Origin of the sequence: Agrobacterium sp. SORGH_AS 787 (genome assembly GCF_030819035.1) — a bacterium.
Taxonomy (GTDB): domain Bacteria; phylum Pseudomonadota; class Alphaproteobacteria; order Rhizobiales; family Rhizobiaceae; genus Agrobacterium; species Agrobacterium larrymoorei_B.
The window spans coordinates 1,062,210-1,523,582 of sequence record NZ_JAUTBG010000002.1 but is presented as its reverse complement, the minus strand read 5'-3'; the positions used below and the strand labels follow the sequence as shown (position 1 = coordinate 1,523,582).

421 protein-coding genes, 7 tRNA genes, 1 other RNA gene, 4 pseudogenes and 1 riboswitch (2 of these 434 running past the window's edge) are annotated in these 461,373 nt (G+C 58.0%); of the genes and pseudogenes, 186 read left to right on the top strand and 247 right to left on the bottom strand.

The genetic code is table 11. The annotated features are described in order from the left end of the window. Positions 1-372 carry the final stretch of an isocitrate lyase gene (aceA, locus tag QE435_RS16560; protein WP_349042032.1) on the top strand. It extends 918 nt beyond the left edge of the window, so only the last 372 of its 1,290 coding nucleotides appear in the window; its start codon lies beyond the left edge, outside the window; the stop codon is at positions 370-372. 102 nt (positions 373-474) lie between these two features. Next, entirely contained in the window at positions 475-720 is a 246-nt protein-coding gene (locus QE435_RS16555) for a hypothetical protein (RefSeq protein WP_062426031.1), read from the top strand. Here the strand turns inward: QE435_RS16555 and QE435_RS16550 are convergent. After that, positions 717-1,586, bottom strand: a complete 870-nt coding sequence (locus tag QE435_RS16550) for a LysR family transcriptional regulator (RefSeq protein WP_349042031.1) — start codon at positions 1,584-1,586, stop codon at positions 717-719. The two genes, QE435_RS16555 and QE435_RS16550, sit on opposite strands and share 4 nt — an antisense overlap. A 26-nt stretch (positions 1,587-1,612) precedes the next feature. Here QE435_RS16550 and QE435_RS16545 point away from each other — a divergent pair, with 26 nt between their 5' ends. After that, a complete protein-coding gene (locus tag QE435_RS16545) occupies positions 1,613-2,077 on the top strand; it encodes a hypothetical protein (protein ID WP_349042030.1) in 465 nt (154 codons plus the stop codon). Between the two features lie 123 nt (positions 2,078-2,200). Here QE435_RS16545 and QE435_RS16540 read toward each other — a convergent pair whose 3' ends face one another. Beyond that, the gene (locus QE435_RS16540) at positions 2,201-3,385 is read right to left on the bottom strand and encodes an NAD(P)/FAD-dependent oxidoreductase (RefSeq protein ID WP_349042029.1); all 1,185 of its coding nucleotides are present in this window, start codon (positions 3,383-3,385) and stop codon (positions 2,201-2,203) included. Between the two features lie 127 nt (positions 3,386-3,512). On the opposite strand from QE435_RS16540, the gene QE435_RS16535 reads away from it, so the two are divergent. The 6 genes from QE435_RS16535 to QE435_RS16510 all read left to right on the top strand — a co-directional run bounded on the left by QE435_RS16535 (position 3,513) and on the right by QE435_RS16510 (position 12,169). Further along, a complete protein-coding gene (locus tag QE435_RS16535) occupies positions 3,513-4,949 on the top strand; it encodes a glutamine synthetase family protein (RefSeq protein ID WP_306931138.1) in 1,437 nt (478 codons plus the stop codon). Between the two features lie 9 nt (positions 4,950-4,958). Beyond that, positions 4,959-6,245: an FAD-binding oxidoreductase gene (locus tag QE435_RS16530; protein WP_349042028.1), complete on the top strand. Its 1,287-nt coding sequence runs from the start codon at positions 4,959-4,961 to the stop codon at positions 6,243-6,245. A 155-nt stretch (positions 6,246-6,400) separates the two neighbouring features. After that, the gene (gene zwf, locus QE435_RS16525; protein WP_306931134.1) at positions 6,401-7,876 is read left to right on the top strand and encodes a glucose-6-phosphate dehydrogenase; all 1,476 of its coding nucleotides are present in this window, start codon (positions 6,401-6,403) and stop codon (positions 7,874-7,876) included. Between the two features lie 11 nt (positions 7,877-7,887). After that, positions 7,888-8,586, top strand: coding sequence for a 6-phosphogluconolactonase (gene pgl / locus QE435_RS16520; protein ID WP_349042027.1), 699 nt, complete (start codon positions 7,888-7,890; stop codon positions 8,584-8,586). Positions 8,587-8,695: 109 nt separating this feature from the next. After that, positions 8,696-10,513 carry a phosphogluconate dehydratase gene (gene edd, locus QE435_RS16515; RefSeq protein ID WP_306931130.1) on the top strand — a complete coding sequence of 606 codons (1,818 nt, stop codon included), beginning with the start codon at positions 8,696-8,698 and terminating at the stop codon, positions 10,511-10,513. Positions 10,514-10,807: 294 nt separating this feature from the next. Further along, a complete protein-coding gene (locus QE435_RS16510) occupies positions 10,808-12,169 on the top strand; it encodes a metallophosphoesterase (RefSeq protein ID WP_349042026.1) in 1,362 nt (453 codons plus the stop codon). A 45-nt stretch (positions 12,170-12,214) separates the two neighbouring features. Here the strand turns inward: QE435_RS16510 and QE435_RS16505 are convergent, their stop codons facing one another. The 6 genes from QE435_RS16505 to QE435_RS16480 all read right to left on the bottom strand — a co-directional run bounded on the left by QE435_RS16505 (position 12,215) and on the right by QE435_RS16480 (position 19,301). Continuing rightward, on the bottom strand, positions 12,215-12,571 hold the full coding sequence (locus QE435_RS16505) for a hypothetical protein (RefSeq protein ID WP_306931126.1): 357 nt from the start codon (positions 12,569-12,571) through the stop codon (positions 12,215-12,217). A 297-nt stretch (positions 12,572-12,868) separates the two neighbouring features. Further along, on the bottom strand, positions 12,869-13,957 hold the full coding sequence (ugpC, locus tag QE435_RS16500) for a sn-glycerol-3-phosphate ABC transporter ATP-binding protein UgpC (RefSeq protein WP_306931124.1): 1,089 nt from the start codon (positions 13,955-13,957) through the stop codon (positions 12,869-12,871). 21 nt (positions 13,958-13,978) lie between these two features. Continuing rightward, positions 13,979-15,658 (bottom strand): alpha-glucosidase family protein, encoded by a 1,680-nt coding sequence (locus QE435_RS16495; protein WP_349042025.1) that lies wholly within the window; start codon positions 15,656-15,658, stop codon positions 13,979-13,981. A gap of 8 nt (positions 15,659-15,666) precedes the next feature. Further along, entirely contained in the window at positions 15,667-16,827 is a 1,161-nt protein-coding gene (locus QE435_RS16490; RefSeq protein ID WP_306931120.1) for a carbohydrate ABC transporter permease, read from the bottom strand. Between the two features lies 1 nt (position 16,828). After that, on the bottom strand, positions 16,829-17,842 hold the full coding sequence (locus QE435_RS16485) for a sugar ABC transporter permease (protein WP_306934769.1): 1,014 nt from the start codon (positions 17,840-17,842) through the stop codon (positions 16,829-16,831). Between the two features lie 97 nt (positions 17,843-17,939). Beyond that, positions 17,940-19,301, bottom strand: coding sequence for an ABC transporter substrate-binding protein (locus tag QE435_RS16480; protein ID WP_306931119.1), 1,362 nt, complete (start codon positions 19,299-19,301; stop codon positions 17,940-17,942). Positions 19,302-19,575: 274 nt separating this feature from the next. On the opposite strand from QE435_RS16480, the gene QE435_RS16475 reads away from it, so the two are divergent. Further along, a complete protein-coding gene (locus QE435_RS16475) occupies positions 19,576-20,604 on the top strand; it encodes a substrate-binding domain-containing protein (protein ID WP_306934768.1) in 1,029 nt (342 codons plus the stop codon). Between the two features lie 5 nt (positions 20,605-20,609). Here the strand turns inward: QE435_RS16475 and folD are convergent, their stop codons facing one another. Together folD and QE435_RS16465 are read right to left on the bottom strand one after the other, a co-directional pair. Further along, positions 20,610-21,509 carry a bifunctional methylenetetrahydrofolate dehydrogenase/methenyltetrahydrofolate cyclohydrolase FolD gene (folD, locus tag QE435_RS16470; RefSeq protein ID WP_349042024.1) on the bottom strand — a complete coding sequence of 300 codons (900 nt, stop codon included), beginning with the start codon at positions 21,507-21,509 and terminating at the stop codon, positions 20,610-20,612. A gap of 92 nt (positions 21,510-21,601) precedes the next feature. Then, complete coding sequence (locus QE435_RS16465; RefSeq protein ID WP_349042023.1) at positions 21,602-23,374, bottom strand: hypothetical protein; 1,773 nt, start codon at positions 23,372-23,374, stop codon at positions 21,602-21,604. Positions 23,375-23,569: 195 nt separating this feature from the next. Here QE435_RS16465 and flgB point away from each other — a divergent pair, with 195 nt between their 5' ends. The 10 genes from flgB (at position 23,570) to fliP (ending at position 29,827) form a co-directional block, all read left to right on the top strand. After that, complete coding sequence (gene flgB, locus QE435_RS16460; protein WP_306931113.1) at positions 23,570-23,959, top strand: flagellar basal body rod protein FlgB; 390 nt, start codon at positions 23,570-23,572, stop codon at positions 23,957-23,959. Between the two features lies 1 nt (position 23,960). Then, positions 23,961-24,377 carry a flagellar basal body rod protein FlgC gene (flgC, locus tag QE435_RS16455; RefSeq protein ID WP_306931111.1) on the top strand — a complete coding sequence of 139 codons (417 nt, stop codon included), beginning with the start codon at positions 23,961-23,963 and terminating at the stop codon, positions 24,375-24,377. After that, complete coding sequence (locus QE435_RS16450) at positions 24,377-24,724, top strand: flagellar hook-basal body complex protein FliE (protein ID WP_306931109.1); 348 nt, start codon at positions 24,377-24,379, stop codon at positions 24,722-24,724. The genes flgC and QE435_RS16450 overlap by 1 nt, the downstream gene beginning before the upstream one ends. A gap of 18 nt (positions 24,725-24,742) precedes the next feature. After that, positions 24,743-25,531, top strand: a complete 789-nt coding sequence (gene flgG / locus QE435_RS16445; protein ID WP_349042022.1) for a flagellar basal-body rod protein FlgG — start codon at positions 24,743-24,745, stop codon at positions 25,529-25,531. Positions 25,532-25,548: 17 nt separating this feature from the next. Further along, positions 25,549-26,037 carry a flagellar basal body P-ring formation chaperone FlgA gene (gene flgA / locus QE435_RS16440; protein ID WP_306931105.1) on the top strand — a complete coding sequence of 163 codons (489 nt, stop codon included), beginning with the start codon at positions 25,549-25,551 and terminating at the stop codon, positions 26,035-26,037. After that, complete coding sequence (locus QE435_RS16435; protein ID WP_306931103.1) at positions 26,034-27,158, top strand: flagellar basal body P-ring protein FlgI; 1,125 nt, start codon at positions 26,034-26,036, stop codon at positions 27,156-27,158. Before flgA ends, QE435_RS16435 begins: the two co-directional genes overlap by 4 nt. Next, the gene (locus QE435_RS16430) at positions 27,155-27,685 is read left to right on the top strand and encodes a MotE family protein (RefSeq protein ID WP_306931101.1); all 531 of its coding nucleotides are present in this window, start codon (positions 27,155-27,157) and stop codon (positions 27,683-27,685) included. Before QE435_RS16435 ends, QE435_RS16430 begins: the two co-directional genes overlap by 4 nt. Further along, positions 27,682-28,407, top strand: a complete 726-nt coding sequence (flgH, locus tag QE435_RS16425; protein WP_111848274.1) for a flagellar basal body L-ring protein FlgH — start codon at positions 27,682-27,684, stop codon at positions 28,405-28,407. Before QE435_RS16430 ends, flgH begins: the two co-directional genes overlap by 4 nt. Before the next feature lie 125 nt (positions 28,408-28,532). Beyond that, entirely contained in the window at positions 28,533-29,093 is a 561-nt protein-coding gene (locus QE435_RS16420; protein WP_349042021.1) for a flagellar basal body-associated FliL family protein, read from the top strand. Then, positions 29,090-29,827, top strand: coding sequence for a flagellar type III secretion system pore protein FliP (gene fliP, locus QE435_RS16415; RefSeq protein WP_062426055.1), 738 nt, complete (start codon positions 29,090-29,092; stop codon positions 29,825-29,827). Before QE435_RS16420 ends, fliP begins: the two co-directional genes overlap by 4 nt. A 142-nt stretch (positions 29,828-29,969) precedes the next feature. Here fliP and QE435_RS16410 read toward each other — a convergent pair whose 3' ends face one another. From QE435_RS16410 to flhA, 7 genes are all read right to left on the bottom strand, one after another. Continuing rightward, a complete protein-coding gene (locus tag QE435_RS16410) occupies positions 29,970-31,958 on the bottom strand; it encodes a methyl-accepting chemotaxis protein (protein WP_349042020.1) in 1,989 nt (662 codons plus the stop codon). A gap of 738 nt (positions 31,959-32,696) precedes the next feature. Continuing rightward, complete coding sequence (locus QE435_RS16405; protein WP_349042019.1) at positions 32,697-33,227, bottom strand: hypothetical protein; 531 nt, start codon at positions 33,225-33,227, stop codon at positions 32,697-32,699. Continuing rightward, a complete protein-coding gene (locus tag QE435_RS16400) occupies positions 33,224-33,589 on the bottom strand; it encodes a hypothetical protein (RefSeq protein WP_306931090.1) in 366 nt (121 codons plus the stop codon). Before QE435_RS16400 ends, QE435_RS16405 begins: the two co-directional genes overlap by 4 nt. Before the next feature lie 23 nt (positions 33,590-33,612). Next, on the bottom strand, positions 33,613-34,167 hold the full coding sequence (locus QE435_RS16395; protein WP_349042018.1) for a rod-binding protein: 555 nt from the start codon (positions 34,165-34,167) through the stop codon (positions 33,613-33,615). A gap of 40 nt (positions 34,168-34,207) precedes the next feature. Next, positions 34,208-34,618, bottom strand: a complete 411-nt coding sequence (locus tag QE435_RS16390) for a hypothetical protein (protein ID WP_306931085.1) — start codon at positions 34,616-34,618, stop codon at positions 34,208-34,210. 5 nt (positions 34,619-34,623) lie between these two features. After that, a complete protein-coding gene (gene fliR / locus QE435_RS16385; RefSeq protein WP_306931084.1) occupies positions 34,624-35,376 on the bottom strand; it encodes a flagellar biosynthetic protein FliR in 753 nt (250 codons plus the stop codon). After that, complete coding sequence (gene flhA, locus QE435_RS16380) at positions 35,373-37,463, bottom strand: flagellar biosynthesis protein FlhA (protein WP_306931082.1); 2,091 nt, start codon at positions 37,461-37,463, stop codon at positions 35,373-35,375. The genes fliR and flhA overlap by 4 nt, the downstream gene beginning before the upstream one ends. A 318-nt stretch (positions 37,464-37,781) precedes the next feature. Here flhA and QE435_RS16375 point away from each other — a divergent pair, with 318 nt between their 5' ends. Next, positions 37,782-39,914, top strand: coding sequence for a DUF1217 domain-containing protein (locus QE435_RS16375; protein WP_349042017.1), 2,133 nt, complete (start codon positions 37,782-37,784; stop codon positions 39,912-39,914). A 159-nt stretch (positions 39,915-40,073) separates the two neighbouring features. On the opposite strand, the gene yacG is transcribed toward QE435_RS16375, so the two are convergent. From yacG to QE435_RS16330, 9 genes are all read right to left on the bottom strand, one after another. Next, the gene (yacG, locus tag QE435_RS16370) at positions 40,074-40,289 is read right to left on the bottom strand and encodes a DNA gyrase inhibitor YacG (protein ID WP_309772414.1); all 216 of its coding nucleotides are present in this window, start codon (positions 40,287-40,289) and stop codon (positions 40,074-40,076) included. A 5-nt stretch (positions 40,290-40,294) separates the two neighbouring features. Further along, complete coding sequence (locus QE435_RS16365; RefSeq protein ID WP_062426064.1) at positions 40,295-40,918, bottom strand: Maf-like protein; 624 nt, start codon at positions 40,916-40,918, stop codon at positions 40,295-40,297. A gap of 30 nt (positions 40,919-40,948) precedes the next feature. Then, positions 40,949-41,167, bottom strand: a complete 219-nt coding sequence (infA, locus tag QE435_RS16360; RefSeq protein ID WP_027673809.1) for a translation initiation factor IF-1 — start codon at positions 41,165-41,167, stop codon at positions 40,949-40,951. Positions 41,168-41,274: 107 nt separating this feature from the next. Beyond that, entirely contained in the window at positions 41,275-41,754 is a 480-nt protein-coding gene (locus QE435_RS16355; RefSeq protein WP_306931059.1) for a low molecular weight phosphatase family protein, read from the bottom strand. Positions 41,755-41,756: 2 nt separating this feature from the next. Further along, entirely contained in the window at positions 41,757-42,230 is a 474-nt protein-coding gene (locus tag QE435_RS16350; protein ID WP_309772412.1) for a UPF0262 family protein, read from the bottom strand. Positions 42,231-42,239: 9 nt separating this feature from the next. Further along, entirely contained in the window at positions 42,240-43,532 is a 1,293-nt protein-coding gene (gene hisD, locus QE435_RS16345; protein ID WP_349042016.1) for a histidinol dehydrogenase, read from the bottom strand. A 144-nt stretch (positions 43,533-43,676) separates the two neighbouring features. Then, positions 43,677-44,114, bottom strand: a complete 438-nt coding sequence (locus QE435_RS16340; RefSeq protein ID WP_349042015.1) for a DUF2948 family protein — start codon at positions 44,112-44,114, stop codon at positions 43,677-43,679. Between the two features lie 164 nt (positions 44,115-44,278). After that, positions 44,279-45,571 carry a UDP-N-acetylglucosamine 1-carboxyvinyltransferase gene (gene murA, locus QE435_RS16335; protein ID WP_306931052.1) on the bottom strand — a complete coding sequence of 431 codons (1,293 nt, stop codon included), beginning with the start codon at positions 45,569-45,571 and terminating at the stop codon, positions 44,279-44,281. A 277-nt stretch (positions 45,572-45,848) separates the two neighbouring features. Continuing rightward, positions 45,849-46,070, bottom strand: coding sequence for a hypothetical protein (locus QE435_RS16330; protein WP_306931050.1), 222 nt, complete (start codon positions 46,068-46,070; stop codon positions 45,849-45,851). 153 nt (positions 46,071-46,223) lie between these two features. On the opposite strand from QE435_RS16330, the gene QE435_RS16325 reads away from it, so the two are divergent. Further along, a tRNA-Thr gene (locus tag QE435_RS16325) sits at positions 46,224-46,298 on the top strand. A gap of 336 nt (positions 46,299-46,634) precedes the next feature. Here QE435_RS16325 and fliQ read toward each other — a convergent pair. The 17 genes from fliQ to QE435_RS16240 all read right to left on the bottom strand — a co-directional run bounded on the left by fliQ (position 46,635) and on the right by QE435_RS16240 (position 63,433). Then, complete coding sequence (gene fliQ, locus QE435_RS16320) at positions 46,635-46,901, bottom strand: flagellar biosynthesis protein FliQ (RefSeq protein WP_306931048.1); 267 nt, start codon at positions 46,899-46,901, stop codon at positions 46,635-46,637. A 104-nt stretch (positions 46,902-47,005) separates the two neighbouring features. After that, on the bottom strand, positions 47,006-47,419 hold the full coding sequence (flgD, locus tag QE435_RS16315) for a flagellar hook assembly protein FlgD (protein WP_349042014.1): 414 nt from the start codon (positions 47,417-47,419) through the stop codon (positions 47,006-47,008). Next, positions 47,413-47,859 (bottom strand): flagellar biosynthesis repressor FlbT, encoded by a 447-nt coding sequence (flbT, locus tag QE435_RS16310; protein WP_306931044.1) that lies wholly within the window; start codon positions 47,857-47,859, stop codon positions 47,413-47,415. Before flbT ends, flgD begins: the two co-directional genes overlap by 7 nt. Then, the gene (flaF, locus tag QE435_RS16305) at positions 47,856-48,203 is read right to left on the bottom strand and encodes a flagellar biosynthesis regulator FlaF (protein WP_306931043.1); all 348 of its coding nucleotides are present in this window, start codon (positions 48,201-48,203) and stop codon (positions 47,856-47,858) included. Before flaF ends, flbT begins: the two co-directional genes overlap by 4 nt. Positions 48,204-48,256: 53 nt before the next feature. Next, entirely contained in the window at positions 48,257-49,270 is a 1,014-nt protein-coding gene (locus QE435_RS16300; protein WP_306931041.1) for a flagellar hook-associated family protein, read from the bottom strand. A gap of 1 nt (position 49,271) precedes the next feature. Further along, positions 49,272-50,714 (bottom strand): flagellar hook-associated protein FlgK, encoded by a 1,443-nt coding sequence (flgK, locus tag QE435_RS16295; RefSeq protein WP_309772387.1) that lies wholly within the window; start codon positions 50,712-50,714, stop codon positions 49,272-49,274. A 20-nt stretch (positions 50,715-50,734) separates the two neighbouring features. Beyond that, complete coding sequence (locus tag QE435_RS16290) at positions 50,735-52,003, bottom strand: flagellar hook protein FlgE (protein WP_349042013.1); 1,269 nt, start codon at positions 52,001-52,003, stop codon at positions 50,735-50,737. A gap of 214 nt (positions 52,004-52,217) precedes the next feature. Beyond that, positions 52,218-52,889 carry a winged helix-turn-helix domain-containing protein gene (locus QE435_RS16285; RefSeq protein WP_349042012.1) on the bottom strand — a complete coding sequence of 224 codons (672 nt, stop codon included), beginning with the start codon at positions 52,887-52,889 and terminating at the stop codon, positions 52,218-52,220. Between the two features lie 281 nt (positions 52,890-53,170). Next, positions 53,171-53,758 carry a transglycosylase SLT domain-containing protein gene (locus tag QE435_RS16280; protein WP_306931034.1) on the bottom strand — a complete coding sequence of 196 codons (588 nt, stop codon included), beginning with the start codon at positions 53,756-53,758 and terminating at the stop codon, positions 53,171-53,173. Beyond that, complete coding sequence (locus QE435_RS16275; protein WP_349042011.1) at positions 53,682-55,136, bottom strand: flagellar hook-length control protein FliK; 1,455 nt, start codon at positions 55,134-55,136, stop codon at positions 53,682-53,684. Before QE435_RS16275 ends, QE435_RS16280 begins: the two co-directional genes overlap by 77 nt. 1 nt (position 55,137) lies before the next feature. Next, positions 55,138-56,343: a chemotaxis protein gene (locus tag QE435_RS16270; RefSeq protein ID WP_349042010.1), complete on the bottom strand. Its 1,206-nt coding sequence runs from the start codon at positions 56,341-56,343 to the stop codon at positions 55,138-55,140. 42 nt (positions 56,344-56,385) lie between these two features. After that, complete coding sequence (locus QE435_RS16265) at positions 56,386-57,768, bottom strand: MotB family protein (protein WP_349042009.1); 1,383 nt, start codon at positions 57,766-57,768, stop codon at positions 56,386-56,388. Further along, positions 57,761-58,405 carry a hypothetical protein gene (locus tag QE435_RS16260; protein ID WP_349042008.1) on the bottom strand — a complete coding sequence of 215 codons (645 nt, stop codon included), beginning with the start codon at positions 58,403-58,405 and terminating at the stop codon, positions 57,761-57,763. Before QE435_RS16260 ends, QE435_RS16265 begins: the two co-directional genes overlap by 8 nt. A gap of 177 nt (positions 58,406-58,582) precedes the next feature. Next, positions 58,583-59,548, bottom strand: a complete 966-nt coding sequence (locus QE435_RS16255) for a flagellin (protein ID WP_349042007.1) — start codon at positions 59,546-59,548, stop codon at positions 58,583-58,585. 248 nt (positions 59,549-59,796) lie between these two features. Beyond that, entirely contained in the window at positions 59,797-60,681 is an 885-nt protein-coding gene (locus QE435_RS16250) for a flagellin (RefSeq protein WP_349042006.1), read from the bottom strand. A 719-nt stretch (positions 60,682-61,400) separates the two neighbouring features. Then, the gene (locus QE435_RS16245; RefSeq protein ID WP_349042005.1) at positions 61,401-62,279 is read right to left on the bottom strand and encodes a flagellin; all 879 of its coding nucleotides are present in this window, start codon (positions 62,277-62,279) and stop codon (positions 61,401-61,403) included. A 278-nt stretch (positions 62,280-62,557) separates the two neighbouring features. Then, entirely contained in the window at positions 62,558-63,433 is an 876-nt protein-coding gene (locus tag QE435_RS16240) for a flagellin (RefSeq protein WP_349042004.1), read from the bottom strand. A 342-nt stretch (positions 63,434-63,775) separates the two neighbouring features. Here QE435_RS16240 and QE435_RS16235 point away from each other — a divergent pair, with 342 nt between their 5' ends. Next, positions 63,776-65,698 (top strand): glycosyl transferase, encoded by a 1,923-nt coding sequence (locus QE435_RS16235; RefSeq protein WP_349042003.1) that lies wholly within the window; start codon positions 63,776-63,778, stop codon positions 65,696-65,698. A 177-nt stretch (positions 65,699-65,875) separates the two neighbouring features. Here QE435_RS16235 and QE435_RS16230 read toward each other — a convergent pair whose 3' ends face one another. From QE435_RS16230 to flgF, 3 genes are read right to left on the bottom strand one after another with little or no spacing between them, the layout of a single operon-like run. Continuing rightward, positions 65,876-66,409, bottom strand: coding sequence for a flagellar protein (locus tag QE435_RS16230; RefSeq protein WP_349042002.1), 534 nt, complete (start codon positions 66,407-66,409; stop codon positions 65,876-65,878). A 2-nt stretch (positions 66,410-66,411) separates the two neighbouring features. Beyond that, the gene (gene fliI, locus QE435_RS16225; RefSeq protein ID WP_349042001.1) at positions 66,412-67,806 is read right to left on the bottom strand and encodes a flagellar protein export ATPase FliI; all 1,395 of its coding nucleotides are present in this window, start codon (positions 67,804-67,806) and stop codon (positions 66,412-66,414) included. A 15-nt stretch (positions 67,807-67,821) separates the two neighbouring features. After that, positions 67,822-68,556 (bottom strand): flagellar basal-body rod protein FlgF, encoded by a 735-nt coding sequence (gene flgF, locus QE435_RS16220; RefSeq protein ID WP_309772376.1) that lies wholly within the window; start codon positions 68,554-68,556, stop codon positions 67,822-67,824. A gap of 285 nt (positions 68,557-68,841) precedes the next feature. On the opposite strand from flgF, the gene motA reads away from it, so the two are divergent. The 6 genes from motA to QE435_RS16190 all read left to right on the top strand — a co-directional run bounded on the left by motA (position 68,842) and on the right by QE435_RS16190 (position 74,075). Then, on the top strand, positions 68,842-69,714 hold the full coding sequence (gene motA / locus QE435_RS16215) for a flagellar motor stator protein MotA (protein ID WP_306931010.1): 873 nt from the start codon (positions 68,842-68,844) through the stop codon (positions 69,712-69,714). 1 nt (position 69,715) lies between these two features. Next, on the top strand, positions 69,716-70,672 hold the full coding sequence (locus tag QE435_RS16210) for a FliM/FliN family flagellar motor switch protein (protein ID WP_306931008.1): 957 nt from the start codon (positions 69,716-69,718) through the stop codon (positions 70,670-70,672). 65 nt (positions 70,673-70,737) lie between these two features. Next, positions 70,738-71,241: a flagellar motor switch protein FliN gene (gene fliN, locus QE435_RS16205; protein WP_306931006.1), complete on the top strand. Its 504-nt coding sequence runs from the start codon at positions 70,738-70,740 to the stop codon at positions 71,239-71,241. A gap of 27 nt (positions 71,242-71,268) precedes the next feature. Continuing rightward, positions 71,269-72,315 carry a flagellar motor switch protein FliG gene (gene fliG / locus QE435_RS16200; RefSeq protein ID WP_306931005.1) on the top strand — a complete coding sequence of 349 codons (1,047 nt, stop codon included), beginning with the start codon at positions 71,269-71,271 and terminating at the stop codon, positions 72,313-72,315. 225 nt (positions 72,316-72,540) lie between these two features. Then, entirely contained in the window at positions 72,541-73,620 is a 1,080-nt protein-coding gene (flhB, locus tag QE435_RS16195) for a flagellar biosynthesis protein FlhB (protein WP_306931003.1), read from the top strand. Positions 73,621-73,625: 5 nt separating this feature from the next. Further along, the gene (locus tag QE435_RS16190) at positions 73,626-74,075 is read left to right on the top strand and encodes a hypothetical protein (RefSeq protein ID WP_309772375.1); all 450 of its coding nucleotides are present in this window, start codon (positions 73,626-73,628) and stop codon (positions 74,073-74,075) included. A gap of 203 nt (positions 74,076-74,278) precedes the next feature. On the opposite strand, the gene QE435_RS16185 is transcribed toward QE435_RS16190, so the two are convergent. Both QE435_RS16185 and mscL read right to left on the bottom strand, forming a co-directional pair. Continuing rightward, a complete protein-coding gene (locus tag QE435_RS16185; RefSeq protein ID WP_349042000.1) occupies positions 74,279-75,451 on the bottom strand; it encodes a pyridoxal phosphate-dependent aminotransferase in 1,173 nt (390 codons plus the stop codon). Between the two features lie 201 nt (positions 75,452-75,652). Then, positions 75,653-76,081: a large conductance mechanosensitive channel protein MscL gene (gene mscL, locus QE435_RS16180; RefSeq protein WP_309772373.1), complete on the bottom strand. Its 429-nt coding sequence runs from the start codon at positions 76,079-76,081 to the stop codon at positions 75,653-75,655. Positions 76,082-76,433: 352 nt separating this feature from the next. On the opposite strand from mscL, the gene QE435_RS16175 reads away from it, so the two are divergent. Further along, positions 76,434-79,940, top strand: a complete 3,507-nt coding sequence (locus QE435_RS16175) for a PAS domain-containing hybrid sensor histidine kinase/response regulator (RefSeq protein WP_349041999.1) — start codon at positions 76,434-76,436, stop codon at positions 79,938-79,940. Between the two features lie 94 nt (positions 79,941-80,034). Here QE435_RS16175 and QE435_RS16170 read toward each other — a convergent pair whose 3' ends face one another. From QE435_RS16170 to QE435_RS16060, 23 genes are all read right to left on the bottom strand, one after another. After that, complete coding sequence (locus tag QE435_RS16170) at positions 80,035-81,888, bottom strand: methyl-accepting chemotaxis protein (protein ID WP_309772371.1); 1,854 nt, start codon at positions 81,886-81,888, stop codon at positions 80,035-80,037. A gap of 338 nt (positions 81,889-82,226) precedes the next feature. After that, positions 82,227-82,868, bottom strand: coding sequence for a LuxR C-terminal-related transcriptional regulator (locus QE435_RS16165; RefSeq protein WP_349042882.1), 642 nt, complete (start codon positions 82,866-82,868; stop codon positions 82,227-82,229). A gap of 115 nt (positions 82,869-82,983) precedes the next feature. Further along, entirely contained in the window at positions 82,984-83,709 is a 726-nt protein-coding gene (locus QE435_RS16160) for a helix-turn-helix transcriptional regulator (protein WP_306930992.1), read from the bottom strand. A 349-nt stretch (positions 83,710-84,058) separates the two neighbouring features. Further along, on the bottom strand, positions 84,059-85,747 hold the full coding sequence (gene fliF / locus QE435_RS16155; protein WP_309772370.1) for a flagellar basal-body MS-ring/collar protein FliF: 1,689 nt from the start codon (positions 85,745-85,747) through the stop codon (positions 84,059-84,061). Positions 85,748-85,989: 242 nt separating this feature from the next. After that, on the bottom strand, positions 85,990-93,120 hold the full coding sequence (locus tag QE435_RS16150) for a hypothetical protein (protein ID WP_349041998.1): 7,131 nt from the start codon (positions 93,118-93,120) through the stop codon (positions 85,990-85,992). Between the two features lie 145 nt (positions 93,121-93,265). Continuing rightward, a complete protein-coding gene (gene glf, locus QE435_RS16145) occupies positions 93,266-94,420 on the bottom strand; it encodes a UDP-galactopyranose mutase (RefSeq protein ID WP_349041997.1) in 1,155 nt (384 codons plus the stop codon). Between the two features lie 17 nt (positions 94,421-94,437). Next, positions 94,438-96,489, bottom strand: coding sequence for a glycosyl transferase (locus QE435_RS16140; RefSeq protein ID WP_349041996.1), 2,052 nt, complete (start codon positions 96,487-96,489; stop codon positions 94,438-94,440). 246 nt (positions 96,490-96,735) lie between these two features. Continuing rightward, complete coding sequence (locus QE435_RS16135; protein ID WP_306930985.1) at positions 96,736-97,575, bottom strand: MurR/RpiR family transcriptional regulator; 840 nt, start codon at positions 97,573-97,575, stop codon at positions 96,736-96,738. Positions 97,576-97,673: 98 nt separating this feature from the next. Further along, on the bottom strand, positions 97,674-98,348 hold the full coding sequence (locus QE435_RS16130; RefSeq protein WP_349041995.1) for an aspartate/glutamate racemase family protein: 675 nt from the start codon (positions 98,346-98,348) through the stop codon (positions 97,674-97,676). A gap of 78 nt (positions 98,349-98,426) precedes the next feature. Next, on the bottom strand, positions 98,427-99,398 hold the full coding sequence (locus QE435_RS16125; RefSeq protein WP_309772365.1) for an ABC transporter ATP-binding protein: 972 nt from the start codon (positions 99,396-99,398) through the stop codon (positions 98,427-98,429). Next, positions 99,395-100,456, bottom strand: coding sequence for an ABC transporter ATP-binding protein (locus tag QE435_RS16120; RefSeq protein WP_349041994.1), 1,062 nt, complete (start codon positions 100,454-100,456; stop codon positions 99,395-99,397). The genes QE435_RS16125 and QE435_RS16120 overlap by 4 nt, the downstream gene beginning before the upstream one ends. Beyond that, complete coding sequence (locus tag QE435_RS16115; RefSeq protein WP_349041993.1) at positions 100,453-101,343, bottom strand: ABC transporter permease; 891 nt, start codon at positions 101,341-101,343, stop codon at positions 100,453-100,455. Before QE435_RS16115 ends, QE435_RS16120 begins: the two co-directional genes overlap by 4 nt. A 2-nt stretch (positions 101,344-101,345) precedes the next feature. Then, positions 101,346-102,299, bottom strand: coding sequence for an ABC transporter permease (locus QE435_RS16110; RefSeq protein ID WP_306930974.1), 954 nt, complete (start codon positions 102,297-102,299; stop codon positions 101,346-101,348). A 75-nt stretch (positions 102,300-102,374) separates the two neighbouring features. Continuing rightward, on the bottom strand, positions 102,375-103,931 hold the full coding sequence (locus QE435_RS16105) for an ABC transporter substrate-binding protein (RefSeq protein ID WP_349042881.1): 1,557 nt from the start codon (positions 103,929-103,931) through the stop codon (positions 102,375-102,377). 556 nt (positions 103,932-104,487) lie between these two features. After that, a complete protein-coding gene (locus tag QE435_RS16100; protein ID WP_306930972.1) occupies positions 104,488-104,871 on the bottom strand; it encodes a hypothetical protein in 384 nt (127 codons plus the stop codon). A gap of 14 nt (positions 104,872-104,885) precedes the next feature. After that, complete coding sequence (cheD, locus tag QE435_RS16095) at positions 104,886-105,431, bottom strand: chemoreceptor glutamine deamidase CheD (protein ID WP_306930970.1); 546 nt, start codon at positions 105,429-105,431, stop codon at positions 104,886-104,888. Next, positions 105,428-105,817 (bottom strand): chemotaxis response regulator CheY2, encoded by a 390-nt coding sequence (cheY2, locus tag QE435_RS16090; protein WP_062425091.1) that lies wholly within the window; start codon positions 105,815-105,817, stop codon positions 105,428-105,430. The genes cheD and cheY2 overlap by 4 nt, the downstream gene beginning before the upstream one ends. Beyond that, positions 105,817-106,872 (bottom strand): protein-glutamate O-methylesterase CheB, encoded by a 1,056-nt coding sequence (cheB, locus tag QE435_RS16085; protein WP_349041992.1) that lies wholly within the window; start codon positions 106,870-106,872, stop codon positions 105,817-105,819. Before cheB ends, cheY2 begins: the two co-directional genes overlap by 1 nt. Further along, positions 106,869-107,777 carry a protein-glutamate O-methyltransferase CheR gene (gene cheR, locus QE435_RS16080; protein WP_306930965.1) on the bottom strand — a complete coding sequence of 303 codons (909 nt, stop codon included), beginning with the start codon at positions 107,775-107,777 and terminating at the stop codon, positions 106,869-106,871. The genes cheB and cheR overlap by 4 nt, the downstream gene beginning before the upstream one ends. Before the next feature lie 14 nt (positions 107,778-107,791). Then, positions 107,792-110,071, bottom strand: coding sequence for a chemotaxis protein CheA (locus tag QE435_RS16075; RefSeq protein ID WP_349041991.1), 2,280 nt, complete (start codon positions 110,069-110,071; stop codon positions 107,792-107,794). A gap of 16 nt (positions 110,072-110,087) precedes the next feature. Further along, complete coding sequence (gene cheY1, locus QE435_RS16070) at positions 110,088-110,453, bottom strand: chemotaxis response regulator CheY1 (RefSeq protein WP_062425087.1); 366 nt, start codon at positions 110,451-110,453, stop codon at positions 110,088-110,090. Between the two features lie 2 nt (positions 110,454-110,455). After that, positions 110,456-110,749, bottom strand: a complete 294-nt coding sequence (locus tag QE435_RS16065; RefSeq protein ID WP_306930960.1) for an STAS domain-containing protein — start codon at positions 110,747-110,749, stop codon at positions 110,456-110,458. Continuing rightward, positions 110,749-112,356 (bottom strand): globin-coupled sensor protein, encoded by a 1,608-nt coding sequence (locus QE435_RS16060; protein ID WP_349041990.1) that lies wholly within the window; start codon positions 112,354-112,356, stop codon positions 110,749-110,751. The genes QE435_RS16065 and QE435_RS16060 overlap by 1 nt, the downstream gene beginning before the upstream one ends. A gap of 1,070 nt (positions 112,357-113,426) precedes the next feature. On the opposite strand from QE435_RS16060, the gene QE435_RS16055 reads away from it, so the two are divergent. The 6 genes from QE435_RS16055 to mnhG are packed head-to-tail and all read left to right on the top strand — an operon-like array spanning position 113,427 to position 119,427. Then, entirely contained in the window at positions 113,427-116,345 is a 2,919-nt protein-coding gene (locus QE435_RS16055; RefSeq protein WP_306930958.1) for a monovalent cation/H+ antiporter subunit A, read from the top strand. After that, complete coding sequence (locus QE435_RS16050) at positions 116,345-116,680, top strand: Na+/H+ antiporter subunit C (RefSeq protein WP_062425083.1); 336 nt, start codon at positions 116,345-116,347, stop codon at positions 116,678-116,680. The genes QE435_RS16055 and QE435_RS16050 overlap by 1 nt, the downstream gene beginning before the upstream one ends. Further along, positions 116,677-118,323: a monovalent cation/H+ antiporter subunit D gene (locus QE435_RS16045; RefSeq protein ID WP_306930953.1), complete on the top strand. Its 1,647-nt coding sequence runs from the start codon at positions 116,677-116,679 to the stop codon at positions 118,321-118,323. Before QE435_RS16050 ends, QE435_RS16045 begins: the two co-directional genes overlap by 4 nt. Then, a complete protein-coding gene (locus tag QE435_RS16040; RefSeq protein WP_306930951.1) occupies positions 118,320-118,808 on the top strand; it encodes a Na+/H+ antiporter subunit E in 489 nt (162 codons plus the stop codon). The genes QE435_RS16045 and QE435_RS16040 overlap by 4 nt, the downstream gene beginning before the upstream one ends. Further along, complete coding sequence (locus QE435_RS16035) at positions 118,805-119,086, top strand: K+/H+ antiporter subunit F (protein ID WP_113266253.1); 282 nt, start codon at positions 118,805-118,807, stop codon at positions 119,084-119,086. Before QE435_RS16040 ends, QE435_RS16035 begins: the two co-directional genes overlap by 4 nt. Next, positions 119,083-119,427 carry a monovalent cation/H(+) antiporter subunit G gene (gene mnhG, locus QE435_RS16030; protein ID WP_349041989.1) on the top strand — a complete coding sequence of 115 codons (345 nt, stop codon included), beginning with the start codon at positions 119,083-119,085 and terminating at the stop codon, positions 119,425-119,427. Before QE435_RS16035 ends, mnhG begins: the two co-directional genes overlap by 4 nt. A 50-nt stretch (positions 119,428-119,477) precedes the next feature. Here the strand turns inward: mnhG and hydA are convergent, their stop codons facing one another. The 3 genes and pseudogenes from hydA to QE435_RS16015 all read right to left on the bottom strand — a co-directional run bounded on the left by hydA (position 119,478) and on the right by QE435_RS16015 (position 123,395). Beyond that, entirely contained in the window at positions 119,478-120,932 is a 1,455-nt protein-coding gene (gene hydA, locus QE435_RS16025; protein ID WP_349042880.1) for a dihydropyrimidinase, read from the bottom strand. A gap of 36 nt (positions 120,933-120,968) precedes the next feature. After that, positions 120,969-122,220 (bottom strand): annotated as a pseudogene (locus QE435_RS16020) (Zn-dependent hydrolase). Between the two features lie 254 nt (positions 122,221-122,474). Beyond that, positions 122,475-123,395, bottom strand: a complete 921-nt coding sequence (locus QE435_RS16015) for an ornithine cyclodeaminase family protein (protein ID WP_349041988.1) — start codon at positions 123,393-123,395, stop codon at positions 122,475-122,477. Positions 123,396-123,848: 453 nt separating this feature from the next. Between QE435_RS16015 and kdpA the strand changes: the two genes are divergently transcribed. The 5 genes from kdpA to QE435_RS15990 are packed head-to-tail and all read left to right on the top strand — an operon-like array spanning position 123,849 to position 131,578. Next, entirely contained in the window at positions 123,849-125,558 is a 1,710-nt protein-coding gene (gene kdpA, locus QE435_RS16010) for a potassium-transporting ATPase subunit KdpA (protein ID WP_349041987.1), read from the top strand. Between the two features lie 11 nt (positions 125,559-125,569). Beyond that, positions 125,570-127,621, top strand: a complete 2,052-nt coding sequence (gene kdpB, locus QE435_RS16005) for a potassium-transporting ATPase subunit KdpB (RefSeq protein ID WP_309772356.1) — start codon at positions 125,570-125,572, stop codon at positions 127,619-127,621. 2 nt (positions 127,622-127,623) lie between these two features. Further along, positions 127,624-128,193, top strand: a complete 570-nt coding sequence (gene kdpC / locus QE435_RS16000) for a potassium-transporting ATPase subunit KdpC (protein ID WP_349041986.1) — start codon at positions 127,624-127,626, stop codon at positions 128,191-128,193. A 5-nt stretch (positions 128,194-128,198) separates the two neighbouring features. After that, positions 128,199-130,895: a sensor histidine kinase KdpD gene (locus QE435_RS15995; RefSeq protein WP_349041985.1), complete on the top strand. Its 2,697-nt coding sequence runs from the start codon at positions 128,199-128,201 to the stop codon at positions 130,893-130,895. Next, positions 130,892-131,578 (top strand): response regulator, encoded by a 687-nt coding sequence (locus QE435_RS15990; protein WP_349041984.1) that lies wholly within the window; start codon positions 130,892-130,894, stop codon positions 131,576-131,578. Before QE435_RS15995 ends, QE435_RS15990 begins: the two co-directional genes overlap by 4 nt. A gap of 249 nt (positions 131,579-131,827) precedes the next feature. Here QE435_RS15990 and QE435_RS15985 read toward each other — a convergent pair whose 3' ends face one another. Next, a complete protein-coding gene (locus QE435_RS15985) occupies positions 131,828-132,964 on the bottom strand; it encodes a porin (protein ID WP_349041983.1) in 1,137 nt (378 codons plus the stop codon). 490 nt (positions 132,965-133,454) lie between these two features. Continuing rightward, complete coding sequence (locus QE435_RS15980) at positions 133,455-134,351, bottom strand: LysR family transcriptional regulator (RefSeq protein ID WP_306930933.1); 897 nt, start codon at positions 134,349-134,351, stop codon at positions 133,455-133,457. Between the two features lie 104 nt (positions 134,352-134,455). Between QE435_RS15980 and QE435_RS15975 the strand changes: the two genes are divergently transcribed. The 5 genes from QE435_RS15975 (at position 134,456) to QE435_RS15955 (ending at position 138,908) form a co-directional block, all read left to right on the top strand. Next, entirely contained in the window at positions 134,456-135,538 is a 1,083-nt protein-coding gene (locus QE435_RS15975) for a 4-oxalomesaconate tautomerase (protein ID WP_309773135.1), read from the top strand. Between the two features lie 49 nt (positions 135,539-135,587). Further along, positions 135,588-136,589: an ABC transporter substrate-binding protein gene (locus QE435_RS15970; RefSeq protein WP_349041982.1), complete on the top strand. Its 1,002-nt coding sequence runs from the start codon at positions 135,588-135,590 to the stop codon at positions 136,587-136,589. 10 nt (positions 136,590-136,599) lie between these two features. After that, a complete protein-coding gene (locus QE435_RS15965; protein WP_349041981.1) occupies positions 136,600-137,421 on the top strand; it encodes an ABC transporter ATP-binding protein in 822 nt (273 codons plus the stop codon). Beyond that, positions 137,408-138,184: an ABC transporter permease gene (locus QE435_RS15960; RefSeq protein ID WP_306930928.1), complete on the top strand. Its 777-nt coding sequence runs from the start codon at positions 137,408-137,410 to the stop codon at positions 138,182-138,184. Before QE435_RS15965 ends, QE435_RS15960 begins: the two co-directional genes overlap by 14 nt. A gap of 250 nt (positions 138,185-138,434) precedes the next feature. Continuing rightward, positions 138,435-138,908 carry a DUF3597 domain-containing protein gene (locus QE435_RS15955; RefSeq protein ID WP_349041980.1) on the top strand — a complete coding sequence of 158 codons (474 nt, stop codon included), beginning with the start codon at positions 138,435-138,437 and terminating at the stop codon, positions 138,906-138,908. Between the two features lie 258 nt (positions 138,909-139,166). Here QE435_RS15955 and QE435_RS15950 read toward each other — a convergent pair whose 3' ends face one another. Further along, a complete protein-coding gene (locus QE435_RS15950; protein ID WP_349041979.1) occupies positions 139,167-139,292 on the bottom strand; it encodes a hypothetical protein in 126 nt (41 codons plus the stop codon). 806 nt (positions 139,293-140,098) lie between these two features. Here QE435_RS15950 and QE435_RS15945 point away from each other — a divergent pair. Continuing rightward, entirely contained in the window at positions 140,099-142,183 is a 2,085-nt protein-coding gene (locus QE435_RS15945) for an ATP-binding protein (protein WP_349041978.1), read from the top strand. A 161-nt stretch (positions 142,184-142,344) separates the two neighbouring features. Further along, positions 142,345-143,520 (top strand): hypothetical protein, encoded by a 1,176-nt coding sequence (locus QE435_RS15940; protein ID WP_349041977.1) that lies wholly within the window; start codon positions 142,345-142,347, stop codon positions 143,518-143,520. A gap of 13 nt (positions 143,521-143,533) precedes the next feature. On the opposite strand, the gene QE435_RS15935 is transcribed toward QE435_RS15940, so the two are convergent. From QE435_RS15935 to QE435_RS15920, 4 genes are all read right to left on the bottom strand, one after another. Beyond that, positions 143,534-144,739, bottom strand: coding sequence for a hypothetical protein (locus tag QE435_RS15935; RefSeq protein ID WP_349041976.1), 1,206 nt, complete (start codon positions 144,737-144,739; stop codon positions 143,534-143,536). Positions 144,740-144,772: 33 nt separating this feature from the next. Continuing rightward, positions 144,773-147,154: a DNA (cytosine-5-)-methyltransferase gene (dcm, locus tag QE435_RS15930; protein ID WP_349041975.1), complete on the bottom strand. Its 2,382-nt coding sequence runs from the start codon at positions 147,152-147,154 to the stop codon at positions 144,773-144,775. A gap of 45 nt (positions 147,155-147,199) precedes the next feature. Then, a complete protein-coding gene (locus tag QE435_RS15925; protein ID WP_349041974.1) occupies positions 147,200-147,625 on the bottom strand; it encodes a very short patch repair endonuclease in 426 nt (141 codons plus the stop codon). 245 nt (positions 147,626-147,870) lie between these two features. After that, a complete protein-coding gene (locus QE435_RS15920) occupies positions 147,871-149,238 on the bottom strand; it encodes a hypothetical protein (RefSeq protein ID WP_349041973.1) in 1,368 nt (455 codons plus the stop codon). Positions 149,239-149,620: 382 nt separating this feature from the next. On the opposite strand from QE435_RS15920, the gene QE435_RS15915 reads away from it, so the two are divergent. Then, the gene (locus QE435_RS15915; protein WP_349041972.1) at positions 149,621-150,190 is read left to right on the top strand and encodes a site-specific integrase; all 570 of its coding nucleotides are present in this window, start codon (positions 149,621-149,623) and stop codon (positions 150,188-150,190) included. Between the two features lie 32 nt (positions 150,191-150,222). Beyond that, a complete protein-coding gene (locus QE435_RS15910; RefSeq protein WP_349041971.1) occupies positions 150,223-151,035 on the top strand; it encodes a hypothetical protein in 813 nt (270 codons plus the stop codon). Here the strand turns inward: QE435_RS15910 and QE435_RS15905 are convergent. Then, a complete protein-coding gene (locus QE435_RS15905) occupies positions 150,973-151,404 on the bottom strand; it encodes a hypothetical protein (protein WP_349041970.1) in 432 nt (143 codons plus the stop codon). The two genes, QE435_RS15910 and QE435_RS15905, sit on opposite strands and share 63 nt — an antisense overlap. A gap of 109 nt (positions 151,405-151,513) precedes the next feature. On the opposite strand from QE435_RS15905, the gene QE435_RS15900 reads away from it, so the two are divergent. The 5 genes from QE435_RS15900 (at position 151,514) to QE435_RS15880 (ending at position 157,348) form a co-directional block, all read left to right on the top strand. After that, a complete protein-coding gene (locus QE435_RS15900) occupies positions 151,514-151,981 on the top strand; it encodes a hypothetical protein (RefSeq protein ID WP_349041969.1) in 468 nt (155 codons plus the stop codon). Positions 151,982-152,308: 327 nt separating this feature from the next. Beyond that, a complete protein-coding gene (locus QE435_RS15895; protein ID WP_349041968.1) occupies positions 152,309-153,241 on the top strand; it encodes a hypothetical protein in 933 nt (310 codons plus the stop codon). A gap of 101 nt (positions 153,242-153,342) precedes the next feature. Then, the gene (locus QE435_RS15890; RefSeq protein WP_349041967.1) at positions 153,343-155,055 is read left to right on the top strand and encodes a hypothetical protein; all 1,713 of its coding nucleotides are present in this window, start codon (positions 153,343-153,345) and stop codon (positions 155,053-155,055) included. Positions 155,056-155,125: 70 nt separating this feature from the next. Further along, complete coding sequence (locus tag QE435_RS15885; RefSeq protein WP_349041966.1) at positions 155,126-156,379, top strand: hypothetical protein; 1,254 nt, start codon at positions 155,126-155,128, stop codon at positions 156,377-156,379. A 54-nt stretch (positions 156,380-156,433) separates the two neighbouring features. After that, positions 156,434-157,348 carry a hypothetical protein gene (locus tag QE435_RS15880; RefSeq protein ID WP_349041965.1) on the top strand — a complete coding sequence of 305 codons (915 nt, stop codon included), beginning with the start codon at positions 156,434-156,436 and terminating at the stop codon, positions 157,346-157,348. A 10-nt stretch (positions 157,349-157,358) separates the two neighbouring features. On the opposite strand, the pseudogene QE435_RS15875 reads toward QE435_RS15880, so the two are convergent. The 4 genes and pseudogenes from QE435_RS15875 to QE435_RS15860 form a co-directional block, all read right to left on the bottom strand. Beyond that, positions 157,359-157,739 (bottom strand): annotated as a pseudogene (locus QE435_RS15875) (DUF2958 domain-containing protein); the annotation flags it as partial. After that, positions 157,727-158,134, bottom strand: a complete 408-nt coding sequence (locus QE435_RS15870; protein ID WP_349041964.1) for a hypothetical protein — start codon at positions 158,132-158,134, stop codon at positions 157,727-157,729. The pseudogene QE435_RS15875 and the gene QE435_RS15870, both read right to left, overlap by 13 nt. Positions 158,135-158,445: 311 nt before the next feature. After that, positions 158,446-158,892, bottom strand: a complete 447-nt coding sequence (locus QE435_RS15865) for a DUF6641 family protein (RefSeq protein WP_349041963.1) — start codon at positions 158,890-158,892, stop codon at positions 158,446-158,448. A 101-nt stretch (positions 158,893-158,993) separates the two neighbouring features. Next, positions 158,994-160,106 carry a flagellin gene (locus QE435_RS15860; protein ID WP_349041962.1) on the bottom strand — a complete coding sequence of 371 codons (1,113 nt, stop codon included), beginning with the start codon at positions 160,104-160,106 and terminating at the stop codon, positions 158,994-158,996. Positions 160,107-160,360: 254 nt separating this feature from the next. Here QE435_RS15860 and QE435_RS15855 point away from each other — a divergent pair, with 254 nt between their 5' ends. Continuing rightward, positions 160,361-161,986, top strand: a complete 1,626-nt coding sequence (locus QE435_RS15855) for a recombinase family protein (RefSeq protein WP_349041961.1) — start codon at positions 160,361-160,363, stop codon at positions 161,984-161,986. Positions 161,987-161,992: 6 nt separating this feature from the next. Here the strand turns inward: QE435_RS15855 and QE435_RS15850 are convergent, their stop codons facing one another. The 6 genes from QE435_RS15850 to QE435_RS15825 form a co-directional block, all read right to left on the bottom strand. Then, a complete protein-coding gene (locus QE435_RS15850) occupies positions 161,993-163,300 on the bottom strand; it encodes a tyrosine-type recombinase/integrase (RefSeq protein WP_349041960.1) in 1,308 nt (435 codons plus the stop codon). A 191-nt stretch (positions 163,301-163,491) separates the two neighbouring features. Continuing rightward, a tRNA-Phe gene (locus QE435_RS15845) sits at positions 163,492-163,567 on the bottom strand. Between the two features lie 237 nt (positions 163,568-163,804). Then, entirely contained in the window at positions 163,805-164,209 is a 405-nt protein-coding gene (locus tag QE435_RS15840; protein WP_309772349.1) for a hypothetical protein, read from the bottom strand. Positions 164,210-164,482: 273 nt separating this feature from the next. Further along, positions 164,483-166,699 carry an FAD-dependent oxidoreductase gene (locus tag QE435_RS15835; protein ID WP_349041959.1) on the bottom strand — a complete coding sequence of 739 codons (2,217 nt, stop codon included), beginning with the start codon at positions 166,697-166,699 and terminating at the stop codon, positions 164,483-164,485. Positions 166,700-166,847: 148 nt separating this feature from the next. Beyond that, positions 166,848-168,056 carry an acetyl-CoA C-acetyltransferase gene (locus QE435_RS15830; RefSeq protein ID WP_296105704.1) on the bottom strand — a complete coding sequence of 403 codons (1,209 nt, stop codon included), beginning with the start codon at positions 168,054-168,056 and terminating at the stop codon, positions 166,848-166,850. A gap of 69 nt (positions 168,057-168,125) precedes the next feature. After that, the gene (locus QE435_RS15825) at positions 168,126-169,919 is read right to left on the bottom strand and encodes an acyl-CoA dehydrogenase C-terminal domain-containing protein (RefSeq protein ID WP_349041958.1); all 1,794 of its coding nucleotides are present in this window, start codon (positions 169,917-169,919) and stop codon (positions 168,126-168,128) included. Between the two features lie 339 nt (positions 169,920-170,258). On the opposite strand from QE435_RS15825, the gene QE435_RS15820 reads away from it, so the two are divergent. The 3 genes from QE435_RS15820 (at position 170,259) to QE435_RS15810 (ending at position 176,047) form a co-directional block, all read left to right on the top strand. Beyond that, on the top strand, positions 170,259-174,077 hold the full coding sequence (locus QE435_RS15820; protein WP_349041957.1) for a peptidoglycan-binding protein: 3,819 nt from the start codon (positions 170,259-170,261) through the stop codon (positions 174,075-174,077). Positions 174,078-174,302: 225 nt separating this feature from the next. Continuing rightward, on the top strand, positions 174,303-175,229 hold the full coding sequence (locus QE435_RS15815) for a sulfite exporter TauE/SafE family protein (RefSeq protein WP_306930905.1): 927 nt from the start codon (positions 174,303-174,305) through the stop codon (positions 175,227-175,229). Then, complete coding sequence (locus tag QE435_RS15810; protein ID WP_349041956.1) at positions 175,229-176,047, top strand: TIGR02186 family protein; 819 nt, start codon at positions 175,229-175,231, stop codon at positions 176,045-176,047. The genes QE435_RS15815 and QE435_RS15810 overlap by 1 nt, the downstream gene beginning before the upstream one ends. A 7-nt stretch (positions 176,048-176,054) precedes the next feature. On the opposite strand, the gene pdeM is transcribed toward QE435_RS15810, so the two are convergent. Both pdeM and QE435_RS15800 read right to left on the bottom strand, forming a co-directional pair. Beyond that, positions 176,055-176,789 (bottom strand): ligase-associated DNA damage response endonuclease PdeM, encoded by a 735-nt coding sequence (gene pdeM, locus QE435_RS15805; RefSeq protein WP_349041955.1) that lies wholly within the window; start codon positions 176,787-176,789, stop codon positions 176,055-176,057. A gap of 82 nt (positions 176,790-176,871) precedes the next feature. Continuing rightward, the gene (locus tag QE435_RS15800; protein ID WP_349042879.1) at positions 176,872-179,391 is read right to left on the bottom strand and encodes a ligase-associated DNA damage response DEXH box helicase; all 2,520 of its coding nucleotides are present in this window, start codon (positions 179,389-179,391) and stop codon (positions 176,872-176,874) included. Positions 179,392-179,498: 107 nt separating this feature from the next. On the opposite strand from QE435_RS15800, the gene QE435_RS15795 reads away from it, so the two are divergent. Together QE435_RS15795 and QE435_RS15790 are read left to right on the top strand one after the other, a co-directional pair. Further along, positions 179,499-179,999 (top strand): Rrf2 family transcriptional regulator, encoded by a 501-nt coding sequence (locus tag QE435_RS15795; RefSeq protein WP_349041954.1) that lies wholly within the window; start codon positions 179,499-179,501, stop codon positions 179,997-179,999. Positions 180,000-180,087: 88 nt separating this feature from the next. Further along, positions 180,088-180,549 carry a carboxymuconolactone decarboxylase family protein gene (locus QE435_RS15790; protein WP_349041953.1) on the top strand — a complete coding sequence of 154 codons (462 nt, stop codon included), beginning with the start codon at positions 180,088-180,090 and terminating at the stop codon, positions 180,547-180,549. A gap of 21 nt (positions 180,550-180,570) precedes the next feature. Here QE435_RS15790 and QE435_RS15785 read toward each other — a convergent pair whose 3' ends face one another. The 3 genes from QE435_RS15785 to QE435_RS15775 form a co-directional block, all read right to left on the bottom strand. Next, positions 180,571-181,203 (bottom strand): YitT family protein, encoded by a 633-nt coding sequence (locus tag QE435_RS15785; protein WP_306934761.1) that lies wholly within the window; start codon positions 181,201-181,203, stop codon positions 180,571-180,573. A gap of 68 nt (positions 181,204-181,271) precedes the next feature. Next, positions 181,272-181,883, bottom strand: coding sequence for a YitT family protein (locus QE435_RS15780; protein WP_349042878.1), 612 nt, complete (start codon positions 181,881-181,883; stop codon positions 181,272-181,274). Positions 181,884-182,076: 193 nt separating this feature from the next. Then, positions 182,077-183,021: a class I SAM-dependent methyltransferase gene (locus QE435_RS15775; RefSeq protein ID WP_349041952.1), complete on the bottom strand. Its 945-nt coding sequence runs from the start codon at positions 183,019-183,021 to the stop codon at positions 182,077-182,079. Positions 183,022-183,236: 215 nt separating this feature from the next. Here QE435_RS15775 and QE435_RS15770 point away from each other — a divergent pair, with 215 nt between their 5' ends. Both QE435_RS15770 and QE435_RS15765 read left to right on the top strand, forming a co-directional pair. Then, entirely contained in the window at positions 183,237-183,500 is a 264-nt protein-coding gene (locus tag QE435_RS15770; RefSeq protein WP_062427020.1) for a DUF6460 domain-containing protein, read from the top strand. Position 183,501: 1 nt separating this feature from the next. Then, positions 183,502-183,999 (top strand): CAP domain-containing protein, encoded by a 498-nt coding sequence (locus tag QE435_RS15765; RefSeq protein WP_349041951.1) that lies wholly within the window; start codon positions 183,502-183,504, stop codon positions 183,997-183,999. 103 nt (positions 184,000-184,102) lie between these two features. Here QE435_RS15765 and QE435_RS15760 read toward each other — a convergent pair whose 3' ends face one another. Further along, positions 184,103-185,191 carry a quinone-dependent dihydroorotate dehydrogenase gene (locus QE435_RS15760; protein ID WP_349041950.1) on the bottom strand — a complete coding sequence of 363 codons (1,089 nt, stop codon included), beginning with the start codon at positions 185,189-185,191 and terminating at the stop codon, positions 184,103-184,105. A gap of 2 nt (positions 185,192-185,193) precedes the next feature. Beyond that, the gene (locus QE435_RS15755) at positions 185,194-185,544 is read right to left on the bottom strand and encodes a DUF952 domain-containing protein (protein WP_309772339.1); all 351 of its coding nucleotides are present in this window, start codon (positions 185,542-185,544) and stop codon (positions 185,194-185,196) included. 213 nt (positions 185,545-185,757) lie between these two features. Between QE435_RS15755 and QE435_RS15750 the strand changes: the two genes are divergently transcribed. Continuing rightward, positions 185,758-186,408 (top strand): response regulator transcription factor, encoded by a 651-nt coding sequence (locus tag QE435_RS15750; RefSeq protein WP_349041949.1) that lies wholly within the window; start codon positions 185,758-185,760, stop codon positions 186,406-186,408. Between the two features lie 31 nt (positions 186,409-186,439). On the opposite strand, the gene QE435_RS15745 is transcribed toward QE435_RS15750, so the two are convergent. Then, entirely contained in the window at positions 186,440-187,204 is a 765-nt protein-coding gene (locus QE435_RS15745; protein WP_349042877.1) for a transporter substrate-binding domain-containing protein, read from the bottom strand. 441 nt (positions 187,205-187,645) lie between these two features. Between QE435_RS15745 and QE435_RS15740 the strand changes: the two genes are divergently transcribed. The 8 genes from QE435_RS15740 to QE435_RS15705 all read left to right on the top strand — a co-directional run bounded on the left by QE435_RS15740 (position 187,646) and on the right by QE435_RS15705 (position 194,582). After that, the gene (locus QE435_RS15740) at positions 187,646-188,989 is read left to right on the top strand and encodes an extracellular solute-binding protein (RefSeq protein ID WP_309772337.1); all 1,344 of its coding nucleotides are present in this window, start codon (positions 187,646-187,648) and stop codon (positions 188,987-188,989) included. A gap of 68 nt (positions 188,990-189,057) precedes the next feature. Further along, positions 189,058-189,948: a sugar ABC transporter permease gene (locus QE435_RS15735; protein WP_309772336.1), complete on the top strand. Its 891-nt coding sequence runs from the start codon at positions 189,058-189,060 to the stop codon at positions 189,946-189,948. 7 nt (positions 189,949-189,955) lie between these two features. Beyond that, the gene (gene ugpE, locus QE435_RS15730; protein ID WP_349041948.1) at positions 189,956-190,843 is read left to right on the top strand and encodes a sn-glycerol-3-phosphate ABC transporter permease UgpE; all 888 of its coding nucleotides are present in this window, start codon (positions 189,956-189,958) and stop codon (positions 190,841-190,843) included. Positions 190,844-190,871: 28 nt separating this feature from the next. After that, a complete protein-coding gene (ugpC, locus tag QE435_RS15725; protein WP_349041947.1) occupies positions 190,872-192,002 on the top strand; it encodes a sn-glycerol-3-phosphate ABC transporter ATP-binding protein UgpC in 1,131 nt (376 codons plus the stop codon). A gap of 38 nt (positions 192,003-192,040) precedes the next feature. Next, on the top strand, positions 192,041-192,946 hold the full coding sequence (locus QE435_RS15720; protein ID WP_349041946.1) for a sugar phosphate isomerase/epimerase: 906 nt from the start codon (positions 192,041-192,043) through the stop codon (positions 192,944-192,946). A 654-nt stretch (positions 192,947-193,600) separates the two neighbouring features. Continuing rightward, entirely contained in the window at positions 193,601-193,810 is a 210-nt protein-coding gene (locus QE435_RS15715; RefSeq protein WP_034806062.1) for a cold-shock protein, read from the top strand. A gap of 120 nt (positions 193,811-193,930) precedes the next feature. Then, the gene (locus QE435_RS15710) at positions 193,931-194,176 is read left to right on the top strand and encodes a hypothetical protein (protein WP_306930854.1); all 246 of its coding nucleotides are present in this window, start codon (positions 193,931-193,933) and stop codon (positions 194,174-194,176) included. Positions 194,177-194,303: 127 nt separating this feature from the next. Next, the gene (locus tag QE435_RS15705) at positions 194,304-194,582 is read left to right on the top strand and encodes a hypothetical protein (RefSeq protein WP_306930852.1); all 279 of its coding nucleotides are present in this window, start codon (positions 194,304-194,306) and stop codon (positions 194,580-194,582) included. An 86-nt stretch (positions 194,583-194,668) separates the two neighbouring features. Here the strand turns inward: QE435_RS15705 and QE435_RS15700 are convergent. Together QE435_RS15700 and QE435_RS15695 are read right to left on the bottom strand one after the other, a co-directional pair. Continuing rightward, positions 194,669-194,742, bottom strand: a tRNA-Gly gene (locus tag QE435_RS15700). Between the two features lie 82 nt (positions 194,743-194,824). After that, positions 194,825-195,922: a 2'-deoxycytidine 5'-triphosphate deaminase gene (locus QE435_RS15695; protein ID WP_349041945.1), complete on the bottom strand. Its 1,098-nt coding sequence runs from the start codon at positions 195,920-195,922 to the stop codon at positions 194,825-194,827. A 74-nt stretch (positions 195,923-195,996) separates the two neighbouring features. Continuing rightward, positions 195,997-196,075, top strand: a riboswitch (SAM riboswitch). Between the two features lie 42 nt (positions 196,076-196,117). Here QE435_RS15695 and QE435_RS15690 point away from each other — a divergent pair. Together QE435_RS15690 and apaG are read left to right on the top strand one after the other, a co-directional pair. Next, positions 196,118-197,302, top strand: a complete 1,185-nt coding sequence (locus tag QE435_RS15690; protein ID WP_309772332.1) for an O-succinylhomoserine sulfhydrylase — start codon at positions 196,118-196,120, stop codon at positions 197,300-197,302. A gap of 385 nt (positions 197,303-197,687) precedes the next feature. After that, positions 197,688-198,080: a Co2+/Mg2+ efflux protein ApaG gene (apaG, locus tag QE435_RS15685; protein WP_306934758.1), complete on the top strand. Its 393-nt coding sequence runs from the start codon at positions 197,688-197,690 to the stop codon at positions 198,078-198,080. A 26-nt stretch (positions 198,081-198,106) separates the two neighbouring features. Here the strand turns inward: apaG and QE435_RS15680 are convergent, their stop codons facing one another. From QE435_RS15680 to QE435_RS15670, 3 genes are all read right to left on the bottom strand, one after another. After that, a complete protein-coding gene (locus QE435_RS15680) occupies positions 198,107-199,093 on the bottom strand; it encodes an Hsp33 family molecular chaperone (RefSeq protein ID WP_349041944.1) in 987 nt (328 codons plus the stop codon). 259 nt (positions 199,094-199,352) lie between these two features. Next, positions 199,353-200,264 (bottom strand): ornithine carbamoyltransferase, encoded by a 912-nt coding sequence (argF, locus tag QE435_RS15675; RefSeq protein WP_349041943.1) that lies wholly within the window; start codon positions 200,262-200,264, stop codon positions 199,353-199,355. Between the two features lie 58 nt (positions 200,265-200,322). Next, positions 200,323-201,531: an aspartate aminotransferase family protein gene (locus tag QE435_RS15670; protein WP_309772329.1), complete on the bottom strand. Its 1,209-nt coding sequence runs from the start codon at positions 201,529-201,531 to the stop codon at positions 200,323-200,325. A 452-nt stretch (positions 201,532-201,983) separates the two neighbouring features. Here QE435_RS15670 and QE435_RS15665 point away from each other — a divergent pair, with 452 nt between their 5' ends. From QE435_RS15665 to QE435_RS15655, 3 genes are all read left to right on the top strand, one after another. Then, positions 201,984-202,520, top strand: coding sequence for a GcrA family cell cycle regulator (locus QE435_RS15665; RefSeq protein WP_349041942.1), 537 nt, complete (start codon positions 201,984-201,986; stop codon positions 202,518-202,520). A gap of 118 nt (positions 202,521-202,638) precedes the next feature. After that, positions 202,639-202,776: a hypothetical protein gene (locus tag QE435_RS15660; protein WP_349041941.1), complete on the top strand. Its 138-nt coding sequence runs from the start codon at positions 202,639-202,641 to the stop codon at positions 202,774-202,776. A gap of 51 nt (positions 202,777-202,827) precedes the next feature. Further along, positions 202,828-202,950: a hypothetical protein gene (locus QE435_RS15655; RefSeq protein WP_349041940.1), complete on the top strand. Its 123-nt coding sequence runs from the start codon at positions 202,828-202,830 to the stop codon at positions 202,948-202,950. A gap of 189 nt (positions 202,951-203,139) precedes the next feature. On the opposite strand, the gene phoB is transcribed toward QE435_RS15655, so the two are convergent. The 7 genes from phoB to phoR all read right to left on the bottom strand — a co-directional run bounded on the left by phoB (position 203,140) and on the right by phoR (position 211,125). Further along, entirely contained in the window at positions 203,140-203,823 is a 684-nt protein-coding gene (phoB, locus tag QE435_RS15650; RefSeq protein WP_027676016.1) for a phosphate regulon transcriptional regulator PhoB, read from the bottom strand. A gap of 22 nt (positions 203,824-203,845) precedes the next feature. Further along, the gene (gene phoU / locus QE435_RS15645; RefSeq protein ID WP_174062010.1) at positions 203,846-204,562 is read right to left on the bottom strand and encodes a phosphate signaling complex protein PhoU; all 717 of its coding nucleotides are present in this window, start codon (positions 204,560-204,562) and stop codon (positions 203,846-203,848) included. Positions 204,563-204,653: 91 nt separating this feature from the next. Further along, on the bottom strand, positions 204,654-205,469 hold the full coding sequence (gene pstB / locus QE435_RS15640) for a phosphate ABC transporter ATP-binding protein PstB (protein ID WP_309772325.1): 816 nt from the start codon (positions 205,467-205,469) through the stop codon (positions 204,654-204,656). 71 nt (positions 205,470-205,540) lie between these two features. After that, complete coding sequence (pstA, locus tag QE435_RS15635; protein WP_349041939.1) at positions 205,541-206,863, bottom strand: phosphate ABC transporter permease PstA; 1,323 nt, start codon at positions 206,861-206,863, stop codon at positions 205,541-205,543. Beyond that, positions 206,860-208,344 (bottom strand): phosphate ABC transporter permease subunit PstC, encoded by a 1,485-nt coding sequence (pstC, locus tag QE435_RS15630; RefSeq protein WP_349041938.1) that lies wholly within the window; start codon positions 208,342-208,344, stop codon positions 206,860-206,862. Before pstC ends, pstA begins: the two co-directional genes overlap by 4 nt. 261 nt (positions 208,345-208,605) lie before the next feature. After that, complete coding sequence (locus QE435_RS15625; protein WP_309772321.1) at positions 208,606-209,640, bottom strand: substrate-binding domain-containing protein; 1,035 nt, start codon at positions 209,638-209,640, stop codon at positions 208,606-208,608. Positions 209,641-209,856: 216 nt separating this feature from the next. Further along, the gene (gene phoR, locus QE435_RS15620) at positions 209,857-211,125 is read right to left on the bottom strand and encodes a phosphate regulon sensor histidine kinase PhoR (RefSeq protein WP_349042876.1); all 1,269 of its coding nucleotides are present in this window, start codon (positions 211,123-211,125) and stop codon (positions 209,857-209,859) included. Positions 211,126-211,341: 216 nt separating this feature from the next. Between phoR and ppk2 the strand changes: the two genes are divergently transcribed. From ppk2 to ggt, 6 genes are all read left to right on the top strand, one after another. Further along, entirely contained in the window at positions 211,342-212,223 is an 882-nt protein-coding gene (ppk2, locus tag QE435_RS15615) for a polyphosphate kinase 2 (RefSeq protein WP_349041937.1), read from the top strand. 180 nt (positions 212,224-212,403) lie between these two features. Continuing rightward, a complete protein-coding gene (locus tag QE435_RS15610; RefSeq protein WP_349041936.1) occupies positions 212,404-213,078 on the top strand; it encodes a GntR family transcriptional regulator in 675 nt (224 codons plus the stop codon). A gap of 93 nt (positions 213,079-213,171) precedes the next feature. After that, positions 213,172-214,038 carry a lysine/arginine/ornithine ABC transporter substrate-binding protein gene (locus QE435_RS15605; protein ID WP_349041935.1) on the top strand — a complete coding sequence of 289 codons (867 nt, stop codon included), beginning with the start codon at positions 213,172-213,174 and terminating at the stop codon, positions 214,036-214,038. 70 nt (positions 214,039-214,108) lie between these two features. Beyond that, positions 214,109-214,822, top strand: coding sequence for an ABC transporter permease subunit (locus tag QE435_RS15600; RefSeq protein ID WP_349041934.1), 714 nt, complete (start codon positions 214,109-214,111; stop codon positions 214,820-214,822). Beyond that, on the top strand, positions 214,819-215,511 hold the full coding sequence (locus QE435_RS15595; RefSeq protein ID WP_349041933.1) for an ABC transporter permease: 693 nt from the start codon (positions 214,819-214,821) through the stop codon (positions 215,509-215,511). Before QE435_RS15600 ends, QE435_RS15595 begins: the two co-directional genes overlap by 4 nt. A 40-nt stretch (positions 215,512-215,551) precedes the next feature. Beyond that, positions 215,552-217,147: a gamma-glutamyltransferase gene (gene ggt / locus QE435_RS15590; protein WP_349041932.1), complete on the top strand. Its 1,596-nt coding sequence runs from the start codon at positions 215,552-215,554 to the stop codon at positions 217,145-217,147. Between the two features lie 75 nt (positions 217,148-217,222). Here the strand turns inward: ggt and QE435_RS15585 are convergent, their stop codons facing one another. Further along, positions 217,223-218,437, bottom strand: coding sequence for a hypothetical protein (locus QE435_RS15585; RefSeq protein WP_349041931.1), 1,215 nt, complete (start codon positions 218,435-218,437; stop codon positions 217,223-217,225). Between the two features lie 307 nt (positions 218,438-218,744). On the opposite strand from QE435_RS15585, the gene QE435_RS15580 reads away from it, so the two are divergent. The 4 genes from QE435_RS15580 (at position 218,745) to QE435_RS15565 (ending at position 221,326) form a co-directional block, all read left to right on the top strand. Next, on the top strand, positions 218,745-219,704 hold the full coding sequence (locus tag QE435_RS15580) for a nitronate monooxygenase family protein (protein ID WP_349041930.1): 960 nt from the start codon (positions 218,745-218,747) through the stop codon (positions 219,702-219,704). Between the two features lie 122 nt (positions 219,705-219,826). After that, a tRNA-Thr gene (locus QE435_RS15575) sits at positions 219,827-219,902 on the top strand. Between the two features lie 232 nt (positions 219,903-220,134). Next, positions 220,135-220,722, top strand: coding sequence for a hypothetical protein (locus QE435_RS15570; protein ID WP_349041929.1), 588 nt, complete (start codon positions 220,135-220,137; stop codon positions 220,720-220,722). Between the two features lie 295 nt (positions 220,723-221,017). Continuing rightward, positions 221,018-221,326, top strand: coding sequence for a hypothetical protein (locus QE435_RS15565; RefSeq protein WP_349041928.1), 309 nt, complete (start codon positions 221,018-221,020; stop codon positions 221,324-221,326). 89 nt (positions 221,327-221,415) lie between these two features. Here the strand turns inward: QE435_RS15565 and QE435_RS15560 are convergent, their stop codons facing one another. Next, a complete protein-coding gene (locus QE435_RS15560) occupies positions 221,416-221,583 on the bottom strand; it encodes a hypothetical protein (protein WP_306930808.1) in 168 nt (55 codons plus the stop codon). 276 nt (positions 221,584-221,859) lie between these two features. Between QE435_RS15560 and QE435_RS15555 the strand changes: the two genes are divergently transcribed. Beyond that, complete coding sequence (locus tag QE435_RS15555) at positions 221,860-222,018, top strand: YqaE/Pmp3 family membrane protein (protein WP_037171141.1); 159 nt, start codon at positions 221,860-221,862, stop codon at positions 222,016-222,018. A 49-nt stretch (positions 222,019-222,067) separates the two neighbouring features. Here the strand turns inward: QE435_RS15555 and QE435_RS15550 are convergent, their stop codons facing one another. The 3 genes from QE435_RS15550 to QE435_RS15540 are packed head-to-tail and all read right to left on the bottom strand — an operon-like array spanning position 222,068 to position 223,720. After that, positions 222,068-222,466 carry a DUF2177 family protein gene (locus tag QE435_RS15550; RefSeq protein ID WP_349041927.1) on the bottom strand — a complete coding sequence of 133 codons (399 nt, stop codon included), beginning with the start codon at positions 222,464-222,466 and terminating at the stop codon, positions 222,068-222,070. A gap of 28 nt (positions 222,467-222,494) precedes the next feature. Then, positions 222,495-223,154, bottom strand: coding sequence for a ChrR family anti-sigma-E factor (locus tag QE435_RS15545; RefSeq protein WP_349041926.1), 660 nt, complete (start codon positions 223,152-223,154; stop codon positions 222,495-222,497). Further along, positions 223,151-223,720, bottom strand: a complete 570-nt coding sequence (locus tag QE435_RS15540) for a sigma-70 family RNA polymerase sigma factor (RefSeq protein ID WP_306930803.1) — start codon at positions 223,718-223,720, stop codon at positions 223,151-223,153. Before QE435_RS15540 ends, QE435_RS15545 begins: the two co-directional genes overlap by 4 nt. A gap of 224 nt (positions 223,721-223,944) precedes the next feature. Between QE435_RS15540 and QE435_RS15535 the strand changes: the two genes are divergently transcribed. The 4 genes from QE435_RS15535 (at position 223,945) to QE435_RS15520 (ending at position 227,896) form a co-directional block, all read left to right on the top strand. Further along, on the top strand, positions 223,945-225,318 hold the full coding sequence (locus QE435_RS15535) for an FAD-dependent oxidoreductase (RefSeq protein WP_349042875.1): 1,374 nt from the start codon (positions 223,945-223,947) through the stop codon (positions 225,316-225,318). Continuing rightward, positions 225,318-226,127, top strand: coding sequence for a DUF1365 domain-containing protein (locus tag QE435_RS15530; RefSeq protein WP_349041925.1), 810 nt, complete (start codon positions 225,318-225,320; stop codon positions 226,125-226,127). The genes QE435_RS15535 and QE435_RS15530 overlap by 1 nt, the downstream gene beginning before the upstream one ends. A 3-nt stretch (positions 226,128-226,130) precedes the next feature. Beyond that, positions 226,131-227,345 carry a cyclopropane-fatty-acyl-phospholipid synthase family protein gene (locus tag QE435_RS15525; protein ID WP_349041924.1) on the top strand — a complete coding sequence of 405 codons (1,215 nt, stop codon included), beginning with the start codon at positions 226,131-226,133 and terminating at the stop codon, positions 227,343-227,345. A gap of 305 nt (positions 227,346-227,650) precedes the next feature. Then, positions 227,651-227,896: a DUF982 domain-containing protein gene (locus QE435_RS15520; protein ID WP_306930797.1), complete on the top strand. Its 246-nt coding sequence runs from the start codon at positions 227,651-227,653 to the stop codon at positions 227,894-227,896. A 215-nt stretch (positions 227,897-228,111) separates the two neighbouring features. Here the strand turns inward: QE435_RS15520 and QE435_RS15515 are convergent, their stop codons facing one another. From QE435_RS15515 to QE435_RS15500, 4 genes are all read right to left on the bottom strand, one after another. Next, positions 228,112-228,504 carry a PRC-barrel domain-containing protein gene (locus QE435_RS15515; RefSeq protein ID WP_306930795.1) on the bottom strand — a complete coding sequence of 131 codons (393 nt, stop codon included), beginning with the start codon at positions 228,502-228,504 and terminating at the stop codon, positions 228,112-228,114. Between the two features lie 110 nt (positions 228,505-228,614). Then, on the bottom strand, positions 228,615-230,276 hold the full coding sequence (locus QE435_RS15510) for an iron ABC transporter permease (RefSeq protein WP_349042874.1): 1,662 nt from the start codon (positions 230,274-230,276) through the stop codon (positions 228,615-228,617). A 148-nt stretch (positions 230,277-230,424) separates the two neighbouring features. After that, entirely contained in the window at positions 230,425-231,450 is a 1,026-nt protein-coding gene (locus QE435_RS15505) for a Fe(3+) ABC transporter substrate-binding protein (protein ID WP_349041923.1), read from the bottom strand. A gap of 145 nt (positions 231,451-231,595) precedes the next feature. Then, positions 231,596-232,657, bottom strand: coding sequence for an ABC transporter ATP-binding protein (locus QE435_RS15500; RefSeq protein ID WP_349041922.1), 1,062 nt, complete (start codon positions 232,655-232,657; stop codon positions 231,596-231,598). 260 nt (positions 232,658-232,917) lie between these two features. On the opposite strand from QE435_RS15500, the gene QE435_RS15495 reads away from it, so the two are divergent. Both QE435_RS15495 and pgi read left to right on the top strand, forming a co-directional pair. Beyond that, positions 232,918-234,630, top strand: a complete 1,713-nt coding sequence (locus QE435_RS15495) for a long-chain fatty acid--CoA ligase (protein WP_349041921.1) — start codon at positions 232,918-232,920, stop codon at positions 234,628-234,630. A gap of 98 nt (positions 234,631-234,728) precedes the next feature. Further along, positions 234,729-236,357 carry a glucose-6-phosphate isomerase gene (gene pgi / locus QE435_RS15490; RefSeq protein WP_349041920.1) on the top strand — a complete coding sequence of 543 codons (1,629 nt, stop codon included), beginning with the start codon at positions 234,729-234,731 and terminating at the stop codon, positions 236,355-236,357. Positions 236,358-236,425: 68 nt separating this feature from the next. On the opposite strand, the gene QE435_RS15485 is transcribed toward pgi, so the two are convergent. Further along, positions 236,426-237,811, bottom strand: coding sequence for an MFS transporter (locus QE435_RS15485; protein ID WP_349041919.1), 1,386 nt, complete (start codon positions 237,809-237,811; stop codon positions 236,426-236,428). 175 nt (positions 237,812-237,986) lie between these two features. Then, entirely contained in the window at positions 237,987-238,934 is a 948-nt protein-coding gene (locus QE435_RS15480) for a dihydrodipicolinate synthase family protein (RefSeq protein ID WP_349041918.1), read from the bottom strand. A 164-nt stretch (positions 238,935-239,098) separates the two neighbouring features. On the opposite strand from QE435_RS15480, the gene QE435_RS15475 reads away from it, so the two are divergent. Further along, positions 239,099-240,142, top strand: coding sequence for a LacI family DNA-binding transcriptional regulator (locus QE435_RS15475; protein ID WP_349041917.1), 1,044 nt, complete (start codon positions 239,099-239,101; stop codon positions 240,140-240,142). Positions 240,143-240,284: 142 nt separating this feature from the next. On the opposite strand, the gene QE435_RS15470 is transcribed toward QE435_RS15475, so the two are convergent. Further along, positions 240,285-241,487, bottom strand: a complete 1,203-nt coding sequence (locus tag QE435_RS15470) for an MFS transporter (protein WP_349041916.1) — start codon at positions 241,485-241,487, stop codon at positions 240,285-240,287. A gap of 77 nt (positions 241,488-241,564) precedes the next feature. Between QE435_RS15470 and QE435_RS15465 the strand changes: the two genes are divergently transcribed. Then, positions 241,565-242,539, top strand: a complete 975-nt coding sequence (locus tag QE435_RS15465; RefSeq protein WP_349041915.1) for an AraC family transcriptional regulator — start codon at positions 241,565-241,567, stop codon at positions 242,537-242,539. A 67-nt stretch (positions 242,540-242,606) separates the two neighbouring features. Here QE435_RS15465 and QE435_RS15460 read toward each other — a convergent pair whose 3' ends face one another. Together QE435_RS15460 and QE435_RS15455 are read right to left on the bottom strand one after the other, a co-directional pair. After that, positions 242,607-243,962 (bottom strand): dicarboxylate/amino acid:cation symporter, encoded by a 1,356-nt coding sequence (locus QE435_RS15460; protein WP_349041914.1) that lies wholly within the window; start codon positions 243,960-243,962, stop codon positions 242,607-242,609. Positions 243,963-244,102: 140 nt separating this feature from the next. Continuing rightward, positions 244,103-245,071 carry a nucleoside recognition domain-containing protein gene (locus QE435_RS15455; RefSeq protein ID WP_349041913.1) on the bottom strand — a complete coding sequence of 323 codons (969 nt, stop codon included), beginning with the start codon at positions 245,069-245,071 and terminating at the stop codon, positions 244,103-244,105. A gap of 116 nt (positions 245,072-245,187) precedes the next feature. On the opposite strand from QE435_RS15455, the gene QE435_RS15450 reads away from it, so the two are divergent. Beyond that, the gene (locus tag QE435_RS15450) at positions 245,188-245,640 is read left to right on the top strand and encodes an Lrp/AsnC family transcriptional regulator (RefSeq protein WP_349041912.1); all 453 of its coding nucleotides are present in this window, start codon (positions 245,188-245,190) and stop codon (positions 245,638-245,640) included. A 21-nt stretch (positions 245,641-245,661) separates the two neighbouring features. Here the strand turns inward: QE435_RS15450 and QE435_RS15445 are convergent, their stop codons facing one another. From QE435_RS15445 to QE435_RS15415, 7 genes are all read right to left on the bottom strand, one after another. Beyond that, positions 245,662-246,126: a GNAT family N-acetyltransferase gene (locus tag QE435_RS15445; protein WP_349041911.1), complete on the bottom strand. Its 465-nt coding sequence runs from the start codon at positions 246,124-246,126 to the stop codon at positions 245,662-245,664. A 13-nt stretch (positions 246,127-246,139) separates the two neighbouring features. Next, on the bottom strand, positions 246,140-247,066 hold the full coding sequence (locus tag QE435_RS15440; RefSeq protein WP_349041910.1) for a carbohydrate kinase: 927 nt from the start codon (positions 247,064-247,066) through the stop codon (positions 246,140-246,142). An 85-nt stretch (positions 247,067-247,151) separates the two neighbouring features. Continuing rightward, a complete protein-coding gene (locus tag QE435_RS15435; protein WP_349041909.1) occupies positions 247,152-247,850 on the bottom strand; it encodes an orotate phosphoribosyltransferase in 699 nt (232 codons plus the stop codon). Between the two features lie 66 nt (positions 247,851-247,916). Beyond that, a complete protein-coding gene (pyrC, locus tag QE435_RS15430) occupies positions 247,917-248,957 on the bottom strand; it encodes a dihydroorotase (RefSeq protein ID WP_349041908.1) in 1,041 nt (346 codons plus the stop codon). Between the two features lie 135 nt (positions 248,958-249,092). Continuing rightward, complete coding sequence (locus QE435_RS15425) at positions 249,093-250,145, bottom strand: 4-hydroxyproline epimerase (protein ID WP_349041907.1); 1,053 nt, start codon at positions 250,143-250,145, stop codon at positions 249,093-249,095. A gap of 66 nt (positions 250,146-250,211) precedes the next feature. Beyond that, a complete protein-coding gene (locus QE435_RS15420) occupies positions 250,212-251,543 on the bottom strand; it encodes an alpha/beta hydrolase (protein WP_349041906.1) in 1,332 nt (443 codons plus the stop codon). A 171-nt stretch (positions 251,544-251,714) separates the two neighbouring features. After that, entirely contained in the window at positions 251,715-252,857 is a 1,143-nt protein-coding gene (locus QE435_RS15415; RefSeq protein WP_309772262.1) for a DUF707 domain-containing protein, read from the bottom strand. Between the two features lie 695 nt (positions 252,858-253,552). Here QE435_RS15415 and QE435_RS15410 point away from each other — a divergent pair. Further along, a complete protein-coding gene (locus QE435_RS15410) occupies positions 253,553-254,188 on the top strand; it encodes a hypothetical protein (protein ID WP_349041905.1) in 636 nt (211 codons plus the stop codon). Positions 254,189-254,225: 37 nt separating this feature from the next. Here QE435_RS15410 and QE435_RS15405 read toward each other — a convergent pair whose 3' ends face one another. From QE435_RS15405 to QE435_RS15370, 8 genes are all read right to left on the bottom strand, one after another. Then, complete coding sequence (locus tag QE435_RS15405; protein ID WP_349041904.1) at positions 254,226-255,122, bottom strand: HNH endonuclease; 897 nt, start codon at positions 255,120-255,122, stop codon at positions 254,226-254,228. A gap of 149 nt (positions 255,123-255,271) precedes the next feature. Further along, positions 255,272-255,775 (bottom strand): hypothetical protein, encoded by a 504-nt coding sequence (locus QE435_RS15400; RefSeq protein WP_349041903.1) that lies wholly within the window; start codon positions 255,773-255,775, stop codon positions 255,272-255,274. 405 nt (positions 255,776-256,180) lie between these two features. Beyond that, on the bottom strand, positions 256,181-256,930 hold the full coding sequence (locus QE435_RS15395) for a hypothetical protein (RefSeq protein ID WP_349041902.1): 750 nt from the start codon (positions 256,928-256,930) through the stop codon (positions 256,181-256,183). Beyond that, entirely contained in the window at positions 256,927-257,538 is a 612-nt protein-coding gene (locus QE435_RS15390; protein WP_349041901.1) for a hypothetical protein, read from the bottom strand. Before QE435_RS15390 ends, QE435_RS15395 begins: the two co-directional genes overlap by 4 nt. 140 nt (positions 257,539-257,678) lie before the next feature. After that, positions 257,679-258,785 carry a DUF6538 domain-containing protein gene (locus tag QE435_RS15385; RefSeq protein WP_349041900.1) on the bottom strand — a complete coding sequence of 369 codons (1,107 nt, stop codon included), beginning with the start codon at positions 258,783-258,785 and terminating at the stop codon, positions 257,679-257,681. A gap of 100 nt (positions 258,786-258,885) precedes the next feature. Then, positions 258,886-258,962, bottom strand: a tRNA-Arg gene (locus QE435_RS15380). A 209-nt stretch (positions 258,963-259,171) separates the two neighbouring features. After that, positions 259,172-260,593, bottom strand: coding sequence for a HAMP domain-containing sensor histidine kinase (locus tag QE435_RS15375; protein WP_349042873.1), 1,422 nt, complete (start codon positions 260,591-260,593; stop codon positions 259,172-259,174). Positions 260,594-260,863: 270 nt separating this feature from the next. Next, a complete protein-coding gene (locus QE435_RS15370; RefSeq protein WP_349041899.1) occupies positions 260,864-262,873 on the bottom strand; it encodes a methyl-accepting chemotaxis protein in 2,010 nt (669 codons plus the stop codon). Positions 262,874-263,230: 357 nt separating this feature from the next. Between QE435_RS15370 and rpmH the strand changes: the two genes are divergently transcribed. From rpmH to yihA, 4 genes are read left to right on the top strand one after another with little or no spacing between them, the layout of a single operon-like run. Next, positions 263,231-263,368 carry a 50S ribosomal protein L34 gene (gene rpmH / locus QE435_RS15365; RefSeq protein ID WP_010972613.1) on the top strand — a complete coding sequence of 46 codons (138 nt, stop codon included), beginning with the start codon at positions 263,231-263,233 and terminating at the stop codon, positions 263,366-263,368. A gap of 31 nt (positions 263,369-263,399) precedes the next feature. After that, positions 263,400-263,783, top strand: a complete 384-nt coding sequence (gene rnpA / locus QE435_RS15360; protein ID WP_306930734.1) for a ribonuclease P protein component — start codon at positions 263,400-263,402, stop codon at positions 263,781-263,783. Next, positions 263,783-265,597 (top strand): membrane protein insertase YidC, encoded by a 1,815-nt coding sequence (yidC, locus tag QE435_RS15355; protein ID WP_349041898.1) that lies wholly within the window; start codon positions 263,783-263,785, stop codon positions 265,595-265,597. The genes rnpA and yidC overlap by 1 nt, the downstream gene beginning before the upstream one ends. Beyond that, entirely contained in the window at positions 265,594-266,241 is a 648-nt protein-coding gene (gene yihA, locus QE435_RS15350) for a ribosome biogenesis GTP-binding protein YihA/YsxC (RefSeq protein ID WP_306930732.1), read from the top strand. The genes yidC and yihA overlap by 4 nt, the downstream gene beginning before the upstream one ends. 123 nt (positions 266,242-266,364) lie before the next feature. On the opposite strand, the gene QE435_RS15345 is transcribed toward yihA, so the two are convergent. After that, the gene (locus QE435_RS15345; RefSeq protein WP_309772246.1) at positions 266,365-266,742 is read right to left on the bottom strand and encodes a hypothetical protein; all 378 of its coding nucleotides are present in this window, start codon (positions 266,740-266,742) and stop codon (positions 266,365-266,367) included. A gap of 240 nt (positions 266,743-266,982) precedes the next feature. On the opposite strand from QE435_RS15345, the gene argB reads away from it, so the two are divergent. Beyond that, positions 266,983-267,867 (top strand): acetylglutamate kinase, encoded by an 885-nt coding sequence (gene argB / locus QE435_RS15340; protein ID WP_306930728.1) that lies wholly within the window; start codon positions 266,983-266,985, stop codon positions 267,865-267,867. 21 nt (positions 267,868-267,888) lie between these two features. Here the strand turns inward: argB and QE435_RS15335 are convergent, their stop codons facing one another. Then, positions 267,889-268,806: a DMT family transporter gene (locus QE435_RS15335; RefSeq protein ID WP_349042872.1), complete on the bottom strand. Its 918-nt coding sequence runs from the start codon at positions 268,804-268,806 to the stop codon at positions 267,889-267,891. Positions 268,807-268,909: 103 nt separating this feature from the next. Between QE435_RS15335 and QE435_RS15330 the strand changes: the two genes are divergently transcribed. Continuing rightward, positions 268,910-269,629: a pyrimidine 5'-nucleotidase gene (locus QE435_RS15330; RefSeq protein WP_349041897.1), complete on the top strand. Its 720-nt coding sequence runs from the start codon at positions 268,910-268,912 to the stop codon at positions 269,627-269,629. 108 nt (positions 269,630-269,737) lie between these two features. Further along, positions 269,738-270,331, top strand: a complete 594-nt coding sequence (locus QE435_RS15325) for an EF-hand domain-containing protein (protein WP_349041896.1) — start codon at positions 269,738-269,740, stop codon at positions 270,329-270,331. Positions 270,332-270,803: 472 nt separating this feature from the next. Here QE435_RS15325 and QE435_RS15320 read toward each other — a convergent pair whose 3' ends face one another. After that, a complete protein-coding gene (locus tag QE435_RS15320; RefSeq protein WP_062445714.1) occupies positions 270,804-271,061 on the bottom strand; it encodes a DUF1150 family protein in 258 nt (85 codons plus the stop codon). A 164-nt stretch (positions 271,062-271,225) separates the two neighbouring features. Then, a complete protein-coding gene (locus tag QE435_RS15315) occupies positions 271,226-271,651 on the bottom strand; it encodes an Hsp20 family protein (protein ID WP_349041895.1) in 426 nt (141 codons plus the stop codon). A gap of 212 nt (positions 271,652-271,863) precedes the next feature. On the opposite strand from QE435_RS15315, the gene QE435_RS15310 reads away from it, so the two are divergent. Continuing rightward, positions 271,864-272,808, top strand: coding sequence for a nucleoside hydrolase (locus QE435_RS15310; RefSeq protein ID WP_349041894.1), 945 nt, complete (start codon positions 271,864-271,866; stop codon positions 272,806-272,808). An 89-nt stretch (positions 272,809-272,897) separates the two neighbouring features. Here QE435_RS15310 and QE435_RS15305 read toward each other — a convergent pair whose 3' ends face one another. Then, on the bottom strand, positions 272,898-273,758 hold the full coding sequence (locus QE435_RS15305) for an LOG family protein (RefSeq protein WP_306930715.1): 861 nt from the start codon (positions 273,756-273,758) through the stop codon (positions 272,898-272,900). A 146-nt stretch (positions 273,759-273,904) separates the two neighbouring features. On the opposite strand from QE435_RS15305, the gene dapD reads away from it, so the two are divergent. From dapD to QE435_RS15290, 3 genes are read left to right on the top strand one after another with little or no spacing between them, the layout of a single operon-like run. Then, on the top strand, positions 273,905-274,759 hold the full coding sequence (gene dapD, locus QE435_RS15300; RefSeq protein WP_349041893.1) for a 2,3,4,5-tetrahydropyridine-2,6-dicarboxylate N-succinyltransferase: 855 nt from the start codon (positions 273,905-273,907) through the stop codon (positions 274,757-274,759). 48 nt (positions 274,760-274,807) lie between these two features. Beyond that, positions 274,808-276,004 (top strand): succinyl-diaminopimelate desuccinylase, encoded by a 1,197-nt coding sequence (gene dapE, locus QE435_RS15295; protein ID WP_349041892.1) that lies wholly within the window; start codon positions 274,808-274,810, stop codon positions 276,002-276,004. Next, positions 275,988-276,584, top strand: coding sequence for a hypothetical protein (locus QE435_RS15290; protein ID WP_306930709.1), 597 nt, complete (start codon positions 275,988-275,990; stop codon positions 276,582-276,584). The genes dapE and QE435_RS15290 overlap by 17 nt, the downstream gene beginning before the upstream one ends. 16 nt (positions 276,585-276,600) lie before the next feature. Here the strand turns inward: QE435_RS15290 and truA are convergent, their stop codons facing one another. From truA to def, 3 genes are read right to left on the bottom strand one after another with little or no spacing between them, the layout of a single operon-like run. Then, the gene (truA, locus tag QE435_RS15285) at positions 276,601-277,401 is read right to left on the bottom strand and encodes a tRNA pseudouridine(38-40) synthase TruA (RefSeq protein WP_349041891.1); all 801 of its coding nucleotides are present in this window, start codon (positions 277,399-277,401) and stop codon (positions 276,601-276,603) included. 3 nt (positions 277,402-277,404) lie between these two features. Beyond that, positions 277,405-278,337 carry a methionyl-tRNA formyltransferase gene (fmt, locus tag QE435_RS15280; RefSeq protein WP_349041890.1) on the bottom strand — a complete coding sequence of 311 codons (933 nt, stop codon included), beginning with the start codon at positions 278,335-278,337 and terminating at the stop codon, positions 277,405-277,407. Positions 278,338-278,388: 51 nt separating this feature from the next. Beyond that, the gene (gene def / locus QE435_RS15275; RefSeq protein WP_306930703.1) at positions 278,389-278,901 is read right to left on the bottom strand and encodes a peptide deformylase; all 513 of its coding nucleotides are present in this window, start codon (positions 278,899-278,901) and stop codon (positions 278,389-278,391) included. A gap of 140 nt (positions 278,902-279,041) precedes the next feature. Between def and QE435_RS15270 the strand changes: the two genes are divergently transcribed. Both QE435_RS15270 and QE435_RS15265 read left to right on the top strand, forming a co-directional pair. Next, on the top strand, positions 279,042-280,238 hold the full coding sequence (locus QE435_RS15270; RefSeq protein ID WP_349041889.1) for a DNA recombination protein RmuC: 1,197 nt from the start codon (positions 279,042-279,044) through the stop codon (positions 280,236-280,238). Positions 280,239-280,353: 115 nt separating this feature from the next. After that, positions 280,354-281,253 (top strand): ribokinase, encoded by a 900-nt coding sequence (locus QE435_RS15265; protein WP_349041888.1) that lies wholly within the window; start codon positions 280,354-280,356, stop codon positions 281,251-281,253. Positions 281,254-281,285: 32 nt separating this feature from the next. On the opposite strand, the gene QE435_RS15260 is transcribed toward QE435_RS15265, so the two are convergent. After that, a complete protein-coding gene (locus tag QE435_RS15260) occupies positions 281,286-281,873 on the bottom strand; it encodes an NUDIX domain-containing protein (RefSeq protein ID WP_349041887.1) in 588 nt (195 codons plus the stop codon). 100 nt (positions 281,874-281,973) lie between these two features. On the opposite strand from QE435_RS15260, the gene QE435_RS15255 reads away from it, so the two are divergent. Further along, positions 281,974-282,729 (top strand): DeoR/GlpR family DNA-binding transcription regulator, encoded by a 756-nt coding sequence (locus tag QE435_RS15255; protein WP_349041886.1) that lies wholly within the window; start codon positions 281,974-281,976, stop codon positions 282,727-282,729. Positions 282,730-282,731: 2 nt separating this feature from the next. Here the strand turns inward: QE435_RS15255 and QE435_RS15250 are convergent, their stop codons facing one another. The 26 genes from QE435_RS15250 to sppA all read right to left on the bottom strand — a co-directional run bounded on the left by QE435_RS15250 (position 282,732) and on the right by sppA (position 310,213). After that, on the bottom strand, positions 282,732-283,430 hold the full coding sequence (locus tag QE435_RS15250; RefSeq protein ID WP_349041885.1) for a tRNA (guanosine(46)-N(7))-methyltransferase TrmB: 699 nt from the start codon (positions 283,428-283,430) through the stop codon (positions 282,732-282,734). A gap of 149 nt (positions 283,431-283,579) precedes the next feature. Then, positions 283,580-284,845 carry a methionine adenosyltransferase gene (metK, locus tag QE435_RS15245; protein ID WP_349041884.1) on the bottom strand — a complete coding sequence of 422 codons (1,266 nt, stop codon included), beginning with the start codon at positions 284,843-284,845 and terminating at the stop codon, positions 283,580-283,582. Between the two features lie 174 nt (positions 284,846-285,019). Next, on the bottom strand, positions 285,020-285,439 hold the full coding sequence (locus QE435_RS15240; protein ID WP_062442986.1) for a helix-turn-helix domain-containing protein: 420 nt from the start codon (positions 285,437-285,439) through the stop codon (positions 285,020-285,022). Positions 285,440-285,579: 140 nt separating this feature from the next. Then, complete coding sequence (gene lnt, locus QE435_RS15235) at positions 285,580-287,172, bottom strand: apolipoprotein N-acyltransferase (RefSeq protein WP_349041883.1); 1,593 nt, start codon at positions 287,170-287,172, stop codon at positions 285,580-285,582. A gap of 289 nt (positions 287,173-287,461) precedes the next feature. Then, positions 287,462-288,598, bottom strand: coding sequence for a hemolysin family protein (locus QE435_RS15230; protein ID WP_306930685.1), 1,137 nt, complete (start codon positions 288,596-288,598; stop codon positions 287,462-287,464). A 17-nt stretch (positions 288,599-288,615) separates the two neighbouring features. Further along, complete coding sequence (gene ybeY, locus QE435_RS15225; RefSeq protein WP_349041882.1) at positions 288,616-289,122, bottom strand: rRNA maturation RNase YbeY; 507 nt, start codon at positions 289,120-289,122, stop codon at positions 288,616-288,618. Between the two features lie 11 nt (positions 289,123-289,133). Next, positions 289,134-290,192 (bottom strand): PhoH family protein, encoded by a 1,059-nt coding sequence (locus QE435_RS15220; RefSeq protein ID WP_306930681.1) that lies wholly within the window; start codon positions 290,190-290,192, stop codon positions 289,134-289,136. A 47-nt stretch (positions 290,193-290,239) separates the two neighbouring features. Further along, a complete protein-coding gene (gene miaB, locus QE435_RS15215; RefSeq protein WP_349041881.1) occupies positions 290,240-291,637 on the bottom strand; it encodes a tRNA (N6-isopentenyl adenosine(37)-C2)-methylthiotransferase MiaB in 1,398 nt (465 codons plus the stop codon). A 57-nt stretch (positions 291,638-291,694) separates the two neighbouring features. After that, positions 291,695-292,495, bottom strand: a complete 801-nt coding sequence (locus tag QE435_RS15210; protein ID WP_309772227.1) for a lysophospholipid acyltransferase family protein — start codon at positions 292,493-292,495, stop codon at positions 291,695-291,697. Between the two features lie 34 nt (positions 292,496-292,529). Further along, a complete protein-coding gene (locus tag QE435_RS15205; RefSeq protein WP_296017649.1) occupies positions 292,530-292,958 on the bottom strand; it encodes a Fur family transcriptional regulator in 429 nt (142 codons plus the stop codon). Between the two features lie 69 nt (positions 292,959-293,027). Further along, complete coding sequence (locus QE435_RS15200; RefSeq protein ID WP_306930675.1) at positions 293,028-293,522, bottom strand: N-acetyltransferase; 495 nt, start codon at positions 293,520-293,522, stop codon at positions 293,028-293,030. A 90-nt stretch (positions 293,523-293,612) separates the two neighbouring features. Continuing rightward, complete coding sequence (gene tsaB / locus QE435_RS15195; protein ID WP_349041880.1) at positions 293,613-294,281, bottom strand: tRNA (adenosine(37)-N6)-threonylcarbamoyltransferase complex dimerization subunit type 1 TsaB; 669 nt, start codon at positions 294,279-294,281, stop codon at positions 293,613-293,615. Positions 294,282-294,419: 138 nt separating this feature from the next. Further along, entirely contained in the window at positions 294,420-294,983 is a 564-nt protein-coding gene (locus QE435_RS15190; RefSeq protein ID WP_306930672.1) for a NifU family protein, read from the bottom strand. Positions 294,984-295,184: 201 nt separating this feature from the next. Further along, entirely contained in the window at positions 295,185-295,676 is a 492-nt protein-coding gene (locus QE435_RS15185; RefSeq protein ID WP_306930670.1) for a universal stress protein, read from the bottom strand. Between the two features lie 169 nt (positions 295,677-295,845). Beyond that, a complete protein-coding gene (gene trpS, locus QE435_RS15180; RefSeq protein WP_349041879.1) occupies positions 295,846-296,910 on the bottom strand; it encodes a tryptophan--tRNA ligase in 1,065 nt (354 codons plus the stop codon). Between the two features lie 82 nt (positions 296,911-296,992). Then, positions 296,993-297,412 (bottom strand): VOC family protein, encoded by a 420-nt coding sequence (locus tag QE435_RS15175; RefSeq protein ID WP_349041878.1) that lies wholly within the window; start codon positions 297,410-297,412, stop codon positions 296,993-296,995. Further along, positions 297,409-299,001, bottom strand: coding sequence for a murein biosynthesis integral membrane protein MurJ (gene murJ, locus QE435_RS15170; RefSeq protein ID WP_349041877.1), 1,593 nt, complete (start codon positions 298,999-299,001; stop codon positions 297,409-297,411). The genes QE435_RS15175 and murJ overlap by 4 nt, the downstream gene beginning before the upstream one ends. 7 nt (positions 299,002-299,008) lie before the next feature. Then, positions 299,009-301,837 carry a [protein-PII] uridylyltransferase gene (locus QE435_RS15165; RefSeq protein ID WP_349041876.1) on the bottom strand — a complete coding sequence of 943 codons (2,829 nt, stop codon included), beginning with the start codon at positions 301,835-301,837 and terminating at the stop codon, positions 299,009-299,011. Between the two features lie 85 nt (positions 301,838-301,922). After that, complete coding sequence (gene mutS, locus QE435_RS15160; protein ID WP_349041875.1) at positions 301,923-304,637, bottom strand: DNA mismatch repair protein MutS; 2,715 nt, start codon at positions 304,635-304,637, stop codon at positions 301,923-301,925. Between the two features lie 178 nt (positions 304,638-304,815). Continuing rightward, on the bottom strand, positions 304,816-305,697 hold the full coding sequence (locus tag QE435_RS15155) for a GNAT family N-acetyltransferase (protein ID WP_306930663.1): 882 nt from the start codon (positions 305,695-305,697) through the stop codon (positions 304,816-304,818). A 130-nt stretch (positions 305,698-305,827) separates the two neighbouring features. Further along, positions 305,828-306,322: a signal peptidase II gene (lspA, locus tag QE435_RS15150; RefSeq protein WP_306930662.1), complete on the bottom strand. Its 495-nt coding sequence runs from the start codon at positions 306,320-306,322 to the stop codon at positions 305,828-305,830. Continuing rightward, positions 306,322-307,179 carry an RNA methyltransferase gene (locus QE435_RS15145; RefSeq protein WP_349041874.1) on the bottom strand — a complete coding sequence of 286 codons (858 nt, stop codon included), beginning with the start codon at positions 307,177-307,179 and terminating at the stop codon, positions 306,322-306,324. Before QE435_RS15145 ends, lspA begins: the two co-directional genes overlap by 1 nt. After that, on the bottom strand, positions 307,176-308,309 hold the full coding sequence (locus QE435_RS15140; RefSeq protein WP_349041873.1) for a class I SAM-dependent rRNA methyltransferase: 1,134 nt from the start codon (positions 308,307-308,309) through the stop codon (positions 307,176-307,178). Before QE435_RS15140 ends, QE435_RS15145 begins: the two co-directional genes overlap by 4 nt. A gap of 190 nt (positions 308,310-308,499) precedes the next feature. Continuing rightward, complete coding sequence (locus tag QE435_RS15135; protein WP_349041872.1) at positions 308,500-308,841, bottom strand: LapA family protein; 342 nt, start codon at positions 308,839-308,841, stop codon at positions 308,500-308,502. Between the two features lie 83 nt (positions 308,842-308,924). After that, entirely contained in the window at positions 308,925-309,230 is a 306-nt protein-coding gene (locus tag QE435_RS15130) for an integration host factor subunit beta (RefSeq protein ID WP_062427118.1), read from the bottom strand. A 26-nt stretch (positions 309,231-309,256) separates the two neighbouring features. After that, positions 309,257-310,213 (bottom strand): signal peptide peptidase SppA, encoded by a 957-nt coding sequence (gene sppA, locus QE435_RS15125; protein WP_349041871.1) that lies wholly within the window; start codon positions 310,211-310,213, stop codon positions 309,257-309,259. Between the two features lie 245 nt (positions 310,214-310,458). On the opposite strand from sppA, the gene lptC reads away from it, so the two are divergent. Genes lptC through lptB form a run of 3 tightly spaced genes read left to right on the top strand, consistent with a single transcriptional unit; the run spans position 310,459 to position 312,532 of the window. Then, positions 310,459-311,124: an LPS export ABC transporter periplasmic protein LptC gene (gene lptC / locus QE435_RS15120; protein WP_349041870.1), complete on the top strand. Its 666-nt coding sequence runs from the start codon at positions 310,459-310,461 to the stop codon at positions 311,122-311,124. A gap of 12 nt (positions 311,125-311,136) precedes the next feature. Next, the gene (locus tag QE435_RS15115; RefSeq protein ID WP_349041869.1) at positions 311,137-311,709 is read left to right on the top strand and encodes an LptA/OstA family protein; all 573 of its coding nucleotides are present in this window, start codon (positions 311,137-311,139) and stop codon (positions 311,707-311,709) included. A gap of 25 nt (positions 311,710-311,734) precedes the next feature. After that, positions 311,735-312,532 (top strand): LPS export ABC transporter ATP-binding protein, encoded by a 798-nt coding sequence (gene lptB / locus QE435_RS15110; RefSeq protein ID WP_309773119.1) that lies wholly within the window; start codon positions 311,735-311,737, stop codon positions 312,530-312,532. Here the strand turns inward: lptB and QE435_RS15105 are convergent. Then, positions 312,522-312,743, bottom strand: a complete 222-nt coding sequence (locus QE435_RS15105) for a hypothetical protein (protein ID WP_349041868.1) — start codon at positions 312,741-312,743, stop codon at positions 312,522-312,524. The two genes, lptB and QE435_RS15105, sit on opposite strands and share 11 nt — an antisense overlap. On the opposite strand from QE435_RS15105, the gene rpoN reads away from it, so the two are divergent. From rpoN to ptsN, 3 genes are all read left to right on the top strand, one after another. Continuing rightward, positions 312,742-314,280: an RNA polymerase factor sigma-54 gene (gene rpoN, locus QE435_RS15100; RefSeq protein WP_349041867.1), complete on the top strand. Its 1,539-nt coding sequence runs from the start codon at positions 312,742-312,744 to the stop codon at positions 314,278-314,280. The two genes, QE435_RS15105 and rpoN, sit on opposite strands and share 2 nt — an antisense overlap. Before the next feature lie 224 nt (positions 314,281-314,504). Then, on the top strand, positions 314,505-315,080 hold the full coding sequence (raiA, locus tag QE435_RS15095) for a ribosome-associated translation inhibitor RaiA (RefSeq protein ID WP_349041866.1): 576 nt from the start codon (positions 314,505-314,507) through the stop codon (positions 315,078-315,080). A 68-nt stretch (positions 315,081-315,148) separates the two neighbouring features. Beyond that, a complete protein-coding gene (ptsN, locus tag QE435_RS15090) occupies positions 315,149-315,610 on the top strand; it encodes a PTS IIA-like nitrogen regulatory protein PtsN (RefSeq protein WP_062427309.1) in 462 nt (153 codons plus the stop codon). Positions 315,611-315,822: 212 nt separating this feature from the next. Here the strand turns inward: ptsN and grpE are convergent, their stop codons facing one another. Together grpE and hrcA are read right to left on the bottom strand one after the other, a co-directional pair. After that, positions 315,823-316,458, bottom strand: coding sequence for a nucleotide exchange factor GrpE (grpE, locus tag QE435_RS15085; RefSeq protein WP_306930646.1), 636 nt, complete (start codon positions 316,456-316,458; stop codon positions 315,823-315,825). 120 nt (positions 316,459-316,578) lie between these two features. After that, on the bottom strand, positions 316,579-317,670 hold the full coding sequence (hrcA, locus tag QE435_RS15080) for a heat-inducible transcriptional repressor HrcA (protein WP_349041865.1): 1,092 nt from the start codon (positions 317,668-317,670) through the stop codon (positions 316,579-316,581). 166 nt (positions 317,671-317,836) lie between these two features. Here hrcA and rph point away from each other — a divergent pair, with 166 nt between their 5' ends. From rph to hemW, 3 genes and pseudogenes are all read left to right on the top strand, one after another. After that, complete coding sequence (gene rph, locus QE435_RS15075; protein WP_349041864.1) at positions 317,837-318,553, top strand: ribonuclease PH; 717 nt, start codon at positions 317,837-317,839, stop codon at positions 318,551-318,553. A gap of 14 nt (positions 318,554-318,567) precedes the next feature. Beyond that, positions 318,568-319,212 (top strand): RdgB/HAM1 family non-canonical purine NTP pyrophosphatase, encoded by a 645-nt coding sequence (rdgB, locus tag QE435_RS15070; RefSeq protein ID WP_309772218.1) that lies wholly within the window; start codon positions 318,568-318,570, stop codon positions 319,210-319,212. An 8-nt stretch (positions 319,213-319,220) separates the two neighbouring features. Beyond that, a pseudogene (hemW, locus tag QE435_RS15065) lies at positions 319,221-320,436 on the top strand (radical SAM family heme chaperone HemW). Between the two features lie 146 nt (positions 320,437-320,582). On the opposite strand, the gene ubiB reads toward hemW, so the two are convergent. Further along, entirely contained in the window at positions 320,583-322,157 is a 1,575-nt protein-coding gene (ubiB, locus tag QE435_RS15060) for a 2-polyprenylphenol 6-hydroxylase (protein ID WP_349041863.1), read from the bottom strand. A 35-nt stretch (positions 322,158-322,192) separates the two neighbouring features. After that, positions 322,193-322,969 carry a bifunctional demethylmenaquinone methyltransferase/2-methoxy-6-polyprenyl-1,4-benzoquinol methylase UbiE gene (ubiE, locus tag QE435_RS15055; protein ID WP_306930631.1) on the bottom strand — a complete coding sequence of 259 codons (777 nt, stop codon included), beginning with the start codon at positions 322,967-322,969 and terminating at the stop codon, positions 322,193-322,195. A gap of 201 nt (positions 322,970-323,170) precedes the next feature. On the opposite strand from ubiE, the gene mutM reads away from it, so the two are divergent. From mutM to dnaA, 4 genes are all read left to right on the top strand, one after another. Further along, positions 323,171-324,064 carry a bifunctional DNA-formamidopyrimidine glycosylase/DNA-(apurinic or apyrimidinic site) lyase gene (gene mutM / locus QE435_RS15050; protein ID WP_349041862.1) on the top strand — a complete coding sequence of 298 codons (894 nt, stop codon included), beginning with the start codon at positions 323,171-323,173 and terminating at the stop codon, positions 324,062-324,064. 29 nt (positions 324,065-324,093) lie between these two features. Further along, positions 324,094-324,867, top strand: a complete 774-nt coding sequence (locus tag QE435_RS15045) for an enoyl-CoA hydratase (RefSeq protein WP_306930628.1) — start codon at positions 324,094-324,096, stop codon at positions 324,865-324,867. Positions 324,868-325,089: 222 nt separating this feature from the next. Continuing rightward, entirely contained in the window at positions 325,090-325,356 is a 267-nt protein-coding gene (rpsT, locus tag QE435_RS15040; protein ID WP_062427133.1) for a 30S ribosomal protein S20, read from the top strand. A gap of 871 nt (positions 325,357-326,227) precedes the next feature. After that, entirely contained in the window at positions 326,228-327,697 is a 1,470-nt protein-coding gene (dnaA, locus tag QE435_RS15035) for a chromosomal replication initiator protein DnaA (RefSeq protein ID WP_306930625.1), read from the top strand. Between the two features lie 174 nt (positions 327,698-327,871). Here the strand turns inward: dnaA and upp are convergent, their stop codons facing one another. From upp to cyoA, 8 genes are all read right to left on the bottom strand, one after another. After that, positions 327,872-328,501 (bottom strand): uracil phosphoribosyltransferase, encoded by a 630-nt coding sequence (upp, locus tag QE435_RS15030; RefSeq protein ID WP_306930624.1) that lies wholly within the window; start codon positions 328,499-328,501, stop codon positions 327,872-327,874. Positions 328,502-328,605: 104 nt separating this feature from the next. Further along, a complete protein-coding gene (locus QE435_RS15025; protein WP_349041861.1) occupies positions 328,606-329,598 on the bottom strand; it encodes an adenosine deaminase in 993 nt (330 codons plus the stop codon). Beyond that, positions 329,595-330,815, bottom strand: a complete 1,221-nt coding sequence (locus QE435_RS15020; protein WP_349041860.1) for a phosphopentomutase — start codon at positions 330,813-330,815, stop codon at positions 329,595-329,597. Before QE435_RS15020 ends, QE435_RS15025 begins: the two co-directional genes overlap by 4 nt. Positions 330,816-330,896: 81 nt before the next feature. Then, the gene (locus QE435_RS15015) at positions 330,897-331,670 is read right to left on the bottom strand and encodes an SURF1 family protein (protein ID WP_349041859.1); all 774 of its coding nucleotides are present in this window, start codon (positions 331,668-331,670) and stop codon (positions 330,897-330,899) included. Between the two features lie 134 nt (positions 331,671-331,804). Beyond that, complete coding sequence (cyoD, locus tag QE435_RS15010) at positions 331,805-332,221, bottom strand: cytochrome o ubiquinol oxidase subunit IV (protein WP_349041858.1); 417 nt, start codon at positions 332,219-332,221, stop codon at positions 331,805-331,807. Further along, entirely contained in the window at positions 332,221-332,847 is a 627-nt protein-coding gene (cyoC, locus tag QE435_RS15005) for a cytochrome o ubiquinol oxidase subunit III (RefSeq protein ID WP_349041857.1), read from the bottom strand. Before cyoC ends, cyoD begins: the two co-directional genes overlap by 1 nt. A gap of 3 nt (positions 332,848-332,850) precedes the next feature. Next, on the bottom strand, positions 332,851-334,854 hold the full coding sequence (gene cyoB / locus QE435_RS15000) for a cytochrome o ubiquinol oxidase subunit I (protein ID WP_306930614.1): 2,004 nt from the start codon (positions 334,852-334,854) through the stop codon (positions 332,851-332,853). 64 nt (positions 334,855-334,918) lie between these two features. Beyond that, positions 334,919-335,938: a ubiquinol oxidase subunit II gene (gene cyoA, locus QE435_RS14995; protein ID WP_306934750.1), complete on the bottom strand. Its 1,020-nt coding sequence runs from the start codon at positions 335,936-335,938 to the stop codon at positions 334,919-334,921. Between the two features lie 373 nt (positions 335,939-336,311). Here cyoA and QE435_RS14990 point away from each other — a divergent pair, with 373 nt between their 5' ends. After that, on the top strand, positions 336,312-337,631 hold the full coding sequence (locus QE435_RS14990; RefSeq protein WP_349041856.1) for an MFS transporter: 1,320 nt from the start codon (positions 336,312-336,314) through the stop codon (positions 337,629-337,631). Positions 337,632-337,851: 220 nt separating this feature from the next. On the opposite strand, the gene QE435_RS14985 is transcribed toward QE435_RS14990, so the two are convergent. The 5 genes from QE435_RS14985 to fabA form a co-directional block, all read right to left on the bottom strand. Further along, positions 337,852-338,433: a TadE/TadG family type IV pilus assembly protein gene (locus QE435_RS14985; protein WP_349041855.1), complete on the bottom strand. Its 582-nt coding sequence runs from the start codon at positions 338,431-338,433 to the stop codon at positions 337,852-337,854. Positions 338,434-338,445: 12 nt separating this feature from the next. Continuing rightward, positions 338,446-339,018 (bottom strand): TadE/TadG family type IV pilus assembly protein, encoded by a 573-nt coding sequence (locus QE435_RS14980; protein ID WP_349041854.1) that lies wholly within the window; start codon positions 339,016-339,018, stop codon positions 338,446-338,448. A gap of 247 nt (positions 339,019-339,265) precedes the next feature. Further along, positions 339,266-340,072, bottom strand: a complete 807-nt coding sequence (gene fabI / locus QE435_RS14975; protein ID WP_309772209.1) for an enoyl-ACP reductase FabI — start codon at positions 340,070-340,072, stop codon at positions 339,266-339,268. Between the two features lie 6 nt (positions 340,073-340,078). Continuing rightward, on the bottom strand, positions 340,079-341,302 hold the full coding sequence (fabB, locus tag QE435_RS14970; protein ID WP_349041853.1) for a beta-ketoacyl-ACP synthase I: 1,224 nt from the start codon (positions 341,300-341,302) through the stop codon (positions 340,079-340,081). A gap of 64 nt (positions 341,303-341,366) precedes the next feature. Beyond that, positions 341,367-341,882: a 3-hydroxyacyl-[acyl-carrier-protein] dehydratase FabA gene (gene fabA / locus QE435_RS14965; RefSeq protein ID WP_062427147.1), complete on the bottom strand. Its 516-nt coding sequence runs from the start codon at positions 341,880-341,882 to the stop codon at positions 341,367-341,369. A 297-nt stretch (positions 341,883-342,179) separates the two neighbouring features. Between fabA and irrA the strand changes: the two genes are divergently transcribed. After that, entirely contained in the window at positions 342,180-342,599 is a 420-nt protein-coding gene (irrA, locus tag QE435_RS14960; protein ID WP_306930602.1) for an iron response transcriptional regulator IrrA, read from the top strand. Positions 342,600-342,665: 66 nt separating this feature from the next. Here the strand turns inward: irrA and QE435_RS14955 are convergent, their stop codons facing one another. Beyond that, on the bottom strand, positions 342,666-343,301 hold the full coding sequence (locus tag QE435_RS14955) for a trimeric intracellular cation channel family protein (protein ID WP_349041852.1): 636 nt from the start codon (positions 343,299-343,301) through the stop codon (positions 342,666-342,668). Between the two features lie 172 nt (positions 343,302-343,473). Between QE435_RS14955 and QE435_RS14950 the strand changes: the two genes are divergently transcribed. After that, a complete protein-coding gene (locus QE435_RS14950) occupies positions 343,474-343,947 on the top strand; it encodes a hypothetical protein (RefSeq protein ID WP_306930599.1) in 474 nt (157 codons plus the stop codon). Positions 343,948-343,952: 5 nt separating this feature from the next. Here the strand turns inward: QE435_RS14950 and QE435_RS14945 are convergent, their stop codons facing one another. Continuing rightward, positions 343,953-344,669 carry a YoaK family protein gene (locus tag QE435_RS14945; protein ID WP_306930597.1) on the bottom strand — a complete coding sequence of 239 codons (717 nt, stop codon included), beginning with the start codon at positions 344,667-344,669 and terminating at the stop codon, positions 343,953-343,955. Between the two features lie 195 nt (positions 344,670-344,864). Between QE435_RS14945 and QE435_RS14940 the strand changes: the two genes are divergently transcribed. Then, entirely contained in the window at positions 344,865-345,347 is a 483-nt protein-coding gene (locus QE435_RS14940) for a gluconokinase (RefSeq protein WP_349042871.1), read from the top strand. Here the strand turns inward: QE435_RS14940 and QE435_RS14935 are convergent. From QE435_RS14935 to QE435_RS14905, 7 genes are all read right to left on the bottom strand, one after another. Next, positions 345,342-346,643: an FAD-binding oxidoreductase gene (locus QE435_RS14935; RefSeq protein ID WP_349041851.1), complete on the bottom strand. Its 1,302-nt coding sequence runs from the start codon at positions 346,641-346,643 to the stop codon at positions 345,342-345,344. The genes QE435_RS14940 and QE435_RS14935 overlap by 6 nt on opposite strands. A gap of 3 nt (positions 346,644-346,646) precedes the next feature. Beyond that, on the bottom strand, positions 346,647-348,008 hold the full coding sequence (locus QE435_RS14930; RefSeq protein ID WP_306930593.1) for a glutamine synthetase family protein: 1,362 nt from the start codon (positions 348,006-348,008) through the stop codon (positions 346,647-346,649). A 182-nt stretch (positions 348,009-348,190) separates the two neighbouring features. Beyond that, positions 348,191-349,438, bottom strand: a complete 1,248-nt coding sequence (locus QE435_RS14925) for an FAD-binding oxidoreductase (protein ID WP_349041850.1) — start codon at positions 349,436-349,438, stop codon at positions 348,191-348,193. 102 nt (positions 349,439-349,540) lie between these two features. Beyond that, positions 349,541-351,193 carry an ABC transporter ATP-binding protein gene (locus tag QE435_RS14920; protein WP_349041849.1) on the bottom strand — a complete coding sequence of 551 codons (1,653 nt, stop codon included), beginning with the start codon at positions 351,191-351,193 and terminating at the stop codon, positions 349,541-349,543. Between the two features lie 5 nt (positions 351,194-351,198). Next, positions 351,199-352,311, bottom strand: a complete 1,113-nt coding sequence (locus QE435_RS14915) for an ABC transporter permease (RefSeq protein WP_349042870.1) — start codon at positions 352,309-352,311, stop codon at positions 351,199-351,201. Positions 352,312-352,352: 41 nt separating this feature from the next. Next, positions 352,353-353,444, bottom strand: coding sequence for a microcin C ABC transporter permease YejB (locus QE435_RS14910; protein ID WP_306930589.1), 1,092 nt, complete (start codon positions 353,442-353,444; stop codon positions 352,353-352,355). Positions 353,445-353,590: 146 nt separating this feature from the next. Then, a complete protein-coding gene (locus tag QE435_RS14905; protein ID WP_349041848.1) occupies positions 353,591-355,435 on the bottom strand; it encodes an extracellular solute-binding protein in 1,845 nt (614 codons plus the stop codon). A gap of 227 nt (positions 355,436-355,662) precedes the next feature. On the opposite strand from QE435_RS14905, the gene mepA reads away from it, so the two are divergent. The 7 genes from mepA (at position 355,663) to QE435_RS14870 (ending at position 362,670) form a co-directional block, all read left to right on the top strand. Then, positions 355,663-356,652: a penicillin-insensitive murein endopeptidase gene (gene mepA, locus QE435_RS14900; protein ID WP_349042869.1), complete on the top strand. Its 990-nt coding sequence runs from the start codon at positions 355,663-355,665 to the stop codon at positions 356,650-356,652. Between the two features lie 80 nt (positions 356,653-356,732). After that, on the top strand, positions 356,733-357,116 hold the full coding sequence (locus QE435_RS14895; RefSeq protein ID WP_306934746.1) for a methylglyoxal synthase: 384 nt from the start codon (positions 356,733-356,735) through the stop codon (positions 357,114-357,116). A 56-nt stretch (positions 357,117-357,172) separates the two neighbouring features. After that, positions 357,173-358,189: a glucokinase gene (locus tag QE435_RS14890; RefSeq protein ID WP_349041847.1), complete on the top strand. Its 1,017-nt coding sequence runs from the start codon at positions 357,173-357,175 to the stop codon at positions 358,187-358,189. A 98-nt stretch (positions 358,190-358,287) separates the two neighbouring features. Next, a complete protein-coding gene (locus tag QE435_RS14885) occupies positions 358,288-360,072 on the top strand; it encodes an ABC transporter ATP-binding protein (RefSeq protein WP_349041846.1) in 1,785 nt (594 codons plus the stop codon). Between the two features lie 17 nt (positions 360,073-360,089). After that, positions 360,090-360,917 (top strand): 4-hydroxy-tetrahydrodipicolinate reductase, encoded by an 828-nt coding sequence (gene dapB, locus QE435_RS14880; RefSeq protein WP_349041845.1) that lies wholly within the window; start codon positions 360,090-360,092, stop codon positions 360,915-360,917. A gap of 18 nt (positions 360,918-360,935) precedes the next feature. Beyond that, entirely contained in the window at positions 360,936-361,571 is a 636-nt protein-coding gene (locus QE435_RS14875; RefSeq protein ID WP_113178774.1) for a 2,3-bisphosphoglycerate-dependent phosphoglycerate mutase, read from the top strand. A gap of 109 nt (positions 361,572-361,680) precedes the next feature. Continuing rightward, entirely contained in the window at positions 361,681-362,670 is a 990-nt protein-coding gene (locus tag QE435_RS14870) for an Ldh family oxidoreductase (protein ID WP_349041844.1), read from the top strand. A 24-nt stretch (positions 362,671-362,694) separates the two neighbouring features. Here QE435_RS14870 and QE435_RS14865 read toward each other — a convergent pair whose 3' ends face one another. Further along, positions 362,695-363,927: an ROK family transcriptional regulator gene (locus QE435_RS14865; protein ID WP_349041843.1), complete on the bottom strand. Its 1,233-nt coding sequence runs from the start codon at positions 363,925-363,927 to the stop codon at positions 362,695-362,697. Between the two features lie 263 nt (positions 363,928-364,190). Between QE435_RS14865 and QE435_RS14860 the strand changes: the two genes are divergently transcribed. The 4 genes from QE435_RS14860 to QE435_RS14845 all read left to right on the top strand — a co-directional run bounded on the left by QE435_RS14860 (position 364,191) and on the right by QE435_RS14845 (position 367,832). Further along, positions 364,191-365,213 carry a sugar ABC transporter substrate-binding protein gene (locus tag QE435_RS14860; protein WP_349041842.1) on the top strand — a complete coding sequence of 341 codons (1,023 nt, stop codon included), beginning with the start codon at positions 364,191-364,193 and terminating at the stop codon, positions 365,211-365,213. A gap of 134 nt (positions 365,214-365,347) precedes the next feature. Then, complete coding sequence (locus tag QE435_RS14855; RefSeq protein ID WP_062427165.1) at positions 365,348-366,412, top strand: ABC transporter permease; 1,065 nt, start codon at positions 365,348-365,350, stop codon at positions 366,410-366,412. Positions 366,413-366,423: 11 nt separating this feature from the next. Then, complete coding sequence (locus QE435_RS14850; protein ID WP_306934745.1) at positions 366,424-367,206, top strand: ATP-binding cassette domain-containing protein; 783 nt, start codon at positions 366,424-366,426, stop codon at positions 367,204-367,206. Continuing rightward, complete coding sequence (locus QE435_RS14845) at positions 367,203-367,832, top strand: nucleoside triphosphate hydrolase (protein ID WP_349041841.1); 630 nt, start codon at positions 367,203-367,205, stop codon at positions 367,830-367,832. Before QE435_RS14850 ends, QE435_RS14845 begins: the two co-directional genes overlap by 4 nt. A gap of 59 nt (positions 367,833-367,891) precedes the next feature. Here the strand turns inward: QE435_RS14845 and QE435_RS14840 are convergent, their stop codons facing one another. After that, positions 367,892-369,001 (bottom strand): alpha/beta hydrolase, encoded by a 1,110-nt coding sequence (locus QE435_RS14840; RefSeq protein ID WP_349041840.1) that lies wholly within the window; start codon positions 368,999-369,001, stop codon positions 367,892-367,894. A gap of 201 nt (positions 369,002-369,202) precedes the next feature. On the opposite strand from QE435_RS14840, the gene recF reads away from it, so the two are divergent. From recF to QE435_RS14825, 3 genes are read left to right on the top strand one after another with little or no spacing between them, the layout of a single operon-like run. After that, positions 369,203-370,327, top strand: coding sequence for a DNA replication/repair protein RecF (gene recF, locus QE435_RS14835; RefSeq protein ID WP_349041839.1), 1,125 nt, complete (start codon positions 369,203-369,205; stop codon positions 370,325-370,327). Positions 370,328-370,364: 37 nt separating this feature from the next. Next, positions 370,365-371,123, top strand: coding sequence for a molybdopterin-synthase adenylyltransferase MoeB (locus tag QE435_RS14830; protein ID WP_349041838.1), 759 nt, complete (start codon positions 370,365-370,367; stop codon positions 371,121-371,123). Then, positions 371,120-371,596, top strand: a complete 477-nt coding sequence (locus QE435_RS14825; protein WP_349041837.1) for a GNAT family N-acetyltransferase — start codon at positions 371,120-371,122, stop codon at positions 371,594-371,596. The genes QE435_RS14830 and QE435_RS14825 overlap by 4 nt, the downstream gene beginning before the upstream one ends. Here the strand turns inward: QE435_RS14825 and QE435_RS14820 are convergent. Beyond that, complete coding sequence (locus tag QE435_RS14820; protein WP_349041836.1) at positions 371,593-372,597, bottom strand: D-glycerate dehydrogenase; 1,005 nt, start codon at positions 372,595-372,597, stop codon at positions 371,593-371,595. The genes QE435_RS14825 and QE435_RS14820 overlap by 4 nt on opposite strands. 180 nt (positions 372,598-372,777) lie before the next feature. Here QE435_RS14820 and QE435_RS14815 point away from each other — a divergent pair, with 180 nt between their 5' ends. Next, positions 372,778-373,311 (top strand): SH3 domain-containing protein, encoded by a 534-nt coding sequence (locus QE435_RS14815; RefSeq protein ID WP_349041835.1) that lies wholly within the window; start codon positions 372,778-372,780, stop codon positions 373,309-373,311. A 60-nt stretch (positions 373,312-373,371) separates the two neighbouring features. Here the strand turns inward: QE435_RS14815 and QE435_RS14810 are convergent, their stop codons facing one another. Further along, the gene (locus QE435_RS14810; RefSeq protein WP_349041834.1) at positions 373,372-374,364 is read right to left on the bottom strand and encodes an adenosine kinase; all 993 of its coding nucleotides are present in this window, start codon (positions 374,362-374,364) and stop codon (positions 373,372-373,374) included. A 340-nt stretch (positions 374,365-374,704) separates the two neighbouring features. Between QE435_RS14810 and QE435_RS14805 the strand changes: the two genes are divergently transcribed. Next, positions 374,705-375,649 carry an AEC family transporter gene (locus QE435_RS14805; RefSeq protein WP_349041833.1) on the top strand — a complete coding sequence of 315 codons (945 nt, stop codon included), beginning with the start codon at positions 374,705-374,707 and terminating at the stop codon, positions 375,647-375,649. A gap of 35 nt (positions 375,650-375,684) precedes the next feature. On the opposite strand, the gene QE435_RS14800 is transcribed toward QE435_RS14805, so the two are convergent. The 5 genes and pseudogenes from QE435_RS14800 to truB (QE435_RS14780) all read right to left on the bottom strand — a co-directional run. Further along, positions 375,685-376,704, bottom strand: coding sequence for a class I SAM-dependent methyltransferase (locus tag QE435_RS14800; protein ID WP_349041832.1), 1,020 nt, complete (start codon positions 376,702-376,704; stop codon positions 375,685-375,687). A gap of 173 nt (positions 376,705-376,877) precedes the next feature. Continuing rightward, positions 376,878-379,022: a polyribonucleotide nucleotidyltransferase gene (gene pnp / locus QE435_RS14795; protein ID WP_309772193.1), complete on the bottom strand. Its 2,145-nt coding sequence runs from the start codon at positions 379,020-379,022 to the stop codon at positions 376,878-376,880. Positions 379,023-379,268: 246 nt separating this feature from the next. Continuing rightward, a complete protein-coding gene (gene rpsO / locus QE435_RS14790; RefSeq protein ID WP_062427177.1) occupies positions 379,269-379,538 on the bottom strand; it encodes a 30S ribosomal protein S15 in 270 nt (89 codons plus the stop codon). Between the two features lie 197 nt (positions 379,539-379,735). Continuing rightward, on the bottom strand, positions 379,736-380,566 hold the full coding sequence (locus tag QE435_RS14785) for a LysR substrate-binding domain-containing protein (protein ID WP_349041831.1): 831 nt from the start codon (positions 380,564-380,566) through the stop codon (positions 379,736-379,738). A 373-nt stretch (positions 380,567-380,939) separates the two neighbouring features. Then, a pseudogene (gene truB / locus QE435_RS14780) lies at positions 380,940-381,122 on the bottom strand (tRNA pseudouridine(55) synthase TruB); the annotation flags it as partial. 210 nt (positions 381,123-381,332) lie between these two features. Between truB (QE435_RS14780) and QE435_RS14775 the strand changes: the two are divergent. The 3 genes from QE435_RS14775 to QE435_RS14765 all read left to right on the top strand — a co-directional run bounded on the left by QE435_RS14775 (position 381,333) and on the right by QE435_RS14765 (position 385,391). Then, entirely contained in the window at positions 381,333-383,027 is a 1,695-nt protein-coding gene (locus QE435_RS14775) for an Hsp70 family protein (protein WP_349041830.1), read from the top strand. After that, positions 383,024-384,127: a hypothetical protein gene (locus tag QE435_RS14770; RefSeq protein WP_349041829.1), complete on the top strand. Its 1,104-nt coding sequence runs from the start codon at positions 383,024-383,026 to the stop codon at positions 384,125-384,127. Before QE435_RS14775 ends, QE435_RS14770 begins: the two co-directional genes overlap by 4 nt. Before the next feature lie 85 nt (positions 384,128-384,212). Then, entirely contained in the window at positions 384,213-385,391 is a 1,179-nt protein-coding gene (locus tag QE435_RS14765; protein ID WP_349041828.1) for a hypothetical protein, read from the top strand. Positions 385,392-385,614: 223 nt separating this feature from the next. Here the strand turns inward: QE435_RS14765 and truB (QE435_RS14760) are convergent, their stop codons facing one another. From truB (QE435_RS14760) to rimP, 6 genes are all read right to left on the bottom strand, one after another. Then, on the bottom strand, positions 385,615-386,547 hold the full coding sequence (truB, locus tag QE435_RS14760) for a tRNA pseudouridine(55) synthase TruB (protein ID WP_309772191.1): 933 nt from the start codon (positions 386,545-386,547) through the stop codon (positions 385,615-385,617). A 3-nt stretch (positions 386,548-386,550) separates the two neighbouring features. Then, entirely contained in the window at positions 386,551-386,967 is a 417-nt protein-coding gene (gene rbfA, locus QE435_RS14755; RefSeq protein ID WP_306930548.1) for a 30S ribosome-binding factor RbfA, read from the bottom strand. A 180-nt stretch (positions 386,968-387,147) separates the two neighbouring features. Then, positions 387,148-389,883 carry a translation initiation factor IF-2 gene (gene infB, locus QE435_RS14750; RefSeq protein WP_349041827.1) on the bottom strand — a complete coding sequence of 912 codons (2,736 nt, stop codon included), beginning with the start codon at positions 389,881-389,883 and terminating at the stop codon, positions 387,148-387,150. 101 nt (positions 389,884-389,984) lie between these two features. Continuing rightward, the gene (locus QE435_RS14745; protein WP_309772188.1) at positions 389,985-390,677 is read right to left on the bottom strand and encodes an RNA-binding protein; all 693 of its coding nucleotides are present in this window, start codon (positions 390,675-390,677) and stop codon (positions 389,985-389,987) included. Then, positions 390,674-392,278, bottom strand: coding sequence for a transcription termination factor NusA (gene nusA / locus QE435_RS14740; protein ID WP_062427183.1), 1,605 nt, complete (start codon positions 392,276-392,278; stop codon positions 390,674-390,676). Before nusA ends, QE435_RS14745 begins: the two co-directional genes overlap by 4 nt. A gap of 63 nt (positions 392,279-392,341) precedes the next feature. Then, positions 392,342-392,926, bottom strand: coding sequence for a ribosome maturation factor RimP (gene rimP / locus QE435_RS14735; RefSeq protein WP_309772187.1), 585 nt, complete (start codon positions 392,924-392,926; stop codon positions 392,342-392,344). Between the two features lie 286 nt (positions 392,927-393,212). Here rimP and QE435_RS14730 point away from each other — a divergent pair, with 286 nt between their 5' ends. Beyond that, positions 393,213-394,841, top strand: coding sequence for an MFS transporter (locus QE435_RS14730; RefSeq protein WP_349041826.1), 1,629 nt, complete (start codon positions 393,213-393,215; stop codon positions 394,839-394,841). A 31-nt stretch (positions 394,842-394,872) separates the two neighbouring features. Here the strand turns inward: QE435_RS14730 and QE435_RS14725 are convergent, their stop codons facing one another. Continuing rightward, a complete protein-coding gene (locus tag QE435_RS14725; RefSeq protein WP_349042868.1) occupies positions 394,873-396,072 on the bottom strand; it encodes a lytic murein transglycosylase in 1,200 nt (399 codons plus the stop codon). A 90-nt stretch (positions 396,073-396,162) separates the two neighbouring features. Then, positions 396,163-396,768 carry a recombination mediator RecR gene (recR, locus tag QE435_RS14720; protein ID WP_309772185.1) on the bottom strand — a complete coding sequence of 202 codons (606 nt, stop codon included), beginning with the start codon at positions 396,766-396,768 and terminating at the stop codon, positions 396,163-396,165. A 58-nt stretch (positions 396,769-396,826) separates the two neighbouring features. On the opposite strand from recR, the gene QE435_RS14715 reads away from it, so the two are divergent. Next, positions 396,827-397,438 carry an MOSC domain-containing protein gene (locus QE435_RS14715; RefSeq protein WP_349041825.1) on the top strand — a complete coding sequence of 204 codons (612 nt, stop codon included), beginning with the start codon at positions 396,827-396,829 and terminating at the stop codon, positions 397,436-397,438. A gap of 38 nt (positions 397,439-397,476) precedes the next feature. Here QE435_RS14715 and QE435_RS14710 read toward each other — a convergent pair whose 3' ends face one another. From QE435_RS14710 to ffs, 3 genes are all read right to left on the bottom strand, one after another. Beyond that, complete coding sequence (locus QE435_RS14710; RefSeq protein WP_113259791.1) at positions 397,477-397,800, bottom strand: YbaB/EbfC family nucleoid-associated protein; 324 nt, start codon at positions 397,798-397,800, stop codon at positions 397,477-397,479. Between the two features lie 74 nt (positions 397,801-397,874). After that, positions 397,875-399,755 carry a DNA polymerase III subunit gamma/tau gene (locus QE435_RS14705; protein WP_349041824.1) on the bottom strand — a complete coding sequence of 627 codons (1,881 nt, stop codon included), beginning with the start codon at positions 399,753-399,755 and terminating at the stop codon, positions 397,875-397,877. Between the two features lie 77 nt (positions 399,756-399,832). Beyond that, positions 399,833-399,929: signal recognition particle sRNA small type (ffs, locus tag QE435_RS14700), an RNA gene on the bottom strand. Between the two features lie 132 nt (positions 399,930-400,061). On the opposite strand from ffs, the gene QE435_RS14695 reads away from it, so the two are divergent. Both QE435_RS14695 and nudC read left to right on the top strand, forming a co-directional pair. Beyond that, complete coding sequence (locus QE435_RS14695; protein ID WP_349041823.1) at positions 400,062-400,466, top strand: HIT family protein; 405 nt, start codon at positions 400,062-400,064, stop codon at positions 400,464-400,466. After that, positions 400,466-401,434, top strand: coding sequence for an NAD(+) diphosphatase (nudC, locus tag QE435_RS14690; RefSeq protein WP_349041822.1), 969 nt, complete (start codon positions 400,466-400,468; stop codon positions 401,432-401,434). Before QE435_RS14695 ends, nudC begins: the two co-directional genes overlap by 1 nt. A gap of 35 nt (positions 401,435-401,469) precedes the next feature. On the opposite strand, the gene QE435_RS14685 is transcribed toward nudC, so the two are convergent. Then, positions 401,470-402,330 carry a prephenate dehydratase gene (locus QE435_RS14685; protein WP_306930529.1) on the bottom strand — a complete coding sequence of 287 codons (861 nt, stop codon included), beginning with the start codon at positions 402,328-402,330 and terminating at the stop codon, positions 401,470-401,472. Positions 402,331-402,340: 10 nt separating this feature from the next. Next, on the bottom strand, positions 402,341-403,096 hold the full coding sequence (locus QE435_RS14680; RefSeq protein ID WP_349041821.1) for a 3-deoxy-manno-octulosonate cytidylyltransferase: 756 nt from the start codon (positions 403,094-403,096) through the stop codon (positions 402,341-402,343). 151 nt (positions 403,097-403,247) lie between these two features. On the opposite strand from QE435_RS14680, the gene QE435_RS14675 reads away from it, so the two are divergent. After that, a complete protein-coding gene (locus QE435_RS14675; RefSeq protein WP_306930524.1) occupies positions 403,248-403,832 on the top strand; it encodes a cytochrome c family protein in 585 nt (194 codons plus the stop codon). Positions 403,833-403,945: 113 nt separating this feature from the next. Here QE435_RS14675 and QE435_RS14670 read toward each other — a convergent pair whose 3' ends face one another. From QE435_RS14670 to QE435_RS14660, 3 genes are all read right to left on the bottom strand, one after another. Next, complete coding sequence (locus tag QE435_RS14670) at positions 403,946-407,077, bottom strand: efflux RND transporter permease subunit (RefSeq protein WP_349041820.1); 3,132 nt, start codon at positions 407,075-407,077, stop codon at positions 403,946-403,948. Next, entirely contained in the window at positions 407,074-408,351 is a 1,278-nt protein-coding gene (locus QE435_RS14665) for an efflux RND transporter periplasmic adaptor subunit (RefSeq protein WP_349041819.1), read from the bottom strand. Before QE435_RS14665 ends, QE435_RS14670 begins: the two co-directional genes overlap by 4 nt. Positions 408,352-408,595: 244 nt before the next feature. Continuing rightward, positions 408,596-408,685 (bottom strand) — tRNA-Ser (locus QE435_RS14660). Between the two features lie 222 nt (positions 408,686-408,907). On the opposite strand from QE435_RS14660, the gene QE435_RS14655 reads away from it, so the two are divergent. The 10 genes from QE435_RS14655 to deoA all read left to right on the top strand — a co-directional run bounded on the left by QE435_RS14655 (position 408,908) and on the right by deoA (position 418,127). After that, positions 408,908-409,225: a hypothetical protein gene (locus tag QE435_RS14655; protein ID WP_306930518.1), complete on the top strand. Its 318-nt coding sequence runs from the start codon at positions 408,908-408,910 to the stop codon at positions 409,223-409,225. Positions 409,226-409,289: 64 nt separating this feature from the next. Beyond that, entirely contained in the window at positions 409,290-409,940 is a 651-nt protein-coding gene (gene msrA, locus QE435_RS14650) for a peptide-methionine (S)-S-oxide reductase MsrA (protein WP_349041818.1), read from the top strand. A 214-nt stretch (positions 409,941-410,154) separates the two neighbouring features. Continuing rightward, on the top strand, positions 410,155-411,147 hold the full coding sequence (locus tag QE435_RS14645; protein WP_306930514.1) for a BMP family ABC transporter substrate-binding protein: 993 nt from the start codon (positions 410,155-410,157) through the stop codon (positions 411,145-411,147). A gap of 76 nt (positions 411,148-411,223) precedes the next feature. Continuing rightward, the gene (locus QE435_RS14640; protein WP_309772174.1) at positions 411,224-412,735 is read left to right on the top strand and encodes an ABC transporter ATP-binding protein; all 1,512 of its coding nucleotides are present in this window, start codon (positions 411,224-411,226) and stop codon (positions 412,733-412,735) included. Between the two features lie 12 nt (positions 412,736-412,747). Next, positions 412,748-413,851 carry an ABC transporter permease gene (locus QE435_RS14635; RefSeq protein WP_306930511.1) on the top strand — a complete coding sequence of 368 codons (1,104 nt, stop codon included), beginning with the start codon at positions 412,748-412,750 and terminating at the stop codon, positions 413,849-413,851. Between the two features lie 4 nt (positions 413,852-413,855). After that, positions 413,856-414,827 (top strand): ABC transporter permease, encoded by a 972-nt coding sequence (locus QE435_RS14630; RefSeq protein WP_306930508.1) that lies wholly within the window; start codon positions 413,856-413,858, stop codon positions 414,825-414,827. 3 nt (positions 414,828-414,830) lie between these two features. Beyond that, positions 414,831-415,232 (top strand): cytidine deaminase, encoded by a 402-nt coding sequence (locus tag QE435_RS14625; RefSeq protein ID WP_306930506.1) that lies wholly within the window; start codon positions 414,831-414,833, stop codon positions 415,230-415,232. A gap of 1 nt (position 415,233) precedes the next feature. After that, entirely contained in the window at positions 415,234-416,034 is an 801-nt protein-coding gene (locus QE435_RS14620; RefSeq protein WP_349041817.1) for a purine-nucleoside phosphorylase, read from the top strand. A 2-nt stretch (positions 416,035-416,036) separates the two neighbouring features. Then, the gene (deoC, locus tag QE435_RS14615) at positions 416,037-416,810 is read left to right on the top strand and encodes a deoxyribose-phosphate aldolase (RefSeq protein WP_306930502.1); all 774 of its coding nucleotides are present in this window, start codon (positions 416,037-416,039) and stop codon (positions 416,808-416,810) included. Positions 416,811-416,816: 6 nt separating this feature from the next. Next, positions 416,817-418,127 carry a thymidine phosphorylase gene (deoA, locus tag QE435_RS14610; RefSeq protein ID WP_349041816.1) on the top strand — a complete coding sequence of 437 codons (1,311 nt, stop codon included), beginning with the start codon at positions 416,817-416,819 and terminating at the stop codon, positions 418,125-418,127. 42 nt (positions 418,128-418,169) lie between these two features. Here deoA and cysK read toward each other — a convergent pair whose 3' ends face one another. From cysK to dut, 3 genes are all read right to left on the bottom strand, one after another. After that, the gene (cysK, locus tag QE435_RS14605; RefSeq protein WP_306930499.1) at positions 418,170-419,138 is read right to left on the bottom strand and encodes a cysteine synthase A; all 969 of its coding nucleotides are present in this window, start codon (positions 419,136-419,138) and stop codon (positions 418,170-418,172) included. Between the two features lie 140 nt (positions 419,139-419,278). Continuing rightward, positions 419,279-419,896 (bottom strand): LysE family translocator, encoded by a 618-nt coding sequence (locus QE435_RS14600; protein ID WP_062427321.1) that lies wholly within the window; start codon positions 419,894-419,896, stop codon positions 419,279-419,281. A 67-nt stretch (positions 419,897-419,963) separates the two neighbouring features. After that, the gene (gene dut / locus QE435_RS14595; protein WP_306930497.1) at positions 419,964-420,434 is read right to left on the bottom strand and encodes a dUTP diphosphatase; all 471 of its coding nucleotides are present in this window, start codon (positions 420,432-420,434) and stop codon (positions 419,964-419,966) included. 90 nt (positions 420,435-420,524) lie between these two features. Here dut and QE435_RS14590 point away from each other — a divergent pair, with 90 nt between their 5' ends. The 3 genes from QE435_RS14590 to QE435_RS14580 all read left to right on the top strand — a co-directional run bounded on the left by QE435_RS14590 (position 420,525) and on the right by QE435_RS14580 (position 423,797). Beyond that, positions 420,525-422,108, top strand: a complete 1,584-nt coding sequence (locus tag QE435_RS14590; RefSeq protein WP_306930495.1) for a peptide chain release factor 3 — start codon at positions 420,525-420,527, stop codon at positions 422,106-422,108. Between the two features lie 124 nt (positions 422,109-422,232). After that, positions 422,233-423,438 carry a bifunctional phosphopantothenoylcysteine decarboxylase/phosphopantothenate--cysteine ligase CoaBC gene (gene coaBC, locus QE435_RS14585; protein WP_349041815.1) on the top strand — a complete coding sequence of 402 codons (1,206 nt, stop codon included), beginning with the start codon at positions 422,233-422,235 and terminating at the stop codon, positions 423,436-423,438. Continuing rightward, the gene (locus QE435_RS14580) at positions 423,435-423,797 is read left to right on the top strand and encodes an MmcQ/YjbR family DNA-binding protein (protein WP_349041814.1); all 363 of its coding nucleotides are present in this window, start codon (positions 423,435-423,437) and stop codon (positions 423,795-423,797) included. Before coaBC ends, QE435_RS14580 begins: the two co-directional genes overlap by 4 nt. A gap of 85 nt (positions 423,798-423,882) precedes the next feature. On the opposite strand, the gene QE435_RS14575 is transcribed toward QE435_RS14580, so the two are convergent. After that, the gene (locus tag QE435_RS14575) at positions 423,883-424,284 is read right to left on the bottom strand and encodes a ketosteroid isomerase-related protein (RefSeq protein WP_306930489.1); all 402 of its coding nucleotides are present in this window, start codon (positions 424,282-424,284) and stop codon (positions 423,883-423,885) included. A gap of 74 nt (positions 424,285-424,358) precedes the next feature. Here QE435_RS14575 and QE435_RS14570 point away from each other — a divergent pair, with 74 nt between their 5' ends. From QE435_RS14570 to lepA, 3 genes are all read left to right on the top strand, one after another. Then, positions 424,359-424,955: a GNAT family N-acetyltransferase gene (locus QE435_RS14570; protein ID WP_349042867.1), complete on the top strand. Its 597-nt coding sequence runs from the start codon at positions 424,359-424,361 to the stop codon at positions 424,953-424,955. Further along, a complete protein-coding gene (locus tag QE435_RS14565; RefSeq protein WP_349041813.1) occupies positions 424,952-425,821 on the top strand; it encodes a carbon-nitrogen hydrolase family protein in 870 nt (289 codons plus the stop codon). The genes QE435_RS14570 and QE435_RS14565 overlap by 4 nt, the downstream gene beginning before the upstream one ends. Before the next feature lie 62 nt (positions 425,822-425,883). Beyond that, positions 425,884-427,722, top strand: coding sequence for a translation elongation factor 4 (lepA, locus tag QE435_RS14560; protein WP_349042866.1), 1,839 nt, complete (start codon positions 425,884-425,886; stop codon positions 427,720-427,722). A gap of 457 nt (positions 427,723-428,179) precedes the next feature. Here the strand turns inward: lepA and QE435_RS14555 are convergent, their stop codons facing one another. Together QE435_RS14555 and QE435_RS14550 are read right to left on the bottom strand one after the other, a co-directional pair. After that, the gene (locus QE435_RS14555; RefSeq protein WP_306930481.1) at positions 428,180-428,509 is read right to left on the bottom strand and encodes a hypothetical protein; all 330 of its coding nucleotides are present in this window, start codon (positions 428,507-428,509) and stop codon (positions 428,180-428,182) included. A gap of 77 nt (positions 428,510-428,586) precedes the next feature. Further along, positions 428,587-429,999 carry a PLP-dependent aminotransferase family protein gene (locus QE435_RS14550; protein ID WP_349041812.1) on the bottom strand — a complete coding sequence of 471 codons (1,413 nt, stop codon included), beginning with the start codon at positions 429,997-429,999 and terminating at the stop codon, positions 428,587-428,589. 104 nt (positions 430,000-430,103) lie between these two features. On the opposite strand from QE435_RS14550, the gene QE435_RS14545 reads away from it, so the two are divergent. Continuing rightward, positions 430,104-430,967: a DMT family transporter gene (locus tag QE435_RS14545; RefSeq protein ID WP_349041811.1), complete on the top strand. Its 864-nt coding sequence runs from the start codon at positions 430,104-430,106 to the stop codon at positions 430,965-430,967. A gap of 9 nt (positions 430,968-430,976) precedes the next feature. On the opposite strand, the gene QE435_RS14540 is transcribed toward QE435_RS14545, so the two are convergent. The 3 genes from QE435_RS14540 to QE435_RS14530 all read right to left on the bottom strand — a co-directional run bounded on the left by QE435_RS14540 (position 430,977) and on the right by QE435_RS14530 (position 435,310). Beyond that, a complete protein-coding gene (locus QE435_RS14540) occupies positions 430,977-432,080 on the bottom strand; it encodes a GH25 family lysozyme (protein WP_309772161.1) in 1,104 nt (367 codons plus the stop codon). A 309-nt stretch (positions 432,081-432,389) separates the two neighbouring features. Further along, positions 432,390-434,711 (bottom strand): transglycosylase domain-containing protein, encoded by a 2,322-nt coding sequence (locus QE435_RS14535; protein WP_349041810.1) that lies wholly within the window; start codon positions 434,709-434,711, stop codon positions 432,390-432,392. 140 nt (positions 434,712-434,851) lie between these two features. Next, entirely contained in the window at positions 434,852-435,310 is a 459-nt protein-coding gene (locus QE435_RS14530) for a YbaK/EbsC family protein (protein WP_349041809.1), read from the bottom strand. A gap of 587 nt (positions 435,311-435,897) precedes the next feature. Here QE435_RS14530 and QE435_RS14525 point away from each other — a divergent pair. Next, on the top strand, positions 435,898-436,107 hold the full coding sequence (locus QE435_RS14525; RefSeq protein WP_027674583.1) for a cold-shock protein: 210 nt from the start codon (positions 435,898-435,900) through the stop codon (positions 436,105-436,107). Positions 436,108-436,527: 420 nt separating this feature from the next. On the opposite strand, the gene QE435_RS14520 is transcribed toward QE435_RS14525, so the two are convergent. Continuing rightward, entirely contained in the window at positions 436,528-437,919 is a 1,392-nt protein-coding gene (locus QE435_RS14520) for a M20/M25/M40 family metallo-hydrolase (protein WP_306930469.1), read from the bottom strand. Between the two features lie 184 nt (positions 437,920-438,103). Then, positions 438,104-438,538, bottom strand: a complete 435-nt coding sequence (locus QE435_RS14515; RefSeq protein ID WP_349041808.1) for a MarR family transcriptional regulator — start codon at positions 438,536-438,538, stop codon at positions 438,104-438,106. Between the two features lie 406 nt (positions 438,539-438,944). Between QE435_RS14515 and polA the strand changes: the two genes are divergently transcribed. The 10 genes from polA to QE435_RS14465 all read left to right on the top strand — a co-directional run bounded on the left by polA (position 438,945) and on the right by QE435_RS14465 (position 450,731). Beyond that, positions 438,945-441,938 (top strand): DNA polymerase I, encoded by a 2,994-nt coding sequence (gene polA / locus QE435_RS14510; protein WP_349042865.1) that lies wholly within the window; start codon positions 438,945-438,947, stop codon positions 441,936-441,938. A gap of 67 nt (positions 441,939-442,005) precedes the next feature. Continuing rightward, entirely contained in the window at positions 442,006-442,728 is a 723-nt protein-coding gene (locus tag QE435_RS14505) for a DUF1868 domain-containing protein (RefSeq protein ID WP_349041807.1), read from the top strand. A 188-nt stretch (positions 442,729-442,916) separates the two neighbouring features. Then, positions 442,917-443,102 carry a 50S ribosomal protein L32 gene (gene rpmF / locus QE435_RS14500; protein ID WP_016556742.1) on the top strand — a complete coding sequence of 62 codons (186 nt, stop codon included), beginning with the start codon at positions 442,917-442,919 and terminating at the stop codon, positions 443,100-443,102. Between the two features lie 218 nt (positions 443,103-443,320). Beyond that, positions 443,321-445,144, top strand: a complete 1,824-nt coding sequence (locus QE435_RS14495) for a sensor histidine kinase (protein ID WP_349041806.1) — start codon at positions 443,321-443,323, stop codon at positions 445,142-445,144. After that, positions 445,141-446,502, top strand: coding sequence for a sigma-54 dependent transcriptional regulator (locus QE435_RS14490; protein WP_349041805.1), 1,362 nt, complete (start codon positions 445,141-445,143; stop codon positions 446,500-446,502). The genes QE435_RS14495 and QE435_RS14490 overlap by 4 nt, the downstream gene beginning before the upstream one ends. A gap of 218 nt (positions 446,503-446,720) precedes the next feature. Beyond that, entirely contained in the window at positions 446,721-447,704 is a 984-nt protein-coding gene (locus QE435_RS14485) for a tripartite tricarboxylate transporter substrate-binding protein (RefSeq protein ID WP_349041804.1), read from the top strand. 132 nt (positions 447,705-447,836) lie between these two features. Next, positions 447,837-448,298 (top strand): tripartite tricarboxylate transporter TctB family protein, encoded by a 462-nt coding sequence (locus tag QE435_RS14480; RefSeq protein WP_349041803.1) that lies wholly within the window; start codon positions 447,837-447,839, stop codon positions 448,296-448,298. Between the two features lie 9 nt (positions 448,299-448,307). Continuing rightward, complete coding sequence (locus QE435_RS14475) at positions 448,308-449,813, top strand: tripartite tricarboxylate transporter permease (RefSeq protein WP_349041802.1); 1,506 nt, start codon at positions 448,308-448,310, stop codon at positions 449,811-449,813. Positions 449,814-449,926: 113 nt separating this feature from the next. Beyond that, positions 449,927-450,139 (top strand): SlyX family protein, encoded by a 213-nt coding sequence (locus QE435_RS14470; RefSeq protein ID WP_306930448.1) that lies wholly within the window; start codon positions 449,927-449,929, stop codon positions 450,137-450,139. 37 nt (positions 450,140-450,176) lie between these two features. Continuing rightward, positions 450,177-450,731 carry a DUF924 family protein gene (locus tag QE435_RS14465; protein WP_349041801.1) on the top strand — a complete coding sequence of 185 codons (555 nt, stop codon included), beginning with the start codon at positions 450,177-450,179 and terminating at the stop codon, positions 450,729-450,731. Between the two features lie 3 nt (positions 450,732-450,734). On the opposite strand, the gene QE435_RS14460 is transcribed toward QE435_RS14465, so the two are convergent. Beyond that, positions 450,735-451,358, bottom strand: a complete 624-nt coding sequence (locus tag QE435_RS14460; protein WP_349041800.1) for a TetR/AcrR family transcriptional regulator — start codon at positions 451,356-451,358, stop codon at positions 450,735-450,737. A gap of 165 nt (positions 451,359-451,523) precedes the next feature. On the opposite strand from QE435_RS14460, the gene QE435_RS14455 reads away from it, so the two are divergent. Next, positions 451,524-451,772 (top strand): hypothetical protein, encoded by a 249-nt coding sequence (locus QE435_RS14455; protein ID WP_349041799.1) that lies wholly within the window; start codon positions 451,524-451,526, stop codon positions 451,770-451,772. Between the two features lie 124 nt (positions 451,773-451,896). Here the strand turns inward: QE435_RS14455 and dnaJ are convergent, their stop codons facing one another. From dnaJ to QE435_RS14425, 6 genes are all read right to left on the bottom strand, one after another. Beyond that, on the bottom strand, positions 451,897-453,036 hold the full coding sequence (gene dnaJ, locus QE435_RS14450; RefSeq protein ID WP_306930441.1) for a molecular chaperone DnaJ: 1,140 nt from the start codon (positions 453,034-453,036) through the stop codon (positions 451,897-451,899). A gap of 90 nt (positions 453,037-453,126) precedes the next feature. Then, positions 453,127-455,031, bottom strand: a complete 1,905-nt coding sequence (dnaK, locus tag QE435_RS14445; RefSeq protein WP_306930439.1) for a molecular chaperone DnaK — start codon at positions 455,029-455,031, stop codon at positions 453,127-453,129. 264 nt (positions 455,032-455,295) lie between these two features. Continuing rightward, the gene (locus tag QE435_RS14440) at positions 455,296-457,323 is read right to left on the bottom strand and encodes a PAS domain-containing protein (protein ID WP_349041798.1); all 2,028 of its coding nucleotides are present in this window, start codon (positions 457,321-457,323) and stop codon (positions 455,296-455,298) included. Then, the gene (locus QE435_RS14435) at positions 457,323-457,733 is read right to left on the bottom strand and encodes a response regulator (protein ID WP_306934739.1); all 411 of its coding nucleotides are present in this window, start codon (positions 457,731-457,733) and stop codon (positions 457,323-457,325) included. The genes QE435_RS14440 and QE435_RS14435 overlap by 1 nt, the downstream gene beginning before the upstream one ends. A gap of 2 nt (positions 457,734-457,735) precedes the next feature. Then, positions 457,736-458,854 (bottom strand): PAS domain-containing protein, encoded by a 1,119-nt coding sequence (locus tag QE435_RS14430; protein ID WP_349041797.1) that lies wholly within the window; start codon positions 458,852-458,854, stop codon positions 457,736-457,738. A gap of 164 nt (positions 458,855-459,018) precedes the next feature. Beyond that, complete coding sequence (locus tag QE435_RS14425; RefSeq protein ID WP_349041796.1) at positions 459,019-459,468, bottom strand: DoxX family protein; 450 nt, start codon at positions 459,466-459,468, stop codon at positions 459,019-459,021. A gap of 123 nt (positions 459,469-459,591) precedes the next feature. Here QE435_RS14425 and QE435_RS14420 point away from each other — a divergent pair, with 123 nt between their 5' ends. After that, positions 459,592-459,900 carry a SelT/SelW/SelH family protein gene (locus QE435_RS14420; RefSeq protein ID WP_309772147.1) on the top strand — a complete coding sequence of 103 codons (309 nt, stop codon included), beginning with the start codon at positions 459,592-459,594 and terminating at the stop codon, positions 459,898-459,900. A gap of 208 nt (positions 459,901-460,108) precedes the next feature. Continuing rightward, positions 460,109-460,195 (top strand) — tRNA-Leu (locus tag QE435_RS14415). 307 nt (positions 460,196-460,502) lie between these two features. On the opposite strand, the gene QE435_RS14410 is transcribed toward QE435_RS14415, so the two are convergent. Further along, positions 460,503-460,847, bottom strand: a complete 345-nt coding sequence (locus QE435_RS14410) for a pilus assembly protein N-terminal domain-containing protein (protein WP_349042864.1) — start codon at positions 460,845-460,847, stop codon at positions 460,503-460,505. Here QE435_RS14410 and QE435_RS14405 point away from each other — a divergent pair. Continuing rightward, on the top strand, positions 460,801-460,959 hold the full coding sequence (locus tag QE435_RS14405; protein ID WP_349042944.1) for a hypothetical protein: 159 nt from the start codon (positions 460,801-460,803) through the stop codon (positions 460,957-460,959). The two genes, QE435_RS14410 and QE435_RS14405, sit on opposite strands and share 47 nt — an antisense overlap. A 340-nt stretch (positions 460,960-461,299) precedes the next feature. Beyond that, positions 461,300-461,373 carry the 5' end (the start) of a Flp family type IVb pilin gene (locus tag QE435_RS14400; protein WP_349041795.1) on the top strand. It continues 115 nt past the right edge of the window, so only the first 74 of its 189 coding nucleotides appear in the window; the start codon lies at positions 461,300-461,302; its stop codon lies beyond the right edge, outside the window.

Below are 461,373 nucleotides of genomic sequence, written 5' to 3'. Positions count from 1 at the left end.
GCATACAACTGCTCACCGTCCTTCAACTGGAAGAAGAACCTGGACGATGCGACGATTGCGAAGTTCCAGCGCGAGTTGGGCGCGATGGGCTACAAGTTCCAGTTCATCACGCTTGCCGGTTTCCACCAGTTGAATTACGGCATGTTCGAACTGGCACGCGGCTACAAGAATCGCCAGATGGCAGCCTATTCGGAGCTTCAGGAGGCGGAATTTGCAGCCGAGATCAACGGCTACACCGCAACCAAACACCAGCGGGAAGTCGGCACCGGCTATTTCGACGCGGTCTCTGTCGCAATTTCCGGTGGCACATCGTCCACCACCGCCATGAGTGAATCGACCGAGCATGACCAGTTCCGCCCGGCCGCAGAGTAACATCTGAAGTGTGAAAAGCTTCAGGTACTTTTTTTAACGCATGTCGTTATTCGCAAACCGCTCAACAGCTTTGCGCGGCATGATCTTCGAGGAGGAAAGACAATGGCTTCGATTTCGAGAGTAAGAGAACGGGCAGAAGAACAGTCCTCTGCCATGACGCAGGATCAACAGGCTGCCATCCGTATGCTGGCAAATGATCTGCACCGCCTCAACCAGGCGGTCATGAATGCGGTCGAGGCCGGAATCTCCGTCGAACTCGTCCGCTCCGCCCGCCATCATGGCGGCGACGGGAACTGGGGCGATCTGCTGATCCCGGTTATCGTGGCGCAGAGCAAGGCTGCGGCCTAACGTGCAGACGTCCGCCCCGCGTAAAGGTCGGCGTTCTGTTTGATGAGCTTGATCATTCGGTCTGCCACCGTCCGTATATCACGGCGGTGGCGGTCCTCGTTGTTCATCACCAGCCATTGCTGATGACGAAGCTCACCGATCTCCATGCCCTCCCGCACGAGCCGCGCATCCACGTCGCCGATGAAGCACGGTAGCACCGCTGTGCCTGCGCCAGACAGAATAAGTTCCCGCAACGCTGACGGGCGGTTCACCGTCACCGCTATCTTGTCTGGAGCAAGCTCATGCGGCCAGCGCAGATAGGCGGAGATCGCATTTTCCTTGTCGATCGCAATCCAGCGGTCGGCGACGGATTGAGGCGCATTGCGCAACCGGTAAGCCGCGTAAGCAACGTCGCCGGTCTTGACCGCTGCCAGATTGCGTTCTTCAGGCTCGAAAGCGCGGATGCCGATATCGTTTTCGCGATGCGCCAGGGTCGCTCTTTGTTCGGCGATGAAGAGGTCGATGCGGAAACTGTCGCGTTCGCTGCAAATGGCTGAGAAATTGCTCATCATCAACTGCGCATTCCATGTGCCTAGCGCGATCCGGACCAGAGATGTGGTGACGCTTGATTTTCGCCAGCCATCGATCGTTCCGGCGGCCTCTTCCATCGCAAGAAGGTTATCGAAGAGGGTACGACCGTCAGCCGTCAGCGCGTATCCGGTCTGGCTTCTGACAAAGAGTGCCTTACCAAGCTTTTGCTCTAGCTCCAGCATCTTACGACCGATCGTAGCCGGGCTGAGGCGCGTGGTCCTTGCCGCACCCGTGAGCCCGCCGCCTCTGGCGACGTCGAGAAAAAGCTGAAAGGCATCCCATCCGATGTTTTTCATGATTGAAAAACGTAAGGCATTCCCGGATGCAGATAAAGCAAAAACAGGCGTGCAGGATGGTGACACTCAACAAAAGGGAGTTCACCATGCATGAGATTTACGCAGCCTTTGGCTTCATAAGGGTGCCCGCTCCTGAAGGCCCGAGGGCGAGGCGGGAAGCAGAGGAAAAATTTTATGCTGAAGCCTGCGCACCAGGCATCATGCGGCGCGCTTTTGCGGCACTGAGGCGCGGGCTTATAAGCTTAAAGCGCGATAGCGAGCAAAGCCGCGAGAGCACCGGCCGCAATCAGGCTCAGGCGAAAGGCAAAAAGGAGGTTGTCATTGCGTGTGCGGGCAATAGCGACGGCGCGAGCGCGATTTCTGGACATCATTATGAGCGGCTTCCAACGAAAAACATAACCGTCCAATGCCGGGTTCCGGCGTCCAGCGAGACCTCATGTTCCAACTCGCGTTGTGCTGGCATAGAGGTCAGCATGACTCCGGCCCCTTAACAAGATGTTTAAGGCCCCGCCGCGCTGCAGCATTTCCAGTAAAACTGTTTCGGCCTTGCCTCCGAACTACATCAGATCGGGCATTGGCGGAATTTCGGTGGGCACATCTTTATCGGAATTGCACTAAACAGAATCTCCGGCAGCATAACCGGATGCCCAGGCCCATTGGAAATTATAGCCGCCGAGCCAGCCTGTGACATCCACGCCCTCACCGATAAAATAGAGCCCCGGCACCGACTTTGCCTGCATGGTTTTTGAGTCCAAATGAGTGGTATCGACGCCGCCCAGCGTCACTTCGGCGGTGCGATATCCTTCCGAACCGGATGGCTTGATCTGCCACTCCTGCGCGCTTGCCGCAAGCGCCGCTAATGCCTTGTCCGACAAATCGGCGAGGTGGCTGGTGAGACCCGACTGCTCCACCAGATATTGCGCAAGCCGCTTCGGCAAGATTTCGCCCAACGCAGTCTGGGCAGACTGCTTGCCATTGGCCTTTTTGGCGGCCTTCAGCTTCTCGGCAATATCCTGATCCGGCTCAAGCTTCAGACAAATGGAATCGCCTTCCCGCCAATAGGATGAGATCTGCAAAATGGACGGGCCGCTCAAGCCGCGATGGGTAAAAAGCAGCGCTTCGCGGAATGTCGTCTTACCGTGCGAGACATCGGCCGGAACTGCAACGCCAGCGAGAGGCGACAGTCGCTCCAACTGCGCCGGATCGAGCGTTAGCGGCACGAGACCAGGGCGCGGCTCGACCAAAGAGAGTTCGAATTGCTCGGCAAGTTTGTAAGCGAAGCCGGTGGAGCCCATCTTGGGGATCGACTTTCCGCCGGTGGCAATCACCAGGCTCTTTGCCTCGATAGACCCTTGCGACGTCGCCACGCGAAAGCCGTCCGTTGCCATGCCTTCGACCGACGTAATCTCCGTCTGTAGCCGCAGCTTGGCACCCACCGCCTGCATCTCCGTCAGCAGCATGCGGATGATGTCCTTGGCGCTGTCGTCGCAGAAGAGTTGGCCGAGCGTCTTTTCGTGCCAGGCAATCTTGTGCTTCTCGACCAGATCGAGAAAATCGCGCGGCGTGTAGCGGGCAAGCGCCGACTTGGCGAAATGCAGGTTTTGCGAGAGATAGTTCTTCGGCCCGGCATGGATATTGGTGAAGTTGCAGCGCCCGCCACCGGAGATGCGGATTTTCTCTCCCGGCGCTTTGGCATGGTCGAGAATGATGACGGAGCGAGCGCGCTGACCGGCGCGGATGGCGCACATCATGCCCGCGGCCCCGGCGCCCAAAATCAGCACATCACATTTTTCCGTCATGGATTTTCCTTATCCTTGTTGCACTTCCTCTTTTCGAAGTCCGGCTTCTTGTCAATGCGCATTCCCCTCTCGCCAATTGTCAAAGTCTGACTATTATGGCCCCAGTCGAAACACACCCCGGTGATTTATGCCCCCGAAGAAAACCATGCTCCGCCCGAAAAAACCGGCAACCATGGCGAAGAAACCACCCGTTGAACTCTCCTCTACCCGCGGCGTCTCCACCTGGCGCGAAGCGGCTCAATGGCTGAAGGCACGCGGGATCGAAGACATCGAATGCATCACTCCCGATCTGGCAGGCGTTCCCCGCGGCAAGATGATGCCGACGGCGAAGTTTACCGGCGATACCTCGCTGGCGCTGCCCTCTGCACTCTATCGTCATACGATTTCCGGCGATTATCCGGATGAGACCGCGAATTTCCGCTATGAACCCCGCGACAGCGACCTGAAGCTGGTCCCTGATCTTTCGACACTTTCCGTCGTACCGTGGGAAAGCGACCCGACCGCGCAGGTCATTTGCGATGTCGTGGATCAAGAAGGCAAACCCGTCTCCTATACGCCTCGCAACGTTTTGAAGAACGTGCTCTCTCTTTATAGGGAAAAGGGCTGGAAGCCGGTCGTGGCGCCCGAAATCGAGTTCTATCTCGTGGCGATGAATGACGACCCGGATTATCCTCTGCATCCGCCGAAGGGTCGTTCAGGGCGCTCCATTGTCGGTGGCCAGAGCTATTCGATTGCAGGTATCAACGAGTTCGACGAGTTGATCGACGACATCTACCACTTCTCGGAAAAGCAGGGTCTCGAGATCGACACCCTTATCCATGAAGAAGGCCCCGCGCAGCTCGAAATCAATCTCCGCCATGGGGATCCGGTCGAGCTTGCCGATCAGGTGTTCCTCTTCAAGCGCACCATTCGCGAAGCCGCGCTGAAACATGGTATCTACGCGACCTTTATGGCGAAGCCCATGCAGGCCCAGCCCGGTTCGGCCATGCACATCCACCAGTCCGTCATCGATATCGAGACCGGCGAGAACGTGTTTTCCAACAAGGATGGGAGCCCGTCGAAGGAGTTCTTCTCCTTCGTTGGTGGCATGCAGCGCTATGTGCCGAACGCGCTCGTCATGCTTGCACCCTATGTGAATTCCTATCGCCGCCTGACGCCGGATATGGCCTGCCCGGTCAACAATGCCTGGGGCTATGACAACCGCACCACGGCCTTTCGCGTGCCGATTTCCGGCCCGCAGGCGCGGCGCGTCGAAAACCGCCTACCGAGCTCAGATGCCAATCCGTATCTCGCGCTTGCCGCTTCACTCGGCTGTGGCTGGCTCGGCATCATGAACAATATCGAGCCGACCGAACCGACCTATGAGACGGCCAATGAAGGCTCGATAGAGCTTCCACGCGGCCTGCTGGAGGCAGTCGCGCTTCTGGAGCAGGAGCAGCAGTTCGAACGCATCTTCGGAAACGAATTCGTCGGCCTTTATGCTGGCCTGAAACGGGGCGAATTCGAAACCTTCATGCAGGTGATCAGCCCCTGGGAGCGCGAGTTCCTCCTGCTGAACGTGTGAGGTAAATATATGACATGGCAGAGCCCGATTGCGCCGGGTATTTCCTGGTATCAGGATACGGTTGCCGACAGACCCGACTATCCGGCGATGGATGGGTCGCGGACTTCCGACGTCGCCATTATCGGCGGCGGCTTTACCGGCTTGCAAGCGGCCTGCAATCTGGCGCGCGCGGGCATTTCCGTCACCCTCATCGAGGCGCATCGCTTTGGCGATGGCGCTTCGGGACGCAATGGCGGGCAATTCGGCACGGGCCAGCGCGCCTGGCCGGATGAGCTTGAAGAGAAGATCGGCTTCGAACGCTCCAAAGCGCTTTTCGACCTTGCGGAAAATGCCAAGCACTATGTGCTCGACTTTGCCCGAGACAATCAGATCGACATGGAGTTCCAGCCCGGGCAGTTGAACGTCTCGCACAAGCGCGCTTATGAGAAGAGTTATCGAGACAGCGTCGACGCCATGGTCGGCCGCTATGGCTATGAGCAAATCTCCTTCATGGAAAAGGACGAAACCGCTCATCGCTTGGGGTCGTCTCACTATCATTGCGGCGTGCGCGATACCGGCACCGGCCACATTCATCCACTGAAACTGCTGGTCGGGCTGGCGAAAGCAGCGAAAGCAGCGGGCGCCGATATCTTCGAGATGACGCCGGCCAAGTCGATCCGTCAGTCCGGCGGTAAGACGCTGATCGAAACGCCCTCGGGCACGATCACTGCCAACCGTGCGCTGATTGCGACCAATGCCTATATCGGCAATCTGGAGCCTGTCACCGCGGCGCATGTGATGCCGATCCGCTCCTTCATCGGGGCAACGGCACCGCTTGATCAGTTTCCATCGATCATTCCGGACAAGGAAGCCGTGGCGGATTCGCGCTTCGTCGTGCGCTATTTCCGCAAGACACTGGATAACCGCCTGCTGTTTGGCGGGCGAGAAGCCTACACGGCGGATTCGCCACGCGACATTTCCAAGCACATCCGCAAGCAGATTTCGGAAATCTACCCCGCGCTTGCCAATGTCGACATGACGCATGCCTGGGGCGGCTCTGTCGGTATCACGCTGACCCGCCAGCCATTCGTGCGTGAAGTCATGCCGGGGGTGATTTCCATCGGCGGTTATTCCGGCCACGGTGTGATGCTGTCCAACTATTGCGGCAAGCTTTATGCGGATATGGTGATCAACAAGGACAAGGCGCTCGATCAGTTTGCCGCACTCGACGTGCCGTCCTTCCCGGGCGGGACATCGCTGCGGGCGCCCCTCCTGTTCCTGGCGCTGACATGGTATGCTCTACGGGACAGGTTTTGAAGGAGCCTGCCTTCACATTACGCAAAAGCAGCGATTGGACCCCTCGCTGGCATGACCGGCCAGCAGCAAAATTCATTATTTCTTACATCAACTCTGGCATTTTTAAATCGATTAGATTATGGATGCCCTAACGTGTAGAGATCGAGAGAATCGACATGAGCAGTCAAATTATTCCCGTTGACCCCTTTGATTGCGTCGTCTTTGGCGGCACAGGCGATCTGGCAGAACGCAAGCTTCTGCCCGCCCTTTACCACCGTCAGGTGGAAGGCCAGTTGACCGAACCGACCCGCATCATCGGCGCTTCCCGCTCTGTCATGACGCATGAGGAATATCGGAAGTTTGCCCAGGATGCCCTGAAGGAACATCTGAAGGCGGGCGAATATGACGAGGAGCAGGTCGCCAAGTTTTGTGCGCGCCTCTTCTACGTTCCTGTCGATGCCAAGTCCGACGATGGTTGGGACAAGCTGAAGAAACTTCTCGACGAAGGCAAGGATCGCATCCGCGCTTTCTACCTTGCCGTTGCGCCTGGAATTTTTGGCGACATCGCCTCGAAGATCCGTGACCACAAGCTGATCACCAAATCCACCCGCATCGTGGTGGAAAAGCCGATCGGCCGTGACTTGGCTTCCGCGCTGGAACTAAACGACACGCTTGGTAACGTCTTCAAGGAAGAGCAGATCTTCCGTATCGACCACTATCTGGGCAAGGAGACGGTTCAGAACCTCATGGTTCTGCGCTTTGCCAACGCGCTCTACGAGCCGCTGTGGAATTCCACCCATATCGACCACGTGCAGATCACCGTTGCCGAGTCCGTCGGACTAGAGGGCCGCGCAGGTTACTACGACAAGGCGGGCGCGCTTCGCGATATGGTGCAGAACCATATTCTCCAGTTGCTTTGCCTCGTCGCGATGGAGCCTCCATCGTCGATGAACGCCGAAGCGGTGCGCGACGAGAAGTTGAAAGTGCTGCGCGCGCTGAAGCCGATCACGCAATCCAATGTAGAGAAGAACACCGTGCGCGGACAATACCGCGCTGGTGCTTCGGCAGGCGGCCCGGTCAAGGGTTATCTGGAAGAGCTGGAAGGCGGCGTTTCCAACACGGAAACCTTCGTCGCCCTCAAGGCGGAAATCGGCAACTGGCGCTGGGCGGGCGTACCTTTCTACATCCGTACCGGCAAGCGCCTTGCCACGCGCGTTTCGGAAATCGTCGTCACCTTCAAGCAGATCCCGCATTCGATCTTCGATGACGCTGCCGGCAAGATCGAAGCCAACAAGCTGGTGATCCGCCTCCAGCCGGATGAAGGCGTCAAGCAGTCTCTGCTCATCAAGGATCCGGGCCCGGGCGGCATGCGTCTTCGTCAGGTATCGCTCGATATGAGTTTTGCCGAGGCCTTCAACGTGCGCAACCCGGATGCCTATGAGCGTCTGTTGATGGATACGATCCGCTCGAACCAGACGCTTTTCATGCGCCGCGACGAAGTGGAAGCGGCATGGAACTGGGTCGATCCGATCCTGAAAAGCTGGGAAGCCGTCGGTCAGGGCGTGCAGGGTTACACCTCCGGCACCTGGGGACCAAGTGGCGCAATCGCGCTGATCGAGCGAGACGGTCGTACCTGGCACGAAGCCGACTAAGGAAGATGCGGATGGAACCGAACATGCACATCTTCAAGGACGGTCCAGAACTGGCCGAGAAGCTCGCAGACGATGTTGCGGCGCATCTGAAAGCAGTCATAGACGAGCGTGGGGCGGCTAGCATGGCCGTCTCCGGTGGCTCCACGCCAAAGCTGTTCTTCCAGACGCTCTCCAAGCATGAGCTGGAATGGCCGCGCGTCAGCATCACTTTGGTGGACGAACGTTTCGTCCCGCCGGACAATGATCGCTCCAACCACAAGCTGGTGGCCGAGAACCTTCTGCAGAACGAGGCGAAGGCTGCCTATTTCGTGCCGCTATATCAGTCTGCCGCCTCACCTGAAGATGCGGCAACACTGGCAACAGCAAGAACCGCTGACATCTGCGACCCGTTCGATGTCGTCATTCTAGGCATGGGGACCGACGGACATACGGCGTCCTTCTTCCCCGGCGGGGACAACCTCGAAGAAGCGCTCGATCTCGATGAGCCGCGCTCCGTGCTGACCATGGCTGCGGAAAATGCCGGCGAGGAAAGGCTGACCTTCAACCTCGCCGCCCTTCACGACGCACGTTTCCTGGTGCTGCACATCGAAGGTGCGGCGAAGAAGGAGACGCTGGAGAAAGCGCAGTCCGACCTCGACGAGGATGAGATGCCGATCCGCTCCGTCCTGAACCGTGCGGATTCGACGGTGAATATCTACTGGGCACCATGACGATCCGCATTCACGCGGCGGCGGTGTCCGGCATTTGAATGAAACATGATCGTCGGCCCGGTCTCCTGAGCCTGGGGCCGACGCTCAACAGAAGGACAGGATGAAGCCCATGGCTGCCGACTCACGCGTTCAAGAGATTACTGCCCGCATCGTTGAACGTTCGAAACCCTATCGCGAGATCTATCTTGAGCGGCTGCAGCTGCAGGTCTCCAAGGGCGTTCATCGCTCCACCCTTTCCTGCGGCAACCTCGCCCATGGCTTTGCCGTCTGTTCCCCCGCCGACAAGGATATCCTTGCCGGCGACCGGGTACCCAATCTCGGTATCATCACCGCCTATAACGATATGCTTTCCGCCCACCAGCCCTACGAGGTCTTCCCGCAGATCATTCGCGATGCGGCGAGGGAAGCCGGTGGCATTGCGCAGGTGGCAGGTGCGGTGCCTGCCATGTGCGACGGCGTCACGCAGGGCCAGCCCGGCATGGAGCTCTCGCTCTTTTCCCGCGATGCGATCGCGATGGCAGCCGGCATCGGCCTGTCGCACAACATGTTCGATGCGGCCGTCTATCTCGGTGTCTGCGACAAGATCGTACCCGGCCTGGTGATCGCAGCCCTGACCTTCGGCCATTTGCCGGCCGTCTTCATTCCAGCCGGGCCGATGACGACGGGTCTGCCGAATGACGAGAAGTCGCGCATCCGCCAGCTTTATGCGGAAGGCAAGGTCGGCCGTGCGGAGCTGCTCGAAGCGGAATCCAAGTCCTATCACGGCCCCGGCACCTGCACCTTCTACGGCACCGCCAACTCCAATCAGATGCTGATGGAGATCATGGGCTTCCATATGCCTGGCTCCTCCTTCATCAATCCGAATACGCCGCTGCGTGATGCGCTGACCAGAGAAGCTGTGAAGCGCGCATTGGCGATCACCGCGCAGGGCAACGAGTTTACGCCTGCAGGCGAGATGATCGACGAGCGTTCCGTGGTCAATGGCGTGGTGGGCCTGCATGCGACGGGCGGCTCCACCAACCACACCATGCACCTGATCGCCATGGCGCGAGCCGCAGGCATCATTCTCACCTGGCAGGATATATCCGATCTCTCCGACATCGTGCCGCTTCTGGCACGCGTCTATCCAAATGGTCTTGCGGATGTGAACCATTTCCACGCCGCCGGCGGCATGGGCTTCCTCATCAAGCAGCTTCTGAAGCAGGGCTTCGTGCACGATGACGTCCGCACCGTCTTCGGTCACGGGCTTGAGGCCTATACGATCGATGCCAAGCTTGGCGAGAACGGCGGCATTCAGCGTGACGCAGCCCCCGAAGAGAGCCACGATCCGAAGGTTCTCTCCCGAATCGAAACGCCGTTCCAGCCGACAGGCGGTCTGAAGATGCTAACCGGCAATCTCGGCAAATCCGTCATCAAGATTTCTGCTGTGAAGCCGGAGCGGCACATCATCGAGGCGCCTGCCATCGTCTTCCACGACCAGCAGGAACTTCAGGATGCCTTCAAGGATGGCAAGCTGAACCGCGACTTCGTCGCCGTCGTGCGCTTCCAGGGACCGAAGGCGAACGGCATGCCGGAACTGCACCGGCTGACCCCGCCGCTCGGCGTGCTGCAGGATCGCGGCTTCAAGGTGGCGCTCGTGACCGACGGACGCATGTCCGGCGCATCCGGCAAGGTACCTGCCGCCATTCACGTGACGCCGGAAGCCTCCGACTGCGGGCCGATCTCGCTCATTCGCGATGGCGATATCATTCGTCTCGACGCAATCTCTGGTACGCTGGAAGTTCTCGTATCGGCAGCGGAGCTTTCCAAGCGCGAGCCAGCGCAGGCCGATCTCTCTGCCAATGAATGGGGCATGGGCCGTGAGCTTTTCGCCCCCTTCCGCCGCAATGCCGGAACCGCCGACCAGGGCGCCAGCGTCTTCCACTGACCTGTCCCATCGTCGTCCAGCCAGAGCATCCACGATGCTCTGGCATCATTCCTTGACATCCACTACCTCCTCCTTCCCTATTGTTGCTTGAAGCGCCGTGCGTTCTATGTGGACGCACAAGGACGCTTTCTCTTTTTGCATCGGCGCATCGTGCTTTCCGAAAATCGAGTGCGATTTTCGGGCTGATGCTGTAGATAAGCGCCGCTCCTGTCATGCGACTGTGATGAGCGCCCTATAGGGCCTGTTCAGCCAGCCGCGGGGGCGAGTGGCATAGTCTGAAGTGACGGGGCCAATATGATGATTTTCTCACGCACACGCCGTAATTTACTGAAACTCATGGCCGGAACTGCCATGCTGCCATTGCTGCATTTACCGGCAGAAGCCGACCAGCAAACCCCGCTCCGCGCCATCGTCATTTCGGACCTGCACTCCGCCTATGAGCGTCTCGGGCAGCTTCTGGCAGCGATCGAAACCCGCATTTCCGCGGACAGAGGCCCGCACATCATTCTCCTGAATGGCGACCTCTTCGAAAGCGGCAATACGGTCGCGATGCGGTCTCAGGGTGAAATCGAGTGGAGCTTCCTCGCCGCACTTGCCAAACTCGCACCGACAGTGGTGAATATCGGCAACCACGAGCCGGACATCGATAACGACCTTGCCAATTTCGTCAGCCGCGCTGAAGGGCTTGGGATCACCGTTCTTTCCAACATCATCAACAAGCGCAGCGGTGTTCCTTACGCGCCAGCGAGCAAGACATTCGAGATTGGCGGACAAAAGGTCGTCGTGGCTGGTCTCGCCACCAATGCCATCAACACATATCCGAAGGCGGCGCGTGATGCGTTGACAATTCCCCAGCCGGTGGAATGGGCGAAGGCCAACCTTCCAGAGATCCTGAAACCGGATGCCATCAACATCGTGATGAGCCATGCCGGTGTGGTGGCGGACCGCGATATCCTCCCTCTGCTACCAGACGGAACGCTGATCGTGGGTGGCCACGACCACCTGAACTTCGTGCATGAAGCCGGTGCCACCCGCTATGTCCATACCGGCTCTTGGGGCACATCGATGGCAGTTGCAAGCATCCCAGGCATGCGCCAAGCCGCAACCATAGAGACGGTGGCGATCGATCGCAGCGCCAAACCTTCCCCGGCGCTGGGCGCGCTGATCGACAAGACGCTCGCTCAGCATCTGACACCGGAGGAACGGGAAACCGTCGCCAGAACGCCGAAGGCCATGACCGTCGACGAAGCAGGTCGCCACGTGGCCGAGCTTATTGCGGTCAAGTCCGGTGCGGATGTCGGCTTCATCGGCCACACCTCTTTCGGTGCCGGTCTGCCGGAAGGCGATATACGCCGCTACGACTTCAATGCATGCCTGCGCTTCGAGGGCAAGTTGATGGTCACAGAAGTCGATGGCGAGGCACTGAGACAGATTCTGAGCCGCTGCAATCAGGATGGCGACATTCCGCTCGCCAGACGCACCGGCGATTATCTTTATGCGATGCCGGAAACTCCAGCCCCGAAAGACCGTTACAAGCTCGTCTGTAACGACTGGTCAGCCACCAACCAGAAATCCTATTTCGGCCGTGACGATCTTACCTTCACCGAAGTGGCGAATGTAAAGCTCAAACAGACTGTTCTCGAAGGACTGGCCTGACCGCAAAAGCACGTCGCTGTTCAATCGAAACGCTTCGGAGGTTCGTCAGAACGAGCGCAGATCGAGTGTTCTGTTGCGATGCGCAGGATGCGTGCTGAAAACGAAGATCCGGTCCATTTCCTTCTGGTTCAACAGGCGAAGAAAGCGCACCTGAACGGTCTTGTTGGGATGGGTCTTGATCAGCACACAGCCGATCTTGGTGATGCGCGCGTCGGGTATATCGAGGTAGAACTGGCTCGGCAGATTTTGATCGATGATGAATGCCAGAATGGCTTCGGACTGGGAAATCCTGATGACGTCACAGCGGCGGGACGCCATGTTCATCACCCCCTTCTCCGTATATTCAATACGGGCAGCATTCATCGTATCTTCCATTTTGAAACGACCTTCGCGGTCGTACATGAAAGATTCTTCCTTGCTCAAATAGGTGGGTTTATCGAGATCAGCCCGCACATTCACGGCGACGTTCCTTTTAAAGTCTTTGACAGAAAGACTAAGCGGAACAGTTTAAGATTTTCTCACGCTGTCCCGATCTGGCACAAAGCAACGCGGCGGCTGAGGAGAAGCGGGCGACGCGCATCGCCAACAAAACAATGAACTAAATAATTTTGTGAAACTGTAAATTTTTCAACCAGAAGCGGCTTCGGCGGTATCGAAACGGCTTGTTACCATGCTGAACAAGCCGTTTCATCGGTGAACCTATCGACGGTAGGTTTTGCCAAGCGCATCGAACAGGTGAAGCTTTTCCGATGGAGCGGAGAAGCGCAACGTCTCACCTTTTTTGACCTGAGCAATGCCGGGAATCTTGACGACGATCGGCTCTTCGCCAGCTGGCGCCTCGAGATAGAGCAACGTCACCTCGCCGAGCGCTTCGACAATCGATACCTTGCCCTCGAAGAGGTAATCATCACTTGTCGCGATGAACAGATCTTCCGGACGAACACCAAAGGAGGCTTGCTTGCCCTGCTCGCTGGCAGCGGTCGGAATCGGAACCGAAAGCGTTTTGCCAGCGGCAAGCTCGAGCACTGTCGTTTCGCCCGTGTTCTTCACCGTCGCGGCGATGATGTTCATGGCCGGCGAGCCGATGAAGCGGGCGACGAAGAGGTTGGCGGGGTTTTCGTAAAGCTCCAGCGGTTCGCCCACCTGCTCCACGCGACCGCCATTCAGCACCACGATCCGGTCCGCCAACGTCATGGCTTCCACCTGATCGTGCGTCACGTAGATCATGGTGGTGTCGGCCATCTTTTCACTGAGCTTGGCAATCTCGATGCGCGTCGCGACGCGAAGTGCTGCATCGAGGTTGGAGAGCGGCTCGTCGAAGAGGAAGACCTTGGGGTTGCGGCAGATCGCGCGGCCAATGGCGACGCGCTGGCGCTGGCCGCCAGAAAGCGCCTTCGGCAGGCGCTCCAGATACTGGGTGAGTTGTAGAATTTCGGCAGCAGCGCGAACGCGGCGGTCGATCTCCTGCTTGCTTTCCTTGGCGATCTTCATGCCGAAGGCCATGTTGTCGTAGACCGTCATATGCGGATAGAGCGCATAGGACTGGAACACCATGGCGATGCCGCGCCGAGATGGCGGGATTTCGTTCACCAACTGGCCGTCGATATACATTTCACCGCCGGTGATTTCCTCCAGACCGGCGATCATGCGCAGAAGCGTGGACTTGCCGCAGCCGGATGGGCCGACGAAAACGATGAATTCGCCCTGCTTGATGTCGAGATCGATCCCATGCAGGACCTTCACCTCACCATAGGATTTACGGATGCCCTTGAGAATAAGACCAGTCATGCGGTGCTCCTCCCTATCGTGTTACGCGTGGCGGGCGAAAAACGCGCCCCATGCCGGAAGTTCTACGGTTGTGCCATTTAGTTCAGCCGAAAAGCCGTGACCTTCCAGCACCTCCCAATCGCCCTCCGGCAGTCTTGCCGTTGCCGAGACCGCGGAGAGGTTGAAGAGGCAGAGCACTGTCTCGTTGCCCAGCGTTCGGGTGTAGCTCGAGACAGTCGCATCCGCGTCCTGGAACTCGATCTTGCCCTTGGCGAAAGCCGGGTGCTGCCTGCGGAACGCCAGGAAGCGACGGTAATGCTCAAGAACGGAGCCCTCGTTGCCCTGTTGGGCGCTGACTGCTCGCATCTTGTGTTCCGTCGGAATGGGAAGCCATGTCTTATCCGAGGTGGAGAAGCCCGCCTGTGCGTGACCGGCATCCCAGACCATCGGCGTGCGGCAGCCGTCGCGTCCTTTGAATTCCGGCCAGAACTGAATGCCATAGGGGTCCTGCAAATCTTCAAAGGCGATGTCGGCTTCCGTCAAGCCAAGCTCTTCGCCCTCATAGATGCAAACTGAGCCGCGCTGCGTCATGAGCAGAGCCGACAGCACCTTGGCCAAAGCATCCTTGTCTTCAACCGCCTCACCCCACCGGCTGACATGGCGCACCACGTCGTGGTTGGAGAAGGCCCAGCAGGCCCAGCCTTCTGGTGCGGCCTTGGCAAAGGCTGCCTGAACTTCTGCGACGCGGGCGGGGGTCAGTGCATCCGGCGCCAGGAATTCGAAGGCGTAGCACATCTGCATCTTGTCATCGCCGGACGTATATTCACCGACGATCTCCAGGCCACGCTGGCTGTCGCCAACTTCACCAACGGCTGCGATATCCGGAAACTCGTCCAGAACGGCGCGGAAGCGCTTGAGGAATTCCAGGTTTTCCGGGCGGTTCTTGTCGTAGATATGTTCCTGGAAATTGTACGGGTTCACGGCAGGTGCGGTCGAAGCATTGCGGCGTTCTGGCGCAAGTGCCGGGTTGTCGCGCAGTTCCTTGTCGTGGAAGTAGAAATTGATCGTATCGAGACGGAAGCCATCGACGCCGCGCTTCAGCCAGAAACGGGTGATGTTCAGCAATTCTTCCTGAACGTCCGGATTATGCAGGTTGAGGTCCGGCTGCGACGTCAGGAAGTTGTGCATGTAGTATTGCATGCGGGTGGGGTCCCACTGCCAGCCGGAACCGCCGAAGATCGACAGCCAGTTGTTGGGCGGCGTGCCATCCGGCTTGCTGTCGCTCCACACATACCAGTCGGCGCGCGGATTGCTGCGGCTGGAGCGGCTTTCGACGAACCAGGGATGCTGGTCGGAGGTGTGCGAAAGGACGAGATCGATCATCACACGGATGCCGAGACGATGGGCCTCGGTGATCAGGCCATCGAAATCCGCAAGCGTGCCGAACATGGGATCGACATCGACATAGTTGGAGACGTCGTAGCCGAAGTCCCTCATGGGCGAGGTGAAGAAGGGCGAAATCCAGATCGCATCCGCGCCGAGGTTGGCGATGTGCTCCAGCCTGGAGGTGATGCCCTTCAGATCGCCAATGCCATCGCCGTTGGAGTCCTGATAGGAGCGCGGATAGATCTGGTAGATCACAGCGCCGCGCCACCAATCCTTGTCGGGAGTCAGGGCGGAAGAAACGGTCATGGTCGTGTCCTGTTGATTGAAAGCATTCATGGGTTCGATCAGCCTCCCTTGACGGAGCCAGCCAGGAGGCCGCGGACAAGGTAACGTTGGAGCGCAAAGAAGACGCAGAGCGGCACGATGATGGTCACAAAAGCCGACGCGGTGAGGATTTCCCAGTTGCCGCCGCGCGAACCGAGCAGCGCGTTCAGCGCGCCGGTCAGCACCAGCTCATCCTTCTGCGTGCCGAGGAAGACCATGGCGACGAGAAGGTCGTTCCACGTCCAGAGAAACTGGAAGATGGCAAAGGAGGCAAGCGCCGGGAAGGAAAGTGGCAGCACGATCTTGACGAAGATTTCGAAATCGCTGGCGCCATCGACGCGGGCACTCTCGATGATTTCCTTCGGCAGACCGGAGATATAGTTGCGCAGCAGATAGATGGCGAGCGGCAGACCGAAGGCGGTATGTGCGAGCCAGATGCCGGCATAGGTCTTGGACGGTATGCCGAAGATGTTGCCGATGGAGTTATAGAGCTGCAGCAAAGGAATGAGCGACATCTGCAACGGCACGACGATCAGTCCGACGACCAGTGCAATCATCAAGGATCGACCTCTGAAGCGCATCCATGAGAGCGCGTAGGCTGCGAAAGCGGCAATCAGGATCGGGATGATGGTTGCGGGAATGGCAACCGTCAGCGAATTGACGAAGGACTGCCCGATGCCTTCGGAGAGGAGGACGGTGCGATAGTTGTCGAGCGTGAAGATCGGCGGGGTAGAAACCACGACATAGACGCGTTTTGCGCGCGATCCTTCGAAGCTGGCATTCTTGCTGTATTGATAGCTGCCGTCCTCGTTGAGCTGAAGCGTTTCGCCATCACCGAGATCGGCAGACGTACCGGACTTGAAGGCTGCCGGTTCCTGAACGCGCACGCCGAAGGCCGAGACATGGCCGCTCTTGCCTTCGCCGAAGACGTTTCCGGCAATAACGAAGCGATCGCCCTGCTGGGTCTGTGTCGATGGATCGCCAAGGCGAAGGGCCTGAGTCTGGTTGGAGCTGGAGAAGGCCGTCCACCAGCCGGAAACGACGATCTGGTCCTTGTCCCGCAGCGAGCTGACGAGAATGCCGAGCGTCGGCAAAAGCCACAGCAGGGCGATGAAAAGAACGCTGGCGTGAACGATAAGACGTGGGAGGCCGATACGGCGCAGACGCGTTGTGATGGTCATATCAGCGGCCCTCCATCTCGCGGTTCGCCTGGCGAATGTTCCAGATCATGATCGGCGTGACGGCTGCCATGATGACGAGCGCGATAACCGCGCTTCTCCCACTGTCGCCACCGCCACGGAACATCCAGTCGAACATGAGATTGGCAAGAACCATGGTGTTCCACTGACCGTTGGTCATGGTCAGGACGATGTCGAAGACCTTGAGGACGAGAATGGTGATGGTGGTCCAGACGACCGCGATCGTTCCCCAGATCTGCGGCACCATGATCTTCCAGAAAATCTGCCAGCCATTGGCGCCATCGATCACGGCCGCCTCAATGGTTTCCTCCGGGATGCCGCGAAGCGCCGCTGACAGAATGACCATGGCAAAGCCGGTCTGGATCCAGATCAGGATGACCATCAGGAAGAAGTTGTTCCAGAAAGGCATGGAAATCCACACCTGCGGATTCCCGCCGAAGAATTCCACCAGCGCGTTGAGGAGGCCGATCTGCGTCTGGCCCTCGCCGCGATATTCGTAGATGAACTTCCAGATCACGGACGCGCCGACGAAGGAGATCGCCATCGGCATGAAGACGATGGATTTGGCGACGTTGCCCCACCAGATGCGGTCGGTCATGACGGCGATGACGAGACCCAAAAAGGTGCATGCGGCCGGTACGACAGCGAGCCAGAGAATGTTGTTGAAGATCGACTGGCGGAAACCGGCGTCGTAAAAGGCCCAGACATAATTGGCAGAGCCGACGTAATTGGTACCCGTCCGATCGTAAAAGGATAGGATAAACGTCGCAACGACCGGGTAGACGAGATAGACGGCAAGCAGCAGCAAGGCCGGACCGACAAAGAGCCAGGGACGAATGGCAGCGCGTCTATTGAGGTTGCGCGAGGCGTGAATGACGTCGCCGTCTTTCACCGGAAAGATAAACTGCAATGCTTTGTCCGACAGCCAGTAATAGGCTGCGCAGGCAAAGACTCCGACGATAACGACGCCCAGCGCGGATACGATCTGCGTAATCATCATTCCCTCCCCGATCTTACTTGTATTCAGCCCGTGTGTCCGTGCCGTTTTCGTCATAACAGCCCGGCAGCGATGACTACCGGGCTGAATCTGAGGCTTACTTCAGGCCGTCCCAGGCCTTCTGGATATCGTTGGCGACCTGTTCGGCAGACTTGCCACCGACGAAATCGACCATACCGGTCCAGAACGCGCCAGCACCGATCTTGCCGGGCATGAGGTCGGAGCCGTCGAAGCCAAAGGTGGTGGCCGTCGTCAGAATTTCGCCCTGACGCTTCACCTGATCATTGGCATAGGCATCCTTGTTGACGCCCTTGAACGGCGTGAGGAAGCCAGACTGCGCCATCCAGACTTCATGGGCGATCGGCGTCTTCAGGAACTCCACGAGGGCGCGAGCCGCCTTGGAATCCTTGGTGATGGTGAACAGCGTTCCAGCACCCAGAACAGGCTTGCCGAGATCGGCCTTGGAGGCGAAAGTTGGCATGTAGAAGAAGTCGACATCCGTTCCGACCTTCGTTCCCTCAGGGAAGAAGGATGGGATGAAGGAAGCCTGACGGTGCAGATAGCACTTCGGTGGAATGTCGAAGAGGCCCTTCGGGCTGTCACGGAAGTCGGTGGAGGCGACAGCGGCCACACCGCCCGAGACATATTTGTCGTTCTTGGCGAACTTGCCGAATTCCTCGATGGCGGCCACGACACGCGGATCGTTGAACTTCACCTCATTCGTCGTCCACTTCTGGTAGACATCGAGCGGCTGCGTGCGCAGCATGAAGTCTTCAACCCAGTCCGTTGCCGGCCAGCCGGTCGCGCCACCGGAGCCGAGACCGATGCACCATGGGGTACCGCCATCGGCAACGATCTGATCGCTGAGCTTGACCAGATCTTCCATGGTTTCCGGCACCTTGTAACCGGCTTCCTCGAAGTTCTCAGGAACGTACCAGACCAGCGACTTGACGTCGGCCTTGAACGGGAAGGCGAAATAGGCCTTGTTGCCGTCCTTGTTCTTGTACATGCCAAGATCGACCCAGGACTGGCCTGCGCCGTAATTTTCCTTCACCCAGTTTGCCGTCTCGTCGCCGAGCGGAGCAAGAAGCCCCTTGGCGGCCAAGTCAGCCAGAAGGCCAGGCTGCGGCAGGATCGCAATGTTGGGCGGAGACCCTGCCTGCGTATCGATGACGATCTGCTGCTCGTAATTTTCAGACGACGAGTAACGGACATTGACGCCGGTTGCATCGGCAAAATAGGCCAGGACGGACTGGAACAGCGCTTCATCCTCGCCACGCCATGGCCCGAAGATCGTCAGCGTCTCGCCCTTCAGGCTGGCATTTGCAGCCTTGAAGTCTTCGTAGCTCTTCCAGTTGAATTTGCTGTCTTCACCCGGCTTGAATTTGAGTTCGGCGGCAAAGGATGCTCCCGACAGAAGCGTGGCGATGGCAACTGTCGTCAAAAATATCTTTCTCATGTGATCTACCTCCCATCACATTAATCGGCTTCGGCGTATCTTTTCAAAGCGCTTTGGCTGCGTATTCATCTCATTGAGAATTGGTCAGAGTCAAGAGGGTTGATGATCATCCCAAATTTAGTCCTGTTTTGCTGTGCGGGAGACTGTATTTGCGCTGCAGCAGAGTTTTTTGAATTGTATAGCGCCCAAACACTTGATAGCTTTCAAAGCGGTTTGGAGACGGTGGAGGAGCTGTCTCTTTCCAAAGTCCGCGGGCTTGAGCAGCAGAGGGAGGCTGGGCATGAATCTGAAACAATTATCGCAGTTGCTTGGCATCTCCCAAACGACGATCAGCCGCGCCCTGAATGGCTATCCCGAAGTCAATGCCGAGACACGCCGGAAGATCATCGAGGCGGCGCGGCAAAACGGATATCGACCCAACGCAGCAGCGCAACGACTGGCGACCGGCAAGGTTGGCTCCATCGGCCTTGTCATGCCCACGGGTGCAGAACATCAATCCGACGTTCACTTCGGGGAGTTCCTCAACGGGCTTGGGGAAGTCTCGGCCAAAAACGGATTTCACCTCGTCATCATGCCGACCGATCCGCGCGATGAGGATGAAGCGCTGAAGGACCTTGCGGCCAATGGCACTGTCGACGGAATCTATCTCGCCTATATGAAAAAGAATGACCGGCGGATCGCGATGATGAAAAGCCTGTCGATCCCCTTCATGGTGCATGGCAGGTCCTGGGGGATAGAGCCGGATTACCCTTATCTCGACGTCGACAACGAGGGCGCCTTCCATGATGCGGCATCACTGCTGCTCCAACTTGGTCATAAGGACATCGCGCTGATCAATGGGCCGGAGGGTTATGACTTTACGTTCCGGCGCTATCGCGGGGTCGAAGCCGCATTGGCGGTTCACGGCCATTCGCTTGATCCTGACAAGGTCAGCCACAGCGTGATGACGGACGAGGCCGGCTTCTTGATGATGGAACGCCTTCTAGACCAGCCGCAACAGCCCACCGCCGTTCTCTGTGCCTCCACGGCACTGGCGCTCGGTGCCATCCGCTCGCTCAACCAGCGGGGCCTGCGTCCCGGGCGGGATATTTCCCTCATCGCCCATGACGACGTCCTGCCTCTCCTGAAGCCGGTCAATTTTTCCGTGCCGCTGACCACCACACGGTCTTCGCTCAGAGCCGCAGGCATGCGTGTCGCCGAACGGCTGATCGCCCAGATCAAGACGGGGCGAAACGAGCCTTTCCACGAGCTTTGGAAGGCGGAACTGGTTGTGCGCGCCTCGACCGGCGCTGCACCTCGATAGTTCGCTCAGAAGGTTGGCGCTTCTTTGCCCAATGCACGATGTGCGGCGATCACTGTGTTGGCCATCAGCATCGCAATCGTCATCGGACCAACGCCGCCTGGGACTGGCGTAATGGCGGCGGCAACGGTGCTTGCTTCTTCAAATGCCACATCGCCGACGAGCTTCGACTTGCCCTCGCCCTTCTCGGGTGCGGGAATGCGGTTGATACCCACATCGATGACAGTCGCTCCGGGCTTCACCCAATCGGCCTTCACCATTTGCGCCCGGCCGACCGCGGCAACCAGAATGTCGGCAGACTTGCAGACGGAAGCCAGATCCTTGGTGCGCGAATGCGCCATCGTCACCGTTGCGTTGGCGTTGAGGAGCAATTGACCCATCGGCTTGCCGAACAGGTTGGAACGACCGATCACCACCGCGTTCAGGCCCGAAAGATCTTGCCCGTGGATGCTGCGAACCAGAAGCATGGCGCCCGCCGGGGTGCAGGAAAGAAGCCCTGTCTTCAGATCGCCGACAGCGAGCTTTCCGGCATTCAAAACGCTCAGACCATCGACATCCTTCTCAGGAAGGATCGACTGGATGATCGGATCGGAATCGAGATGCTTCGGCAGCGGGAGCTGGACGAGAATGCCGTGGATCGATGCGTCGGCATTCAACTTGGCGACCAGCGCCGCGAGTTCCTGCTGTGTCGTTTCTTCCGGCAGCGTGTGCTGGACCGAGTTGAAACCGCATTGCTTTGCCATCTTGCTTTTGGAGTTCACATAGGCATGGCTTGCAGGATCATCGCCGACGATGACGACAGCGAGACCCGGTTTCTTGCCGGTCTCCTTTTCAAGACGCTCCGCCGCGTCCCGCACAGCATCCGTCACGGATGCCGCCTTGGCCTTGCCGTCGATCACAACCACCATATGCATGCCTCCTGAGAACCCGCAAACCAGCCTTGAGGGGTGAGACCCCTAATGCTGCGGGAGGCTACAGATTGCAAGGGAAAATCAGTGGATCAGCCGCGACGCCGTATGTCGTCTTCGACAAAGCCGTTCAATCTTTGCTTGAGCAGGGCAAGTTCCTGGCGAAGCGCTCGTATCTCGTCCGTTTCGGCCTGCGCATGATCTGCCTTGCCCTCCAGTGCGGCGGCCAGCAAAGGCGGCAGACGGAAGCCATCCTGCTCCTGCGCCGGTTCCGCATAGCGGACGCGGTTGGCGAGCAAGACCTGGCGGACACGCTCATCGAGCGGGATATCGTTGGCAGGCTCGTCGTGGAGGTCGTATTCCCACGTATCGTCCTCGGTCACATCGTCGTGCGCGCTGGCGTAAACGGGCTCAACATCGTCCTCAACCAGATCGTGGAAAATATCCGGCGCGATGTCGAACCGATCGTCATGCGCTTCAGCCTTTGCAGGAGCGGCCTCATGGGCAGTCTCCGCCTCTATTGCCATCTGAATCGCGGGGCCGACCCGGTCTTCCGTCTCCGTGCGGCGGAAGCTCATGAGGAAGAGGGCGAGCAGCACGCCAACCAGCGCGCCTCCGGCTGCCATCAAGCTGAGCATCATCTGCGGAAGAATACCCTCTTCCTGAAGGACTGCGGGTGACGCGGATTTGACGATCGCCGCCGTCACGGTGGGTGCTGCGAAAGGACCGGCCTTTTCGCTGGCCGCCAGATAATCGCGACGCGCCGTCTCAAGAGCCTTTTCCAGCTTGGCAAGCTCTTCCGGTGCGTCACCCATGGCGCGCAATTGCTCTTCAACGGCGGCCTTCTCGCGGGTCTCAGCGTCAAGCGTGGCGGCAACGTCCTTCAACTCTGCCTTCGCGCCGTCCAAAGCACGACGCAGAGCCGGCATGGCAGCTGATCTTGCAGCATCGACAGCCCCCTGGGCTGCAATGGTGCGCGGGTGTTTCGGCCCGTGATCGACATTGACGTCGTCGAGCGCGAGCTTCGCGGTGGTGTAGTTGTCTCTGACAGGTGCGAGGGCTTCGAAAACGGGAAGCGGCGGCAATGCTTTCGTCAGCACGTCGTCCGTCTTCATCGCCGAGACTTTGGTGACAGCCTGGGCGAGGTCGTGTTCCTTCTCACTCAAAGCCGCAATCCTGGCGTCCGCCTCGTGAAGCGACTGTTGCAGGCCCTGGATGCGCGAGACGATATCGTTGCCGTGGCGCATCTGAAATCCGGTCAATGCACCTTCTGCCGCGTCGAGCGCGGTGCGGGCTTTTTCGACCGTCTGCAAGGCGGGTTCGGCGTGATCGCCGCCAATGCCCTTGACAACCTGGTGAGCAAGATAATCGACGATCCGCTCAGCGGCCTTCGGCGTTGCTGCGGTCACACCGACGTCGATGTCCGTCTTCGATGCCGAGGTAATCTTGACGGACTGACGAAGCGCGTCCTCGATGGCGTTAACGGGGGTTGTTGGCTGCACGTCGCCCAGAAGCAGGTTCGCCAGCATGGCAAGGCGTCCCTCCCCCGCAATGCCTGTCACATCGCCAGCCTTGAGCTTGAGCTCGGAAATGGCAAGCGTCAGGGATACCGGGGACAGTAGGCTTTGCTGCATGGAAGCAGCCACCCGGCCAGTATCGACGGGGTTCACGCTAGATGCCGAGACTCTGACGACAGCGTGCGAGACGTACCCTGTAGACGGCGCAGGAATGAAGGCGGAAGGCAAGAGGGCGCCAACGCCCGCAAAGGTCAGAACGAAGGCAGCCGAAACGCCGAAACGCCGCCACTTGCCTGTCGCAGGCTGCTGCGTAACCGAACCGACATGTCTTTCTGTGTGAAGAGCCATTGCAAACCCGCAGGGATGTAAGAACCGTCCGTCTGGCGGAAATATCAACGAAATCTAAAGGGCCATGGCAAACAAATGGTTAATGCCTGGGCGATTTATGGTGTGGCGCCCGCAATACCAGCGTCCGACCCGCGGGTAAGTCCCGCGCAAGATTGTGGGTCTAGACCGAGGTCAGATTAAACACGGAGAATTGTCATGCAGCCTATTCAGCTGTTTGCTCTGGCCTCCCGGCAGGCCGAGTGGCTCTCAATCCGTCAGGAAGTTGTCGCCACGAACATCGCCAATGCGAGCACGCCGCAATATCGCGCCAAGGAAGTCGTTCCGTTCGAAACCGAACTGAAGACGGCCGGCATGCAGATGGCGCGTACGAACCCGGGGCATATGGAAATGGCAGTCACGGGTGCTGGCAAGATCGGCCTCAGGGATGCCCCGTTGAACAATGAAATCGGTGTGCAGATATCCGGCAACACCGTTTCTCTTTCCACGGAAATGGCAAAGACCGGCGAAATCAAGCGGCAGTTCGAACTGAACACCCAGCTCGTCCGCACCTTCCACTCCATGATGATGACCGCGGTGGGCAAGTAAGATGGACTCACTATCAACCTCGCTGAAGATCGCAGGCAGCGGAATGGAAGCGCAGGCAACGCGTCTGCGCATCGTTTCGGAAAACATCGCCAACTCCCGTACCACGGGTGATGGGCCGGGGGCCGATCCCTATCGACGCAAGACGATTACCTTTGCCAATGAGCTGGATCGCGCATCAGGCACCAACCTCGTCGAGGTCAAGAAGCTTGGTTACGACCGCTCCAACTTCATCGAGGAATACGATCCGGACAGCCCGGCGGCTGATGAAAAAGGCATGGTGAAGCTGCCGAACGTCAACATGCTGATCGAGATGGCCGACCTTCGTGAAGCCAACCGCAGCTACGAAGCCAATCTCCAGGTCATCAAGCAAACGCGTGATCTGATTTCCTCAACTATCGACCTCTTGAAGGCTCAGTGATGATCGAATCTATCAGCCACGTCAAATCGCTGACCAACAACTCCGCGACGGACAGCATCAAGGGCATTGCCAGCGGCCTGACCTCACTTGCGGGCGCCGCCGTCACCACGGCCGCAACCGCGACCGTTGGCCCGACATTCGCCAGCGTTCTTGGCGGGGTTGCGCAGGACGCGGTCGACTCGCTCAAGAACAGCGAAGCGATGTCCTTTGCCGGTATGCAGGGCAAGGCCAATACCCGAGAAGTCGTCGATGCCGTCATGCAGGCCGACCAGACCCTAAGAACCGCTGTCGCGCTCAGAGACCGGCTCGTTTCGGCCTATCTCGATGTCGTTAAAATGCAGATTTGACCCGTGAGGAACTAAGAAATGAGAGCTCTAGCCATCGCAGCAACGGGCATGGATGCCCAGCAGACGAACCTTGAGGTCATCGCGAACAACATCGCGAACATCAACACCACCGGCTTCAAGCGCGGCCGCGCCGAATTTACCGACTTGCTCTACCAGACCGAGCGCGCACAGGGCGTGATGAACCGTGCCAACCAGGCCATGGTGCCGGAAGGCGCGAACATCGGCCTCGGCGTACAGACCTCTGCAGTGCGCAAGCTGCACATCCAGGGACCTGTTTCCCAGACCGGCAACGCGCTCGATCTTGCCATCGTCGGCAAGGGCTGGTTCCGCGTGCAGGGTCCGGACGGCACTCCGCTCTATACCCGTGCAGGCGCATTCAACATGGACTCGACAGGCCGCCTGGTGACGACCGATGGTTATCCGGTGCTGCCGGCGATTACCATCCCGACGGATTCGACCGAAACCAAGATCACCGACGACGGCATCGTGTCGGTGCGTATCGGCCAGTCGAACCAGATGACCGAAGTCGGTCAGCTGACGATGAGCAACTTCGCCAACGAAGCCGGTCTGCGTCCATTGGGCGATAACCTCTTTGCTCAGACGGATGCTTCGGGTGCAGCCGTCGATGGAACGCCCCAATCGACCGGCTTCGGCTACGTAAAGCAGAGCTATCTGGAAGGCTCCAACGTCGATTCGGTCAAGGAAATCACCGACATGATTTCCGCCCAGCGTGCGTATGAGATGAACTCCAAGGTCATCACCACCGCCGACCAGATGGCTCAGATCGTCAGTCAGAACCTGAAATAAGTGGAAGGTAGGGTAACATGAAGTTCCGCCCGAAAATCATGCCTGTTCAAGGTCGCAAGGTCACGTTTGCGCTGGCACTCGCGTCTGCGGTGTTTTCTCCGCACGGTGCCATGTCGCAGCAGAAGTTTGCTGTCGTCCCCACGGTCACGATTCTTTCGGGCGAAATCATTACCCAGGGCCGTGTGACGGAAGTTCCCGTCACAAACCCCAACATCGCTCCCGGCTACTCGCAATCGATGGAGGAAGTGGTGGGCAAGGTTTCCAAAAAGACCTTGGTTGCCGGACGGACCATTCCGCTCGGCGATCTGCGCGATCCTTACGCGGTGGAACGCGGTGCCGCAGTGCGCATCACCTACAACAACAACGGCATGAACCTTTCGGCCTCCGGCATTGCCATCGAAGACGGCATGGCCGGCGATATCATTCGCGTGCGCAACAAGGACACCGGGGTGACGGTGACCGGAACGGCGAAGCTCGACGGGACCGTGGAGGTCTTCCAAAAATGAGTTTTCGTCCGCGTTTTTTCGCCGCGGCACTTGCGGCAATCGCTTTTCTCGCAGCGGCCCCGGAAGGCTTTGCCCAGACGATGGCGCGCGTGAAAGATATTGCGTCACTTCAGTCCGGACGTGAAAACCAGTTGATCGGCTATGGTCTTGTCGTCGGCCTCCAGGGGTCCGGCGATAATATGCGTTCCTCGCCCTTTACCGAACAGTCGATGCGCGCGATGCTGCAAAATCTCGGCATCTCGATGCAGGGCAACCAGACCTCTTCCAAGAATGTCGCGGCCGTCATGGTGACCGCCAACCTGCCGCCTTTCGCAAGCCCGGGAAGCAGGCTGGACGTCAATATCAGCTCGCTTGGCGACGCCTCGTCATTGCGCGGCGGCACGCTGATCATGACCTCCATGTCCGGCGCCGACGGCCAGATCTACGCTGTCGCTCAAGGCTCCGTCATCGTCTCCGGCTTCAATGCAGAGGGCCAGGCGGCACAGGTGACACAGGGCGTGACGACAGCCGGTCGCGTGCCGGGCGGCGCGATCATCGAGCGGGAACTGCCCTCGCAGTTCAAGGATTCCGTCAGCCTCGTGCTGCAATTGAGAAACCCGGACTTTTCGACCGCCATTCGCATTGCAGATACGATCAACGGCTTTGCCCGCACCTCCTACAACGAGCCGATTGCCGAGGCGCGCGATTCCCAGGTCGTCTACATCCAGAAGCCACGCACCGCCGATCTTACCCGCCTTATGGCGAGCATCGAGAACCTTTCGGTGGAGACCGATACACCGGCGAAGGTCGTCATCAACGAACGGACAGGCACGATCATCATCGGTGCAGATGTGCGTGTCTCGAGGGTTGCGGTGAGCTACGGCACGCTGACGGTCCAGGTCACCGAAATGCCGCAGGTCGTACAGCCCGCCCCCTTCTCGCGCGGACAAACCGCCGTGCAGCAACAGACGGATATCCAGGCTGAAAAGACCGGCGGCCCGGTCGCCATTCTCGAAGGTCCGAGCCTCCGGTCACTGGTGGCGGGTCTCAACAATATCGGCGTCAAACCGGACGGCATCATCGCCATCCTTCAAGGCATCAAGTCCGCAGGTGCGCTCCAGGCAGAATTGGTACTACAATGACAATCGCCGTTTCCAAGATCTTCACGCCTCAACGCGTTCTTCTCGCCCTCTTCGTTGTCGCTGGTTCGCTTCCTTCGGCACGCGCGCAGGAGCAGGTGCGCGTCACCACCGGCGAGACCAGCGGCCAGGAAATCCAGCAATACTGCACCAACATCGTCGATCAGGCGCGCGACCAGCGCTATCTGATGCAGAAGCAGGATCTCGAGAAGCTTCAGGAAGACATTAACGAGCGCGTCGCCATCCTCGAAGCCCGCAAGGCCGAGTATGAAGACTGGCTGAAACGCCGTAACGATTTTCTGAAGCAGGCGGAGAGCAACCTCGTCGAAGTATACAAGACGATGAAGGCGGATGCCGCTGCTCCCCAGCTTCAGGAACTCGATCCGGGAATGGCTGCGGCCATCATCATGAAACTACCACCGCGCCAGTCCGGGCTGATCCTCAGCGAAATGAACGCGAAAAAGGCGGCGACCGTCGCTTCGATCATGGCCAGCGCGACCGATAAGACCACATCAAGAGATCCCTCATGAACAAAGCGCTCATTCTCGCCCTTTCAGCCGCGAGCATCCTGACAGGATGCCAGAGCGTTACGGAAAACCAGACACTGAAAGAAATCGGCAACGCCCCGGCAATGAGTCCGATCGGCAGCGGCTTGCAGTTCAACCAGGCACCGCAACTGGCGTCCTATCCCAAGCAGCCGCTTCACGCGGCAAGCGGCTATTCGCTTTGGAGCGACAGCAAGGCGGCGCTGTTTAAGGATTCCCGCGCGCTCAATATCGGCGACATTCTGACAGTCAACATCCAGATCAACGACAAGGCGTCGTTCGACAACCAGACCGACCGCAGCCGCAAGAACAACCGCAAGACCGGCTGGAAGGCCGACGCGGAGATCCTTGGCTGGAAGCCGAAGGCGGACTCTTCTCTCAGCTTCGACAATGACAGCGAAGCCAATGGCAAGGGGTCCATCAACCGCGCGGAAAAGCTGACCCTCCTCGTCGCAGCGGTCGTCACCGGCATTCTGGAAAACGGCAACCTGCTGATCAGCGGTTCGCAGGAAGTGCGCGTCAACCACGAAATCCGCATTCTCAATGTCGCGGGCATCGTCAGGCCACAGGACGTGAATTCGGAAAATACCGTATCCTACGAAAAGATCGCGGAAGCGCGCATTTCCTATGGTGGTCGCGGACGCATCATGGAAGTGCAGCAGCCACCGGTAGGGCAGCAGGTCGTCGACCTCTTCTCGCCGATCTGACTTTGGCAAGGCAGGAACTGAAGCGCGAAATACAGTCCTGACCGAGCGTCGGTGGAGACGCTCGACATGGCGGATAAGGTTTTCACGTCCGGCCAGGCCCTAACTTTGAAACAGGCAACACACCTATGACCGACCAGTTGGCACTTGAAGGACCTGCACCGAAGAAGAGCTCGCCTATTCCGGCCATCGGAGTGATTGCGGTGCTGTGTCTTCTGGGTCTCGGCGGCGGCTGGTTTGTCGGCAAGATGCTTTTCGTGCCCGCTCCACCCGCTGCATCCACGCCAGCGGCGGCCCCCGCGCACGAGGCTCCAGCGGAAGTTGCGGCAGCGGGGGAGCACGGCGAAGCCCCCAAGGCAGAGGCTCATGGCGAACCTGCCAAGGATGGCCATGGTGCGCCGGCCGGCCCAAGCCTGGTGTCGCTGGACCCGATCATCACCAATCTCGGTTATCCTGCCGAGAATTGGATCAGGCTTGAACTTGCACTGCAATTCAATGGTCCTTCGGACCCGGCCGTGGTTCAGGAACTCCATCAGGAGATCATGGCTTACGTCAGAACCGTGCCTCTCCAGCAAATTCAGGGCCCACGCGGCTTTCAATATCTTAGGGATGACCTGAGAGAGATCGTTGACCTCAGGACGAAAGGGCGCGTATCCAAGGTTTTATTCAAAACCTTCGTGATAGAATGATTCGCACCCTTATCTGCCTGATTGCTTTCGCCCTGATCCCGGGGATTGCTTTTGCGCAGCAGTCACCGGCCGATTTGTTAAATCTGCCTGTCGACGGCTCCGCTGCGGCGTGGATCATTCGTACCTTCGGATTGCTGACGATCCTTTCGATCGCGCCCGGCATCCTGATCATGGTCACGAGCTTTCCCCGCTTCATCATCGCCTTTTCCATCCTGCGTTCCGGCATGGGGCTTGGCACGACGCCATCCAACATGATCCTGACGAGCATGGCGATGTTCATGACATTCTACGTGATGGCGCCAACCTTCGAGCGTTCGTGGAACGATGGCATCCAGCCGATGATGCAGAACCAGATCACCGAAGCACAGGCGATCGAGAGGGCGGCAGAACCCTTCCGGACCTTCATGCTTGCCAATACGCGTCCAAAGGATCTGGCCCTCTTCGTCGATCTGGCGAGCGAACGTGGCCAGGAAACGATGAACGGCACGCAGCCGCAATATCGCATCCTCGTTCCAGCCTTCATGCTGTCTGAAATCCGCCGCGGCTTCGAAATCGGCTTTCTCGTCATCCTGCCCTTCCTCGTCATCGACATGGTGGTGGCAACGATCACCATGGCCATGGGCATGATGATGCTGCCCCCGACTTCGATCTCACTTCCGTTCAAGATCTTGTTCTTCGTGCTGATCGATGGCTGGAATCTGCTGGTCGGATCGCTGGTGCGATCTTTTTACTGAAGCTCAAGCGCCCAGAGTGTTTCAGCGGCGGGATCGATTTTCATAAAGCACAATGCGTTTCTGCAAGACGTGAAAACGCCGCGCGTCCGAAAGGATGCACGGCGTTCAACAAGCTATCGGACCGGTTCACCTAGACATAAGGTCAGGCAGCTCGTGTCGCGTTGCGCATGCCATAGGTCGACGAACCCTCGCCAATTCTGAAACCACGCATGGCTTGCCGCAACTTGTTGGCTTCTTGAGCCAGAAGGCTTGCAGCAGCGTTGCTTTCTTCCACCATCGCCGCATTCTGCTGTGTCGCATGGTCCATCTGGTTGACGGCCGTGTTGACCTGAGAAATGCCGGCGGCCTGTTCGCTCGACGAAACGGCGATCGCTTCCATATGGTCATTGATCGTTGCGATATCGTGTTCGATCGTGTGCAGGGCCTCGCCGGTCTCGGCAACCAGTTTGACGCCTTCGCCGATTTCCTGATTGGAACGCTGGATCAGGTCGCGGATCTCCTTCGAGGCCGAGGCAGATCGTTGCGCGAGTTCACGCACCTCCTGCGCCACAACCGCAAAACCCTTGCCGGCTTCACCGGCGCGAGCCGCCTCAACGCCTGCATTCAAGGCAAGAAGGTTGGTCTGGAACGCAATCTCGTCGATGACGGTGATAATGTTGCGGACCTTTGCCGAGGCTTCCTCGATGCGGCGCATGGCGGCCACAGCTTCAGCAACGACCGAGCCGGACTTGGTGGCATTGGAGACCGCGTTCACTGCAACCGTGCGGGCCTCGGAGGATCGTCCCGCGGAGCTGCCGACATTGGCGGTAATCTCTTCGAGGGCCGCGGCCGTCTGCTCCAGTGCAGCGGCCTGCTGTTCCGTGCGGCGTGCCAGGCTGTCGGTCGATTGGCTGATTTCCTGGACGCCATCCGTCACGGCATTGGCGCTTTCCAGCACCGCCGAGAGCGCAGCTTCAAGGCGCCCGATCGCACCATTGAAGTTCTCCTGGATGGTCAAGAATGCAGGATCGGAATTCTTGTCGATCCTTGTGGAAAGATCACCAAGCGCCAAGCGCTCCAGACCAGTGGCAAGCGTGCCGAGGAAGGCCTTCTGGCTTGCTCCAGCGGCTTCGAAGGCCGCTTGCGTTTCACGTAGCTTCCTGTCCAGCTCCTGCTGGAACTGACGGGCTTTCTCCTCCAGTTCCATCCGGGCGATCGCATTTTGCTTGAACACAGCGACGGCGCCCGCCAACTCGGCCATTTCATCGCGGCGGGTAAAGGCGGGAATCTCAACCGCCACATCATTTTTGGCGAGGCGTCTCACAGCATCCGTCATCAGCTCAAGCGGATTGAAGAGTCTGCCCTTCATAACCAGGTAGCCAAGACCCCAAAGCGCCAGGACCGCGAGCCCAACCACACCCGAAATAGCCGCGGTTCTAAATGCGCCGTATTGGGCGTTTTCGGCAATGATATTCGCTTGGTCCATGGACACGATTGCCACATTGGTGATCGTATTGATCGCAACGATCAGCTTTGGCAGCCATACCGAGAATTCCATCTGCGGCATCTTGCCGGCCTGAACATCGGCGACGATGCTTTGGCGAAGCGTGCCGAAGCTGCCTTCGAAATATTCAGAGCGCGCCTGATCGACGGCTGCCTTCACTGGGGCCGGAATTGTGCTGGACTTTGACATGGACTGCAGCAACTCCCAATAGGAGCGGGTGCTTCCTTCGATCGTATCAAGCTTCTTGATGAGCGCGGGGGTCAGTACTGGACCACCGGTATAGGGACCATGGGCGACTTCCCAGACCGAGCCGCCGACATTGCGAACCTGCCAGGCGATACGCTTGATGGCACCGAGATCACCAAGAACCGGCTCGCTCTCCGCCATGGCGGTTTCCAGCATTTGTGCGAGATTGATGGCACGCTCCATCAAGACGTTCCCCGCACGGCCAATGGCTTCACCCGCGGAGCTTTCCTGCGGCTTGGCGCTTGAAAGCGCGGTATCGATCGCGGAACGAGCCTGCAGAAAATCGGTCATGGCAGACTTTACGTCCCCATAGGCTTTCAGCACGGAAGGATCGCTGGCATCGGCCATCAGAGCGTCGGCTGCCTGATACCCTTTGTCGACCGTCTGCCGATTCTCAGCCATGCTGGCGCGCGCCTTGGCCAAGGCGTCGCCGCTCATTCGCAGCACGTTGGGACTATCGGCTTTTTCCGACAGTAGACCCATCTGCAGGACGAGAAGATTGCGGTCAACAGCAGCGTAAAGCCGAGCAGTGTTAGACTCAATTGAAGCGGAACTTGCCTGCCAGAAAGAAATAATCGCAAAGACGGTTGCGACGAGGCCTATCGAAAAAATCAACGCACTTAACGTGGCACGAATAGACAGACGGGAGATCATAATCAACTACATCCTTCAGTATATGTCTCCTTTAAATTTTTAGAATATAATAGTTAAAACATTATATAATATTTCATTGAAAGTATTGCGCTGCAGCAAATATGCCATCGATGTTTTCGCGCTTTCGGAAGATAAATGTAGTTACAACACAAAAACATTCCACTATTTCAATCGGTGCGATCTGTTTATTTTGTACGATGCATGGAGAGCTGAAACGGTAACCGGCGGCCCATTAAGCGTTGTCAGCAGCGTCGATGACCATAGCGCGCCTGTGGAGCACCTCACACATTCCGGACCCAAAACCGACCAAAGGGTACAGAGCTACTTCGCCTGACAGCCGCGCTTTGCGTCGGCTTGCCGAACCGGAGCATATTGCGTCCTCTTGAATGCAAAAGGACGCTTCATCTCCCTTAACACTAGGCATCGCGCTTTCCGAAAACCGTGTCGGGTTTCGGGCCGATGCTGTAGGTCAGCGACGCGACCGTGCTAATGCGATGGACTAGCGGCCGCCTTCGGCGGCTCGGGATCGGTGTTGATCACGATCTTCTGCGGCTTGCGGGTAGAGTCCCTAGCGTCCAGGATTTCCTTGGTGATGTAATCCAGCTGCTGGATCATCACGTCGCGGACAAGCGGCTTTTCCATGCGGGCATTGATGCCGTCTTTGATCTTGGTCTTGAAGCCCGCCACATCGAACTTGCCGCCCTCCTTGACGTCGAGGATCTTGTCGCCAACCAGCAGGCCGAAAAGCTCGTCCGTCATATAGGCCGTCATCGGTGCCTTGATATCCTTCATGATGACGGAGTCGACCAGAAGCGTCGAGCGTATCAGGAAGTAGCCGGAGACGGCGCCGTTGCTGAGGACAGGCAGCGTCATGAGATCGCCCTGCACATATTGCGGCGGCGGCGGCGCATCGACCTTGTGATCATCCGCGGGGGGCTGGCCGAATTTCACAGCGGCAAAGACCCCGCCAAGGGTCATGACCAGCACCAGGACCCCCGTGGCAATCAGCTTTATCATTGCGCCTCACGAGCGAACTGTTGCAGCGAATAGGTGCCATCGTCTTCGGCATTCTTCTGTGCGTCTTTCAACAGATCGACCACCGCCTTGACGGCCTTGAGGCTCGCTTCGACCCGGCGGGTATTCACAGCGAGCTTTTCCTTGATGTCGAGGATCTGCTGACGATGTGCCTCGGCGATCTTCGGGCTTTCGACGTCGCGGATCAGCATGGTCAATTCGTAGAGGCAGCGGCTCTTATGGGCGTTCGACAGCTTGAAATCGAAATCAGGCTCTTTGCCGATCCGGGCGTTCTCGTTGTCGATGACCGCTTCGAGACGACCAAGCACAGCCTGAACTCTGTAATCATTATTGACAATTTCCATGGTGCTTCAGCGCTCCGCCTTACTCAGCTATTGGTTTTTTTGGTTTCGGTGTCGGAGAAGATGCGTCGCTGGAAGTCGGTGACCATGCTCATGGCGATCTTCTTTTCGTCTTCATTGACGGCAGAGACAGGAGCGGCATTGCGCTGGCGCTGCAGCGCCTGCGAGTAGACTTGCTCGGCTATGCCGATCCCGCCCTTCTTGGACATCTGGTCGGCCATCTGCTCGGACATCATGCTTTTCCAGAACTCGCCTGCCGAGCCCTTGCCGTAAACCTCTTCGGTGTCGGATGGCATCATGTTCTGGATGAATGTGTTGAGAACGCTCGCCTCGAACTTGCGGTAGGTTTCAGGAATCTTCTCGTGATGCTCCTGCCTGTGGATGTTTCCCAGCCCCGCGCGGCTCTCCGGCGTCTCGATGCTGTTGATCGCAGAGGCAAAGCCGGCATTGCTGGCAGTCAGCACCGAAGCTTCCCGCGTCGCGCTCACCGCCCGCAGCTTTTCACGGGCAGCGGAGACCTGCATCGGGTCGGCCGCATTGACCACATCAAGCACAAGATCGCTTGGAGGAGAAATCGCCACGTCGTCATCCTTTCCGTTTTGATCGGATGACGATAGGCGCTTAACCTTGCTGGAGGCTGGAGGCCTTCATGCTGATCTGCAGATCGACCAGCTCATAGATGCTGTTGTCGTCCCGCGCCCTCGCCTCGTCCTCGCGGGCGCTGTCGCGCTTGTCTTCCAGCTTCTCGCCCTTCTTGGTTTCCTTCAGAAGTTGCGTTTCCTGCGCTTCCTGAATGGATTCAAGACGGACATCGCGGGCCATCAACCGGCTGTGTCGCATCACATAATGCTTCAGCATGTCCTGATGCAGCGGATCATAGGAGGTCAGATAGCCGGACAGTGTTTCGATCTTCTCGGCAAGCTCGGCGCGCTCACGCGTGGTGATGGCGAGTTCGTTCTCGACCATTTTCTTCAGGTGCCCCTGCACCTTCACCAGCCTGTCGAGTTTTTTGGATTTGGAAAGATCCGCCATCTCACTCACATGTTCGAGAAAACGAGGAAGAAGCCATCGACGAACTGGTTCACCACCGCGGCAATACCGAAATACAGCAGCAACAGACCGCCGGCCAGAGCATAGGGGGTAGAGATGAAGTAAACCGGAATTTGCGGTGCGAGTTTGTTGATCAGGCCGATCGCCACGTTGAACAGGAAGCCGAAGAGGATAAAGGGGCTTGCCACCCGGATCGCAACATTCATCGAGGCCACGAGCGTATCGGTGAGCGTAATCAGCATGCGCTGGGCAGAGATCGGTCCGCCGAGCGGGATCGACGAATAGGATTCCACCAGCGCTTTGAAGATGACGTGGTGAAAATCCAGAATGAACAGCACGAGCAACACGCCGAATGTCAGCATGGCCGCAAGCTGGCTTTCGGAGGTATCTTCCAGCACATCCTGCGCGGGCGGGCCGGTAAAGGAAATGGCCGTGCCCATAACGGTTGCGGCAAACTGCATCCCCAGCAGATAGAGATGGGCGATCAAGCCGAACATCGTGCCGATAAAAGTCTCGTAAAGCATCGCACGGAAGAACGTCACCGTGTTGCCCTGCGTGACGGGATAAATGACATCCCAAAGAAGCGGCAGTAAAGCGACGGAAAGCGTTAGCGCAAGGAAGAGCCTGATCTGGACCGGAAGCCTGGCAGAGGAAAAGCCCGGCATCGCCATAAGGCAGGAACCGATCCGGCAAAAGGCCAGGAACAGCGCCATGATGGTTCCCTGCGGGTCAGTTATCATGAAATGGAGCCGAGGATCTTGATTTCCGTACCCTTTGCCAGTTCGACATGGGACAGCACAGGCAATGTGCTGAAGAGTCGTTCCGTAATCATTCTTACATATGCGCGTGTTTCAGGCAGCGTGACAAGCACGAATGGCAGACCGACATCCATGTATTCACGGATTACTTGGGTCGCTTCGTTGGAGAACTCTTCTACCTGGCGCGGATCGATATCGAATTCGATGACATCGCCCTTTGGATCGCGTTTCAACGCCTGCTGGAAGATGACGTCCCACTTGGTGCCGAGACGCAGAACGCGCAGAACACCGTTGTCGGAAAGGTCGCCGCAAATCTGCTGCGCCATGCGAATACGAACATGCTCGACGATCTGCTCGGTCTTGCGCAGATGTGGCGCGAGTTCCGCCACCGCTTCGAGAATGAGGTGCAGGTTGCGGATGGAAACACGTTCCGCCAGCAGAAGCTTCAAGATCGCCTGAAGGCCGGAATAGGACATGTGCGACGAGCAAATCTCGTCGGCGAGCTTCTTGTATTCCGGATCGAGCCGGTCGATCAAGACCTTGACGTCCTTGTAAGAGAGAAGCATCGGCAGGTTGTTGCGGATGACTTCGCTGACATGCGTCAGAAGCGCGGAGATGTTGTCGATCGGATGGAAGCCTTCGCGCCGCAGATCGTCGACGAAATGCTCCAGCACCGAGACTGCCGGCATACCGAAAGCGGGTTCTCTGACATCGTCCCCCGGAACCGAAGGGCGCCTGCCCTTGCCGGTGATGACCAGCACTTCGCCGACGCGCAGCGTATTGGCCGCGACCGTCGTGCCGTGGATACGGATCTGGTAGGATTTGTCGGGGATGGCGATATCGTCGGTGACCTTGATTTCCGGCACAACGAAGCCGTATTGCGCGGCAAACTTCTTGCGCATCTTGCCCACACGGAAGCCCAGTTCCTGGTGCGCGCCGAGAAGGCGTGGCGAGACCTGCTTGCCAAGTGCCAGCTCGATTTCGGTGGTGCGCAGAACGCTCTTGACCGTCTCGCTTTCCGCCTGCGTGGCGTCGGCGGCCTTCTGGTCTTCTTCCGCACGCGCGACATCCTGTTCACGCTGCAACTGGCGGGGAATGAACCAGGCACCGAGTGCGAGCAGGCCACTGAGGAACATGAAGGGAAGGAAGGGAAGGCCCGGAACGAGCGCAAGAATGAACATCAAGCCGGCAGCGACGGAAAGCGCCTTCGGATAACCGCTCAGCTGGTTGATGACGGCCGTGTCTGTCGAGCCAAGCGTGCCGCCGCGTGTGACGATAAGGCCGGCTGCGAGCGAAACGATCAGCGCCGGCACCTGCGAAACGATACCGTCACCGACGGAGAGCTTGACGAAAACGTCGGCAGCTTCGCTGACCGGCATGCCGTGACGGAAGACACCGATGATGATGCCGCCGCAAATATTGATCATTGTGATGAGCAGGCCGGCGACGGCGTCGCCACGCACGAATTTCGACGCACCGTCCATCGCACCGTAGAAGGAGCTTTCTTCTTCCAGTTCCCGACGGCGAAGCTGCGCTTCCTTCTCGTTGATGATACCGGCGGATAGATCCGCATCGATCGACATCTGCTTGCCTGGAATGGCATCCAAGGTGAAGCGGGCGCCGACTTCCGCGATACGCGTGGCACCCTTGGTGATGACGATGAAGTTCACCACGATGAGGATGAGGAAGACGATCAGACCGATGACGAAGTCGCCGGACATGACGAGGCTCGAGAAACCGGCAATCACGCCGCCGGCTGCGTCGTGCCCCTGGTGACCATGGGAAAGAATCACACGCGTCGTCGCAATGTTGAGCGCGAGGCGAATCATGGTCGAGATCAGCAGGATCGTCGGGAAGGAAGAGAAATCCAGCGGACGGTGGATCCACAAGGATACCATCAGGATCAAAACGGAGAAGGCAATAGAGAAAGCCAAACCCATGTCGATGATGAAGGGCGGGATCGGCAGGAACAGGATGCACAAAATGGCAACGATGCCCGCAGCAAACCCAATGTCGCGCCCTCGGGGGGCGACTTTCGGAAGTGGCATTACGCTGGGCGGGGTAGCCATTCTAACTCCATCTCATCATGAGAACCGGCAGGACGTCCAGAACCTTTCCATCATGAAAAGGCCTTGCCGACCCGTTGGACGCAGATCAACGACCGAGGCTTAATGGGTCAAGCTTGTGCGAGAATGGAGTTCTGGGCTCGGAAAGAGCTCTTTGTTTGTGGCCTCCGTCCAGTTGTAGCTTGGACCTCATGGCCATGACACAGTTACATTTTTTAGCTTTGGGCCGCTTCTGTTTTGTGGTATGGTGCATTTCGGTATAGGCGCCATGAAAGCGTGCAAGTCGACCATGAGACGGTCTTCCAAGAAGCAAGGCTCGTTATGGTTTCCGCTCTGTCCAGCTATGCAAGCTATTTAAACGTTAATCGTGACCTCAAGACTTCGTTGTCAAAAGTCAGCGAGCAGTCCGTTGTGAAACGCGAAACAGACTATTACGAAGCCAACATCGACAACGTTAAAACGGTCGACGAGTTTCTGGACAATTATCGGCTCTATTCCTACGCGATGAAGGCTTACGGCCTTGAAGAGATGACCTTCGGCAAAGGCTTCATGCGCAAAGTCCTTGAAAGCGATCTCAACGACCAGACGAGTTTTGCCAATACGCTTGCAGACAAGCGATATTTGCAGTTCGCACAGGCGTTCAACTTCGCTGGGGATACTAAAGTTGCCCAGAACACGGCGCAGGCCGACAAGCTCGCTGAAGCTTATCAAGCGTCGTTTCCGGCAGAAGAGAGCAGGATCAAACAGGAGTCAGCCTACTTTTCCAGTCAAATTGGCTCGGTTACGAATGTTGACGACCTGGTCAACAACGCCAAGCTCCGTACCTACATGCTGAATGCCGCCGGCCTAGATCCAACGTTTACCTCAAGAGACTATCTTAAGCAGGTTTTGACAAGCGACCTGAACGATCCGAACAGTGTGGCCAACAAAGCGAGTAACACAGCATGGAAGCAGCTTACACGGGCCTTCAACTTCAATGCGGACGGCACGATCAATGGTCAGGTTCAGACAGCGGATCAGACTGAAGACCTGAAGCTCGACTATGTTGCGAAGATGTCGACCTTCCAATCGAACACGCTGTTGAGTGCCAACCAGCGATATTGGGAAAAACATATCTCTCAGGTTACGAGTGCACAGGATCTGGTAAAGGACAGCCGCCTTCTCAGCTATGTCAAGACCGCATTTAGCCTTCCCACATCCATTCAGGCCAGCAGCGTTGCTAGCCTTATGTCGAGCGAATCCTTTGCGACAGTCTATGGCAACACCAAGCTCCTTTCGTTCTTTAACTTCGAAAACGATGGCTCCGTCACGCCAGGAAAAACGCCGCAAACCACTGACCAGGTTTCGAAGCTTGCGACACAGTATAGTGATGTATTCGTCAAAGAGCGTAGTGCTTCGATCGACAAAGCCGCCGCGAATTATGAGTCGCGTATCGCGAAAGTAACGAAACTCGACGACTTTTTTGTTTCCAACAAAAAGGACGATGACGCAAACAATGATCAGGTCACGGAAATCTGGAACGTGGCTCTGCGTGCTTATGGGATCGACCCTGACGAGGTTTCGACGACGAAGTTAAAGAGGATCCTGACAAGCGACACTGATAACAAGAAAAGTTATGTCAACACATTAAAAGACGATCGCTTCGTCCAACTTGCAAAAGCTTTCAATTTTTCCTCCGATGGCACTACCGAATCTCCGCTGACCGCGCAGTCGCAGAGCATGGTCCAGCAGCTGACGACCGAATATAAAACTACGAAACTAAGGTCTTTGACGGGCGCAGCGCTGACGACCGCAACGAAGGCGGCCGATAAAGAAATTGACTACTACAAGACGAAGATGATGGAGATCACATCCTCCGATCAGTTGATCGCCGATACGCGACTGACCAGCTTCATCTTTGAAGCGAATGGCATAGATCCTAAGAGCGTCAATGCGTCCGACCTTCGTAGAATGTTCAAATCGGATCTTTCCGATCCGAAAAGCTTTGTGAATCTCCAGAGCGATAGCAAGTTCGCCCAAATCGTGGCGTCATTCAACTTCAACACCCAAGGCAAGCTAGACCCAACGGCGAAGAAGGGCATTCAGCAACGCGGTGCCATTTTGGACACGACGACACAATATGTACGACAGACGCTCGAAGAACAACAGGGCGACCAAAACGCTGCCGTGCGCCTGGCGCTTTACTTCAAGCGGAAAGCGCCAGATATTACGAGTGCCTACACGATCCTCGCCGACAAGGCTCTGTTCGAATTCTTCAAGACCACGTTCAGCCTGCCTGCCGCTATTGGCAATATGGATGTCGACAAGCAGGTTGCTGTCGTGAAGAAATTTATGGACGTCACCAAGCTGAATGACACCACTTATGTAGATGGATTGGTGAAGCGCTTTACAGCGCTGTACGACGCACAGAACCAGTCCACCACCGATACGTCTCTTCTCATTCTAGGTAGGTAGAGGTGCTGGTCAAACGTCAAAGTGTCTTCTTGGTTCAGTGAACCCATCGATGAGACGCGCTTACAGCGTTCGCCCGGATTCGGAAGGATTTTTGTATAAGCACGATGCGCAGGTTCAAAAAGTTAGCGCGCCGCGCGTCCCGCTGAACGAATTGCGCCTCTAATAGTCGCTATCGTTATCGGTGCGGCGCTGCTTCTCGGCGAGTTCCTCGTCATCGGCGACGGGAATGGCGTAAGAGCCGTTCAGCCACCGGGATAGATCGAGCGAACGGCAGCGATCGGAGCAGAAGGGATAATCTTCGCGGGTCGATGGCCTGCCGCATTCGGGGCATGGCTGTGCCTTGCGTAGGGGCGTGACCTTGGGATCGGACGTCATGCTTCTCAGCCTTCCTGCCAGCCCGACGTGACTTCGAAGCCCTCGCCTGCCAGAAGCGCCGCCGTCTCATAAAGCGGCAGTCCCACCACATTGGTGTAGGAGCCCGTCAGCTTTTGTACGAAGCAGCCGGCGATGCCCTGAATGGCATAGGCGCCAGCCTTGCCACGCCATTGGCCGGACGCGATGTAGTTTTCAATTTCGAACTGCGACAGGCGCTTGAAGCGGACCTTGGTTTCGGCCACCTTCTGACGCACCTTGCCATTCGGAGTGATCAGGCAAATGCCCGTATAGACCCAGTGGCTTCTGCCGGAGAGAAGATGGAGAGCCGCCGAAGCGTCCTCGATATATTCCGCCTTGCCGACAATCCTGCGACCGACGGCGACGACCGTATCCGAACCGAGAATATAGGCATCCCGCCAAGCGAGTTCGCCCTTGACCGCTTTGTGAGCGGCCTGTGCCTTCTGCAAAGACAGGCGACGGCAGAGTGTGCGGGGATGTTCGAGGCGCGCGGGAGTTTCGTCGATGTCCATCGGCATCAGGCGCGTGGGTTCGATACCCACCTGATGCAGGAGCTCAAGACGGCGTGGCGATCCGGAAGCCAGAATCAGCTTTTGTTTTGGGTCTGTCATGCTCTGCCAGCCGTCCGATCTATCGGGCGATTACTTGAAACGGTAGGTGATGCGGCCTTTGGTGAGGTCGTAAGGGGTCATTTCGACCAGGACCTTGTCGCCAGCGAGAACGCGGATACGGTTCTTGCGCATGCGTCCTGCCGTGTGAGCAATGATCTCATGCTCGTTTTCCAGCTTCACACGAAACGTCGCATTGGGCAGGAGTTCGGTCACGACGCCCGGGAATTCAAGGACTTCTTCTTTTGTCATATAGGTTTGTTTCTTCCTGTTGATGATACCAGGCGTAAAGTGCCCGGGAAAATTGCGCGGAAACTACACAATCGCCGCACATTTGTGAACCTAAATTGTCGTCCGCTTTAAAGCGTTTCCGAAAATGGCTGTGCGCGTTGCGGCAGGCGTTCGGAAATGAGCTTTTTCAGGTGATCGCGAACCTCGCGATAGGCTTCCAGTCTTTGCTCTCTGGAGCCGGTTTCGACCGTCGGATCCATGGTCGGCCAGTAGACCACGTCAAGCGCATTGTAACGCGTCAACTCAAGTGCGGCGTGATGGGCCTCGGGTGTTAAGGTGATGATCAGATCGAAGAAATCGTCCTCGATCTCATCCATCGTGCGCGGCTTGTGCTTGCCAAGTGTGAGACCGGACTCGTCCAGAACCGCATCGACGAAGGGGTCGCGTTCGCCTGCCCTGACACCCGCGGACTGGATATAGATGCCGGGAGCGACGATCTGCTTGGCGATGACCTCTGCCATGGGGGAACGGATGGAGTTCATGCCGCACATGAATAATATGGCGCGCGGGGCCTTCTCTTTCAAGTCTGGAGCGGCCGGACCTTCCATCCCTAGCCTCGCCAATACAGGACACAGACGAGGGTAAAGAGGCGGCGTGCGGTATCGAAATCCACCTTGATCTTTCCCGCAAGACGATCCATCAGCGTTTGCGATCCATCATTGTGAATGCCGCGCCTGCCCATATCGATCGCCTCGATCTGGCTCGGCGTCGAGGACCGGATCGCCTCGTAGTAACTTTCGCAAATCAGGAAGTAATCCTTGATGATGCGGCGAAATGGCGTCAGCGAGAGAATGTGGATGGCGACATCTTGTCCATCCTCCGTGGTGATGGCGAAGACGAGCTTTGCATCCACCAGCGAGATGTTCAGCCGGTACGGTCCGCCCTCGTGCCCAATCGGCTCGAAGCTGTTTTCCTCGATCAGGTCGAAGATCGCGACGGCGCGCTCATGCTCCACGTCAGGCGTGGACCGGCCGATACTCTCGTCCAGCACCACGTCGCAGAGTCTGAAATCGCCTGCCGCCATCTGCTACCCTTACGGATTTAGGCGAATGCCGACCGACCGCGCATGTGCATCCAGCCCTTCGGAGTTGGCAAGCGTGATGGCAGCCGGTGCCAGCTGGCGCAACTGTTCCGGGCCGAGCCTCAGGATCGACGTGCGCTTGACGAAATCCAGGACCGAAAGACCCGACGAGAAGCGTGCCGAGCGAGCGGTGGGCAGGACGTGGTTCGATCCGCCGACATAGTCGCCGATGACTTCCGGCGTATGGCGACCGACGAAGATGGCGCCCGCATTGCGAATGCCCGCCATCAGCGCATCGGGATCATCGACGGCAAGTTCCAGGTGCTCCGCAGCGATGCGGTTGGCAAGCGGGATCGAGGCGATAAGCTCATCCACCAGGATGATCGCACCGAAATCGCGCCAGCTGGCGGTGGCAGTCTGCGCACGGGAAAGCTGCTTCAGTTGACGCTCGACAGCTTTCTCGACTGCGCGGCCAAGCTCCGCATCATCGGTGATGAGAATGGATTGCGCGCCCGGATCGTGTTCGGCCTGTGCCAGAAGATCGGCGGCAAGCCAATCCGGATCGTTATGTTTATCGGCAATGACCAAGACTTCTGACGGTCCGGCAATCATGTCGATGCCGACGGTGCCGAATACATGGCGCTTGGCGGCAGCCACATAGGCATTGCCCGGTCCGACGATCTTGGCCACGGGGGCAATGATCTGAGTACCATAGGCAAGGGCGGCAATAGCCTGCGCGCCACCAATACGATAGATTTCCTCCACACCTGCGATACGCGCTGCCGCCAGCACTGCCGGGTTGATCTTGCCGGCATTGGCGGGAACGACCATGACGATACGCTCAACGCCTGCGACTTTTGCCGGAACGGCATTCATCAGCACCGAGCTCGGATAGCTAGCGGTACCGCCTGGTACATAGAGGCCAACAGCCTCGATCGCCGTCCATCTGGAACCTAGGCCCACACCGATATCGTCTTCGTAGATATCGTCCTTCGGCATCTGCCGCGCGTGGTGCTTTTCGATACGCTGGGCTGCGAACTTCAAGGCGTCGAGAACGACGAGATCGACCTCGGCCACTGCGGCGTCGATTTCCGCTTCGGTGACGCGCATGGAGATTTTAGAGAAGTCCAGACCGTCGAATTTCAGCGAGTAATGGGCCAAGGCCTCATCGCCGCGCTTTCGGACCTCCTCGATGATGTCACGAACGACCGCGTTCACATCTTCCGAAACCTCACGCTTCGTCGTCAGGAACGCGGCGAAAGCCTGTTCGAAATCAGAAGAGGATTGCTCCAGCCAGATTGCCACTTCACGTCACCCTTTTCGAGAGCCTCGCGATGCGTGCGAGGCGAAATTCTCTGCAGCCCCAACGATGAGACGGCACATGGGTATGTGGCATAAATCGAAACATGCGGGCAAGGCAATTCCCTGCCCGCTTCGTCAGCTCAAGATTTAGTCTGCCGGATGGAAGGGGCGGGATTCGGTTTCCCACGCACCGCTGAGATCCGTCAGTTGCGCCTCGATGCATTCCACGTCGAGCGCAATGGCGCCGCCACCGGAAAGCGTCAGCTCGATGGTTCCGTCAGGACCCTCGCCCTTCTGGATGAAGCGGATGGCGAGAAGGGAGTGAACCTGCTCCTTGTCGGCGCGGTTGATGCCGCTGGAGCGGACGGCCGATACGCGTTTGAGAACCAGAGCAGAGCGGCAACGTTCTGGCGGATGGTTCTTCTTGACCCCATGTTCCCAGACAAAACGGTTGGCAGAGAGAACGAACTGGCCAGGTCTCGGCTCGAATGACACGTCTTTCAGCTTGAAGACACTGTCCTGCATGTGGGTAGAAATGATGGCAAGGTCTTCGCCATCCAGCGCCATGAGTTTAAGGCCGCTCATCGTTTCTTGGTCCTCATCTCGCGGACAAGTCCGCACTCTCGCGTTCAACATGTGTGAAACACGACGCGTGCCGCATGCGCGTTTGCGTCGCTGTTCAAGTGGTTGATCTGGAGATAGGCAGTCGGGGCCGGTTCTTCAACGGACGCGGCCCCGTCAATGGAGGATCAGTCGCTGACGCGCTCGACTTTCGCGCCGCAACGGTTCAGCTTTTCTTCGAGACGTTCAAAGCCGCGATCCAGGTGATAGACGCGCGACACCATGGTTTCGCCTTCGGCCACAAGTCCGGCAATGACGAGCGAAACCGAGGCGCGAAGGTCAGTCGCCATCACAGGCGCGCCGCGCAAGCGGGAGACGCCTTCGATGCGCGCCATCTGGCCCGACAGGGAAATCTTGGCGCCGAGGCGGGCAAGTTCCTGCACGTGCATGAAGCGGTTTTCGAAAATGGTTTCGGTGATATGCGACACGCCATCTGCGCGCGTCATCAGCGCCATGAATTGCGCCTGCAAGTCCGTCGGGAAACCGGGGAATGGTTCGGTGACGACATCGACGGGGCGGATGCCGTTGCCGTTGCGCACGACGCGCAGGCCGCTCTCCGTTTCGGTGATGGTTGCGCCGGCAAGCTGCAACGTATCGATGGCGTTGTCGAGCAGCGAGGCGCGCGTCCCTTCCAGAAGAACGTCACCGCCTGTCATGGCGACCGCCATGGCGTAGGTTCCCGTTTCGATGCGATCCGGGAGAACGCGGTGGCGGGCGCCGGAGAGCGAGGTCACACCTTCGATGGTGATGGTGGAGGTGCCGGCTCCCTCGATCTTCGCACCCATGGCGGATAGGCACTCGGCAAGATCCACGACTTCGGGCTCACGAGCCGCATTGTGAATGATCGTCGTGCCACGAGCAAGCGTTGCCGCCATCAGCATGACATGCGTTGCACCGACCGAGACTTTCGGGAAGGTATAGGTCGCGCCGATCAGACCACCGGCGGGTGCGGTTGCGTTGATGTAACCGCCATCGATTTCCATGGTCGCGCCAAGCGCTTCCAGCCCTTCGATGAAGAGGTCGACGGGACGGGTACCGATGGCGCAGCCGCCGGGCAGCGAAACGCGCGCCCTTCCCTCACGGGCAAGAAGCGGGCCGATGACCCAGAAGCTCGCACGCATCTTGGAGACCAGTTCGTAAGGCGCGGTCGTATCGACGATCGTCCGGCAGGTGAAATGCACGGTGCGGGAATAGCTTTCGCCCTGGCTTTCACGACGGCCGTTGACGGAGATGTCGACGCCGTGGTTGCCGAGAATGCGGATCAGCTGTTCGACATCGGCAAGATGCGGCACGTTCTCGAGCGTCAGCGTGTCGCTGGTCAGCAGCGATGCAATCATCAGCGGCAGTGCGGCATTCTTGGCGCCGGAAATCGGGATGATGCCGTTCAGCTCATTCCCGCCTGTGATTCTGATACGATCCATTCGTCCCTTACGAGCCTTGCGCTCGCCTTTCCTTGATGCCGTTCAGGCATGTGTTGGTGCCGGCATGCCGGCAAGCGACAGCACAGCTGAAAAAGATTTGATGCCGCCCACTCAGACGAGAGTTGGCGCGAAAGATGAAACCCCTGTCCGTTTCAATTGTCCCCGGCTAAAGCGTGTCGCGATCTTTCAGATTCGCTCATACGCTTTAGGTCCTTGTTACAGCATGTCGTTATCGCAAAACCGCTGTACATTTTTGCGCGACATGCTTTCGTTCTTGTCAGCACGATTCGTTCGTTTTTGCGGCAGGAAGTCCGATTGTATCGTCTTCGTCGCCCGCACGACGGGCGCGCAGCTGCTGCTTACGGCGGGCAAGGTTTTCACGTAGCTTTTTTGCAGCTCGTGCCTTGCGTTCCGCTTCTCGCTGCTTTGCCTTTTCGCCGGGGCCGCTTTGCCCGGATGCGAGCGGCTTTTGCGGGGTTTCGTCCTGATGTTCGTCCATAGGCGGTGTCATAAACGAATTTCGCGCCGTTCAACAGTGTCCGTCGCTTTTTTCAGAAAGGTATGGTGAAGTCGCACTTTGACGCTTGCGCTCATCAAAAACCTATGGCAATAGGCGCCCACTTGATGTCGAGGCAGCGCTTCGGCGACAGATGCTGCGGTAGCTCAGTGGTAGAGCACTCCCTTGGTAAGGGAGAGGTCGAGAGTTCAATCCTCTTTCGCAGCACCATCTATTTCTCCCACAAGATCGAAGTTTTTTGCTCGATTGAGCACCGCGTTCAACGGACCTGATTGTCTTTTACGTCAAGCAGCACATGGTTCATCGCGATTTCTCCTATGGCTGAAGAAACCGTCTCGGCTTGGCACCTCTTCGGTCAATCGCCTGTTTGCCAAGCCCCCTCCACGATCAGTAACCTGGCTCAACTGGCCAGGACCACGTGCAACGGTTTTGCACGACACTTCGATGGCTGACTATCTACAAAAATGTCAACGACAACACGGACGCGAATGAACGCCACCACTTGGTCAAGCCTAGTCTTTGAAGAAGCTTGACAAGAGGATCCGATCAGAAGCCGGACTGGATGCGGGAGAAAACCAGATTGGTGAAGAGCGAGATTTGCGAGCCAACGAAGGGCGCTGAAAAGGCAATCGCCACCATGACGGCGATGATCTTCGGTACGAAGGTCAGCGTCATTTCCTGAATCTGGGTCAGGGCCTGCACGAATGCGATGATGATGCCGACTGCCATTGCGGCAAGGACGGCAGGTCCCGATGCCACCAGCACGGTCCATATGGCATTTTGCATGATATCGAGAGCGTCTGCCTCGTTCATCTCGATCCGCTCGTCTCATTCGGCCAAAGGATGCCGTACCTGAAACGGTGGGCATGGCCGCGTGATACGACCATGGGAGACGCTATATGATTCGACAGAAGGCGTTAAGACGCCGTCTGCGAGATTTTGATGCCCTGGCCGATCGCGATCGTCGATCCTGCCACCGTGGTTGCGGAGAGACCCTCGGCGGTGACTTCGACGGACTTCACGACGCCGCTGGTCTGACCGTCGGCGCTGGTGATCGTCTTGCCGATATAGGAGGACGCGTTCGACAGTGACGATGCCGAGATCAGGCTTTCCAGATTGGTGTTCATCTTGATCGACTGCTCGACCTGAGAGAACGTGGCCAACTGGGCGACCTGCTGGCTCGGGTCCATTGGATTCGTCGGATCCTGGTTCTTCATCTGGGTGATCAAGAGCTTGAGGAAGTTGTCGTAATCCAACGACGCCTTCTTGGCGTCGGTTTTCGATGCCGAGGTTGTCTGCGTCGATTTCGCACCCGTTACGGCGTCTACCATGGTGCGATTTCCCTTCGCAGTTCGTTGACAACAGCCGGCGTGATTTCCTGACTGCTGAGAATGGTCTCTTCCTTGGCGTAGAGACCGCGAATAGTCTTCAGTGCGTCGAAAGGACGGCCCGACGAAACGGTGGCATCGATACGCTTCAGCTCAGAACGGATCTCTTCGTTCTTGAAAGTCGCAAGCAGCATGGTGATCGACTTGCGGAAGAGGGTCAGAGACTGCTCCTTGCCTTCCGGATTGATCAGCATCATCTGTACGATGAAGTACAGCTGCCGCAGAGGTGTCGTCGTATCCTCAAGCTGCAAGACATGGTTCTCAAGGAGAAACGTCACATCGTTGAGGAATTCCAGGGAAACCTTCCTGTCGACACGAAGAACTGCGCCGTTGATGAAGATCTTTTCCCCAGACTTCAAGGAAATCCGCAGTGTACTTTTCATTTAAGTCCATCCTTGATGATGGTTGTCACGTCAATAATGCCTTGGTAGTTCGTCGAGTCGCGCTTGCGTATTTCTTCGCACTCTTTCAAAATCCAAATTGCGATGGAGATAAGGTTGGCTTTCAGCTCGACTGGCAGTTCGTTCTCGGGCTGCTGCAGATCGTCGATGAAACGAGTCCATACCTGTCGAGTGTAAAAGATCGCTTCTATCCCGTCCTTGCCATATCGCCCCTGGTTCTTGGCAATTTCCAAGAGCTCAATGGAGCGCTCCAAGACCTGTCTTTCCCTATTGCGAGCGACATGTGGGTCATCCTCCATTATCTCCGCATATGAAAACTGGAACATTTATCTTTCCTTCATGGCCCAATGTACCGCCCCTCATCGGCGTATAAGTCCCTCTAGATGAAATTGACGAGGCTAAGTCCCTGGATTTTCCCAGTTATTTTGTAAGATGTCTCAACCTGGTTCATCAGGGTCGTAAGGCGCGTGGATGCCTCATATGTGTCGATGCCAACCAAGCCGGTAAGCTGCGTGTCGATAATGGTCTTCTGAGCACCCATGTAGCTGTTCGCCTTTTCGACCCGCTCCTGTGACAGACCGATATTCGCACGCTGCGTGTCGATACCGGCAATCGCGGCGCCAGCAAGTTTGGTAGTGGTGTCGTTCACCGCAGCAAGCGCCCCAGGTCCTAGCCCGGAGCCAACCAATTGCGAGGATATGACGCTGGCAAGTACGAGATTTCTGAACCCTTCAGAGGCGGCGCTAGCAGATGTCGACACGGTTTCCGACGTACTGATACGGCTGCTCATCGTCGTTTCCGACGCGTTCGTCCAACTGCCCCAATCAAAACCAGCCTGATAGTTCTGCAGGAAGTTCGCTACATCTGACGCCGTTGCTGTAGATGGATCAGGAAACTCCGCGTCGAACCTGGCCTTGAAATCAGTGGTGACACTGTTGATGAAACCGTCATTGAGAGTTTGGGCGTCGGTGTTGATGCCGGAAAAAAGATACTCGCCGTTCACAGCTGTGTTGGCATAGCTGGTAAAATTCTCAAGCACCGACGTAGCAGTCTTCGCAGCGACGCCGATGCTGCTCGAGTCGGAACTGCCACCCAAAGCCACAATCGAATTGAGAAGCGTTTGAGCTGACTCGGACATGTTTTTCATCGCGAGCTGAGAAGCATCCATTCTCTGCTGCGCGACCGAGTTGGATTCGATGATGGACTGAAGCCGTTTGCTTTCGCGCGTGTAGTCGAGACTCGTCGATGTCCGCGCTCCTAGCTCCAAACCGACATCCGCGTAAGTGCCCGTAACGGCTTCCTTCTGCAGCTTGCTGATTTCTGCTTGCGCATTGGACACCGTCAAATGCATGGCCGTGCTAACACTTTGGGATGAGATTGAGGTGGTTTTCATATCAGTTCGCCGCCGCCAACAATGTCTTCAGAAGGTCATCCACAGTCGTCATCAGCTTTGCTGCAGCCTTGTAGGACTGCTCGATATCGAGAAGCTGGATCAACTCTTCATCGAGATTGACGCCTGTCGCGTTCGAGTAGGCTTCCTTCGACTTCGTCAACATGGCCGATGTATTGTCGGCCGCCGACGCGGCATTGCTGCGATACTGCTCCGCAAAGCCAACCGAGTCCGTTGCGAAACTGAGCAGCGTCGTGTTCCTGGAGATGCCCGCAGCGGGATCGAAATCCCTCTGCGTGTTCATCTCCTTCGCGTATCCGTAAAGCACGGTGGAATAGCCACTCGATCCGGCTGTGTTAGGACTGACGCCGGCGATGTTGCCGTCACGCAGTTTCGTGGGGGTTGCGACCGCATCGGCCGAGACCGAAATCAAGCCGGCGAGGCCTGGTATCTTCGCCGGGGTTTCGAAGTCGACTGTTGAGCCATCGCGCGTTGTGAACAGACCGGCAATCGGATTTCCTGCGCCATCTTTTTCGGCGAAGGATCCCATCAAGCTGCGCGCGATCTCGTCAAGCTGAGCCTGATAGGTCGGGTACACTTCATCACGTAACTGAAGAAGTGCCGGCAGGCTTCCCTTGGCCGTGGTATTGCTACCGGAGCCAGTCTTGACCATCACGCCATCTATGAAGATCGGCGAACCGTTTGTGCTCGCATCATACGCGGCCTTCGCGTCAAACGACACTTTCCTCGGCGTCGTCTCAAACAGCGTCGTGCCATCGGTCGTATAGATCGCAATATCGTTGCCGGGGCGCGTTGCCGTGGAGATACCGATGATACCGGAAATTTCCTTGAGCAGGCTTTCGCGCTTGTCGAGAGCATTATTGGGGTCCCGCCCGACGAGAGTAGCGTATTTGACCTGATCATTGGCTTGGCCGAAATCGGTCAGTAACTGGTTCAATCGCGTGATCGACGTATCGATTTCGCTGTCGGCATCTGCCCTAAGTTGCTGAACTGCCTTAGTGGAGGTGTTCAGCGCATTGGTCGTATCGGTAGCGGCACTGACAACGGCGGAGGCCAGCGTGATATCTGTCGGCGACGCGGCATAGGTATTCAGCGCGTTTTGCAGGGACGCGAGATAGGTGGATGGGGCAGCGGTGTACTCGTCACCTCCCATAACCACGCTCAACGACTTCATGCCCGCCAGCAACTTCTGTTTGCCCGCATCATCTGAGGCGGCGGAAAGATATTGCTTAAGAAGAGCACCATCTTCGGCACGCTCAATCTTGACGGTGATTGCGCCTGTCAACGTATTGACCGTGGTGATCGCAGCCCGACGGTTGTAGTCGCTTGAGCCTGCATTCGAAATATTATTCGAAACGACGGCACTTGAGAGTGACGTGTTACCCAGAGTGGCCTTAGCCGTATTAAGTGTCGTACTGAGCGCCATTCACCCGTCTCCAGAAGCTGTTATCGTGCCAGATTGATGAGGACGTCCATCATATCCGAACCTGTTTGGAAGACTTTTGAGTTCGCGGTGTAGCTGCGCTGGGCCTGGATCATTTCCGTCAGTTCGTTCGCGATATCGACGTTCGACTGCTCCAACTGCTTGGACGCAATCGAGCCATAGCCCGTCTGACCCGCGAAGCCCAAGGTGACCACACCCGATTCAGCAGTCGTCTGGAAGGCATTGCCGGAAAGGACCTTGAGATTGTCCGGGCTTGCCACATCGGCGAGCGGAACGCGGTAAAGCGGCCGCGGCGAGGACTTGGCATAGGTTGCATAGACCGTCCCGTCCGCCGTAATAGAGATCGACTGAACCGCTTCAGCCGCGTTACCGTTCACGCCGCCCTTGGAAATCGTCGATTTGTCCGCGCCGAGCTGGGACATTCCCGAGAGATCGAACGTCACGTCCATGTCGTTGACGCTATCGGAGACAGTGATCTTGGGCGGATCATTCTGCAGCTTTCCAGCATCGTAGGTCAATGTTTCGTTCAACAAGGCAGGCTGGGAATAAGGGAACCCGCCCGGATCGGTCGCGAACTTGGCGTCATACACGGAAACTTCCCACTCGTTGTCTGCGGTCTTCGTGAAGTAGAAATCGTACTTCACCGAATTGCCGAGCGGATCGTAGCCGGTGACAGACGTTTTCAACGTGCTGACCTGATCGACGACGACCGAGCTGTTGTTCGCGCTGGGGCGGTTGCCAGCAGCCACGATCGGCGCGGAAGAAGACAAGTTGCCCGTTAACGAGCCGAGTGTGGAGACCGTTGCCTGCATGCCGTCAGCCGATGCATTGACAGGAACGAGACCGTCATAGCTGTTAATCACGGTGGTTGGCGTGGTGCCATCATACTTGTAGCCCAACAGCTTGAAGCCGGACGCATTGACGAGGAAGCCGTCATCGTCCGGCACGAACTGGCCTGCACGAGTGAGAAACACATTGCCGCTTGGGTCTTCGACCACGAAGAAGCCATCGCCCTGAATGGCGATATCGGTTGGAGATTGCGTAGACTGCAAAGGTCCGTTCTGGGTGATGGAATAGTTGACCTTCGTCATCACGCCACCGGAATTATAAGTGCCGCCGTTCGCGCCGAGCACGAGGGTCGAAAAGGATGTCGATGCACTCTTGTAGCCAGTGGTGCTGGCATTGGCGATGTTGTCACCGACGGTCCCGAGCTTGTTGGCCTGAGCGCCCATGCCGGATACAGCAGTTTTCATCGTTCCAAAAAGGCTCATGTCGAATCCTCTATTCCTGTTCCTGATGACGTTAGGATGCGGGCCTTGCGTGAGGCTGTCTGTTTTCTCCACCATGGAAATTTTCAGCGCCAAAGCCATCGAGGAGTGGAGACGTCCAGAAACGAAAAAGACCGGCGCTCGGGCCGGTCTTTAGGAATGAGGGTGCTGAAATTAATAAACAAATATCGCGGGCTTCCCGAACCCGCGATGACGTTCAGGACCAGTCGATGCAGTAACCGAGGAACCGCTTCGAGTCGATTGGATCGAAGCCAAGCTTCTTGCGAAGCTTTTTGCGAAGCTTGCTGATGTGGCTTTCGACCACGTTCTCTTCGACTTCCTCGTCGAAGATGCCGTAGATCGCGTTGAAGATCTGCGCCTTGGAAACGCGGCGACCGCGGTTGGCGATTAAATATTCCAGAATGCGCCGCTCACGACGCGGAAGCGGGAACACTTCGCCATTCACTTCCGGATCACGACCATCGGAGAAAACCCGGATTGGTCCAACATCGGTAAACTGCGTGATGACGTTGAGCCTGCGGCGAATGGCTGCTGCTCGTGCCAAGATCTCACGGGGATGTACAGGCTTGCGCACGACATCGTCGACGCCACAATCGAACAATGCAAGTGTTGCATCGAGGGAATGCTGATCGCTGACCGCAATGACAGGGGCCTGCGAACGATCACGGATCGTTCTTGGCAGTTCATGCGTTGTATCAGCCTGACCAATTAAAAATGCTTCAATCGCAGCGATGTCTGAATCCGCTGCGGTGTTTACCCATTCGCCAAATTCTGCTGGATCAAATCCAGTCGAGGGTATCCCCTCTCGTCCAAACAGGGCTGTATACCCTTCTTTAACGAGCTTGCGCTCATCAACTACCACGATCATTCGTCCGCCTCCGAATCAGTGTAGCTCACCTACGTCCTAGGGTGTACGAATCGGGGGAATCTCTAACAATTACAGGAAAATACAGGTAATTATTAATAGTTGATTAACTATATTGTGCCGATTTGGACTATATCTAGTATGTGCTTACCAAAAATGGGATATTTTTTCCTGGGATAAACATGTGGAAGATAATAGGGGGATTGACTCAATGAATTTGGCCCATTCTTGCCGCATTTCAAAAATGGGCAAAAACGGAGTCAACACATGCAACTTAAGATTGGTTAAGCCTGGCAAAATTTACGGGCGTTGACGGTCCACTGACCATAGCCTGTTGCGACCAGATTACTGATGACACGGCAGACATAGCGCTGTTGCGCGGGGTCATTATTGGGGCCGGCATGGTACCTTGCGACTGCCATCGTCCAGGTCTCATGCCGATCGTGGAGCTGCTTTAGGAAGCGCGCAGCATAGGCCACATTCTTCGCAGGCTCGAACATTTCGCCGATCGATCTGAACTCGGCGCCGTGAAAATAGACGTTGATCTGCATGCATCCGACATCGATCAACTTCGCACCACGTGCCCGCGCCTCCTCCACCAGACGATAGGCTTCCATCCTGCTTTCAGGAAAAAAAGCCTTGCCTTCGATGTTGATCGCGTAGGGGCTGAGCGAACCCTTGCGTCCGGTTTCCGTCAGACCCACCGAATATAATATTCCTTCCGGAATGTTATATTGGCCTGCGGCATCATGGATCTGCTGCTCACACTCCACCGCAGCTACGGGCTGGGAGGCCTCACAGGTAGACGTGGTCAGGACGAGCGCTGGTATCGCGAGGAAGTGTTTCAGGCTGAGCCGAAATATCATTGCCATTGACCTCTTCGGGCGCGTTGGGGCGCGTCTGCCGATAGAACTGCTCCTGCGATCGATCCTCGTTGCCACGCTGGCCGCCTTGCTGCGCACCTTGCTGGTTTAGATCGTTCGGCTGGCGGTTGTTGCTTGTGTTGTCCTGACGGTCGGATGCGGAAGAAAGCGAGACTGTTACCTGATCCATGCTGAAGCCTTGCGACTTCAAAGCATCCAGGATGGCGGAACTGTCTTTCTGCAGTTCCGCATAGCCTTTCAGCGTATGGGCGGTCAGGTGGACACTCAGCTCATCACCCACCAGCTTCATGGCGGCCGTCACATGACCGAGTTCGACAGGGCTCATTTGGATCTTCAGCGTGTGAACGACCTGCCCAGTGGTGGTCACCAGAGGCGCTCCACTGGTCTTGGCCGCCATTGCCGTTGCCCAATCCGGGTCGGATGCCATCAACGCTGTGACGTTGGCGGCGTTTGAGGTTGGAGCAAGAGCGAGATAACGTCTGCTATCGAGTACCTGCACCACGTCAACGTTTGGAGCCGACGACAGCGATGCATCGACCTTCAACGATCCATCCTCATGCGATGCAATGTGAAGATCGATCGCCGGAGCATCCGCCTTGGCGAGCCTTACCACTGTCGCGGGCAAGGCCTGATCGTCACCTGATGATGGACCCACAGGAAGCAGAGTTGCGCCATCGGTCGGCTTTGCCTTTGCATCAGCGTGCGCTGGCGTTACCGGCTGCTCTTTCGGCATGTTCGTGGCGGCGAGAAGCGACATAAGGTCGGCACTCGTGCTCGGAACGTCGGTCACATCAGTCTCGTCTGCAGACTTATCGCCTTTATCGCCCTCAACCGGCCCTTCGGTCGTGTTTGTCGCCTTGGTCAGCGTCTCGATGAATTTCACCAGATCTGCGAGCGAAGCTGCAGGCTCTTCGACCACCGCCGGCGCTTCCTGCGCCGCAGGCGTCACCGGCGCGGTCTGAACGCTCAGGCTCGGGTCGACAAGCTTCAAAAGAAGCGAAGGTTTGCTTTCCGACGCTTCATCGGTGACATCGTCCTTAGCGGCTGGTTGCTTACCGTCAGCGTTTGCGGCACGGGTTGGCGCATCATCCTGAGGCTTACTCGCAGGCCGGTCGCGTAAGGTTTGCTTGGTGTCGGTCGACACAGTGCTTGACGATGTGCTCTGGGCCCTATCGCTATCTTGCGCCTTGGACCTGGCGTTGGCATTGTTTGCTGGCGCAGGTTGCCGGCCGTTGCGATCGCCCGCGGCGCCGAGCGCGTCGGAGAAGCCGGATGCGCCTTGCTTGGACGATCCGCCACGGTCCCGACTGTTTGTAACCTTTACGGCCTCGGTATGGCTCGGCACCAAGTTGCTCAGGACGTTCATGTTATCCCCCTTCCTGCTTCAGCATGGAGTCGATCTCGTTCAATCGAGCGCGGTTCTTATCGAAAAATGTCTTCAATGGTGCGGCATCGGCTGCATGGGATGCAGCCTCCTCGGTCTGACCAGCATGTGCTGGAGCGTCTTCAACACCTCTAGCCGCGGGACTGCTGCCACTCGAAGCAGGCGGCGCGGCCGGGAGAGCGGCCGGCTGCATGATCTGCTTCGCAATGGTATTTGCCGCATCGCGCAGCGCCAGATCGCGCGGCGACAGTTCCGCTTCCGGTATGCTTGCCAGCTTTTTCTGTGCGCCAAGAACATCCTGTCCCGATATGTCGGTCAGTCCCGAATAGAGCTTAGAGAGAGGCTCGCGGGTCGTGTCACCCGTGTCCTCTGCAATTCTGTTGGCTTTCTCCGCCGCGAACTGGGCAAGCTCGGTCTTACCTTGCAAGGATGCCTGTCGGGCGATGCGCAGATAGATTTCCTGAGCCCTCTCCGGATCCATCAACTCGGCGATCTCACCAATGTCCTTCGTTGTCACGGGGCCAAAGCTATCGACGGCAAGGCTGACAAAGAGATCGGCAAACTGCGATGCATAGGGTGAGTGCAGAAACCGGACTGCGTATTTTCGGGCGTAGAGCATTCCCTTTTGAGGCTGCTTCAACTGCATCGTCGCCATGATGGAACGGCGCAGCGCCGCCTCCTCGATAATCGTACCCGGTGCGCTCAACCGAGCATCATCGAAGAATGGCAGTGCTGCAGCCGCATCTCTCGTATAGGCGATGTTGCCCGCAATCAGCATGAGGTAAGGGCCCAGGCGGTTGTTACGATATTCTGGGATCAGATCGGAAACGACCTTATCCACCAGACCGCCACGGCCGCTGAGATATTTTTGCAAGACATTGACCACACGGGAATCGAAGTATCCCTGCACGTCCTTGGCCACGAGGTAGTTGAGTGTCGCGGGATTGCCGCCGCTCATGATGTAGATCAGCGCCGCATCGGCATTCTTCGCGTCGGAGAACACCGACATGTCCGACGTCCGTAACGTGGTGTCGAAAGTCCCCAGCAGAAATTTTTGCATGTCGCGCGCGGAATGGTCGCCCATGACGACGGAATCCTGCACGAACTGCAGCGACCGCAAGATCTTGGCGGGCGGCAGGTCGCTCTGGGCCTGGCCCTGGCCAGCCGCCAGAAGCCAGGATACCCCCATCAACAATCCAGCAATATGAGTGGCTCTCATCATCCGCTGGCCTCAACCGTCCTCGAGCAATATCTCGATACGGCGGTTCGCGCCGTTCATCGGGTCATCCGTGCTTTGCAAGCGACGGTCGGCAAAACCGGAGAGCTGCTTGATCCGCCCTTCATCCAGTCCGCCGCGCACCAGCATGTAATAGGCCGCATGGGCGCGATCCATCGACAGTGTCCAGTTGTCTTTGCCACCGCTATTATAGGCTCTGCCATCGGTATGGCCGCGAATGACGACAGCACCCTTTTGCTTGCTGAGAACCTCGCCGATCTTTCCCATTGCCAGGACCAGATCGCGCTGGGGGACCGCGGAGCCGACGCTGAACATCGCACTGCTCGCCTTTTCCGAGATGGTAATCAGCGTGCCGCCTTCGGCAGGGGTCACAACGATGCCCTCGGCAAGCTTGCCAGCCACGCCGGAGACCTCCTGCGAGATCTCCGCTCGCAATGCGTCAGCGGCCTTTTCACTGGTTTGCGATACCTTGACGGGCGTGGCGGGTTCGCTTTCAGCGTCTTGCTTCGTCTGCGCATCCTGTTTTGCCGATTGTTTGCCGGAAACCTGATTGGGCTTTGGACTGGGGACCGGAATAGCCATTGCGACTTCGGTTGGCTTCTCCGCTTCCGCATCCAGATCGTCCGCCGCAACCTGCTCAACCTTGGCCGCTTTGGGGTCGGGGGGCGTTCCGAGATCGTTCGGGTCGCCGATGATGCCCGCAACATCCTCCTTGGGTGGCGTTTGCTTCACGCTTTCAGGTTTCTGCTCCTTTTCCGGAAGCTTTGTGTCCTGGACCACAACAGCAGGGTTCTGCTGAGCGGTGTCGATCTGCTTGCTCCAGAAATCCGGATCGAAGGGATCGCGATAAGCTTCGCCGCCGGATGCGCCGGTCGAGGGACCGGACTCGCTTGCGCCACCCTCACCCTTGGCGCTGACATTGGCCTGCTGCCCGACCTCCTGGGCAATCTCCGCGAGAACCGCATAGGGATTTTCGAAGAAGGCGGTTTCGGAGAAATTAACATTCTGGCCAGACGTCGTGGTCGAGTCCTCGCCGCTTGCGGCAGCGCTGCCCTCCGTCGACTTGGTCGTCTTGGTGTCGGATTTCGCGCTGGTCTCCTCCCCTCGCTCTTTCTTGGCAGGCTGCTTCAATCCACGTTCGGCAGGCTGCTCGTCCGTCAACTTGATCGGATTGAAATAGCTGGCGACCGAGGCTGTCGTCTTTTCGTTGGACGCGTTGACGAGCCACATGACGAGGAAGAAGGCCATCATCGCAGTCATGAAGTCGGCAAAGGCGATCTTCCAGGCACCCCCATGCGCACCGTCATGCCCACCCTTGTGCCGCTTGACGATGATGATTTCATTCTTGCCGTGATGGTGATTTTCGCTCTCACTCATCAGACAAGCCCCTCAAGCCTTGGAAGAACTCCGACAATCTCGTCATTAAAATTGAATTATCCATGTGAACCTGAATATCGATGTCGTCCGACATCTCGTAGTCGATGGGGTGATCAACCCCCTCCAGTTCCCTACGCATCTTGGAAAGCAGTTCCTCCGGCCCGCTGATCTTGACCGTGCCAGCATAGCCATCCTGTATCTCGCGACGGACCTGCGCCGAAAGTTCGGCCGCCGTCTTCTGTGCGAGCTCATGTTCGACAAACTGGCTGAGAACCTTGAGACAAGCGGCCTCGACGTGCTCATTCATCACCTGCTTCATGGTGATGACCGAGGTCGCGAGGTGACCGGCGATTTCTTCCTCAAACCGGACACGTTGGGCCTCCAGCTCCTCCTCATGGCGCAGCTTCAAGGCGTCGAGTTCGGCCTGATGGTTCTCTTGGAGGCTCTGTCTTGCAGATTGCTCACCATCCTCGAACGCCTTCCGCTTCTCCTCCTCGAAATCGACCAAAGGCTCGGGAGCTGACGCCCATTCATTCTCGAAGGTCACCGCCGGCATCTCGAAATCGATCGCCACGGGTTCTTCAACCGGCACGAACTGGCTGAAATCCTTCAAGTATTTTGTCAGCGCTGCACTCATCGACGCACCTGGCGACAGACATGACATCTGTCTTTTCAATCCGAGAAGCCTTACCGCGTTTATTCGCGCAAGGTGTTCGCAGCTGCATCGTCTGTCCTGCGGGAGAACTGGAGAGGGCAGCTTTTCAGAAACGGAGAGTAAAGAGCCAAACTTGTGCGAGGATGAACCTATCCGCCGTTAGCCGAAGAGATCGTTGAGACTCCTGCGGAAGCTATTGGCCATGGACACCATTTCCACCGCTAGCTCTCGTTGAGATTTGTAGGCGGCAAGCTTTGTGGACTCCTCCGTCATGTCAGCATCAACGAGACGACTGACGCTTAGGTCGAGAGAATCGCCCATACCCTTGACGAAGGAGGTTTGTTGATTGATCCGGCGGGACATTGTGCCGAGCGAACTTCCCAGTCCCTGCACTTTTCGAGAGAGGTCACTGACAACAGAGATCATGTCGTCGAGCTGCTCTTGCGTTGTATCAGCCGAGACCTTAATCTCAGCACCCGCCGGTGCCGTCGTGCCATCAATGTGCAAAAGGTAATAATCTCTTGGGGTCGCTGTCCCTTGGGGATTGAGCGGGGCAGCGTCGACAGCACTTGTGAGTATACCACGCCGGGGATCGCTCGTATCGACTAAGGTCGTCTCGGAAGTTCTGATGGTGAGATACTGCAGTGTAATAGCTCCATCCGTTCCTTTTTCATAGGAATAAGGGATGGATTTGCTTTCCATCAGCTGCTCATTGTTGTTGTATAGCCAATTGTCTCCCGAAAAGCTTGCCGACTTGGCGACTGACTCAAGATTGCTTTTGAGCGAAGAAAGGGATGCATTGATCGCATCGCGATCGGCGCTGGACTCCTTGGCAGTCGTCAGCTGCGTTTTTATCTTGTCGAGAAGCTCAATCGTCGACGATACGCTTTCATAGGTCGTGTCTACTTTCGCCGCACCCAGGGTCAGCGCATCTCCGACGCTGGTCAAAACCTTACCCTCGGATTTCAGCTTCTGCGAGGTCGACCAGTATCCGGCATTGTCTGCGGCTTCCGCGACTTTGAGACCGGAGCTTGCCCGCAGCTGCGTTTTTTGCAGATTGTCCGCGCTGAAGAGAAGCGTCTGTAGTGCGCTCTGCACATAGCTCGAGGAAAGAATCTTGGTCATGCCATTCGTCTCAAGAAGAGTGGAGTACATGCCATTTCTGGCGAATGCGCCTCTCTTCATGAAGAGGCTGAAAAGCCGGACACCGCGTTTATCAAACTCTGCGAATCACCGCGACACCAAATACACGAAGAAACCATGGTCAAGCTTGCGTGAGGCTGGAGATCGCTTAATGGATCGAAGGACGCCTTAATGAAGAAGGCCGCGTCTTTGGAAAAACGCGGCCTTTTGCTTTATGATCTGTCCAAATCCTACTGGCGGAAGAGCGAGAGCAGCTGCTGCGAGCCGGAATTTGCGATGGAGAGAGACTGGACGGCCAACTGTTGCTGCGTCTGCAGCGCAGAAAGCTTCGCGGATTCTTCTTCCATGTTGGCATCTACCAAGCGGCTGATACCGGATTTCTGGGCATCGCTGAGCTTCTTGGAGAAGCTGTCCTGCATGTCGATGCGGGTCTTCAGAGCGCCGACGGCGGCAGCACCCTTCACCATTTTCTTCAGCGCAGTTTCAACGGTGTCCAGATAAGAGTCGATGTTGGTCTGGCTCGTCGTCGATGTGAGCTTGATATTCATCACAGATCCAAGAATGCCGCCGGTACCAATGCCCGTTGCAGTGGCGATTGCCGAGAACATCGCATAGCTGCCGGCTTCGTAGGACGCCGTGGTGATCTTGACCGTGCCGTCGCTGTTGCGGATGAAGCCGTCAACGACAGACGAGCTGGAACCGGCGGCCTTGACGACCCAGTTTTCACCGTTGAAGGATGCAGACTGAGCGATCGAAGACAGCTGTTGCTGCAGCTTGGTGATTTCCAGCTGAACCTGTGTCTTGTCTACTGAGCTTTCACTTGCCGTCGAGAGCTTGGCCTTAATTTCATTGACAACATCCTTGGCGCTGTCCATCGCAGCGTAAGCCGTGTCTACCTTCGCTGCACCAACGCCCAGAGCATCGGCAGCAGCGTTGAGGGCTTTGTTGTCGGACCGCATGGTCGTGGAGATCGACCAGTAGGCAACGTTGTCTGATGCCTTTGCAACGCGATAGCCCGATGACACGCGCTCCTGGGTGCTCGAAAGGCTGTTGTTGACGTTGCGAAGTGACTGCAATGCGGACATTGCAGAGGTGTTGGTCAAAATACTGGTCATCTCATTAGCCCCTTTGGCCTAGGTATAAGAAGGGACATTCCGGTCGTACCGGGAAACGCAGCGGGCAGCTTCATGCTTACCGAATGAATGGTTCGGCGTGCTGTTTCGATGGCCACAGAAAACATTGTTATGGTTAACAAAGGTTTAAGTGCAGGAAAGTTTTTACCTCGGTGAACGAGGCGTTAATGTCCTAACGCTCCCATCATCAACCAAGTTATTGATATTTATACATTTTTTATTTTAGAAAGAAACCAAAGGAACATGGTCTTGGTGCTCGGATATATCAACGCTCTTAGGCCTCGCTTTAGTGTTAAAAATCACTGATGGAGGCATAGCTGTCAACGAGGTACGAGCTGTTCAGCTTCTTGCTCTTTGCCCGCAGTATAGACCAATTTTTGAGACCGGGTGGAGACCAGCACTTGTTGCGGTGATCGTCTGAAAAACAAGTCTGATAACCTTCCTTATCGAGACATCTGTAGAACACCGGATAATGCTCTGGACACAGGAGAGGGTATGCGGCGCGCAACACTGTCAAGCGGGCGAAGTTGCTTATCGGCTCAGGAACCCGAGTCATATTCGCCACATGTCAGGTCATCTCGAGATATTTTCAATTACCGGAGAGTTCTAGAAATGCAGAAGGCCGGTACATCGCTTGCGATGTACCGGCCTCAAGGTCGTTGCCGCGCGAAAGCGCGGCGTCGAATGGCTTTGAACTAGGCTTAGCCGCGGAAGAGCGAGAGAAGCTGCTGCGAGCTGGAGTTAGCGATTGAGAGAGACTGAACGGCCAACTGCTGCTGCGTCTGCAATGCAGAAAGCTTGGCGGACTCTTCTTCCATGTTCGCATCTACCAGGCGGCTGATACCAGACTTCTGCGCGTCGCTCAGTTGCTTGGAGAAGGTGTCCTGCATTTCGATACGCTTGGAGAGAGCACCAACCGCAGCTGCACCCTTCGTCAGCTTCTTTAGAGCTGTTTCAACGGTCGTCATATAAGTGTCGATCTGGCCCTGGGTCGTCGTGGCACTGAGGCTGATCGACATCACCGAACCCAGAACGCCACCCGTACCCACGCCACCCGAGATGGCCGAGAACATCGCGTAACTTCCGGCTTCGTAGGACGCCGTGGTGATCTTGACCGTGCCGTCGCTGTTGCGAATGAAGCCGTCTACAACTGTCGTGCTGGAGCCGGCTGCCTTGACTACCCAGTTTTCACCGCTGAACGAAGCCGACTGGCCGATGGAAGACAACTGTTCCTGCAGCTTGCCAATTTCAAGCTGAACCTGGGTCTTGTCGACGGAGCTTTCGCTTGCGGTCGTCAGCTTGGCCTTGATTTCGTTGACGACATCCTTAGCGCTGTCCATCGCGGCATAGGCCGTATCGACCTTCGCAGCGCCGACACCCAGCGCATCAGTCGCCGCCGACAGGGCCTTGTTGTCCGATTTCATGGTCGTGGAAATCGACCAATAAGCGACGTTGTCGGCCGCCTTGCCAACTTTCAGGCCACTGGAGACGGCGTTCTGAGTCGTGGAGAGATTGCTGTTAACGTTGCGAAGAGCCTGCAGTGCAGACATAGCGGATGTGTTCGTCAGAATGCTGGTCATAGTAAAACTGCCCCTATGGCACGAGATATTAAAAGGGACATTCCGCTCCTACCGGAAAACGACATATGGCATCATGCCCGCAGAAAGTATTAACCAGACCTTCAGCAGTCGTTTTGATAGGCTTATCTAACTATATTAAGGTTAAGCAACAAATAATATTTAATTAAAATTGAGTAAAATTTCAAAGAAAATTAATAGTGCTTTTTTAACTGAGATTAACGAACAAAAAAGGCTGAGCCTTCCGGCCCAGCCTCATTAATACTTTATTTAGAACAGGATTAACGGAACAGCGACAGGATGCTCTGCGAGCTGGAGTTAGCGATTGAGAGAGACTGAACGGCCAACTGCTGCTGCGTCTGCAATGCAGAAAGCTTGGCGGACTCTTCTTCCATGTTCGCATCTACCAGGCGGCTGATGCCAGCCTTCTGCGCGTCGGAGATCTTGCTTGAGAACTGATCCTGAAGATCGATACGCTTGGAAAGCGCGCCGAGAGCGGCTGCACCCTTCGTCAACTTCTTCAGAGCTGTTTCAACGGTCGTCATATAAGTGTCGATCTGGCCCTGGGTTGTCGTGGCGCTGAGGCTGATCGACATCACCGAACCAAGAACACCACCCGTACCCACGCCACCCGAGACGGACGAGAACATCGCGTAGCTTCCGGCTTCGTAGGATGCCGTGGTGATCTTGACCGTGCCGTCGCTGTTGCGAATGAAGCCGTCTACAACTGTCGTGCTGGAGCCGGCTGCCTTGACCACCCAGTTTTCACCGTTGAACGAAGCCGACTGGCCGATGGAAGACAACTGCTCCTGCAGCTTGCCAATTTCAAGCTGAACCTGGGTCTTGTCGACGGAGCTTTCGCTTGCAGTCGTCAGCTTGGCCTTGAGTTCGTTGACGACATCCTTGGCGCTGTCCATCGCGGCATAGGCCGTGTCGACCTTGGCGGCACCGATGCCGAGTGAGTCGGTTGCAGCGTTCAGAGCCTTGTTGTCAGACTTCATGGTCGTGGCGATCGACCAGTATGCTGCGTTATCCGACGCCTTAGATACCCTCAGGCCTGAGGAGATGACGTTCTGCGACTTTGCCAAGTTGCCGTTGACGTTACGTAGGTTCTGAAGAGCGGTTGTGGCGCTGGAATTGAAGTTGATGCTAGACATGATTGCCCCTTTTTACGAGATACTTTGGGAGGGACATGCCGGATTCCACCGGCGTAAACGGTTCGGCTTCATGCCACTCGGTTCCGTTCTTGTAGGGAAACCAAACCCGTCACGTGAGGATGAAAATGCCTGCCAAGCATTTCCAACTTCTTAATTTGACCGGTCGAATCTATCGTTCCCGAGCTTAAAGTTAACATTCGGTTAACACCCGGAGGGACTGAACAAAGAGCTGAAACATCCCGCTTCGAGCAAGGTTCATCCGATAGGCTCGGATGAATTTTCTATAGCCCCAGCCGACGTGACCACACGGGGATATGGCGAGCAAAAGGATGCGACAGGTCGATGTTAAATGAAATCAGCTACTCGGTAGCCTCGAAACACTTCAAGGCAGGCAGATACACCGAAGCACTGGCCGCATTGAACGAGTTAATCGATGCCAAGAAAGATGCGCGAACCTACGCGCTGCTTGCAAGAACGCTGCGGCAGGTCGGCCTACCCGACCAAGCCGCTACTGCATACGAGCTTGCTTATCAGCAGGGCGGAATGGACGCGGAAGCGCATCTGGTGAACAGCATCAAGCTTTTCTACGAGTGCAAGCAGAACGACAAGGCACTCGCGCTCTCCAACAAGCTCATCAACCGCTTTCACAAGCATCCCGATATCGCTTTCATCGTCGGAAAGCTGCTGCTCGAGCGTGGCGAGAACCGCATTGCCCGGACGTTGAAAAACATCCTGATGAAGAGCGATAATATCGATCACATCCTGTTGGGCGCACGCATAGCGATCACCACATGGGATGTCTTCGATCCGAGCGACCTCGAAACGGCGCGCGTGCTGCTCTCGAGACTGCCGCGCGAAAATGCAGTGCGTCTGATGTTTCTTGTCTTCAGCCGGGAAAACAGCAGGTTCGACAATATAGAGATCCACCAACCCATTATCGATGCAGCAATCGCATCGGGCGATACGTCTTTCGTCGCCGATGACGGAACGTTCTTCAACCTCCACTGGACGGGCGACGAGCACCTCAACCAACTCGCGCGCAGTAATACGCCGTTCTTCACACCTGAAATGACAGCGCGGCGGCGAGCCCTGCCACATATGTGGGGTGACAAGATCCGGATCGGATACATGTCGTCAGACTTCTTTGATATACACGCGACCATGAAACTGATCCGCCGCGTACTGGAGTTACACGACCGTGACCGTTTCGAAATCACCCTATTCTGCCATACCGATCCCGTTCATCTTCAGATGAACGAGGCCGATCGCAGCCAATGGGGTGATGTTGTCACGATCTACGACATGAGTGACGAAGAGGCCTGCGATGAAATCAGGGCGCGCAATATTGACATATTGGTCGATCTGAAGGGTCATACTGCCAACAACCGTACATCCATCCTAAACCTCGGCGCAGCTCCTATCCAGGTCGCCTGGATCGGCTTTCCCGGCTCGACGGTCAATGTCGATCTCGATTATGCGATCGGAGACCCCTACGTCCTCCAGGACAGTTCTAAGCCCTTTTACTATGAAAAGTTCGTTCGGTTGCCGGAATGCTACCAGCCGAACGACTCAGTCAACCGCCCACTCGCGCAAAAAGTCACCCGCGCGCAAGTCGGTCTGCCTGAGGACGCGTTCGTTTTCGCGTCCTTCAATGCCAACCGCAAGATCACACCCAAGGTCATGGACATGTGGTGCGAGATCTTGAAAAAGACGCCAAACAGCGTGATCTGGATCATGCAGAGCAGCCCTTACAGCTCAGCCAACATCCTGAAGAAATTCAACGCCAAAGGCATTCACTCGCGGCGTGTCTTCATCACAGGCAAGCTCGATTACGAACTTCACCTCAATCGCATCACCGCAGCGGATCTCGGTCTCGACACCTTCCCGGTCAACGGCCATACGACGACGTCCGAGCAGCTTTGGGCAGGACTGCCGGTGCTTACCGTCAAAGGAACGAATTTCGCTTCCCGCGTCAGCGAGAGCCTGCTGAACGCTATCGGCACGCCGGAACTCGTGGCAGAAGACGACAAAGACTATGTGCGGCAGGCCGTGTTCTACGCGCAAAATCCGGATCGTCTGAAAGAAATCCGCGACCGCATCGACGCGAACCGCTTCGTCACACCGCTCTTCGATGCCGAGCGCTTCTGCCGTCACCTCGAAACTGCCTATGAGATGATGGTCGAGCGCGCAAAGCAGGGAGCCGAACCGGATCATTTCGATGTTCCGGCACTCCCGAAGCGCGACGGCCCCTTTCTCGAACGGTAATACCTCGATCGTTTCCTGTTAAGTGGATAGGTTCCAAATACGAAAATGGCCGCTTCGAAAGAAGCGGCCATTTTCGTGTCTGGCGTCGAGCAACGGGGCTTGCTCTTCTTAAAGGCATGATGATGGACTGAGTTCAACTGGACTGGATCAGGCCTCGCTTGACATCACACCGCGGATTTACTCCGAGTAGAGCTCGCCGGCCGAGGTCACGATCTTCCACCGTCCGTCCACCTTGGTCATGGAGAGAAGCTTGCTTTCGTCCGGCAGGACCGACCCGATCTGAACCAGGAACATGCCGGACTTGTCCTCGATCAGTGCCCGTCCGTTTGAGACATGCAGCAGCTTGAAGTTTGCCCCACCCGGGAAGGGCTGTTGGGGCATTGGACCGTCTGAGTTGACATTCTTGTCGTTCGCAGGGACCGTCGCGGTTATGACGTTGTCGACGATAGCATCTTTGGACTGGCTGGTAGCGACGGAATTATCATTATGCGGCATAACCGCATCCCCACCACCACCGCCGCGTTGCGGGACATTCATCAAAGCCTCCCAACCGCGACCGCTCATGCCGAATTTCTCCGGGTTGAGGAAGACATACCAAGGCAGCGCCGCTGCCGCTGCGGCCACCCCGATCAGGCCGCCTGTCAGCCAACGATCAAATTGCCTGGCGGCATCGGCCGTCGTGACGGTCTTGTTGCGCTTTTTGAACTTCATAGTCATGGTCCCCGTCGCTGTGCAGTCGCAGACTGGTTGTTTACGGGCGCATTTCGCAGTGCATTTGCCAGTTCTGCGTAGGCATCGATTACCGTCGGATCGCCCGGCGACTGCTTGAGAACTTCGTACACAAAGGGCACCTGCTTGACCGCCATGTCGAGCTCGGCATCGACGCCCGGCCGATAACCACCGATCAGGCGCAGATCCTTCGTTTCCTCGAAATTGTGAATGAGTGATTTCAACCGCGAGACCAGCTTCTGCTGATCGGGTGTCCAAGCCTTGTGGGAAAGACGCGAGATGGATGCCAGCGGATTGATCGGAGGATAACGGCCTTCATCGGCGAGCGATCGATCGAGCACAATGTGGCCGTCGAGAATGCCGCGTGTGGAGTCCGCGATCGGATCGTTGTGATTGTCACCATCGACAAGGATCGAGATGATGGCGGTGACGGTACCCGTCCCCTCCTTGCCCGGCCCGGCGCGCTCCAGAAGCTTTGGAAGTTCCGTAAAGACCGAAGCCGGATATCCGCGCGCGATTGGCGGCTCGCCAGCGGCAATCGCAACTTCGCGGATCGCATGGGCAAAGCGGGTGATGCTGTCTGCGATGAAGAGAACATTTTCGCCTTTGTCGCGGAAGTGTTCGGCAATGGTCATTGCGACCAGTGGTGCCATCTTTCGCAACATCGGGCTTTCATCGCTTGTCGCGACAACGGCAATCGACTTCCTCATATTGTCGCCGAGCGTGTCTTCGATGAATTCGCGAACTTCGCGACCGCGTTCGCCCACCAGCGCGATGACCACCTTGTCGAAGGCATCCGCCTTGGCGAGCATGGATAGCAAAGTGGATTTACCGACACCCGATCCGGCAAAGACACCGAGACGCTGACCCAGACACAGGGGTGTAAAAATGTCGATGGCCTTCACCCCGGTCCGAAAGCCGGTAATGACGCGGCTTCGGCTCATGGATGGTGGGGGCAAGGCCATGACGGTGCGTTTCCGTGCACCTTTCAGAAGCGGGCCTTTGCCATCGATCGGTTTGCACAATGAATTAATCGTCCGGCCGCACCAGCTATCGTCGGGCTGAACACGAAATTCGCCCTCTCGCAGCACGATATCGTTGACGCCGATCGGCTCGCCAGGTTCGATGGGGCAGACATAGATGAGGTCCGGCTCGACACGCACCACTTCACCCAGGTGCAGACCGGTCGCGCTTTTGTGGACGACGAACTCGCCAAGCCGAACATGTTCCGACAGGCCGCTGACCGTATAGTGGCCGGCAGCGATGGTGCGCACACGCCCGCCGCGCGACACTGGCGCGCCCGAAACCAGTTGAGCAGCCGCGATCTGGGACAGGGCATCCAGTTTGTGAAACGGCGAGGGCTGCGGTTGGCTATCCATCTTGGTTCATGCCGATTACTGACCGCCACCCAGCGTGCGGAGCGCTTGGGAGAGATTGTCCTCCGTCGACTTCATCATCGACGAAATGCCTTCAAAGGCCCGGTTGACCTGGATAAGCTGCGTCATCTGCGAGACGCCGTTGATGTTGGAAGCTTCGAGATAGCCCTGCACGACACCGGCTCGATCAGCATCCACCACCGGCTGTGGCGGCTGAGCAAAGATCACGCCGCTGTTCTCATAGCGAACGAAGCCCTTCTTCGCATCTGCGGTGAACAATCCGATCTGGCCCATCGTCCGACCATTCTGGCTAATGCGACCATCGGCACCAACGGTCGGCTCCCCCGCAGCAAGGTTGAGCTGGATCGGCGCGCCGCCGGGATCAAGAACCGGATAGCCCTTAGTCGAGATCAATTCGCCAGTCGTCGACATGGAAAAGCGGCCATCGCGCGTCAGAACCTGGCCTGACGGTGTGTTGATGGCAAACCATGCATCACCCTTGACGGCAAAATCGAAGGGGTTTCCAGTCCGCTCAAGTTCGCCATTGACCGTCGAAAGATAGTCGTTGCCCTGGGTCACGAAGGCGATATTGGCACGCAGATCGTTCTTCGTCTGGGCCATCACCTGGTTAAATTTCACCTCGGTGCCACGAAAGCCGACCGTATTCATGTTGGCAATGTTGTCCGCGATGGTCGTGAGGCGACGTTCCAAGGCGATCTGGGACGAAATACCAACATAGATACCAGATTGCATGTCGTTCTCCTGTTCGGACTTCCAGCCAAGGACGTGCGCCCAAACCCGGCGCATCATGGCTTCAAAGACCTAGAGGGGTTTGCTTGCGCGAAACTTTTGGTCGCTCTCCGCGATCGACCTTGCGAAGACCGAGCTGCATCAGACGATGCCAGGGTTCGGGCAAACATGCCCCTCGCGACCATCAAGAAGGTGCGGCGCCAGTAGCGAAGCGCCTTAAGCCAGCCTCGCGCAAGGCATGATGCCTAACCATTCAGGAGAAAAATTGGCTGCAGGTGTGAGCGTCAGATGAATATCGTTATTGGACTGGTTATTACTTTCGGCTGTATTCTCGGCGGCTTCATGGCCATGGGCGGACACTTGGACGTCCTTATTCAGCCCTTCGAGCTCGTGATCATCGGCGGCGCAGGCCTTGGCGGCTTCATCATGTCCAACCCCATGAAAGTGGTGAAGGACTCCGGCAAAGCGCTTGGCGAAGCATTCAAGTTCGCGGTGCCGAAAGAGCGTCACTATCTCGATGTGCTCGGTGTTCTCTACTCTCTGATGCGCGACCTGCGCACCAAATCGCGAAACGAGATCGAAGCCCATATCGATAATCCGGAGGAATCCTCCATCTTCCAGACGGCACCTTCGGTCTTGAAGAACAAGGAACTGACATCCTTCATCTGCGATTATGTCCGCCTGATCATCATCGGCAATGCGCGCAGCCATGAAATCGAAGCGCTGATGGACGAGGAAATCGAAACGATCCTCTACGACAAGCTGAAGCCTTACAACGCCATTACCGCAATGGGCGACTCCTTCCCGGCGATCGGCATCGTCGCCGCCGTTCTCGGCGTTATCAAGGCCATGGGTAAGATCAACGAACCACCTGCGGTTCTCGGTGGTCTTATCGGCGCTGCGCTCGTCGGCACCATGCTTGGCATTCTTCTTTCCTACTCGATCTGTAACCCGCTCGCCTCCCAGGTCAAAATCGTCCGCTCGAAGCAACACAGACTGTATGTCATCGTGAAGCAAACGTTGATCGCCTATATGAACGGCTCGGTTCCCCAGGTTGCGCTGGAATACGGACGAAAGACGATTTCCGGCTATGAGCGTCCTTCGATCGACGCCGTGGAGCAGGAAATGATGAACCCTGGCGGCGACCAGAAGGCGGCTTGAGATGGCGATTGCTGCGGACCATAGCTCTTCCTTGGGAATGGAACCCTCGCTGCTCGCGAAGCTCACCGGTGGGCTTGGGGACAGCAAGACCGTCGCCAAGATCGGCAACGAGATCGGCCAAGTCTATGGCACCTTCCTGCCCGACGTCTTCCACAGTCAAACCAGCATCACCATCGAGGTTGATTATGAGGCTTGCGAATCCGGCCTGATGACCGATCTCATTGCGAAGCTCGGTAAGGATTACGCTGTCGCGGATTGTTCGCTTCGCAACTGGTGCAACAATTTCATGATCGGTGTCGGCAACGCATTCGTCATGGCGTTGATGGAACGCATGCTGGGTGCTGCACCCGATACGATCATGGAACCGGAAGTCCGGCCCCTGTCGCCGATCGAGCTCGATCTTGCGGCTTTGATCCTCGACCGAATCGCTGGCGTGTTGCGCTCGGCGGTCAACGCTTCCGGCGGCTTCGAAGTGACGATCGAGCCGCCCTTCAATGCAACCGGAAAGAGCGCTTACGAAGAAGCCATGTTCGGCCAATTCGGCATGCTGATCCGGATGAAGATCGCAATCGGCAAGATTGCTTCCGAATTTGCGCTGATTATTCCTCAGCGCACGCTTCTCAAGACCACGATCGTCACGCCGAAGCCTTCGGCGGGGGCCGTTAAGAAGCAAGAAGAGTGGATGGAGATGATTTCCGAACAGGTCAAGCGTTCCCAGGTAACGCTTGAAGCGAAAATCAGACTTCAGACACTGACACTGAAGACCATCTCACGCCTCGTGGAAGGAGACGTTATTCCTTTCCGGGACGCGAAGCAGGATGATATCTGCGTCGAAGTAAGCGCAAACGGAGCAAAGATGTATAATTGCGAGTTTGGGCGAGCCGGGGACCGCTACACGGTTCGGGTCAAGAACAACGTCTCCACGGATGACGAAATCCTAAGACACCTGATGGGTTGAGATCGCTCAATACTACCTTAGGTTTTAGGCAGGCTGACGCAAGTTTCAAAAGGAATAATTATCGCATGGCTACGAAAAAGACCCCTGTAACCGACGACGACCTGATGCCTTCGCTCGATGACACGGGCGAACTGGATCAAGCTATCGGTGGGCTGCGCGACGTCTTGAAAAGCGACGCGGAGGGTTCGCTCTCCAGCTTCGGGGACTTCGGCGACTTTGATGGCGCCGCTGCAAGCCCGCTGGGCGATGACCTCGACGCGTTTGGCTTTGATGCGGGCACACCACCTTCCGCAGCACCGCTTGGCAGCGGCCTGTCGGACAACTTGGACCTGATCATGGACATCCCGATCGATGTCCAGATCGTTTTGGGAACCAGCCGCATGCTGGTATCGGGCCTGATGGGCCTGGAAGAGGGAGCAACAATTGCGCTCGATCGACGAATCGGCGAACCTGTTGAGATCATGGTGAACGGTCGTTGCATTGCACGCGGCGAAATTACCGTTCTGGAAAACGACGATACACGTTTCGGTGTGAAGCTGATCGAAGTGCTGAGTACTAAGAAGACCTGATCCCTGTGGGGACGGAGAGGAAAGACCATGATGGACTTTGAGGATTTCGGTAACCCGATCTTAGGGAAACCGTTGTCTCAGGCTGAAAAGGCTGCCGCCGTGCTCCTGGCAATGGGCAAGGGCGTCGCTGGAAAACTGTTGAAGTTTTTTACCCAGGCCGAGCTTCAGACCATCATCAACTCCGCTCAGACTCTTCGTGTCATCCCCCCAGACGAACTTGCCCAGATCGTCGCCGAGTTCGAGGACCTCTTCACCGAGGGTACCGGCCTCATGGACAATGCCAAGGCTATCGAAGCCATACTCGAAGAAGGCCTCACCCCTGAAGAAGTGGATGGCCTTCTTGGCCGTCGTGCGACCTTCCAGGCCTTCGAGACTTCCATCTGGGACCAGTTGCAGGATTCCGATCCGCAGTTCATCGGCAAGTATGTGATGCGCGAGCATCCGCAGACGATCGCCTACATCCTTTCAATGCTGCCATCTTCCTTCGGCGCCAAGGTTCTGCTGACAATCCCCGACGAACAGCGTGCGGATATCATGAACCGTACGGTGAACATGAAGGAAGTCAGCCCGACTGCCGCGCAGATCATCGAAAAGCGCGTCTTGGCACTGATCGCCGAAGTCGAGGCAGAACGCAACGCAACCGGCTCCATCAAGGTCGCAGACCTGATGAACGAGCTGGAGAAGCCCCAGGTCGATACACTTCTCAGCTCGCTCGAAACCCTCAGCCGGGAATCGGCAAACAAGGTCAAACCGAAGATCTTCCTCTTCGAAGACCTCTTGTATATGCCGCAGCGCAGCCGTGTTACGCTCCTCAGCGATATTACCGGCGATGTCATCACCATGGCGCTGCGTGGCGCCACGGCGGAAATCAAGGAATGTGTGCTGTCCAGCATCAGCCCACGCCAGCGCCGCATGATCGAGTCCGATCTTTCTGCGGGCGGCACGAATATCAACACCCGCGAAGTGGCCGTCGCGCGACGTGCAGTGGCACAGGAAGCCATTCGCATGGCCAATTCCGGCCAGATCGTCCTCAAGGAAGCCGCCCCGGCAGAAGGCGAACCGGCAGCGGCATAGCACCTTCCCGGTTGATAACACCTGCAGCCAACCCCTGCCATCTTGCAGGTCGCCCACCAAGACTGTACCTTCTTTCGCGGACCTGCCAGAAAAAGGCGGGTTTTTTCAGTTTTAGCGTCCCGCGATCCTTGTGTTCGCTCCCGGCGTCTAAGTCTTTGTCTTAACGCACTCCGTTATCGCAAAACCGCTGAAGATTAGCGTGACATGCCTTAGGGAGGTCTTGCCTTGGCCGACGAAGACAAAGACAGTAAAACAGAAGAACCATCAGAGAAAAAACTTCGCGACGCGGTCGAGAAAGGTAATATTCCTGCCTCAACTGAAGCGTCTCTCTTTGCGTCTTCACTGGCTTTTTACGTCTATCTCGTTTTTTTCGCACCGGACGGTGTGAGGCGACTTGGCGAAACACTGAAGGATGTGATCGAGAGGCCCGAACAATGGCGCCTGAATACCGCGGGCGATCTGCTGTCTCTTGGCCTGCACCTCACAAAGGAAGCAAGCGCGCTGTTATTACCAGCGGCGATCATGTTCATCATCTTCGGTCTGGGCCAGTCCTTTGCGCAGAACCTTCCGCAATTCGTTCTCGACCGAATCACCCCCAAGGCCGAGCGCATCTCGCCAATCAAAGGCTTCAAGCGCATCTATAGCGTCGACGGTCTGATCAATTTCGGGAAATCGCTGTTCAAGGTCGTCATCGTCGCCATCATCATGGCGATGGTGCTGAAGGGCGATTATTTCAGGCTGCTGAGCGCGCTCAATACCGATCCGCAGATGATCGTTCCGACCGGCTACGAAGCGTTGAAGAAGATGATGATCGTCATTCTGTTTTCGACGGGCATCCTCGCGGTCGCCGACTATTTCTGGACCAATCATCGCTGGTACAGCAACCTGAGAATGACCAAGCAGGAAGTCAAGGACGAACACAAGCAGTCGCAGGGTGACCCGGTCGTCAAGGCCCGCCAGCGCTCGATTGCGCGCGATCGCGCCCGTCGCCGCATGATGGACAGCGTTCCAAGAGCCACCCTCATCATCACCAACCCAACCCACTTTGCAGTTGCGTTGCGCTATGTAAAGGAAGAGAGCGATGCGCCGATTGTCGTCGCCAAGGGGCAGGATCTGATTGCGCTGCGCATCAGAGAGATCGCCACAGAGCACAACATCCCGATTTTTGAAGATCCGCCACTCGCCCGCTCCATGTTTGCGCAAGTCTCGGTCGATAGCGTCATTCCGTCAGTATTTTATAAGGCTGTGGCGGAACTCATTCATAAGGTTTACGCCGCACGTCAGAACAAAAGACGGGTAAACTGATTGACATGAAAAAATGCCCATATTCGGCTCAACGAGAAGAGATAGTTGCACGCGCAATCGGTCCCGTAGCGGCCGAGCTTCGTCTGATTGACGCTGCTGATCTGATATCTCTTTTAAAGTTTGAATATTACAAAAGCTTGTCGGATCTCGTGGATTCGGCAGCCGAACTATACTTCCACCCGGGAACTGTTCATTTCGGAATTGGGGGAGATTACACGCTCGATTGGGACACCTATCCTTCGATCACGCTCGATCTTGAGATCAAGCCGAAGGGCGTCACGATCTATGCGCAATTGATGCTCGGCAAGGATCATGCCGGCGTCAATATCAACTACATCAATTTCCAAAACCCATCGAACGACCCGAACGAAAACACCGCTTTTCTGGCGGATAGCCTGCGCTATGCCACCTTCTACAAGAACGTGGACTCCGCTGCGATGAATGCAGCGCACTAAAATCCTGACCGTTTCACCCGCATGAACATTTATCCTTAGACGACAAAAGAGGCGCATGGGACGATGCGCCTCTTTTGTCTTGTCCATTGAACTCAGGCCGGAAGCGCCTGCTGCGCGACGGCGTTCAATGCGTTTTTGCCGCATTATCCCACGCCGAAACGATCACGCCTCGGCTGGGAATGCTCTCGCCGGTGCTGGCTGCATCACGCCGACTTTTTCAATATGTAGTCCGACAGTCTTTCCGCGGCATCGGTAATCTGTGCTGGATCGCGCAGGAAGCAGGCACGCAGGAAGAGCTCTCCGCCTGCGCCGAATGCCATGCCTGGCGCCAGTCCAACGCCGACCTTGTCGACAATATCGAAAGCCGCCGCACGCGTGTCCTTAACGCCATCGATCTTTAGAAATGCGTAGAGAGCCCCATCCGGCTTCAAGGTCTCGACGCGGTTGGTAGCAATCAAGGCATCGCAGAGAATGTCGCGAGAGCGTGCCGCTCGGGCGAAATTCTGCGCTATGAAATCATCACCGTGATCCAGGGCCGCAATTGCACCACGCTGCATGAATTGCGCGACACCGGAGGTCGAATACTGGATCAGATTTTCGATCACCTGCCCGATTTCCGGCGGCGCGACCAGCCAGCCGACACGCCAGCCCGTCATCGACCAGTTCTTTGAGAAGGAGTTAGCGAAAACGATCCGATCACCCTCCTCCATGATATCGAGGAAGGAGGGAGCGCGGGCGCCTGCATAGTGATAGAGCGCGTAGATTTCGTCGGCGACAATCCAGAGGCCATGCTTTCTTGCCAGTGCCAGAATGTCGCGCAGATTGTCCAGGCTTGCCGTCCAGCCGGTGGGGTTGGAGGGCGTATTGATGAAGAGCGCCTTGGTCTTCGGCGTGATGGCGCTTTCGAGCTTGCCGATATCGATGTTCCATTTGCCCTGGGTAAAATCGATCCCAACGGGCACGGCTGTCGCGCCGGCAATGCCGATGGCAGCGACAATATTGGGCCATGTCGGGGTCAGGTATATCACCTCATCGCCGGGCGACGTCAGTGCCTGGACGGCCAGCACGATGGCCTGCATGCCGGAACCGGTGACGTAGAAGTGCTCAGGCGACAGCGAAGCACCGAAATGCCGCTGATAGTAACGGCCAAGTGCATCGCGAAGCTCAGGAATGCCGCGCTGCCAGGTGTAGAAGGTTTCACCGGCGTTCAATGCGTCGGCCGCAGCCTTGGAAATAAAATCCGGCGTTGGTAGGTCACCCTCACCAACCCACAATGGCAAAAGATTTTCGCGGGCGTGGGCGTATTTCTTCACCTCGACGATACCGCTTTCAGGCGCGGCAAGAGAGCGGACACTGAGACTGTTCAAAACCGACATAGAAGGCACTCCATTCGAGTGCCTTCTTAGCGCATCGCTTGCGCGGTTTGCATGATATTCCGTGAAGAAACCACGGATTTTGCTGATGGGTGGAGGTTAGAGTGCAGCCCGATATTTCGGGTCGCTCCCTCCGCTTGAGGGCTTTGGTTTACTGTACGTCGTTATCGCAAAACCGCTTCCCACCTTTGCGTGGACCGAATTTTAGCGCGTCTTCAAAAGGTCGCGAATCTCGGTGAGCAACTTGACGTCTTCCGGCGGCGGGGCTGGCGCCTTCTGCTCTTCCACCTTCTCACGCTCGACCGACGCGCGGATCTTGTTCACACCCTTGACCATAAGGAAGATGATCCAGGCCAGGATGAGGAAGTTGATGACGATGGTAATAAAATTACCGTAGGCGATAACCGCACCCTGCTCGCGCGCGGCGGCCAAAGATGTGGCGGTCACCGTGGAGCTCAGCGGAATGAAATAGTTCGAGAAGTCGAAACCACCGAAGATCGCGCCAACGATCGGCATGATCAGATCGTTGACGACCGAATCGACGATCTTGCTGAAAGCCGCTCCGATGATGACGCCGACAGCCAGGTCCATGACGTTGCCGCGCGCAATGAATGTCTTGAATTCGTTGAGCATGAAGATGTCCCTCTTTGAAGCCCTCTTAATCTGCCGGGACGAAACGCCACCGACGTGTAAGCACTAGCACTCCGTTTGCTATTGTGCAGGTCCTAAAGGCCTGTTGCGATCTTTCAGATTCGCTCATGCGCTTTAGCTCTTTGTTTTATCGCATGTCGTCATCGCAAAACCGCCCCACACTTTTGCGTGGACCATGCGTTATGACGCGCAATCCGTGTGTTTCGTTCCACACATCCTTCGGTTGATGCACGACCATGTGCTTGTCTGTTGAACTTTATGCCAATGCGGCGCCAATTCTCATTTTACTGGAAGTGTCATAAGCTTCTACGGAATGAGTGGAGGGGACACTGCATTGCTGCCCGGGTGGATCATATTCGTCTCGGCCTTCGCCTATATTCTGTTGCTCTTTGCAGTAGCGAGTTACGGCGATCGAAAGAGCCGAAGCAGGACCGCTCCCCACAAGGGGCGGCCGGTGGTCTATGCGCTCAGCCTTGCGATCTACTGCACCTCCTGGACCTATTTCGGTGGCGTTGGCCTTGCCTCCGAACGCGGGCTTGAATTTCTCGGGATTTACACCGGCCCGATCCTCGCCTTCACACTGGGAATGCCCATCATCCGGCGCATCGTGGAACTGGCGAAAGCCGAGAAACTCACATCGGTGGCAGACTTTATCGCCGCACGCTACGGCAAGAACCCGACCGTTGCCATGATCGTTTCGATCATCGCCCTGGTGGGTGCTATTCCTTACATCGCGCTGCAATTGAAGGCGGTTTCCAGTTCGGTCGCGACGATGGTCGATCCGCGCGATTACGGCATTGGCAGCGGCAATCTCCACTTCCTCGATCTTCCGCTCATCGTCACGGTGGTGATGGCAGGCTTTGCCATCATGTTCGGTACGCGCCATACGGATGCGACGGAACATCAGGACGGGTTGATCCTCGCCATTTCGATGGAGTCGGTCGTCAAGTTGGTGGCGATGTGCACCGCAGGCATCTATGTCGTCTTCTTCCTCTTCGATGGGCCGTCGGCGCTTTGGCGCGTCGCTTCTGAAAACGCCCAAGTGATGGAAGCGGTCTCCTACCAGACGCCGATCAGCCGCTGGATCGTTCTGACGCTTCTCTCCGGCTTTGCCATCATCCTCTTGCCGCGGCAATTCCATGTCACGGTCGTGGAAAACCGAACACCGAAGGAACTGCGCACCGCAGGTCTTTTGCTGCCACTCTATTTGATTGCTATCAATATTTTCGTGCTGCCGATTGCCGTCGCTGGTCTTCTGACGATCGGCAATAATGGCGATGCCGACCTCTATGTGCTGCAGCTACCGCTGTTTAACGGCGTGCCGCTCGTGTCGCTGATCACCTTCATCGGCGGCTTCTCCGCTGCAACGGCGATGGTGATCGTCGCTTCGGTGGCGCTGTCGATCATGGTCTCCAACGATATCTTGATCCCCATTTTCCTGCGACAGAAACTGCTGACCCGCTCGCCCCATAGCGACGACTTCGCCAAGACGCTCCTCAACATTCGCCGCACGGCGATCTTCATCGTCCTGCTGCTTGGCTATTTCTACTATCGGGCGGCAGACAGCACATCGGGTCTGGCCTCCATTGGATTGCTGGCCTTTGCCGCCATCGCGCAGATGGCCCCGTCGCTTTTTGGCGGATTGTTGTGGCGGCGGGCCAATGCGCGCGGTGCGATCGCAGGTCTGAGCTCGGGCTTTCTCGTCTGGGCCTATCTTCTCTTTCTGCCGAGCCTCGGTGGCCCCGATTATTCCTATGTCGCGGCAGGCGTTTTGAGCTTCATTTTTCCCGGAACGGAGATGTTCAGCGGGCCGGGCGCCGATCCGCTCGTCAATGCGGTGACGCTGAGCCTGCTCATCAATTCGCTCGCCTTCGTGCTCGGCTCGCTTTCGCGCAATCCACGTCCGGTGGAGCGCATCCAATCCGGCATCTTCGTCAAGCGCCATTCAAAATCGCAATTCGCCACACGCGGGTGGAAGACGCGTGTCAGCGTCGGTGACTTGAAAAGCGCGGTCGCCCGGTACCTTGGCGAAGAGCGCATGCTTCGCTCGCTCTCGGCCTACGAGAAAACCGCAGGACGAAAGCTAGAGGATGAGCAGCCTGCCGATATGGCGCTGATCCATTTCTCCGAACAACTGTTGGGGAGCGCCATCGGCTCCTCCTCTGCCCGACTGGTGCTGTCCCTCATCCTGCAAAAGGCAGAAGACACCAGCGCCGATACCGCCTGGTTGCTGGACCAGGCCAGCGAGGCGCTGCAATATAATCAGGATATGCTGCAAACGGCTCTGGCACAGATGGATCAGGGCATCGCTGTCTTTGATGCCTCGCAGCAGCTGACGATCTGGAACAGACGCTTCCGCACCCTCCTCGATCTGCCGGAGCATTTCGGCCGCGTTGGTCTGCCGCTGACTGAAATCGTCGCGCTGCTCGACGAGCGCGGCGACATCGAGCCTGGCGATCATGGCGAACGGATCAACCAGTTTCTGACGATGGATCGTCCCTTCTCCTTGGTGCTCAGCGGCGGTGCGCGCATTATCGAGGTACGCTCCAATGCCATGCCGGACAAGGGTGTGGTCGCAACCTTCACAGACATCACACAGCGCGTGGCGAGCGACCAAGCCTTGAAACAGGCCAATGAGACGCTGGAGCAACGCGTGGCGGAACGCACCGGCGAACTCACGCGGGTCAATCGCGAGCTGGCAGAGGCGCGCGCAGCTGCCGATGAGGCCAATATTGGCAAGACCCGGTTCTTCGCCGCAGCCGGTCACGATATCCTGCAACCGCTCAACGCCGCACGTCTCTATTCTTCTGCACTGGTTGAGCGTATCGGCCATTCGGAAAATACCAATCTCGTGCAGAATATCGACTCCGCGCTGGAATCGGTCGAAACGATCCTTGGCGCGGTGCTGGATATTTCTCGCCTTGATACCGGCTCGATGAAGCCGCGTATGGCGGCAGTGCCACTCAACGACCTCCTGAAGCGCATCGAAACCGATTTCGCGCCCATGGCGCGAGAGAAGAACCTCGAATTCGTGGTAATGCCGACATCCTTGACGGTGCGCTCCGACATCAACCTCCTGCGGCGGCTGATTCAGAACCTGGTTTCCAATGCCATCAAATACACCATGTCAGGCAAGGTCCTGGTGGGTGCGCGTCGGCGCGGTGGCGATGTGGTGATCCAGGTGATGGACTCCGGCATGGGCATTCCTGCCTCGAAGTTCCGGACGATCTTCAAGGAATTCACCCGGCTTGATGGAGGCATGAAGGCAGCGGCGGGCCTCGGTCTTGGCCTTTCGATCGTCGATCGTCTTTCGCGGGTGCTGCACCATCCTGTCCAGCTGTCCTCCGTGGTCGGCAAAGGCACGTCGTTCCAAGTCCAGTTGCCGCGCGAAGCACAGAGTGACAGGCATGGCAAAGAGGCAGGACGCGCTAACCCCTCCCCTCAGCAGACCCGACTATCCGGCTTTCATATCCTCTGTATCGATAATGAGCCAAAGATTCTGGAAGGAATGTCTGTGCTGTTGACCGGCTGGGGCTGCGAGGTCTCGCAAGCGGCCTCCGCTCATGATCTCGATGCCGTTCTCGGCAAAGTGAACATTCCCGATCTCATCGTCGCAGACTACCACCTTGCTGAAGGTACAGGTATCGATCTCATTCTATATCTGCGCGAAAGGCTGACGTCGCAGATCCCGGCCCTGCTGATTACGGCCGACCGCACTCCTGAGGTCCGCGCCGAGGCCGAGAAGCACGGTATCGGGGTTCAGCACAAGCCGGTGCGCCCCGCGGCGCTGCGTGCTTACGTCACGCAAGTTTTCAACACCAGACGCGCCGCCGCGGAGTAACCTTCTCAAGTGAATGAAGGAGGCCTTGCGCCTGCACGACAAAAGCCGCCCTTCAGACAAAGGGCGGCTTTTGTCATTACATCGTTCGGTTGGGTCAGGCTGCCCGGCCATACTGGCTGTGCCGCATGGCTCCGGCCTGCGACTGTTCCATGCGGAAACGCTGGAGAAGACCGAGCAACGCGTCGACCTCATCGGCGAGCATCTGGCTCGCCGCACTCGACTCTTCGGCCATGGCGGCGTTCTGTTGGGTCATCTGATCCATCTGGTTGACGGAGCTGTTAACCTCCTGCAACGCAGACGCCTGATCATGGGTAGCAGTGGCAATGGTCTCGACATGCTTGCTGACGGTAACAATCTGCTGGCTGATCGAGGAGAGAACCTGACCGGCTTCCTGTACGAGAAGCGAACCCGAATTCACCTCCCGCGTCGACTGGTTGATCAGCGCCTTGATTTCGTGGGCAGCATCGGCGGAACGCTGGGCAAGTTCACGCACTTCCTGCGCGACAACGGCAAAGCCCTTGCCCGCTTCGCCTGCACGCGCGGCTTCGATACCGGCATTCAACGCGAGAAGATTGGTCTGGAAGGCGATGTCGTCGATGACTTCGATGATCTGCTCGATCTTCTGCGACGCTTCCTCGATGCGACCCATGGCATCGACAGCGTTCTTGACCACCGTACCGGAGCTGTCGGCGCTTTCCTGCGTGATAAGAACAGCCCTGTTGGCTTCGCGCGCACGTTCAGCGGAGGATTTGACCGTGACCGTGATTTCCTCGACGGCGGCAGCGGTCTGCTCCAGTGAAGCGGCTTGCGATTCGGTGCGGCGGGACAGATCGTTGGATGATTTGCGCATCTCGACGCCATTGTTCTGAATGACGAAGGTCCGTTCCCGCACTTGATGGAGCACATCCTTCAGATTGGCAAGCGAGGTGTTGAAGTCCACCCTGAGCTGTTCGAGACGGCCAGAGAAGGGCACGTCGAGCGTCTGGGTGAGATCGCCGTCGGAAAGCCGCGCAAGACCGGCTGCGAGCTGGCCCACAGCGAATTCGATTTGACGATCGGTGTTGAGCTTGTCGGCGTCGTTGCGGGCGCGTTCGGCTTCCGACTGAGCGCGCTCTTCGGCGCTTTGACTTTCGATGCGAAGTTTCTCGCGTGCATTGTCGCGGAAAACCTCTAAAGCCCGAGCGATATCGCCGAACTCATTTTTCCGCTCCATATAGGGAATTTCAGTCTCGAGCTTGCCCTGGGACAGGGATTTGATCGCGTCCGTCAGATGACCGAGGGGACGCATGCTGCGTTTGATGAGGACATAGCCGAGAATACCGAAAGCGAGCATGACCGCCGCGCCGACCACAAGGATCATGTTGCGCAGGCCGTCAATATGTCCCTGATAGAAGTTCATGGGTACGCCGACGAAGAGGATGCCGACGGGTGCTCCTTTTTTGGACAGAACCGGCATATAGCCAGCCATGTAATCCCTACCGAACAGTGTGGCGGGGCCGTAGTACGATTCGCCCTTTGTGATCGCTGCAAATGCTGGGCTTTCCGGCAAAAGCTTCGTGCCGACGGCGCGCTCGCCTTTTTCGTTTTTCAGGCTGGTCGAGATGCGAAGGAAATCCGTACCCTGCGCCTGGAAAACGGTCGCCACGCCGCCATTGGCCATGCCGACGCGATCCACCAGGTCGAAGTCGAGCAAGGTGCCGATGCTGGGGCGGCTGACCGATTTCAGCTCTCCGTTTTCGATTGCGACAGTCGTGCCGCCGACTTTCATTTCATAAAGAATTGCCATGCTGCGGACGGCGCGCTCTGTGTCCATGAGAGCCGTCTGCAACACGTCTTCTTTCAACCGTACATAGGTCGAAACACCGACGGCAACGATACCAAGGAAAATGAGACCGATGGTCAGACATACGATCTGAAACACGATGGATCTCGAAACGAAACGCCCCATTGCTTAACCCCACTCCTACCAAGTTTAGGCAATTTGAAGTAAAAGGATTAATATTCAGGGAATTCTACAATAGGCTAAACTAACCCATTTCGCTTCCGGATCAACTCTAAGGCGCTGATTTCACGTCGCAATGTCTCAGAGAGCCATAACGACCGGGTCGGAAAAGAATGACTTTTATCAAAAAACTATAATTCCGAGCGGTGCGCGTGCGTCATACAAAGCCTGTCACCAGCGCGCTTTTCAAGCCACGCCGTGCATAAGCGTCGGGCGCTTCTGCTCACTGTACCGGCGGGGCGACTTAGAGGCGCCAAAGGCGGGACAGAACATCGCGGCGCGTGTCAGTGGATAAAACCAAGCCGGATAGCTTTGGCGATCGCCTGGATGCGATTAACGGAATCGAGCTTGATCGTGGCGGAGCCGAGGTAAGCATTGACTGTGTGAACCGACAGACCAAGCTTGGCTGCGATTTCTTCGCTGATCCGGCCATCTCCTGCCAATTGCAGGCATGCGACTTCGCGCTCGCTGAGTGCCTCCGACGGCGAGACGCGACGCTCATCCATGGCAAGGAGATCGATCATGATCTGCGTGGATTTAACGTGTTGCTCCAGCATCAGCTCATTATCGAGCAACAGGTTTCCACCGCAGAAGATGACGAAGCCGTTGCCCATGGTCCCAAGTCTCACGGGGAAACCGACGCCGGAATAGCCGAGAACGGTGTTGTCCAGGCGAATAAGAAGGGCTGGAACGTCCGGCAAATCCGCAAAGCCCGATTCTTGCTCGCTCATCCATGCGACGGGTAGCAAGGATGATTCGAGATGATCGAGGAGACGTTCACCGAGAACCTGAACCAGTTGAGCGCTATGTTCGCCAGCAGCCAGACCCAGATTTTCAAGTTCGCAGGAGAGCTTCCGCTTGTTGGGAAATCCGGCTGCGACGGCCCGCAGCACGATGAAGTTTTTGGCGCCTAAGCTTCTCTGCATCGCAACCAGTTTGGGAAACAGGTCGGACCGAGTCACCGGGGGAACGGTTTTCGGCGTTATCGGGTGACCCGATTCCTCATTACTCAAATCCTTGACAAAACCCATGATGCGCCCTTCAGACAAGGTTGTTGCGGACCGCGTAGGCAATAGCCTCCGAACGGGTCTTGGTTGCTGTCTTGCGCATGACGCTGGTGATGTAGTTGTTGATGGTGTTGCGGGAGATCCCGAGGATCATGGCCATTTCATCGCTGGTCTTGCCTTCGGCAATCCAGAAGAGGCATTCAAGCTCTCTTTCGGTCAGATCGATATCGCGCTCGGTCTTGGTGCCTTCAACGATGCCGAAGCTTGCAAAGTAACCGGCCAGCATTCCAGCTTCACGAAGACGATCCTCTGCCGGCAGAACGCCTTCGGCAAACATCAAAAGCAACGAGAAGCGGATGCGTCCAACGCAGAAGGTAATCGTCCAGTACTGGCGGTCGATCCCTGCCGGCGCAACTGCATCGTCGGGAAGCGACAGCAGACGCGGCCTGAGCAAGGACAGGCACTTCTCCATTTCGCTGGAACGGCTCTGTGTCCCGGTCAATTCATTGGCGAGCTTGCGCACCAGATCGAACGGCCAGTCGGAGGTGACGATGAAGCTGAGGCTTGCCTCCTGCAGGAGGTCTTCACGGGCGAGGAGATAATGCGAAGCGCCGACATAGGATGTCAGATGCTCCATCGCAGCGACGATGTCACTTTCCGCCGCTGCGGCTGCAATCTTGCGAATGAGTTGGTTGCGGGGCAAGGGCCTCGCAATCGTTTCAGTTGGCGCAGCAGACAGCCTGCGAATATCGACATCCACTTTCAATAGCCTACGCCCTCTCGTTCCCCAGGCGGGGATGCCTAAACGGGATGGAACTCATTTCCATTCAGAAGCGCCGTTTTCGACGAACACTCCTGGTGACCGAATCGTTATACTCTAGGAGACGCTTGAAGAAATGTACCCGTCTGTAACGACCTATCCACTCTTTTTCGCGTGCACTACAACCCTGAACATATACCCGTTCGTATTTGCGCACATCCGCCTTTTCAACATCCCCCACTGAAATCGGCGATTTGATGAACAAATACTAAATTACATATGCCAACCATCTACAGCAAGAATTTTAGAATAAACGAAAAAGGCCGGAGTTGATCCAGCCTTTCTTCCATCATGCAGCTTTTTCCACGGCCCATTTGCGGAGGATTTTTGCAGCGCGTTCTTCGCTGATTTCCACCATGCGCGAAAGCCTGCGTTCCGGCCCTTCGCGGACCCTGCGGTTGAAGTCGCCCTCGCCCGTGTCGCCACCGAGAAGATCGTCGGTGCTGTCGAAGCCGAAGTCCGCCCCGAAGCCTTCCATGAGACCTCCGGGAGCGCCGCCTCCCATCGCCGGAGAGAAGTCCGGCAGTTCGAGCCCAGCCGAATCCTGCGCCAGTTCCGCGGAAGTAGAGGCGCCACCTGCCGACATGGAGCGGACGACCGGACGAACACCGAGCCAGACGACCAGGAAGGCGACCGCGACGAAGGCCAGCGAGTTGATGATGCCGGCAGAGTTGCGGCTCAGCACTTCGGTGATACCAGGGCCAGCGACGGCCTCATCGAGAAGCTGTGTTTCGAGAAAGTCCATGGCGGTAATGGTTACCACGTCACCGCGCTCGGTCGAAGTGCCCGCAGCCGAGGTGACGATCTTTTGCATTTCCGCGAGATAGGCGTCGATCTTGGCCTGGTCGGCCGGATCGCCGATCATCTTTGCAAGGCGGCCTTTGTTGACCACGACGGCAACGGAAATCTTGTCGATCGAGTAGCCGTTGCGAACGGTCGCCACGGTCTTGGAGTTGATTTCGTAGTTGGTCTGCTCTTCCTTCTTCGCCGTCTCGTCGGACGACTTCGGACCGCCGCCACCGCTCTGCGGTGCGGCCTGCGGCACGTTCTGCTCGACCGTGGCTGCGGAATCCTGCTGGGTTTCCTGGGACTTCTGATCTTCCTTGGTCGAGCGAACCGAACGCTCGACACGGGAGTTCGGATCGTAGACCGTTTCCTGGATCTGCTGGCTGTCGGTGTTGAGCGATGCGGTCACGCTCGAACGGAAATTGTCCATGCCGAGGAAGGGCGCAAGCGCCTTGTCGATCTTCGCCTCAAGTTCCTGCTGCACGTTCTGCGCCAGCGTCAGGGACCGGCTCATCGCGCCGTTGCTGACATCGTCGCCAGACGCCAGAAGCTGGCCGGTGGAATCAAGAAGGGTCACATCATCGACTTCGAGGCCCGGCACAGCGGATGCAACAAGGTGACGAATGGAAGCAGAGGCCTTTCGGCCCGCGGACGCGCTCGCCCGGATCATGACGGAGGCGGTGGGCTTCTGTTCCCCCCGCCGGAAGTTGCCGACCTCTGGCATAACGATGTGAACTCGGGCTGCTGCGATCCCGTCGATCTGCTGGATCGAGCGGCCGATCTCGCCTTCGAGAGCCCGCACCCGCGTGACTTCCTGCATGAAGGAGGTCAGACCGAGAGAGCCGACATGGTCGAACAGCTCGTAGCCAGCATTGGCGCTATCGGGCAGGCCGCGTTCGGCCAACAGCAAACGAGCCTTGCTCGTCATGCCAACTGGAACCTGAATGCTCGTGCCATCCGAGCCGACCTGAAAATCGACATTGGACTCGGCAAGCGCAATACTGATCTTGTTCAGATCCATGGTTTCCAGGCCAACATACAGCGTTTCGTAGGCCGGTTTGTTCACATAAAGAGCTGCAGCGAGAATAATTGCCATGGACAGAACGCCCACACCACCCAGCACCAAAAGCCGCGTCTGGCCAAGGGCCGCGAAGTTTTTAAAAACCTGAGGGAGTTGATTTAACAGATTCATTCTGTTCCGCACCGTCATTCATGGGTTCGAGACCTTCTGGTCCCGATGCCACCCTAGAAGACGAAGCTTGCGCGAGGATTTCCCATAGAACGCCCTGCGTCCTGTTGGACGCGCAAAGGACGCTCTATCTCCTTAGTCCACTCATCATGCTTTCCGAAAATCGCCTCCGATTTTCGGGCCGATGCTGTCGCTGACGCCGCCCTCCGGGCGGAGGGCGGGAGTACAACCGCTGAAAGTCCACTTTAGGCGGCCAAGTAGGTGGAGATGACGGCTGCGACCTGATCGGATGTCAGCGCACGCATGTGGGTGTTGAGAAGCGCCGTGACCTGGGCACTGGAGAGGCTGACCAGTGTCTCAGTGGAGAGCCCGGCGACGCCGCTGGAACTGAAAGCGGCAATGTCCTCGGTCGAAAACTTGGCAATATTCTCCTTGGAAAGCGAAGCGACCTGCGCGGCGGTCAAAGCCCCGACTTGCGCAGGCGTCAAAGCCTCGCTCTGGCTGGTGGTCAGGGACGAGATTGCGCCGGTCGTGAGACCTGAGACAGCGCCACTGCTCAAGGCGACGATCTCCTCGGTCGAGAAAAGGGCGATGTCGTCGGTGCCAAGCGCTGCGGCCTGAACTGCATTGAGACCGCCAATCTGTGCGGTTGTCAGCGCAGCAATCTGGGCGGTACTGAGTGCCACGATCTGGTTATAGCCGAAGTTGCCGATCTGGCTTGGGCTGAGAACTGCGATATCGGCGCTGGTCAGGGACGAGATAAGCGCGGTGGAGAGACCGCGGATCGCAGCTGTGCTGATCGCCGCGATATCGGTCGTCGAGAACGTGGCCATAGCCGCGGAGGAAATGCCTGCGAGGCCATCTGCGCTCAGCGCCGCAATCTGACCCGTCGAGAGGGCGCCGATCTGATCGGGCGCCATGGCAGCGATCTGTTTGCTCGTCAGCCCGGCGATGGCAGCCGTCGCGAGGCCTGCGACTTCGCCGGTCGACAGCGCCGCGATGAAGCCGGTGGATAGGCCTGCAATGGCGGAGGCGTTGATCGCAGACAGCCTCTCAGGCGTAAAGGTGTCGAGCATCTGCGATGTCAATCCCGCGATGGCGCCAGAGGTCAGCGCGTTGATCTGCGCTGTTGACAGCGCATGCACCTGCTCGAGGCTCAGCGCCCCGACCTGCTCACTGGTCAGCCCCGGAATGCTGCCGGTGCTGAATGCAAGAATCTGGGCGGTCGAAAACGCTGACAGATCGGCCGTCTTCAAGCTGGCGATCTGCTTCGAAGACAAAGCGCCGATCTGGCCGGTGGAAAGAGTAACGAGGTGATCGTGAGAGAATGCCGAAAGCTGCGCGGTGGAGAGACCGGAAATGCCAAGCGTGCTGAGCGCAGCAATTGTCTCTGCCGACAGCGATGCAATCATTTCTGTCGACAGACCGGCAATGCCCGTGGCGCTGATCGCACCGATATCCGCCGTCGAGAAGGAGCGCAATTGGGCCGCGCTGAGCGCTCCAATCTGTCTCGATCCCAGAGCCATGACCTGGGTCGGCGTAAAAGCCTCGACCTGATCGACACTCATCGCTTTGATCTGAAGCGTCGTCAGTCCGGCAATCCCGCCAGCGCTAAAAGCGCCAATCCTGTCTGGAGATAGAAGGGCAATGGCGTCGGTCGACAAGCCCGATATGGCGCTTGACGTCAGCGCCGCAAGGTCTTCAGTCGAGAAGCGGGCGATATCATCCGTCCCCATCGCCGCGATCTGCGTGAAGGTCAAGGCGCCAACCTGTGCAGGATTGAGCGCTTCGACCTGATCGGCAGATAGCGCCGTGATGGACGCTGAAGAGAGCCCCGCGATGGCAGCAGTGCTCAATGCGCCAATCTGCTCGCGAGAGAGCGCGCCAATGCTTGCGATGCCGAGAACGGCAATTTGTCGTGAGCCGAGAGCGCCTATCTGAGCCGTGGTGAGAGCTTCCAGCTGTTCTTTCTTCAAGACTGCTATCTGAGCGGTCGAAAGGCCAGCGATGCTCGCCGTTCCGAGTGTCGCGATGCGGTCCGCGGAAAGGCTGGTAAGTGTGTCGGTGGACAGGCCGGCAACCGCTGACGATGTCAACGCCGCCAGTTCCGCGGTCGAGAAGGTGCCAAGATCGTCGGTACCGAGCGCGCTGACCTGAAGGGAAGTGAGGGCTGCGACCTGGGCGGTGTTGAACGCCTCGACCTGGCTCGTGTTCAAGGCCGCAATTTGATCAGAAGACAGGCCTGCAATGCCGGCGGCGCTGAGAGCAGCAATCTGTGCTGTCGTCAGGGCTGGCATGTTGGCTGTGGAGATGGCGGCCACCTGTCTGGAGCCAAGCGAGGCGATCTGCGCTGTCGTCAAGCCGGCAAGCTGCGCGCTGGTCAGTGATGCCATCTGGCCTGTGGAAAGGCCTTGGATGCCACCCGTCGTTCCTAAAACGGCAATACGGTCGGCGGAGAGGCTGGCGAGTGCCGTGGTCGACAGGCCCAAGATCGCACTTGAACTCAGCGCCGCAAGCTCTGCGGTCGAGAGAACCGCCAAGTCATCCGTTCCAAGTGCGGCAACCTGCGTCGAGCTCAACAGGGCGACCTGCGAGGTCTTGAGCGCTTCGATTTGCAACGTGCTCAAGCTCGAGATCTGCGCTGCGGTGAGACCCGGAATGCTGGCATCGCTCATCGCGGCAATCTGCGATGAGCTGAGAGTTGCGATGGCAGCCGTACCCAGAACGCCGATTTGGCGCGATCCGAAAGCGCCGACCTGCGACGTCGTCAGGCTACCCACCTGCGCCACGCTCAGCGCCGCAACCTGGGCGGTCGTCAAGCCGGATACCCCGGCGGTGGACAAAGCCGCGATTGCTTCCGTCGGCAGCGCGGCCAGCGTTGCAGTCGGAAGACCCGCAATCGCGCCTGAGGTGAAGGCTGCGAGATCCTTCGACGAAAACGATTTGATCTGATCGGCCGATAGCGCTGCCACCTGTAAGGAGGTCAGCGCGCCAACCTGCTCGCTGGTCAGCGCTTCTGCCTGAAGCGTGGTCAGCTTTGACACTTGAGCCGCAGAGAGACCAAGGACAGCATCCTTGCTCAAGGACGCGATCTGTTGGGTATCGAGTGTCGCGATACCTGCTGTGCCCAACGCGGCGATCTGCCGGGACGAGAGTGCGGCTACCTGTTTCGCCGTCAGTGATTTCAGCTGGTCGGCGCTCAGGACAGCGATCTGACCGGTCGTGGGTCCAGCAATTCCGGCCGGGCTGATCGCAGCCAGGTCTTCAGTGATCATTTTCGACACTGTTTCGGTGGACAGGCCGGCAACCGCCGATCCACTGATCGCGCCGAGCGCGGCCGCTGACAATGCGCTGAGATCGTCCGTTCCGAGAGCCGCGACCTGTTGGGACGTCAATGCAGCCACCTGCCTCGTCGACAAGGCAGCGATCTGGCCGGTGGTCAGCGCGGTCACCTGTCCTGTGGTAAGAGCAGCCACTGCTGCGGTCCCGAGAGCTGCGATCTGGCCGGTACTCAAGGCTGCGATCGTCTCGGTCGGCAAGGCGCCGATCATGGCAGGAGCGATGGCACCGATATCGGCCGTAGAGAATGTGGCGATGTTCTCCTTGCCCAGGACGGCAATTTGCGCGGAGGTGAGAGCGCCAACCTGAACAGCGGTCAGCGCTTCTGCCTGAAGCGTGGTGAGCTTGGCCATCTGGGTGGCCGTCAACCCCGAGACACCGTTGGTGCTGAACGCCGCCACCTGTGCTGTCGAGAGCGACGCAATGTGCCCCGTACCAAGCACCTTGACCTGATCGGCCGAGAGCGCTGCAATCTGTTTCGTTGTCAGCGAGCCGATCTGGACAGTCGACAGGACAGAAACCTGCCTTGTCGCCAAATTGCCGACTGCGCTGGCGTTCAACGCCGCAAGCTGAGCGGTGGTGAGCGCTGCCACAGCGGTAGTGGAGAGACCGCCGATCGCGCTCGATCCGATGGCGGCTATATCGCCTGTCGAAAACAATGCAATGTCATCCGTACCGAAAGCCTCAAGCTGGTCGGCAGAAAGGGACGCGACCTGACGGGATGTCAACGCTTCTGCCTGCTCCGTCTTCAGAGCGGCGAGCTGTCTTGCGGAGAGCGCGGCGATCGCAGCCGTGCTGATCGCTGCGATCTGGCCTGTCGAAAGTGATGCGACTTGGGCCGTTCCCAAGGCGGCGATGTGGGACGAGGTGAAGGCAGCGATTTGGGATGTCGACAGGACGGCCAGCTGAGCAGTGGTCAATGCAGAGATATGGTCGGCAGGAAGATTGGTGACGGCGCTCGTTTTCAACGCTGCAATCTGATCGGCGGAAAGCGCTGCCAGACCAGATGAACTAAGTGCAGCAGTCTGCACGGAATTCAGCGCTGCAACCTGTTTCGTCGTCAGCGCAGCCAGCTGGTTCGTCTTGAGTGCTTCGACCTGATCCGCCGTCAGGGCCGCGATAGCGCCAGTCGACAAGGCGGCGATCTTCTCGCTTGTCAGCGATGCTATCACAGCAGTCGACAGCCCGGAAAGGCCAGCCGCCGACAAAGCGGCTATATCATCCGTCGAAAATGTCGCGATATCCTCAAGTCCCAAAGCCGCAGTCTGCGCGGAACCGAGGGCGGAAATCTGCCTCGTGGTCAAGACGTCCACCTGAGCGGTCGAGAGTGCAGCCACTTGCTCCGCCGTCAATGTCGCTATGGCCCCGGTGCTCAGTACCGCAAGCTTGTCCGAGGACAAGGCAGCGATGACCTCTTTCGAGAGGCCCGCAACTGCCCCTGTCGCAAAAGCCTGTATGGCTGCAGTCGAAATAACGGCGATGTCTTCGGTACCAAGGCCCGCCAGTTGAGTGGATGTGAGCGCAGCAATCTGCCCCGGTGACAGCGCAGACACCTGCTCTGTCGACCACGCGCCGACCTGCTCAGAACTCAGGCCCTTCAGTGCTGTGCCAGTCAATGATTTAATCTGGTCGGTCGTCAGCTTGGCGATGGATGCCGTCGTCAAAGCTCCGACCTGAATCGAACCCAGCGCGCTGACCTGCTCTTTCGAAAGAGCGGCGATTTGGACGCTCGACAGGCTGGTCATTTGCTCAGACGTCAGTTTTGCAACAGCGCTGGGGTTGAGGCCCGCCAGCTGCCTTGTGGTCAGCGCTGCCATCAAACCCGTCGACAGACCGGGCACCGCCTTGGTGCTCAAGGCAGCAAGGGCGGCTGTCGAGAGGCCTGCGATCTGAGCGGGTTTTTCAGTTCCTTCGGCGGGCAACCAGACATCTTTGACCTGATCCGGTTTTAGCGCCTCGACTTGTGAGGAGCTCATGACCGCGACTTGAGACGACGAGAGGCGAAACAACTGCGTCGACGACAGTGCCTCGACCTGTTCCGTCGTCAACGCAGCCACTGCGGCGGTTGCCAAAGCGGCCACGCGATCTGGCGTCAGCAGGGCAATGACATCGGCGCTCAGTCCGACGACGGCCCGGGCGCTGATCGCATTGATATCTGCCGTAGAGAAAGAATTGATATCCGCGCCATCGAGAACCGTAAGCTGGGCAGAGGTCATAGCCCTGACCTGAACGGAGGTCATCGCCTCAAGCTGCGATGGCTTTAAATTGTCAACTTGGGCCGTCGTCAGATTTGCAACGGCTTCGGTGCTGAGCGCGGCGATTTGCTCATTTGTCAGGGCAGCGATGTCTTCAGCCGCAAGCGACTTGATCTGAGCGGCCTTCAAGGCATTGAGCTGGATGGTCGTGATCGATTTGAGCTGGTCTGACGTCAAAGCCTTGAGCTGGTCGGTGGAAAGGGCCGAAAAGGCGGCGGTCGACAATTTTGCGATCTGGTTTGTGGTCAGACCTTCGATCGCTGCGGTGCTGACGCCCAGTATCCCTCTTGTCGAGATGGCGGCAATTTCATCCTCAGTAAACGTCGCGATGTCGTCGGCGTGGAGCGCCGTCATCTGGCTGGAACTGAGGACTTTGATCTGCGAGGCGGTTAAGGCTTCGACCTGATCTACCGAAAGCGCGCCGATCTGCTCGACGCTCAGCCGCGATATAATCGCCGTGCTCAGGCCTTTCACCTGATCGGTCGTGAAGGCCTTAATGACTTCGATGCTGAGGCCCGGCATCGCCTTGGCGGAGAGCGAGCCGATCGCCGATGTGTTGAGCGCCTGGATCTTCTCTGAGCCCAGCACCGCAACCTGAGTGGATGAGAGTGCCGCGACCTGGCTGCTGGTGATTGCGCCTAGCTGCGCTGATGTCAGCGCATCGATCTGGTCGGTGCTAAGCTTCGAAAATGCCGCACTACTCAGCGCTGCAATATTCGTTGTCGTCAGCGTCTCCAGGATGGCCGTGCTAAGGCCAGCCGCTGCGGCGCTGGTGATAGCGGCGATATCGGCAGTCGAGAAGGTGGCGATCTGCGCCGATGTGAGAGCAGCGACCTGATTGGAGTTCAACGCCTTGACCTGCAACGGCACGAAAGCCTCGACCTGGGCAGTTGAAAGCTTCTCAAGCTGTTCGGCGGTCAGGCCGGTGATCGCTCGGGAGGAGAGTGCCGGAATCTGTCCAGTGGTGAAGGCGGCGATGGAGTCCGTGCTCAAGGCTGCCACCTGGGCCGAGGTCAGAGCCTTGACTTGTGTCGAGGTTAAAGCGGTCAGTTGCGCGGTGGAGAACGCGCCGATTTGCTCCGTCGACAGCGACGCGACGGCGGTCGTAGACAGCCCTTGGATCGCACCGGCCGTCAGATTGCCGATGTCCTCTGCATCGAATGCCACAAGCTGTGTGGGCTTCAGTGCCCCCAACTGCAGCGACGTCAGAGCCTTCACCTGAGTTGCACTCAGGGCTTCGAGTTGAGCCGTTGTCAGACGGGGTATCGCCTTCGGACTGATTGCCGCAATCTTCTCGGACGATAACGCCGCGAGCAATTCAGGCGTCAGCCCCGGGATAGCACGGCTGGAGATTGCCGCAATATCTTCCGTGGAGAATGTCTTGATGTCTTCCGGGCTCATCATCGCCAGTTGATCGGAGGTCATCGATGCGACTTGGGACGACGTCAAAGCTTCGGCCTGCGCGCTTGTCAGACCCTCTACCTGTTCGGCCGTCAAGGCACCGACCTGTCTGCCGGTGAGGCTTGAAATCGAGATGCTGTCCAGGACCGCCAGTTGAGCAAGCGTCAGCCCAATGATGGCGTTGGTAGACACTGCGCTGAGTTGGCTTGGGTTGAAGGCCTTGACGTCCTCAGTGTCCAGTGCGGCCACTTGATCGGAAGAGAGGGCTTTGATCTGCTGCGAGGTGAGAAAAGAGATGTCCTCGGTGCTCCAGGCAGCAACCTGATCTGGCGTGAGACTTCTGATCTGGTTGATGCTCAGCGAAGATACGATCGATGTCATTGATAAACCTGACCAAAGCTCAGACGGGCAGTGTGCCCCTCTATTCTACCTCGGATACATCCCATCGACGGAATACGTCCGGCTATAACAATCCTAGGTGTAGTTGCTTGTGCGAAACTGTCAGCTTTCGGAGGGACCCCCTCTATCACAGTGGAGGGTTGAGAAAGGCCGGCATGCGTTGTTGCTTGTTGGGGATGGACAGAAACAGTCGCGCGGTATCCAGCGCCTCTCGGATGGTGACATCCATGTCGAGATATCGGTACGTGCCCAGTCGTCCCACAAAGCTGATGCCGTCTTCGGCGTTCGCAAGAGCGACATAGTCGGCCAGCTGTTCTTTTTCCTTCACCAGTCTGATGGGGTAATATGGTGTGTCGTCGGGACCGCATTCGCGGGCGAATTCGCGGTAGCAGACCGATCCTTCATGCTTCTCCCACGGCGAAAAATGCTTGTGTTCGGTGATGCGGGTATAGGGAACGGAGGTTTCCCCGTAATTCATCACCGCGCAGCCCTGATAGTCGCCCTCATAGGTGAAACGTTCGAAATCCAGCGTGCGATAGCCGAGACGGCCTTTCGCATAGTCGAAGTAGCCATCCAGCGCACCCGAGTAGAAGGTGTGGTCGTAGTTGCCCTTGTCCGCCCGTTCGAAACCGGTCTTCAACCGGATCGCGATGCCCGGGTGATCCAGGATGCCGTCCACCATTTCGGTGTAGCCGTTTTCCGGCATGCCTTGATATTTGTGGAAGAAATAGTCGTCGTCATAGTTGAAGCGGACCGGCAGGCGCTTGAGAATGGAGGCTGGCAGATCCTTCGGCGAGCAGCCCCACTGCTTTTGCGTGTAGCCCTCGAAGAACGCCTCATAGAGGCCGCGTCCGACAAAGCGCAGCGCCTGTTCCTCGAAGGTCTGCGGATCGGTAATAGACGTATCGGCCTGCTCTTCGATGAAGGCTTTCGCCTCATCCGGGCGCAGGGTCTTGCCAAAGAACTGATTGATCGTATGCAGATTGACCGGCAGGGAAAAAACCTGGCCGCGGCTCGTCGTCTTCACCCGGTTCTTGTAGGGTTTAAAGGTCTGGAAGCGGTTGACGTAATCCCAGACTTCCGCATCGTCGGTGTGGAAGATATGCGGGCCGTAGACATGCACCATGACGCCGGTCTCAGTGTCGCGCTCAGTATGGCAGTTACCCGCAACATGCTCCCGCCGGTCGAAAATGACGACCTCGTGACCGGCTTCCGCCAATTCACGGCCGATCACCGCACCGGAGAGCCCGGCGCCTACGATTGCAATTTTCTGTCGGGACACGGCGGCTCTGCCTTTGTTCAAGCGGTGGCGGATGCTTGCGTCGTCCACAAGCGGTTGTCATGATGGATGGGCGAGAAAGCGTTCCAGTCCCGCAGCTTTTGAACGTAACGATCGCGGTAGGTTGCCTCATCGACGTATTCGAGGTTCTCCGAGACAAGCTCGCTGCCGATCTCGTAATAGACATCGAGATTGCGAAGATCGGGGACAGGCGTTTCACCCCGTTCGGCTTCGCCCTGCATCTGCCAGTATAGATCTTCGAGCCTTCGCGCGGTGCCAGGAATATCGCGCAGGACACTCGTCTCCCGTTCCGCTTCCAGCTTCTTCCTTACGGCCTTCAGGCTTGCAGGCGTCTTTGCAAAAGCAATCGCCTTGGCGACATAGTCCTCGGGGCCGGCGCAGATAAGCTCCGAACAACCCGTTGCGGCAACGACGCTGCTGCAGAAGCGCGCAGGGAAGGACTTGCCGGGGAATGTCAGAACCGGAAGACCGACCGTCAATGCATCCGCTGCGGTCGAGTGGGCGCCATAGGGGAACGTATCGAGGAAAAGATCTGCCACCGCGATGCGGGCAAGGTGCATAGCGTTTGCAGCTTTCGGCGCGAAGAGAAGCCGCTCCGGCGCAATCCCAGCCGCCTCTGCCAGATCGCGCAGGCGCTGATCGGTCTTGTCGCCACCGGTCAGGAGCCAAAGGATGCTGCCCGGGGTCTCGTTCAAAATGCTCATCCACTGCGTGAACGTGGAGGGCGTGATCTTCTGCATGCCGTTGAAGCAGGCAAAGACGAAAGCGTCTTCCGGCAAGCCAGCCTCCTGGCGCGACGGGCGTTCCGCGATAACCCGCTTGCGGTCAAGCGGCTGATTGCAGGCAATCCGCAGCACCTTTTCCGTATAATAGATTTCGCTCTCCTCCGGCACGATGACCTCGTCGGCAATCATGTACTGGTGGAAAGGCGTCGCCATTGAGCCCGGATAGCCGCAGAAATTGACGATGACGGGTGCGGGACGATAGGCGAAAATCTTGGTGCGGGCATGCTTGGTGTAACCGTTGACGTCGATCAGAATATCGATCTCGTCGCTGGCGATCTGCCGGGCGGCGGCTTCATCGGAGAGCTTGGCGACGTCGCGCCAGCAATCGACGACCGCTTTCATCCGCGCCTGTGTCGGATCGTTCGCAACCGCTTCGCCGCAGTAATAGGCGTAGATTTCGACACGCGCCTTGTCATGCAGTTCCAGCACTTCCCTCAGTGCAAAACCGACCGCGTGATCGCGCAGGTCCGACGACACGTAACCGACACGCAGCCTTTGGCCGGTGCCCGTTTTCTGCCGGACGGTGGGCCGGGGGAAATCTCTGATATCCGGTCGCCCGACGAGCGTCTTGCCGTATTGATGAGCGTTGGCCAGTTGGAAGATCGGATCGTCGGCATAGCAGCCAAGCGTCAGCGGCGGCATGGCATCAATCATCTGCCGCTGAGTGACGTGAATAGACGGCGTGAGGACTGGCCACTTGCATTGCCGCTGGCGCAGAGCGCTCCAATGCTGTCCCGATTCAAGTTTGTGCGGGCGAAGTTCCATGGCCTGCCAAAGAGCTGCCTCCGCCTCCTCCATCAGTCCGGCATTTTCCATCACGCGACCGATGTGCTGCAGCGCCAGGTGGCGATAGAGAAGCTGATCCGGCGTCGTCTCAGATGTTTTCTCCGCAAAGCCCTGCCACTGCTGAATGGCAAGCGTCGCCATCCCGGCATCCTCATAGGCAAGGCCGAGATTGATATGGGCGGGACCGAACATCGGATCATGTTTCAACGCCGCCTGCATGGCGGTGATGGCGCCTGCAACATCGTCCATCTGCCGCAACAGAACGGAGAAATTGAAGCAGACCATATGCTGGCCAGGATGCGGCTCATTGAAGGCGATCCAGGTCTTGTAGAGTTCTGCCGCCTCTTGGCGTTGACCTTGCGCTGTCAGCGTTTCCGCGAATTTCAGCAGGTCCACCAGCGAAAGGCGCTGGGTCCTTGCAAGCTCCAGCAAGGTCGGGAGGAGCGAATTCTGGACCGTGCCGCCAATCGATGCATTCATTGCATTCAGAACCTTCAAACCGGCCGCACCGCCGGAGGCGGCACCATGGCCGTGATAGACTGGAGATCAATTATACAATGAAGCTTGTGCGGCGCTTTACGCCTGGATGGCGGAAGATACAGCCTTCGCGCCGGAGAAGCGCCCAATGCGCGATGTCATTGGCGAGGCTTTTAATCACGGGATTTGCCTGGAATTTCACACGGAAAACGCATCAAATGACGATGGCCGCGCCGCCCCAGGAAGCTCTCACAACTCATCGAGGCTATCGTTCAGCGTCTCTATCTTGCGCAAGCGTTTGCGTCCAGAAAGGCCGGCTTTTTCAAGACAACGCGTGATCAGCAAATGGCAGAGCGCCATGACAGCCGTGTGGTTGAACAGCGGGCCCGGCGCGAGTGTCTGGCATCGGAAATGCCAGGTGGCGCCGCTATGGCCGGGAGCCCCTTCGTCGGTCACATAGATGAGCTTGGCCTCCGACGCCCTGACATGGTCAAGGATGATATCGATCTGGGCCACGCGACGTCGCATGGCAAACATCACGACGATATCGGATTCCTGCATACTGGCGAAATATTCACCGAGTGTCTGGCCGGGGCCGGGTATGACAACGATATGTTCAATGACCTGCGTCAGTTGCCATTGCAAATAGGCAGCGAAAGGCTGGCTGCTGCGAAATCCGATCACCCAGACTTTACGCGCCTGAAGCAGACAATCGGCGGCACTCTCTATCTGTCGGTCAGATATGGCAAGAAATGTCGCCTCGATGTTTGCAATGTCTTGCGCAGCATGCGCTTGAACCGACTGCATCGTTTCACTGTCGTCGGAGCGTTCTAGGAAGAGGCGCGAGCCGGTCTGCTTCTCCTCGCGCGCATGACGCCGCGCCTCCTCATAATTGTCGTATCCAAGCCGTTGGATAAAGCGCGTGACGGTCGCTTTCGAGACGTGCGCCAAGGCAGCGAGCTCTTGGGCGGAATAGCTGGCAAGCTCGCCGGGGAAATCGCAGATGAATTCGCCAATGCGTTTTTCAGCAGGATGCAGGTCCGGAAGCGCTTGCCTCACTCGAAACAGAAACGATTTTTCCTTTACCACAGCGTGCTCCGGCAAACGGGCGATGGGTGACTTTCCGCTGCCCGCACGAAGCTTGCAACAAAAAACGACGCGCCGATAAAGACGCTCGAGAGGCAGGCTCAACCATGGACGGTCGATGACTGCCCTTCAGGAAGCGCTCGAACCATCCACTCCACCGCCGACCTGATCGGCGCGATGACTGGAGCGGGAAAGATGCGCTGCAACGCTTCCGCTGCCTGTCCGAGAGGTCCCCCGCCAATAATCACAGCCTCAGCCCCATCCTCTTCGAAACATTGACGCACGGCGACTTCCAGCGCTGCAAGCAATGCGTCGGGTGTGGAGGCGAGCTGCTGCGGATCGCCTGCCGTCAGCCGCGTTCCGGTAAACAGAGATGCGACGCCAAGAGCCTTTGCCTTGGCAAAGAAACTCTCCACGAGGTCCGGCGTGACTGTGGCAATGCCGAAACGCCGCCCGTGAGCGGACGCTTCCATCATGCTTGCCTGACATATGCCAACACATGGCAAGCCAGACATATCGGCAAGCCGCTCTAACCCCGGATCGCCGAATGCGCAGACAATGAGGCCATCACAGCGACCGGCAAGCTCCAATCCCATGGAAATCACGCCGTCTTCGGCAGCCGCGAGCTCTTCCTCATCAAGGATCATCGATACCCCTCGCCTCGCCGTCAGACCTTCAATAACAAAGCCGTCCGGCAGGTAGAGACGCGCAATATCCGTCATCATCGCAGTGGTTGCCTGCGATGTGTTGGGGTTGATCAATCCTATGCGTTTCATGATTTTCGAGGTGCCGCCAAGACACCCGCCCTTCTCAATCCGGTCTGTTTTTAAGCCAGCATCCCCATGCAGAGACGATCAATGTGCGAGAACACAGGCCACTTGCGTATCGGCAGATAGCGGCACAAGCGGAGGGACGCGCGAACGACACTCTTCCCGCACCAACTCGCAGCGCGGCGCGAAGGCGCATCCCGGCGGCATGGCTGCAAGATCCGGCGGCGCGCCGGGAATGGTAATCAGCCGGTCGCGACCTTCGGCCAGCTCAACGCGCGCGCCCAGCAAGCCCTTGGTATAGGGATGGTGCGGATTTCGGATAAGATCGCCGACACGTCCTTCCTCGACGATACGTCCGGCATACATTACGGCAATGCGGTCTGCGACTTCCGCTGCAACGCCGATATCATGCGTCACGAAGATGACCGAAAGGCCATATTCCTTCTGCAACTCGCGGATCAGCAGCAATATCTGAATCTGTACTGTCGCATCGAGGGCCGTAGTGGGTTCGTCTGCCAACAGCACCTTCGGATTGCAGGCAAGCGCCATGGCAATCATCGCACGCTGCAACATGCCGCCCGACATTTCATGCGGGTAATTGGCAAGGCGCCGCTCCGGCGAAGGAATGCGAACCTTCTGAAACAGAGCAAGGGCGCGTTGCTTTGCGACAGCGTGCGAGACGTTCTCATGGCGCATGATGGTCTCTTCGATCTGGCTGCCCACCGTATAGACCGGATCGAGCGCCAGACGCGGTTCCTGAAACACCATGGAGACCATGGCGCCCCTCATATCGGACAGGGCGCGACTGGAAAGCCCCATAATGTCGCGCCCGTCGACCGACATGGCGCCTTCGATAAGGGTTCCCTTGGGATGAAGCCGCAAAAGCGAGCGCATCGTCACGCTCTTGCCTGAGCCGGATTCCCCCAGCAGGGCCACCACCTCGCCTGGCTTGACGACCAAGTTGACGCCGTTGACGGCCTTGACGGATTTGCCGCCACGCCGAAACGTGACCGACAGGTTGCGAATATCAATCATATTGTCGTTCTGCATCGTCATGCCTCCGTCAGCACTGGTGCACGGCTGTGGCCGGAACCGGGTTTTGCCATCAGGCAGGCGGCTGCCTGACTCGGCGACATCTCGGTCAGCGGCGGCACTGAGCGTTGACAGACATCCTCAGCAAAGCTGCAGCGGGTGTGGAAGCGACAGCCGGAAGGCGGATCGATGGGGTTGGGAGGATCACCGGTGAGCGGCGGCGCTTCCGTGCGTTCTGCGGGGTCGATTTTCGGCATTGAGGCCAGAAGCGCTGCCGAATAGGGGTGACCGGTATTGTCGTATATGGCGTCACGGCTTCCGACCTCCGCCACCTTGCCGAGATACATGACCATGACCCTATCGCACATGAAGCGAACGACATTGAGGTCGTGGGAGATGAACAGATAGGTCAGGCCGAAATCGCGCTTGAGGTCGAGCAACAGGTTGAGCACCTGCGCTTCCACCGATTTGTCGAGGGCCGAGACAGCTTCATCCAGGATGACGAGGCGCGGCTTGAGCGCCAGAGCGCGGGCGATGTTGACACGCTGGCGCTGACCGCCGGAAAGCTCATGCGGATAGCGCCCGGCAAAACGCGATGGCTCCAAGCCAACGCGGTGCAACAGATCATGGGCTGTGGCAATCGCCTTTGTGGCCGGTGTGCCATGAACCTGCGGTGCGAAGGCGATGGATTCCTCGATCGTCAGTCTAGGATTGAGCGAAGCGTAACTGTCCTGAAATACCATCTGCACCTGACGGCGGTAGGCGGAAAGCGGCAAGGCGCCGCCGACCGTTTCGCCGTCGAAGAGGATTTCACCCTGGTCGGGTACGATCAGTTGCATGAGAAGCCGTGCCGTCGTCGATTTGCCGCAACCGCTTTCACCGACGACGCCCAGTGTCTCGCCCTTCAGGATATCGAAATCCACGCCATCGACGGCGCGCACCACCTTCCTCGGCTTGAGGAAACCGCTTCCTTTGACGGGAAAGTGCTTCAGAAGCCCACGGGCGGAAATCAGCGGCTGAACCGGGCCGCCCCTTTCTCCGATGGGCAGTTCAAGGCTTGGTGTTCCAACGACTTTCATCATGCCTTCACGTCCATGGCTGTGCGCAGCCCGTCTGAGAAAAGGTTGAAGCAGATCGAGGTGATAAAGATCATCACGCCGGGCAATGCCGCAACGAGTGGGTTGGTATAGATGGCAGTGCGCAGCGTGTTCAGCATCAGCCCCCATTCGGCATCCGGCGGACGCACGCCAAGCCCGAGGAAGGAGAGACCCGACGCAAGGATCATCGATACGGAAATCAGGCTCGTTGCGAAGACGAAGATCGGTCCGAGCACGTTGCCGAGAATATGGACCCTGACGATGGTGAAGGCGGGAGCCCCCGAGGCGCGGGCGGCATCCACATAGTCCAGCTTGCGGACTTGGGTGGTGACGCTTTCTGCGACACGGGCGATCTGCGGGATGAAAACAACCGTGAGGGAAACGAGCGCATTGGTCAGGCCGGAGCCAAGCGCGCCGGACAGCGCAACCGCCAGCAGCACCGAAGGAAAGGCGTAGAACACGTCGATGGTCCGCATGATCAGCGTGTTGGTCACCCCGCCCGCGTAGCCGGCGATAATGCCGATCGCCGAACCGATGACAAAGGCGATGGGTACGGGGATGACGCCCATGAGAAGCGACAGCCGCGCGCCGTAGATGAGGCGTGAAAGCATGTCACGTCCAAGCTCGTCGGTGCCGAGGATATAGCCGGGTGTGCCGATGGGCTTGAGCCTGCGGATCACGCTGCCCTTCGCCGGATCGTAGGGCGCCAGATAAGGCGCGAAAATGGCCATGAGGATGAGAAGAAGGAGGATCCCAAGCGCCACCATGGCAACGGGATCACGACGCAGCCGCGTCAGAACGCCGCTCCAGAAGCCGGGAGACTTGGCGATTTTCGCGACGGGAACTGCGGATGCTTCGGCTATTGCGGCCATTGTCAGCTCCTCTGGATGCGCGGATCGATGGCGCTTTGCAACACGTCGACAATGAGATTGAGAACGACGAAGAACATGGCAAGCACGAGGATGGTGCCTTGCAGGATCGGCAGGTCACGGGTGAAAATCGCGCCGTTCAGCAGGAACCCGGTACCCGGCCATGAGAATACGGTTTCGATGAGGATCGAGCCGCCGAGAAGATAACCCAGTTGCAGACCCATGACAGAGAGAGCGGTCGGGGCGGCATTGCGCACCACATGGCGCAGAATACGCCCGCTCATCAGGCCCTTGGCAGCCAGTGCCAGCGTAAAGTCCTGCGCGTATATGTCTGCCACCAGCGAGCGAATGGTGCGGGCGATGATGCCCATGGGTATAACGGACATGGTGACCGCCGGCAGCACCAGATACTGGATGTAATCCCAGCTGAAACTGCGGCCGGCAGACCCACCCGGTCCGCCTCCCATCGCCGGAAGCCAACCGAGCGTCACGGAAAAGGCGATGACCAGCACCATGCCGAGCCAGTAGTGCGGTACGCTGACGCCAAGCATCGAGATACCGGAGGCGATGCGATCGACCCATCCGCCGCGAAACACGCCGGCGAGAAAGCCGAGGGTCGCTCCACCCACAAACCCGATCACCGCCGCAGACACGGCGAGAATGATCGAATTGATGGATGCGTCGATAATCTCGCCGAGAACAGGCCGTCCCGTAGCGATCGAGGTGCCGAGATCGCCATGCAGCGCATGCCACATCCAAATCGCGTATTGTAAAGCCAGGGGACGGTCCAGACCGTAGAAAGCGCGCATTTGCGCCTGCATCTCAGCCGAAGCATCCGACGGAAGAATGGCGGCCAGTGGATCTCCGGGAGCGATATGGATGAGCATGAAACAAACCATGCTGACGCCAATCGCCACCGGGATGACGTGCAGCAGTCGCTTGAGCGCGTAGAGAAGCATGAAATCCTCTTGGTCTTCGTGGCAAAGATCGGAAACGGCAGGCCGGGCAACAACCCGGCCTGCTATCGCTTTGGATCAGGGATCGACGGTGACCGGCGAGAAGTCCTGGAACCAGTTCTGTGCCTGCACGAAGCCCTTCACCTTTTTCGACATGGCGCGTGGGTTGACGTCATGCGTGACCATCAGGAACAGCGCTTCATTGACGTATTTTTCGTGAATCTTTCTCAGCACCTTGTCCTGTTCCGCTGCGTCGAAGGTGTTGCGCACTTCGGCGAACAGCGCATCCATTTCGGGGTCGCAGTAATAGCCCCAGTTCGTGCCATTCGGCGGAGCAAGGTTGCACTGCGATTGACGGATCAGCGCGGTGAAGGGGTCCTGAATGAAGTAGCTGTAGTTGACGGCGGTGGCACCCTTCGCGCTTGGATCCTTGGCTCCGGCGCGCCAGATGTTGATGACCGTATTCCAGTCCGCAACCTCATATTCGACGTTGATGCCGATTTCCGCCAGCGTCTGCTGGATATATTCGTTCATGGCCAGCGGCAGCATCTGCCCAGAGCCCGAGGAGGAGATGACGACCTTGGTGTTGATCGGCTTGTCTGGACCGTAACCGGCCTCGGCCATCAACTTCTTGGCCTCCTCGATATTGTATTCCAGCTTGAATGTCGGATTGCCGAACCACTGATGGCCGGGCGGCAGGTATCCCTGTGCCGGGACGGAAAGACCGCCGAGCAGCTCGTTGATCCCCTCGCGGTCCACGGCAAGATTGGCGGCCTTGCGAACGCGCACGTCGTTCCAGGGCGAACCTTCGACACGCGACAGGTGCCAGGTCCAGTTATGTGGATAGGAATTGGTGACGATGTTGAAGCCCGCTTCCTTCAGGGATTTGACGGAATCGGGCGCTGGCGCCTCGATCCAGTCGACCTGACCGGAGCGCAGGGCGGCCACACGGGTATTGGGTTCGGGAAGAGGCACGAGAACCAGCTTGTCCAGCTTCGGCACGCGCGCCTTGTCCCAGTAGTCCTTGTTCGGCGTCAACTCAGCACGCTCACGCGGCGTAAAACCGTTTTCCAGCTTCCATGGTCCGGTACCGGATGGCTTCTGGGCGACGGCATCCCAGTTCTTACCCTGTGCTTCCCAGTTCGCGGGCGAGGACATGAGGATCCAGCTCAACTGATAGGGCAGCGTCGCATCGGGCGTTTTGGTGGTGATTTCAACCGTCAGCGGATCGATGACCTTGTAAGAGGCCACGGCGGGAATACGCGATTTGCCCTGCGCCGACTGGCGCTTGTCAAACTGCGGTGAATCCGGCACGAGAATCTTGTCGAGGTTCCAGACGACAGACGCCGCATCGAAATTGCTTCCATCGTGGAACTTCACGCCGTCGCGCAGTTTGAATGTCCACTTGGTCTTGTCAACGGGGTCCACGGACCAAGATGTGGCAAGGGACGGGATGAGGGTCGATGGTTTGTCGGCGCTCGACAGGTCCCATTCGATCAGAGCGTTGTAAAGCGTGTAGCCCATGAAACGCTGGCCCTCGCCGCCCTGATCGGTCTGCCCGGTGGTCAGGGGTATATCAGAAGCCGTCATGCCAATGCGGAGCGTCCCTTCGGCCAAAGTTTCGCTTGCGGTCATGGCCAGAAACGCCAATGCAGCAGAGCCCATCAACCGGGCGCGGCGCAATTTCTCGATAATGCCCGCAGCTCCGGGTGCTTTTCTGAAATCGTGTGTCATGCGTTCCCTCTCGTTCGATACGCTGAGTATGTCTCAGTCGGGATACGCAATGCAGGTTTCGTGCCAGATTACATGAAACTGTAGTTTCATATGTTTTTCAAAATGTTACGTTTCCGCTGCATTCCCACGAATGCTCAGCGTCCAAAAAACCTGCTGTCATCGAATGCGGCGGGAAGAAAGAATGCCTAAAAAGGGCTTCTTAGACAAAGAAGCTCAGACATCTGTCACAGGCGCGGATTTTACGGCGCTCGGGATTGTGCAAGCCGCTTCCGGCTTAGTGACGGATAACGCACCGTGAATTATGCGATGCGGCCCAGGGGCTGGCTTCGATCGAGGAAAGACCTTGTTTTCCTGCCCAACGGCATCGACCCGAAAATCGGAATCGATTGTCGGAAAAGAACGATGCGTCCTTCAAAAGCAATAGGCGTCCTTGTGCTTCAAAAGCATGCACGCCGCTCTAAAACAGATCGAAGTCGCCGGATGCCTTGTCGATCGGCTGAGAGTGTCCGTGACGCAGGCCAGCGCCAAGTGCCTTCTGCATTTCGGCGAGCTTGACGAGGCTGAGAGCCGTCGTCACGTCAACGGCCCATTCGGCCGGAATGGAGCCCGTGATGGTATCGATGAACTCTGCAAGTCCTCGGGCCTTCTGGACGGCAAGATCGATGCCCTGCAAGAGCTTCAAGCCGTCATCGGTGACCGCACCGTTGGTGGCCTCCAGAAGCTGCGGCTCGATGCGCTCAATCAGATAGGCAACATCATGCAGTTCTGAGACGACCCGCATCAGGATCGTGGGCAAAGCCTCTTCAAACATTTCAGGTCCAGCACGCTCAGCGATATGCATAGGCAACTCCGTTGTCAAAAAAACTCGATATCGCTTGCCGCCGGCTTTGCAGCCGGAACCGGACGGGTTTCCATCGCGACGGTCTTCTGGGTTTCGGCACCACTCAACGGGTGCTGGCGCGCTCTGCCCGAAACCGGCCAGAACTCCACCTTTCGGCCAAGGTCTCCGCCCGTGGAGCTGCCGACCACCCGAATGCCTTCATCCTTCAAGAACTGCATCGCGAAGATTGCGTTCTGCTCCCCCACATTGGAGAAGCTGGCAATGGTCTTGGCGCCACCAAAGACCTTTGCTTCCAGACGATCACGGCGTGCCCCCTGCTTGAGCAAGCCGTTGATCAGAAGTTCCATGAGATGCACCCCGTAACGGGTCGCATCTCCACCCCCCATACCCCCTGTACCCGGCAGCAGAAAGTGATTCATGCCGCCGACGCCCGCAACAGGGTCTCTGAGACACGCAGCCACGCACGAGCCGAGGATGGTCGACAGGACCACATCGGGATCATTGGCGATCTTATACTCGCCCTGAATTATGTGTACGCGCTTGGCTGCGGTTTCGATCATTTCAGCGATCCAAATACGGCTTCAATCGCCGCCCTCATCTTGTCGATCGAAAATGGCTTGGCCAGCACGTTGTTGGCGCCAAGCTGGGCAGCCTTCTGCACCAGAGCGCGGTCTCCCTGCGCGGTCAGAATGATGAAAGCGGCCTTCTTCGTCGACGGATTCGTGCGAACCGCCTGAAGGAAACCGAGGCCATCCATCTTCGGCATGTTGAAGTCGGAGATTACCAGATGGTGCGGCTGCTGCTCCATGATCTTCATGCCCTGCTCACCGTCACCGGCGGCAGTGATTTGCTTGAAGCCAAGCTGCGTGAGCGCGTCACTCAGCAACAGGCGGCTGGTGACCTGATCGTCAACGATCAACACTTTTATCTTTTCTGCGAGAGACATTAGTCAGAACCTTCTTTTCGGGCAGCAGTTAGTTTCAGAATTTCTTCGCCGATGGCGTTCAGCGGAAGTTGATGTTCGACAGCGCCAAGCTCGTAAGCCACGCGCGGCATTCCATAGACGACACAGGTTTTCTCGTTCTGGCCGACGGTGCGGGCACCGGCATGACGCATCTTCAAGAGGCCTGCCGCACCGTCGCGTCCCATTCCGGTCAGGATGGCACCGACAGCGTTGCGACCGGCCAGTTCGGCCACTGAATCGAACAGAACGTCTACCGATGGCCGATGGCCATTCACAGGCTCCCGTTCGATCAGTCTGCAGCATGGCGCGGCATGATTAACAACCTGCAAATGGCGGTCACCGCCAGGGGCGAGATAGACCTTACCGGTCTGAAGCCGCGCGCCATCCGTCGCCTCTTCCACCACGGGTGCGCAGAGCCGGTTCAAGCGCTCGGCAAAGCTCTTGGTGAAGGTCGGCGGCATATGCTGGGTAATCACCGTCGGCGGGCAATTGACCGGAAACTTCTGCAAGACGGCGATCAGCGCTTCGACGCCGCCGGTGGAGGAGCCGATGGCAACGATCTTGCGACCGACGCTGTAATTGGTGACCGCAGCCGGTGGTGATGCGGCCGGCCTCTCGGCGGCGACGCTGCGATAGGTACGGTGCTGCGAGCGGGCGGCTGCCTTCACCTTGTCAGCAAGATCCGGAAAGGGCTGGGCATCGCCCGGCACCGGCTTGCCGACACAATCGAAAGCGCCAATTTCAAGCGCTGCCAGAGAAGCATCCGCGCCGCGATGGGTCAGCGTGGAAACCATTATGACCGGCATGGGGCGCAGGCGCATGATCTTGTCGAGAAACTCAAGCCCGTTCATTTCAGGCATCTCGATATCCAGCGTCACGACGTCCGGATTGAGTTCCTTGATGGCAGCACGCGCTTCCATGGCGTTGCCAGCCTGACCGATGACCTCGACATCGGGGTCAGAGTCGAGGACGGCGGAGATCAAGCCACGCATGGTGGGAGAATCATCGACTACGAGAACGCGGGCGGGCGTACTCATGCTCGCCTCCCGGCAGACTTACCGATGAATTTGTAAGTCGTGATGCCAGTATTGTCGAACAGCTCCTTGGCTTCGCCGGAAACGCGTTCGGAATGACCGATATAGAGATGACCGCCTTGCGGCAGCAAACCGGCAAAACGCGACCAGATCTTCACCTGCGTCGGCTCATCGAAATAGATGACGACGTTGCGGCAGAAAATCACGTCGAAGCCGCCCTTGAACGGCCACTGTGCCATCAGGTTCAGTTCGTTGAAGGTAATTAGACGCTTGACCTTGTCGCTGATCTGATGCTTGCGCCGTCCAGTAGCATCCACTTCCTGGAACCATTGCTTGCGCATGGCGGGAGTTACCGTTTCCAGTGCACCATCGTCGTAAAGGCCAGCCCTCGCCTGGGCGAGAATCTTGGGGTCGATATCGGTTGCCAGAATTTTGAAGTCGTAATCGGCAGCATTCGGGAAGAGCCCGAGCACCGTCAGGGCGATCGAATAGGGTTCCTGGCCATCCGAGCAGGCAGCGGACCAGATGCGCACGCGTCCGCCGCTCTTTGCCCGTGCGATGAGGCCCGGTAGAACCTCGTCGCGCAGGTGATCGAAATGGTGGTTCTCGCGGAAGAAGCGGGTGAAGTTGGTGGTGAGATGCGACAGCATCTCCCGGCGAGCCGCGGCACCCTGCTCCGAAGAGACCAGTGCGCAGTAATCCTTGAAGCCGGAAAGGCCGAGATTGCGGATATGCTTGGACAGGCGCGAATAGACGAGCGACGCCTTGGTATCATTGAGATAGATACCGGCATCCGCGTAGATCATTGCGGCGATATCCGCCAGGTCGCGACGCGTCAGCGGGAATTCTCCGCTGACGAGCACGTCATCCTGTGGTCCACGCTGTTCGTTGAACTTAAGCGCTGTCATTCATCACCAACTTTTCAGCCTGTTGCCGCGAGCGACATTTCTTGTTTCAGGGACTGGCCGCGCGAGGCGCCGACAACGGCATCCACGTCGAGGATCAGGGCGACGCGGCCATCACCAAGGATGGTTGCGGCAGCGATGCCCGGAACATGGGTGTAGTTGGCTTCAAGCGACTTGATGACCACCTGACGCTGCCCCTGGATGGCATCGACCATCAGGGCGCGCTGGCCGCCACCTTCGGATTCCACCAGAAGCGCCACGCCATCGACCGGGTTGGCCTGTGTGGCACGGAAGTTCAGGATCCGGCCGACATCCACCAGCGGGCAGAAGGAGTTGCGGATCGAGATCAGCCGCTGATTGGAGCCGAAGGAATGGATGTTCTGCGCTTCCGGCTGCAGTGTCTCGACGATCGCCGTCAAAGGCACGACCAGCGTCTGGCCCGCAACCGTGACCACCATGCCGTCGAGAACGGCCAGTGTCAGCGGCAGGCTCATAGTGAAGGTGGAACCGAGACCGGGACGGGACGAAATGCTGATGCGGCCACCGAGTGCCTGGATCGAACGCTTGACCACGTCCATGCCGACGCCACGTCCGGAAATGTCCGAAATCTTGTCGGCGGTGGAGAAGCCCGGTGCGAAGATGAGGTTATCGATTTCCTCATCCGTGAGGTTCGCATCGGCCGAAATCAGATCGTTGTCGATCGCCTTCTGGCGCACACGCTCACGGTTGATGCCGGCGCCATCGTCCTGCAACTCGATCAGGATGCGGCCCGAACGATGCTTGGCAGTCAGTTTTACGGTGCCTTCCGGGTTCTTTCCGGCGGCCTCGCGCTTTTCCGGCGTCTCAATGCCGTGGTCGACGGCATTGCGGATCATGTGGGTCAGAGGCTCGGCCAGCTTGTCAATGACCGTCTTGTCGACTTCGGTGTTTTCACCTTCGGTGATCAGGCGGATCTGCTTGCCGATCATGTCGGCAACTTCGCGGACGATACGCGACATGCGCTGGAAGACCGGCTTCACCGGCTGTGCGCGGATCGCCATGACGCTGTCCTGGATTTCGCGCGTCAGTTGCTGGAGCTCTTCCAGACCCATGTTGACGGCAGATGTACCCGTCGTGTCGTTTTCGATGACGCTCTGCGACAGCATCGCCTGGTTGATGACGAGCTCGCCGACGAGGTTGATCAGGCGGTCGACGCGGTCGAGATCGACGCGGATCGTCTGGCCAGCGCTCGCATTGTTGGCAGCGTTGGCGGCATTCGCCGCAGCAGCAGGCGACGCCGCCTCGCGCTTTTCGACGGCAGCGGCAACGGCCTGGGTCACTTCGGTTGCAGCCGATGCGGTGGCGACAGCCTTGGCAACGACCGGCTCGTCTATCGAGGCTGGCTGAACCGCAGGCTCCTCATGGACCTCTTCTTCCAGAACGGAAAGATCGAAGGGCACCGGGATCATCGGCAGTTCTTCATCGGCCGCCACTTCGTCTTCGGCCATCACGATGTCGAGTTCGCAATCCCACTCGGCAAATTCGAAGACGGAGCGGATGCCCTCTTCGCCCTTGTCGGTCTTGATTGTGATCTTCCAGAAGAAGTAGGCACCCTCCGGATTGATGTCATCGAGCGATGGCAGCGTGCTCATATCGCAATTGACGCTCATCTCGCCGATGCGGGCGAGATCGCGCAAAAGCAGAGCCGATTCATTGCCCTTGGAATAGAGGGCTGCCGACGGCTTGAAGGTGACATTGAAGGTCGGCGTTTCCATCAGCGGAATGGCCGCATCCTCGAAATCGCCGAAGGAGAAGGCGATCGGCTGGAAGCCGCTCTCATCTGTCGGAGCAGGTGCTGGTGCCGGCGGGGGCACGACGGCTGCTTTCGCTGTCGGCTTGGGAGCGGCCGGTTCAGCTGCAGATGGCGTGATCGTCTCACCGTTGGCCAGAGCCTCCAGTTCCTTGACGAGACCGCGGGTACGGCTTTCCTCGACGCTACCGCCGTCGCGGGCAGCGTTTGTCAAATCGGCGAGAACATCCGCCGATTTCAGCATCACTTTCAGGACATCCTGATTAGGATCGAGCTTGTTGGAACGAACGCAATCGAGCGTGGTTTCGAAGACGTGCGCGAAAGCCACCAGTTCATCGAGACCGAAAGCACCGGCTCCACCCTTGATGGAATGAACGGCACGAAAGACGGCATTTACGGTTTCCGGATCCCGGTCGCCGTCATTCAGTTTAAGAAGTCCCGATTCCAGTTCTGCGAGCTGTTCCTCGCATTCCTGGAAGAAGATTTCTTTGATTTCGTTCATATCCATCGTGAATGATCCCGTATCAGGCAGTTACACGTTCAATGGCATCGATCAGTTTTACGGGGTCGAAGGGCTTGACGATCCAACCGGTCGCGCCAGCCTGACGGGCACGGTTCTTCTTCTCGGCATCGCTTTCGGTGGTCAGAACGAGGATTGGAACCGCACGGTACTTTTCGTTGCGGCGAACGCCTTCGATGAAACCGAAACCATCAAGGCGCGGCATGTTGATATCCGTGACGATGACGTCCGGATTGCAACCTTCCAGAACTTCCAGACCTTCGACGCCGTCTTCGGCCTGAATGGTCTCGAAACCGGCATTGTTGAGCGTGACCAGCAGCATGTTGCGGATCGTGCGGGAGTCGTCGACTGTGAGAACTTTTTTCTTCATGACTATATCTCCTTCGGGAGCATATGATCGATATCGACACCGATCAGTTTAAGGGTTTTATCAAAGGCTTCAGAGGCCTTTGAAAATGTGAATTGCTTGCCATCAGCCTCCCAGGCCTTGATGCCAGCCATTAATATCTGGACGCATTGTGCGCCGACACGCTCGACCTCGGAGGCATCGACCGTAACCGGCTTGCCCCTGAGTTCTTTCAATTTTCCGTGCAAGACGGATGCTTGATTGAGGTCCAGCACAGGTGACAATTTCAGTGTCGAATGCGCTGCTGTCCTGCCTGCCATCAAATGACTCCTTGGCGTTTGTATTGTTGCTGCGCATGGCCGTAATCCATGCGCTCGGGGCGCATGACGGTCGCATTGGTTCTTCTCGGCTCCGGCGCGATAGCCTCGTCGGCGTAGGCCTGGCGGGCGATACGGAACTCACGCACCGTGCGGCCGAGCTCGAGAATGACTGTGTGAAGATCATCGGCTTCCGCAGCCGATGAGGACAGGCGATCGGCGGCGCGATGCGCGTCCGTGCCAATGGCGTCCAGTTCGACGGACACATGATTGAGATGACCGGAATGCTCGCCCGTGCGGCGCGCGACATCGCCGATCATGTCGCTGATACCGGAAACCTGACGCACCACGCCTTCGATCGCTTCCTGCGTGCGATGAACCATGCGCACACCTTCGTCGACCTGTGTCTTCGTGCCGTTGACAAGGTTCTTGATTTCGCGCGCAGCTTCGGCAGATCGCTGCGCCAGTGCCCGGACTTCCTGCGCGACGACCGCAAAGCCGCGTCCACTTTCCCCCGCGCGTGCGGCTTCGATGCCGGCATTCAGCGCCAGGAGATTGGTCTGGAAGGCGATTTCGTCAATAGAGCCAATGATGCGGCCGATCTGCTCTGCCGATTGCTCAATGTCCGACATGGCGCTAATCGCTTCGCCGACGGCCATGCCACTTTCGGTGGCGGCATTGCGTGCCTGCGAAACTGCCGATTCCGCAGCTGAAATACGGTCACTGCTGTCACGGACATCGTGGATCACCACACCGAGGCGCTGTGAGGCATCGCTGAGGCGGCGCGACTGTTCCGTCGATACAGTTGCGAGACCGGCATTTTCCCGCGACATCCGCTCGGTAACCGTGTGCGCTTTGTGAACGCTGTCGCGGGTGGCGGCCATCGAGTGACCGATCCGCTCCATCGCCGCGTTGAACGCTTCGGCGATCTCGCGATAGGCCTCTGGCAATTCGCCGCCGATGCGGGCCGTCAGATCGCCAGCGGCAAAGGCATTGAGTGCGTCGCCAAATAGCGTCACAACCTCGGCCTGATCGCTCTCACGCTGACGGGCAAGCTCTTGCGTGTGGCGGATGCGTAATTCGTTGAAACGGAGGGAGACGGCGATCTCGGTATCGACCATGACCAGGCGGATGACGGATTTCACCGCCTCGGCCAATTCCTGGTGGCGCTTGCGTGCGCCGGGCAGCAGCGAGCGCGGCGGATGCTGCGCAATCAAGCCTGCCAGCAGATTTTCCAGCACGACAGCGCGACCTGCGACGCTCCAGCGTGGATCAAGACCCATGCGGCTCTCGGTATCGGAGAGAACCTTGACGCGTTCGGCATAGAGCGCGTCGAAGCGTGCATCGGTCAGCACCGACCAGTGCGCCGTCTGCATGTCGTGCAGACGTTCGATCTGATTGTCGCTCTCGAAGGATGGCGAACAGTCCGGCAGGGACTGGAAGCGTACCATCAGGTCGCGAAGTCCCGCCTTCAGATGCGGTTCGAGCATGGTGCGGTAACGGCGCAGCAGATCGCACTGGTCCTGATCAAGACCAGCAAAACGCAATCGGCCAGCCAGACTACCGCCCGTTGCCCTTCGCGAATGATCTGTTGGCAGGTCCTGCCCCAAATGACGTCCCCAATGGTTCACCGGCTAGACCGGCAGATGACGGTTAAGAGAACGCCAGTATCCTTGAGGGATGTTCACGACATGGGCATCCGTTAACGGACGCCTCACAAGCGTTAGCTGAGCCTTCTGCAACCAAACGGAATACCGGATCAACCCGGTACGGCAGTGCGGCATCATGCCTGAAAGGAGAGTCGCTCCCCATTTCGCCGTGAAATACGAGTAATCTTTATGGTTAATTCCTTGCCTGAAGGTTAAGAATCTTAATTTCACAGCATGATTGTTAAAATATGTCATTGATTTTGGGGACGGGTCGGCGAGCGGAAAGTTTGGTTTCCAGCGTTCGCGATATCTCGCCGGTTTTTTATCTTTTTCGCCCTCGCGCGCTGGACAAGCCTTGCGCCATTACCCTAAGATAATCAATATGATATTTGCTTAGACGTGATGGCTCTACGCGTGTTACCCAACACTTTTGGGCGGTATTGCGGTGACATCACGCAGTGAAACACAGCGCTGGAGCATATCTGAAAGATCGCGACACGATTTAGCTGAGGCGACACACACGTAGGAGGTAACGATTTTGCCATGGATGGGACGACATCGCGGTCTTCCGCACCATCCTGTAAGGTTGATGAACCTCCTCGTCGCGGGCATGCTGGTTTTCTTCGGCGTCCCAGCCTTGGCAAGCTCAAGCTCCGCCCTCAAGCTTCAACGTCTGGAACGTTCCTGTGTCTCCGGTGAAGACCGAGGTTTCTCGTCTCTGGAGCAGCCTCTCGCGCAGCCTGGATTGATCCCTTGCCGCTACACCGGCAGTTTTCCCGTTCACGATTTTGTTGACGCATTTTTATCCGCTCCAGGGGTGGTAACGGCATACATCAAAACCCAGATTGGGTTCGACCCGGCGCGATCGATTTTGTGTCCGGTTCACCACGTCCGTGTGACTTCACCGCGCGGACCTCCCGTAAAAGACCTGTCCTAGTCCGCCGGACTGCCGTTTCTTTGTTGGAAGGATTGGCATCTCTGGCGGAAACAACCGCGGAATGTTTTAACACCAGAGAAAATTGCCATACTGTATGAGACTTGACGTCATCCTTCCCATTTTGATCGCCCTTCCCTTTATTGGCAGCATCGCCACTGCCATGATGCCGCGCAGTGGTGCGGCCCGTGGGCCAGCAGCCGTTGCAGGCGGCATCGCGCTTTTCGGTCTCATCTCCACGATTTTCCTCTACACCAGTGTCACGAACGGCCAGGTGCTCAAATATGATGTGGAGTGGCTGCCGCAGCTTGGCCTGAACTTCACGCTTCGACTGGATGGCTTTGCATGGATGTTCATGGGGCTGATCACCGGCATCGGTTTTCTTGTGGTGCTCTACGCCCGCTACTACATGTCGGCAGAAGATCCCATCCCGCGTTTCTTCGCCTTTCTTCTGGCTTTCATGGGGTCGATGCTTGGCATCGTTCTGTCGGGCAACGTCATTATCCTGTCGATCTTTTGGGAGATGACCAGCATCTTCTCCTTCCTGCTGATCGGTTACTGGCACAACAATGCCACGGCGCGTGACGGCGCTCGCATGGCTTTGACGGTTACGGGTATTGGCGGCTTCTGCCTTCTCGCTGGTCTGCTGGTCCTGGGGCACATTGCGGGAAGCTACGATCTCGATGCGATTATCGCCAAGGCCGCAGACGTTAAAGCACACCCGCTCTATCTGACGGCCCTTGTTTTGATCCTGATCGGCGCTCTGACCAAGAGCGCGCAGTTTCCCTTCCACTTCTGGCTGCCCAATGCCATGGCGGCGCCGACACCTGTTTCGGCCTATCTGCATTCTGCGACCATGGTGAAAGCCGGTGTCTTCCTGCTGGCAAGGCTCTGGCCGGTTCTTGCCGGCACGCAGGAGTGGTTCTGGCTCGTGGGCTTTGCCGGCATTACAACGCTTCTGCTCGGCGCCTATTTCGCCATGTTCCAGCAGGACCTGAAGGGGTTGCTCGCCTATTCCACCATCAGCCATCTCGGCCTGATCACCACGCTTTTGAGCCTTGGAAGTCCGCTGGCAGCCGTTGCGGCGATCTTCCACATGGCAAACCACGCTACTTTCAAAGCGTCGCTCTTCATGGCGGCCGGCATTATCGACCATGAGACGGGCACGCGCGACATGCGCAGATTGAGCGGGCTCTATCGCTATCTGCCAGCGACTGCCACCCTTGCCATGGCCGCAAGTGCTGCCATGGCAGGTGTCCCGCTTTTCAATGGCTTCCTCTCCAAGGAAATGTTCTTTGCCGAAGCCATCGAGACCCATGCGGACTCGCTGCTCGACAAGGCGCTTCCCTATGTCGCGACCCTTTCCGGGGCCTTTGCGGTGGCCTACTCGCTGCGCTTCATCCACACCGTGTTCTTCGGGCCGCCGCCCAGCGACATTCCTAATCCAAATCCGCACGAACCCCCACGCTGGATGCGTTTTCCGGTCGAGTTCCTTGTGCTTGCCTGCCTGATCGTCGGCGTGGTGCCAAGCCTTTCCGTCGGGCCATTCCTGCATACGGCTGTTTTGTCGGTCCTCGGACCCCAGACTCCGACCTATAGCCTTGCGATCTGGCATGGTTTCAACCTGCCACTGATCATGAGTATTGTTGCCCTAATCGGCGGTGTCGCGATTTATGCCCTTCTTGGGGATTACTTTTCCAAATGCGATGACGGTCCGCCGATCTTCCGGCATCTGAAAGGTCAGCGCATCTTCGAGCGCATCATCGTCACGGTTTCATGGAAGTGGGCGCGTTGGCTGGAAAGCACGCTCGGCACAAGGCGGTTGCAGCCACAGTTGCGTATCCTCGTATTCGTCGCGCTCGTTGCCGGTTTCTCGCCGCTGGTGTCATCGCAGTTTTCGCTTACCCTTCCGAGGGTTACGTCCTTCGACCCGATCTTTGCGGTTCTCTGGGGCATCGGCATGATTGCGGCCATGGGTGCTGCCTGGCAGGCGAAGTATCACCGCCTTGCCGCGCTTGTGATGCTCGGTGTTTCCGGTCTCGTCACCTGCCTGACCTTTGTCTGGTTGTCCGCTCCCGACCTCGCCATCACGCAACTGCTCGTCGAAATCGTCACGCTGGTGCTGATCCTGCTTGGCCTGCGCTGGCTGCCGAAGCGCGTGGTGAAGGTCGACAACAATAACGAACTGCCCGCGCAGCTTCGTCGTGGCCGCGACTTCCTGCTGGCCGTCTTCTGCGGCATCGGTATGACGGTGATTGCCTATGCGGTTATGACGCTGCCTGTGCCCAACACCATTGCGAACTACTTCCTCGAGCGAGCCTATAGCGAAGGCGGCGGCACCAATGTGGTCAACGTCATCCTCGTCGATTTCCGCGGCTTCGATACGATGGGCGAGATCGCTGTTCTGGCGATTGTCGGTCTCACCGTCTTTGCTCTGCTACGTCGTTTCCGTCCGGCGCAGGACAGTGTCGGCCTGCCTGAGCAACAGCTGATCCAGAACGCCTTCGATGCCGAAAGCCCCGAGCGCAGCAAAGGCGATACGGTGCGCGACTATCTGCTGGTGCCCTCGGTCATCATGCAGTGGATGTTCCCGGTCGTCATCACCTTCTCGATCTTCCTCTTCATGCGCGGTCATGACCTTCCAGGCGGCGGGTTTGCGGCGGGCATCACCATGGCGATTGCCTTCCTGCTGCAATATCTGGCAGGCGGCACCCGCTGGGCGGAAGATCGCATCCGCATCCTGCCGCTGCGCTGGATGGGTTTCGGTCTGTTGATGGCGGCATCGACCGGCATGGGATCGTGGTACTTCGGCTATCCGTTCCTGACGTCCTATTTCCAGTATACGGAAATCCCCTACATCGCGAAAATGCCGACGGCATCCGCCCTGCTCTTCGATCTTGGGGTCTTCTCGCTCGTGGTCGGCTCCACGGTTCTGATTTTGATAGCACTGGCGCACCAATCATTGCGTAACTACAAGGTACGCACACCCGACGCCGCCAAAGCGGAGGATGTGTAATGGAGCTCATTCTAGCCATCGGCATCGGCGTTATGACGGGATCGGGCGTCTGGCTCATCCTGCGTCCACGAACCTATCAGGTCATTGTCGGCCTCTCGCTCCTGTCCTATGCCGTCAACCTCTTCATTTTCGGGGTGGGTGGCATCAAGACAAACGCGCCGCCGGTTCTGCTTGACGGGGTTTCCGTCTCGCAGCTCGCCGACCCAGTGCCGCAGGCGCTGGTTTTGACGGCGATCGTCATCGGCTTTGCCACGACGGCCCTCTTTCTCGTCGTGCTTCTTGCAGCGCGTGGCCTGACAGGCACTGACCATGTGGACGGGAGGGAGAGCAAGTGAACTCGTTCCCATCCCACATCGTGATCGCACCCATTCTGGTGCCGCTGATCACCGGGGCAATCCTGCTCTTCATCGACGAGCGCAAGCGCAAGACGAAGGCCGCGATCAGCTTCATTTCCACCCTGGTGCTGCTCGCCGTTTCCATTGGCCTTTTCATCGAAGTCAATTCGACGGTAAACACCGAAATCGCGGCGATCATCTCCACCGGCGTCTATCTTCTCGGCAACTGGCCTGCCCCTTTCGGCATCGTGCTGGTGGCGGACCGGCTCTCGGGGCTGATGGTGCTTCTGGTGTCGCTATTGGCGATCCCGTCGCTCGTCTATTCATTGGCCAAGTGGCACAAGTCCGGCGCCCACTTTCATTCACTCTTCCATCTGATGCTGATGGGCGTGAATGGCGCCTTTCTGACGGGCGACCTTTTCAACCTCTTCGTCTTCTTCGAAGTGATGCTTGCGGCGTCCTACGGTCTGCTGCTGCATGGCTCCGGTCAGTTGAGGGTGAAGGCCGGCCTGCATTACGTCGCGATCAACCTCGTTGCCGCGCTCTTCTTCCTGATCGGCGTCAGCTTGATCTATGGTGTGACTGGCACGCTCAACATGGGCGATCTGGCGCAGAGGATTGCCGGTCTCAATCCTGACCAGCGCATGCTACTGGAGACCGGGGCCGCCGTGCTTGGCATTGCCTTCCTCGTCAAGGCCGGCATGTGGCCGTTGAATTTCTGGCTGCCTTCGGCCTATGGCGCTGCCTCTGCTCCTGTCGGCGGCATCTTCGCGATCATGAGCAAGGTGGGCATCTATGTCATTGCACGGCTGTCCTTCCTGCTCTTCGGCCAGACGGCGGGGGATTCAGCCGGTTTCGGCCACGACGCACTGCTGATCGGCGGCATTGCCACGATCGTCTTCGGTACGATCGGCGTGTTGGCCTCCCAGGCCCTTGGTCGTCTTGCCGGCTTTTCGGTGCTCGTCTCTTCGGGAACACTGCTTGCAGCCATGGGCACGGGTAATCCGATGGTGGCGGCCGGTGCGCTCTACTATCTGGTTAGCTCCACCCTCACCATCAGCGCTTTCTTCATGCTGATCGAGCTGGTGGAACGCGGCCAGGATGCGGGCGCAAACGTTCTTGCTGTAACCATGGAAGCCTATGGCGATGGTGAAGAGGAGGAAGAGCAAGAGGAGGTCGGGGTGACGATGCCCGGCACCATGGCGGTGCTCGGCATCTGCTTTGCCGCCTGCGGCATTCTGCTTGCCGGCTTGCCGCCCCTCTCCGGCTTCATCGCCAAATTTTCCATGCTCTCCGCCATCCTCAATCCGCAAGGCATGGGCGCGGATAGCGAAATCTCGACGCTCTCCTGGTGGATTGTCTTCCTCATCGTTTTCTCAGGCCTTGCGGCTCTGATCTCGATGACGCGCGCCGGCATCCGCACCTTCTGGGGCTCTCTCGAAGGCACGGTTCCGCGGGTCTTCGTCATCGAAATCGCACCCGTCATGCTGCTTCTTGGCCTGACACTTGCCATGACCGTGCAGGCCGGTCCGATCATGCGTTACATGCAGGAGACCGCACGCATTCTCGACCTGCCGGAAAGCTATATCCAAGGTGTTATGACGGCACCGCGGGCGGGTGATGCCGGGGAGGCCGCCCAATGATCCGCTATATTCTCCCCTACCCGCTGTTGACGCTATCGCTGATCATCTTCTGGATGACGATCAACAGCTTTTCGCCTGGGCATCTTGTGCTCGGAACAGCGGTGGCGCTGATCGCTTCGTGGTCGATGGCGTCTCTTCGACCCGCCAAGCCGAGGATCCGTAGCTGGAGCGCGGTGGTGAAGCTGGCCTTCATCGTGCTTTACGATATCATCCGGTCGAACATCGCCGTCGCAACGCTGATCCTGTTCGGGCGCAAAAGGAGCAGCAAGTCCGGCTTCCTCACCATCCCGCTCGACATTCGCGATCCGCTTGGTCTTGCGCTTCTCGCGATCATTCTGACGGCGACGCCGGGCAGCGCGTGGCTGGAATACAACTCGTCACAAGGTACGCTGTTGATCCATGTGCTCGACAACGTCAGCGAGACCACCTGGATCAATCTCATCAAGAACCGATATGAAAAAATGCTGATGGAGATATTCGAATGAGTTCGATTATCCTTTTCTGGTCATTCTCTGTGGCCCAAATCTTCCTGGCAATTGCCATGTCGATATCCGTCTATCGCATCGCGATCGGCCCGCGCGCGCAGGATCGTGTGCTCGGTGTCGACACGCTTTATGTCAGCTCCATGCTGCTTTTGATGACCTTCGGATTGCGCACCGGCAACGATATCTATTTCGAGGCTGCACTTCTGATGTCGATCCTCGGCTTCGTCTCGACGGTGGCCCTATCCAAATTCCTGATGCGTGGGGAGGTGATCGAATGATCGATGCTGGCGAATTCCCGCTTTGGGCAGCCATTCTCGTTGCCTTCTTCGTCCTGCTGGGCTCATCGCTGACGCTGATCGGCACGATCGGCTTTGCCAAGCTGCAGAGCTTCTATGAAAGGCTGCATGCCCCCACGCTCGGCACCAGCTGGGGAACGGGCGGTATAGCCGTGGCCTCCATTATCTATTTCTCGGTGTCCGGCGGACGCTTCGTCTTCCACGAAATCTTCATCGGCATTTTCATGACGATCACGACGCCGGTCTCACTGATGCTCCTCGGCCGCGCAGCACTTTATCGCGACCGCGCCGAACAGAACCCGAGCAAGCCGGATAAGCTATAATCCGCGGAAAGATTGTGGACGCGGCAGTTGGCCGCGTCCGAACTTCTTGATCAGACGCCGCTTGCCGGGATTCCAGAGCGCTGCACCTTGCGCGGTGCAGTCAGTTCCTTCCAGGTGGAAAGCGCTTTTGCCGGTGCCGTCAGCGGGGGCCGGGAAACGAAGCGGCCATGGCCTTCCCGGCTTTTCATCGCGCCTTCCTCGACGGCAACCTGACCGCGTGTGAGCGTAAAGCGCGGCAGACCCATAACCTCCTTGCCCTCGAAGACATTGTAGTCGATCGCCGATTGCTGGCTTGCAGCGGTGATCGTCTTGCCCCGGTTTGGATCCCAAACCACGAGGTCGGCATCCGCACCGACGAGGATTGCCCCCTTCTTCGGATAGATGTTGAGGATCTTGGCTATATTGGTTGAGGTGACGGCGACGAACTCGTTCATGGTCAGTCGCCCGGTGCTGACGCCATACGTCCACAGCATCGGCAGCCGATCTTCCAATCCGCCGGTACCGTTCGGGATCTTGCGGAAATCACCAAGGCCTGTGCGTTTCTGCTGCGTGGTGAAGGCGCAATGGTCCGTCGCCACGCATTGCAGCGAGCCTGCAGCAAGCCCGGCCCAGAGGCTGTCCTGATGCGCCTTGCTGCGGAAGGGTGGAGACATGACGCGGCGAGCGGCATGGTCCCAATCCTTGTCGAAATACTCGCTTTCATCCAGCGTCAGATGCTGGATCAGTGGCTCGCCATAGACGCGCATGCCCTTCTGCCGTGCGCGGCGGATGGCTTCGTGGCTCTCCTCGCAGGAGGTATGGACGATATAAACGGGGCAGCCCGCCATATCGGCGATCATGATCGCACGATTGGTGGCCTCGCCTTCCACCTCCGGCGGGCGGGAATAGGCATGTGCCTCCGGGCCGTCGTTACCCTCAGCCATCAACTTGGCCTGCATCTGCGCGACCACATCGCCGTTCTCGGCGTGGACCAGAGGAAGCGCCCCAAGCTCGGCGCAGCGCTGGAACGACGAGAACATCTCATCATCATCCACCATCAAGGCACCCTTATAGGCCATGAAGTGTTTGAAGGTGTTGATGCCCTTGTCGCGAACGATCGTCTCCATCTCGTTGAAGACCTGCTCGCCCCACCAGGTGATCGCCATGTGAAAGGAGTAGTCGCAGGCCGCACGCGAGGTCTTGTTGTCCCACATGGTCAATGCCTCAAGCATGGACTGTCCGGGGTTTGGCAGAGCGAAGTCCACGACCATGGTCGTGCCGCCGGCCAACGCCGCGCGCGTGCCGCTATCGAAATCATCGGCCGAATAGGTGCCCATAAAGGGCATTTCCAGATGCGTGTGCGGATCGATACCGCCCGGCATCACGTAGCAGCCTGTTGCATCGAGTTCCTCGCCGCCCTTCAGGTTCGGTCCGATCTCGGCAATTATTCCGTTCTCGATGCGGATATCGGCCTTATAGGTGAGATCGGCGGTAACGATGGTGCCGTTCTTGATGATGGTCATGATTGCTCCCCTTATTGCGAAGTCCGGCTGCCTGTTGCTCTATTTCACAAGCCCCGCTGTCTCCACGACAGCATGAAACAGCACATCGCAGCCAGCCGCTGCCCAGTCTTTGGAAATTTCTTCTGCCTCATTGTGCGACAGGCCGCCAACGCAGGGGCACATGATCATGGTGGCGGGCGCGACCTTCGCCGCCCAGCAGGCATCGTGTCCGGCACCTGAGATGATATCGAGGTGCGAATATCCCAGCTTTTCCGCCGAGCGGCGCACCGTATCGACCAGCACAGGATCGAAAGTCACAGGGTCGAAATGACCGACGACCTCGACCGAGCAGCCGACGCCGATCGCTTGGCATATCTCAGCGGCTTCCGCCTCGATACGCTCGCGCATGCGGTTCAGCTTGGCGAGATCGGGTGTACGGATATCGACGGTGAAGACGACATGACCGGGCAAGACATTGCGGGAATTGGGCGAGAAGATCACCTGACCGACACCGCCGACCGCACCGGGCTGGCTCTCCATTGCCACCGTCTGGACCATCTCGATGATGCGCGACATCGCAAGACCCGCATTGACACGCATGGTCATGGGCGTGGAACCGGTATGGGCCTCCTTGCCGGTCAGCGTGAACTCCAGCCACCACAGCCCCTGGCAATGGGTGACGACGCCGATCGTCTTGTTTTCGGCCTCCAGGATCGGTCCCTGCTCGATATGATATTCGAGATAGGCGTGCATCTTGCGTGCACCCACCTCTTCCTCGCCCAGCCAGCCGATGCGCTTCAGTTCGTCGCCGTAGGTATTGCCTTCAGTATCCTTGCGCGAATAGGCATGCTCCAGTGTGTGGACGCCGGCAAAGACGCCGGAGGCGAGCATGGCGGGCGCGAAGCGGGCGCCCTCCTCATTGGCCCAATTGGTGACGACGATCGGGTGCTTTGTGCGAATGCCGAGATCATTCATGGTCCGCACGACCTCGAGGCCCGCCAGCACGCCCAGGACTCCATCGAACTTGCCGCCGGTTGGCTGGGTATCGAGATGGGAACCGACATAGACCGGCAGCGCCTCAGGGTCTTCGCCGGCGCGTGTCGCAAACATCGTCCCCATCTTGTCGACACCCATGGTGAGCCCTGCGGCCTCGCACCATGATTGGAAAAGAGCACGGCCCTTCAGCATCCGCATCGGTCAGCGTCTGGCGGTTGTTGCCGCCAGCAATGCCGGGACCGATCTTCGCCATATCCATCAACATGTCCCAGAGCCTGTCGGCATTCACGCGCATGTTTTCGCCGGGCGCAGCCATAGCGTCTTCCTTCCAATGCTTGCGCATGTAGCGGTCCCTTGGAACCAGTACCGTGCGTCGTTCCCATCTTTGACCGACTGGTGCGGACGGTTATCCGTTCCCGCACCGTGACCTGTTTTTGTTGGTGTGCGTCTCACGCAAAATCGCGATTCGCCATCACTGAAAGTTACATGATGTTGTCGCGGTGAAAAGCTTCCCTCTCTTGCATCGGCTATCGGACTTCAAGCGCGCCATGCAAAGCGTTCGCTCTTGGCTTAACGCATGTCGAAGATGGCAGCGGCCACGGCGACTTCGGTTCCCGCAAGACCGACCGAGCAGAACAGAGTGGTCTGATCCGAGGATGTCCGGCTCGCGGTGCGCCCTGCGACAATATCCGACAACTCGACCATGCGTTGCTCCTGGCCAGAACCGTCGAAGAAGAACGGCGCGCCGTATGAGCGCGTCTGTTCGGAAGAGTCCGTTGCAATGATGCTGGCGGCATCGGCAATACTCAATCCCAATTCATGAGCTTCAATCGTCTTGGGACCGACAGTGTTGACATGTGCGCCGGGCTTCAGATCGGATATATCGACGACGGGCTGTGAGCTGGATGTCGCGCAAATCACGATATCTGCATCGCGAACAGCATCCTTTACGCGCGCCACAGGTTCGACGTCGACGCCGAGTTCAATCTGCATACCCTGGGCGAAAGCGGCGCGGTTCTTCGCGTCACGACTATAGACATAGGCCTTCGAGATTGTGCGCACGCATGCTGCGGCTGCCAACTGCATTCTTGCTTGAGCCCCGCTCCCTATCACGCCGATGACGCTCGCCTGTGGGGAACTGAGGTGGTGGATCGCCACACCGCCTATGGCACCGGTCCTAATCGCGCCCAGGCCCTCACCGACAACAATGCCCTTTAGTCGAGCATCATCAGCCGACCAGACGGCCACGAGCTGGGCGTGCGCATCTCCGTTGAACGTGTCGTAGACACGAAAGCCTGCAAGCGGTCTGTCGCCGGTGAGGCCTCCTACCGTAAAAACCAGATTTCCATGATCCCCAAACGCAACGTGGTGGCGAGGCGGCGAGACCGCTTTGCCCAAGGCACGGGCCAACAAGAATCCTTCGACGGATTCGATCGCCACTTTCATCGAGGTGTAGCCTGCTAGATCGTCGTCATTCAGAACTATCGCCATTGGGTGGCCACTCCTGTCCGTTTGGATGACGTTGCGACCTCAAGGGCGGTTGAGGTCAAGAGTGTTTTTCGAATGCGCTCTTTCGATCTCTCGTCGTTGGGCCTGGGACGTAGATGTGCTGGCAGCAGGTCGCCCCGACGCTTCGGCCTGCCACCCATCTTTATGTTTTCCTTATGCTGGCACTCCATCTTCCCAATCGAAATCTGACGAAGATAAGGATCATCATGCGCTCCTGACATAACAGGAGAACACCATGCCCGATGTCCTTTTTCTGGCGCTCGGCTTCGGCACGCTGATCGTGCTGGCGCTTTATGCGCGCGCCCTCAACCGGTTTTGAGAGGTTGCGCCATGCTGGAACCCATCTTCGGCCTCGTCGTGGCGATTGCGCTCGGCGTCTACCTCATCATCACCCTGCTGCGTCCGGAACGCTTCTAATTTTCCTGGAGAAATCCCATGACAATTCTCGGGTGGCTGCAGATCAGCCTCCTTTTCATCGCCGTGCTTCTGGTTATCAAACCGCTCGGCCTTTACATGGCGCATGTGTTCAATGGTGAGCGGACCTGGTTGACGCCGATCCTCGCTCCCATCGAACGCGGTCTTTACGCCGCGGCAGGCATTGACCTCAAGAAGGAGCAGAGCTGGCTTGGCTACACGCTTTCCATGCTCGCCTTCTCCATTGCCAGCTTTCTCGCACTCTATGGCATCCTGCGCCTTCAGGCTTTCCTCCCTTTCAATCCGCAGGGTTTTGGCAATGTGGAGCCGGGCCTTGCCTTCAATACCGCCGTCAGCTTCGTGACCAACACCAACTGGCAGAACTATGCCGGCGAGGCGACCATGAGCAACTTCAGCCAGATGGCTGGATTGACGGTGCAGAACTTCCTTTCTGCTGCGGTCGGTATGGCCCTCGCCATTGCTTTTACGCGCGCCTTCGTCCGCTCGCAGGCCAGCACGCTCGGCAATTTCTGGGTCGATATGACACGCGCCACGCTCTATGTGCTGCTGCCGATTGCGGTCATCGTCGCGCTCGCCTTCGTGGCAATGGGCCTGCCGCAGACGATGGATGCCAGCGTCACGGCGACCACGCTTGAGGGAAGCCAGCAGGTCATCTCGCTTGGCCCCGTTGCCAGCCAGGAAGCGATCAAGCAGCTCGGCACCAACGGTGGCGGCTTCTTCAACGCCAATGCCGCCCATCCCTTCGAGAACCCGACGGCGCTTGCCAACTATCTCAACATATTCGCGATGCTCGCCATTTCGGCGGCCTTTATCTACACCTTCGGCCAGATGGTCGGCAGCCGCCGCCAGGGCTGGGTGTTGCTCTCCGCAATGACCGTTCTGCTAATCGCAGGCGTTGCCACTGTCTACTGGGCCGAAAGTGCTGGCAATCCAATCCTGACCTCCATCGGCGTCGATGCCGCACAGGGCAATATGGAGGGCAAGGAAGTCCGCTTCGGCCAGGCCATGACCGCACTTTATGCGGCTGTCACCACCGGTCTCTCGGATGGCGGCGTCAACGGCATGCTCGGTTCCTTTACGGGTCTCGGCGGCTTGGCCCCGATGTTCCTTATCCAGCTTGGCGAGGTTCTGCCGGGCGGCGTCGGTTCCGGTCTCTACGGCATGATCGTTTTTGCGCTTCTGTCCGTCTTCGTCGCGGGTCTGATGGTCGGTCGCACACCAGAATTTCTCGGCAAGAAGATCGAGGGTCGCGAGATGAAATTCGCCATGCTGGCGGTTCTCATCCTCCCCACTGTCATTCTCGGTTTCACCGCCGTTTCCGCCATGCTGCCTTTTGCCGTTGCCAGCATCGGCACCGCCGGTCCACACGGACTTTCGGAAATCCTCTATGCCTTCACCTCTGCGGCCGGCAATAACGGTTCAGCTTTCGGTGGACTTTCCGGCAATACCGGCTGGTACAACACCACGCTCGGCATCTCGATGCTGCTTGGCCGCTTCGCCTATGTCGTACCGGTCATGGCGATTGCCGGATCGCTTGCCGCCAAAGTCCGAGTCCCCGCGTCCAGCGGTACCTTTCCAACGGACGGCCCTCTGTTTGTCGGCCTTCTCATCGGCATCATCCTCATTCTCGGCGGGCTGCAATTCTTCCCCGCACTCGCACTCGGCCCCATCGTCGAACATTTCGCGATGCTTGCCGGCCAGACTTTCTAGAAAGTAAAAAGATGTCCGCACATCCACATTCATCGGCTCCAGCAAGACCGGGTCTCTTCGACCCAACCATCGTCGGACCGGCCATCAAAAACGCCTTCATCAAGCTTGATCCCAGGCAGTTGATGCGCAATCCGGTGATCTTTGTTACCGAAATCGTTGCAGCCGTCGTCACTCTCTTCTTCATCCGCGACCTGATCGCCAATAATGGCACGGCCGTCTTTTCCGGCCAGATCGCAGCCTGGCTCTGGTTTACCGTGCTGTTCGCCACCTTCGCCGAAGCCGTGGCGGAAGGACGCGGCCGTGCCCAGGCCGACAGCCTCAAGCGTACCCGCTCGGACCTCTCCGCCCGCCGCCTCAGCGCAGATGGCAAAGAGGAAAGCATCGCGGCCACGATGCTCAAGGTCGGCGACATCGTCATCGTCGATGCGGGCGAATTGATCCCCGGCGATGGCGAAGTCATCGAAGGTGTCGCCTCGGTGAATGAAAGCGCGATCACAGGGGAATCGGCTCCCGTCATCCGTGAATCCGGCGGCGACCGTTCGGCTGTTACCGGCGGCACACAGGTTCTCTCCGACCAGTTGAAAATCCGCATCACCACGCCGCCCGGCGCAAGCTTCGTCGATCGTATGATTGCGCTGATCGAAGGTGCGGAGCGCCAGAAGACGCCAAACGAGATTGCGCTTTCGATCCTGCTTTCTGGACTGACGCTTGTCTTCCTGATCGTCGTCGTCACTGTCTGGGGGCTTGCCGGATATTCCGGCACCCTGGTGTCCGTCACGGTGCTGGCAGCGCTTCTCGTCACGCTTATCCCGACCACCATCGGCGGTTTGCTCTCGGCCATTGGCATTGCTGGCATGGATCGTCTCGTGCGCTTCAACGTAATTGCCACCTCAGGCCGCGCGGTGGAAGCCGCAGGCGATGTCGATACGCTTCTCCTCGACAAGACCGGCACCATCACCTTCGGCAACCGCATGGCGGCAGATTTCATCCCCGTGCCGGGCGTGACGGCCGAACAGGTGGCGGAAGCGGCTCTCCTCGCCAGCCTTTCAGACGAAACACCGGAGGGTCGCTCCATCGCAGCACTTGCGACGGGCGAGTTCGGCATTGCCTCACCCAAGGTGACCGTCGATGCCGTCATCCCCTTCTCGGCGCAGACGCGTCTGTCCGGCGTCGACACAAACGGCAAGTCTTTCCGCAAGGGCGCCATTGACGCGATCCTGAAGTTCGCCGATGCCGCCGATGGCAAAGCGCCGGCCGAATTTCACCAGGCCGTGGACCGTATCGCCCGCACAGGCGGCACGCCCCTCGGCGTTGCCGAGGGCAACCGCCTGCTTGGTGTGATCCATCTGAAGGATGTGGTCAAACCCGGCATCAAGGAGCGTTTTGCCGCGCTGCGCGCCATGGGTATCCGAACCGTCATGGTCACAGGTGACAATCCAGTCACCGCAGCGGCGATTGCCTCCGAAGCGGGTGTGGACGACTTTCTGGCGGAAGCGACGCCGGAAGACAAGCTCGACTACATCCGCCGCGAACAGAAGGGCGGCCGGTTGATTGCCATGTGCGGCGATGGCACCAACGATGCACCAGCACTGGCGCAAGCCGACGTCGGCGTTGCCATGCAGACTGGGACGCAGGCTGCACGCGAAGCTGCCAACATGGTGGATCTCGATTCCAGCCCGACCAAGCTCATCGAGATCGTCGAAATCGGCAAGCAGCTGCTGATGACGCGCGGTTCGCTGACGACGTTTTCGATTGCCAACGACGTGGCGAAGTATTTCGCAATTATCCCGGCGCTCTTCGTCACCACCTATCCGGCGCTTGGCATCCTCAACATCATGGCGCTGGCCTCACCCCAATCGGCCATCCTCTCGGCGGTCATTTTCAACGCGCTGATCATCATTGCGCTGATCCCGCTGGCGCTGAAGGGTGTGGCTTATCGCCCCGCCGCGGCAGCGTCGCTTCTCAGACGAAACCTGCTTGTCTACGGCCTCGGCGGTCTGCTGCTGCCCTTTGCCGGTATCAAGGTCATCGATATCGCGGTCTCCGCACTTCATCTGGTGTAATCATGCTGAACCAAATTCGTCCCGCCATCATCATCCTGGCCTTCTTCATCGCGCTGACCGGTCTCGGTTATCCGCTGGCGATTACCGGCATCGCGCAAGCGCTAATGCCCGCGCAGGCCAATGGATCGTTGATCCGCAACGGCGATGCGGTCATCGGCTCCAGCCTGATTGGCCAGACCTTTACCTCCGATCGCTACTTCTGGCCGCGCCCCTCCGCGACCAGCCCAGATGCCTACAACGCCGCCGCTTCCTCTGGCTCCAATCTTGGTACCACATCTGCCAAGCTGAAGGACCGGGTTGCTGGCGACGTTGTACGGCTGAACGGTGCGGGTATCGCTTCGCCGGTTCCAGCCGACGCGGTGACCACCTCTGGATCGGGTCTGGACCCGCATATCACGCCGGATTTCGCTGCCGCCCAGGTGGAGCGGATTGCCAAGGCCCGCAGCCTGCCTCCTGAAGCCGTGAAAGCGCTGGTCGAACAAAAAACCGAAGGGCGGCTCCTCGGGATTATCGGCGAACCCCGCGTGAATGTGCTAGAGCTGAACCTTGCGCTCGATGCGCTGAAGAGCTGAGACGAATGGCGTCACATGACCGTGAGGGCTTGAACAGGCCCGATCCCGATGCATTGCTTGCCCTGGCGGAGAAAGACCGCCGGGGCAAGCTCACCCTATTTTTAGGCGCTGCGCCGGGCGTCGGTAAGACTTACACTATGCTCGCGCGCGCGCGTCGGCTGAAAGCCGATGGCATGGAGGTCATGGTCGGCCTTGTCGAGACCCATGCCCGGGCAGAGACCTCCGCGCTGCTTGAAGGTCTCGACGTTCTGCCCAGGCTTGAAATCGATTATCGCGGGAAGACGCTCAAGGAGTTTGATCTGGACGCAGCGCTTGCCCGCAAGCCGGGCGTCATCATCGTTGATGAACTCGCTCATTCCAACCCGGACGGATTCCGCCATCCCAAGCGCTATCAGGATATCGAGGAACTGATCGCGGCGGGTATCGATGTCTGGACGGCGCTTAATATCCAACATCTCGAAAGTCTCTCCGATCTCGTTTCGCAGATCACCGGCGTTACCATTCGCGAACGGGTGCCGGACACTGTGCTGAAGCGTGCCGACGATGTGGTGCTGGTGGATCTTCCGCCGGGAGAACTCATCCAGCGACTGAAGGAAGGTAAGGTCTATCTGCCGGAGAGCGCCACACGTGCTACCGATCGCTTTTTCCGGCTTGGCAATCTGACGGCGCTCCGCGAGCTCGCTCTTCGCCGCACGGCAGACCGAGTGGACGATCAGATGGTGGACTATCTGCGTCAGAACGCCATCGAAGGCCCCTGGGCGACAGGCGAGAGGCTGTTGGTTTGTATTGGACCGGATGCGCTGTCCGACAAGGTGGTGCGCGTGGCGAGCCGTCTTGCCTCAGGGCTCAACGCGCCCTGGACCGTGGTCAGCATGGCGCGGGACGATCAGGAAACCATGGACGAGGACAGTCTCAGGCGGATCGACGAGGCCTTCCGCTTTGCCGAAAAGCTGGGAGCCGAGACGCGACACGTCACCGGCAACGATTTCGTCACGGAAATTCTGAAACTCGCGCGGCGCGAACATGCCACCCAGATCGTTATCGGTTCTCAGCGCCGAAGGTGGCTGTCCAATCCATTTCGGCGCAGCCTTTCCGACGCCCTGGCGAAGGAGGCGAGCGGCATTGGTCTCCATCTCGTCACTGCAGATGCAGCCAAAGCGCCGGGTGTGCCGACCCGCAAGAAGAAGGGCTTTCAGCTTTCCGCCCTCTCCCGGTCCTTGATCTGCGCCATTGGTGCGGTCGCAGTCGCGACGCTGGCCGGTTTGGCGCTGGATCAGTTCACCCATCTGCCGAATATCTCTCTTCTGTTTCTCCTTGCGGTTCTGGGCGCCGCATCCGCCGCTGGTTTCATGTCGGCCCTGATGGCGGCAATCGTTTCGGCGCTGGCCTACAACTTCTTCTTCATTGCCCCCGTCGAGACCTTCACCATCGCCTCGCCGCATGAGGTCTTTGCGCTTGTGGTCTTCATCGTGGCGGCACTGATCGCAGGCAGTCTTGCATCGCGCATTCGCGAACAGGCGCAGGCGGCTCGTCAACGCGCCGCCGACATGCAGGGGCTCTATGATTTTTCCCGCAAGCTTGCCGGCACGGCGAAGCCGGAAGAGGTCTTGTGGGCATCGGTCACGCAGTTGCAGGGCAGTATCGGCCGTCACGTGGTCATGCTTCTGCCCAAAGGCGACGATCTGGACGTGGTGGCGGCTTGGCCGCCCGATACCGAACTTGGCGTCTCAGAGCTTACGGCGGCGCGGTGGGCAAGCAGCCGATCGGAGCCTTCCGGTTTCGGTACAGGCACGCTTCCCAACGGACGCTTCCAGTTCCGTCCGCTGACCAGCCCGCACGGCATCGTCGGTGTCTGCGGCTTCGAACCCGGACCAAACGGGCTTGATTCCAATGCCGAGCGGAAGCTCGCCGCCATTCTCGACCAGGCGGCGACAGCCATTGACCGGGCGCGCCTTTCTTCCGAGAGCGCCGAGCAGGCGGCGAGGCTGGAAGGCGAGCGCTACCGGGAAGCATTGCTATCTTCCATTTCTCACGATCTGCGCACGCCGCTCGCCACGATTACCGGCTCGGTCACCAGCCTGCGGGAATTGGGCGATCGCATGTCGCCGGAAAGCCGCGACGATCTTCTGCAATCCATCGAAGAGGAAAGCGCAAGGCTCAGCCGTTTCGTCGCCAATCTTCTGGACATGACCCGCATCACTGCCGGGACCTTGCAGGCGAAGCGGGACTGGGTGGATGTGGCCGATGTGATCCGGTCCGCGGTAGAGCGGGCGCGCAAGTATTTTCCGTCGCAGAGCTTCGAGACGGGTATTGCCAAAGACTTGCCGGTCATTCGTGCCGATTCGGTTCTGCTCGGCCAAGTGCTGTTCAACCTTCTGGACAATGCCGCGAAATATGGCGGAGGCGAGCCGGTCAATGTCTATGCTAGGCGCGATGGAGACGAAATCGTCGTTTCCGTCACCGACAATGGCAAGGGCATCCCCGCCGAAGACCTCGACCGCATCTTCGAAAAATTCTATCGTCGCTCCCGGTCGGATGGGCGCTCTCCAGGCACGGGGCTTGGCCTTTCCATCGCGCGAGGCTTTATCGAGGCCATGGGCGGGCGAATCCATGCGGAAAGCCCAGCGGTGAAAAAGCGCGGAACACGCGTCGTCATGCGTTTTCCGGTGAATGACAAAAGCGAAGGCAGGCAGAAGCAATGACCTTGGGACGCATTCTGGTGGTGGATGACGAGCCGCAGATCCGTCGCTTCCTGCGCCCGGCGCTGGCTGCCGCCGGTTACGATGTGATCGAAGCGGAGAACGGCGCTGATGCTATCAAGGCGGCGGCGACCGCTGCGCCCGATGTGATCATTCTCGATCTCGGCCTGCCGGATATGGATGGCAAGGACGTCATCGCCAATCTTCGCGGCTGGTCGACACTGCCAATCATCATTCTCTCGGCCCGCGACCGCGAAACCGAAAAGATCGCCGCGCTCGATCTGGGCGCCGACGACTACATCGAAAAACCATTCGGTATCGGTGAGTTGACCGCGCGGATTCGCACTGCCATGCGGCATGTCGGTAAGTCCGAGAGCCCGCCCTCCTCTGTCGAGGCGGATGGCTTATCCATCGATACCCAGCGCCGTATCGTTGCGCGTGACGGTGTGGCCATCAAGTTGACGCCGAAGGAATATGATCTCCTCACGCTTCTGGCACACCATTCCGGGCGCGTCGTAACGCATCACACGCTTCTGACATCGGTCTGGGGTCCGGCACATGGAGAGGACCTGCATTACCTTCGAGTCTTCATCGGCCAGTTGCGACAGAAGATCGAACGGGATGCTGCCCAGCCAAAAATCATCCAGACGGAATCAGGAGTCGGCTATCGTTTCGTGACGGAATGATTAGGAAGATTTGAGAGCGTCAGACAGCCTTCTGACAACTGCTTGGCAGTGCCTGCCCATCAGCCTAGGGGGGCTGATGGGCCTTGACTGGAGTCAACAGACGAAGCTTTTGGCTGTGGATCACGCCTTTTGACTAAGGGTATGATGCCAGAAAAATTTAGCTTGTCCAGTATTTTTTAGGTTTTTCTAAAATAAAAAAGCCCGACAGAATGCCGGGCTTTCTCAGTCAATACAGTCGGTTAGACTATATTAGAACGAACGCTGAAGGCGAACGAAACCGTTCCACTGGTCGGTGTCTGCACCGTCTTCGTCGTAGTAGTTAACTGCGACCTTGGTGGAGAGACCTTCGGTGATCTTGTAATCGATCGTGATACCAGCCTGCCATGCATCGCGGTTCGAGAAGTCGTTGCCCAGGATAGCCGTACCCGTCTGAACGAAGGTCGGAGTACCATTGACGTCGACAACGCCACCGATGGCTGCACGGTCAGCAACATTGCCAAACCACTGAGCGCCGGGGGTGATCGTCAGACGATCGGTAGCCTTGATAGCGTATTCAGCAGCAATCGCCCATTCGGACTCTGCGTAGTAAGCATTTGCGCCGGAAGCCCAAACACCAGCCAGGCCAAGCGTGCCAGGACCGATTTCAGCCGTTCCGATCAGGCGAACTGCGCCTTCTTCCTGATCAACGTCGTAGGAGCCGATCAGCTGAAGTGATGCGCCACCGAAGTTGCCGCCGATGCCACCAGTAATACCCACGTTGTTGTCAGGTTCCTGCGTGAATACACCGAAGGTGCCAGCGCCGGTCGTGACAGTGCCAACCTGCGTAGCGAACTGGCTGCCAGTGCCTTCCAGTTCGTCAACCGAGATACCAGCCCAGAAGGAGCCAGCGTCGTAGGTGTAGCGAATGGAGTTGAACAGAGCGTTCGTGGAGAGAACGTCAGCTTCGCCAGAGAGGCCATCGTCCCACCAGCTGTAGAACTTACCGACCTTCAGGCCGCCGAGTTCGATGAAGGCCTGGTCAACGAATACAGACGAAGAAGCTGCAGAACCATTGTCAGCATTGCCGCGGAAGCCGATGAAGCCACGCAGAGCGCCAAGCTCGGTGTCAGTGCGGGTGTCAACTTCGAACTGAGCGCGCGTGAAGGAGTCCCAGTCAGACGTGCCGGAACGATCACGACCGAATTCGGTCTGGAAACGAACATAACCGCCGAACTTCAGGCAGGTTTCAGTGCCAGGAATGTAGAAGAAGCCCGTGCCGAATGCATCGCAGACGCGTACATATTCCAGGGGCTCTGGCTCAGCAGCGACGATAGCGTCAGCAGCCTTTGCGCCAGATACTGCTGCAAGAGCTGCAGCGGAGCCGATGAGAAGGCTCTTGATGTTCATAATGACCTCCAGTCATGTTTCGTTACAAAAGCGGCGACCAGGAACATGCCCTTGAGGTGCCCCCCGCTTCACGAGCCAATAGACCGAAACCCTCCCGCTCTCGCAATCGTATATCACTAAATTAGTACGTTTTCAGATTGTCCGAATTTCAGCGTGTTGTATTTTAGGCACAACTTACGTTAGGTCGGACGAATATGGCGGCAGGATTTTAACACGCTGTTAACGTTTGGCAGGCCGCCACCGTCAGGACTCGATCTGTTAAGACAGGACGACAGAGGTGACGATTCGGGCAAGGCGATGCCTGAACCAATGGGCAGACGATTCGCGTGAGTCGGAAACTGCTTCCTGTTTCATGAAACGAATACAGCGATCGACGCTCAGCCGTCCGATAGTGTCCGCCCTGCACGGGTGACACATCAGAGACCACCCTTCTTCATATACATAAGGATACGCCTTACGTGGCCGCTATCGGATCAGGCGCTGACGATCCTCAGGGTGTTTTCCACGTCTTGAGCAGCATCGCGACGAATTTTTCCGCCGCAGGCGAGAGCGCACTGCTTCGTCTTTGCACGATACCGATGGTTCGCGAGACCACTGGATCGACAATCGGGCGAGACACGAGATAGGGATGGTCCTCCTGCGGGGTGGCAAGACGCGGCAACACGGAAATGCCGAGCCCCGCCTCTACAAGTCCCAATGACGTGTTGAGGTGCGTCACCTCATAGAACCAGTTGAGCTTGAGATTGTGTCGCGCCAGCGCGCCATCCAGCAGCGTTCTGTTGCCGCTGGAGCGGTCGACCACCACCAGCGGATAGGGCTCCAGCTGATTCCAGTGGATCGTGTCGTACTTTGCCAACGGGTGATCCTTCCGCATGGCAAGAACGAAAGGGTCGTCGATCAGCGGCTCGAAAGACAGTTCGGGGTCGGAATTTCCCATCAGATTGATGCCGAATTCCACCTCTCCCCGCGCGACCGCCTGCAAGCCCTCATTGGCCGTCAGATCGCGGATCCGCAGCCTTATATGCGGGTATTGCTCGCTGAAGGTCTTGATGACGGTGGGTAGGAAGTAGAAAGCAGCGGTCGGCACGCAGGCCATGGTGATCAGGCCACGGCGAAGCGCTCCATCCCTCATGGCGAAGAGAGAGCCGTCGAACTCTTCCAGCATGCGCCTGACGAGCGGCATGACCTCCTGCCCCATCGCTGTCGGCGCCACATGTCGGGTGGTGCGCTCCAGCAAGGGGGCGCCGATAGCCTGCTCCAGTTTCTGGATGCGCCGTGTGAGCGCCGGTTGCGATATGTGCAATGCTTCCGCAGCGCGATGAAAACTCTCAAGCTCCACCACCGCCTGAAAAGCACGAAGATCAAGAATCTCGCAATTGATGCTCATATCGCAATAAACCTCTCGAAAATTGCATTTAACAAATAAGCCTTTCTTCCTCATATTGCAACAACTGGATGGATTGATCCATGAAATGCAAGATTGAGGCGAAGATGAACGATCTCCTTAAGATACCCTGTGTGCTGATGCGCGGCGGAACGTCTCGTGGCCCGTTTTTTTTGGCATCTGATTTGCCGCGCGATCCGGCCCAGCGCGATGCCGCTCTTCTGTCTATCATGGGGTCAGGTCATCCGCTTCAGATCGACGGCATTGGCGGCGGCAATCCGGTCACATCGAAGGTTGCAATCATCGGGCCCTCCAAGGTGAAGGGTGCGGATATCGACTATCTTTTCGCCCAGGTTCGGACGGACCGCCAGTTCGTAGATTACTCTCCCAATTGCGGCAATATGCTTGCGGCCGTTGGCCCGTTTGCCATCGAAGCGGGACTAGTGGCGGCCAAGGACCATGACACGCTGGTTCGCATTCATAATGTGAATACCGGCAAGTTGATCGAGGCCAAGGTGCCCACCCGTGGCAGTGAAGTGATTTACTTGGGCGATGCTTCGATCGATGGTGTTCCCGGCCTTGCAGCACCCATTGCGTTGACCTTCGTCGATTCGGCGGGTGCGAAGACGGGCAAGCTGTTGCCGACCGGAAAGCCTATCGACATCATCGATGGGGTCGATGTCACGGCGATCGACTGCGCCATGCCGATGGTCCTGATGCGGGCTGCTGATCTCGGCATCACGGGGTATGAGGATCCTCAGGCGCTGACAGCCAATCGCGCGCTGATCGATCGGATGACGCGGATCCGTCTCGAAGCCGGCAAGTTGATGGGCATGGGCGACGTGTCCGACATGGTCATTCCCAAGCCTGTTCTGATATCGCCAGCGCGAAAAGACGGAACGATGTCCGTCCGTTACTTCATGCCGAATGAATGCCATCCGGCATTGGCCACCACAGGTGCCGTCGGCATCGCCACGGCTGCCGTTACCGCTGGCACGGTGGCATTCGAGGAAGCTGGCAAACCCAGTGTCCCAACACTCATCCGGATCGAGCATCCGGCAGGACGTCTCGACGTCCAACTTGAACTGCGAAACGGCGCCATTGCGGCCGGTCTTGTCAGAACCGCACGCCGTCTCTTCGAGGGCTTCGCCTTCGCAAAACCAGCAGCCGCGATTGAACACGCAGCATAGACGACGCCATTATGGCACACAGCATAGAGAAAACCGGGAGGAGACCCACATGCGTAAATTTCTGCTAGCAACTGCCGCACTCTGCGCCATTGCAGCCACCGCCAATGCCGAATCCGTGAGAATGAGCGTTGGCTCCTACAACCTCAACAACCTGCCTTTCCCTGTTGCCGCCAGCCTTGGCTACTACAAGGACGAAGGTCTGGATGTGACCACCGAGAACTTCGCTCAAGGCGGTTCCAAGGTGCTTCAGGCGCTTGTGGCTGGCTCCACGGATGTCGCTGTCGGCTTTTACGACCACACGATCCAGATGCAGTCGCAGAACAAGCATGTCGTCGGCTTCGTCATGCTGGCCCGCAACTCCGGCCTGGTTCTCGCCGGCAAGAACGACACGGACTTCGATCCGGCAAAGCCTGAAACGATCAAGGGCAAGAAGGTCGGCATCACCTCGCCCGGTTCGTCCTCGGACTTCTTCATTCGCTACTACATGAAGGAGCATAATCTCAGCGACAACGACATCTCCATCATCGGCGTCGGTTCCGGTGCTGCTGCCGTTGCCGCTCTTCAGCAGGGCAAGATCGACCTGCTCGTCAATTACGATCCGGCTGCGACCATCGTCGTCGAGCGTGGTCTGGGCAAGATCCTGATTGATGCGCGCAGCGATCAGGGCGCCAAGGATGTCTATGGCGGTATCTACCCCACCTCTGTCCTTTACGCGACCCAGGATTACATCGACGCCAATCAGGAAGTGATCCAGAAGGTGACCAACGCCACGGTGCGAGCGCTGCACTGGATGAAGGCACATTCGGCTGAAGAGATCGTCGAAAAGCTGCCGGACGATTTCGTTTCGGGCGACAAGGCGACCTACATCAAGGCTGTCGACGCGGCCAAGGCGATCTTCTCCGAAGACGGCAAGTTCGAGCCGAAAGATCTCGAGACGCCGCTCGCAGTGCTGAAAAGCTTCAACGAGGCTGTGGCCAAGGCCACGATCGACCTCAACACCACCTACACCAACAAGTTCGTCGAAGCCGCCGCTTCGAAACCCGCAAACTGAGGGCCCGTCCATGTCTTCACCAGTCAGAAAGCTAACGCCGGTGGCACAGTCAGAACCCACATCGATGGTTGCCATCGATAATGTGACGATGGCATTCGGTGCTTTCACTGCCGTTCAGGATGTCAACCTCACGGTTGGCGATGGAGAATTCCTTTCCATCGTCGGACCGACCGGCTGCGGCAAGTCCACGATCCTGAACGCAATTGCCGGCTTGTTGAAACCTGCCAAAGGCTCCGTCAGCATCGATGGCGCTGCCGTCAACGGCGTGCAGAACAATATCGGCTATCTCTTTCAGCAGGACGCCCTGCTTCCCTGGAAAACGGCCTATCAGAATGTCGAACTTGGCTTGATGTTTCGCGGCGTGCCGGAAGCAGAACGCCGGGTGAAGGTGATGTCCTGGCTTGAAAAAGTCGGCCTCAAGGGCTTTGAGAACCGCTTCCCGCACATGCTGTCCGGCGGCCAGCGCAAGCGCGTCCAGATGGCGCAGGCGCTGATCACCGAGCCGAAGGTCATCCTGATGGACGAGCCCTTCTCGGCGCTCGATATCCATACCCGTCATCTGATGCAGAACGAGCTTCTGCGCCTATGGCAGGAAGATCGCCGCGCGGTCGTGATGATCACGCATGATCTGGAAGAGGCCATTGCGCTTGGCGACCGTGTGGTGGTTCTGGCCGCTGGCCCGAAGAGCCGCGTGATCGAAAGCTTCCCTGTTGATCTCGAGCGGCCGCGCAATGTCGCCGAAATTAAACTCGACCCGAAATTCATGACTCTGTACCGCGACATCTGGGCATCCCTGCGCGGCGAAGTGGAGAAGAGCTATGCACGCCATTAATATCCGCCTCATTCAGGTTGCGCTTCTGGTCATCATTCTTGGTGGATGGCAGCTTGGCGTATCGACCGGCGCCATTGATCGCTTCTTCTTCCCCGCCCCATTTGACATCGTTAAGCAGGTCGTCACATGGATAGCTGATGCCGGCTTTTACAAGCATGTGGGCATTACCTTGAGTGAAACGGTGCTCGGCTATCTCATCGGTACGGGACTTGGCGTCGCAGCCGGCGTATGGCTTGGACTAAGCCCATTCGTGGCACGCGTGCTCGATCCGTTCATCAAGGCGGTCAATGCCATTCCACGCGTCGTTCTGGCTCCGATCTTCGTCCTCTGGTTGGGACTGGGCCTCTGGTCAAAGGTTGCACTGGCCGTCACACTCGTCTTCTTCGTCACCTTCTTCAATGCCATGCAGGGCGTGAAAGAAGTAAACCCGGTGGTCCTGTCGAACGCTCGTATCCTGGGCGCAAAGCGCTCCGATCTTCTGCGCCATGTCTACTTCCCAGCCGCAGCAAGCTGGATCTTGTCTTCGCTGCGCACCTCCGTCGGCTTCGCAGTCGTCGGCGCCATCATCGGCGAATATCTCGGTGCTTCCGCAGGTCTTGGTTATCTGATTGCTCGCTCGGAAGGCAATTTCGATGCGGTCGGCGTCTTTGCCGGTATCATCATCCTGGCCATCTTCGTTCTCATCATCGACCTTATCCTCGATGTCGCGGAGAAGAAGCTCATCACCTGGCGTCCAAACGCCGCGGAAGAGCGGCCAGCCTGAGATCGCGAACTCGGCAATAGAATTGAAAAGGGGCGGTCGATTGGCTGCCCCTTTTCCATTTAGAAAGAACCGCAGGATCTCTGCAAGCAGCCTCTCATACGGGATATGATTGTCCCAGTGTCAGAACCCATCACCGTGTCGATGATGACAACTACCTTGGGTAGGGCCAGCTTTTTCGCATCCAATCGGAACGCGATCCGCCTTCGAACCGTTGGACCAACATCCACAGCCAGTCGAAAGAGGAAACATCATGAGCATCTTCGGTAAAATCAAAGACGCGATCTTCGGTTCGGCCCATGCCGAGCAGACATCCCCGTCCGCCACGGAACCGACACCAGCGCCTTCATCCATCCCCGAACCCGCCGCAACCACCGCACCGCCCGTCGGCGGCACCGGCCAAGCCGTTCCCTCCACCTCCGGCAGCTCGGCACCTGTCCCGTCGGCGCCAACCTCTGCATCCACCCAGCAGGTCGATGTCGCTTCGCAGCTTGACGCTGCAGTCAAGCGCAGTGGACAACGTCTGGACTGGAAGCATTCGATCGTCGACCTGATGAAAGCGCTCGGCATGGATGCGAGCCTCGCAGAACGCAAAGAGCTGGCGCAGGAGCTAGGCTATACCGGGGAACTCAATGGTTCAGCCGAAATGAACAACTGGCTTCATAAGGCTTTGCTTAAAAAACTATCAGAAAATGGCGGCAAGGTACCCGCAGAACTACTCGATTAAAATTTGGAACCAAACACGCCGCCGCGCATTCTCCCAGTCGAGTGGCGTGGCGGCGCCACCGCTTGCACGTTGACCACGGATGTACTGGCGGCAGATGACAAGCGACAAGAGGTCGGTGCGAATTCGCCCCGGCCTTTTTTGTTTCTGGTATCCAGGATGGAGGAGCTAGCGCACCTATCGATCTCTTCGCACCTATCGCAACGACACGCCCATGAGCATATGTCGTGGCGTGTCCATATGCTCAATGAGGAAAGCTGCCTACTCCCGCCCATCGTCACTCTCGGGACCCTGCTCGCGGTCTCCCGACTGGCCAAAGGGTACAGGCGGCGCGCCTTCGTCATTGTTGGTGATAATGTCTTCGTCCCCGCCGGCCTTGGACGCCAAGTGAGCCCACGTGTCTCCTTGCGATCACTCGGCAGGTTCGGGATGCGCTCGTCGATATCGCGTGACACTGGTTGCTCTTTTTTCCGAAGCGAACCTCGGTAACAGGAGAGTGTTCCGAATCTTAGAATACGATCTACGATCAGGGCATGGTGACGCACCGCCACCCGATGTTTAATCGAGCAACCATCATAGACACATCGGTCCGCCAGCACAGCACCTGCGAAAAAACCAGAACTACTTGGAAAATGAAATGGTGCCCGGAGGCGGATTTGAACCACCGACACGCGGATTTTCAATTCCAATAGCTCCCTATAACCATTTGGATTCACTTACCTCATCCCGATATGCGCTGCTCGTGCGCTAAACTTCACCACTAACATTATTTTGCTGGTGAGCAAGAATTCAATCTAATCAGCCACACTGGACCGATGGCGAAAGAAATCAAACCGAAAAAATTTCGGTTCGAAATATTCAAGGTTTAATACTCGGTTTTGCCATTGCCCCAGTAGTACTCTACTTATAGAACTAATCCCGTGATGTGGGCCCGCCCAGGCGTGCAAATGTACAGCTCACGCTCGAAAAACTCGGGTGCTAAGCTCCACTTACTTTTTGGCCGCGTATTCAGTGCCTTAAACCTTGCATTGAATTTATCGGTGATATCTAAGTTTTGGTACGATAAAAAAGTGGATTTTCTCTATTAGATGCGGCTTTATTGAGCGATGGCCGACCCAGCGTCGCGCAAGATGCATGGGAGACAGACCATAACAAATAAACCAATACGCCGTGCATTTAGGCCTCGCGCTAGATTGCTAGCTCTGCTTGGTGAGCAGCTGATTGACAATGCCCGCCTTGCTGTCTTTGAAATGGTAAAAAACTCTTATGACGCGGACGCGAATTCTGTCGTAGTTACTTTGGCGAATCCCAATACACCCGCAGGGAAGATTTCTGTCGTCGATGACGGTTCGGGCATGACGCTGGAAACACTCACCGGCGTCTGGCTTGAGCCCGGCGCAGATGTGCGGGAGCTACAGCGACATAGGGGTATAAGAAGTCCGAAGTATAATCGGCTTCCGCTCGGGGAGAAGGGTGTAGGACGATTTGCGGCACACAAGCTCGGAAATAAGATCGATTTGTGGACGAAGGCAAAAGATAGCCCTGAATTTCATGTGGGAATCGACTGGAGTGAACAAACTAATCGCCGATATATGGACGAGACGGAAATACTTATCGAGGAGACGGCGGGAGAGTATTTCAAGGGAAGTGAGACAGGCACTCGCATTGAAATAAGCGACCTCAAAGCTGAATGGACTCGCGGAGACATAAGGCGCCTATGGCGCAACGTGACATCGATATCAGCACCATTCTCTACGCAGGACGATTTTGACGTAAAGCTTGACGTGCCAAATCAGAAAGCTTGGGTCAAAGATCTCCTCGGTGTTGGTGACATTCTTGGTGCTGCGATATGGAGGTACGATTTTTCTTTCGCAGAGGGAAAATTTAATTGGGACTACCAATTTAATCCTCCGCCTGGGATGAAAGTGGAAGGTTACAAGCGCAGCGGCGCCGATGAAAACCTACCGCTTCCGAAACGAATTGCCGAATGGCTGTTCGATGAAGAGAAGCTTCCAAATATTGTTCCAGAAAATTTCACCGATGACATTGGGCCTGTCTCGGGTACGTTCTTTGTCTTTGACCAAGATCGAGATGTTACCGTCTTTATAGCTGAACAAAATCAAATCGCGTCGTTCTTGGAAGAGAATGGCGGCGTCCGAGTCTATCGCGATGAAATCCGCGTATACAACTACGGCGAACCCGGCGATGACTGGCTAGGCCTTGATCTTAGGCGAGTGAACCAGCCCGCGAAGGCCATCAGCAACAACAATATCGTCGGCTTAATCAACCTTCAGATGTCCTCTAGCGCGGGATTGAAAGAGAAGACTAGTCGTGATGGATTTGATGATAACGTCACTTATCAACGCTTGAGAGCTATCGTTCTATCTGCCCTTACTCATCTCGAAGGACAACGTTCGATAGATAAAGGGAGGATGAGACGGGTTCTAGCTAAGAACGGTCAGGATTCCCGCATCAATCCCAATTCAGCAATAGCAGATCTCAGACGAGAAGTGGAAAAAAGGTCACTAGGCCCAGAGATTACCAAACTAGTCGATAAGGTTGAAGCGCGGGTACGCGATATGCAAGAGACGCTCTTGCGTCCAGGTGCAACGCAGATGCACGTTGCAACGTTGTTTCACGAGGTTGAACATGGCGTTCGCGCGCTCTACTCGGCAATTAAGCGTGGTGAACCAATTGACAAGCTCGAACAGAGGTCGGGCTCACTGGTGGAATTGCTGGATAGTTTCAGCAATTTCTTCAGAAAAACGCCCGAGGCTCTAGTACGGGTCTCTGAATTAGTGCACACCGTGAGCCAACTCAATTCCGATCGGTTCGATAGACATAAAATAGTATTATCAACGCCTGTGCTGAGCAAGGAGGCGAGCGACTTTGAGCTCAAGGTGCCGAGAAATATTGTTATGGGTGCAATATCAAACGTTCTAGACAATTCGATTTATTGGCTAGATCAAAAATGGCCCAATGATACTAAAAAATCACGTAGAGGCATTCGAATCACCACGAGCAATTATTTTTCAGAAGGGCCTTCTCTAGTAATTGCCGACAATGGACCTGGATATAATCTTGCTCCGGAAGATGTTCTACAACCTTTCATTAGCTTGAAAGCAGATGGAATGGGAATAGGAATGTACTACGCGCGATTGGTAATGGAGGCATGCGATGGCTTCATCGCATTTCCCAGTGCAGAAGATGTTGGTTTGCCAGCTAGCTATGATGGGGCTGTAACTGCATTAGTATTCCGCCAGGGGAAATGGAAATAATGATTGTCGCACCGCGTATCGTAGCTGTAGATGATACAATCGAGCACCTACAAGCTCTAAGGCGTGCGTTTGGTGCTTTAGGGGGGCTTTGCGAGTGCCTCGAAGCTCACGAGGCCCAAGATAGGCAGACTCCCTTCCGGAATGGTGTAAGAGTGCTCTTCATGGACATAAATCTGCTTCCTGGAGCAGGCTTAGATGTAAGCGCTCGTACTTTTTCGCCCATTATGGCAATTATTCGGAAATTGATTTCCCCCGAGAACGGCCCTTATGCTCTGGTAACTTGGACGAATAATCCAAATGCGCACGATGCGCTTTCTAATCATTTGCAGGAGCATCTTGATCCGACGCTGCGACCCAGCGCAACCTTTTGCCTCTCCAAACCTGACTATCTCGAAGACGGACCGAGCCTTATTGAAAAGTTGAAGACGCTACAAAACGAGCTTCCGGGACTTTCTATGTTGCTTGATTGGGAGGCTGCAGTGATCTCGGCTGCAGACCGGGCCGTGTTGGAAATAATGAAATTATCCGAAAGGTTTGGATTAGCAGGCGGGGCTGCAGTTTCAGAAGCTGTCCACGCTGTGAGTCATGCTGCTGCCGGCAACGTTGAGGCTAAAGCCCGCCCATTCCGAGCCTTTACAAATGGGATGTCAGCAGTCTTGGCAGACCGCTTAGATTATAGAAAACCTGACCTCCAAGCTGAAGCTGCATGGCAGCGGATCTTGGCTGCTGCAAATGTCGGCAATCCCAACGATACTCAGAAGGCTGCGCTAAATACATTTTTCCACGTAGAACTTTTAAGCAGCGATGCGCCATCGAGTTTCGGGGTCGTGTATGATCTGAAGTATTCAGATGTGCGACCCTTTCTTGAAGGCCGCTTTAAAAGTAGCCGTGAAGCTCTACTGGCCAACGAGTTCCTCCCGCTTAAGGGGGGAACATTGAAAACTGACGGTGATAAGGCCAAATTCGCCCGTTCATGCAAATGGCGATTCGTGCGGCTAGGAGCGTCGTGCGATCACGCCAATAACAAGACGCGCGTATTAGATGGGGTTTTGGCTGTCGAGGTGCCTGAAGTTTCCTACACAGCTGTAAATCTTCACGAGCGCAACACGTTCAGAGATTTCCCGGATAAAAGAGAATGGCTGTTCCAGACCCCTCCGTTTAAAGGTGCTAAAGGGCGATATAGCGTCATCGCAAATATGCGGTATCGTGTTAGCCTACCGGAGGCTCGGCTGGCAGACCTGAAGCCTGTTATCCGCCTTCGTGAAGCCCTCGCAAGCGAACTAGCGACGCATGTCGCTAACTTCAGTACGCGACCCGGCATTGTTGAGTTCCGATAACGCGACGCACAGATTAGGCGGTTCGCATTTGTATTTCGAATTGGCTAATCGGTAGTTCTTCGGATCCCACAACAAGGCGGCATTCTGGACCCACTAATTTTGTTGCAATATGCCAATAGGTTTGCCCTTCATCTCGAACAGTTGTTTTCATCTTCGGAAGCAGAGGGGAGATAAAATCGAGCGGGAGCACGTATATTTTAGCTGTATCGAGGGCGCCGAGCACGAGATAGCCCGTCTTCGCCTCATCAAGATAAGTCTTTTGAGATTCGTAGAGTGCATACCAATAAGCTTGGTAATCTCTGTCGTAACGCTTTGAAACTGCGACAACCGCACGAACACCGTCATCGGCAGATGTAAACATCGACCGTCTCCGGCGGAGAAGCGGGACATCTAACTTTCTCGAAAGATAATCAGCAGCAATCCCACGAAATTCCTCGATTCCGGCACTAGCAGCACCAGATCCAGTTCTGAGCCTCTGAATTTGTGAATCAGGTGTATCTGTCTCCGAAGTCGCTTGTTCAGGAGGGGTGTCGAGGGCCTGCTCCTCTGTCGCATCAAACATCAGATCAACAATACCATCGACACGGGTGTATTCGACTGGTCGGAGAAGCGCTTTGATGCGAGCAACTACCTCATTCGAATCCGCTTTTACTTTTATCTTTAATAGTCTTATGAGGCTAGCTGCTCCGATCACACGCATGGTCCAGGCGTGCCGCGAACCGCGTATTTGCGCTTCCAGGGAGCCGGTATCCTGTCGGCCAACCACGAAGACGATCGAGCTATTTTCGCCGAGGCGCCCGCTCGATATAAGATCGCTGCGATACCGGTCTATGACGTCGAGTTTGACATTATATGTATCAGTGGTCTTGACCTCTATGACAAACTCAAATCCTTCACCGGCTTTCCAAATTCCATCGAAACCATTTCGACCTTTCGCACCCCGATAAGCACCGGGGTGGACATCAAATTCCAGCCGACGGCCTATCTCGTTGATTATATCTTGGAGTACAAATCCGCTTCCTTCGAAGCCGTCATGCAGGCATTCGTCCGCGAACGCCTCGAGTGTATCAGCGTCCACTTGGCCAAAAAAGGTTCTCAGTTCCTCAGAGCATTGACTATTGTCTTTGACATGTCCTTTGCCTGCCATTGCCACCAGTTGCCATAGGGCTTTCTGGTTCTCAGTGCCGTAGTTGTCTTCCCATATTGAGAGCAGAGACATTCGCTATTTCACACTTTTTTCTGAGCAGTAAATTTAAGCGGACTTAACTAGGTGGAGCGCCGGCCGCGCCGAATTCTCCAAAGCATGCGCCATGCGGAAAGCTAGAAGATGGCTGAGAAATGGCGGAACAGCATTCCCAATCATTTTGAACGCGTCCGTCATCGAGACATTCGAGAATGAGAACCAATCTGGAAATGTCTGGATTCGGGCAGCTTCTCGCACGGAAAGAGTTCGTGGAGCATACGGATGGACAAAGGCGTAAGTGTCTTTGCTCATATGACTGACCATCGTTTTCGAAGGTTTCTTAGGATCCATTCGTGCAAGCCAATCCCCATGCTGACTGTCACGCTTAGCGAGATAAGTGTCTCGAAGAAGGTGGTGATCGTGTCCGAGTTCGGCGCTTATTTGCTCTAGTAGGAGGCGTATGGGCAGCGATCCATCAAGCTTGCTATGTAGCTTGTTGAGATGCTGATCATCAGGGAACCATGTATTTGACCCGGCTGCGGACGACTTGATCAATTCTTTCACGTTCGCCGGAAGGTTGATTATCGCGCTCACTAAGCAACCTAATTCCTCAATGGTCGAAGCACTTTCAGCGCGGTAGTCCATCCAGCGTTTTCCGGGAGATATGAGAGAAAATAGTGCCGCGTCATCCGACCGAGGACTGCGTGCCGCATGAGAGTCCACCCTACGAGTGGTTTTAGCCCGTGCGCCAAATTGAGAGCGGCGGATCCAATCTAGGTATGGAGACTGCGACGGTGCCGTCGGAATCTCGCTTATCTCCGCAAGCTTCTCCATGGCGGCTCGGCTACTCGTTCCATCAGCCGTGAAATAAGGGTCAGGGAGCCCAGCAAGGGCAAGGTCTAGCGAAGCCTCCTGCTGCCGTGGAAGAGCCAATATCCAATTCGCTTCGGCCAAGACTTCGCTTAATTCGCGGCGATCGGATCGAAGCCCGCACATGAAATATCTTATCCGGTTCTGTGGTGCTCCGGCTCTTGCTGCATTCAGAACCGTTGAGGCAACTTGATAACTCGCTTGGTCATCCGACACATTAGCAATAGCCTCTGCAAGCACGTCAGTCGCCGGAAACTCTCCTTTTCCAGCTTTAACGGTGGATTTGAAATGCTGCACGTTTTCAAGAATAAAAGAGCGAGGTCGCAATGCATCCAATATCATAACGTATTGGTTGAACAGCAGATTTCTCGAGTCCCCGGCTTCAGAGCTACTGTGTGCATGCATCTGCGCGTCATGGAGGCTTCTGATCTTTCCTCGTCCAATTCGACTGAACCCCTGGCATGGAGGGCCACCAACCAAAACACTTACCGGATAGGTGCTTTGATAAAGGTCTCTCACCTCTGTTTGGAATAAATCGCCTGAAAATGCCAATAGTCTGGCTTCTAGCCAAACTGCACGCCAATCTATCCATGCTGCTTTAATGGGTGCGAAAGCGTCCGCATCCAATAGATCGCAGAATTCCATGACGCGACGCGCCGAGACCTGAAGTTGCCCTTTGCCTTTGCCTCCCCGCCTGCGTTTCAGTTCTCCTGCCTCGACATCCCATTCGCGTTCCGCCGCAATAATGAACTCGGTTGACGGCGAGGATGATAGGCCTGAAACGTTGTGACGATCATTCCACAGGGTCCGGCGTACTGTGGGAATTTTTTGAGTTAGCCTGGGGAGCTTAAGTCGATCTTGAAATGCGGCAACCGACGTTTGTGAGAGCGCGTCCCGGTTGAAGGAGCTCATCATCTGACGCCATTCTGCCGATTGCCAAACTTCAATGAGCGCATTTTCGAATGCTTGATCGGCCGCGGAAATCACCGCTCGATATTCCGGGAAAGCGCCCCCGCCGATTTCATCTAGACGCCGGAGAGTCGCGTCATCACCTTTTAGAGCTGCCACATGCTGAAGATAGAACGCTAAAAACTCATAGGGGCTAGAGAATTCGGTCAAGTCGAGTTGACGACCGACTGGAAGTTCGGTGTCAGAGAATTTTTCTTTGTTTTTATTCAAGACGGCAACAGGCTCGCGATTGACGTCGATCGCAAGTATCGTTTCAAATTGCTTGCCGTCCTGCAGCAGGTCGAAGCCTAAACTCAATCCACCGCAACCAGAGAAAATATCAACGACCAGCCGAGGTTTCGTTGGAGTGGTCAAAATCAATTTCTCTAGATCATCGGGAGGCAAGATATTTTTGTCACGCTTTTCGATCGAGGCAAATCGTCCGACCGATTTCCGCCCGTTAATCCAGTCTTGGTATTTCAGGGCAGAATCGCTTCGGACGTGCTCTCCCGCTAAATGCTTTCTCAGAGTATCGTGCGATACTCCGATTTGTTTGGATGCCCGCGCAAGGTCAATTCCTCTAAGTTCAATTTCTGCGCGAACTTGTGACATCAGCGAGCTGAGTTTCAACATTTTGGTTTTTCTCTTTTGCGCCACCTGCCGGCGCATGAAGGCGGGCTATTTTAGAAAATCGATCAAACGTTTGGGAATGTCATTATGGTTTGTTTCGCATTCCCAAATTATTAACACCTCCCAACCCAAAGCGGTTAAGTCTGCCATATTCCTTTCGTCGCGCAGAACATTTGCGGTGAGTTTTCCTTCCCACCAATCAGTACGCGTACCCGGCGTCGCGCAATTTTTGCATCCTTGATGGCGATGCCAAAAGCAACCGCGGACCTCCACTGCCTTCTTCCGTGGGCGAAACACAATGTCTGGCCTTCCCGGTAGATCTTTGGCGTGGAGGCGGTAACGGTAGCCGAGACTGTGCAAGAGCTTTCTGATGACCAACTCCGGCTTAGTATCTTTCGCTTTAATCGCCTGCATATTACGCCTGCGGCCAGGTGATACTGGTTCAGCTAAAGCTCGCTTCTCAACCAAATGCACTCCTATAAGTTCTTATCGGGAAAATCGTGGAGGTTCCTCGTACTTCACGAAAATGCAAAGACGATGGCCATTCGTCGCTAAGATGTATAATTTCTGATGTATCAAATTAAGGTAATTTTTGAGGCCAAAAGCAGATGCCGCTAGATATCCGGCGACGAGCTTCATCGGCGTTCGATCATCTGAACGTACACCATTTTAGATTACGTAATGCCACAAGAGCAAAACTAGCGTCCTTGCAAGTACCACTATTCCCGGGGACGTGACCAATGTGACCAGGGGTTCGCATCAGCCTCCAAAGAAACCAGCATATGCCCGGGAAGAGGCGAGTTCGTTCCGTGCTTACCTACCCTGTAGGGAACCATCGTCTCGGTGATCGCCCAAGTCTCGTCGTGCTGTGTCGTATCCTCCGGGACAAAATGGTTGGCATACACCCAGCGGAGACGAGACGTGGAGGGCCGGAAAGAGCGCGCCTCCGAGCGATTTTGCATGTGGCGGAAATAATCCACAAAGTTTCCTGAGTAGCTTTCAATTCCGACGTGGATAGCGCCTGGAATATCCGTTGGCAGCTGGCCTTCTGCATTGGCCAACAGCCTCCTGAAATGCGCCGCTTTCCTCTTGGTCGCCTCTGCCGCGATACAATCCCAAGCGACAACGCTAGCTTGATAAACGGCGTCGGCGTACTCCGGTCTATCCGGCCTGGGCCGCCACTTGGCCGCCATGCTGTAGTCTGCATCAGGCTCGTATCTTCCTGCGAGAAGCTCTATCATGCGACTACCGCCATAATACACGAAATCGCGCGCCATCACACGACGAGTGAGATTCCACTCGACAGGTCGGACAATTCCCTTGGAGATCTCGTCATCCCAGCCATAAGAAAGTCCGCGTGTCAAAACACGGTCGACGGTGGTGATTAGATAATCCTCCGGGATCTGCGACAGCTCGACCTTATAAATCACCTCGACGATATGGGACTCGTACCGATCGAGGCACATTGCGTGAATAGGTTCTGCAAGCTTCATTCCTATGGCACGTTCGCTCTTTGCATACGTTGACGTGACCATGCGTTTGCATTCAATCGCCCAGGTCGTCCGTGGCTTTGAGGCCAAGAGGTCGGGAGTTCTCGCAATCCCCTTCTTCTCGGGCAAGAACTTCACCTCCTTCCAGCCGTTACGCTTCCAGGCCAGGCTCACAAGTAATTCGAACAACGGTCCATCAGGCTGCGCCCTGTCAGATGTCATCATTCGCGCGGCCCGCTCTTCCGCTCCCTCAACGGACAGCATCGACGATAATTCCTTGCCGATGCGGGTGAGGTACGGAACAGCCCGCATTACACCCTCCGGTGCGAAGAACGTCCGGTCTGTTGCGAACGTTTCAGCCTGCAGGATGTACCAAGCGATCGTGTCACTCTTATCGAAGAGTGATGGTCGCCCTCCGCTTCTTTGAAGTTGCCGCGCTCTGGCCAGATATGCTTTGGCCGCATCGAGACGACGCTCGATGTCGTTTCGCGGGACCAGGCCCTTGAGCCAGGCTACGGCCAGCATCAGTTCATCGTCACGCCAGTCATGCCCGGTGCGTGGCGAAATCCAATTGGGATCCCGACCATCCTTGCTCATCGTTTGATCTCCGGGGGGCGAGAGTGATAACCGCAAGCGATCGATCCCCGGATCGCCTCCAGTTCGGTTCTCATACTATAATATTGCTCGTTTGCACCCAGCCGTCCCAGATCATTACCGTCATGTTTTAGTAACGTTGGATTGATCCGGTGGTGTGACCTTGCGGAGCGGATGCCGCGAGATCTGGAAGCAAGGATGCAGACAGCTGTCAATTCTTTATTTCCATACTTAATAAAACACGCATTTTCTTAGATTTCAGGATTTCTGTCCATTAACCTGCTGCATCCGTAGAGCAATTCCCTCCGCGCAATCTCTGCTCGCCCTTCCGTGTCATCGGCAACATAACGAATAGCATGGAAACGCAGCTTTTTGTGAGGGTTAGGTGAAGCAAGCTCGGGTTTTAACGGAAATAGAATTCAAGCGGGTGCTGGCCATCGTCGCGCAGATGAAACATGCCGGACGCAACAGGCTGGCCTTGATGCTCTCCCATCTCGCAGGCTTGCGTGTAGGTGAAATTGCGGCGCTAACCGCGCGCGATGTCTTCGACGGTGAGGGTAAGGTTCGGGAGCAATTGCGGCTTCGGGCTGAAACCACCAAAGGCGGCCATGCTCGGACGGTCTTTTTGAATGAACGGCTGCGCCGCGAGATCGAGCGTTTCAGCATGGATCGGCCCGAAAGCGGGGATGCTGATGCGCCGTTGCTCCTTACACAGAAGCGCACACCCTTTTCCGCGAACACGCTCTGTCAGTTGATGGGACAGATTTATAAGCTGGCCGGGCTTGAAGGGGCGACATCGCACAGCGGTCGCCGCTGGTTCATCACCCGGCTTGCACATTCCGGGGTCAGTCCGAAGGTCATCATGACGCTTGCCGGTCATCGAAACCTCACCACCACTCAACGCTATATTGATGTGCGGGACGACATGATGAAAGCCGCCGTCGATTTACTGTGAGGTGAAGCATGCCTCATCTCATTGTTTTCGCTGTGGTCGTTCTGTCCACCTGGGCAGGTGGCGGCTCGTTCTCTCACATGTTCGGCTCGTTCTATATCGTGATCCTCCTCGCGTTGGTTGTCAGCGGCGTCATTGCAATCCGCGTGACCGCGTGGGCGGGACTTGGCGCATATTGCTGGCTGATTGTCGTCGGGCTGATAGGGCTTTCCTATATCCTCGGAGCGACCTTTCGGTTTTGGGCGCTTGATCTGCCTACATACAAGCTCACTGAAAACGTGCCGATCAGCGTAGAGATACTGCGCGACAACGGTCAAGTGACGGGTGCCGTCCGCATCACAAATGTAGGCAAAGACCCGATGATCTCCGCCAACGTGGCGTGTCGCATCTTTCACGATAACGGAGAGCCGGTCGCTAAGCTGTTCAGCGGTGGGTTTGGCCGGTTGGCGCAACTTGATACTGGATACGGCACGACGACACTTGTGGCGACGTCCACCGATTTCAAACGGTACCGCAGCGATCCGAACCTTATGAAATGCTGGCCGACAGACGCGACGTTCGTCGCGCCATTGCCATTCAAGCTTGAGCTGCGCTTCGAACGGAACGTTAAAGACGGCAGGACTGATTTTTACGTGACGAACCGCGATCAGGTTCCGTTGAAGAACATACAGTTCAATTGTGTCAACGACCGGTACGAGCCTATGAAGGTAACGGCCTATCCGGCATATCAGCCGAACGGCTTCGCCAATACGATCATAGATGTGGGAAAGACCGTGAAATTCGTTTCAGACAGCGCGGTGTGGAATTTCCATGGTTGTCGAGTGTCGAATGCGACAGAGGCCGACTGATGCCAGGAAGGGCCGTAACACAGACACCCATAAGCGGGCATAAAGGCGCTGCCTTGGTTTGTCCGTTGAGAGCCGTTCAAGGAGCATTTGAACAACGAGTTTTCGTTGATACTGCTGACTTCGGCACAGCAGATGTTCTACCTCAAGCTCCTTGATACGACGATCTGTTGACTTGGTATCAAGCTCAAGGCGCTCAAGCAGCGAACGGAATACTGCTTCAGGAACCTGTCGCTCCCGCGCACTCATTGAGGTGAGGTAGCTCGCACCTTTGCCCAGCATCTCAGTTGAAAACTCTGTTTTGCTTTGCACCAGCCCGGCACCTGATAGCCGTTGATACAGCGCCTCAAGCAATTCGACATCCAGCACCATAATACGCTCCTTCGAAGACCTTCCTCAGCGCGCCGCCGTGTGCTGCTGAGGCATAAATAACTCAGTTATTTATCAACGGTCGCTGCTGAAGCAGCAGCAGGGAGATGGCATGACACAGAACAATCAAAAACTGCGCCAACAGCTACGCGACAACTATGTTAAGCTGGCTAAGCAGATGGAGCCAAATGCATTCGTCACCTTGGCGACGAACGACACTGGTGAAATACTCGAAATGACCAGGCTCATCGGCAAGTTTTGCGGAATGATGGATCGCGAAATATGCGGGCATAAGTTTCACACCTACCCTACCAATAAACGGACCAACGGAATCTTTGTCATCGAGCATACGAAGACCAACATTCATGCCCACGGACTGCTGAAGTTTCCAGACGACCCAACGGTTGACCTTCCGCTCCTGACGGCACGTAAATGGAACATTTTAACAAAGGCAGGGACAACGAATTTCCAGCCGATATATGACGTTGCTGGCGTCGCTGGCTATTGCACCAAGGAAATGTCGAACTTTTCATTCAACGGCGATCAAGTCGTCGTCGCCGGTCAGTTTATGAAGCATTGAACCATAGATGCGCGTAAACCCGTGTGGCCACGCCTACGTTGCATTTACACGCATTGCATATCTCCAACGTTCTTGCTGCTTCAAACGAGTGGCAATGGAATTCTACCAACAGATGATAAGGTTCAATGAGACCGAAAATATCTTCGAACGAAGATATCGAGCATGATATGTTTCAAAGACGATGGCTGCTCAAACATCAACACATTCAAAATCCCACCAAGGTTCGACCGGACCAAATTTTCCCCACTAATCTTTTTAAAAGAAACACGTTGTTATCCTCAGGACGTCACAGCGTTCCCCTCAATCCCAGGCCATACGGTTTAAGTGATGACTTCGAAAACCCGTCGCATTCCAGGTATTTCGCCCTATAATCCTCATTCTTCAATCCTGTCGCGCTCGATCTACCGCAACGTTGCCGATAAACGTGATCGCTTTCATAACGATGAGAATCCGCCTGATGCTGGCAGCGCGGTTGAGTTTTTAGATCGTATAGAGCCGCTTTACGACGCCGGGCGATATAGCGCGGCTATGTCGAAATCCGGACGGACTGCCTTACCGGGTAGCGGACAGAAAATGTCGCGCAATTACCTCTTCTGGTTTCAACTCCTTCGGTCCGATTTTGATTCTACCGTGAGTCCTCGTTCTGCCGATCAAGTCACCGAGCATATTGCAGGCGTGATGCGAGACGGCATGCTACCTAATGAACGCAGGATTGTTGACATGCTTGAGCAGCGTTTGGACGAACGTATCCCGCGGCCTATCAGCGACGAGACGTTTCAGTTCAACAAAACCCTCAAGGCAACAGAGCGTTATAGACTGGCCGATCAATACTTCACGGCGGATCGAACCCTTCCAGCCGCGAAGCGTCGTGCCTCTATGTCCTTTGTTAAAAGGCAAATTGTTTGGCGCGGGTCCCAATCGTTAAACGCAAGTCAGGCCCTGTATTTTCTTGAGCTAGACCTACACCGGAAGTCGCCGATCGATCTCAGAAAGCTCGAAGTTCGCTATCACGCCGATTGTCTGCCACAATATGATGTACTCCCGTTGATCGCGTCGAGAACCGCCCGCATTGCTATCTGCATAGCGTCAGTAGAGAGTGTCGCGAAACGCAGCTCGCTCTATCGGCTTGACTTAGTGCAGGCGGCTTTGGTGGCCCGAAAGTACAACGCGTTTCTTGCTGCACAAAAAACAGCCATCGCGCGAAAAGGTAGAAATCCTCCTAAGCATCTAATATTAAAAGATTATATGCGACTTATCTAGAGCAATCAGCAAAGATTTCACCGCACTTCTCGGTGAGATCAGCGTCATGCTTTCGGTCATCCTAATGGCGGTTCAAACAAGCCAATAAGGAGTTTATGACCATGGCCGAAAAGACAAGTAAAACCCGCGCAACGCTTCCAGCCGAGTCCGAAGGATCAATAGCAACTGCGGAATCTGCAGCGGCAAGCCCAAATCATGCCGCAGAAGCGAACGCGGCTCCGCTAGAGGCAATAACGTCCGCTACTCAGTTTCCATGGGATGAATGGTCCCATGTGCGCCGCACGCTTGGCCAGGACAGTCAGAGCGAATTCGAAGGCTCGCGCGCAAAGCTGAAAGATGCGGCTGCCATGTTGGCAATTGAGATTGCCAATCGTACAAATTACGACTGGGCCGGGGAAGCTGCCGACTTGATGCTCGATGTACCGAAAAGCGGGCACAAATACATGGCGGCGACAGTGGCCACTTTCGGCGCTCGTGCCTCTGACGACAAGGCAAAAAAAGCCCGTTCTGCTTTCCTTGATCGGATGGCGCTTTCGGTCGAGTGGCTTGCGGCGCGCGTGATGGCCAAGCCGGATGCCTATCCCGCGGATGAAGCCGGGATCGAAACGCTCGTGAAGCTTATTGATGAAAAGGGCGGAATGGCGAGAATTGCTGGTCTGCAAAGGGATCTTAACGGCGGCAAGAGGCAACCTGCTAGGCGAACAGCAAAGATCGCGCTCGATCCAGCAACTGTGCGCAATGAACGAATTGAGCGAGCACGCAAGCAACTGGAACAGGGCAAGCCGAGTGATGGCGCCGTGGTCAAGCTCGGCTTCATCTACGAAGATGGCTCCCAAACGAGCGTTGGTGTGACGCTCGCTGCCACGGACGAGCGGCTGGAGCAGGCGCTGCTCGACATGGAAGTCATTGACCCGTTGGTGGATCGCCTTGGCGAATTGCTTCAGGCTGGACAGATGGTTGCCGAAGAGGAAACGACGGCTTTGGCAGACCCTCTTGATGATCCAGAAGATCCTGAGCACGGTTTTCGCAACGCATTTCGACATTTTGTGTTTGTTGATGGTGAACCGGTCGTGATTTCTCCGATACTTGTCAGTTCTTCGGTTATCGTTCGTGCAACACCGATTGTAGGGTTGTTTTCGGAGGTACTCGACGCTCCTTGCCATCTTCGTACTCGCGAACGCAGGATCATGGAAGCCAACATCGCTGACCGCGAACGCCGTAAGGTGTTCTCTGGAAAGGTTTCTTCAGCTGGAAAGACTTCGGGCGTCTTCCGCTTTGAGGTGAAGACAGAGGCTGCGGCTGATGAGAAGGACAATGGGCGGAACGTCGGTGTGCTTGTTGAGCCCCTGCGTTCTACTCAAGGCAACCTGCCGCTCACTATTGATCTGAAGCGGCTCACCCCTTCTATCGAAGGTCACATCAGCCTAGTAGCGTGGAAAAGTCGCCATGACGGGTATGTCGCGATTGCGACAAAGCCTGTGGGTAAAGCGGCGGGCATACGACAGAAGCATAGTTTGAGCCCGACGTCCTGGAAGATTGTTTCGTCCAAAAAGGACGATGCGAGGGACGTGACCGGAACCGGGTTGGTTACTGACGTCGAGGTGATGGCTGGTGACTTCTACCGGGTCAGCCAGATCATTGCGACGCTCCCTGTTATTGGTCAAATCACGGTGAGAGCAGAACGCCATACAGGGCTCTGCTTAGCGTTTGCGACACAACACTTCAGCTATGAGGTGTACATCCCAGCGTTGACGACTAGCGGCGACCGTACCGCCGCGCTTGTCGCACCGTTTAAACTTCCCAATAGCCCATGATTGCTAAAGATGGCGCGGGTTCTACCCGCGCTGCCATTCGCTAATCTTTTTAAAAGACAGGATGCCTAGTATGCCAACCGATCTCTCCGTCGGCACGGAAAACCATGCCCTTTTTCTCCCGGCTATCAACGAAACCTTTGCGCGGTTTCCCATCCAGTATTCAGAGCACGCAGTCCGCAGGATGCCTGCGGGCCTGACCCCTCGCGACCTGAACTATCTCGATCCCGCAAGCTCCTTGTTTCATTATCATGCAGGCCTGCATAGTGCGGCTTTCGGCGTCTACGAGGCAAACGAGACGATCATCTCGAAACGGGATCGAAAAAGCACAATCATTGTTGGAGATAGCGGCGGCTTCACCGAGATCAACAACGGCCTCAAGGAACCTTTGCAAACGTTCCGTCCGAAATCTTTGGCATGGCAAGAGCAAAATTGCGATGTCGGCATCATTCTTGATGTCCCGACGCGAGCCCTTGATATCAAGGGCGGGAAGTACCGTAGCTTGACGGACTGTTTGGACGTAACGCTGGACAGTATCCGCTATGCGATTGAGAAGCGAGCGAATTCCGATATGCGCTTGCTTAGCGTCATGCAAGGCCGCGATCGGAAAGAAGCGCGGATTTGGCAGAAGGCCGTCGCGCCTTACCAGTCAGACCTTGAAGGCATTGCCCTTGCGGGCGCAATGAAACTTGATCTCGCTCTGTGGGCAGAATTGTTTATAAAAATGCGAGATAACAAACAACTAGATGGCCTGCGCTGGATTCATGTTCTCGGCACCGCGCAACCAGGTGTTGGCGTCATGCTAACTGGCTTGCAAAGGGCGCTCCGCAAGCATTTGCGCGCCGATATTACGATTAGCTACGACAGCTCGCTCGCATTCAGGATTGTGCAGGTCAACAAGCAGATCACGACCGGCATCACTTATGACCGGCAGGATATGCGGTTCTTGCGTTATCACTTTCCTGATCACTGGTCCGCGCTGGATCGGCAGGCACGGTTTCCGTTTTCAAGCCCGCTTGGTGACCGAGCAACGATCGGAGACTTCAATCCGGCGAATGCCAACAGCGCTACGGGCTGGGACACGCTAGGAATACAAATGCTGTCTCACCATGAGGTCTTCAAGGAGGTCACTGCGCTGGCCGAGGTCAATCGCTTGGCCGAGGCGGAAACCAGTACCAAGGGCCAAACCCCTTGGCATATCCGGCAAGCGTGGGCGGGATTCGATGCCATATTTTCAAGCCAGACGCCCGTGACTGAGATCGCACGATACAAGCGTTTTCTCGGACACTACAGTGCAAGCAGCGGCTTGGAGGACGACGACCGTTGAGGTCGTGTCTTTGCCAAAACCACATCCAAACCCATCCAAATCGAAGGTTTACCAATGCCCACCATCGACAAGAGCTATGGAAGCATACCCGTCACATTCCCTGACACGCCGCACCCATCGGGCGGCCTATTCGCAGCCTATATCGTTTCCTTCATGCCGGATGATCCGCAACATCGGATCGCACGGCGGCTCGATATCGAAAAGCAACTTCGTTGGTGGGAGCTGATGACCGATATCCCTGTTCACGTCATCGCCTCCAACTGGCAACCGCTTGCCCTGAAGAGTGCGCCGGAACTTGGTCGTTTAGCGGCGCGTGGCGGTAGTGTTATCAACGCGCCTGCGCAATCCGTTGTTCTCAATCGGAATGCTGCTCTCCAAGCATTCTACGCAAGTGACCATCCTTGGGGGATCATCATGGACGATGATGCTATTCTCTATGATAGCCCCAACCATAATAGCGGTGCAGCATTCTTTTCGGAAATGGCAAAGAATGCTTCCAGCGCCTATGACGACATCGACATGTTCTTCCCGATTAATCCGGGAAAGCTGCCGGGGCAGAACACCATATGGTCTGCTGATCCGGTTTTGTATCGGGACAATCATGTGTTTTCCGGCAACCACGACCTTAAGGGCAGCATTTTCATTGTCAGGAACTTCAGGCTATCGGACAGGCCTCAAATTCTTACTCCGCCGCATACCGGACTTGGGGAGGACACTTTGCTTGCGATGGAGGCTGTTAGCAAAGGCTGCACAGTCTATCGTTGCGAAAACATCGTGCTAAAGGAGTTTTCAGGTAAAAGCCATTTTCGCCACACAAGAACTGAAATGAAGAAGGGCAACGAGGTCATCGCGACGAAGTACGCGGTTCAAGGCCTTCGTATGGGATCGGAACATTTACTGGATCGCCGCGACTTTTTGAGGAGCTGCCTGTCGGGTCGTCCGGATCGAGTTGTCGTAGCAAAACCATAGGCGGTGCACGCTAGAATCCATAATCCTCGTAGATCGTCCGCCCGCGAAGCTGTTCCATCTGTGTATGCTCTCGACATTGCTGGTCGAAGATGCGGGAGATGACTGGCGTAGGCTGTGGCGACGAGAGCGACGGAACAGTGTCGGAAAGGTCCAGTTCTGATAAGTCAGGCGTATCGAGAATGCGCCCGGTATTGGCCGCTGCCTTGATATAGGTGCTGATCGGGAAAGTTGCTGTGAAGGTCTCATCCCGAACGAATTCGATGCCAAGCATTGGGCGTAGCGCCATGATATCGGAAATCCACAATGGCTGAAACACAGGCTTGCCATCTGCGAGATTGTGGAGAGCATCAACGGCATGACCGCAAAAACGGCTACGGGTCAGCAACATAACGGCTTGCCCTGTCGGATCATAAAGGCGGGCAACCGGCGGGAAATCCGCGTCCGGTCGCGCATGCCAATAAGGCGTCGCATCAAGGTCCTTGGAAAGAGCCGTTGATACCGTCCCGGCCTGTCTATCTCGTGGACGGTGACGGTTTTGCCATCATTGAGCGCAAATAGCATGATCGCACGCCAGGACAGGGGTGATAGATAGCTGCGGCGGTGAGTAACCCCGTCTATTTCGTAAGCGAGGTCCAACGATGATCTCGTGGCCTTTTGTTTATGGAAGGGGAAAGCACCCACATGCATTTCGGTCATGAATAGCAGAGCCAGATCGATCCGTGCCTGCTCTGCGTCCTTCTGATTGTCGTTGTCGCCGTGGCGGCGCGATCTTTTTTGCTCTCGCATGTGGCTCCCGCTTCTGTTCCGGCGGGAGAAAACTGCCTTTGGCCCGAAAGAGCGAGCAAAGAGGCGGAAAGCGATCAGAATATCCGATGGAGCCAGCAGGGAGACAGAGGGCGGGGTCAACATCCGGCGCTATCATTCAGAAGCACAGACATATCAAGGAATGCGGCCAAGCCTCAAAGTGCAGCATGACAGCGGTCAGAGCGAGACGCGTGCCGTTGACGCTCCATTGGACCCATAGGCAGAAACACGAACCCCATGAGATGGATACCATCTCATGGGGTTCGGACATACATTGAAGAAGACTGCGCTACTTACTTCGCCTTGCGCAGCATTTTGCCCCGCTCGACAGCGGCGGCGGTCAACTGCGCATCAAGTTCACCAGCGCGTACCGCCTCAACCAGCGTATCGATGATCGCGGGAAGAGCTGCCAGCTCTCCGACCTCGATTGCGTTCTTGTCCTTGGCGACGTCGATGGACTTGCCAGCATAGCGCAGCACGAAGAAGACCTTGCCCGCCGCGTCCGTGAACCAGCCCTGACGGACGCGCTTCGGCGTTTCGACCTCGACGCGCTGCCCTTCGGCGTTCTTTCTGCGGACAATATGTGTGGGGGTGAAGGCCTGACCGGCAATCTTTGCCTCTGCCATCAGCTTCTGCTCTGCCAGTGCCGCTACCATCTTTTCCCGCGCCCGCTGAACCGGGTCGGCAGTGGCGCGAACTGGAACGGCAGACGTAAGCTTGAGAGCCTTGAGATGAGACATGCTGTAATCCTTTCCGAAACCGTTGAACGTGTGTTCCGGGATATAGCCGTCTGCCAAAAGGGCGAGTGGATATTTGATATCCATTTTTGAACGAGTACAGGTCAACCGAAGAGGACGAGTAACCTTCGGGGGTTTTCGTTGGCGATCTGGAGCGATTGTAACGCAAGCTGTTGTTGCGTCTTTACCGCGGCGAGTCTCGCTGATGCGTCTTCCATCTCGGCATCAACAAGTCTGCTAACACCTTTTTCAATAGACGCCCTTTTGACCATCAAGAGCTGATCTGTCCTTTCCATATACTGTTGAATGCTCCCTACACGAGCCATTAAATCTGTCAGTTTTCCCAAACGCTCGTCCCATTGGCGTATTACCTGATCCCAAGCATCATGACGATCTGCTCCATATTTTTGGGTGTACATCTCAACTGTGCGAACCATGTCGTTGCTGTGGATTATAGGTTCGGTCCGCCCGCCAGATGCACTCACGCTCCAATTGGTGAACGTCTTTATGCCTGTAGAGCGTCGTATTCCGTCGGAACCTGTGACAGATAGGCTGAAAGAAGGATCGAAAAGACCTCCATTTCCAGGGTCCATATTCGAGAAGGTAGCCTCGTCCTTATGACTATCATTAACGAGGAGAGTATCGGTCAACGGAATTTCGACTTTCATAATCTGTCCGTGAACATAACCGGTCACAAAGGTATTGACGACGTCCTTTGCCTCCACAGAGCTGTTATCTTGCATGTATAAAAGGTTAGTCCCTGCAAAGGATGAACTCATAAAGATCGATCTTATCTGCTGCATGTGGTGATCGATATCCGTTGCCACCTTGGCCTGTTGCGATTGCGCATAGAGGGGATCGACGGTTTTCCAGTCGTCACTCGTACTGTAAAGATAAGAAACATCAGGCGTGGGCATTGATGCTGCGGTCACTAAAAGGGATTTTATGGACATGAACTCTCCCATAATGGCATCGAGTCCAGCGTAAGTGGTATCGAGAACAGCGCGTGTGATACCTATCGCATCCGAAACTGCTGTTAGGGCTTTTTGGTCAGATTTCATAGTGGTCGAGATCGACCAATAGGCGACATTGTCTGATGCCTGACCTACTCGCAGGCCGGTACTGACCTGCTGCTGCGTTTCGGTTAGATTTGTTCCGACGGCTTGAAGCGTTTGCAGCGCGGCCATGGCGGAATGGTTCGTCAGGATACTGGTCATTGTCGCCTCGGACCCTATGCCCGCCAGCCACGCCATCGTCCTCGCATAGACGTTTGCGCTCGCGTGCAATTAACCTTCTCTTAACCATGCTGGATGCACTAATCTCCTTAAACCTGCGATGATTTGCATCGCACTCCTGCAATCTCATCCCGCAAGCCAGATGCGCACGCTGTTTTAGCCAATTGCGCTTCATGCCCTCGCTCGCCCCTCCAGCGCCGCTATGTTAGCGGCACGCGATATCAGGAGGCAGAGACATGAGCAACGATAAGAGCGCGCTTCCGACCCGCGCCTATTCCTACGTCCGTATGAGCACCGCCAAACAGCTTCGCGGCGACAGCTTGCGCAGGCAGCTTGAGCGCTCGCGGGCCTTTGCGGATGAACACTCTCTGCTTCTGGACGATAGCTTGCAGGATCTGGGTGTCAGCGCGTGGAGGGGCAGGAACTTCAAACAGGGTGCGCTTGGCAGGTTTCTGGCGATGGTGGAAAGCGGAGAGGTACCAAAAGGGAGCTACCTGCTGATCGAAAGTCTTGACAGGCTTTCGCGCGAAGCCGTGCCGGATGCTCTGACGCTGTTCATGGCGATCATCAATGCCGGGATCACCATTGCGACGCTTGGTGAAGATCGGCAGGTTTACAGCCGTGACACACTCAATGGGGACTGGACCAAGCTTATCATCGGCCTTGCGGTGATGTCGCGTGGACATGAAGAAAGCCAAACCAAGAGCGAGCGGGTGCGGGCGGCGAACACACGAAAGCGCGAACGTGCCAGAGACGGCAACGGTCAGATTACCAGCGTTACACCTGCATGGATCGACGCAGCGCGAACCGGGACGAACTCTTATAGCTTCACTCTCAATGATCATGCAGAAGCGGTGAAGGCGATCTACGAGATGGCAGCACGTGGGCTAGGCGCGACGGCGATTGCGCGCAAGCTCAATTGGGACGGCGTTCCGGCGTTCAAGAGCAGGAACGGATGGTATCAAAGCATCATTAAGGCTTTGCTGCGCCGTCATGATGTCATCGGCACATTCCAGCCGCATCGCATGCAGGACGGCAAGCGCGTCCCCGATGGCGATCCGATAGAGAGTTATTTCCCCGCCGTCATCGACAAGGAGTTATTCCTGCGGGTGCAAGCCATGCGCAACAATCCCGGCAGACCAGGCCGAAAGGGTAACACCTTCGCCAATCTGTTCACTGGCCTTTGTCACTGCGCCCACTGCGGCGGGCCTATGACGATCAAGTTCAGTCGCGTCAAGGGGAATGAGAACGGTCGATATCTCGTATGCAGCAATTACGTTCGTGGACAGCGATGCACGGATGGCACCCGGCATTTCCGTTATGAGCCATTCGAAGCTGCCATTCTGGATAATGTCAGGGAGCTAGATTTTGCCACCGTCCTGCAACGGCAAAGAACCAATGACGCTGTGATCAAGATGGATGAGGCAATCGCCGTTCTGGCGATCAGCATCGAAGAGCTACGGCGCAAGGAGCATAGGCTTGCCGCCGCCATAGAGGATGACAGCCAATCACTGGAAACCCTTATCGCGTTGCTCCGTCTACGACAGAGCGAACGTTACGCGGCAGAGCATGACTTGCGGGATCGCCAGCAGGAGCGTCAACGGCTCTCAGCACGCAATTGCGATGAAGCTGGAACCCTTAATCGCCTGGCAGCTCTGCGGCGGGCGTGGGAGGAAGCGGCGGATGCCAACGCGCGATACATTTTACGCGCAGAAGCGCATGCAGCAGTCGCCGAACTTATCTCGGATATCTGTTTCGACAGCGCAAACCTATCGGCAGTCGTCGTGGTCGGGAACGGTATCACCGCCTACGGGATCAAAGACGGCAAGGTTATTGGTGTTTTCCGGCCTGTCTCTGAGTAACCGCCTTCACCACTCCTTATGATCCGGCCTCAGCTGATCCTTGCGGCGCTCGGTGCTCACCTGACCGTAATGCTTGTCGATCATCGCAATAGAGGTTCTCGTATTTCGAGCGATGTCATATACATCCACGCCCCGCGCTATCATCTCCGAGATATAGTAGTGCCGTAGCGAATATGTCGTGCGCGCCACGCCACGAAAGTCCGTCTGTAGATTGCAAACTTTCAAAAGCTCTGAGAAGCCTTTTTTGAAACTCTGAATGCGTTGACCATTCTGATCGGCAAATACAGGATCGTCATCATGTGGCTCCCGCCCAAGCTCACGTTCGAAAGCATCCCAAAGCGCGTGGAGCCATGGAATAACAGATAGCTGTGGCACGACGGCGCCATGCTTGCCTTTTCCCTGCACCTGAAACCGCACATCCTGCTCTGCCAGCTTGCTAAGACGCACAGAGCGGAAGCCGACGACATGGCCCCAATTGAGGTTCTTGAGTTCAGTCGGTCGCATGCCCGTACCCGAAGCGATTTCGATGTGGGCGTGGAGTTTCAGCCTGTCGGAAATCACATGCATGTTCTGCCGGAACTGCCGCCATACCCGGCCATCGCGCCCTCGGATCGGCGTTCCCTGCCCGCTATGATCAGGGTAAATGCGCTGAAGGCTGGTACCGATGAGGGTTTCGAATTCCTCCGGCGTAAAGCTGGGGCGACTGTTATCAATCCGCTTGCGAACCTTGATGTCAGGAATATCGAGCTTACCGCAATAACCCCATTTAACGGCCTGCTGAAACAACGCCCTGACGATGGTCAACTCACCCCTCTGCCTGCTCACCGTCGGAACTTCATGACGCGCCGAACGTCGCAGGATTTTACCATTGCGTTCATATCGGATGAACTCGATATCCTTACCCGGACCGGACACCCAGTAATTGCGCCGCCACTCCATATAGCGTTCGATGTCGGGTTCACGGATGGTATCAATCGGCTTATTTCCGAAGAAGCCGACAAGGTAGCGCCGGATAACGGGAGGCCAATCGCGTGGGTGATACTCACTCCGGTCCTTTCGTTCACTTTCCGCGATCACCAGCTTGATAAATTCCTCTGCGACTTCGGAGAAGGGGCGGACAACCGCTGTGAAGCCATTCTTCACGCGATAGTTGGCTTCGCTCCATATCTGATAGGCCTTGTGATGAGCTTCTTCATAATTCTCGGTCTCAAGACTTTTTCGAACCTGTCTGCCACCCGCTGAAAAGCGGACCGACCATATGGTCCCACCGGGGCGTTGAAACAGGGCAAATGGCTGCTTGGTACGCTGCAACATGAAACTCTCCGCGATCGGTTACGTTGCTAGCACGCCTGCGTTAAAGCTGCGCTAATCCAGGCCGTAGCAGGCAGGACGAGCCTTGAAGGGAAAGAGCAATTTTGTGGGGTGTGCTAGATGTGCGCTAGCGTATTTCCAGCGCAAGCAGGATCAAAGAGCTTTTCAAAACACCAATGATATTAAGGATTTAATGGTGCCCGGAGGCGGATTTGAACCACCGACACGCGGATTTTCAATCCGCTGCTCTACCAACTGAGCTATCCGGGCACTACAGGCTCTTGAAGAACCTTCGCTTTTTGAAGCGCCGGGGAGTGTTCCGCCCCGGAAGTGAGCGGGGTTATAGCAGCTTGTTCGGCCATGGCAAGCGCCCAGGCGAACTTTTTTGACAGTTTTTCTTCGGGCTTTTTTAGAGCCTCTAACGATACCAAAACGAGAGAGGTGAGGAAGCAATCTGCTCCTCGCCTCTCAAGCTTGAGGGGCCGCTCTTATGCGCCAATCGAAGGCTTACTGTTTCGATCCTGCGGTGAGGCCTAACGCGAACGGAACGGCCGCTACCATCAGGGCAATCATTGGTGACGAGGCAAAAATCCGGCTGGCGAGCGAGGTGATGGCCACCGAGCGCACCACTGGCAACCAGTTTGACACGTCGGAGGCAGAGCGTGATGGCGTGTTGCGCGATGCGCTCAGTTTCTCGACGTCTCGACGAACCTCATCGAGGTCGCGGCGTAGCTCGGCGATCTGCGCGCGCAACGACGCTTCTTCCGCAGGCTTTCTACCGGGTTTTGGCGGAGCTGGGCGCCTATCGAGCGTTTGGAGTGTGCCGTCGGCTCGCTCTTCGTCCAACTGGGCCAGTTCGTCCTCCAAGTCGGCTGGTTTGTCGAAACCGTGGGATCGTGCGGGCGCTCTCATTCACATCTCCTTTTGGAAAATCCTTGGGCTCCCGATCGTGCTCAGGAGAACTCCCTCTCCAAACGCCGGAGGGGAGAAAAGGATGCAGTGTCGCCTGGAGGAAGCGCGACGCGCTAGAGGCCGAGCGTCCTATTGGACGCACAAGGACGCTCAATCTTCTTTGATCCACGCATCGTGCTTTCCGAAAATCGAGTCCGATTTTCCGGCCGATGCTGTCGCACAAAAGAAAAAGGCGACCGATGGCCGCCTTCTTGTTGTTTCGAACTGTTCCGCTCAAGCGGCCTTGGCAGCCTTGGCGTAGGGGTCGAAGCGACCGTAGAAGGTCTCGCCCTTGGCAGCCAGATCCTTTAAAAGCGGGGTCGGGGCAAAGCGCGGGCCATATTCAGCCTCGAGCTTTTCGGCCAGCGCCACAAAATTCGCGACACCCATTCCGTCGATGTAGGACAACGCGCCGCCTGTATAGGGCGCGAAGCCGAAGCCGAGGATGGAGCCGACATCGGCCTCACGCGGATCGGTGACGATGCCCTCTTCCACCGTGCGGGCCGCTTCCAGTGCGACAGTGACGAGGAAGCGCTGCTTCAGAGTATCCATATCGACGTTTTCTGGCTTCTTCTGCGCGTAGAGGTCCTTCAGGCCGGGCCAGAGAGACTTCTTGGCGGGCTTTGGCGGGTAGTCGTAGAAGCCCTTGGAATTCTTGCGGCCGAAACGGCCTTCATCTTCCACCAGTTTCTTGACCAACTCCATATGGCGCGGATCGACGGCCTTGTCTCCGAGATCGGCCGCCGTTGCCTTCAGGATCTTGTAGGAAAGGTCGATTGCCACTTCATCGTTCAGCGCCAGCGGACCGACCGGCATGCCAGCGAATTTCGCGGCGTTTTCGATCATCGTCGGCGGAACGCCTTCGATCAGCATTTCATAGCTTTCCGCCATGTAGCGTAGCACGCAGCGGTTGACGAAGAAGCCGCGCGTGTCATTGACGACAATCGGGGTCTTCTTGATCTTGGCGACGTAATCCAGCGCGACGGCGAGCGCCTTGTCGCCGGTTTCCTTGCCGAGGATCACTTCGGTCAGCATCATCTTCTCGACGGGCGAGAAGAAGTGAATGCCGATGAAGTCCCCCGGGCGCTTGGAGTTCTTTGCGAGGCCGGTGATCGGCAGCGTCGAGGTGTTGGAAGCAAAGATGGCGCCCTCCGGCAGAACCGCTTCCACCTGTTCGATCACAGCCTTCTTCACATCGCGGTCTTCGAACACGGCCTCGATCACGAGGTTTGCAGTCTTCAGTGCGCTGTAATCCGACGTCGGCGTGATGCGTGCGAGAATGGCGGCACCCTCCTCCGGCGTCATCCGGCCCTTGTCAACCGAGCCCTTGACCAGACCTTCGCAGGTCGTCTTGCCCTTGGCTGCGGCTTCCTCATCGCGGTCGATCAGCGTGACGTCGAGACCTGCCACAGCCGTGACATAGGCGATGGAGGCGCCCATGAAGCCAGCGCCGACAACGCCAACATGCTTCAGGTCGCTCTTCGGCTGACCGGCAGGGCGGCGCGCGCCCTTGCCCAGCTCCTGCATGGAGATAAACAGCGAGCGGATCATCGCGAAGGCTTCTTTCGAACGAAGGATCTCGGTGAAGTAGCGCTGCTCGACCTTCAATGCGGTATCGAAGGGCAATTGCAGACCTTCATAGACGCATTTCAGGATAGCGAGAGCCGCCGGATAATTACCGGCGCTTTCACGGCGCAGGATCGCGGGTGCGGCTGGCCACAACTGTGCGGCCGCCGGCGTCCAAATGCCACCGCCCGGTGCCTTGAAGCCTCTTTCGTCCCATGGGGCGACGGCCTTCAGACCATCCTTGATCATCTGCTTGGCAGCCGGAATCAGCTGATCCGGCTCCACCACCTGATGCACGAGGTTCATCGCCTTGGCGCGCTGGGCAGTCAGAGACTGGCCGGTCGTCATCATCTGCAACGCCGACTGCGCATCTGTCAGGCGCGAAACGCGCTGCGTTCCGCCCGCGCCGGGGAAAATGCCGACCTTGACTTCCGGAAGCGCGATCTTGACGCTTTTCGCGCTCGAAGCCACGCGGCCATGGCAGGCGAGCGACAGTTCGAAGGCGCCGCCCATGCAGGTGCCGTTGATGGCGGACACCCACGGCTTGCCATTGGTTTCGATCTTGCGGAACAGGCCATTCATCTTGCCGACCAGATCGAAGAGCTTCTGGGCTGCTTCATCCGGGTTCTTCGTCTTCTCCTCATGGTAGAAGGAGAACATCGACTTGATCATGGAGAGATCGGCGCCGCCGGAGAAGGTGCTCTTGCCGGAGGTGAAGACCACGCCCTTGACGGCAGCGTCGGCCACCGTTGCATCAACGATGGCGTTCAGCTCTTCCATCACCTCGGCGGTGAAGACGTTCATGGATTTTTCCGGCATGTCCCAGGTGACAAGGGCAATGCCGTCTGCATCGGTTTCGACTTTGAAATTGGTGTAAGTGCTCATTGTGGGATTCCTCTTCCCTGAATCGTAATGGCCGCTTCGCTTTCCTCGTCATCCTCGGGCTTGACCCGAGGATCCAAGCGCCGGGGGTGGATCCTCGGGTCAAGCCCGAGGATGACGGAGGGGCCGGCGCAGTTTCAGCCTCAGCCTATCAAACCCGCTCGATCACCGTCGCGGTGCCCATGCCTGCACCGATGCAGAGCGTGACCAACGCGGTGTTGAGATCGCGGCGTTCCAGTTCGTCGAGAACGGTGCCGAGGATCATAGCGCCCGTGGCACCGAGCGGATGGCCCATGGCAATGGCGCCGCCATTGACGTTCATCTTGTCGTGGCTGATGTCGAAGGCCTGCATGTAGCGCAGAACGACGGCGGCAAAGGCTTCGTTGAGTTCGAAGAGGTCGATATCGGCAATCGACATGCCCGTCTTCTTCAGAAGCTTCTCTGTCACGTCCACGGGACCGGTCAGCATCAGTGCGGGATCAGAGCCGATATTGGCGAAGTGCCGGATGCGCGCACGGGGCTTCAGACCCATGCTTTCGCCACCCGCCTTGGAACCAACAAGCACCGCAGCTGCGCCATCAACGATGCCCGAGGAGTTGCCGGCGTGGTGGACATAATTGATCCGCTCCACTTCAGGATGGGCCATGATGCCGACGGCTTCGAAGCCGCCCATTTCACCCGGCATCTGGAAGGAGGCGTTGAGCGAGGCGAGCGCCTGCATGTCGGTGCCCGGACGCATATGTTCGTCACGGTCAAGAATGGTGATACCGTTCTGGTCCTTCACCGGAACGACGGAGTTCTTGAAGTAGCCGTTTTCCCAGGCGTGCGCTGCACGCTTCTGACTTTCCACTGCATAGGCATCCACGTCGTCGCGGGAGAAGCCGTATTTCGTGGCAATCAGATCGGCCGAGACGCCCTGCGGCATGAAGTAGGCGGGGAAATTGACCGACGGGTCCATGTACCAGGCACCACCCGACATGCCCATGCCGACGCGCGACATGCTTTCCACGCCGCCTGCAATGACGATCTCGTCCGAGCCTGCGGCGACCTTGCCGGCGGCGAAGTTGACGGCGTCGAGGCCCGAGGCACAGAAGCGCGAGATCTGCATGCCCGGCGCCTTGGTGGAGTAGCCAGCTTCAAACGCTGCCGCCTTCGGGATCACGGCACCGGCATCCATGACCGGATCGACACAGCCCATGATGATGTCATCGACGGTCGCCGTATCGAGCCCGTTGCGGTCGCGGATGGCTTCCAGCGTCTTGGCGGCAAGACGAACGGACGGCACCTCGTGCAGGCTGCCATCCTTCTTGCCACGTCCGCGCGGGGTGCGGACGTGGTCATAAATAAAAACGTCGGTCATATCTCATCTCCCTGTGGCAGCTGACTGCCTGAAAATCGTTGGAGGCCGCATGCGGCCTCCTCGCCCAACTCAGAACGCTTCGGCAGCAAGTTCCATCATCGTGTCGCTGCCAGCTTCGATGCGGGTCTTGCGCAGCACGGTTTCCGGCATCAACCGCTCCATGAAGAAGCGCGCGGTGACGAGCTTTGCCTTCAGGAATTCCTCGTCGGAAGAACCGGACGCCAGCGAAGCTTGCGCTGCCTTGGCCATACGGGCGTGCATGTAACCAAGGACCACCAGACCGAAGAGGTGCATGTAGTCGGTGGAGCCTGCACCGGCATTGTCAGGCTTTGCCATGGCATTCTGCATGAACCACATGGTTGCAGCCTGCAGATCGTTCAAGCCCTTCTTCAGGCCCTTGGTGTAGACGACCAGATTTTCGTTCGCGCGGTTCTCCTCGCAGAAATCGCCGATCTCCTTGAAGAGCGCCATGACGGCGCGGCCACCATTGAGACCGAGCTTGCGACCAACCAGATCGAGCGCCTGGATGCCGTTGGCACCTTCGTAAATCATGGTGATACGGGCATCGCGGACATACTGGCTCATGCCCCATTCTTCGATATAGCCATGACCGCCATAGACCTGCTGGGCAGCAACCGCGTGGTCGAAGCCCTTGTCGGTCAGCACACCCTTGACGATCGGAGTGACGAGGCCGAGCAGGTCATCCGCCGCCTGTCGCTCCGCTTCATTGGTCGAACGATGTGCAATGTCCGATTGCAACGCGGTCCATAGAAGGAAGGCGCGGCCGGCTTCGTTATAAGCGCGGATCGTCATCAGCGAACGACGAATGTCGGGGTGGACGATGATCGGGTCCGCCTTCTTGTCCGGGTGCTTGGCACCGGAGAGCGAGCGGCCCTGGATGCGATCGCGGGCATAGTTTGCAGCGTTCTGGTAGGCAATCTCGCCAATCGAGAGACCCTGAAGACCGACGCCGAGGCGCGCCTCGTTCATCATCACGAACATGGCCGAGAGGCCCTTGTTCTCCGCACCGATGAGGAAGCCGGTCGCGTCGTCATAATTCATGACGCAGGTGGCGTTGCCGTGGATGCCCATCTTGTGCTCGATCGCACCACAGACGACGCCATTACGCTCGCCAAGCGAGCCATCGGCATTGACCAGGAACTTCGGCACGATGAAGAGCGAAATGCCCTTGGTACCTTCAGGTGCCCCTTCGATACGGGCGAGTACCAGATGCACGATATTGTCTGTCATCGAATGTTCGCCGGCGGAGATGAAGATTTTCTGGCCGGATATCTTGTAGGTGCCGTCACCCTGCGGAACCGCCTTGGTGCGCAAAAGGCCGAGATCGGTGCCGCAATGGGGCTCGGTCAGGTTCATGGTGCCGGACCACGTGCCAGCCACCATGTTGGGCAGATAGGTCTGCTTCTGCTCATCCGTACCGTGCACGAGGATCGCGGCGATCGCGCCCTGCGTCAGGCCTGGATACATCATCAGGGACAGGTTGGCGGACGACATGAATTCGCCGACGGCGGCGTGCAGCGTGTAGGGAAGCCCCTGCCCGCCGAACTCGACCGGCACGGCAAGACCGCTCCAGCCGCCTTCGCAATAAGCATCATAGGCCTGTTTGAAACCGTCCGGCACGGAAACCGAGCCGTCTTCGGCACGCTTGCAGCCCTGCTGGTCGCCGGAAAGGTTGAGCGGGAAAAGCTGTTCTTCGGCAAGCTTCGCAGCCTCGCCGGTAATCGCCTCGATCATGTCGGGCGTTGCGTCTTCGAAACCGGGCAGGTTGTTGTAGCGCTCCAGACCCAGAACGTCGTTCAGAATAAAAAGAGTGTCTTTGACAGGGGCCTTGTACACAGGCATTACCGATGTTCCTCCGCATCGTTCGCCGGACCTTATCCGGCCTCAAGATGACCTCACAATATTTGACGTGCGCGTAAACGTCAAATGTCTTTGGCGAGATTTTTCCCATCGTCTCGACTCGCAACAACATATTGCAACTTTGACTAAGTTCCGCCCCGCGGAGCCATAAAGAAAGTATTAAAGCAGTAAATTCTAATTAACTTTTAATTAACCATAGATAGGCAATTGTCCTGTTTTAAGGAAGTGCTTCGGAAACGACGCAGTTCCAGCGAGGACGAACGGCATACCCCTCTCCAGTCGGTGGACAGGTAAAACGGCAAAGACGAAGCGAGCAGGAAGATGAGCGGATTGCGATCGAATTCCCGAGGACAGAGTGACAGATCGTCGCTGGACGCGCTCAATCGCACCATTGAAGGCCTGGAAGCACGCCTGGAAGACCTGCTGGGCGGGCCGATGGAACGAAACCGTCGCGAGCCCCCTGCCGAACGCCCGCCAGAGCGCGCACCTGCTCCATCCCGTGCCCAGCGCGAGCCCGAGTCGCGCCGCTTCGACCCGGTCGATGAAATTCGACGCCGTCAGCAGGCGCTCGACGATCGTTGGGGTCGCGACGGCTACGACGCTCCGCGGTCTGCTCGCAGTACAGCGCAGCCGGAATCGCGCCGTTACGACGAGCAGGATTACCGTGCCTCCACCGCCATTCCGGCCTATCGCGCGCGGCCGGCAGCACCGGTCGAAGCATCGCGTGTCGAGCGCAGCCGCCCGTTGCGTGCAGCACCAGCCGCCCCTGCGCAAGCCTCTCAGGGCGACGCAGCGTTGCGCGAAGTGGCCGAAGCACTCGTCAACCTGCGACAGGAATTGAAGAACGAACTCTCCGAAGGAGTTGCCCGAGAGATGCAGGGTGTTCGCAGCGAGTTGCGCAACATCCGCTCCTTTGCCGAAAATCAGGATTTCGCCGAGGATATTCGCGAAGACGTTGCCCGTCTTGCCGCAAGCATCGACCGCCTCAGCGCGACGTCCGGACCGGATTCCCAGGCACTGCGCTCTGAGGTAGAAGAGCTACGCTCGCTGGTGGAGCAGATGGCTCGCCAAGACAGCATGCACAAGATGGAGCGTCGCTGGGACGAGGTCGAAGACACGTTGCGTGGCTTCGACCAGACAGCGCTGAAAGAAGAGATCGTCGCGCTTGCCTATCGGCTTGACGACATCAAGAGCGACCTTGGCAATGCCAATAACAGCCCGGCCATCCGCGCGCTGGAAGACAAGCTCATCACCATGGCGGGTTTTGTCGAGCAGCTGGGCCGCCGCATTCAGCCGAACGAGAATGTCCTCACCGAACATTTCTCCGGTCTCGACCAGCGTCTGGATGAAATCAGCCGCGCGATTGCCGCCACGTCCACGCGCGCTCAGCACTCTGCCGATGGCGCGCTGGCCGAACGACTTGAGAACCGCCTGAACGGCCTGGCGCGTCAGCTCGACCAGTTGAAGGATATGAGCGCTGAGAAGGACAAGCCGTCCGACGCGCTGACGGGCCGTCTCGATGCGCTGGCAAACCGCATCGAGGAGCTGTCATCGGATCGCCACATCTCGAAGCTCACCGAGCAACTCGACCAACTCTCCGCCTATCTTGAGCAATCCAAGCGCGCATCGACGCAGCCCGAACTGACGTCGTTCCTCATCGACATTTCCAAGAAGATCGATCTGCTCGACAATGGCGCGGTGAATGACAAGCTGGCCGAGCGGCTGGACAAGATTGCTCGCCGCATCGACGATATTGAGACGCGACCGGTATCCGGTAAAACCGCAGCCTATGATTCTGCCTTCCTTCGCCTTGAAGACCGTCTCGGCAAGATTGCCGCCAAGCTCGACGAGACCTCTCGCTCCCGCGACACGGATCCGGGTGCGTTGGCGAGCCTCGAAAGCCACATCGCCAATCTGTCCTCGATGCTGAACGAGCAGAGCCACGCTCAGCCGATGGGCATGTCGCCGGAGCTCGATGCGCGGATGAGCGCGATCGAAGACTATATGGCGTCCAATGACGAATATATCATCGAGGCCGCACGGCAGGCAGCGGAAGCCGTGCTGGAAGCGCACACGCGCAACAACCTGGCGCAGACCGCGAGCCCCGCGGACATGGTGTTGCTCTCGGAGCTGGCGAACGACCTTCGCAAACTCGAAGGCCTGAGCCGCAATACCGATGAACGCACTCACCGCACTTTCGAGGCGCTGCACGAAACCCTGCTGCAGATTGCAAGCCGCCTGGACGCGCTGGATGATCGCCGTGGCTCTCAGTCTGCCTATGAGCAAGAGCATCCGGCCTCATCGAACCCTCCGATGCCATTCGCCAGCTTCTCGGAAGAAAGTCTCTCCTCGCTGGCAGCTGCGACCGCGACATCTTCCTACGATGGGGATACTGCTACCACCTTTGCGCCTCCCGCAGCGGCAAAACCTGTTGCCGAAGAAAAGCAGGGCCTGCTTGCCAGCCTGACCCGCCGGTTCAAATCGGGTGCAGCCAGATCCGAGGCAGAAGGGTCTGCCGCAGCAAACGCGCGCACCAGCGTCAACCCCGCACCGGCTCTCGATCCGATCGATTTTCTCTCGTCCGACGATGAAAATGAACTCCTGGAGCCAGGCTCCGGTGCTCCGGATGTGAAGAAGATTCTGGAGCGTGTTCGCGCCAGCCAGAACGCTCAACGCGCTGGCGATAAGGACGGCGACAACCGCGCCGATTTCATCGCGGCCGCACGTCGTGCCGCCCAGGCCGCCGCACTTGAAACCATGCCCGAAAGAGCGCCAAACTCCGGGTCGGCAAAAAGCGGTCGCAGCCCCAAGGGCGCGTCCATGCTGGCGCGCTATCGTCGCCCACTTCTGCTTGGCATTGGCGCCATTCTTCTGGCGATGATGGCCATGCCCGTGGTCAAATCACTTGTCGGTTCCGATGCACCTCCCGCTCAACGGCTGACGACAAGCGCGGTCGACGCTCAGTCCGGTATTGCATTGTCTGCCATTCCGGGAGTGGCCGACCAAGCCGTTACAGAGCCCTCAACCGCCCCGGTTGACGAGACCGCTCAGGCGGAAGCCGACCGGATGCAGAGCGATGCCGATAAACAGGGTCATTTGATCGACACGCGGCCGATTGGCGGCGCACCTCTGCCGCAAGAGGCACCTGCCATCAATGTCGCAGCACCCCGCGCTGAACTGGGCGTGGCGGAGCGGCTTCAGCCGAGTGCGACACCGCAGACCGATATGGGCAGCACCTATACGAGCCAACCCGATACCGCCGCGCCACAGGCCGAACCGGCCATCGCCATTCCGGCTGCCATCACGCCCGCCTCTCTGGCAGAGGCAGCGGGCAAAGGCGACGCGCTAGCGCTCTTTGAAATCGCCGCACGCTATACAGATGGCGTTGGCGTCCAGGCCGACCGTGCAGAGGCGGCGAAATGGTACAAGCTTTCGGCAGACCGCGGTTTCGCACCGGCGCAATATCGTCTCGGCAACATGTATGAAAAGGCAAATGGCGTCGAACGCAATCTGCCGGAAGCCAAACGCTATTACGAAATGGCTGCAAGCCAGGGTAACGCCGGCGCGATGCACAACCTCGCCGTTCTCTTGACCTCTGATGCCGCTGGCCAGCCGGATTACAAGGCGGCGGCGGACTGGTTCATCAAGGCCTCCGAACTCGGCGTTCGCGATAGCCAGTTCAACCTCGCGATCCTCTACGCGCGCGGCAGCGGTGTTCAGCAGAGCCTGGAAGAGTCCTATAAGTGGTTTGCCATCGCCGCACGCGATGGCGATGCCGATTCGGCCCAGAAGCGTGACGACGTGGCAAAGGCGATGAAGCCGGAGCAGCTTGCCAGCGCCAAGGCCAAGGTCGACGCGTGGAAAGTGACGCCGCTCAATGAAGACGCCAACTCGGTGAACCTTCCCGATGAGTGGACCAATGCCGGCGGCGTGAAGACCTCCTCCGTCGACATGCAAAAGGCGATCCGCAACATTCAGGCCATCCTCAACAATAACGGCTTCAAGGCTGGTACGCCGGACGGCAAGCTTGGCAAGACCACGGTCGCCGCCATTCGGGAATTCCAGAAATCCGTGGGTCAGACTCCGGACGGTCGCATTACCGACGAGCTGGTGACAGCGCTTCTCGCCCGCAACAAGTAATTGAGCGAAAAACAGAAATGTTAAAGGGCCGGGACGACATTGTCGCTCCGGCCCTTCTTCTTTTCAAATTATCAACGTATTTGCCGTTGAATGATTGACACGTTCTGCCCTGCCGGGCATGACGAAGAAGAGGCCTAAAGCCTTCTTTCAGACAGAGTTTTGAATTGGCGGACGGTTAAGCTTCGTGCGGGCCGGGCGCCCGGAACCATTGCCCGAGGTCCGATTGTGACTGTCTATCTGCCCATTGCGGAATTGTCGGTGAATGTCTTCATCATCCTCGGCATGGGCGCGGCTGTCGGTTTTCTTTCGGGCATGTTCGGCGTGGGCGGCGGTTTCCTCATCACCCCGCTCCTGATCTTCTACAACATCCCGCCTGTCGTGGCCGTTGCCACCGGCGCAAACCAGGTCGTCGCCTCTTCGGTGTCCGGCTCGATTACCCATTTCCGCCGTGGCACGCTGGATGTGAAGCTGGGTTTCATGCTTTTGATCGGCGGCTTGTGCGGGGCGACCGTCGGTGTGTGGCTCTTCACCCTGTTGCGCAGCATCGGCCAGCTCGACCTGATCATTTCGCTTCTCTACGTCGTTCTGCTGTCGACTGTCGGCGGATTGATGTTGAAGGAAAGTATTTCCGCCATTCGCCGCACGGCACGCAATGAAACCATTCCGCTGCGCCGTCCCGGTCACCATAACTGGGTGCATCGCCTGCCGTTGAAGATGCGCTTCAAGAAGTCGAAGCTCTATCTCAGCGTCATTCCGATCATCGCGCTTGGCTTCGCGATTGGCATCCTCACCTCCGTCATGGGTGTCGGCGGCGGCTTCATCATGGTGCCGGCGATGATCTATCTCCTGCGCATTCCGACAAATGTGGTTGTCGGCACATCGCTGTTCCAGATCATTTTCGTCACCGCCTATACCACCATCGTGCAGGCGGCGACGAACTACTCCGTCGATATCGTGCTGGCCTTCATTCTCATGCTAGCGGGTGTCATCGGCGCCCAATATGGCGTGCGCGTCGGCCAGAAGCTGCGTGGCGAGCAGTTGCGCGCGCTTCTGGCGCTTCTGGTTCTGGCCGTCGGCATCCGCCTTGCCATCGGACTTGTGGTGCGTCCGGAAGATCTTTTTTCCGTCGCGGTCGGGGGGCTTGGCTATTGATGCGCGCTGCCCTCCTGGCATCGTTGGTGGTTTTCTGCGCCGGCACAGCTCTGGCGCAAACGCCCCCGCTCGCGGTCTCTCCAGACGCCCAGGGCAAGCCGCGGACGCTTCAAGAGAACATCGAGATCGGTGCGTCGACCACCGAAATTTCGATCGCCTCGGATTTTCGCGGCGCGGATTTCACCCTCTTCGGCGCGCTCAACAACGTCGACCAGTTGCTGCTTGCCATCGGGCAATACGACGTCGTGGTCACGCTGGAGGGCCCGAACGAATATACGACCGTGCGTAAAAAGAGCCGCGTGGCGGGCATCTGGATCAATACCAGCGCCATCACCTTCGCGCCGCTGCCGGAATCCTATTCCATGGCCAGCACCCGCAACATCAACGACATCGCCTCTCCCGGCACGTTGAAGGCGATGGGCCTCGGCGTCGAGCATCTTCCACTGAACAGTGCGGTGTTTTCCGGCGTGCCGGACAATGTCTATGATTTTCAGGAGGCCTATCGCCGCCTGAAGCTTGCCAGTGGTATCTATCGTAACGACACGACTGGCGTGCGGCTGGAGCGAACCGGCCTCTTCTGGGCAACACTCCGCCTGCCTGCCAACGTGCCGAATGGCGTGCACACGGCAAGGGCCTATCTGTTCAAGAGTGGCATGCCTGTTGCTCAAAGAGAGCTGAAGCTGCGCGTGGTTAAAACCGGCATGGAGCAGGCCATCACCGATGCCGCGCACCAGACTCCGGTTGTCTACGGTATTCTCTGTGTGCTGACGGCGGTAATCACCGGCTGGGGCGCGAGCCTGTTGTTCCGCAGGGACTGATTGCCCCTTATCCCAGCAGGCTTCCGAACCGAACCGAATAAATGCGGTCGCGTCCCATCAGGTGCGCGATAAGATCGGCATGATCGAACAGGCCGCGCATGGCCTTGTGGCGAAGGTCAAGGCCGCCGCTCATGACACCGAAGGCAGGCATCAGCAGGCGTGCCCCATCGGTGGCGAAACAGGGACGGCGAACCGTCTTGTCACGGCGGCGCACGGTCGCGGACGGATGAAGGTGTCCGGCGATTTCGCCCTTCGTGTCCACACCCTTCAGCTTCGGCTCGTGGCGGAAAACGAGGTTGGCGTAGAACATCTCATCGACGGACGAGCCCGGCAGATCGACGGTTCCATCGGGATCATGGTTACCGTTGATCCAGATCCATTCGCGGCCTCTTGCCATCTCCTTGATGATCTCGCGCAACGGCAGTGGCAGATGTTCGGAGCCCTTGCGGTCATGGAAATTGTCGCCAAGGCTGACGACGATCTTCGGGTCGTAGCGAGAAATCAACGAGGCGAGGATTTTCAGGGTCGCGATCGTGTCATAGGGCGGCAGCATCATGCCGCGCCGTGCGAAGGCCGCCCCCTTTTCCAGGTGAAGGTCGGATACGACAAGCAGCGACAAATCCGGCATGTAAAGCCCGCCCAACGGGTCGCAGAGGGCCGCAACGCCGTTCACGGCGGTTTCGGCACCAAAGCATTCAAAGCCGGTGGACAATCTTTCGCTCAAGGCAAGTCGGCTCAGCACGTCTTCTCGAATTCCCTGAGAGCAATCTGGCTGCTCTCCCTTTTGTTTCCACGCATCTTCCGGCGTGGCCTTCGAAAGAAGCCTACGCCATCGCCTCGGCGATCAGCTCGTCGGCGGCTTCGGCCAGCACATCGTCCTGCGCTTGTCCCACAACCGTTTCGCGACCGATTTCCAGCATCACGGGAACGGCAAGCGGGGAGACATGGTCCAGAGCGCGGTGATGCGTGTGGCCTTTGATTCGCCTTAGCATATCGCCAAGTCGAGCAATGTCCAAAAGTCCAGCCGAAGCATCGCGTCGCGTGGCTTCCAGCAGGATGTGGTCCGGCTCATGGCTACGAAGAACGTCATAAATAAGGTCGGCTGAGACGGTGACCTGACGCCCGGTCTTTTCCTTGCCGGGATGACGGCGTTCGATCAGTCCTGCGATGACCGCGCAATTGCGGAAGGTGCGTTTCAAAAGATAGGATTCATCGAGCCAAGCTTCGAGGTCGTCACCCAGCATATCCTCATCCAGAAGGTCGGCAAGAGACAGTCGGCGTGATTGGAGGCGCTGACCCATATCCTCCATTGCCCAGACGGCGAGCGAGTAATCGGTTGCCACGAATCCCATGGGCTTTGCCCCTGCCCGCTCCAGTCTGCGGGTTAGAAGCATGCCGAGCGTCTGGTGTGCCAATCGCCCTTCGAAGGGATACATGACCATGAAGAAGCGCTTGCGAAACGGAAAGGTCTCGACCAGCAACTCGTCCCGCTTCGGGATGATCGACTTTTCCTTCTGGATCGCCAGCCAGTCGCGGACCTGATCGGGCAGGGTATGCCAACGCGTGGGGTCGGCAAGCATGGAGCGCACCTGGTCCGCCAGATAGGTGGAAAGCGGAAACTTGCCCCCGGCATAGGAAGGGATCTTCGGGTCCATGGAGAAAGCTTGGCTGACAAGGCATTCATTCTCTCGGATGCCTTCGAAGCGCAGGACCTTGCCGGCAAAGAGGAAGGTATCGCCCTGGACCAGTTGCTCGAGAAAATGCTCTTCCACCTTCCCGAGCGACATGCCGCCGCGCCCGAGCGTGCCCTTGGCATTGCGCTTGACCATGCGGACATTCAGCTCGGCGGCTTCGACGATGGTGCCAAGGTTCAGACGATATTGCTGTGCGACCTGCGGATTGGAAACGCGCCAGCGCCCATCCTTCATCTGGCGGATGCGGGCATAGCGTTCATAGGTGCGCAGCGCATAGCCGCCGGTTGCGGTGAAATCCACCACGCGGTCGAACATCTCGCGCGACAGATCGGCATAGGGAGAGGCGCTGGTCACTTCGCGATAAAGCTCGTCCGCGTCGAAGGGTTCGGCGCAGGCCATGCCGAGCACATGCTGTGCCAGCACATCCAGCGCGCCCTCGGCTATCGGTGGGGTATCCTGCGCGCCGATGTAATTCGCATCGAGCGCCGCGCGGCATTCCATCACCTCGAAACGGTTGGCGGGAACGAGGATCGCCTTGGAGGGCTCATCCATGCGGTGATTGGCGCGGCCGATACGCTGTGCAAGGCGGCTTGCTCCCTTCGGGGCGCCCACATGCACGACGAGATCGACATCGCCCCAGTCGATGCCAAGATCGAGCGTGGAGGTGGCGACGACGGCGCGCAGCTTGTTGTCGGCCATGGCCTGTTCCACCTTGCGCCGCTGCCCGGCATCCAGCGAGCCGTGATGAAGCGCGATTGGCAGATTGTCGTCATTGATCGTCCAGAGTTCCTGAAAGATCCGCTCGGCCTGCGAGCGGGTGTTGACGAAGATCAGCGTCGTCTGGTGGTCTTTGATCTCAGGATACAAATCCTGCATGGCGTAGCGGGCCGAGTGGCCCGACCATGGAATACGCTCCTCCGTCTGCAAAATTGCAATATTCGGTTTCGCGCCGCCCTCGACGGTGATCAGCCCCGCCGGTGGTTCGCCGTCCACCTGTGGCGCGAGATAGCGCTGCAAATCCATCGGATCTGCCACCGTTGCCGAGAGGCCGATGGTGCGCATGGCAGGCGCGTGGCGGCGGATGCGGGCGAGCGCCAGCGACAAGAGATGGCCGCGCTTGGAGGTAACGAGCGAGTGCAACTCGTCCAGCACCACATACTTCAGATCCTTGAAGAAGCGCTCTGCCTCTTTGTTGGCGAGCAGCAGCGAGACCTGTTCGGGCGTGGTTAGAAGAATATCCGGGGGTTTGAGCTTTTGCCGCTGGCGCTTGCCCTGCGGTGTGTCGCCGGTGCGGGTTTCTACCGTGATCGGCAGGCCCATCTCCGAGACCGGCTTCATCAAGTTGCGCTCGATATCGACGGCAAGCGCTTTCAGTGGCGAGATATAAAGCGTGTGGACGCCGACAAAGGCAGAGCCCGGCGCCACCTTGCCGCGCTCGGCCAGATCGGTCAGGGATGCCATGAAACCGCCAAGCGTCTTGCCGGCGCCGGTCGGCGCAATCAACAGCATGTTTTCGCCAGCCCGTGCCCGGGCGGACAATTCCAGCTGATGCGCACGCGGGCTCCAGCCTTTTTCCGCAAACCATTTCTGGAAGGGTAAAGGCAGGGTTCCGGCACTTTTCGCCAGTATGGGCGGATCGATGTGTTTCACCCCTCTAAAGTAGTGAAACTCTTCCAAAAAAGAAGAGCCTTCAGGCGCCGCTTGACAGAGACGTTCAATCGTGGATAAATAATATCCATGATTTAGGAGACTAAAAAATGAAGATGAGCGATGGCGTGGAACAGGCCATCCACAGCGTGGCGATGCTCGCCTCGCTTTCACCCGACGGCGTGCTGTCCGCAGCGGCATTGGCAGAGTTTCATGGCGTCTCGACCAGCTATCTGCTGAAGCACCTTCAGTCGCTTTCCGGTGCCGGGATTCTGGCAACCGTTCCCGGCCCGAAAGGCGGCTACAGGCTGGCGAAGCCACCCGAGGCCATCACGCTTCTCGATATCGTGCTAGCGGTGGAAGGCCCGGCACCCGCTTTCCGCTGCGCCGAAATCCGTCAACGGGGACCTAACCCATTGCCTGACCGCTATTTCAGCAAACCCTGCGGCATCAATGCCGCCATGCTGAAGGCGGAGAAGGCCTATCGCGCCGAGCTTGCCAAGACAACCGTGGCGGATATTCGCCAGGACTTGGCGCAAAACGATGATGGCGGGATCGCCGCACGCGGCTGCGCCTTTCTGGAACTGAACGAGCGCAAGACGACGCGCTGAGACAAGCACTTCTGCAATTCCATGACGGACAGGCAACCGCCCGTTCGAACGATGACGCATGACCAAAAGCAACCAAGGAGATAGGACTATGGAAACGAGACTGAACCATACCAAGGCATCGCCCGAATCCTACAAGGCCATTCTGGCGCTCGAAACATTCATCCAGAACTGCGGGCTGGAGCGCCGCTTCGTTCACCTCATCAAACTGCGCGCCTCCATCATCAATGGCTGCGCCTATTGCGTGGACATGCATGTGAAGGAAAGCCGCCGGGACGGGCTGTCGGAGCAATGGATCAACCTGATGAGCGTGTGGCAGGAATCGACTGTTTACACAGCGCAGGAAAGAGCCTTGCTCGGCTGGGTGGATGCGGTGACGAAGATTGCCGAGACCAGCGCGCCGGATGGTGATTTCGAAGCGTTGAGAGCGCATTTCAGCGAAGAGGAGATCGTCAAGATCACGCTTGCCATCGGTACGATCAACAGCTGGAACCGCATTGCCGTCGGCTTCAGAATGCAGCATCCGGTCGATGCTGCCGCAAAGGCCGCCTGACATTCCTTGCCGAAGCGACTGCTACATTGCGATGTAGCGGTCGTTTCTGTGATTGATGGCGATCACCAAATTCATCACCAATGCGCCAAGAACCGAGCAAAGAATGACGAAGGGCGTGGCGATGAAGAAGGACGCCAGCAGCACCATGCCATCGAAGGCCAGCTGGATGAATCCGGCCCGCCAACCGAAACGGTCCTGCAGATAGAGCGCCAGAATGCCGAAGCCTCCAAGGCTGGCGCGGTGACGGAAAAGCGCCAGCATTCCCGCTGCGACGGTCAAACCGCCGAATAGCGCAGCGGCGATGGGATTGATCGATTGGAAGGCGAAGAGTCGTGGCATCATGTCGGATAGCACCGCCGTCAGGGCGATGGCGCTAAAGGTCTTGACCGTGAACGCAAGGCCAAGGCGACGAAAGGCGAGATAGTAGAAGGGCAGGTTGACCAGGAAGAAGATGAGGCCGAACTGCACGTCGGTTGCATAGTGGACGAGGAAAGCGAGGCCCACGGTGCCGCCTGTCAGCAGACCAGCGGCGGAAAACAGGGTGACGCCGAGCGACGCCAACATGGCTCCGGCTAGAACACCCTGAACATCTTCCAGCAGAGAATGCCGGTCGGGCGTCGTAGCCCACAGCCTTGCACGGTTCTTCCAGATCATATCGCGCATTGCCATCCCCACGATTGCGACAGGCTTTCCTTGCGCCAACGCGGGCCGGATTTCAAGCGTCAGCGCACCACGATGTAGCGGTCGGAGCGGTGGTTGATGGCCAGGAACATGTTGAGGAAGAAGGCGCCGACGATGGAGTAGAGCACCGTCTTCGGTTCAATGACGGCAAAGGCGGCGATCATCACGCAGGTGTCGAAAGCAAGCTGGATCAGACCGGCGCGGATGCCGAAACGATCCTGGATATAGATCGCCAGAATGCCGATGCCGCCCAGGCTGGCGCGATGGCGGTAGAGCGCAAGAAGACCGTAACCGAGGAGAAGACCGCCGAGAATGGCAGCCCAAAGCGGATTGACGCTGTCGATCACCATCCAGCGCGATTCCAGTTCCGTCAGCACGGAGACGAGACCGATGGCGATGAAGGTTTTCAGTGAGAAGGTAAGGCCGAGACGGCGGAAGGAAAGGTAGTAAAACGGCAAATTCACGATGAAGAACAGCAGGCCGAAGCTGATGCCGAAGCTATAATGGATGAGGAAGGCGACGCCCGCAGTGCCACCCGTCAGAAGGCCGACCTTGTTCAGGATGTAAAAGCCAAGCGCCGAAACGATGCTTCCGGTGACGATGCCCTGCACGTCCTCAATCGGTGAATGCTTGGCCGGATCCACACTCCACATGCCATAGACGCTTCTGGTGAATGCCATGCAAAATCCCCTCGATAGGACCTGATTTTGTTGATGGTCTCCGCGTCCTTGTCACAAGGTATAAGCTACTGCGGAGACGGCTTATTTTGCACCGCAAAATAACGCGCGACAACCGCTATATGTCAGCTCTCCTGACCAATCGCCAAAATGGCAAGAAACGAAAAGATCAGGCGGGTTTTCTGGCAAGAAACAGAATGCCGGAAAGCGGTTTTCCGGCATCTTTTCGGATGGTCGTTTTTCGGATTTGGAGGATTTCCATGCCGAAGGCGGCAAGAAGGTTGCTCACATAGGTTTGCGAGTGCGCGTAGCGGAGCGACGGCTGGAGGATAAAACCGCCCTCGTCGCCCGCATCTTCTACCGAAAAGGCGAAGAGGCCTCCCGGTTGAAGCAGCGCCAGAACCAGCGGCATGACGGTCTCAAGGCTGCCGAGATACATCATCACGTCGGCAGCGGCGACGAGATCGGCACGGCCTTTTTGAAGCCCCTCGGCAAAAAGGCCGGAAGCTTCCTCATCGAGAGAAAGATCGGCCTGCGCGAGATGATGGTAGATGCTCTTCTCTTCCGCCTTCGCCAGCATGTTCGTGGAAATGTCGAAGCCTTCCAGCCGCTCGGTCCAGTCGCGGATTTCGACACCCAGCAATCCTGTGCCACAGCCGATATCGACTGCACAGCGAAAGCGCTCACCACTGGGGCGCGCCGTTTCGATGAGAGCCGCCAACTTCTCCGGCACGCTATAGTCGAGTTTCTTCACCAGTGAGGTTTCGAACCGATCGGCATAGTCGTCGAAAAGGCCTTCCACATAGCGGCTCGGTGGCTGCTCTGGCGTTTCGGCTGCGCCCAACACGGCAAGCTTCAGAGGAGCTGCAAATATTCCCTCCTCGTCAAGCTCGGCCACCTTTTCATAGGCTTTCACCGCATTATCGTGCTGACCCGCCTTTTCGCTGTACTCGCCCAGCCGAAACCAGCCTGCTGCCCAAAGTGGGGCAAGTTCGAGTGCCTGTTCGATCAGTTCCGCCGCGGCCTGGTGGTCGCCGCTTTCTGCCAGCATACGGGCGTAATCGGCACGACGATCAGCAATGACGTCGCCGGAGGAATGCTGGTTCTGGGCCATTCACGAATTTTTCCTGAAAGAGGTGGGCTCTCTTTCATCAAGCCATAAAAAAACTCAAGTCCTATGTTCATCGCAAAGCCCGGATGGACAAAGTAAAGACCGTGATGCTTGCATCGAAGCGCCACGCTTCATATGTCTTGATCAAGATTTGAGAATGCATGTCATCACCGCAAGGATGCGGGTTTGTTCGACGGCATGCTTTAGGAGATTTGCTGATGGCCGGTGAGGTCAACAAGGTGCTGGGTGACAGCGTTGGGCGCACGATCGTCAAGCTGCTGGTGATATCGCTGATCGTCGGATTCCTGATGGCCGTCTTCGGCCTGACGCCGTGGAGCATCATCTATGGTGTCCGCGATTTCGTTCTGAACATCTGGTATTCGGGCTTCCACGCGCTTGGCAGCATCGGCGACTATCTTCTGGCGGGCGCTGTCATCGTCATCCCCGTCTTCATCGTTCTCAGACTTCTAAGCTTGCGTTGATATGACCGACCATTCCCTGACGACCTTTTCCCGGCGCGGCTTCGTGCTGCTGTCTGCTGGCTCCGTTCTTTCGGCCTGCGTTTCCGTTCCCACCAACAAGGGCCTGCCCTCCGGCACGCGCGACGAGACGGCAGCAGCACTACCCATGGTCAACGAGCTTCGCCGCTCGAAAGGTCTTTCGACGCTCTCCGCCAATCCGGCGGCACAGCAGGCAGCCATTTATCAGGCCAACCGCATGGTGAAGGCGCAGAAGATGGCGCACCTCATCGGCATCACCGACAGCTTTCTCATCCGCATGAAGAACGGCAACGTGCCTCTGCCCGCCGCAGAAAACGTCGCCGCAGGCCAGGATACGGTCGAGCGCGTGGTCAAAGCCTGGATCGGCTCGCCGCATCACCTGGAAAACATGCTCGGCAATTATGGCGGGCTTGGCGTTGCTGTCGCCTATGACAGCGCGGCGAAGAACCGGCCCTATTGGGCGATGGTGCTTTGCGCCTGATAGAGGCGTGTTCGCGCTGTATGCGAGCTGACGTTCATCACACTCTGTGCCATCATCCTCGCGCTTGATGCGAGCATCATGACAGCGAAAGGGAGCGGGCCGTTTAAATCGACCGCGCCGCCCAGCTTTCCACGGAACTATCACGCAGTTCCCGGATGTTCCTGATCCCGTCCCGCTCCAGCCTGCTCGACAGGCCTCGGATAATCGTGCCCGGCAGGCCTGGTCCCTCATAGACCATGCAGGAATAAAGCTGCACGAGATCGGCGCCTGCCTTGATCTTTTCGAGGGCAGTCTCTGCCGACGACACACCGCCCACGCCGATGATCGGCAGGTCCGGTCCGACGCGTTTGCGCATCTTTGCCAGCACCGCTGTGGAGCGCTCGAAGAGCGGCTTGCCTGACAAGCCACCGGTTTCCTGGTTGTTGCTGCCCGGTACCAGACCGTCGCGTGACAGGGTGGTGTTGGAGACGATCAGGCCGTCCAGCCTGTGAGACAGAACCTCGGCTGCAATGTCATCCAGCCCCTCCTCGGTCAGATCGGGGGCGATCTTCAGGAAGACGGGGATGTGACGGGACAACTTCTCGGCCTCGCGATCGCGCTGCGCCAGCACAGCAGAAAGAAGCGCCGAAAGGCTTTCGCGCGCTTGAAGGTCACGAAGGCCCGGCGTGTTGGGCGAGGAAATGTTGGCCGTGAAATAGGAGGCAACGGAAGAGAAGGTTTCGATGCCCTTCACGTAATCGGCGATGCGATCGTCGCTATCCTTGTTGGCGCCGATATTCACACCGACGATGCCGCGCAGACCCGCTGCTATCAGGCGCGAAAGTGCCGCCGCATGGCCTTCATTGTTGAAGCCAAGGCGGTTGATGACCGCCTCGTTTTCCACCAGCCGGAAAATGCGCGGCTTTGGATTGCCGGCCTGCGCGCGGGGAGTGACCGTGCCGATTTCGGTAAAGCCGAAGCCGAGCTTGAGGAGTGGGCCGGGAACTTCGGCATTCTTGTCATAGCCTGCCGCCATGCCAAGTGGATTGGGGAAAACCAGTCCTGCCACCGTCTGTTGAAGGCGCGGATCATGCGGCACGTGGCAGGTGGGGATGAAACCGCTGCGTAGAGCCGCGATCGACATGCCATGCGCGACTTCGGGGTCAAGCAGGAAGAGGCCCTTGCGTCCAAGGGAGGAGAACAATCCGCTCATGCTCAAATCTCCGGAAACTGGTGGGCGCCATCGTCACCCAGCGTCAGTGGCGTTTCCCACAGCACGGCATTGAGCGGAAGCTCGCTATAGAGATGCGGAAAGAGGTCACCGCCACGCGATGGTTCGAAGACCAGCTTGTCACCAAGAGCACCGCCATCGACTGCGATGAGAAGCAAATCCTGCTGATCGGCGAAGTGGCGGGCCGCCGTTTCCTTCACCTGATCGGCCGTGGAGAAATGGATGTAGCCATCGGTCAGATCGATGGCTGCCCCTTTGAAAACGCCCTCGTGCTTTGCTGTCTGCCACAGGGCATCCGGCACGATCTTGTAGATGACAGGGGGCGTCTGGCTCATCGGGCATCTCCTTCATGTCAGGGCGGTTTGCCGCAAATGGTATCTGTTGTCCATCGCTTCACACAGATTTTTATCGTCGACGAGCATGTGGTGAGGCTGCACCGCAATTGAAGGCTTGTGTTGCGGCCAATTTGGCGCAATCTTAACGGCGCAGTCGCCTGTCGGCCTGCAGGAGGAAGAGTCGCATGAAATGCTCTTGGGAGGGGGCGCGGCATGGCAGAACTCACGATTATCATTGCGGATGACCATCCGCTGTTTCGCGGCGCTCTGCGTCAGGCAGTGGGTGGTCTCGAAGGCAACAATAGCTTTATCGAAGCGGGCGATTTCGACGATGCGAGACGCCGCGCGGAAGAGCAGCCGGACGCCGATCTCATGCTGCTCGATCTTGCCATGCCAGGCGTCAGCGGCTTTTCCGGCCTGATGTCGTTACGCGCAGAATTTTCCAGCCTGCCCATCATCATCGTGTCGGCCACCGACGATCCGGCCACCATGCGTCGCGCCATCGAGCTTGGCGCGTCGGGCTTCATTTCCAAATCCTCCGGCATCGATGATATCCGCACAGCCATCCGGACCGTGCTGGAAGGCGATGTCTGGATTCCGGCGTCCTGTCAGTCCAGCCGCGATCAGGACGCCGATATGACGGACCTGATCAACAGGCTGAGGACGCTGACGCCGCAGCAGAGCCGCGTGCTCGGGATGCTTGCGGAAGGCTTACTCAACAAGCAGATCGCCTATGAGTTGAATGTCTCCGAAGCGACGATCAAAGCGCATGTCTCGGCCATTTTGCTGAAGCTCAATGTGGACAGTCGCACGCAGGCGGTGATTCAGCTTTCGAAGCTGAACCAACCTGCTCTTGTCGCTTAGGAGACTGACACCGCCTCCACGTCTGCGAACGTCAGAAAAGCCCGTACGGGAAATAGCGGCGGTAGATTTCCTCCAGCCGCCCGTTGCGCGAAAGGGCTGCGAGCGCCTGGTCGAAGGCTGGCACCAGTTTGTTTTCAGGATCGACCGTCATGATCGAGAGCCCCTCGCCCAGAAATTTGTCGGACATATAGGGGCCGTCAAACATGGCGCAGCAATTGTCCGATGCGGTGCCCGCCACCCAGAAGGGCAGACGCAGACTGTCGGCAAAGATCGCATCGACCTTGCCGGTCTTAAGCGCCTCATACATGGGCTCATAGCCGGCGAAACCTGTGGCGACGACCTTGGGAAAGAACGCTTTCAGCATCGCTTCATGGCGCGAATTGCTGACGACGCCGACTTTCTTGCCGGTGAGTGCCGCCGATGCCGATTGCCCTTCCAGCTTGGCGGCTTTTGACACTGCGAAACGCGCCGGCAGAAGCAAATAAGGTCGCGTGAAACTGAAGCTCTTGCGCAAATCCGACGTCGAGGCAACGCCCGACATCACGGCCTCTCCTTCGCCCAGCTCCAGCGCGGCCTCCAGTTCATCGAAGGGCAGTGCCTGAACCTGGCACTTGCTTTCGATCTTCAACTGCGCGCAGATCTCGCGGGCGAGATCGACATGGAAGCCCACCAGCCTGCCGTCCTGATCGGTGAAATTGAAGGGCGGGAAATCGACCGACATCAGAAACCGGACTCGGGGAATGGACGAGAGATCCGCACCCGGAAGACGTTCCTGCTTGTCGAACAGCACCGGCAGGTTTCCGCTTTCGGCAAGTGCTGCGCCGCTCAGCGCAAATGCGGCCATGCACAAAATCGACGTTCGAAGACCGAGATTTTTCAATCGTGCCATCAAAGAGCGCATTCAGATGATCCGGCCCGGTATGAAGTAAAAGCGCCATCGTTCAGGGGCTGGCACGATGGTGCAGGTCAGTGACTACGCGTGTGATTATACATAAGATTCGCGCAAAGCCATGCCGTCGGGGCAAGAAATTGCAGACCCTCGAGGCATCCCTCATTAAGAGCTTGGTGGTGATCCTTCGACGGTCGAGTGACCGTCAAGATGACAAGCCCGTCATCTAATATTCAAGAAAACGTCCGCGACCTGTCATACAGCATTGTTAGGACGGCGCCGGTTTTGCTCGCTGGGCCGAAAAATTCCGCGACCAGGCCATCGTTCCTTTCCAACGAGGCTCCCCTCATGAAAACGTCGACCCTTTCTTCCTTCGTGGCATCGCTTGCTGTCGCAGCCGCGCTTGGCACCACGGCCGCCCATGCTGAAAAGACAAAATTCGAGTTCTGGTACGGCCTCTCCGGCGATCTCGGCGAGCGAGTACAGGACGCCTGCAAGAAGTTCAACGCGTCGCAGCCGGATTATGAAATCGTCTGCACCTCGCAGAACAGCTATGACGCGACGCTGCAGAATACGATTGCTGCCTACCGCGCCAAGAAGCAGCCTACCATCGCGCAGATTTATGACGCAGGCACGCTGGACATGATGCTGTCCAAGGCCTTCGTTCCGGCCAAAAAGCTGATGGCCGACAATGGCTACAAGATCGACTGGAACAACTATTTCCCCGGCATTGCCAACTACTACGCGAGTGCTTCCGGTGAGCTGAACTCCTTCCCGTTCAATTCCTCGACCGCCGTTTTCTATTACAATGTCAGCGCCTTCGAGAAGGCCGGCGTGACCGGCAAGCCGGAGACCTGGGAAGATGTGGCCGAGGCCGCCAAGAAGCTGAAGGCTGCCGGTTACGAATGCCCGCTGGCATTCAACTTCGATCCCTGGCCGCTGGTCGAACAGTTTTCCGCCATCCACGACCAGCCGATCGCGACCGAAGGCAATGGCTATAAGGGCCTGAATGCGGAACTCGTGGTCAACAAGACCAAGGTCGTTGATGAACTGAAGTTCTTCAAGAAGATGCAGGACGAGAAGCTCTTCGTCGTCAAGACCAAGACGCTCGGCATGGATCCAATCCCCTCCTTCACATCGCAGACATGCCAGATGGCGATGAGCTCGATTGCCGATCACGGCACCGTCGGCAAGACGCTGCCGGAAGGCGTGAAGTGGGATGTCGCCATGTTGCCGGTCTTCAAGGGTACCGAGCGCAAGAAGTCGCTGGTTGGCGGCGCTTCGCTGTGGGTCATGGCTGGCCGCCCGGACGCGGAATACAAGGGTGCCGCAGCATTCCTCAACTTCATCGCCCAACCGGACATGGTCGAGTGGTGGTCCACCGTCACCGGCTACATCCCGGTCACCAAGACCGGCTTCGAGAGCATGAAGAAGAACGGCTTCTACGACAAGGCGCCGTATAAGGGCCGTGAAATCGCCATTGAAAGCCTGACGCTGACCGAGCCGACCGATACCACGCGCGGCATCCGCCTCGGCAATTTCACGCAGATCCGCAAGGAACTCTCCACCGCACTTGAGGCGATCTACATGCAGAACGGCGACGTTCAGCAGGAACTCGACAAGGCTGTCGAGCGCTCCAATGTCGGCCTGCGCCGCTTCGAAAAGACCTTTGCCGGCGTTTCCATCAACTAAGCGCTCCCCAAAAGTGCCACCCGTCAACGCGGGTGGCACGACAATCCAGATTGTCTATTGGAATTTCCATGGAAAAGCGCTCCGTCTTCAAGAGCACCTGGCTACCCCTGCTTTTTGCCCTGCCGCAGCTCGTCCTCATTGCCCTGTTCTTCTATTGGCCCGCCGTGGCTGTGGTAAACTGGGCCTTCACGCTGGAGCCGCCTTTCGGTGGGGCCGCGGAGTTTGTCGGGCTTGCCAATTTCTACGAGACCTTCGCCGATCCACTTTACTGGAACTCGGTCACCGTTAGTCTGATCTTTGCGATTGTCGGCCCGTTCTTCGCCATTCTCATCGGGCTCACGCTCGCTCTGGCAGTCGATCGACAACTGCCGGGCTCCGGCTTCTTCCGCGTTCTCTACATATTGCCCTTTGCGATTGCCGGTCCTGCGGCCGGTATGGCGTTTCGCTTCATCCTGTCGCCGGAACGCGGGCTCGCCGCCTCGCTGAACGCCATCTATCCAGATATCTGGAACCCGGCGAAATATGGCAGCCATGCCTTGGCGCTGGTCATCATCATCTTCATCTGGAAGTGGGCAGGCTATACCTTCATCTTCCTGCTGGCCGGACTGCAATCGGTGCCGCGAAGCCTGACGGAAGCGGCTGCGATGGATGGCTCCGGGCCAATCCGCCGCGCCATCGATATTCAGGTGCCGCTCCTGGCGCCCACCCTCTTCTTCCTGACCGTGACCATGATGACGGAGGGCTTCGTCGGCTCCGACACATTCGGTATCGTGCACCACACGACCGGCGGCGGTCCGAACCATGCAACCGAGGTCATGGTGTTCCGCATCGTGCAGGAAGCGTTCCAGGGGCTCAACTATTCCGGCGCATCGGCGCAGAGCATCATTCTCATCGGCCTCATCATGGTCTTCACCTTCATCCAGTTCCGCTTCATCGAGCGGCGCGTGCATTACAAGTGAGACGGCGATGATCCAACGCACCCCCTACGCCGATGCCTTTACCTACGGGCTGATGATCATCGGTTTCCTGCTCTTGATCGGCCCCTTCATCGTTATCATTTCCGGCGCCAGCCAGTCGCTGCAGCAGATCAACAGCGTGCCCTTCAGCTTCATGCCAAGCGATCGACTGGTTGAGAACATGCACGCGGCCTGGAACCGTGCCAATCTCGGCAATGCCATGCTCAACAGTTTCATCATGGCCTCGCTGGTAACCGTCGGCAAAGTTGCGCTGTCTGCCCTCACAGCCTTTGCCATCGTCTTCTTCCGCTCGCCGTTGCGGCACGTGTTTTTCTGGACGGTGTTCATCACGCTGATGCTGCCGCTGGAAGTGCGTGTGGTGCCGACCTATGCGGTCGCCGCCGACATGTTCCATCCCTTCGCGCTTCTGATCAACGCGGTCTCCGGCATCGACATCAACATCGAGTGGAATCTCTTGAATTCCTATGCGGGCTTGACGTTGCCGCTGATTGCCACCGCCACCGGCACATTTCTCTACCGGCAGTTCTTCATGACGTTGCCGGACGAGCTGGCCGAAGCGGCGCGCATGGATGGCTCCGGACCGATGCGCTTTTTCGTCGATATGATCCTTCCGCTATCTCGTACCAATATGCTGGCGCTGACGACGATCATGTTCGTCTATGGCTGGAACCAGTATCTCTGGCCCCTCCTGATGGTGACCGATCCGTCCTACAAGACGGTGATGATGTCGCTCTCCAGCCTCCTCCCTTCCGAAAACGGCACGCCCGACTGGAACGTCACGCTTGCCGGTTCCCTCATCATCATGTTGCCGCCGCTTCTTGTCGTCGGGCTGTTGCAGCGCTGGTTCGTGCGCGGCCTCGTCTCCACCGAGAAATGACAGTTTAAAAGAACAGGAGTGCCAAACCATGGCGCAGATCGACATTCGTCAGGTGCATAAATCCTACGGCAAGACCAAGACGCTGCATGGGGTCGACCTCATCTTTCCGTCCGGAGAATTCGTCGTCATTCTCGGGCCTTCCGGCTGTGGCAAATCCACTCTGCTGCGCATGATTGCCGGGCTGGAAGACATTACGGGCGGCGAAATCGCCATTGCCGGCAAGGTGGTGAACCGCCTGGAACCGCGCGAGCGGGGCTGCGCCATGGTGTTCCAGAACTATGCGCTCTACCCGCATATGACGGTTTCCGACAATATCGGCTATGCGCTGAAGGTCGCAGGCGTGGCCAAGGCCGAGCGCCGCCGCAGGATCGAGGAAACGGCGAAGATCGTGGGCCTGTCCGACTATCTGGAGCGCAAGCCCGCGGCCCTCTCCGGCGGCCAGCGTCAGCGCGTTGCCATGGCGCGCGCCATCATTCGCGAGCCGGATGTGTTTCTCTTCGACGAGCCGCTGTCCAACCTCGACGCCAAACTGCGCGTCACCATGCGCGCCGAAATCCGCAGGCTGCATCAAAGGCTCTCCGCGACATCGGTCTTCGTCACCCATGATCAGGTGGAGGCGATGACGCTGGCGGATCGGCTGGTGATCATGAATAAGGGCAACGTCGAACAGGTGGGGCAGCCGCTCGACATCTATAACCGACCAGCGAGCACCTTCGTCGCCTCCTTCATCGGCTCTCCCGCCATGAACCTCTTCAATGCCAAAGTGGATCGTGACACTGCTTGCCTAAGCTTCGGCAACTGGACGAGTTCCATGCCGGCGGAAATCGCACGTGCCGCCTCAGGCGAGGACATCATTGCCGGTATTCGACCGGAGCAGTGCATCGTCACCCGCAATGGCGAAGGGATCTCGGCCGTGGTGGATTTCGTCGAGGAACTCGGCTCCGGTCGCATCGTCTACGCCGATATTCGCGGCCAGATCTTTGCCGCTGCGATTGGCGAAGACCTCACCGTCCGCCCAGGCGACCGGGTCATGCTGCAGTTTCCCGCAGCACATCTTCACTTTTTCGATCCCAGCACGGAACGGCGGATCGATCCCGATCTCGCATCGGCCAACCGAGCCGGCGTCACCCACCAGGATATTCTGGCCCATAGTGCCTGAATGTCGTTAGCTTCATAGAGCGCATCAAGGAAACGCACATGACCTCCATCATTTCTGCCGTCGGCTTTTGCAATGCCACAGGGCGCGGCGATCTCTCCACCCTGGACTCGTCCCTGAAGATCATTGCCGATACCGGCGCCAGCGCCTGTGAGATTGGCATCTATGGCGAGGAAATCATTTCCGGCGGCCGTATCATCGAAGACCGGGCGCAGCGCGTTCGAGATATCGTTAAGCGGTACGACTTCAAGAAACTGTCCCTGCACGGCCAGATCGTCTCCAACTTCATGGATCGCGAGCACCTGCATCTGCAGAAAAAGGTCGTTCGCGCCATGCTCGAACTCTGCGACCGGCTGGGCGCTAGGGTGCTCGTCCACCATAGCGGCAATGCGATCCTGTCCGATGGCGTGAATGGCAGCGATCTCGACCAGATGGAGCGTGAGGCTCTTTTTGAGATGGCCGAGATTGCCAAGACCTATGGCGTGCGCATCGTGTTGGAAAACATCTTCACCACGGAAGACGGCCAGTACCGCCAGACGCCATCGCAAGTGGCCGAGACCGTGAAGGCCGTCGGCCACGACAATCTCGCAGCCCTGATCGACTTCAGCCACGCCTATATTGAATCCACCTTCAAGGGCCTCAATTTCCGCGACGAGCTGCGCGCCATGGCGCCCGTGACCGGCCATCTGCATGTGCATGACAGCTTCGGCCTGCCCTACACGATGAAAAAATTCTACCACCCGGCAGAAGCCACCGCGCTCGGCATCGGCGACCTTCACCTGCCGATCGGCTGGGGCGATATCGACTGGGACGACATCTTCTCCGAACTCACCTTCCTTCCCGACACCACCCTCATCATGGAAATCGGTGCAGAACGCTTTGCCGACCAACAGCCCGCTTGCCTGGAGCGCGCCATGAAGCTGGCAGATGCGGTGAACAAGCGGTAACGGCCACTCATGAGAGCGAAGGACCGCATGCGCTGGTCCCTCGCGCTCCAAAAATCCTGTCGATGCACGATGCCGCGGCAGGATTGAAGTGCCGATCCTCCCTTCATACCTAAAAGCATGTCGCGCAAAAGTGTGCAGCGGTTTTGCGATAACGACATGCGATAACGAGGACCTAAAGCGTATGAGCGAATCTGAAAGATCGCGATACGCTTTAGACCGCCTGGACCGCGCCTTGATGGGCGCGGTCCCTCGCCGCTTCCGTACGGTCTGCGTTCGTCTAGTCGCTATGAAGGACATAGCCTTATGAAGATGTGACCCGTGCGCCGACGCACAAGGGAGCGCGGCGCTTCGTATCGACAAGGGCGCGGGCGTGACGGCCAGCGGGAACGGCCCCCTTAGGCTATGCGAAAGAAAAGTGACGCAACCTGCGAAATACACAACCAAAAGAAGAACATCGATAAAAGTGAAAACTTTTCGTTGACTGCAGCAGAGAACTGCCCTATAGATACATCATCGATCTTTTGCTTGCCGAGCTTTGTCTACCGCGCGATTGGCACCGCGCTCTAAGCGAACTTCTCTTTCAAAAATAGTCGGTTTTTACCCGCGTGGCATTCGTTGCGCGGTCGTTCACTCTATGCTTTGAAAGGGTTCATTATGACCACTGGCACAGTTAAATGGTTCAATTCCACCAAGGGCTTCGGCTTCATTCAGCCTGACAATGGCGGCGCTGACGCGTTCGTTCACATTTCGGCTGTCGAGCGCGCAGGAATGCGCGAACTCGTCGAAGGCCAGAAGATTGGCTTCGAACTCGAGCGCGACAACAAATCGGGCAAGATGTCTGCGACCAATCTGCAGTCCGCATAAGTGAGATCCGCTTCCCTTTGACCACGGATGTACTGGCACTGCCGGGAGCAATTTCATTCGAGGCCAGGCGTTTCGCCTGGCCTTTTTCATTTCGGCATTTGGCCGGAAAGGCAAATATCCATGACACAAACACACAGCAAATCCCGCCAGCAGGCGGAGCTGGCCTTCGGCAAGCTTCAGACGCCATTCTTCGCAAAAAATCATGCCGCCGATGAGCTACAAGCTGCCGTCGATGCGCGGGACGCGAAAACAGCCAGGCTAAAGGCGGCCCGCCTTGCAAAAGAATTGGCGGACCGCAAATCTGCAGTCGCCGCTCTGATTACCAAGCGTACCAAGAAAACGCCGTCAGCCCGTCCCGCGTCCTGATCGTTCAGACTCGCTCCTTACGCTTTACACCTTTGTTTTGTCGCATGCCGTTATCGCAAAACCGCATCGCGCTTTTGCGCGACATCCCCGGTGAGAGCCAAGAAATCCAGCAACACAGGTGGGAAGCATGTCAACAACGACAGCCAACGAACTCAACGCGACCAACACTGCCTGGCAGATCGCGATGCAGGAAATCCTTCGGGTGGTGATCCGTGACCTTTACCACGCCAAGGGCGAAGCGCATTTCAAAGAACATATCGAGCGCATCGAAACGGCAGCGGTCGACAGTATCCAGACGGATCTGAGGTTTCGCGGCACGGACGAATGGACGGAACTCCTCGTCAAGGAAAAAGCCAGCAACTTCGTGACATCCTTGCTGACGTCGTTCACGTACGACCACGCTTGAATGGCGGCTCGTTCGGGGCCTTTCACCTGAACGCTCCGCACCATGTACGGCAACAAATACACTAAAAAAAATTTTAAAAAGGCAGCTGGAGCGGGTGAAGGGAATCGAACCCTCGTATTCAGCTTGGGAAGCTGCTGCTCTACCATTGAGCTACACCCGCATATTCGAAAACTTCCGATAGAACGGCGCGGCTGTCAAGGCGAGCCGCAGATCGTTTCTCTATCGACATCTCTTCAGACAGATCACTCGGCGCGGAAATGCTTGGAGAGCTTCAGGCCCTGGGCCTGATAATTGGAGCCGAGGCCAGTGCCGTAGAGACCTTCGGGTTTGGCCAGCATATGTTCATAGACAAGGCGGCCGACGATCTGGCCGTGTTCGAGGATGAAGGGCACCTCGTGGCTTCTGACTTCGAGGACGGCGCGGCTGCCGGTGCCGCCAGCGCCGGCGTGGCCGAAGCCGGGGTCGAAGAAGCCGGCATAATGGACGCGGAATTCGCCGACCAACGGATCGAAAGGCGTCATCTCTGCTGCGTAAAGCGGAGGCACATGCACGGCTTCGCGGGACACGAGGATGTAGAATTCATCCGGATCGAGGATCAGTTCGGCGCGACCGCGCGAGTAGAGCGGCTCCCAGAAATCCAGAACGTCGTGGGCTGCCTTCTGGTCCACATCGACAACCGCGGTGTGGTGCTTGCCGCGATAACCGATGAGGCCGTTGCCGCCAAAACCTTGCAGATCGATGGACAGCGCGATCCCTCCGCCCGATACGTTCGGCGTGTCGCTGGCCACGAGGATTTCGCTCTCGTGCAGCGCCTGCAATTCACCTTCGTTCAACAGCGAATGACCGATGCGGAAGCGGATCTGCGAAAGGCGCGAGCCCTGGCGCACGACGATCGGGAAGGTGCGCGGGCTGACTTCCAGATAGAGCGGGCCCTGATAACCTGCAGGGATCTTGTCGAACTCCTGTGCGTGGTCGGTGATGACGCGGGTGAAGATATCGAGGCGGCCGGTGGAGCTTTTCGGATTGGCGGACGCGGACATGTCCGCGGGCAGCGCCAGCGTTTCCATCAGTGGCACGATATAGACGCAACCGGTTTCCAGCACCGCACCCTCGCTGAGATCAATCTCATGCAGGCGCAGCCGATCCAGCTTCTCAATCACTTTAGTCGATGGGCCGGGCATGAAGCTTGCGCGCACCCGGTAGGCTTTCGCACCGAGACGCAAGTCGAGGCTTGCCGGCTGCACCTGGTCCACATCCAGCGCCCGCTCGCTCTTCAGGTGGCCGGAAGAAAACAGCGCCCGTATCGCGCCATCGGCCAGAATACCCGTGGTTCTCGTCATCGTCATCGTTCCTGTTCCGCGCCGACAAAATCAAAAGGAAGCCATTGACGCAAGTTGTTAACGGCAGTATGGCAAGCTTATCCCGTGGTGATTTGGCCGGTCGGCTTGCAGCCACGTTAAACAAGTGGCTAAAAAGACCGGGTGCTTGGAACCGGTCTGCTTTTGCGACCGGTTTTTTTGTTTGAAGGTGATCACATGAGCAAGAAATGGCGCCCGGCAACTCAACTCGTACATGGCGGTACGCTGCGCTCCCCCTACGGTGAAACGTCCGAAGCACTCTACCTGACCCAGGGCTTCGTCTATGAAAGCTCGGAAGCGGCGGAAGCACGCTTCAAGGGCGAAACAGACGGTTTCATCTATGCGCGCTATGCAAGCCCCACCAATGACATGTTCGAAAAGCGCATGTGCCTGCTGGAAGGTGCCGAAGACGCGCGCGCCACGGCATCGGGCATGGCCGCTGTCAGCGCTGCCATTCTCTGCCAGCTGAAGGCCGGCGATCACATCGTTGCCGCTCGCGCCCTTTTCGGCTCCTGCCGTTGGGTCGTCGAAACGCTGGCACCGAAATACGGCATCGAATGCACGCTGGTCGATGGCCGCGATCTTGCCAATTGGGAAAAGGCGATCAAGCCGAATACAAAGCTGTTCTTCCTTGAAAGCCCGACTAACCCGACGCTGGAAGTGGTGGATATTGCTGGCGTTGCCAAGCTTGCCAACCAGATCGGCGCGAAGGTCGTCGTTGACAACGTGTTTGCCACGCCGCTCTTCCAGAAGCCTCTGGAGCTTGGCGCGCATATTGTCGTCTATTCCGCCACCAAGCACATCGACGGCCAGGGTCGCTGCCTTGGCGGCGTGGTGCTGTCGGACAAGACGTGGATCGAGGAAGAGCTTCAGGATTACTTCCGCCACACCGGCCCGGCGCTTTCCCCCTTTAACGCATGGACGCTGCTGAAGGGGATCGAGACGATGCCTCTGCGCGTCAAGCAGCAGACGGCGAATGCCGGCAAGATCGCAGACTTCCTGGCGGAGCAGAACAAGGTCGCCAAAGTCATTTATCCGGGCCGTGCCGACCATCCGCAGGCCGACATCATTGCGCGGCAGATGTCCGGCGGTTCGACGCTCGTCTGCTTCGAATTGAAGGGCGGCAAGGAAGCGGCTTTCAAGCTTCAAAACGCACTGGACGTCGTCAAGATTTCCAACAATCTCGGTGATGCGAAGAGCCTGATCACCCATCCGGCCACCACGACCCACAAGAACCTGACGGATGAGGCACGCGCCGAACTCGGCATTTCCGGTGGCACGCTACGACTGTCCTGCGGTATCGAAGACACCGACGACCTGCTGGACGATTTCGCCGCGGCGCTGGCGAAGGTTTCTGCCTAAAGCAGGGCGCGATCTTTCAGATTCGCTCTATAGCTTTAGGTCTTTGTTTATCGCATGTTGTCGCAAAACCGCTGCACAATTTTGCGCGACATACTTCATACTGAAGGCCCGGTGAGCGATCACCGGGCAATTTTTTCTCGTTTTCCAAGGCGTCTGTTCGTCACACGAATTCCCGCTCAAAACCCACATTATTTTAGAGAAACTCCTATTTCTCTACTCTCTTTTCACGAATTTGTGCGTATTGAATGAAGAAACAATCCAGATACGCAACGCTTTAGCCTCGTAACGCATTGAAACTACGCAGATCGGCTCAACGGACATTCCCGTCCCTCATTCGGTGTAGTAGAATAAAATGCTAGAGGCAGAGACAGCCAAGGTCGCGAATATGTATCGTGCATCGACAAAAGAGATAGAGGTCACCGTCGAGCCGTATTATCTCGAAGAACAATCGGACCCGGACGATAGCCGTTACGTCTGGGGATACACGGTCGTGATCACGAACAACTCCAACCAGGCGGTGACGCTGGTGAACCGCTACTGGCATATCACCGACCAGAATGGCGTGGTGGACGAAGTGTCTGGGCCAGGCGTGGTTGGTGAACAACCGCATCTGCGTCCCGGCGACAGTTACGAGTATTCTTCCGGTTGCCCGCTGGATACGCCTTCAGGGATGATGTTCGGTCATTACGAGATGGAGACCGACAAGGGCGACATATTCACCGTAGAAATTCCAGCCTTTTCGCTGGACAGCCCAGGTCTTGCGCGCGTGTTGAACTGAGCGGGGCTTTCACCCCGCTCCTGATCTCACCCCTGCAGTTCCTCGACAGGATATTGATAGGTTGTCGAGCAGAACTCACAGCTGACTGAAACGATGCCATCTTCCTGGCTATCCTCGATTTCTTCCGCCGAAAATCCAGACAGCACGCCCTTGATTTTCTCGCGCGAGCAGCTGCATTTGTCGATGATCGACTGCGGCTCGTAGACGCGCACGCCCTGCTCATGGAAGAGCCGGAACAGCAGACGTTCTACCGGCACCTGCGGGTCGGTCAGCTCGTCGGTATCCACCGTGTCGATCAGCGCCACCGCTTCGGTCCATGCGTCGTCGTCGGCTTCTGCGAACGACGTTTCATCGCCATCGCCGCCGTGAAGGTCGCGGGTGCGCAGGCGCTCCGGCGCCTGAGGCAGGAACTGCGCGATGATGCCACCCGCACGCCAGCCGCGGCGCGGCTTACCTTCGCCGTCACGGTCGAAGAACTCTGCCACACCGAGGCGCACCCGTGTCGGCAATTGTTCCGACTGTCGGAAGTAAACACTGGCGATTTCCTCAAGCGACGAGCCATCCAGCGGCACGATGCCCTGATAGGGTTGCATGCCCACCCCCTGGTCGATGGTGAAAGCGAGAATGCCAGTGCCGAGGAGTTGCTCAGGCGATGTCTCCCCAGCCGCCGTCGCCTGCGCCAGACGCTCATCGTCGAAGCGGGCATAGGCGCGCATGTTCTCAGGTGCGGTGAAATCCGCCACCAAGAGATCGACGGGGCCATCGCCCTTGGTTTGCACCGTGAGCTTGCCGGAGAATTTGAGCGACGTGCCGATCAGCGCCGTGAGCACCAGAGCCTCCGCCAGAAGCCGGGCGACGACGGGCGGATAGTCATGGCGCTGCAAAATAGCGTTCAGCAACGGACCGACCTGCACCGCGCGGCCACGAATGTCGAGCCCCTCTACCTGGAAGGGGACGACCTTGTCGTCACCGGCAAAGTTCATATCATCCAGTTCTATGGTCACGTCCGCCATGCTTCTGCTCCTTCGACCCTGCTTTCCCCTGTTCGGAAACGATCGCCGCGTTTTCGGCCGCGGCCAGCAGGTCTCTTGTCCTGTTTCCGCAAAGATAGAGCGGAGAATGGCAAAACAAAACCATCCCCGGCCCAAATGTCGCGATAAACGATTGATGAAACGCCGCCGTGAACCGGCAGCACTGGTTGGCGTAAAGATGGGGCGTTGCGCTGGAAATTCAAGTTCCAGGCTCGCCCTCACTCTTAGCCTACGCTCGGCCTCAGATGACGCCCATGCACCAGGCGATCACGGCCTTTTGCGCATGCAGGCGATTTTCCGCCTCATCGAAGACCACCGATTGCGGGCCGTCGATCACCGCATCGGTCACTTCCTCACCGCGGTGCGCGGGCAGGCAGTGCATGAAGAGTGCCTCGCTATTGGCCTTCTTCATCAGTGCTTCATTGACCTGATAGGGCTGGAAGATATTGTGGCCGCGCGCCTTGTGCTCCTGGTTCATGGAAACCCAGGTGTCAGTGACGATGCAGTCGGAACCGGCGACAGCGCGCTCGGCATCATGGCAAAGCATGACCTCGCCACCATTGTTGCGCGCCCAATTGAGGTACTTGTCTAAAGGCTCCGAGCCCATCGGCACAGCCATGTTCATCTTGTAGCCGAAGCGGGCAGAGCCTTCGACCAGCGAATGCAACACGTTGTTGCCGTCGCCCGTCCAGGCAATGGTCTTGCCCTTCACTGGGCCACGATGCTCTTCGAAGGTCATGATATCGGCCATGATTTGGCAAGGATGCGTCTCGTCCGTCAGGCCATTGATGACCGGAACAGTGGCGTGTTCGGCAAGCTCCAGCAGACGCGAGTGGTCGGTGGTGCGGATCATGATGGCATCGACATAGCGCGACAGCACCTTGGCGGTATCGCCAATGGTTTCGGCCCGGCCGAGCTGCATTTCGGTGCCGGAGAGAAACAGCGTTTCACCGCCAAGCTGGCGCATGCCGACATCGAAGGACACGCGGGTGCGCGTCGATGGCTTTTCAAAGATCATCGCCAGCATCTTGCCGGCCAGCGGCTGTTCTGCCGTTCCGTTCTTTGTCGCGATCTTGCGGCTCTTGGCGTCTTCAAGAATGAGCCGCAGGTCTTCCGAACCGACGGCCGAAAGGTCAAGGAAATGCTTTGCCATTTAATTTAGTCCCATCAATGCGGGCCACCCTTTACGCCGGCCCTCAATGCGCCCCGTGTCAGGCGCTCTTTGCCAGTTTGGTGGTGAGTGCTTCTGCGGCCTTCTCGATGCGCGCAAGCCCGTCACGCGCTTCTTCAGCCGTAACCACGAGCGGCGGCAGCAGACGGATGACGTTATCGCCCGCCGGAACGCCAAGAAGATGCTCCGCACGCATCGCCTGAAGCAGATCGCCGGATGGAACCCGCGCCTTGATGCCAAGCAGCAAACCTTCGCCACGGATTTCCTCGATCACATCGGGATAGCGATCCTTCAGCGACGCCAGCCCCTGGCGGAAGATCAGCGCGACATCGCGCACATGCTCGATGAAGCCATCGGCGAGAACAATGTCCAACACGGCATTGCCGGCGGCCATGGCCAGCGGATTGCCGCCATAGGTCGTGCCGTGCGAGCCTGCGGTCATGCCGGAAGCGGCTTCCGCCGTTGCAAGGCATGCGCCGAAGGGAAAGCCGCCGCCAATGCCTTTGGCAACGGCCATGATGTCAGGCGCGACACCCGAGCGCTCATAGGCAAAGAACTTGCCCGTACGACCCACACCGGTCTGCACTTCGTCGAAGATCAACAACAGGCCATGCTCTTCACAGAGCGCCCGAAGCGCACGCAGGAACTCGGGCTGAACGACACGGATACCGCCTTCGCCCTGGATCGGTTCGATCAGGAGTGCAGCCGTTTCCGGCACGATGGCAGCTTTCAGTGCTTCAAGATCGCCGAATGGCACCTGGTCGAAGCCTTCGACCTTTGGGCCGAAGCCCTCCAGATATTTCGCCTGGCCGCCAGCCGCGATGGTGGCGAGCGTGCGGCCATGGAACGCTCCTTCGAAGGTGATGATGCGGAATTTTTCCGGATGGCCGTGGGTGTACTGATAACGGCGTGCCGTCTTGATGGCGCATTCCAGCGCTTCCGCACCGGAGTTGGTGAAGAACACCTTGTCGGCGAATGTCGCATCCGTCAGACGCTTTGCCAGCACTTCCTGACCTGCAACCTCATAGAGGTTGGACAGGTGCCAGACCTTTTCCACCTGCGCCTTTAAGGACTCAACCATATGGGGATGGCTGTGGCCGACGGAGGTCACGGCAACGCCCGCACCGAAATCGAGATATCGCTCGCCGCTTTCCGTGATCAGCCAAACGCCCTCGCCTCGTTCGAAGCGCAGGGGGGCTCTGGAAAACGTATCGAACAACGGCCCGGATTTGGGGGCAGCTTCGGCCATGGCGACATCACTCCTTACGTCAAGTCGGGACAGACGACTGTCAATAGGGCTATCGGGTTATCCCTGCCCTGAAAATCAAAAATGCCGCCTCGCGGCGGCTTGCATGCTGTCTTCATTGCCAGCGCACTATTGTCACTTCCCCGCCTAATGTCAACAAATCTCGGCACTTTCGGCTCGTCTCAAGCTCTGGTAGGCGCGTTGCGCGCAGCCACCAACTGTTGCCTTTCTGACTCACAGGGGAAGCAAGTTGGGGAAAACCGGAAAATCGATTCCAGATGATTCCCGCGACTCTTGTCACGGAGTCAACCGACGATTAGGTTAACCGTCAATTACTAGACTGCAATGCGGCGGAACTAGTCACCTACAATCTGGCGAATGGCCTGCGCGTGGTTCACTCCACGGCATCGTGGGTGGATTCTGCCCGAGAACAACGCGACGAGCGGAGAAGCGGCATGAACTGGACGGACGAACGCGTAGAAAAGCTCAAGAGATTATGGTCCGAAGGGCTTAGCGCAAGCCAGATCGCAGCACAACTAGGCGGTGTGAGCCGCAATGCCGTCATCGGCAAGGTTCACCGCCTCAACCTGCCGGGTCGCGCCAAGGCCGGTGGCACGGTCGCCACATCGCGCCCAGCAGCCAAGCGTCCGGCGGCAGCGCCGCGTCCGGCGAGCTATGCGGCTCCAGCCCGCGCTGCGACGAACCGTCCGGCACCTGCCCGTAACACGGGTGCGCTGGCTTTCAAGGAAGATATGGACATCGACACGGTCGAGCCCATGGAATATGCCCGCTCTTCCAACAACGTTGTTATTCCGATTTCGCGTCGCCTGACGCTGACGGAATTGACCGAGCGCACCTGCAAGTGGCCTGTCGGCGACCCGCTTAAGGACGACTTCCATTTCTGCGGCTGCGAAGCGTCCGAAGCTTCGCCCTACTGCAAGTTCCACGCGAAAATGGCTTATCAGCCGGTGAGCGAACGCCGTAAGGCGTAAGGTCTCTCATAGCGATTACAGAAAGCGGGCTTCGGTCCGCTTTTTTTGTTGGCCCGTCTCCCCCATCCTCAAATAATCAAAACTTGCCCGCAGCAGCGATTGTGCCCAGACTATCGTCATGGATGCGATCGATATGCTGGACGACTATATCTCGACACTGTGGGCAAAAGCCGTCGACACGCCATTCCCGCCGATCCCGCGTCGCCGGTGCGGAGACGCAACCGTCTATGTCGAATGCCGACGCGGACGCTACTGACTGATTTGCGAGGAGCGCGGGGAAGAGTATTGGCGTCGTGAAGCCACGGACATGGACGATGCCGCGTTCCAGTTGATATCCATCGTTGCAGGCGAGTTGGTGCGCGACCGCGAGCTGGAGTTTCGGGAAAGCACAGCCCGCTGTTTCTCTGGATCGAATGACTACTCGCGCTGAGCGCCATCAAAGACAGCTACGGCACCCGAACCATGGCCAACTATCTGGACGTGCTGAGACACAGCCCGCTGTCGCAGGACGAGATAGACGCCGCGCGATATCCCATCCCGTCATCATTCATGTGACGCCAGCAAGTCCGGCGCCACAGGATCGGTGCACTTCACCATCGGGTTAAGCGCCCCGAGACGATCAAGCTTCCATGGAATAGCCCGCGCCGCGAACGGTGCGGATGACATCCTGCATGCTGGAGAAATTCAGCGCCTTACGCAGGCGGCCGACATGAACGTCCACCGTGCGTTCATCCACATAGATATCGTGTCCCCAGACGCCATCGAGAAGCTGGGAACGGGAGAACACACGGCCGGGCGAGGTCATGAGGAACTCCAGCAGGCGGAATTCGGTTGGTCCAAGACGGACTTCGCGGCTCTTGCGGTGAACGCGGTGCGTCTCGCGGTCGAGTTCGATATCGCCGCATTTCAGCACGGAGGACAGAACCTCTGGCTTGGCGCGGCGCAGCATCGCCTTGACGCGTGCCATCAACTCCGGTGTCGAGAAGGGCTTGACGACATAGTCGTCCGCGCCCGTTGCCAAGCCCCGAACCCGTTCGCTTTCCTCGCCACGAGCCGTCAGCATGATGATCGGCAAACGCTCTGTCTCCGGACGCATGCGCAGGCGGCGGCAAAGCTCGATGCCGGAGACGCCAGGCAACATCCAGTCGAGGATCAGAAGATCCGGCGTGCGCTCCTGAAGGCGGATTTCGGCCTCGTCGCCACGCGGAATGGTGTCGACATCATAGCCTTCGGATTCGAGATTGTAACGGAGGAGGACGCTCAGCGCCTCCTCATCTTCGACAACGGCGATTTTCGGCACCATGGCTCCAGATCCTATCTGTCGCTTACTCGGTCACAGCGCCGAGCGTGTTGGAACTATCGTCCTTCGGACGCTCACCCGCCGGCTGGCTGCCGGTGGTCATGTAGTAGATGGTCTCGGCAATGTTGGTGGCGTGGTCGCCGACGCGCTCGATGTTCTTGGCGCAGAACAGAAGATGCGTGCAGGTGGTGATGTTGCGTGGATCTTCCATCATGTAGGTCAGAAGCTCGCGGAACAGCGAGGTGTACATGGCGTCGATTTCCTCGTCGCGCTCGCGGATGGCCTGGGCCTTTTCCGCCGAGCGCGTGGAGTAGACGTCCAGCACTTCCTTCAACTGCACCAGCGCCAGTTCCGACAGATGCTCAAGGCCGCGCGCCAGCTTGCGCGGAACGCCTGTGCCAGCAACCGCAATCACACGCTTGGCGGTGTTTTTGCCGAGATCGCCGACACGCTCGAGGTCCGCGGCAATGCGCAACGACCCGATGATTTCACGAAGGTCTGCTGCCATCGGCTGGCGCTTGGCGATGGTGACGATCGCCTTGTCGCCGATTTCACGCTCGGCGTGATCGAGGATCGTATCGTCCGAGATGACTTTCTGCGCCAGCGCCGCATCGGAATTGACGAGCGCGCGCACGGCATCGGCGCACATCTGCTCGGCCAACCCGCCCATTTCGGCGATCCGGCGGCTGAGGAACTTCAGCTCCTCGTCATAGGCTGACATGATGTGGGAATGTGTCGGCATGTTCGTGGTCTCCAGTTTCGAGACGCCCTGTCGCAAGCCTTCTCAACGGCTCGAGCGACGGGCGCAGTGTGATGCGCAAGCGACAGCAGGATCAGCCGAACCGGCCCATAATGTAGTCCTGGGTGCGCTGATCATCCGGGTTGGTGAACATCTTGTCCGTATCGTTCTCCTCAACAAGGTGGCCGAGGTGGAACATGGCGGTGCGCTGTGAAACGCGAGCGGCCTGCTGCATCGAGTGGGTCACGATGACGATGGTGTAGTTGGCGCGAAGCTCGTGGATCAGTTCTTCCACCTTGGCGGTCGCGATCGGGTCGAGCGCAGAGCATGGCTCATCCATAAGGATGACTTCCGGCGAGACGGCGACGGCGCGCGCGATGCACAGGCGCTGCTGCTGGCCACCGGAAAGGCCGGTGCCGGATTCGTGCAGACGATCCTTGGCCTCGTTCCAGAGACCCGCCTTTTGCAGGCTGGACTCGACGATCTGGTCCATATCCGCCTTGTTGCGGGCAAGACCGTGAATGCGCGGGCCATAGGCGATGTTTTCATAGATCGACTTCGGAAACGGGTTCGGCTTCTGGAACACCATGCCCACACGGGCGCGAAGCTCGACCACATCGATTGCAGGATCGTAGATGTCTTCACCGTCAAGCGTGATCTGACCGGTCACGCGGCAGCCGTCGATCGTGTCGTTCATGCGGTTCAGCGTGCGCAGGAAGGTGGACTTGCCGCAGCCCGACGGGCCGATAAGAGCCGTCACCGTGTTCTCGCGAACGTTGAGGTTCACATCGTAAAGGGCGCGCTTCTCGCCGTAGTAAACGGAAACGTCCTTGCCGATCATCTTATGGGAAACTTCATTCATTTTCTTGTCCAGCGCCTTTTCAACTGCTGCTTCCGACAACATGTTCATTGTTCCGTTCTCCCTTGGTTCTTATCGCATTTCCAGATGGAAAACCGGTATCCACTTTTCCTCGAAATGCTTTACCAGCGCCGTTCGAAGCGGCGACGCAGCAGGATTGCGCCCACATTCATCACCAGGAGGAACATAAGCAGGATGATGATAGCGCCAGATGTTCTTTCGACAAAGGCGCGCTCGGCTTCGTTCGCCCACATATAGATCTGAACCGGCAGGGCCGTTGCAGGATCGAGCGGGGTCGTCGGGTAATTCGCCACGAAGGCCACCATGCCGATGAGAAGAAGCGGCGCGGTTTCGCCAAGCGCGTGGGCAAGGCCGATGATGGTGCCGGTCAGGATACCGGGCATGGCCAGCGGCAGCACGTGGTGGAAGATAGTCTGCATCTTCGAGGCACCAAGACCAAGCGCCGCTGCGCGGATCGAAGGCGGCACGGCTTTCAAGGCAGCGCGCGTTGCGATGATGATGGTCGGCAGCGTCATCAGTGTCAGCACCAGACCGCCCACCAGCGAGGCAGAGCGCGGGAAGCCCATGAAGTTGATGAACACCGAGAGACCGAGCAGACCGTAAACGATGGACGGCACGGCAGCCAGATTGTTGATGTTGACCTCGATGAGGTCCGTCAGGCGGTTCTTCGGCGCAAATTCTTCCAGGTAGATGGAGGCCGCAACACCGATCGGCAGCGACAGTACCAGCACGATCAGCATCATGTAGAAAGAGCCGATCAGCGCAACGCCGACGCCGGAGGCCTCCGGACGGCTGGAAGCGCCATTGAAGAAGATGCCGGTGTTGAACTTCTTCTCCAGAGCGCCCTTTCCAACCAGCTCATTCATCCAGCCGACCTGCTGGTCGGAGATGCGGCGGTTCTGTTCATCGCCCGACATATCGACCTGGCCCTTGAAGGCGCTGTCGACATCGCCGGATGCCAGCAGCGACACGGTGCGTGTCGTGCCGATCACGTTTGGATCGGAGGTGACGATATCGCGAAGCTGCGTGCGGACACTGTCAGAAATGAGCGCGTTGACGGCGCGCAGCGCCGTGCGGTCCTCCAGCGACACGCCGAGCACCTTGGCAAGCGAGTTGCGGGCGACCACCGGATAATTCGCCGTCATCAGCTTCGACGGGTTCTGTGCGCGCACATTGTCCGGATCGATAATCTGCTGCGAGAACTCGACCGGGATCGTGATCATCGTCTGCTGAAAGGCCGTATAGCCTTTGCCGATGACGGACCAGAGAAGCAGGAAGAGAAACAGCAGGCCGAAGGAGATCGCGGCGACGCCATAGGCGCGGAAGCGGCGCTCTGCAGCGTAACGGCGCTTGATGCCGATATCGCGACGGACCTTCTTCGTTGCGGCGGGGGCGGAGACGCCCGGAGTAACGACGTCGGTCATTCATACTGCTCCCGGTATTTGCGCACGATATAGAGCGCGTAGATATTGAGGCAAAGCGTGATGGCAAAGAGCGTGATGCCAAGCGCGAAGGCAACAAGCGTCTGCGGCGAGGTAAACTCAAGGTCGCCCGTCAGCTGGCTGACGATCTTGACGGTCACCGTCGTCATCGGCTCGAAGGGGTTGAGCTGCAGGCGCGCGGCAACACCGGCGGCCAGAACCACAATCATGGTTTCACCGATGGCGCGCGAAGCCGTCATCAGGATTGCGCCGACGATGCCTGGAAGAGCGGCGGGAAGGATGACCTTCTTGACCGTCTCGGAGCGCGTCGCGCCAAGACCAAGCGATCCGTCGCGAAGCGAACGCGGCACCGCGGTAATGATGTCATCCGAGAGCGAGGAGACGTAGGGGATCAGCATGATACCCATGACGAAACCAGCGGTGATGACGCTCTGTGCCTGGATGAAGCTGGCATAATTGCCGGTTGCCAGGCCGTTGATCTGGGCGGAGATGTCACGCAGGAACGGGCCGACGGTGGTCAGCGCGAAGAAGCCGTAGACGATGGTCGGGATACCGGCGAGCACTTCCAGCAGCGGCTTGGCAATCGAACGCAACCGCGGGCTTGCATATTCGGCCATGTAAATCGCCGAGAATAGACCGACCGGAACCGCGACCAGCATGGCGACGAAGCCGATGTAAAGCGTGCCGGCGAGCAACGGAATAAGACCGAACTGACCGGAGCTGTCGGTCGAGCCTGCTGCGGCAAAACGTGGATCCCACACCGTGCCGAAGAAGAACTGGTGGGCGGGGACCATCTGGAAGAACTGCACCGCTTCCGTCAGCATCGACATGACGATCCCGATGGTCGTCAGGATCGCGATCGAAGAGGCAACGAGCAGTGCGCCGAGCATGACCTGTTCCACCCGGTTGCGGGCACGGAAGCGTGGTGCGATGGCGCGAAGGGCGTGGAATGCGCCGCCGAGTGCGACGATCAGCACGACCAGCGCCATGGCAATGCGGCTGGTCGAGGTCAGGGTGTTCAGCTTTTCGGCGGCCTCGATCATGTAAGGCTGCGGATCACCGGCGATGGCGACACCCTTCGATGCAAGAACCGTGCGGGCAGTGGCCGGGTCGGCCTTTACGGCATCATATTCAGCAGTCGAGAGTTGGCTCAAGCCACGGGCAATCGACGTCACCATACCGTAGGTCAGGCTCTGCTGGGCTTCCGGCTGCGCCTTGATCTCTTCCGGGAAGCTCGCATGCACGGCGGAGTTGATGACGAGCGGGCTGATGATCAGCCACAGAGCCAGAATGAGCGCGGATGGGATAAGCGCCCAGATGAGGACGTAGGAGCCGTGATAACCAGAGCGGGAATGCATGTTGGAGGGACGTGCGCCCGCCAGCACTGCGGCACGGCGCTTGCCCAGCACATAGCTGGATATGCCGATCAGTGCCAATATGAGCAAAAGGATGGATGTGTTCATGGAGAGTTTCCTCGGCGCACCACGCGGCACGATGCGGCATCATTTCACCAAGAGCGCAGCACCTGCGGCTGATCACCGCACGATGCCGGATCTGCATTCAGTTCACGCATTCCGGGTTGATAGATCATATTTATCGGCGGCTTGGTCTTACGATAAATAGGAACTGTCAACCCTTCCGGACTGAGCAATGGCCGCAAACCGAATTTGCCAACAGAAGAGATGGGAAGCGCAGCGTTATGCCACCGCGCTTCCCAGGATATATTAGAGGGTCTTGCCGGCTTCGAACTGAGCGCGGATTTCCTTGCGCTCTGCGTCAGGGGCAGCAACCAGGCCGTAATTGGCGAGCGGAGAGTCAGGGCCGATCATCTCGTCAGAGGTGAAGAATTCGACATATTCCTTCAGGCCAGGGATGACACCCAGGTGAGCCTTCTTGACGTAGAAGAACAGCGGACGCGAGACAGGGTACTTGCCGGAAGCAACCGTTTCCGTGGACGGAACGACGCCACCGACGGTCGCGACCTTCAGCTTGTCCTTGTTGTTGTCGTAGAAAGCCAGGCCGAAGACGCCGACGCCGGACTTGTTGGCATCGATACGAGCGAGCGTCTCGGTGTAGTCGCCATCGATATCGACAGCCTTGCCGTCCTTACGGATGGCAACACACTTGGCAGCAGCCTGCTTGGCGTCGGAAATCAGACCCTTGATCACATCCGTCGCGCCGGCTTCCTTGCAGCCGTCAGCCATGATCTTCTCTTCGAAGACTTCGCGCGTGCCGTGCTTGGAGCCAGGGATGTAGGCAGCGATTTCTACGTCAGGCAGGTCCTTGTTGATTTCGGACCACTTGGTGTAGGGGTTGGCAACCAGCTTGCCATCCTTGACGACTTCGGCGGCGAGAGCGAGGTACAGGTCCTTCGGCTCGAACTTGACGTCCTTGTTGGACTTGTCCATGGCGAAGACGATACCGTCGTAACCGATCTTCACTTCCTGAACGTCAGCAACGCCAGCGGACTTGCAGGCTGCCAGTTCGTCAGCCTTGATCTTGCGCGAAGCGTTGGCAATGTCGATCGTGCCTTCGCCCACGCCGGAGCAGAATGCCTTCAGACCACCGCCCGTGCCGCCGGACTCAACAACCGGTGCCTTGAAGTTCGGGAAAGCTTCGGCGAAGCTTTCAGCAACGATCTTTGCGTAAGGCAGAACCGTGGAGGAACCAGCAACCTGGATCTGGTCGCGAGCAGAAGCAGCACCCGCGAAGGCAACGGAGGCCACCAGAGCTGCTGCAGACAATTTAAAGAAGTTCATTATGACTCTCCCGTCGTGGGGCCCTTCTTCGGGCTTTCGTGAACTGTGCCGGCAAGAGGCTTAATCCTTAAACCCGTCTGGGCTGTCCCGGCGGCCTCTTCATAACCAGTCTTGCCACACCCTTTTATGTCACTTCGGTGAAAGATTTGTGACAGATTAAATTACTGATATTTATATGCATTTCTAAAACGTGACGAATACGACCCGGCTTGTGTGTCAAAATCTCACGGTGAAGTCCGTACCAGCGCCAATTTCCGACCGGATGATGAGGCGGGCGCGGTGGCGGGTCAGAATGTGCTTGACGATGGCAAGGCCGAGACCAGTGCCTTTTTTCGAACGGCTGTCTGCCACGCTGACGCGGTAAAACCTCTCTGTCAGACGCGGCACATGCTCGGCGGGAATGCCCGGTCCCTTATCCACGACGCTGACTTCGACAGGCTTGCCCACCTCTGCGCGCAGGAACACATCCACCACCTTGCCATCCTGACCATATTTGCAGGCGTTTTCGACGAGGTTCTGGAACACCTGCACCAACTCGTCCCGGTCGCCGTTCACTTGCACCGGGTTTTCGGGAATATGCAGCTTGATCTCGACATCCAGATCGCCGGCGAGCGGCAGCAAGGAATCCCGAACATGGCCGAGAAGCGGCACGAGATCGACGGTCTGATCCGGTGCGATATTGGCACGAAGCTCTAGCCTCGAGAGCGACATCAGGTCATCCACCAGGCGGCTCATGCGGGTTGCCTGGTCCAGCATGATGCCAAGAAAGCGCTCCTGCGCCTTGGGATCGTTGCGCGCTGGCCCCTGCATAGTTTCGATGAAGCCGCGCAACGAGGCCAGCGGCGTTCTCAGCTCATGGCTGGCATTGGCGACGAAATCGCTGCGCATGCGGTCGATACGACGCAGATCCGAAATGTCGCGGAAAGAGAGGATATAAAAGGGCGCTCCCGCCGTCTGTGGCATATCCGCAGCTGCGATGCGCACGATGAACACTCGCTCCGAGGGCAGTCGTTCGGAGTGCTCCACTTGGTTCGGCTGTCCGGTGGCGATGGTTTCCCGAATGACATCGAGCAGGCCGGGTGAGCGCAGCCTTCCGGAGATATGGGAACCAACCGGAAGCGTGCCGAAGGCGCGTTCGGCGGCGGCGTTTTCGAAGAGCACGCCGGCGTCCTGGTCGAGGATGAAGACAGGCGTATCGAGGACGGCAATGCCGGCTCGCACGCCTGCGATCAACCCTTGATCAACCGCGCCTGGAGCCTGCGCTTCCACCTTGGGTTTCTTCTCGTCCTTCTTGATGACATTGGATGGCGCAACGAAGAGGATGGCAAGGATAGCGGCAAGCCACAATGCAACGACGACGTAAGGTGAACGCCATTCGACAAGCGCCAAGGCTGCCAGCATCGTGACGACAAAAAGCGCAAGCCAGTTTCTCCGCATGCGGCGCATCTGTTTAAGCAACGCACCCTCCCCGTCCATCGCTGCCATTGCCATCGCGAATCTTATCCATTCGTCTCGCTCCCGATCCGACCGTCATAATCGCCTTTCATGACAGAGATTCTTCGCCCTGTCCTTTCGCAAGCCTTAGCCGGCAAAATTTATGTGGATGGAGCTTCGATGCCGGAATCTCTTTGCCCTTGAATTCGTAGAGCGTCAGGCTGACCTTAAGAAGACAAAATGCCGTAGGCTGAAAAGGGAGTGAGCATGAGCGAAACCGTCAAGGACAGATCCGTAACATTGACGATGAACGGCAAGGAGCGGGTCTTCAATATCGACGATCCGGTGCTCCCCGACTGGGTGGATGACAAGAAGCTGACGGCAGGCGATTTCCCCTATGACAAGAAGCTTGGCCGGGAGGAGTATGAAGCACAGATCGAAGCGCTTCAGATCGAACTGGTGAAGGTGCAGTTCTGGCAGCAGGCCACCGGCCAGCGCATCATGGCGCTGTTCGAGGGCCGCGATGCCGCAGGCAAAGGCGGCTCTATCGCCGCGGTGCGGGAATATCTCAACCCACGCTATGCGCGTGTCGTGGCACTGACCAAGCCGACCGAAACCGAAAAAGGGCAATGGTACTTCCAGCGCTACATCGCCCATTTTCCGACAGCGGGCGAGTTCGTACTCTTCGACCGCTCATGGTACAACCGCGCCGGTGTGGAGCCCGTCATGGGCTTCTGCACGCCGGAAGAACACAAGCGCTTCTTGAAGGAAGTGCCGCGGTTGGAAAAAATGCTGGTGCATGAGGGTGTGAACCTCTTCAAGTTCTACCTCGATATCGGTCGCGAGACCCAGTTGGAACGCTTCCATGACCGCCGGCACAGCCCGCTGAAATCCTGGAAGCTTTCGGATATGGATATCGCCGCCCTGACCAAATGGGACGACTATACCGCGGCCCGTGACGAGATGCTGGAAAAGACGCACATAGACGACGCGCCATGGACGGTGATCCGCGCCAATGACAAGCGCAGGCTGAGACTGAATCTCATTCGCCATATTCTCACCTCGCTCGATTATGACGGCAAGGATGAGAAGGCGATCGGCAAGATCGACGACAAGATTTTGGGCAGTGGGCCAAAGTTTCTGAAATAGTTCGGAGCCCTTTTTACGGCACCTGCCCCCCTTTCCAAAAGTGAAGGCGATTGCGGATGGAGAATGGCAGAGCGGCATCAGGCCTGCTCTGCCTTTTTCATAATAGACCCTACAAAACGTCTTGACCCGGGCCGATGCTGCTGATTGGATAAGTGGATACAAAAATCCAATGAGCCGCTGATGACCTATGCGACTGCATCCAGAGCCTCTCTTCCCGCCACGGCGGAGGAGGAAGCTTACGTGCATCTTCAGCAGGCACTGCGGCAGGGTCGCTACAAGGCCGGCGACCGGTTGATTCCGGAAGAAATCGCAGCGGATATCGGCATGAGCCGCATGCCGGTGCGCGAGGCCTTCCGGCGGCTCGCCGCCGACGGTCTGGTGACGCTCCGCCCGAACCGGGGCTGCATCGTCGCCGGGCTGACGCTGGAAGAAATTCGCGAAGCCTTTGAGATCCGCTCCGTGCTGGAGGGGCTCGCCGTCCGGCTCGCCACGCCACGCATGACGACAGAGACCTTTGAGGAGCTTGAGCGGTTACTGGAGCGGATGGAGCGGGCCGGGCAATCCGGCAGCGGCGACTGGGTGCTGCGCCACCAGGAATTCCATGCGCTGATCTACGGCCTCAGCGGCAGACCGAAGCTGATCCGCCAGATCAACGCACTGCATGTGATGATCGAGCCCTATATGCGCATCTGGTTCGACTATGTGGAAAAGCCGCTTTCAGCCCGTCAGGAGCATGAGCGGCTGATCGACGTCCTGAAATCCGGCAACACTCGCGATGCCGAGGCGGTGATGCAGGACCATATCGCCGAAACGGCGAACCTGCTTGCCGATTACGCCAGTCCCGGTCGGCGCTGAGCCGTCCGGTCAATATGTCCGCAGCCGGAGACGACATCCGGTACGGACGGGGAACCGCCGTCACCGAACGGCTCTAAAACAAGAGGAAAAGTCATGACGATCCGTCGCATGGCCGCGCTTGCGGCTGCACTTACCACACTCGTGCTTGCCCCGCTTGGCCTTGCGCCAGCCGCGCTTGCGCAGGATGCCCCAAAAGAAATCAAGATCGCGACTGAAGGCGCCTATGCGCCATGGAACTTCACCACCGCCGACGGCAAGCTGGACGGCTTCGAAATCGACCTTGCCAACGATCTCTGCGCCCGCATGAAGATCAAATGCACCATCATCGCTCAGGATTGGGACGGTCTCATTCCATCCCTCACGGTCGGCAAGTTCGACGTGATCATGGCCAGCATGTTCATCACGCCCAAGCGCCTTGAAACTATCGACTTCAGCCATCCCTATGCCGTCGACCCCTCTGGCTTCGCTGTCGCCAAAGACAGCGATCTCGGTAAGCTCGGTGGTGCTACCGAGAAGTTCAAGCTCGACGACGAGGCCTCTGCCAAGGCTGCCATCGAGAAGCTTAAACCCCTCCTGAAGGGCAAGGTCGTCGGCGTGCAGGCCGCCACCACCAATCTCGAATTCCTCAAGAAGTACTTCGCCGATACGGTCGAGATTCGCGAATATAAGACAACCGAGCAACACGATCTGGATCTGGCCGCTGGCCGGGTCGATGCGCTCTTCGCGCAGCAATCCGCATTGGCCGCCACGTTGGCAAAGCCCGAATTTGCGGACTACACGCTCGCCGGTCCCGGCTTCGTCGGCGGTGTCTTCGGGCTCGGCTCGGGCGCTGGCCTGCGCAAGAGCGATACCAAGCTCAAGGAAATGCTGAATACCGCGATCGATGGCGCCATTGCGGATGGCACGATCAAGCGTCTTTCGGAAAAGTGGGTCAAGACGGACGTAACCCCGGTCAAGTAAGGGCGGACCGCATGCGGCCGGACACCACAGGGTTCCGGCCGCGTGGATATCAACAGGGGATCACGCCCGCATGATGGATAAACTGCATCTCCTCGGCTTCGGCGATGGCGGATGGGGCATGTCGCTTCTTGGCGCTGCGACCATGACGCTGCTCCTCTCGCTTCTCGGCTTTGCGCTTGGCGCTCTGTTCGGCGGACTGGCTGCGGCAGGGCGTCTGTCGAAGCGGCGCAGCGCGCGCGGGCTGGCGGAGGCTTACGGGATCGTGTTTCGCGGCGTTCCCGACCTTTTGACCATCTATCTCTTCTACTATGGCGGCAGTGTCGCCTTAACCGCGATTGCGCACCAAATGGGGTCACAGGACTTTATCGGCCTGCCGACGCTGGCAACCGGCATTCTTGCCATCGGCATCATCTCCGGAGCGTACCAGTCGGAAGTCTATCGCGGCGCTTATCTCGCCGTCGATCCCGGCCAGTTCGACGCATCCAAAGCACTCGCTCTGTCACGGACACAAATGCTGTACCTCGTTATCCTCCCGCAGCTCCTGCGCCACGCGGTCGCAGGCCTCAGCAATGTCTGGCAGCTCGTTCTCAAGGATTCGGCGCTGATTTCGGTCATTGGCCTGGTGGAACTGATGCGCCAAACCCAGATCGGCGCAGGTTCGACGCGTGAACCCTTTCTCTTTTATCTCACTGCGGCCTTTCTCTATTTCGTCATTGCCGGGATAACCGGGCAGGCCTTCCGCCTCGCCGAAGCACGCGCCTTCCGGGGGATCCGCGAACGATGATCGATGTCGGCTTCTTCCTCGAGATCATCCCCAAGCTGCTCTCTGGCGTGCCGCTGACGCTGCAGCTTGCAGGAAGCTCACTGCTCCTCGGCTTCTGTCTTGCCCTGATGCTTGCGCTTGCCCAGATCGGCGGACATCGCCTTGCCGTCTGGCCTATTCGAAGCTTCGTCGCCGTCTTCCGTGGCACGCCGTTGCTCGTGCAGATTTTCCTGATCTATTACGGGCTTGGCCAGTTTCGGCCCTCCCTTCAGGCAGCGGGTCTCTGGTGGCTTTTTCGCGAGCCCTATTGGTGCGCCATCCTGGCCTTGACCCTGAACACGGCTGCCTATGGCAGTGAAATCCTGCGCGGTGCCATCCGCAACGTGCCGCGGGGACTTGGCGAAGCGGCACTCGCGCTTGGACTGTCTCGCTGGCTATCCTTGCGCCTCGTCATCCTGCCACTAGCCATCCGGCAGGCGATCCCCGCCTATGGCAACGAAATTATCCTGATGGTCAAAGGCACCTCGCTTGCTTCAATCATCACGCTGATGGAAGTGACCGGCATTGCACAAGGGTTGATCTCCCAGAGCTACCGCGCCATCGAGGTGTTCATCGCCGCCGGCGCCATCTATCTCGCCATGAATTTCATCATCGTCCGGACGCTCGGCCTTATCGAGAACCGGCTGACGCCCTATCGCCGCCGCGCTTAGGCGAAGCGGCAAACAAAAAGACTAAGAGGAGACCACCAGGATGCGCAATTTCGAGAAGCCCACACGGTCCATCGCGGTTTCGACCACGGGGATGGCGGCGACATCCCACCCCTCCGCGACGCTGACCGCCATCACGATCCTGCAAGCCGGAGGCAATGCGATGGATGCGGCGATCGCCGCCTGTGCCGTTCAATGCGTGGTGGAGCCGGGTTCGACTGGTATTGGCGGCGACTGCTTCGCGCTCTACGCACCGAAAGGCAGCGCCGAGATCATCGCCTATAACGGCTCCGGACGCACGCCGAAGGCGCTGACGGTGGATTGGTTCGAAGACCGTGGGCTGACCGAAGTGCCACGCCAATCGCCCGCCGCCGTCACCATCCCCGGCGCCATTGACGCCTGGACACGACTGCACGCCGACCACGGCCGCCTGCCCTTCGCCGACGTGCTGACCCCGGCCATCCGTTACGCCGAACAGGGCTATGCGATCGCGCCGCGCGTCCACCGCGACTGGGTGCGGGAGGAAATGCTGCTATCGCAGGACCCGGCGGCGGCGGAGATCTTTTTGCCAGGCGGCCGCGCACCCGCCATTGGCGCGGTTCACCGGCAGGAGAAGCTTGGTGCGACGCTGCGCAAGATCGCCACAGAAGGCCGTGACGGTTTCTACTCAGGCGATATCGCCGAGGATATGGTAAGCCACCTGCGCTCACTTGGCGGCCTGCACACGATGGAGGATTTTGCTGCTGCCGGTGGGGAATATGTCACGCCCGTCACCACCCTATTCCGCGATCACATGATCCATGAGTGCCCACCGAACGGCCAAGGGATCATCGCCCTTCTCATCCTCAACATCCTCTCCCATTTCGACACGCGCCATGCACCGGGCTCGACGGATCGGTTGCATCTGGAAATCGAGGCGACGCGGCTTGCCTATGCGGCACGCGACGCCTGGATCGCCGATCCCGCCAAGGCAGACGTGCCGGTGGCGGAATTGCTCTCGCACGACTTCGCGAAACGCTTGGCCGAGATGATCGATCTTCGTCATGCTTTGACCGACCTGCCGGACTTCGAGATGCCGCTGCACCGCGATACGGTCTATATCTCGATTGTCGATCAAGACCGCAATGCGGTGAGCTTCATCAACTCGATTTTCGACAGTTTCGGCACCGGCATCGTTGCGCCCCGATCCGGCGTGATCCTGCACAATCGCGGCCAGAGCTTTTCGCTGAAACGCGGGCATCCGAACGTGATCGCCCCGGAAAAGCGGCCGCTTCACACCATCATTCCCGGTATGGTGACCCGCAATGGCCGCACGGAGATGTCCTTCGGCGTCATGGGCGGATACTATCAGGCGCTCGGCCATGCGCATCTGATATCCAAGGTGGTCGATTACGGCATGGACATCCAGGATGCCATCGACCTGCCGCGCCTCATTCCCGTTGGCGGCAAGATACCGCGCGTGGAAGCGGAACATACGATCTCACCGGAAACGATTGCCGAACTCACCCGCCGCGGGTTCGAGATCGTGCCGGCCGAGGATCCGATCGGTGGTGCCCAGGCGGTGAGGATCGACTGGGAGAACGGAACGCTGGTCGGTGCGTCTGAATCGCGCAAGGACGGGATCGCGCTCGGCTACTGAAGCGGTCCTACTCTTTGAACAGGCGTGTCGATTCCGACTTTCGGGCCCGTGCTGTAAATTGGGGCGCAAGCGCCCTTACTGACCGGGCAATATCCGAACCGAATAGAGGTTGATCGGTCGCGACTTGCCGTCAATATCGCTGTTGATGAAGATGCGGCCAGGCGAATTAGGTGCGATGGTGCGATCGAAGCTGAGATTGATCAGCATATCGGCGCGCTCCTGCGTGGCGGTGAAACGGTGTCGCGAGCAGTCGCCCAACGTTCCAAAATCACACGAGACCGACACTTGGCTCTGGCCGTTGCTAGCAGATTGCAGCGTAATCGAAATGGTAGAGGCCTTGCCCGCCATATCCCGCAGCACATCGACCGGAACCGTGATCGCGATATTGCCCGCGGCATCCGCCGTCTGCGAGGTCACGCGGACGGCCTTTCCGCCACCGGTCGCAACATCTTCCACCTTCGAGAGCGAGCCAGGCTGGAGCCCCGCATTGCCACGATCCGCGTTGAAGACTTCCTGCCAGGCGTCGGAGAAACCGCGACCAGCGGCGAGCGTCGGCTCCTGGGTGTTCTGCTGCCCGCCGAAATCTTCGGCTTCCACCGAAGGCGGCGGGTTCGGCACGCTGGTGTCCCGTTCGTTCGGGCTCAGCAACAGGCCGGAGCTATAGACCCACCAGCCGCCAACGCCGATGAAGGCCAAAAACGTGAACCAGATAAAGAGGCGTGTGATGATGCCCTTCTTGCGGCGGCCCTTGGCCGCACGCTCCGGCTTGAAGGCAAGCGACGAGGCTTCAAAGGAGGGACCGGCTGACGAGGTCATGCGGCTCAAGCCCTCGTCGGTGCGTTCGGCACGAAAATCGCTCATCTCTGGCGGCTGATGTGCGGGCTCGCTGCGCGGCTCTGCGCGCACTGGCGCTTCCACCGGCATCGCCGCACCCTCATCCTCGTCTTCATGCCGCCGCGCGGGCGCAACCGACGGTGCCGCGACAGCGGGAGCAGAGCGCGTGGCGGCAGGTGGCTCCACAACAGGCGGAGCAGTGCGTTGCGTTTCCCTCCGTACGTGGTCTTCGACCACATCCAGGAGTCGGTTCCGCTCTTCCGTCTCGATGGCGTGAATGACGTTTTCCAGCCGCTGACGCTGCTGCGCAACGACGCCCTGATCGTCTATGCCCTGCTTCCGCAGACCGGCTTCCAAGGCCTGGCGCGACGACTGATAGATACGCGCGCGCACTTCGGCATTCGACCGATCCGATTTTTCCAGGGCATTTCTGATTGCCGTTTCCAGTCCGCTCACTCTCGGTCCTTCTTCCTCGCCACACGCGAAAGATCAACGCTTCGGCACCACGTTTACGATTCGGTAACGACTCGTGTCCACAACCGCAAGCCACCTGATCAGCAAAGCGGAAATTGGCTTGGGGAAAACGTCATGACTGTGGCGGTTGGAGCATAAGGTTTGCCGCAAGCGCTGGTGGCCTCGTCATGGCGCAGGTCTGACCCCGTGCCGCCCCACCTGCTCTTTTCGCTTTTCAATGGCATCCACCTCGGCTAAATCTTACGTGCGCGTAAACGTAAGTCGCCAAATGTCATTCATGGGAGGAACCATGCTGCCGTCCATTCTTAAGGACAATCTCCGACTGCCGGTGATTGCCTCGCCGCTCTTCATCATTTCTCATCCGGAATTGACGCTGGCGCAATGCAAGGCGGGCGTTGTGGGCGCGTTTCCCGCTTTGAACGCTCGCCCGGAGAGCCAGTTGGACGAGTGGCTGGCGATGCTGACGGAGGAACTTGCCGCGCACGATGCCGCCAACCCGGACCGACCGGCCGCGCCCTTCGCGGTAAACCAGATCGTGCATATGTCCAACAAGCGACTGGAACACGATCTTGGGCTCTGTGTGAAATACAAGGTGCCGATCGTCATCTCGTCCCTGGGCGCTGTCCCGGAGGTCAATGCCGCAATCCACTCCTATGGCGGGATCGTGCTGCATGATGTGATCAACAACCGCCATGCCAACTCGGCGATCCGCAAGGGCGCGGATGGTCTCATAGCGGTCGCGACCGGCGCCGGTGGCCATGCGGGCACCCTTTCCCCATTCGCACTCGTTCAGGAAATTCGCGAGTGGTTCGATGGCCCTCTTCTATTGGCGGGCGCCATCGCCAATGGAGGCTCCATTCTCGCGGCCCAGGCCATGGGTGCGGATATGGCCTATATCGGCTCACCCTTCATCGCCACCCGCGAAGCGCGCGCGACGGAGGCGTATAAGCAGGCGATCGTCGAGGCGCACGCCAATGACATTGTCTATTCCAACTACTTCACCGGCGTGCATGGCAATTATCTGAAAGCCTCCATCGTCGCCTCCGGCCTCGACCCGGACGACCTGCCCGTCGCCGACCCTTCGAAGATGGATTTTGCCGCAGCCTCCACCGGCGCCAAAGCCTGGAAGGACATCTGGGGCGCAGGTCAGGGTGTGGGTGCGGTGAAGGCCGTCGAACCCGTCTCCGCACTGGTTGACCGGTTGGCGCAGGAATACGCCTCGGCGAAGCAGCGCCTCTGCGCATCCTAGGCATGGAGGTCATTGCAGGCGGGAAATTTTCAACAAGCTGACATTCAACGCTTGAAATCCTGCCTCAATGCCTGTATCAGCCCGCCATACGCCGCGCCGAGAGATTTTCGGCGCTTGCGCAGGCCGCTTTAGCTCAGTCGGTAGAGCACGTCATTCGTAATGACGGGGTCACGTGTTCGAGTCACGTAAGCGGCACCATTTCCTCATAGCTCATGCATCTTTTGTGGTGAGGATCGAAACCCATAGCGGTTGATTCAAGCCTGGCCTGAGCGTCTAACGCTTTCTGTGTCTCTTGCTTAAACATTGCCTAGATGGGCGCTCTGTAAGTGCAAGCAATCGCCTGCCGTGAGATTAGCATACGTTTCGACTCGACAGCGATCACAACTCATGGGCAAATAAGGCAGCACCACCTAATCTCTATGGTACAGGCATGAAAGCCATATTTTGCGCCGCAATGTTTGCCCTCCCTAGCCCGCTCCTTGCGCAATCGGATACGGTTCCGTGGAAGGAGGTAGCGGGGTGGACGATCCGCATGGACCCTAGCATGGGGAATGCCTGCTACTTATCGACTGCATACGAGGACGGAACGATCCTGCGGCTAGGCTTCAACTTTCTGGAGGGTAAGCGCGAGCTCTACTTTTCGTTTGGCAACGCCAAATGGAAATCGTTGGAAGAGGGCAAAGAATATCCTGTCCGCATCCAGTTCGATGACGAAACGCCTTGGGAAGCAAAGGCGTCGGCGGCAGAAATTAACTCCTATAAGTACCTTCAGGTCGGTACTCACGACCCAAATTTTCTCGTCGAATTCAGTAAAAAGTTGGGCTTGAAGGCGTTCTACGCCGGCAAGCAAATTATATTCCTGCGGCTTAAAGGTTCCTCAAAGGCAATCAATGAGATGCTTGATTGTCAGGATACAACTGACAAGCTCGTCAGCACTCAAAAGTCTCCACCAAAGGACGAAGACCCTTTCACCGCTCCCCCATCGGTTAAAACTTCCGACGATCCCTTTGAACTGTAAAGAGGGGCATCCACAACATTCGGCGCGGAAAGGTGCTTGCGTGTTGAAGCAACCGTGTTCCAACACTTCTTTGGCACCAAAAGCCAAGTCTAAGCGGATACATTCGGGTAGTACCGGCAAAAGCCGCATTCCGCTCAGTTGGCGCATCCATTGTAACAGGGCGTCGATCAGCGTTTGGACATTTCTAGCGCATCGCCTTTGACCCGATCTCACGTTTTCGCGATGAGACTGCCGAGCATCTCGTCCTTCTTCCTCGCTTCGCCTATCTTAGTCTCCCAACGCAAGAGGAGATTGAATGATCGACGAATTTGGCCCTTACGTGCAGATGGCGACGCTTGGGGAGCAGATGGCCAATCGGTACCAGATGGATGAAAATCTGGAGCTGGGGCCGCACTTGGCGCATTACATGGAAGAGGTTGAGGTCAATATCGCGGCGGATCGCTTCAACCATGTGGGTTTTATGGAAAAAATCCTCGGGCGATTAAAGTCCATACCAGAGGCAACGGACGAAAGACGACGCCAAGATTTTTTGCAGGCCGTCTCCGTTGCGCTTCAGGAGCGCATCGATCGTACCTCTCGCGAAGTCGCGCTCGACGGAATTTGATAGTCGTTGGCTCACGCTCACGGCAACAGAGAGCCTGTCGCGCTGGCCTCTCCTTCACTTGAGCTAGAAAGGAAGATCGGTTGCCCCGCCTAATTGACCTGCTTATGCGGGGTGGTGCGGGGGATCAAAGATCCATCCTGGGCCTGTGGGGCGATGTGGATGTTGTCGCGGAAAAGGGCGATGCTGAGGACGAGACCTACGAGGACACATAGGAGAGCGACGAAGATCAGTCCGGCTTTGTCTATCGGCTTTCTCATGGATCCTACCATAGGCGCTAATGTGGATATGGTGAGGCGATAAACACCCTTTCTTACCGTCCGATACATTTGGTTATCAAACCGTAAAAAGACAACACCATAGCCGTTTTAACGCAAAACTATTTTCGGGCGCATGTCCGAATGGACGTCCGTTGGGTGCGCGAAACGATCGGTTGGATGAACGGAATGTGTGCGGACAGCGGAAGGCAAGATTGAAACCAATCGGCTTAAAACCACGTTACCCGCCCGACAACAATGGACATGGGATTTCAGATCGTGGACGTCATTCGTATTCTTCTCGCCATCATCCTGCCGCCCGTCGGCGTTTTCCTGCAGGTGGGTCTCGGCCTTCATTTCTGGCTGAACATTCTGCTGACACTGTGCGGATACCTGCCCGGCATCATCCACGCGATCTGGGTCATCTTGCGAAAGTGATCCTGATCCGCTGATGGTACAGGTGTACGCGCTGCACCTATAGAAAAAATCAGGCAAAAGCCTGCGTCGCCCACGCCCCCGCCGCTGCGGCGAGGGCCGTCAGCAGCGTTCCCCAAATGATATCCACCACGCATAAGCGCCATGTCCACCCCTTGAGGGTGGACAGGTTCGTCATGTCGTAAGTGCCATAGGCAAGAAAGCCAAAGACCGCACCGGAGACCAGCGCCTCACCGATCGAACCTCCGGTGAAAGATGGTGCGACGGCGAAGTAGACGATGCCCGCAATATAAAAGAGATAGAAGATACCCGCTGCTACGAAGTTTGGCTTTGGCAGCATGAGTTGCCCGATTTCGCGTTTGTAAAAGCCGACAGCCAGCTTTGACAGCCAGACGAAATCCAGTCCGAAGAAAGCGATAGCCGTTGCGACATAGGCGACGATCAGCTGCATACGGCGAGCCTCCTCTTATAAATGAGGGTTAAATTCCCAGAACGGGCTGAACCAGTCTGACGATCCAGCTCTTGAATTTCAACGGCGCATCGGTGACAGCCAGGCAAATGCAATCTTCGCCTTCACCAGCAATCGGCTGATGGGTGAGGTCTTCATCCGCCTCTTCAAAATCCCCACGACGGAAGACATCGTCGCCATCGCGGAAGCATCCCGCCAGAACCACCGTCAACTCCCGGCCCCCATGGGTATGTTCAGGAACAGGCTTACCAGCAGGTATCTTCAGCAACCGGACCTGCGCTTCGCCATCCCTGGTGGGAATGGGGAAATGATAGGCGCCGGGGCCGAGCGGCTTCCATTTGAGCTTGTCGACATCCCCACCCGCGTAGGAGCGCAAAGGTTCCGGCAGGACCGAGGGTTTGGCGGCTGAAGCGGCCACACTTGCTGGCGTGTAGGGGGCCTCGGCCCGCATGCGGGCCTTCATCGCGCTCCACTGACCCTCGGAAATTTCCTGAACAGGTCCGGCATCACGCAAAAGCGCACCCGCGGTCATTTCCATGGCGTGCAAACGCTTGCGGCTTTCCGGACACAGCGCAAGATGGGTGGCGACTGCCAGGCTCCAGCTTTCCGCCAGACTGCCCGAGGCGTAATCGAGCAGCAATTCATCGCTGATGTGGTGCCAAACACTCATGTGCGCGACTCCAGAGCTGTTCTCAGTTTGGCAAAAGCAAGCCGGATGCGGGACTTGACGGTTCCGATGGGAAGACCGAGCTGCTGGGCAATAACGCTGTGAGACATTTCCTCGAAGAAGGAACGCTTCAGAAGGTCCCGCTGCTCCTGCGGAAGGTCGGCCAGCGCACGGTGCAGACGCTCGGCATCCTGCAACTCTTCCATCTGGGCATCGGCCGCCGGCGCATCGTCTGCAACGAAGGCAGGATCGTTCATATCGAACTCGGGGCGGCGGTCGCGCCGGTGCGCATCAATTCTCAGGTTACGGGCAATTCTGAAGATCCAGGCAGAGACGTTGCCTCTCGCCGGATCGAAGAGGGCGGCCTTGTTCCAGACCGTCATCATTGTTTCCTGCATCAGTTCCTCAGCGGCCTGCGCATCACGCACCTGCCGTAACATATAGATACGCACGCGTGGTCCGAAGTATCGGAATACAGCTTCGAAGGCCTCCACACTGCGTTCAGATGCAATTGCTCTTAGCAGTCCGGGAAGCTCGTCCTCGATATTGTTCTGGACCGTTTCACCCATGCGAATAGGTTTTACCTCGCTCCCACGCATTTTCTGAGCAACAGGCTTCTTCCTATTGTTGCTCATATAGTGGCACGGCGCCGCCGCTATGGAAACATTTATCGTCATGCTGGCGACTACGGCAGGTCTATTTCGGTGGATCACTCACGGTGTGGGAGAAGACAAAATTTAACACTTCGGAAATCCATTGGTCACTGCCTTGCGTAACGTTCGACATGAAGAAAATGGACCTGGAAGTCATGGATATATCGTCACGGTCAAGAGACAGACAGGCGCTGCGTAAGGTTGCCGTTATCGGTTCCGGCATCTCAGGTCTCTCGGCTGCGTGGCTGCTCGACAAGTCCTGCGAGGTCACGCTGTATGAGAGCGATCATCGACTAGGCGGCCATGCCAACACGGTCACTGTCGAGCGTGCGGACAAAGCTCCCATTGTCGTCGATACCGGCTTCATCGTCTATAACGAGAAGAACTATCCCAATCTCGTAGCGCTGTTCGCGCATCTCGGCGTGCAGACGGCTGCCTCCGACATGTCCTTTGCGGCATCGCTTGGCGGTGGAGCGCTTGAATATTCCGGCTCCGACCTTGCCGGGCTGATCGGGCAGAAGTCCAATCTCTTTCGCCCGCGCTTCTGGAAAATGGTGCGTGACATCATGCGCTTCTACAAGGTGGCGCCGGATCTTCTGCACGACGAGAGCCTGCGCGACGTCAGTCTCGGCGCCTATCTCGATCGAAACAACTATTCGGCCGGCTTCGTCGATGATCATCTCCTTCCGATGGGTGCGGCTATCTGGTCGATGACCGCCGACGACATGCGCGACTATCCGTTGCACGCCTTCATCCGCTTTTTCGTCAATCATGGCCTCGTCCAGCTTTCCGGCCGCCCGCAATGGCGCACGGTCAAGGGTGGCAGCCGGGAATATGTGTCCCGCGTGCTTGCCGAATTTCGCGGAACGGTGCGCCTTTCAAGGCCGGTTGCCGGTATCCGCCGCACTCGAGAGGGCGTAACGGTTGTCGATCGTGCGGGCGATGTCTCGGTTTTTGACGAGGTGGTGATCGCCACGCATGCGGATGATGCCCTTGCGCTTCTCACCGATGCCGACGATCAGGAGCAAGCCCTTCTCGGCGCATTCGACTATACGAGCAACATGGCAGTCCTTCACAGCGATGAGCGATTGATGCCGAAACGCAAAGCGGTGTGGTCCAGCTGGAATTATCTCAGCGAGCCGGGATCTCGCGGCACGGAAGCGCTTTGCGTCACCTATTGGATGAACAAACTTCAGCCGATCGATCCCGCAACGCCGCTCTTCGTCACGCTCAACCCATCGCGTGCGGTCGATCCGGCCAAGGTGATCCAGAGCTTCGATTATGCCCATCCGCTTTTCGATGCGAAGGCAATGGCAGCACAGAAGAAGCTCTGGTCGCTGCAGGGCCGTCGCAATACCTGGTTTTGCGGCGCACATTTCGGCAGCGGCTTCCATGAGGACGGCATCCAGTCCGGGCTTGCGGTGGCGGAAGCGCTGAGCGGCGTGAAGCGACCTTGGACGGTGGAAAACGAATCCAGCCGCATCTTCCTCTCGACAATCGAGGAGCACGTCTGATGACGTTGCGCTCCGCGATCTACGCAGGGAACGTCGTACATGCGCGCCACCGCCCGCGCGCGCATAAGCTTCGTTACCGCGTTTTTTCGCTGCTTCTCGATCTGGATGAATTGCCGCTGGTCGACGCCACCATACGGCTCTTTGCCCATAACCGGTTTTCGATTTTCAGTTTCCACGACAAGGATCACGGCATCGGCGAAAAGGGCGCGCTGAAGGATTGGTGCTGCGCGCGGCTTAGCGAGGCTGATATCGATCTGCCGCTTGAAGATCTCCGCGTCGAGATGCTCTGCTATCCGCGCATCTTTGGCTATGTCTTCAATCCGCTGACAGTCTATTTCTGCCGTGACCGGCGGGCGAATGATCGGCTGGTCGCCATTCTCTACGAGGTCTGCAACACGTTCCACGAGCGCCACACCTATATCATTCCCACGCCGCAAGCCGATGGCGGGACTGTCCGGCACGCCTGCGACAAGGAAATGTATGTGTCGCCCTTCGTGCCGATGGAGTGCACTTACGATTTCCGCATCGATCCGCCTGAGGAGACGGTGCGCGTCGCCATTAACGAGCGTGATGCCGAAGGCGAGCTGCTGTTCGCCTCCTTCACCGGTAAGCGCCGTCCTTTGACGGATGGCGCGCTTGCCAGGTGTTTTCTGTCCCATCCGCTGATGACGCTGAAGATCATGGGCGCCATCCACTGGGAAGCCCTTATCCTTTGGGTCAAGGGCAATCCGCTTTATCGCCACAAGGCCGCCGAGAGCCGCATTGCGAGCTCCGTCCCCGCCAAAACGCCGCAATCATGGGAGGCATGAACAATGAGCCACGCTGAACAGGAAACGCGCCCGTTTCTCCTTCACACTGCCCCTTTCTGGCAAAGGATGATCTGCCGTCGACTGAGCGGATTGACGCATGGACGTCTGACGCTCGTTTTCCCTGGCGGACAGGAATATGTGTTGCAAGGCAAGGAACCCGGGCCTCACGGTGTGATATCGCTGAACCGGGGACGGCTGGTTCGACGCCTGGTGACTGGTGGCGATATGGGCTTTGCCCGCGCCTATATGGATGGTGACTGGGACAGCCCCGACATCTCTGCACTTCTGGAACTGGCACTCGCCAATGAGCACAACTGGCTGTCGCTCTCGCAGCCGTCACGCCTTACCGCAACAATCGACTATCTGCGGCACCGTCTGCGTCGCAACTCCAAGTCCGGAAGCCGCCGCAACATCGCGTTCCACTACGATCTCGGCAATCGCTTCTATGGTGCATGGCTCGATGAGACCATGACCTACTCTTCCGCACTCTTTACCAAACCTGGACAGGGTCTGGCTGAAGCGCAGAACGCCAAATATGACCGGATCGTTGAAGAGTTGCAGATCGGGCCTGACGATCACGTGCTGGAGATCGGCTGCGGTTGGGGCGGCTTTGCCGAATATGCCATGGCGAAAACCGGCTGCCGCGTCACCGGTCTGACGCTATCTCAGGAGCAGGCCGCCTATGCCCGCAACCGGCTTGCCAAGGCAGGCTTGTCCGAGCGCAGCGACATCCGCCTGGAGGACTACCGAGATTGCCAGGGTACCTACTCCAAGATCGTCTCCATCGAAATGTTCGAAGCCGTGGGTGAAGAGAACTGGCCGGTTTACTTCAGACGGGTTCAGGAGCTGCTGGCACCTGGCGGCAAGGCCGTCGTACAGGTCATTACCATCGATGAGCCTTACTTCGACCAGTACCGCCGCAACGCCGATTTCATCCAGACCTACATCTTCCCCGGCGGCATGCTGCCCTCCATCACTGCTTTCCGCCAGGCGGCGGCGCGCGAAGGCGTTTCGGTGACCGACGAACTGCGCTTCGGCCAGGACTATGACCGGACGCTGATGCTTTGGGACCGTGCTTTCATTGCCAATTGGGAACGGATCGAACCCATGGGCTTCGACGAGCGCTTCCGCCGCATGTGGCAGTATTATCTGCATTACTGCGCGGCGGGCTTTAGAGGCGGGCGTATCGACGTCGTTCAATTCACGCTGAAGACGTAAAGCAACGCACGCGATTTGCTGGTCCACAACCGAAAATATGCCTTCTTCGGGAACTTGCGGTCTTTCTTCACGTTATGGTGAAAGATTTCAAGCGCCGGCGCTGCCGGCTCCCAGCGGAGGATCATCCATGAATCAGATCATCTATATCGTCGGCCTGGTGGTCATCGTTCTCGCGATCCTGTCGTTCTTCGGCTTCCGCTGAGGCTAATCTCCCGGTTGTAAAATCGGGATCACCGGAATAATCTCCCTAACGGGAACCACGCCAATGCATGACGCGTTTGGTTAGGTTGTTAGGGAGGTGTTCAATGAAGCAGACTGTATGGACAGAACCTGTCGAAGTGAGCTTCGACAAGAATAGCCAGAACGTGATTTCTGGCCCATTCGATGCGCTGACGCTGCTGACCGAGAATTGGCCGCACGCGCGGGGACTGATGTTCGTGCGCGCTAGAAGCGCTTGCCGCGCCGCGCTCGATGGACGTAAAACGCCCGAAGAGGCGCGTCGTTGCTTTGAAGATGCAATCTCGGAGGCGAAGACAGGAAGGCCGCACTGAGCGGCCTTTACGCTGTTGGACATCTCATAATTTTCGTGTTGCCGTCCTTGGATTAAATCGAGGATAGGGTTGCTAGCGCGCGGCGAAAAGCTTCTCTTCTGCCGTCTGGCCAACCCTCGAGTGACAGCACGGTACCAACTCATTACAGTATCCGTTGTCCTCAACGTCACAGAAAAACGGCCCCTTTCGGAGCCGTTTTCCACCTCATCTTTTTCTTACATCCAATATGGAGGAACGCCGTAATAGTCGTAGACCTTGCGGTCTTCGCGGCCGTACCAGCTCTCGTCTTCTCGTTCAGCGAAACGCGGCGCGTTTTCAATCTGTTCCTTGGTCAAATCGACGCGGTAGCCATCAAGTTCTTCGTCGTAATGAAGCTTTTCCCAGGGCAGAGGATAATATTCATCGCCGATGCCGAGGAAGCCGCCGAAGCTCAAGACGGCGTAGGCGACACGGCCGCCGCGCTTTTCGAGAATGATCCGTTCGATCGAACCAATCTTCTTACCGTCGGCACCATAGACGTTCGTGCCTTCGACCTTGTCGCTGGCGATGAAGCTTGGGGTATCCTGGACATAGGGGTCCTGGCCGGCACGGGGTTCATGGTGAAGCATGATTGCATCTCCTCTTTTTCGGTGCGTTGATGACGAATTAACCCGATCACGGAAAAATCGTTCCCGAGCAGGGCGCGGAGGCGTGTTCGCATTTGCGTGAGATGGTGATGTCAGATCGCGTGTGACACCGTCTTCGGCTTGCCGACACGCGCCAAAAGGATGACGGGCAGAATGCCGATCACCACAATGGCGAGCGCCGCAATCGAGGCTTCTTCATAAGTACCCCTCGCCGCTTCGCCATAAAGCTGCGTAGAGAAAGTCTCGAAGTTCAATGGTCGCAGCAGCAGCGTCGCCGGCAGTTCCTTGACGCAATCGACAAAGACCAGCAGACCGGCGGCCGCCATGGCAGCTTTTGACAGGGGCAAGTGCACGTGGCGGAAGGTTGCGCCGGGCGCACGCCCCAGGGTGCGCGACGCGTGGTCGAAGGACAGAGGAATGCGGCTCAAGCCGGCATCGACGCCCCCCGCCGCAATTGTCAGGAAGCGCGTTGTGTAGGCAAAAATCAGTGCCGCGCCGCTGCCGATAAATAGAAGCCCGGTGGAAATACCAAACCAGCTTTGCATGGTTTGATCGAGGAATCTGTCGAAGCCGCCAAGGGCGATCAGCACGCCGATGGCGATCACAGTCCCGGGCGCAGCATAGCCCACCGTCGCCAGCCGGAAGCACCACAAGGACGCCCTGCCTGGAACGATGCGCATGGCATAAGCGACGACGAGCCCAAGAAGCAAAGTGACAAGGGTGGCAAGCCCGGCAAAGACGATCGTGTTTACGGCCTCAGAAAGAAAGCGCGTGGAAACACCGCTGAACTGATAGCGCTTCCAGGCCTGCGTGATCAGATAAAGCGCGGGGCCAGCGAAGCCGATCAGGATCGGCAGGCTGCCGAGCGCAAAAGCAAGCCAACCCCAGGCGCCCTTTATCCGGAGCGGTTCGAGCGTTCGGCTTTTCTGCGCGGAGAGCGAGTAGCGCTGCCTGCGCCGCGCCCAGCGTTCCAAAGCCACGAGGGCAACGACCAGCACCAGCATGCATAGGGCAATTTGCGACGCACCCGGCAGATCCGACTTCGTCACCCAGGTGGTGTAGATCGAAACCGTCAGGGTGCGAACGCCAAGAAATTCCGAGGCGCCGATATCGTTCAGCGCTTCCATCAATGTCAGGCTGATGCCGACGGCGATTGCCGGGCGTGACAAGGGTACGGCAACCCGCAGAAAGAGCGATCTGCGAGAGGTGCCGAGAAGCCGCGCCGCCTCGAGCAGATTGCCGGCCTGGGTCAGGAACATGGCCCGCACGGGGATATAAACATAAGGATAGAGTACGAAGCCGAGCAGCAGAATACATCCGGTCATGTTGCGGATATCTGGCAGGCGAAACTCGCGCGGGCTGGAATAGCCAAGCAGCCAGCGCACGGCCCCTTGGACGGGACCGAGCGGGTGGAGAATATCGAGATAGGCGTAAGCCATGATGTAGGTGGGCATGGCAAGCGGCAGGAGCAGCGCCCATTCGAGAATGCCGCGGCCTGGAAAATCATGCGCTGCCACGAGCCACGCTGACGCGGTCCCCAGCACACCGGCGAGGATCCCGACGCCGAGAAGCAATATCAGCGTGTCCGGCAGGGCCGTTGCCAGCACTGTGTCGCAAAGATGCGCCCACAGCCCCGCCGAGCCCTGTACGGCTTCCGTCACCAATGCCACGACAGGCAGAAGGGCGAGGCCTGCAATCACCGCCGATGCCGCTAGCCACCAGACATTCGCGTGGAATCGCGGTCTGGCCTTCATCGGTGTGTGACTGACGGTGTCTGAAACCATGCGGTTACTCAAGCCTTATCGTGCATGAAATATCGATATACTGAAAACGGTGAAGGCGCCCGCGTGAAACGGGCGCCTTGTTATGCATATGCCGGACCGCTGATCCGAGGCTAAAGCCTTAGTTGTCGAAGCCGACCTTATCAGCCAGCTCGCTGGCCTGCTTGCGGTAGGAGACGATTTCCGTCAGCGGCTTTGGATCGATCTTCAGCGTGCCAAAGGACGCGACGACGTCGTTGAGAGCCGCACCCGGCTTCACCGGATATTCGAAATTGGCTTCAGCATAGATCTTCTGCGCTTCGTCGGAGACGAGATATTCGAGAAGCTTCACGGCTTCGGCTTTGTTCGGCGCGTTCTTGGCAACCGCCGCACCGGAGATGTTCACCTGAGTGCCACCATCTTTGAACGTGGGCAGAACGACCTTGATCGCCTCGCCCCACTTGACCTGCTCTTCGCCACCCTTGCCGGTACGCATCAGACCGACATAGTAGGAGTTCGCAAGACCGATATCGCAAATGCCGCCGAGGATGTCCTTCGCAACATCACGGTCGCCGCCGCCTGCCTTGCGGGCGAGATTGTCCTTCACACCCTTCAGCCAGGCTTCGGTCTTTTCTGGACCGTAGTGCGCGATGTAATCAGCAAAGAGTGCCGTGTTGTAAGGGTGCTGGCCGGAGCGAATGCAAACCTTGCCCTTCCACTTCGGATCGGCCAGATCTTCATAGTTGAAGGCCGTCACGTCGAGATCCTTGGCGGCATAAAGGACGCGGGCGCGCATGGAGAGCGCGAACCAGTTGCCCTTCGCGTCGCGCAGTTCTGCAGGAATGGACTCGGTCAGAACCTTGGACTCGACTGGCTGGGTGACGCCCTTCTCAACGAGATCGACGAGATTGCCGGCATCCACCGTCATCAGAATATCAGCAGGGGAGCTTGCGCCTTCGCTCAGAACGCGCTCGGCCAAACCGTCCTTCATGAAGACCGTGTTGACCTTGACGCCGCTTTCCTTGCTGAACGCATCCAGCAACGGCTGAACGAGCGCCGGCTCACGTGTGGTGTAGATGTTGATTTCTGCTGCATTGGCCGCGCCTGCAAAAACCGCTCCGGCAACGCCAGCTAGAAGTGCAATATGTTTGGTGTTGAAAAAACCCATCTCTTTCCCCTTCGGACTTCGAATGATGTCGAAGGGCACTGACCATACATGATAATATAAATCAAGTTTAATTTGCCGGTCGATCAAGCGAAATGATCACTTTGAGTTGAAAATGGTTGGGTTTTCCGATGCGACTTTTCAGATTTCAATCTTGAGTAAATATCAGCACATGCTGAGGGTCGACCGCAAGATGAACATCTTTGACGTCGATCGGTGTGCGTTTCATGCTGCGTACGCGCAAATCCCGCTGCAAGCCCGGAACGCTGATCGACAGTTGTTCGATCTCACCCATGAACATCCGACCGGATACCTGGCCTTGGAAGAGGTTGGTGTGAGACGCGACACTGGCGCCATGCACCTGAATTTCGCCCGGACGGATATAAACGAGAGCCGGCGCACCTTCCTGCAAGGCGCTGCCGTGGGAGAACCGGCCAATCGGCGTTTCCACGTGTCCGTTCCTCACCATCCCTTCCACCTTGTTGAAGGCACAGAAGAAATCCGCGGCGTAGCGGCTGACGGGACGGTCATGCAGATCATAGCCCGTCCCCGACTGGACGATGTGGCCGGACTGCATGAGAACGACGCGGTCGCCGGCAGAAAGCGCTTCCTCCGGATCGTGCGTCACCATGATCGCGGTCGTCTGAAGAGCGCGCAACAGGCCAATCGTTTCTTCGCGCACGCTGTCGCGCAGGCCGCGATCAAGGTTCGAGAAGGGCTCATCCATCAGCAGAATTTCAGGCTTCGGGGCCAAGGCGCGGGCAAGCGCGACACGCTGCTGCTCGCCGCCGGAAAGCGTGTGCGGATAGCGGGTGGCAAGATCCGACAGTCGAACATGCTCCAGCATCTCTGTAGTGCGGGCACGCGCGTCTTTCCGCGGCATTCCCTTCAACCCGAAGGCTACATTCTGTTCGACGGTCAGATGGGGAAACAGCGCATAATCCTGAAAGACGAAGCCGATGCGGCGCTTTTCCGGTTCTACGAAAAGAGAAGGGCCGGCAATCTCGGTGCCATTCATACGCACAGTGCCCGCGTCCGGCGTCTCGACACCGGCAATGATGCGCAGCAGCGTGGACTTGCCGCAGCCGGAGCGCCCGACAAGGCAGATAATCTCACCCTTCGACACCGAAAGATCGATATCTTTCAAAACCGGCACGCCGGCAAAGACCTTGCCGATGCCGCCCAGTTGTAGCGCTGCAACCTCTGTCATCAAAAACATCCATCATCGACGTCAGTTTCTTGATTGCGCAATTCAGGATTAAAGTCAAAACGCAAATTTCCCGACACGTCGCCGGTGACGTAGAAGAGTTGACGTTTACGTTAGAGTTAATTACGCTGATGTGAGTGGATGACTTCGGGAGCATCATCTACCCTCGTGACCGAGGACGGCAGACAATCTGATGGATGAGGACCCTTCAGATTGATAAGGATGCCGAGGAGGACTGCGGGGAGCGGAATGGGAGGAAAGTAATGAGCGATACCACTGCGATTCGTCAGGAGCCTCGAGCCGTGCAGCGGCCATGGCTTGCATCTTACCCGCAAGGGATACCGGCGGAATTGCCCGATCTCGGTTACACCTCGCTTGCCGAACTCCTGGAACGAAGCTGCAAGACGTTTGCCGATCGCAAGGCTTTTTCCAGTATGGGAAAATCCATTACCTATCGCGAACTTGAAGAACAGACACGCGCCATTGGCGGCTGGCTGCAGAGCATCGGCCTGCAAAAGGGTGATCGCGTCGCGGTGATGATGCCGAATATTCTGCAGAACCCTGTGGCCACTTACGCGATCCTGCGCGCTGGCCTGACGGTGGTGAATGTCAATCCGCTCTATACCCCGCGTGAGCTCGAACATCAGCTGAAGGATTCCGGTGCGAAAGCGCTGTTCGTTCTGGAAAACTTCGCCCATGTCGTGCAACAGGCGCTGCCGAAAACCGATGTGAAACACGTGATCGTCGCGACCATGGGCGACCTGTTGGGCTTCAAGGGTCACATCGTCAACCTCGTGGTGCGCAAGGTCAAGAAGCTCGTTCCTCCTTATGCGCTTCCGCAGGCCATCAGCTACAAGACGGTTCTGAAACAGGCCGCCAACACGACGCTGAAACCCGTCAATCTGACCCGCGGCGATATCGCCTTTCTGCAATATACAGGCGGCACGACGGGCATTTCCAAAGGCGCTGTTCTCACGCACGCCAATCTTCTGGCCAACAAGGCGCAGATCGCCCTTTGGATGGAGCCGGTCTTTGCCCGCAAGAACCGCCCCGAGGTGTTGAATTTCGTCTGCGCGCTGCCGCTCTATCATATCTTCGCGCTGACGGTGAATTCGCTGATGGGCATTGCGCTTGGTGGTCACAACCTGTTGATTGCCAATCCCCGCGATATTCCCGGCTTCGTCAAGGAATTGTCGGGCTACAAAGCCCATGTCTTCCCGGGCATCAACACGCTGTTCAACGCTTTGATGAACAATGAGGATTTCCGCAAGATCGATTTTTCCTCGCTGGTTCTCGTCCTCGGCGGCGGCATGGCGGTGCAGCGCCCGGTTGCCGAACGCTGGTTCTCGATTACCGGCACCGCGATCAGCGAAGGGTACGGCCTTTCGGAGACCTCGCCGGTCGCCACGGTGAACTGCCTCGATCAAAACGGCTTCAGCGGCACCATTGGTCTTCCCGTTTCATCCACCGACATCGACATTCGCGACGATGACGGCAACAGCCTGCCGATTGGAGAAGTGGGCGAAATCTGCATCCGCGGTCCGCAGGTGATGGCGGGCTACTGGCAGCGTCCAGACGAGACCGCCAAGGTGATGACACCTGATGGCTTCTTCCGCTCCGGCGACATGGGTGTGATGGACGAACGCGGCTTCACCAAGATCGTCGACCGCAAGAAGGACATGATCCTCGTCTCCGGCTTCAATGTCTATCCGAATGAAATCGAAGAAGTGGCGGCGGCCCATCCGGGTGTACAGGAATGCGCCGCTGTCGGCGTGCCGGACGAACATTCCGGCGAAGCCGTGAAGCTCTATGTGGTCAAGAAAGACCAGTCTTTGACCGCGGCGGAATTGAAAGCCTTCTGCGCCGAGGGGCTGACCAACTATAAGCGGCCGAAGCATATCGAGTTCATCGCCGAAATGCCGAAGACCAATGTCGGCAAGATCCTGCGCCGCGAACTGAGAAAGCTGGCTAACTGATTGGCGTCGTTTGGAATAATTCAGCCGAACACGCCTTGATTTGGCCCGATGAAAGAGAATAGTTTCCTCATCCTTCCACGGAGCATGAGGAGCTTTCCATGCAGGCCATTGTCGAGACCCTGAAATCCACAGCCGCCAGCACCAACGCCACGGACATTCGAGCCGCCTTTGCTGCGGATGGTGAGCGCTTCGAACGCTTCAGCGCCCGCTTCGACGACCTTTTGATGGATTACTCCAAATGCGCCGTGAATGACGACATTCTGGCACTTTTGGAAAAGCTCGCAGCCGAAGGCGGCGTTGCCCAAAAGCGCGAAGAGATGTTCTCCGGCAAGGAAATCAACTTCACTGAAGGGCGCGCTGTCCTCCATACCGCTCTTCGCAACCGTTCGAACAAGCCCGTTCTTGTGGACGGCAAGGACGTGATGCCGGATGTGAACGGCGTTCTTTCCGCCATGGGCACGTTTGCCGATGCGATCCGCTCCGGCTCGCTCAAGGGCGCAACCGGCAAGAAGATCACCGACGTCATCAATATCGGCATTGGCGGCTCGGATCTCGGCCCGGTCATGGCGACGCTGGCGCTCGCGCCTTTCCATGACGGCCCGCGCTCCCACTTCGTCTCCAACATCGATGGCGCTCACATTGCCGACACGCTGAAGCTGATCGACCCGGAAACGTCGCTCTTCATCGTCGCCTCCAAGACCTTCACCACCATCGAGACGATGACGAACGCGGCGACTGCCCGCAAGTTCATCGCAGATGCGCTGGGTGAAGAGGCCGTCAAGCATCACTTCTGCGCCGTGTCGACAGCACTCGACAAGGTCGCCGCCTTCGGGATCGACAGCGACCGAATTTTCGGTTTCTGGGATTGGGTTGGCGGCCGCTACTCCATCTGGTCGGCTATCGGCCTGCCGCTGATGATCGCTATCGGCCCTGAAAAATTCGGCGAGTTTCTCGATGGCGCGCATGTGATGGACAAGCATTTCCGAGAGGCGCCGTTCCGCCAGAACCTGCCGATGCTGCTTGGTCTGATCGGCTTCTATCATCGCAATGTGTTGAACTACCCGACGCGCGCGATCCTGCCCTATGACCAGCGTCTGTCGCGCTTCCCGGCCTATCTGCAGCAGCTCGACATGGAATCGAACGGCAAGGGTGTGACCATTGACGGCACACCGGTAGACGGCCAATCCGGCCCCGTCGTCTGGGGCGAGCCCGGCACCAACGGACAGCACGCCTTCTACCAGCTGATCCACCAAGGCACGAGCATCATCCCTGCCGAGTTCATGATCGCCGCCAACGGCTTCGAGAAGGAACTGCGCCACCAGCACCAATTGCTGATCGCCAATTGCCTTGCCCAGTCCGAAGCGCTGATGAAGGGCCGTACGCTGGCGGAAGCCAAGGCACAGCTGACATCCAAGGGCATGGACGACAAGAAGGCTGATTTCATCGCGCCGCACCGCGTCTTCACCGGCAACCGCCCATCGATCACCTTCGTCTACGACAAGCTGACGCCTTTCGCACTCGGCCGCCTGATCGCACTTTACGAACACCGCGTCTTCGTCGAAGGCGTGCTCTTCCGCATCAACTCCTTCGACCAGTGGGGCGTGGAGCTCGGCAAGGAACTGGCAACCGGCCTGCTTCCCGTGGTGGAAGGCAAGGAAAGTGCGGCTGGTCACGACAGCTCGACGCAAGGGTTGGTCAAGGCGCTGGCAGGGCTGGCTTCCGCTTAAAGAGCCTGATCACGAAAAAAGCCGGGACGTCGATCCCGGCTTTTTTGCGTCGTCAGATTGAGGAAGCGTTATGGCGACAGTTCCTCGAGAACCTTGCCTTTGGTCTCCACCGCAAACAGCATCGTCACGATGGCGCCAATGACCAGGATGACGGCGAATGTGGCGAAGACATATTGGATGCCGAAGGACGACATGACGAAGCCAACCAGCATCGGACCAGCGGAAGAGCCGAGACGCAGCCAGGCACTACCTGTGCCGGTACCGATTGCACGCATCCGGGTGGGGTAGATTTCCGCCGAATAGAGGTAGAGCGAGAAAGTCACCGTCTGCACGATGGCGTAGGCGAGACCCGCCAGGATCAGTACCTGCAATGGCGAGGTCGCGCCAAGCCATGCGAGAATGACGAGCGGTACCGGAGCAAGAAGCAAGGCGCCAGCATACCAGCGTTTGCGGCCGACCTTATCGATCAGAAGCGCGCAAATGACAGCCGCGACGACGCCTGCGGCAGAGGTCATGAAGCCATAGAGAATGCTGGTTTCGAGAGGGAGGTTGAAGGTCTGGCGATAGAGCGTCGGCAACCAGGTGATCGTTCCGTTTGCCACCATATAGGCGCAGAACCACATCGCCCAAATCGAGAGTGTCCGCTTCAGATAGATGCCCTGGAACAATTCCTTCCAGTCAGACTTGCGTCTTACCGGCGTTGCCACGATGCGCGGCTCTGGAAGCGCTTTGCCGGATGAGCGCGCACTTTCCTCCATGCGAGAGACGATGGCGTCGGCTTCGTCATAACGGCCATTGGCGGCAAGCCAGCGGGGCGATTCCTTCAGGAACCAACGCAGCGGGATCATCAGGATGGCAGGAACCAGACCGACGACGAACATGGCTTTCCAGCCATAGACCGGCACCATGAAGTAACCGATCAGACCGGCGCCGACGAGACCGAGCAGGAACATGACTTCGTAGAGCAGGAAGAAACGGCCTCGTCCCTTCGAGCCAATCAGCTCGTTGATGTAGGCGCTGGCAACTGGCACTTCGCCGCCGGTTCCAATCCCCTGCATAAAGCGGAAGGCCATCATCATCCCGGCACCGGCGGCGAAGAGGCAGGCCACATCCATGCTAACGAAAAGAAGGATGGTGAAGAGCAGCACTTTCAGGCGCCCGACCTTTTCAGCAAGCCAGCCAAACAGGATCGCGCCAATGAGCTGACCGAGATATCCCATCGACAGGATCATGCCAGTTTGGGCCGGCGTGAGCCCCCATTCGCGCACGAGAACGGGCATGGCATAGGCAATCGCAATCACCGTATAGCCGTCGAAAAACGTCGCCGCCCCGACGATGTTGCGCGCCCAGAAGACTTCTCTGGTAATCGGAAGCCGCTCCAGCCTGGCGCTGATATCGGCCTGCGGGTCTGCAAGGACCTTTGTAGTGCCCTTCACGGGCTGCATGACGTTCATGAGTTCCTCCTCACCCATCGCCGCTCTCTCCCGACGACGAACCTTGTTTCTACGCTTCTGCTTCTTTTGTTAAGCCGTTCCTGCCAGACATCGATGAATTGGCGCAGAGCCGGATGGTGTGTTGTATCCGGCTAAAAAGCTGCCGTCCCGGCAAGGGGCCGAGACGGCACGACGATCATTCGGCGGCGAGAAGATGCTCGACAGGGCCGATCCCCGCAGCCTCGAAGGCGGCGAAGATTTCCTGCTCCGCCTTTTCACCGAGGTTCTTCAGCGGCTCGCGGATCGTCGCGTGATCGAGAATGCCGCGATGCACGAGACCGAGCTTCAAGGCGACCGTACCTTCCATGTGAGAGCCGCGATGGTAGACGGCGCGCGTTACCGGTAACAGCCGCTCGAAAATCTGGCGGGCCTTCGGATAATCCTGGGCTTTACCAGCCTTGATCAGCTCGACCAGGAGTTCCGGCGCAATATTGCCATAGCCGACGAGGAGGCCATCGACGTCGAACATGGTCGGCAACAGCCATTCGTCATGGCAGCTCAAAACCTGCAGGTTCGGATTGGCCTTCTTGAGTTCAGGAATTTCGACATACCAGCGCTTCATGTTGCGCACGCCGTTCTTGGTGGCGACAACGCCAGGCTGTGTAGCAATGGCGAGCTGCGTATCGAGATCGTAAGAAGCCTTCGTCACATCTGGATATTGGAAGAGGATTTCCTGAAGACCCGATTCTTCCCAGATCGCCTTGTAGCGATCCTGCGGTGCACCCTTCTGGAAACCGAAACGCAGCCAACCATGGTTGGGATAGACGAGTGCGCCGGTGGCACCGGCAGCCTTGCACTTCTTGGCTTCTGCTGCGGCAACACGTGTGCCCTCACCGGTTATACCGGCGATGATCGGAATTTCCCCACCAACTGCTTCGACATAAACACGGATGAGTTCGAGACGTTCGTCTTCCGTCAGGAAAGTGCCCTCGCCTGCATGACCGAGGATGACGAGGCTCTTTACCCCCTCCATCGAGGCCAACCACTTGGCGATTTTTGCATTGGCCGCGTAGTCCACTTCGCCATCACGGGTGAAAGCGGTGACGGGTGCGGGGCTCAAGCCACGAAGATCCATGGGTTGCATCTGATTTCTCCTCCTTATCAGCTGCTGTCCTCTATCGATCAGCAGTTGGGATCGTTAATGGGAACGTTCCCGTTATCGATCTTTATTATTCTGGAGTCAACGGCATTTTTCGTGCAATGTGATCTTCGAGTGCTGAGCACCAGAGTTGGAATGGAAAAAGAGAAATGGAATCAAGAGAGCGTTCGCGTCAGCCCCGAGTCACGGTTCACAGCGTGGCGGCTGCCGCAGGCGTATCGAAATCGACCGTATCGCGCATTCTGGACGAACGGCTTCCGCGGTCAGACAGCGAGACGGCGCGGCGCGTGCGGAAAATCGCCGCGGAGCTTGGCTATGTAAGGGATGTCTCCGCGGCCAGCCTGCGGCGCGGCAGTACGATGACGATCGGAGTCATCGTGCCTCGGCTGACGGATACGGTGATGGCGATGCTTTATGAGGCAATCGTCAAAGCCTGTGCCCGCACCGGTCGTTTCGCCATCGTGGCGACGACGGAAGATAATCCGGAGGCGGATCGCGTTGCCGCGGAATCGCTGCTCAACCGCGGTGTCGACGGGCTTATTCTTTCAACGGCACGGGACGACGACACCTTCCCGGATGAACTTAACGAGCGTGGCGTACCCTATGTGCTGGCGTTGCGAACGGATCATCATAGCCTCTCAGCCGTTGGCGATGATCGCCTGGGTGGATATCTGGCGACACGCCATTTGCTTGATCTCGGACATCAACGGATCGGCGTGATTGCCGGACCGGATTATGCCTCCAGCGCCACCGGACGTGTCGAAGGATACAAGCACGGGCTGGCCGAAGCATCCATTCCGGTCGATCCCGCCCTCATCGTGCCGTCGACATTCGGAATCCAGTCCGGCGCCGAAGCGGTGCAGACACTGATGTCGCTCGACTGTCGACCCTCGGCTATTTTTGCCGTGAACGACAATACTGCCATCGGGGCGCTCTCCGCGCTGAACAAGATGGGTCTATCTGTCCCCGATGACATTTCGCTCATCGGCTACAACGACATCCCCATCGTCAGCCATCTTTCGACGCCTCTCACGACGTTGCGCGTTCCCTTCGACCAGATTGCCTCTCACGCGCTCGACTTGCTTACCCACACCACCGCCCCGCGCGAGAACCGCATTCTCGTATCCGCCCCGACCCTTATCCCGAGAAAGTCGACTGCGCGATTTTTGGGAGCATCCACCATCCAGTCATGATCTCGGTTTTCCCGCGAGGGTCACTCGCCATCGATTTCATGACTTGGCCGTGGCCGGGCATGGCCCGGTAAACACACTGACATTCCGACAGAAAAAGCCGGGAAAGATCTCCCCGGCTTTTGATGTCAGTTTTGGGTGTTCCTTACGCCATGCTGGCTTCTGGCCGCGACCGCACGCCGACCATGATGCCGATGGCGGCAAGGGCGAGGATCAGTCCACTGGTGCCGAAGACGCTGACTGCGCCACTGAGATCGAAGATGATGCCGCCGACTGCCGCACCCATGGCAATTGCGAACTGGATGGAGGCGACAAGGAGACCGCCGGCACTTTCCGCTTCATCTGGAATGGTGCGCGCCAGCCAGGTGGACCAGGCGACCGGCACGGCGCCGAAAAGGAAGCCCCAGAAGGCGACGAGGACTGCGGCAAGCGGCAAAGGCGGCGCCGTCGTTACAAAAAGCACTGCAATCAACGCCATGAAAAGAGGAAGTGCTGCGAGTGACATTTTCAGGCTGCGGCTGATCAGTGATCCGGCAACGAGGGTGCCGACGAAATTGGCCAGTCCGAAACCGAGCAGCAGGGCGGAAACCATGCCGATACCCGCACCGATATCCGCTTCCAGATAGGGACGCAGATAGGTGAAGAAAGCAAAATGGCCGCCGAAAACCAGCGTCGCCGCAACAAGACCGAGCGCAATGCCAGGCCTCTTCAGCACAACACCAAGTGTCTTGATGCTGCTGGTTCCTGTCGGGGCAAGCTTCGGTAGAGTGAAAAACTGTGCGAAGAAAGCGGCCACACCGAGCAATGCCGTCAGCACGAAAACGAAGCGCCAGCCTGCGAGCTCACCCACATAGCTGCCAACGGGTGCCGCAACGATGGTTGCTGCCGAAACTCCGCTGAATATCATAGAGAGCGCGCGTGGCACGCTGGCTGCAGGGACCAGCCGGATGACGATTGCGGTGGACATGGCCCAGAAACCACCGAGCGCCACGCCAAGCAGCAAGCGTCCGATCAGAAGTATCATCAGACCGGGAGCCGCCGCCACCATCAGGTTAGAGATGACGAGGAGGGCCGAAAAGATCATCATCAGGTGTCGCCGATCAATGCGACGCGCGACGGATGTGATCAGGAGGCTGGCCACCATGCCGACAACGGCAGTCACGGTGACCGCCTGACCGGCTGCACCTTCGGTGATGCCGAGGTCTGCGGCGATGGGTGTGAGGAGGCTTGCCGGCAGAAATTCTGCGGTGACCAGCCCGAAGACGCCAAGCGCCATGGAGATGACGGCGCCCCAGGCGGGCACCTCGGGGTCATCCGCGGCGGGATTTGAAATAGGTGTCGGGTTCATCGGTATGTCCTTTGGGAGGAGAAGATGGCAGAAGCATAGACTCGACTTTCCGGACGATCCATGCCACAAAATCCGCCATGTTTGATCAAACGTCCGGAAATCAGCCCTCACCCGACCTCATCAGCGAATTGTTGATGGGGATGCGGCTTGTCGGACTGGATTATCGCCGCATCGAGGCTTCCGCTCCCTTCGGGTTTTCCTTCGGTGAAGTAGAAGGTCGCGCGCAGTTTCATTTCGTGGCGTGCGGACCGGTCTATCTTCGTACCTCCTCCGGTATGCTGCATAAGATGGATGCGGGCGATGCGGTTTTGTTGCCGCGTGGCGGGCCGCATGCGCTGCTTTCCGATCCTGATATTGCCTGCCAGAACATCCGCTCGCTGGATGCCGCACCTCTTTGCAACTCCGTCAGCGCCATCAAGACCTGCGAACCCGACGTGCCGAGCGAAGAGCGCGTCCTGGTGTTCAGTGGTTGCATGGAGTTCGATCTCGGAGCCATGCATCCGATTACCGGGCTGATGCCCGAGGTGATGTTCGTCAACACGCTCACCTCGCGCTATCCGGAACTTCTTCCCATGCTGGAAGCGATGGAGCGGGAGACGCGCCAGGCGCGCGCCGGCTTTGCCGGTATTCTCGCCCGGCTTGCCGATGTCGTTGCCGCCTTTATCGTGCGGGCCTGGGTGGAATGCGGTTGCGGCGATTCCTCCGGCTGGGTGGCCGCGCTTCGCGACCCTCGTCTTGGTCGCGTCATTCTCGCGATCCACAACAATCCCGGCCATGATTGGACTCTCGCGGAACTGGCTGGCGTGATGGGCGCATCGCGCTCCGTCTTTGCCGAACGGTTTCTGGACGTCACCGGCATGACGCCGGTGCGCTACCTCACCGAGTTGCGGATGCGGCTTGCCATGCAGTGGATCGGCAAGGAGAGGATGCCGATCGAAACGGCGGCGGAGAAACTTGGCTATGGCTCGCAGGCCGCCTTCAGCCGTGCCTTCAAACGCATTGTCGGCCATCCGCCGAGCGCTCTTTCATCCTCGATCAGCCATCACGCGTAACAAGCGCCCAAAAGAAAGCCCGCCGACTGCTTTGCAGGGCGGGCTTTCTGAGCGCTCGCAAGTGAACTTACTCCGCCGGCGTTGCTGCCGGATCGAGCGCGTCGATGCCTTCATGGCGATCATAGGCCGCCTGATCGAGGATGCCCTGACGCTTGGCGACGATCGTCGGGATCAGCGCCTGGCCTGCGGCATTGACCGCGGTGCGGCCCATATCGAGGATGGGGTCGACCGCAAGCAGCAAACCGACGCCCTGCAACGGTAGGCCGAGTGTCGAGAGGGTCAGCGTCAACATCACGGTCGCACCCGTCAGTCCCGCCGTTGCCGCCGAGCCGAGCACCGAAACGAAGACGATCAGCACATATTCCTGAATGCCAAGCGGCAGACCATAGAACTGGGCGACGAAGATGGCGGAGATCGCCGGATAGATCGCAGCACAGCCATCCATCTTGGTGGTCGCACCAAGCGGCACGGCGAAGGCGGAATATTCCCTTGGCACACCGAGGTTGCGCTCGGTCACCTGTTCCGTCACCGGCAAAGTGCCGATGGACGAGCGGGAGACGAAGGCGAGCTGGATTGCCGGCCATGCGCCTGCGAAGAAGCGCACCGGGTTCAGCCCGTTTGCCGCCAGGATCACCGGGTAGACGACAAAGAGAACGATGGCGAGGCCGATATAGATCGCGGCGGAGAACCAGCCGAGCGAAGCCAGCGCTTCCCAGCCATAGACAGCAACCGCGTTGCCGAGCAGACCGATCGTTCCGATCGGCGTCAGGCGAATAACCCACCAGAGCGTCTTGCGGGTGATGGCGAGCAGCGAACGATTGAAGGAGAGGAAGGCTTCGGCCTTCTCACCTACTTGAAGGGCTGCAATGCCAACCGCAATCGAGACGACCAGAATTTGCAGAACGTTGAAGTTGAGCGCCGTGGTGGCTCCCGTCTGCGTGACCTTTGTCGAGGCCTGCAGGCCGAGGATGTTTGAAGGGATCAGGCCCTTCAGGAAATCCAGCCATGAGCCGGTGGTGGAGGGTGCCGCCGCCGCAGTTGCCTCTACGCCGGTGTTGAGGCCGGGCTGAATGAGAAGGCCGAGCGTGATGCCGATCAACACTGCGATCAGCGCGGTAATGGCGAACCAGAGCAGCGTCTGCCAGACAAGGCGTGCTGCATTGTTCAGCTCGCGCAGATTGGCAATGCTGGCCACGATGGCGGTAAAGATCAGAAGTGGCACAAGCGCGCGCAACAGTTGCACGAAGATGGAGCCGACCGTGGAGAGCGCCTGGACCAGCCAGTTCGGCCCGGCCTCCGTGGGACCCATTTCGCGGGCAACGTAGCCAAGGACGAGACCCACAACCATGGCGGCGAAAACCTGGAAACCGAAGGACCCGTAGAACGGCTTCTGCGCCCGTTGTGAGGAAGATGAAGCAGACATGGTGTTGAATTCCGTGAATGCGAGAATGCTTGAGCATCTAACGCGTGAAGGGAAGGATTGCTCCTATATTCGGCGCCATGCACAGAATTTCAACGAATTGGATTTTGCGCGATCGGTAATGTGGAGAATTTTGTTTCACCTCAAGCGTCTTGCGGCTGGCTTTTGTAGAGCCGTGCGAAGAAGGCTCGATCCGATATGGCTGCCAGAGAAAGCGCCAAGGCTGCTGTTGCGCCAATGGCAAAGACGACACGCCCGATCAGGATGCTGTAGACATCGGCGCCGAGCGAGACCATCACCAGCGTATCCTCGATGATGCTGTGGGCAAACCCCATGAAAACGCAGGAGAGGAAGATCTGGCGCGGCGCAATGATGCCGGATCTCGCTTCACGGATCAGAAGACCGGCGCCGTAGGAAATACCTAAGAAAAGGCCGATCGCAGTCAAATGCCCCGCCTCGCCTTTAATGCCAGCCAGTCGCAGCACTGGTTCTATCGCCTTCATCATCAAGCCCAGGATGCCCGTGATCTTCAGCACTTCAAGCGTCCATGAAAGGAGAAGCAGGACGACGAGCATCATCACCATGGCTTCGGCCAGTCCCCAGACATAGACGGACCAGTCTGGTGTAACCGCGCCCGGCACCCATGCCGGAGCGACGGGCGCGGACAGCCAGCCGGTGGCCTGGAACAGGTGATGGAGGATAAGCGCATAAACGAAACCTCCGACGATGCGAAGTGTCGTGGTTGCCACCATGCCCGGCCCGGCGTTCTGTATGATCTTCTGCTCCAGCGGCAGTCCGTGGGCGAAGAGAACCAGAGCAGAAAACACCGTGACATCCGCCGTGCTGAGCACCGAGACCGGAACAAGGGCGAAGATCAAGGGCACCGCACCCCATACCCCGACCAGCATCGCAGTCAGCCACGCGAGGCCCAGTTCTGGAGGAAGGCCGACGGCGTGCATCACCGGCGCGAAGGCGGGAGCGATGGCTTCGACAACGCCCAATCGCGACAGGACCTCGGTCAACACCGAAATCGGCACTGTGATCTTGACCAGCAACCAATAGATATCAAGCGTTTCACGCGACTTCAGCAGCAGGGATTGAAAGAACGGCATCGGCAACTCCTTGGGGCTGACCACTCTATAGCCTGCGGCCAGTGGCATTTTTGGTCAAAGATTGCGTCTGTTTGCAATTTTGTTGCAGGTCTCTCCTTCCTGTTTATGATCGGCTGATGGACAAGATCGACCGCAAAATTCTCAATCTGATGCAGCGAGACGCTTCACTCACCAATGTGGAGATGGCAGAGAAGATCGGCCTCTCTCCATCAAGCTGCCTGCGACGGGTTCAGCGTCTCACAAAATCCGGGATCATCGACCGCGTCGTCGCCATCCTCAATCCGGCGAAGGCCGGGCGCGGCATCAAGGCTCTGGTGTCGGTCGAGTTGAAGCTACACGGCGAACAGCAGATGCGGCGCTTTCTCGATCTTGCTCGGACCGAGGAAGCGGTGACGCATGCCTATGCGATCACCGGCGATATGGATGTGATGCTGATGCTGCGTCTCACCGACATGGAGGAGTTCGACGCCTTATGCGACAGGCTGTTTCGCGACCAGACGAATGTCGCGCGTTTCGTGACGATGGTGGTGATCAGGACAGCGAAAGAGGAAACGGCGATCCGGGTTTGACGACAGTCTCGGAAGGACCTTTTAGCCCTCTCCCCTCGCCGGAAGTTGCCGCTTTTGAAAACCGGTTTTAGAAGGTTCAAACCCTGCGTTTCGATAAAATGCATGTGTTTCCGGCCTCGTGGAGCCTGTCATCAGCGTGACCTTGTAGCAGCCAGCCTGCCAAGCATGAGCCGTTGCAAAGTCCAGAACCCGCTTTCCGATCCCCTGCCTTCTAAAGTCGCTATGCGTCACGACATTTTCGATCAGCGCGTAAGGCCGACCGCCGCGTGTAAGGTTAGGTATCACCACCAAGACACATGAGCCAACGAGGACGCTGCCCACCTGACACACCACGATGACGCTGCCGCGATAGGCTAGAAACTGATCGAATATCGCCTCGGCATCGGGCAAGTCTGGAGATTGGTCGCCCGGTGAAAGATGCTGGTAAAGGTCGAGCAACGCTGGAAGATCGCTCTTTTCCGCCGCTCGGACCAATGTCTCGTCCATTCTGTCGCAGGCCTTACAGCCCGATTTCATTTGCCCACGGCGGATTAGCGCCTGCGCGCGACACCGTCACGGCAGCCGCCTTGGCGCCAAGTGCCAGCGCCTTGGCGATCTGGTCTTCGGTGAGTGAGGCGACTTGGGACTTGGTGAGGAGACCCTGGAGTTTCAGGGACGCGAGAATACCGGCATCGAAGGTATCGCCGGCGCCGACCGTATCGACCACCTCGACACGTTCGCTCGGTACCTCGACGCGAAGTTGCTTGGTGTAGCCGACGGCACCTTCTGCACCGCGGGTGACAACGACGAGCTTGGCGCCGTGATGCAGCCAGTGGCGCGCAAGCGTGTCTTCATCGCCCTTCAGGCCGAACCAGGCCAGATCCTCATCCGAGAATTTCACGATATCCGACATGGCCGCCATGCGATTGATGCGATCCATGTGCTTCTGCTTGTCCTGGATGAAGCCCGGACGGATATTGGGATCGAGTGAGATGACCCGCTTCTCATGTTCCCGCACCATGAGCGCCTCATAGGTGCTGCCGCAGGGTTCGGGGATCAGGCTGATCGCACCGAAATGCATCGCTTCGCACTCGCCGCCAATATGCGGCAAATCCTTTTCCGACAGCATGCGGCCTGCCGTACCTTCATCATAAAAGGCATAGGTTGCGTGGCCATCGACCAGCTTGACGAAGGCGATGGTGGATGGGCGGTTGGAGAAGGCGCAGAGGCTGTAATTGACGTTGCTGGCGCGCAACGTCTCTTTCAGAATCTCGCCCATCATGTCATCGGCAATACCGGAAAAGAAAGCAGATGGGACGCCAAGACGCCCGAGTGCGATGGCGGTGTTGAAGACCGCGCCGCCCGCATAAGGGGCGAAAGCCGCCTCGCCTTTGGTCGATTCACGCGGCAGCATGTCGATCAGGGCTTCGCCACAACACAGGATCATCCGATTTCCTCCAAATCTAAATCGATTAGATGCTTAACGGCAGCACCTTGTCCCGGTCAATATCCCGGGCAAGGTTCAGCCAAAATTACGATTGCGGCAATTCGCTGATGCCGCCATGACGCGCCGACCAAGGCAGCGGGTTGTCAAGGAAGGCTTCCACTTCCGACAGGGTCTTGTCGTCAAACAGCTTTTCGGAACGCGCCGCTTCCAGTACGTTGCGCCATGTGCTGAGGTAATGCAGCTTCACATTGCCGTTGGCAAAGCGCGCCTCGGCCTCGGGGAAAATGCCGTAATAGAAAAGCGCGATGCCGTGATCGACGATGCCGCCAGCCGCGCGGATGGCATCGATGAAGGTGAACATCGAACCGCCCGCAGTGGTCAGGTCCTCGATGACCAGAACGCGTGCGCCTTCCGGCATATGGCCTTCGATCTGCGCATTGCGACCGTGACCCTTCGGCTTCTTGCGGCAATAGATCATCGGCAGGCCAAGGCGTTCGGCCAGGAAAGCGGCAAAGGGAATGCCTGCGGTTTCTCCACCCGCAACGCAGTCGAACTTCTCAAAACCGGCATCGGCCACGATCTTGGCCGCGGCAAAATCCATCACCGCAGAGCGGATGCGCGGATAGGAGATCAGCTTGCGCATGTCGATATAAACGGGGCTCTTCATGCCCGATGCAAAAGTATAGGGCGCTTCGGAGTTGAAATGGACGGCCTTGATTTCCCACAGCATTTTCGCAACGAGTTCGGCGACCACGGTGCGGTCGGTGAAATTGAATTGGGCCATCGGCATCTTCCTCTTTCTTCTCAGCTATCGATAAAAAAACTGCCGGATAAACCGGCAGTTTGAACGTTAGTTTTCAACATCCCAATGCAGCGGGAACATCGGATCAAAGACCGTCACAGGTCCAGCACCCGTCTCGATCTTCGCCGGAAATGCTACTGGCTCGTCGCGCTTCACGAGTGTGATCGTCTCGTCATTGGGAGCAAGGCCGTACCATGCCGGGCCGTTCAGGGAAGTGAAGGCTTCGAGCTTATCCAGCGCGTTGTCCTGCTCGAACACATGGGCAAGGCAGCTCATGGTGTTGATGGAGGTGTAGACACCAGCGCAGCCGCAGGCACATTCCTTTAGCGGATCGACGTGGGGAGCGGAATCCGTGCCGAGGAAGAAACGCTTGTCACCAGACGTTGCCGCATCGCGCAGCGCAACACGATGTTCCTCGCGCTTTGCCACAGGCAGGCAGTAATAGTGTGGCTTGATGCCGCCAACCAGAATGGCGTTGCGGTTGATGATGAGGTGATGCGTGGTGATGGAGCCGGCGAGGTTTTTCTCCGACTCGCGGATATAATCTACGCCATCCCGCGTCGTCACATGCTCCATCGTCACCTTCAGTTCCGGCAAGCGCTTGCGCAGTGGTGCAAGAACCGTATCGATGAAGACCTTCTCGCGGTCGAAAATATCGACGTCCGGCGTCGTCACCTCGCCGTGGACGCAAAGCGGCAGGCCGATCTTTGCCATGCGCTCTAGCACCGGCATGGCCTTGTCCATATCGCGCACGCCACCATGCGAATTGGTGGTGGCACCGGCCGGGTAAAGCTTCACAGCGGTGATGAGGCCGCTTGTCTTGCCCTCTTCCACATCATCGGCGCTCGTATGCTCGGTGAGATAGAGCGTCATCAGCGGCTCGAAGCGATCGCCAGCGGGAATGGCCTTGACGATGCGCTCACGATAGGCGCGCGCATCCGCCGTGGTGACGACCGGCGGCACCAGATTGGGCATAATGATGGCGCGGGCGAAATGGCGGCTGGTATCGCCGATCACGCCTTCCAACATTGCGCCATCGCGCAGGTGCAGGTGCCAGTCATCCGGGCGGCGAAGGGTGATCGTCTGCATTGTGAGCCTCTCAAGCAGGTCCGCGCAAGGTGTCTCGCAGTTTGCGCGTGAAGACCTTGCGAAGAACAATGTATGGGGTGCGGCCCGCTTAGCACCTTTCCACGGAATAAAACAGCGCCTTGGCGTGACTTCGGGCTACTTTTTCGCCTCACCGATCGAGCCCGCCTGCGGGCCCCAGACATCGGTCATGGCAAAGCCATCCGCCAGTGGATCGAACGGATCGAGCGCGATCTGGTGCAGACCGAAGGTGAAGCCTCGACCGGTAATGGTGGGGATGACCGCATCTTTGCCCGCCACCTGTGCCAGCGCCGACAGCCCAACCTCGAACTCCGTGCCGATGATGGAGCGGGACTTATAGGTGTCCCCCACCTTCACCTTGCCGCGCGCATGGAGCGTCGCCAGATTAGCGGAGTTGCCGGTGCCACAGGGCGAGCGATCGGCACGGCCCGGCCACATGGTGGTGCAGGTGCGGATTGTGCCATCCTCTTCCGTATCTCGGAACATCACATAGGCGACGCCGGAAATGGCGGGGATTTCCGGATGCACGACTGGGATATCGCGGTTGACGATATCCTTCAGCACCATGCCGGCAGCCACGAGCTTGGCAGCGTTGGCCTTGTCGATGGTGAGCCCGATCTGGCGCACATCCACGAGCGCGTAAAAGATGCCGCCATAGGAAATATCCATACGGATACGGCCCCAGTCGGGCGTGTCGATCTCGACATCCAGTTTATGCACGAAGGACGGCACCATGGTGAGCTTGACCTTTTCGCAGCGGCCATCCCGGCAGGTGGCAGTGGCCTTGACGAGGCCGGCTGCGGTTTCCAGCATTACGATGGTCTCAGGCTCCTTCATCTCCACCATTCCGCTTTCAAGCAGTGCAGTCGTGGCGCAAATGGAGTTGGAGCCGGAGCTTGCATGCGCCTGGTCGGGTTGGAGAATGACGAAGGCGGCATCAGCATCCGGGTGCTTGGGTGGCAGCAGCAGATTGACGGAGCCGATCGGCGTCCCGCGTGGCTCAAGCGTCAAGAATCGACGAAGCTTCTCCCCCTTCGGATCGGTGTTCAGCCAGTGCAGTTGCTCGGCAACCGTGGCGCCCGGAATCTTCGGCACGCCACCGGTGGCGACGCGGCCGATCTCTCCTTCGCAATGAACATCGAGAAGCTGAAGGGTACGTTTCCAGCGCATGGGGCATTACTCCAAAAGGGGATTTCCCCCTCATAGCGGATTAAATACTGTTTGTATATTGGCAGATCAGCGGCTGCGGCAGGCCGCGCTGTTGCGTTTGGCGCGAAGCGAACAATCCGTCTGGCTGCGATTTCCGCTATCGAGGACCTGCGGATCGACAACGCTGGTCGCGGTGTCACCCACCGAGCCGACGGTGTTTTCCACGGAGCGACCGAGACGCTCCACTTGCCGTCCGTAATTTTCCCGCGTGCGCGGATCGAAGACAGCAATCGGCGCGCTAATGGCCACGCTTGCCGCCGTGCCGACCGTCTGTGCCGCACCGATGCCGACGGCACCAATGGCTTCGCCAAGACCCACATCGGAATCCGTCACCGTCTGACCGGCGATCAGGCGGTCGCCGATCAGCTTAACGACTTCCGGACTTTCGGCAAACTTGCCGTGGTTAAGGCGGTCGCCCGATTGCAGCTTGGTGAGATCGAGAACCGTGATGCCTGCCTTCTCCAATTCGCTGCGATAGGGTTCCGCCGCCGGATCGATCTGGCCGAGGCGATCGACATTGCCGGAGATGCGGCGCGACAGGCTCAGCGCCCGGTCATCCTGCGAGACGAAGAGGGTGAATTTCGGCTTGTCCTTGCCAAGACTTGCATATTGACGGCCGAAGACATCCACGTCGAGATCGGGAGCCGCCAGGATCACGTTGTTGATCTTCGGCAGCACATGGCCGTTGCGGATTGCCATCTGGCGCAGTGCTTCCACTGCAAGCCATGTGCCCATGGAGTGGGCCATGACGGTGATGTCACTGACCGAGCTATCCTTCGCAAGGCGCGTCAGCATCTCCTCAAGCGCATCGCGCGAATAGTTTGTGCTTTCCTTGTCGTAATTGTAATCGAAAATGCTGGCGCGCGAGGGCCATGTGAACACGACTGGAACGACGTCCGTTCCGGAGTCATGGACGATCTGAGCAAACCGGTAGACCGATTCTTCGTAGCGGTTGTTGAAGCCATGGACGAAGACCAGAACGCGCCTGTCCTTCGGGCTGTGGCGCTTGATCCAGCTGCGCGTCTCGGCCGCCGAGGTGACGGGCTCCACCGAAATTGTGGTGAAGTCCTTCAACGGATCCGGCGGAAGCTTCTTCGGCCACTGCACCTGGCCCACCTTGCGGTTGGCAGCCGGCGGAATGGAGACGGTGACGGCATCCACCTTCAGACCCGTGCCGCGCTCTCCGCCGAACAGCACCGCCTTGTCCTCAGCCGGCGCACGTGTCGTCGCCACCAGCAGACTGACCGGCGTCGTGCCCTGCACCACCTGCCCCGTTGGCGTCATCACCCCGACCGGACGCCCGCCGCAGCCGGCGAGAACGGTCAGCAAGGTGACCAAAGCAACAAGCCTTGCGGCCATTCCGATACTCCAGGACAGGCCAAGGGCGCCGAAAAACAGGAACCATTGGCGATCAACCGCCCTGTTTATTGCAGAATGAAAGGGTGTTGGCGACCGGTAAAGGTGTTACCAGCCGCCGCTTTTAGGTGTTGCTGTGTCTTCATAGCCGCAGACCGGCTATGAAGATCGGCCTCACCAAACGCCTGCTATCCTGCGATAGGTGAAGCCATAGGCGTGGAAAAGCTCTGTTTGCTCATCGACTGCCGCCTGCACATTGTAGGTCGCGCCGATAGGCCGTGTATGGGCGAAGGAGACCGCGTCGATGATGCCCATGCGTGAGCGCGGATTTCCAAGAAAGGATGGCCACAGATGATCGAGACCGTAGCCCGACATGACATCCTTCATGGAGCCCACGCAGATTTTCAACGCTCTTTTCGAGAAAATCGGGCACATGATTTCCACGAACGGTTCGTGCCTCAAAACACTGCCTGGCTGCGCCACCGTGATCGGGTGCGTCGGGAAGGAGTTGGGACCGGCTTTCAGGGCAGGCTGAGCGAGATCAAGTCCGTGCTGGCGGAAAATGTGAAACATGCGATTAATATCGGTCCCGGTACCATCAAGATCATCGTCGGGTAACCAGATGGCTTCATACTTCCACAGAGGGCTCCCATCATACAGCAAATTGTAGAGCAGCCTGAATTTCTTCGTCGAAGGGATGTGCGCGAGATATTCAAATGCCGATGCGATGGCTGGCTCCTCCACACCGTAATAGCCAATGCAAAGGTCCCAATTGCGAGTCAAAGAGGTTACGTCCTCGAGCCATCGCGGATGGAGAGAGCCCGCTCCAGCGGGAACGATGACGAGGTTGGGGCGTAAGGGGCCGCCCTCCGGTTGGGTGGTGAACAGTGCACGTCTTTCCTCGTTTGGTGGCGACGAGAATTGCGGATGTTGCGGGTGTTCGGTCGTTGCAAGAACGTAGAGATTTGATCGCCCGTCGATCGTGCCACGCCCCGCAAAACCGACAATCGTCCCTTCGATGATCCGCGCGGCGGCGAACACGACTGAAGGAAGGCCATTCTCTCCAATGAGGCATAGCCTGCCGTTCACAACTGCCCACATATTCGCCGATGATGAAGCAAAACCGCCCAGCAAACCTTGCGGAGCTAGAACGAGGAAGTTCGCGAGAGTGCGACGATCACCATCAAAGAGCTGCCAAAAAGTGCCGCTTAAAGCAGTCTCATCAAGTGCTGGACAAGATGCCCATTCTTCATCGACAGTCGTCTCAACTGGCGAAGCTGGCATCGCCGTTGCCGTGTTTTGTTGCATAGTCAGCATTCGTTCCGCACCTTGGCTCGCCATAAGCAGGCTTCTGATCAATTCTCAAGAAGTAGATGACAAGTTTGTATGGTGCGAAGCTTACGGCGTTACTTGAGGTAACAAGCGGCACTCAATCTAGTTAAAGGATAAAGACTGAAACCGCTATCACACGACCCCAAAATAGGCCAGATTTTAAGCACACATACCTCAAGCACTGCGTTATCCAGCGCCCGCGTCAGGTGGTTTCAATATCCCGACCGAGTGAAGAGTCACGCAAATCATTGCGTCCCATCATTCTAGCTTTGCCACGACTTGTCGGTTTCCAGAAGCTATCTGCCGGTGGCAATCTGGCTAAGGAAGAAAATCGAAGGCCATATGCCGAAGTAACTAGAGAAATCCTCGATCACCATTCCCGATCGAAATCGAGCGCATAACAGACTCGATGAACAGGAGGACGACCTGCAAGGCATAAACACGCACCCTTGCAACAATGATGCGAAACAAAACGTGTACTAATTAAAGAAGAGGAAATGGCACACCCGAAGAGAAACGCCTAAATTTCCTAAAAGCTTAACCAAAACAATGTGGCGCAAGCCATCCAGTTACGCTGTGTGTAGCAGATGGGGGCGGACGTGGAAAGTGCCTTCTTGATGTACTTATATTCGTGGAGCTAGAGGTCAGGCGATTCTCGTTACTGTGGAGACAATACGACAATGGAAAACTATCTGCTTTCAAACACGATTGCCCCGAAAACAGCTCTGGGAATAGATGACCTAATCCTGAGGAATACTGCGATCTTCGCTAGGCCAGTTACCGAAAACGAGACGCAGGCGTACAATGATGTAACTGCTCTTCCTCGTGTGGTCGTAACGCGCCCACCTAAACAGGAACTCCTAGCCGCCGACATGGTGCCCTACGACTGCCATACCAACTGCGCCACGCAGGAGGCTAACGACACGACCGGCTCAAGTCGTCATGTGTTTGGGTGGATGGTACTAGGCGAAGATTTGATATTGCATTCTGTGGTCAAGATGGGAAGCCAATGGCTTTGCCTTACGCCACAGACGGTGGAGCTATCGTCGCGCTTCGACTTTATACCAGACCCTCTCATTGAGTGGCGGGATGCAGACGATGGGGTTTCGCTTGTTGCTTGCCGACAGGGGAAGGAGCTTCCTGAGTTTTTGAGGAAAGACCCTGAGCATCACATCAGAATGTATAACGAGTTGTTGCGGCTGGTGGCTTCTGGCGTTTCGGTGGTTGAGGCCCGCGATATTGTGTCCTCCACGCTGGGAAAGCCTTGGCTAGTAGGTGATAAGCTGCCGCTGCCTGAAGCTAAGCCCAACGAGTAGTTGCTCTGACGCTCTTTTGGTAGGCAAGAGCATCGTTTTACCACTCACCTCCACGTGCCTCTAGTGCGGCCTGGCCTTTCGCAAGCTCTCGTCGAAAGCGCTCAGTCCAGCCCTCTGGCATTTCTATTTTAAGAACGTACTCAAAGTTGCTACTTGGGTTTGAGGTGGAGTGGAAAATTGATCTGATAAACTTCGAAAGCTCAGGCAGGTTCTTGATGGGATGAAGCGCACCATCAACTAAGCAGTCGGCCAGCCCCTCAAAACCCTCAGGAACATTAGTGAACTTGGCTTCCTCAGCAACTTCCACCATATGACGGGCTGCCCTACCGACAAGCTGCGCTACGTGGGAGATCAACTCTGCATCACCTGGCTGCCCTGGTGCTCCCCAAGCATTACGAAATTCTTCTAAGAGCCCTTCCAGAGCTTGTATGAATGCTCTTAGGTCAGCTGGTTTTGTGCCCATCCATAGAAAGAACTCACCGCGTGGCAGGTGTATTCTCGGTCTCACCGAGAGGCCCAGCTCTAGGTCTCTTGCCGCCCTCAAAACGGGCTTAAGATGATAATCCAGCAACTCAGCTGTTAACATGTACTCCCAGTACGGTGGCTTCTCGCGGATAATCTGCTCTGCATAAAGGGGAATTGACCCCAGTTGCCCAATCTCCCGATCGTTTGCCAAGCGCCTAAGGAGCTCGCCAGGTTTTCCTATTTCCTGCATTAGCTTCTCTTCATGCTTTTCTTTCCAGATCAGCAAAAGGTTTTCGGGAAACCTACCAGCATCCTTGTCAATCTGACCATGGCAGTCACTGCAAAGCCAAATTGCGTTTGAGATGGAAGCTCTTTCATCATCAGACATTTCGGGTCGATAACGGGCCGCACCAGGCCGCGCTCCGTAAATGTGAGCAGCCTCACCTATGTTCGTAGCCTTGCTGTCCACCAAATTGGGGCCAGTCGTGAGCTTATCGCAATCCGGGTTGCTGCACCTTAGCGCTGCCCTCCGGGATAAATTGTCGATGATGTTTCTAGCAAAGTCTGGAGGAGCCAATCGGGTTGCCTCTCGTTTAGATGCACACCTGAGCCGAGTTGTCACCAGCCGTCACTATGGTTACGCCTGTTCCAGTTGGAGGTATCAGCCGTCCCAAAAAAGTAATCGTGCTCGCAAGGCATACACCTAAACATCTCCTGCCGTGAGGCGGTACGCCCCCTAAACTGTAACACGGATCGTTTGTTAGCTTCGAAACACACCGGACAAATCTTGTGAATGGGTTCCCCTCTGGTCTCCTCGGGTTTGAGCTCGTAAGCGAACGTACCCCCACCGTAGTCTTTGAGTGCATACCTCTGTGCGGTAGACCTCCAGACATCCGCAGCTTCAACTTCACGCTTCAGTGACGCGTTTTCTTGAAGCAACTCAAAGAGCTTTGTTGATGCAGCCATTGTTGAGGATTGTGCGGTTAGGAGAAGGTCTTGCATCTCAATGATTTTGCCCTTTATGGTGGGCATGTCATTTGCGTCTTTCACAGTTTTCGCTAGCTCTGCTGCGGTTTTCAATGTTCCCGCGAGGTCAGAGACTAATGCTAATTCTACCGCCATATGTACCCCCACTCATTCCCGAATGCAGACAATGGACTGCATTACAGTGGCTTATGGTAGCGACTCGGAAGGCTTTGGCAACTAAACTTCATGTGGAAACTGCCTTGTTCACAACCTGTGCGCTTCACCCTGATGTCTCCCTCAATGCCGACCTTTCAGCTTAAGACCTCGTTATTTGTGTGCATTGAGGTCTCGTGGCTGAGAGGCTACTTCAAGTCACCGTCCCGACTTACACAGGGGTCACATATCTCAGAGGTAATCACGTAGCAGCGGCAGCGAGGGTTTCCCCCGGTCCCCCTAGGCCGCTCCCCATGCGCAGCAAAGAGCCTCCCCTGGCCACCTTAATGCTGGCGTCTGGCTGAGTAGGATGCTTGAAGCACGCAGGAAGTTAACCAGGTGCCTCAGTCAGAACTTCTTGACCACGTTGAGGATTAGGTCCTCTATCACGGCTATTGCCTTACTTCGTGTGACCTCCACCGAAGAGGGGTGCGCGGCTGTGTTCCTGACACCAAGGGCGTCTTCAAGTATCTTCCGGACATCGTTAGAAATGATGTTTGCGGAGCGGCAAAGCTCGATGAACTTGCTTTCCTTGAGTTCTGAAAGGTCTTCCTTGGTCGAGACCTTTTTGATCCTCTTGTCCGGACTTGCCGCCAACGACGAGTTGAAATCGTTAAGCTTGGAAGTGAGGACGTATTCAAAGAGATGATCTATTGCTAGTATCCACACCATCACGATTGCGGCTCGATTAGCGTTGGCTTCGAAGCAGTCAACAGCCTCCGCCAAGAAACGCTTTTTGGGTCCGTCATCAAAGTTCTTCTCAAGAGATCGTAGCTCTGCACTGGTCTGAAGCACAACGCGGTTGGACCCAAACTGACCTGAGAGTGTGTCGCTGAAAACGCGGTGCAAACGGTAACCAGAGGGTGTCTTTACGTATCGCTGTGGCTTGGCCTTCAGCCCCTCCGACAGGTAGGCTGAGAGTCTGGTGGGAACCGCGAGGTCACAGCTTGAGAAGCACGGGGCAACGCTTTTAGCGGTTACGGCCTCCTCACCCTGCTCCACCGTAAGGAAATACACAAAGAACGACGTTAGGTCCCTGTCGGTTACTGAAGCTCGGTCGGTAATACTCTCATAGAATCGGGTTACGGCAGGCCTCATGCATCAACTGTCTTTTTGATATCGCCGTGATCTACGCGATTGCGTCCGCGTATCGTAAGCTCAATGTCGTCAGCGGTTGTAAACGTAATATAGCCTTTCGTGTTTCCACGCGCCTTCACAAATGCTTGCCCGAACGCCTCAGGTGGTTTTATGGATGCATCGTGAAAGCAGGTGAAATATGCATCGACGCTGGCCATCGGCCGCCCCTTGGTTTCGAGAAATTTCCCTATCGCAGCAATAATGTCGGAGTTGTTCGTCAGGTTGAACTGGGCCAGAAACTCTTTGATACCACCGGTATCTAGATCGTGAAGGAGTCTCGGTTTGTGGCTGGTGATGCGCGGCGCGGACTTTTCTTTACCACCCGTAGACACTGCCACAGGGGACGCACGCCTCTTCGGTTTTTTACGTTGCTTGTCCGCTTGAACTGTTTGGATGTCTGGCGTTACCTCTGTAGCGTCTTGATTGTCAGCTATCGGAGGGGCGGCACTGGGATTGATGCTAACAATCCTGTCCTTGAAATCCTCATAGACACGCCAAACGAAGTCCTGATCGCCCTCAGCGTCAATGATACCCTGAGTAATATTAATATGTAGCTTTACGTTGGTCATGGAGCCCCCTTTCCCGCAGGCTACGATGCCTTAATACTACGCGATTCGGTAGTGTCGTTTTGCATTTCCCGGATCGGTAGAGAGTGCCCGACGCGATACATCTTATCCCATCCCCGAAGGCGTACTCTCAGCCTCCAAAGTCACTTCGAAAAGGTATAGCCATCCCGCTCCGCGTTGCTGACAAGCGCCACCAAAAGGTTGAGATACTTATTGACGCTTGCCGCGTGAGCAACCTCCCCCTCCCCGCAAGAAGCACTCTCAATGAGCTGCCTGAAAGACATGGTTCGCTGCTTCCCCTTCAGACGTGTGGGCATCCTGGCTAACGCATTGCGAAACTCGCGGGCTTTCTCTTTGGTGATGTCGGCAAGGTGCAGGTCCCCGTGCCACTCCGTGAAGAACCGGACGACACGCTCAGCTTCCCGCACAGTCGTCCCGGTTGGCTTCTTGCCGCCTCTCGCTGGGCTCCCCGCCTTCCATTCGGCAAACGCTTCAGACAGCTTCGGGCCGCGCTCAACGGGGCTAGGCTGGGCGGGAGTCAGTATGTTCTTGCCGGTTTGCCTAAGCTTGGCCGCTTCATAGCCTTCCACATATCCCCGCAGGATCGCTAAGCCAGCCTCTTGGTAAAACTCAGAGTGCGGCTCAATGGGAAAGCGGTTTTCTGTAAGGTAGGCATGAAGCTCTTTCTGGATGATGGTGATATCGTATCGAGCGAGAGCATCCCGGTAGTCGGCAAGCCACATGTCCAGCTCTTCCCCATGGACCTCAAGATGGATTGCCTCCATGCCCATGCCCCCAAAACGGATACGCTCAAGGTCTGGCCATTGGCTCCGCTCTTGGGGGGTCTGTAGCTGCTTGCGAAAGTCTCCCTGCTTCCTCGTCTGCTCATCCGCTACCAAGACCGAACGGAAGGCCCACGCCTGAATGGTCGCGCTATCGGGTAAAATGGAAGGCGTTCGCTGCGAGGTGCCCTTGTCTCCGCTCAGCAAGAGCTGCCGTGCTCTCTCGAAAAGGTCAGCGGCCTTGAGGGCTTCCGCGAGGTCTTTGCGTTTGGCGACTCGCAAATCGTTAGTGCCAAGAGACACCACAAGCTCACGCTTGAAGCATCCGGTATCAGTGTTGATGAGCTCAGGGAGGTGGCGCTTGATGTGATCCGGGGCAACCTGACCAGCTAACTCTTTCGGGAGCCGCTTTCGAAATTGGTAGATGCCTGATCCGGGACGCCTTTGCATGTAGGTGATTCCTGCCATGAGTGTGAAACCCTTGTGCGTAACCGAAGTGTAGCAGAGGGCTTGCGCTAAGGTCCTGAAACCTTAGATATTTTGGCAGTACAATGCATTAGGAAAAGAATGGCGCACCCGAAGAGATTCGAACTCCTGACCCCCAGATTCGTAGTCTGGTGCTCTATCCAGCTGAGCTACGGGTGCGTGCCTGTTCTGCTGGCGTGGCGATCCTCTAAAACGTCCCACCCTCGAATGCAAGCGATTTTGTTTTCAAATCGTCATTTTCCTGCAATGAATTTCACAAGATGTTGAAAATAAATGATTTTTCGACAAGACCTATTTGGGGATCAAATTCGCGATAAAAAAGGCATGGCGTATTGGCGGTGTGCAGGGTAGCAGGATCGGCAGTAAAACTAGCTCGTGGCCGCAGTCGATCCGGGCCGGGGACGGTCGGGGATTTCGATGCGGAATTGCGTGCCGCGATCGGCCTTCTCGACAAGGGCAATCGTTCCTCGGTGGGACAGGACAAGCTCTCGGGCAATAGCAAGGCCGAGGCCGGTTCCGCCAGAGCGTGCGGAGCCGCGGAAGGCCGAGAACAGGTTTTCGCGGGCCTTCTGCGGCATGCCGGGACCGTTGTCGTCGATGACGATGCTGACGGCGGCATCGTTGCGCTGGGCGGCAATCGTCAGGCGCTTTGCTGGGTAGTCGGACCCATTGGCCTGTTGAAGCGCCTGCACGCTGTTTTTACAGAGGTTGTAGAGAACCCGAAACAGTTGCTCGCTGTCGGCATCGATCTTCAGACCTTCCGGAATGGTGTCGACGAACTCGATCCCGCTCTCCGGTTCGATGGCGAGGATGTCCTTCACGTCCTGAACCACTTCAGCAAGCTCGATCAGGCGGCGTTTTGGCGCGCCTTCGGTTGCCTTTCCATAGGCGAGCACTTCGCTCGTGTAACCGACGGCGCGGTCGATGGTTCTCAGAAGCTTTGGCGCGAAGCTGCGGACCATGGGATCTTCGACATCCACCAGCCTATCCGACATGAGCTGGGCGGACGCCAGGATGTTGCGCATGTCGTGGTTGATCTTGGAGACGGCGAGACCCAGATCGGCGAGGTTCTTCTGTTGCCGTAACGTCTTTTGCAATTGCACCTGCATGTCAGCGAGGTGTCGTCCAGCAACCGCCAGCTCATCGGTCCCCTCTTCCGGCTTGAACAGGCTTGCAGGATCGTCTGGTCGCTCCGAGAAGGTCTGCATGCCAACGGTCAATCGCCGGATCGGACGGATCAGGATGCGGTTGATGGAGACGAAAATCAGGCTTGCAGTGATCAGCGACAGCGCCACCGAAATCATCAACACGTTGCCGGCATAGGCGATCATCGCGGCGCGCAGCTTATTCTCGCTCATCACGATTTCGATGATCATGTTGCTGTCGCCGATCACGTCGAAGACACGGATGACGCGGTTCTGGCCGAAGAGCAGCACTGAGAAGGCGTCGCGCACCGCCTGCAGTTGCGAGACGTCCGAAAGGTCGTATTGATCGTCGACACTCGGCGGCACTTCGGTGGCGGCGAGAAGAGTGGATGTGCCATCCTTCTTCAGTGCAATGAGCTTTGCGCCGGTCGCGAGCAGCGTGTCGTTCTGGACGCTTCGGGGAAGTTCCGTCTGAAGACCGTCGATCACCACGCCCGCAGCAGCGGCGGTGTTCAACCTGTCACGCAGCCATGCCAGGCGCATATTGGCGACGGACGGCACGAAGATCAGAATTTCGGCGATCATGACGAAAATGATCGTCAACAGAAGAAGGCGTCCGGACAGGCCTTGGGTCAGGCCAGGCATCTCGCGCAGGGGGCGGCTCGTGGCCTCATCCTCCCGCTCGCCATTCATCCGGTTTCTGAGTGCTGAAAACACCAGGGCTTTTCCTGTTGGTCTGCCGGCCAGCGGTCAGAAGCCTTGGCGGCGTCCAATTCGGCAAACAGCGTCATTTGAGGATATCATAAGGATTCGACACGAAATTTCAAACGGATGCAAGGCGGATACACAATTCGATGGGCAAAACGGAAAACGCCGCCTGAACGGCGGCGCTCCGTATCGGCCAAAGTTATGTGATCAGAACTCCTGCCACTCGTCCTTGCTCGGTGCAACTGCGGCGGAGCTGCTGAAAGCGCGTGCCACCGTGCCCATCATTCTGCGCGCCGGAGAGGCAACTGGCGTAGAGGACGATCGGGCTGGAGCCGCAGATCTTTGAGCCTGCGAAGTCTCGTTCCCAAGGCGGAAGCGGCCGACCAGCGAGACCAGCGTTGCCGCTTCGCCGCTGAGCTTATGAGTTGCAGCAGAGGTTTCCTCCACCATGGCGGCATTTCGCTGTGTTACCTGATCCATCTGGTTGATGGCCGTGTTGACTTCTTGAAGACCTGTCGCCTGCTCCTGTGCTGCTGTGGCAATCGAATGAATATGGTCGTTGATGCTCAAGATGCGCGTCTCGATGTCTTCGAGTGCCGCACCCGTCTGGCGAACGAGCGTCACGCCACTGCCAACCTCCGCTCCAGATTTGGTGATGAGCGCCTTGATGTCCTTTGCGGCATTGGCCGAACGCTGCGCCAGCTCGCGCACCTCTTGCGCAACGACTGCGAAGCCCTTGCCCGCTTCACCTGCACGTGCGGCCTCAACGCCTGCGTTCAGAGCCAGGAGGTTCGTCTGGAATGCGATCTCATCGATGACGTTGATGATCTGGCTGATTTCGCGCGACGCCTGCTCGATCCGGCCCATAGCGCTGACTGCATCGCGAACCACTTTCGCGGAATGGGCCGTCTTCTCTTTCGTTTCGGACACCATGGCGCTCGCTTCCTGAGCGCGTGCGGTAGAGTTCTTCACAACGGCGGTGATTTCGTCCAGTGCCGCGGAGGTCTCCTCCAAGGCTGCCGCCTGCTGCTCCGTACGCTTTGACAGATCGTCAGCCGCTGAGCGCAGCTCATTGGCGTTGTCATTGATGCCGCCGGTGCTGTCGCGCACCTCCGCCATCGTCGCTTTCAGCTTGGACATCGTGTCGTTGATGTTGGCCTGAAGCTCGGCGAACACACCATGGAATTCGCCGTTCATGGCGCGTGTCAGATCGCCCTTCGCAAGGTCGGCCATCACGCGGCCCGCTCCGGAGACGCCGCTATCGACGCTGCCGAGAAGATCGTTGATCGTCTTTGCGAAACGGTTGAGGTTGTCGTCGCCGTAATCCTTGGTGATGCGGCGGCTGAAATCGCCTTGTGCCGCAGCGCCAACCACATCCGCCATACCCGCCTGCAGATCGTCGCTCTTGGCGCGCATGGCGGTCTCCTGCGCATTCATGCGGCGCATATCCAAACCATTGCGCTTGAAGACTTCGACGGCCGAAGCCATTTCGCCAATCTCGTCCTTACGGTCGAGATAAGGAACCTGGGCTTCGAGATGACCGTCGGCGACAGACTTCATCACCTCCGACACCTTCAGGATCGGTGCACTCAGCTGCCTGGATCCGACATAAAGCCCGATGATGGCTCCAGCACCGACGCCAGTAATGGTGACGAGAGCGACAACCAGAAAGATGACATGGCCGAAGCCTTCAATCTCTGCCTTGATCGCGTCGAGATCCTTAAGGTCGCCCTTCACCACCGCGTCGATTTCGCCTTGATAGGCCTTGCGGTTTTCCCGGTTGGCTTCGTTGTTGCCCTGGATGCTGGCTTCCTGAGGACCGACTTCGCGGCCAAGACGGGCCGTCTCACTGCGGAAAGTGCGAAACTCGGCAAAGCGCTTTTCGATATTGTCGAAAGCAGCGACCTGATAAGCAGGGACGCGAAGCTTCCATTCTTTCAGAAGCGCGGCCATCGCGTCGAGGTTGGTGACGATGCCGTCGGCGAACTTCGCCGCGGCCGCTGTGTCCTTCGCCGCATATACGCCGCGAGATTCCATGACGACCGCGGTAACGAGCCGGTTGAGGGTTTCGCCATAGCGGGCACGATCTGCAACGGCATCCAGAGCGATCGCGTGGGTCTGATATTTGTTGATGGCGTAAATCGAAAGACCGCCGATACTACAGGCGACAAGGCTCAAAAAGCCAACGAGAAGATTGATCTTGCTCCGAATTTTCACTGCGAATTCCCCCCGATATCCCAGATCCCCCTAGCCAAGAGCGCCCCCGGCTGCCTGGTCACAAGAACGTTATTAAACGTCAATTAAAAAACAATTTCAGATTTTACTTATGTGCAAGAATAATGAAAAGCTAACCGATGGCAGCAGGATCAACAGTGCTGTGAAAAGCCGTGCCCTTCGGTTCGTGCGCTGTGAGCGCGTGATGCGGTTCACCAATTGACTTTGCGGGCCATAAGCCCTTATAAGCCCGCACGTCCGGGCATTTTGCAGTCTATGATGGTTTTCCGGGCATCAGTCGAAACGCTCTTGCCCATAAGGGCAAAGTCAAGAAGGGCCGCACCCCGCGGTATTAAATAAATGTCGAAGCGTACTTTCCAACCGTCCAAGCTTGTTCGCAAGCGCCGTCATGGTTTCCGTGCTCGCATGGCTACAGCTGGCGGCCGCAAGGTTCTTGCAGCTCGCCGCGCTCGCGGTCGCGCACGTCTGTCCGCTTAATCAAGTGGTTGCCCGATGAAAGTCGCGGCAGATGACAGATAAGAAAAAAATGCCCGGTCGGTTGAAAAACCGGCCGGATTTCCTTGCCGTTCAGGCGGGCGAAAAGAGGCGTGGAAGCGCTTTTCTTCTGGAGGTCCTGGATCGGCAGGCTCCTGAAACCGAACCCAGGGTCGGTTTTACCGTAACGAAGCGCCAGGGAAACGCGGTGGAACGCAACCGTATGCGTCGCCGCCTCAGGGAAGCCGTCAGGCTTTCTGCCGGGTTTGCAATGAAACCCGGGCATGACTATGTGATTGTCGCCCGAAGGGACGCATTGAATACCGACTTCGCCGTACTGGAAAACTTGCTCATAGAGCGGATCGAGGGACGCGCGAAAAACGGACGCTCCCGGGAGACCCGCTCCAGGAAAGAATGATGGAAAAAAACCGCAATTACTTTATCGCGATCGCCCTTTCGGTTGTCATCGTACTTGCCTGGCAGTTTCTCTACATGAACCCGCGTATCGAACAGCAGCGCCGCGCCGAAGAGGCACGCCAGGCGCAGCAGGCCACGCAACAGACACAGACCACGACGGCCCCTGCCGACGGCTCGTCCGCCCCGGCGACAACGTCGAACGGCACTCTCCCCGGCACCGCCAGCCAGCAGGCCGCGACCATTACGCGCGCCGAAGCGCTGGCGAAGACGCCGCGCGTCGAAATCGACACCAACGCCATTGCCGGCTCCATCAATCTGACGGGTGCGCGTCTCGATGACGTTCGTCTGAAAGACTACCATGAGACGGTGGATAACTCGAGCCCGATCATCACGCTCCTCTCGCCCGCAGAGACGCATGACGGCTACTTCACCGAACTCGGCTATATCGGCAATGAGGGCGTTGGCTCCGTGCCTGGCCCGACCACGGTCTGGACCGCGCCAGCCGGTGCGAAACTGACCGAGACGACGCCGGTCACACTTTCCTACACCAACGAAAAGGGTGTGGTCTTCAACCGCACCATCTCGATCGACGATCACTATATGATCACCGTCACCGACAAGATCGAGAACCCTGGTCAGGAAGCAATCACACTTTCCGCCTATGGCCGTATCACCCGCAACAACAAGCCGGTCACCCCGTCCGTCTTCGTTATCCACGAAGGCTTCCTGGGCGTTGCCGGTGCTGATGGCAGCCTGACGGAAGAGACCTATAAGAAGGTCGAGGAACAGCCCTATGTCCTGCCGAAGGCAACCGGTGGCTGGCTCGGCATCACCGACAAGTACTGGGCGGCGGCGATCGTTCCTCCGCAGGACAAGGCTGTCGAAACCCGCTACTCGCACTTCACCGATGGTCAGCCGCGTTATCAGGCCGACTATCGCAGCGATGCCCTGACGGTGGCGCCGGGCGCTTCCACCGAGCTGAAGAATATGATCTTTGCCGGCGCGAAAGAAGTGCCGCTGGTCGATCGCTACGAGAAGCAGTATTCCATTCCGAAGTTCGATCTGCTGATCGACTGGGGCTGGTTCTACTTCATCACCAAGCCGATGTTCAAACTGATGGATTTCTTCTTCCGTTACTTTGGCAATTTCGGCGTGGCGATCCTGCTGACCACCATCGTCGTCAAGCTCCTGTTCTTCCCGCTTGCCAGCAAGCAATATGCCTCCATGGCAAACATGAAGCGCATGCAGCCCAAGATCGAGGAGCTGAAGGCCAAGTTCGGCGACGACCGCATGGGCATGCAGCAGGCGATGATGCAGCTCTACAAGGAAGAGAAGATCAATCCGATTGCCGGCTGCTGGCCGATGCTTCTGCAGATCCCGGTCTTCTTCGCGCTCTACAAGGTCATCTACGTCACGATCGAAATGCGTCACGCGCCTTTCTTCGGCTGGATCCACGACCTGTCTGCGCCAGATCCGACCTCGCTCTTCAACCTGTTCGGTCTTCTGCCCTATGACGTGCCGCACTTCCTGATGATCGGCGTCTGGCCTATCATCATGGGCATCACGATGTTTCTGCAGATGCGCATGAACCCGACGCCACCCGACCCGACCCAGGCGATGATCTTTACCTGGATGCCGCTGATCTTCACCTTCATGCTGGCGTCTTTCCCGGCCGGTCTCGTGATCTACTGGGCATGGAACAATACCCTGTCGATCTCGCAGCAGGCCGTGATCATGAAGCGCCACGGTGCCAAGATCGAGCTCTTTGACAATATCAAAGGGTTGTTCAAACGAAAGCCGGTGCAATCCAAATGACGGCTGACAAGCCCCTCTTCGGAAGGCCGTGGATTTTCATCCGCGGCGTTCCGGCCATGAAGTTCCTTCCTCCCGAAGGCCCGGCAGAAATCGCTTTCGCCGGGCGTTCGAATGTCGGCAAGTCTTCGCTGATCAATGCGCTTGTCGGTCACAAGGGACTGGCCCGCACATCGAACACGCCTGGCCGCACACAGGAACTCAACTACTTCGTGCCAGAGGGCTATTCCGGCGCTGGAGACGATCTGCCTCCGATGGCGCTGGTCGACATGCCGGGCTATGGCTACGCACAGGCGCCCAAGGACCAGGTCGATAACTGGACCAAGCTCGTCTTCGATTACTTGCGTGGCCGGGCAACACTGAAGCGCGTCTATGTGCTGATCGATTCCCGCCATGGCATCAAAAAGAATGACGAGGACGTCTTGAGCCTTCTCGACAAGGCGGCCGTCTCCTATCAGATCGTTTTGACGAAGACTGACAAGATCAAGGAACCCGCCGTTCCTCGCCTCATCAGTGAAACACTGGAAAAGATCCGCAAGCGGCCTGCCGCCTATCCGGAAGTTCTGGCAACGTCATCGGAAAAATCGGCTGGTCTCGATGAACTGCGCGCCGAGATCCTGAAAACAGTTGGCTACCCGCAGCCCTGACAATGCCAGGGCCCGGACTGTTTAAAGCGTGTCGCGATCTTTTAGACTCGCCTCATGCTTTACTTCTTTGTGTTATCGCATTCCGTTATCGCAAAGCCGCTGCACACTTTTGCGCGACACGCTTTACACAGCAGTGAAGAGCAGCACCGCGGCCCATAGAATGGCCGCAAGCGTCGTCATCCGCCAGAAGCGCGTGGAGTTCCACAGAGCTGTGAGGATGGCGAAACGGCCATAGATACTGCGATGCAGCTTATCGTCCGATCTGCGAAGTGCGTGATCCATCGAGGCATCCACGTAGGATGCGAAGGTACGCTGTTCTCGCACTTCGGTCTCAGCAAGATTGTCTTCCCAGCGTCGCACGATGGTGGCGAATTGCTGGTCTTTACGAACCCTTTCGGCAAGCTCGGCTTTCACGTCTTCCGGCAGCGCGCCGAGCACATATTTGCCCGCCAGCACCTGATCCTTCAAACCGCCGCGCATATCCTTATCCGGCAAGGCCATGTCTTCGTTAAACTCCGCTGCTTCGCGCCACCGTCATCATGACAGCCTGCCGATTCGAACCTCGATCGGCCGGACGCAGACTCCCTGAACAAGGCTGGTCCGAATGCGCCCGCGTGTCAATCCGATTAGGCAGCGCATGTGCCATCCTCTGCGAATTAATATTCCTCGGCTGCCCCATCCGTGTTTCATCCGTCAAAAACTTGCGTTACAAGCGGCGCAATCAAGGACGAGGTTTTTCTCATGGCGAGTTTCGAAAGCGAAATGCAGGCCCGGCTTCTGGCTCAGGCCCTTCCCTTCATGCAGAAGTATGAAAACAAGACAATCGTCGTAAAATATGGCGGTCACGCCATGGGCGACACCACTCTTGGAAAAGCTTTCGCCGAAGATATCGCCCTTCTCAAGCAATCCGGCATCAACCCCATCGTCGTCCATGGCGGTGGCCCACAGATCGGCGCGATGCTGACGAAGATGGGGATCGAATCGAAGTTCGAAGGCGGCCTGCGCGTTACCGACGCCAAGACTGTCGAGATCGTCGAAATGGTCCTGGCAGGCTCGATCAACAAGGAGATCGTTGCCCTCATCAACCAGACAGGCGAGTGGGCCATCGGCCTTTGCGGCAAGGACGGCAACATGGTCTTCGCTGAAAAGGCGCGCAAGACCGTGATCGACCCGGACAGCAATATCGAGCGGGTTCTCGATCTCGGTTTCGTCGGTGAAGTGGTCGAAGTCGATCGCACGCTTCTTGATCTCTTGGCGAAGTCCGAAATGATCCCGGTCATTGCACCCGTTGCACCAGGTCGTGACGGCGCGACCTACAACATCAATGCCGACACATTCGCCGGCGCGATTGCCGGTGCGCTGCATGCTACCCGCCTGCTGTTCCTGACCGATGTCGAGGGCGTTCTCGATAAGAACAAGGAACTCATCAAGGAGTTGACGGTCTCCCAGGCCAGGGCGCTGATCAAGGACGGCACGATTTCCGGTGGGATGATCCCGAAGGTGGAAACCTGCATCGAGGCAATCAAGGCGGGTGTTCAGGGCGTCGTGATCCTGAATGGCAAGACGGCGCATTCGGTGTTGTTGGAAATCTTTACGGAAGGTGCCGGCACGCTGATCGTGCCTTGAGGAACAAGCCTTCGGCGTCTCTTAGCCGAAGGCCAGAAGTGCCAGCACGCCAAGGACGATCAACAGGCAGCCGGTCAGTTCAAGACTGTTGATCTTTTCCTTGAAGAAAAACACAGTCGAGGCGAAAGCAAAGAGCATCTCTACCTGTGCCAGCGCCTTGACGACTGCGGCCTGTTGCAGCGTCATGGCGGTGAACCAGCCGAATGAGGCTGTGGCTCCAACGAAACCGACCGCGATTGCCGGTTTCCATGCCTTGGCGATGCGCCCCAATTCTTCCCGCTCCCGCAGCATGATCCAGATCAGCATCGTGACCGTCTGCGTCACGATGACCACCACCAGCGTGAAGCTCGCCTGCATGATGGCGTCTGGCTGCGGCAGGTTTGCGGCTATCGAAAGCGATGCGGAACGATAAGCGACGGAGGAGAGGCCGAAGAGTGCGCCCGACGCAAGCCCGATCCCCGCGGTTCGGCTGAAGACGGAGGTTATAATGGAGACGGGTGAGAGTGCCGTTCTCGCCACCGAAATCAGCATGACACCGGAGACCGAGATGGCGATGGCCAGCAGCGTTCCGGCGCTGACGCTTTCCCCGACGAAGACGAGGGCAAAGAGAGCTGCCTGGGCGGGTTCTGTGCGCGAGTAAGCGGTCCCGACAGCGAAGTTGCGGAACGAAAACAGATGCACCAGCAGGAAGGTCGCGCCGATCTGCGCCATCGACCCAACTGCGGACCACAGCACGAAAGCTCCGTTGATGGACGGCAACGGCCTTGCCAACCCGAAATGCAGGATAGCGAGATAGGTCAGCGCGAAGGGCATGCCGAAACCGAAGCGCACGAAGGTGGCGCCTGTGGTGCCCATGCTCTTCTTCAGATGCTTTTGAAAGGTCGAGCGCAGATTCTGCAAGAAGGCGCTGACCAGGGTGATCCCGATCCACAATTCCATGCCTTCGATTAGCATTGGCGCAGGTTCGCCGCCAAGGACGGTTTTCGTCACGGGTGGCGCGTTTTCGATTTTATTTGAGTGGCGAAACGGGCATAAGCGTTGCATGAACACAAAGCCTAAGAACACCGCAGAGCCAGCCGATTTTGCCCATGTCACAGAGTGGGTCTTCGATCTCGACAACACGCTCTACCCGCATCACATCAATCTCTTTTCCCAGATCGACCGCAACATGACCGCCTATGTGGCGGAGCTGTTGCAGATGGAGCCGGAAGAAGCGCGCGTTCTTCAGAAGCGCTACTACCACGAGCATGGCACGACGCTTCAAGGGCTGATGATCCATTACGGGATCGATCCGAACGACTTTCTGGAAAAGGCACATGCGATCGATTACTCCGCCCTGCTTCCCGATCCGGAGCTTGGAGAGGCGATCAAGGCGCTGCCTGGCCGCAAATTCATTTTGACCAATGGCAGCGTCAAGCACGCTGAGGCCGCTGCGGGTGCGCTGGGTATCCTCGATCACTTCGAAGATATTTTCGACATTGTCGCTGCGGGCTATTTGCCGAAACCAGCGGGCCAGACCTACGAGAAATTTGCCGCGCTGAAACAGCTCGACACCAGGCGGGCGGCAATGTTCGAGGACCTGCCACGCAATCTTACGGCCCCGAAGTCGATGGGAATGAAGACTGTGCTTCTCGTTCCTCGCAATTTCGAAGGCATCGTGATGGAGCGCTGGGAAATCCCGGCTGAGACGGATGACCACATTGACTACATCACCGACAATCTGTCGGAATTTCTGACAGGGCTCCAAGCCAAGCAGGCTTAGGCACTTCATATATTACCGATATTTCATATTCATTACGGATGTTTAACTGGTGGGAACGAAGCGTCGCCTCTAGCGTCTTGCGAGGGACATCAATGGAAAGGTTTTGATATGCTAAAACGGAAGATCGCCATCACCGCTCTTGGCGCTGCCCTGATGCTCAGCACCACTGCGTCCATGACGATGGCGGCTCCTCGTGGTGGGGCCGACCGGGATGGACCACGCATGCGCCCCGAGCCGATGTTCGTTCATCTCTTGAAGGTTGCCGATACCAACAAGGACGGCAAGATCACCAAGGAAGAGTTCAACGCCCGTCAGGAGGCTCTTTTCACCGAGATCGACGCCGACAAGGACGGCTCCATTACGCCGAAGGAAATGCGCGATTACCGCAAGGCGAAAATGGAAGCCTGGCGGGAAGCCAATCCGCGACCGGAAAAAGCCGCAACCGAGGGTGACCAGAAGAAGGCCGAAGGTGACAAGAAGGATGGCGAGCGCGAAAAGCGTCGTGAAGCCCGCGAAGAACGCAAGGGCAAAGACCGTAAGGGGAAGATGGGCGGCATGTTCGCCTCAGCCGATACGGACGGCAACGGTCAGCTCAGCAAGCCGGAGTTCATGGCCGCTGGCGAAAAGATCTTCACGAGTCTAGACCGGAACAATGACGGCGTTATCAGCGTGGACGACATGCCGGATCGCCCCTGGCTCTAACGAGCCTTCAAGACCAATTGAGGCCCGCCCTAGCTCAGGGTGGGCCTTTTTACTTTCCACGAAAGGCTCCAGGACCGATCGCTCATCTAAAGCGCCGTGCGTCCTATTGGACGCCAAAAGGCGCTTTACCCTTTTGAATCGACGCATCCTGCTTTCCGAAAATCGAGTCCGATTTCGGGCCGATGTTGTAGACCATGTAATTAGAGCGTTTCCTTGTTAAATAGAAACGTTCTGCCGGAGCAGGTTTTCGTCAGGGCAAAGGCGATTGGCGAAGGGCATACCTAAAGGTACGGTCGAGCCGATCGCCTTTGAGCATGGCGGAAAGATGCCCGGCCCTTCGGGTTGGTTGAAACGGGCCACCTGCTTGCCCGGACGGCTTGGCCGTATGCTTTGGCTACGGCACGCGCCCTCCGGACAATCAGTCGATCCCGTTTGAACCAACAGAACTGTTTCTATTTAACAAGGAAACGCTCTAGTGCAGGCTGATGGTCCGCAATTCGTCTTCTGCAGCCTTGAAGAAGGTACTGGACCGGTTGTCGGTCAAGAGGATGGGTGTACCGTCCGCACCAAAGAGAGCCCAAAGATCAAGACCGGGATCGATTTCGGGCGCCTCGGGGAAGCACTTCATCACTTGCTCCGCTCGCATCTTGCGAATGTAGCCCACTTCGCCCGCACCGAGATGGGCCAACTGGGATTTGGTCAGGCGCGCATGCGCTTCTTTTAAAAGCATATTTCAGCCTCCATAGAGCGCCATTGCGTCCTTTTAGGACGTATTTGGGCACTCTGAATTTCAAGTCGACGCGCGGTCCATTGCGAAGATCGTTCGGATCTTTGCGCCGATGCGTTGGTCTTTGATCAATAGACCGAACGGAATCGGTCTACATGCTCAGACTCTCACTGTGAGACGGAAATGTTAATTTTCTTCACCACGTTGGAGATTTCCGGGCGGGTGAGTTCGATGGAGAGCAGACCGTTCTTCAGCCGCGCATCGTGCACCTGCATGCCATCGGCCAGTACGAAAACACGCTGGAACTGGCGCGCAGCGATCCCCCGATAAAGGTAATCGCACTTCTCCTGATCCTGCTGGCGCCCGCGAATGACAAGTTGATTGTCCGCGGTCGTAACATCGAGATCGTCTTCGGCAAATCCGGCCACCGCAATGGTGATACGCAGCCGCTCAGGGCTTGAGCCTACCGCCGCCAGCCGCTCGATATTATAGGGCGGATAGCCGTCATTCGATTTCGCCATGCGCTCCAGCGTCTTTTCCATGGCGTCAAAGCCAAGCATCAGCGGGTGCGTGAAGGGTGTCATGCGGCTCATAGTCCCGTGTCCTTGTATCCAAGCGACGATCTTATGGCGCACGCGGTAAATGCGTCGCCAAGCCCCGTTTCGGCAGCTCTTTCGCATATGGTAACATGGCGCCCGGAACGCAAGAACACGGCGTTTCGAAAACCGTCTACGCCTGACAGGCCCATTGACAAGGCGGCAAAAGCAGCTTGAAAAGGCTGTCAGTCAAGACAGACAGGATTCTCATGGCCGAGCGCAGAAAAATCATTATCGACACCGATCCCGGGCAGGACGACGCAGCCGCGATCATGCTTGCTCTTGCGAGCCCCGACGAGATCGAAATCCTTGGCCTTTGCGCCGTGGCAGGCAATGTGCCGCTGAAGCTGACAAGCCGGAACATCCGCATCATTCTCGAGCTGTGCAATCGCCCTGAGGTGCCGGTCTATGAGGGCTGCGAGCGCCCGCTGGTACGCGCGCCGATCACCGCCGAGCATGTGCATGGCAGCACCGGCCTCGATGGCCCGACGTTGCCGGAGCCCTCACTTGCTGCACAGTCACAGCATGCGGTGGATTTCATCATCGACACGCTTCGTCGCGAGCCGGAAGGCACGGTGACGCTTTGCACGCTCGGCGCGCTGACCAATGTCGCGACGGCCCTTCAGAAAGCGCCGGATATCGCCCCGCGGGTAAAAGAACTGGTGCTGATGGGCGGCGGCTTCTTCGAGGGTGGCAACATCACGCCAGCGGCCGAGTTCAACATCTATGTCGATCCACATGCAGCCGAGATCGTCTTCCGCTCCGGCATTCCGCTCGTGATGATGCCGCTCGATGTGACGCACAAGCTGTTGACCACCAAGGCGCGTGTTGCACGCATCCGTGACATCGGCACGCATCCGGCAATCGCAATGGCCGAGATGCTCGAATTCTTCGAGCGCTTCGATGTGGAGAAATACGGCTCCGATGGCGGCCCGCTGCACGACCCGACCGTGATTGCCTATCTCATCAAGCCTGAGCTCTTTGCTGGGCGCGATTGCAATGTGGAAATCGAGACGTCTTCGGAGCTGACCATGGGCATGACCGTGGTCGATTGGTGGAAGGTCACCAGCCGTCCTGTCAATGCCAAGGTTTTCCGCGATGTGGATGCCGACGGCTTCTTCGCACTTCTGACGGAGCGCTTCGCGCGGCTCTGATCACTCTTCCAGATCATCATGCCCGGGCTCCACGAAAGTCGAGCCCGGGCATTTTTGTGCGACGTTTATCTCGCCGACTATAATGGCCCCTACAGCTCGTAGAAATCGGCGACAATCTTCCAGGCTTCTTCCGCCGTCTCGGCGAAGTGGAACAGGTCTATATCGTCCGGCGCAATCGTGCCGAAATCAGCCAAGGCCTTGAAATTGATGATCGAGTGCCAGAAATCCTTGCCGAAGAGGATGAGTGGGATCGGTGCCATGCGCTTGGTCTGGATCAGCGTCACGGTTTCGAACAGCTCGTCCATGGTGCCAAAGCCGCCGGGGAAGACGACCACGGCCTTGGCGCGCATGAGAAAGTGCATCTTCCGGATAGCGAAATAGTGAAAGTTGAAGCTGAGTTCCGGCGTCACATAGGGGTTCGGCGCCTGCTCATGCGGCAGAAGGATGTTGAGGCCAATGGAGGGTGCGCCCGCTTCCGACGCACCTCTGTTGCCCGCTTCCATCACGCCCGGCCCGCCGCCCGTCATGACGACATATTCGCGGTGATCGAATTTCTCCGCTTCGACAGCACATAACTGCGCGAATTTGCGTGCCTCGTCATAATAGACAGAGGCTGCTTCAAGGTTCTTCTTCTGCATCTCATTCCGCGCCGCCCAGGCAGCGCCACCGGGCTCGGGGATGCGCGCACCGCCGAACATCACCACCGTCGATTTGATGCCGCGTTCGGAGAGGATCATCTCCGGTTTCAGCAATTCGAGCTGAAGGCGGATCGGGCGCAACTCTTCCCGGCAGAGGAAGTCGGTATCCGTATAGGCAAGGCGGTAGGAGGGCGAGGCGCTTTGCGGTGTCTTAGGAATAACTTCGGCCTGGTTCTTGTCGTCCGAACTGCTTTTCAGCGGGTCCCAAACCCCATCTTTGCGCCGCAGCTTGCCGTTTTTCAGTTTCGCCATTTCCATGCCTTTCCGATGCTTGCGTCAAATCGTCCAAATCGCATTGACGCACTTGAAACACTCGCTTAGAGCAATTGACCGTGTCCGGCCAGCGGTGCGGATGTTTCCCTGAAATGACGATAGTCAGCGAAGTTTAAGGAATTCTCATGAGCAGCTCGGATCTCGGCACCCTCGAAAGCATCATCGAAACCGCGTTCGAAAACCGCGACAGCGTGAACTCCTCTACGAAGGGTGAAATTCGCGATGCGGTCGAGACCTCGCTGAACCTTCTCGACGCAGGCGAGGCCCGCGTGGCCGAGCGCGAGGCCAATGGCAACTGGAAGGTGAACCAGTGGCTGAAGAAAGCCGTGCTGCTCTCCTTCCGCCTCAACGATATGGAAATCGTCACCGGCGGCCCGGGCGAATCCACCTGGTGGGACAAGGTGCCCTCCAAGTTCGAAAATTGGGGTGAAAATCAGTTTCGCGCCGCAGGCTTCCGCGCCGTTCCGAACGCCGTTGTCCGCCGCTCTGCCTACGTGGCGAAGAACGTCGTGCTGATGCCATCTTTCGTCAATCTCGGCGCCTATGTCGATGAAGGCACCATGGTCGATACATGGGCGACCGTCGGCTCCTGCGCGCAGATCGGCAAGCATGTCCACCTTTCGGGCGGCGTTGGCATTGGTGGCGTTCTCGAGCCGCTCCAGGCGGGCCCGACCATCATCGAGGACAATTGCTTCATCGGCGCGCGCTCGGAAGTCGTTGAAGGCTGCATCATCCGCGAGGGCTCGGTGCTTGGCATGGGCGTCTATATCGGCAAGTCCACCAAGATCGTGAACCGCGCGACGGGCGAAATCTTCTACGGCGAAGTACCGCCTTACTCCGTCGTCGTGGCCGGCACCATGCCTGGCAAGCCCTTCCCAAATGGCGAGCCGGGCCCCGGCCTCTACTGCGCCGTCATCGTCAAGACCGTCGACGAGAAGACGCGCTCCAAGACCGGCATCAACGAACTGCTGCGCGACTGACCTGAGAAGACCGGCGAAGAGTAGAAGCGGCAGAGAGTAGACAATCCCATGAACGCCACCGATCCCGTCGCCAATCTTGCCGCACTGATCCGCTGCCCTTCCGTCACACCGGCGGAAGGCGGGGCGCTCAGCCTGCTCGACAGTTTGCTGTCGCCGCTGGGCTTTGCTGTCGAGCGGATGGTGGCGATGGAAGACGGCACGCCGGATGTTGAAAATCTTTACGCGCGCCTTGGCACCGATGGACCGCATCTGATGTTTGCCGGTCATACGGATGTCGTACCCGTGGGTGACGAGGCGGCATGGAGCCATCCGCCTTTCGCCGCGGAGATTGACGGCGGCGAGATGTATGGTCGCGGTGCCGTCGATATGAAGGGTGGGATCGCCTGCTTCGTTGCAGCAATCGCCCGTCACATCGAAAAGCATGGAAAGCCGCAGGGCTCGGTTTCCTTCCTCATTACCGGTGACGAAGAAGGCCCGTCGATCAACGGCACCTCGAAGCTTCTGGAATGGGCTGCCGCCAAGGGTGAAAGCTGGGATGCCTGCGTCGTCGGCGAGCCGACCAATCCGAACCAGCTGGGCGACATGATCAAGATTGGCCGTCGCGGTTCGCTGTCCGGCCGCATCACCGTGCATGGCGTCCAAGGCCATGCCGCCTACCCGCACCTTGCCGACAATCCCATTCGCGGCATGCTGCAATTGACACAGGCGCTGATGGACCCGCCTTTCGACACTGGAACCGACAATTTCCAGCCTTCCAATCTGGAAGTGACGACGATCGATACGGGTAATGCCGCGACCAACGTCATACCGGCACGGGCGACGGCGTCCTTCAACATCCGTTTCAACGACACGTGGACGGCGGAGACGCTGCGAGCGGAGATCATCCGCCGTCTGGATGCGGCCGCAGTCGACGGCGCGCTTCGCCCGGATCGTACACCCGTAAATTACGAGATCGTCTGGGCCGACCGGCCAAGCCACGTCTTCCTGACGCGCAACAATGCGCTGATCTCCTCGCTTTCGGGCGCAGTGGCCGAGGTCACGGGACTGGAGCCGAAGCTTTCGACGACCGGCGGCACGTCCGACGCCCGCTTCATCAAGGATTATTGCCCTGTGGTGGAGTTCGGTCTCGTCGGCCAGACCATGCACATGGTCGATGAGCGTGTAGCGGTAGCGGACCTTGAGACGCTGACACGCATCTATGAAACCTTCATCGAACGCTGGTTCGGCCATGCCGCCACGGAGTGAAGTCGCCATCTATCTGCGCGGGTTGTGGTTGCTGTTTCTCGGCAATAAGGAGGGCCTGCGTCTTCTCGATATCAGCGACCGCGGCATGCTGCGCTCGTTCTACGCGGCCCTCTGGTGCCTGCCCTCCATGGCGCTCTCCTGGTATTGGTGGCATGAGGCCTATCTCTCCGGCCTGCCGCAAGGTGTGCACACCGGCGCGATCTTCTTCGTCCGTCTCGCCATCGTCGAAGCGATCTGCTGGATGGTGCCGCTGATCCTGATCGGCGTACTGCTTTATGCTTTTGGAGCGAGAGACAAGTTTCAAGCCATCATCGTGGTGGCGAACTGGTTGTCACTGCCCTTCTCCTACGCCTATTCGCTTCTGATCCTGATTGCGCTCCTACTGCCCGCCTTGCACGGGCTTGTCGCAATCCTCTGGTTTGCGCTGCTGCTGACGCTCGTCTTCACATTCTCGAGGATCGTGCGGTTTTTCGTGCGCGACCAGCCGCTCTTGGTCACGGCGTTGGTTATGACCCTGCTTGTGCCGGGGATGATCCTGTCGGAGATGCTGCAGCGCTTTCTCGGCGTATACCCGACGTAATCGCCTGCCCGAAGGGTCAGGCGTCTCCGCCCTCTGCTTCCGCTGTCCGCGGTTGCCGCGGCTGTATGACCGCCGGGTAATCCACCTGCATGAAATAGAGCCCTTCCGGCGGCGCAACGGGGCCGCAGGCCTTGCGGTCTCGCGCTTCGAGTGCAGCGCGCACGTCGTCGGGCGTCATGGCGCCCTCACCCGCGAGCTTCAGCGTGCCGGCAAAGGAGCGGATCTGGTTGTGCAGGAAGCTCTGTGCCGTTGCGCGGATTTCGATCAGATCGCCGGTGCGTGTGACATCGAGACGGTCCAGCGTGCGGACGGGACTGTTGGCCTGGCAATGCACCGAGCGGAAGGTGGTGAAGTCATGCCGTCCCACCAGCGTCTGTGCGGCCGCATGCATTCTCTCATGGTCCAAGTCTTTCGAGACCCACCACGCCCGCTTGTGTTCCAGCGCCAGGCGCGATTTCCGCGAAATGATGCGATAGAGATAGTGGCGGCGGATGGCGGAAAAGCGGGCGTCGAAATCTTCCGTCACCGCTGCCACGTCGAGCACCGAGACCGCATCGCCTGCCATTGCCAGATGGGCGTTCAGCGCGTTGCGAAGCTTATATGGCTGCCAATCGCGCACAAGATCCACATGGGTGACCTGACCGACCGCATGCACACCGGAATCGGTTCTGCCTGCCCCACGAATGCCGACCTTTTCGCCCGTCAGCGACAGGACTGCCGCTTCGAGTGCACCCTGAACGGACCTGCCATTGTCCTGCCTCTGCCAGCCAACATAGGGGGTACCGTCATATTCAACGGTCATGCGAAAACGCGGCATCCGCTACAGCCTCGTTCCGACGGGAACGGGCGTTCCGCGCAGGAAGTCTGCCGCCAGCATCGGCTTGCCGCCAGCCTTTTGCAGCTTTGTCAGACGCACGGCGCCGCTGCCGCAGGCAATCGTCAGTTGGTCATCCAGCACGGAACCGGCCTCCCCCATGCCTTCCGCCCGCTCGCTTGCCAATACCTTGACGCGTTCAGGCTTGCCGCCAATCTCCAGTTCGAACCAGGCGCCGGGAAAAGGCGAAAGGCCGCGAATGTGGTTGTGGACATCCCGCGATGGACGGGAGAAATCGATCCGCGTTTCCGCCTTGTCGATCTTGGCGGCGTAGAGAACGCCGTCTTCGGACTGCACCGTCAGCGGCAGATCATCATTCTCGAGCTTCGCCATGGCGTCACGCATCAAGCGCGCACCCTTCAGCATCAGGGCGTCATGCAGCTCGCCAGCCGTCATGTTCTCATCGATGGCGACACGGGCGGTCAAAGCGACGGGGCCGGTATCCAGCCCCTTTTCCATCTTCATCACCATCATCCCGGTTTCAGCATCGCCCGCCATGATCGCGCGCTGGATGGGGGCCGCACCGCGCCAGCGGGGCAGAAGAGAGGCATGGCCATTGTAACAGCCAAGCCGTGTGCCATTCAAAATGGCCTCAGGCAGTAGAAGACCATAGGCGACGACCACCGCGACATCGGCATCGAACTCGGCAAATTGCTGACGATCTTCCTCCGTCTTGAAATTCAGCGGGGTCAGAACCGGAATGCCCAAAAGCTCTGCGGCCTGATGCACGGGGGATTTTTGCAGATCCAGTCCACGGCGGCCGCCTGGGCGGGGCGGCTGCGTATAGACCGCCACGACATCATGGCCCGCTTCTTTCAGCGCGCGCAGCGTGGGAACCGAAAACTCCGGCGTTCCCATAAAGATGATGCGAAGAGCCATTGTTGCCCCCTGCCCTGCTGATCACACCAAGCGGCCTCTCGGCCGACCGGATCAGACCTTGGCGCGGGCCAGCTTGGTGAATTTCTTGATGACCATGTCGCGCTTCAGCCGCGAGATGTGGTCGATGAAGAGCACGCCGTTCAAATGGTCGATCTCATGCTGCAGGCAGGTGGCGAGAAGACCATCCGCCTCGACCGTCTGCTGCTTGCCGTCGCGATCCACATATCCCACCGTCAACGAGGCAGGGCGTTCGACTTCGGCGTAATAATCGGGGATGGAGAGGCAGCCCTCTTCATAGGTCGAGACCTCGTCCGACACTTTGAGGATTTCCGGATTGATGAAGACGAGCGGCTTGTTTTCCTCATCGTCGCGCGAGAGGTCTATCACCAGCATCCGGCGCGGAACGCCCACCTGGATCGCGGCAAGGCCGATGCCCGGCGCGTCGTACATGGTTTCCAGCATGTCGTCTGCCAAGCGCTGGATCTCCGAATCCACGGTCTCGACAGGCTTGGATTGCTGGCGCAGCAGCGGATCGGGCAAAATGATAAGAGGCTTGATCGTCATGGCTTCCCATAACCCATCTGATCAGCCGAGGAAACGAAAAAATACGGTCGATTCAACGCCGAGACTCGATAGCCGACTCATTTTTGCCGCGGACATGTTCTTGTTTTGTACGAATCAGAATAACTCTGCTAGATTGCCTTATGAACATCGATCTCAATGCTCTCGGTCAGACGGCTTTCAGTGTCGGAACGGTCAACATCTCGATCGGCGCGCTGCTTGTCGTTCTTGCCTTTTCCGGGCTCGTGGCCGTCCTTTTTCTTCTGCGCAAACCGGTAGCACCGGATCAGCCGCGGGAAGAACTGACCGAGCTTCTTAAGACCCAGACAGAGCTGCAAGGCCGCATCGCCGCGATGGCCGAAGCCTTTTCCGCGCGACAAAATGAGATGAGCCAGACGCTGAACGAGCGATTGGATGGCATGTCGCAGCGTCTTGGAACGACACTGACGGAACAGACCCGCTCGACGCATGAAAACCTCAGCAAGCTACAGGAACGCCTTGCGGTGATCGACGCTGCGCAGGGCAACATTCAGGATCTCGCCAAGGATGTGATAGGGCTTCAGGCCATTCTGTCCAACAAGCAGACGCGCGGTGCCTTCGGACAAGCACGAATGGAAGCGCTGATTGCCGATGCGCTGCCATCCGGTACCTACCAGCTTCAACCGACGCTTTCGAACGGCTTTCGACCGGACTGCACGATCAAGATGCCGAACAATGCACCGTCGCTGGTGATCGATGCGAAGTTTCCTCTCGAAGCCTGGAATGCGTTGAAAGCGGATGAATCACCGGAAGCCAAGCGCGCTGCGACCCAGCAGTTCCGCCGGGACATGGAAGTTCATATTCGCGATGTGGCAGAGAAGTATCTGATCCCTGGTGAAACGCAGGATACCGCTTTCATCTTTGTGCCGTCGGAATCGATCTTCGCCGATATTCATCAGCATTTCGAATATCTGGTGCAGCGTGCCCACCGCGCCCGCGTGGTGATCGTGTCCCCATCGCTTTTGATGCTGTCGGTTCAGGTCATTCAATCGGTATTGAAGGATCAGCGGATGCGGGAGCAGGCTCACCTGATTCAGGGTGAAGTGGCGCTGTTGATGGACGATGTGCGGCGCCTGGATGAGCGCACCCGTAAGCTCCAGACGCATTTCGGCCAGGCGCAGCGCGATGTCGAAATGATGCTGACCTCGTCGGAAAAGGTTCTGGCACGCGGCGGCAAGATCGAGAGCCTCGATTTTTCGACAAGCACCAAGGACATTCCGCATTCGGAGGTCGAGCATTTGCGTCGTATCGCCGATGCTCGCGCGGGTGCCGCCAAGCTGCGCGTGGTGGATGACGAATAGGCGGCGCTGAAACAGCCGAACATTGCCACCCTCGCAAAATCGATTTCCGATTTCGATCTCGATGCGGTAGCACTGTCGGCACTGTCAACGTCTTTGCCTTTTGGATCAGCCTCGCATGATTACTGTTTTCGGCTCCATCAACATGGATCTCGTCGCCACCTCCGAACGCCTGCCGAAGCCGGGCGAGACGGTCACCGGCAAAAGCTTTTCCACCGCCGCCGGCGGCAAGGGTGCCAATCAGGCGCTGGCCGCACGTCGCGCCGGTGCCGAGGTGAAGATGGCAGGCGCCATTGGTGACGACACCTTTGCCGCTCCCGCGCTGACCTTGCTGCGCGATGCGCGAACGAATCTGTCTCTGGTGAAGACCGTTGCGGAACCAACGGGCACTGCGGTGATCCTGATTGGCGAGGGCGGCGAGAACATGATCTCAGTCATTCCCGCTGCCAACGGCACCGTATCGCTGCAGGATGCCGAGCGCGCCGTCTCTGAAATGGCCGAGGGCGATACGCTAATGCTGCAATTCGAAATTCCGGCCGATGCCATCGAGGCTTCTTTAAAGGCCGCGAAAGCCAAGCGTGTCACGACGATCATCAACACCGCTCCCCTGACAGCCGATGCGGCCCGCCTTTCCAAGCTCGCCAATATCGTTATCGCCAACGAGACCGAGTTCGAGCTGTTGATCGGCAAGAATGGACTGTCCTCCGCCGCTCGGGAAAAGGAATTGACCGCGCTGCACGCGGAGACTGGCCAGACGATGATCGTCACGCTTGGCGCCGACGGTGTCATTGCTATTCGCAACGGCAAGCTTTTCAAGTCGATGGGCCTGAAGATCGAGCCCGTCGATACGGTGGGTGCAGGCGATACGTTCTGCGGTTATCTCGCTGCTAGCCTCGACGCTGGAATGGACTTCGAGAAGGCGCTTCGCCGTGCCGCTGTGGCCGGTTCGCTGGCCTGCACCCGGGAGGGCGCCCAGCCGTCTATCCCCGTAGCGGCGGATGTGGACGCGCAGCTCTAATACAACGGAACTCCGCTCGCCCTCGCATCTGATCAAGCATGCTTGAACAGGTTGAGGGCGGCGTATTGCAGCAGCATGATGGTCTTGCCGTCGCGAATGACGCCTGAGGCGATCATGCTCATCGCCTCATCGATCCCCACTTCCATGACGGCAATGTCCTCGCCCTCGTCTTCATTTCCGCCACCGGCTGAGGTTCTGTCAGTCGGCTGATATTCGCCGACGAAGAAATGCAGCCTCTCGGTGACGGAGCCCGGGCTCATGAAGGCATCGAAGACCTGGCGAACATCGCGCACCTTGAAGCCCGTCTCTTCCTCGGTCTCTGCACGGATGCGCGCCTCCGGTTCGGCATTGTCCAAAAGGCCCGCCGGGGTTTCGATGAGAAGATCGTCATGGCCGTTGACGAAGGCCGGATAGCGGAATTGTTTCGTCAGGATCACCGTGCGGCGGTCCTTGTCGTAAAGCAGGATCGTCGCGCCATTGCCGCGATCATAGGTTTCCCGCGATTGCTTCTGCCAGGTGCCATCCTCCCGCAGGAAAGAGAAGGTGGTTTTCTTCAGAAGATACCAGTCATTCGAGAGAACTCTGACATCCTCGACCTTGATGCGATGCGCGATACTCATGAAACTTCCCTGTGGCTAGACCCGGCCGGTCGTGGACATATCGGCAATTTCGTGCAATTTCATGCAGATTCAAGAAAATTCGTGCAAAGGCGAAAGTCGCATGCTGACATCGGAACGAAAGACCCTCATTCAGCACGTCCTCCAGCGGGACGGTCGGATCGTCGCAAAGAGCTTCGCCGAAGAGCTAGGCGTCTCCGAAGACACCATTCGTCGAGACCTGCGGGAACTTGCCAAGGATGGACTGTTGCAAAGGGTTCACGGTGGCGCGCTGCCATCCTCACCGGCGGTTGCCGATTATCGTGCGCGCGAACAGATGGCATCCTCCGCCAAGGAAAAGCTTGGCCGAGCCGCAGCCAGATTGATCAAGCCGGGGCAGATCGTCTTCCTCGACGGCGGCACGACCAATCTCCAGCTTGCCCGCCATCTGCCGCAGACCCTACAGGCAACCATCATCACCCATAGTCCCAGCATCGCCGTGGAACTGGCGCATCATCCGTCAGTCGAGGTGGAGTTGATCGGGGGGCGGCTTTTCAAGCACTCTATTGTTTCGATGGGGGCGGCAAGCGCGGAAACCATTTCCGGCATTCGCGCCGATCTGTTCTTCCTCGGCGCGACCGGTATCCACCCTGAGACCGGCGCGACCACAGGGAACCGCGAAGAGGCAGCAATCAAAAGGTTGATCGCCCGCCAATGCGCCGAGACGATCCTGGTTGCGACGGAAGACAAGATCGGAGCCGCCTCACCCTATCTCATTCTGGCCTTGAGCGAGATTACCACTCTCGTCGTGGATGCGGACGTACCGGACAAGCTGCTAAAGCCCTACGGCGCGGCGGGACCAGCGATCATGAAAGTCTGAAATCAGACTTTGAGGAAGGTGAGATAGGCGGAACTCCGCCCCTCGCGCTTGGCCTTGTTCTCGTAGCGGGTCCCCGGCCAATTGTCATAAGGCGTCAACCAGTCGGCGGAGGTCTTGGCCGTCCATTCGAAGCCGCCATGGCGAGCACAGTGCTGCAGGGTCCAATTGATGTAGGTGTCGATGTCGGAGGCGAAGCAGAACTTGCCACCGGGCTTCAGCACGCGGTGGAAGCGGGCAAGATTGACATCAGAGACGAAGCGGCGCTTCCAGTGTTTCTTCTTCGGCCACGGGTCGGGATAGAGCAGATCGATATGATCGATGCATTCACCTGGGAGCCAATCCAGCAGCTGCGTGGCGTCGTCGTCATAGAGGCGGATATTCATCAACTCGCGCTCTTTGACGGCACCAAGAAGCTTCGCCATCGAGTTGACGAAGGGCTCCACGCCGATGAAGCCCGTAGACGAATTTTCGGCGGCGCGATGAACCAGATGCTCGCCACCGCCGAAACCGATTTCCAGGCGGATGGATTTGACATCGGCGGGGAAGAGTGCGGCCAGCGGCTTCGGCGCCGGTGTTGCAAGATCGACTTTCAGCAGCGGCAAAAGGCTCTCGATGCTCTCCACCTGCTGGTTACGCAACGGCTTGCCCTTGCGCCTGCCATAGAACGCTTCCGTCGATCGTGAACGCCGCTCTTCCGTCATCGTGAACTCTCTCAAGCAAAATAGATGAACCCGCACCTTACCGTTTCATCGGTATTGCGCGGGTTTCAAGTTTTCAGACCCTATCCCCTAAACGGTCTCATATGGCAAGACCGGAGTGGAGGAGAGGGGGATGTTTCGAGCCGATGACCTCAAGCGGCCTTCAGCGCATCCTTGAGCGGCTTGACCAGATCGACCTTCTCCCAGGAGAAGGAACCGTCACGGCCAGCCTTGCGGCCGAAATGGCCGTAAGATGACGTCTTGGCATAGATCGGCTTGTTGAGGTCGAGGTGACGGCGGATGCCCGATGGCGACAGGTCCATGACCTTGCGGATCGCGGCTTCGACTTCGTCTTCGCTGACCTTACCCGTCTGATGCAGATCGACATAGACAGACAGCGGCTGTGCGACGCCGATGGCGTAGGAGAGCTGAATGGTGCAACGCTCGGCAAGACCGGCGGCGACCACGTTCTTTGCCAGATAGCGAGCGGCGTAGGCTGCGGAACGGTCGACCTTCGTCGTATCCTTACCGGAGAATGCGCCACCGCCGTGCGGAGCTGCGCCACCGTAGGTGTCGACGATGATCTTGCGGCCGGTGAGGCCAGCATCGCCATCAGGACCGCCAATCACGAACTTGCCCGTGGGATTGATGTACCACTTGCAATCGTCGGCAATTTTCAGATCGCCAAGCGCTTCACGGATGTAAGGTTCGACAACCGAGCGAACCTTCTTGGAGTCCCAGCTTGCATCGAGATGCTGGGTGGACAGCACGATGGAAACTGCTTCGGACGCCTTTCCGTCGACATAGCGAACGGTCACCTGGCTCTTGGCATCGGGGCCGAGCTTTGCAGCTTCGCCTTCGCCGCTCTTGCGCGCAGTGGCGAGCAATTGAAGGATACGGTGGGAATAATAAATCGGCGCTGGCATCAGCTCCGGGGTTTCCTTGCAGGCGTAACCGAACATGATGCCCTGATCGCCAGCACCCTCGTCGCCCTGCTTGTCGGAGGCGTTATCCACGCCCTGTGCAATATCGGCAGACTGCGGATGGAGCAGCACGTCGATCTTTGCGGTCTTCCAGTGGAAGCCGTCCTGCTCGTAACCGATGTCGCGGATTGCCTTGCGCGCCGCGGACTTGAACTTGGAAGGGTTGATCATCGGATGACCCGCGGCATCCTTGACGACGTTGCCGTCCTTGTCCTTCTTCAGCAGCGTGTCGGGAACGCGCACTTCGCCAGCGATCACCACGCGGTTGGTGGTGGCAAGCGTTTCGCAAGCGATGCGAACGGTCCATGGGTCAACGCCGGTCTTGGTCGCTTCACGATAAATCAGATCGACGATTTCATCGGAAATTCGGTCGCAAACCTTGTCAGGATGACCTTCAGCAACGGATTCGCTGGTGAACAGGTAGTTGGCGCGCATGCGGGATTCCCCTCAAAGAACAGGTCTGTGCGTTTGTTATTCATTTCATCGGAAAAAACAAGGACAGAACGACATAAATATATCTTTATATCGGAATTTCATTTCTGCAAGTCAGCAACAAAAAACGGCCCCGAAAGGCCGTTCAAGAGGGTATTGAAACCGATTGCAGGTCGCTTAGTCGGCGTCGCCTTCAGCGGCCAGCGCCTTGACCAGATCGACGATGCGGCGGCGGACCTTCGGATCGTTGATCTTCACGAAGGCGCGGTTGAGCTGCAGTCCCTCGGACGAGGAGAGGAAATCCACCACATAGTTGGAGCTCGACGCTTCGGCGGAGCCGGAAGCGGAGGCTGGCTCAGCGCCCGGTGCATCTTCGAAGAAGAAAGAGACCGGAACGTTCAGAATGGCGGAGATGTTCTGAAGGCGGCTGGCGCCAACGCGGTTGGTGCCCTTTTCATATTTCTGAATCTGCTGGAAGGTAATTCCAAGGCTTTCACCCAGCTTCTCCTGGCTCATGCCCAGCATGGTGCGGCGCAGCCGGATGCGGCTTCCGACATGAATGTCGATTGGGTTCGGCTTCTTCTTATTTTCGGTCATATGTTAGTCCTGACATCCTGTTGTCGGTGATTGTTACACATTAACGCAAAACCGTAGAGGTCGGATCAGTGCAACATTCCTTCATATCACTTGCGTTGTACAACCCTACAATCGCACTATGCAATTTCAGGGGTTTTCGGTCAATTCTTGCGGCTGACTAAACCATACCGAGAAAACAGCGCCACGATCAACATTGTTATAAACAACAACCAAAAGTTCGTTTTACGGGCATTGCCGCTGAGCGCGTCCGTTGCCGTACTACTTAAAGTGGCGTCGATTATACCCTTTTGACCATAGTCAAGACCAGCCTCGATACCACCTAACGGATCAATGATGGCGGAAATGCCAGTGTTGGCTGCTCGAATCACCGGCAGGCCGGTTTCCACAGCCCGCACACGTGCCTGCTGGAAGTGCTGATAGGGACCTGGGGTATCGCCAAACCAGCCGTCATTGGTGACATTCAGGATCGCCTCGGACGAGGCGATGTCCGCCGGTACTTCATCGGGGAAGATGATTTCGTAGCAGATGAAGGAATAAAGCTTTTTGCCGGATGGAAGAATGATGGGTGTCCGGCTTGCCGCCGGCGAGAAACCGCCAGGCAGGTTGACGATATTCTCGATATCGAAGCGGCGCAGTATGTCTTCGAAGGGCACATACTCGCCAAACGGCACGAGATGCACCTTGTCGGTGGCGCCGATAATATGGCCCTCACTGTCCACGGCATAGACGGAGTTGTAATAGCGCGGCGGATGGCCAGCCCCCACATCCTCCATGCGCACCGCTCCAGTCAGCAAGATCTGACCGTCCTCCAGCGTCTTGGCGATTTCCTCCAGCGCGTCCGGGTTCTGTGTCAGGATGAAGGGAACGGAGGTCTCCGGCCAGACAATGATGTCGGGCCGCTTCTTGCCGGGCGTCGGTGGGAGCGCCGAGAGGCGAAGATGCTCCTGAAAGATCTCAGCCCGATCGGCATTCAGCATTTTGCGGGACTGGTCGATACCCGGCTGAACGATGCGCACCGTGACCGCGTCCGCGGCTGGCTCCGAAAGTGGCTGATGCTGACGATAAAAGCCGTAACCGAGATGGCCTGCCAGCAGCAGGACCGCGAGAGTGAGGCCCGGCACCATGCCACGACGGGTTCCCAAAAGGGCGGGGCTGGAAAAGACGAAGACCGCCAGCATCGACATGCCGAAGATGCCGATCAGGTTGGAACTCTGCATCATCAACGGAACCGGCATCATCCCGTAGCCGATAGCGTTCCAGGGAAAGCCGGTGGCAACGAAGCTGCGCAACCATTCCACCAGTCCAAAAGCCGCGGCAAGAGCAGCAAGCCTGCCCCAGCCGTCCGACCAGAGGCTATTGGCGAGCATCACGGCAAGACCGTAGAAGAGCGCGAGAAAGGCGGGCAGCCCGAGGATTGCAAGCGGCAAAGCCCAGGCAAACTCGTCAGCCTCCAGAAGTAGCGCATTTCCGAGCCACCATAGGCCCGCAACGAAATAGCCAAAGCCAAAAATCCAGCCGAGCAGAAACGCTCTGAAGGCGCGAGACACGCTGCCACCATCGGGGCTTCCCGTGGTGCCGTCAATCAGCCAGACCAGAAGGGTAAAGGAGACGAAGAGGCTGGCGAAGAAACCGATCGGTGGCAGGGCGAGCGCACCGATGGCGCCGGCCAGAAATGCAATGAGAACGCGGCTGAAGCCACCGCTCAACATGATCGTGCCCGCGAGCCGCTCCATACAGTATCAATCTCCTTGAGGGGCACCGTTCAGCAACGCGAAACCGGAAAGCGGATACCAGAACCTGACTTGCCTTCGAAACGCGCGCGGTCGGAGAGACCACTGATCGTGTTTCGGCTGCCGAACGCTGAATAGTTATGCGGCATGCTCTTCCGACTTACTGTAAAAAAAATCGAACGTCCACAGGACAGCGGTGGCGTGTCTGTGCAATCCGCGAATTGCAGCGGTCTCATCTATTCGGTTGTTGGAAAATAAGAATCCCGGACCCTGATGCCCGGGACGCAAGCCGTCAAACCGTAGCCTTGTCCGTGGTATCGGATGGAGCAGGAAGCGCGATCATCTCGCTGGTTACGACGGGCGCGGGTGCTTGATCATCCTCGCCGGTGGAGGACTCGTCGCGAAGGATGCGCACGCGCTTAATGCGGCGATTATCGGCATCGAGAATTTGGAACTCAAATCCCGGCACCGCACGCACCACCTCACCCTTCGAAGGGATGCGGCCAAGCGCAAAGAAGACGAGACCGCCCAGCGTATCGATTTCCTCAGCATGTTCCCGAACGTCAAAATCCGGACCGAGCGCCTGAGCGAGATCCCCCAGTTCGATACGGGCATCAGCGATCAAGACATCCGACGATACACGGACGAACATCGCCTCATCCTTGTCGTGCTCATCGTCAATGTCGCCGATGAGCATTTCCACGATGTCTTCGTGGGAAACAAGTCCGTCGGTACCGCCATATTCGTCGATGATCAGCGCAAGCTGGGTGCGCTGCGCCTGCATGGTTTTGAGCATATCCGAAGCGAGCATCGAGGGAGGCGCGAACAGGATCTTACGAATGATCCCGGCTTCGGCCAGCGTCGTCTCGAGATCGACGCGCGCAAGATCGAAGTTGGCGCGCGGCGTTCGCGGAGCCTTCGCCTCGCCATTGGCTGGCGCGCGCGTGCCGCTACGGCGCTTGTTGCGCGCCTGCTTGCCCACATAGGACAAGAGATCACGGATATGGATCATGCCCTTCGGATCGTCGAGGGTCTCGTCATAGACCGGCATACGCGAGCGGCCCGTCGCCTCGAAGCGGATCATCGCTTCACCGATCGTCGTCTCCTGATCGAGCCCGTCAATATCGACGCGCGGGATCATGATGTCCTCGACCGTGACTTCTCTGAAGCGGAGAATATTGTTGAGCATCGCCCGTTCGTCGGGCGTGAAGGCGGCACCGATATCCGTATCGGTCATCAGCGCGTCGGTCAGATCTTCACGAAGACGCTCGCCCTGCGAGGGCTTTAAGATCCGGGAAATTCTCGACCAGATGGTCGAGCGGGGCTTTGCTTGATAGTCCTGACGTAACGGACTACTGCCCTCCTCCGATGAGGATTGTTCCCCGGCGTCCTTGCCCTCTTGGGGCGGTCTTGCAGAATGTTCGTTCATTGTCCCAAACAGTTCGATCAAAGCGGGTCCTGACCCGCATAGGGATCAGATAGGCCAAGAGTCGCCAAAATGCGAGTCTCAAGCCCTTCCATTTCTTCCGCCTCTTCGGTTTCCATATGGTCATAACCGAAAAGATGCAGACATCCATGCACCAGCAGATGGGTCAAATGATCCTCGAAACTCTTCTCAAGATCAAGGGCTTCGCGCATGACAGTTTCATGTGCGATGACGATATCGCCGAGCATCGGGCCCGGCATGCCGCCCGGCTCCAGCGGAAAGGCCGGAAAAGACAGGACATTCGTCGCCTTATCCTTATTACGCCATTGCGCATTTATTTCCTTGATGGCGGCGTCATCGGTGAAAACCAACGACACTTCCACCGGCATGGCAGGGAACGGCTGCTGCTCTTCTTCTTTCAGATAGGAAACAGTTGCCTCCAGCACTTTCGTGCTGAAGGCAACAAGCTCTTCCTCCGAGGGCCAGTCATCGGCCTCGACAGAGATTTGAATATCCAGAACCGTCATCGTCTCGGCTTTTAGTAACCTTGTCTCGGCAAGCTCTCATCCGGCACAGCCGTATGGGATTCGTAAGCCTTGACGATACGCGCCACCATCGGGTGACGCACAACGTCGACATCCTTGAAGCGAACCACGGAGACGCCTTCGACGTCGCCAAGGATCTGCAAGGCCTCGACCAGACCGGATTTGACGCCACGCGGAAGGTCGACCTGGCTCGGGTCGCCGGTCACGATCATGCGGCCGTTCTCGCCCAGACGGGTCAGGAACATCTTCATCTGCATGGTCGTGGTGTTCTGCGCCTCGTCGAGAATGACGGCGGCGTTTGCCAGTGTGCGACCACGCATGAATGCGAGGGGCGCGATTTCGATGACGCCTGCCTGAATGGCACGCTCCACCTTGTCGCCCGGCATCATGTCATAGAGCGCATCATAAAGCGGACGAAGGTAGGGATCGACCTTTTCCTTCATGTCGCCCGGCAGGAAGCCGAGGCGCTCGCCCGCTTCGACAGCAGGACGAGAGAGAACGATGCGATCCACCGCGCCACGCTCCAGAAGCTGGGCAGCGTGGGCGACAGCCAGATAGGTCTTACCCGTACCGGCTGGCCCGACACCGAAGACAAGCTCCGACTGTTCCAACGCCCGCATATAGACATCCTGTGTCGGCGTGCGTGCGGCAATGGTTTTCTTGCGGGTAGAAATCTGGGCCATCGACACCTTGGCTTTGCGCTCCATCGTCGGCAGGGTCAACTGATCGTCTGCGGCGACCGCCATGCGGATCGCACCCTCGACATCGGAAAGTTCGGCAGTGCCGCCCTTCAATAGGCGTTCATAGAGGAAATCAAGCGCGCGGCGGGCCTGGTTGGTGGCCACCACATCGCCCGTAATCGCCACCGAATTGCCGCGTGGGCGGGCATCGATCTTGAGCCGCTGCTCCAGCAATTTCAGGTTTTGATCGAACTGACCGAATAGCTCTCCGGCTATTCTGTTATTCTCGAACGTGAGGACGAAGTGATTGGCGTCGGTCGCGGGTGAGCGTGGCTGGCGCGATGAAGGTGAGACCAATTCGTGTGCGTTCAAGCGGTCAGGCTCCTGTCCGAGGTCAGTTCCGGTTCCCAACTCTAACTCTATGCCACCTCGGCAAACAAGCTGTTTGGACCGGTCGCGGTGATTCGTACATGAATAATGTCACCGATTTTCATGTCGTTTGCATCAAGATTTACAGACTGCAGCCAAGGAGAACGACCAATCAGCTGTCCGGGCATGCGACCGGGCTTTTCCAGCAACACATCCATGGTCTTTCCAACGAGCGACTGGGCGAATTCGTTCTGCTGTTTCAAGAGCAGCGACTGCAATCTCTCCAGCCGTTCGGCCTTGACATCTTCCGGCACCTGATCGGTCAGATCGGCTCCGGGCGTGCCGGGACGAGTCGAATATTTGAACGAAAAGGCCTGCGCGTATTTCACCGCCTCCACCATGGCGAGTGTGTCTTCGAAGTCTTGATCCGTTTCACCTGGGAAGCCGACAATAAAATCCCCAGACATGGCAATATCAGGGCGAGCGCCACGGATTCTTTCGATAAGCCTTAAATATTCCGCGCCCGTATGGCGGCGGTTCATGGCTTTCAGGATGCGGTCAGAGCCTGCCTGAACGGGCAAATGCAGATAGGGCATCAAAGCGCGCAGATCGCGATGCGCCTCGATCAGGCGCTCGTCCATGTCGCGCGGGTGGCTTGTCGTGTAGCGCAGGCGCGCAAGCCCGGGAATCTCGGCCAGGCGATAGAGAAGCTCCGCCAGCCCCCATTGCTCGCCCTTCGGGCCCGTAGAGCGCCAGGCATTGACGTTTTGGCCAAGCAGCGTGATCTCACGCACACCGGCGTCGACAAGCTTCATCGCCTCGTCGAGGATCTGGCTGACGGGCCGGGAGACCTCCGAACCGCGGGTATAGGGCACCACGCAGAAGGTGCAGAACTTGTCGCAGCCTTCCTGAACAGTAAGAAAAGCGGTCACGCCGCGCGAGCGCAGCTTTGCCTTTTCGGCCACCGGCAGATGCTCGAACTTGTCTTCGACCGCATAATCCGTCTCGATCACCCGCTCGCCTTCGCGAACGCGGGCAAGCGCCTGCGGCAGACGGTGGTAGGTTTGCGGGCCGATGACGACATCGACGGCGGGCGCACGGCGCAGGATTTCTTCGCCTTCGGCTTGCGCCACGCAACCGGCAACGCCGATCACGAATTCGCGCCCCTCTTCCTCGCGTGACTTCTTCATGTCGCGCAGGCGGCCCAGCGCCGAATAGACCTTCTCCGCCGCCTTTTCACGGATGTGACAGGTATTGAGCAGAACCAGATCTGCCTCGCCCATATCCTCCGTCTGCACATAACCATCCTTCGCCAGAGCATCGCTCATGCGAACGGAATCGTAGACATTCATCTGACAGCCATAGGTCTTGATAAAGACCTTACGGCTGTTGGCTGCGTGAGCCATAGCGGTCGGTGTGGCGTCGAGGCCAAGCGTATCCTGGGTCATGGCGCGTATCTAATGATTTTCGGCCACCAGTTAAACAGAAAAATGCGGAAATCCGGGCTATCTCGACTTTCGCCATCCGCCGCGCAGGCTGAAATTCAACATGGTGCGCAGTGCCGTGGTGGCTTCGACGCTCAGCGCCTTGCGATTATCACCCTTGCGGAAGGGAATCGCCTCCCCAAAGGTGACGTCAACCTCGATTGCGCCGGCCTTGACCAGCCCGACCAGCGACGGCAACAGGCCTATGCTCCCAGGCCAGGCGGCCACCGGCCTGTGGTAACGCCCCATCGCCATGCCCTGGATGCCGGTATAGGCGATCGCGACCGGCTGGACATGGACGAGCTGACTGGGAACCTGCTCGGCAGCAGTCGACGCTGCTCCGAACAGCGATGACTTGACCGGCAGAAGCCGGTTGCCATCGGACGTCGTGCCTTCGGGGAACAGCACGATGATCTCACCACCCGCCAGCCTTTCGGCAATCTCATTCACCTGCGTGCCGGCGCTGCGCTTCTGCTCTCGGGTAATGAAGACGGTTTTCTGCAAACGCGCCAGCTTGCCGAATATCGGCCAGTCGCGCACTTCGGTCTTCGCAATGAAGGCGACATCCGCCACGCTACCCAGAACCAATATGTCCTTCCACGACACATGGTTGGAAATCAGAAGCAGAGGCCTCTCGGTCTCCAGTCCACCATGCACATGGACCTTGATGCCGAGCGACTGACAAGCGACCCTGTGCCAAAGCCGCGGTATCCTGCGGCGGATCGGCAAATCGAGCCAGAGTCCAAGGACTTGCAGTGGCAACAGCACGATGGTGACGATGGAGAGAATGAAGACCGTATAGGCCATCCGAAGCCACGTCATCGCCGCATTCGCTCCGTGGCCATGGATTGTTGCCTCACCGCTCTTCCGGTTTCAGCGGGACGCCGTAGAGTTCCAGCCGGTGATCGACGAGCTTGAAGCCATGTTCGCGGGCGATCTTTTCCTGCAGCGCCTCGATCTCGGCGGAGCGGAATTCGATGACAACGCCATTCTTCAGGTCGATCAGATGATCGTGGTGCTCTTCCGGCACGGTCTCGTAGCGCGAACGGCCGTCGCGAAAATCATGGCGCTCGATAATGCCCGCATCTTCGAAGAGCTTCACCGTGCGATAGACCGTGGATATCGAAATCTTTGGATCGACGGCGGAAGAGCGGCGATAAAGCTCCTCGACGTCCGGATGGTCTTCCGATTCCTGAAGAACGCGGGCGATGACGCGCCGCTGGTCGGTCATGCGCATACCGCGCTCCGCACAGATGTCTTCCAGGGTTTTCGAAAGGTCTACCACGATAATCAGGCCTTCAGATGCGTCGTTGGTCCACCAGAGTGGCGGCATAGAGTCTTAGTATTATCGGAACTATCGAAGATCGCGCCGCATGACAAGCGCTGTGGATTTCGTCCCATCCTTGGCGGTGTAATAGGCCTTGCGCTCCGCAACCGTCTTGAAGCCAAGCTTGCGGTAGAGATGCACCGCCGGACCATTTCCGCCATCCACCTCCAGAAACATCGTTTCGGCACCGCGCATCTCCGCTTCCCGCATGGCGGCCTGCATCAAACGCCAGCCAAGTCCGGCACCGGCAAATTTTTCACTCACCGCAACGGTGAGAATTTCAGCCTCTCCGCCCGCCTCGCGCGACAAGACAAAGCCACCGAGCGGCTGGCTGAAGAACGCGTTGGTCTGGCGAGCCACCGCGCCGAAGACGCTGTTCTGCGACAGAAGGCTCGAAAACTCGCCTTCACTCCAAGCTTGCGGGAAGCGAGACGTGTGAAGCTCGGCGATATCGGCACAATCGCCATGCGCCATCGGCACGATTTCGAAAAAGGGTTTCCAGCTCAGATAGTCGTCGAACATTGCAGGGAATCATCCACCATGAATGCCAGATGGCTACAGCATCGGTCGGCAAATCGAAATCGATTTTCGACAGAGAGAAACGGCACTCTCTCAGGCGGGCGAAAGACGCTCCAATGCGAAGCCGGATTGCGGCCGCGCATCCGGGCCACGCAGGTAGAGCGGCGCGGGCTTCGGCTGATGCGCGGGTTTCGTCGCAGCGACACGCGCCACGGTGGCGATCGGAAAATGGTCCGGACCCGATCCCGTTTCTTCGCCAGCGAAGAGAGGTGCCGCGGAGCCCACGATCGCGCCGTCGAACCCGGCAAGCGATTGCCTGGCCTCATCAAGAGACACCAAAGCGGCGTCCGTCACAGGCGCGCCATCGGCCGCGAAGATTTGCAGATAGCATTCGTCACGCTTGGCATCGAGACCGACGGCCACAGGCTGGCCGGGCTGGTGCCGCAGGTGATGGGCGGCAAGAGTCTCAAGCGTCGTAACCCCGACGGCCTCGACACCGAGCGATAGCGCAAAGCCACGCGCGGCAGAGACCCCTACTCTGATACCGGTGAAGGAACCAGGGCCGATGGTGACGGCGAGACGTTCAATCGCATCAAGGGTAAGACCTGCCTGCGCCAGTGCTCCGTCGATGATGCCCATCAGCAGTTCGGCATGACCCTTGCCGATATTCTCCGTGACCTCCCCAAGGACATTATCGCTTGCGCTGTCGTAAACGCAGGCCGAGCAATCCACGCCGGATGTATCGATGGAAAGGATGATCATCTGAAAAGCTGGACCTTACGCATGTGCTCAGCAGGAGGAAGGAGCGAGACGATGAGCGCTCGTGAGAAAGCCACTCAAGACTTGAGGCGCGATCACGCGCCTCGCCTCAGCATCGATATCGATTGGCTCAGCCGTTTATTAGACAGCCTCGACCTCTTGCACTTCGGGCACGAAGTGGCGAAGCAGGTTCTGAACGCCGTGCTTGAGCGTTGCCGTGGAGGATGGGCAGCCGGAGCATGCACCCTTCATGTTGAGGAACACGGTGCCATCGCGAAAACCACGGAAAGTGATGTCGCCACCATCTTGGGCCACGGCCGGGCGCACGCGGGTTTCGAGAAGTTCCTTGATGGTGGCAACGATGGTTTCGTCGCCCTCTTCGAAGAACTCTTCTTCCTCGTCCGAAATCTCGGCATGGACGGCGGTGCCCATCAGCGGGCGGCCGGACATGAAGTGCTCCATGATAGAGCCGAGAATCGCGGGTTTAAGATGCTGCCACTCCGCACCGTCCTTGGTGACGGTGATGAAATCGAAGCCGTAATAGACGCCGGTGACGCCCGGGATTTCAAACAGCGTTGCTGCAAGCGGCGAGGACTGCGCCTGTTGCGCGTTCAGGAATTCCGCCGTTCCGCTTTCCAGAACCACCCTGCCCGGAAGGAACTTCAGCGTCGACGGGTTTGGCGTGGATTCCGTTTGAATGAACATTTCGATCTCCTTCGAGGCAGCGCCCCGGGTCAGGGCATCCTTGCCCCGTAATTTAGAATGCTTCCAAAATATGCCGGGCGACGAAGGACTTCAAGCCCTGACATGACAATCGTGTTCAAGAAATCTTCAGCCCTCTTTTACACCCGTTTTCGCCAAAGCCGAACAGGATTCTTCGTGGCAGAAGGGCTCAAAGGATAGCGCTCAGCAGAGAGCGTCGATTTCCTCGTCCGTCAGCGTATCCGGCAGGACCGTGACAGGAATGGGGAAGGCAGCGCCACGTCCAGCAATGGAGGAGACCAGCGGACCTGGACCATCCTTGGTGGAGCCGGCAGCCAGCACCAGGATGGCGATGTCGCGATCTTCTTCGATCAGACCGTGAATCTGCTCGGCAGCATTGCCCTCACGGATCACAGCCTCGGGCTCGATACCGACGGTCTCGCGGACGCGCTGCGCGACCTTTGCCAGCGAGGCTTCGGCCTCTTCCTGGGCTTCGGCGCGCATGATTTGCTCGACACCAAGCCACTGCTGGAAATCGCCTTCCGGGATAACGAAGAGCAGAACGAGAGCGCCATTGGAGTTCTTGGCGCGGCGACCGGCATAATGCACGGCTCTCTCACATTCCGGTGTGCCATCGATGACCACCAGAAATTTTCGCCGGTGCCCTTCCAGGCGCGACAGCCGTTTTGAAACCATTCAGCACTCCCTTTTTCCGCCGTGGCATGAAGCGCCGCCCGCCGGTTCGGGCGGAGCTTATCGTATCACGATGGAAAGCGGAATCGATTTTCCTCACAGCAAAACGCGTGCGGAAAAGCCTTACAAACGAGGAGGCGCCTCTCGCCCTATGACGAGAAGCACCGAAAAATCACCGCAGGAAACCGATGATGTCGCGCACCTCGTCCATTGTCTTTTGCGCCATGGCACCAGCACGCTCGCCGCCATCCTTCAGGATCGCGTCGATATGGCTGACATCATCCAGAAGGCGGCGCATCTCGCTATTGATCGGTGCGAGAACATTGACGGCAAGATCGACAAGCGCGGGCTTGAAGGCCGAAAACTGCTGACCGCCGAATTCGGCAAGCACCTCTGCCTTGGTCTTGTCGGAGAGCGCTGCGTAGATGCCGACAAGGTTTTCAGCCTCGGCGCGGCCCTTCAGTCCTTCGACTTCGCTCGGCAGCGCGTCCGGGTCTGTCTTGGCCTTCTTGATCTTCTTGGAGATCGCATCGACATCGTCCATCAGATTGATGCGCGACAGATCGGATGGATCGGACTTCGACATTTTCTTGGTGCCGTCCTTCAAGGACATGACACGCGGTGCCGGACCGCCGATCAGCGGTTCGACCATCGGGAAGTAAGCATGAACGGGTTCGTCGCCGACGGTGATGTCGAGGCCGAGACCCGCCTTGCGGATATGATCGCCGAAATCGATGTTGAACTTCTGAGCGATATCGCGAGCCAGTTCCAGATGCTGCTTCTGGTCGTCGCCGACCGGGACATGGGTTGCGCGGTACACCAGAATGTCAGCCGCCATCAGGCTTGGATAGGCCAGCAGTCCGAGCGACACCTGCTCGGCATTCTTGCCGGACTTGTCCTTGAACTGGGTCATGCGCTCCATCCAGCCGATGCGCGCCACGCAGTTGAACACCCAGGCAAGCTCGGCATGCTGCGGCACGGCCGACTGGTTGAAGACGATATGCTTCACCGGATCGATGCCGGACGCGATGAAGGCGGCGGCAATCGAGCGCGTCTGCGCCTTCAGATCCGAATGGACGAGCTGCGCCGTGATAGCGTGCATGTCGACGACGCAATAGATGCAGTCATTGTCTTCCTGCAGGGCAACGAACTTGCGGATGGCGCCGAGATAATTGCCAAGGTGGAGATTGCCGGTGGGCTGAACCCCGGAGAAAACCAGCGGCTTGAATGCGTTCATGATCGTCCTCGAAAAGGCTTGTGGAGGGCCTTGCCCCGCGCTGTGATATGGCCCGCGCTTATGCACCCGGAACCCGTTGCAATCAAGGGGTTTCAGCAGCTGGCTGGAGCAGATCCCATTTGTTGCCGTAGAGGTCTTCGAAAACGGCAACCGTGCCGTAAACCTCGTGACGGGGCTCTTCCAAAAAGCGAATGCCGTTGTTTTTCATGCGGTGAAAATCCGCGTCGAAGTCATCCGTATAGAGGAAGAAACCGACCCTGCCGCCGGTCTGGTTGCCGATCGCGGCAGCCTGCGCCTCTCCATCCGCTTGCGCCAGCAGAAGGCCGCTTGCCCCCTCACCTTTCGGTTTGACGACAAGCCAGCGCTTGCCGTCCGGCATCGGCTGATCAGAAAGGCATTCGAAGCCAAGGCTGTCGCAGTAAAACGCCTTTGCGCGATCGTAATCGTCCACCACCAGAGAGACGAGTGCGATGCGGCGCATGGACGTGAAGCCAGAACTCATGGCTCGATCTCGCTTTGAACATCCGCCTTGCGCTTGCGCTTCAAGCCGCGCTTGACCATCCCAAGGTTTGCCCCGCCGGAGGCGAAGGCCACGCCGAAATAGATGACCATGGCGCCTAGGACGAGGGCGAACAGAGTCCCTGCACGGACCGCAAGGTTTGAGGCCGATGACAGCTCGTAGGAAAAATAGGATAGCGCATAGTGAATGGCGACGGCCATCAGGCCTGCCGCTAAGAGGAGCCGCGGGATGCGCAGGAGAAGCGGCAGATCGAGTTTCCAGTGGCCACGCCATAAGAGCATGCCGAAAAGCAGTGCGGCATTCACCCAGCCGGCGGTGATTTCCGCTGTGGCAATTCCCGGGCCGCCGTAAGATGGAAAGAGGGTGAGTGCCAGCGAGACGTTGACCACCACGGAAATGGCAGCAAAGATCATCGGCGTGCGGGTATCCTCGCGGGCGAAAAAGCCCGGAATAAAGGCCTTGATCAGAACGAAGGCAGGCAGGCCGAGGCCGTAGATGCCGAGAATTTCCGCGACAGTGACAGTGGAAGAGGGTGAGAAATTGCCACGCTCATAGAGAAAGCGGACGATGGGTTCCGCCATGACCAAGAGCGCCGCTGCGGCTGGCAAGGTCAGAAAGAGCACGAATTCAACGGAACGGTTCTGCAGATTGGCCGCTTCCACCGCATGGCCGCCGCGCAGCGCGCGTGCCAGTTCCGGCAAAAGGACGGTGGCCACCGCAATCCCCACCACGCCGAGTGGCAGCTGGTAGATGCGGTCGGCATAGGCAAGTGAGGAGATGACGCCGTTGCCGCCAGAGGCGATATTGGTGTTGATCAACAGGTTGATTTGCGTGATGCCGCCGGTAATCGCGGCGGGTAGCGCCAGAACCAGCAGGCGCTTGACGTTGCTCGTCAGTTTCGGGCGGCGAAAGCCAATTCGAATTCCGGCGTTCCGCACCGCAATCCAGACGATGGCAAGCTGAACAAAGCCTGCGGCCATGACGCCCCAGGAGAGCGCATAGCCGACCTGCAGCGGATCGTAGTGTTTCCACCAGGCAAGCGCCAAGACACCAATCAGGATGACGTTGAGAAAGACGGGTGCGATGGCTGCGGCGAAATAGCGGTGCAGCGAATTCAGCATCCCCCCCATCATCGCCGCCAGCGACATGCAGGCGAGATAGGGAAACATGATGGTGGCGAGGCGCACCGTGTTTTCGAATTTCGTTGGGTCTTCCACAAAGCCCGGCGCGATTACCGTTCGCACCAGAAACGGCATGGAGAGTTCCATGACGATCGTCAGCGCCATCAGCACGGTGAAGAGAACGCCGAAAACTTCCTCCGAGAAGCGGCGTGCGCCTTCCATGCCGTGGGTTTCGATCTCCTTGGCGAAAAGCGGCACGAAGGCGGAGTTGAACGCACCCTCGGCAAACAGCCGGCGGAAAGTGTTGGGAAAACGGAAGGCCGCATTAAAGGCATCCGCCACCGGTCCCGTACCGACGGCTGCCGCCATCAGCATTTCACGGATGAAACCGAACAGGCGGCTCCCAAGCGTCGCGCCGCCAACGGTGGCGAATTTGCCGATCAAACTCATTCTTTATTCAAGCCTTTGCGGTGCGCGCAGCAGGAAGCGCTGCTACATCCGGGTGCGCGATGATGCCGGACGGCATACGATCACGCAGTTCATCTTCCTGCTCGGCCATGACGGCCTTCAGCCGCAGCGCGATATTGGATTGGCGATTTTCCGTCATCACCTTCTGGCCAAAGAGATCGGTGACGTAGAAGGTGTCGATGACCTTTTCGCCAAAAGTGGTGATCCGCGCCGAGGTGATATCCAGCGATAGATCGGCCAGCACCGCCGTCATGTCCGCCAGGAGGCCTGGACGGTCAAGGCATTCCACCTCGATAACGGTGAACTTATTGGAGAGCCCGTTCGAGATCGTTACCGAAGGCGGGATGTTGAAGGTCTTGCTCTTCTTGCGGCTCTTGGTGCGCGTCGCGATAATTTCGGGAAGACGCTTCTTGCCCGCCAGAACCTCTTCGATCACCTTGCCGATATTGTTGGCGCGGCGTGTTTCATCCTCATCGATGGGGAATTCGCGGTTGATCAAGATCGTATCGAGTGCGCGTCCGTCCGATGTCGTGAAAATCTGGGCGTCGGCGATGTTGGCGCCGGCAGCCGAGCAGGCGCCGGTGATGATCGACAGCAGGCGCGGATGGTCGGGCGCCAAGACGGTGATCTCGGTGATGGCATGGAAGGAGTGCGTGCGGACCATGGTGGCCAGCGCCTTTTCCTGCTTGTCGGCCTCCCGCAAAAAGCGGGTATGGCGGACCTGATCTTCCAGCGCGACGGACAGCAGATAGGCATCGTAGTGCAGATTGATGTATTTGCGTCTTGCCTTCTGACCCCAGTCGTCCAGTGCGTCATAAAGGCGCTGACGGGCGATCTTGGCGCGCTCCTTGCGTGAACTTTCGGAAAAGCCGCCGGAGAGAAGAAGCTCGGTTTCGTAATAAAGTGTGCGCAGCAACTGTCCCTTCCAGCCGTTCCAGACATCCGGGCCAACGGCACGGATATCGCAGACGGTGAGGATCAGCAGCATCTTCAGCCGCTCCATCGACTGCACCTTGTCGGCAAAGTCGGTGATCGTCTTGCGGTCATGCAGATCGCGGGTCTGCGCCACCATCGACATCAAGAGATGCTGCTCGATCAGCCACATTACCGTCTCGGTCTGCTTGGTGGAGAGACGGAAGCGGTGGCAAAGTTTGCGGGCGACGCGCGCGCCGGCAATGGAGTGATCCTCCTGCCTGCCCTTTGCCACGTCGTGGAGCAGAACGGCGACATAGAGAGCCTCGCGGTCTTCGATGGCCGGCATCAACTGGTTGACCAAAGGATGGGTATCGACCGCCTGCCCCTTGTCGATCTCGGACAGGATCGCCACCGAGCGGATCAGATGCTCATCGACCGTATAGTGATGATACATGTTGAACTGCATCATCGCGACGATCTTGCCGAATTCGGGAATGAATTTGCCCAGAACCCCCGCCTCGTTCATGCGTCTCAGGGTGAGAGCCGGATCGCGCCTCGAGGTCAGGATCGCAAGAAACAGACGGTTGGCTTCCTCATTCTCGCGAAGCTCGTGATTGATGAGACCGAGCGAGCGGGTAACGACGCGAAGGGCGTCCGGGTGCAGTTCGAGATTGTTGATATCGGCCACATGGAAGAGCCGAATGAGGCTGACCGGATCGTTGCGGAAGACATCGGCATTGGCGAGCGCGATGCGACCGCGGTCTTCGACGAATTCGCTGGAGCCCGGAATTTTGCGAAGCCGGTGGGCGAAGCGGTGGAGCACACCGGAAAGTCCCGGGACTTCCTTTGCCTGGCGGTCCTCGAGTGCCGCGCAGAGAATGCGCGTCAGGTCGCCGACATCCTTGGCCACGAGGAAATAGTGTTTCATGAAGCGCTCGACCGCCGACAGGCCGGGGCGGGGCTGGTAATGAAGAGCAGCGGCGATATCGCGCTGGATGTCGAAGGAAAGCCGCTCCTCCGCCTTGCCGGTGATGAAGTGCATCTGGCAGCGCACCGCCCAGAGAAAGTCATCGGCCTTTTCGAAGAGCTTCAACTCGCTTTTTGAGAGAACGCTAAGCTTCACCAGTTCTGCCGTGTCGCGCACGTGATAATAATATTTGGCGATCCAGAAGAGCGTGTGCAGATCGCGTAAGCCCCCCTTTCCTTCCTTCACGTTCGGCTCGACCAGATAGCGCGTGTCGCCCGCCTTGCGGTGACGCTGGTCGCGTTCGGCCAACTTGGCGGCGATGAACTCAGGGCCGCTATTGGTCACGACCTCGGTTTCGAAACGGCGCTCCAGTTCGTCTGCAAGCGGCTTCTTTCCGCAGATGTGGCGCATTTCGAGGATGGCGGTGCGGATCGTCATATCCGCCTTGGAAAGCTTGATACACTCATCCACGGTGCGCGTAGCGTGGCCGACCTTGAAGCCGACATCCCAGAGAATGTAGAGAATGAACTCTATCGCCTTGTGCATGTCCGGCGTGTTCTTGACCGGCAGCAGGAACAGAAGATCGATGTCCGATCCCGGTGCCAGCGTGCCGCGTCCATAACCGCCGACAGCGGTAATGGCGATGCTAGGCGCATCCTTCGGATAGACATACCGGCAGGCGAGATCGTAGAGCACCTCGATCAAACGGTCTTGTAGCCAGGAAATACGCCTTGCGCAGTCGATGCCGCCGCCTTCGGAGTCGAGAAGATCGCGCGCCATTTGCCGTCCGTCACTGCTTGCCTTTTTGAAGATGGGCAAAAGGTCGGAGCGCACATCCGAAACGCGCTTACCATCGCCTTGAAAGACGAGATCGCATTGGTGCTTCAGTGCTGCGACATCCAGTATCGCGGAGAAATCCAGGTCCTTAGAGGCCATTGAGCCGATATCCATTCCATGCGTCTTGCGCTGATGGCACAGCGCTATAGCGATTTTGAGGCCGAATGGACAGGCACTCTACGCATCAAGCGTTGCCAAGTTGTTTCTTGAGCGCATAGAGCGCATCTAGGGCCTCGCGCGGCGTCATTTCGTCCGGGTTCAGTACCTTCAACGCCTCATCCACCTTCGAGTTGCCCTTGGCACTTGCCGCTTCGCGCCGGACCGCAACCTGAAACAGCGGCAGGTCGTCGATCAACTGGCTCGCCGGGTTTTTGCGATCGGCATCTTCCAGCTGGTTCAAAACCTCGCGCGCGCGCTCCACCACGGCGGCAGGAAGGCCGGCAAGGCGGGCCACCTGAATGCCATAGGAGCGATCCGCGGCACCGGGACCAACCTCATGCAGGAAGATCACGTCGCCTTCCCATTCCCGCACCTTCATGGTGACGTTGGAGAGACGTCCGAGCTTTTCAGACAGCACCGTCAGTTCATGGAAATGGGTGGCGAAAAGACCACGGCAACGGTTCACCTCATGCAAGTGCTCCACCGTCGCCCAGGCAATGGACAGACCGTCGAAGGTCGCCGTGCCGCGCCCGATCTCATCGAGAATGACGAGCGAACGCTCGGTCGCCTGATTGAGGATCGCCGCCGTCTCGACCATTTCGACCATGAAAGTGGAGCGACCGCGGGCGAGATCGTCAGAGGCGCCGACACGCGAGAACAAACGATCGACAATGCCGATATGAGCAGCCTCTGCGGGAACGAAGGACCCGATCTGGGCAAGGATGGCAATCAAGGCATTCTGGCGCAGGAAGGTCGACTTACCGCCCATGTTCGGACCGGTCAGCATCCAGATCGCACCGTTGCGATTGCCGTTGACCGCCGAAAGATCGCAATTATTGGCGATGAAAGGACCGCTCGACTGACGGCGCAGCGCCTGTTCCACCACCGGGTGACGGCCGCCTCGGATCGCAAAGGTCATGGATCCGTCGACCACCGGGCGGCAATAGGCCTGTTCGGATGCCAGATGCGCAAGGCTCGTCGCCACGTCGATGGCAGCAAGTGCCAGAGAGCCCGCCTTGATGGCTTCGGCCTCCGCCACCACCGCCTGCACCATCCGGTCGAACGCCTGTAATTCCATGGTCAGCGCCTGGGCGGCGGCATTGGCGATGCGGCTTTCCAGATCGGCGAGCTCGGTGGTGGTGAAGCGCATGGCACCTGCCATTGTCTGGCGGTGAATGAAGCGCGCCTTGGCCTCGTCGCTGCCGGTCATGACATCGGCATTGCCAGCCGTCACTTCGATAAAATAGCCGAGCACATTATTGTGTTTGATCTTCAGCGACTTGATGCCCGTCTCTTCGGCATATTGCAGTTGCAACCCGGCAATGACCCGGCGCGACTGGTCGCGGAGTGCCCGCACTTCGTCAAGCTCGGGGTTAGAGCCTTCGCGAACAAAGCCGCCGTCGCGCTTGAGAAGAGGCAGATCCTCTGCCAGCATCTCGGATAGCATGGTTTCCAACGCGGAAGGCAACGCCTTCAGGTCGGAGAGTGCCGCCGCGAGTTCATCGGGCAACAGTCCCTGATCGAGCAATTGGCCGACCATGCGGGCAGCGTAAAGTCCCTGACGAATGGCACCGAGATCGCGCGGCCCGCCACGGTCGAGCGCTAGACGTGAAAGCGCACGCGGCATGTCTGCCACCTGTTTCAACGCCTCACGCAGGCCATCGCTCAAGGACACATCGTCGATCAGATAGGCGACCGCATCGAGGCGGGCGTTGATCCACTCAGGGTCGGTCAGCGGCGACATCAGCCGTTCCGCCAAGAGCCGCGCACCGCCGCCGGTCACCGTGCGGTTGATCGCCTGCAAGAGCGATCCATCGCGCTCGCCGGCAAGCGTCTTGGTCAGCTCGAGATTGGCTCTGGTGGCGGGATCGATGAACAGCGTCGAGGCAGAGCTTTCGCGCTCTGGCGCGCCGAGAGGCGGGCGCTCGGCGATCTGAGTCTTCTCGACATAGGCGACGGCGGCAGCGGCGGCTGCCAGTTCGACGCGGGAAAAGGTTCCGAAGCCATCCAGCGTCGAGACGTTGAAGTAGCGCGCGATGCGACCTTCCGCCGTGGCGCTATCGAAGAGGACCGCAGGCTGCGGCACAGCTACACGACCCAGCACATCGAAGGTCGGTCTCAGTTCTTCGTCGTGAAACAGGCTGTCGGCCACGATCAACTCACGCGGATCGATGCGCCAGATGTCGGCGAGCAGCCGCGTCAATGTCGTCTCCGCCAAGCGGAAAACGCCGGTGGAAATGTCGATCCAGGCGAGCGCAAACTGCGCCTCCGAACTGCCGCGAATGCGCGCAAGCGCCATGAGGTAGTTGGATTCGGTTGGCGAAAGCAGCTTTTCTTCAGTGAGCGTCCCCGGTGTGACGAGACGCACCACATCGCGTTTGACCACCGATTTCGAGCCGCGCTTCTTGGCTTCTGCCGGGTCTTCCACCTGTTCGCAAACGGCGACGCGATAGCCGCGCATGATCAGCTTCTGCAGATAGTCATCCGCCGCATGGACCGGCACGCCGCACATGGCGATGTCCTGGCCCATATGCTGGCCGCGCTTGGTGAGCGTGATGCCGAGCGCGCGCGAGGCTTCTACCGCATCGTCAAAGAACAGCTCGTAGAAATCGCCCATGCGATAGAAAAGCAGCGAACCGGGGTTGTTCGCCTTGATCTCGATATATTGCTCCATCATCGGCGTTGCCGATGCGCGGCTCTCTTCGGAGATGAGCGAGGCGGTGGAATGAACGTCCGTCAATGGCGTGATCGTATCTGCTTGGGGCTTAAGGAAAACAAAGCCGGAGACTACCGGCGCAGCTCTCCAAGAACAACACGCACAACGACGAACCCACAGGAAGCTTGACAGTCTATCCGATAATCGCCGTTTATCGACGGCAAATGAAAATTTTTGAACAGACTATGAGGTCCGCACTGTATCAACCGTTAACGCGCTCTGCGTCACCGCCATAGTAATTGATGTAGCGGCCGGCGATGGACGAGACCGGCAGGATGACCAGCACATCGGTGGTGTTGAAGGCATGATCGACTACCGCACCGGCGCCGAACATGGCACCAAGACGCATATAGCCCTTGATCAGCGGCGGCATGGCGTTCAACGCCCGGCGCGGATTGATGGCTTCGAGCGGCATCATGTCCATTTCGCGATAGAGTTCCGGCAGCGCCTCGGTACGCCATTCACCCTTGGAGCCGCAGCTGTGATGCAGGAAAGACAGGGCCAGTGCATGGGCCTCCGGCTGGATGCCGGGGAAAGAGGCGCAGCCGATCATCGCGTCCATGCGGTGACGAACGGCATAGGCCCAGTTGCCTTGCCAGAGAAGCTCAACGGTGCGTTTGGTGCGGTACTCAGGCAGCACGCAGGAGCGTCCAAGTTCCATGAAGCGCTTGTCCGGATGGTGAGCGATCAGGCTCTGGATATCGAATTCACTTGCCGAATAAAAACCCTTATTCGCCAGCGCCGTCTCCTGCCTGAGCAAGCGATATGTGCCGACGATCTGATCTTCAGGATCTCCCTCGATGGCGTTGTCGAGAACCAGAAGATGGTCGCAGACGGCGTCGAAGGCATCGATATCGCGACCGCGACGCATCGCCTCTGCCGGAAGCCGCGCCCCCATCTCCTCGACGAAAACGCGGAAGCGGACCTGCTGGGCTGAGTCGATTTCGCGCTCGTTTCTGGCAAGGCGTGTTTCGAGAGAGCCTATCCGGCCAAAAACGTCGGCTTCCCGCTTTTCGGCAGCCGGCAAAACAGCGCTGCCCAGGCTCGTGCCAGTGATGCTGCGTTCAAGAACTTCCGAGACCATGGAGAATCGCCCCGCCACCGTTTGATCTTGCTGTCATAAATCACTTCTTGACGACAGAAAAGTGACAGTTAGCCGCGTAAGTGACGTAGCGTAAGTTAAATTCTTCCGTGTGGGCTATGTAAGGAGGATCTCAGCTTTTCTTCCGCGTTGCCTTGGCCTGCAACAACTCATCCAGGATAACGCAGCCCGCGCCGATGGTAATGAAGGAATCGGCCAGGTTGAAGACGGCGAAGGACCACGTTTCCGTGTGGAAGAGAATGTAGTCGACCACGTGCCCGTAGAGAAACCGGTCGAAGATGTTGCCCGCAGCACCCGCGATGATCAGCGCAAAACCAAGATGCGCGAAGGTGCGCTCGCCATCGGTCTTGCGCCAGAGCCAGATGACGAAGGCGACGATGAGGAGCCGCATGGTGACGATGGCCCAGCCCTCCATGCCCGACAGCATGGAGAAGGCAACGCCGAGATTATAGGTGCGGTAGAGCGCTAGGAACGGAATGACCGGCACCATCTCCTGCAGAGGCAGATATTTTTCCACCAGCACCTTGATGACCTGATCGGCAAGCACGGCCAAAAGAATGAGGGCGACGGCGGGAACGGGTCTGGAGAAGAGAGCGGGCTTGGCCATTACTTTACCGTCGCAAGTTCGAGACGATGTCGACGCGCTTCAAACAGCATGACTGCGCTTGCGATCGCCAGATTGAGGGAGTCGGCCCGGCCCTGTTGCGGAATACGGGCAAGCTGGTCCGCCTGCGAGGCAAGCTCCGGCGGAAGGCCGGATTGCTCGTTGCCCATGAGAAGCACGACAGGCTTCTTCTTGTAGTCGATGGTGCGGTAATCCACAGAGCCCGCGAGATGGGTCGCGACAACGCTGACGCCAGCGCTCTTTCTCCAGCTCAGGAACTCATCAACCGATGCGCGCGCAACTGGCATGGCGAAAACCGAGCCCATGGTGGCGCGCACGGTTTCGAGCGAGAAAGGATCGGTGCAGTCGCCAACAAGGATTACCCCAGAAGCGCCTGCTGCGTCCGCCGTGCGGATGATCGTGCCGAGATTGCCGGGATCGCGCACCCGGTCGAGGGCGACATAGGTCTCGCCTGCCGCCGGTCTGATGTCTCGGAGAGGCTTCCATTTCTGATCGAAGATGCCGACAACCATCTGCGGATTGTCGCGGCGGGTGATGGACGAGATGACTTTCTCGCTGACTTCCAGTACGAGTCCGCCGGACGCCACCGTCTTGACCGCAGCCTGCTCCACAAGCGGCTTGCCCTTGGCGGCCTTGGCATAGACCAGCGTACGGATGGTCCAGCCAAGTTCCAACGCATCGATAACAAGTTTCAGTCCCTCCGCCATGAAGGTCCCGCTTTCTTCGCGGCCCTTCTTCTGGGTCAGGTTCTTGATGTCCTTGATGATCGGATTGGCAAGGCTGGTGACTTCCTTGACCTGCCCTACCCTGCGCGGGCCGTTTTCATGGCGATCATTCATTTCGGCACCCAGCGGCTGAAGAGAGAGGTAGAAAGCACGCGGCCCGGCGTCTTGCCGTCAAGGCCTGCTTCCCGGATCACAAGTTCGCCCGAGGCCACCTCGCCGCCTGCACCGCGCATGGTTTCGCGCATCAACTCATGCATGGAGTAGAAGCTGGCGCGGATGGAATAGGCGGTCAGCACGAATCCGAGCGCCCTGGGCGACAGGATTTCCCGGCAAACATCCAGCATCAGCGGCAGATGATCATAAAGATCCCAGACCTCGCCATGGGTGCCGCGGCCGAATTTTGGCGGATCGGTGAGGATGATATCGTAGCTGTTGCCACGGCGTTCTTCGCGCAGGATGAACTTCATGGCGTCCTCGCAGATCCAGCGGATCGGCGCATTTTCGAGACCGGCAAGCGTCTGGTTTTCGCGTGCCCAGCCGATCGCCTTTTTCGAAGCGTCCACATGGGTGACTTCCGCTCCGGCAGAGGCTGCCACGAGAGACGCGACACCGGTATAGCCGAAGAGGTTCAAGACCTTGAGCGGTCGCTCCGCCTTTTCGATGGTCTGCTTCAACCATTCCCAATGAACGATCTGCTCGGGGAACACGCCCACATGGCGAAAAGCCGTGAAGCGGCCGAGGAAATCGACGCCAAGCAGAGAAAGAGGCCAGGTCTCGCCCAGCGCCTGCTTGGGAAAACGCCAGCGGCCGCTGCCCTCCTCATCCGTATCGCCGGTAAAAATCGCATCGGCATTGTCCCAGACCCGCTCGGCGAGGCTCGGGCGCCACAGCGCCTGGGCCTCGGGGCGAACGATGCGATACTCGCCATATTGTTCGAGCTTCAAGCCATTGCCGCTATCGATCAGATGAAAGTCACCAGCGCCAAGGGACGCAAGGATGACCGGCACTTGCTCGGTCGGGAGCGCGCCCGAGCGCTCCTTCAACGGGCGTGGAGGAGCTACTTCGACGGCTGGTGCGGAGGCTTGCACCTTCTCCTTGAGTGGGGTCGCGGCCGGACGGACGTAATCCGGAGCGCGTGTGCGTGCCGCGTCCTTCTGGCGAGACGGCTTACTGCCCGGCTTGCTCGAGCGATTGTCCTGTCCTGCGCGCGGCTTTGCGCCCTGGCGGTTGTCTTTCTTCTTCAACGACGGTCTTTCCACGTCTTTACGCTATCGGCACGGCAATCGACCGTACCACTTGCGCTTCCCAGTCTGCACCCGGGCAAATGGCGGGCCCGATGCGGTTGGAAAGCGCATATCACTAGAATGGAGGATTATCAAAGGTCGCGACAAAATCATGCGCCCTGGCGACGGATCAAAGAACCGGGGCGAGCGCCTATTTCGCGGCGAGCTGCCTTGAAACCGGCGATGTCGTTTGCGGGTTAGCCGCTGCCTTGGTGGCCTCATCATGCCAGCGAATGGCTTCTTTCGCTTCTAGGCGAGCGCGCTTGCGATGCTTGCCTTGCGAAATCCAGGTTGCGGCGGAGCCAAGGAAAATGCCGAACAAAACCGACAGAAAAATGAAAACGAAGAAAGGTGCGGTGAAAGACAGAACGCTGTCGTCTGGTTGAAACGGATTGAGCGCCAATGTCACGCTCTCACGGTTCGCCACGCACAGGATGATCAGAATGATCGCCAGCGGCAGCAGGATCAACAGGTTGACGATCTTCTTCGACATTCAACATACTCCGTCTTTGGGGGCCTTCATGCAATCTGGATGAACGTCACGCCGGATTGCGAAGCGTCGAGCGTTGATTGCGCTCAATCCTCGTCTTCGACGTCGCCCATACCCGGATTGAGCCTTTCGCGAAGCTCCTTGCCGGTCTTGAAGAAGGGAACCCATTTTTCCTCGACAAAAACGGACTCACCCGTACGCGGGTTCCGTCCGGAGCGTGAGGGCCGGTTCTTCACCGAGAATGCGCCAAATCCACGAAGTTCGACACGATTGCCAGCAGCAAGCGCATCGGTGATTTCATCAAGAACCGCATTGACGATATTTTCGACATCGCGGTGATACAGGTGCGGGTTACGCGCAGCAACGATCTGCACCAGTTCAGACTTAATCACGGTTGCCCCCTGAAAGGATTGGGTTTTTATCGGCCATCAACCTGCCAAACCGAAACAAGACCGTCAAGAAACAACTTGTCGGTGCCCAGCTGGCGGGACGCTGCAATCGGGAAAAATTCATCCAAGCCCAGCATTTTTGCGAGACCTGCGACGCTGAAGATGGAAAAGGGAGAACGCTTCGATGGGGCTGTCCACTCGATGATTGGCAAATCCTTCGCCAAGCCACGGCTCTCGAAATAGGACTTGATCTCGTTTTCGCCGCCGAGCGTGTCGATGAGCTTGACCGCAACCGCCTGACGACCGGTGAAGATCGACCCATCGGCAAGCTTCAACACCTCGTCGCGCGGCAGCTTGCGCCGGTCGGCCACCAGATCGACGAACCAGTTGTAGCTGTCGATGACCATGTTGCGGATCATGACCTTCGCTTGTTCGGGCGGCTCATGGAAGGGCGATGGCTCTGCCTTCATCGGTGAGGATTTGATTTCCTGCAGTGACACGCCGAGCTTGTCGAGCAGCGGTCCGACCTGCGGATACTGGAAGATTACACCGATGGAGCCAGTGATCGAGGTATCGCCTGCGACGATGGTATCGCCGGCAGTCGCAATCATGTAGCCCGCGGAGGCCGCAAGCGTGCGAACGTCGGAAACCACCGGCTTCTTCTTGTCTGCAACGGCCCGGATCGCCTTGAAGATGCGCTCGCCGCCATAGGTGGTGCCGCCCGGCGAAGAGATGGAAACGATCAGGCCCTTGGCGCTGGTGCTGTCTGCAATTTTTTGAAGCCGCTCCAGGAGTTCGGTGTCGTCCTGGATCAGGCCGCTGATCTCGATCTTGGCGATATGCGGCCTTGCGCTTAACTCCGGCTCTGCGAGAGCGAAGCGATAGACGGCAAAAAGGGCCGCTATCAGCAAGAGAACGGAAGCAACCCGCCAGAATGTGAGCTTGCGGCGCAGTTGCCTGCGGTCTGCGATTGCCATTTGGTCCATCAAATCACCTTCGCTTCACGGCAATTAAGCTTCAACTTCGCCACGGGCATATGAACCTTGTCACGGCCTCTTGCAAGCGCGAGAACTTGCAAAGCGCGGTTTTTATAAAAAACATCCGGCTCTTGCGCACTTTCTGATAAAAACCATATTGGCAGGGCAAGGCCATCGTGCCAAACACGTAAGATAAATATGTAAAGGTCTGCGTGCGACTATAAGTTGCACTTAAGGATCTCCGGATTTGACGAATGCTCGAAAGACTTAATCAACCGGCGCCGGGATTAGCGGTGGCTGACAATCTGCCTGACGCCTACGCTCTGGCGAGACGCCATTCCGCGCGCGTCAAAAGGCTGAAGATCGGGCTTCCGATCGCAGCAGCGCTCGTTTCGCTTGCTTTCATCGGTGTCTCGCTTGCCCGCACATGGCTTCCGGCCGAAGTGTCGTTGCAAAGCGCCTCGATCGAGGACGGAAAGATCGTCATGGAAAAGCCGGCTCTGGCCGGGCGCAACAACAAGGGTTTCGACTATTCGATGAATGCCGAGCGCGCGCTTCAGGACGTGACGACGCCGAACCTGATGACGCTCGAGAAAGTGCTGGCCGCCGTGCCGATGAATGACATCGTGGCGCAGGTGGTGGCACAGGAAGGCATCTTCGACCGCACGACAAATAAGTTGAAAATGACGGCGCCCTTTGACATCAATCTGAGCAATGGCCTAAAAGCCAAATTTCAGTCTGCCAATGTCGACCTGAAAGCGGGAACGATGGAGAGCGACCAGCCGGTCGACATCACCACGAAGGAAGGCTCGATTGTGGCGGAAAGCCTACGCATAGCCGATAATGGCAGAACGATTGTATTTTCGGGGCAGGTACGAGCGCGTATAGCTGCATCCACCATTCAGAACGCAGGCAAGTGAGAGCCCGACCAGATGATGCAGATTTCCCGCAACGCCCCCTTCAAGAGAACTTCTGGAATTTCGGCTGCCATTCTTATGGCATGCCTTTCCATGCCCGCCCTTGCTCAGAACACGACCAGCAAGATGGACGGCATGAAGCTTTCCAGCGACCAGCCGATTGCGATTGAGAGCGATCAGCTCGAAGTGCGCGACCAGGAGCACAAGGCCTACTTCACCGGCAATGTGAAAGTCGTTCAGGGAACGACCACGCTGCAGGCCGGCAAGATGACGGTTCTCTACAAGAACAAGGGCGACGGGCAAACGACATCGGTGACCGGCGGCGATGCCGATATCGACAAGATTTTCGTCGATAACTCCGTTTACCTGACGTCCGGCACACAGAAGGCGACCGCCGATCATGGCGAGTTCGACATGGCGTCGCAGACCTTTACGCTTTCCGGCAAGCAGGTCGTCCTGTCGCAGGACACCAACGTCTTCACCGGCTGCAAGCTGACGGTGCTGATGAATACCGGCGAAGCCAAGCTGGAGAGCTGTGGCGGCCCAGTCCGCATTATGCTCGATCCAAAATCGCAGAAAAAGCAGTAAGCCGCCCATCGTGACAATACCTCTGATTTCAAAGCTTCTTGGCAGAGATTCCGCACGCCCGTCGACAGCCGAGGCGAATGCGGGCGATAAATCTCGCTATGAAGGCACCTTGATCGCCCACGGCCTGACCAAGACCTATAACACGCGCCGCGTCGTCAACGGCGTGTCGCTTGTCGTGCGTCGCGGAGAGGCTGTCGGGCTTCTGGGACCGAACGGTGCGGGCAAGACCACCTGCTTTTATATGATCACCGGCCTCGTTCCCGTGGATGATGGCAAGATCGCCATCAATGGCAATGATGTGACGGGCATGCCCATGTATCGCCGCGCGCGCCTTGGCGTCGGCTATCTTCCGCAGGAAGCGTCGATCTTTCGCGGACTGACCGTGGAAGACAATATTCGCGCCGTCCTGGAAGTGCATGAAAAGGACGAGAAGAAGCGAAACCGCAAACTCGACGAGTTGCTGGAAGAGTTTCACATCTCGCAGTTGCGCAAATCTCCAGCGGTCGCTCTTTCAGGCGGCGAACGCCGTCGTCTTGAGATCGCACGTGCTCTTGCGACTGATCCGACCTTCATGCTGCTCGACGAACCCTTTGCGGGCGTCGATCCGATTTCCGTCAGCGACATTCAGAATCTCGTGCGCCACTTGACGGCACGCGGGATCGGCGTTTTGATTACCGATCATAATGTGCGCGAAACGCTGGGCCTTATCGACCGCGCCTACATTATTCATGCGGGCGAAGTGCTGACCCATGGCCGGGCCGACGAGATCGTCAACAATGCCGATGTTCGTCGCCTCTATCTCGGAAACAACTTCAGCCTTTGAGGCCGCATTTTCCGGCCTGAAAGCGTGGCAGTTCTTGCAGGAAAGTGATGATATCACAGCGTTCCCGCAAAAGAATCTTCCTTTTGACCCCACTCTTGATCTTGACCAAACCCAAATAAAAAGCAATTTTTGGGCCAAGTTTTTCTTGTTTTGCCAGACAACAAAAAATTTCTGCAAAACAAGGCATGTTTGGGAGTCGAGCGTCCGCCATGGCCTTGTCCGCCAGCCTGTTGTTGCGTCAAAATCAGTCACTTGTGATGACTCCTCAGCTGATGCAGTCGATCCAGCTGCTTCAGATGACGCATATCGAGTTGGTCAGCTTCATCGCCCAGGAAGTCGAAAAGAACCCTCTGCTTGAAATAGCGGCAAATGACAGCGATCCTGGCGAAACATTCGGCAGCGACGACATCGCGAGTTCGCAAACCGTAGACAGTATTGAATCATCCCATACGACCGAAACGGTGGAATGGTACGGTGATGATGCCCCTATCCTCAACGAGGCGCTGGACACCAGTTTCAGCAATGTGTTTCCGGATGACGAGAGCGGACGCAAAGCCGACGCACCGGAGCTTCTTGGCCAATGGAAATCCATGCCTGGCGCGGAGGCTGGTGATTACGATCTCGATGATTTCGTCGCGCGCAAACCGAGCCTGCGCGACCACATTGCACAGCAGGTGCCGTTTTCGGTCACCGGTCTTACCGACAGCATGACAGCCGATGCTCTGCTCGATCATCTCGACGAGACCGGCTATATCTCGGCTGACGCCGTCAGTGATGTTTCCGAGCGGCTAGGACGCCCGGAAAAGGATGTCGAGGCGGTCCTGCGCGTCCTGCAAAGCTTCGATCCGCCGGGTGTCTTTGCTCGCTCCCTCAGCGAATGCCTGTCGATCCAGCTGCAACAGAAAGACCGGCTCGACCCGGCCATGCATGCTTTCGTCGGCAACCTCGATCTTCTGGCCAAGCGCGATTTTGCCACGCTCAAAAAGCTTTGCGGTGTCGATGAGGACGACCTTCTCGATATGCTGAGCGAGATCCGCAGTCTTAATCCTCGTCCTGGTGCTGGCTTCGAGACTGGCTCGTGCGAGACCATCATACCGGACATCATCGTCCATCCCTCCACCGATGGAAGCTGGCTGATCGACCTCAACCCGGAAACACTGCCGCGCGTGCTGGTCAACCACAGCTATTTCACGGAGGTGTCCAAGCTGAAACCGCGCGCGGGGGAAGACGGCGAATTCCTCTCCACCTGCATGCAAACGGCCAACTGGCTGACACGCAGTCTCGATCAGCGGGCAAGGACGATCATGAAGGTGGCGAGCGAAATCGTCCGGCAGCAGGATGCGTTTCTGCTGCATGGGGTCGACCACTTGCGTCCCCTTAACCTCAAGCAGGTCGCCGACGCCATCAAGATGCATGAATCGACGGTCAGCCGCGTCACCTCGCGCAAGTACATGTTGACGCCACGGGGCGTCTTCGAACTCAAATATTTCTTTAGCGTCTCCATCGGCTCGTCCGAAGGTGGCGACAACCACTCGGCAGAAGCGGTTCGTCATCGCATCCGCACAATGATCGCGCAGGAAGCGCCGAGCTCTGTTCTTTCCGACGACGATATCGTCGATCAGCTGAAAAAAAGTGGCATCGATCTTGCGCGACGGACTGTCGCAAAATATCGTGAAGCGATGAACATCCCCTCCTCCGTGCAGCGCCGTCGGGAGAAAAAAGCGATGGCCCGCATGGCTTCAGCTTGAGCCATTCTTTTATAGTTTACAAATACTTAAGATTGACAATTGACTTGCCTTGTCGACAAGGCTAGAAGCTCGCCGCAGATAAGACGGGGGTCTGGCGAGAGAGTTGTGTTCCACGTATGGCGGCATTCGCCTGCAAAGGGACGAAAGAGGTCGCGAAACGCTTGGATGAGCGCTCAGCTTGACGTAAGCTGGTATACGCAAATCACTGAAAAAGGAAAAATTCCATGAGTGTGCGTGTATCTGGTAAACATATGGATGTGGGCGAGTCTTTCCGTCAAAAGATCGAGGACAATATAAGCCAAGCCGTTACCAAATACTTCGATGGGGGGTATTCCGGCCAGGTGACGGTCGCGAAGTCCGGCCAGCTTTTTGCTGCGGATTGCAAGATCCACCTCGATACCGGGGTCGTTCTGCACGCGGCAGGACAGGCCAACGATCCGCAAGCCAGCTTCGATGCGGCGGCAGAGCGTATTGAAAAGCGCCTGCGTCGTTACAAGCGCAGGCTCAAGGATCACCATAACGGTTCAGCTTCAAAGGGGATCGATGAGGAAGTCGCCTACAGGGTGATGGACGCGGTCCCGGATGAGGATGAGGAAATCGCGGAGGATTTCGCGCCAACGATCGTGGCCGAGACGTCCAAACAGATCAAAACCATGACGGTTGCAAGCGCAGTCATGGCTCTCGATATGACCGATGAGCCAGTCCTGCTATTCCGCAGCCCGTCGAAGGAACTCAACATCGTCTACCGGCGCAACGATGGAAACATCGGCTGGGTCGACGCGACGATGATCAAGAGCTGAAGTCTAAAGACCCGGAAGGCGCCCCCAAGCGTCTTCCGGTTCGTCTCGATGGCATGAAGGAAAAAGAAATGGCATTGGCAGATTTGCTGCACCAAGATGCGATTATTCCCGCGCTAAAGGTCAATTCCAAGAAGCAACTCCTTCAGGAACTGGCAGCAAAGGCGTCCCGTATTACCGGGGTGTCCGAGCGGGACGTATTCGACGTCATCTTGCAGCGTGAGCGGCTCGGCTCCACCGGCGTCGGTCACGGCATTGCTATTCCTCATGGGAAACTTAGCAGCATCTCCTCCATTACCGGCGTCTTCGCACGCCTTGAAACGCCCGTCGATTTCGAAGCGCTCGACGACCAGCCGGTCGATCTCGTGTTTCTTCTGCTCGCACCGGAAGGTGCTGGCGCCGACCACCTGAAGGCCCTGTCGCGGATTGCCCGCGTTCTGCGCGACCCGGAACTGGTAGCGAAACTGCGCGCGACCGATTCCGACACGGCGATCTACACCTTTCTTAACCAGGAGCAGGTGAACGCGGCCTGAACGCCAAGTTTCGGTTCACGCGAAGAGTGCCTCGACGTTTAAAGCGCCGTGCGTCCTATTGGACGCACGGCGTTTTACATTTTTGAATCTAGGCATCGTGCTTTCCGAAAAGCGAGTCCGATTTTCGGGCCGATGCTGTAAAACAAAGGCCCGGATATCGATCAGATATCCGGGCCTTTGTCCTATTGGTCAGATGAAGACGAAGAACGCTTTCAGGCGTCCTTCTCATTCAGACCGCTTGTGCCGGGCTCAGCACCTGCCGGCGTTTCAACCTTAGGGCCGCCCTTGGCAACGCCGACCATGGCTGGACGCAGAACGCGGTCACCGATGGTGAAACCAGCCTGCACCACCTGAACGACGGTGTTGTTCGGAACGGTGGTGTTTGGGATTTCGAACATGGCCTGGTGGAAGTTCGGATCGAACTTCTGGCCTTCGGCGTCGATCTTCTTCACACCATGACGTTCAAGCGCGGAGAGCATGGAACGCTCGGTCATGTCGACGCCTTCGATCAGGCCCTTGATATTGGCTTCAGCGCTTGCCTTCAGCTCTTCGGGAATCGTGTCTAGCGCGCGACGAAGATTGTCGGAGACGGCCAGCATGTCGCGCGCAAAGCCCGCAACCGAATAGGCTTTCGCATCTTTCACATCGCGTTCAGTACGGCGACGGAGATTGTCCATTTCGGCTGCCAGGCGCAGAAACTTGTCGCGAAGATCGGCATTCTCGGCTTTCAGCACATCCACCGGATCGGGTTCTGCCTGCTCCGGCACCGCATTGTCCGCCGTCGTCGCTTCCACTGCTTCTTCGGCAGCGCCTGCGTCAGGTCCGGTCTTGTTGGTGTCATCAGTCATGACGTTCTCCAGATTATATGTCGTGTGGCTTGCAATGAGATTGAGCCCGATATCGAGCTTTGCCATGCAAAAATCAAGGCTTACGGGAAAAAGGAGCGATTTTTCAAGCGAGCGTCGCGGTCAGCGTCGCTTGGTGGAAAGACGCGCCATGATCTGGGCGGTGTAATCCACCATGGGCACGATGCGGGAATAGTTGAGCCGCGTCGGGCCGATGACGCCGACAGCGCCCACCACCCGGTTCTCGTCATCCTTATAGGGCGCGACGATCAGTGACGAGCCCGAAAGCGAAAACAGCTTGTTCTCCGAGCCGATGAAAATTCGCACACCCGAGCCCGTTTCAGCCAGATTGAGGATCTCGATCAGGTTCTCCTTGCGCTCCAGATCATCAAAGAGAAGCCGAACGCGGTCGATGTCCTCTTCGCCGGCTAGGCCCTCGAGGAGATTGGAGCGACCGCGAACGATGAGACGTCCAAGCTTGCCTTCCTCATTGTCGCCGGACCAGACGGCAAGCCCCCGCTCTACCAGATCCTGTGCCAGCGTGCTCAGCGCGCTTTGAAGTTCGTTCTTCTGTCGTGCTATCTGGCTGCGAAGCTCGGGCAGCGTCTGGCCACCGAGATGCGCATTGATGAAGTTGGCCGCCTCCGTCAGTTGCGAGGAGGTGATGCCGGACGGCAGCTCAATGATGCGGTTTTCGACCTGATTGTGGTCACCGACCAGAATGGCGAGACCCTTGGTGGGCTCGAGCCGGATGAACTCTACATGTTTGAGCACGGCATCGTTCTTGGCGGTCAGCACCAAGCCAGCTCCGCGCGACATGCCCGAGAGCATGCTGCTTGCTTCATACAGCAGGCCTTCGAGAGACTGTTCGCGCCCGGAGATCGGGCCGATCTGACGATCGATATTGGCACGCTCGGCCTCAGGCAGTTCGCCCACCTGCATGAAGGCATCGACAAAAAAGCGAAGACCGGTCTGGGTCGGCAGGCGTCCGGCGCTGACATGGGGCGAATAAATGAGGCCGAGTTCCTCCAGATCGCTCATGACATTGCGCACGGAGGCAGGCGACAGCGACATGGGAAGCAGGCGCGAGAGACTGCGCGAACCGAGCGGTTCGCCCGTTTCCAGATAGCCTTCGACAATACGCCGGAAGATTTCGCGCGAGCGATCATCCAGAAGCGCACCCGGCTCTCTACTAATAGGAGGAGTTATGCCCATGCCGCTTGTTATTCCCCAAGCTGTTTTTGACTGTCTTGAATATAGTCACTCGGTCTTCCAAGTGAAAATGGAAATTCGGCTATAGGCCCTGTTCTTCCGCTTTTCCTTTGCAAAAGCGTCGCCCTGACCTTAGAAGGCGGGAAGTTAAGAGACGGAGAGAAACGATATGCGGCCCTCAGGCAGAAAAACCGACCAGATGCGCAAGGTCTCCTTCGAGCGCAACTTCTCCAAGCATGCCGAAGGCTCCTGTCTCGTCAAATTCGGCGATACGCATGTTCTGGTGACGGCGAGCCTCGAAGACAAGACGCCACCGTGGCTGCGCAACAGCGGCAAGGGCTGGGTCACAGCCGAATACGGCATGCTTCCCCGCTCCACCAACGAGCGGATGAAGCGCGAAGCATCGTCCGGTAAGCAGGGCGGCAGAACGCAGGAAATCCAGCGCCTCATCGGCCGCTCGCTGCGTGCCGTCGTCGATCTGCAAGCACTTGGCGAACGTCAGATCAGCATCGACTGCGACGTCATCCAGGCCGATGGCGGTACGCGCACCGCCTCCATCACGGGTGCATGGATTGCCCTTCATGACTGCCTGAAGTGGATGGAAAGCCGCAATATGCTGAAGGTCGAAAAGGTTCTGAAGGACCACATCGCCGCCATCTCCTGCGGCATCTTCGCCAATCAACCAGTGATCGATCTCGATTACCTGGAAGACTCTTCTGCAGAGACCGACGCCAATTTCGTCATCACCGGCTCCGGCGGCATCGTTGAAATTCAGGGCACAGCCGAAGGCAAGCCTTTCTCGGAAGAAGAATTTCTGACGCTGCTTAGTCTTGCCAAGGCGGGCTGTGCGGAACTCGTCGAGATGCAGAAGCAGGCGATTGCCTGAACGGGACCAAGACCATGCGCAAACTTGATACGAGAACCATCGTCGTTGCCAGCCACAACAAGGGCAAGATCGCCGAGATCGCCGAACTGATCGGCCCTCTCGGTTTTTCGGCAAAATCGGCCGCCGAACTGAATTTCGAAGAGCCGGCGGAGACGGGCACGACATTCGAAGAGAATGCTGCGATCAAGGCGCTCGCTTCAGCCAAGGCATCCGGCATGCCGGCGCTGTCCGACGATTCCGGTCTGGTGATCGATGCGCTGGACGGCGCGCCGGGCGTCTACACTGCGGACTGGGCGGAAACCGGCAACGGCACACGCGATTTCGCTATGGCGATGCAAAAGGTGGAAAACGCGCTTCAGGAACGTGGTGCGACGACACCGGAGCAACGCACGAGCCGCTTCGTCAGCGTGCTGTGCCTCGCCTGGCCGGACGGTCACACCGAGTTTTTCCGCGGTGAGGTGGACGGCACGATCGTCTGGCCGCCGCGTGGCACGAGCGGCTTCGGCTACGATCCGATCTTCCAGCCGCAAGGCTATGCGACGAGCTTCGGCGAAATGTCGTCCGAAGAAAAGCATGGCTGGCGCCAGGGCGATGCGGCAGCGCTGTCGCACCGCGCACGCGCTTTCAAGATCTTTGTCGAAACCTGCCTGGAGGCATGAGCAGCACGATGACCGGGAGCGGCCTTTTTCCTGCGCCCGGCGCACATCCGTCCGGATATGCGGACCTGCTGCCGGATACAGGCGAGCCGGGCTTCGGCATCTATGTTCACTGGCCTTTCTGCGCGGCCAAGTGTCCCTATTGCGATTTCAACAGCCATGTTCGCCACCAGCCCGTGGATCAGGAGCGCTTTGTCGCCGCCTTCCTGCGCGAAATGGAAACGATGCGGCAGTTGAGCGGCCCGAAGGTCGTCACCAGCATTTTCATGGGCGGCGGCACACCATCGCTGATGGACCCGCAGACGGTCGGCGCCATTCTGGACGGTATCGCCCGCCACTGGCGCGTGCCGGATGGCATCGAGATTACGATGGAGGGCCAATCCCTCCAGCGTGGAAGCCGAGCGTTTTCGCGGCTACAGGGCAGCCGGCGTCAATCGTGTTTCCATGGGTGTGCAGGCGCTGAATGATCGCGATCTAAAGTTCCTCGGACGCCTGCATGATGTGGCGGATGCGCTGAAAGCCATCCGGCTGGCGCGTGAAATCTTCCCGCGCATGTCCTTCGATCTTATTTATGCTCGCCCCAACCAGACGGTGGACGAGTGGGAGAAGGAACTCAAAGAGGCCATCTCCTATGCTGTCGATCATCTGTCGCTCTATCAGCTGACGATCGAGGAAGGCACGGCCTTCTATGGACTTCACAAGGCGGGCAAGCTGATCGTTCCCGATGGCGAGCAATCCGCTGTGCTTTACGAGGCAACGCAGGAGATTACCGCTCGCCACGGTCTTCCGGCCTACGAGGTTTCCAATCACGCTCGCCCGGGTGCCGAGAGCCGTCACAACCTGACCTATTGGCGCTATGGCGACTATGCCGGGATCGGCCCCGGTGCCCATGGACGTCTCACCCAGCGCGGCGCCAAACTCGCAACCGCGACCGAGCGCCATCCCGAAACATGGCTGCAAGCCGTGGAGCGCGATGGGCATGGCATGGTGGATCAGGAAATGCTGGGGCGCGATGAACAGGCCGACGAGTTGCTGCTGATGGGACTGCGCCTGCGCGAAGGCGTTGATCTCGCCCGCTGGAGCGAGTTCTCAGGCCGTGATCTCGACCCGGATCGCGAGGCCGTTTTACTGGAACACGGCTTCCTCGAGCGGCTTGGAAATTCCCGCGTCCGCTGCACCCCATCCGGCATGCTGATCCTCGACTCGGTGGTGGCCGATCTCGCTTAAACGGCGCTCTAAAGCATGTCGCGATCTTTAGATTCGCTCCTTACGCTTTAGGCCTGTTTCTTGTCGCATGACGTTATCGCAAAAACCGCCGCACAGTTTTGCGCGACATGCTTTATTGCCCTAAGAGCGCGCCGGTCGCCATCGGATCAACTGATCCTGACAGCGATATAGATCAGCGTCACCGCAATCACCCAAAGCGCCAGGCGGCCCCAACGGGTGTGACGGGCTTCTGACTTGCCGATGGCTTCAGCCGTGCGTTCGTCGAAGCGCAAGCCGTTTTCGCTCATATACATCAGCTCGGAGTGCAGCTTCTCGGTCTTCGCCGCGATCTCGGGTGCAGCTTCCGCCAGCTTGATCGCTGCCTTCACGCCGTCCTTCAGATCGGTGACGATGCGCTTCGGGCCAAGGTTGTCGCGGATCCAGCCACTGACGACGGGGTCTGCCGCCTTCCACATGTTGAAGCGCGGATTGAGGATACGCGAGACACCCTCCACGACGACCATGGTCTTTTGCAGCATGACCAATTCGGGACGCGTTTCCATGTCGAAAAGTTCGGTGACTTCGAAGAGCAGCGTCAGGAGCTTGCCCATGGAGATGGTTTCGGCCGGTTGGCCGTGGATCGGCTCGCCGATGGCGCGGATCGCCTGGGCGAAGCTTGCCATGTCATGGTGGGACGGCACATAGCCGGCCTCGAAATGCACTTCGGCCACCCGCATGTAGTCGCGGGTGATGAAGCCGTAGAGAATTTCCGCCAGGAACCGGCGCTCCTTTTTGCCTAGCCGTCCGGCAATGCCCATATCGACCGCGACAATAATGCCCGCCGGATCAACGAAGAGATTGCCGGGATGCATGTCCGCGTGGAAGAAACCGTCGCGCAGCGTGTGGCGCAGGAAGGACTGGATCAGCGTATCGGCCAGCGCATTGAGGTCGTGACCGGCCGCCTTCAGCGCATCGGTATCCGACATCTTGATCCCGTCGATCCATTCCATGGTGACGACGTCGCGACCGGTGCGCTCCCAATCGACCTCGGGCACCCGGAAGCCCGGATCGCCCTTGGTGTTTTCGGCGAGCTCGGAGAGTGCAGCCGCCTCGAGGCGAAGATCCATTTCGATCTTAGTGGTCTGTTCCAGCGTCTTGGTGACCTCCACGGGCCGCAGACGCCGTGCAGAGCGGACGAAACGCTGCTGCAGATCGGCCACCAGATACATGGCTTCCAGGTCGTCCTGAAAGCGCTGGCGCACGCCGGGACGTATAACCTTGACCGCAACCTTCTTGCGTCCTGACGGCGTATCGATGACGGCTGGGTGAACCTGAGCGATGGAGGCTGCAGCAATCGGATCGCCGAATTCCACATAGAGCTCAGAGATTGGGCGACCGAGGGAGCCTTCGATATTGGCCTTGGCGGCAGCGGCGGGGAAGAAATCCATGCGGTCCTGGAGACCGGCAAGATCTGCGGCAAAGTCTGCGCCAACTACATCCGGCCGGGTTGCCAGGAACTGGCCCATCTTGACATAGGATGGTCCAAGACGGCTGACCGCCTTTGACAGTCGATCGCTGCGCCCGCTTCTCAAGGCCGTGTTGCGCGCAAAGGGCTTGAGCATGCCCTTGACGAATTTGGCCGACGCCGGAAGGCCTTCATCCGGGAGCGCCAGAACCACACCCTCGCGAACGAGTACCCAGCCAACCTTGGCGAGTCGAAAATAGGCGCCAAGCGTGCTCATGCGAATGCCTTGCTATGTCCTGGAAATGCCATCGATCAGAGCTTCCAGCCGGAATGCAGCGCGGCAATTCCGCCGGTATAGTTGGTGTAGCTCACGCGCGAGAAGCCGGCGGTCCGGATCATGGCGGCAAAATCATCCTGGCGAGGGAATTTGCGGATCGACTCGACGAGATACTGATAGGGCTCGGCGTCTCCGGTGATCATCTTGCCAAATTGCGGAATGGCGTTGAAGGACCAGGCATCATAGACCTTGTCGAGGAGCGGCATTTCCACTTCGGAGAATTCCAGAACCAGAAGCCGCCCACCGCGCTTCAGCACACGATAGGCTTCCGAAAGCGCCACATCGATGCGCGGGACATTGCGAATGCCGAAGGCGATCGTATAGGCATCGAAGCTGTTGGCCTCGAAGGGCAACTCTTCGGCATTGGCTTCGACGAAGGTCAGATTTTCCGTCAGGCCTTTCTTGGCCGCGCGCTCCTCGCCGACGCCGAGCATAGAGCCGTTGATATCGAGAACCGTGGCATGTGCCATGCGGTTGGAGGCTTCGACGATGCGGAAAGCGATATCGCCGGTGCCGCCAGCCACATCGAGAACCTTGTAGGATGGATCCTTGCGTGGCGAAAGTGCGGCGACCATGGCGTCTTTCCAAACGCGGTGCAGCCCGGCCGACATCACGTCATTCATGATGTCATAGCGCTTGGCAACCTTATGGAAGACGTCATTGACCATGCCCTGCTTCTGGCCCTCATTGACCTGCCGGAAGCCATAGGAGGTTTCCATGCCGCCTTCGGCTGTCGTGCGGGCATCGGTCATGATCAGTCTCCATTCTTCAATTGCGACGAGAGCGCCGTGCATGCTTTAAGACGCATGAAGGGCTCTAACTCTTTAAACCAACACATAGCGGAAACGGCTCTGCAACGCTATCTGTTGCACCATAGATATGGCTCGCGACATGTATGTGTGCCGTCTATAGACCACAAGGTCGCCGCGATAAACAGAGGTGAAGAGAGTACCATGCCCGAATTGCCTGAAGTGGAAACCGTTCGACGCGGCTTAGCGCCCGTCATGGAAGGCGCGCGGATCGAGCTCCTGACGATCACCCGCCCGGATCTGCGTTTCCCTTTTCCGGAAGGTTTTGCCGAACTCGTGGAGGGTCGCGAAATCCTGTCACTCGGGCGCCGGGCGAAATACCTGCTGATCGAACTCGACAACGGCCTGACCATCGTTTCGCATCTCGGCATGTCCGGCTCGTTTCGCATCGAAAGCGGAAATGAGGAGGCAGAGACGCCGGGGGAGTTTCACCATCCCCGCTCCAAGGATGGCAAGCACGACCATGTGATCTTTCATCTGGGACGCGGAACAGCGAAGACACGCATCATCTATAATGATCCGCGCCGCTTCGGCTTCATGCACCTAGTGCGCCGCGCCGATATCGACCTTTATCCCGCCTTCGCCGGCCTTGGTCCCGAGCCGACGGGAAACGCACTGAGCGCCGAATACCTCGCCAGCCGCTTTGAGGGAAAGACGCAGCCGCTGAAAGGTGCTCTTCTCGATCAGAAAGTCATTGCAGGTCTTGGCAATATCTATGTGTGCGAAGCGCTCTGGCGCTCCCATCTTTCGCCGCTACGCGCGGCTTCAACGCTCGTCACAAAAAAGGGAAAGCCGAAGCCTGCATTGGACGATCTGACCCGACATATCCGCGAGGTGATCGCCGATGCAATTGCAGCCGGCGGCTCGTCGCTACGCGACCATATCCAGACCGACGGCTCGCTTGGATATTTCCAGCATTCCTTTTCGGTCTATGATCGAGAAGGCCATGCTTGCCGTTTCCCCGATTGCGGGGGTACGGTCGAGAGGATCACGCAGAGCGGGCGCTCCACATTCTATTGTGCGGCCTGTCAGAAATAGAGGCCCGAAAAAGGGATAGGACAAAATCCATGGATTACGAGACGATCATTGTCGAGAAGCGCGATGAAGTCGGTATCGTCACGCTCAACCGTCCCAAGGCGCTCAACGCGCTGAACTCCGCCCTGCTGAAAGAGCTGCGCCATATTCTCTCCGCCTTCTCTTTGGATGATTCCATCGGCGCCATCGTCATTACCGGATCGGAGAAGGCGTTTGCGGCAGGTGCCGACATCAAGGAGATGAGTACGCTCAATTTCGTCGATGCCTATCTCGGTGACTTTCTAGGTGGGTGGGATGATGTGGCCGCAAGCCGCAAGCCGGTGATCGCGGCCGTCTCAGGCTTTGCGCTGGGCGGAGGATGCGAGCTCGCGATGATGTGCGATTTCATCATCGCCTCCGAGACGGCGAAGTTCGGTCAGCCGGAAATCACGCTTGGCATCATTCCCGGCATGGGCGGTTCGCAAAGGCTGACCCGCGCCGTCGGCAAGGCCAAGGCCATGGACCTCGTGCTGACGGGGCGCAAGATGGATGCCGCCGAAGCCGAGCGTGCCGGTCTCGTCTCGCGTATCGTACCGGTCGAAAGTCTACTGGATGAGGCGGTCGAAGCGGCGAGCCTTATCGCGTCACTGTCTCGGGCCTCCGTGCTGATGGCGAAGGAAAGCGTCAACCGCTCCTTCGAGGTTTCGCTTTCGGAGGGTTTGCGGTTCGAGCGTCGCCTGTTCCAGTCGCTTTTTGCCACGGACGACCAGAAAGAAGGTATGGAAGCCTTCATCGAAAAGAGAAAGCCGCTGTTCCAGAACAAGTAGGCCGCGGTACCTGCCAGGCCGCCGTTCTTCCGGGAGTCGGAATCTCGGTGTTTTTACGCAAAACGCGTTGACGGGCAGCGGCTTTAGGGTTATATGCCCGCCCACGGTTAGGGAAAGTCATCCGGCTTGTCCCAGTTACTCCCGCAATTTTGGAACATGAGGTCTTCGAACGACCCTATCCTGTGGTTGCGGATTTTGGTTTGATTTCGAAGAGAGGCATACATGGCCAATACAACTTCGGCGAAAAAGGCGACTCGCAAGATCGCTCGCCGTACCGCAGTCAACAAGGCTCGCCGTTCGCGCGTCCGCGGTTTCATTCGCAAGGTCGAAGAGGCCCTGGCAACTGGCGATCTCGCTGTTGCGACCGAAGCCCTCAAGGCTGCACAGCCAGAGATCCAGCGCGCAGCTACGAAGGGCGTCATGCACTTCAACACTGCATCGCGCAAGGTTTCTCGTCTGGCACAGCGTGTTAAGGCTCTGTCGGCCTAATCCGGCTAAGACAATATTGTGATTGAAAAGCCTGGCCGTTTGGCCGGGCTTTTTTCGATTCTAACGACCCGTTAACGGTTTCGCAACCAGCATGACATTTACGCGTCAAACGCGTGACGGAAAAAATCATTTAATTTCAAATACTTGCAGAAGGTCTTTCAACGGACACCCTCCTTCCGCCGCGGAAGGCAGCCACAATCTTGAGTCAAGTATTTTTTTATTTTTCTGTCAAAATCGTCCTCAAAAATAGCACGAAAATGAATCTCATTGATTCATAAGCGATTCTCCAGACAAGGCTGCCGGCGATGCAAAACGGCTCCAACGAGTCAATGGCAGATCGGCGCAACCACAGAAAAAACGCCATTGATCTCGGTATGCGATCCTGCCTAAATGTATCTCGACAAGGGGCGCGGATATCTTTCCACAAGCTATCTCGAAACAAAGTTCGAAGGCGTCAGCTCCTTGCGGACGGGTTCTTTTCGGACCCGTTTTTTCAAGTCACTGGGTGTGTTTGGCTGCAACCTTATAGGTTGTAGAAATCTATACGCATGTCTTGATGACAAGTGTCTGAGTTGTGATGTGAGAGTATGCGTTGAGAGTAGCATGCCTCTTCATGATGGAGAGGTTAGTGGGATAACCGGCTCGCGGTTGAAGCCTTGCGCTTCAGGATGGTTTTCGAGGGGCCATCCTTACGGGGACAGTAAGAGGGGTATCTCTGGCGGAGCGTTGGCGCTCCATCAGGCTATGATTGGCAATTTGAAAGGCGGCAGTAATGCAATTGAATTTGGCGATGGGTGCGGTGACAAACGGGGACCGCACACAGAAAGCTGGTGATGCAGTTTGCAATGATGCGGCGGGGAATATATCGGATATGAAGAACGACGCGCTGTTCGAGCGCTTTAGCGCGCGACTAAAGGCGCAGGTCGGCCCTGAAGTTTACGCAAGCTGGTTTGCCAGGTTGAAGCTGCACTCGATGTCGAAGAGCGTCGTGCGCTTCACGGTTCCAACGACATTTTTGAAATCCTGGATCAACAACCGCTATATCGATCTGATGACCAGCCTGGTGCAGGCAGAGGACCCCAACGTCCTGAAGGTCGAGATTTTGGTGCGTTCGGCCAGCCGTCCGGTTCGTGCCGCCGCGACCGATGACGGGGTTCAGCCCGTCCAGGACATTGCACCTTCCGCACAGCGCTCCAAGCCGTTCATCCCTCCGCAGATGACCAGCGCTGCAAGCCAGCAGGGTTCGTCTGCACCCACCATGGCACCGCGCTCGTCGGGCTCTGGTCCGCTGTTCGGCTCGCCGCTCGATACGCGCTTTACCTTCGACACCTTCGTCGAAGGGTCGTCGAACCGCGTCGCGCTTGCCGCCGCAAAGACGATTGCCGAGGCTGGCGCAGGTGCAGTACGGTTTAATCCGCTGTTTATTCATGCTGGCGTCGGCCTTGGAAAGACCCATCTTCTCCAGGCGATTGCGAACGCCGCAGTCGATAGCCCGCGCAATCCGCGCGTCGTCTATCTAACCGCGGAATATTTCATGTGGCGATTTGCCACCGCTATTCGCGACAATGACGCGCTGACGCTGAAAGATACGCTGCGCAATATCGACCTTCTGATCATCGACGACATGCAGTTCCTGCAAGGCAAGATGATCCAGCATGAGTTCTGCCATCTGCTGAACATGTTGCTCGACAGTGCCAAGCAGGTCGTGGTTGCTGCAGACCGCGCGCCTTGGGAGCTGGAATCGCTTGACCCGCGCGTTCGCTCGCGCCTGCAAGGCGGCATGGCCATCGAGATCGAAGGCCCGGATTACGATATGCGCTACGAGATGCTGAAGCAGCGTATCGCAGTTGCACGCCAGGAAGACCCAAGCTTTGACATCAGCGAGGACATCGTCTCGCACGTGGCGCGCAGCGTCACCGCCAGCGGTCGTGAACTGGAAGGTGCTTTCAATCAGCTGATCTTCCGCCGCTCCTTCGAGCCCAACCTGTCGGTTGAGCGCGTGGACGAGCTGCTCGCCCATCTCGTTGGGGCAGGCGAAGCCAAGCGCGTGCGTATCGAAGACATTCAGCGCATCGTCGCGCGCCACTACAATGTCTCGCGGCAGGAACTTGTCTCCAATCGTCGCACGCGCGTCATCGTCAAGCCGCGTCAAGTGGCCATGTATCTCGCAAAGATGCTGACCCCCCGCTCCTTCCCCGAAATCGGTCGCCGTTTCGGCGGGCGCGATCACACGACGGTGCTCCACGCGGTGCGCAAGATCGAGGAGTTGATTTCCGGCGATAGCAAGCTTGGCCATGAGGTCGAGCTGCTGAAGCGACTGATCAACGAAAACAACGCTTAATAAAAGGGCGCGGCGGGAGATCCTGACCGCGCCTTTCTCGTCCTTGTATGAAGCGCGGGGCGTCCAGCACCTTACAAAAGCCGCGCGTAATCACAGCCTCGCAATTGAAAAAGCCCGCCTGTCGTTTCCGACGGCGGGCTTTTCTCGTTTGTGAGCGAAAAGCTGTGATGCTGCTTACTTCGTTCCGTACATGCGGTCGCCTGCGTCACCGAGGCCAGGCACGATATAGCCCTTCTCATTCAGCTTGCGATCGATCGCCGCGGTGTAGATCGGCACATCGGGATGGGCTTCGCGGAAGTTCTTGATGCCTTCCGGTGCTGCGAGCAGGCAGAGGAAGCGCATGTTTTTCGCGCCCCGCTCTTTCAGCTTTTCGACAGCAGCGATCGAGGAATTGCCGGTTGCGAGCATGGGATCGACGACGATGATCAGGCGCGCATCCAGGCTTTCCGGTGCCTTGAAGTAATATTCGACGGCTTCCAGCGTATCGTGATCGCGATAGACACCAATATGAGACACGCGCGCCGAGGGAACAAGTTCCAGCATGCCCTCGAGAAGGCCGTTACCGGCGCGCAGGATCGAAGCGAACACAAGCTTCTTGCCTTCCAGCACCGGTGCCTCAATGGTCTCCAAAGGCGTTTCGATAGTCTCGGAGGTGAGGTCCAGATCGCGTGTTACCTCGTAGCATAGCAGCGTGGAGATCTCGCGCAGCAACCGCCTGAAGCCGGCAGTGGATGTTTCCTTCTTGCGCATGAAGGTGAGTTTGTGCTGCACAAGCGGGTGATCGATGACTGTTACGCCGTCCATGGAAACTGGCCTTTCCTTTTGCTTTTATCTTTGTTCTCTTCGACCAAATGCGGGTATTTCGCAAGACCGTAAGTGTGAGGTTCTCTTGCGCCAACAGCCTTTGATCAGGCAGCAGCGCCCGTCGATGCATCGAAGCGTGCAAGAAGGCTGCTCCGCGTCTCCTCATCGACGAAAGCAGCCTCGAGCGCCGTCCGTGTCAGCGCGTTGATCTCGGCGTCCGAAAAGCTGAAAGCGTGTCTGGCAATCTCATATTCCTGCGCCAAGGACGTGGCAAAGAACGGCGGATCGTCCGAGCTGATGCAGACGCGAACGCCGGCATCGCGAAGTCGCTTCAAGGGATGGCTGGCGAAATCCGGATAGACACTGAGTGCAATGTTGGAGCCGGGGCAAACCTCAAGGACCGTTCCGAGCTCCACCAGACGCTCAACGAGTGCCGCATCCTCGATGGCGCGAACCCCGTGGCCGATCCGCTGCGGTTTGACCAGATCGAGGGCGTCGGCAACGCTAAAAGCGCCGCAGACTTCGCCCGCATGGATGGTGAGGCCAAGCCCTGCATCGCGGGCAATGTCGAAGGCGCGCGCATAATCGGCCACTCGCCCCATGCGCTCTTCGCCCGCCATGTTGAAGCCGGTAATCAGAGGATGGCGGACGCTTGCAGCATATTCGGCTGCGGCAATGACACTCTCCGGGCCGAAATGGCGCTCACCCGTAACGATGATACGGGCTTCAATTCCGGTCTTCTCCTTGGCCCGCCTCATCCCCTCGGCGATACCGGAGAGATAGGCATCCGCACCGAGGCCGATACGATCGCCGTGATCGGGAGAGATGATCAGCTCGCTATAGATGGTATTTTCGCCCGCAAGCTCGAGGAGGTAGGCCTCTGCGAGAGCGGCGTAGTCTTCTTCCGTCTTGAAGACCTGCGCCACATTATCATAGCAGCGGATGAACTCGGCAAAATCATTCCAGACATAGGCGCCATCCTTTAGGAATGCGCCGGTGTCGACATTGTATTTGTGCGCCTGTTCCAGCACGAGGGCTGGCGGTGCCGCACCCTCCAGATGACAATGGATTTCAGCTTTCAATAATTGATGTGTCACATAAAACTCCTGCCATGCCGTCCCGACGGTATGCTGAGGTGGGCGGCAATGCTCTCACCGATATCCGCATAGCTTGAGCGGATACCAATATTTCTTTCGCGAAAACCGGGGCCGAAGGCCATGATCGGCACGCGTTCGCGCGTGTGATCCGTCCCGCGCCAGGTCGGATCGCAGCCGTGATCGGCCGTCAGGATCGCGACATCGCCTGGCTGCATCTTGCGATGAATTTCCGGCAGGCGCTGATCAAACGCCTCCAGCGCTGCGGCATAGCCTGCAACATCGCGGCGGTGGCCGTAATTCATGTCGAAATCAACGAAGTTGGTGAAGACGAGATCACCATTCAAAGCCTCATCCATGGCCTCGAGCGTCGCATCCATCAAGGCGTCGTTGCCATTGGCCTTGATTACCCGCGACACGCCCTGATGCGCATAGATATCGCCGATCTTGCCGATCGCCAGAACCTTGCGGTCCCGCTCGACAAGGCGGTCCAGAAGCGTCGGCTCCGGCGGCAAAACCGAGAAGTCACGCCGATTGCCGGTGCGGGCGAATGTCGATGCACTCTCCCCGATAAAGGGGCGTGCGATGACGCGGCCGATATTCAACGGATCGAGGATCCTGCGGACCACTTCGCAAAGCGCGATCAGCCGCTCCAGCCCGAAATACATCTCGTGCGCGGCAATCTGGAAGACAGAGTCCGACGAGGTGTAGCAGATTGGCTTGCCTGTACGGATATGCTCTTCGCCAAGACGGGCGATGATATCCGTGCCGGACGCATGACAGTTGCCGAGGATTCCCGGCAGATTGCCTTGCTCACAGATCGCCTCGACAAGCTCGGGCGAGAAGGCATCGCCCTCGGTGGGGAAGTAACCCCACTCGAAGCGGACGGGCGTTCCGGCGATTTCCCAATGTCCGGATGGCGTATCCTTGCCCTTGGAAACTTCGTTAGCGCAGCCATGCAGACCGAAGATGCGTTCCGGCGGCGGCATGTCGGCCGGGCGCGTACCGCTTGCGAGCGTTGCGATCTCCAAAAGGCCAAGCGCCGACATATTGGGAAGTTTCAGGGGGCCATATCTCACGCCTGCTTTGTCCGCCGCACCTGCTGCGCAGAATTCGGCAATATGGCCGAGCGTGTTGGAGCCCAAGTCTCCGTAATGTTCGGCATCAGGCGCACCGCCTACACCGAAGGAATCGAGAACGAGCAGAAATGCGCGTGCCATGCTTCACCAAGAAAGACGCGACATGATTGTCGCTTTGCAACGGCGATATATAGAACACCGCAGCGTAAAAGGTGAAACGCTTTATTGGCGCGACCCACCCGTCCGATCGTCCTTATGGCGCTTGGGCGCATTGAGGTTGCGTGCGACGTACCAGCCGGCGGCAACCGTCATGGCAGCCAGGATATACCAGGTGATCGCGTAGGAAAGATGGTTATTGGGAAAGACAAGCATGGTCTTCCCGCCGATCGGCAAGCCGCCGGGATTGGGCGTCGCGTCGGCATCGACATAGAAAGGCGCTACGGTGCCGAGTGATTTGGCTTCCGCAATCTGCGCAATGTTACGGGAGTACCAGCGATTGTTCGCAGGATCATTCGTGCGCAGGAAAAGTCCGCCTATCTCCGGTGCCCGCATGAGGCCGATAACCTCCACGCGGGCCGGCAACTCGCCGGCGAGACGGGTCGAAGGATCGCGCTTATCGCTCGGTACAAAGCCGCGGTTGATGATGACCAGTGAGCCGTCATCGCGTTGCAGCGGCGTCAGCACCCAATAGCCCGGTCCGAGATCGGACACCGTATAGACCTGCACCTCATCCTGGTGGCGGAAGATACCCGTGAGCTTCACACGGCGGTATTCATAGGTTGCGGGATCGGTCAGCGATCCCCATTCGGATGGCGGCGGTGCATCAACGGGTGCCGCATGCGCCCTCTCCTCCACCTGCTGAATGAGGTCGAGCTTCCAGGAAAGCCGCTTCACCTGCCATGTCCCAAGCGCCAGCAACAGACCGGTGAGAATGACGGTCATCAAAATGACGACGACGGCTGCGGGGCGTATGCCTCTTCTGGCGGTGGTCTGCATGGGTAGTCCTCAAGAGCATCACGCTCAAACACATAACCCCATGAATCCGCTCTCCGATTCATGGGGTTAAATGTTCTCTCGGAGGGATGATCCGCGCCTTATCCAGGCGCGGACCTGATCGGTGAACCCAAACGTCAGGGCAGATTCTTCATCTGCTCCATCGTCATGGTCGGCATCATGTTCTTGTTCATGTTGTACATGACCCAGAGCGAGCCAACGAGCGCGATCATGACGACGACCAACGTGAAGAGCAGCGACATGAAGGTCCAGCCGCCTTGCGACTTGGTGTTCATGTGCAGGAAGTAGATCATATGCACAAAGACCTGGACCACAGCGAACACCATGATGATGATCACGGTGGCGGTGCGGCTTTCCAGAACATTGCCCATCACCAGCCAGAACGGAATGGCGGTGAGGATGACCGACAGGATGAAGCCGATCATGTAGCTCTTGAAGGAGCCGTGATCCTCGCCGCTTTCATGGTGATGATCGTCCCCATGAGAATGGGCATGACCATGCGCGTGGTCGTGTGAATGCGTGTTCGAACTCATCACAGAACTCCAACCAGATAGACGAAGGAAAAGACGCCGATCCAGACGACATCGAGGAAGTGCCAGAACATCGAAAGGCACGTCAGGCGGCGCATGTTGTCCGCATGCAAGCCGAACTTCTTCACCTGCACAATCAGCGTTACCAGCCAGATCACGCCGAAGGTGACGTGCAGACCGTGAGTGCCGACCAGCGCGAAGAAGGCGGACAGGAAGGCCGAGCGATGCGGGCCGGCACCTTCTTCGATCAGGTGATGGAACTCATAGAGTTCGAGACCGAGGAAGCAGAGGCCGAAGACGCCGGTGATGGCGAGCCAGAGCAGCGTCGAATTGACCTTCTTCTTCTGCGCTTCCAGCATGGCAAAGCCATAGGTGATGGACGAGAAGAGCAGGAAGCCGGTGTTGATGGCGACCAGCTTCAGATCGAAAAGATCAGCACCGGAGGGACCGGCCGCATAGCTGCGGCCGACAACGGCGTAGGTGGCGAAGAGCGTTGCGAAGATCAGGCAGTCGCTCATCAGATAGAGCCAGAAACCGAGCGCCGTGCCGTTTTCCGTATGATGGTCTTCCTTCAGGTAGAAGACCGGCTTTTCCGCGCTGTCGGCGGTCTGTGCAGGTGCTTGAGACATGAGTTACGCCTGAGTTGCCAGCAGCTTCGTGCGCGCTGCTTCGACTTCCGCCACATCCGTTTCCGGAATGTAGTAGTCGCGATTGTAGTTGAAGGTGTGGGCAATCGAGACCGCGATGATCGCGAGCAAGCTTGCGGCGGCAAGCCACCAGATATGCCACACCAGACCGAAGCCGAGGGCGACGCTGATGGCGCTGAGGATAACGCCCGTGCCGGTGTTCTTCGGCATGTGGATCGGAATGAAGCCATCCACCGGACGCTCCGCGCCATGCTTCTTCATATCCGCCCAGGCATCGACATCATGCACGACCGGCGTGAAGGCGAAGTTATAGGCGGGCGGCGGAGATGAGGTGGACCATTCCAGCGTCCGGCCGTCGTAGGGGTCGCCGGTGACATCACGAAGCTTTTCGCGCTTCAGGAAGCCGACGACGATCGACAGCAGGAAGGAGGCAATGCCGACACCGATCGTGGCAGCGCCGATGGCGGCGATGACGAACCAGATCTGCAGGGATGTATCCTCAAACTGGCTGAGACGGCGCGTTACACCCATCAGACCGAGAATGTAGAGCGGCATGAAGGCGATATAGAAGCCAACGAACCAGCACCAGAAGGACATCTTGCCCCAGAACGGATCGAGACGGAAGCCGAAGGCCTTGGGGAACCAGTAGACGATACCGGCCAGAACACCGAAGACAACGCCGCCGATGATCGTGTTGTGGAAGTGAGCGATCAGGAAGAGCGAGTTGTGCAGGACGAAGTCAGCCGGAGGAACGGCGAGCAGAACGCCGGTCATACCGCCGATGACGAAGGTGATCATAAAGCCGACCGCCCACAACATCGGGACATCGAACTTGATGCGACCCTTATACATGGTGAAGAGCCAGTTGAAGATCTTCGCGCCCGTCGGGATCGAGATGATCATCGTCGTGATGCCGAAGAAGGCGTTGACGCTGGCTCCGGAACCCATGGTGAAGAAGTGATGCAGCCAAACGACATAGGCCAGAATGGTGATGACGGCAGTCGCGTAAACCATGGAGGTGTAGCCGAAGAGGCGCTTCTGGGAGAAGGTCGAGACGATTTCCGAGAAAATGCCGAAGGCCGGCAGAACCAGGATGTAAACTTCAGGGTGACCCCAGATCCAGATGAGGTTCACATACATCATCGGATTGCCACCAAGGTCATTGGTGAAGAAGTTCATGCCGAGATAACGGTCAAGCGTCAGAAGGGCAAGCGTGCCGGTCAGGATCGGGAAGGATGCCACGATCAGGATGTTCGAACACAGCGACGTCCAGACGAAGATCGGCAGGCGCATCATGGTCATGCCCGGCGCGCGCATCTTGATAATGGTGACGATCAGGTTGATACCCGACAAGGTCGTCCCCACCCCGGCAACCTGAAGTCCCCAGATATAGTAATCGACGCCGACATTCGGACTTCCCTCGATTCCGGACAGAGGCGGATAAGCGAGCCAGCCGGTCTGGGCGTATTCGCCGATAAAGAGCGAGATCATGGTGATCACGGCGCCGGCAGTCGTCATCCAGAAGGAGAAGTTGTTGAGGAAGGGGAAAGACACGTCGCGCGCGCCGATCTGCAGCGGCACGACATAGTTCATCAGACCGGTGATCATCGGCATGGCCATGAAGAAGATCATGATGACGCCATGCGCGGTAAAAATCTGGTCGTAGTGATGCGGTGGCAGGTAGCCTTCCGAACCGCCAGAGGCGATCGCCTGCTGGGTACGCATCAAGACAGCATCAGCAAAGCCGCGCAGGAGCATGACGATCGCTAGGACGATATACATGATACCGATCTTTTTGTGGTCGATCGACGTGAACCATTCTCTCCAGAGATAACCCCAGAGTCGGAAATAGGTCGTGAGACCGAGGACGGCGATGGCCCCGATAGCCACCCCGATAAAGGTGACGACGAGGATCGGCTCGTGGTACGGGATGGATTCCAACGTCAGCTTCCCGAACAGGAACGACGTTTGATCGGTGGTGGCGACCATTTTAGCCTCTTGCTTCAAACCTTAAGGGCAGCGCGAAAACGCGCTGCAGACAATCGTTTCAATTTCAGCCGGCTTTGCCCGGAGACGCCGTGGCTTCCGCCTTGACCTGCGGGAGCGCAGCAGGCTCAAAGGTCTGGCCTTCGATGGCAGCAGGCATGGAGCCCGGACCGGTGGCCACGCCGTAGGGCGAAAGCGGGGTGCAGACCACGGAGTTCAGCGCCTTGGCGATATCGATGCCTTCCTTGCCGCCGCCGCCATTGGCATCGACATGCATCATGTCGCGCATGCACAGCTTGTTCGGCTCGACGCAGCGATTGAGGATCGCGTCATAAAGCTGAGGATCGACATTGGCAAAGTATTCCACCGGATTGCGTTCGCTCGGCTTGGCCAGTTCCAGGTATTCCATGCGACCGAAAGGCTTGCCGCCTTCCTTGACCTTGGCGACCCACTGGTCGAAGCCTTGCTGGCTCACGCCGTGGAACTTAAAGCGCATCCACGAGAAGCCGGGGCCGGAGAAGTTTGCCGAAAAGCCGTCATAGACACCTTCGCGGTTGATGACGGCGTGAAGCTTGGTCTGCATGCCACCCATGGCATAGATCTGACCGGCAAGGGCTGGCACGAAAAAGGAGTTCATCGCCGTCGTGCCGGTGATCTTGAAGTTGATCGGAACGTCGACGGGGGCGGCAAATTCATTGACGCTGCCGATGCCGAGTTCCGGATAGAAGAACAGCCACTTCCAATCCATGGCAACCACTTCGACCGTCAGCGGCTTGACCGCTTCCGTCACTTCCCTGGCCTCATCGATACGATCGAGTGGGCGATAGGGATCGAGACGGTGGGTGGCGATCCACGTAACGGTGCCAAGCATCAGGATGATGGCGACCGGGGCAGACCAGATGACCATTTCCAGACGGGTGGAGTGGTGCCACTCGGGGTCGTAATCGGTCGCCTTGGCGGCCGCGCGATACTTCCAGGCGAAGAAGATTGTCAGCGCGAGGACCGGAACGATGATCAACAGCATGAGAACCGTCGCAGTGATGATCAGATCGGCCTGCTGGCGGGCGACGTCACCGGAAGGGTTCATGACGACGAGGTTGCAGCCGCTGAGCAGCAGCAACGACGACAGGCCCCCAAGGGCCGCGGTAAGTTTCTTGATCGTGCGCACGTTCTTCTACTCGATTATTCGGTATGGACCGGGATTAGTTGCCAAATGTCATTTAATAAATGTGTAATTTTGTCGCGGTGCAGCGGCCTTTTGCACTGCAGCAATGACAGCTGGTCGAAGCAGTTTTCCTGTATCCAGCAGTTACTCCAAACAGAGCCCCATCGGCAAGCAATTTCAGGCAATTCCGTTTGACGGGTGCATTAGCGTGTGTGACAATCGGTCGCATGTAACGCAACGGATGAGGAGCCGCGTGCGTTACGGACATGGTTCGCAATATGCAGGAGGGACTATTATGAGCTATACCGACACGGCCTCAACGTTTCCGGCCTCCGACGCCCCATCGAGCCAGGCTCCCGTAGCCGTCGATCCGGACCGCATCACGATGGCTGTCATTCTCGCGAGAATGACTGAATTTTTCGACTTTTTTGTCTACGCGATCGCCTCTGTTCTGGTATTTCCCTACGTCTTCTTTTCGTTTGCGGATCCGCTGACGGCGACGCTCTATTCATTCGCCGTGTTCTCGCTCGCCTTCATTGCGCGACCGATCGGTTCCCTAATCTTCCTGCAGATCGACCGCAAGTTCGGTCGTGCCGTCAAGTTGACTGCCGCCCTCTTCACACTCTGCGGATCGACGATGGCGATCAGCTTCCTGCCCTCCTATGGTGACGTCGGTATCATGGCGCCGATCCTGCTTGCCGTCTTCCGCATCGGTCAGGGTCTCGGTCTTGGCGGCGCCTGGGATGGCCTGGTCTCGCTTCTGGCCATGAACGCACCTGAAAAGCAGCGCGGCTGGTATGCGATGATGCCACAGATCGGGGCTGCCATGGGCTTTGGTCTCGCCAGCGCCTTCTTCATCATCTTCGTGACCCAGCTTTCCAACCCTGAGTTTCTTGCCTGGGGGTGGCGCTTCCCGTTCTTCGTGGCTCTGGCACTGAATGTTCTGGCACTGTTTGCCCGCCTTCGCATGATCGTGACGCCGGAATTCCAGGCCATGCTGACCCAGCATGAACTGGAGCCGAAGCCGATGTTCGAGATGCTGCGCAGCCAGTCGCGCGTCGTCATCACCGGCGCCTTCGTTCCGCTGGCAAGCTTCGCACTGTTCCACCTCGTTACCGTCTTTCCGATCAGCTGGGTGGTTCTGCATACGCAGCAGCGTCTGTCGGACTTTCTCTTCGTTCAATTCATCAGCGCCATCATCGGCGGTGGGATGATCGTCGTGTCCGGTGCGCTTGCCGATCGTATTGGGCGCCGCAAGCTGCTGGTCATTGCCGCGTCGTTGATCGGCGTGTTCAGCTTCATCGCGCCAATCCTGATGGCGTCTGGAGATATCGGCCGCTATCTGTTCGTATTGGTCGGCTTCTCGCTGCTCGGCCTTTCCTTCGGTCAGGCTGGCGGCGCGCTGGCGTCGCGCTTCAGCCGGGAGTATCGCTACACCGGTGCGTCCTTGACCTCAGATATTTCGTGGCTGATCGGCGCGGGCTTTGCACCGCTCGTGGCGCTCGGCTTCTCTTCGGAGTTCGGCCTCTTCGCCGTCGGCATCTACCTGCTGTCCGGTGCGGTCTGCACCATCGTGGCGCTGTTCTTCAGCCGCAAGCTTGACATGCCCGCCTGATCGGTTTCCAGGCATCTAAAAATGAAAGCTGCGAGACTCTGACGTTTCGCAGCTTTTTTGTTTTCTCCGATGAGCCGTAAAGCCCATGCTTTGACTGAGCTACCCTGCACCTGCGCAACACATGTTGAGCATTGTCGCGCTCCATGGATTCGCTCCTCACGCCGTAACTGCGCGTTTCGTACATGGCGTCGTCACGAAATCGTTTCGCACTTATTGCGCTTTAGCAGTCGCGGCAGAGAATCGGGTCACCCTCGCGCTTGGCGAAATAGTAATCCCGGCTGATCGTGATGGTCGAGTTTTCCGATACCATCGTCGGCATGAACATGAGCAGACTATGTGGCACCGACAGTTCGGCATGCACGAGAAAGTCGCTGACAGAGCGTAAGTTTGCCGGCACATCCGCCGCGGCACCCACCGCATAGGGACGACCGCCGCCCTGGTCCCAGGACCATACCACCGTCGCATTCTTGTTGGTATCGATCTTGATGCCAGTGATCTTGAGCTTCAATCCATCCGTGCCGTAGGGAACGAAGATCGCCGCGGCCCCATCCTTCATCGTCGCCAGATAGTCCTTGTCGACCTTCGTCTGGGTAGAGACGATGTCGGCAATCGCTCCAGCGGCACGCGTCGCGCGCTTATAGACGCTGAAGCCTATCGTCAGCTCGAACGACGTTAGATACAGCGATACGAGCAGCGGAAAGATGATGGCAAACTCGATTGCGCCCGCACCTTCCCGGTGCCTGGCAAAGCGTAGAAAGATGCCGCTGGTCTTCGCGCAGGATGGTCTGGTTTTGACCTTCATCTTTTCCGCTCGCTAGTAATTCTCGTTGCGATACGCATCGGTCGCAACGATGAGGAAGTGGGAGGGCATCGAACCATCAGCCGGACGGATCTTCGTCAGATAGGGACGAATGAGATCGGTAATTACCGGCCAGCGATAATAGACCCTCAGCATATTGATCGTGCCGGGCCCTCCGGGCTTGAAGCCGAAGACAGAGGTGTTGAGATCGTAATATTGGCCTGTCTGGATCAGCGGGATGGTTTTGGGTATATCCGCGAAGCTATTGAACTGGCGAAGATCGATGTAAAGTTTGGAAGGCGTCTTATCATCACACGTCACCATGATCGATATTTCCTTGCAGAACTGCTTGCGGAAATCTTCCGCTGTCACCGTGTTGGCGATCTGTCCGGTGCGCAATTTGCGGGCCATGGTGTCGGTGGCGTTGACGAAAAGCTGCTCGCCCGTCATCGCGATGAAGGTTTCCAGGATCGCGAAAACGACAAGGAAGTACGGCATGGCGAGAATGGCGAATTCGATCGCGGCGGCGCCATCGCGCGAGCGGAGTAACTTGCCAGGTAATGCCTTCTGCAACATTGGCCTTCGCATGCGCTCTTCTATCTCTGACGGAAATTGATCTTGCGGGAGTGGTATCGCACAAGGATCATTATGAGGGCTTTCTTTATATTTCCTTGTCGGAAAATCTCAGATTTGCCACATGTCTTGTTTTTCGACACACAAAGGTCAGTAAAAGCGTCTCCGAACGCCCGGGAACACCAGCAAACGCCTCAGTATCGGACACAAAAAAGCCCAGCGATGCCGGGCTTTTTCAACATGATCTGGTCAGGCGGACCGCTTAATCAGCGTCAGCTCTGCGGAGCTCTTCCAGTGTCGGCACCGAGGTGATGTTGTAGCCGCAATCCACGTAGTGGCATTCGCCGGTCACACCGCGGGAGAGGTTCGACAGAAGATAGAGCGCAGAGCCGCCGATATCGTCGATGTCAGCCGTGCGGCGCAACGGTGCGTTCTTCAGGTTCCACGCGAAGATTGCGCGCGCATCCGAAATGCCGGCGCCTGCCAGCGTGCGGACCGGACCGGCCGAAATGGCATTGACGCGGATCCCCTTCGGACCATAGTCGGCTGCCAGATAGCGGACCGACGCCTCGAGAGCCGCCTTTGCCACACCCATGACATTGTAATTCGGGATGACGCGCTGGGAGCCGTTATAGGTCAACGTCAACATCGAGCCGCCATCGGTCATGAGACTTGCGGCCCGCTTGGCAATCTCGGTGAAGGAGAAGCATGAGATGACCATCGTGCGGCTGAAGTTTTCGCGTGTCGTATCGGCGTAGAGCCCCTTCAGCTCGTTCTTGTCGGAAAAGCCGATGGCGTGAACGACGAAGTCGATCGAACCCCAGCGCTCGCGCAGGGTTTCAAAAAGAGCGTCCACGGATGCAATATCTTCGACATCGCAGGGTACGATGAAATCGGAGCCGACCTCAGCCGCGAGCGGCTTGACGCGCCTTCCAAGGGCGTCACCCTGATAGGTAAAAGCCAGTTCCGCGCCCTGTGCGGCCAGTGCCTTGGCAATGCCCCAGGCGATCGAGTGATTGTTTGCGACGCCCATGATGAGGCCGCGTTTACCCTGCATGATGCCGTTCATGGGCAATTATCCGTTATAGCGCTGGAAGACGAGCGTGGCGTTGGTACCGCCGAAGCCGAAGGAGTTGGAGAGGACAGTGTCGATCTTGGCATTGTCGATGCGCTGGCGAACGATCGGAACGCCATCGAATTCCGGATCGATGGTCTCGATGTGGGCGCTCTCGCCGATGAAGCGTTCCTGCATCATCAACAGACCATAGATCGATTCCTGAACGCCGGCAGCACCGAGCGAATGGCCCGTCAACGACTTGGTCGACTGGATGTGCGGGATCTTGTCGCCGAAGACTTCGCGGATCGCGCCGATTTCCTTGCTGTCGCCGACAGGCGTGGAGGTACCGTGGGTGTTGACGTAATCGACATCGCCCTTCACGGTCGCGAGCGCCTGACGCATGCAGCGGATGGCGCCTTCGCCGGACGGTGCCACCATGTCGTAACCATCCGAGGTCGCGCCGTAGCCGACGATTTCCGCATAGATCTTCGCGCCGCGTGCCTTGGCATGCTCCAGCTCTTCCAGAACCAGAACGCCTGCACCACCGGCGATCACGAAACCATCGCGGTTGACGTCATAGGCGCGCGAGGCGACCGAGGGCGTTTCGTTGTACTTGGACGACATGGCGCCCATGGCGTCGAAAAGATTCGACATGGACCAGTCGAGATCCTCGTGGCCGCCAGCGAACATCACATCCTGCTTGCCCCACTGGATCATTTCAGCGGCGTTGCCGATGCAGTGCGCCGATGTCGAGCAGGCAGACGAGATGGAGTAGTTCACGCCGTGGATCTTGAACCATGTGGCAAGGGTGGCGGATGCCGTAGACGACATGGCCTTCGGCACGGCAAAGGGGCCAATGCGCTTCGGGCTGTTGTTCTTCAACGTGATGTCGGATGCCTCGACGATGGTGCGTGTGGACGGACCACCCGAGCCCATGATGATGCCGGTGCGCTCATTGCCGCTGATATGGCCCTCTTCCAAACCGGAATCGGCAATCGCCTGCTTCATCGCAACATGGTTCCACGCTCCACCCTGGGAGAGAAAGCGCATGGCGCGACGGTCCACCAGATCGGTCGGATCAAGCGAGGGCTTGCCCCAGACCTGGCACTTGAAGCCATGTTCGGCAAAGTCGGGCGAGAACGAAATGCCGGACTTCGCGTCTCTCAAGGAAGCCGTGACTTCGCCCGCGTCGCTGCCGATCGATGAAACGATACCGAGGCCGGTGACTACTACTCTTCTCATGAAGGTGACCTTTTCTTAAAGCTTGCCGCAGATGGCGCGAGTTGCGCCCGTCTTGCCAAAGACGTCAGGCGGTCTTTTCCTTAGACAGACCAACGCGAAGGTCCGTCGCTTGATAGATGGTTTCGCCATCCGCCTTCAGCCAGCCATCGGCGGTGCCGAGCACGAGGCGGCCGCGCATCACGCGCTTGAAATCGATACCATATTGCAGGAGCTTGGTTTCAGGACGAACCATGCCTTTGAACTTTACTTCACCGGTGGAAAGCGCCATGCCGCGGCCAGGCTCACCCAGCCAGCCGAGGAAGAAGCCCGTCAGCTGCCACATGCCATCGAGACCGAGGCAGCCCGGCATAATCGGGTTTCCCTGAAAGTGGCACGGGAAGTACCAGTCATCCGGCTTCACGTCATACTCCGCGCGGATGAAGCCCTTGTCGAACTCGCCGCCGGTTTCGGAAATTTCAGTGATACGATGAACCATCAGCATTGGAGGCAGAGGAAGCTGTGCATTGCCGGGGCCGAACAGTTCGCCGCGGCCACATGCCAGAATTTCCTCATAATTATAGCTCGATTGCCTCGTTGCCATTGCTTCCGTTTCCCGTCTCATCGTGTTTCTAGACTTCTGTAAAGCAAGTTAGGCTCAAAATGAAGCACCGCAAGGGCAGCATCCACATTGGAGCAGACCAACTTGCCAGAGGCCTGTTCTCAATATGGCGCCCGCATACAGGAAGCGTAAGGACGGAACCAGCGGAAAATTGCAAAAAGGGCCCTTTTGCCGCCAATAGGACAGGCGGCTCCGCCGGAAACTATTGAAAGCCTTGTCCTTAAAAGATATATGCATCCTCACGACGCACTTTATAACCGTTCTCAGGAACCGCAACCGATGGCATTTGACGCCAGCTTGGACATTGGAACACGGCTACGCCGCTTCGGCCTGCGCCCGACACGCCAGCGCATTGCGCTTGGCGATCTGCTGTTCGCGAAGGGCGACCGCCACCTGACGGTAGAAGAGCTTCATGACGAGGCGGTGACGGCTGGCGTGCCCGTTTCGCTGGCAACCGTATATAATACGCTGCACCAATTCACCGAGGCTGGCCTGATCCGCGTGCTCGCGGTTGAGGGTGCGAAGACCTATTTCGACACCAACGTCTCAGATCACCATCACTTTTTCGTTGAGGGTGAGAACGAGGTTCTCGATATTCCGGTCAACAATCTGCAGATCGGCAATCTTCCCGAACCACCACAGGGTATGGAAATCGCCCACGTGGATGTCGTTATCCGCCTGCGGCGCAAACAGCGCTGATACGAGATGGTTCGATTGGAAAAGGCACCGGAAGGTGCCTTTATCGTTTTGAGGCTTCCCTCGTCCCTACATCACGTCTTCGGGTGGGCGGCCAGGGCGAGACCTGTAGGGCGGAAAGGTCCAACCGAAAATCAGCGCTCCGCTACGGATGCCAAAAGCGGTGAGAATGCCTGCCGTGGAAGACACGATGAGGGGCGCACCGAGGAAATGCACGCCGGTGAACACGCAGGCGCCAGCCAGCGCACAGCTGATATAGATTTCCGGGCGCAGCAGAACAGAAGGCGCGCCCGCGAGAACATCACGCAGGACTCCGCCAAAGGTGGCGGTCATCGTTCCGGTGACGATCGCAACAGTCGGCGATCCGGTGGCAGCAAGACCCTTGGCTGCCCCCATGACGCAATAGGCCGAAAGGCCGACGGCATCCAGCCAGATCAGCAGGCGGTAACGGGATTCGAACAGGTGCGCGGTGAAATAAACGAGTGCTGCCACACCGACGCAGACGAGGATGTAGGTCGGATTGATTACCCAGAAGACCGGCGCACGGCCAAGCACCAGATCCCGCAATGTGCCCCCGCCAATCCCTGTCGCTGCAGCGAAGAATATGAAGCCGATGAAATCCAGCTGTTTGCGTGAGGCAGCCAGAGCGCCTGTTGCCGCAAAAACCGCGACACCCGCATAATCGAGGAAGGCCAAGAGTGACATGAAGAGGCGCTCCTTGATTTCTGTGGTGGCGGTCAGTGTGACGCAAGCACGGCGGGTTATAGACCTCGCCATCATTATGCTGCGCCATCCATAACGCAAATCCAGTAAAGATGAAGCCGTTTTGCTCATGGATGTTCCTGACGGCAGCGATCAGACCGCGAAGGACACTGCCTTGAAACGTCTCTTCTCATCCATGCTGAGCCTGCTGGCGCTTTTGAGCCTGATGACGCCAGCGCTCGCCCAACAGGAATTGATTAGCGATCCGGAAGTTTATGAGAAGGCTTTTTTCCAAAAACAGTGCAAGGTCGCCGAATTCGGACCCGATTACATCTCCCGCATCGACATCAACAATGACGGGCTGATGGATGCGGTGACCAATCGCGGAGCGCTGACCTGCGACGGTCATAAGAGCACCACCTGCAATGACGACGGCTGCCCCTATAACTTTTACGTCCAGGTGAAAGAGGGCGGATATCTGTTGATCGCAACTGCCACGATCTACGGCTACGATTTTATCCAGCGCTTCGGCAATATGGTCTTCGTGCTGAAAATGCATCCACGCTATTGCGATCGGACCGACAGCGTACCTTGCGAAATGACAGTGCGTGTCAGAGGCACCTCCTTCGTCACGCTCTCGCGCAAATAAGATGCCTAAGCGCCAGTTGCGGCACGCTTGATCGCGACGCGCTGATTATAGCGGCTTCTGAGAGACCTCGGCATCAGCAAGCTTGCCAGTGCCACGACAAAGACGATCAGACTGACGACGAGCAGTGCGCCATCTGGAAACAGGCTCGCAAGGATCGCGCCCGAAATCGCGCCCGACACCATTCCGAGCCAGGGGGCAAGCTGGATCGTCCAGTCGAGCTTTCGCTCGCCCAAAATCAAGCGGCCAATACCACGACCGAAGCGAGAGAGCGCACCCGTCACATAGGTGAGCCCGATTGGTAGACCTTCGATATGCTCGACCGCTGCGTTGATCATACCCATGGCGAAGACGATCAGATAGAAATCGATAGGGCGAAGTGCGGACGCCTGCATCAGGGCGGCGAGTGCCAGCATGAGCGCAACCGAGCAAAGGACGGTGAAGATGCGGCGCTGCGAACTATGGGCGATAATGATGCCCGCAGCATTGCCAGCGACGAAAGTGATGATGGCAAGAAAAAGCTTCAATGCGTGATCATACTGGCCGGCCTCCAGCGAAATCGCCGCACGGGTGGTGTTGCCGGTCATAAAGGACACGAAGTCTCCCGACATCATCAGCCCGATCGCATCCGTCATTCCAGCCACAAACGAGATGGCGGCCACCAGCGCCAGCCCCATTCCTGTGCGTCTTGCCTTGATAATAGAGCGGCGTCTTTGTCTGGTCATGGTGCCTCGGCATGCAGAGACTCAACAGTCTGTGTTCGCGGATTTTAGGCACGTGGATATTGCGATTTCAACAACGCGATCCGGCGCCTGGGAAGGCTTCGTTGATAAAAAACGATTTTCTTATCTCCGCCTTCTTGCTAGGCCAGCAGAACCAAAAAAGGGAAAGGTTTTCGCGTGAAACAGGCAATCATCGTGATGGGCGTCAGCGGTTGCGGCAAATCCACTGTCGGCGCGGAGCTGGCGGAAAAGCTCGGGATACCGTTTCAGGAGGGTGACAGGCTGCACCCGAAGGCCAATGTCGAGAAGATGAGCGCCGGTATTCCACTGACCGATGATGACCGGTGGCCGTGGCTCGATCTCGTGGGCGCGGAGCTTCGCCAGGGCTATGAGGCCGGTGGCGTGGTGATTTCCTGCTCGGCCTTGAAGAAGTCCTATCGCGACCGGCTGCGGGCGGCCTGTGGCGGACCCTTGGCCTTTGTTTTCCTGGAAGGCAGCGTCGAGCTTTTGACGAGCCGCATGGGTGCACGCAAGGGCCATTTCATGCCGCTATCGCTGCTAAAGACGCAACTCGACACGCTGGAAGTCCCAACCGGTGAACCGGGAGTCGTCACCGTCAATATCGAGGCCACGCCCGATGAGATCGTCCAGCGCGCGCTGAAGGGGTTGAAGTCCTTATAGTCCGAGCTTGTCGCGCAGGCCGTACCACCATGCACCCAGCATGGTGAGCGGCACGCGGAAGGTCTTGCCGCCTGGAAATGGAAAATTCGGCAGCGATGACCAGACATCGAAGCGTCCTGCCTGACCGGAGACGACTTCCGCCAAAATACGCCCGAGCAATTGCGTGGTGGTCACCCCATGACCGCTATCGCCGTGGGAGAAATAGATGTTCTCCGACAGCCGCCCCATATGCGGAATGCGCGTCAGCGTCAGCGCGAAGTTACCGCTCCAGGCAAAGTCGATCTTGACGTCCTTCAATTGCGGAAAGGTTTTCAGCATATTGGGGCGAATGACGCTGGTCAGGTCGGCCGGATCACTGCCGCCATAACCGATGCCGCCGCCATAGAGCAGCCGGTTGTCCGAAGTACGCCGATAATAATCAAGAATATAGTTGGCATCTTCGACGCAATAATTTGCGGGAAGCAAGCTCTCGATCAGGCTCGCATCGAGCGGTTCCGTCGCCATGACCTGGCTTGAGACCGGCATCATCCGATCGCCGATTTCCGGCAAGAGCTTGCCAAGATAGGCATTGCCGCAGACCAGCACATATTCCGCCGTGACCTTGCCATGCGCGGTTCTGACCGTTGGGTTCGTTCCCTTCTCGACACCGATCACTCTGGAATTTTCGAAGATGCGGCCACCCATCTTCTCAATCGCAGCCGCCTCACCCAGCACGTAATTCAGTGGATGCATATGACCGCCGAACCGGTCGATCATGCCGCCGGCATAACGATCGGACTTCACATATTTGCCCACCTCTGCCTTGGACACCATCTCCAGCCCGGAATGCCCGTGCTTCTCCCAATGCGCCTTGTTGGCTTCCATCTCCTTGATCTGCTTTGGTGTGAAAGCGGCAAAGAAACCGCCATCCACGAGATCGCAGTCGATCCCATATTTCGCCACCCGCTCGCGGATGATCTGTCCGCCCTCCAGCGACATCTCGCCGAGTTTCACGGCCTTCTCGTGCCCATAGCGCCCCGCGATGGTTTCGAGATCGCGGCTGTAGCCATTGACGATCTGCCCGCCATTGCGCCCGGATGCGCCAAAGCCGATGCGCGTCCCTTCCAGCACGATGACGGAGAAGCCTTTTTCCGCAAGCTCGAGTGCAGCCGACATGCCGGTGAAGCCAGCGCCGATCACACAGATATCCGCATGCATCTCGCCTTCGAGCGCCGGCCGTACAGTCTTGTCATTGGCGGAGGCCGCATACCAGGAGGTCGTGTGACCGGGGTTCGGAAGCGCGGTTACCTGAGCCATGTTTCACACCGTCCTGATATAGGCGTCATATTCCACATCGGTGACGCGAAGCGAGAATTCGGAAATTTCCTGCTGCTTGCAGGCAGCATAGAGCGTTCTGTAGCGCTGGCCGAGCGTGGCATAGGCAAAACTCGAACGGGCAAAGCGCTGGACCGCATAATCCCAGTTCGTCGGCAAGGGCTCGTGATTGATGGCATGGCTATCGCCAGCAATAGCACCGCCCGGCTGGCGCTTCTCCCGCATGCCGGAAAGCGCCGCGTTCAGGATCATGGCAAGCACGAGATAGGGATTGGTGTCAGCACCCGCCACGCGGTGTTCGATGCGGGTGGCCGGTTTGCTTGCGGTTATCACCCGCACGGCGGCCGAGCGGTTGTCGAAACCCCAGGAGGCATAGGTCGGCGCATGTTCACTCGGGCGCAGCCGCCGATAGGAATTGGCATGCGGCGCGAACACCGCCATGCTTTCCCCCATGTTCTCCAGAAGTCCACCAACGCTGTGCATCAGCGCTTCCGACGGACCGTCCTCGCCCACATAGATGTTTCGTCCATCCTTATCCAGAACGGAGAAATGCACATGCATACCGTTGCCAGCCTGCGTGCCATAGGGCTTGGCCATGAAGGTGGCATCCAGATCATGCTTGCGCGCCACCCCTTTGACGATGCGCTTGAGGAAGACGGCGAAATCCGCCGCCTGCAGCGCATCGGGCACATGGTTGAGGTTGATTTCGTATTGCCCGGGGCCATTTTCGCGAAGCGTCGTATCGGCCAGCACGTTCTGGGCGCGACAGGCAGTGGCGATGTCGTGAAAGACGTCTTCGAAATCCTGAAGCTCGGAAATGGAGAGAACCTGCGTCTGACCCGTGTGCCAGCGCCCTTCCCGGCTATTGGGCGGCCGCACAGGGTCGAGCGCGGAACGGACCGGATCGATCAGATAGAATTCAAGTTCGGTGGCAACGACAGGGGTCAGGCCACGCTTGGTAAAGCCGGATAGAACCTGCGCAAGAACATGCCGCGAATCTGCGAAGAAACCAGCACCATCCGGCTCGGTCATGGCGAGGAGCACTTGCGCCGTGGGTCGCCCAAGCCATGTGACGCGCGACAGGGTTTCTGGCACTGCAAAACACAAGCCGTCAGGATCGCCGGTTCCTTCTGCCAGACCAGCGGCGTTCACGTCGCGGCCCCATATATCCAGCGCATAAACGGAACGGGGCACGGCCATGCCTTTTTCCAGCACGTCGAGCGCCCGCTCGCGCGGGATCCACTTGCCGCGGGGAATGCCATTGGCGTCGATGACAAAGGCTTCGAGGATTTCAATATCGGGGTTCTGTTGGAAAAAGGTCTTTGCGTATTCGATATCAGCCATCATTCACCAGTTGGATCGTTACTTTCTCAGTCGGCCATAGGTGCCGACACTAATGAAAGTCGTCCTGCTGCTGGTAGATCAGATATCGCGCCGTCATCGTGACACTATGCCCCGCTGCATCCCTTTTTCCTCCCTCCGGCCATGTTAAGCAGGCTTTTGCAGGAAGGCCACCCCCAATCTCGATATTAGGGGTTGAAGCGCTCCGCAGCGTATGGGGCGATCGGTATGACCGGGGTCTCGCCAAGCATGGCCTCAGCCAGGACTCGCCCGGTGATGGGTCCAAGTGTCAGACCATGATGGGCGTGTCCGAAGGCAAACCATAGGCTTTTGTGTCGCGGTGCCTTGCCGATGACCGGCATCATGTCCGGCGTACAGGGGCGTGCGCCCATCCAGGGGTCCGCATCCAGCCTGCCACCCAGCGGAAAGATGGCGCGGGCCACCCGCTCTGCCCGAAACAACTGGACAGGTGATTTCGGCGCATCGCGATCGGCAAACTCCGCCCCGGTCGTCAGGCGGATCCCCTTTTTCATCGGTGCCAAAAAGTACCCACGCTCGGCATCGATCAGCCAGTTATTCAGCCTCGTCCCTTCCTGCGGAGCATAGTGCATATGATAGCCGCGCTTGACGCCCATCAGAAAGCGATAGCCCAGCCGTGCTGTGACCGTATCTGCCCAGGGGCCGAGCGCAACAACCACGCTCTCGGCCTCCACCAGCCCATTGTCCGTCTGGATCTTCCAGCCAGTCGGCGTCTGTGATAGAGCCGCCGCATCACCCTTGACGAAGGTACCGCCCAGAGTTTCAAACAGCCGCAGATAGGCCATGGTGAGACCATGCGGGTCGAGTACCGACCAGGGGTCATTCCACTTCAGTCCGCCGACAAAGTCTTTTGAGAGATGTGGCTCTGCCTCCGCCAATTCCTGTTGGGTCAGCTTGGTGTGGCAAATACCGTGATCGCGCGCAAGGCGCTCTGCGAAGGCGAAGTCTTCATCGCGCTTCGCTTCCGTTCGATAAGCCTCCATCCAACCATTCTTGACGATAAGATCGCCGGCCTTCGCCTCATCGATCAGGATCGAATGCTCGGTAATCGAATGTTCGATCAACGGTGCGTAGGAACGGGAGATCGCTGCCTGCCGTGCAGGTTGCGAATGATACCAGTAGCGCGCCAGAAACGGTGCGATCTTCGGCACTGCCGCCATATGATAATGCGCGTCGATGCGGTTGTTGAGCGAGTAGCGCGCAAGCAGGCCGAGATCCTGGGGGAAGCCATAGGGAACAACGCCTTCACGCTGGATGAGACCGGCATTGCCGAAGGATGTTTCCTCCCCTGGTCCGCGGCGGTCGAGAAGGACGACGGATTTTCCGCGCCTTGCCAGTTGCACCGCCACCGAGACCCCAATGATCCCGGCACCCAATACGATCACATCCGCTGCCATGCTCTTCTTCCTCTGTCCGTCATCAGACGTATCAGGAAGATGGCGTTCCCGACCAGGGAACGCAACAGTAAAACCGCTTCACTGCTGTTTGCGTGACGCGCGCTACTCGCTGACGGCTTCGGTCTTGACCGCCTCGATATTGAAGGCCGCCGCCATCAATGCGCGAGTATAGTCTTCTTTCGGCGCCTCGAAGATCGACTTGGCGGGGCCGCTTTCGACGATCTTACCATGGCGCATGACGATCACCTCGTTGGCAAGTGCCTTCACCACCTTGAGATCGTGGCTGATGAAGAGATAGGCGAGATCATGTTTCGACTGTAGATCACGCAGGAGATCGACCACTTGCGCCTGCACGCTCATATCCAGAGCTGATGTCGGTTCGTCCAGCATGACGAAGCGTGGTTTTAGAACCATGGCGCGGGCAATCGCAATACGCTGCCGCTGGCCACCGGAAAACTCATGCGGATAGCGCCAACGGGTGGCAGGATCGAGCCCCACCTCTTCCAGTGCCTTGGCGACACGCTGGTCACGCTCCTCATAGGAGAGCGATGTCTCATGAACCTTCAGACCTTCGGCGATAATGTCTCCAACCGACATGCGCGGGCTCAGCGAACCATACGGGTCTTGGAACACCACCTGAAGGCGGTTTCTGAGCGGCTTCATCATAGAATAGGAATAGCTGTCGATGGACTGGCCGATGAAACTGATCCGGCCCTTCGAGGAAATAAGCCGCGATAGCGCAAGCCCGAGGGTCGTCTTGCCTGACCCGGATTCCCCCACCACGCCGACCGTCTGACCTTCACGAAGGGTGATGTTAATGCCATCCACCGCCTTGACGTGATCCACGACCTTGCGCATCAACCCGGCCTTGATCGGAAACCAGACCTTGATGTCGTCGCCCTGCATCACCACCGGCTTGTTGTGGTCGGCAAGCGGCGGCTCGCCCTTCGGTTCAGCGGCCAGAAGATGGCGGGTATAGGCATGCTGTGGATTGGTGAAGACCTGCTCGACGGTCCCTGTCTCGACGATCTTGCCCTTGGTCATGACGCAGACACGATCGGCAAATTTGCGAACGATGCCGAGATCGTGGGTGATGAAGAGCATGGACATGTGATGCTGGTTTTTTAGCCCCGCCAGCAACTCGAGAATTTGCGCCTGCACCGTCACGTCGAGCGCCGTCGTCGGCTCGTCGGCAATCAGCAGCTTGGGTCGGTTGGCGAGCGCCATGGCGATCATCACACGCTGACGCTGCCCGCCCGAAAGCTCGTGCGGGAAGGCTTTCAGCCGCTTTTCCGGCTCGCGAATGCCCACCTGATTGAGGAGTTCCAGGATGCGGAAACGCGCAGGCGCTCCGGTGAGCGCCTGGTGCAGCTCCAGAATTTCACCGATCTGCCGCTCGATGCTGTGAAGCGGATTGAGCGAGGTCATCGGCTCCTGGAAGATCATGGTGATATCGTTGCCGCGTACCGATCGCAGATCGCGCATCGGCATCGTCAGCAAATCCCTGCCTTCGAACAGTATCTGACCTGAAGGGTGGCTTGCCGCCGGATAGGGCAGAAGCTTCAGGATGGAATTGGCCGTTACCGACTTGCCCGATCCGGATTCGCCAACCAGCGCCAGCACTTCGCCGGGCATGATCTCGAAAGAGACCTTGTCAACAGCGAGACTTTCTTTACCGCCCTGATGGAAGGCAACGGAGAGGTCTCGGACGGAGAGCAGGGGTGCGGTCATTGTGCCTGTATTCGTTTGGGACATGGCCATCACCGGAACGTCTTGCGCGGGTCGAAGGCATCGCGCACCGCTTCGCCGACGAAGATCAAGAGCGACAACATGATAGACATGGTGAAGAAGGCGGTGAGGCCCAGCCATGGCGCCTGGAGATTGTTCTTGCCCTGGGCAATCAGCTCACCCAGCGATGGCGAGCCGGGCGGCATGCCGAAGCCCAGGAAGTCGAGCGATGTGAGCGTGGTGATCGAGCCGGACAGAATGAAAGGCAGGAAGGTAAGTGTTGCGACCATGGCGTTTGGCAGTAGATGCCGGAACATGATGGTGGCGTTGCCGACCCCAAGTGCGCGGGCGGCATTTACATATTCGAAATTGCGTGCCCTCAGGAATTCGGCACGGACCACCCCGACGAAGCCAACCCAAGAGAAGAGCAGCATGATGCCGAGCAGCACGAAGAACCCAGGCGGCAAGATCGCGGCGATGATCAGCAGGATGTAGAGCACTGGCATGGACGACCAGATCTCAATGAAGCGCTGCATCAGGAGGTCGGTCCAGCCGCCGAAGTAACCCTGCACTGCGCCTGCCGTGACACCGACGATGGCCGAGCAGATGGTGAGCGCCAGGCCGAATAGGACCGAGATCCGGAAGCCGTAGATGATACGCGCGGTCACGTCGCGCGCCTGATTGTCAGTCCCGAGCCAGTTGAGATTGCCAAGAGTACAGCCGGGATCAGCCGACCCTTGCGGATAGCCGGAGCAGCGCTCCTCTTTGCTCATCAACCAGAAGGGTGGCGTGGGGGCCGAATGGGGAATGTTGGAATTGACCGTCTGGTAGGAATAACGGATTGGAGGCCAGATCATCCAGCCATTGGCGTTGATCTCATCCTGAATATAGGAAGACTTGTAATCGGTCTGCGCCAGGAAGCCGCCGAACTTTTCTTCCGGGTAATCGACCAGCACGGGAACCAGAAGCTCGCCCTTATAGGAGGCGAGGATCGGCTTGTCGTTCGCGATGAACTCAGCACAGAGGCTGAGGCCGAAAAGCACGAGAAAAAGCCAGAAGGACCAGTAGCCGCGCCGATTGGCCTTAAAATTCTGCCAACGGCGAATGCTCGTCGGCGAAAAGAACGGACGCTTGTGCGGAGGCATAGCTTCGGACGCGGGTGTGGTTGCGGGCGTAGAGACAGTCATCACACGTCCCTCCGCTCAAAGTCGATGCGCGGATCGATCCAGGTATAGATCAGGTCGGAAATCAGGCCGACGACAAGTCCCATGAGCGAGAAGATAAAAAGGGTACCGAATACGATCGGGTAATCGCGATTGACGACCGACAGATAGCCAAGGCGGCCAAGGCCATCCAGCGAGAAAATGTTTTCGATCAAAAGCGAGCCGGTGAAAAAGGCGGAGATGAAGGCGCCAGGGAAGCCCGCGATGACGATCAGCATCGCATTGCGGAAGACGTGGCCATAGAGCACCTTTCGTTCCGAAAGACCCTTGGCGCGCGCGGTCACCACATATTGCTTCTTGATCTCATCGATGAAGGAGTTCTTGGTCAGGAGTGTGGTGGTGGCGAAAGCAGAAAGCACGAGAGCTGTCAGCGGCAGCGTCAGGTGCCAGAAGTAGTCGATGATCTTCTGCCACCAAGTCAACTCGGCGAAGTTATCGGATGTGAGGCCCCGCAGGGGAAACCAGTCAAAGAAGGAACCGCCGGCAAAGACCACGATCAATAATATGCCGAAGAGGAAGCTCGGCACCGCATAACCAACGATGACGATGCCGGAGGTCCAGACATCGAATTTGGAGCCATCTTCCACTGCCTTCTTGATACCAAGGGGAATGGAAATGGCATAGGAAATGATCAGGATCCAGAAGCCGAGCGAGATAGAGACAGGCATCTTGTCGATGATGAGGTCGATGACGGAAGAGTTTCTGAAGAAGCTATCGCCAAAGTCGAAGCGAATGTAGTTCCACATCATCTCCAGAAAGCGCGTCAGCGGTGGCTTGTCGAAGCCGAACTGCTTTTCGAGCTTGGCGATCAGTTCGGGATCGAGACCCTGAGCGCCACGATATTTCGACCCGCTTTCATCGACACCACCGCCACCCATGAGGTCGCCACCGCCGGAGAGGCGATCAGCAGCGCTATCGCCGGAACCGGACAATTGAGCGATGACCTGTTCGACGGGGCCGCCCGGCGCAAACTGAATGACGAGGAAGGAAATGCCCATGATGCCGATAATGGTCGGTATCATAAGCGCCAGACGCCGCAGAATATAGGCTCCCATTAGAGTTCACACTCCGTGCAAGCGCGCTCGGCTGTCATCCCCACTGTCAAACCGTTTCCTTTCTCGGCGAGCGACGCATATCGCCAGCCCAATGATTCGTCTTCATGCATGTGAATCAAGGCTTGGGCTATAAAGCAAGACCAAGCTCATTTTGCCGCACTGGCCGACCACCAGGCTTCAGGGAAACCAACGCCGTAATAGGGCAATTCCGTGGGGCGAACGATCGTGTTCCAGTAGGCGACGGTCATCTCGCCGCGGTAGAATTGCGGGATGACGTAGTTGCCCGCCAGTAGAACCCGATCCAGCGCCTTGACGGCGGCAACCTGATCCTCACGGTTGGGAGCGAAGATAATCTTACGGATGATCTTGTCGATCGCAGGATTGCTAATGCCGGCGAAGTTTTTCGAGCCTTGGCGGTTGGCTGCGGCCGAACCCCAGTAATCGGCTTGTTCATTACCGGGATTGGAGGTTTGAGCCCAAAGATTGACGATCATGTCGTAGTCGAAGGCGCGTGTGCGATTGGTGTATTGCGACGAATCCACGTTTCGAACGGTGACATTGATGCCGATCTTCTTGAGGTTTTGGGTGTAGGCCAGGACAACGCGCTCCATGGCGGGAGAATCAACCAGGATTTCGAAATCGAAAGGCTGGCCCGTCTTCGCGTTGACCATGCGGTTGCCCCGCAACTCGTAGCCCGCCTCTTTCATCAGCTTGACGGCCTCACGTAAATTGTCGCGCTGCTTGGCAGGATCGCCACCAACGGGATTGCGATACTCGGTGGTAAAGACCTCCGGCGGCACGTCATCTTTTACTTCGGTCAGGATTTCCAGCTCTTTGCCCTGCGGCAAACCGGATGAGGCAAGGTCGCTTCCCATGAAGAAGCTGTTGATCCTCTGATATTGGCCGAAGAACAGTGTCTTGTTCATATCCTCGAAGTCATAGGCAAGGTTCAGCGCTTTGCGGACTCTCGGATCCTTGAACTTGTCCCGGCGAGCATTGGGCACGAAGGCCTGCATGATACCGACCGAGCGGTAGATATTCGGAATTTCCTCGCGCTTTATCCGTCCGTCCTTGACGGCTGGAAAATCATAGCCGGTTGCCCAGCGCCCGGCAGAGTTTTCCTGCCAGAAATCCGTATTTCCTGCTTTGAAGGCCTGAAACTCCACATCGCGATCGGTATAGAAGGTGTAGCTGATCGTCTTGAAGTTGTTCATGCCGACATTGACGTTCAGGTTTTTACCCCAATAATCGTCACGCAATTCGTAAGTGATCGTGGAGCCCGGCGCCACGGAAGCGATCTTGTAGGGTCCGGACCCCATGACCGGCTCTAGTGTCCCGCGTGAAATGTCGCGTGGCTTTCCATCCGGACCGTTGGCCTCCCACCAGTGCTTGGGAACAACGAGCAGTTGCCCGATGATCTGCGGAAGTTCGCGGTTGTTTTTCTCGTCGAAAGTGAAGGTCACTTCCCGGTCGCCAGTCTTCTCCGCTTTGGTGACGTGCGCGTAGTAGGTCGCGAGCTGCGGGTTGAGGTCCTTCGCCTTTTCAAAGCTGAAAACAACGTCCTCCGGTGTTACCGGTTTCCCGTCGGCGAATGTCGCTTCCGCGCGCAGCCTAAACGTCGCCTTTGATATATCGTCTGGATAGGTCAACGCCTCTGCAAGAAGGCCATATGATGCTGAAAGCTCCTCTTCGGAAGACTTCATCAACGTATCGAACACGACCCCGAGACCCGTCGCGGCCTCTCCCTTGGCAAGAAGGGGGTTCAGGGTGTCGTAGGTACCGGCTGTCGACAGCCGCAGGGCGCCGCCCTTCGGCGCATTCGGATTGACGTAGTCGAACCGCTCGAAGCCCTTCGGATGTTTCAATTCTCCGACCGTGGCGATGCCCACACGCCATTGCCCGTCTTCCTGCGCGTGCGTTGCTGTCGAGGACGTGAAAAGCGATACCCCCATTGCCAGGAGCAGGAAGGGTTTTGCGCTTGCCAGAGCCATGGGCGGATTTTCCTTTCGGTGCGTGTTGCGGCAAAGCATAAGCCAAACAATGTCAAAAAATAGAGGCGCCACCTCACAAGCCGGTTATTCGCAAACATGCTTTCACCAAATTCGCGATCCAGCGTACTATCGCACAAAAGAATCAACCGGATCGCAGGCGGCGACGAATGAGATTAAAGACAATGACAGCGCACAGGCTTTCGCTTATCGCTTTTTCGGTCATCTCGATGATCGGCGCAGATCTCGCCCCAGCCTTTGCGGAAGACCTGCCTGCAAAACAGGTTTTTGGCCATATCGATCTTCCTTCCGCCGGTCCCTCCAGGTCTTACGGCTCCTATGCAAAAGGATGCCAGTCCGGTGCGGTTGCCCTGCCGACGGAAGGCGAAGGTTTCCAGGCCATGCGCCTTTCCCGCAACCGGCGCTGGGGCCAACCCCAGCTCATCTCCTTCATCGAACGCTTTGGCCAGGATGCGCAGAAGATCGGCTGGCCGGGCCTCTTGATCGGCGATATCTCCCAGCCGCGTGGCGGCCCGATGCTGACGGGCCACGCTTCCCATCAGATCGGGCTGGATGTCGATATTTGGTGGCGCCAGATGCCGGACCACATTATGAGCGCCCAGGAGCGCGAGGATACGCCGTTCATTTCGATGCTCGACAAGAGCAAGTTCCTGACCGTCGACGACCGCAAATGGTCTCCACTGAATGCGCGACTGGTAATGATGGCGGCAAGCTATCCGCAGGTGGAGCGCATCTTCGTCAACCCGGCCATCAAGCAGAAGCTGTGCCAGAGCTGGACCGGCGACCGAACTTTCATGGGCAAGATCCGTCCCATCTACGGTCATGACGAACACTTCCACGTCCGCCTCTCCTGCCCCGCCGGCGCGACCGACTGCAAGCCGCAGGCGGCGGTGGGTCCGGGCGATGGCTGCGACAAGTCGCTTGCCTGGTGGTTCACCAAGGAACCCTGGGCGGCACCGAAGAAGGATCCGAACGCCAAACCGCCAAAGCCGCCACGACCGATGATGGTGTCAGACCTGCCAAAAGCCTGTGCCGCCATTGCGGTCGCGCCTTCCGCCGGAAGATCACAGCCCGCGGTGCAGAGCTCCTACACCAGCCCTGCCGTTCCAACGGTGAGCGGCCCTCTCTCCTCATCCTCCGGTGCACCGGTTCCGCCGGCCGACGTGCCAAGACCTTCTGCGCGTCCTTCGATGAATTGATCCAAAGACGCCCGCTTTTCAAACTTGGAAGAGTTGATATAGAAGGCTTCAAATCGATTTAAAACTGCTTGGGGCAGATGATGGACAGCAAACGCTGCGTGGCGCTGATTGCGCATGATGAGAAGAAGAACGACATGGCGGAGTTTGCCCGCGAGCATCAGGATGCACTCTCAGCGTTCCGGATCGTCGCCACCGGCACCACGGGCGGGCGTGTTCAGGATGCCTGTCCAAAGCTCGACGTCATTCGCCTGAAAAGCGGACCGCTTGGTGGCGACCAGCAAATTGGCGCCATGATCGCCACCGGCGATGTCGACATGCTGATCTTCTTCGTCGACCCACTCACCTCTATGCCGCATGATGTGGACGTGAAAGCCTTGACACGGCTTGCCACCGTCTACGACATACCGATGGCGCTCAACCGCGCGACGGCCGAGCGACTGATCGACTTCCACATCCAAAAATAGGCGCTCGCCGAATACGGCGATCATATCTTCAAAATCAGGCGGCTTCAGGAGCAGTGATGCCCAACGAGAACGATCATCTTTCCTTTCCGATCCTCATTGGAGACATCGGCGGCACCAATGCCCGTTTCTGCATCCTGCCGGACGCCACATCTGAAGCCGTTCATCTGACGACCGTCAAAACCGCCGACTATCCCTCCATCGACGACGCCATCAAAATCGCCGTGCTGAGCAACACGGCGATCAAGCCTGTCTCGGCGCTCCTTGCCGTCGCTGGACCGATCGAGTCCGACGAGATACCGCTGACCAATTGCCATTGGGTCGTCAAACCGAAAGAGATGCTGAGCAATCTTGGTTTGAGCGATGTCGTCGTCGTCAATGATTTCGAGGCTCAGGCTTTGGCGATTGCGGCACTTGACGATGACAATCGTGAGCTCGTCGGGCCGAACCGTCCGGACATGATGGCTTCGCGCGTGGTGCTCGGTCCGGGCACCGGTCTTGGCGTCGGCGGACTCGTCTACGCACGGCACATGTGGTTTCCAGTGCCTGGCGAAGGCGGGCACGTCGATCTCGGGCCTCGCACGGAACGGGATCGTCAGGTCTTTCCGCACCTCGAAGCGATTGAGGGCCGTATTTCTGGAGAGCAGATCCTTTGCGGGCGCGGCCTCGTCAATCTCTACCGCGCCATTTGCGCTGCGGATGGCGTTACGCCAACGTTCTCCGACCCGGCAGATGTCACCGCACATGGTCTTGGCGGATCGAATGCACAGGCCGAGGAAACACTATCACTGTTCAGCACCTATCTTGGGCGCGTTGCCGGAGACATGGCGCTCGTCTTCATGGCGCGTGGCGGGGTCTACCTTGCCGGCGGCATTTCGCAAAAGATCATTCCAGCACTCAAGCGTCCTGAGTTTCGCGCTGGTTTTGAGGATAAGGCACCGCACAGCGCGCTCATGCGCTCCATTCCGACCTATGTGGTCACCCATCCGCAGGCGGCGCTTGCCGGTCTCTCAACCTTCGCCAGAACACCGGAGAATTTCGGCGTGACACTCGAAGGGCGTCGCTGGCAAAGCTGAGCTTCCAAGTAGAGGCTGGTCAAAGCCTGCCCTAATGGATATAGACGCCGGTTGAAAAGGCGGCCCAGTCGCCGGAACATCAAAAGGTGGATGAGCGATTGAAAACCGCCAAGTCACGGGGTCCTGTGGATACCGATACAATTGCTGCAGTTCTAAAGCGCGTCTTCGCTGAGAATGCGCGTGATCATATCAAGGGCTATATATTGGTCGTTTTCTGCCTGCTCATCGTAGCAGGATCAACGGCGTTCACCGCATGGATCATGGATTCCATTATCAACGAGGCCTTCGTCAACCGACGTGCTGATCTCGCATTTCTGATCTGCGGTGCCATATTTATGGCTTTCTTCCTTCGGGGACTTGCGAGCTACTTTCAATCGGTCGCGCTATCGAAAATTGGCAATAACATTGTTGCCCGCTATCAAAAGCGACTTTACTCGCATCTGATGACACTCTCGGTTGGTTATCTGAGTGAGTCCCGTTCCGCGCATCTCGCAGCCCAGGTCAGCCAGAATATCGGCGGCATCCGCGATGTGATGAATTTGACCGTCACCTCCGTGGCCCGCGATTTCTTGACCTTCATCGCTCTGATCGGCGTGATGATTATCAAGGATCCGTTCCTCTCGATCATCATCGTCTTCATCGTGCCGCCGCTGGTTCTCGGCCTTCGATACATCTCCAAGAGACTTCGGGAAACGACAAGGGAAGCCATCATCCTGGGAAGTCGTGTCCTTGGCTCCATGCAGGAAACGCTGCAGGGTATCGCTATCGTCAAAGCTTTCACGATGGAAAAGCCGCTTGAGGAGCGCGTCTTCGCCACGATCGACGCTTCCGAACGACGTTCCAATCGTATCGCGCGGCTGTCCGAGCGAACTGCGCCTCTGACTGAAACAATCGCCGGTATCGCCGTCTCAAGCGTGCTCGCCTATGCCGCTTACCGCGCGATCTATGACAACGTTCCTCCTGGCGCCTTCTTCGCTTTCGTGACCGCCCTCCTGCTGGCTTACGACCCGGCGCGCCGTCTGGCTCGTCTTCAGGTGTCCCTGGAGCGTGCTGTCGTGAATGCACGCATGATCTATGAGATTCTCGACATGGAGCCGGTTCAGCGCGAAAAGCCGAATGCGGTGCCGCTGAAGATCGCCAATGCGACGGTCGAGTTGCGCAATGTGGTTTTCTCCTACAAGGATTCCGGGCCTATCCTCAAAGGCGTCAGTTTCGTGGCCGAAGGCGGGAAAACGACTGCACTTGTCGGGCCTTCCGGGGCGGGAAAATCCACCATCATCAATCTCATACCGCGATTTTACGATCCGACCGGTGGCGAAATCCTGATCGACGGACAGAACATTGCCGATGTCACGACGCATTCGGTGCGGCTCAATCTGGCTTACGTTTCGCAGCAACCCTACCTCTTCGAAGGCACGATCCGCGACAATATCCGCTATGGTCGCCCTGAAGCGACGGACGCTGAAATTGAAGAGGCTGCGAGGCTTGCTTTCGCCCATGACTTCATTCTGGCACAGCCGCTGGGTTACGATACCCAGGTTGGTGAGAACGGCATGACCCTTTCGGGCGGCCAGCGTCAGCGTCTTTCCATCGCACGCGCGCTGGTCCGCAATGCGCCGATCCTGCTGCTTGATGAAGCGACGTCTGCACTTGATACCGAGTCGGAAGCCGTCGTGCAAAAGGCGCTCGATACAGCCATGACCGGACGCACCGTCATCGTCATTGCCCACCGTCTCTCGACTGTCGTCAAGGCAGACAAGATCGTGGTGATGAATGAGGGGCAGGTTGTCGAAGAAGGCACGCATGAGACGCTTGCGCGACAGGAAGGCGGTCTTTACGCTCGCCTCAACAATCTTCAGGCGACAGGCGTTCGCGGACTTTGAAAGCATAGGGTGACGACATGAGCGGCAACGGCATGAAACTGGTGGTGGTTGGCGCTGCAGGCCGCATGGGACAGACCCTCATCCGTCTCATTCATGAGACGCCCGGCGTTCAACTTCATGCCGCAATCGAGCGGGAGGGCTCGTCCTTCGTTGGACGCGATGCTGGTGAACTTGCCGGTCTAGGTCCCATCGGGATTCCCGTCACCAGCGATGCGCTTGCGGCCTTCGTCAACGCTGAAGGCGTGGTGGATTTTACCTCACCGGCAGCCAGTGTGATCTTCTCCGGCCTCGCCGCACAAGCGCGTATCGTCCACATTATCGGCACCACCGGCTGCTCGGTCGAGGATGAGGAAAAGTTCAACGCAGCTGCACGTCATGCACGCGTTGTAAAGTCCGGCAATATGAGCCTTGGCGTCAACCTTCTTTCTGTGCTGACACGTCAGGCGGCAAAAGCGCTCGGACCACAGCAGTGGGATATTGAGGTGCTGGAAATGCATCATAGGCACAAGGTGGACGCACCATCCGGCACGGCCCTTCTGCTTGGCGAAGCCGCAGCTGAGGGTCGCAGTATCAATCTTGCCGACCACTCCGTCAGGGTACGCGACGGGCACACCGGTGCACGCCAGGCGGGCACCATCGGCTTTGCAACGCTGCGTGGCGGCTCGGTGGTGGGCGATCACTCCGTGATCTTTGCTGGTGAGGGAGAACAATTGACCTTCTCGCACCATGCGGCGGATCGGAGCATTTTCGGGCGTGGCGCCATCGCCGCCGCACTCTGGGCTTTCGACAAGAAGCCCGGCTTCTACTCGATGCTGGACGTTCTCGGTCTGGCCGACAATTCATAATCAACCTGGAGAGTATTTATGAGCGGAACCCTCGTCCTCGTTCGTCACGGTCAAAGTGACTGGAACCTCAAGAACCTCTTCACCGGATGGCGCGATCCGGACCTGACCGAACTCGGCGTGCAGGAAGCCAATGCTGGCGGCAAGGCGCTTGCCGATTACGGTATCAAGTTCGACGTTGCTTACACCTCCTCTCTAATCCGCGCGCAAAAAACCTGCCAGATCGTGCTCGACAATGTCGGCCAATCCGGCCTCGAGACCATCCGCAACGAGGCTTTGAACGAGCGCGACTATGGCGATCTCTCTGGTCTCAACAAGGACGACGCCCGCGAGAAGTGGGGTGAAGAGCAGGTGCATATCTGGCGCCGTTCCTACGACATCCCGCCGCCCGGCGGCGAAAGCCTGCGTGACACCGGGGCACGCGTCTGGCCCTACTACCTGACGGAAATCCTGCCGCGTGTTCTGCGTGGCGAAAAGGTTCTCGTTGCCGCCCATGGCAATTCGCTGCGCTCCCTGGTGATGGTGCTCGACAAGCTGAGCAAGGAAGAAATCCTGAAGCTCAATCTCGCGACCGGCGTGCCCATGGTCTACAAGCTGAATGCCGACTCCACCGTTGCGTCCAAGGACGTTCTGGGCGACATGTCCGCCGCGCATTGATCGTGTAAGGGCGGCCTTATTTTTTTGGTCGAGGGCCGCCCGCCACCTAGTGCCTTAGCACGGCACGCCATCAGTTCACCGTTCACTCTCTTCCGTTTAAGATCACACCATGAAATTCAGCATAGAACAGGCGGAAGATTTCGTTTCTTCCATCTTCGAGAAGAACGGCGTTCTAGCGTCAAGCGCGCGCTCCGTTGCGCGTGCATTGGTTGCCGCCGAGGCCTGTGGCCAGGGCGGTCACGGATTTCGGCGGATACCGGTCTATGTGGCCCAGCTTCATGCCGGCAAAGTGAACGGTAACGCCGTGCCAACAGCGACGAAGGTACGACCCGCGGTAATCTCCATCGACGCAGGACATGGATATGCTTATCCGGCTATCGATCTTGCGATCAAGGACGTTGCGCCGCTTGCCCGTGAACAGGGCATTGCGCTTGCCGCAATCGGTCGCTCGCATCATGCGGGTGTCATGGCTTTGACAGTCGAGCGTTTGGCCGAACAGGGTCTCGTTGCTTTCATGGTCGCCAATGCCCCGGCATCCATGGCGCCATGGGGCGGCATCAAGCCACTTTATGGGACGAACCCGATCGCCTTTGCCGCGCCGATAAAGGACGCCGACCCTCTGGTGATCGACCTCGCGCTTTCCAAGGTCGCGCGAGGCAAGATCATGGCCGCCCGGCAAAAAGGCACCACTATTCCAGATGATTGGGCTCTCGACGCACAAGGCCGTCCGACCACCGATCCAACGGAAGCGATCAACGGCACGATGGTGCCAGCGGGTGAGGCAAAGGGGGCAGCATTGGCCCTCATGGTCGAGATCATGGCGGCGGGCCTTACCGGCGGCAATTTCGGCTTCCAGGCCTCGTCTCTTTTGGACGATACCGGAACAGCGCCATCGCTTGGGCATACGATCATCGCGATCGACCCGACCATTGCCGGCAACGATGTTCTGGCGGAGAGGGTTTCGCAGATGGCAGCGGAAATCGAGTCTCAGGACAATGCGAGGCTTCCAGGCCGCCGCAGCCAAGGCATCCGCAAGCAGTCACTGGAGAACGGCATTACGATCGAAGACGATATTTTGCGTCAGATCGAAGCGCTCTGAGAACCGGCAAAAGTGCGCGGTCTTTCAGGTCGACGTTTCTTTGAACAACACATTCTGGTCGAGAAGATAACGGGAGAACAGCGGCAGACTGGCGCCACCAATAGCGCGCGCCTGACTTCCGACCGCGCCCTCCCTGATATCCGGCACGGCCACACCTTGAAGATCATGTAACGTCAGTGCGTCGCTTGTCGCCTCGACGATTCGCGAGCGCACCCATCCTGGGAAGCCGCCATCGATGATGACGGTGGAAAAATCGATGATCGATGCGGCGGCAATCACGGCCTGGGCGAGTGCGGCGCCCGTATTGCGGATCCACACTTCCAGCGGTTCACCGAAATCGATCCATTCGTCGGGCGAAAACCACAGTGGTTTGGGATCGATGCCTCTTTCACGCAGCATGTCTTCGAGCACGAAGATCGAGGCGATCTTGAGCAACTGAACCGTTCTGCCATCTTGCCCTTGAACCGGCAGTGGACCGATGGCACCGGCCGCCCCTGTCCGTCCCGAGAACAAGGCCGAGTTCAAGACGACGCCGCCACCAATGAACGAACCGATGAAGACGTAGAGAAAATCCGGATAGGCCTGGCCGTTGCCAAACACCAGTTCGGCGCCGCAAGCGCTCGTCGCATCATTCTGAAGAAAGACGGGATAGTCGACAGTATCGGCGATTTCCTGGCGAAGATCGACGTGGCGCCAGCTGTCCATCTTGCCTTCAGGTGCACCGACTTCTTTCGCCCAACTCCAGAGTTCGAAGGGCGCGGCGATCCCGACGCCCGCGATCTTCTCGCGTTCTGACGGATCAAGCCTCCCCTCCAGCTCGGCGATGCCTTGAGTCACGAAGGGCAATATCCATTCCGGCATCGGGTAAGGGTAAGTATTGCGCAGCTGCATCTTGATCTGACCGACGAAATCCATCAGCACCAGATCGACGCTGCGGCGGCCAATCTTGACGCCGAAGGAGTAAACCGAATCCGGATTAAGCCGCATCGGAGTCGAAGGCTGGCCGACGCGACCCCGGAGCAATTCGCCCCTGATCAGCAAGCCATCCTTTTCGAGCGAGCGCATGATCACTGATACAGTCTGGGCTGAAAGGCCGCTGCGCCTTGCGATTTCGGCTTTTGACAAGGCGTTGTGACGACGCACCAGAGAGAGCACCAGCCGTTCATTATAGGCGCGAACGCGAACCTGATTAGCGCCCCCCGTCAAATCGGTAGCCGCTGCAATCGGCGTCTGCGACATCTCCAGTGATCGCGACATCTTATCATCCTCCCAGCCGGTACGGGTTCAATCGCAGCGGCTTCACTCACCATATCGTGCGCAAAAGTGTCCCGGTCTCCTCCCGTCCACTCCCGCCACCAAGGGTTAGAGCATGACAGATCGAATTAATAATTCAATTGGATTTATTTATTGACAGGTTGTTAATTTGGTGGTTCCATCGGTTCCAGTGGCGCCGGATCTAGGAGGAGAAGGGCCGCAGACCAGTCATCCAAATGGCTGTTTGTTTTCACTGGGAGGATCATATGAAGACAACTGTTTCCGCCTTTTTGGGCGCGCTTGCGCTTGGCGTTTCTTTCACTTCGGTCGCATCGGCCGCCGATACGTCGGCATGCCTCATCACCAAGACCGACACCAATCCCTTTTTCGTCAAGATGAAAGAAGGCGCGACCGCCAAGGCGAAGGAACTGGGCGTGACGCTCAAGTCTTACGCCGGCAAGGTCGACGGTGACTCCGAAAGCCAGGTTGCAGCTATCGAGTCCTGCATTGCCGACGGCGCCAAGGGCATTCTGATCACCGCTTCCGACACCAAGGGCATCGTTCCGACGATTAAAAAGGCACGCGACGCAGGCCTTCTGGTCATCGCTCTCGACACACCGCTTGACCCGATCAACTCTGCCGACGCGACATTCGCGACCGACAACCTTCTGGCCGGCAAGCTGATCGGCGAATGGGCCAAGGGCACCATGGGCGATGGCGCGAAGGATGCCAAGGTTGGCTTCCTCGATTTGACACCTGACCAGCCGAGCGTCGACGTTCTTCGCGACCAAGGCTTCATGATCGGCTTCGGCATCGATCCGAAGGACCCGAATAAGATCGGCGACGAAACCGACCCGCGTATCGTTGGCCACGACGTGACGAACGGCAACGAAGAAGGCGGCCGCAAGGCCATGGAAAACCTTCTGCAGAAGGACCCGGGCATCAACGTCATTCACACCATCAACGAACCTGCCGCTGTAGGTGCTTACCAGGCGCTCAAGGCTGTTGGCATGGAAAAGAACGTGTTGATCGTTTCGGTTGACGGCGGTTGCCCAGGCGTGAAGTCGGTTGAGGAAGGCGTCATCGGCGCGACCTCGCAGCAATATCCGCTGATGATGGCGGCACTCGGCGTCGAGGCTATCAAGAAGTTTGCCGACACGGGCGAAAAGCCGAAGCCGACCGAAGGCAAATCCTTCTTCGACACCGGCGTTTCTCTGGTCACCGACAAGCCGGTCAAGGGCGTCCCTTCGATCAGCGTCAAGGAAGGTCTGGCGAAGTGCTGGGGCTGATGCCCTCGATCACCATCTGAAGATCATGGCCGGGATCACTCCCGGCCAACTTCACCCAAAACCATTCGCTTTCGTAATACCCGGCTGACATTTCGGCGCCGCGCATAGATGTTTGGCGAGCGGGAGGAGGAAACATGAGCGGAATTCAAGAATTCGAGCGCGTGCTGGATGGGAGCGACAAGAAAGTCGCCTCCTTCGATCAGCAGAGCGTGTCCGCGCTCAAACGCGCCCAGCATTTTCTACACTCGACACCGGCGGCCGTGCCACTCATCGTCTTGATCCTGTCGGTTGCGATTTTCGGCATGACGATCGGCGGACGGTTCTTTTCATCCTACACATTGACCCTGATCCTGCAGCAGATCGCCGTCGTCGGCATTCTGGGCTCGGCACAGACATTGATCATCCTGACGGCCGGTATCGATCTTTCGATCGGCGTGGTGATGGTCATTTCATCCGTCGTTATGGGCAATGTGGCGGTCACCTACGGACTGCCCACCCCTATCGCCATTCTCGCGGGCTTCGTTGTCGGCGGACTTTGCGGCTTCTTCAACGGCTTCCTGGTGGCGGTGGTGAAACTTCCCCCCTTTATCGTGACGCTCGGTTCATGGAACATCGTCATGGCGACGAATTTCATCTATTCGGCCAATGAAACGATCCGCGATGCCGACGTGCAGCAGACCGCACCGCTTCTTCAGCTCTTCGCAACAAACTTCCGTATCGGTTCTGCCATTTTTACACTCGGCGTCATCGCCATGGTCGCGCTCGTCGCCGTGCTCTGGTACGTCTTGAATCAGACCGCCTGGGGACGCCACGTCTATGCCGTGGGCGACGATCCGGAAGCGGCAAAGCTTTCCGGCATTCAGACCCGCAAAGTCCTGCTCAGCGTCTACACGATCGCTGGTGTCATTGCAGCCTTCGCGGCCTGGGTCGCCATCGGCCGGAACGGTTCGATCTCTCCTTCTGCCGCCGTGACCGACTACAACCTGCAGGCCATTACCGCGACCGTTATCGGCGGTATCTCGCTCTTCGGTGGACGTGGCTCCATTCTCGGGACGCTGTTCGGCGCCATGCTGGTCGGCGTGGTCTCCATGGGCCTCAATATGCTCGGCGCCGACCCACAATGGAAGGTTATGTTGACAGGCTGGCTGATCATCGCCGCCGTAGCAGTGGATCAATGGATCAGAAAGGCAGCCGTCTGATGGCCCAGGATATGAACAGACAACCCATTCTTTCAGCCCATGGTCTCGTCAAGCGTTACGGTCGCGTGACCGCACTCGACAATGCCGACTTCGATCTCTATCCGGGCGAAATCCTGGCGGTGATCGGCGACAATGGTGCAGGCAAATCTTCGCTCATCAAAGCACTGTCGGGCGCGATCCGTCCGGATGAGGGCGAGATCAGGCTGGAAGGGAAGCCGGTTCAGTTCAAGACACCGCTCGAAGCCCGAGATGCCGGTATCGAGACCGTCTATCAGAACCTTGCGCTGTCGCCTGCGCTATCGATCACCGACAACATGTTTCTCGGACGCGAACTCCGCAAGCCCGGTATTCTCGGCTCGGTATTCCGCAAGCTCGACCATGCGGCGATGGACAAATTTGCCCGTGAAAAGCTTTCCGAACTGGGTTTGATGACCATTCAGAACATCAACCAGGCGGTCGAGACGCTGTCTGGTGGTCAGCGCCAGGGTGTTGCGGTTGCGAGAGCTGCCGCCTTCGGTTCGAAGGTCGTCATTCTCGACGAGCCGACAGCGGCACTTGGCGTCAAGGAAAGCCGGCGCGTTCTGGAACTCATTCAGGACGTTCGATCGCGCGGTCTGCCGATCGTGCTCATTTCGCACAACATGCCGCATGTTTTCGAAGTGGCAGATCGTATTCATATCCATCGCCTTGGCAGACGTCTCTGCGTCATCAATCCGAAGGACTATACGATGTCGGATGCGGTCGCTTTCATGACGGGCGCGAAGGAACCGCCCCACCAGGATATCGCCGCATGACACTGACGCTTGCGGCGTTGACGGACGATGTTCTTGCACGTGCAGACCATTCCCCCCGTTACATCGTCGCCATCGCCGGCCCTCCAGGGGCCGGCAAATCCACACTGGCCGATGCGCTCAGAGACAGCCTGATTGCCCGCGGCGAGACTGCCGAAGTCCTGCCCATGGATGGCTTCCATATGGACAACGGTATCTTGCAAAGCCGCGGATTGATTGCCCGTAAAGGTGCGCCGGAGACATTCGATGTGCGTGGCTTCATCGATATCGTCAAAGCCGTGCGCCAAGGCGGGGAAGAGGTTCTGGTGCCCGTCTTCGACCGCTCGCGCGAGATCGCGATTGCATCCGCAAGAGCGGTCTCAGCAGATACACGCTTCATTCTCGCAGAGGGAAACTACCTGCTGCTGGACGAAGCACCGTGGGACCGTCTGAAAGACAGCTTCGACCTCACCATTTTCGTCGGGCCATCCTATCCGATACTTGAGCAGCGGCTTCGCGATCGCTGGATCGGCTACGGTCTGGATGAGCATGCCATCCACGCCAAGCTCTACGAGAACGATCTGCCCAACGGCAAGCGCGTCGTGGAACATTCACACCAAGCCGATATCCAGATCGATATGTGGAACTGAAGCCTCGTTGCTTTGTGCTCAGCCGACCGCCAAACTTTCTCATCATCGCGTCGTCAGTTTCAGTTGGGATTGACGACTTTGCTTGCCAATCTGAACGGGCTGGAAACCGTAGCGCCGACCGCATCCAGAACGAATGCGCCTGCACGGGACAGATCATTGCTGCCGCCGCGCCGCTTTTCATCGAGCTTCGGCAACAGGGCGGCAAGGGCGGCGTAGCGATCGTGGTTCAAGCCATCGGATGAATCGAGTTCGGAAATATCGACAAACTGAACGCCTTCGCGTTTCGCAGCCTCGCTGATCTCGGGATCGGTGACGTCCAAGGCTCCGACCCGGCTTCGTTCACCCGCAAGCAGGGAGGCTGCCATCAAGGCTCGGTCATCCTTCGATACAAGTACGGTGAGTGGCGGATCGAGACGGCCAACCACTTCGATCTGCTTTCGGAATACGTCGGTGTCGATGTCCGGTGCGGCGAGAATGACCTGGAGCTTGGCGATCACATCATTGCGGCCCTTCAGCCTGAGCTCTCGCAAGGCTTCCATGACCAGCCACGCGCCCATGCTGTGTCCGAACACGATGACATTCTTGCGGGGTGATTTTTGCGCCAGATCGATCAGCAGATCCGCCAGAGCATCTCGGGAGTAGGTCGCCGCCTCCTTGTCGGCCAGATAGCCCGTCACATCCGCCATGGACGGCCAGGAAAAGACCACCGGCACACCGTTGATATCTGCGTCCGCGGCCATTTGCGCTGCGCGGAACAAGGCCTCCTGGTAGCTGTAATTATAGCCGTGGACGAAAAGGCCCACATCCTTTCCGGATGAAAGAATGCCGGCGAGATCGCGCTTGAACGTGTCCTGAGACAGCATATCGCGATCGGTGACGACGAAGTCCTTCTTGGCATTTGGCTTTCCCGACGGCCACTCGATCTTGCCCTTCTTGTGATCGGGCGGGATGGAGATGTCGAAGCGCGCGTAATTCGGTACGTCGGCACGCCCCGCCCCAAAGGCCAGCGTCTTTCCCGGCTCCTTCTCACGCGTACTGACCACATAGGCAGTGATGCTCTTCCCCGATGCCGCCCGCGTATTGACGGCCTGCAGAACGTCGGCTCCTGGCCGTCCGGCACAGGACCCAAGGAGGACGAGGGTGAGCAGAAGGGAAATGACTCTGAGCATGAAATATCCGCTAAATTAGGCAACCATCGATAGCGGCAAAATCTAAGACTGGCAATTGGATGAACGCGAACGTAAACGGAAGATTTCCGGGTCAAGATGGCACTCCATGTGGCGTTGGCGGCCGCGCGGTTTTGGAGAAAGTCCGTTTCGATTTTGGGCGGGATGCTGTAGGTCGTAAGCCATGACGATTCTGGATATGGCATGACGGCCAAGGTTTTCCTGTCCCGGCTGAAACTCACCGATTTCCGCAATTATGCGGAGGTGTCGTTGCGGCTGGATGAGCGCCATGTCGTGCTGACGGGCGACAATGGGTCTGGCAAGACCAACCTGCTGGAGGCCATCTCATTCCTGTCGCCTGGCCGGGGTTTGCGCCGCGCCGTTCTATCGGATGTGACCCGCGTGAGCGCAGAGGAGACGGGCTTCTCGATCTTCGCCGACGTATCGGGCATGGATGGTGAGGTTGCGATCGGAACAGGCATCGATGGCGAGGGCGAGACCCCATCGCGGCGCCTCAGACTCAACGGTACGTCCGTCAAGTCCGTCGATGAATTGACCGATCACTTGCGGGTTCTATGGCTCACCCCCTCCATGGACGGGCTGTTCACCGGGTCGTCCTCGGATCGCCGCCGTTTCCTCGATCGCCTCGTTCTCTCGCTTGACCCGTCACATGGTCGGCGTGCCAGCGACTTCGAAAAGGCGATGCGTCAACGCAACCGCCTGCTGTCGGACAGTCGCTTCGATCCTGTCTGGCTGGACGGCATTGAGAAGCAGATGGCAGAGCTTGGCATTGCCATGGCGGTGGCGCGGCACGAGATGCTGGGTTTGCTGCGCGCACTGATTGAAAGCCGCTCCGGCGATACCAGCTTTCCAAAGGCCGCGCTCACGCTGGCCGGCTTTCTCGACGATGAGTATCATCGACCGGCGGTCGATCTTGAGGATGAGTACTTTGCCGCGCTCCGGGAAAGCCGTTATCGCGATGCGAGTGCGGGACGTACGCTTGATGGGCCCCATCGCGCCGATCTTTTCGTCCGACATGCGGAGAAGGATATTGACGCGGCACGCTGCTCCACCGGCGAGCAGAAGGCGCTTCTCGTCGGTCTCGTTCTTGCCCATGCGCAACTGACTGCCAATATGACCGGTTACGCTCCCATTCTTCTGCTGGACGAAATTGCCGCTCACCTGGATGAAGGCAGGCGCGCAGCGCTTTTCGATCTCATCCACGCGCTTGGCGGTCAGAGCTTCATGACCGGAACGGATGCCTCGATGTTTTCAGCATTGCAGGATCGCGCGCAGTTTTTCACCGTGTCGCATGGCGGCGTGTCATGATAGGGCTTTGATCGATTGAGGTACCGGAGACAGGATCATGGATGCTCTTAGCCCCGATGAAATCGAACGCTACAAGCGGCATATCCTCCTGCCCGAAATTGGCGGCATGGGGCAGCAGCGGCTGAAGGCGGCCAAGGTGCTGGTGATCGGTGCGGGCGGGCTCGGTGCGCCTGTGCTGTATTATCTGGCCGCCGCCGGCGTTGGGACGCTCGGCATCATCGATGACGATATCGTCTCGCTATCGAACCTGCAAAGGCAGGTCATTCACGACACGGGCACGATTGGCGAGCAAAAGACCGAAAGCGCACGCCGCAGCATCTCCAGGCTCAACCCGCATGTGCGCGTCCTGCACTTCGAGGAGCGCTTCTCGACCGTTTGGGCGCATCATCATCTTGGTGGCTTCGATCTGGTGATTGACGGATCGGACAATTTCGACACGCGCTATGCGGCCGCGGATGCTGCAGAGGCGGCGAAGGTACCGCTAGTGACGGGCGCTGTCGGCCGCTTCGATGGCTCGGTCACGGTTCTCAAGCCCTATGAGAACGGTCCGGACGGCACGTTGCTGCCGCGCTACCGCGATCTCTTTCCGGCCCCGCCGCCAGAGGGCTTGATCCCGTCCTGCGCCGAAACGGGAATCATCGGCGCACTCACAGGCGTCGTTGGCACGACCATGGCGATGGAGGCGATCAAGATCATCACCGGTACGGGAGAGCCGCTGGTCGGCCGGCTGCTGCTTTACGATGCGCTCGCCGCCCGCTTCGAAACCGTTCGCTACAAGAGGCGCCAGGCAGCATGACTACAATCGTTCAGATCGACGACGCTTTCGACCGCATCGATGAATTACTGGCGCTCATCATGTCCTCCTTCGCCTATATGGATGGCGTGATCGACCCACCTTCCTCCGCCCACCGCCTGACGCCGGATAATCTGCGTCAAAAGATCCGGGATGAGATTGCCTTTGTCGCGCTCGATGATAGCGCTATGCTCGGGTGTATTTTCTGTCGACCGGAGGCCGCCTCTCTCTATGTCGGCAAGCTTGCCGTCTCACCTGCCGCGCAGGGTCGTGGGATTGGAAAGGCGTTGCTAAGGAAGGCAGAAGAGACGGCGCACAGGCTGTCGCTGCCAAGCCTGAGGCTGGAGACCAGGATCGAGCTTATCAACAATCACCGGCAGTTTTCGTCCTGGGGCTTCGTCAAGACGGCCGAGAATTCGCACGCCGGCTACGAGCGGGTCACCTCCATCGAAATGACGAAGCATCTGCCCCGTTAAGCCCTGCCCGGCAGCACCCGGTTCGGCGGTCTGTGGCCGTCATAAAAGGCGCGGATGTTGATGATCACCTTGTCGCCCATGTCGATGCGGCCCTCGATGGTGGCCGAGCTCATATGCGGCAAGAGCACGACCCTACCCTCCTTGGCAAGCTTGATGAGCTTTGGATTGACGGCAGGCTCGTTCTCAAACACGTCGAGGCCCGCACCGGCAATCTTGCCCTGGCGCAGGCACTCGATCATCGCCGCCTCATCGATGATATCGCCGCGCGCCGTATTGACGATGTAGCTAGTCGGCTGCATCAGCGCGAGACGCCGGGCCGAGATCAGGTGATAGGTGGCGGGCGTCGACGGGCAGTTGACCGAGACGATATCGACGCGTGCCAGCATCTGGTCGAGGCTGTCCCAATAGGTCGCCTCGAGTTCCGCTTCCGTGGCCGGACTGACGCGCTTGCGATTGTGGTAATGGATCGAGAGACCAAAGGCTTTGGCGCGGCGGGCAACCGCGGTGCCGATGCGGCCCATGCCGACGATGCCGATGCGTTTGCCCGACAGGCGGCGACCCAGCATCCATGTCGGCGACCAGCCACGCCAGTCTTCCGAGCCATTGGCGAGCACGCGCGTGCCCTCGACAAGGCGGCGCGGAACGGCGAGCACCAGCGCCATCGTCATGTCGGCGCTGTCTTCAGTCAAAACGTTCGGCGTATTGGTGACGGTGATGCCCCTGCGGGCCGCCGCATCCACATCGATGTGATCGATGCCGTTGGAAAATCCTGCGATCAATTTCAGTTGAGGACCGGCCTGCTCAATCATCGACGCAGTGATGCGATCGGTCACAGTGGGGACCAAAACGTCGACGCGCTGCATGGCTGCCAGAAGCTCGGCTTCAGTGCGTGGTGCGTCCTCGATGTTCAATTCAGCCTCGAACAGTTCCCGCATGCGGGTCTCGACCAGATCCGGCAATTTTCGGGTCAAATAGACGGTCGGTCTCTTCTTGTTCGTCATTGTCTGCAGGCACCTTGTTCAGAGGTCGTTAACCAGAAAGAGCGATAATTTGTTCACCAAGGGCGTTTCTACCAGACCCACCGGCGAAGACAAACAAATCTCGCATGTTGCTTCTTCGGCGGCAGGACTGGGACGCCCCTCAAACGTCATTCTCTTGTTTCACGGAAACGGTCAAACGACATGCGTAGCTTTGTCTCTCTCCTCTGCATTGCATTGTCATTCGGCTTTCTCGCCGCCGCGACGCCGGCTCTGGCTCAGGGTGCCGCGAAGGGCGCCAGCGGCCTGCCGCTGCCGCGTTTCGTCAGCCTGAAATCCAAGCGCGTCAATATGCGCATCGGTCCCAGCACCGACTACGCCGTGTCTTGGATGTATATGAAATCCGGCATGCCGGTGGAGATCATTCAGGAATATGAAAACTGGCGCCGGATCCGCGATGCCGACGGCACCGAGGGCTGGGTGAACCAGGCGCTGCTGTCTGGTGAAAGAACTGCGGTGGCAGCACCATGGATGCGCGGCAAGGGCAAGGACGTGTTCGTCAACATGCGCCGCGAGCCGCAATCGAGCGCTTCTGTCGTGGCAAAGCTCGAGCCCGGCGTGCAGATCCGGATCGGCGAATGCAATGGAGACTGGTGCAAGGCGGAAGCCGGTCAGGTCAGCGGCTGGGTGTCGCAGGGCGAAATCTGGGGTGCCTATCCCGGTGAAGCCTTCAAGTAAGCAAGGCTCTTCAGAAACCGTGCGCCCTTAATGGACGCACGGGAATCATTGTGAACGATATCAGAGAAGCCCGTGCTTCTCAGCCAACGCCTTCAGCGACGACATGGGACGCGGTCCGATCTGCTGAATGACGGCCGCGGCCGCGAGGCAGCCGAGCTTGCCACTATCTTCCAACGAACGACCCTGCGTATAGCCGAAGAGGAAGCCGGAGGCGAAGAGATCGCCGGCGCCGGTCGTGTCGACGACATCGAAAACCGGATAGGCATCGACCTTGACCCGCTCCGCGCCGCGCACGATGACCGCGCCTTCTTCGCTCATCGTCACAGCTGCAATCTTGCAGTCCTGAGCGATCCTGGTGAGCGCCATATCGAAGTCTTCGGTTTCATAAAGCGACAGCGCTTCCTGCTTGTTGGCGAAGACGATATCAACGGTGCCGGAGCGCATGAGATCCAGGAACTCGTCGCGGTAGCGGCCGACGCAGAAGCTGTCGGAAAGCGTCATCGAGACTTCGCGGCCATTTTCATGGGCGATGCGGGCGCAGTCGCGGATCGCGTCCTTGGCGCGCGGCGGATCCCAGAGATAACCCTCGAAATAGGTGACCTTCGACTGGGCGACGATCTCCGGCTCGACATCTTCCGGGCCGAGTTCGACACAGGCGCCGAGATAGGTGTTCATGGAGCGCTCGCCATCTTCGGTGACGAAGATCATGGAGCGGGCGGTGGGCGGGAAGGTCCCACGCGGCTTGGTCTCGAAATAGACACCCTGAGCGCGGATATCGTGCTGGAAAATTTCACCGAGCTGATCTTCGGCCACCTTGCCGAAATAGGCGGCCGGAGCACCGAAATTGGCAACGCCCGCTGCCGTATTGCCCGCACTTCCGCCCGACGCTTCCAGTGCAGGACCCATCAGCGAATAGAGCAGTTCCGCGCGTTCCGCATCGATCAGGTTCATCGCGCCCTTGGTGATGGCGTTATCGATAAGGAAGCTGTCATCGCAGCGGGAAATAATGTCCACGATGGCGTTGCCAACGGTCAGTACGTCGAATTTTGTCATGAGCCTCTTGTCCGAGCCGCACCGACCCGGTGCGTTATCCGGAACTTGGTCTTAAAGATTTCTGCCGACAAGAAAAGAGAAAAGGCGCCTTCGCCTGCCAGCGCCATCCGCAACAAAACTGTCCGCGTCATTTGCCTGTCATGAAGCTCTGCTAATGAGTCAGTCGTTCCCGGCACGGATGTACTGACGGGGATGACAGGCTGAAGCGGGGGACGATCCCCGCTTTTTTCTGTTTCTACAGATGGCTCTTGCTCCGGCTTCTCATAGAAAACGGTTTGAGACCATTGGCCTTTCCTATACAGGGTAGTTCTTCCGCAGAACGCCGTGAAAGCCCGTCTCCATGTATGCTGTCGCCGTCAATGTCGCCCCGATCTTTCTGCTCATTCTGATCGGTTGGCTGACGGTGAAAACGAAGCTGTTCAAGGCCGATGCGAGCGATGTGTTGAGCGACTTCGTCTTCAAGATCGCCGTGCCGACGCTGATCTTCCGTACGCTGGCGGAAGCTGATTTCCACGGCGCTTCGCCCTTCAAGCTCTGGATCACCTATTTCACCGGCGTCGCGATCACCTGGGCTGCGGGCCAGATGGTGACGACCTACATCTTCAAGCAGGATTTGCGCGTCAGCGTCATCGCCGGCATCTCATCGGCCTTCGCCAACAATATCTTTATCGGACTGCCACTCGTCAGCCGCTCCGTCGGCAATGATGGGATCGTGGCGATTTCCATTCTGCTCGCCATCCATCTTCCGATCATGATGATTGCCGGAACGATCCTGATGGAAAATGCCACACATAAGGTGGTGGGCGGCGAAAGAAGAAGCACCCTGACTGTATTAAGACAGGTGGGCCGCAATCTCGCGACCAATCCCTTGGTGATCGCGCTTATTCTCGGGCTCTGCTTCAACATGATCGGCGCACCGATGCCCGTCGTCTTCACAACGGTGATCGATCAGGTCGCCGCCATGGCGGGACCGGCAGCCTTGATCTCATTGGGAATGGCGCTGACCAAATATCCGGTGCGCGGAAACCTGCACATCGCAGCCACTGTCACCGCATTCAAGCTCTTGCTCCTACCGGCCTGCGTCTGGGCGACGGCGCATCTGCTCGGCCTCAACCCCGCCTGGACATCCGCGCTGGTGCTGACGTCATGCGTGCCAACCGGCATCAATTCCTGGCTGCTGGCCAACCGATTCGGGATCGGACACAGCATCGCTGCCTCCACCATCAGCATATCGACACTGTTCGGCGTTCTGAGTGTATCGCTGTGGGCGTGGTTACTGAGCTGAGGCTGCAGACGAGCCGCAGCCTCCCTTGCGAATGATTACTTCTGGGCGCTCAGAATCTTGAAGCGGGCGTTGCGGCAGACTTCTTCGCTCTTGCGGAACTCGCTTGCCAGCACCGGTTCATAGGGAAGGCCGCGATTGGCAACCATCAGCAGCTTGCCGCCGCTGCGCAGCGCGGTGGCTGCCGCCTTGATCATAGCCTGGCCGAGCGCGGGTTCGGCTGCCTGTCCGCCCGCATGGAAGGGCGGGTTCATGATGATCAGGTCGTATTTTTCCTTTGGCGGCTCGGCTGCAAGGTCCTGCCAGAAGAAGCGGGCGGTCAGTCGCGGGCAGTTTTCCAGAAGATTGTTCTTGGCGAATTCGAGCGCGTTGTAATCGGCTTCAAAGAGATCGATACGGGCTGTGCGCGGCGATTTCTCGGCCAGCATGACCGAGAGATAACCCCAGCCAGCGCCGAAATCCGCAGCATTGCCATCGAAATCCGTCGGCATGCGCGAGACAAGCAATTCAGAGCCGTCATCCACGCGATCATGGGAGAACATACCGGGCATGGCCGTGAAACGGTTGTCGATGGTGACGGGCTTTTGCTCGAGCTTTGCGACCACAGCCGAAACATCGTCCGGCCTTGCAAACCAGATGGCGACGCCGTGATATTTCGGGGTGGATTCCGCTTCGATACCAAGCTTGGCAAGCGTCTTGCGCAGGGTGACGATGCCGTCCTCCTTGGCGCCTGCCGCCAGGATCAGACCGCCCGCCTTGACGCGCTTCAAGGCTTCCGCCATGCGGTTTTCGTTTTCGCCGCGGTGCTTGCCACACAGGATCATGGCAGCATCATAGTCCTCTCCGGAAATCTCCGGTGTCACCTCAGAACCATGCGCTTGCAGCGCGCGATAAAGCGGACGCAGGTTCTGAACCGCGACGATCTCGGCCTCGAAGCCTTCCAGGCGAGGCGCACCCGCTTCCGCGCCCAGAAACAGCACACGCTCGCCGGCTTTCGGCGCTGGCAGCATATCGGCAGCGAAGGGATGGAACAGGGTTTTGACTGCGTCACGGCTCATCGGGAGCATCCTCAAGAACATGTGCCGGAAAAGCGCCTAGCGTCTTTGCCTCGGGACAATGCGTTCAACAACAATGGAACAGCTTCACGTTCTCTTCAAACAGGAGCCGCTCTGAAAATAGAAAAAAGGCGCGGGAGAGATCCCGCGCCCCGATAGGAACAAGCGCCTGCGCCTTACTCGGCAGCAGCGTCGCCTTCAGCCTTCTTCTCGGCAACGATTTCCTTGCCGGTTGCCTGGTCAACGATCTTCATGGACAGGCGAACCTTGCCACGCTCGTCAAAGCCCATCAGCTTGACCCAGACCTTGTCGCCTTCCTTGACGACGTCGGAGGTCTTGGCAACGCGCTCGGAAGCCAGCTGCGAGATGTGAACGAGACCGTCACGTGCGCCGAAGAAGTTGACGAATGCGCCGAAGTCGGCGGTCTTGACGACCGTGCCTTCGTAGATCTGGCCAACTTCAGGCTCTGCCACGATGGAGTGAATCCACTTGCGGGCCGCTTCGATTTCCTTGCCGGAAGAGGAGGCGATCTTGACGGTGCCGTCATCTTCGATGTTGATCTTCGCGCCGGTCTTTTCGACGATTTCGCGAATGACCTTACCGCCGGAGCCGATGACTTCGCGGATCTTGTCGACCGGAATGTTCATGACTTCGATGCGCGGAGCGAATTCGCCAAGCTGACCACGGCTCTCGGTGATGGCATTGGCCATCTCGTTGAGGATATGCTTGCGGCCACCCTGTGCCTGGTCAAGAGCGACCTTCATGATCTCTTCGGTGATACCGGCGATCTTGATGTCCATCTGCAGCGAGGTGATGCCATCTGCCGTACCGGCAACCTTGAAGTCCATGTCGCCGAGGTGATCTTCATCGCCCAGGATGTCCGACAGAACGGCAAAGCGGTCGCCTTCGAGAATCAGGCCCATGGCGATACCGGCAACCGGCTTTGCCAGCGGAACGCCAGCATCCATCAGAGCAAGCGACGTGCCGCAGACAGTTGCCATGGAGGACGAACCGTTGGACTCGGTGATTTCCGATACGACGCGCAGCGTGTAGGGGAACTGCTCGGCAGAAGGAAGCATCGGGCGAATAGCGCGCCATGCGAGCTTGCCGTGGCCGATTTCGCGACGGCCCGGGGAACCCATGCGGCCCGTTTCACCGACCGAGTAGGGCGGAAAGTTGTAGTGCAGCAGGAAGCGTTCCTTGTACATGCCGGTCAAGCTGTCGACATACTGCTCATCTTCGCCGGTGCCGAGCGTGGCAACGACGATCGCCTGCGTTTCACCGCGGGTGAAGAGTGCCGAACCGTGGGTGCGCGGCAGAAGGCCGACTTCTGACACGATCGGGCGAACCGTCGAGAGGTCGCGACCGTCGATACGGCTCTTGGTGTCGAGAATGTTCCAACGAACGATCTTGGCCTGCAGGTGCTTGAAGATCGCGCCGATTTCTTCGGCCGTGTACTTGGCTTCACCGTCTTCCGGCAGGAAGTGCGCCTTGACCTTCGCCTTGACAGCGTCGACGGCAGCGTAACGAGCAGCCTTTTCAGTGATCTTATAGGCGTCACGCAGTTCAGCTTCGGCAAGCCCAAGCATCTCGGTTTCGAGAGCGGAGAAATCTTCCGGCTCGAATTCGCGGGGTTCCTTGGCAGCCACTTCAGCGAGCTTGATGATCGCGTCGATAACCGGCTGGAAGCCACGGTGGCCGAACATGACGGCGCCGAGCATGACGTCTTCGTTCAGTTCCTTGGCTTCCGACTCGACCATCAGGACGGCGTCCTGGGTGCCGGCGACGACGAGGTCGAGAACGGACTCGTCCATCTCATCGAGGTGCGGGTTCAGAACATATTCGCCATTGATGTAACCGACGCGCGCGCCGCCAACCGGGCCCATGAAGGGAACGCCAGAAAGCGTCAGCGCCGCAGAGGTCGCGATCATGGACAGGATGTCCGGGTTGTTTTCCAGATCGTGCTGGATAACGGTGACGACGACCTGGGTGTCGTTCTTGTAGCCTTCAGGGAAAAGCGGGCGGATCGGACGGTCGATCAGGCGGGAAACGAGGGTTTCGTTTTCGCTCGGACGGCCTTCGCGCTTGAAGTAGCCGCCGGGGATCTTGCCAGCTGCGTAGGTCTTTTCCTGATAGTTGACCGTCAGCGGGAAGAAGTCCTGGCCCGGCTTCGGGGACTTTGCCGAAACAACGGTCGCAAGAACCATGGTTTCGCCGTAGGTTGCGATGACGGCGCCGTCAGCCTGGCGGGCAATCTTGCCCGTCTCCAGCTTCAGCGGGCGGCCTGCCCATTCGATTTCCACGGAATGTTGATTGAACATATCTTGTCCTTCTTGTCACCGCGGCTCCACCATTGAAGCAGCGGCTTCGACACATCACGGGCAAGACAGCGGGAGGCTTTATCAAGCGTGCCACGGACGGTGGCACAAGCATCCTGCAATCCTGCCCCATGACAGGTCTTCGGTTGGTTCAGACGGTTCCGGCCCATCCGGTCCGTCTTCATGATCCAGCAGCTGCCGGATCAAAAAACCGGCGGGCGCCTTGAAAGGAACCCGCCGGTCAAGATGTTAGCGGCGAATGCCCAAGGTACCGATCAGCTTCGAGTAACGGCCTTCGTCCTTCTTCTTCAGATAGTCGAGAAGCGAACGGCGGCTGGAAACCAGCGTGAGAAGACCACGACGAGAGTGGTTGTCCTTCTTGTGGCCCTTGAAGTGTTCGGTCAGGTTGTTGATCCGCTCGGTCAGGATTGCGACCTGAACTTCAGGCGAACCGGTGTCGCCTTCCTTCGTTGCATATTCCTTGATGAGGGCGGCTTTGCGCTCTGCAGTGATCGACATCGTAAGATCCTTTCTATTTTAAGGAAAACGGGTCGCCAAAGGCCGGGATGTCGTCCAGCGATGGCCATTCAATAGCAAAGGCAATGCCTAGCTGGCGCTGCCTATAAACCAATTGGCGGCTAAAGGAAAGAGGCGATGGACAGTCACGCCCCAAGGTGGGCTAAAGGAAGGACGGCCCGCCAACTCGTGTATCGCTATCACTCTTGACGGAAACTTGCAGAAAGCCAGTCGAGAAAGCGTTGCGTTGCCGGTGGCAAGCCTTCGAAACGGCGCGCGACGATGAAGAAGGCGCCAAAGGGCAGTGTCTGCCGGAAGGGGCGGATCAAGCGACCGGAGGACAGATATTCCTTTGCAAAGCGCTCTTCCAACAGAGCCACGCCTTGCCCGCGGAGTGCCGCCTGAAGCGTCATGCCCTCGTCGGTGTAGATCGGACCACGCGGATAAGAGGCAGAGAAAACACCGGCCATTTCGAACCAGCTTCGCCACATATCCCGGCTATCCTCATAGAGGAGAGGAAAGTTCAGCAAGTCGGCGGGCTGTTCCAGTCTTGCTTTACCCTCCAGCAATTCCGGCGATAGATAGGGCGCCATATGCACATCCATCAGGTGGCGGCTTTCCGACCTCGGCCAGTCGCTCCTCGTCAGGCTGTGGCGAATGGCGACGACAGACTCGTTATGGCGAAACTCCACCAGTCCGGACTCCGACTCCACCCGTAGATCGATCTCGGGATGGCCGCGCTGAAAATCCGAAAGATGCAGGGTGAGAAAGCAGGCGGCAAAGGAGGGTTCGGCATTGATGCTGACCACATCGCCGGTTTCTCTCTCCTGAATATCCGCAAGGCAATCGGACATGGCATCGAAGGAGGCTGTCACGACGCTCAGCAGGCGCGCACCGTCTTCGGTCAGCCGAATGGACCGGTGTCCGCGCTCGAACAGCGGCTGATCGAGCAACGCTTCAAGCTCGCGCACCTGGCGACTGATCGCAGCCTGCGAAATGCTGAGCTCATCGGCGGCCCTGGTAAAGCTCATGAGCCGTCCAGCAGCTTCGAAATTTCTGAGCGCCGTTAGGGGCAGACGACTGCGTTTCATGCATAACCTCAAGTCATATGAAGAGCACGATAATCTCGTTTGAACGCAAGGTGCAATCGCTTTTCAATAGATCTCGACAGCTTTGGCCCGGTGGCAACCGACCTGCTTCAGAGACAAGAGATTGAAACGACAGACATGGGTACCGTCATCGAAAGCGGACCCGTGAAGGATGCGTGATGCTTCGACAAATCATCGAGATTTTACGGGATATGCTACGGCTTGCCACGCTCCAGCCGCGTGAAAATGCCGACGGCCGAAGCGGTCGGCGGCATGATGATTGAGCGCGCCTCACGAGGCTGGCGCAGTCAGCGTGTCAGCCGAAGACACGCTTGGGGCGAAATTCGCCCTGGCCGATCTCGCCGATCGCAACCAGTTTGCCGCGCGCCGTCGCAGAGGCTTTCGATTCCTGTGTCGGCGCAGCAGAATGGGATTGCCCCATTTTCATGCGCTGGACCTAGTCATCATCGATGACGAGACGCGGCAGTGAGTAGAGCGCAGGCTTTTATTACAATAGCAGCACGCTATAGGTGCATACCGGCTCAGCTACCCAGCGCAATCAATATCGAATGGTGTAAAATTATGTAACTATAACAAATTAATAACTAAAAAGGAACTTACCCTACAAAATTGCAGAAAAAATCTTGGCGGTCAGTCGCAGAAGCCTTAACGCATAGTCGGCTTCATCCAGGAATATTGAGCGATTAGAATGTCACTTTTAGGAATAGATCTTGGAACCTCCAATTCTTTGATTTCATATTGGAATGGGGCGAACGCCGAGCTTATCCCGAACGCACTCGGTCATTATTTGACACCTTCCGCGGTTCATATTGCTGATGACGGCGAGAGCATTGTAGGGCAACCAGCCTTGGATCGATTGATCACCCATCCAGAAAGAACTGTTGCATCCTTTAAACGCTGGATGGGAACCGACCATCAGGTGAAACTCGGAGGAAAGCGATGGCGCGCTGAAGAGCTTTCTGCGATGGTGTTGAAAAGTCTCAAGGAGGATGCCGAGGTCCATCTGAACGAGAGTGTCAGAGACGTCGTCATCTCCGTTCCGGCCTACTTCAGCGATCCGCAGCGAAAAGCAACATTGAATTCTGCTCGTCTGGCCGGGCTGAACGTCACTCGTCTTATCAATGAACCTACTGCGGCTGCGCTTGCTCATGGGCTCGATGCTGAAAGTGACGGACAGTTTCTGGTGTTAGATCTTGGTGGAGGCACATTTGATGTGTCACTGTTGAACAGATTTGATGGGGTGATGGAGATCTGCGCTTCTTCCGGCGACTCTTCGTTAGGCGGCAACGACTTTCGGGACACTCTTGCCGCATTCCTCCTCAAGAGGCACGGCATTGAGTCCAAAACACTAACTGCGGAAGACAATGCGCGCCTCATCAAAGAGTCGACTGTTCTAAAAAACGGTCTGACCGATCGCGCACAGGGAGAATACCACTTTGATCTAGGCGGCATACGCTTCGATGGTCTGGTTACGCGACAAGAGCTTGAAGAAGCCTGGCAGCCACTCGTTAACCGCCTCCGCGCGCCAATCGAGCGCGTCATTCGCGATGCGGGCATTTCTCCGGCATTGATCGATCAAGTCGTTTTAGTCGGTGGCGCATCGCGCATGCCACTTCTAAAAACTCTCGCAACGCGCCTATTTGGCCGCTTTCCGCTACTTCATCCAAAGCCAGATCACGCGATCGCCATCGGGGCCGCCATCCAAGCGGCCCTTCATTCGCGCGATAAAGCCCTTGATGAAATCATCATGACAGATGTGTGTCCCTTCACTTTAGGAATCGCCGCAGAAGACCGTTCCTATAGGTCGAATGAACTGGTCATGTCGCCAATCATTGAGCGAAACGCGACTGTGCCGCAGAGTCGGGAGCAATTCTATTCAACCGTAACGGATCAGCAGAAGCGCATTGAAGTACAGGTTTACCAAGGAGAGAATTTTCGCCCCTCCCAGAATATCCTCATCGGCACGATCGACGTTCCGGTTCCACCCGGTAGAGCCGGCAGTCAGAGCGTAGGCGTCCGGTTCACCTATGATATCAACGGAGCTCTGGAAGTCGAGGTGCGCGTCCTATCAACGGGTGAGACTCATCGAAAGCTATTCAACAATCAATCTGGTTTGTCTGAAGCTGATCTGGAGCAACGCTTTCGAGAGCTCAGCAAGATCAAGACGGCACCTCGAGATCAGCAAGAGAATATTGCGCTTATCGCACGGGCAGAACGATTGTACGCAGAAACAATTGGGGAGGCCCGACAAGAAATCTCATCCCTTATCGTCGAATTCCTATCAAGCTTGGACAGCCAGCATGTCCGCGATGTGCAACCTCTTCGGGCTCGCTTCAGTCAACAACTGGACGCTTTTGAGACTGGCAGGGATAGTCCTCTATGACGGCGGATTGCTGGTCCCTGCTCGGGATTTACCCGACACAGGATGAGAGTGTCATCCGGAAAGCGTATGCGCGAAGATTGCGTGACTTTAGACCAGATGAGGATCCCGTGGGATTCCAAGCTCTGGTTGAAGCTCGGAAAGCTGCGCTTCTGGAGACTGAATGGCGCGCAAAACGCCAAGGGCGTGAACTCGGTGACGATGACCGAGACTTCAGATATGAGGTTGAGGAGCAACTTCGGTCAAGCATTTCGGCCAAAGATCAGTACGACTTGACGCCTGATCGCTATGCTTCTGCGGCACCTGACGAACCAGACCAGTTAAACCGACTCATCACCTCATTGGACCTGCTCGTCACCACCCTCCGACCAGTGGTGACGGAAGCGCCTGCAAGTCGCCTCTGGGTGGCCGATCCATGGACAAAGCTTTTCGATCAGGCTGCAAATGAATTGGATCTGGGGAGCCATGACGCATTCCTTCAGGTTGTCGCAACCAAGATCGATTGCCTGTTCCCACCATATGACCGCAAATACTTAACGAGCTTGGCCGATTATGGGGAGGGAAAGGGGATTGCAGCCGTCGCCAACGTGATCGAAGAACACGCGCGGTTCTCCGAGAGAGGGCCTTTTCTTTTCAATTACTGCAGTCGTGGTTCGGCCTATAACTATTTGGGGTGGGTGGATGTAGCTCGCGCAGGACGCAATATCCTCGATCGTCTAGCTGAAGGCAAAACCGCCTACTTTCGGGGAAATATCCCGATTTTTCCTGCCCATGAAGAGCCTAACGAAGTCGATGGATTCAATCTGTCGCGGTATTATCGTCACGCACTTGAACTCGGCCGATGGCCGATGTCCTTCAAACTCACACAATTTTTTCTGCCGTCCTACGCCGTCGCTCGCTCTTTCCATCGCCCGCTGGGTCTTCTTATGATCCTATTGACGCTCGCCGCGTTCATTTTAAGCTTCATGGCTAAGACGAGTACTGTCCTTTATGTGATGACAGCGTTTTTGTGCCCGTTAATCGCGGTCCGGATATATTTCGCAACGCAATTCAAAAAAATTTTACATTCTCCGTTTCGCAAAAAGAACGATATCAGCCGATAAATACCGGATATGGGATCCGTTACTCAGGTTCTCCTATCAAAATTCGAATGTTTCTTGGAAGAGCGATCTTTCATCCCGTGCATCGATGCCGGTGGAATTGTTCATCGTTGTTATAATATTGATCAATGTAGTTGTATCTTACGTCGCTATTTGGCGAGAAGGTCCCTTATACGCGAAGCCTGCGGAGCAGATCGTCGTCGATACAGTGCTTTTTGCATTGGACAGGTCGACGAAGAGCCCTGACTTTTACTATTCTCACTTCTTTGACGTGTTCTCCCAAATTCGCTCGGGAGAAGCAGACGGTTTTCCACTCAGAGTACTGGGTGGCGGTGTCAACGCAGGAGAATTGCCAAACAAGCTCTGGTTGCCGCAAGTGATGGGAGCACGTAGACGCCTTGAGGCCTCTCTCACCGGCCAGCAACAATTCGATGAACGTCTACTCGGAGTTCGCGAAAATCGCGATAAGAAACTAAACGCACTCTATTTCTTATACCAGGCCGGAGACCCCGCCTTAAGAGTTTCCATCGAAGAAACCTTGTTACTCTTTACCGGCGTCATGCATCCACCATACGATGAGGAGTCAGCACACTGGCAGCGAACATTGTGGAAAATTGTTCCTCCGCGTCAGCCTTACGAGTTGTCTCCCTCCGAGGTTGAGCTTTTTCACAGCAAGGCTCTTCAGCGCTTCATTTCCATGGTGGGAACGCGCACTTCCAACATCTCCGATACACAGATTCTTACACAGCTCCGATTTTTGCTGAGTGCGAAAAGTTCGGACCTGATTGCGAAAATCTCCCTGAAAGAGTTCAAGCCTATCCCGGATGCTGGTCTCAGCCAAATCACTATCCCCGACACAAACCTCCCGTCGGATAGGCTCTTGAGGGCTCTTTTGAAGGGCCATATTCCTGACATTGGTCATCATGGCATATTCCAAGGCGTGCGTGGAGAAACCCTGCCTTCTGAAATCGCGCATATCCAGAATATCGATGTGTCGACGGCCCGCAAAGTATATTTCGAAACAGCCTCGTCCCTCTTATCGAAGGGAAGTCCAGCGTTCGTACTTGACGTTTTGAACGCCTCCTTGGCCGACATTCCAAGTCGGTTTCATCCAGGCACGGCGGATTTCTGGATCAGCGGCGCTATTAACCTAGTAAAGGCGGTAACTGAAAACGCGGAGTTCGATCGAACGAAAGGTTACTATTTTACGACTGAGAATGAGGATGTAAAAATTCTGGCGAGGCAGATCATTGAGGGCCGCTTTTAAAGCGTATTGCGCAAAAGGGGGGGCGGTTTCGTCGGGCACACTTCTGACGACATTGGAAGGCTGGCGACGAAGATGGTCGCCAGCGCGCAGGTGATATGTATCTAGAGCATTTCCAGCAAAAGTGTAATCGGTTTTGCGTCCGGAAATGCGGAAGAACAAAGAGTTAGAGGGGTGAAGGTGAACCCGTGTTCACCGGAACTGCTCTAATGAGGCGCTGGCGTTGTCAGCCGAAGACGCGCTTCGGTCGGAATTCGCCCTGGCCGATCTCGCCGATCGCAACCAGTTTGCCGCGCGCCGTCGCATAGGCTTCCGATTCCTGCGTCGGCGCATCGCGTCCACGCAGCAGGATCGGATTGCCCATCTTCAGGCGGTGCGCCTGGTCATCATTGATGATGAGGTGCGGCAGCGAGGAGAGCGCTTCGGACGTGTCGATAAGATAGGCATCGAGGGCAGCAAGGCGCTCGTCGCGGTCTTCGATGGTTTCCAGCTCTGTGAGCTTCTCCAGCGGCACCATCGCGTCTTCCGCGAAAGGTGCGACCATGGCGCGGCGGAGCTCGGAGATGAAGCCGTAGCATCCGAGATCACGGCCCATGTCGCGCGCCAGCGCACGGACATAGGTGCCTTTGCCGCATTCCACTTCGAAATGCGCGGTGTTCTCATCCGGACAGGCCAAAAGCGTCAGGCGATGAACCTCGACCTCGCGGGCCGGGATTTCCACGACTTCGCCTTCGCGTGCCAGATCATAGGCACGCTCACCGGCGATCTTGATGGCAGAGAACTGCGGTGGCGTCTGGAGGATCGTGCCGGTGTATTTCGGCAGCAGATCGCGGATAGCCTGCTCGCTCGGACGATTGTCCGAAGCGTTGAGAACCTCGCCCTCCATATCGTCGGTGGTGCGTTCTTCACCCCAGCTGACGGTGAACTCATAGATCTTGCGGCCATCCATGACGTAGGGGACGGTTTTTGTGGCGTCACCCAGCGCGATCGGCAGCATGCCCGAGGCGAGGGGATCGAGCGTACCGGCGTGGCCAGCCTTCTGCGCGTTGAAAAGCCATTTGATCTTGGAGACGGCCTCGGTGGAGCCGAAATCGAACGGCTTGTCGAGGATGAGCCAGCCGGAAACCGGGCGGCCCTTGGGTTTGCGTGGTTTGGACATTCTTCAGTTCTGTTCGTCGTCTTTTTCGTTGGAAGATCCAAGATCGCGCTGCACTTCCGGAGAGCGCAGCAGGGCGTCGATCTTCTGATAATTGTCGAAGCTGGTATCGTCGCGGAAGCGGACTTCCGGAACGTATTTCATCTGGCGCAGCTGGGGGCCCAGCCGGCCGCGGATAAATTTCGCATGCCGGTTCAAGGCATCAATGCTGTCGGTATGGTCGGCAACGCCAAGCGGCGTGACGTAGGCGGTGGCGATCTTGAGATCGGGAGACATGCGCACTTCCGAAATGGAAATCACGGTCTTTTCCAGAAGATCGTCACGCACTTCGCCGCGCTGGAGAATTTGCGTCAAAGCCGCGCGAACCTGCTCGCCGACGCGCAGCATCCGTTGTGAAGGGGCTGATGAAGTTGCTTTTGCCATTGTTATTCTTGCCTCAGCAAAATGGAGGAAGACAGTCGGATCGCTTCGCAGCTATCCAACGTCGGTTCCAGCACTCTCGGCTGAAGGCCGCTTGCGACCCTCTTGTCGGAGTATCTTAAAATTCAGCGAGCGCCGGTTAGCCAGCGCTCGCTCTTAAAGTTCTATAGTCAGGCAGAGCGCTTAGAGCGTTCTGGTAATATGCTCGACGCGGAAGCACTCGATCGTGTCGCCAGCGCGAATGTCTTCGTAGTTCTCGAAGGCCATACCGCATTCCTGGCCGACCGGCACTTCGCTGACTTCGTCCTTGAAGCGCTTGAGCGTCTTGAGCTTGCCTTCGTGGATGACGACGTTGTCGCGAACCAGACGAACGCCTGCACCACGCTCCACCTTGCCTTCGACGACACGGCAACCGGCGACCTTGCCGACCTTGGTGATGTTGAAGACTTCGAGGATCTCGGCATTGCCGAGGAAGGTCTCGCGACGTTCCGGCGACAGAAGACCGGACATGGCTGCCTTCACGTCATCCACCAGATCGTAGATGATGTTGTAGTAGCGGATCTCGATGCCGGCACGCTCAGAGGCCGTACGCGCCTGGGCATTGGCACGAACGTTGAAGCCGATGATCGCAGCGTTGGAGGCTTCTGCGAGAGACACATCCGATTCCGTGATCGCACCAGCGCCCGAATGGACGATGCGCGCGCGCACTTCGTCGGTGCCGAGCTTTTCGAGCGATGCGATAATCGCTTCGACGGAGCCCTGCACGTCGGCCTTGATGACCAGCGGGAATTCCTTCATGCCGGACGTCTGTAGCTGGCTCATCATCTGCTCGAGAGAACCGCGCTGGCCGGTCTGGCGAGCAACGGCCTTGTCACGGGCAAGACGCTGACGATATTCGGAAATCTCGCGAGCGCGGCTTTCGCTTTCGACGACGGCGAAACGGTCACCGGCAGACGGCGTGCCGGACAGGCCGAGAATTTCGACCGGCATGGCAGGACCCGCTTCCTTGACGTGTTCGCCCTTGTCGTTGACGAGAGCACGGACACGACCCCACTGATCACCGGCAACGATGATCTGGCCAGGCCTCAGCGTACCCTTCTGGACGAGAACGGTCGCAACCGCACCACGACCACGGTCGAGTTCGGCTTCGATAACCGTGCCTTCCGCCGTACGGGTCGGGTCCGCCTTCAGGTCGAGAATTTCGGACTGCAGCAGGATGGCTTCGAGCAGCTTGTCGAGGCCGAGCTTCTTCTTGGCCGAGACTTCCACGTCGAGGACTTCACCGCCCATGGATTCGACGAAGACTTCGTGCTGAAGCAGCTGCTGGCGAACCTTTTCAGGGTTGGCCTCATGCTTGTCGATCTTGTTGATCGCCACGATGATCGGCACGCCGGCCGCCTTGGCGTGGTTGATCGATTCAATCGTCTGCGGCATCACGCTGTCGTCAGCCGCAACCACCAGGATGGCGATGTCGGTTGCCTGCGCACCGCGGGCACGCATGGCCGTGAAGGCGGCGTGGCCGGGGGTGTCGATGAAGGTGATCTTCTGACCGTTCTGCTCAACCTGATAGGCACCGATGTGCTGGGTGATGCCGCCGGCTTCGCCAGCAACCACATTTGCCTGACGGATGGCGTCGAGCAGCGAGGTCTTGCCGTGGTCGACGTGACCCATGATGGTGACGACCGGAGGACGCGAAACCATGTCGCCAGCAACGTCGGCGACATTGAAGATGCCTTCTTCAATATCGGATTCCGACACGCGCTTGACGGTGTGGCCGAATTCGCCGGCAATCAGTTCAGCCAGATCGGCGTCGATGACGTCGCCCGGCTTCATCATCTGGCCTTCCTTCATCAGGTACTTGATGACGTCCACCGCACGTTCTGACATGCGCTGCGACAGTTCCTGAATGGTGATGGTCTCCGGCAGGATGACTTCGCGGGAAATCTTCTCGCGGGTTTCCTGCATCTGGCTGCGGCGGAACTTTTCCTGACGGCGGCGCATGGAAGCCAGCGAACGGCCGCGCTGTGCGCCTTCTTCGTCAAGGTTCGAGGTAACCGTCAGCTTGCCGCGGCGACGCTCTTCTTCCGTCTTCAGGCGGGCAGCAGGCTTTGCGGGTGCAGGTACCGGGGCCTTGCCACGCATCGGCATGCCGGTGCGGCGTGCGCCACGATCGTCCTCGTCATCCTTTTCGGTGCGGCGTGCGCCTGGAACGCCACGGCCGGGCATGTCCGGTGCAGGCGCAGGCGCGGCTGCTGCCGGCGACGGACGCGTGGACTGCGGACGAACGTCACGGCGCACAGGCTGCTGTGCGGCGGTCGTTGCCGGACGCGCTTCAGGCTGTTCTGCTCTTGCAGGCGCTTCATTTTCAGCAGCCTTCGCAGCGGCCGCTTCTTCGGCGGCGCGACGGGCTGCTTCTTCCTTCTCAGCGGCAATGCGGCGTTCTTCTTCCACCTTGCGGCGGGCTTCGTCTTCGGCGCGCTGCTTGGCTTCGACGACATCACGCGCCTGAGCTTCCATCAGAGCGCGGCGGCGCGCTTCCATTTCACCGGCCGAGAGATCGTGCAGCACATTGCCGCGCGGACGATCCTGTTGGCGCGGCTGAGCCGATGGCTGCGGACGCTGCTGGTTGTGGGTCTGGTGGACGCGAGGTGCTGGCTGAGCCGGCTGTGGGCGCGGCTGAGCCGGTGCGGCCGGCGCTGCTGGGCGCGGCTGCTGGGCAACCGGTGCTGCTGGTGCACCAGCCTGCTTCTCGTCTTCAGGACGCATGGGGCGACGCTTGCGTGTTTCCACGACGACTGCGTTGGTGCGACCACGACCCATGTCCTGACGCACGGTACCCTGGTTCAACCCGCCCGGCTTGAGGGTGAGAGTCTTCTTGGGTTGTGCGTTGAGTGTCTTGTCGTCGTTGTTATCGGTCATTCCGTTCCCGTTCCTACAGACGAGAGCCGGATGACACCATCAGGCCCTGTCTTTCAATAGCTGCATCCGAACGCGGCGGCCGGTGTTGTCCGATAACCGCGTCATTGTCGTTCCGTCCGGGCAGCGCCAATGTCCGCTAGAGCTTTTTCGCCATGGCGATATCGCTCGAGCATCTTTGCGCGCTTCACTACACCCTCACCCGCCTGTCCCGCAAGCGCGCAGGCATGGATAAAAGCATTCTGGCCCATTCGTTCGTCCATTTCGGCCCCGGTGAAGAGCTTGAAGGACGGTATTTCATCGGCACCCGTACCGAGTGCCCAGGCCTTGCGAGCCTGATCCAGTTTGCGGACGCCATCGGCGGCGGCATCGGTGGCATGGAAGACCGCCAGCGCCTGTCCCGAACGGACGGCCGCATCGACCTTCATTGCGCCGCTGATGAACTGGCCCGCCTTGCGCGCCATGGTCATCATGCCCGTCACTTGCTGCGCCATCAGCCGGTCCAGCATCTCAAGAAGATCCGGTCCAGCCTTGACGTCCGTCTTCAAGGCGCGCGCAAAGAGCTTCTTCGCGATTGCCTTTTCCACCAGGGCCCGGTCGGCTGTCACCCAGCAACCGCGCCCCGGCAATTGGCGTTTCAGGTCCGGCACGATGGTGCCGTCCGGGCCTGCGACGAAGCGGATCAGCTCATCTGGCGATCCGCTCTGTCGTGTCACAATGCACATACGTCCATTGACGTTGCCTTCTGCCAGATCCTCGTCGGATCCGGCGTCCGGTTCATGCGCTTGCGAAATCATTCCTCAACGGCGGTATCCGCCTCCTCGGCAGCCTGCTGTTCAGCAGCCAGTTCTTCCTCGGTGATCCAGCCCGCCAGAAGGCGCGCCTGCAGCACCATGTTTTCGGCTTCGACGCGCGACACGTCGAGCTTGGAGAAGATGCCGTCGAACTTCTTGGTCTCGCCATCCTTGCGCTCGGTCCAGCCGACGAGATCGTCTGCCGCACAGCCGGCAAAATCCTCGATCGTCTTAATGCCGTCTTCGCCGAGAGCCACCATCATCTGCGATGTCAGGCCGTCGATCTGGCGCAGCTCATCGGCTACGCCGAGTTCCTTGCGCTTGGCATCCATTTCCGCTTCGACGCGGTCGAGATATTCCTTGGCGCGCGTCTGGATTTCGACGGCGGTGTCTTCATCGAAGCCGTCGATAGAGGAGATTTCATCCAGCTCGACATAGGCCAGTTCTTCGACCTGGGCGAAGCCTTCCGATGCCAGAACCTGGCCGACCATCTCGTCGACGTCGAGCGCTTCCATGAAGAGGTTGGTGCGCTCGTTGAATTCCTTCTGACGGCGCTCGGACTCTTCCTGCTCCGTCATGATGTCGATGTCCCAGCCGGTCAGCTGAGAAGCGAGGCGAACGTTCTGACCGCGACGACCAATCGCAAGCGACAGCTGCTCGTCGGGAACGACCACTTCGATACGCTCGGACTCTTCGTCCAGAACGACCTTCGCCACTTCCGCAGGCTGCAGCGCGTTGACGATGAAGCTTGCAGGCTCCTGGCTCCACGGAATGATGTCGATCTTTTCGCCCTGAAGCTCACCGACCACGGCCTGAACGCGCGAACCGCGCATACCGACGCAGGCGCCGACCGGATCGATCGAGCTGTCATTGGAGATAACGGCGATCTTGGCGCGCGAACCCGGATCACGGGCAACCGACTTGATCTGGATGATGCCGTCGTAGATTTCCGGCACTTCCATGGTGAAGAGCTTGACCATGAACTGCGGATGGGTACGCGACAGGAAAATCTGCGGGCCGCGCTGTTCGCGACGAACGTCGTAGACATAAGCGCGGACGCGATCGCCATAACGCAGGTTTTCGCGCGGGATCATCTCGTCACGACGGATAATGCCTTCGCCGCGGCCGAGATCGACGATGACGTTGCCATATTCGACGCGCTTGACCGTACCGTTGATGATTTCGCCGATGCGATCCTTGAACTCATCGAACTGGCGATCACGCTCGGCTTCACGCACCTTCTGAACGATGACCTGCTTGGCGGACTGTGCGGCGATACGGCCGAAATCCATTGGCGGCAGCGGATCGGCAATGAAGTCGCCGAGCTTTGCATCCGGGTTACGGTCGCGTGCCAGTTCCAGCGGGATCTGGGTCGAATAATCTTCGGCCTTGTCCACCACTTCCAGAAGACGCTGAAGGCGGATTTCGCCGGTCTTGGAGTTGATATCGGCGCGGATGTTGGTCTCGGAACCGTAACGCGAACGGGCGGCCTTCTGGATGGCATCGGCCATTGCGGCAAGCACGATCTCGCGGTCGATGACCTTTTCGCGCGCCACAGCATCGGCGATCTGCAGAAGCTCAAGCCGGTTAGCACTCACTGCCATTTTTCTGTCTCCGTAAGTCGCATGTTTGCGTTGGGAAAGAGCCCCGAAGGGTCTCTCAAAAAATCAATCTTCGTCTGCTTCTTCGTTCTGGTTAGCAGCAGCGGCCTTGGCCAGCTTGTCCGCCTTCAGCGCGTCACGAATAAGGTCATCGGTCAAAACCAGCTTGGCATCGGACAGCGTATTGAACGGGATCGTGACAACCGGCTCTTCGCCATAACCGATCTGGTCGCGCTCAAGCTTGAAGCTATCCGCATCGACTTCCGCAATCTTGCCACGGAAGCGCTTGCGATTATCCACCAGGATCGAAGTCTCGACCTTGACGAGATGTCCCTGCCACCGGACAAAATCGGACTTGCGAACCATCGGACGGTCGATGCCGGGCGAGGACACTTCCAGATGATACGCCTTTTCGACGGGATCTTCCACATCGAGAACCGGCGAAATAGCCATGGACACGGCTTCGCAGTCCTGCACGGTCATGGTGCCGTCTTCACGCTCGGCCATGATCTGCAGCGTCGAGCCATTCTGGCTGGAAAGCCGGACCCTGACAAGCACGAAACCCATTCCGGTCAGAATCGGCTCAATGATCTCGGCGATCCGCTGATCGATGCCTGTTTCGGTTATCAGTCTGGGTTCGGCTGCTGCCATTATGCTCTTCCGGTGTTCTTTACGCGGAACATCTGCTCCGGTTTGACAATCCGCCTAACGAAAAAGAGCGGGGCCTTGGGGACCCCACTCTTCATCAGACGATCAAGAATTTGAACGGGGATATAAACCCTTCCGGTCGGAAATGCAAGGTTTGCGGCGCAAATCCGAATATTCGATTTTTTCTGCCACAATTTTACCTTTGCAGCGTTCGAATGGGTGGTGTCACCGCCACCGACCTTTATAGTGCCTGCTGCCAGAACAGCAGTTGAAATCAATTGGATCGCTCGTGCCCGACCGTCAATCGCCACTCGCGCCACTTCGGCACCCGACCTACAAACGCATTTGGTTCGCCAGCATCGCGTCCAACTTCGGTGGGCTTATTCAGGCAGTCGGCGCCGCATGGATGATGACGGCGCTGTCCACCTCGGAAAACATGATCGCACTCGTGCAGGCCTCCACATCGCTGCCGATCATGCTGTTCTCGCTGATCTCCGGCGCGCTCGCCGATAGCTTCGACCGGCGCAGGATCATGCTTTCGGCGCAGTTCCTGATGCTGATCGCCTCGATCCTGCTGACCGTCTTCGCATGGGCCAATCTTCTGACTCCATGGCTGCTTCTGTTCTTCACCTTCATGATCGGCTGCGGCACGGCCCTCAACAACCCTTCGTGGCAGGCATCGGTCGGTGAAATGGTGCCACGCGAGGACCTGCCGGCGGCGGTGACGCTCAACAGTGTCGGCTTCAACATCACCCGCAGCGTCGGCCCCGCCATCGGCGGTGTGATCGTTGCGGCGGCGGGTGCTGCCGCAGCCTTCCTCGTCAACGCGCTCAGCTACTTCACGCTGATCTATGCGCTGTTCAAATGGCAGCCGCCGAAGAACAATTCGACCCTGCCGCGTGAGCAGCTTCTCTCCGCGATTTCTGCCGGGATGCGCTATGTGGCGATGTCGCCTAATATCGGCAAGGTGCTGGTGCGCGGCTTTCTCTTTGGCCTTTCGGCGAGTGCCATTCTCGCACTCATGCCGCTCGTGGCGCGCGATCTCGTCGAAGGTGGCCCGCTGACCTACGGTATCATGCTCGGCGCCTTTGGCGTCGGTGCCATCGGCGGGGCGCTGATCAGCGCAAGGCTTCGCGAGATGCTGAGCAGCGAATGGATCGTGCGCGTCGCATTCCTCGGCTTTGCGCTGAGCGCTGGCGTGACGGCCATCAGCACCAATGCCATTATCACCAGCCTGTTTCTGACGATATCGGGGGCAAGCTGGGTTCTGGCGCTATCGCTCTTCAACACGATCGTGCAGCTCTCCACCCCACGCTGGGTGGTGGGACGCGCACTCTCGCTTTACCAGACACTGACCTTCGGCGGCATTGCGCTTGGTAGCTGGCTGTGGGGGTCGCTTGCGGAAGATCATGGACTGACTTTCTCGCTTCTCTGTTCCTGCGTGCTGATGCTGCTCGGCGTCGTCGTCGGCTTCAAGCTGACCATGCCGGCCTTTGCGTCGCTCAACCTCGATCCGCTGAACCGCTTCGTCGAACCGCCCTTGCGACTGGACGTGAAGCCACGCAGCGGCCCGATCGCGATCATGGTGGATTACGAGATCGACGATGTCGATCTGCCGGAATTCATGGCGATCATGGCCGAGCGCCGTCGTATCCGCATTCGCGATGGCGCGCGCAACTGGAGCCTGATGCGGGATCTGGAAAACCCGGATGTCTGGACGGAAATCTATCACGTGCCGACATGGGTCGAATATGTCCGCCACAATCACCGGCGGACCCAGGCGGACGCCGAAAGCTGGGACCGGATTTTGACGCTGCATAAGGGCAAAACCCGCCCGCGTGTCCACCGCATGATCGAACGACAGGCCATTCCGCCGCAGGACGATATTTTCCACAAAGCCCACATCGAACCACACTGAGCGGATCGAGCAGTCCAGTCCAATGTTGCGCTTATTTCAGTTTTGACCTCAGCGACGCGTCAGGAAAGCAAGTGGGCTTCAGACCGTTCTTGGCCTGCCAGTCGCCCAATGAACGGCGGGTCTTGAAGCCAGCCAGCCCATCCGCCTTGCCGACATCGTAGCCTTTGGCGACCAGCGCCTTTTGCATGGCGAGCACGTCGGAGCGCAGCATGGAGCCGACATTGCCCCATTCCGCTTTGAAGGGACCCGCGCCATAGGCGATGCGGTCGGCGAGATTGCCAATGAAGAGGGCATAGAGATCGGAGTTGTTATATTCCTTGATGACGTAGAAATTCGGCGTCACGACAAATTCCGGGCCGTGGCGACCGGCAGGCACCAGCATCATGCCGTCAGCGCTTAAGTCGTTGGCGGGGAAGCCTTTTCCCGAGACGCGGGTAATGCCCATCTTGGCCCATTCCGACACCGGCTTTGCCAGATCCGGGCCTTCCTGCGCGCAGGAGACATTGTCTGGTATGGAAACCTCAAAGCCCCAGTCGCGATCTCTCTGCCAGCCGCGCTTCGATAGATAGTTGGCGATGGATGCCAGAGCGTCGGGGACCGAATTCCAGATGTCGCGATGACCGTCGCCATCGAAATCGACAGCATATTTCAGGTAGCTCGACGGCATGAATTGCGGCTGACCCAGCGCCCCCGCCCATGAGCCCATCATCCGCGAGGGCGGCACGTCGCCGCTTTCGGCGATCTTCAGCGCATCGATCAGTTCGGCGCGGAACATTTCCTTACGAGTGGAGGCATAGGCCTTCGTCGCCAGCACATCGATCACGGAATTGGGCAGCTTCGCGCGGCCGAAGCCGGATTCGCGACCCCAGATCGCCACGACAATGTTACCCGGTACGCCATAGGTTGCTTCGATGCGCTTCAGCGTCGCCGCATGGGTGGCGGCAAGGGATCGGCCTGTGGCCGCCAGACCCTGCAAACGCTGTTCGGAGAAGTATGCGCCGGGAGACGAAAACTCTGCCTGGCTCTGCGCTTGCTCCTTCGGCGGCTTCTGGCCCGGCACCAATACGTCGGGAAGTTTCCAGTTGATCGTCAAGCCGGTCAGCGCGGCTTCGAGCGTCTTTTGCGATACGCCAGCCTTTCTAGCTTCCGGCCAGATTTCCCGCTTCAGCCAGGCGTTGAACTCTGCATCATATTTCGCAGCGGCTGCACCCGTGGGGACCGTTTGCGCCATCGCGAAGTCTGACGAGAGAAGAGAAACGGCGGCGGCAAGTGCAAGGCCGATGGTGTGAGCGCGCATTCGGTCTCCTTTATATCATGCTATTTAAATCGCCGTGCGGGCGCGCAGCGCTGCGGTCAGCGTGCCTTCGTCGAGGTAATCAAGCTCGCCACCCACCGGCACGCCGTGGGCAAGGCGGGTGATCTTGACGCCGAGGTCGGTCAGCCGGTCGGTGATGTAGTGGGCCGTCGCCTGGCCTTCTACGGTGGCATTGACGGCGATGATCAACTCGCGAATACCACCGACACTCACCCGGTCGATCAGGCCCTTGATGTTCAAATCCTCTGGGCCAACGCCATCCAGTGGGGAAAGCGTACCGCCCAGCACGTGATAGGCCGTGTTCATCGCCCCTGCCCGCTCCAGCGCCCAGAGATCGGACACGTCTTCGACCACGATGATGACGGACTGGTCGCGCTGCACATCGGAGCAGACGGTGCAGGGATCGATCGTATCGACATTGCCGCAGCAGGAGCAGATCTTGACCTTGTCATAGGCTTCGCCCATGGCATGCCCAAGCGGACCGAGCAACTGCTCCTTCTTCTTGATGAGGTGCAGCGCCGCGCGGCGCGCAGAGCGGGGACCAAGCCCCGGCACCTTTGCCAGAAGCTGGATCAGTTTTTCGATTTCAGGACCGGTGACTCGTTTTGCCATGGAGCGTTTCTACTGCATTAATCGTTGAACGGGAATCGGTAAGGGCAAAAGGCATCTCATGAAAGTTCAGGCAATCTGCCGCGCCGAAGCACAATCGCTTCCCGGCAAGACGTCCAAGACCGGCATCTTCAAACACGCACTGACCGGACCTGTGATGGTGGACGCGCTCGGCATCGTTGGCGACGCGGTGTGTAATCGCAAGCACCACGGCGGGCCGGACCAGGCGATCTATGTCATGGGCTCCGGCGATCTTGATTTCTGGTCGAAAGACCGCGGCCACGTAATCGAGCCCGGATTTTTTGGCGAGAACCTCGTGATCGAAGGTATCGATAGCGCGACACTTTGCGTTGGAGATCGGCTCGCGCTTCAACAGGTGACGCTGGAAGTCACAGCCGCGCGCATTCCCTGCGCGACACTCACAGCCCGGGTCGGCGATCCGCATTTCGCCCGGCGCTTTCGCGATGCCGGCCATCCCGGATTTTACTGCCGCGTGCTCCGGTCTGGCATGATGGAAGCCGGAGAGAGCGTGACCTTCACACCCTATGACGGGACGAAACTTCCGATCCCGGTCGTCCTGCAGCGTTTTCGTCCCAACCGCTTAACGCAGGAAGAGCGCGCCGCATTTCTCGACACGCCCCTCGCCAGCCGCTTTCGCGAGATGATCGCCTAAGTCCTCGTGGCCAGCGTCGCAAAAGGCCGACGCAGGTTTTAGAACGGGAACTTCATGCCGGGCGGGATCGGCAGGCCTGCGGTCAGCCCTGCCATCTTTTCCTGCGCCTGGGCTTCGCCCTTTTCCTTGGCATCCTTATGGGCCGCGACGATCAGATCTTCGAGGATTTCGACCTCGTCTTCCTTGAAGAGCGATGGATCGATCTTCAAGCCGCGCATTTCGCCCTTGCCATTGAGGGTCACGGTGACGAGACCACCGCCGGAGGCACCATGGACTTCGAGTGCGGCAATTTCTTCCTGCACCTTCTCCATCTTGGCCTGCATTTCCTTGACCTTGCCCATCATGCCCATAATGTCACGCATGGCTGAAACTCCTGTTTTTTGTTGTTGGGGCGGACAATCCGAACACGGCTGAGGTCTTCAGCTCCGCCGTTTTCTCAAAATTCGATATCGTCACCGGGAAGGATGTCGCCTTCGCTGGATTCGGCAACGGAAGGCGGCGCTGTTTCTTCGATCTCTTCCTGGATCGGCGCGCGAATGCGCACATCGGTGATCTTCGCGCCGGGAAACTGAGCGAGAATCGCCGCAACATCCGGGTCCTGGCGCGCATCGACCAGACGGGCGTCACGCGCATTGCCTTCCGCTTCGACAAGCGTCGGCTCGCCCTCTTCCTTGCTGAGGCTGACAATCCAGTGGATGCCCGTCCATTCCTTGAGCTTCACGCCAAGCTCGCCCGGAAGCGAGCCCGGCGCGCCTTCGCCAAGGCGCATGTCGAGACGGCCAGGCTCTATCTTTACCAGACGAACGAAGTTTCGAACCTTGGCGCGCATGACCGGATCGCGATTTTTTTGCGCCAGATCAGCAATGTCCTGCACCGACTTGACCGGCACCTTGGGCTCCGGCCGTTCCTCCGTGCGAGGCGCTGCGACCTGCATATCCTGCGGGCGGCTGTCCGGCACGGCGCGCAGCATGGCCGTCGGCTGGGGTGCCGACTGCATCTGTGGGGATGTCTGCGCCGAGGCGACAGCCTGTGTCGCGCCGTAGGCGCGCGCGCCGCCACCGTTACCATTGGCATTTCCACCACCACCGGCGGGACCGCCATTCGGCACGGCGCCAGCGCCATTCGAAAGTTCTTCCAGACGGCGAGCCGCATCTTCCGGCGCAGGCAGATTGGCGGCGTGCGACAGACGGATCAGCACCATCTCGGCAGCACCGGCAGGGCGGGACGCGTTCTCGGTTTCAGGGATGCCCTTCAGCAGCATCTGCCAGATGCGCGAGAGGGTCGAAACGGCGACACTATCGGCAAATTCGGCACCGCGAAGGCGCTCGACTTCCGACAATGACGGATCTTCCGCGGCATCCGGCACGTATTTCATACGGGTGACGAGATGGGTGAAATCGGCCAGATCGTTCAGCACGACCACCGGATTTGCCCCGGCTTCGTACTGGGCATTAAATTCCGAGAGCGCAGCAGCGACATCGCCCTTGATGATGTGCTGGAAGAGATCGACGATGCGGGTGCGGTCGGCAAGACCGAGCATGCCGCGAACAGCGTCCGCCTCTACGCGGCCGCTGCCATGGGCAATCGCCTGATCCAGCAGCGAGAGACCGTCACGAGCAGAGCCTTCGGCTGCGCGCGCAATCATCGAAAGCGCCTGCGGGTCGGCCTCGAAGCCTTCCTTGGACGCGATGGCGGTGAACAAGCCGACGAGGTCGGCAGCGCTGATGCGGCGCAGATCGAAACGCTGGCAGCGCGAGAGAACGGTGATCGGAACCTTGCGGATTTCGGTGGTGGCGAAGATGAACTTCACATGCTCCGGCGGCTCTTCCAGCGTCTTCAACAGGCCATTGAAAGCCTGCGTCGAGAGCATGTGCACTTCGTCGATGATGTAGACTTTGTAGCGCGCAGAGACCGGGCGATAGCGCACCTGCTCGATGATCTCGCGAATATCGTCGATGCCCGTATGCGAGGCGGCGTCCATCTCGATCACGTCGACATGGCGACCTTCCATGATCGCCTGACAATGCTCGCCTGGAATGCGCAGGTCGATGGTGGGCTTGTCGATCTCAGGCGTCTTGTAATTCAGTGCACGCGCCAGGATGCGGGCTGTGGTGGTCTTGCCCACACCGCGAACACCGGTCAGCATATAGGCCTGGGCGATGCGACCGGTTTCGAACGCGTTGGTCAGCGTGCGAACCATGGGCTCCTGCCCGACCATCAGATCGGAGAAATCCTTGGGGCGGTATTTACGCGCCAAAACCCGGTAACCAGTACCCTGCTCATTTGTCTGGGGCATGTTGGTTCCGGTGTCGCTCATCGCCTCGCCAGTTTTCGAAGTGGGGCCCGCTTCAGGCTCAACTGGCCCGGCGAAGCAGAGCGTGTCGTAAAAGAAAGGTGGGAGGCTGGCACGGCGACCCGTGCCTGGCTCGTTAGGGCTGCTTCCTTCCGGACCTGACCCGGTTGGCGAGTGGCTCGTCCACCACCAACCTCCCGGCGCCACATATCGGCAATAATAGAAGCAAATGCAAGTCAGGCCTTGAAAAAACTGCTATCTCTGTGAAAACAGTTCGTTATTAAGCGCGAACTGCGGCGCAAGACCGCGGACCATTTTAGGGAGGATGCCTTGGGCCCATTCCACCTGGACGACAGACTGGCGCGCGACAGCGTCCTGATTACCACGCTTGGCCTTTGCCAATTGCGGCTGCAGAACGATTGCCGCTGGCCCTGGGTGGTGCTGGTGCCGCAACGCAATGATGTCAGCGAGCTGTTCGACCTGACGCCGCTCGATCAGGCCGTGCTGACCTTTGAGACCAACCTCGTGGCTTCGGCGCTGAACGAGTTGACGGGTGCTGTGAAAATCAATGTCGGCGCGCTTGGCAATATCGTCCGCCAACTCCACGTGCATATCATTGCCCGAAACGAGGGCGACCCTTGCTGGCCTGGGCCGATCTGGGGGCAGGGAACCCCAATCCCTTATGCGGAACAGGATAAGCAGGATTTCATAAAGAAACTGGCTGGCGCACTCTGATGACTTCACATCGCATTTTCGATACGACCTCGCCACATCCCGAACCCTCCGCCCTGACGGCCTTTGCACAGAACGATCTTGATCGCCTTGCCGAAAATCGCAACGAGACCTGCGTGGCCGATGCCTTGAAGGTTGAAGGCACCCATCTTCTGGCCTTTGCCGGCAACAAGCTCATCCTCAAGCATGACGATCAGGTTCTCGATCCTCTGTTCGCGGCTTACGAGCTGGCAGAGCTCGACCCCGATTTCGATCAGGCCATTCTCCTGGGCTATAGGGAAAATGGCGAACCGCGTGTTGCCGTGCCGGTCAAGATTGCCGAAGAGGCCCTTGCCAGCCACTACAAGGCGGCCGATGCGCGCACCCTTTACCGCGACCAGTTGGTCGGCGAGGAACTGCAGGGCGAAGTCGCGCAGGCGGTGAGCCTGGTCAACTGGAATGCCGACAACAAATTCTGCGGTCGCTGCGGCGGTCAGATGGAGCTTCGGATCGGTGGCTACAAGCGTATCTGTTCCGGCTGCGGCCATACGATCTTTCCGCGCACCGATCCCGTCGTCATCATGCTGACCGTCGATCTGGAGCGGGACCTCTGCCTTCTCGGCCGCGGAGCGCATTTTCCGCCGGGCATGTATTCCTGCCTTGCGGGCTTCGTGGAGCCGGGCGAGACGATCGAAAACGCCGTGCGTCGCGAGACGCGGGAAGAATCCGCTATTCAGGTCGGGCGCGTTCGCTACCATGCCTCGCAGCCATGGCCGATGCCGCATACGCTGATGATCGGCTGTTTCGCCGAAGCGCTGTCCTTCGACATCAGCCGTGACGACGCGGAACTCGAAGATTGCCGCTGGTTTACCCGTGAGGAAGTGGCGGAACTTCTGCAGATGACGGGAGCCAATGGCCAGCTGCCGCCGCCGAAAGGCGCGATCGCCCATCGGCTGATGCGCGACTGGATCGAGTGGGACGGGGCGGCTTAAGCTGCACGCGTCCAACATCGATTATCGCCAGACTGTTAGACGGTGTTGAAATTACCGCGCATGGCGTGGCCCTTATAGACACCGAGAATACGGACCTTCTCGGAGAAGAATTTCAGCTCTTCCAGCGCATGCCGGACCGGCTCATCCTCAGGATGACCTTCGATATCGGCGTAAAACTGCGTCGCAACGAACTTGCCGCCGATCTGGTAGCTTTCGAGCTTGGTCATATTGATGCCGTTGGTGGCAAAGCCGCCCATGGCCTTGTAGAGCGCTGCCGGAATATTGCGGACGTTGAAGACGAAAGTGGTGACGATCACGTCCTGCTCGGACGTCCGCTTGACCCACTGCTCATCACGGGACAACACGACGAAGCGGGTGACGTTGTTTTCGGAGTCCTCGACATTCTCAGCAAGAATATCCAGTCCGTAAAGCGACGAGGCCAAGCGGGGCGCAAGGGCTGCCATGCTGCGATCGCCCTTTTCCGACACCAGCTTTGCAGCGCCGGCGGTATCGCCTGCAACAACCGCCTTCCAGCCGTTGGAACGAATGATCTTGCGGCACTGGCCGAGCGCGTGGATATGGCTGTGGACCGTCTTGATCTCATCCTTCTGCACACCGGGCAGCACCATCAGCTGGAAGCGGATCGGCATGAAATATTCGCCGATGATGTGCAGGCGCGATTCCGGAAGCAGGTGATGGATATCCGCCACGCGTCCGGCCAGCGTGTTTTCGATCGGGATCATCGCCAGATCGGCGTCGCCATTTTCCAGCGCGTTGAACGCATCTTCGAAGGTCGGGCACGGCAGCGGGTCCATCTCTGGAAAGACATCGCGACAGGCCATGTCGGAATTTGCGCCGTAGTCGCCCTGAAAGGCAATGCGATTGCTGCTGGTCATGGTGCGATCATCAATTCTGTTTGTTGGCAAGGATTTTGCGGGCCGTCTCAAGCTGAGGCGGCGTGTCGACACCGAGCGGCACGGAGCGCACGATCTCGGCATCGATGCGCATGCCCGCTTCCAGCGCGCGCAACTGTTCGAGGCTTTCGCGCAGCTCAAGCACGGATGGCTTCAGCGATACGAATTTCTCCAGCGCCGCACGCCGATAGGTGTAAAGCCCGATGTGATGGTAAAGCGGACCGTTGCCATAAGGCGCCGTTGCTCTCGTGAAATAAAGCGCACGAAGACGGGTTTCGGATAGCGGGCTGCCGACGATCTTGACGATGCTCGGATTGGTCTTTTCGTCCTCGTCGGTGATCGGCACGGTCAGGGTGGCGATATCGACCTCAGGATTGTCCATCGGCAGCAGCGAGGCGCGAATCGTTTCCGGCTCGATGGTCGGAAGATCGCCTTGAACATTGATGACGAATTCGGCACGGCCTTCCGGATCGGCCTTTTGCAAGGCTTCGTAGATGCGGTCGGAGCCGGACTGGTGATCGTGACGGGTCATGATCACATCGAAACCGGCTGATGTGACCGCGTCGAAAACGCGCTCGTCATCCACCGCGACAACGATGCGTTCGGCGCCTGCTTCGCGGGCGCGCATGGCAACCTGAACGATCATCGGCTTGCCGTTAATGTCGGCCAAAGGTTTGCCCGGAAGGCGGGTCGAGGCCATTCGTGCAGGAATAAGCACGATGGCTTTTTCGAAATTTCGATTATTCATCCGACACCCTTCAAATTCCGCCGGAAAAGTGGCAATACGTCACGGGGGGCGGAGAGCATATTCAAGTTGCGCAGGCTGTGCAAAAGCCATAGCTTTCACGCAATTTCAAGATGCCCGTTTCAAGCAAACGGTTGTGAGGGAGCGCAAATCAATGAATTCACGGGTTAACATGGCGGTCGGTGCCCTTCTTGGCACGATCTTCGTCCTTATGACGGTATCGATAGCGTCGGACGGGATTTTTCATTCCGCTGCCCCGGAAAAGGAAGGCTATACGATCGTTGCGGAGACATCGGGTGGAGGCGAGGCCGCGGGAGGAGCAGCCGAGGCACCAGCAACGCCGATTGCCAAGCTTCTTGCAACCGCCGATGCCGCCAAGGGCGAAACCGTGTTCAAGAAATGTACGAGCTGTCACACCGGGGACAAGGGCGGCCCCAATAAAGTCGGCCCTAACCTCTACGGCGTCGTCAACCGCCCGATCGCCAGCCACGAAGGCTTCAGCTATTCCGCGGGCATGAAGGACTTCTCCAAGGGTGGCTCGGAGAAATGGGATTACGATCACCTCAGCTACTTTATCGAAGCCCCGAAGAAGCATGTTCCAGGCACCGCAATGGGCTTTGCCGGTATCAAGAAGGAAACCGAGCGCGCCGATCTGATCGCCTATCTGCGCACGCTTTCCGACAGCCCGGCACCGCTGCCGGATCCGAACGCACCGGCAGCACCGATGCCCACGAACTGATCACGCTGGATCTTGCAGAAGCCCGGGAGACCGGGCTTTTTGGTGTCTTCTGACAACCTGAAGCGGTTCCGGATGCAGAGCCGGGCACAGTTTTGCTCGAATGTCTTACGTGATCACGCCGCCGCCTTGTTCGGCGTTCCGGACGTCTCTGTGTTGTCCTCATGCGCCACTGCGTGACGCCTTGAGAACAGCCTGCCAAGACCTTTGCCAGCCCGTTCCATCTCGACGAAAATCACCGGCGTGATAAAAAGGGTCAGCACTTGCGACACGAGCAGCCCGCCAACCACGGCGATGCCGAGCGGCTGGCGAAGCTCGGAACTCGCACCAGAGCCGAGCGCGATCGGCAGCGCACCCAGAAGCGCACAGAAGGTCGTCATCATGATCGGACGGAAACGGCGCACGCAGGCCTCGTGAATGGCAACCGCAGCCGGCTCTCCCTTGCTGCGCATATTGTCGACTGCAACGTCGATCATCATGATCGCGTTCTTCTTGACGATACCGATCAGCATCAGCAGCCCGATCAGGGCGATGATGGAGAAATCCATGCCCATGATCTCCAGCGCCAAAAGCGCGCCAAAAGCGGCGGCCGGCAGGCCCGACAGAATGGTGAGCGGGTGGATGAAGCTCTCATAGAGAACGCCCAGCACCACATAAATGGTCAGCACCGCCGCCAAGATCAGCAGTCCGGTATTGCCCTGCGACTGCTGGAAGATCGCCGCCGTGCCGCCATAGGTGGTGAAGACGTCTGCAGGCAGATCGATCTGTGTCTTGATCTGATCGATCCGCTGCATCGCCTGACTCAGCGAAACGCCGTCGGGCAGATTGAAGGAGATGGTCGTCGAGACGAGCTGCCCCGTCTGGTTGATGGTCACGGGTGCCGGCTTGCGCTCCACCGTAGCAAAGTTGGAGAGCGGCACCAGCGTATTGGTCTTGGTGGAGAGAATATTGATGTCGCGGAGGAAGTCGTCCGTCCACGGCTTGGAGCGATCGAACTCCACAATGACATTGTAGCTGTTCCCGGTCGATTGGATCTGTGCCGCGTCATAGCCACCGAAAGACATTTCCAGCGTCTTGCGCAGCTGATCATTGGTGATGCCATAGGCTGCGGCCTTTTCCGGATCGACCACGATGGTCGCCGCAATCGCACCGTTCTGCGCATCGGAGGTCACGGATGTGAATGTCGGATCCTTGCGCATCTCGTCCATCAGCTTGCCCGACCATGTGCTGGTGGCATCGGCGCTTAAGCCCTGTACGACGAGCTGATATTGCGATGCGGAGCTACGGCCGCCAAAGCGCAGGCTCTGCTGCGGCGTGATGTAGGTTCTGATGCCCGGAATCTTTGCCGTCGCCTTGGTCAGTTCCGCCAGCGTTTGCGATAGCGGCTCTCTGCTGTCCTTCGGCTTCAACTGTACGAACATGGAGCCGTTGTTGAGCGGGCTGCGCGAACTGCCGCCGACGATGGAGGTGACATGCAGCACCGCCGGATTGGCTCGGATTGCCGCCGCCACCTGGTTTTGCAGGTCACTCATGGCGGTGTAGGAAATATCCTCACGTGCCCGGGTCGAGACCGACAGCTGGCCAATGTCTTCCTGCGGGAAGAAACTGGACGGCAGGGTCCAGAACAGCACGCCGGATGCGGCAACAGAGCCCAGGAAGCATAGAAGAACGATGGCGCGGTGGCGCAGACACCAACCGACGGAGCGGTCGTAGACGCCAAGCGTGCGATCAAAACCGGCATTGAACCAGCGGATAATCGCAGGCGGCTTCGACGAATGCGACGACAGGCGCGAGGCAAGCATTGGCGTGACCGTCAGCGACACCAGTACCGAGGCCATGATCGCAAGCGTCACCACCATGCCGAATTCGTTGAACAGACGACCGACCACGCCACCCATCAGGAGAATGGGGATGAAGACCGCAACAAGCGAAATCGACATCGACAGAATGGTGGAGCTCACTTCGGCCGCACCTTTGAGCGCCGCCTCGCGCATGGGAAGGCCCTCTTCATGCAGGCGGAGAATATTCTCCAGCATGACGATCGCATCATCCACCACCAGACCGACCGACAGCGTCAGCCCCAAAAGCGAGATGTTGTCGATGCTGTAGCCGAGCACATACATGGCGCCGAAAGCAGCGATCAATGACAACGGAACGGCGAGGCCCGGAATGATCGTGGCAGTCAGGTGTCCGGTAAAGAGATAGATGACCAGGACAACGAGCGCGATCGTCAGGAACAATGTGAACTGAACGTCCGACACCGCATCCTTGATCGCAACGGACGTGTCGTTCATGACATGGATGTTGATCGAGGGTGGCAATTGCTCGCGAAGCGCCGGCAGCTTGTCCTGGATGGCTTTCACCACATCGACCGTATTGGCGTCCGACTGGCGCTGGACGGCGAGAATGATAGCCGGTTCGCCATCGAACCAGCTGCCCGCATCCGGATTGTCCACGCCATCCTGCACATTGGCGACATCCCCCAAATGGATCGGCGCGCCGTTTGCGGTCGCGATGACGAGCGACTTGAACTCATCCGCATTGGTTCTTTGCGTATCAGCATCGATCGTCAGGCGCTGGCTACGGTTTTGCAATGCGCCGACTGGCACCTGATTATTGGCCTGGGCGATCGCGGTCGTCACCGTATCGACACCGATATTGCGAGCTTGCAGCAATGAAGGCTCGAGGCCCACGCGCACCGCATAGGTCTTGGCACCGTAGATGCTGACCTGTGCAACGCCAGAAATGGTGGAGAGCAGCGGCGAAATCACATTTTCCGCAATATCGTCCACCTTGCTTGCCGGCATCTCCTTGCTGTTGACGGCAAGCAGCAGGACAGGCGCATCTGCCGGGTTGGTTTTGCGATAGCTCGGCGTCGTCGTCATGTTGCTCGGCAATTGCCGCTGCGCGCGCGAAATGGCCGCCTGCACGTCCGCTGCCGCCGCATCGATATCCCGGTTCAAATCGAACTGGATTACGATGGAGGTATTTCCGAGCGTGTTGGTGGCGCTGATTTCACTGATGCCGGGGATGGTCTCGAACTGCTTGACGAGCGGCGTCGTGACCGAGGTCGCCATGGTTTCCGGCGAGGCGCCGGAGAGCGAGGCCGAGACGTTGATCGTGGGGAAATCGACCTTCGGCAAAGCGGCGACGGGCAATAGTCTGTAGCCGGCAAAGCCAGCGAGCGTCAGCCCGATCGCAAGAAGAATGGTAGCGACGGGCCGATTGATGCAAAAGCGCGCGATCACTGGGCGTTCTCCGTGACGGGAGCGTTCTGGGCGACTTTGTTCATCTGGTCGGGCGCAGCTTTCGGCGTGTCGACCACCGTCTGGCCATCCGTCAGTTCCGACTGTCCCTCGACGATGATTTTCTGGCCGACCGAAAGACCGCTGGTAATCGCGGTCATGTCGCCGTTGGAGCGGGCGACCTCGACGGGCGTCACATGAACCTTATGATTGTCATCCACGGTGTATACGAAGGACCCATTTGCACCGGCCCTCAAAGCCACCGTCGGAATGACGATCTGCTTCTGGTCGGACTGGAAGTGGACGGTAACATTGGCAGACTGGCCGGGCCAGACGAGGCCTTTGTCATTCTTGAACTCTGCCTTGACCAGCACAGTCCCCGATGCCTGATCGACCGCGTTATCGAAGAGCGCGAGCTTGCCGACGACGGGACTGCCGCCGGTTGCCACCGTATCGATATCGACGGTCGCGCCGCTTTTCAGTCCCTCATGCAGTTGCTGAAGATAGCGCTGCGGCAGCCTGAACTGCATGAAGATCGGGTCGTAACGGGTGATGCTGACAATCGTCACGCCTGCACTGAGATAGGCGCCCGGGCTGATCGTGATGATGCCAAGGCGGCCATTATAAGGTGCACGGATTTCAGTGTCCTGAAGAGTTGCCTGATCGGACTGCAATGTCGCCTTGTCGGCGTCAATCTTGGCGGCAGCGGAATCGCGCGTGGCGCGGCTCTGTTCCAGCATCTGCTGGGATTCGACACTCTGTTTGGCCAGCCCAGACACGCGGTCGAAAGCCGCTTCAGCCTGCGCCAGATTGGCCTGATCGGCAGCGATGTTGGCCTTGTCCTTGGCAACGGCGGCACTCGCGTAGCGATCGTCCATCTTGACGATGAGATCGCCCGCCTTGACCTCCTGGCCGCTGGTGGCCGCTATCGAAGAGACCGTACCCTGCTGACGCGGCGCGATATTGGTGGAATCCGCGGCCACGGCCCAGCCTGTCGCCTGGACATCCATTGGCAGTGTTGCTTCCTCGACGGCTATGGTGGAGACAGCTGGCGGCCCGCCATTGCGACGACCGCCACCTTGCCCCTTGGCATGATCACGCCCGCCGCTTCCTTGGCTGTCGGCGCTCTTTCCATCTGTGCTAGAAGCCACACGCGTCGCTTGCTCATGCGACGCGATGAATGGCAGCGATTTCACATAGGGGATGGAGTCACGAAACGGCCAAGCGGCCACAGCGACGACAACGAGGATGCTGACGAGTATCCAGAGTTTTTTCATGCGGGCGATCCGACTTGGAGAGAAGGCCGCGACACACCACCGTACCGTTGAGACCTTGCGGGATCAGGAAACATCCTTCCCGCGTCAAAATCACCTTAAGTTTTGGTAATATGGACAAACTTTAATTTTGGGGAGAACACCAGATCATTGTTTTGAAATGGGTCAAGACCGCGATCGGAACAGCGCTGCAAAGCAGTATGCTTTCGTAAGGCTGTGTAAATGATGGGAAATTCTCGGCGCGAAATGGCGGACAGGGTGGGATTCGAACCCACGGTACGCTTTCACGCACACACGCGTTCCAGGCGTGCGCCTTAAACCACTCGGCCACCTGTCCTTCTTTACAATCTGCATGTTTGGGAAATGCAAATCACTGGAACGGCGCGATATATACCGATGAATTCGCGGCGATCAACCCGATTCTGACAGTTTTTTAAAATGTCTGTGAAAAGCCTGTTCATGAGAAGATTGCAAAGCGTGTCCTTCGACTTTATCCAGAACCAGAAGAACGTCGCCTTGGGCGGCTATCCCATTTTAAAAATTGCCGGAGAGTCCTGCCATGAAAGCGTTGTTCCGGTTTTTCAGTCTTCTGCTTCTTCTCTGCGCAATCGCTGTCGGCGTCTTCGATTCCATCCGCTCGGTCTCCACATCCTCCGTCGATCTCCTGAGCTTTCGCGAAGGCTGGGCGGAAGTTTTTCCTTCCTCGCTTGCCATGGCAGAAAGCGTGACGGCACACTATATCCACCCGGAAGCGTGGCGCTGGATCGAAAACGGCTTGAATGCTGTCCCTGCCTTCGCGGTACTTCTTGGTCTTTCCCTGCTTTTCTGGATGGCAGGATATCGGAAGCCAAAACCGCTCGGCCGTTTTGCGGCCTGACGATACCAGCATCCCACACTGCATGAGAGCGGAGCGCGGCGCCGATCGCCGCAGGGAGACTGCAATGTTTGGATTCGATACTCTTTCAAAGAAGACAGTGATGCCGACCGCCGAGACAGCGATCCCCGGACGCGATGAGGCGGTGACTGTGCCGGAACACCATTTCGTCAATGGCAGAAGTTTGAAGGGACCCTACCCCGAAGGCCTTGAGACGATCTATCTCGGAATGGGCTGCTTCTGGGGTGCCGAACGGTTGTTCTGGAAGACGCCTGGCGTCTACGTCACCGCCGTCGGTTATTCCGGTGGAATTACCCGCAACCCGCACTACCAGGAAACCACGACAGGGCTGACCGGCCATGCCGAGGTGGTCAAGGTCGTCTACGACCCATCCCAGGTCACGTTGGCTCAACTGCTGAAAATCTTCTTTGAAGAACATGACCCGACACAGGGTATGCGACAGGGTAACGATGTCGGCACGACCTATCGATCGGTAATCTATACGACGAATGACGAGCAGCTTGCCGAAGCAAAAGCGGCCCGCGACGCATTCCAGCATGCATTGGCATCAGCCGGTCATCGTCCAAAGATCACAACCGAGATCGAGCCGCTCCATATCTTCTATTATGCCGAGGACTACCACCAGCAATATCTTGCCAAGAACCCGGGTGGCTATTGCGGGTTGAGGGGTACCGGAGTGACCTGCAATATTGCCTAGTTGCATGGCAATTGCCCGGTAGAAGAGATTAAAAAACAATCAGAAAGCAGGTTTTCCACCGAGCAAAAAAAACGGATGAATTTTTCTCGCAGCCGTGCAAGGATAATCCTCACGCACAGCCATAAGGCTGGCTTTTCCGCAGAACATGTCCGGTTTAACGGGCTTGCGGGAGGACCCTTTTTATAAAATTAAACTGCAACAACAGGGCTGCAAAATGAAAAAATCCCTTCTGACGCTTTTCGCGCTTGCTGCGATGTCGGCTTCCGCTTTGGCTGCGGACATCAAGCCTGCACTGGTCTACGGAACCGGCGGCAAGTTCGACAAGTCGTTCAACGAAGCTGCTGCAACGGGCGCTGAGAAGTTCAAGACCGAGACTGGTATCGAGTTCCGCGATTTCGAGCCCACCAGCGACACGCAGGGTGAACAGGCGATCCGAAACTTCGCAAGCCGCGGCTTCAATCCGGTGGTTGCAGTGTCCTTTGCCTGGTCCTCCGCCATGGAGAAAGTGGCCAAAGAATTTCCCGATACCAAGTTCGTGATCGTCGATTCCGTCGTTGACCTGCCGAATGTGCGCTCGGTCGTCTACAAGGAAGAAGAAGGCTCTTACCTCGTCGGTCTTCTTGCCGGCATGGCTTCCAAGACCGGCAAGGTCGGCTTCATCGGCGGCATGGACATTCCGCTGATCCGCAAGTTCGCATGCGGTTACGCCCAGGGCGCCAAGGCTGCCAATGACAAGATCGAAGTCTTCCAGAACATGACCGGCACGACCGGTGCTGCCTGGAACGACCCCGTGCGCGGCGGTGAGCTGACCAAGAACCAGATCGACCAGGGCGCGGACGTGATCTACGCGGCAGCCGGTGCGACGGGTCTCGGCGTGCTTCAGACGGCAGCCGACAACAAGAAGTACTCGATCGGAGTCGACTCCAACCAGAACCATCTGCATCCGGGCTCCGTTCTGACCTCGATGGTCAAGCGCGTCGATCTCGCCGTCTATAACGCGTTCAAGGACGTCAAGGACGACAAGTTCACCGCAGGCATCAACGCGCTCGGCGTCAAGGAAGATGGCGTCGGTTACGCTGTCGACGACAACAACAAGGCTCTGATCACGCCTGAAATGGCAGCTGCGGCTGACAAGGCAAAGGCCGACATCATCTCCGGCGCCGTCAAGGTTCACGACTACATGTCGGATAATTCCTGCCCGAAATGATATGATATTTGACTGGGGCGCATGATGTTTTTCATCTTGCGCCCTTTTCATATCCAGCCTTCGGAGAGGTTTTGGTTTGAGTATGAACCCTGCAATCGAGCTCGTGGGTATCGACAAGTCGTTCGGTGCCGTTCACGCCAATAAAAATATCAATCTGACCGTCACCAAGGGGACGATCCACGGCATCATCGGGGAAAATGGTGCCGGCAAGTCGACATTGATGTCGATCCTTTACGGGTTCTACCAGGCCGATGCCGGTGAAATCCGCGTCAATGGCAAGCCCGTTGCCATCAAGGACAGCCAGGCGGCCATCGACGCCGGGATCGGCATGGTGCATCAGCACTTCATGCTGGTCGAGAATTTTTCCGTGCTGGAAAATGTTATGCTCGGCGCTGAGGGCGGCGCGCTTCTGGCCAAGGGCACGGCGGCCACCCGCAAGGAACTGAAGCGCCTTGAGGATGAGTATGGCCTCGAGGTCAACCCGGATGCGATCATCGAGGATCTGCCGGTCGGACTGCAGCAGCGCGTGGAAATCTTGAAGGCCATGTATCGCGGCGCGGAAATCCTGATCCTCGACGAGCCGACCGGCGTTTTGACGCCTGCCGAAGCCGATCACCTGTTCAAGATTCTGAGCGTGTTGCGCGACCAGGGCAAGACGGTCATCCTCATCACCCACAAGCTGCGCGAAATCATGGCGATCACCGACGAGGTATCCGTCATGCGCCGCGGCGAGATGGTGGCGACGCGCAAGACCTCCGAGACGACGGTCGAGGAATTGGCCGAGCTGATGGTCGGTCGCCGCGTTCTACTGCGGGTGGAAAAAGGCGAAGCCAAGCCGGGCGAGGTTCTCTTCTCGGTTCGCAACCTGACGGTGAAGGACAGCCGTGGCGTGACCATGGTGGACAATGTGTCCTTCGATGTGCGCGCAGGCGAAATCGTCGGCATGGCGGGGGTTGCCGGAAACGGTCAGTCCGAACTTCTGGAAGCCATTGCCGGTATCCGCAAACCCCATTCCGGCGAAATCCTGATCAATGGCAAGCAGGTGGACAAGGTCGACCCGGCCATCTTGCGCCAGCTCGGTCTGGCGCACATCCCGGAAGACCGGCACCATATGGGCCTGGTTTTGAAATTCGAAGAGTATGAGAACTCCATTCTCGGCTATCATCGGGACGAGCGTTACGGAAAAGGTCCGTTCCTCGATCCGGAAGCAATCCGCAAGGACGCTGCCGAGAAAATCGAGAAATACGACATCCGCCCACCGAATGCCCGGTTGAAGACCGCCAATTTCTCCGGTGGCAACCAGCAGAAGATCGTCGTTGCGCGCGAGATCGAGCGCGATCCGAGCATGCTGATCATCGGCCAGCCAACCCGCGGTGTCGATATCGGTGCGATCGAATTCATTCATCGCCGCATCATCGAAATGCGGGATGCGGGCAAGGCTATTCTGCTGGTCTCCGTTGAACTGGATGAAATCCGCTCGCTCTCGGACCGCATTCTGGTGATGTTCGCGGGTCGGGTGGTTGGAGAAAAGACGGCGGAAGCCGAAGAACAGACGCTGGGCCTGATGATGGCCGGCATTGCCGCATAAGGCCACACACATATGAGTACAGCTTCCGTTCCCCTTCCCGGTTGGATGACCTACGGCCTTCTGCCGTTTCTGAACATCCTGACGGCCTTCTTCATCTCCGGCCTTGTCGTCTGGTCGATCGGCGAAGATCCTTTCGCGGCACTTCGCCTTTTGATCGAAGGCGCCCTTGGCCGAGGTGACGCCATCGGCTTCACACTCTTCTATACGACGAGCTTCATCTTCACCGGGCTTTCCGTCGCCGTCGCCTTCCATGCCGGACTTTTCAATATCGGCTCGGAAGGCCAGGCCTATATTGGCGGCCTGGGTGCGGCACTTGTGGCACTCGCGCTGGACCGCTATGTGCCCTGGTATGTGACAATGCCCTTCGCCGTGATCGGTGCGGCCGTCTTCGGTGCTGCATGGGCCTTCATTCCCGGCTGGCTACAGGCCAAACGCGGCAGCCATGTGGTCATCACCACCATCATGTTCAATTTCATTGCCGCGGCGTTGATGGTCTATCTCCTCGTCAACGTGCTGATCGTTCCTGGCAAGATGGCGCCTGAAACCCGCACCTTCCTGCCGGGCGGCCAATTGCCGAAGCTCGACTGGCTGATGGCACTGTTCGGCCTGAAGCTTGGCCCTGCTCCTTTCAACGTGTCCTTCATCATCGCGCTCGTCATGGCGTTTCTGGTGTGGGTGCTGATCTGGCGCACCAAGCTTGGCTATGAAATGCGCACGCTGGGCATCAGCCCTTCGGCCGCCGTCTATGCGGGCATTCCCTATTCACGCACCGTCATCATCGCGATGCTGATCTCCGGCGGTCTCGCCGGTATGATGGCGCTGAACCCGGTGATGGGCGCGTCAGCCCGTCTTCAGGTGGAGTTCGTGGCCGGTGCCGGTTTCGTCGGCATTGCCGTCTCGCTGATGGGAAGAAGCCATCCGCTCGGCATCGTCTTTGCGGCGCTGCTTTTCGGCATTCTTTATCAGGGTGGCGCGGATCTCTCGTTCGAAATGCCCAATATCACCCGTGAGATGATCGTCGTGATCCAGGGTCTGGTGATCCTGTTTGCCGGTGCCCTTGAATATATGTATCGCCCCGCGCTTGTGCGCATCTACCAGACTTTCGTGAAGAGGTAAGGCTATGGAAACCTTCGACATGCTGGTCAGCATTCTCGGTTCGACCGTCCGCCTGACCATTCCGCTTCTGTTCACCGCGCTTGCGGGGCTGTTTTCCGAACGCGCTGGCGTCTTCGATATCGGCCTCGAAGGCAAGATGCTGGCTGCGGCCTTCGCATCCGCCTGCGTTGCCTATCTCACAAAGGATCCGTGGGCAGGTCTTGCTGCGGGTGTCGGTATCTCGATCTTCTTCTCGCTGGTGCATGGCTTTGCCGTCATCACCAATCGCGGCAACCAGATCGTTTCCGGTGTGGCCTTAAACTTCGTCGCCGCCGGTCTCACCGTCGTTCTCGGGCAGGCCTGGTTCGGCCAGGGTGGACGCACGCCCCAGATCACCGGCGAAGGCCGCTTCACGCCGATCATTCTGCCGGGTGCGGACATGATGCGCGAGGTGCCCTTCATCGGCCCTCTCTATGCAAACGTCATTTCCGGTAACAACATCCTGACCTATCTCGCCTTCCTGGCGGTACCGATTTCCTGGTGGGTGCTTTACCGCACGCGCTTTGGCCTTCGTCTCCGCGCTGTCGGTGAGAACCCCGGTGCCGTGGATACGGCTGGTATTTCGGTAGCATGGATGCGCTTTCGCGCCGTCATCGTCGCCGGCTTCCTGTGCGGTTTTGCCGGTACCTATCTTGCCGTCGCGCAATCGGCTGCCTTCATTGCCAACATGTCTGCCGGCAAGGGCTATATCGCACTCGCCGCTCTGATTTTCGCCAAGTGGAAGCCAGTCCCGGTCATGTTTGCCTGCCTGCTGTTCGGCTTCCTCGATGCGATGGCAAACTTCATGCAGGGCAAGGCGATCCCCGGCATTGGCGAAGTGCCGGTGCAGATCTTCCAGGCACTGCCCTATATCCTCACCTGCATTCTGCTCGCCGGTTTCATCGGCGTCGCCAAGCCGCCGAAAGCTGGTGGCGTTGCCTACTCCAAGGAGCGTTGATCGATGCTGAACGAACAGACGACCCACGCGCTCTTCGAAGCCGCCCGTGAGGCCATGGGTTTTGCCCATGCGCCCTATTCCAAGTTTCCGGTAGGGGCTGCCATCCGTGCCGAAGATGGCAAGGTCTATAAGGGCGCCAATATCGAGAACCTGTCCTTCCCGCAGGGCTGGTGCGCGGAGCCATCCGCCATCAGCGCCATGGTGATGGGCGGGGCGAGAGAGATCAAGGAGATCGCCGTCATTGCCGAAAAGCTGGCGCTCTGCCCGCCCTGCGGTGGCTGCCGTCAGAAGATTGCCGAGTTCGCCACGCCCGAAACCAAGGTCTATCTCTGCGACGAGACCGGTGTGCAGAAGGTCATGACCATGGACGAACTTCTGCCCTTCAGCTTCAAGACCGAGTTGTAAGATGGATCACGCGATCATCGACGTTTTGGTGGAACGGCTGAGTGGGCTTGTTCCCCGCACAGCCATCGTGCTCGGCTCCGGCCTCGGCGTCCTGGTGGATGAGGTCGTGGACCCGATCCGCATTCCCTATTCGGATATACCAGGCTTTCCGGAAAGTGCTGTTTCAGGCCATGCCGGTGAAGTGGTGGCCGGTTATCTCGGCGGCCAACCGGTCATCATGCTGTCCGGCCGTGTTCATTACTACGAAAAGGGCGATGCATCCGCCATGCGTCCGGCGATCGAGGCGCTAGCCGGTATCGGTGTCCAATCCCTGATTCTCACCAACTCGGCGGGCTCGGTTCGCCAGGATATGCCGCCCGGCTCGGTGATGCAGATTACCGATCACATCAACTATTCGGGCATGAACCCGCTGATCGGCGAGGAGAGCGACAAGCGCTTCGTCGGCATGACCAGCGCTTACGATGCGGATTTGACGCTTGCCATGCGCAATGCGGCGATCCGTGCGACCGTCCCGCTGTTTTCCGGCGTCTATATGTGGTTTTCCGGCCCAAGCTTCGAAACGCCCGCTGAAATCCGCATGGCGCGAACGCTGGGCGCCGATGCTGTGGGCATGTCCACCGTACCGGAAGTGATCCTTGCGCGCTTTTTCGGGATGCGCGTTGCCGCTGCTTCCGTTATTACCAATTACGGTGCCGGAATGACCGGCGCCGAACTGAGCCATGACGAGACCAAGGATATGGCTCCGATCGGCGGCAAACGTCTTGCCGCTGTTTTAACGGAAATGATTTCGGGAGGAAACTGAGCATGGAACTTCAGCGCCCGCGCGAAGCAGCCAGCCTCGCCTTGTCCTTGCTGGACCTGACCAATCTGAAAGACGATTGCACGCCGGAGCAGATCGCGAGCCTCTGCCAGAAAGCCCACACGCAGTTCGGCAATACAGCCGCCATCTGCATATGGCCGCGTTTTGTCGCTCAGGCGCGCGCCGCCTTCGGCAACAACCATTCCATCCGCATTGCCACGGTGGTGAATTTCCCGTCCGGCGATCTCGATGTCGCGACCGTCGTCGCAGAGACGACACGCGCCATTGACGATGGCGCGGACGAAATCGACCTTGTCATCCCCTATCGCAAATTCATCGCAGGCGATGAAGCCGCAGTGGCGGAGATGGTGGCGGCGGTTCGCAAGGCCTGCCCAGAGCCGATCCTGCTCAAGGTCATCCTCGAAACCGGCGAGTTGAAGGACAAGACCCTTATCCGCCGTGGCAGCGAAATCGCCATTGCCGAAGGGGCCGATTTTATCAAGACTTCGACCGGCAAGGTGACTGTCAATGCCACACTGGAGGCAGCAGACATCATGCTGCAGGTCATCCGCGACAGCAGGAAGAAGGTCGGCTTCAAGCCTGCCGGCGGGATTGGCACGGTGGCAGATGCGACGCTGTATCTCAGGCTGGCGGAAACCATCATGCAGCCCAATTGGGCCATGCCCTCCACCTTCCGCTTCGGCGCCTCCAGCCTGCTGGATGACGTCTTGAATGTGCTGGCGGGTGGAGAGCCTGCCAAAGCTGCCAGCGGATATTGATCTCCCATGCTTCCGCAGGAAATCATCCGTCGCAAGCGTGATGGCGAGACGCTTGCCGCAAACGATATTGCGGCCTTCATCGCGGCACTCTCCGACGGTTCGATTTCCGAAGGTCAGGCGGCGGCCTTCGCTATGGCGGTGTACTTTCGCGGCATGACCCGCGAGGAGACGGTGGCGCTGACACTTGCGATGCGCGACAGCGGCGATGTGCTGTCCTGGGCCGATATCGGCAAACCCATCTCGGACAAGCATTCGACCGGCGGTGTCGGTGATAATGTCTCGTTGATGCTGGCGCCCATCGTGGCCGCATGCGGTCTCGCCGTGCCGATGATATCAGGCCGAGGCCTTGGCCATACCGGCGGGACGCTGGACAAGTTGGAAGCCATTCCGGGCTATGATGTGATGCCGGACGAGGCTTTGTTTCGTCGCACAGTCAAGGAGATCGGCTGTGCCATTATCGGCCAGACTGGCGATCTGGCGCCTGCCGACAAGCGCCTCTACGCCATCCGCGACGTCACGGCGACGGTCGATTCCATTCCGCTGATCACGGCCTCCATTCTCTCCAAGAAGCTGGCCGCTGGGCTTGAAACGCTGGTGCTCGACGTCAAATTCGGCAGCGGCGCTTTCATGTTGAGCGCCGACGAGGCGGAGCTGCTTGCCGCTGCCTTGGTTCAGGTGGCGAATGGCGCAGGTGTCAAAACCTCCGCACTGATCACCGACATGAACGAGCCTTTGGCGGATGCGGCAGGCAACACGCTCGAGATTGTCCACTGCCTTGATTTCCTCCATGGCCAGAAAAGCGGAACGCGCATTGAAACGCTGGTTCTCGCCTTCGCTTCCGAGATGCTGGTGCAGGGGGGCGTAGCGGCGACGCTTGCCGATGCAGAGGCATTGGCACGTGAGGCGCTTTCCTCTGGTCGTGCGCTAGAACACTTCGGGCAGATGGTTTCCGCTCTTGGCGGGCCGGCAGATTTTATCGACCGTCCCAAGGAGTATCTGGCAGCAGCACCGCATATCGTGCCGGTGCCAGCGCCAAAGAGCGGTTGGCTTGCGGCCTGCCAGGCCCGCGATCTCGGTATGGCAGTGGTCGAGCTTGGCGGCGGTCGTCGTCATCCCAGCGACCGGATCGATCATCGCGTCGGCCTGTCGGATATTCTGCCGCTTGGTACGAAGGTGGAAGGCGGCGAGCCGATTGCTCTGGTGCATGCTGCGAGCCGGGAGGACGCCGAGCGCATCGTCGCGTCCGTGCAACACGCCTACACGATCTCAGAAACGCCCGGCGTAGCAGCGCCTGTCATCGTCAAGCGTATCGCATGAGGCGGCTGCGCGGCATCTGCTGCCGCGCGCTTTCTTCTGTTTTTACAGGCCAAGCCCCTCGAACAGCGCCGTCGAGAGATAGCGCTCGGCAAAGGACGGGATGATCACGACGATGGTCTTTCCGGCATTCTCTTCCCGCGAGCCGACCTTGATGGCGGCGGCGAGTGCTGCGCCGGATGAAATCCCAACCGGAACGCCCTCCAGCCGTGCTGCAAGACGCGCTGTTTCAAAGGCATCGTCATTGCTGACGGTGACGATCTCGTCATAGACCTTGGTGTCGAGAATGCTCGGCGCAAAACCGGCGCCAATGCCTTGGATCTTGTGTGGGCCGGGCGTGCCACCAGAGAGAACGGGACTGTCCGTCGGCTCCACGGCCACCACCTTCAGATCAGACTTACGAGATTTCAGAACTTGCCCGACGCCGGTGATCGTGCCGCCTGTGCCGATGCCGGCGATGAAGATATCGACATCACCATTGGTATCGTTCCAGATTTCCTCTGCCGTGGTTTTGCGATGGATCTCCGGATTGGCGGGATTTTCGAACTGCTGCGGAATAATGGCGTCAGGCAGCGTTTCGGCCAGCTCATGTGCCTTGGCGATGGCGCCCTTCATGCCCTTGGGACCTTCGGTCAGCACCAGTTCGGCACCAAGCAGTGCGAGCATCTTACGGCGCTCCACCGACATGGTTTCCGGCATGGTGAGGATGAGCTTGTAACCCTTGGCGGCAGCGGCGAATGCGAGCGCAATGCCGGTATTCCCCGATGTCGGTTCGACCAGCGTTGTCTTGCCGGGCGTGATCTTGCCCTGTGCTTCAAGGGATTCGATCATCGCGACGCCAATGCGATCCTTGACGGAAGCGATGGGGTTGAAGAATTCAAGCTTTGCCAGAAGCGTCGCCTTCACACCCTTTTCGCGCGCCAGTTTGTCCAGACGCACCAGCGGCGTATCGCCGATGGTTTCGGTGATCGAGGAATAGATGCGTCCGCGTCCGGGTTTTTTCGCTTCCGACATGCCTGCTCTCCTGCCTTATGTCATGCAATCGCGCGCAGGATAGGGCGATACTTGCAGGGAAGCCAGAGAACAAACGTGCCTAAAGGGCCAGGTACCCGGGATAGATCACCAATATCCATGGCTTATGTGGAAGAATGTTCTCAGCTGGCGCGTGTCGCGATCATCGCCGCCGTCCCCGCAAGAATGCCTGCTGCGGTACGGTTGAGGATGGTCAAGGCGCTTGGGCGCTTCAGCAATGTGCGGGCTTTGGACGCCAGCAGAATATAGGGCAGCAATACCGCCATCAGCACGGTAAAGGTGAGGCCGATCAGAACCGCATATTCGGACAAGCCGATTCCGCGGATGTCGATCAGGGTCGGGACGAGCGCGACATAGAACAACATCGTCTTGGGATTGCCAAGCGTGATGAACAGACCGGACAAGAAGGACATGCCGATGCTGGTGCTTTTCTTCGCCTGCAAGTCCTGCGGCAGAAGCCCTGCGGTCCACAGCTTCCAGGCAATATAAAGCAGGTAGGCGGCACCGGCGAATTTCAGCACCATGAAGGCTTCCTGAAAGGTCTGGGCGACAAAGGCGAGACCGAGGATGACAGCCGTCAGATAGACCATATCCCCCAGCACCAGACCGAGCCCCATGAAGAACGTCTCACGGAAACCTGAACCGAGGGCGCGCGCAACGATCGCCGTCATGCCCGGACCCGGAATGGCCGCGGCAATGAATAATGCCATCGCATAGGCAAGGATTGTCGTGATCGTCATGGAGATGTCCCTTCGTCGTCCTTCGAGACATACTCCACAACGCGTCGACTCACAACGTCGTGATCCGTTAGACGCCCGTCGATCCAAAGCCACCGGCGCCGCGTTCGGTTCGCGTGAATTCAGTCACCTCAGTGACCGTCACCTGCGTTACCGGCGCGATGACCATTTGAGCGATGCGCATGCCGCGCTCGATGATAAAATCTTCCTGCCCGAGATTGGCGAGGATCACCTTCACCTCGCCGCGATAATCGCTATCCACCGTGCCCGGGGAATTCAGGCAGGTAATGCCATTCTTGATGGCGAGGCCGGAGCGTGGGCGGATTTGCGCCTCATAGCCGAGCGGCACCTCGAAGATGAAACCGGTCGGCACCAGTGCTCGCTCACCGGGACGAAGGGTCATGGTTTCACCTGCCTCGACGGCAGCGCGAAGGTCCATGCCAGCGGCACCGGCGGTCTCGTAGGATGGCAACTCAATGCCTTCACCATTAGGAAGACGGATGAGTTTCAGGGCGGGAGACGGGGCGTTTTGCGTGTTCATGCGGCATTAGTTTGCGCTCGCGGGGTCAAGGTCAATTGCAAAAGCGGGCTCGAAACGCTAGATAGCCCGCAATTCCACAGGATTTGTTAGATGGCCGAAACACTTGCCGAGGCGGTCTCCCGCCGCCGCACCTTTGCTATTATCGCGCACCCGGATGCGGGTAAGACGACGCTGACCGAGAAGCTCTTGCTGTTCGGCGGAGCGATCCAGCTTGCCGGTGAAGTGAAGGCCAAAAAGGATCGCATCCAGACCCGTTCGGACTGGATGAAGATCGAACGCGAGCGCGGCATCTCGGTCGTAACCTCGGTCATGACCTTCGAATATAACGACCGGGTCTTCAACATTCTCGATACGCCCGGTCACGAAGACTTTGCCGATGACACCTATCGCACGCTGACGGCCGTGGACGCCGCGATCATGGTCATCGACGCCGCCAAGGGTATCGAACCGCGTACGCTGAAGCTGTTCGAAGTCTGCCGCATGCGCGACATTCCTATCATTACTTTCATCAACAAGATGGACCGTGAAAGCCGCGATCCCTTCGAGATTCTCGACGAGGTGGAAGAGAAGCTGGCGCTCGATACCGCGCCGATTACCTGGCCCGTCGGACGCTCCAAGACCTTCTGCGGCGCTTACAATCTTGCCGAAAACACCTTCCGCGGCAATGACACGCAGGTCGATGGTCTGCCCGTCAACGGCCCGCAGGCCGTGGCTGACCGCCTGCCGGAAAACGAGCGGGACGCTTTCATCGAGGAAACGGAACTGGCGATGGAGGCTTGCCGTCCCTTCGATCGTCAGGCGTTTCTCGAAGGCCATATGACGCCGGTCTTCTTCGGCTCGGCGCTTCGTAACTTCGGTGTGCGCGATCTCATCAACGCGCTTGGCGATTTCGCCCCGCCGCCACGTGACCAGGTGGCCGATACCCGCCTCGTGCATGCGGCGGAAGAAAAGATGACGGCCTTCGTCTTCAAGATCCAGGCCAATATGGACCCGAACCACCGCGACCGTATCGCCTTTGCACGCATCTGCTCCGGCAAGCTGGAGCGCGGCATGAAGGCGCGTCTTGCTCGTACCGGCAAGCAGATGGGCCTGACCGCCCCGCAATTCTTCTTCGCCTCGCAGCGCCAGTTGGCCGATACGGCCTATGCCGGCGATGTGGTCGGTATTCCCAACCACGGAACGCTCCGCATCGGTGATACGCTGACCGAAGGCGAAAACCTGGTCTTCCAGGGCGTGCCGAACTTCTCGCCGGAAATTCTTCGTCGCGTGCGGCTTGAAGATGCGATGAAGGCGAAGAAGTTGAAAGAAGCACTGCAGCAGATGGCCGAAGAGGGCGTGGTGCAGCTGTTTTCGCCTGAAGACGGCTCGCCTGCGATTGTCGGCGTCGTCGGCGCACTGCAGCTCGACGTGTTGAAGGAACGACTGATGGGCGAATATGGCCTGCCGGTCTCCTTTGAAATGTCGCGCTTCTCCGTCTGCCGCTGGATTTCGTCCGACCAGCCTGCGGAATTCGAAAAGTTCCTGAACGTCAAGCGTGGCGATATTGCTCGCGATCTCGACGGTGATCCAGTGTTTCTGGCGCAGGATGCGTTCTCGCTGCGCTACGAGGCCGAGCGTTTTCCGGCGATCAAGATGGTCGCCATCAAGGAATATCACGTCGCCAAGGCGGCGTGATTGCACTTTGCCAAACAAGGGCTGGAGCCATTTGAATCGACGCATGATGCTTACCCGAAAATCGATTTCGATTTTCGGGCCGATGCTGTAGTTTCCCGCTTAAACGGGAAACTGGTCTTTGCGCATGGCTCTGTCGAACAAGCATATACTGCTCATCATTTCCGGCGGCATTGCCGCTTATAAGAGCCTCGATCTCATCCGCCGACTAAGAGAGCGCGGCGCGAAGGTGACGCCGGTGATGACTAAGGGCGCGCAGGAGTTCGTGACGCCGCTCGCCGTCGGCGCGCTCTCTGCCACCCATGTTTTCACCGAGCTTTTCTCCCGGCAGGATGAGCAGGATGTGGGCCATATCCGGCTCGCACGCGACTGCGACCTCGTTCTGGTCGCGCCCGCGACAGCCGATCTTCTGGCGAAGATGGCGAACGGGATCGCGGATGACCTCGCTTCCACCGTGCTGCTGGCGACGGACCGGCCGGTTCTGGTCGCCCCTGCGATGAACCCGAAAATGTGGGAGGCCAAGGCCACCCGGCGCAACATCGCGACGCTGAAGGGCGATGGCATTGCCTTCATCGGACCCATGGCGGGCGAGATGGCGGAAAAGGGCGAGGCCGGTGTCGGACGCATGGCGGAGCCCTTGCAGATCGCAGAGGCTGTCGCGCAGTTGCTGGACGATGCACCGAAGCCGCTCAAGGGTAGGACGGCCATTGTGACCTCCGGTCCGACCCACGAGCCAATCGATCCCGTACGATATATCGCCAACCGTTCATCCGGCCAGCAGGGCCACGCGATTGCTGCCGCTCTCGCCAAGCTTGGCGCCGACGTAACGCTTGTCTCCGGCCCGGTGACGATCCCCGATCCCGCGGGCGTGACGACCATTCATGTGGAGCGCGCCGAAGAGATGCGCGACGCCGTGCTTGGCAAGCTCCCGTCGGATATCGCCGTCTTCGTCGCGGCCGTTGCGGATTGGCGGGTGGCGAGCTCTTCGGACCAAAAAATCAAGAAGCAGCCGGGGGATGCGCCGCCGGCGCTGCAACTGACCGAGAACCCCGATATTCTGAAGACCGTCGGCCACCACGAAAAGCGGCCCACGCTGGTGATCGGCTTTGCAGCGGAAACCCAGAATGTCGAGGACAATGGTCGCGCCAAGCTTCAGCGCAAGGGCGCCGACATGATCGTTGCCAATGATGTCTCCCCTGAAACCGGTATCATGGGTGGGGCGCGCAATCAGGTGAAGATCATCTCTGCAAAGGGTGTCGATGCCTGGCCCGACCTCTCGAAGGCGGAGGTTGCCGAACGACTGGCCGCGCTGATCGCGGAGAAGCTGCAATGAGCCTTTTCGAGCGAAAGACATTCGACGCAACGCTTGGGGCCTGGCCGGGCGTGCGCTTTGTCGATCAATGGGATTCGCATGTTGCCAAGGTCGGCGACAAGGTGTTTGCGGTGCTGGGAGAGCGGAACGACTGGCGGCTTGTCGTCAAATGCTCGGAAGAGAGTTTCGAAATCCTGACCTCTCTGGAAGGCATTGCCCAGGCACCCTATTTCGCCAAACGCAAATGGGTGTCGATCGGCGATCATTCCCCGCTGGAAGGCGAGGAACTTGAGCATTATGTGCGCCGCTCCTACGAACTCGTGGCGGCAGGGCTGACAAAGAAACTGCGGGCAGAACTCGGTATCGTGCTGGAGACGTGAGTCGGGCTAGTCCAACAACCCCTCCTCCAACGTCATCCTCGCCCCTGAGGCGAGGATCCATGGCCACAAGCGAAGCCCTTAGCCTTTAAGCACCAACCTGCGCAATCCAGTCGTTGAGATTGTAGTAGTTGGTCACGCGCGACACCTTGCCATCCTTCAGCTCGAAGAAGGCACCAGCGGGCAGGACATAGGTCTGCCCATTGGCTTCCGGCAGGCCTTCGTCGGTCTTCAGATACTGGCCGTTGACGACGAATTCCGCGGAGGCGCGCTTGCCGTCTTCGCTGGCCATGATCACCATGTCGGTGAGGTTTTCCTTATAGCAGTGGTTCATGTGCTGCATGAACTTGGCGAAAACGTCTTTTCCGACCTGCCGCTCACCCTGATTGATGTCATGCACCACATCGTCGGTCAGAAGCGCCAGAAAGGCATCCATATCCTGCCGGTTGAAGGCATCGTAATAGGCGCGGATGGTTTCGACTGCGGACATGGTTCAGCTCCCTTCGAGACTTGCACAGCATTTCCATGACGGTATAACCAAGGAAAATCCAGGTGAACATGCCCATGACCGTCGAAATCCGTTCCCTTTCCGGCATCGATGCCGCACCGTTCTTCGACGATCTGTCACGGTTGCGCATTACCGTCTTTCGCGCTTTCCCGTACCTCTATGACGGATCGTTCGATTACGAGCACACCTATCTTTCGACCTACGCAAAGGCCGAGGGTGCAGTGTTCGTGCTGGCCATGGACGGCGAAAAGATAGTCGGGATGTCCACAGGCATGCCGATGATTGCGGAAACGGCTGAGGTGAAGACGCCTTTTCTGGACGCAGGTTACGATCTCCAGCGCATCTTCTATTTCGGTGAGAGCGTGCTGTTGCCCGAATATCGCGGCCATGGCGTGGGCGTGCGCTTCTTCGAGGAGCGGGAGGCACATGCAAAGCGCCTTGGCTGCTTTGAATGGTGCACCTTTTGCGCCGTGGAACGCCCGGTCGATCATCCGCGCCGTCCCGCCGATTACGTGCCATTGAACGACTTCTGGGCCAAGCGTGGCTATACGCATCATCCGGAACTTCGCACCAGCTTCACATGGCAGGACCTGGATGAAGATGCAGAGAGCCCGAAGCCTCTCTCTTTCTGGATGAAAAGGATTTCCAAATGACCCGGCTCGCCGCCTGCCAATATGCAATCGAGCTGATCGAAACCTGGGACGCGTATGCCAAGCATCTTGCCGCAATCGTGGCTGACGCTAAGGCAAAAGGCGCGGAACTGCTTCTGCTGCCAGAATATTCCGCCATGGCGCTGACCGGACAACTGCCGCCGGATGTCCGCTCCGATCTGCATGGCTCGATCGAGGCGATGCAAAGCCTGATCCCATCCTGGGTGGAACTCTGCGAAGAACTGGCGCGTCAGCATCAGATTCTGTTCCAGCCGGGCAGCGCACCGGTGAAGGATGCCGATGGCAAGTTCCGCAACCGCGCCTGGCTGTTTGGGCCTGACGGGCTGATCGGCTATCAGGACAAGCAGATCATGACGCGTTTCGAGCGCGAACAATGGTTTATCGATGCGGGAATTGAGGGTCTCAAAGCCTTCGATACCAGTATCGGCAAGCTCGGTATTCTGATCTGCTACGACAACGAGTTTCCGATGCTGGGCCGCAGGCTTGCCGAAATGGGCGTGGACCTGGTGCTGGCGCCAAGCTGCACGGACACATTGGCGGGCTCTTATCGGGTGCGGATCGGTGCACAGGCGCGCGCTTTGGAAAACCAGCTCGCCGTCCTCTCCTCTCCCACCGCCGGAGAAGCGCCGTGGTCGCCTGCGGTCGATGAGAATCGCGGCCGCGCAGCACTTTATGTGCCCTCCGACTACGGCATGCCGGCCAATGGCATCGTGGCGGAAAGTGAGAGCGACGCGGTAACGGAGAGCACGCTGCTCATCGTCGATATCGACCTTGCCGATGTGGCGCGTCTGCGCACGCAAGGACAGGTGGCGACGCGGCGTGACTGGAGCGAACAGTTCCCGGCCTGAAAAGCCGATTTCGCCGCGTCTTGCCGCCATAGAACAGCTTCCATTTGCCCGCGAAACCCTCTATAGCGCGGGGCATGAGCACCAATTCGACCCGCACGCCCCTCGACCATATCCGCAACTTCTCCATCGTCGCCCATATCGACCATGGCAAATCCACCCTTGCCGACCGGTTGATCCAGTCGACGGGCGGCCTTGCCGAGCGCGATATGTCCGAGCAGGTGCTGGACAATATGGATATCGAGCGTGAGCGCGGCATCACCATCAAGGCTCAGACCGTTCGCCTGCATTACAAGGCCAATGACGGTGAGACCTATGTGCTGAACCTCATCGACACGCCCGGCCACGTCGACTTCGCCTATGAAGTGTCACGGTCGCTGTCGGCCTGCGAAGGCTCGCTGCTGGTGGTGGATGCCTCGCAGGGCGTGGAAGCGCAGACGCTTGCCAACGTTTATCAGGCGATCGACAACAATCACGAGATCGTCACGGTGCTGAACAAGATCGATCTGCCTGCCGCGGAGCCGGATCGCATCAAGGAACAGATCGAGGAAGTTATCGGCATCGATGCGTCCGAAGCCGTGATGATTTCGGCCAAGACCGGTCTCGGCATTCCAGACGTTCTGGAAGCCATCGTTCATAAGCTGCCCGCCCCCAAGAGCGAAGCCGGTGAGAAGGGTGCGTTGAAGGCGCTGCTCGTCGATAGCTGGTACGATACCTATCTTGGCGTCATGGTTCTGGTCCGCATCATCGATGGCGTGCTGACCAAGGGTCAGCAGATCCGCATGATGGGCTCTGGCGCGAAATACACGATCGAGCGTGTCGGCGTTCTGACGCCGAAGATGGTTACCGTGGATAGTCTCGGCCCTGGCGAAATCGGTTTCATCACCGCCTCGATCAAGGAAGTGGCCGACACGCGCGTCGGTGACACGATTACCGATGACAAGCGCCCGACGGAAAAGGCCCTGCCCGGCTTCAAACCGGCACAGCCCGTGGTCTTCTGCGGTCTCTTCCCGGTCGATGCGGCGGACTTCGAAGATCTGCGCGCCGCCGTCGGCAAGCTTCGCCTGAACGACGCGTCCTTCTCCTTCGAAATGGAAAGCTCCGCAGCCCTCGGCTTCGGCTTCCGTTGCGGCTTCCTCGGCCTTCTGCATCTGGAAATCATCCAGGAGCGTCTGGAGCGCGAGTTCAATCTCGATCTCGTCGCCACAGCACCTTCCGTCGTTTACGAGATGACGCTCACGGACGGCACGGAGAAGGAACTTCACAACCCGGCGGATATGCCGGACGTGGTGAAGATCAAGGAAATTCGTGAGCCTTGGATCAAGGCGACGATCATGACGCCGGACGAGTATCTTGGCGGCATCTTGAAGCTTTGCCAGGATCGTCGCGGCATCCAGACGGAGCTGACCTATGTCGGCAACCGCGCCATGATCACCTATGAACTGCCGCTCAACGAAGTGGTGTTCGACTTCTACGACCGCCTGAAGTCGATCTCCAAGGGCTACGCTTCCTTCGACTACAACATCATGGATTACCGCGAAGGCGATCTCGTAAAGATGTCGATCCTCGTCAATGGCGATCCGGTCGATGCGCTCTCCATGCTGGTCCACCGCTCGGCAGCGGACCGTCGCGGGCGCGGCATGTGCGAAAAGCTGAAGGAACTCATTCCGCCGCACATGTTCCAGATCCCGATCCAGGCCGCCATCGGCGGCAAGGTGATCGCACGTGAGACCGTCCGTGCGCTGCGCAAGGACGTGACCGCCAAGTGCTACGGTGGCGACGCCACCCGCAAGCGCAAGCTGCTGGACAAGCAGAAGGAAGGCAAGAAGCGCATGCGTCAATTCGGCAAGGTGGAAATTCCGCAGGAAGCCTTCATCGCCGCGCTGAAGATGAACGACGAATAAGCGCCTCATCGTCTCTCATTTGAAGATCCCGGCCAATTGTCGGGATTTTTTGTTTCATCGCCGGTCTAGACTCGGGTACCGCAAGCGCAACCGAACCAGCCGGACGAGCGATATCGCCACAGGCAAAGACGCCGCGCTTCGTTGTCTGCTTCATCGCATTGGCAGCATCAATCCATGGTGAATGGCAAGCGCGGAGGCGGCGATCACGCAAACCCGCTATCGGCGGTAGGTCTTCGGTGACGCCTGCTGCAAAGACGAGCCTTCGGCCAACCCCACGCTCTCCTCCTTCAATCCCAACTTCGAAGCCATGAAACGCCCGACTGACATCTGTTGCGAGACCATCGATCCGGTCGGTCATGTCAGCGTTCGCCGGAACGACTCCGACGCGTCCTCTAACCAAATGCAGAAAGCCGCCTGCCTTTCGGCAAGCGGCTCTCTAAAATTGCATTAGTGACGATTAAGGCTGGGTCGACGTGCCGTTGGTGTTCGGCGAAGCCGGGGCAGCGCCGTTAGCTGGCGGGGTTGCCGGAGCCGTTGGCGTCATTGGTGCCGGGGCGGGAGCCTGATCGCTGACCGCTGGCGGTGTCGTGGACGACGTGGTTGTCGGGTCCGTCGTGGACGGGTTGCTCATCTGCATCCAGATGAAGCCGCCGACCAGCAGGACCACGATGATCGCGGCCCATGGTGCCCAGCCAGCGGATTTACGCTGGGCTTCAGGGGTGGTGCGCAGTTCAGGACGGTCCGGACGGAGGTTCGGATCGCGTGGCAGGTTTGGATCAAAAGTCATGGTGTTTTCTCCTCTTCCAATGCGGAGAAAATGCACGTCTGCGTGAATAGTTCCTAAAATGCCAAAAAACATGGCACTCAGCGTTTTGATGGCGTGAGTGCGCTCGAGAGAATACGGGCGAATTGCGGATCTTCACATTGCGAAACATTGAAGCGCATGAAGCTTGAAAACGTGTCCGATTGGCTGAAAACGCTACCGGGCGCCAGCACCATATTCTCGGTCAGAGCATGGCGCGCCACCTCCGCAGCATCGATGCCGGAAGGAAGACGACACCAGAGAAAGACACCCGCCTGCGGCTCCAACCAGGGCTCGATGCCGAGCGAGCGCAACGTCTGCATGACATGTGCCCTCGCCTTCGCGAGCCGCGCCTTCAACGTTTCCATGTGCCTTCTGTAGCTTCCGTCTTTCAGCACTTCGAGCACTAAGGCTTCAGAAATCTGGCTACCGGCGAAATTGGACGCGATCTTCATGTCCACCAAAGGATCGAGCCAGTCCTTACGCGTGACGATATAGCCGCATCTGGCAGACGCCGAGAGGGTTTTTGAGAAGCTGCCGATCTGGATGACGCGGTTGAGATCATCAAAAGCGGCAAGCCTCGGTGCTTTGGTGATTTCAAAGTCGGAGAAAATATCATCCTCGATGATCGTCAGGCCCGCGCGTTCTGACAGCATCAGGAGACGATGGGCATTCACGGGTGAGAGGGCAGCGCCCGTTGGGTTGTGGATGGCGGAATTGGTGATGTAGAGCCTTGGGCGATGTTCCTCCAGGGCCTGTTCGAACAGCGCGATATCCGGCCCTTCCGGCGTAAAAGGCACACCCACGACCTTGACCCGGTGTGCCCGCAGCAAGGCATGGAAATTGAAATAGCAGGGATCATCCACCAGCACCGTCTGGCCAGGCTCCAGTAGGAAGCGGCAGACCATGTCGATCGCTTGCGTGCCGGAATCCACCAGAAGGATCTGATCGGGTCCGACCGTGATACCGGACTCCACCAATCGTCGCGCCAGCAGCTGGCGAAGCGGAAGCAATCCGAGCGGTGTGGCATAGTCGGTAAGGATATTGGCCTGCGAGCGCGATAGGGCTCGAAGCGCTTTTCGCAGAGCCTCTTCCGGCATCCAGGAGGGCGGCAACCAGCCGCAGCCGGGCATGGTAAGCCCCTGCCCTCCCTCCAGCGCCAGCCGCGAGACCCAGAAGGGATCGACCTGCCGGTCGAGTTTCGGGCCGATCTCTACAAGAGAGAGCGGCGCAAGCGCCGTAGCAACATAAAACCCCGAACCCGGACGCGAGCGGATCGCGCCCTCGGCGACGAGCCTCTCATAGGCCTCCACCACCGTAGAGGTCGAGACCGTCAAAGCTTTTGCCAAAGCTCTGACGGAGGGCAGTTTCGCGCCCGGCGTCAATATGCGCGCGGCGATGCGGCGACGGATTTCCGCCATCACCGCGTCGATGCGGGGCGAGGCACTCTCTGTCCGGCGCTCCTTCAGTTCCATCTGTTCTGCTCACTATACCATAACAGTTTTGCCAAACTGTATGCGACTGTCTCTGGCAGCGCTACTGGTTTGCAGCCATAGACGCTCAAAAAGGAGTGCCTACAATGAACAGAGTGTCGAGCGGCTGGTTGAGCGGCTTCATCGGGGTATTGATTTTCAGCGGATCGCTACCGGCCACCCTCCTTGCGGTAACGGGTTTCGATCCGCTCTTCCTGACCCTTGCCCGCGCCAGTATCGCCGGACTGCTGGGTGCTGCCCTGCTTTTGGCGTTCCGTGAGGCGAGACCCTCTCGCAACGATCTGTTTTCACTGGTCATCGTCTCACTCGGTGTGGTCGTCGGCTTTCCGCTTTTGACCGCACTTGCCCTGAAGCACATCACCTCTGCCCACTCCATCGTCTTTATCGGCCTTCTCCCTCTCGCAACGGCAACTTTCGCGGTGTTGCGTGGCGGTGAGCGTCCCCGTCCGACCTTTTGGCTGTTCTCTTGCCTCGGCAGCCTGCTGGTCGCAGGCTTTGCCTTCAGCCTCAATGGCGAGGGAAGCCTCATCGGCGATCTGTTGATGGTGGCAGCGGTTCTTGCTTGCGGCTTGGGTTATGCCGAAGGTGCGGCGCTCTCGCGTCGACTGGGCGGCTGGCAGGTGATTTCCTGGGCGCTGGTCATCTCGCTCCCGGTCATGTTGCCGTTAGCGCTTTTTTCCATGCCCTCGACATGGAGCGGCATTGCCGCGCCGGCCTGGGGCGGATTGGCTTACGTCTCGCTCTTCAGCATGCTGATCGGCTTCGTCTTCTGGTATCGCGGATTGGCGCTCGGCGGCATCGCAGCCGTCGGTCAGCTCCAACTGCTGCAACCCTTTTTCGGACTGTTGCTTGCGGCCACATTGCTCGGCGAGCCCGTCAGCCTCGCCATGCTGGCCGTCACGCTCGGCGTGGTCGCCTGCGTGGCGGGTGCGCGGAAGTTCGCAAAGTAGACTCGCCTATCAACCGTTACCGCCGCGGCCGACCCAGCGGTGCCAATCTTCTTCTCTGCCGTTGAAGACATTGAGATCGATCTTGCCTTCGACGCCGTGCGAGAGGCCGGAGCCGGAATATTGCCAGAACAGCCACTTGCGGTCCGGATAGACCCGCGATGGGTGCTGGGCAACGGCACGCAGCCAGAAGGGATAGTCGTGCAGCTCGCCGGACAGGTGATCCTTGTAGAAATCGGGTGCGGTATAGATGATCGGGCGCTTACCATAATGGCGCTCGAGCCTGTCCATGAAGACCTGCATCTTTTCCAGCACCTGGGCGCGGGAAAGCCGCATCTTGCAGGCGGACTCGCCATTATATTCCACATCGATCACCGGCGGCAGGGCGTCGGGGTCCCTCGGCACGTTGCGAATGAACCAGTCCGCCTGATGGCTTGCCGGACGGCACCAATAGAAGAAGTGATAAGCGCCGCGGCGAACACCCGCCGCTTTTGCCCGTTCCCAGTTGGTGCGGAACATCGGGTCCAGATGGTCGCCGCCATCGGTTGCCTTGATGAAGGCGAAGTTGGCGCCGCGCGTTCTCAAGCGCTCCCAGTCGATATTGGCCTGCCAGCGCGAGACATCCACGCCGTGAACTTCAAAATGTTTTGGCTGAACCCTGCCAAAATTGATCGGCTTGGCGTCGGAAAACGCCGGGCGAAACACGCGCGAGCGTGCAGACGACCCTGCACTCATGGCAACGCTGCCCGCCATGGCCAGTTGGACCGGTCGGTCCTGAGGAAGATTGACACGGGCCTGGGGAACGACGGGAGGTGCTATAACCGGTTCTAGCCGCTGCTGCGTCGACATCTGCTTGTCCACAGCCGCGAAAGCGGGCGAGCCCGCCGGCATCGGTCCGCCCCATGCCAGAACTTCCTGATGCTGCTTGGTGTTGAGAGGCACTCTCTGATCGGTCTGTCCCACGCTGGCCTGCGGCACGGGGGCGGAAGGCGTAACGGAATTCGTCACCTCCTTCGAAGGCAGGCCCGCCACCAGGGCGTCCGGCCCGGAATTGGAGGTACAGCCCGTGAGAGATAGGCAGGCGAGAACAAAAGCTGGCACTGTCGATCGACGCATGAGAACCCGTACGCAAAACAAAATCGGGACACGCGCAAGAGACGCCGGTCCTGATAACCAAAAGGTATGACTAACGGGAAATTATCAAAAAAGACTGAATCCAATCTTTACGACAGGACGAGGCTTACGCAGGTAAAAAGCGGCATGTCTCAACTCTGCGTGAAAAGTCCGTCATCTAAAGTGTGTCGCGATCTTTCAGATGCGCTCATACGCTTTGGGCCATTGTTCTACCGCATGTCGTTCTAAGAAAACCGATGCACGTTTTTGCGTGGACCATGCTTTAACGGATGAACAGTCGGCTCCGCAGGGTCAATTGCCCATAAGAATATCAAGAAGCGTCGTCCGCTTTGGCCCGTTCTGTCGCGACGGTGCGGCCCCGCCGATATCCGCAGGCGGTACGGGTCCACCTCCCTGCGGAGGCGGATAGGCTTGCTGCGGATACTCCGGCGGTGGCGCTGGCACCGTGCCTGCGGTTTGCTCCGCGCCCACAGGTGCGGGCGGATAATCCGTCGGTGTTGGGGCAGAGCCGCCACCGAGCGCATTGGAGATGATATCGCCGATGGTCGCTGGAGCCTGCGGGCTCTGTGCCATGGGTTGGCCGATCTCCTGACCGCCAGAGGCGCCAAGCCCAAAGAGCGGTGATGGCGACAGGCCGCTATGGGCTGCCGTCATGAATTCCTTCCAGGCCTTGGCCGGCAGGCCACCACCGGTCACCTTCTTCATCGATGTGCCATCATCATTGCCGAACCACACGCCGGTGGTCAGCTGGCTGGTGTAGCCGACGAAAAGCGCATCACGGAAAGACTGCGTCGTGCCGGATTTGCCGGCTGCCTGCCAGCCTTTAAGACGCGCAGCCTTGCCGGTACCATCATTGATGACGCCGGTCAGCATGCCGTTCATCGTCGCGGCGATGCCTTCATCCAGAACGCGAGGCGGGTTATCGTACTTGTTCTCGTAAAGAACCTTACCGTCTGCATCGGTGATGCGCTTGACGATATGCGGCGTTGCCTTGAAGCCGCCATTCATCATCGGCGCATAGGCCGAGGTCAGCTCCAGTAGCGACACTTCAGAGGTGCCGAGCGCAATCGATGCATTCGCCTGAAGGTCGGATTCTATGCCCATCCGATGTGCCACCTGCGTGACCTTGGTCGGACCGACCTCCATGACGAGCTGTGCGGCAATGGTGTTGAGCGAGTTGGCGATCGCGGTCGCAAGCGTCACTTCACCGCGATATTTCTGATCGTAATTTTCCGGCGTCCAGTTGCCGATCCGGACCGGCGCGTCGTTGCGCACCGAGTTGGGCGTCAGGCCGGATTCGAGCGCGGCAATATAGACGAAGGGCTTGAAGGCGGAGCCCGGCTGCCGCTTGGCCTTGGTGGCGCGGTTGAACTGGCTTTCGGCGTAATCGGCGCCGCCAACGACGGCGCGGACAGCGCCGGAGCCGTCCATCGAAACAAGGGCAGCCTGAGAGGCGCCGAGCTTCTTGCCTTCGCTCTTCAGCACATCGTTGAGCGCCTTCTCGGCATCCTTCTCAAGATTGAGGTCGATGGTCGTGTCGATCGTCAGATCCTGCTTCACATCGCCGATCAGGCTTTTGACCTCATCCATGACCATGTCGGCGGCATAGTGTTCCGCACCCGACCAGAAGCGCTTTGCCTTGGTGGGCGGCTGGGACATGGCGGTCTTGATCTCGTCTTCGGAGATGAAGCCGACATCGCGCATGGATTGCAGCACCACCTGGGCGCGCTCTTCCGCCGCCTGCGGATCTCGCGCTGGCGAAAGGCGAGAGGGCGCTTTCAACAGCCCTGCCAGCATCGCCGCTTCCCCGAGATTCACGTCGCGCGCCGACTTGTTGAAGTAGCGCCGCGAGGCGGCCTCGACGCCATAGGCGTTCGAGCCGAAATAGACGCGGTTCAGATACATCGCAAGGATCTGGTCCTTGGTGTATTTTTGCTCCAGCCAGATGGCGAGTAGCGCTTCCTGGATCTTGCGCTCCAACGTCTGCTCTGGAGAGAGGAACAGGTTTTTCGCCAGTTGCTGCGTCAGGGTCGAACCGCCTTGAACCGTGCGACCATGAAGAAGGTTGGTGACCACAGCGCGCCCGAGGCCGAGCGGATCGACACCGAAATGGGAGTAGAAACGGCGATCTTCGATGGCGATGACGGCCTGGGGAATATAGGGCGACATATCCTCGAGCGACAAAGCCTCGCCGCCCGTCGTGCCTCTATTGGCTAGAACCGTGCCATCGACTGCGACGATCTTCAGGTTCGGCGGGCGTTCGGGAATGGCCCATGTGCTGGCGCTCGGCATGCGTGCGCCATAATAGACGACGACGCCAGCCACTGCGATGCCACCCCAGATGCCGAGCACGATGCACCAATAAATGATCCTGCGGAAAAAACCGGTGATCCCGCCGCGCTCACGCGTTTCCCGCTTGGACTTCGATTTCGATTTCGACGACAGGCTTCCGCGCTTTTTCGGCGGCGGGGCATCGGAAGGACCAGACTTTCGGCTGCCAGCATTGGTGCCGGCAACACGATCACTCGCATCGAGACGCAGGTCGTCGCCGGAATCGTGAAAATCCCCAAAGGAAGGTTCAACTCTCTGGCGTGATTTTCCGCTACCTGCCATCTGTCAGAAACTGCTCCGTGATATTGATGCCGCGACGGACATGCTGTCATTCAAGACAAATCCGGTTGAAGCTTAAATGCGGCGATTTAAGGTGGCGTTAAGGCTGAGAGCCCCTCACATCGGCGTCATCGCGCCCCGCCTTACTGGCAGACGTCGACCCACTCGGCCTTTGTCAAATGCGCCATGCGCTCCGGCGAGATGCGAACGGCGGCATTGATGGCGCCGGCGGCGGGAACGACTTCGGCATAGTTCTTAAGCGACACATCGCAATAGACCGGCAGATCGGATGGCAGGCCAAAAGGGCAGACGCCACCGACGGGGTGACTCGTCACCTCGACAACCTCTTCCGCACCCAACATGCGGGGCTTTGCAGCAAAACGATCGCGGAATTTGCGATTGTCGAGCCGCTTCATGCCAGCCGTCACCACGAGGAGAATCGTGTCGCCCGCCTTAAGGCAGATCGTCTTGGCGATCTGATCGGGATCGACACCGTGAGCTTGAGCGGCAAGCGCCACCGTCGCGGAACTGGTTTCTGTTTCCAGTACCGTGATGTCTGGAGCATGGGTGGCGAAAAATTCTTGGACAGAAGCTAGGCTCATGCGCAATCTTTAGGCGGGGGTGCCGTTCAAAGCAAGACGAAACCCTATAGGTATGCAAAAAATGCAATGCTGCACTGCAATGATAAGTCTGTTTTCGGACAGGAACTCCTGTATCTTACAAACATCGAAGCGACGCACTCCTCCTCCCAGCGTCGCCCGATTGGACTGACAGCACTCCTCCTCCCAGTTGTCAGTCAGTTTTAAAAACCCGGCGCACCTCCTCCCGCGCCGGGTTTTTTATTGCCTGAATGGCAGCCTTCGCGCCGTTACGCACACAATTTCAAATTTCAGGAATTGCGCCGTGAAGAACACGGTAACCGCAGGAAGAATGCGATCTCGTTCTTGCGCCTTCAGAATGCTGCGAAATGCTCTACTGAAAATCGTCCGTGAGATTTGTCGCGACACCATGCTGGAGGAAAACTTGACTTATTTGTTTCCTCGCCCTACTTCTCTCGCATCGATATTTGTTTGACGACCAGAGCTTCGGCGTCCCAAAGACGCTCAGACGATCTTTCTTTCCTTCAAATTCGACCAAAACCGCGCTGATTTTCAGCGCAAAAGTAATACGCCAACGGAAGGAACTCGTTATGGCTACTGGTACAGTAAAGTGGTTCAACGCAACCAAGGGCTACGGCTTCATTCAGCCTGACGACGGCGCACAGGACGTGTTCGTACACATCTCTGCAGTCGAGCGCGCTGGCATGAGCGGTCTCAAGGACGGTCAGAAGATCTCCTACGAACTCGTTCAGGACCGTCGTTCTGGCAAGATGTCTGCCGACAGCATCGTTGCTGCCTAATCATGATTTGGCTGGTTTATCCAGCCTGTCAGTTGAAAAGCCGGGACCTCGTGTTCCGGCTTTTTGCATTTATATAAATTGAATTCCGTCTCCGCCTTGTAAAAGACACGATGCTCACCCATATAGGGTTCATCAGTGTTCCAGCAGTTCCCGATGAGGCTTTGATGAGCCGCCGCGTTGTACCCTCGTTAATGAAAAATTAACCAAGGCGCGCAATGATGAAAGGGAAGACATGAGCGACAGCCGAAAAGTTGGCGCCGTGCTGAGACACAAAACCGTTTTTGCACTTTGACCACGGATGTACTGGCACTGATCGCATAAACGGGAATGAAAGGTCGGGCTTGCCCGGCCTTTTTGTTTTTGGGGCTTCGCTCTATGGCGCAGTGCCGCTCAACGCGGCACTGCATTTTCAAAAGTCCATTACTTCGCGCTCAAGGCGGACAGGATGCGTACCCATGAGCGCGTACCCTTGTGGAAGGACTTCAGCTCGTATTTCTCATTGGGCGAATGAATGCGGTCGTCGGTGAGACCAAAGCCAATCATCAGCGAATCCATACCGAGCATCTTCTGGAAGTCGCCGACGATGGGAATAGATCCGCCCATGCCGATGACAATGGCAGGCTTTGCCCATTCATCCGAAAGCGCCGACTTTGCCTTGGTCAAGGCGGGCGAATCGTAGGAGAGGTGGATGGCCGGAGAGCCACCATGCTCGTGGAAATCGACAGAGCAATCAGCCGGGATTTTCGAGCGCACATAGGCACGGAAGCTTTCGCGGATGGCTGCCGGGTCCTGACGGCCGACGAGGCGGAAGGAGACCTTAGCGGATGCCTTTGCGGCGATGACGGTCTTGAAGCCCTCGCCGGTATAGCCGCCGGTAATGCCGTTGACCTCCGCCGTTGGCCGCGCCCATGTCAGTTCAAGGACGGAGCGCCCCTTCTCGCCCGCTGGAATCGAAAGTCCGACTTCGCCGAGGAAGGATTCGGCCGTGCGGCCGAGATTGTCCCAGGATGCCTTGATGTTGGCGGGTGTTTCCTCAACGCCATCATAGAAGCCCGGCAAGGTAACGCGCCCGGTCTCATCATGCAGACCGGCGAGAATGTCAGTCAGAATATGAATCGGGTTGGCGGCAGCGCCACCGAAGAGGCCGGAATGCAGGTCGCGGTCGGCAGCGGTGATAACGATTTCTTCGCCGACGAGGCCGCGCAGCGCCGCAGCGATGGCGGGCGTCTCGTGATCCCACATGCTGGTGTCGCAGACCAGAGCGTAATCGGCTTTCAACTCATTCGAGTTGGCGTCCAGGAATGGCTTCAGCGATGGCGACCCGGACTCCTCTTCGCCTTCGAAAAGAATAGTGACGCGGATCGGCAGCGAACCGATCACCTGCTTATAGGCACGGCATGCCTCGACAAAGGTCATCAACTGGCCCTTGTCGTCCGACGTCCCGCGGCCCGAAATTACCTGTCGACCCTCGCCGATGTCTTTCAGCTTGGCATCGAAAGGATCGTCCTGCCACAAATCGATCGGATCGACAGGCTGGACGTCGTAGTGGCCATAGAACAGCACATGCGGCGCATCGGCGGTCGCGCCATCATGATGCGCGACGACCATGGGATGGCCGGCGGTATCGCGGATGGAGGCGTCGAAACCGATGCTCGTCAGATCGCGCACCAGCCATTCGGCCGCCTTGCGGCATTCTGCCTTGTAAGCCGGATCGGTGGAGATGGACTTGATGCGAACGAGTTCGAAAAGTCTCTCAAGGCTGGAGGGGAGATTGTCGTCAACCGCCGAGAGAACGGGGGAAATATCTGTCATTGCATGATCCTGTCATGTCTGGCCTGTCATGTGTGGGGCGCCAGTCGTCATTTCACTGAGCAAGGCGATTTCCACCTCTTTAAATCTCCGCAAAGGCGTAACGACGACCGGTATCGGTCATCGCGCCAATGCGCCAGATGGCAGGACGATAGAGTAAATATGAGACGGTTTCGAGCCGGAAAACTTACTTTTCCGATTTAGCGACGCTGATGGCGCGGCTCATATATTCAAGCAGCAATTGCCGCTCGAACTTCAGCAGGTCCTTCAGCAACGCCTCTTCCGTTTCTCTCGATGCGGCAATGGCGGCCTCTTCAAGCGCGGCACCTTTTTCCGTCAGCATGATGATCTGCGACCGGCGATCTGTCGGATGGGGCTTACGCTCGATCAGCCCGTCGCGAACCATACGCGCAAGCGTATTGGCGAGCGTCGCCTGTTCGATATCGACCCGGTCGAGCAACTGGCGCTGCGTCAGCCCGTCTTCCTGCCAGAGCTCGAGCAGAACAGGAAATTGGCCGGGCGAGAAGCCGAGGGCAACGGTGCGCTTGAGCAGAGCCTGGGAAAAGCCCTTGGCCAGTTGCGCTGCCAGATAGGCTGCAGAGTCCTGTCGAGAAAATCCCATCGGGCACATCGTCCGGATCATTTACATATCGTGCTATGTAGCGGCCCATGCTTTCGTGAAGCATGCGTATCGAGAGAGGCATTTGCGCAAAAGAAAACCGCCATGACCGGGAGGGGACGGTCATGGCGGTCATATTGAGGGACAAAGGCCCGGAGAGGGGGAAAGGCCTTTGTCCGGTCTGACGCGGCGGGGGACGAGCCAGCTATCAGACTACGGCGTGATCAGTCGCCGTCCTCCTAGAAATGAGGCCGCAAATGCGGCTTTTCAAGGGAAGAGCGGATTACAAATCGGTAACGTTCCGGTGAAAGAATCGAGGCGGATTTGGCCGGTTCGGCGCGACTTTGACCCGCCATCAACAGCAAGTTTGTGTGGACGTTGAACATGGCGCACGCTATCCATGCTTCCCATGAAAAAAGGCGATCATCTCTTCCTCGTGGACGGCTCCGGTTTCATTTTCCGCGCCTTCCACGCCATCCCTCCGCTCAACCGCAAATCCGATGGATTGCCGGTCAATGCCGTGTCCGGCTTCTGCAACATGCTGTGGAAGCTGCTGAAGGATGCGCGCAACACCGATGTGGGGGTGACGCCAACGCATTTCGCGGTGATCTTCGACTATTCGTCCAAGACCTTCCGCAACGAGCTGTACGACCTCTACAAGGCCAACCGCTCGGCACCGCCGGAAGATCTCGTTCCGCAATTCGGTCTGATCCGCCACGCCACCCGCGCCTTCAACCTGCCCTGCATCGAGACCGAAGGCTTCGAGGCCGATGACATCATCGCCACCTATGCCCGCCAGGCGGAAGCAATCGGTGCGGATGTCACCATCATCTCCTCCGACAAGGACCTGATGCAGCTCGTCACGCCCAATGTGCATATGTACGACGCGATGAAGGACAAGCAGATCGGCGTGCCGGACGTCATCGAAAAATGGGGTGTACCGCCGGAAAAGATGATTGACCTGCAGGCGATGACCGGCGATTCCACCGACAATATTCCGGGTATTCCCGGTATCGGTCCGAAGACGGCAGCGCAATTGCTGGAGGAATATGGCGACCTCGATACGCTGCTGGAGCGCGCGGGCGAAATCAAGCAGCAGAAGCGCCGGGAAAACATCATCGCCAATGCGGAACTGGCGCGCCTCTCCCGCCAGCTCGTTTCGCTCCGAACCGATGTGCCGCTGGAGCTTGCGCTGGATGCGCTAACGCTCGAGGTGCAAGACGGACCGAAGCTGATAGCCTTCCTGAAGGCCATGGAATTCACCACGCTGACCCGCCGCGTGGCGGAAGCGACGGGTACGGATGCGTCGGCCATCGAGCCCGCACATGTTCCGGTGGAGCGCGGGGCAGAGGCCCATGGACCTGATCTCGATGCCGATACCGACACGGGCGGCGATGCCGCATCCGTTCCGCTTGGCGAAGCGTCGGTAGCGGATGTCGGCGCCGTTCTCTCCAAGGCGGAAGGCGATACGCCACAGGAGCTTGCCTCCGCCCGCGAGACGATCTTCGCCGCCGCCAAGATCGATACGACCACCTACCAGACTATTCGTTCAATCGAAGAATTGGATCGCTGGATCGCCATGGCGCGCGAGACGGGCGTCGTTGCCTTCGATACCGAAACCACCTCGCTCGACCCGATGACGGCGGAGCTTGTCGGCTTTTCCCTTGCGATTGCTGATAACAGCAAGAATGCCAGGGGATCGGACATTATCGCAGGCTATATACCGCTGACCCACAAGACCGGCTCCGGTGGCGATCTCTTCAGTGACGGCATCAAGCTCGCACCGGACCAGATTCCCTTCGATCTTGCGCTTTCACGGCTGAAAGACCTGCTGGAAGACCCAGCTGTTTTGAAAGTGGCGCAGAACCTCAAGTATGACTACCTGCTGGTCAAGCGCCTCGGTATCGTGATGCAGAGCTATGACGATACCATGCTGCTCTCCTACGTGTTGGAGGCGGGCAAGGGCGCGCATGGCATGGATGCACTTTCCGAGCGCTGGCTTAGCCACAAGCCGATCGCCTACAAGGATGTTGCCGGATCTGGGAAGTCGGGCGTGACCTTCGACTTTGTCGACATTGACAAGGCAACTGCCTATGCTGCCGAAGATGCCGATGTGACGCTCAGGCTCTGGATGGTGCTGAAACCACGGCTTGTCGCCGACCGTCTCACAACCGTCTATGAGCGACTGGAACGACCGCTGGTGCCAGTGCTGGCCCATATGGAAGAGCGCGGCATTTCCGTCGACCGGCAGATCCTCTCACGGCTTTCCGGCGAGTTGGCGCAGAAGGCTGCCGCTTTTGAAGAAGAGATTTACGAGCTCGCTGGCGAGAAATTCAATATCGGCTCGCCCAAGCAACTTGGGGATATCCTCTTCGGCAAGATGGGCCTGCCCGGCGGCTCCAAGACCAAGACCGGACAATGGTCTACCTCCGCTTCGGTGCTGGAAGACCTCGCCGCCGAGGGGATGGAACTACCGCGCAAGATTGTCGACTGGCGCCAGCTGACCAAGCTGAAATCCACCTACACGGATGCGTTGCCCGGTTATATCCATGCCGATACCAAGCGGGTGCACACATCCTACTCACTGGCATCGACAACGACGGGTCGTCTGTCTTCCTCGGAACCGAACCTTCAGAACATTCCGGTGCGCACTGCAGAAGGCCGCAAGATCAGGACGGCCTTCGTCTCCACGCCCGGCAACAAGCTTCTTTCGGCAGACTACAGCCAGATCGAGTTGCGTGTGCTGGCGCATGTCGCCGATATTCCGCAGCTGAGAAATGCCTTCGAGAACGGCATCGATATTCATGCGATGACGGCGTCGGAAATGTTCGGCGTGCCGGTAGAGGGCATGCCATCGGAGGTGCGTCGCCGCGCCAAGGCGATCAACTTCGGCATCATCTATGGTATCTCCTCCTTCGGCCTTGCCAACCAGCTGAGCATCGGCCGCTCTGAAGCGGGCGATTACATCAAGAAGTACTTCGAGCGTTTCCCCGGCATTCGCGACTATATGGAAAACACCAAGGCCTATGCCCGCGAGAATGGCTATGTCGAAACTATCTTCGGCCGCCGTATCCATTATCCGGAAATCAAGTCGTCCAATCCGTCGGTGAAGGCGTTCAACGAGCGCGCGGCGATCAATGCACCGATCCAGGGATCTGCCGCCGATATCATCCGCCGGGCCATGATCCGCATGGAGCCAGCACTTGAACAGGCAAAGCTTTCGGCCCGCATGCTTCTTCAGGTGCATGACGAACTGATCTTCGAGGTCGAGGACAGCGAAATCGAAAAGACTTTGCCGGTCGTTGTATCCGTCATGGAACATGCGGCCATGCCTGCCATCGACATGAGGGTGCCGTTACAGGTGGATGCGCGTGCCGCCAGCAACTGGGACGAGGCGCATTAAGGGCACGGATGTCACGTGCCTGTCGCGGATGAGGCGTAGGTGAAGGCTTCTATCAAGGAGCCTTCCCATGCACGCCCCGCTCGTTTCGCCAAAACTTTCCACCTTCTCCACCACCCATCACACCACACCGCCCCGACATCTGGGAACGCGCTATTCTCCCGAGGGAGAATTTCTGCCTGAGCCGGGCAATACGGTCGTCTGCCATCTGGTCGAGGGGTCACAGACCCAAAAGGCGGTCATTGCCGCCCGCCAGCGGCTTCTCGATATGCCAGAGGCTTCGACCCACCTTGCCTTCACGCCCGTCTCCAGCCTGCATATGACGGTGTTTCAGGGCATCATCGAGCATCGCCGCGCCTGGCCCTACTGGCCGAAGGAAATGCCGGAAGACAGCACCATCGACTCGATGACGGCCTTCTACCTCGATCGCCTCGGAGAGTTTCCGACGCTGCCGGCCTTCAACATGCAGGTAACATCCGTCACGCCCCTTGGCCTTATCCTGAAAGGGGTAACAGAGGTGGACGACAGGATCATCGCTGCGTGGCGCGACGCCTTTGCCGAGGCCTTCGGCTATCGTCATCCCGACCACGACACGTACGAATTCCACATTACCTTCGCCTATGCCCGCCGCTGGTTCGAGCCGGAGTGCCTGCCACGCTGGCAGACAATGCTGGATGACTGCCTTGACGAATTGCGTGCGGCAGCGCCGGTCATCGAAATGCGTCCGCCAGCCTTCTGTGCATTCGCTGATATGAACCACTTCGAGGAGTTGATCGTCTTCGATCCCATCTGATATGGATATGCTGAACGGATGCCGATTTTCGATTGCGCCGGCATCTCGCGAAAAAATGCGTGTCGGGGCTGGTCAAAGCCCCGCAGGGCATGTATAAGCGCGCCAAATTTCCGATATCGAGACATGCGACATTCGGCCTATGGTTCTGGCCGGTTCCCGTGTTTCGCCGCTTCAGTGGAGTAACACAAATGGCAGTTCCTAAAAGAAAAACGAGCCCGTCCAAGCGCGGCATGCGCCGTTCGGCAGACGCCCTCAAGGCAGCAACCTACGTCGAAGACAAGAACTCCGGCGAATTGCGTCGCCCGCACCACATCGACCTGAAGACAGGCATGTATCGCGGCCGTCAGGTTCTGACGCCGAAGGAAAGCGCATAATCAGCGCTTCTTGATGCGATTGCATGACGAACGAGCCGGCCTTTGGGTCGGCTTTTTTGTTGCCTTCAGCTCCCGTCGCAATGCCGCTTGGAAAAAGACGAACCCGCACTTACTATCCTCAGTCGGAGGACGGTTTTTTACAGCATGTCGCGCAAAGGTGGTCACCAGTGTGTGGCAACGACATGCGGCAGAAAAAACCGTGATGTGGAGGGGTTTGAGTGAGATATCGGTGGGTCGGCATCCTTCTGCTTTGCCTTGGTCTGTGCGGCTTTGCCTTCACCAAGGGACGGGAGTTGCTGGCGGAAAGCTATCTCAACGAGGCTGCCGAACAGGGCGGAACGACGTTACGGCTTGCTGTCTCGGCCCTTGGCGGGCATCTCAACCGATACGAACCGCTGCCAGCACTGATGGCCGATCACGACGATATCGAGGAACTGGTTGCTCATCCGGAGGATCGGCGCCTCAGGCAGCGCGCCAACATCTATCTAAAGTCGATCAACGACCTTCTGAAATCCTCGGATATCTACATCATGACGCTGGACGGCGAGACGATCGCTGCCAGCAATTATGATGGGCCGACAAGCTTCGTCGGGCAGAATTTCAGCTATCGACCTTATTTCCAGGATGCGGCCAAGGGCCAGCAATCGCGCTTCTTCGCACTCGGCACCACGTCACACAAACGCGGCTATTACTTCGCCTCACCCATCTTGTTCAACGACGTCATCAAGGGCGTCATCGTCTTCAAAGTGGATATTGAAGGCATTGAGGCTTTCTTCGGTACCGGCGAAAACCGTATCATCGTCACCGATCCGGAAGGCATCATATTCATCACCGGGGTGCCCCAGTGGCTCTATTCAGCGGTCCTGCCGCTGACGCCCGACAGAATTGCAAGAACCGAAGCCTCGCGCCGCTATGCCGACGCCAAGCTCAGCCAGTTGCCGATGACCGAAGGCACATTCGCCAGCCATCGGTTGATGACGATCGGTGAAGGACAGCAGGACCGGGAATATCTTGTACTGTCCCAACCGATGCCGGAAGCGGGCTGGACGGTGAATGTGCTGATGGATACCAGCTCAGTGCGCACCCAGGTGCAAACCACGATGCTGGCCGTCCTTCTCTGCCTTGGGCTTGCTGGCGCGCTGCTGGCGGCCATGCTGCAAAGGCGCAGGCGCCTACAGGACCGGCTCGTCCATCAGGCCGAAGCCCAGGCCGAGCTGGAGCTTCGGGTAGAAGAACGGACTGCGGATCTGGCGCGGGTGAACCGCGACATCAAGCGGGAGATTGCCGAACGTCGGCAAACGGAAAAGCAGTTGCGAAAAACGCAGAAGGATCTGATCCAGGCGGGCAAGCTTGCTGCGCTCGGCCAGATGTCGGCAGCCCTTTCCCACGAATTCAACCAGCCGCTTGCCGCAGCCAAGACCTATGCCGAAAGCGCGTCACTGTTGATCGAACGCGGGCGCGTGGAGGAGGCAAGCTCCAATCTCTCCCGCATCTCAGCCCTGATCGACCGAATGGCCTCGATCAGCAGGCACCTGCGCAACTTTGCCCGCAAGCCCAATGAGCATGTCGGCCCGGTTCCGCTCGATGCGGTGGTGGCCGATACGCTCGAAATCGTCAGCGCCCGGTTAAAGGCGGCGGATGCCGAATTGCGGGTAGCGCTTGGATCGGAGACGCTTTTCGTCAAGGCCGGGCCGGTGCGTCTGCAGCAGGTGCTGGTCAACATCATCTCCAATGCTGCCGATGCGGTGGAAGGGCTCGACGATAGGCGTATCGATCTCACCGTGCAAAAGAACGGCAACAAGATCATCGTTTCGGTGCGCGATCGCGGTCCCGGCGTGCCGCCCGCGATCATGGAGCGCATCTTCGACCCCTTCTTTTCCACCAAAGGCGTCGGCAAAGGCCTGGGGCTCGGCCTGTCGATCTCCTACAATATCGTCAAGGATTTTGGGGGACGGCTTGTCGTCACCAACCTCAAGGATGGCGGCGCGCGCTTCGATATCGAGCTCGACGCTGAAATACCGATGGAGATTGCCGCGGAATGAGTGTGTCCCGCGTATTGCTGATCGATGATGAAGAGGATTTGCGGCTTTCCACCGCCCAGGCGCTTGAGCTTGCGGGTCTCGATGTCGTCACCATCGACAATGCCGATCACGTCTTTGAACTGATCGGCTACAGTTTCGATGGCGTCATCGTCAGCGATATCCGCATGCCGGGCATCGACGGCATGAGCCTGCTGCAGAAGGTGCGGGAACTGGATGCCGAGATTCCCGTGATCCTCGTCACCGGCCATGGCGATGTGCAGCTTGCGGTCAGCGCCATGCGCAACGGTGCTTACGACTTTATCGAAAAACCCTTCAGCATTCAGTATCTTGCCGGCATCATCAAACGCGCCATGGATCGTCGCTCGCTCGTGCTGGAAAATCGACGCCTGCGCGCGGTTGCCGGAAAGCGCGACGATCTGGAAACGCGCCTGCCGGGTCGCACGCAGGTCATGGTCGATCTGCGTTACCGTATTCGCGCCATCGGGGCGGCGGATGCCGATACGCTGATCATTGGCGATACCGGTGCAGGCAAGGAAGTGGTGGCGCGGGCACTCCACGATGTCAGCGCGCGCGCGGATCGCGCCTTCGTCGCCATTAATTGCGCCGCCCTTCCGCAGCATCTGATCGAGAGCGAACTCTTCGGCCACGAGGCAGGTGCCTTTCCAGGGGCGCTGAGGGCACGCTACGGCAAGTTCGAGCATGCGCGCGGCGGCACCATCCTGCTCGACGAGATCGGCTCCATGCCGCCCGATATGCAGGGCAAGCTGCTGCGCGTGCTGCAGGAGCGCACCATCACCCGTCTCGGCTCCAACGAGACCGTGGAACTCGATGTCCGCTTCATTGCCACCAGCAAGACGGATCTGGCGCAGGAGGCGCTGGCGGGGCGGTTCCGCCAGGATCTTCTCTATAGGCTCAACGTCGCAACGATCCATGTCCCGTCGCTTGCGCAGCGACAAAGCGATATTCCCCTGCTCTTCCTGCATCTCGTGAGAGAAGCCGCCGCCCGCTATGGGCGCGGCGACAGGGAGGTGCCTTCCGCCGTCGTTTCAGCGCTCGCGATGCGAGAGTGGCCGGGCAATGTCCGGGAACTGAGAAACGAGGCCGACCGGTTCGTTCTCGGGCTGGACGGTCGCTCCGGTGAAGGGCCGCACAGTGATCCGCTTGCTGGCCATGGGCTCTCCGCCAAGGTGGCGGAGTTTGAAAAGGGCATCATCGCAAGAACAATCGCGAGCCATAAAGGCAATCTGAAAGCCGTTTACGAGACGCTCGGAATATCGCGCAAGACGCTTTACGAAAAGATGCAAAAATACCAACTGACGAAGCACGTACACGTCGATGAAGACGTGACGAGCTTCTGAGTTCTGTTGTCGTTTATTCCCGTGGGTGGGAATCCACCCACGCCATGACAGCGATGTTTCGGATTCCACCCATCGGGGCCGTTAGCCGACACTCTTTTACTGATTTGTCTTCTTGCCTCGATTGCGTCCAGCACAGTCTCGACCGCAAATGACCCTACCCCGGACGAGCGCAGAGGAGTGCGTCTCGTCGCTGAGGCCATATTCATCGGGAGGAAAAGATGAAACTTCTGAAATCCGTCACGGGTGCAGTGGCTGCCGCCGCCGTATCGCTCTTTGCGCTTTCCGCAGCCGCACAGGATTATCCTGGCCGCAACATCACCATGGTCGTACCATTCTCCGCCGGTGGTCCAACGGACACCGTTGCGCGCCTCGTTGCTGAATCCATGTCCAAGGATCTCGGCCAGCAGATCGTCGTCGAGAATGTCGGCGGCGCTGGCGGCACGCTCGGTGCAGGTCGTGTGGCATCTGCCGATCCGGATGGCTACACCATCCTTCTGCATCACATCGGCATGGCCACCAGCGATACTCTCTACCGCAAGCTCGCCTACAAGACGCTCGACGCCTTCGATTATGTCGGCCTCGTGACCGAGGTGCCGATGACGATCCTGTCGCGCAAGAATCTTGAGACCAATGACCTCAAAGGCCTGATCGACTACGCCAAGGCGAACAAGGACAAGGTCACGGTCGCCAATGCCGGCATTGGCGCCGCCTCCCATCTGTGCGGCATGCTGTTCATGAGCGCCATCGAAACCCCGCTCGTCACCGTTCCTTACAAGGGCACAGGCCCTGCCATGACCGACCTTCTCGGCGGTCAGGTCGACATCATGTGCGACCAGACCACCAACACCACCAAGCAGATCCAGGGCGGGACCGTGAAGGCTTACGCGGTCACCACGCCTCAGCGTCTGAGCGTCCTGCCGAACGTGCCGACGGCTGCGGAAGCGGGCCTGCCCAACTTTGAAGTCGGTATCTGGCACGGCATCTACACACCGAAGGGCACGCCTGCGGCTGTGAATGAGCGTCTCTCCAAGGCGCTTCAGGTGGCCCTGAAGGATCAGAACGTCGCTGCACGTTTTGCCGAACTCGGCACCACGCCTTCGCCGGAAGCAGATGCAACGCCAGCCGCACTAAAGGCGAAGCTCGAAAGCGAAATCGCGCGTTGGAAGCCGGTCATCGAATCTGCCGGCCAATACGCCGACTGATCCCACTTCAGGCCGGGGATGACGCGGGTCGTCCCCGGTATCCGCTTGCGGATAACAACGCAGCTTAAAGACCTCATCGAACTCTACAGACATCGGGCCAGAAGCGACACCGATGCACAGGCGGGGACGACCATGAAATCAGTCAGTTTCGATGCCACGGAAGCCATCTGCGGCGCAATTTTCATCTGCCTTGGCATTTTCTTCGCCTGGCAATCCTATGATCTCGAACTCGGTACGGCCTTCCGCATGGGACCGGGATATTTTCCGCTCGTCCTCTCGCTGATCCTGGTGCTGCTTGGAGGCGTGATCCTTCTGCGAGCCGGCAAGATCGCAGGTGAGCCAATGGGTTCGATTGCGTGGCGGGGCATCTTCTTCATCCTCCCCGCGCCCATTTTCTTCGGTTTCACAGTGCGTGGACTGGGCTTCGTGCCCGCGCTTTTCCTCAGCGCGCTGATTGCCTCCTTTGCGTCGCACAAGATGAAACCAATGATGGCCGTGCTTCTGTCGGCTGCCATCACGGTCTTTTCGGTTATTGTCTTCAATTACGGTCTCGGCCTGCCTTTCCAGCGCTTCGGCCCCTGGCTCAATTTCTGAGGTCGCGTCATGGAACTCTTCGATAATCTGGCACTCGGCTTCTACACGGCCTCAACGCTTCACAACCTGTTCTTCTGCCTGATCGGCGTGCTTCTCGGAACGCTGATCGGCGTTCTGCCGGGTATTGGTGCCACGGCCACCATCGCCATGCTGTTGCCTATCACCTTCCAGCTAGAACCTGTCTCCTCGCTGATCATGCTGGCCGGTATTTATTACGGCGCGCAATATGGCGGCTCGACCACGGCGATCCTGATCAACATGCCGGGCGAGTCTTCCTCCGCGGTGACGGCCATCGACGGTTACCAGATGGCGCGCAAGGGCAAGGCGGGTGCAGCGCTGGCAATTGCTGCCATTGGCTCCTTCTTTGCCGGTACGGTCGCGACCTTTCTCGTGGCAATTTTCGCTCCACCCTTGACGGCGATCGCACTCGAATTTGGCGCGGCGGAATATTTCTCGCTGATGGTCGTCGGTCTCGTCTCGTCCATCGCCCTGGCGCACGGTTCCATTGTCAAAGCGCTCGCCATGGTCGTGCTCGGTCTGCTGCTTGGCCTTGTCGGTACCGACATCTACAGCGGCACGCCGCGCTTTACCCTTGGCATTCGCGAATATGCCGATGGCCTGAACTTTGTCGCGGTCGCGGTCGGTGTCTTCGGTATCGCCGAAATCCTGCGCAATCTGGAAGACGAACGCACACGTACCGTTCTCATGGCCAAGGTTTCCGGTCTTCTGCCGACGAAGGAAGACTTCAAGAAGATGATTGCGCCGGTCATTCGCGGTACGATCATCGGCTCGGCTCTCGGTATCCTGCCAGGTGGCGGTGCGATCCTTGCCGCCTTTGCCTCATATACGGTGGAAAAGCGCGTCTCGAAGAATCCGGAAGAATTCGGCCATGGCGCAATCGCCGGTGTTGCCGGGCCGGAATCGGCGAATAATGCGGGTGCTCAGACCTCCTTCATCCCGCTCCTGACGCTCGGCATCCCGGCCAACCCTGTCATGGCGCTGATGGTTGGAGCGATGATCATCCAGGGCATCGTGCCCGGCCCGAATGTCGCGACCGAACAGCCAGCACTTTTCTGGGGTATCATTGCCTCCATGTGGATCGGCAACCTGATGCTGGTGGTGTTGAACCTGCCGCTCATCGGGCTTTGGGTGAAGCTTCTGACAATCCCCTACTACGTGCTCTTCCCGATCATCATGGCCTTCTGCGCCATCGGGGTTTACAGCGTCAACTCCAACGTCTTCGATCTCTATGCCGTCGCCTTCTTCGGCTTCATCGGCTACGCCCTGGTGAAACTGCGCTGCGAACCGGCACCGCTGCTGCTCGGCTTCGTGCTTGGCCCGCTCCTCGAGGAGAACCTGCGCCGCGCCATGATCCTGTCGCGTGGCGATCCGAGCACTTTCGTCACAAGGCCGATCAGCGCCACGCTACTTCTGATCGCCCTTCTGGTTCTCGTCGTCGTCTTCCTGCCAAGCGTCAAGAAGAAGCGCGAAGAGGTCTTTCAGGAGGAAGGCTGACACAACGTCAAAAGTCTTCACAACAACAGAGGCCGGGCACGACGTGTCCGGCCTCTGTCTTGTTTAAGCTTTATAAAACTGCGAAAGCAGCGTGAATGAAAACGGAGGTCTTTATGGCAGATCACAACGACGCGCGGATTGTCGCTCTGGAAGAAACGGTCGCATATCAGGCCAAGACGATCGAGGAACTGTCCGATCAGTTGGCGGAACAATGGAAGGTCGTCGAGCAGACGCGCGCGAAGCTCGATCGTCTCACCGAGCGGTTCTTAAGCCTTGAGGAGCAGTCGCTCGACGCGCCAGCCATCACCAAGCCACCGCATTACTGATGAATGCCAGCGCAGTACGAGATAGTGAGGAGTCGAGATGACTAAGAGCGCGATACCGACAGCCGCCGCCGAGGTTCTTTCCTTCTGGAACGAGGCTGGTCCAGATAAATGGTTCGAGAAGAACGCCCATTTCGACAGCTCCTTCCACGCCCGCTTTCACGATCTGCACTTCGCAGCGGCCCGTCAAGAATTGACCGGCTGGCTCAATGCGCCGGAAAGCAGCCTCGCGCTCCTCCTTCTCCTCGACCAATTTCCCCGCAACTGTTTCCGTGGCACGGCGCATATGTACGCGACCGATCCGCTGGCGCTTCATTATGCCCGCGACGCGATTTCGCGCGGCCATGATCAGGCGATCGATCCTGAGCTCCGGATTTTCTTCTATCTGCCCTTCATGCATTCGGAAGAAATCGCCGATCAGGAGCTTTGCTGCAAGCTGTGCGAGCCTCTTGGCGAACGATACCTGCCCTTCGCGATCGAACATCGGGATATCGTCCAGCGTTTTGGCCGCTTCCCGCACCGCAACGACATCCTGCTTCGCGACACAACAGTGGAAGAGCGCGCCTTTCTCGACGAAGGCGGTTTTTCCGGATAAGCTTCAGCACTTTAAAGACGAAACCTTTATGCCCCTCACAATCGGACGAAGGAAAGCGCGCAGCTCATCGTCCGTCAGGTCCAGGCGATTTGTCAGCAGCCTGTCGAGAGCAAAACTCGAAAGCGTTTCGATCACCGTTACCGGATCGACCCAAGGCTCGATCTCGTTCCGCGCCTTCGCTCTGCGCAGCATTTCGGCGCTCTGCTGTCGGCGCTCCACAAGGAAAGCGGAGAGCGCTGCCAGTGCCTCCTCATTGATCTGAGCTTCGGCCACAACGCTGCGGAAAATAGCACCCGCGCCCCCGCCCAGCCAATAGGCGACGAGATTCCTCAGGAAGAGAAACAAATCCTCCTCCACGCTCCCAGTGTCCGGGGTCGGGATGCTGGTCTTATTCAACTGGTACGCATCCAGAAGAAGCGCAGCGCGTGACGGCCACCACCGGTAAATCGTCGGCTTTCCGGCCTTTGCAACACGCGCCACAGCCTCGATCGAAAAGGCGGAAAGTCCTTTCTCCGACAGAATCGCTTCAGCGGCACGCAAGATGGCCTCACGGCTGTCCGGGTTGCGCTGCGCGCCGATGGACCGGCGGCGGACCGGGGGCGCTTTAGCCCTTGTCTCATCGGTCATGGATGCCTCCAGAACTCGCTACCTGTAGCTCCCGTGTTCCCATAGAAACCGGCAAGGGACGTCGCTAAATCGAGCCTTCTCCGGCCGATGCTTTAGCCGAAATATCCCTTGAACGGAATGGCCTGTTTTATTATAAACGAAACGTTCCGTTTCATTGGAGTTGCCATGTCTTCCACAGCTTCATCGATTATCTCAAAACCACATCGTCTTCGACTTGCACTGGTCATGACCTTTGCCGTGTATCCCGTCATCACCAGTCTGCTTTATGCACTGGGGCCATTCACCGAAAACTGGCCCCTTTGGCAACGGACCATGTTGCTGGCGCCGATCATGGTTGCGGCCATCATCTTCGTCGTCACACCTCTGGTCATGCTCTGCTTTCGCCGTTTCGTCATGGTGCATCACCCACGGTGAGGAAGCCGCAAACAAGCAGAACCGCCGGGCTTATCACCCGGCGGCTCTGTGTTTTTGTCTTGATTCAAAAAATAAAGCGTCTTTCGTGCGTCCAATAGGACGCACGGCGCTTTAGTTGCGGCTTTTAGCCGTCGAAGAATTCCTTCATACGCGCAAAGAAGCCCGTCGATTCCGGATTGTTGTCCTTCGAAGAGATTTCCTCGAACTCCTGCAAGAGTTCGCGCTGACGTTTGGTCAGCTTCTGCGGCGTTTCAATCTGGATCTGGATGTAGAGATCACCCGTCTGCGCAGAGCGCAGAACCGGCATGCCCTTGCCCTTCAGTCGGAACTGCTTGCCCGGCTGCGTGCCTTCCGGCACGGTCACACGCGACTTCGTTCCGTCCAGCGTCGTGACATCGAAGGTACCGCCGAGCGCTGCCGTCGTCATTGAGATCGGCACGGCGCAATAGAGATCGGCGCCATCACGCTGGAAGAATTCGTGCGGACGCACCGACAGGAAGATGTAAAGGTCTCCCGACGGACCGCCCCGCATGCCAGCCTCACCCTCGCCCTGCAGGCGAATGCGCGTGCCGTCTTCGATACCAGCCGGGATGTTGACCGAGAGCGAACGCTCTTCCGTCACGCGGCCCTGGCCATGGCACTTGGTGCAGGGATCGGTAATCGTCTGGCCACGGCCATGACAGGTCGGGCAGGTTCGCTCGACCGAGAAGAACCCTTGCGCTGCACGCACGCGACCTGAACCCTGGCAGGTGCCGCAGGTTTTAGGGCTCGTACCCGGCTTTGCGCCGGAACCGGAACAGACATCGCAGGTTATGGATGTAGGCACCCGGATCTGCGCCGTCTTGCCGGTGAAAGCTTCTTCCAGCGAAATTTCCATATTGTAGCGGAGATCGGCACCACGTTCGCGGCCGCCGGAGGAACGGCGCGCACGGCCGCCACCCATCATCTCGCCAAAGATATCTTCGAAGATGTCGGAGAAGCCGCCGCTGGCAAAACCACCGCCGCCGAAGCCGCCGCCACCGCCGCCCATGCCACCCTGTTCAAAGGCTGCGTGACCGAAGCGATCATAGGCCGCGCGTTTCTGCGGGTCTTTGAGCGTTTCGTAGGCTTCGTTGATTTCCTTGAATTTCTTCTCGGATTCGGCGTCATCAGGATTCTTGTCCGGATGATACTTCATCGCAAGTTTGCGGAAGGCGCTCTTCAGCTCCTTTTCATCGGCGGATTTGCTCACGCCCAATGTCTCGTAAAAGTCTGCTTTCGCCATGAAGATAACACACCCCGAAATGGATTTCCGGCTGCACGAGGCAGCCGGATTCAGTCTCATTTACCCAAGTTCAAGAGCAAGAGCCACGATTTACGCGGACTTCTTGTCGTCCTTGATTTCCTCGTAGTCGGCGTCGACCACACCATCGTCCTTGCCGCCTGCGCCGCCTTCACCGGCTTCCGCCTGCTGGGCTTCGTAAATGGCCTGACCGAGCTTCATGGATACTTCCATGAGGGTCTGGGTCTTTGCCTGGATGTCGTCTGCATCCGGCTCGGATGCTTCGACAGCCGTCTTGAGGGCAGCTATGGCATCTTCAATTGCCTTGCGGTCGGTTTCAGAAACCTTGTCACCATACTCCTGAACCGACTTCTCGGTGGAGTGGATCAGGCTTTCGGCCTGGTTCTTGGCTTCTACGCCCGCACGGCGCTTCTTGTCGGCTTCAGCATTGGCTTCCGCATCCTTGACCATCTTTTCGATGTCGGCGTCGGAGAGACCACCAGAGGCCTGGATACGGATCTGCTGTTCCTTGCCGGTGCCCTTGTCCTTGGCCGAAACCTGAACAATGCCGTTCGCGTCGATATCGAATGTGACTTCGATCTGCGGAACGCCACGCGGAGACGGCGGCAGGCCAACGAGGTCGAACTGGCCGAGCAGCTTGTTGTCGGCTGCCATTTCGCGCTCACCCTGCGAGACACGGATGGTCACGGCAGACTGATTGTCTTCGGCGGTCGAGAAGGTCTGGCTCTTCTTCGTCGGGATCGTCGTGTTGCGATCGATCAGACGGGTGAAGACGCCACCCAGCGTTTCGATGCCGAGAGACAGCGGAGTTACGTCGAGAAGCAGAACGTCCTTGACGTCGCCCTGCAGAACGCCGGCCTGGATGGCAGCGCCCATGGCAACCACTTCGTCCGGGTTGACGCCCTTATGAGGCTCCTTGCCGAACAGCTGCTTGACCACTTCCTGCACCTTCGGCATGCGGCTCATACCACCGACGAGAACGACTTCGTCGATCTCGGAAGCGGAAACGCCAGCATCCTTCAGCGCTGCCTTGCAGGGCGCGACAGTGCGCTGAACCAGGTCGTCGACCAGGCTTTCGAACTTGGCACGTGTCAGCTTCAGCGTCAGGTGCTTCGGACCAGAAGCATCTGCCGTGATGAAGGGCAGGTTGATTTCGGTCTGCTGCGAAGACGACAGCTCGATCTTTGCCTTTTCAGCAGCTTCCTTGAGGCGCTGCAGAGCCAGCTTGTCGGACTTCAGGTCGATGCCGTTGTCCTTCTTGAATTCGGTTGCAAGGTACTCGACAAGACGCATGTCGAAGTCTTCGCCACCGAGGAAGGTATCACCATTGGTGGACTTCACTTCGAAGACGCCATCGCCGATTTCGAGGATGGAGATATCGAAGGTACCACCACCAAGGTCGTATACGGCAATCGTCTTGCCGTCCTTCTTGTCGAGACCATAGGCAAGAGCGGCAGCCGTCGGCTCGTTGATGATGCGCAGAACGTCGAGACCAGCGATGCGGCCTGCATCCTTGGTAGCCTGACGCTGGGCGTCGTTGAAGTAGGCCGGAACGGTGATGACGGCCTTTTCGACCTTCTCGCCGAGGTAGGATTCAGCGGTTTCCTTCATCTTCTGAAGGATCATCGCGGAAATCTGCGACGGGGAATAACCCTTGCCCTGTGCTTCTACCCAAGCGTCACCATTGTCGCCCTTGACGATGTTGAAGGGGACGAGGCCCTTGTCCTTCTCAACGGTCGGATCGTCATAACGACGGCCGATGAGGCGCTTGACCGCAAAGAGCGTATTCGTTGGGTTGGTGACGGCCTGGCGCTTTGCCGGCTGACCGACCAGACGCTCGCCATCGTCGCTGAACGCGACCATGGAAGGGGTCGTGCGTGCGCCTTCCGCGTTTTCAATGACTTTAATGTCCTTGCCGTCCATCACTGCGACGCAGGAATTGGTCGTGCCAAGGTCGATACCGATTACTTTTGCCATTTTCTTCTCTCCTTGAAGCGAGTCATCGGAACCCCGGCAGGCATTCCACTGACGACTCCTTGACTTGGATGGTCTTGCCTTTTTGTCAGCATTTCTGCTGGTATGCGGCGTATATAAGGAGCGAATTTTCCTGCTGCAAGGCGAATGGCGCCAGCGAAGGCAGCAAAAAGAAAGATTTGCTGCACTTCTTTATCGTGGTTCTAAAGCTAGTGTGACAGGCCCGTGACCAACACAAGTACTCGTGTTGAAGTCACCGCACCGGCGTTACCCCTGCGGCTTGATCAGGCTCTTAACCCTCTGGGCGAAGACATCCAGCTGAAAGGGCTTGGTCATGACGTGCATTCCGTGGTCGAGATGACCGTGGTTCAACACTGCATTCTCCGCGTAGCCAGTAATGAACAGCACCTCAAGATCCGGCCGGTTGACCCTTGCTGCGTCCGCCAGTTGCCGGCCATTCATACCGCCCGGCAAACCGACATCGGTGATCAAGAGGCTGATCTGCCTGTTCGAATTGAGAAGACGCAAGGCGGACGGCGCGTCTTCCGCTTCGATGACCGAATAGCCAAGATCCTGAAGCTCCTCGACGGCGAGCATTCTGACCAGAGGCTCGTCATCCACCACCAGGATCGTCTCGTCGCCATCGGCGCGCGGAGCATCGATGCTGGCTTCGGCCTCCGGATCGGCCGCATCGATGGAGCCGGAATAGCGCGGCAGATAGATGCAGATCATCGTGCCTTTGCGGAGTTCCGAGTAGATGCGAGCGGCACCGCCTGACTGACCGGCAAAACCATAGACCATGGAAAGGCCAAGACCCGTGCCCTGGCCGATCGGTTTGGTGGTGAAGAAGGGGTCGAAGGCACGCTCTATAATGTCCTGCGACATGCCGGTTCCCGTATCGGAAACGCAAAGCGACACATATTGCCCAGGCTCCAGCCCGCGCATCCGGGCCGCGCGCTCGTCCATCCAGCGATTTCCGGTTTCGATCGTGAGCTTGCCGCCATTCGGCATGGCGTCGCGTGCATTGATGCAGAGATTGAGAAGTGCGTTTTCCAGCTGGCTGGCATCGACGAATGTCGGCCAGAGACCAGCCGCGCCTACCGTCTCCACCTTGATCTCCGGCCCGACGCTGCGGATCACCAGCTCAAGCATGCTATCGACCAGCGTGTTGATGTTCAGCGGTTTCGGATCGAGCGTCTGGCGGCGCGAGAAGGCGAGCAGTCGTTGGGTCAGCGCGGACGCGCGTTTGGTGGCACCCGTCGCGCCATTGATATAGCGCGAAAGATCTCCAACCCTGCCCTGTGCGAGGCGTGTGTTCATCATTTCCAGGCTGCCGCTGATGCCAGCCAGGATGTTATTGAAATCATGGGCCAATCCGCCCGTCAACTGGCCGACGGCCTCCATCTTCTGGGCCTGACGCAGGGCTTCTTCTGCCACCATCAATTCGGCGGTGCGCTCCTCGACCTGCTGCTCCAGAGTGGTGTTCAGCTTTTCCAGCGCCAGCTCAGCCTCTTTTCGTGCAGTGATATCCTGAAACAGAACGGCAACCTGACGGCGTTCTTTCGGCTCGATGCGGACGGCAGCAAGTTCCAAGTAACGGCCCGTGGCAACCAATTCCTGTTGAAAGCGAATGGGCTTACCGGTTCGAAGAACCGCACCATAGCGCGCGATCCAGGCATCGGCCTCATCCGGCACCATCTCACGCAGCTTTTGACCGACGACGTTCGGAATGCCGGCGTGGCGAGCATAGGCGTCGTTTGCCTGGATATGCACATAGTCGCTGTCCGGCCCATGCGGCCCATCGAGAAACTCGATGATGCAAAAGCCTTCGTCGATTGCGTCAAACAGACCCTTGTAAAGGTCTTCGCTTTCTCGCCTTGCCCGCTCCGACAATGTGCGTTCAGTGACATCCGAGCCTTCGACGAAAATGGCGCAGACCGCGCCGGTCTCATCGCGGATTGGCTGATAGAGGAAGTCGAGATAGCATTCCCTACCGGGAGAGCCTTCTTCGGTCTGAATGATGAAGAGGGCGCCGAGAGCCTTATAGGGAGTACCGGTTCGGTAGACCTCGTCGAGAATGCTGACGAAGCCTTGCTCCGCAGCATCGGGGAGCGCTTCTGCGACGGTTCTACCGAGGATATCGTGACGTCCGACAAGGTTCATATAGCTTGGATTGGCAAGCTCGAAGCGGTGGTTTGGGCCGCGCAAAAGCGCAATGAAGCTCGGTGCCTGTTCGAAGAGTTGAGTGAGGATCGGACCGATATTGCCGGTATCGCTAGTCACAGTCATTACCATTACGGAGTCGTTGTTACGGGCATGATCAGGTTCGGTGGCACAATCAGAGCGTCTTTTCCGCTGATCATGGCATCGAGATATTCGAGCGCGTTTTGTAAGCCATTAACGGTGTAGGGCTTTTCGATCGCGCCTACGGCGCCAGCAAAATCAGGCGGAATGCGCTTCACATTGCCGCTGACGAACACATAAGGAATGTCTCTGCTGGCAAGAAAGCGCCCGACATCGACGCCGGTCGGGCCGTCGAGAAGATGGATATCGACAAAGGCGAAATCCGCGCTTTCCTTCTCGATCAGCGCCATGGCCGATGCGCTGTCGGCTGCGACACCGATGACGGTATGGCCTGCGGCCTCGACTTCGCTTTCCAGTTCAAGCGCCAGGAGTGCCTCATCCTCCACGATGATGATGCGCAAATTCATGATTCCTTTTCATGTCCAACCAGCAGCGTCACACTCACGATCGTCTGCCGGCCATTTTGTTCTCGTTTGATTTCCGCACTGACTTGGCGTGCGCAGGTTTCCAGCAACATCTGACTGAAACGCTGTTCTTCCTCATCGACCTCGACGAGGTCGATCGTATCGGCCACCTGAATGAGGAAGTGTCCGTTCAGTCTCTTTACCGTCACCTTGATGTCGCCGCCACCATCACCCAAACCACGTCTGACCGCATCGCCCACCAACTCGTTGACGATGAGCGACAGAGGTGATGCTTTGTCTGCGGGCACGTAAACCGGGGATAGATCCAGCGTCACATTGATATCGGTGCGCTTCAACTGGCTCGTCAGGTTAACCACCAGGTCTTCGGCGAAATCGGCGACGTCGAAACGGGCGATATTGTCAAAGGTAAACAGCTTGCGATGAACGGTGCTGAGCGCTTCGATGCGGTTCAGCACCGATTTCAGCGTCGCGCTCGCCGTCTCGTTCTTGGTCATCCGCTCCTGAAGCTTCACGATAGACGCCATCGTCATGAGGTTGTTCTTGACGCGATGATCGACCTCGTGAACGAGCATAGTCTTGGCGTCGAGCGCATCGCGAAGATCCTTGGTGCGACGGCTGACTTCTTCTTCAGCAAGGTTACGGGCCTCGGCGAGTTCTGCCTCCTTGTCCTTGATGCGGGTGAAATCGAGCTGCGAGGCGAAGTAATAGATCACGTCTTCCTTGTCGTCCCGGACCGGGCTGACAAACAGAGCATTCCAGAATTCCCGTCCGTCTTTTCGATAGTTCAAAATGTCGACAGAGACGGATGTGCCCGCATTGATTGCCTCACGTATTTTTGCCACCGCCTGGCGGTCTGTCTTCTCGCCTTGAAGGAGACGGCAGTTACGACCGATCAGTTCGTCGCTGCTGTAACCCGTCAGGTCGTTGAAGGCCTTGTTGCAGAAAATGATCGGGTTATCGTGCTGCTTCGGATCGGTAATGATCATTGGCATCCGGGTTGCCTTGAACGCTGCCGCAAAGGGGTCTTCCGATGCATGTTCGGCAAGCAAACGCTCGCCAGCCTTACGCGCTTCCAGAGGCAGCAAATAGTCGACCATGAATTTTCCCGCACTTCACCACATGCGTAATCGTTTCGAGGCGGGAAAGTTCCGGTCCCTCAGGACAATTTCGTGGCGCTTTGATATTTCCATTGATCATCGCTATTTGTGGCGAGGCGCTGCCGCCATTTCGACGAAGCGCCGCACCTCATATTATCTTGTTCTCAAAAGACTTTGCGCAACTTGGCATCGACAGAATGTCTATTGCCGCCTCTCACCGCAAAGAACAGAAATATAGCCGACCACAGCACGGACTTCTCCGCACCGACGAGCCCTTCCGACCTGACGATCCAGTGGAAATAGACCGTGACCATCAAGACGATGAAGGCGGCGAAAGCCGCCGGACGCGTCAGAAGACCGATTGCCACGAGAATCCCGCCGAAAAATTCCGTTGCTGCCAAAAGGGGCGACCAGAAGACGCCCGGATAAAAGCCCAGGCTTTCCACCATACCGACCGCACCGAAGGGGGTTGTGATCTTGCCGAAACCGTGCGTGACGAGAAGCACGCCCGCGACAACGCGCAAGATTGTTTCGACCAGTTCGTGGGTGCTGTTGTAGATCGGCGCGATGGCCGGGACGATCAAGCGTTCACGAGAAAACTCATTATTCGCCATGGAATGCTCCGCTGATTGCAATTCCCGACCTTCTGCAAGAAGCTACCCTGAACACAAGTCGTCACCGCTCAAAACATGACAAACTAAGTAATATTTCTGTGAACTTAGAGAAGGATCACCCATATGGATGCCGCTGTAAAACCTCGCATTTCGATCATCTACTGTACGCAGTGCAACTGGCTGCTGCGTTCTGCCTGGATGGCCCAGGAACTTCTCAGCACCTTTTCGGACAGTCTTGCAGAGGTCGCGCTCATTCCGGCTACGGGCGGACGCTTCGAAATCATGGTGGACGGTGAAGTTTTGTGGGAGAGAAAGCGCGATGGCGGTTTTCCGGGACCCAAGGAATTGAAACAGCGCCTGCGCGACATCATCGACCCCGACCGCGACCTCGGCCATCTCGACCGGCAAAAGAACGAAGGTCTGGATACATGACGCTTTCTGGATGCCGTCTCAAGGCTGTCTGAAGGATCAAATGCCATAGCGCGTGATATGCTGGCGGAATAAGATCAGCAACGACGGACTATTCCAGATGCGGAGGGAAGCGCGCAGCGATGTTTTTCGATGAAAAAACAAGGATCGTCACAAAACTTCAAAATCCCTGTTGACACCAGCCGCCCGCCCCCGTACATGGCTCCTCGTCGCCCAGATGGCGGAATTGGTAGACGCGCCAGCTTCAGGTGCTGGTACTCGCAAGGGTGTGGAGGTTCGAGTCCTCTTCTGGGCACCATTCCTTATTTGATCCTAGCCAGATCAATCGCTTAGCAAAAAATTGAAATTGATTTTCCCCTCACGGGGCTACTGTTGCCAGCATTCGTATTGGCACCCCTCGCTCAACAATTTAGTGCCGAAGAGCGCTGCGAGAAGCAGTGACTCATCTGTGATGATTGGCCAGGTTCTTTCTGTAAAACTTATGTTTAAGGCGTTCCCTGAACGCGCGGCGCATGCCGTCCAAACGCTGTTGTAACCACATCTGTTGAGCAAACGTTTGGTGAATCAAGAACACTCCTGAATCGAATCAGGTTGTTCTACGCTATTCAGTTCTGGGCATGCTCTTCACAGGCGGGAGAACAAGAAAGAACGCTTCGTGAGGTCTGGCGATAGACCCGGACCGTATTGCCCTCATCGATCGACACCAGAACCCGTTCATCGACGATTGCGTTACCTTCAGCATCCAGCAGCACGAGATTGGTGGTGCCGAAGCTGCGACCGGTCAACACGATCGTTGTTGCATCGGCAACGGTCGCGTCCGCAACCTTCGAGTTGCCAACGATGACTTTGCTCACGGCGCGATCGAGCTTGAGCACACGCGCCTGATTCATCGAGACGCGGAGCATGTCATCATCTGCGGAGAACGCAAAAGACGGCCCAAAACTTGCGATTACCGCTGCGATTGCAAATCTCTTGACGGTGGAAGATAGCATGAGCGGAATAGACCTTTGGTTACGCTTGGCGCATTTCATCGTCATCACCATGAACGGGAATGGTGAATGAAGACTTAAAAGACGCGCCAAAACGGGAAACTGTCGCTGCACAAAACGCACTCTAACATGAAAGCAGAGCGCCGCTTAACTGCACAAGACCGGGCTCGTGGTAGAAATTATATTCAAAACGGCCTTGTATGACCTTTTACTCAACTAGGTCTATGGCAAAGACTCATATTTTACCTTTTAATCTTCAACTTTGTTTACCACGCAATCGACATTACTCATTTAACGTTACGTTAAGCCCGTTCCTTAAGCGCTTGGCAATCGAAAGTTCGTAGGTTTGCCTCAACCGAACAACGAGAAACAGTTGTCGGCGTGCTGACCAACAACGAATTAGGAGAAACCGCATGACACATATTTTTGCTCGCTTCTTGAAGGACGAGTCCGGCGCAACCGCCATCGAATACGGCTTGATCGCTGC

What these genes read in the sequence shown, in the direction of transcription:
- QE435_RS15965 (WP_349041981.1), top strand. Translation starts at nt 136,600, where the DNA reads ATGTCTTCACCAGTCAGAAAGCTAACGCCGGTGGCACAGTCAGAACCC.
- argF (WP_349041943.1), bottom strand. Translation starts at nt 200,264, where the DNA reads ATGGCAAAGCATTTCCTTGACCTTTCGGCCGTCGGTTCGGAAGACCTG.
- QE435_RS15740 (WP_309772337.1), top strand. Translation starts at nt 187,646, where the DNA reads ATGAAAACGTCGACCCTTTCTTCCTTCGTGGCATCGCTTGCTGTCGCA.
- cheR (WP_306930965.1), bottom strand. Translation starts at nt 107,777, where the DNA reads ATGACAGCGCTTAAGTTCAACGAACAGCGTGGACCACAGGATGACGTG.
- pstC (WP_349041938.1), bottom strand. Translation starts at nt 208,344, where the DNA reads ATGAACACATCCATCCTTTTGCTCATATTGGCACTGATCGGCATATCC.
- QE435_RS14430 (WP_349041797.1), bottom strand. Translation starts at nt 458,854, where the DNA reads ATGGTCGACTATTTGCTGCCTCTGGAAGCGCGTAAGGCTGGCGAGCGT.
- QE435_RS14490 (WP_349041805.1), top strand. Translation starts at nt 445,141, where the DNA reads ATGAGTGTGTCCCGCGTATTGCTGATCGATGATGAAGAGGATTTGCGG.
- QE435_RS16120 (WP_349041994.1), bottom strand. Translation starts at nt 100,456, where the DNA reads ATGATGAAAGTCGTTGGAACACCAAGCCTTGAACTGCCCATCGGAGAA.
- QE435_RS16115 (WP_349041993.1), bottom strand. Translation starts at nt 101,343, where the DNA reads ATGGCCGCAATAGCCGAAGCATCCGCAGTTCCCGTCGCGAAAATCGCC.
- QE435_RS15230 (WP_306930685.1), bottom strand. Translation starts at nt 288,598, where the DNA reads ATGAACGAACATTCTGCAAGACCGCCCCAAGAGGGCAAGGACGCCGGG.
- QE435_RS14855 (WP_062427165.1), top strand. Translation starts at nt 365,348, where the DNA reads ATGAGCGGAATTCAAGAATTCGAGCGCGTGCTGGATGGGAGCGACAAG.
- QE435_RS16300 (WP_306931041.1), bottom strand. Translation starts at nt 49,270, where the DNA reads ATGAAAACCACCTCAATCTCATCCCAAAGTGTTAGCACGGCCATGCAT.
- fmt (WP_349041890.1), bottom strand. Translation starts at nt 278,337, where the DNA reads ATGGCTCTTCGCATCATCTTTATGGGAACGCCGGAGTTTTCGGTTCCC.
- QE435_RS16555 (WP_062426031.1), top strand. Translation starts at nt 475, where the DNA reads ATGGCTTCGATTTCGAGAGTAAGAGAACGGGCAGAAGAACAGTCCTCT.
- QE435_RS16435 (WP_306931103.1), top strand. Translation starts at nt 26,034, where the DNA reads ATGAGTTTTCGTCCGCGTTTTTTCGCCGCGGCACTTGCGGCAATCGCT.
- QE435_RS15660 (WP_349041941.1), top strand. Translation starts at nt 202,639, where the DNA reads ATGGATGCGATCGATATGCTGGACGACTATATCTCGACACTGTGGGCA.
- QE435_RS15390 (WP_349041901.1), bottom strand. Translation starts at nt 257,538, where the DNA reads ATGACCAACGTAAAGCTACATATTAATATTACTCAGGGTATCATTGAC.
- QE435_RS14930 (WP_306930593.1), bottom strand. Translation starts at nt 348,008, where the DNA reads ATGATGGCTGATATCGAATACGCAAAGACCTTTTTCCAACAGAACCCC.
- QE435_RS14890 (WP_349041847.1), top strand. Translation starts at nt 357,173, where the DNA reads ATGCCCAACGAGAACGATCATCTTTCCTTTCCGATCCTCATTGGAGAC.
- QE435_RS15540 (WP_306930803.1), bottom strand. Translation starts at nt 223,720, where the DNA reads ATGGGTGAAACGGTCCAGAACAATATCGAGGACGAGCTTCCCGGACTG.
- fliP (WP_062426055.1), top strand. Translation starts at nt 29,090, where the DNA reads ATGATTCGCACCCTTATCTGCCTGATTGCTTTCGCCCTGATCCCGGGG.
- QE435_RS16290 (WP_349042013.1), bottom strand. Translation starts at nt 52,003, where the DNA reads ATGAGCCTTTTTGGAACGATGAAAACTGCTGTATCCGGCATGGGCGCT.
- QE435_RS16375 (WP_349042017.1), top strand. Translation starts at nt 37,782, where the DNA reads ATGGTTTCCGCTCTGTCCAGCTATGCAAGCTATTTAAACGTTAATCGT.
- QE435_RS15470 (WP_349041916.1), bottom strand. Translation starts at nt 241,487, where the DNA reads ATGAACCCGACACCTATTTCAAATCCCGCCGCGGATGACCCCGAGGTG.
- QE435_RS16105 (WP_349042881.1), bottom strand. Translation starts at nt 103,931, where the DNA reads ATGACCGCAAGCGAAACTTTGGCCGAAGGGACGCTCCGCATTGGCATG.
- QE435_RS15785 (WP_306934761.1), bottom strand. Translation starts at nt 181,203, where the DNA reads ATGATCTGGAAGAACCGTGCAAGGCTGTGGGCTACGACGCCCGACCGG.
- QE435_RS15440 (WP_349041910.1), bottom strand. Translation starts at nt 247,066, where the DNA reads ATGATCCTGTGTTGTGGCGAAGCCCTGATCGACATGCTGCCGCGTGAA.
- fliN (WP_306931006.1), top strand. Translation starts at nt 70,738, where the DNA reads ATGGCTACGAAAAAGACCCCTGTAACCGACGACGACCTGATGCCTTCG.
- fabI (WP_309772209.1), bottom strand. Translation starts at nt 340,072, where the DNA reads ATGAACGGCATCATGCAGGGTAAACGCGGCCTCATCATGGGCGTCGCA.
- QE435_RS16390 (WP_306931085.1), bottom strand. Translation starts at nt 34,618, where the DNA reads ATGGCGGATCTTTCCAAATCCAAAAAACTCGACAGGCTGGTGAAGGTG.
- truA (WP_349041891.1), bottom strand. Translation starts at nt 277,401, where the DNA reads ATGCCGCGTTTTCGCATGACCGTTGAATATGACGGTACCCCCTATGTT.
- QE435_RS15710 (WP_306930854.1), top strand. Translation starts at nt 193,931, where the DNA reads ATGACACAAACACACAGCAAATCCCGCCAGCAGGCGGAGCTGGCCTTC.
- QE435_RS16100 (WP_306930972.1), bottom strand. Translation starts at nt 104,871, where the DNA reads ATGCATATCGCTGAGCGTGCTGGACCTGAAATGTTTGAAGAGGCTTTG.
- QE435_RS16405 (WP_349042019.1), bottom strand. Translation starts at nt 33,227, where the DNA reads ATGATAAAGCTGATTGCCACGGGGGTCCTGGTGCTGGTCATGACCCTT.
- rpsO (WP_062427177.1), bottom strand. Translation starts at nt 379,538, where the DNA reads ATGTCGATCACTGCAGAGCGCAAAGCCGCCCTCATCAAGGAATATGCA.
- QE435_RS15250 (WP_349041885.1), bottom strand. Translation starts at nt 283,430, where the DNA reads ATGACGGAAGAGCGGCGTTCACGATCGACGGAAGCGTTCTATGGCAGG.
- QE435_RS15580 (WP_349041930.1), top strand. Translation starts at nt 218,745, where the DNA reads ATGCTGCCGTCCATTCTTAAGGACAATCTCCGACTGCCGGTGATTGCC.
- QE435_RS16165 (WP_349042882.1), bottom strand. Translation starts at nt 82,868, where the DNA reads ATGCAGAGAAGCTTAGGCGCCAAAAACTTCATCGTGCTGCGGGCCGTC.
- QE435_RS15535 (WP_349042875.1), top strand. Translation starts at nt 223,945, where the DNA reads ATGGACCTGGAAGTCATGGATATATCGTCACGGTCAAGAGACAGACAG.
- QE435_RS14865 (WP_349041843.1), bottom strand. Translation starts at nt 363,927, where the DNA reads ATGTCGCGATCACTGGAGATGTCGCAGACGCCGATTGCAGCGGCTACC.
- QE435_RS15475 (WP_349041917.1), top strand. Translation starts at nt 239,099, where the DNA reads ATGGAATCAAGAGAGCGTTCGCGTCAGCCCCGAGTCACGGTTCACAGC.
- pstA (WP_349041939.1), bottom strand. Translation starts at nt 206,863, where the DNA reads ATGACCGACGTCGTTACTCCGGGCGTCTCCGCCCCCGCCGCAACGAAG.
- dapE (WP_349041892.1), top strand. Translation starts at nt 274,808, where the DNA reads ATGAACGCCACCGATCCCGTCGCCAATCTTGCCGCACTGATCCGCTGC.
- kdpB (WP_309772356.1), top strand. Translation starts at nt 125,570, where the DNA reads ATGTCCGCACATCCACATTCATCGGCTCCAGCAAGACCGGGTCTCTTC.
- QE435_RS15115 (WP_349041869.1), top strand. Translation starts at nt 311,137, where the DNA reads ATGATGCAGATTTCCCGCAACGCCCCCTTCAAGAGAACTTCTGGAATT.
- cysK (WP_306930499.1), bottom strand. Translation starts at nt 419,138, where the DNA reads ATGTCGGAAGCGAAAAAACCCGGACGCGGACGCATCTATTCCTCGATC.
- QE435_RS15940 (WP_349041977.1), top strand. Translation starts at nt 142,345, where the DNA reads ATGGACATAAATCTGCTTCCTGGAGCAGGCTTAGATGTAAGCGCTCGT.
- QE435_RS15175 (WP_349041878.1), bottom strand. Translation starts at nt 297,412, where the DNA reads ATGAGTTCTGGCTTCACGTCCATGCGCCGCATCGCACTCGTCTCTCTG.
- QE435_RS14725 (WP_349042868.1), bottom strand. Translation starts at nt 396,072, where the DNA reads ATGGCGCAAACGGTCCCCACGGGTGCAGCCGCTGCGAAATATGATGCA.
- QE435_RS16420 (WP_349042021.1), top strand. Translation starts at nt 28,533, where the DNA reads ATGACCGACCAGTTGGCACTTGAAGGACCTGCACCGAAGAAGAGCTCG.
- yidC (WP_349041898.1), top strand. Translation starts at nt 263,783, where the DNA reads ATGGAAAAAAACCGCAATTACTTTATCGCGATCGCCCTTTCGGTTGTC.
- QE435_RS14480 (WP_349041803.1), top strand. Translation starts at nt 447,837, where the DNA reads ATGAAATCAGTCAGTTTCGATGCCACGGAAGCCATCTGCGGCGCAATT.
- irrA (WP_306930602.1), top strand. Translation starts at nt 342,180, where the DNA reads ATGGCATTTGACGCCAGCTTGGACATTGGAACACGGCTACGCCGCTTC.
- QE435_RS15605 (WP_349041935.1), top strand. Translation starts at nt 213,172, where the DNA reads ATGACGATCCGTCGCATGGCCGCGCTTGCGGCTGCACTTACCACACTC.
- QE435_RS14520 (WP_306930469.1), bottom strand. Translation starts at nt 437,919, where the DNA reads ATGACAGATATTTCCCCCGTTCTCTCGGCGGTTGACGACAATCTCCCC.
- infB (WP_349041827.1), bottom strand. Translation starts at nt 389,883, where the DNA reads ATGACCGATAACAACGACGACAAGACACTCAACGCACAACCCAAGAAG.
- def (WP_306930703.1), bottom strand. Translation starts at nt 278,901, where the DNA reads ATGACGATCAAGCCTCTTATCATTTTGCCCGATCCGCTGCTGCGCCAG.
- dcm (WP_349041975.1), bottom strand. Translation starts at nt 147,154, where the DNA reads ATGTTGAAACTCAGCTCGCTGATGTCACAAGTTCGCGCAGAAATTGAA.
- QE435_RS14680 (WP_349041821.1), bottom strand. Translation starts at nt 403,096, where the DNA reads ATGAATAATCGAAATTTCGAAAAAGCCATCGTGCTTATTCCTGCACGA.
- QE435_RS15955 (WP_349041980.1), top strand. Translation starts at nt 138,435, where the DNA reads ATGAGCATCTTCGGTAAAATCAAAGACGCGATCTTCGGTTCGGCCCAT.
- cheY2 (WP_062425091.1), bottom strand. Translation starts at nt 105,817, where the DNA reads ATGTCTCTCGCAGAAAAGATAAAAGTGTTGATCGTTGACGATCAGGTC.
- QE435_RS15200 (WP_306930675.1), bottom strand. Translation starts at nt 293,522, where the DNA reads ATGTTCGACGACTATCTGAGCTGGAAACCCTTTTTCGAAATCGTGCCG.
- QE435_RS15795 (WP_349041954.1), top strand. Translation starts at nt 179,499, where the DNA reads ATGAAGATGAGCGATGGCGTGGAACAGGCCATCCACAGCGTGGCGATG.
- QE435_RS15770 (WP_062427020.1), top strand. Translation starts at nt 183,237, where the DNA reads ATGGCCGGTGAGGTCAACAAGGTGCTGGGTGACAGCGTTGGGCGCACG.
- QE435_RS14830 (WP_349041838.1), top strand. Translation starts at nt 370,365, where the DNA reads ATGGATGCTCTTAGCCCCGATGAAATCGAACGCTACAAGCGGCATATC.
- QE435_RS15880 (WP_349041965.1), top strand. Translation starts at nt 156,434, where the DNA reads ATGCCCACCATCGACAAGAGCTATGGAAGCATACCCGTCACATTCCCT.
- sppA (WP_349041871.1), bottom strand. Translation starts at nt 310,213, where the DNA reads ATGGACCAAATGGCAATCGCAGACCGCAGGCAACTGCGCCGCAAGCTC.
- mnhG (WP_349041989.1), top strand. Translation starts at nt 119,083, where the DNA reads ATGATCGATGCTGGCGAATTCCCGCTTTGGGCAGCCATTCTCGTTGCC.
- QE435_RS14845 (WP_349041841.1), top strand. Translation starts at nt 367,203, where the DNA reads ATGACACTGACGCTTGCGGCGTTGACGGACGATGTTCTTGCACGTGCA.
- QE435_RS16140 (WP_349041996.1), bottom strand. Translation starts at nt 96,489, where the DNA reads ATGAATGCATCGATTGGCGGCACGGTCCAGAATTCGCTCCTCCCGACC.
- QE435_RS14470 (WP_306930448.1), top strand. Translation starts at nt 449,927, where the DNA reads ATGGCAGATCACAACGACGCGCGGATTGTCGCTCTGGAAGAAACGGTC.
- fliI (WP_349042001.1), bottom strand. Translation starts at nt 67,806, where the DNA reads ATGGATAGCCAACCGCAGCCCTCGCCGTTTCACAAACTGGATGCCCTG.
- pstB (WP_309772325.1), bottom strand. Translation starts at nt 205,469, where the DNA reads ATGAACATGTTGTCGGAAGCAGCAGTTGAAAAGGCGCTGGACAAGAAA.
- QE435_RS15495 (WP_349041921.1), top strand. Translation starts at nt 232,918, where the DNA reads ATGAGCGATACCACTGCGATTCGTCAGGAGCCTCGAGCCGTGCAGCGG.
- fliF (WP_309772370.1), bottom strand. Translation starts at nt 85,747, where the DNA reads ATGAATCTGTTAAATCAACTCCCTCAGGTTTTTAAAAACTTCGCGGCC.
- QE435_RS15445 (WP_349041911.1), bottom strand. Translation starts at nt 246,126, where the DNA reads ATGGACGAGACATTGGTCCGAGCGGCGGAAAAGAGCGATCTTCCAGCG.
- QE435_RS14905 (WP_349041848.1), bottom strand. Translation starts at nt 355,435, where the DNA reads ATGGCTCTGGCAAGCGCAAAACCCTTCCTGCTCCTGGCAATGGGGGTA.
- QE435_RS15780 (WP_349042878.1), bottom strand. Translation starts at nt 181,883, where the DNA reads ATGTGGAGTGTGGATCCGGCCAAGCATTCACCGATTGAGGACGTGCAG.
- QE435_RS15680 (WP_349041944.1), bottom strand. Translation starts at nt 199,093, where the DNA reads ATGGCGGACGTGACCATAGAACTGGATGATATGAACTTTGCCGGTGAC.
- QE435_RS15595 (WP_349041933.1), top strand. Translation starts at nt 214,819, where the DNA reads ATGATCGATGTCGGCTTCTTCCTCGAGATCATCCCCAAGCTGCTCTCT.
- flgD (WP_349042014.1), bottom strand. Translation starts at nt 47,419, where the DNA reads ATGGTAGACGCCGTAACGGGTGCGAAATCGACGCAGACAACCTCGGCA.
- QE435_RS15835 (WP_349041959.1), bottom strand. Translation starts at nt 166,699, where the DNA reads ATGAGCACTTACACCAATTTCAAAGTCGAAACCGATGCAGACGGCATT.
- QE435_RS14685 (WP_306930529.1), bottom strand. Translation starts at nt 402,330, where the DNA reads ATGACCAGCAGCAATCGCATTGCCTTTCAGGGCGACTACGGCGCAAAT.
- flgB (WP_306931113.1), top strand. Translation starts at nt 23,570, where the DNA reads ATGCAGCCTATTCAGCTGTTTGCTCTGGCCTCCCGGCAGGCCGAGTGG.
- QE435_RS14540 (WP_309772161.1), bottom strand. Translation starts at nt 432,080, where the DNA reads ATGCGTCGATCGACAGTGCCAGCTTTTGTTCTCGCCTGCCTATCTCTC.
- QE435_RS16275 (WP_349042011.1), bottom strand. Translation starts at nt 55,136, where the DNA reads ATGAACGTCCTGAGCAACTTGGTGCCGAGCCATACCGAGGCCGTAAAG.
- QE435_RS14985 (WP_349041855.1), bottom strand. Translation starts at nt 338,433, where the DNA reads ATGAAGGTCAAAACCAGACCATCCTGCGCGAAGACCAGCGGCATCTTT.
- motA (WP_306931010.1), top strand. Translation starts at nt 68,842, where the DNA reads ATGAATATCGTTATTGGACTGGTTATTACTTTCGGCTGTATTCTCGGC.
- QE435_RS14860 (WP_349041842.1), top strand. Translation starts at nt 364,191, where the DNA reads ATGAAGACAACTGTTTCCGCCTTTTTGGGCGCGCTTGCGCTTGGCGTT.
- QE435_RS15525 (WP_349041924.1), top strand. Translation starts at nt 226,131, where the DNA reads ATGAGCCACGCTGAACAGGAAACGCGCCCGTTTCTCCTTCACACTGCC.
- QE435_RS14465 (WP_349041801.1), top strand. Translation starts at nt 450,177, where the DNA reads ATGACTAAGAGCGCGATACCGACAGCCGCCGCCGAGGTTCTTTCCTTC.
- QE435_RS15775 (WP_349041952.1), bottom strand. Translation starts at nt 183,021, where the DNA reads ATGGCCCAGAACCAGCATTCCTCCGGCGACGTCATTGCTGATCGTCGT.
- dut (WP_306930497.1), bottom strand. Translation starts at nt 420,434, where the DNA reads ATGAACACGCAAAACGCCCCGTCTCCCGCCCTGAAACTCATCCGTCTT.
- nudC (WP_349041822.1), top strand. Translation starts at nt 400,466, where the DNA reads ATGACTTCACATCGCATTTTCGATACGACCTCGCCACATCCCGAACCC.
- QE435_RS16400 (WP_306931090.1), bottom strand. Translation starts at nt 33,589, where the DNA reads ATGGAAATTGTCAATAATGATTACAGAGTTCAGGCTGTGCTTGGTCGT.
- QE435_RS16505 (WP_306931126.1), bottom strand. Translation starts at nt 12,571, where the DNA reads ATGTACGACCGCGAAGGTCGTTTCAAAATGGAAGATACGATGAATGCT.
- QE435_RS14675 (WP_306930524.1), top strand. Translation starts at nt 403,248, where the DNA reads ATGAATTCACGGGTTAACATGGCGGTCGGTGCCCTTCTTGGCACGATC.
- QE435_RS15975 (WP_309773135.1), top strand. Translation starts at nt 134,456, where the DNA reads ATGAACGATCTCCTTAAGATACCCTGTGTGCTGATGCGCGGCGGAACG.
- QE435_RS14550 (WP_349041812.1), bottom strand. Translation starts at nt 429,999, where the DNA reads ATGGAACTGAAGGAGCGCCGGACAGAGAGTGCCTCGCCCCGCATCGAC.
- upp (WP_306930624.1), bottom strand. Translation starts at nt 328,501, where the DNA reads ATGGACGGCGTAACAGTCATCGATCACCCGCTTGTGCAGCACAAACTC.
- QE435_RS15015 (WP_349041859.1), bottom strand. Translation starts at nt 331,670, where the DNA reads ATGCAGACCACCGCCAGAAGAGGCATACGCCCCGCAGCCGTCGTCGTC.
- QE435_RS14665 (WP_349041819.1), bottom strand. Translation starts at nt 408,351, where the DNA reads ATGAAAAAACTCTGGATACTCGTCAGCATCCTCGTTGTCGTCGCTGTG.
- fliQ (WP_306931048.1), bottom strand. Translation starts at nt 46,901, where the DNA reads ATGAACGAGGCAGACGCTCTCGATATCATGCAAAATGCCATATGGACC.
- rpmF (WP_016556742.1), top strand. Translation starts at nt 442,917, where the DNA reads ATGGCAGTTCCTAAAAGAAAAACGAGCCCGTCCAAGCGCGGCATGCGC.
- QE435_RS16050 (WP_062425083.1), top strand. Translation starts at nt 116,345, where the DNA reads ATGGAGCTCATTCTAGCCATCGGCATCGGCGTTATGACGGGATCGGGC.
- QE435_RS16340 (WP_349042015.1), bottom strand. Translation starts at nt 44,114, where the DNA reads ATGAGCGGCCTTAAACTCATGGCGCTGGATGGCGAAGACCTTGCCATC.
- apaG (WP_306934758.1), top strand. Translation starts at nt 197,688, where the DNA reads ATGTATCGTGCATCGACAAAAGAGATAGAGGTCACCGTCGAGCCGTAT.
- dnaJ (WP_306930441.1), bottom strand. Translation starts at nt 453,036, where the DNA reads ATGGCGAAAGCAGACTTTTACGAGACATTGGGCGTGAGCAAATCCGCC.
- ubiE (WP_306930631.1), bottom strand. Translation starts at nt 322,969, where the DNA reads ATGACCGATGCCCGCACGACAGCCGAAGGCGGCATGGAAACCTCCTAT.
- QE435_RS14530 (WP_349041809.1), bottom strand. Translation starts at nt 435,310, where the DNA reads ATGAGCCTAGCTTCTGTCCAAGAATTTTTCGCCACCCATGCTCCAGAC.
- QE435_RS15165 (WP_349041876.1), bottom strand. Translation starts at nt 301,837, where the DNA reads ATGGCCTCTAAGGACCTGGATTTCTCCGCGATACTGGATGTCGCAGCA.
- QE435_RS14745 (WP_309772188.1), bottom strand. Translation starts at nt 390,677, where the DNA reads ATGATTTCGCAAGCGCATGAACCGGACGCCGGATCCGACGAGGATCTG.
- QE435_RS15885 (WP_349041966.1), top strand. Translation starts at nt 155,126, where the DNA reads ATGCCAACCGATCTCTCCGTCGGCACGGAAAACCATGCCCTTTTTCTC.
- cyoD (WP_349041858.1), bottom strand. Translation starts at nt 332,221, where the DNA reads ATGAGTTCGAACACGCATTCACACGACCACGCGCATGGTCATGCCCAT.
- QE435_RS15345 (WP_309772246.1), bottom strand. Translation starts at nt 266,742, where the DNA reads ATGGCCTTGCCGGATAAGGATATGCGCGGCGGTTTGAAGGATCAGGTG.
- QE435_RS15665 (WP_349041942.1), top strand. Translation starts at nt 201,984, where the DNA reads ATGAACTGGACGGACGAACGCGTAGAAAAGCTCAAGAGATTATGGTCC.
- flgG (WP_349042022.1), top strand. Translation starts at nt 24,743, where the DNA reads ATGAGAGCTCTAGCCATCGCAGCAACGGGCATGGATGCCCAGCAGACG.
- QE435_RS16040 (WP_306930951.1), top strand. Translation starts at nt 118,320, where the DNA reads ATGATCCGCTATATTCTCCCCTACCCGCTGTTGACGCTATCGCTGATC.
- QE435_RS15670 (WP_309772329.1), bottom strand. Translation starts at nt 201,531, where the DNA reads ATGGCCGAAGCTGCCCCCAAATCCGGGCCGTTGTTCGATACGTTTTCC.
- QE435_RS15610 (WP_349041936.1), top strand. Translation starts at nt 212,404, where the DNA reads ATGACCTATGCGACTGCATCCAGAGCCTCTCTTCCCGCCACGGCGGAG.
- QE435_RS14710 (WP_113259791.1), bottom strand. Translation starts at nt 397,800, where the DNA reads ATGCGTGACATTATGGGCATGATGGGCAAGGTCAAGGAAATGCAGGCC.
- raiA (WP_349041866.1), top strand. Translation starts at nt 314,505, where the DNA reads ATGAGTGTGCGTGTATCTGGTAAACATATGGATGTGGGCGAGTCTTTC.
- ugpE (WP_349041948.1), top strand. Translation starts at nt 189,956, where the DNA reads ATGATCCAACGCACCCCCTACGCCGATGCCTTTACCTACGGGCTGATG.
- QE435_RS14515 (WP_349041808.1), bottom strand. Translation starts at nt 438,538, where the DNA reads ATGGGATTTTCTCGACAGGACTCTGCAGCCTATCTGGCAGCGCAACTG.
- yacG (WP_309772414.1), bottom strand. Translation starts at nt 40,289, where the DNA reads ATGACGTCCGATCCCAAGGTCACGCCCCTACGCAAGGCACAGCCATGC.
- QE435_RS16185 (WP_349042000.1), bottom strand. Translation starts at nt 75,451, where the DNA reads ATGTCGGTTTTGAACAGTCTCAGTGTCCGCTCTCTTGCCGCGCCTGAA.
- lptC (WP_349041870.1), top strand. Translation starts at nt 310,459, where the DNA reads ATGCTCGAAAGACTTAATCAACCGGCGCCGGGATTAGCGGTGGCTGAC.
- flbT (WP_306931044.1), bottom strand. Translation starts at nt 47,859, where the DNA reads ATGAAAAGTACACTGCGGATTTCCTTGAAGTCTGGGGAAAAGATCTTC.
- QE435_RS15505 (WP_349041923.1), bottom strand. Translation starts at nt 231,450, where the DNA reads ATGGGTTTTTTCAACACCAAACATATTGCACTTCTAGCTGGCGTTGCC.
- ppk2 (WP_349041937.1), top strand. Translation starts at nt 211,342, where the DNA reads ATGAGCGAAACCGTCAAGGACAGATCCGTAACATTGACGATGAACGGC.
- QE435_RS15695 (WP_349041945.1), bottom strand. Translation starts at nt 195,922, where the DNA reads ATGACGAGAACCACGGGTATTCTGGCCGATGGCGCGATACGGGCGCTG.
- cyoA (WP_306934750.1), bottom strand. Translation starts at nt 335,938, where the DNA reads ATGAACCCTTCCGGTGACGTCGCCCGCCAGCAGGCCGATCTGATCATC.
- trpS (WP_349041879.1), bottom strand. Translation starts at nt 296,910, where the DNA reads ATGAACGCATTCAAGCCGCTGGTTTTCTCCGGGGTTCAGCCCACCGGC.
- QE435_RS14600 (WP_062427321.1), bottom strand. Translation starts at nt 419,896, where the DNA reads ATGACGATCACGACAATCCTTGCCTATGCGATGGCATTATTCATTGCC.
- pgl (WP_349042027.1), top strand. Translation starts at nt 7,888, where the DNA reads ATGGAACCGAACATGCACATCTTCAAGGACGGTCCAGAACTGGCCGAG.
- infA (WP_027673809.1), bottom strand. Translation starts at nt 41,167, where the DNA reads ATGACAAAAGAAGAAGTCCTTGAATTCCCGGGCGTCGTGACCGAACTC.
- QE435_RS16350 (WP_309772412.1), bottom strand. Translation starts at nt 42,230, where the DNA reads ATGGCGGCAGGCGATTTCAGACTCTGCGACGTGGTGCTGGACGAGAGT.
- pyrC (WP_349041908.1), bottom strand. Translation starts at nt 248,957, where the DNA reads ATGCAGACGATCACCCTTCGCCGCCCGGATGACTGGCACCTGCACCTG.
- QE435_RS14825 (WP_349041837.1), top strand. Translation starts at nt 371,120, where the DNA reads ATGACTACAATCGTTCAGATCGACGACGCTTTCGACCGCATCGATGAA.
- QE435_RS15330 (WP_349041897.1), top strand. Translation starts at nt 268,910, where the DNA reads ATGAACACAAAGCCTAAGAACACCGCAGAGCCAGCCGATTTTGCCCAT.
- mscL (WP_309772373.1), bottom strand. Translation starts at nt 76,081, where the DNA reads ATGCTCAACGAATTCAAGACATTCATTGCGCGCGGCAACGTCATGGAC.
- QE435_RS14925 (WP_349041850.1), bottom strand. Translation starts at nt 349,438, where the DNA reads ATGGCAGCGGATGTGATCGTATTGGGTGCCGGGATCATTGGGGTCTCG.
- fliR (WP_306931084.1), bottom strand. Translation starts at nt 35,376, where the DNA reads ATGATAACTGACCCGCAGGGAACCATCATGGCGCTGTTCCTGGCCTTT.
- QE435_RS14705 (WP_349041824.1), bottom strand. Translation starts at nt 399,755, where the DNA reads ATGAGCGACACCGGAACCAACATGCCCCAGACAAATGAGCAGGGTACT.
- kdpC (WP_349041986.1), top strand. Translation starts at nt 127,624, where the DNA reads ATGCTGAACCAAATTCGTCCCGCCATCATCATCCTGGCCTTCTTCATC.
- QE435_RS14635 (WP_306930511.1), top strand. Translation starts at nt 412,748, where the DNA reads ATGAGTACAGCTTCCGTTCCCCTTCCCGGTTGGATGACCTACGGCCTT.
- QE435_RS16245 (WP_349042005.1), bottom strand. Translation starts at nt 62,279, where the DNA reads ATGACCAGCATTCTGACGAACACATCCGCTATGTCTGCACTGCAGGCT.
- QE435_RS15990 (WP_349041984.1), top strand. Translation starts at nt 130,892, where the DNA reads ATGACCTTGGGACGCATTCTGGTGGTGGATGACGAGCCGCAGATCCGT.
- QE435_RS16550 (WP_349042031.1), bottom strand. Translation starts at nt 1,586, where the DNA reads ATGAAAAACATCGGATGGGATGCCTTTCAGCTTTTTCTCGACGTCGCC.
- QE435_RS15720 (WP_349041946.1), top strand. Translation starts at nt 192,041, where the DNA reads ATGACCTCCATCATTTCTGCCGTCGGCTTTTGCAATGCCACAGGGCGC.
- phoU (WP_174062010.1), bottom strand. Translation starts at nt 204,562, where the DNA reads ATGCCGACACATTCCCACATCATGTCAGCCTATGACGAGGAGCTGAAG.
- QE435_RS14655 (WP_306930518.1), top strand. Translation starts at nt 408,908, where the DNA reads ATGAAAGCGTTGTTCCGGTTTTTCAGTCTTCTGCTTCTTCTCTGCGCA.
- grpE (WP_306930646.1), bottom strand. Translation starts at nt 316,458, where the DNA reads ATGACTGATGACACCAACAAGACCGGACCTGACGCAGGCGCTGCCGAA.
- QE435_RS14565 (WP_349041813.1), top strand. Translation starts at nt 424,952, where the DNA reads ATGACCCGGCTCGCCGCCTGCCAATATGCAATCGAGCTGATCGAAACC.
- QE435_RS16495 (WP_349042025.1), bottom strand. Translation starts at nt 15,658, where the DNA reads ATGAATGCTTTCAATCAACAGGACACGACCATGACCGTTTCTTCCGCC.
- QE435_RS16125 (WP_309772365.1), bottom strand. Translation starts at nt 99,398, where the DNA reads ATGACGATGCAGAACGACAATATGATTGATATTCGCAACCTGTCGGTC.
- QE435_RS14850 (WP_306934745.1), top strand. Translation starts at nt 366,424, where the DNA reads ATGAACAGACAACCCATTCTTTCAGCCCATGGTCTCGTCAAGCGTTAC.
- truB (WP_309772191.1), bottom strand. Translation starts at nt 386,547, where the DNA reads ATGTCCAAACCACGCAAACCCAAGGGCCGCCCGGTTTCCGGCTGGCTC.
- QE435_RS16075 (WP_349041991.1), bottom strand. Translation starts at nt 110,071, where the DNA reads ATGGATATGAACGAAATCAAAGAAATCTTCTTCCAGGAATGCGAGGAA.
- QE435_RS14425 (WP_349041796.1), bottom strand. Translation starts at nt 459,468, where the DNA reads ATGGCGAATAATGAGTTTTCTCGTGAACGCTTGATCGTCCCGGCCATC.
- QE435_RS16490 (WP_306931120.1), bottom strand. Translation starts at nt 16,827, where the DNA reads ATGACCATCACAACGCGTCTGCGCCGTATCGGCCTCCCACGTCTTATC.
- QE435_RS16265 (WP_349042009.1), bottom strand. Translation starts at nt 57,768, where the DNA reads ATGAGTGAGAGCGAAAATCACCATCACGGCAAGAATGAAATCATCATC.
- flgK (WP_309772387.1), bottom strand. Translation starts at nt 50,714, where the DNA reads ATGGCGCTCAGTACGACACTTAATACGGCTAAGGCCACTCTGGGTAAC.
- QE435_RS16535 (WP_306931138.1), top strand. Translation starts at nt 3,513, where the DNA reads ATGCCCCCGAAGAAAACCATGCTCCGCCCGAAAAAACCGGCAACCATG.
- mepA (WP_349042869.1), top strand. Translation starts at nt 355,663, where the DNA reads ATGATCGGCGCAGATCTCGCCCCAGCCTTTGCGGAAGACCTGCCTGCA.
- QE435_RS14875 (WP_113178774.1), top strand. Translation starts at nt 360,936, where the DNA reads ATGAGCGGAACCCTCGTCCTCGTTCGTCACGGTCAAAGTGACTGGAAC.
- QE435_RS15865 (WP_349041963.1), bottom strand. Translation starts at nt 158,892, where the DNA reads ATGTCTCATCTCAAGGCTCTCAAGCTTACGTCTGCCGTTCCAGTTCGC.
- flgA (WP_306931105.1), top strand. Translation starts at nt 25,549, where the DNA reads ATGAAGTTCCGCCCGAAAATCATGCCTGTTCAAGGTCGCAAGGTCACG.
- QE435_RS15560 (WP_306930808.1), bottom strand. Translation starts at nt 221,583, where the DNA reads ATGAGAAAGCCGATAGACAAAGCCGGACTGATCTTCGTCGCTCTCCTA.
- QE435_RS15325 (WP_349041896.1), top strand. Translation starts at nt 269,738, where the DNA reads ATGCTAAAACGGAAGATCGCCATCACCGCTCTTGGCGCTGCCCTGATG.
- QE435_RS14990 (WP_349041856.1), top strand. Translation starts at nt 336,312, where the DNA reads ATGAGCTATACCGACACGGCCTCAACGTTTCCGGCCTCCGACGCCCCA.
- QE435_RS16485 (WP_306934769.1), bottom strand. Translation starts at nt 17,842, where the DNA reads ATGATTACGCAGATCGTATCCGCGCTGGGCGTCGTTATCGTCGGAGTC.
- hrcA (WP_349041865.1), bottom strand. Translation starts at nt 317,670, where the DNA reads ATGGGCATAACTCCTCCTATTAGTAGAGAGCCGGGTGCGCTTCTGGAT.
- QE435_RS14840 (WP_349041840.1), bottom strand. Translation starts at nt 369,001, where the DNA reads ATGCTCAGAGTCATTTCCCTTCTGCTCACCCTCGTCCTCCTTGGGTCC.
- metK (WP_349041884.1), bottom strand. Translation starts at nt 284,845, where the DNA reads ATGCGCGCCAACTACCTGTTCACCAGCGAATCCGTTGCTGAAGGTCAT.
- flaF (WP_306931043.1), bottom strand. Translation starts at nt 48,203, where the DNA reads ATGTTCCAGTTTTCATATGCGGAGATAATGGAGGATGACCCACATGTC.
- deoA (WP_349041816.1), top strand. Translation starts at nt 416,817, where the DNA reads ATGCTTCCGCAGGAAATCATCCGTCGCAAGCGTGATGGCGAGACGCTT.
- QE435_RS15790 (WP_349041953.1), top strand. Translation starts at nt 180,088, where the DNA reads ATGGAAACGAGACTGAACCATACCAAGGCATCGCCCGAATCCTACAAG.
- folD (WP_349042024.1), bottom strand. Translation starts at nt 21,509, where the DNA reads ATGGTGGTTGTGATCGACGGCAAGGCCAAGGCGGCATCCGTGACGGAT.
- fabA (WP_062427147.1), bottom strand. Translation starts at nt 341,882, where the DNA reads ATGGCAACGAGGCAATCGAGCTATAATTATGAGGAAATTCTGGCATGT.
- QE435_RS14820 (WP_349041836.1), bottom strand. Translation starts at nt 372,597, where the DNA reads ATGACGAACAAGAAGAGACCGACCGTCTATTTGACCCGAAAATTGCCG.
- QE435_RS15985 (WP_349041983.1), bottom strand. Translation starts at nt 132,964, where the DNA reads ATGAACATCAAGAGCCTTCTCATCGGCTCCGCTGCAGCTCTTGCAGCA.
- QE435_RS15995 (WP_349041985.1), top strand. Translation starts at nt 128,199, where the DNA reads ATGGCGTCACATGACCGTGAGGGCTTGAACAGGCCCGATCCCGATGCA.
- QE435_RS15415 (WP_309772262.1), bottom strand. Translation starts at nt 252,857, where the DNA reads ATGCTGACTATGCAACAAAACACGGCAACGGCGATGCCAGCTTCGCCA.
- cyoC (WP_349041857.1), bottom strand. Translation starts at nt 332,847, where the DNA reads ATGTCTCAAGCACCTGCACAGACCGCCGACAGCGCGGAAAAGCCGGTC.
- QE435_RS14580 (WP_349041814.1), top strand. Translation starts at nt 423,435, where the DNA reads ATGAGCCTTTTCGAGCGAAAGACATTCGACGCAACGCTTGGGGCCTGG.
- dnaK (WP_306930439.1), bottom strand. Translation starts at nt 455,031, where the DNA reads ATGGCAAAAGTAATCGGTATCGACCTTGGCACGACCAATTCCTGCGTC.
- QE435_RS15190 (WP_306930672.1), bottom strand. Translation starts at nt 294,983, where the DNA reads ATGTTCATTCAAACGGAATCCACGCCAAACCCGTCGACGCTGAAGTTC.
- miaB (WP_349041881.1), bottom strand. Translation starts at nt 291,637, where the DNA reads ATGACCCAGGATACGCTTGGCCTCGACGCCACACCGACCGCTATGGCT.
- ggt (WP_349041932.1), top strand. Translation starts at nt 215,552, where the DNA reads ATGCGCAATTTCGAGAAGCCCACACGGTCCATCGCGGTTTCGACCACG.
- QE435_RS15310 (WP_349041894.1), top strand. Translation starts at nt 271,864, where the DNA reads ATGGCCGAGCGCAGAAAAATCATTATCGACACCGATCCCGGGCAGGAC.
- rnpA (WP_306930734.1), top strand. Translation starts at nt 263,400, where the DNA reads ATGACAGATAAGAAAAAAATGCCCGGTCGGTTGAAAAACCGGCCGGAT.
- ugpC (WP_349041947.1), top strand. Translation starts at nt 190,872, where the DNA reads ATGGCGCAGATCGACATTCGTCAGGTGCATAAATCCTACGGCAAGACC.
- QE435_RS16170 (WP_309772371.1), bottom strand. Translation starts at nt 81,888, where the DNA reads ATGGGGCGTTTCGTTTCGAGATCCATCGTGTTTCAGATCGTATGTCTG.
- QE435_RS15750 (WP_349041949.1), top strand. Translation starts at nt 185,758, where the DNA reads ATGGCAGAACTCACGATTATCATTGCGGATGACCATCCGCTGTTTCGC.
- mutM (WP_349041862.1), top strand. Translation starts at nt 323,171, where the DNA reads ATGCCCGAATTGCCTGAAGTGGAAACCGTTCGACGCGGCTTAGCGCCC.
- QE435_RS15655 (WP_349041940.1), top strand. Translation starts at nt 202,828, where the DNA reads ATGGACGATGCCGCGTTCCAGTTGATATCCATCGTTGCAGGCGAGTTG.
- QE435_RS15255 (WP_349041886.1), top strand. Translation starts at nt 281,974, where the DNA reads ATGCTGACATCGGAACGAAAGACCCTCATTCAGCACGTCCTCCAGCGG.
- QE435_RS14535 (WP_349041810.1), bottom strand. Translation starts at nt 434,711, where the DNA reads ATGGCAGGTAGCGGAAAATCACGCCAGAGAGTTGAACCTTCCTTTGGG.
- flgH (WP_111848274.1), top strand. Translation starts at nt 27,682, where the DNA reads ATGAACAAAGCGCTCATTCTCGCCCTTTCAGCCGCGAGCATCCTGACA.
- QE435_RS15690 (WP_309772332.1), top strand. Translation starts at nt 196,118, where the DNA reads ATGAGCAAGAAATGGCGCCCGGCAACTCAACTCGTACATGGCGGTACG.
- QE435_RS15240 (WP_062442986.1), bottom strand. Translation starts at nt 285,439, where the DNA reads ATGACCGAAAATAAGAAGAAGCCGAACCCAATCGACATTCATGTCGGA.
- rph (WP_349041864.1), top strand. Translation starts at nt 317,837, where the DNA reads ATGCGGCCCTCAGGCAGAAAAACCGACCAGATGCGCAAGGTCTCCTTC.
- QE435_RS16430 (WP_306931101.1), top strand. Translation starts at nt 27,155, where the DNA reads ATGACAATCGCCGTTTCCAAGATCTTCACGCCTCAACGCGTTCTTCTC.
- QE435_RS16540 (WP_349042029.1), bottom strand. Translation starts at nt 3,385, where the DNA reads ATGACGGAAAAATGTGATGTGCTGATTTTGGGCGCCGGGGCCGCGGGC.
- QE435_RS15705 (WP_306930852.1), top strand. Translation starts at nt 194,304, where the DNA reads ATGTCAACAACGACAGCCAACGAACTCAACGCGACCAACACTGCCTGG.
- QE435_RS15020 (WP_349041860.1), bottom strand. Translation starts at nt 330,815, where the DNA reads ATGGCACGCGCATTTCTGCTCGTTCTCGATTCCTTCGGTGTAGGCGGT.
- QE435_RS14715 (WP_349041825.1), top strand. Translation starts at nt 396,827, where the DNA reads ATGAAAGTTCAGGCAATCTGCCGCGCCGAAGCACAATCGCTTCCCGGC.
- QE435_RS14625 (WP_306930506.1), top strand. Translation starts at nt 414,831, where the DNA reads ATGCTGAACGAACAGACGACCCACGCGCTCTTCGAAGCCGCCCGTGAG.
- QE435_RS16055 (WP_306930958.1), top strand. Translation starts at nt 113,427, where the DNA reads ATGAGACTTGACGTCATCCTTCCCATTTTGATCGCCCTTCCCTTTATT.
- QE435_RS14945 (WP_306930597.1), bottom strand. Translation starts at nt 344,669, where the DNA reads ATGACCAGACAAAGACGCCGCTCTATTATCAAGGCAAGACGCACAGGA.
- QE435_RS16365 (WP_062426064.1), bottom strand. Translation starts at nt 40,918, where the DNA reads ATGACAGACCCAAAACAAAAGCTGATTCTGGCTTCCGGATCGCCACGC.
- QE435_RS15290 (WP_306930709.1), top strand. Translation starts at nt 275,988, where the DNA reads ATGCCGCCACGGAGTGAAGTCGCCATCTATCTGCGCGGGTTGTGGTTG.
- QE435_RS14800 (WP_349041832.1), bottom strand. Translation starts at nt 376,704, where the DNA reads ATGAGCCGTGACGCAGTCAAAACCCTGTTCCATCCCTTCGCTGCCGAT.
- QE435_RS15375 (WP_349042873.1), bottom strand. Translation starts at nt 260,593, where the DNA reads ATGCCTGGCCTGACCCAAGGCCTGTCCGGACGCCTTCTTCTGTTGACG.
- QE435_RS15435 (WP_349041909.1), bottom strand. Translation starts at nt 247,850, where the DNA reads ATGGCCCAATTCAATTTCACCGACCGCACCGTGGTCGCCGAACTCGTT.
- QE435_RS15810 (WP_349041956.1), top strand. Translation starts at nt 175,229, where the DNA reads ATGCGCGCTGCCCTCCTGGCATCGTTGGTGGTTTTCTGCGCCGGCACA.
- QE435_RS15860 (WP_349041962.1), bottom strand. Translation starts at nt 160,106, where the DNA reads ATGACCAGTATCCTGACGAACCATTCCGCCATGGCCGCGCTGCAAACG.
- rdgB (WP_309772218.1), top strand. Translation starts at nt 318,568, where the DNA reads ATGCGCAAACTTGATACGAGAACCATCGTCGTTGCCAGCCACAACAAG.
- QE435_RS15465 (WP_349041915.1), top strand. Translation starts at nt 241,565, where the DNA reads ATGTTTGATCAAACGTCCGGAAATCAGCCCTCACCCGACCTCATCAGC.
- ubiB (WP_349041863.1), bottom strand. Translation starts at nt 322,157, where the DNA reads ATGAGCACGCTTGGCGCCTATTTTCGACTCGCCAAGGTTGGCTGGGTA.
- QE435_RS15850 (WP_349041960.1), bottom strand. Translation starts at nt 163,300, where the DNA reads ATGTTGCAGCGTACCAAGCAGCCATTTGCCCTGTTTCAACGCCCCGGT.
- QE435_RS16190 (WP_309772375.1), top strand. Translation starts at nt 73,626, where the DNA reads ATGAAAAAATGCCCATATTCGGCTCAACGAGAAGAGATAGTTGCACGC.
- dnaA (WP_306930625.1), top strand. Translation starts at nt 326,228, where the DNA reads ATGAAGAACGACGCGCTGTTCGAGCGCTTTAGCGCGCGACTAAAGGCG.
- QE435_RS14895 (WP_306934746.1), top strand. Translation starts at nt 356,733, where the DNA reads ATGGACAGCAAACGCTGCGTGGCGCTGATTGCGCATGATGAGAAGAAG.
- dapD (WP_349041893.1), top strand. Translation starts at nt 273,905, where the DNA reads ATGAGCAGCTCGGATCTCGGCACCCTCGAAAGCATCATCGAAACCGCG.
- ybeY (WP_349041882.1), bottom strand. Translation starts at nt 289,122, where the DNA reads ATGACGGTTCTGGATATTCAAATCTCTGTCGAGGCCGATGACTGGCCC.
- QE435_RS15460 (WP_349041914.1), bottom strand. Translation starts at nt 243,962, where the DNA reads ATGTCTGCTTCATCTTCCTCACAACGGGCGCAGAAGCCGTTCTACGGG.
- QE435_RS15480 (WP_349041918.1), bottom strand. Translation starts at nt 238,934, where the DNA reads ATGCAACCCATGGATCTTCGTGGCTTGAGCCCCGCACCCGTCACCGCT.
- QE435_RS14460 (WP_349041800.1), bottom strand. Translation starts at nt 451,358, where the DNA reads ATGACCGATGAGACAAGGGCTAAAGCGCCCCCGGTCCGCCGCCGGTCC.
- QE435_RS15825 (WP_349041958.1), bottom strand. Translation starts at nt 169,919, where the DNA reads ATGCCTGTGTACAAGGCCCCTGTCAAAGACACTCTTTTTATTCTGAAC.
- QE435_RS15905 (WP_349041970.1), bottom strand. Translation starts at nt 151,404, where the DNA reads ATGGTGCTGGATGTCGAATTGCTTGAGGCGCTGTATCAACGGCTATCA.
- QE435_RS16355 (WP_306931059.1), bottom strand. Translation starts at nt 41,754, where the DNA reads ATGGAAGGTCCGGCCGCTCCAGACTTGAAAGAGAAGGCCCCGCGCGCC.
- phoR (WP_349042876.1), bottom strand. Translation starts at nt 211,125, where the DNA reads ATGGCAGCGATGGACGGGGAGGGTGCGTTGCTTAAACAGATGCGCCGC.
- QE435_RS14765 (WP_349041828.1), top strand. Translation starts at nt 384,213, where the DNA reads ATGCCGGTGGAATTGTTCATCGTTGTTATAATATTGATCAATGTAGTT.
- QE435_RS16270 (WP_349042010.1), bottom strand. Translation starts at nt 56,343, where the DNA reads ATGGGGGTATCCTGGCTTCTGGCGGCTGGCCAGGGCCAGGCCCAGAGC.
- QE435_RS14870 (WP_349041844.1), top strand. Translation starts at nt 361,681, where the DNA reads ATGAAATTCAGCATAGAACAGGCGGAAGATTTCGTTTCTTCCATCTTC.
- QE435_RS15935 (WP_349041976.1), bottom strand. Translation starts at nt 144,739, where the DNA reads ATGTCTCTGCTCTCAATATGGGAAGACAACTACGGCACTGAGAACCAG.
- QE435_RS16410 (WP_349042020.1), bottom strand. Translation starts at nt 31,958, where the DNA reads ATGGCTGAGAATCGGCAGACGGTCGACAAAGGGTATCAGGCAGCCGAC.
- QE435_RS15400 (WP_349041903.1), bottom strand. Translation starts at nt 255,775, where the DNA reads ATGGCGGTAGAATTAGCATTAGTCTCTGACCTCGCGGGAACATTGAAA.
- QE435_RS16035 (WP_113266253.1), top strand. Translation starts at nt 118,805, where the DNA reads ATGAGTTCGATTATCCTTTTCTGGTCATTCTCTGTGGCCCAAATCTTC.
- QE435_RS15895 (WP_349041968.1), top strand. Translation starts at nt 152,309, where the DNA reads ATGACTTCGAAAACCCGTCGCATTCCAGGTATTTCGCCCTATAATCCT.
- QE435_RS14485 (WP_349041804.1), top strand. Translation starts at nt 446,721, where the DNA reads ATGAAACTTCTGAAATCCGTCACGGGTGCAGTGGCTGCCGCCGCCGTA.
- QE435_RS14940 (WP_349042871.1), top strand. Translation starts at nt 344,865, where the DNA reads ATGGGCGTCAGCGGTTGCGGCAAATCCACTGTCGGCGCGGAGCTGGCG.
- QE435_RS15385 (WP_349041900.1), bottom strand. Translation starts at nt 258,785, where the DNA reads ATGGCAGGAATCACCTACATGCAAAGGCGTCCCGGATCAGGCATCTAC.
- rpsT (WP_062427133.1), top strand. Translation starts at nt 325,090, where the DNA reads ATGGCCAATACAACTTCGGCGAAAAAGGCGACTCGCAAGATCGCTCGC.
- QE435_RS15450 (WP_349041912.1), top strand. Translation starts at nt 245,188, where the DNA reads ATGGACAAGATCGACCGCAAAATTCTCAATCTGATGCAGCGAGACGCT.
- QE435_RS16480 (WP_306931119.1), bottom strand. Translation starts at nt 19,301, where the DNA reads ATGAGAAAGATATTTTTGACGACAGTTGCCATCGCCACGCTTCTGTCG.
- pgi (WP_349041920.1), top strand. Translation starts at nt 234,729, where the DNA reads ATGCAGGCCATTGTCGAGACCCTGAAATCCACAGCCGCCAGCACCAAC.
- QE435_RS16235 (WP_349042003.1), top strand. Translation starts at nt 63,776, where the DNA reads ATGTTAAATGAAATCAGCTACTCGGTAGCCTCGAAACACTTCAAGGCA.
- QE435_RS15855 (WP_349041961.1), top strand. Translation starts at nt 160,361, where the DNA reads ATGAGCAACGATAAGAGCGCGCTTCCGACCCGCGCCTATTCCTACGTC.
- QE435_RS15515 (WP_306930795.1), bottom strand. Translation starts at nt 228,504, where the DNA reads ATGCTTCACCATGAACCCCGTGCCGGCCAGGACCCCTATGTCCAGGAT.
- QE435_RS15920 (WP_349041973.1), bottom strand. Translation starts at nt 149,238, where the DNA reads ATGAGCAAGGATGGTCGGGATCCCAATTGGATTTCGCCACGCACCGGG.
- QE435_RS15135 (WP_349041872.1), bottom strand. Translation starts at nt 308,841, where the DNA reads ATGTCGAAGAAGATCGTCAACCTGTTGATCCTGCTGCCGCTGGCGATC.
- QE435_RS16465 (WP_349042023.1), bottom strand. Translation starts at nt 23,374, where the DNA reads ATGGCTCTTCACACAGAAAGACATGTCGGTTCGGTTACGCAGCAGCCT.
- QE435_RS16150 (WP_349041998.1), bottom strand. Translation starts at nt 93,120, where the DNA reads ATGACATCGATCGTATCTTCGCTGAGCATCAACCAGATCAGAAGTCTC.
- QE435_RS14815 (WP_349041835.1), top strand. Translation starts at nt 372,778, where the DNA reads ATGCGTAGCTTTGTCTCTCTCCTCTGCATTGCATTGTCATTCGGCTTT.
- QE435_RS16240 (WP_349042004.1), bottom strand. Translation starts at nt 63,433, where the DNA reads ATGTCTAGCATCAACTTCAATTCCAGCGCCACAACCGCTCTTCAGAAC.
- QE435_RS15265 (WP_349041888.1), top strand. Translation starts at nt 280,354, where the DNA reads ATGATTACTGTTTTCGGCTCCATCAACATGGATCTCGTCGCCACCTCC.
- QE435_RS14405 (WP_349042944.1), top strand. Translation starts at nt 460,801, where the DNA reads ATGTCATCATCTGCGGAGAACGCAAAAGACGGCCCAAAACTTGCGATT.
- QE435_RS15550 (WP_349041927.1), bottom strand. Translation starts at nt 222,466, where the DNA reads ATGCAGCTGATCGTCGCCTATGTCGCAACGGCTATCGCTTTCTTCGGA.
- QE435_RS15410 (WP_349041905.1), top strand. Translation starts at nt 253,553, where the DNA reads ATGGAAAACTATCTGCTTTCAAACACGATTGCCCCGAAAACAGCTCTG.
- QE435_RS16330 (WP_306931050.1), bottom strand. Translation starts at nt 46,070, where the DNA reads ATGGACGAACATCAGGACGAAACCCCGCAAAAGCCGCTCGCATCCGGG.
- QE435_RS15420 (WP_349041906.1), bottom strand. Translation starts at nt 251,543, where the DNA reads ATGGCCGCAAGGCTTGTTGCTTTGGTCACCTTGCTGACCGTTCTCGCC.
- QE435_RS14525 (WP_027674583.1), top strand. Translation starts at nt 435,898, where the DNA reads ATGGCTACTGGTACAGTAAAGTGGTTCAACGCAACCAAGGGCTACGGC.
- lspA (WP_306930662.1), bottom strand. Translation starts at nt 306,322, where the DNA reads ATGGCCAAGCCCGCTCTCTTCTCCAGACCCGTTCCCGCCGTCGCCCTC.
- QE435_RS14920 (WP_349041849.1), bottom strand. Translation starts at nt 351,193, where the DNA reads ATGTCCCAAACGAATACAGGCACAATGACCGCACCCCTGCTCTCCGTC.
- QE435_RS14955 (WP_349041852.1), bottom strand. Translation starts at nt 343,301, where the DNA reads ATGTCACTCTTGGCCTTCCTCGATTATGCGGGTGTCGCGGTTTTTGCG.
- QE435_RS15980 (WP_306930933.1), bottom strand. Translation starts at nt 134,351, where the DNA reads ATGAGCATCAATTGCGAGATTCTTGATCTTCGTGCTTTTCAGGCGGTG.
- QE435_RS15395 (WP_349041902.1), bottom strand. Translation starts at nt 256,930, where the DNA reads ATGAGGCCTGCCGTAACCCGATTCTATGAGAGTATTACCGACCGAGCT.
- QE435_RS14935 (WP_349041851.1), bottom strand. Translation starts at nt 346,643, where the DNA reads ATGGCTCAGGTAACCGCGCTTCCGAACCCCGGTCACACGACCTCCTGG.
- QE435_RS16285 (WP_349042012.1), bottom strand. Translation starts at nt 52,889, where the DNA reads ATGATCGTGGTAGTTGATGAGCGCAAGCTCGTTAAAGAAGGGTATACA.
- QE435_RS15045 (WP_306930628.1), top strand. Translation starts at nt 324,094, where the DNA reads ATGGATTACGAGACGATCATTGTCGAGAAGCGCGATGAAGTCGGTATC.
- QE435_RS14555 (WP_306930481.1), bottom strand. Translation starts at nt 428,509, where the DNA reads ATGACTTTTGATCCAAACCTGCCACGCGATCCGAACCTCCGTCCGGAC.
- QE435_RS15545 (WP_349041926.1), bottom strand. Translation starts at nt 223,154, where the DNA reads ATGAGTGTTTGGCACCACATCAGCGATGAATTGCTGCTCGATTACGCC.
- QE435_RS15520 (WP_306930797.1), top strand. Translation starts at nt 227,651, where the DNA reads ATGAAGCAGACTGTATGGACAGAACCTGTCGAAGTGAGCTTCGACAAG.
- flhA (WP_306931082.1), bottom strand. Translation starts at nt 37,463, where the DNA reads ATGGCTACCCCGCCCAGCGTAATGCCACTTCCGAAAGTCGCCCCCCGA.
- QE435_RS16280 (WP_306931034.1), bottom strand. Translation starts at nt 53,758, where the DNA reads ATGGCAATGATATTTCGGCTCAGCCTGAAACACTTCCTCGCGATACCA.
- msrA (WP_349041818.1), top strand. Translation starts at nt 409,290, where the DNA reads ATGTTTGGATTCGATACTCTTTCAAAGAAGACAGTGATGCCGACCGCC.
- QE435_RS15755 (WP_309772339.1), bottom strand. Translation starts at nt 185,544, where the DNA reads ATGAGCCAGACGCCCCCTGTCATCTACAAGATCGTGCCGGATGCCCTG.
- QE435_RS15320 (WP_062445714.1), bottom strand. Translation starts at nt 271,061, where the DNA reads ATGCTTTTAAAAGAAGCGCATGCGCGCCTGACCAAATCCCAGTTGGCC.
- ptsN (WP_062427309.1), top strand. Translation starts at nt 315,149, where the DNA reads ATGGCATTGGCAGATTTGCTGCACCAAGATGCGATTATTCCCGCGCTA.
- QE435_RS14505 (WP_349041807.1), top strand. Translation starts at nt 442,006, where the DNA reads ATGCACGCCCCGCTCGTTTCGCCAAAACTTTCCACCTTCTCCACCACC.
- QE435_RS14570 (WP_349042867.1), top strand. Translation starts at nt 424,359, where the DNA reads ATGACCGTCGAAATCCGTTCCCTTTCCGGCATCGATGCCGCACCGTTC.
- QE435_RS15570 (WP_349041929.1), top strand. Translation starts at nt 220,135, where the DNA reads ATGAAAGCCATATTTTGCGCCGCAATGTTTGCCCTCCCTAGCCCGCTC.
- QE435_RS15270 (WP_349041889.1), top strand. Translation starts at nt 279,042, where the DNA reads ATGAACATCGATCTCAATGCTCTCGGTCAGACGGCTTTCAGTGTCGGA.
- QE435_RS16130 (WP_349041995.1), bottom strand. Translation starts at nt 98,348, where the DNA reads ATGAAACGCATAGGATTGATCAACCCCAACACATCGCAGGCAACCACT.
- polA (WP_349042865.1), top strand. Translation starts at nt 438,945, where the DNA reads ATGAAAAAAGGCGATCATCTCTTCCTCGTGGACGGCTCCGGTTTCATT.
- cheB (WP_349041992.1), bottom strand. Translation starts at nt 106,872, where the DNA reads ATGAGTACGCCCGCCCGCGTTCTCGTAGTCGATGATTCTCCCACCATG.
- ugpC (WP_306931124.1), bottom strand. Translation starts at nt 13,957, where the DNA reads ATGACTGGTCTTATTCTCAAGGGCATCCGTAAATCCTATGGTGAGGTG.
- rimP (WP_309772187.1), bottom strand. Translation starts at nt 392,926, where the DNA reads ATGGCAGCAGCCGAACCCAGACTGATAACCGAAACAGGCATCGATCAG.
- argB (WP_306930728.1), top strand. Translation starts at nt 266,983, where the DNA reads ATGGCGAGTTTCGAAAGCGAAATGCAGGCCCGGCTTCTGGCTCAGGCC.
- QE435_RS15315 (WP_349041895.1), bottom strand. Translation starts at nt 271,651, where the DNA reads ATGAGCCGCATGACACCCTTCACGCACCCGCTGATGCTTGGCTTTGAC.
- QE435_RS14810 (WP_349041834.1), bottom strand. Translation starts at nt 374,364, where the DNA reads ATGACAAAATTCGACGTACTGACCGTTGGCAACGCCATCGTGGACATT.
- phoB (WP_027676016.1), bottom strand. Translation starts at nt 203,823, where the DNA reads ATGGTGCCGAAAATCGCCGTTGTCGAAGATGAGGAGGCGCTGAGCGTC.
- QE435_RS15500 (WP_349041922.1), bottom strand. Translation starts at nt 232,657, where the DNA reads ATGACAGAGGTTGCAGCGCTACAACTGGGCGGCATCGGCAAGGTCTTT.
- QE435_RS15510 (WP_349042874.1), bottom strand. Translation starts at nt 230,276, where the DNA reads ATGAAGGCCAGACCGCGATTCCACGCGAATGTCTGGTGGCTAGCGGCA.
- QE435_RS15735 (WP_309772336.1), top strand. Translation starts at nt 189,058, where the DNA reads ATGGAAAAGCGCTCCGTCTTCAAGAGCACCTGGCTACCCCTGCTTTTT.
- QE435_RS14475 (WP_349041802.1), top strand. Translation starts at nt 448,308, where the DNA reads ATGGAACTCTTCGATAATCTGGCACTCGGCTTCTACACGGCCTCAACG.
- rpmH (WP_010972613.1), top strand. Translation starts at nt 263,231, where the DNA reads ATGTCGAAGCGTACTTTCCAACCGTCCAAGCTTGTTCGCAAGCGCCGT.
- QE435_RS15425 (WP_349041907.1), bottom strand. Translation starts at nt 250,145, where the DNA reads ATGCGCTGGAAACGTACCCTTCAGCTTCTCGATGTTCATTGCGAAGGA.
- QE435_RS16255 (WP_349042007.1), bottom strand. Translation starts at nt 59,548, where the DNA reads ATGACCAAGATTCTTTCCTCGAGCTATGTGCAGAGCGCACTACAGACG.
- rbfA (WP_306930548.1), bottom strand. Translation starts at nt 386,967, where the DNA reads ATGGCAAAAGCAACTTCATCAGCCCCTTCACAACGGATGCTGCGCGTC.
- QE435_RS14775 (WP_349041830.1), top strand. Translation starts at nt 381,333, where the DNA reads ATGTCACTTTTAGGAATAGATCTTGGAACCTCCAATTCTTTGATTTCA.
- QE435_RS14785 (WP_349041831.1), bottom strand. Translation starts at nt 380,566, where the DNA reads ATGAGCTTTACCAGGGCCGCCGATGAGCTCAGCATTTCGCAGGCTGCG.
- fliG (WP_306931005.1), top strand. Translation starts at nt 71,269, where the DNA reads ATGATGGACTTTGAGGATTTCGGTAACCCGATCTTAGGGAAACCGTTG.
- fabB (WP_349041853.1), bottom strand. Translation starts at nt 341,302, where the DNA reads ATGAGAAGAGTAGTAGTCACCGGCCTCGGTATCGTTTCATCGATCGGC.
- QE435_RS14420 (WP_309772147.1), top strand. Translation starts at nt 459,592, where the DNA reads ATGGATGCCGCTGTAAAACCTCGCATTTCGATCATCTACTGTACGCAG.
- QE435_RS14590 (WP_306930495.1), top strand. Translation starts at nt 420,525, where the DNA reads ATGGCCGAAACACTTGCCGAGGCGGTCTCCCGCCGCCGCACCTTTGCT.
- coaBC (WP_349041815.1), top strand. Translation starts at nt 422,233, where the DNA reads ATGGCTCTGTCGAACAAGCATATACTGCTCATCATTTCCGGCGGCATT.
- flgF (WP_309772376.1), bottom strand. Translation starts at nt 68,556, where the DNA reads ATGCAATCTGGTATCTATGTTGGTATTTCGTCCCAGATCGCCTTGGAA.
- edd (WP_306931130.1), top strand. Translation starts at nt 8,696, where the DNA reads ATGGCTGCCGACTCACGCGTTCAAGAGATTACTGCCCGCATCGTTGAA.
- QE435_RS15260 (WP_349041887.1), bottom strand. Translation starts at nt 281,873, where the DNA reads ATGAGTATCGCGCATCGCATCAAGGTCGAGGATGTCAGAGTTCTCTCG.
- QE435_RS16250 (WP_349042006.1), bottom strand. Translation starts at nt 60,681, where the DNA reads ATGACCAGTATTTTGACCAACACCTCTGCAATGTCCGCATTGCAGTCA.
- QE435_RS15565 (WP_349041928.1), top strand. Translation starts at nt 221,018, where the DNA reads ATGATCGACGAATTTGGCCCTTACGTGCAGATGGCGACGCTTGGGGAG.
- QE435_RS14545 (WP_349041811.1), top strand. Translation starts at nt 430,104, where the DNA reads ATGAACAGAGTGTCGAGCGGCTGGTTGAGCGGCTTCATCGGGGTATTG.
- QE435_RS14620 (WP_349041817.1), top strand. Translation starts at nt 415,234, where the DNA reads ATGGATCACGCGATCATCGACGTTTTGGTGGAACGGCTGAGTGGGCTT.
- QE435_RS15900 (WP_349041969.1), top strand. Translation starts at nt 151,514, where the DNA reads ATGACACAGAACAATCAAAAACTGCGCCAACAGCTACGCGACAACTAT.
- QE435_RS15960 (WP_306930928.1), top strand. Translation starts at nt 137,408, where the DNA reads ATGCACGCCATTAATATCCGCCTCATTCAGGTTGCGCTTCTGGTCATC.
- QE435_RS15210 (WP_309772227.1), bottom strand. Translation starts at nt 292,495, where the DNA reads ATGACGTGGCTTCGGATGGCCTATACGGTCTTCATTCTCTCCATCGTC.
- QE435_RS15840 (WP_309772349.1), bottom strand. Translation starts at nt 164,209, where the DNA reads ATGAGAGCGCCCGCACGATCCCACGGTTTCGACAAACCAGCCGACTTG.
- kdpA (WP_349041987.1), top strand. Translation starts at nt 123,849, where the DNA reads ATGACAATTCTCGGGTGGCTGCAGATCAGCCTCCTTTTCATCGCCGTG.
- QE435_RS15625 (WP_309772321.1), bottom strand. Translation starts at nt 209,640, where the DNA reads ATGAACTTCTTTAAATTGTCTGCAGCAGCTCTGGTGGCCTCCGTTGCC.
- QE435_RS16510 (WP_349042026.1), top strand. Translation starts at nt 10,808, where the DNA reads ATGATGATTTTCTCACGCACACGCCGTAATTTACTGAAACTCATGGCC.
- QE435_RS15485 (WP_349041919.1), bottom strand. Translation starts at nt 237,811, where the DNA reads ATGAACGTCATGCAGCCCGTGAAGGGCACTACAAAGGTCCTTGCAGAC.
- QE435_RS15760 (WP_349041950.1), bottom strand. Translation starts at nt 185,191, where the DNA reads ATGAGCGGATTGTTCTCCTCCCTTGGACGCAAGGGCCTCTTCCTGCTT.
- QE435_RS16545 (WP_349042030.1), top strand. Translation starts at nt 1,613, where the DNA reads ATGCAGATAAAGCAAAAACAGGCGTGCAGGATGGTGACACTCAACAAA.
- yihA (WP_306930732.1), top strand. Translation starts at nt 265,594, where the DNA reads ATGACGGCTGACAAGCCCCTCTTCGGAAGGCCGTGGATTTTCATCCGC.
- QE435_RS16015 (WP_349041988.1), bottom strand. Translation starts at nt 123,395, where the DNA reads ATGGCGATAGTTCTGAATGACGACGATCTAGCAGGCTACACCTCGATG.
- QE435_RS15155 (WP_306930663.1), bottom strand. Translation starts at nt 305,697, where the DNA reads ATGGTCTCGGAAGTTCTTGAACGCAGCATCACTGGCACGAGCCTGGGC.
- QE435_RS16210 (WP_306931008.1), top strand. Translation starts at nt 69,716, where the DNA reads ATGGCGATTGCTGCGGACCATAGCTCTTCCTTGGGAATGGAACCCTCG.
- QE435_RS14805 (WP_349041833.1), top strand. Translation starts at nt 374,705, where the DNA reads ATGTATGCTGTCGCCGTCAATGTCGCCCCGATCTTTCTGCTCATTCTG.
- QE435_RS14915 (WP_349042870.1), bottom strand. Translation starts at nt 352,311, where the DNA reads ATGCCTCCGCACAAGCGTCCGTTCTTTTCGCCGACGAGCATTCGCCGT.
- QE435_RS14980 (WP_349041854.1), bottom strand. Translation starts at nt 339,018, where the DNA reads ATGCGAAGGCCAATGTTGCAGAAGGCATTACCTGGCAAGTTACTCCGC.
- QE435_RS15455 (WP_349041913.1), bottom strand. Translation starts at nt 245,071, where the DNA reads ATGCCGTTCTTTCAATCCCTGCTGCTGAAGTCGCGTGAAACGCTTGAT.
- recF (WP_349041839.1), top strand. Translation starts at nt 369,203, where the DNA reads ATGACGGCCAAGGTTTTCCTGTCCCGGCTGAAACTCACCGATTTCCGC.
- nusA (WP_062427183.1), bottom strand. Translation starts at nt 392,278, where the DNA reads ATGGCAGTGAGTGCTAACCGGCTTGAGCTTCTGCAGATCGCCGATGCT.
- QE435_RS15715 (WP_034806062.1), top strand. Translation starts at nt 193,601, where the DNA reads ATGACCACTGGCACAGTTAAATGGTTCAATTCCACCAAGGGCTTCGGC.
- cyoB (WP_306930614.1), bottom strand. Translation starts at nt 334,854, where the DNA reads ATGGTCGCCACCACCGATCAAACGTCGTTCCTGTTCGGGAAGCTGACG.
- recR (WP_309772185.1), bottom strand. Translation starts at nt 396,768, where the DNA reads ATGGCAAAACGAGTCACCGGTCCTGAAATCGAAAAACTGATCCAGCTT.
- pnp (WP_309772193.1), bottom strand. Translation starts at nt 379,022, where the DNA reads ATGTTCAATCAACATTCCGTGGAAATCGAATGGGCAGGCCGCCCGCTG.
- QE435_RS15185 (WP_306930670.1), bottom strand. Translation starts at nt 295,676, where the DNA reads ATGGTTTCAAAACGGCTGTCGCGCCTGGAAGGGCACCGGCGAAAATTT.
- QE435_RS16450 (WP_306931109.1), top strand. Translation starts at nt 24,377, where the DNA reads ATGATCGAATCTATCAGCCACGTCAAATCGCTGACCAACAACTCCGCG.
- QE435_RS15105 (WP_349041868.1), bottom strand. Translation starts at nt 312,743, where the DNA reads ATGGCGGACGCTCGACTCCCAAACATGCCTTGTTTTGCAGAAATTTTT.
- QE435_RS16110 (WP_306930974.1), bottom strand. Translation starts at nt 102,299, where the DNA reads ATGCTTCTCTACGCGCTCAAGCGACTGCTGCACGTCATCCCGGTGGCG.
- QE435_RS16230 (WP_349042002.1), bottom strand. Translation starts at nt 66,409, where the DNA reads ATGAAGTTCAAAAAGCGCAACAAGACCGTCACGACGGCCGATGCCGCC.
- QE435_RS15305 (WP_306930715.1), bottom strand. Translation starts at nt 273,758, where the DNA reads ATGGCGAAACTGAAAAACGGCAAGCTGCGGCGCAAAGATGGGGTTTGG.
- deoC (WP_306930502.1), top strand. Translation starts at nt 416,037, where the DNA reads ATGGAACTTCAGCGCCCGCGCGAAGCAGCCAGCCTCGCCTTGTCCTTG.
- QE435_RS14630 (WP_306930508.1), top strand. Translation starts at nt 413,856, where the DNA reads ATGGAAACCTTCGACATGCTGGTCAGCATTCTCGGTTCGACCGTCCGC.
- lnt (WP_349041883.1), bottom strand. Translation starts at nt 287,172, where the DNA reads ATGGAGCGGCTCGCGGGCACGATCATGTTGAGCGGTGGCTTCAGCCGC.
- QE435_RS14910 (WP_306930589.1), bottom strand. Translation starts at nt 353,444, where the DNA reads ATGGGAGCCTATATTCTGCGGCGTCTGGCGCTTATGATACCGACCATT.
- zwf (WP_306931134.1), top strand. Translation starts at nt 6,401, where the DNA reads ATGAGCAGTCAAATTATTCCCGTTGACCCCTTTGATTGCGTCGTCTTT.
- QE435_RS16530 (WP_349042028.1), top strand. Translation starts at nt 4,959, where the DNA reads ATGACATGGCAGAGCCCGATTGCGCCGGGTATTTCCTGGTATCAGGAT.
- cheD (WP_306930970.1), bottom strand. Translation starts at nt 105,431, where the DNA reads ATGATCGAAACCGCAGCCAAGCGCGTACACATAATTCAGGGCGAGTAT.
- murJ (WP_349041877.1), bottom strand. Translation starts at nt 299,001, where the DNA reads ATGAGTTTGATCGGCAAATTCGCCACCGTTGGCGGCGCGACGCTTGGG.
- QE435_RS16260 (WP_349042008.1), bottom strand. Translation starts at nt 58,405, where the DNA reads ATGAGTGCAGCGCTGACAAAATACTTGAAGGATTTCAGCCAGTTCGTG.
- QE435_RS15820 (WP_349041957.1), top strand. Translation starts at nt 170,259, where the DNA reads ATGAGCGGATTGCGATCGAATTCCCGAGGACAGAGTGACAGATCGTCG.
- QE435_RS14575 (WP_306930489.1), bottom strand. Translation starts at nt 424,284, where the DNA reads ATGTCCGCAGTCGAAACCATCCGCGCCTATTACGATGCCTTCAACCGG.
- tsaB (WP_349041880.1), bottom strand. Translation starts at nt 294,281, where the DNA reads ATGATCATCCTTTCCATCGATACATCCGGCGTGGATTGCTCGGCCTGC.
- QE435_RS15145 (WP_349041874.1), bottom strand. Translation starts at nt 307,179, where the DNA reads ATGAATGATCGCCATGAAAACGGCCCGCGCAGGGTAGGGCAGGTCAAG.
- QE435_RS14770 (WP_349041829.1), top strand. Translation starts at nt 383,024, where the DNA reads ATGACGGCGGATTGCTGGTCCCTGCTCGGGATTTACCCGACACAGGAT.
- QE435_RS14645 (WP_306930514.1), top strand. Translation starts at nt 410,155, where the DNA reads ATGAAAAAATCCCTTCTGACGCTTTTCGCGCTTGCTGCGATGTCGGCT.
- QE435_RS14440 (WP_349041798.1), bottom strand. Translation starts at nt 457,323, where the DNA reads ATGGTAATGACTGTGACTAGCGATACCGGCAATATCGGTCCGATCCTC.
- dapB (WP_349041845.1), top strand. Translation starts at nt 360,090, where the DNA reads ATGAGCGGCAACGGCATGAAACTGGTGGTGGTTGGCGCTGCAGGCCGC.
- QE435_RS15765 (WP_349041951.1), top strand. Translation starts at nt 183,502, where the DNA reads ATGACCGACCATTCCCTGACGACCTTTTCCCGGCGCGGCTTCGTGCTG.
- QE435_RS15890 (WP_349041967.1), top strand. Translation starts at nt 153,343, where the DNA reads ATGGCCGAAAAGACAAGTAAAACCCGCGCAACGCTTCCAGCCGAGTCC.
- QE435_RS15530 (WP_349041925.1), top strand. Translation starts at nt 225,318, where the DNA reads ATGACGTTGCGCTCCGCGATCTACGCAGGGAACGTCGTACATGCGCGC.
- QE435_RS16065 (WP_306930960.1), bottom strand. Translation starts at nt 110,749, where the DNA reads ATGGCAGGCAGGACAGCAGCGCATTCGACACTGAAATTGTCACCTGTG.
- cheY1 (WP_062425087.1), bottom strand. Translation starts at nt 110,453, where the DNA reads ATGAAGAAAAAAGTTCTCACAGTCGACGACTCCCGCACGATCCGCAAC.
- rpoN (WP_349041867.1), top strand. Translation starts at nt 312,742, where the DNA reads ATGGCCTTGTCCGCCAGCCTGTTGTTGCGTCAAAATCAGTCACTTGTG.
- QE435_RS14455 (WP_349041799.1), top strand. Translation starts at nt 451,524, where the DNA reads ATGTCTTCCACAGCTTCATCGATTATCTCAAAACCACATCGTCTTCGA.
- flgC (WP_306931111.1), top strand. Translation starts at nt 23,961, where the DNA reads ATGGACTCACTATCAACCTCGCTGAAGATCGCAGGCAGCGGAATGGAA.
- QE435_RS15970 (WP_349041982.1), top strand. Translation starts at nt 135,588, where the DNA reads ATGCGTAAATTTCTGCTAGCAACTGCCGCACTCTGCGCCATTGCAGCC.
- QE435_RS15600 (WP_349041934.1), top strand. Translation starts at nt 214,109, where the DNA reads ATGATGGATAAACTGCATCTCCTCGGCTTCGGCGATGGCGGATGGGGC.
- QE435_RS15870 (WP_349041964.1), bottom strand. Translation starts at nt 158,134, where the DNA reads ATGCGAGAGCAAAAAAGATCGCGCCGCCACGGCGACAACGACAATCAG.
- murA (WP_306931052.1), bottom strand. Translation starts at nt 45,571, where the DNA reads ATGGATCGTATCAGAATCACAGGCGGGAATGAGCTGAACGGCATCATC.
- QE435_RS15830 (WP_296105704.1), bottom strand. Translation starts at nt 168,056, where the DNA reads ATGACCGACGTTTTTATTTATGACCACGTCCGCACCCCGCGCGGACGT.
- QE435_RS15335 (WP_349042872.1), bottom strand. Translation starts at nt 268,806, where the DNA reads ATGGAATTGTGGATCGGGATCACCCTGGTCAGCGCCTTCTTGCAGAAT.